This is a genomic window from Nocardia sp. NPDC003693, from assembly GCF_053981095.1.
The window spans coordinates 32,043-476,250 of the sequence record NZ_JBSFNO010000001.1; the positions used below are offsets into that span (position 1 = coordinate 32,043).

Annotated in this window: 458 protein-coding genes and 5 pseudogenes (1 of these 463 running past the window's edge); 211 read left to right on the top strand and 252 right to left on the bottom strand. The window is 68.4% G+C overall.

All coding sequences use genetic code 11. From position 1 onward, the window contains the following. The first annotated feature begins 34 nt into the window (after window positions 1-34). From ACWDOP_RS00200 to ACWDOP_RS00220, 5 genes are all read left to right on the top strand, one after another. A complete protein-coding gene (locus tag ACWDOP_RS00200) occupies window positions 35-496 on the top strand; it encodes an Hsp20/alpha crystallin family protein (protein ID WP_456343162.1) in 462 nt (153 codons plus the stop codon). A 353-nt stretch (window positions 497-849) separates the two neighbouring features. Further along, a complete protein-coding gene (locus ACWDOP_RS00205; protein WP_456343163.1) occupies window positions 850-987 on the top strand; it encodes a hypothetical protein in 138 nt (45 codons plus the stop codon). 31 nt (window positions 988-1,018) lie between these two features. Next, window positions 1,019-1,321, top strand: coding sequence for a cold-shock protein (locus ACWDOP_RS00210; RefSeq protein ID WP_456343164.1), 303 nt, complete (start codon window positions 1,019-1,021; stop codon window positions 1,319-1,321). A 36-nt stretch (window positions 1,322-1,357) separates the two neighbouring features. Then, window positions 1,358-1,591, top strand: a complete 234-nt coding sequence (locus ACWDOP_RS00215) for a hypothetical protein (protein WP_456343165.1) — start codon at window positions 1,358-1,360, stop codon at window positions 1,589-1,591. 431 nt (window positions 1,592-2,022) lie between these two features. Further along, window positions 2,023-2,388 carry a helix-turn-helix domain-containing protein gene (locus tag ACWDOP_RS00220; protein ID WP_456343166.1) on the top strand — a complete coding sequence of 122 codons (366 nt, stop codon included), beginning with the start codon at window positions 2,023-2,025 and terminating at the stop codon, window positions 2,386-2,388. 229 nt (window positions 2,389-2,617) lie between these two features. On the opposite strand, the gene ACWDOP_RS00225 is transcribed toward ACWDOP_RS00220, so the two are convergent. The 13 genes from ACWDOP_RS00225 to ACWDOP_RS00285 form a co-directional block, all read right to left on the bottom strand. After that, window positions 2,618-2,974, bottom strand: coding sequence for an STAS domain-containing protein (locus ACWDOP_RS00225; RefSeq protein ID WP_456343167.1), 357 nt, complete (start codon window positions 2,972-2,974; stop codon window positions 2,618-2,620). Between the two features lie 155 nt (window positions 2,975-3,129). After that, a complete protein-coding gene (locus ACWDOP_RS00230) occupies window positions 3,130-3,597 on the bottom strand; it encodes a hypothetical protein (protein ID WP_456343168.1) in 468 nt (155 codons plus the stop codon). A 231-nt stretch (window positions 3,598-3,828) separates the two neighbouring features. Further along, window positions 3,829-4,134 (bottom strand): hypothetical protein, encoded by a 306-nt coding sequence (locus tag ACWDOP_RS00235; protein WP_456343169.1) that lies wholly within the window; start codon window positions 4,132-4,134, stop codon window positions 3,829-3,831. Continuing rightward, a complete protein-coding gene (locus tag ACWDOP_RS00240) occupies window positions 4,131-6,779 on the bottom strand; it encodes a DNA translocase FtsK (protein WP_456343170.1) in 2,649 nt (882 codons plus the stop codon). Before ACWDOP_RS00240 ends, ACWDOP_RS00235 begins: the two co-directional genes overlap by 4 nt. Window positions 6,780-6,790: 11 nt before the next feature. Next, window positions 6,791-7,084, bottom strand: coding sequence for a hypothetical protein (locus ACWDOP_RS00245; protein ID WP_456343171.1), 294 nt, complete (start codon window positions 7,082-7,084; stop codon window positions 6,791-6,793). Between the two features lie 38 nt (window positions 7,085-7,122). Continuing rightward, window positions 7,123-10,023, bottom strand: a complete 2,901-nt coding sequence (locus ACWDOP_RS00250; protein WP_456343172.1) for a toprim domain-containing protein — start codon at window positions 10,021-10,023, stop codon at window positions 7,123-7,125. After that, a complete protein-coding gene (locus ACWDOP_RS00255) occupies window positions 10,020-10,772 on the bottom strand; it encodes a DUF4913 domain-containing protein (protein WP_456343173.1) in 753 nt (250 codons plus the stop codon). Before ACWDOP_RS00255 ends, ACWDOP_RS00250 begins: the two co-directional genes overlap by 4 nt. Then, window positions 10,769-12,757 carry a type IV secretory system conjugative DNA transfer family protein gene (locus ACWDOP_RS00260; RefSeq protein WP_456343174.1) on the bottom strand — a complete coding sequence of 663 codons (1,989 nt, stop codon included), beginning with the start codon at window positions 12,755-12,757 and terminating at the stop codon, window positions 10,769-10,771. Before ACWDOP_RS00260 ends, ACWDOP_RS00255 begins: the two co-directional genes overlap by 4 nt. 4 nt (window positions 12,758-12,761) lie before the next feature. After that, the gene (locus ACWDOP_RS00265) at window positions 12,762-13,109 is read right to left on the bottom strand and encodes a hypothetical protein (RefSeq protein ID WP_456343175.1); all 348 of its coding nucleotides are present in this window, start codon (window positions 13,107-13,109) and stop codon (window positions 12,762-12,764) included. After that, window positions 13,106-13,579, bottom strand: a complete 474-nt coding sequence (locus ACWDOP_RS00270; protein WP_456343176.1) for a WhiB family transcriptional regulator — start codon at window positions 13,577-13,579, stop codon at window positions 13,106-13,108. The genes ACWDOP_RS00265 and ACWDOP_RS00270 overlap by 4 nt, the downstream gene beginning before the upstream one ends. 63 nt (window positions 13,580-13,642) lie before the next feature. Next, window positions 13,643-13,837 (bottom strand): hypothetical protein, encoded by a 195-nt coding sequence (locus tag ACWDOP_RS00275; RefSeq protein WP_456343177.1) that lies wholly within the window; start codon window positions 13,835-13,837, stop codon window positions 13,643-13,645. A 29-nt stretch (window positions 13,838-13,866) separates the two neighbouring features. Continuing rightward, window positions 13,867-14,157 carry a hypothetical protein gene (locus ACWDOP_RS00280; RefSeq protein ID WP_456343178.1) on the bottom strand — a complete coding sequence of 97 codons (291 nt, stop codon included), beginning with the start codon at window positions 14,155-14,157 and terminating at the stop codon, window positions 13,867-13,869. Then, window positions 14,154-14,405, bottom strand: coding sequence for a hypothetical protein (locus ACWDOP_RS00285; RefSeq protein ID WP_456343179.1), 252 nt, complete (start codon window positions 14,403-14,405; stop codon window positions 14,154-14,156). The genes ACWDOP_RS00280 and ACWDOP_RS00285 overlap by 4 nt, the downstream gene beginning before the upstream one ends. A 125-nt stretch (window positions 14,406-14,530) precedes the next feature. Between ACWDOP_RS00285 and ACWDOP_RS00290 the strand changes: the two genes are divergently transcribed. The 11 genes from ACWDOP_RS00290 to ACWDOP_RS00340 all read left to right on the top strand — a co-directional run bounded on the left by ACWDOP_RS00290 (window position 14,531) and on the right by ACWDOP_RS00340 (window position 26,248). Then, the gene (locus ACWDOP_RS00290; protein ID WP_456343180.1) at window positions 14,531-14,911 is read left to right on the top strand and encodes a GntR family transcriptional regulator; all 381 of its coding nucleotides are present in this window, start codon (window positions 14,531-14,533) and stop codon (window positions 14,909-14,911) included. After that, window positions 14,908-16,062, top strand: coding sequence for a hypothetical protein (locus tag ACWDOP_RS00295; protein ID WP_456343181.1), 1,155 nt, complete (start codon window positions 14,908-14,910; stop codon window positions 16,060-16,062). The genes ACWDOP_RS00290 and ACWDOP_RS00295 overlap by 4 nt, the downstream gene beginning before the upstream one ends. Beyond that, window positions 16,059-16,655 carry a cysteine hydrolase family protein gene (locus ACWDOP_RS00300; RefSeq protein WP_456343182.1) on the top strand — a complete coding sequence of 199 codons (597 nt, stop codon included), beginning with the start codon at window positions 16,059-16,061 and terminating at the stop codon, window positions 16,653-16,655. Before ACWDOP_RS00295 ends, ACWDOP_RS00300 begins: the two co-directional genes overlap by 4 nt. 598 nt (window positions 16,656-17,253) lie before the next feature. Continuing rightward, window positions 17,254-18,369, top strand: coding sequence for a hypothetical protein (locus ACWDOP_RS00305; protein ID WP_456343183.1), 1,116 nt, complete (start codon window positions 17,254-17,256; stop codon window positions 18,367-18,369). Between the two features lie 167 nt (window positions 18,370-18,536). Next, window positions 18,537-19,244 carry a ParA family protein gene (locus ACWDOP_RS00310; RefSeq protein ID WP_456343184.1) on the top strand — a complete coding sequence of 236 codons (708 nt, stop codon included), beginning with the start codon at window positions 18,537-18,539 and terminating at the stop codon, window positions 19,242-19,244. Beyond that, on the top strand, window positions 19,244-20,137 hold the full coding sequence (locus ACWDOP_RS00315) for a ParB/RepB/Spo0J family partition protein (RefSeq protein WP_456343185.1): 894 nt from the start codon (window positions 19,244-19,246) through the stop codon (window positions 20,135-20,137). The genes ACWDOP_RS00310 and ACWDOP_RS00315 overlap by 1 nt, the downstream gene beginning before the upstream one ends. 684 nt (window positions 20,138-20,821) lie before the next feature. Next, window positions 20,822-21,067 (top strand): hypothetical protein, encoded by a 246-nt coding sequence (locus tag ACWDOP_RS00320; protein ID WP_456343186.1) that lies wholly within the window; start codon window positions 20,822-20,824, stop codon window positions 21,065-21,067. 302 nt (window positions 21,068-21,369) lie between these two features. Continuing rightward, window positions 21,370-22,911: a hypothetical protein gene (locus tag ACWDOP_RS00325; protein WP_456343187.1), complete on the top strand. Its 1,542-nt coding sequence runs from the start codon at window positions 21,370-21,372 to the stop codon at window positions 22,909-22,911. After that, entirely contained in the window at window positions 22,908-23,561 is a 654-nt protein-coding gene (locus ACWDOP_RS00330) for a hypothetical protein (protein WP_456343188.1), read from the top strand. The genes ACWDOP_RS00325 and ACWDOP_RS00330 overlap by 4 nt, the downstream gene beginning before the upstream one ends. A gap of 303 nt (window positions 23,562-23,864) precedes the next feature. After that, on the top strand, window positions 23,865-24,281 hold the full coding sequence (locus tag ACWDOP_RS00335) for a hypothetical protein (protein WP_456343189.1): 417 nt from the start codon (window positions 23,865-23,867) through the stop codon (window positions 24,279-24,281). Beyond that, window positions 24,278-26,248, top strand: coding sequence for a relaxase/mobilization nuclease domain-containing protein (locus ACWDOP_RS00340; RefSeq protein WP_456343190.1), 1,971 nt, complete (start codon window positions 24,278-24,280; stop codon window positions 26,246-26,248). Before ACWDOP_RS00335 ends, ACWDOP_RS00340 begins: the two co-directional genes overlap by 4 nt. Before the next feature lie 22 nt (window positions 26,249-26,270). Here ACWDOP_RS00340 and ACWDOP_RS00345 read toward each other — a convergent pair whose 3' ends face one another. Next, window positions 26,271-26,477, bottom strand: a complete 207-nt coding sequence (locus tag ACWDOP_RS00345; RefSeq protein WP_456343191.1) for a hypothetical protein — start codon at window positions 26,475-26,477, stop codon at window positions 26,271-26,273. 272 nt (window positions 26,478-26,749) lie between these two features. Between ACWDOP_RS00345 and ACWDOP_RS00350 the strand changes: the two genes are divergently transcribed. Genes ACWDOP_RS00350 through ACWDOP_RS00360 form a run of 3 tightly spaced genes read left to right on the top strand, consistent with a single transcriptional unit; the run spans window position 26,750 to window position 27,856 of the window. Next, complete coding sequence (locus ACWDOP_RS00350) at window positions 26,750-27,094, top strand: hypothetical protein (protein WP_456343192.1); 345 nt, start codon at window positions 26,750-26,752, stop codon at window positions 27,092-27,094. Then, entirely contained in the window at window positions 27,091-27,558 is a 468-nt protein-coding gene (locus ACWDOP_RS00355) for a MerR family transcriptional regulator (RefSeq protein WP_456343193.1), read from the top strand. Before ACWDOP_RS00350 ends, ACWDOP_RS00355 begins: the two co-directional genes overlap by 4 nt. Beyond that, complete coding sequence (locus ACWDOP_RS00360; protein ID WP_456343194.1) at window positions 27,548-27,856, top strand: hypothetical protein; 309 nt, start codon at window positions 27,548-27,550, stop codon at window positions 27,854-27,856. Before ACWDOP_RS00355 ends, ACWDOP_RS00360 begins: the two co-directional genes overlap by 11 nt. Window positions 27,857-27,873: 17 nt before the next feature. On the opposite strand, the gene ACWDOP_RS00365 is transcribed toward ACWDOP_RS00360, so the two are convergent. From ACWDOP_RS00365 to mobF, 3 genes are all read right to left on the bottom strand, one after another. Then, the gene (locus ACWDOP_RS00365) at window positions 27,874-28,815 is read right to left on the bottom strand and encodes a bile acid:sodium symporter (protein WP_456343195.1); all 942 of its coding nucleotides are present in this window, start codon (window positions 28,813-28,815) and stop codon (window positions 27,874-27,876) included. Window positions 28,816-28,912: 97 nt separating this feature from the next. Continuing rightward, entirely contained in the window at window positions 28,913-29,341 is a 429-nt protein-coding gene (locus ACWDOP_RS00370; RefSeq protein WP_456343196.1) for a MerR family transcriptional regulator, read from the bottom strand. A 305-nt stretch (window positions 29,342-29,646) separates the two neighbouring features. Then, window positions 29,647-34,341 (bottom strand): MobF family relaxase, encoded by a 4,695-nt coding sequence (gene mobF, locus ACWDOP_RS00375; protein ID WP_456343197.1) that lies wholly within the window; start codon window positions 34,339-34,341, stop codon window positions 29,647-29,649. Window positions 34,342-35,586: 1,245 nt separating this feature from the next. Here mobF and ACWDOP_RS00380 point away from each other — a divergent pair. Then, window positions 35,587-35,910, top strand: coding sequence for a hypothetical protein (locus tag ACWDOP_RS00380; protein ID WP_456343198.1), 324 nt, complete (start codon window positions 35,587-35,589; stop codon window positions 35,908-35,910). A 73-nt stretch (window positions 35,911-35,983) separates the two neighbouring features. Here ACWDOP_RS00380 and ACWDOP_RS00385 read toward each other — a convergent pair whose 3' ends face one another. From ACWDOP_RS00385 to ACWDOP_RS00405, 5 genes are all read right to left on the bottom strand, one after another. Continuing rightward, window positions 35,984-37,063 carry a hypothetical protein gene (locus ACWDOP_RS00385; RefSeq protein WP_456343199.1) on the bottom strand — a complete coding sequence of 360 codons (1,080 nt, stop codon included), beginning with the start codon at window positions 37,061-37,063 and terminating at the stop codon, window positions 35,984-35,986. Next, window positions 37,063-37,380, bottom strand: a complete 318-nt coding sequence (locus ACWDOP_RS00390) for a hypothetical protein (protein ID WP_456343200.1) — start codon at window positions 37,378-37,380, stop codon at window positions 37,063-37,065. Before ACWDOP_RS00390 ends, ACWDOP_RS00385 begins: the two co-directional genes overlap by 1 nt. Before the next feature lie 838 nt (window positions 37,381-38,218). Further along, entirely contained in the window at window positions 38,219-38,701 is a 483-nt protein-coding gene (locus tag ACWDOP_RS00395) for a hypothetical protein (protein WP_456343201.1), read from the bottom strand. A gap of 40 nt (window positions 38,702-38,741) precedes the next feature. Beyond that, window positions 38,742-39,674, bottom strand: coding sequence for a recombinase family protein (locus ACWDOP_RS00400; RefSeq protein WP_456343202.1), 933 nt, complete (start codon window positions 39,672-39,674; stop codon window positions 38,742-38,744). Beyond that, entirely contained in the window at window positions 39,671-40,042 is a 372-nt protein-coding gene (locus tag ACWDOP_RS00405) for a hypothetical protein (protein ID WP_456343203.1), read from the bottom strand. The genes ACWDOP_RS00400 and ACWDOP_RS00405 overlap by 4 nt, the downstream gene beginning before the upstream one ends. A gap of 1,088 nt (window positions 40,043-41,130) precedes the next feature. Between ACWDOP_RS00405 and ACWDOP_RS00410 the strand changes: the two genes are divergently transcribed. Beyond that, window positions 41,131-41,310 carry a hypothetical protein gene (locus ACWDOP_RS00410; protein ID WP_456343204.1) on the top strand — a complete coding sequence of 60 codons (180 nt, stop codon included), beginning with the start codon at window positions 41,131-41,133 and terminating at the stop codon, window positions 41,308-41,310. A 44-nt stretch (window positions 41,311-41,354) separates the two neighbouring features. Then, window positions 41,355-41,828, top strand: a complete 474-nt coding sequence (locus tag ACWDOP_RS00415) for a hypothetical protein (protein WP_456343205.1) — start codon at window positions 41,355-41,357, stop codon at window positions 41,826-41,828. Between the two features lie 199 nt (window positions 41,829-42,027). Here ACWDOP_RS00415 and ACWDOP_RS00420 read toward each other — a convergent pair whose 3' ends face one another. Next, entirely contained in the window at window positions 42,028-42,420 is a 393-nt protein-coding gene (locus ACWDOP_RS00420) for a ubiquitin-like domain-containing protein (RefSeq protein ID WP_456343206.1), read from the bottom strand. A 523-nt stretch (window positions 42,421-42,943) separates the two neighbouring features. Here ACWDOP_RS00420 and ACWDOP_RS00425 point away from each other — a divergent pair. Further along, the gene (locus ACWDOP_RS00425; RefSeq protein WP_456343207.1) at window positions 42,944-43,477 is read left to right on the top strand and encodes a hypothetical protein; all 534 of its coding nucleotides are present in this window, start codon (window positions 42,944-42,946) and stop codon (window positions 43,475-43,477) included. A 171-nt stretch (window positions 43,478-43,648) separates the two neighbouring features. On the opposite strand, the gene ACWDOP_RS00430 is transcribed toward ACWDOP_RS00425, so the two are convergent. The 7 genes from ACWDOP_RS00430 to ACWDOP_RS00460 form a co-directional block, all read right to left on the bottom strand. Continuing rightward, window positions 43,649-43,933: a hypothetical protein gene (locus ACWDOP_RS00430; RefSeq protein ID WP_456343208.1), complete on the bottom strand. Its 285-nt coding sequence runs from the start codon at window positions 43,931-43,933 to the stop codon at window positions 43,649-43,651. Window positions 43,934-44,103: 170 nt separating this feature from the next. After that, window positions 44,104-44,226, bottom strand: a complete 123-nt coding sequence (locus tag ACWDOP_RS00435) for a hypothetical protein (RefSeq protein WP_456343209.1) — start codon at window positions 44,224-44,226, stop codon at window positions 44,104-44,106. Window positions 44,227-44,273: 47 nt separating this feature from the next. Continuing rightward, a complete protein-coding gene (locus ACWDOP_RS00440; protein WP_456343210.1) occupies window positions 44,274-44,651 on the bottom strand; it encodes a hypothetical protein in 378 nt (125 codons plus the stop codon). Between the two features lie 52 nt (window positions 44,652-44,703). Then, the gene (locus ACWDOP_RS00445) at window positions 44,704-45,414 is read right to left on the bottom strand and encodes a GIY-YIG nuclease family protein (RefSeq protein WP_456343211.1); all 711 of its coding nucleotides are present in this window, start codon (window positions 45,412-45,414) and stop codon (window positions 44,704-44,706) included. Window positions 45,415-45,648: 234 nt separating this feature from the next. Next, window positions 45,649-46,161 carry a hypothetical protein gene (locus tag ACWDOP_RS00450; RefSeq protein WP_456343212.1) on the bottom strand — a complete coding sequence of 171 codons (513 nt, stop codon included), beginning with the start codon at window positions 46,159-46,161 and terminating at the stop codon, window positions 45,649-45,651. A gap of 182 nt (window positions 46,162-46,343) precedes the next feature. Then, window positions 46,344-46,763 (bottom strand): response regulator, encoded by a 420-nt coding sequence (locus ACWDOP_RS00455; protein ID WP_456343213.1) that lies wholly within the window; start codon window positions 46,761-46,763, stop codon window positions 46,344-46,346. 101 nt (window positions 46,764-46,864) lie between these two features. Continuing rightward, window positions 46,865-47,188 (bottom strand): heat shock protein transcriptional repressor HspR, encoded by a 324-nt coding sequence (locus ACWDOP_RS00460; protein ID WP_456343214.1) that lies wholly within the window; start codon window positions 47,186-47,188, stop codon window positions 46,865-46,867. Between the two features lie 156 nt (window positions 47,189-47,344). Between ACWDOP_RS00460 and ACWDOP_RS00465 the strand changes: the two genes are divergently transcribed. From ACWDOP_RS00465 to ACWDOP_RS00485, 5 genes are all read left to right on the top strand, one after another. Further along, window positions 47,345-47,791: an Hsp20/alpha crystallin family protein gene (locus tag ACWDOP_RS00465; protein WP_456343215.1), complete on the top strand. Its 447-nt coding sequence runs from the start codon at window positions 47,345-47,347 to the stop codon at window positions 47,789-47,791. A 345-nt stretch (window positions 47,792-48,136) separates the two neighbouring features. Further along, a complete protein-coding gene (locus tag ACWDOP_RS00470; protein ID WP_456343216.1) occupies window positions 48,137-48,268 on the top strand; it encodes a hypothetical protein in 132 nt (43 codons plus the stop codon). Then, window positions 48,240-48,599 carry a cold-shock protein gene (locus ACWDOP_RS00475; protein ID WP_456343217.1) on the top strand — a complete coding sequence of 120 codons (360 nt, stop codon included), beginning with the start codon at window positions 48,240-48,242 and terminating at the stop codon, window positions 48,597-48,599. Before ACWDOP_RS00470 ends, ACWDOP_RS00475 begins: the two co-directional genes overlap by 29 nt. A 30-nt stretch (window positions 48,600-48,629) precedes the next feature. Further along, complete coding sequence (locus ACWDOP_RS00480) at window positions 48,630-48,878, top strand: hypothetical protein (RefSeq protein ID WP_456343218.1); 249 nt, start codon at window positions 48,630-48,632, stop codon at window positions 48,876-48,878. 1,028 nt (window positions 48,879-49,906) lie between these two features. Next, entirely contained in the window at window positions 49,907-50,311 is a 405-nt protein-coding gene (locus tag ACWDOP_RS00485) for a hypothetical protein (protein ID WP_456343219.1), read from the top strand. A gap of 62 nt (window positions 50,312-50,373) precedes the next feature. Here ACWDOP_RS00485 and ACWDOP_RS00490 read toward each other — a convergent pair whose 3' ends face one another. Both ACWDOP_RS00490 and ACWDOP_RS00495 read right to left on the bottom strand, forming a co-directional pair. Continuing rightward, the gene (locus ACWDOP_RS00490; protein ID WP_456343220.1) at window positions 50,374-51,012 is read right to left on the bottom strand and encodes a DUF305 domain-containing protein; all 639 of its coding nucleotides are present in this window, start codon (window positions 51,010-51,012) and stop codon (window positions 50,374-50,376) included. Further along, the gene (locus ACWDOP_RS00495; protein WP_456343221.1) at window positions 51,009-52,562 is read right to left on the bottom strand and encodes an LVIVD repeat-containing protein; all 1,554 of its coding nucleotides are present in this window, start codon (window positions 52,560-52,562) and stop codon (window positions 51,009-51,011) included. Before ACWDOP_RS00495 ends, ACWDOP_RS00490 begins: the two co-directional genes overlap by 4 nt. Before the next feature lie 309 nt (window positions 52,563-52,871). On the opposite strand from ACWDOP_RS00495, the gene ACWDOP_RS00500 reads away from it, so the two are divergent. Continuing rightward, window positions 52,872-54,326 carry an aldehyde dehydrogenase family protein gene (locus ACWDOP_RS00500; RefSeq protein ID WP_456343222.1) on the top strand — a complete coding sequence of 485 codons (1,455 nt, stop codon included), beginning with the start codon at window positions 52,872-52,874 and terminating at the stop codon, window positions 54,324-54,326. 54 nt (window positions 54,327-54,380) lie between these two features. On the opposite strand, the gene ACWDOP_RS00505 is transcribed toward ACWDOP_RS00500, so the two are convergent. Continuing rightward, window positions 54,381-54,752, bottom strand: coding sequence for an STAS domain-containing protein (locus tag ACWDOP_RS00505; RefSeq protein WP_456343223.1), 372 nt, complete (start codon window positions 54,750-54,752; stop codon window positions 54,381-54,383). 245 nt (window positions 54,753-54,997) lie between these two features. Here ACWDOP_RS00505 and ACWDOP_RS00510 point away from each other — a divergent pair, with 245 nt between their 5' ends. The 5 genes from ACWDOP_RS00510 to ACWDOP_RS00530 all read left to right on the top strand — a co-directional run bounded on the left by ACWDOP_RS00510 (window position 54,998) and on the right by ACWDOP_RS00530 (window position 57,785). After that, complete coding sequence (locus tag ACWDOP_RS00510; RefSeq protein ID WP_456343224.1) at window positions 54,998-55,219, top strand: hypothetical protein; 222 nt, start codon at window positions 54,998-55,000, stop codon at window positions 55,217-55,219. Beyond that, entirely contained in the window at window positions 55,216-56,316 is a 1,101-nt protein-coding gene (locus ACWDOP_RS00515) for a cation:proton antiporter (RefSeq protein WP_456343225.1), read from the top strand. Before ACWDOP_RS00510 ends, ACWDOP_RS00515 begins: the two co-directional genes overlap by 4 nt. 21 nt (window positions 56,317-56,337) lie before the next feature. Beyond that, the gene (locus tag ACWDOP_RS00520; protein WP_456343226.1) at window positions 56,338-56,820 is read left to right on the top strand and encodes a hypothetical protein; all 483 of its coding nucleotides are present in this window, start codon (window positions 56,338-56,340) and stop codon (window positions 56,818-56,820) included. A 31-nt stretch (window positions 56,821-56,851) separates the two neighbouring features. Further along, the gene (locus ACWDOP_RS00525) at window positions 56,852-57,271 is read left to right on the top strand and encodes a BLUF domain-containing protein (protein WP_456343227.1); all 420 of its coding nucleotides are present in this window, start codon (window positions 56,852-56,854) and stop codon (window positions 57,269-57,271) included. A gap of 85 nt (window positions 57,272-57,356) precedes the next feature. After that, window positions 57,357-57,785 (top strand): Fur family transcriptional regulator, encoded by a 429-nt coding sequence (locus tag ACWDOP_RS00530; protein ID WP_456343228.1) that lies wholly within the window; start codon window positions 57,357-57,359, stop codon window positions 57,783-57,785. A gap of 72 nt (window positions 57,786-57,857) precedes the next feature. On the opposite strand, the gene ACWDOP_RS00535 is transcribed toward ACWDOP_RS00530, so the two are convergent. From ACWDOP_RS00535 to ACWDOP_RS00575, 9 genes are read right to left on the bottom strand one after another with little or no spacing between them, the layout of a single operon-like run. Next, on the bottom strand, window positions 57,858-58,412 hold the full coding sequence (locus ACWDOP_RS00535; protein WP_456343229.1) for a GNAT family N-acetyltransferase: 555 nt from the start codon (window positions 58,410-58,412) through the stop codon (window positions 57,858-57,860). Further along, a complete protein-coding gene (locus ACWDOP_RS00540; RefSeq protein WP_456343230.1) occupies window positions 58,409-59,383 on the bottom strand; it encodes an ABC transporter substrate-binding protein in 975 nt (324 codons plus the stop codon). The genes ACWDOP_RS00535 and ACWDOP_RS00540 overlap by 4 nt, the downstream gene beginning before the upstream one ends. Before the next feature lie 32 nt (window positions 59,384-59,415). Next, a complete protein-coding gene (locus ACWDOP_RS00545; RefSeq protein ID WP_456343231.1) occupies window positions 59,416-60,504 on the bottom strand; it encodes a FecCD family ABC transporter permease in 1,089 nt (362 codons plus the stop codon). After that, window positions 60,501-61,325 (bottom strand): ABC transporter ATP-binding protein, encoded by an 825-nt coding sequence (locus ACWDOP_RS00550; protein ID WP_456343232.1) that lies wholly within the window; start codon window positions 61,323-61,325, stop codon window positions 60,501-60,503. The genes ACWDOP_RS00545 and ACWDOP_RS00550 overlap by 4 nt, the downstream gene beginning before the upstream one ends. Continuing rightward, window positions 61,322-62,311, bottom strand: coding sequence for a GHMP family kinase ATP-binding protein (locus ACWDOP_RS00555; protein WP_456343233.1), 990 nt, complete (start codon window positions 62,309-62,311; stop codon window positions 61,322-61,324). Before ACWDOP_RS00555 ends, ACWDOP_RS00550 begins: the two co-directional genes overlap by 4 nt. Continuing rightward, window positions 62,295-63,623 carry an MFS transporter gene (locus ACWDOP_RS00560; RefSeq protein WP_456343234.1) on the bottom strand — a complete coding sequence of 443 codons (1,329 nt, stop codon included), beginning with the start codon at window positions 63,621-63,623 and terminating at the stop codon, window positions 62,295-62,297. Before ACWDOP_RS00560 ends, ACWDOP_RS00555 begins: the two co-directional genes overlap by 17 nt. Further along, window positions 63,620-64,654 carry a PLP-dependent cysteine synthase family protein gene (locus ACWDOP_RS00565; RefSeq protein ID WP_456343235.1) on the bottom strand — a complete coding sequence of 345 codons (1,035 nt, stop codon included), beginning with the start codon at window positions 64,652-64,654 and terminating at the stop codon, window positions 63,620-63,622. The genes ACWDOP_RS00560 and ACWDOP_RS00565 overlap by 4 nt, the downstream gene beginning before the upstream one ends. Next, window positions 64,651-65,478: a hypothetical protein gene (locus ACWDOP_RS00570; RefSeq protein ID WP_456343236.1), complete on the bottom strand. Its 828-nt coding sequence runs from the start codon at window positions 65,476-65,478 to the stop codon at window positions 64,651-64,653. The genes ACWDOP_RS00565 and ACWDOP_RS00570 overlap by 4 nt, the downstream gene beginning before the upstream one ends. Then, on the bottom strand, window positions 65,475-66,734 hold the full coding sequence (locus ACWDOP_RS00575; protein WP_456343237.1) for an ATP-grasp domain-containing protein: 1,260 nt from the start codon (window positions 66,732-66,734) through the stop codon (window positions 65,475-65,477). The genes ACWDOP_RS00570 and ACWDOP_RS00575 overlap by 4 nt, the downstream gene beginning before the upstream one ends. A 286-nt stretch (window positions 66,735-67,020) precedes the next feature. Between ACWDOP_RS00575 and ACWDOP_RS00580 the strand changes: the two genes are divergently transcribed. After that, window positions 67,021-67,728, top strand: a complete 708-nt coding sequence (locus tag ACWDOP_RS00580; protein ID WP_456343238.1) for a hypothetical protein — start codon at window positions 67,021-67,023, stop codon at window positions 67,726-67,728. A 50-nt stretch (window positions 67,729-67,778) separates the two neighbouring features. Here the strand turns inward: ACWDOP_RS00580 and ACWDOP_RS00585 are convergent, their stop codons facing one another. The 4 genes from ACWDOP_RS00585 to ACWDOP_RS00600 form a co-directional block, all read right to left on the bottom strand. Beyond that, on the bottom strand, window positions 67,779-68,735 hold the full coding sequence (locus tag ACWDOP_RS00585; protein WP_456343239.1) for an oxidoreductase: 957 nt from the start codon (window positions 68,733-68,735) through the stop codon (window positions 67,779-67,781). Window positions 68,736-68,820: 85 nt separating this feature from the next. After that, window positions 68,821-69,564 carry a nuclear transport factor 2 family protein gene (locus ACWDOP_RS00590; protein WP_454207134.1) on the bottom strand — a complete coding sequence of 248 codons (744 nt, stop codon included), beginning with the start codon at window positions 69,562-69,564 and terminating at the stop codon, window positions 68,821-68,823. Window positions 69,565-69,729: 165 nt separating this feature from the next. Continuing rightward, window positions 69,730-71,256, bottom strand: coding sequence for a flavin-containing monooxygenase (locus ACWDOP_RS00595; protein ID WP_456343240.1), 1,527 nt, complete (start codon window positions 71,254-71,256; stop codon window positions 69,730-69,732). Window positions 71,257-71,352: 96 nt separating this feature from the next. Then, window positions 71,353-71,979: a TetR/AcrR family transcriptional regulator gene (locus ACWDOP_RS00600; RefSeq protein ID WP_456343241.1), complete on the bottom strand. Its 627-nt coding sequence runs from the start codon at window positions 71,977-71,979 to the stop codon at window positions 71,353-71,355. A gap of 352 nt (window positions 71,980-72,331) precedes the next feature. Between ACWDOP_RS00600 and ACWDOP_RS00605 the strand changes: the two genes are divergently transcribed. Genes ACWDOP_RS00605 through ACWDOP_RS00615 form a run of 3 tightly spaced genes read left to right on the top strand, consistent with a single transcriptional unit; the run spans window position 72,332 to window position 74,630 of the window. Beyond that, entirely contained in the window at window positions 72,332-73,138 is an 807-nt protein-coding gene (locus tag ACWDOP_RS00605) for an alpha/beta hydrolase fold domain-containing protein (RefSeq protein ID WP_456343242.1), read from the top strand. A gap of 32 nt (window positions 73,139-73,170) precedes the next feature. Further along, the gene (locus tag ACWDOP_RS00610; protein WP_456343243.1) at window positions 73,171-73,827 is read left to right on the top strand and encodes a hypothetical protein; all 657 of its coding nucleotides are present in this window, start codon (window positions 73,171-73,173) and stop codon (window positions 73,825-73,827) included. Then, window positions 73,824-74,630 carry an SDR family oxidoreductase gene (locus ACWDOP_RS00615; protein ID WP_456343244.1) on the top strand — a complete coding sequence of 269 codons (807 nt, stop codon included), beginning with the start codon at window positions 73,824-73,826 and terminating at the stop codon, window positions 74,628-74,630. The genes ACWDOP_RS00610 and ACWDOP_RS00615 overlap by 4 nt, the downstream gene beginning before the upstream one ends. A gap of 178 nt (window positions 74,631-74,808) precedes the next feature. Here the strand turns inward: ACWDOP_RS00615 and ACWDOP_RS00620 are convergent, their stop codons facing one another. The 10 genes from ACWDOP_RS00620 to ACWDOP_RS00665 form a co-directional block, all read right to left on the bottom strand. Continuing rightward, window positions 74,809-75,408, bottom strand: a complete 600-nt coding sequence (locus tag ACWDOP_RS00620; protein WP_456343245.1) for a hypothetical protein — start codon at window positions 75,406-75,408, stop codon at window positions 74,809-74,811. A gap of 12 nt (window positions 75,409-75,420) precedes the next feature. Next, window positions 75,421-76,326 (bottom strand): MlaD family protein, encoded by a 906-nt coding sequence (locus tag ACWDOP_RS00625; protein ID WP_456343246.1) that lies wholly within the window; start codon window positions 76,324-76,326, stop codon window positions 75,421-75,423. Window positions 76,327-76,370: 44 nt separating this feature from the next. Next, window positions 76,371-77,438: an MlaD family protein gene (locus ACWDOP_RS00630; protein ID WP_456343247.1), complete on the bottom strand. Its 1,068-nt coding sequence runs from the start codon at window positions 77,436-77,438 to the stop codon at window positions 76,371-76,373. Then, window positions 77,435-78,535 carry an MlaD family protein gene (locus ACWDOP_RS00635; protein WP_456343248.1) on the bottom strand — a complete coding sequence of 367 codons (1,101 nt, stop codon included), beginning with the start codon at window positions 78,533-78,535 and terminating at the stop codon, window positions 77,435-77,437. Before ACWDOP_RS00635 ends, ACWDOP_RS00630 begins: the two co-directional genes overlap by 4 nt. Further along, complete coding sequence (locus ACWDOP_RS00640; RefSeq protein ID WP_456343249.1) at window positions 78,529-79,527, bottom strand: MlaD family protein; 999 nt, start codon at window positions 79,525-79,527, stop codon at window positions 78,529-78,531. The genes ACWDOP_RS00635 and ACWDOP_RS00640 overlap by 7 nt, the downstream gene beginning before the upstream one ends. Then, window positions 79,524-80,519 carry an MlaD family protein gene (locus ACWDOP_RS00645; protein ID WP_456343250.1) on the bottom strand — a complete coding sequence of 332 codons (996 nt, stop codon included), beginning with the start codon at window positions 80,517-80,519 and terminating at the stop codon, window positions 79,524-79,526. The genes ACWDOP_RS00640 and ACWDOP_RS00645 overlap by 4 nt, the downstream gene beginning before the upstream one ends. A 5-nt stretch (window positions 80,520-80,524) precedes the next feature. After that, complete coding sequence (locus ACWDOP_RS00650; RefSeq protein ID WP_456343251.1) at window positions 80,525-81,580, bottom strand: MlaD family protein; 1,056 nt, start codon at window positions 81,578-81,580, stop codon at window positions 80,525-80,527. Then, window positions 81,577-82,389, bottom strand: coding sequence for an ABC transporter permease (locus ACWDOP_RS00655; protein ID WP_456343815.1), 813 nt, complete (start codon window positions 82,387-82,389; stop codon window positions 81,577-81,579). Before ACWDOP_RS00655 ends, ACWDOP_RS00650 begins: the two co-directional genes overlap by 4 nt. A gap of 47 nt (window positions 82,390-82,436) precedes the next feature. Then, window positions 82,437-83,270, bottom strand: a complete 834-nt coding sequence (locus tag ACWDOP_RS00660) for an MlaE family ABC transporter permease (RefSeq protein WP_456343252.1) — start codon at window positions 83,268-83,270, stop codon at window positions 82,437-82,439. Between the two features lie 100 nt (window positions 83,271-83,370). Next, window positions 83,371-85,023 carry an acyl-CoA synthetase gene (locus ACWDOP_RS00665; RefSeq protein WP_456343816.1) on the bottom strand — a complete coding sequence of 551 codons (1,653 nt, stop codon included), beginning with the start codon at window positions 85,021-85,023 and terminating at the stop codon, window positions 83,371-83,373. 191 nt (window positions 85,024-85,214) lie between these two features. Here ACWDOP_RS00665 and ACWDOP_RS00670 point away from each other — a divergent pair, with 191 nt between their 5' ends. Continuing rightward, window positions 85,215-85,823, top strand: a complete 609-nt coding sequence (locus ACWDOP_RS00670) for a TetR/AcrR family transcriptional regulator (protein ID WP_456343253.1) — start codon at window positions 85,215-85,217, stop codon at window positions 85,821-85,823. Between the two features lie 108 nt (window positions 85,824-85,931). On the opposite strand, the gene ACWDOP_RS00675 is transcribed toward ACWDOP_RS00670, so the two are convergent. From ACWDOP_RS00675 to ACWDOP_RS00700, 6 genes are all read right to left on the bottom strand, one after another. Continuing rightward, complete coding sequence (locus ACWDOP_RS00675; protein ID WP_456343254.1) at window positions 85,932-87,356, bottom strand: aldehyde dehydrogenase family protein; 1,425 nt, start codon at window positions 87,354-87,356, stop codon at window positions 85,932-85,934. Further along, the gene (locus ACWDOP_RS00680; RefSeq protein ID WP_456343255.1) at window positions 87,353-88,897 is read right to left on the bottom strand and encodes a flavin-containing monooxygenase; all 1,545 of its coding nucleotides are present in this window, start codon (window positions 88,895-88,897) and stop codon (window positions 87,353-87,355) included. The genes ACWDOP_RS00675 and ACWDOP_RS00680 overlap by 4 nt, the downstream gene beginning before the upstream one ends. Before the next feature lie 85 nt (window positions 88,898-88,982). Further along, on the bottom strand, window positions 88,983-89,927 hold the full coding sequence (locus ACWDOP_RS00685; RefSeq protein ID WP_456343256.1) for a short-chain dehydrogenase/reductase: 945 nt from the start codon (window positions 89,925-89,927) through the stop codon (window positions 88,983-88,985). Between the two features lie 298 nt (window positions 89,928-90,225). Beyond that, the gene (locus ACWDOP_RS00690) at window positions 90,226-90,843 is read right to left on the bottom strand and encodes a hypothetical protein (protein ID WP_456343257.1); all 618 of its coding nucleotides are present in this window, start codon (window positions 90,841-90,843) and stop codon (window positions 90,226-90,228) included. 163 nt (window positions 90,844-91,006) lie between these two features. Then, a complete protein-coding gene (locus ACWDOP_RS00695) occupies window positions 91,007-91,582 on the bottom strand; it encodes a TetR/AcrR family transcriptional regulator (protein WP_456343258.1) in 576 nt (191 codons plus the stop codon). Between the two features lie 67 nt (window positions 91,583-91,649). Beyond that, window positions 91,650-92,477, bottom strand: a complete 828-nt coding sequence (locus tag ACWDOP_RS00700; RefSeq protein WP_456343259.1) for an SDR family oxidoreductase — start codon at window positions 92,475-92,477, stop codon at window positions 91,650-91,652. 109 nt (window positions 92,478-92,586) lie between these two features. Between ACWDOP_RS00700 and ACWDOP_RS00705 the strand changes: the two genes are divergently transcribed. Next, window positions 92,587-93,132 carry a helix-turn-helix domain-containing protein gene (locus tag ACWDOP_RS00705; RefSeq protein ID WP_456343260.1) on the top strand — a complete coding sequence of 182 codons (546 nt, stop codon included), beginning with the start codon at window positions 92,587-92,589 and terminating at the stop codon, window positions 93,130-93,132. 134 nt (window positions 93,133-93,266) lie between these two features. On the opposite strand, the gene ACWDOP_RS00710 is transcribed toward ACWDOP_RS00705, so the two are convergent. The 7 genes from ACWDOP_RS00710 to ACWDOP_RS00740 form a co-directional block, all read right to left on the bottom strand. Continuing rightward, complete coding sequence (locus ACWDOP_RS00710; RefSeq protein WP_456343261.1) at window positions 93,267-94,889, bottom strand: acyl-CoA synthetase; 1,623 nt, start codon at window positions 94,887-94,889, stop codon at window positions 93,267-93,269. Window positions 94,890-94,913: 24 nt separating this feature from the next. Then, entirely contained in the window at window positions 94,914-96,173 is a 1,260-nt protein-coding gene (locus ACWDOP_RS00715) for a hypothetical protein (RefSeq protein ID WP_456343262.1), read from the bottom strand. Beyond that, window positions 96,170-96,721: a nuclear transport factor 2 family protein gene (locus tag ACWDOP_RS00720; protein ID WP_454207078.1), complete on the bottom strand. Its 552-nt coding sequence runs from the start codon at window positions 96,719-96,721 to the stop codon at window positions 96,170-96,172. The genes ACWDOP_RS00715 and ACWDOP_RS00720 overlap by 4 nt, the downstream gene beginning before the upstream one ends. A gap of 33 nt (window positions 96,722-96,754) precedes the next feature. Further along, window positions 96,755-96,955 (bottom strand): ferredoxin, encoded by a 201-nt coding sequence (locus tag ACWDOP_RS00725; protein WP_454207077.1) that lies wholly within the window; start codon window positions 96,953-96,955, stop codon window positions 96,755-96,757. Continuing rightward, the gene (locus ACWDOP_RS00730; protein WP_456343263.1) at window positions 96,952-97,749 is read right to left on the bottom strand and encodes an SDR family oxidoreductase; all 798 of its coding nucleotides are present in this window, start codon (window positions 97,747-97,749) and stop codon (window positions 96,952-96,954) included. Before ACWDOP_RS00730 ends, ACWDOP_RS00725 begins: the two co-directional genes overlap by 4 nt. Next, on the bottom strand, window positions 97,749-98,954 hold the full coding sequence (locus ACWDOP_RS00735; protein WP_454207075.1) for a cytochrome P450: 1,206 nt from the start codon (window positions 98,952-98,954) through the stop codon (window positions 97,749-97,751). The genes ACWDOP_RS00730 and ACWDOP_RS00735 overlap by 1 nt, the downstream gene beginning before the upstream one ends. A 117-nt stretch (window positions 98,955-99,071) precedes the next feature. After that, window positions 99,072-100,727 carry an FAD-dependent oxidoreductase gene (locus ACWDOP_RS00740; RefSeq protein ID WP_456343264.1) on the bottom strand — a complete coding sequence of 552 codons (1,656 nt, stop codon included), beginning with the start codon at window positions 100,725-100,727 and terminating at the stop codon, window positions 99,072-99,074. A 265-nt stretch (window positions 100,728-100,992) separates the two neighbouring features. Here ACWDOP_RS00740 and ACWDOP_RS00745 point away from each other — a divergent pair, with 265 nt between their 5' ends. Next, a complete protein-coding gene (locus ACWDOP_RS00745) occupies window positions 100,993-101,988 on the top strand; it encodes an alpha/beta hydrolase (RefSeq protein ID WP_456343265.1) in 996 nt (331 codons plus the stop codon). Between the two features lie 20 nt (window positions 101,989-102,008). On the opposite strand, the gene ACWDOP_RS00750 is transcribed toward ACWDOP_RS00745, so the two are convergent. The 4 genes from ACWDOP_RS00750 to ACWDOP_RS00765 form a co-directional block, all read right to left on the bottom strand. Beyond that, window positions 102,009-102,680, bottom strand: a complete 672-nt coding sequence (locus ACWDOP_RS00750) for a hypothetical protein (protein ID WP_456343266.1) — start codon at window positions 102,678-102,680, stop codon at window positions 102,009-102,011. A 127-nt stretch (window positions 102,681-102,807) separates the two neighbouring features. Beyond that, entirely contained in the window at window positions 102,808-103,524 is a 717-nt protein-coding gene (locus tag ACWDOP_RS00755; protein WP_456343267.1) for an alpha/beta fold hydrolase, read from the bottom strand. 30 nt (window positions 103,525-103,554) lie between these two features. Continuing rightward, the gene (locus tag ACWDOP_RS00760; protein WP_456343268.1) at window positions 103,555-104,520 is read right to left on the bottom strand and encodes an alpha/beta hydrolase; all 966 of its coding nucleotides are present in this window, start codon (window positions 104,518-104,520) and stop codon (window positions 103,555-103,557) included. 103 nt (window positions 104,521-104,623) lie between these two features. After that, window positions 104,624-105,646 carry a GlxA family transcriptional regulator gene (locus tag ACWDOP_RS00765; RefSeq protein ID WP_456343269.1) on the bottom strand — a complete coding sequence of 341 codons (1,023 nt, stop codon included), beginning with the start codon at window positions 105,644-105,646 and terminating at the stop codon, window positions 104,624-104,626. A gap of 77 nt (window positions 105,647-105,723) precedes the next feature. Here ACWDOP_RS00765 and ACWDOP_RS00770 point away from each other — a divergent pair, with 77 nt between their 5' ends. Beyond that, window positions 105,724-106,320, top strand: a complete 597-nt coding sequence (locus tag ACWDOP_RS00770) for a TetR/AcrR family transcriptional regulator (protein ID WP_456343270.1) — start codon at window positions 105,724-105,726, stop codon at window positions 106,318-106,320. A gap of 65 nt (window positions 106,321-106,385) precedes the next feature. On the opposite strand, the gene ACWDOP_RS00775 is transcribed toward ACWDOP_RS00770, so the two are convergent. The 14 genes from ACWDOP_RS00775 to ACWDOP_RS00840 all read right to left on the bottom strand — a co-directional run bounded on the left by ACWDOP_RS00775 (window position 106,386) and on the right by ACWDOP_RS00840 (window position 119,682). Continuing rightward, window positions 106,386-107,246, bottom strand: coding sequence for an alpha/beta fold hydrolase (locus tag ACWDOP_RS00775; RefSeq protein WP_456343271.1), 861 nt, complete (start codon window positions 107,244-107,246; stop codon window positions 106,386-106,388). Beyond that, a complete protein-coding gene (locus ACWDOP_RS00780) occupies window positions 107,243-108,028 on the bottom strand; it encodes a hypothetical protein (RefSeq protein ID WP_456343272.1) in 786 nt (261 codons plus the stop codon). Before ACWDOP_RS00780 ends, ACWDOP_RS00775 begins: the two co-directional genes overlap by 4 nt. A gap of 41 nt (window positions 108,029-108,069) precedes the next feature. Beyond that, window positions 108,070-109,026, bottom strand: a complete 957-nt coding sequence (locus tag ACWDOP_RS00785) for an MlaD family protein (protein WP_454207057.1) — start codon at window positions 109,024-109,026, stop codon at window positions 108,070-108,072. Further along, complete coding sequence (locus ACWDOP_RS00790) at window positions 109,023-110,111, bottom strand: MlaD family protein (RefSeq protein ID WP_456343273.1); 1,089 nt, start codon at window positions 110,109-110,111, stop codon at window positions 109,023-109,025. The genes ACWDOP_RS00785 and ACWDOP_RS00790 overlap by 4 nt, the downstream gene beginning before the upstream one ends. Continuing rightward, a complete protein-coding gene (locus tag ACWDOP_RS00795) occupies window positions 110,108-111,211 on the bottom strand; it encodes an MlaD family protein (protein WP_456343274.1) in 1,104 nt (367 codons plus the stop codon). Before ACWDOP_RS00795 ends, ACWDOP_RS00790 begins: the two co-directional genes overlap by 4 nt. Further along, window positions 111,211-112,215 carry an MlaD family protein gene (locus ACWDOP_RS00800; RefSeq protein WP_456343275.1) on the bottom strand — a complete coding sequence of 335 codons (1,005 nt, stop codon included), beginning with the start codon at window positions 112,213-112,215 and terminating at the stop codon, window positions 111,211-111,213. Before ACWDOP_RS00800 ends, ACWDOP_RS00795 begins: the two co-directional genes overlap by 1 nt. Next, the gene (locus ACWDOP_RS00805; protein WP_456343276.1) at window positions 112,203-113,207 is read right to left on the bottom strand and encodes an MlaD family protein; all 1,005 of its coding nucleotides are present in this window, start codon (window positions 113,205-113,207) and stop codon (window positions 112,203-112,205) included. The genes ACWDOP_RS00800 and ACWDOP_RS00805 overlap by 13 nt, the downstream gene beginning before the upstream one ends. After that, the gene (locus tag ACWDOP_RS00810) at window positions 113,204-114,262 is read right to left on the bottom strand and encodes an MlaD family protein (protein WP_456343277.1); all 1,059 of its coding nucleotides are present in this window, start codon (window positions 114,260-114,262) and stop codon (window positions 113,204-113,206) included. Before ACWDOP_RS00810 ends, ACWDOP_RS00805 begins: the two co-directional genes overlap by 4 nt. A gap of 4 nt (window positions 114,263-114,266) precedes the next feature. Beyond that, a complete protein-coding gene (locus ACWDOP_RS00815; protein ID WP_454207045.1) occupies window positions 114,267-115,130 on the bottom strand; it encodes an ABC transporter permease in 864 nt (287 codons plus the stop codon). Beyond that, a complete protein-coding gene (locus ACWDOP_RS00820; RefSeq protein WP_456343278.1) occupies window positions 115,127-116,020 on the bottom strand; it encodes an MlaE family ABC transporter permease in 894 nt (297 codons plus the stop codon). The genes ACWDOP_RS00815 and ACWDOP_RS00820 overlap by 4 nt, the downstream gene beginning before the upstream one ends. Window positions 116,021-116,315: 295 nt before the next feature. After that, a complete protein-coding gene (locus ACWDOP_RS00825) occupies window positions 116,316-116,462 on the bottom strand; it encodes a DUF1059 domain-containing protein (RefSeq protein WP_454207041.1) in 147 nt (48 codons plus the stop codon). A 377-nt stretch (window positions 116,463-116,839) separates the two neighbouring features. Beyond that, complete coding sequence (locus ACWDOP_RS00830) at window positions 116,840-118,129, bottom strand: lipase family protein (RefSeq protein ID WP_456343279.1); 1,290 nt, start codon at window positions 118,127-118,129, stop codon at window positions 116,840-116,842. A gap of 245 nt (window positions 118,130-118,374) precedes the next feature. Then, window positions 118,375-118,932, bottom strand: coding sequence for a TetR/AcrR family transcriptional regulator (locus ACWDOP_RS00835; RefSeq protein WP_454207037.1), 558 nt, complete (start codon window positions 118,930-118,932; stop codon window positions 118,375-118,377). 171 nt (window positions 118,933-119,103) lie between these two features. Further along, window positions 119,104-119,682 (bottom strand): TetR-like C-terminal domain-containing protein, encoded by a 579-nt coding sequence (locus tag ACWDOP_RS00840; RefSeq protein WP_456343280.1) that lies wholly within the window; start codon window positions 119,680-119,682, stop codon window positions 119,104-119,106. Window positions 119,683-119,866: 184 nt separating this feature from the next. Here ACWDOP_RS00840 and ACWDOP_RS00845 point away from each other — a divergent pair, with 184 nt between their 5' ends. Continuing rightward, window positions 119,867-121,447, top strand: coding sequence for an MFS transporter (locus ACWDOP_RS00845; protein WP_456343281.1), 1,581 nt, complete (start codon window positions 119,867-119,869; stop codon window positions 121,445-121,447). Here ACWDOP_RS00845 and ACWDOP_RS00850 read toward each other — a convergent pair. Further along, complete coding sequence (locus ACWDOP_RS00850) at window positions 121,407-122,099, bottom strand: winged helix-turn-helix transcriptional regulator (RefSeq protein ID WP_456343282.1); 693 nt, start codon at window positions 122,097-122,099, stop codon at window positions 121,407-121,409. The two genes, ACWDOP_RS00845 and ACWDOP_RS00850, sit on opposite strands and share 41 nt — an antisense overlap. A 118-nt stretch (window positions 122,100-122,217) precedes the next feature. On the opposite strand from ACWDOP_RS00850, the gene ACWDOP_RS00855 reads away from it, so the two are divergent. Together ACWDOP_RS00855 and ACWDOP_RS00860 are read left to right on the top strand one after the other, a co-directional pair. Beyond that, window positions 122,218-122,697, top strand: coding sequence for a hypothetical protein (locus ACWDOP_RS00855; protein WP_456343283.1), 480 nt, complete (start codon window positions 122,218-122,220; stop codon window positions 122,695-122,697). 282 nt (window positions 122,698-122,979) lie between these two features. Next, complete coding sequence (locus ACWDOP_RS00860; RefSeq protein ID WP_456343284.1) at window positions 122,980-124,572, top strand: GMC oxidoreductase; 1,593 nt, start codon at window positions 122,980-122,982, stop codon at window positions 124,570-124,572. A gap of 3 nt (window positions 124,573-124,575) precedes the next feature. Here ACWDOP_RS00860 and ACWDOP_RS00865 read toward each other — a convergent pair whose 3' ends face one another. Next, window positions 124,576-125,133 (bottom strand): TetR/AcrR family transcriptional regulator, encoded by a 558-nt coding sequence (locus ACWDOP_RS00865; protein WP_454207025.1) that lies wholly within the window; start codon window positions 125,131-125,133, stop codon window positions 124,576-124,578. A gap of 185 nt (window positions 125,134-125,318) precedes the next feature. On the opposite strand from ACWDOP_RS00865, the gene ACWDOP_RS00870 reads away from it, so the two are divergent. Continuing rightward, complete coding sequence (locus ACWDOP_RS00870; RefSeq protein ID WP_456343285.1) at window positions 125,319-126,659, top strand: GDSL-type esterase/lipase family protein; 1,341 nt, start codon at window positions 125,319-125,321, stop codon at window positions 126,657-126,659. 75 nt (window positions 126,660-126,734) lie between these two features. Here the strand turns inward: ACWDOP_RS00870 and ACWDOP_RS00875 are convergent, their stop codons facing one another. Then, window positions 126,735-127,655 (bottom strand): replication protein RepA, encoded by a 921-nt coding sequence (locus ACWDOP_RS00875; protein WP_454207021.1) that lies wholly within the window; start codon window positions 127,653-127,655, stop codon window positions 126,735-126,737. Window positions 127,656-129,169: 1,514 nt separating this feature from the next. Here ACWDOP_RS00875 and ACWDOP_RS00880 point away from each other — a divergent pair. Both ACWDOP_RS00880 and ACWDOP_RS00885 read left to right on the top strand, forming a co-directional pair. Then, window positions 129,170-129,418, top strand: a complete 249-nt coding sequence (locus tag ACWDOP_RS00880) for a hypothetical protein (RefSeq protein ID WP_454207020.1) — start codon at window positions 129,170-129,172, stop codon at window positions 129,416-129,418. A 976-nt stretch (window positions 129,419-130,394) separates the two neighbouring features. Continuing rightward, window positions 130,395-132,092: a hypothetical protein gene (locus ACWDOP_RS00885; protein WP_456343286.1), complete on the top strand. Its 1,698-nt coding sequence runs from the start codon at window positions 130,395-130,397 to the stop codon at window positions 132,090-132,092. Between the two features lie 51 nt (window positions 132,093-132,143). On the opposite strand, the gene ACWDOP_RS00890 is transcribed toward ACWDOP_RS00885, so the two are convergent. Together ACWDOP_RS00890 and ACWDOP_RS00895 are read right to left on the bottom strand one after the other, a co-directional pair. Then, the gene (locus tag ACWDOP_RS00890) at window positions 132,144-132,845 is read right to left on the bottom strand and encodes a ribbon-helix-helix domain-containing protein (RefSeq protein WP_456343287.1); all 702 of its coding nucleotides are present in this window, start codon (window positions 132,843-132,845) and stop codon (window positions 132,144-132,146) included. After that, the gene (locus tag ACWDOP_RS00895) at window positions 132,846-133,763 is read right to left on the bottom strand and encodes a ParA family protein (protein WP_456343288.1); all 918 of its coding nucleotides are present in this window, start codon (window positions 133,761-133,763) and stop codon (window positions 132,846-132,848) included. A 315-nt stretch (window positions 133,764-134,078) separates the two neighbouring features. On the opposite strand from ACWDOP_RS00895, the gene ACWDOP_RS00900 reads away from it, so the two are divergent. Next, window positions 134,079-134,333, top strand: coding sequence for a hypothetical protein (locus ACWDOP_RS00900; RefSeq protein ID WP_456343289.1), 255 nt, complete (start codon window positions 134,079-134,081; stop codon window positions 134,331-134,333). A gap of 2,060 nt (window positions 134,334-136,393) precedes the next feature. Here the strand turns inward: ACWDOP_RS00900 and ACWDOP_RS00905 are convergent. Next, complete coding sequence (locus ACWDOP_RS00905; protein WP_456343290.1) at window positions 136,394-136,915, bottom strand: hypothetical protein; 522 nt, start codon at window positions 136,913-136,915, stop codon at window positions 136,394-136,396. Between the two features lie 176 nt (window positions 136,916-137,091). Between ACWDOP_RS00905 and ACWDOP_RS00910 the strand changes: the two genes are divergently transcribed. The 3 genes from ACWDOP_RS00910 (at window position 137,092) to ACWDOP_RS00920 (ending at window position 141,059) form a co-directional block, all read left to right on the top strand. After that, window positions 137,092-139,212 carry a hypothetical protein gene (locus ACWDOP_RS00910; RefSeq protein WP_456343291.1) on the top strand — a complete coding sequence of 707 codons (2,121 nt, stop codon included), beginning with the start codon at window positions 137,092-137,094 and terminating at the stop codon, window positions 139,210-139,212. 454 nt (window positions 139,213-139,666) lie between these two features. Next, window positions 139,667-140,131, top strand: a complete 465-nt coding sequence (locus ACWDOP_RS00915; protein WP_456343292.1) for a hypothetical protein — start codon at window positions 139,667-139,669, stop codon at window positions 140,129-140,131. A 109-nt stretch (window positions 140,132-140,240) separates the two neighbouring features. After that, window positions 140,241-141,059, top strand: a complete 819-nt coding sequence (locus ACWDOP_RS00920) for an alpha/beta fold hydrolase (protein WP_456343293.1) — start codon at window positions 140,241-140,243, stop codon at window positions 141,057-141,059. 146 nt (window positions 141,060-141,205) lie between these two features. Here ACWDOP_RS00920 and ACWDOP_RS00925 read toward each other — a convergent pair whose 3' ends face one another. From ACWDOP_RS00925 to ACWDOP_RS00965, 9 genes and pseudogenes are all read right to left on the bottom strand, one after another. Then, the gene (locus tag ACWDOP_RS00925; RefSeq protein ID WP_456343294.1) at window positions 141,206-141,850 is read right to left on the bottom strand and encodes a class I SAM-dependent DNA methyltransferase; all 645 of its coding nucleotides are present in this window, start codon (window positions 141,848-141,850) and stop codon (window positions 141,206-141,208) included. A gap of 231 nt (window positions 141,851-142,081) precedes the next feature. Further along, window positions 142,082-142,516 carry a hypothetical protein gene (locus ACWDOP_RS00930; RefSeq protein WP_454207979.1) on the bottom strand — a complete coding sequence of 145 codons (435 nt, stop codon included), beginning with the start codon at window positions 142,514-142,516 and terminating at the stop codon, window positions 142,082-142,084. A 253-nt stretch (window positions 142,517-142,769) separates the two neighbouring features. Beyond that, a complete protein-coding gene (locus tag ACWDOP_RS00935) occupies window positions 142,770-143,639 on the bottom strand; it encodes an alpha/beta fold hydrolase (RefSeq protein WP_456343295.1) in 870 nt (289 codons plus the stop codon). 28 nt (window positions 143,640-143,667) lie between these two features. Beyond that, window positions 143,668-144,633: an enoyl-CoA hydratase/isomerase family protein gene (locus ACWDOP_RS00940; protein WP_456343296.1), complete on the bottom strand. Its 966-nt coding sequence runs from the start codon at window positions 144,631-144,633 to the stop codon at window positions 143,668-143,670. 385 nt (window positions 144,634-145,018) lie between these two features. After that, window positions 145,019-145,252: pseudogene (locus tag ACWDOP_RS00945) on the bottom strand (ferredoxin); the annotation flags it as partial. Beyond that, window positions 145,249-146,553: an NADH-ubiquinone oxidoreductase-F iron-sulfur binding region domain-containing protein gene (locus ACWDOP_RS00950; RefSeq protein WP_456343817.1), complete on the bottom strand. Its 1,305-nt coding sequence runs from the start codon at window positions 146,551-146,553 to the stop codon at window positions 145,249-145,251. The gene ACWDOP_RS00950 and the pseudogene ACWDOP_RS00945, both read right to left, overlap by 4 nt. An 81-nt stretch (window positions 146,554-146,634) precedes the next feature. Continuing rightward, complete coding sequence (locus ACWDOP_RS00955) at window positions 146,635-147,027, bottom strand: Rieske (2Fe-2S) protein (RefSeq protein ID WP_456343297.1); 393 nt, start codon at window positions 147,025-147,027, stop codon at window positions 146,635-146,637. Window position 147,028: 1 nt separating this feature from the next. Beyond that, window positions 147,029-148,177: an amidohydrolase family protein gene (locus ACWDOP_RS00960; RefSeq protein WP_456343298.1), complete on the bottom strand. Its 1,149-nt coding sequence runs from the start codon at window positions 148,175-148,177 to the stop codon at window positions 147,029-147,031. 20 nt (window positions 148,178-148,197) lie between these two features. Then, complete coding sequence (locus ACWDOP_RS00965; RefSeq protein ID WP_456343299.1) at window positions 148,198-149,289, bottom strand: amidohydrolase family protein; 1,092 nt, start codon at window positions 149,287-149,289, stop codon at window positions 148,198-148,200. A gap of 227 nt (window positions 149,290-149,516) precedes the next feature. Between ACWDOP_RS00965 and ACWDOP_RS00970 the strand changes: the two genes are divergently transcribed. From ACWDOP_RS00970 to dmpG, 17 genes and pseudogenes are all read left to right on the top strand, one after another. Further along, window positions 149,517-151,157, top strand: a complete 1,641-nt coding sequence (locus ACWDOP_RS00970) for an FAD-dependent oxidoreductase (RefSeq protein ID WP_456343300.1) — start codon at window positions 149,517-149,519, stop codon at window positions 151,155-151,157. Between the two features lie 23 nt (window positions 151,158-151,180). Continuing rightward, on the top strand, window positions 151,181-152,044 hold the full coding sequence (locus tag ACWDOP_RS00975) for an alpha/beta fold hydrolase (protein ID WP_454207987.1): 864 nt from the start codon (window positions 151,181-151,183) through the stop codon (window positions 152,042-152,044). A 1-nt stretch (window position 152,045) separates the two neighbouring features. Then, window positions 152,046-153,716 (top strand): bifunctional 3-(3-hydroxy-phenyl)propionate/3-hydroxycinnamic acid hydroxylase, encoded by a 1,671-nt coding sequence (locus ACWDOP_RS00980; RefSeq protein WP_456343301.1) that lies wholly within the window; start codon window positions 152,046-152,048, stop codon window positions 153,714-153,716. Continuing rightward, the gene (locus ACWDOP_RS00985; protein ID WP_456343302.1) at window positions 153,673-154,650 is read left to right on the top strand and encodes a 3-carboxyethylcatechol 2,3-dioxygenase; all 978 of its coding nucleotides are present in this window, start codon (window positions 153,673-153,675) and stop codon (window positions 154,648-154,650) included. The genes ACWDOP_RS00980 and ACWDOP_RS00985 overlap by 44 nt, the downstream gene beginning before the upstream one ends. Continuing rightward, window positions 154,647-156,449: an FAD-binding protein gene (locus ACWDOP_RS00990; protein ID WP_456343303.1), complete on the top strand. Its 1,803-nt coding sequence runs from the start codon at window positions 154,647-154,649 to the stop codon at window positions 156,447-156,449. The genes ACWDOP_RS00985 and ACWDOP_RS00990 overlap by 4 nt, the downstream gene beginning before the upstream one ends. Continuing rightward, a complete protein-coding gene (locus ACWDOP_RS00995) occupies window positions 156,446-157,750 on the top strand; it encodes an LLM class flavin-dependent oxidoreductase (protein ID WP_456343304.1) in 1,305 nt (434 codons plus the stop codon). Before ACWDOP_RS00990 ends, ACWDOP_RS00995 begins: the two co-directional genes overlap by 4 nt. A 12-nt stretch (window positions 157,751-157,762) precedes the next feature. Then, window positions 157,763-158,611 carry a coniferyl-alcohol dehydrogenase gene (locus tag ACWDOP_RS01000; RefSeq protein ID WP_456343305.1) on the top strand — a complete coding sequence of 283 codons (849 nt, stop codon included), beginning with the start codon at window positions 157,763-157,765 and terminating at the stop codon, window positions 158,609-158,611. Then, complete coding sequence (locus ACWDOP_RS01005) at window positions 158,611-159,600, top strand: cyclase family protein (protein WP_454207993.1); 990 nt, start codon at window positions 158,611-158,613, stop codon at window positions 159,598-159,600. The genes ACWDOP_RS01000 and ACWDOP_RS01005 overlap by 1 nt, the downstream gene beginning before the upstream one ends. 34 nt (window positions 159,601-159,634) lie before the next feature. Next, entirely contained in the window at window positions 159,635-160,252 is a 618-nt protein-coding gene (locus ACWDOP_RS01010; RefSeq protein WP_456343306.1) for an NADPH-dependent FMN reductase, read from the top strand. 34 nt (window positions 160,253-160,286) lie between these two features. After that, window positions 160,287-161,129, top strand: a complete 843-nt coding sequence (locus ACWDOP_RS01015) for an alpha/beta fold hydrolase (protein WP_456343307.1) — start codon at window positions 160,287-160,289, stop codon at window positions 161,127-161,129. Beyond that, the gene (locus ACWDOP_RS01020) at window positions 161,126-161,983 is read left to right on the top strand and encodes an SDR family NAD(P)-dependent oxidoreductase (RefSeq protein ID WP_456343308.1); all 858 of its coding nucleotides are present in this window, start codon (window positions 161,126-161,128) and stop codon (window positions 161,981-161,983) included. The genes ACWDOP_RS01015 and ACWDOP_RS01020 overlap by 4 nt, the downstream gene beginning before the upstream one ends. Further along, window positions 161,980-163,182: an NAD(P)/FAD-dependent oxidoreductase gene (locus tag ACWDOP_RS01025; protein ID WP_456343309.1), complete on the top strand. Its 1,203-nt coding sequence runs from the start codon at window positions 161,980-161,982 to the stop codon at window positions 163,180-163,182. The genes ACWDOP_RS01020 and ACWDOP_RS01025 overlap by 4 nt, the downstream gene beginning before the upstream one ends. A 13-nt stretch (window positions 163,183-163,195) precedes the next feature. Continuing rightward, window positions 163,196-163,390 (top strand): ferredoxin, encoded by a 195-nt coding sequence (locus ACWDOP_RS01030; protein WP_454207998.1) that lies wholly within the window; start codon window positions 163,196-163,198, stop codon window positions 163,388-163,390. Between the two features lie 51 nt (window positions 163,391-163,441). Next, on the top strand, window positions 163,442-164,674 hold the full coding sequence (locus ACWDOP_RS01035; RefSeq protein ID WP_456343310.1) for a cytochrome P450: 1,233 nt from the start codon (window positions 163,442-163,444) through the stop codon (window positions 164,672-164,674). Further along, window positions 164,668-165,452 (top strand): annotated as a pseudogene (locus tag ACWDOP_RS01040) (2-keto-4-pentenoate hydratase). The gene ACWDOP_RS01035 and the pseudogene ACWDOP_RS01040 overlap by 7 nt, the downstream one beginning before the upstream one ends. A gap of 24 nt (window positions 165,453-165,476) precedes the next feature. Continuing rightward, window positions 165,477-166,409 carry an acetaldehyde dehydrogenase (acetylating) gene (locus tag ACWDOP_RS01045; protein WP_456343311.1) on the top strand — a complete coding sequence of 311 codons (933 nt, stop codon included), beginning with the start codon at window positions 165,477-165,479 and terminating at the stop codon, window positions 166,407-166,409. Further along, window positions 166,406-167,431 (top strand): 4-hydroxy-2-oxovalerate aldolase, encoded by a 1,026-nt coding sequence (gene dmpG / locus ACWDOP_RS01050; protein WP_456343312.1) that lies wholly within the window; start codon window positions 166,406-166,408, stop codon window positions 167,429-167,431. Before ACWDOP_RS01045 ends, dmpG begins: the two co-directional genes overlap by 4 nt. Window positions 167,432-167,433: 2 nt before the next feature. Here dmpG and ACWDOP_RS01055 read toward each other — a convergent pair whose 3' ends face one another. Beyond that, the gene (locus ACWDOP_RS01055) at window positions 167,434-168,624 is read right to left on the bottom strand and encodes an ATP-binding protein (protein WP_454208002.1); all 1,191 of its coding nucleotides are present in this window, start codon (window positions 168,622-168,624) and stop codon (window positions 167,434-167,436) included. A 480-nt stretch (window positions 168,625-169,104) separates the two neighbouring features. Here ACWDOP_RS01055 and ACWDOP_RS01060 point away from each other — a divergent pair, with 480 nt between their 5' ends. The 3 genes from ACWDOP_RS01060 (at window position 169,105) to ACWDOP_RS01070 (ending at window position 170,788) form a co-directional block, all read left to right on the top strand. Further along, the gene (locus ACWDOP_RS01060; protein WP_456343313.1) at window positions 169,105-169,704 is read left to right on the top strand and encodes a hemerythrin domain-containing protein; all 600 of its coding nucleotides are present in this window, start codon (window positions 169,105-169,107) and stop codon (window positions 169,702-169,704) included. 202 nt (window positions 169,705-169,906) lie between these two features. Next, on the top strand, window positions 169,907-170,230 hold the full coding sequence (locus tag ACWDOP_RS01065; RefSeq protein ID WP_456343314.1) for a DUF222 domain-containing protein: 324 nt from the start codon (window positions 169,907-169,909) through the stop codon (window positions 170,228-170,230). Window positions 170,231-170,350: 120 nt separating this feature from the next. Next, entirely contained in the window at window positions 170,351-170,788 is a 438-nt protein-coding gene (locus ACWDOP_RS01070; protein ID WP_456343315.1) for a hypothetical protein, read from the top strand. A 193-nt stretch (window positions 170,789-170,981) separates the two neighbouring features. Here ACWDOP_RS01070 and ACWDOP_RS01075 read toward each other — a convergent pair whose 3' ends face one another. From ACWDOP_RS01075 to ACWDOP_RS01100, 6 genes are all read right to left on the bottom strand, one after another. Beyond that, window positions 170,982-171,728, bottom strand: coding sequence for a ferritin-like domain-containing protein (locus tag ACWDOP_RS01075; protein WP_456343316.1), 747 nt, complete (start codon window positions 171,726-171,728; stop codon window positions 170,982-170,984). Window positions 171,729-171,836: 108 nt separating this feature from the next. Continuing rightward, the gene (locus tag ACWDOP_RS01080) at window positions 171,837-172,478 is read right to left on the bottom strand and encodes a hypothetical protein (protein ID WP_456343317.1); all 642 of its coding nucleotides are present in this window, start codon (window positions 172,476-172,478) and stop codon (window positions 171,837-171,839) included. 185 nt (window positions 172,479-172,663) lie between these two features. Then, window positions 172,664-175,951 (bottom strand): arabinosyltransferase domain-containing protein, encoded by a 3,288-nt coding sequence (locus ACWDOP_RS01085; protein ID WP_456343318.1) that lies wholly within the window; start codon window positions 175,949-175,951, stop codon window positions 172,664-172,666. Between the two features lie 106 nt (window positions 175,952-176,057). Then, window positions 176,058-176,468, bottom strand: coding sequence for a hypothetical protein (locus tag ACWDOP_RS01090; protein ID WP_456343319.1), 411 nt, complete (start codon window positions 176,466-176,468; stop codon window positions 176,058-176,060). A gap of 201 nt (window positions 176,469-176,669) precedes the next feature. Next, complete coding sequence (locus tag ACWDOP_RS01095) at window positions 176,670-177,452, bottom strand: alpha/beta fold hydrolase (RefSeq protein ID WP_456343818.1); 783 nt, start codon at window positions 177,450-177,452, stop codon at window positions 176,670-176,672. A gap of 50 nt (window positions 177,453-177,502) precedes the next feature. Then, window positions 177,503-178,102, bottom strand: a complete 600-nt coding sequence (locus tag ACWDOP_RS01100) for a TetR/AcrR family transcriptional regulator (protein WP_456343320.1) — start codon at window positions 178,100-178,102, stop codon at window positions 177,503-177,505. Window positions 178,103-178,164: 62 nt separating this feature from the next. Between ACWDOP_RS01100 and ACWDOP_RS01105 the strand changes: the two genes are divergently transcribed. After that, a complete protein-coding gene (locus ACWDOP_RS01105) occupies window positions 178,165-179,022 on the top strand; it encodes an alpha/beta fold hydrolase (protein WP_456343321.1) in 858 nt (285 codons plus the stop codon). 17 nt (window positions 179,023-179,039) lie between these two features. Here ACWDOP_RS01105 and ACWDOP_RS01110 read toward each other — a convergent pair whose 3' ends face one another. Next, window positions 179,040-179,621, bottom strand: a complete 582-nt coding sequence (locus ACWDOP_RS01110) for a TetR/AcrR family transcriptional regulator (protein WP_456343322.1) — start codon at window positions 179,619-179,621, stop codon at window positions 179,040-179,042. Between the two features lie 101 nt (window positions 179,622-179,722). Here ACWDOP_RS01110 and ACWDOP_RS01115 point away from each other — a divergent pair, with 101 nt between their 5' ends. The 3 genes and pseudogenes from ACWDOP_RS01115 to ACWDOP_RS01125 form a co-directional block, all read left to right on the top strand. Continuing rightward, entirely contained in the window at window positions 179,723-180,223 is a 501-nt protein-coding gene (locus ACWDOP_RS01115; RefSeq protein WP_456343323.1) for an SRPBCC family protein, read from the top strand. 117 nt (window positions 180,224-180,340) lie between these two features. Continuing rightward, window positions 180,341-180,871: a hypothetical protein gene (locus ACWDOP_RS01120; RefSeq protein WP_456343324.1), complete on the top strand. Its 531-nt coding sequence runs from the start codon at window positions 180,341-180,343 to the stop codon at window positions 180,869-180,871. A 101-nt stretch (window positions 180,872-180,972) separates the two neighbouring features. Next, window positions 180,973-181,290, top strand: a pseudogene (locus ACWDOP_RS01125) (nuclear transport factor 2 family protein); the annotation flags it as partial. Window positions 181,291-181,375: 85 nt separating this feature from the next. Here the strand turns inward: ACWDOP_RS01125 and ACWDOP_RS01130 are convergent. Next, window positions 181,376-181,888 carry an HIT family protein gene (locus ACWDOP_RS01130; RefSeq protein ID WP_456343325.1) on the bottom strand — a complete coding sequence of 171 codons (513 nt, stop codon included), beginning with the start codon at window positions 181,886-181,888 and terminating at the stop codon, window positions 181,376-181,378. 344 nt (window positions 181,889-182,232) lie between these two features. Between ACWDOP_RS01130 and ACWDOP_RS01135 the strand changes: the two genes are divergently transcribed. Next, a complete protein-coding gene (locus ACWDOP_RS01135) occupies window positions 182,233-182,682 on the top strand; it encodes a hypothetical protein (protein WP_456343326.1) in 450 nt (149 codons plus the stop codon). A 172-nt stretch (window positions 182,683-182,854) separates the two neighbouring features. On the opposite strand, the gene ACWDOP_RS01140 is transcribed toward ACWDOP_RS01135, so the two are convergent. Next, complete coding sequence (locus tag ACWDOP_RS01140; protein WP_456343327.1) at window positions 182,855-184,318, bottom strand: carotenoid oxygenase family protein; 1,464 nt, start codon at window positions 184,316-184,318, stop codon at window positions 182,855-182,857. Between the two features lie 86 nt (window positions 184,319-184,404). Here ACWDOP_RS01140 and ACWDOP_RS01145 point away from each other — a divergent pair, with 86 nt between their 5' ends. Then, on the top strand, window positions 184,405-185,076 hold the full coding sequence (locus ACWDOP_RS01145) for a TetR/AcrR family transcriptional regulator (RefSeq protein ID WP_456343328.1): 672 nt from the start codon (window positions 184,405-184,407) through the stop codon (window positions 185,074-185,076). A gap of 132 nt (window positions 185,077-185,208) precedes the next feature. Here ACWDOP_RS01145 and ACWDOP_RS01150 read toward each other — a convergent pair whose 3' ends face one another. Next, on the bottom strand, window positions 185,209-185,802 hold the full coding sequence (locus ACWDOP_RS01150) for a hypothetical protein (protein WP_456343329.1): 594 nt from the start codon (window positions 185,800-185,802) through the stop codon (window positions 185,209-185,211). A gap of 118 nt (window positions 185,803-185,920) precedes the next feature. Here ACWDOP_RS01150 and ACWDOP_RS01155 point away from each other — a divergent pair, with 118 nt between their 5' ends. After that, window positions 185,921-186,856: a hypothetical protein gene (locus ACWDOP_RS01155; protein ID WP_456343330.1), complete on the top strand. Its 936-nt coding sequence runs from the start codon at window positions 185,921-185,923 to the stop codon at window positions 186,854-186,856. 10 nt (window positions 186,857-186,866) lie between these two features. On the opposite strand, the gene ACWDOP_RS01160 is transcribed toward ACWDOP_RS01155, so the two are convergent. After that, entirely contained in the window at window positions 186,867-188,492 is a 1,626-nt protein-coding gene (locus ACWDOP_RS01160; protein ID WP_456343331.1) for an FAD-dependent oxidoreductase, read from the bottom strand. Then, window positions 188,489-190,687 (bottom strand): molybdopterin-dependent oxidoreductase, encoded by a 2,199-nt coding sequence (locus ACWDOP_RS01165; protein ID WP_456343332.1) that lies wholly within the window; start codon window positions 190,685-190,687, stop codon window positions 188,489-188,491. Before ACWDOP_RS01165 ends, ACWDOP_RS01160 begins: the two co-directional genes overlap by 4 nt. 188 nt (window positions 190,688-190,875) lie before the next feature. Here ACWDOP_RS01165 and ACWDOP_RS01170 point away from each other — a divergent pair, with 188 nt between their 5' ends. Then, a complete protein-coding gene (locus tag ACWDOP_RS01170; RefSeq protein WP_456343333.1) occupies window positions 190,876-191,499 on the top strand; it encodes a TetR/AcrR family transcriptional regulator in 624 nt (207 codons plus the stop codon). An 87-nt stretch (window positions 191,500-191,586) separates the two neighbouring features. Here ACWDOP_RS01170 and ACWDOP_RS01175 read toward each other — a convergent pair whose 3' ends face one another. The 5 genes from ACWDOP_RS01175 to ACWDOP_RS01195 form a co-directional block, all read right to left on the bottom strand. Next, window positions 191,587-191,886 carry a DUF1540 domain-containing protein gene (locus tag ACWDOP_RS01175; protein WP_454205016.1) on the bottom strand — a complete coding sequence of 100 codons (300 nt, stop codon included), beginning with the start codon at window positions 191,884-191,886 and terminating at the stop codon, window positions 191,587-191,589. Between the two features lie 138 nt (window positions 191,887-192,024). Beyond that, entirely contained in the window at window positions 192,025-194,490 is a 2,466-nt protein-coding gene (locus ACWDOP_RS01180; protein WP_456343334.1) for a CoA transferase, read from the bottom strand. Window positions 194,491-194,619: 129 nt separating this feature from the next. Further along, window positions 194,620-195,747, bottom strand: a complete 1,128-nt coding sequence (locus ACWDOP_RS01185) for a M24 family metallopeptidase (RefSeq protein WP_456343335.1) — start codon at window positions 195,745-195,747, stop codon at window positions 194,620-194,622. Beyond that, entirely contained in the window at window positions 195,737-196,972 is a 1,236-nt protein-coding gene (locus ACWDOP_RS01190; RefSeq protein WP_456343336.1) for a M24 family metallopeptidase, read from the bottom strand. Before ACWDOP_RS01190 ends, ACWDOP_RS01185 begins: the two co-directional genes overlap by 11 nt. Window positions 196,973-197,004: 32 nt before the next feature. Continuing rightward, a complete protein-coding gene (locus ACWDOP_RS01195) occupies window positions 197,005-198,174 on the bottom strand; it encodes an amidohydrolase family protein (RefSeq protein ID WP_456343337.1) in 1,170 nt (389 codons plus the stop codon). Between the two features lie 134 nt (window positions 198,175-198,308). Here ACWDOP_RS01195 and ACWDOP_RS01200 point away from each other — a divergent pair, with 134 nt between their 5' ends. Beyond that, on the top strand, window positions 198,309-198,926 hold the full coding sequence (locus tag ACWDOP_RS01200) for a hypothetical protein (RefSeq protein WP_456343338.1): 618 nt from the start codon (window positions 198,309-198,311) through the stop codon (window positions 198,924-198,926). Window positions 198,927-199,005: 79 nt separating this feature from the next. Here ACWDOP_RS01200 and ACWDOP_RS01205 read toward each other — a convergent pair whose 3' ends face one another. Then, the gene (locus ACWDOP_RS01205; protein WP_456343339.1) at window positions 199,006-199,668 is read right to left on the bottom strand and encodes a TetR/AcrR family transcriptional regulator; all 663 of its coding nucleotides are present in this window, start codon (window positions 199,666-199,668) and stop codon (window positions 199,006-199,008) included. 197 nt (window positions 199,669-199,865) lie between these two features. Here ACWDOP_RS01205 and ACWDOP_RS01210 point away from each other — a divergent pair, with 197 nt between their 5' ends. The 3 genes from ACWDOP_RS01210 (at window position 199,866) to ACWDOP_RS01220 (ending at window position 203,283) form a co-directional block, all read left to right on the top strand. Then, window positions 199,866-201,137: a diguanylate cyclase domain-containing protein gene (locus ACWDOP_RS01210; protein WP_456343340.1), complete on the top strand. Its 1,272-nt coding sequence runs from the start codon at window positions 199,866-199,868 to the stop codon at window positions 201,135-201,137. A 231-nt stretch (window positions 201,138-201,368) separates the two neighbouring features. Next, on the top strand, window positions 201,369-201,929 hold the full coding sequence (locus ACWDOP_RS01215; RefSeq protein WP_456343341.1) for a hypothetical protein: 561 nt from the start codon (window positions 201,369-201,371) through the stop codon (window positions 201,927-201,929). A 145-nt stretch (window positions 201,930-202,074) separates the two neighbouring features. After that, on the top strand, window positions 202,075-203,283 hold the full coding sequence (locus tag ACWDOP_RS01220) for an alpha/beta hydrolase family protein (protein ID WP_456343342.1): 1,209 nt from the start codon (window positions 202,075-202,077) through the stop codon (window positions 203,281-203,283). Between the two features lie 55 nt (window positions 203,284-203,338). Here ACWDOP_RS01220 and ACWDOP_RS01225 read toward each other — a convergent pair whose 3' ends face one another. Continuing rightward, a complete protein-coding gene (locus ACWDOP_RS01225) occupies window positions 203,339-204,064 on the bottom strand; it encodes an ATP-binding cassette domain-containing protein (protein WP_456343343.1) in 726 nt (241 codons plus the stop codon). A gap of 279 nt (window positions 204,065-204,343) precedes the next feature. On the opposite strand from ACWDOP_RS01225, the gene ACWDOP_RS01230 reads away from it, so the two are divergent. Together ACWDOP_RS01230 and ACWDOP_RS01235 are read left to right on the top strand one after the other, a co-directional pair. Beyond that, window positions 204,344-204,871 (top strand): hypothetical protein, encoded by a 528-nt coding sequence (locus ACWDOP_RS01230; RefSeq protein WP_456343344.1) that lies wholly within the window; start codon window positions 204,344-204,346, stop codon window positions 204,869-204,871. A gap of 36 nt (window positions 204,872-204,907) precedes the next feature. Beyond that, window positions 204,908-205,348 carry a DoxX family protein gene (locus tag ACWDOP_RS01235; RefSeq protein WP_456343345.1) on the top strand — a complete coding sequence of 147 codons (441 nt, stop codon included), beginning with the start codon at window positions 204,908-204,910 and terminating at the stop codon, window positions 205,346-205,348. A gap of 57 nt (window positions 205,349-205,405) precedes the next feature. Here ACWDOP_RS01235 and ACWDOP_RS01240 read toward each other — a convergent pair whose 3' ends face one another. The 8 genes from ACWDOP_RS01240 to ACWDOP_RS01275 all read right to left on the bottom strand — a co-directional run bounded on the left by ACWDOP_RS01240 (window position 205,406) and on the right by ACWDOP_RS01275 (window position 212,932). Then, entirely contained in the window at window positions 205,406-205,753 is a 348-nt protein-coding gene (locus ACWDOP_RS01240) for a hypothetical protein (protein ID WP_456343346.1), read from the bottom strand. 325 nt (window positions 205,754-206,078) lie between these two features. Continuing rightward, window positions 206,079-207,101, bottom strand: coding sequence for a hypothetical protein (locus ACWDOP_RS01245; RefSeq protein WP_456343347.1), 1,023 nt, complete (start codon window positions 207,099-207,101; stop codon window positions 206,079-206,081). Between the two features lie 149 nt (window positions 207,102-207,250). Next, window positions 207,251-207,781, bottom strand: a complete 531-nt coding sequence (locus ACWDOP_RS01250) for a twin-arginine translocation pathway signal (protein WP_456343348.1) — start codon at window positions 207,779-207,781, stop codon at window positions 207,251-207,253. After that, a complete protein-coding gene (locus ACWDOP_RS01255; protein WP_456343349.1) occupies window positions 207,778-208,731 on the bottom strand; it encodes a hypothetical protein in 954 nt (317 codons plus the stop codon). Before ACWDOP_RS01255 ends, ACWDOP_RS01250 begins: the two co-directional genes overlap by 4 nt. Window positions 208,732-208,763: 32 nt before the next feature. Then, entirely contained in the window at window positions 208,764-210,371 is a 1,608-nt protein-coding gene (locus tag ACWDOP_RS01260) for a 4Fe-4S binding protein (protein WP_456343350.1), read from the bottom strand. A gap of 37 nt (window positions 210,372-210,408) precedes the next feature. After that, window positions 210,409-211,773 carry a cytochrome P450 gene (locus ACWDOP_RS01265; RefSeq protein WP_456343351.1) on the bottom strand — a complete coding sequence of 455 codons (1,365 nt, stop codon included), beginning with the start codon at window positions 211,771-211,773 and terminating at the stop codon, window positions 210,409-210,411. Between the two features lie 47 nt (window positions 211,774-211,820). Then, window positions 211,821-212,015, bottom strand: coding sequence for a ferredoxin (locus ACWDOP_RS01270; RefSeq protein ID WP_454204997.1), 195 nt, complete (start codon window positions 212,013-212,015; stop codon window positions 211,821-211,823). 56 nt (window positions 212,016-212,071) lie between these two features. Next, window positions 212,072-212,932 (bottom strand): mycofactocin-coupled SDR family oxidoreductase, encoded by an 861-nt coding sequence (locus tag ACWDOP_RS01275; RefSeq protein WP_456343352.1) that lies wholly within the window; start codon window positions 212,930-212,932, stop codon window positions 212,072-212,074. Between the two features lie 105 nt (window positions 212,933-213,037). Between ACWDOP_RS01275 and ACWDOP_RS01280 the strand changes: the two genes are divergently transcribed. The 9 genes from ACWDOP_RS01280 (at window position 213,038) to ACWDOP_RS01320 (ending at window position 222,449) form a co-directional block, all read left to right on the top strand. Beyond that, window positions 213,038-213,700: a TetR/AcrR family transcriptional regulator gene (locus ACWDOP_RS01280; RefSeq protein ID WP_456343819.1), complete on the top strand. Its 663-nt coding sequence runs from the start codon at window positions 213,038-213,040 to the stop codon at window positions 213,698-213,700. 109 nt (window positions 213,701-213,809) lie between these two features. Continuing rightward, window positions 213,810-214,574, top strand: a complete 765-nt coding sequence (locus ACWDOP_RS01285; RefSeq protein ID WP_454205095.1) for an MlaE family ABC transporter permease — start codon at window positions 213,810-213,812, stop codon at window positions 214,572-214,574. 9 nt (window positions 214,575-214,583) lie between these two features. Then, a complete protein-coding gene (locus ACWDOP_RS01290) occupies window positions 214,584-215,429 on the top strand; it encodes an ABC transporter permease (RefSeq protein ID WP_454204995.1) in 846 nt (281 codons plus the stop codon). A gap of 8 nt (window positions 215,430-215,437) precedes the next feature. Next, window positions 215,438-216,598 carry an MCE family protein gene (locus ACWDOP_RS01295; protein WP_456343353.1) on the top strand — a complete coding sequence of 387 codons (1,161 nt, stop codon included), beginning with the start codon at window positions 215,438-215,440 and terminating at the stop codon, window positions 216,596-216,598. Beyond that, window positions 216,598-217,620, top strand: coding sequence for an MCE family protein (locus tag ACWDOP_RS01300; RefSeq protein WP_456343354.1), 1,023 nt, complete (start codon window positions 216,598-216,600; stop codon window positions 217,618-217,620). The genes ACWDOP_RS01295 and ACWDOP_RS01300 overlap by 1 nt, the downstream gene beginning before the upstream one ends. 2 nt (window positions 217,621-217,622) lie before the next feature. Further along, window positions 217,623-218,642 (top strand): MCE family protein, encoded by a 1,020-nt coding sequence (locus ACWDOP_RS01305; protein WP_456343355.1) that lies wholly within the window; start codon window positions 217,623-217,625, stop codon window positions 218,640-218,642. Next, window positions 218,639-219,883 carry an MCE family protein gene (locus ACWDOP_RS01310; RefSeq protein ID WP_456343356.1) on the top strand — a complete coding sequence of 415 codons (1,245 nt, stop codon included), beginning with the start codon at window positions 218,639-218,641 and terminating at the stop codon, window positions 219,881-219,883. Before ACWDOP_RS01305 ends, ACWDOP_RS01310 begins: the two co-directional genes overlap by 4 nt. Further along, window positions 219,880-221,022, top strand: a complete 1,143-nt coding sequence (locus ACWDOP_RS01315) for an MCE family protein (protein WP_456343357.1) — start codon at window positions 219,880-219,882, stop codon at window positions 221,020-221,022. Before ACWDOP_RS01310 ends, ACWDOP_RS01315 begins: the two co-directional genes overlap by 4 nt. A 2-nt stretch (window positions 221,023-221,024) precedes the next feature. Then, complete coding sequence (locus ACWDOP_RS01320; RefSeq protein WP_456343820.1) at window positions 221,025-222,449, top strand: MCE family protein; 1,425 nt, start codon at window positions 221,025-221,027, stop codon at window positions 222,447-222,449. A 195-nt stretch (window positions 222,450-222,644) separates the two neighbouring features. Here the strand turns inward: ACWDOP_RS01320 and ACWDOP_RS01325 are convergent, their stop codons facing one another. The 5 genes from ACWDOP_RS01325 to ACWDOP_RS01345 form a co-directional block, all read right to left on the bottom strand. After that, on the bottom strand, window positions 222,645-223,475 hold the full coding sequence (locus ACWDOP_RS01325) for an NAD(P)H-binding protein (RefSeq protein WP_456343358.1): 831 nt from the start codon (window positions 223,473-223,475) through the stop codon (window positions 222,645-222,647). Window positions 223,476-223,563: 88 nt separating this feature from the next. After that, the gene (locus ACWDOP_RS01330; RefSeq protein ID WP_456343359.1) at window positions 223,564-224,115 is read right to left on the bottom strand and encodes a TetR/AcrR family transcriptional regulator; all 552 of its coding nucleotides are present in this window, start codon (window positions 224,113-224,115) and stop codon (window positions 223,564-223,566) included. A gap of 190 nt (window positions 224,116-224,305) precedes the next feature. Next, a complete protein-coding gene (locus tag ACWDOP_RS01335) occupies window positions 224,306-224,689 on the bottom strand; it encodes a DUF5313 family protein (RefSeq protein WP_456343360.1) in 384 nt (127 codons plus the stop codon). A gap of 175 nt (window positions 224,690-224,864) precedes the next feature. After that, window positions 224,865-225,197, bottom strand: coding sequence for a hypothetical protein (locus tag ACWDOP_RS01340; protein ID WP_454204983.1), 333 nt, complete (start codon window positions 225,195-225,197; stop codon window positions 224,865-224,867). Between the two features lie 349 nt (window positions 225,198-225,546). Then, window positions 225,547-226,065: a ferredoxin gene (locus tag ACWDOP_RS01345; protein ID WP_456343361.1), complete on the bottom strand. Its 519-nt coding sequence runs from the start codon at window positions 226,063-226,065 to the stop codon at window positions 225,547-225,549. A gap of 52 nt (window positions 226,066-226,117) precedes the next feature. Here ACWDOP_RS01345 and ACWDOP_RS01350 point away from each other — a divergent pair, with 52 nt between their 5' ends. Both ACWDOP_RS01350 and ACWDOP_RS01355 read left to right on the top strand, forming a co-directional pair. After that, window positions 226,118-227,107, top strand: coding sequence for a hypothetical protein (locus ACWDOP_RS01350; RefSeq protein WP_456343362.1), 990 nt, complete (start codon window positions 226,118-226,120; stop codon window positions 227,105-227,107). A gap of 79 nt (window positions 227,108-227,186) precedes the next feature. Continuing rightward, entirely contained in the window at window positions 227,187-228,164 is a 978-nt protein-coding gene (locus ACWDOP_RS01355; RefSeq protein WP_456343363.1) for an NAD(P)-dependent alcohol dehydrogenase, read from the top strand. Window positions 228,165-228,175: 11 nt separating this feature from the next. Here ACWDOP_RS01355 and ACWDOP_RS01360 read toward each other — a convergent pair whose 3' ends face one another. The 4 genes from ACWDOP_RS01360 to ACWDOP_RS01375 are packed head-to-tail and all read right to left on the bottom strand — an operon-like array spanning window position 228,176 to window position 232,574. Further along, window positions 228,176-228,838: an SRPBCC family protein gene (locus ACWDOP_RS01360; RefSeq protein ID WP_456343364.1), complete on the bottom strand. Its 663-nt coding sequence runs from the start codon at window positions 228,836-228,838 to the stop codon at window positions 228,176-228,178. A gap of 25 nt (window positions 228,839-228,863) precedes the next feature. After that, the gene (locus ACWDOP_RS01365; protein ID WP_456343365.1) at window positions 228,864-229,370 is read right to left on the bottom strand and encodes a (2Fe-2S)-binding protein; all 507 of its coding nucleotides are present in this window, start codon (window positions 229,368-229,370) and stop codon (window positions 228,864-228,866) included. Further along, on the bottom strand, window positions 229,363-230,238 hold the full coding sequence (locus tag ACWDOP_RS01370) for an FAD binding domain-containing protein (RefSeq protein WP_456343366.1): 876 nt from the start codon (window positions 230,236-230,238) through the stop codon (window positions 229,363-229,365). The genes ACWDOP_RS01365 and ACWDOP_RS01370 overlap by 8 nt, the downstream gene beginning before the upstream one ends. Then, window positions 230,235-232,574, bottom strand: a complete 2,340-nt coding sequence (locus ACWDOP_RS01375) for a xanthine dehydrogenase family protein molybdopterin-binding subunit (RefSeq protein WP_456343367.1) — start codon at window positions 232,572-232,574, stop codon at window positions 230,235-230,237. The genes ACWDOP_RS01370 and ACWDOP_RS01375 overlap by 4 nt, the downstream gene beginning before the upstream one ends. Window positions 232,575-232,852: 278 nt before the next feature. Between ACWDOP_RS01375 and ACWDOP_RS01380 the strand changes: the two genes are divergently transcribed. Then, window positions 232,853-233,947, top strand: coding sequence for an XdhC family protein (locus ACWDOP_RS01380; protein WP_456343368.1), 1,095 nt, complete (start codon window positions 232,853-232,855; stop codon window positions 233,945-233,947). Window positions 233,948-233,960: 13 nt separating this feature from the next. On the opposite strand, the gene ACWDOP_RS01385 is transcribed toward ACWDOP_RS01380, so the two are convergent. Further along, window positions 233,961-234,242, bottom strand: coding sequence for a hypothetical protein (locus ACWDOP_RS01385; RefSeq protein WP_456343369.1), 282 nt, complete (start codon window positions 234,240-234,242; stop codon window positions 233,961-233,963). 55 nt (window positions 234,243-234,297) lie between these two features. Further along, complete coding sequence (locus ACWDOP_RS01390; RefSeq protein WP_454204978.1) at window positions 234,298-235,131, bottom strand: SDR family oxidoreductase; 834 nt, start codon at window positions 235,129-235,131, stop codon at window positions 234,298-234,300. Between the two features lie 150 nt (window positions 235,132-235,281). Between ACWDOP_RS01390 and ACWDOP_RS01395 the strand changes: the two genes are divergently transcribed. Together ACWDOP_RS01395 and ACWDOP_RS01400 are read left to right on the top strand one after the other, a co-directional pair. Next, on the top strand, window positions 235,282-235,680 hold the full coding sequence (locus tag ACWDOP_RS01395) for a cobalamin-dependent protein (RefSeq protein WP_454205093.1): 399 nt from the start codon (window positions 235,282-235,284) through the stop codon (window positions 235,678-235,680). Between the two features lie 23 nt (window positions 235,681-235,703). After that, complete coding sequence (locus tag ACWDOP_RS01400) at window positions 235,704-236,660, top strand: TIGR03564 family F420-dependent LLM class oxidoreductase (protein WP_456343370.1); 957 nt, start codon at window positions 235,704-235,706, stop codon at window positions 236,658-236,660. Between the two features lie 77 nt (window positions 236,661-236,737). On the opposite strand, the gene ACWDOP_RS01405 is transcribed toward ACWDOP_RS01400, so the two are convergent. Next, the gene (locus tag ACWDOP_RS01405) at window positions 236,738-237,745 is read right to left on the bottom strand and encodes a 2Fe-2S iron-sulfur cluster-binding protein (RefSeq protein WP_456343371.1); all 1,008 of its coding nucleotides are present in this window, start codon (window positions 237,743-237,745) and stop codon (window positions 236,738-236,740) included. Window positions 237,746-237,821: 76 nt separating this feature from the next. On the opposite strand from ACWDOP_RS01405, the gene ACWDOP_RS01410 reads away from it, so the two are divergent. The 4 genes from ACWDOP_RS01410 to ACWDOP_RS01425 are packed head-to-tail and all read left to right on the top strand — an operon-like array spanning window position 237,822 to window position 241,961. Beyond that, window positions 237,822-239,234 carry a class I adenylate-forming enzyme family protein gene (locus ACWDOP_RS01410; RefSeq protein ID WP_456343372.1) on the top strand — a complete coding sequence of 471 codons (1,413 nt, stop codon included), beginning with the start codon at window positions 237,822-237,824 and terminating at the stop codon, window positions 239,232-239,234. After that, entirely contained in the window at window positions 239,212-240,117 is a 906-nt protein-coding gene (locus ACWDOP_RS01415; RefSeq protein WP_456343373.1) for an acyl-CoA dehydrogenase family protein, read from the top strand. Before ACWDOP_RS01410 ends, ACWDOP_RS01415 begins: the two co-directional genes overlap by 23 nt. Continuing rightward, on the top strand, window positions 240,104-241,192 hold the full coding sequence (locus ACWDOP_RS01420; protein ID WP_456343374.1) for an acyl-CoA dehydrogenase family protein: 1,089 nt from the start codon (window positions 240,104-240,106) through the stop codon (window positions 241,190-241,192). The genes ACWDOP_RS01415 and ACWDOP_RS01420 overlap by 14 nt, the downstream gene beginning before the upstream one ends. A gap of 1 nt (window position 241,193) precedes the next feature. Next, entirely contained in the window at window positions 241,194-241,961 is a 768-nt protein-coding gene (locus tag ACWDOP_RS01425; protein WP_454204972.1) for an enoyl-CoA hydratase/isomerase family protein, read from the top strand. 137 nt (window positions 241,962-242,098) lie between these two features. Here the strand turns inward: ACWDOP_RS01425 and ACWDOP_RS01430 are convergent, their stop codons facing one another. After that, window positions 242,099-244,147 carry a CocE/NonD family hydrolase gene (locus ACWDOP_RS01430; protein ID WP_456343375.1) on the bottom strand — a complete coding sequence of 683 codons (2,049 nt, stop codon included), beginning with the start codon at window positions 244,145-244,147 and terminating at the stop codon, window positions 242,099-242,101. Between the two features lie 287 nt (window positions 244,148-244,434). Between ACWDOP_RS01430 and ACWDOP_RS01435 the strand changes: the two genes are divergently transcribed. Then, window positions 244,435-245,538 carry an AraC family transcriptional regulator gene (locus tag ACWDOP_RS01435; RefSeq protein WP_456343376.1) on the top strand — a complete coding sequence of 368 codons (1,104 nt, stop codon included), beginning with the start codon at window positions 244,435-244,437 and terminating at the stop codon, window positions 245,536-245,538. Here the strand turns inward: ACWDOP_RS01435 and ACWDOP_RS01440 are convergent. Then, complete coding sequence (locus ACWDOP_RS01440) at window positions 245,523-245,708, bottom strand: hypothetical protein (protein WP_454204969.1); 186 nt, start codon at window positions 245,706-245,708, stop codon at window positions 245,523-245,525. The two genes, ACWDOP_RS01435 and ACWDOP_RS01440, sit on opposite strands and share 16 nt — an antisense overlap. Before the next feature lie 32 nt (window positions 245,709-245,740). Next, complete coding sequence (locus ACWDOP_RS01445) at window positions 245,741-246,505, bottom strand: SDR family NAD(P)-dependent oxidoreductase (RefSeq protein WP_456343377.1); 765 nt, start codon at window positions 246,503-246,505, stop codon at window positions 245,741-245,743. 53 nt (window positions 246,506-246,558) lie between these two features. Here ACWDOP_RS01445 and ACWDOP_RS01450 point away from each other — a divergent pair, with 53 nt between their 5' ends. The 3 genes from ACWDOP_RS01450 to ACWDOP_RS01460 all read left to right on the top strand — a co-directional run bounded on the left by ACWDOP_RS01450 (window position 246,559) and on the right by ACWDOP_RS01460 (window position 250,405). Beyond that, window positions 246,559-247,986 (top strand): class I adenylate-forming enzyme family protein, encoded by a 1,428-nt coding sequence (locus tag ACWDOP_RS01450; protein ID WP_456343378.1) that lies wholly within the window; start codon window positions 246,559-246,561, stop codon window positions 247,984-247,986. Beyond that, complete coding sequence (locus tag ACWDOP_RS01455; RefSeq protein ID WP_456343379.1) at window positions 247,979-249,127, top strand: thiolase family protein; 1,149 nt, start codon at window positions 247,979-247,981, stop codon at window positions 249,125-249,127. Before ACWDOP_RS01450 ends, ACWDOP_RS01455 begins: the two co-directional genes overlap by 8 nt. A gap of 273 nt (window positions 249,128-249,400) precedes the next feature. Continuing rightward, a complete protein-coding gene (locus tag ACWDOP_RS01460) occupies window positions 249,401-250,405 on the top strand; it encodes an ArgK/MeaB family GTPase (protein WP_456343380.1) in 1,005 nt (334 codons plus the stop codon). Between the two features lie 27 nt (window positions 250,406-250,432). Here the strand turns inward: ACWDOP_RS01460 and ACWDOP_RS01465 are convergent, their stop codons facing one another. Both ACWDOP_RS01465 and ACWDOP_RS01470 read right to left on the bottom strand, forming a co-directional pair. Continuing rightward, a complete protein-coding gene (locus ACWDOP_RS01465) occupies window positions 250,433-251,245 on the bottom strand; it encodes an acyl-CoA thioesterase (protein ID WP_456343381.1) in 813 nt (270 codons plus the stop codon). A gap of 43 nt (window positions 251,246-251,288) precedes the next feature. Further along, the gene (locus tag ACWDOP_RS01470; protein ID WP_454204963.1) at window positions 251,289-251,942 is read right to left on the bottom strand and encodes a TetR/AcrR family transcriptional regulator; all 654 of its coding nucleotides are present in this window, start codon (window positions 251,940-251,942) and stop codon (window positions 251,289-251,291) included. Window positions 251,943-252,117: 175 nt separating this feature from the next. Between ACWDOP_RS01470 and ACWDOP_RS01475 the strand changes: the two genes are divergently transcribed. The 6 genes from ACWDOP_RS01475 (at window position 252,118) to ACWDOP_RS01500 (ending at window position 256,836) form a co-directional block, all read left to right on the top strand. After that, window positions 252,118-253,116 carry an acyl-CoA dehydrogenase family protein gene (locus tag ACWDOP_RS01475; RefSeq protein WP_456343382.1) on the top strand — a complete coding sequence of 333 codons (999 nt, stop codon included), beginning with the start codon at window positions 252,118-252,120 and terminating at the stop codon, window positions 253,114-253,116. Further along, window positions 253,100-254,278, top strand: coding sequence for an acyl-CoA dehydrogenase family protein (locus ACWDOP_RS01480; RefSeq protein WP_456343383.1), 1,179 nt, complete (start codon window positions 253,100-253,102; stop codon window positions 254,276-254,278). The genes ACWDOP_RS01475 and ACWDOP_RS01480 overlap by 17 nt, the downstream gene beginning before the upstream one ends. Window positions 254,279-254,281: 3 nt before the next feature. Then, window positions 254,282-255,073, top strand: a complete 792-nt coding sequence (locus ACWDOP_RS01485; protein WP_454204960.1) for an enoyl-CoA hydratase — start codon at window positions 254,282-254,284, stop codon at window positions 255,071-255,073. A gap of 103 nt (window positions 255,074-255,176) precedes the next feature. Further along, a complete protein-coding gene (locus ACWDOP_RS01490; RefSeq protein ID WP_456343384.1) occupies window positions 255,177-255,671 on the top strand; it encodes a hypothetical protein in 495 nt (164 codons plus the stop codon). A gap of 259 nt (window positions 255,672-255,930) precedes the next feature. Next, on the top strand, window positions 255,931-256,257 hold the full coding sequence (locus ACWDOP_RS01495; RefSeq protein ID WP_456343821.1) for a DUF6247 family protein: 327 nt from the start codon (window positions 255,931-255,933) through the stop codon (window positions 256,255-256,257). Window positions 256,258-256,635: 378 nt separating this feature from the next. After that, the gene (locus tag ACWDOP_RS01500; protein ID WP_456343385.1) at window positions 256,636-256,836 is read left to right on the top strand and encodes a hypothetical protein; all 201 of its coding nucleotides are present in this window, start codon (window positions 256,636-256,638) and stop codon (window positions 256,834-256,836) included. A 222-nt stretch (window positions 256,837-257,058) separates the two neighbouring features. Here ACWDOP_RS01500 and ACWDOP_RS01505 read toward each other — a convergent pair whose 3' ends face one another. From ACWDOP_RS01505 to ACWDOP_RS01515, 3 genes are read right to left on the bottom strand one after another with little or no spacing between them, the layout of a single operon-like run. Next, window positions 257,059-257,991, bottom strand: coding sequence for an HpcH/HpaI aldolase/citrate lyase family protein (locus tag ACWDOP_RS01505; RefSeq protein ID WP_456343386.1), 933 nt, complete (start codon window positions 257,989-257,991; stop codon window positions 257,059-257,061). 38 nt (window positions 257,992-258,029) lie between these two features. Beyond that, the gene (locus tag ACWDOP_RS01510; RefSeq protein ID WP_456343822.1) at window positions 258,030-259,214 is read right to left on the bottom strand and encodes a CaiB/BaiF CoA transferase family protein; all 1,185 of its coding nucleotides are present in this window, start codon (window positions 259,212-259,214) and stop codon (window positions 258,030-258,032) included. 8 nt (window positions 259,215-259,222) lie between these two features. Beyond that, complete coding sequence (locus ACWDOP_RS01515; protein ID WP_454204956.1) at window positions 259,223-260,599, bottom strand: LLM class flavin-dependent oxidoreductase; 1,377 nt, start codon at window positions 260,597-260,599, stop codon at window positions 259,223-259,225. A gap of 68 nt (window positions 260,600-260,667) precedes the next feature. Here ACWDOP_RS01515 and ACWDOP_RS01520 point away from each other — a divergent pair, with 68 nt between their 5' ends. Then, the gene (locus ACWDOP_RS01520) at window positions 260,668-261,339 is read left to right on the top strand and encodes a GntR family transcriptional regulator (RefSeq protein WP_456343387.1); all 672 of its coding nucleotides are present in this window, start codon (window positions 260,668-260,670) and stop codon (window positions 261,337-261,339) included. 117 nt (window positions 261,340-261,456) lie between these two features. After that, on the top strand, window positions 261,457-262,512 hold the full coding sequence (locus ACWDOP_RS01525) for an NAD(P)H-dependent amine dehydrogenase family protein (RefSeq protein WP_456343388.1): 1,056 nt from the start codon (window positions 261,457-261,459) through the stop codon (window positions 262,510-262,512). 24 nt (window positions 262,513-262,536) lie between these two features. Here the strand turns inward: ACWDOP_RS01525 and ACWDOP_RS01530 are convergent, their stop codons facing one another. Genes ACWDOP_RS01530 through ACWDOP_RS01545 form a run of 4 tightly spaced genes read right to left on the bottom strand, consistent with a single transcriptional unit; the run spans window position 262,537 to window position 264,662 of the window. Continuing rightward, window positions 262,537-263,568: a YihY/virulence factor BrkB family protein gene (locus ACWDOP_RS01530; protein ID WP_456343389.1), complete on the bottom strand. Its 1,032-nt coding sequence runs from the start codon at window positions 263,566-263,568 to the stop codon at window positions 262,537-262,539. 7 nt (window positions 263,569-263,575) lie between these two features. Then, window positions 263,576-263,836 carry a DUF4235 domain-containing protein gene (locus ACWDOP_RS01535; RefSeq protein WP_456343390.1) on the bottom strand — a complete coding sequence of 87 codons (261 nt, stop codon included), beginning with the start codon at window positions 263,834-263,836 and terminating at the stop codon, window positions 263,576-263,578. Then, entirely contained in the window at window positions 263,833-264,228 is a 396-nt protein-coding gene (locus tag ACWDOP_RS01540; RefSeq protein ID WP_456343391.1) for a hypothetical protein, read from the bottom strand. Before ACWDOP_RS01540 ends, ACWDOP_RS01535 begins: the two co-directional genes overlap by 4 nt. Next, window positions 264,225-264,662, bottom strand: a complete 438-nt coding sequence (locus ACWDOP_RS01545; RefSeq protein WP_456343392.1) for a phage holin family protein — start codon at window positions 264,660-264,662, stop codon at window positions 264,225-264,227. The genes ACWDOP_RS01540 and ACWDOP_RS01545 overlap by 4 nt, the downstream gene beginning before the upstream one ends. Before the next feature lie 214 nt (window positions 264,663-264,876). Between ACWDOP_RS01545 and ACWDOP_RS01550 the strand changes: the two genes are divergently transcribed. From ACWDOP_RS01550 to mbp1, 5 genes are all read left to right on the top strand, one after another. Beyond that, a complete protein-coding gene (locus tag ACWDOP_RS01550) occupies window positions 264,877-265,017 on the top strand; it encodes a hypothetical protein (RefSeq protein WP_456343393.1) in 141 nt (46 codons plus the stop codon). A 262-nt stretch (window positions 265,018-265,279) separates the two neighbouring features. Further along, on the top strand, window positions 265,280-265,909 hold the full coding sequence (locus ACWDOP_RS01555; protein WP_456343394.1) for a GNAT family N-acetyltransferase: 630 nt from the start codon (window positions 265,280-265,282) through the stop codon (window positions 265,907-265,909). Beyond that, a complete protein-coding gene (locus ACWDOP_RS01560; protein WP_456343395.1) occupies window positions 265,906-266,652 on the top strand; it encodes an SMI1/KNR4 family protein in 747 nt (248 codons plus the stop codon). The genes ACWDOP_RS01555 and ACWDOP_RS01560 overlap by 4 nt, the downstream gene beginning before the upstream one ends. Window positions 266,653-266,791: 139 nt before the next feature. Then, on the top strand, window positions 266,792-267,223 hold the full coding sequence (locus ACWDOP_RS01565) for a hypothetical protein (protein WP_456343396.1): 432 nt from the start codon (window positions 266,792-266,794) through the stop codon (window positions 267,221-267,223). A 205-nt stretch (window positions 267,224-267,428) separates the two neighbouring features. Beyond that, window positions 267,429-267,674: a microaggregate-binding protein 1 gene (gene mbp1, locus ACWDOP_RS01570; protein ID WP_456343397.1), complete on the top strand. Its 246-nt coding sequence runs from the start codon at window positions 267,429-267,431 to the stop codon at window positions 267,672-267,674. A 62-nt stretch (window positions 267,675-267,736) separates the two neighbouring features. Here mbp1 and ACWDOP_RS01575 read toward each other — a convergent pair whose 3' ends face one another. Further along, on the bottom strand, window positions 267,737-267,940 hold the full coding sequence (locus ACWDOP_RS01575; RefSeq protein WP_456343398.1) for a hypothetical protein: 204 nt from the start codon (window positions 267,938-267,940) through the stop codon (window positions 267,737-267,739). Between the two features lie 453 nt (window positions 267,941-268,393). Between ACWDOP_RS01575 and ACWDOP_RS01580 the strand changes: the two genes are divergently transcribed. The 5 genes from ACWDOP_RS01580 to ACWDOP_RS01600 all read left to right on the top strand — a co-directional run bounded on the left by ACWDOP_RS01580 (window position 268,394) and on the right by ACWDOP_RS01600 (window position 270,736). Continuing rightward, window positions 268,394-268,606 (top strand): hypothetical protein, encoded by a 213-nt coding sequence (locus ACWDOP_RS01580; protein ID WP_456343399.1) that lies wholly within the window; start codon window positions 268,394-268,396, stop codon window positions 268,604-268,606. A 392-nt stretch (window positions 268,607-268,998) separates the two neighbouring features. Beyond that, window positions 268,999-269,358 carry an RNHCP domain-containing protein gene (locus ACWDOP_RS01585; protein ID WP_456343400.1) on the top strand — a complete coding sequence of 120 codons (360 nt, stop codon included), beginning with the start codon at window positions 268,999-269,001 and terminating at the stop codon, window positions 269,356-269,358. Window positions 269,359-269,390: 32 nt separating this feature from the next. Beyond that, window positions 269,391-269,807: an RNHCP domain-containing protein gene (locus ACWDOP_RS01590; RefSeq protein WP_456343401.1), complete on the top strand. Its 417-nt coding sequence runs from the start codon at window positions 269,391-269,393 to the stop codon at window positions 269,805-269,807. Between the two features lie 171 nt (window positions 269,808-269,978). After that, window positions 269,979-270,311, top strand: a complete 333-nt coding sequence (locus ACWDOP_RS01595) for a hypothetical protein (protein WP_456343402.1) — start codon at window positions 269,979-269,981, stop codon at window positions 270,309-270,311. A 5-nt stretch (window positions 270,312-270,316) separates the two neighbouring features. Next, window positions 270,317-270,736, top strand: a complete 420-nt coding sequence (locus ACWDOP_RS01600) for a MerR family transcriptional regulator (protein ID WP_456343403.1) — start codon at window positions 270,317-270,319, stop codon at window positions 270,734-270,736. Here ACWDOP_RS01600 and ACWDOP_RS01605 read toward each other — a convergent pair. Further along, window positions 270,705-271,250, bottom strand: coding sequence for a nitroreductase/quinone reductase family protein (locus ACWDOP_RS01605; protein ID WP_456343404.1), 546 nt, complete (start codon window positions 271,248-271,250; stop codon window positions 270,705-270,707). The genes ACWDOP_RS01600 and ACWDOP_RS01605 overlap by 32 nt on opposite strands. 206 nt (window positions 271,251-271,456) lie before the next feature. Between ACWDOP_RS01605 and ACWDOP_RS01610 the strand changes: the two genes are divergently transcribed. Next, window positions 271,457-272,458 (top strand): RNA polymerase subunit sigma-70, encoded by a 1,002-nt coding sequence (locus ACWDOP_RS01610; protein WP_456343405.1) that lies wholly within the window; start codon window positions 271,457-271,459, stop codon window positions 272,456-272,458. Between the two features lie 42 nt (window positions 272,459-272,500). Here ACWDOP_RS01610 and ACWDOP_RS01615 read toward each other — a convergent pair whose 3' ends face one another. The 3 genes from ACWDOP_RS01615 to ACWDOP_RS01625 form a co-directional block, all read right to left on the bottom strand. Next, the gene (locus ACWDOP_RS01615) at window positions 272,501-273,085 is read right to left on the bottom strand and encodes a dihydrofolate reductase family protein (RefSeq protein ID WP_456343406.1); all 585 of its coding nucleotides are present in this window, start codon (window positions 273,083-273,085) and stop codon (window positions 272,501-272,503) included. 603 nt (window positions 273,086-273,688) lie between these two features. Further along, window positions 273,689-274,114 carry a hypothetical protein gene (locus tag ACWDOP_RS01620; RefSeq protein WP_456343407.1) on the bottom strand — a complete coding sequence of 142 codons (426 nt, stop codon included), beginning with the start codon at window positions 274,112-274,114 and terminating at the stop codon, window positions 273,689-273,691. A gap of 342 nt (window positions 274,115-274,456) precedes the next feature. Further along, entirely contained in the window at window positions 274,457-274,870 is a 414-nt protein-coding gene (locus tag ACWDOP_RS01625) for a hypothetical protein (protein WP_456343408.1), read from the bottom strand. Window positions 274,871-275,001: 131 nt separating this feature from the next. On the opposite strand from ACWDOP_RS01625, the gene ACWDOP_RS01630 reads away from it, so the two are divergent. Continuing rightward, the gene (locus tag ACWDOP_RS01630; protein ID WP_456343837.1) at window positions 275,002-275,532 is read left to right on the top strand and encodes a hypothetical protein; all 531 of its coding nucleotides are present in this window, start codon (window positions 275,002-275,004) and stop codon (window positions 275,530-275,532) included. Here the strand turns inward: ACWDOP_RS01630 and ACWDOP_RS01635 are convergent. Then, the gene (locus ACWDOP_RS01635; protein WP_456343409.1) at window positions 275,417-275,962 is read right to left on the bottom strand and encodes a TY-Chap domain-containing protein; all 546 of its coding nucleotides are present in this window, start codon (window positions 275,960-275,962) and stop codon (window positions 275,417-275,419) included. The genes ACWDOP_RS01630 and ACWDOP_RS01635 overlap by 116 nt on opposite strands. 314 nt (window positions 275,963-276,276) lie before the next feature. Between ACWDOP_RS01635 and ACWDOP_RS01640 the strand changes: the two genes are divergently transcribed. Then, window positions 276,277-277,218, top strand: coding sequence for an amidohydrolase family protein (locus ACWDOP_RS01640; protein ID WP_456343410.1), 942 nt, complete (start codon window positions 276,277-276,279; stop codon window positions 277,216-277,218). On the opposite strand, the gene ACWDOP_RS01645 is transcribed toward ACWDOP_RS01640, so the two are convergent. Then, window positions 277,204-277,857 carry a TetR/AcrR family transcriptional regulator gene (locus ACWDOP_RS01645; protein WP_456343411.1) on the bottom strand — a complete coding sequence of 218 codons (654 nt, stop codon included), beginning with the start codon at window positions 277,855-277,857 and terminating at the stop codon, window positions 277,204-277,206. The two genes, ACWDOP_RS01640 and ACWDOP_RS01645, sit on opposite strands and share 15 nt — an antisense overlap. A gap of 99 nt (window positions 277,858-277,956) precedes the next feature. Between ACWDOP_RS01645 and ACWDOP_RS01650 the strand changes: the two genes are divergently transcribed. The 4 genes from ACWDOP_RS01650 (at window position 277,957) to ACWDOP_RS01665 (ending at window position 281,571) form a co-directional block, all read left to right on the top strand. Next, window positions 277,957-278,334 (top strand): hypothetical protein, encoded by a 378-nt coding sequence (locus ACWDOP_RS01650; protein ID WP_456343412.1) that lies wholly within the window; start codon window positions 277,957-277,959, stop codon window positions 278,332-278,334. Next, complete coding sequence (locus ACWDOP_RS01655; RefSeq protein WP_456343413.1) at window positions 278,331-279,158, top strand: SDR family oxidoreductase; 828 nt, start codon at window positions 278,331-278,333, stop codon at window positions 279,156-279,158. Before ACWDOP_RS01650 ends, ACWDOP_RS01655 begins: the two co-directional genes overlap by 4 nt. Window positions 279,159-279,189: 31 nt before the next feature. Continuing rightward, window positions 279,190-280,584 carry a lipase family protein gene (locus tag ACWDOP_RS01660; RefSeq protein WP_456343414.1) on the top strand — a complete coding sequence of 465 codons (1,395 nt, stop codon included), beginning with the start codon at window positions 279,190-279,192 and terminating at the stop codon, window positions 280,582-280,584. A 93-nt stretch (window positions 280,585-280,677) separates the two neighbouring features. Beyond that, window positions 280,678-281,571: an alpha/beta fold hydrolase gene (locus ACWDOP_RS01665; RefSeq protein WP_456343415.1), complete on the top strand. Its 894-nt coding sequence runs from the start codon at window positions 280,678-280,680 to the stop codon at window positions 281,569-281,571. A gap of 381 nt (window positions 281,572-281,952) precedes the next feature. Here the strand turns inward: ACWDOP_RS01665 and ACWDOP_RS01670 are convergent, their stop codons facing one another. Genes ACWDOP_RS01670 through ACWDOP_RS01700 form a run of 7 tightly spaced genes read right to left on the bottom strand, consistent with a single transcriptional unit; the run spans window position 281,953 to window position 287,678 of the window. Then, the gene (locus ACWDOP_RS01670; RefSeq protein WP_456343416.1) at window positions 281,953-282,798 is read right to left on the bottom strand and encodes an acyl-CoA dehydrogenase family protein; all 846 of its coding nucleotides are present in this window, start codon (window positions 282,796-282,798) and stop codon (window positions 281,953-281,955) included. A 2-nt stretch (window positions 282,799-282,800) separates the two neighbouring features. Further along, the gene (locus tag ACWDOP_RS01675) at window positions 282,801-283,919 is read right to left on the bottom strand and encodes an acyl-CoA dehydrogenase family protein (RefSeq protein ID WP_456343417.1); all 1,119 of its coding nucleotides are present in this window, start codon (window positions 283,917-283,919) and stop codon (window positions 282,801-282,803) included. Next, the gene (locus tag ACWDOP_RS01680; protein WP_454204931.1) at window positions 283,916-284,332 is read right to left on the bottom strand and encodes a nuclear transport factor 2 family protein; all 417 of its coding nucleotides are present in this window, start codon (window positions 284,330-284,332) and stop codon (window positions 283,916-283,918) included. The genes ACWDOP_RS01675 and ACWDOP_RS01680 overlap by 4 nt, the downstream gene beginning before the upstream one ends. Further along, on the bottom strand, window positions 284,316-285,536 hold the full coding sequence (locus ACWDOP_RS01685; protein WP_456343418.1) for an amidohydrolase family protein: 1,221 nt from the start codon (window positions 285,534-285,536) through the stop codon (window positions 284,316-284,318). The genes ACWDOP_RS01680 and ACWDOP_RS01685 overlap by 17 nt, the downstream gene beginning before the upstream one ends. A gap of 4 nt (window positions 285,537-285,540) precedes the next feature. Next, entirely contained in the window at window positions 285,541-285,888 is a 348-nt protein-coding gene (locus ACWDOP_RS01690; RefSeq protein ID WP_454204929.1) for a hypothetical protein, read from the bottom strand. Then, window positions 285,872-287,140 (bottom strand): aromatic ring-hydroxylating oxygenase subunit alpha, encoded by a 1,269-nt coding sequence (locus tag ACWDOP_RS01695; protein WP_456343419.1) that lies wholly within the window; start codon window positions 287,138-287,140, stop codon window positions 285,872-285,874. Before ACWDOP_RS01695 ends, ACWDOP_RS01690 begins: the two co-directional genes overlap by 17 nt. A gap of 4 nt (window positions 287,141-287,144) precedes the next feature. Next, window positions 287,145-287,678 carry a carboxymuconolactone decarboxylase family protein gene (locus ACWDOP_RS01700; protein ID WP_454204927.1) on the bottom strand — a complete coding sequence of 178 codons (534 nt, stop codon included), beginning with the start codon at window positions 287,676-287,678 and terminating at the stop codon, window positions 287,145-287,147. A gap of 231 nt (window positions 287,679-287,909) precedes the next feature. Between ACWDOP_RS01700 and ACWDOP_RS01705 the strand changes: the two genes are divergently transcribed. The 13 genes from ACWDOP_RS01705 (at window position 287,910) to ACWDOP_RS01765 (ending at window position 301,586) form a co-directional block, all read left to right on the top strand. After that, the gene (locus ACWDOP_RS01705; protein ID WP_456343420.1) at window positions 287,910-289,292 is read left to right on the top strand and encodes an ABC transporter substrate-binding protein; all 1,383 of its coding nucleotides are present in this window, start codon (window positions 287,910-287,912) and stop codon (window positions 289,290-289,292) included. A gap of 29 nt (window positions 289,293-289,321) precedes the next feature. Beyond that, the gene (locus ACWDOP_RS01710) at window positions 289,322-291,448 is read left to right on the top strand and encodes a branched-chain amino acid ABC transporter permease (RefSeq protein WP_456343421.1); all 2,127 of its coding nucleotides are present in this window, start codon (window positions 289,322-289,324) and stop codon (window positions 291,446-291,448) included. Continuing rightward, window positions 291,426-292,235, top strand: a complete 810-nt coding sequence (locus ACWDOP_RS01715) for an ABC transporter ATP-binding protein (protein WP_456343422.1) — start codon at window positions 291,426-291,428, stop codon at window positions 292,233-292,235. The genes ACWDOP_RS01710 and ACWDOP_RS01715 overlap by 23 nt, the downstream gene beginning before the upstream one ends. A gap of 124 nt (window positions 292,236-292,359) precedes the next feature. Beyond that, a complete protein-coding gene (locus ACWDOP_RS01720) occupies window positions 292,360-293,112 on the top strand; it encodes an ABC transporter ATP-binding protein (protein WP_456343823.1) in 753 nt (250 codons plus the stop codon). Beyond that, window positions 293,109-293,480 (top strand): hypothetical protein, encoded by a 372-nt coding sequence (locus tag ACWDOP_RS01725; RefSeq protein WP_454204924.1) that lies wholly within the window; start codon window positions 293,109-293,111, stop codon window positions 293,478-293,480. The genes ACWDOP_RS01720 and ACWDOP_RS01725 overlap by 4 nt, the downstream gene beginning before the upstream one ends. Continuing rightward, window positions 293,452-293,760, top strand: a complete 309-nt coding sequence (locus ACWDOP_RS01730; RefSeq protein ID WP_454204923.1) for a hypothetical protein — start codon at window positions 293,452-293,454, stop codon at window positions 293,758-293,760. Before ACWDOP_RS01725 ends, ACWDOP_RS01730 begins: the two co-directional genes overlap by 29 nt. 247 nt (window positions 293,761-294,007) lie before the next feature. After that, entirely contained in the window at window positions 294,008-295,174 is a 1,167-nt protein-coding gene (locus ACWDOP_RS01735; protein WP_456343824.1) for an acyl-CoA dehydrogenase family protein, read from the top strand. Continuing rightward, entirely contained in the window at window positions 295,174-295,938 is a 765-nt protein-coding gene (locus tag ACWDOP_RS01740) for an SDR family NAD(P)-dependent oxidoreductase (protein WP_456343423.1), read from the top strand. The genes ACWDOP_RS01735 and ACWDOP_RS01740 overlap by 1 nt, the downstream gene beginning before the upstream one ends. Continuing rightward, window positions 295,938-296,765: an enoyl-CoA hydratase/isomerase family protein gene (locus ACWDOP_RS01745; RefSeq protein WP_454204921.1), complete on the top strand. Its 828-nt coding sequence runs from the start codon at window positions 295,938-295,940 to the stop codon at window positions 296,763-296,765. The genes ACWDOP_RS01740 and ACWDOP_RS01745 overlap by 1 nt, the downstream gene beginning before the upstream one ends. Before the next feature lie 3 nt (window positions 296,766-296,768). Beyond that, window positions 296,769-297,914: a thiolase family protein gene (locus ACWDOP_RS01750; protein ID WP_456343424.1), complete on the top strand. Its 1,146-nt coding sequence runs from the start codon at window positions 296,769-296,771 to the stop codon at window positions 297,912-297,914. Window positions 297,915-297,927: 13 nt separating this feature from the next. Next, window positions 297,928-299,079, top strand: a complete 1,152-nt coding sequence (locus tag ACWDOP_RS01755) for an acyl-CoA dehydrogenase family protein (RefSeq protein ID WP_454204919.1) — start codon at window positions 297,928-297,930, stop codon at window positions 299,077-299,079. Between the two features lie 81 nt (window positions 299,080-299,160). Continuing rightward, window positions 299,161-301,194 carry a sensor histidine kinase gene (locus tag ACWDOP_RS01760; protein WP_456343425.1) on the top strand — a complete coding sequence of 678 codons (2,034 nt, stop codon included), beginning with the start codon at window positions 299,161-299,163 and terminating at the stop codon, window positions 301,192-301,194. A 62-nt stretch (window positions 301,195-301,256) separates the two neighbouring features. Further along, window positions 301,257-301,586: a hypothetical protein gene (locus ACWDOP_RS01765; protein WP_456343426.1), complete on the top strand. Its 330-nt coding sequence runs from the start codon at window positions 301,257-301,259 to the stop codon at window positions 301,584-301,586. Window positions 301,587-301,789: 203 nt separating this feature from the next. Here the strand turns inward: ACWDOP_RS01765 and ACWDOP_RS01770 are convergent, their stop codons facing one another. Further along, window positions 301,790-302,200: a VOC family protein gene (locus tag ACWDOP_RS01770; RefSeq protein WP_456343427.1), complete on the bottom strand. Its 411-nt coding sequence runs from the start codon at window positions 302,198-302,200 to the stop codon at window positions 301,790-301,792. Window positions 302,201-302,675: 475 nt separating this feature from the next. Between ACWDOP_RS01770 and ACWDOP_RS01775 the strand changes: the two genes are divergently transcribed. Then, window positions 302,676-302,924: a hypothetical protein gene (locus tag ACWDOP_RS01775; protein WP_456343428.1), complete on the top strand. Its 249-nt coding sequence runs from the start codon at window positions 302,676-302,678 to the stop codon at window positions 302,922-302,924. 61 nt (window positions 302,925-302,985) lie between these two features. Here the strand turns inward: ACWDOP_RS01775 and ACWDOP_RS01780 are convergent, their stop codons facing one another. The 9 genes from ACWDOP_RS01780 to ACWDOP_RS01820 all read right to left on the bottom strand — a co-directional run bounded on the left by ACWDOP_RS01780 (window position 302,986) and on the right by ACWDOP_RS01820 (window position 314,997). Continuing rightward, window positions 302,986-303,843 (bottom strand): hypothetical protein, encoded by an 858-nt coding sequence (locus tag ACWDOP_RS01780; protein ID WP_456343429.1) that lies wholly within the window; start codon window positions 303,841-303,843, stop codon window positions 302,986-302,988. Window positions 303,844-303,987: 144 nt separating this feature from the next. Continuing rightward, on the bottom strand, window positions 303,988-305,409 hold the full coding sequence (locus ACWDOP_RS01785; protein WP_456343430.1) for an aldehyde dehydrogenase family protein: 1,422 nt from the start codon (window positions 305,407-305,409) through the stop codon (window positions 303,988-303,990). A 2-nt stretch (window positions 305,410-305,411) separates the two neighbouring features. Further along, a complete protein-coding gene (locus tag ACWDOP_RS01790) occupies window positions 305,412-307,118 on the bottom strand; it encodes a thiamine pyrophosphate-binding protein (RefSeq protein ID WP_454204903.1) in 1,707 nt (568 codons plus the stop codon). Then, window positions 307,108-308,034 (bottom strand): SDR family NAD(P)-dependent oxidoreductase, encoded by a 927-nt coding sequence (locus tag ACWDOP_RS01795; protein WP_456343431.1) that lies wholly within the window; start codon window positions 308,032-308,034, stop codon window positions 307,108-307,110. Before ACWDOP_RS01795 ends, ACWDOP_RS01790 begins: the two co-directional genes overlap by 11 nt. Before the next feature lie 30 nt (window positions 308,035-308,064). Continuing rightward, the gene (locus tag ACWDOP_RS01800; RefSeq protein WP_456343432.1) at window positions 308,065-309,888 is read right to left on the bottom strand and encodes a flavin-containing monooxygenase; all 1,824 of its coding nucleotides are present in this window, start codon (window positions 309,886-309,888) and stop codon (window positions 308,065-308,067) included. Window positions 309,889-309,917: 29 nt separating this feature from the next. After that, the gene (locus ACWDOP_RS01805) at window positions 309,918-311,288 is read right to left on the bottom strand and encodes an aromatic ring-hydroxylating oxygenase subunit alpha (protein ID WP_456343433.1); all 1,371 of its coding nucleotides are present in this window, start codon (window positions 311,286-311,288) and stop codon (window positions 309,918-309,920) included. 27 nt (window positions 311,289-311,315) lie between these two features. Next, window positions 311,316-312,161, bottom strand: coding sequence for an SDR family NAD(P)-dependent oxidoreductase (locus ACWDOP_RS01810; RefSeq protein ID WP_454204899.1), 846 nt, complete (start codon window positions 312,159-312,161; stop codon window positions 311,316-311,318). Between the two features lie 7 nt (window positions 312,162-312,168). Then, on the bottom strand, window positions 312,169-313,887 hold the full coding sequence (locus ACWDOP_RS01815) for an SMP-30/gluconolactonase/LRE family protein (RefSeq protein ID WP_456343434.1): 1,719 nt from the start codon (window positions 313,885-313,887) through the stop codon (window positions 312,169-312,171). A gap of 294 nt (window positions 313,888-314,181) precedes the next feature. Beyond that, window positions 314,182-314,997 carry a FadR/GntR family transcriptional regulator gene (locus ACWDOP_RS01820; RefSeq protein WP_456343435.1) on the bottom strand — a complete coding sequence of 272 codons (816 nt, stop codon included), beginning with the start codon at window positions 314,995-314,997 and terminating at the stop codon, window positions 314,182-314,184. 125 nt (window positions 314,998-315,122) lie between these two features. Between ACWDOP_RS01820 and ACWDOP_RS01825 the strand changes: the two genes are divergently transcribed. The 5 genes from ACWDOP_RS01825 to ACWDOP_RS01845 are packed head-to-tail and all read left to right on the top strand — an operon-like array spanning window position 315,123 to window position 320,328. Beyond that, window positions 315,123-316,289, top strand: coding sequence for an acyl-CoA dehydrogenase family protein (locus tag ACWDOP_RS01825; RefSeq protein WP_456343436.1), 1,167 nt, complete (start codon window positions 315,123-315,125; stop codon window positions 316,287-316,289). 25 nt (window positions 316,290-316,314) lie between these two features. Continuing rightward, a complete protein-coding gene (locus ACWDOP_RS01830) occupies window positions 316,315-317,262 on the top strand; it encodes an acyl-CoA dehydrogenase family protein (protein ID WP_456343437.1) in 948 nt (315 codons plus the stop codon). Between the two features lie 2 nt (window positions 317,263-317,264). Beyond that, window positions 317,265-318,041, top strand: coding sequence for an enoyl-CoA hydratase/isomerase family protein (locus ACWDOP_RS01835; protein WP_456343438.1), 777 nt, complete (start codon window positions 317,265-317,267; stop codon window positions 318,039-318,041). Then, window positions 318,038-319,258 (top strand): acyl-CoA dehydrogenase family protein, encoded by a 1,221-nt coding sequence (locus tag ACWDOP_RS01840; protein WP_456343439.1) that lies wholly within the window; start codon window positions 318,038-318,040, stop codon window positions 319,256-319,258. Before ACWDOP_RS01835 ends, ACWDOP_RS01840 begins: the two co-directional genes overlap by 4 nt. After that, the gene (locus ACWDOP_RS01845) at window positions 319,258-320,328 is read left to right on the top strand and encodes an acyl-CoA dehydrogenase family protein (RefSeq protein WP_456343440.1); all 1,071 of its coding nucleotides are present in this window, start codon (window positions 319,258-319,260) and stop codon (window positions 320,326-320,328) included. The genes ACWDOP_RS01840 and ACWDOP_RS01845 overlap by 1 nt, the downstream gene beginning before the upstream one ends. A 7-nt stretch (window positions 320,329-320,335) precedes the next feature. On the opposite strand, the gene ACWDOP_RS01850 is transcribed toward ACWDOP_RS01845, so the two are convergent. Beyond that, entirely contained in the window at window positions 320,336-320,779 is a 444-nt protein-coding gene (locus tag ACWDOP_RS01850) for a hypothetical protein (protein WP_456343441.1), read from the bottom strand. A gap of 171 nt (window positions 320,780-320,950) precedes the next feature. Then, window positions 320,951-321,343, bottom strand: a complete 393-nt coding sequence (locus tag ACWDOP_RS01855) for a PPOX class F420-dependent oxidoreductase (RefSeq protein WP_456343442.1) — start codon at window positions 321,341-321,343, stop codon at window positions 320,951-320,953. A gap of 515 nt (window positions 321,344-321,858) precedes the next feature. Between ACWDOP_RS01855 and ACWDOP_RS01860 the strand changes: the two genes are divergently transcribed. Then, window positions 321,859-322,038 carry a hypothetical protein gene (locus ACWDOP_RS01860; RefSeq protein WP_456343443.1) on the top strand — a complete coding sequence of 60 codons (180 nt, stop codon included), beginning with the start codon at window positions 321,859-321,861 and terminating at the stop codon, window positions 322,036-322,038. A 63-nt stretch (window positions 322,039-322,101) separates the two neighbouring features. After that, window positions 322,102-322,653: a TetR family transcriptional regulator gene (locus tag ACWDOP_RS01865; protein WP_456343444.1), complete on the top strand. Its 552-nt coding sequence runs from the start codon at window positions 322,102-322,104 to the stop codon at window positions 322,651-322,653. Between the two features lie 12 nt (window positions 322,654-322,665). Here ACWDOP_RS01865 and pip read toward each other — a convergent pair whose 3' ends face one another. After that, the gene (pip, locus tag ACWDOP_RS01870; protein ID WP_456343825.1) at window positions 322,666-323,664 is read right to left on the bottom strand and encodes a prolyl aminopeptidase; all 999 of its coding nucleotides are present in this window, start codon (window positions 323,662-323,664) and stop codon (window positions 322,666-322,668) included. Between the two features lie 312 nt (window positions 323,665-323,976). On the opposite strand from pip, the gene ACWDOP_RS01875 reads away from it, so the two are divergent. The 3 genes from ACWDOP_RS01875 (at window position 323,977) to ACWDOP_RS01885 (ending at window position 326,135) form a co-directional block, all read left to right on the top strand. Continuing rightward, window positions 323,977-324,687, top strand: a complete 711-nt coding sequence (locus ACWDOP_RS01875) for a GAP family protein (protein ID WP_456343445.1) — start codon at window positions 323,977-323,979, stop codon at window positions 324,685-324,687. 83 nt (window positions 324,688-324,770) lie between these two features. Then, entirely contained in the window at window positions 324,771-325,517 is a 747-nt protein-coding gene (locus tag ACWDOP_RS01880) for an HAD family hydrolase (protein ID WP_456343446.1), read from the top strand. A gap of 135 nt (window positions 325,518-325,652) precedes the next feature. Next, on the top strand, window positions 325,653-326,135 hold the full coding sequence (locus ACWDOP_RS01885) for a cell division protein CrgA (RefSeq protein WP_456343447.1): 483 nt from the start codon (window positions 325,653-325,655) through the stop codon (window positions 326,133-326,135). Between the two features lie 59 nt (window positions 326,136-326,194). On the opposite strand, the gene ACWDOP_RS01890 is transcribed toward ACWDOP_RS01885, so the two are convergent. Both ACWDOP_RS01890 and ACWDOP_RS01895 read right to left on the bottom strand, forming a co-directional pair. Further along, a complete protein-coding gene (locus ACWDOP_RS01890; protein WP_456343448.1) occupies window positions 326,195-327,169 on the bottom strand; it encodes a TfoX/Sxy family DNA transformation protein in 975 nt (324 codons plus the stop codon). A gap of 299 nt (window positions 327,170-327,468) precedes the next feature. Further along, window positions 327,469-328,023, bottom strand: coding sequence for a CGNR zinc finger domain-containing protein (locus ACWDOP_RS01895; protein ID WP_456343449.1), 555 nt, complete (start codon window positions 328,021-328,023; stop codon window positions 327,469-327,471). A gap of 78 nt (window positions 328,024-328,101) precedes the next feature. Here ACWDOP_RS01895 and ACWDOP_RS01900 point away from each other — a divergent pair, with 78 nt between their 5' ends. Further along, on the top strand, window positions 328,102-328,986 hold the full coding sequence (locus ACWDOP_RS01900) for an alpha/beta fold hydrolase (RefSeq protein WP_456343450.1): 885 nt from the start codon (window positions 328,102-328,104) through the stop codon (window positions 328,984-328,986). A gap of 51 nt (window positions 328,987-329,037) precedes the next feature. Here ACWDOP_RS01900 and ACWDOP_RS01905 read toward each other — a convergent pair whose 3' ends face one another. From ACWDOP_RS01905 to ACWDOP_RS01920, 4 genes are all read right to left on the bottom strand, one after another. Further along, window positions 329,038-329,784: a helix-turn-helix domain-containing protein gene (locus tag ACWDOP_RS01905; RefSeq protein ID WP_456343451.1), complete on the bottom strand. Its 747-nt coding sequence runs from the start codon at window positions 329,782-329,784 to the stop codon at window positions 329,038-329,040. Window positions 329,785-329,877: 93 nt separating this feature from the next. Then, window positions 329,878-332,109, bottom strand: coding sequence for an MMPL family transporter (locus ACWDOP_RS01910; protein ID WP_456343452.1), 2,232 nt, complete (start codon window positions 332,107-332,109; stop codon window positions 329,878-329,880). Between the two features lie 611 nt (window positions 332,110-332,720). Next, window positions 332,721-333,830, bottom strand: coding sequence for a baeRF11 domain-containing protein (locus ACWDOP_RS01915; protein WP_456343453.1), 1,110 nt, complete (start codon window positions 333,828-333,830; stop codon window positions 332,721-332,723). Window positions 333,831-333,916: 86 nt separating this feature from the next. Further along, window positions 333,917-334,876 carry a hypothetical protein gene (locus ACWDOP_RS01920; RefSeq protein ID WP_456343454.1) on the bottom strand — a complete coding sequence of 320 codons (960 nt, stop codon included), beginning with the start codon at window positions 334,874-334,876 and terminating at the stop codon, window positions 333,917-333,919. A gap of 78 nt (window positions 334,877-334,954) precedes the next feature. On the opposite strand from ACWDOP_RS01920, the gene ACWDOP_RS01925 reads away from it, so the two are divergent. Next, entirely contained in the window at window positions 334,955-335,494 is a 540-nt protein-coding gene (locus tag ACWDOP_RS01925) for a PadR family transcriptional regulator (RefSeq protein ID WP_456343455.1), read from the top strand. 167 nt (window positions 335,495-335,661) lie between these two features. Here the strand turns inward: ACWDOP_RS01925 and ACWDOP_RS01930 are convergent, their stop codons facing one another. Next, window positions 335,662-336,768 carry an alkene reductase gene (locus ACWDOP_RS01930; RefSeq protein WP_456343456.1) on the bottom strand — a complete coding sequence of 369 codons (1,107 nt, stop codon included), beginning with the start codon at window positions 336,766-336,768 and terminating at the stop codon, window positions 335,662-335,664. A gap of 65 nt (window positions 336,769-336,833) precedes the next feature. On the opposite strand from ACWDOP_RS01930, the gene ACWDOP_RS01935 reads away from it, so the two are divergent. Next, a complete protein-coding gene (locus ACWDOP_RS01935) occupies window positions 336,834-337,208 on the top strand; it encodes a MerR family transcriptional regulator (RefSeq protein WP_456343457.1) in 375 nt (124 codons plus the stop codon). Between the two features lie 119 nt (window positions 337,209-337,327). Then, entirely contained in the window at window positions 337,328-339,184 is a 1,857-nt protein-coding gene (locus ACWDOP_RS01940) for a glycoside hydrolase family 5 protein (protein ID WP_456343458.1), read from the top strand. An 82-nt stretch (window positions 339,185-339,266) separates the two neighbouring features. Here ACWDOP_RS01940 and ACWDOP_RS01945 read toward each other — a convergent pair whose 3' ends face one another. Next, window positions 339,267-340,217, bottom strand: coding sequence for a LysR family transcriptional regulator (locus ACWDOP_RS01945; protein ID WP_456343459.1), 951 nt, complete (start codon window positions 340,215-340,217; stop codon window positions 339,267-339,269). 167 nt (window positions 340,218-340,384) lie between these two features. Here ACWDOP_RS01945 and ACWDOP_RS01950 point away from each other — a divergent pair, with 167 nt between their 5' ends. Beyond that, a complete protein-coding gene (locus tag ACWDOP_RS01950) occupies window positions 340,385-340,714 on the top strand; it encodes a hypothetical protein (RefSeq protein WP_456343460.1) in 330 nt (109 codons plus the stop codon). A 79-nt stretch (window positions 340,715-340,793) separates the two neighbouring features. Continuing rightward, window positions 340,794-341,210 carry an SgcJ/EcaC family oxidoreductase gene (locus ACWDOP_RS01955; RefSeq protein ID WP_456343461.1) on the top strand — a complete coding sequence of 139 codons (417 nt, stop codon included), beginning with the start codon at window positions 340,794-340,796 and terminating at the stop codon, window positions 341,208-341,210. A 267-nt stretch (window positions 341,211-341,477) separates the two neighbouring features. Here the strand turns inward: ACWDOP_RS01955 and ACWDOP_RS01960 are convergent, their stop codons facing one another. Beyond that, the gene (locus ACWDOP_RS01960) at window positions 341,478-343,001 is read right to left on the bottom strand and encodes a catalase (protein ID WP_456343462.1); all 1,524 of its coding nucleotides are present in this window, start codon (window positions 342,999-343,001) and stop codon (window positions 341,478-341,480) included. Between the two features lie 422 nt (window positions 343,002-343,423). Here ACWDOP_RS01960 and ACWDOP_RS01965 point away from each other — a divergent pair, with 422 nt between their 5' ends. Genes ACWDOP_RS01965 through ACWDOP_RS01980 form a run of 4 tightly spaced genes read left to right on the top strand, consistent with a single transcriptional unit; the run spans window position 343,424 to window position 346,473 of the window. Beyond that, complete coding sequence (locus ACWDOP_RS01965; protein ID WP_456343463.1) at window positions 343,424-344,131, top strand: glycosyltransferase; 708 nt, start codon at window positions 343,424-343,426, stop codon at window positions 344,129-344,131. Continuing rightward, window positions 344,124-345,110: an acyl-CoA dehydrogenase family protein gene (locus ACWDOP_RS01970; RefSeq protein ID WP_456343464.1), complete on the top strand. Its 987-nt coding sequence runs from the start codon at window positions 344,124-344,126 to the stop codon at window positions 345,108-345,110. The genes ACWDOP_RS01965 and ACWDOP_RS01970 overlap by 8 nt, the downstream gene beginning before the upstream one ends. Further along, the gene (locus tag ACWDOP_RS01975) at window positions 345,095-345,844 is read left to right on the top strand and encodes a PIG-L deacetylase family protein (RefSeq protein ID WP_456343465.1); all 750 of its coding nucleotides are present in this window, start codon (window positions 345,095-345,097) and stop codon (window positions 345,842-345,844) included. Before ACWDOP_RS01970 ends, ACWDOP_RS01975 begins: the two co-directional genes overlap by 16 nt. After that, window positions 345,841-346,473, top strand: a complete 633-nt coding sequence (locus tag ACWDOP_RS01980; RefSeq protein ID WP_456343466.1) for a methyltransferase — start codon at window positions 345,841-345,843, stop codon at window positions 346,471-346,473. The genes ACWDOP_RS01975 and ACWDOP_RS01980 overlap by 4 nt, the downstream gene beginning before the upstream one ends. Here the strand turns inward: ACWDOP_RS01980 and ACWDOP_RS01985 are convergent, their stop codons facing one another. Then, entirely contained in the window at window positions 346,474-346,800 is a 327-nt protein-coding gene (locus ACWDOP_RS01985; RefSeq protein WP_456343467.1) for a hypothetical protein, read from the bottom strand. 235 nt (window positions 346,801-347,035) lie between these two features. Next, window positions 347,036-347,791 (bottom strand): ZIP family metal transporter, encoded by a 756-nt coding sequence (locus ACWDOP_RS01990; RefSeq protein WP_456343468.1) that lies wholly within the window; start codon window positions 347,789-347,791, stop codon window positions 347,036-347,038. Window positions 347,792-348,247: 456 nt separating this feature from the next. Between ACWDOP_RS01990 and ACWDOP_RS01995 the strand changes: the two genes are divergently transcribed. Further along, entirely contained in the window at window positions 348,248-348,763 is a 516-nt protein-coding gene (locus ACWDOP_RS01995) for a TspO/MBR family protein (RefSeq protein WP_456343469.1), read from the top strand. Between the two features lie 19 nt (window positions 348,764-348,782). Here the strand turns inward: ACWDOP_RS01995 and ACWDOP_RS02000 are convergent, their stop codons facing one another. Continuing rightward, a complete protein-coding gene (locus ACWDOP_RS02000; protein WP_456343470.1) occupies window positions 348,783-349,001 on the bottom strand; it encodes a DUF6480 family protein in 219 nt (72 codons plus the stop codon). A 160-nt stretch (window positions 349,002-349,161) separates the two neighbouring features. Here ACWDOP_RS02000 and ACWDOP_RS02005 point away from each other — a divergent pair, with 160 nt between their 5' ends. Further along, on the top strand, window positions 349,162-349,977 hold the full coding sequence (locus tag ACWDOP_RS02005; RefSeq protein ID WP_456343471.1) for a DUF72 domain-containing protein: 816 nt from the start codon (window positions 349,162-349,164) through the stop codon (window positions 349,975-349,977). Window positions 349,978-350,014: 37 nt separating this feature from the next. Here ACWDOP_RS02005 and ACWDOP_RS02010 read toward each other — a convergent pair whose 3' ends face one another. The 4 genes from ACWDOP_RS02010 to ACWDOP_RS02025 all read right to left on the bottom strand — a co-directional run bounded on the left by ACWDOP_RS02010 (window position 350,015) and on the right by ACWDOP_RS02025 (window position 353,770). Then, window positions 350,015-350,854: an SDR family oxidoreductase gene (locus ACWDOP_RS02010; RefSeq protein WP_456343472.1), complete on the bottom strand. Its 840-nt coding sequence runs from the start codon at window positions 350,852-350,854 to the stop codon at window positions 350,015-350,017. A 398-nt stretch (window positions 350,855-351,252) separates the two neighbouring features. Beyond that, window positions 351,253-351,540, bottom strand: coding sequence for a hypothetical protein (locus ACWDOP_RS02015; protein ID WP_456343473.1), 288 nt, complete (start codon window positions 351,538-351,540; stop codon window positions 351,253-351,255). A 122-nt stretch (window positions 351,541-351,662) separates the two neighbouring features. Next, window positions 351,663-352,580, bottom strand: coding sequence for a sigma factor-like helix-turn-helix DNA-binding protein (locus tag ACWDOP_RS02020; protein WP_456343474.1), 918 nt, complete (start codon window positions 352,578-352,580; stop codon window positions 351,663-351,665). Beyond that, window positions 352,577-353,770: an NAD(P)/FAD-dependent oxidoreductase gene (locus ACWDOP_RS02025; RefSeq protein WP_456343475.1), complete on the bottom strand. Its 1,194-nt coding sequence runs from the start codon at window positions 353,768-353,770 to the stop codon at window positions 352,577-352,579. The genes ACWDOP_RS02020 and ACWDOP_RS02025 overlap by 4 nt, the downstream gene beginning before the upstream one ends. 195 nt (window positions 353,771-353,965) lie before the next feature. Here ACWDOP_RS02025 and arr point away from each other — a divergent pair, with 195 nt between their 5' ends. Both arr and ACWDOP_RS02035 read left to right on the top strand, forming a co-directional pair. Next, the gene (gene arr / locus ACWDOP_RS02030; protein WP_456343476.1) at window positions 353,966-354,379 is read left to right on the top strand and encodes an NAD(+)--rifampin ADP-ribosyltransferase; all 414 of its coding nucleotides are present in this window, start codon (window positions 353,966-353,968) and stop codon (window positions 354,377-354,379) included. Between the two features lie 296 nt (window positions 354,380-354,675). Continuing rightward, entirely contained in the window at window positions 354,676-355,086 is a 411-nt protein-coding gene (locus tag ACWDOP_RS02035; protein WP_456343477.1) for a DUF4189 domain-containing protein, read from the top strand. 131 nt (window positions 355,087-355,217) lie between these two features. On the opposite strand, the gene ACWDOP_RS02040 is transcribed toward ACWDOP_RS02035, so the two are convergent. Next, on the bottom strand, window positions 355,218-356,117 hold the full coding sequence (locus tag ACWDOP_RS02040; RefSeq protein ID WP_456343478.1) for an alpha/beta hydrolase: 900 nt from the start codon (window positions 356,115-356,117) through the stop codon (window positions 355,218-355,220). 224 nt (window positions 356,118-356,341) lie between these two features. Here ACWDOP_RS02040 and ACWDOP_RS02045 point away from each other — a divergent pair. Both ACWDOP_RS02045 and ACWDOP_RS02050 read left to right on the top strand, forming a co-directional pair. Continuing rightward, a pseudogene (locus ACWDOP_RS02045) lies at window positions 356,342-356,464 on the top strand (helix-turn-helix domain-containing protein); the annotation flags it as partial. A gap of 180 nt (window positions 356,465-356,644) precedes the next feature. Then, on the top strand, window positions 356,645-357,055 hold the full coding sequence (locus tag ACWDOP_RS02050) for a GbsR/MarR family transcriptional regulator (protein WP_456343826.1): 411 nt from the start codon (window positions 356,645-356,647) through the stop codon (window positions 357,053-357,055). A gap of 30 nt (window positions 357,056-357,085) precedes the next feature. On the opposite strand, the gene ACWDOP_RS02055 is transcribed toward ACWDOP_RS02050, so the two are convergent. Continuing rightward, on the bottom strand, window positions 357,086-358,324 hold the full coding sequence (locus ACWDOP_RS02055; RefSeq protein WP_456343479.1) for a saccharopine dehydrogenase NADP-binding domain-containing protein: 1,239 nt from the start codon (window positions 358,322-358,324) through the stop codon (window positions 357,086-357,088). 39 nt (window positions 358,325-358,363) lie between these two features. Continuing rightward, window positions 358,364-359,389 carry an oxygenase MpaB family protein gene (locus tag ACWDOP_RS02060; RefSeq protein WP_456343480.1) on the bottom strand — a complete coding sequence of 342 codons (1,026 nt, stop codon included), beginning with the start codon at window positions 359,387-359,389 and terminating at the stop codon, window positions 358,364-358,366. A 79-nt stretch (window positions 359,390-359,468) separates the two neighbouring features. Between ACWDOP_RS02060 and ACWDOP_RS02065 the strand changes: the two genes are divergently transcribed. Both ACWDOP_RS02065 and ACWDOP_RS02070 read left to right on the top strand, forming a co-directional pair. Further along, on the top strand, window positions 359,469-360,116 hold the full coding sequence (locus ACWDOP_RS02065) for a TetR/AcrR family transcriptional regulator (protein ID WP_456343481.1): 648 nt from the start codon (window positions 359,469-359,471) through the stop codon (window positions 360,114-360,116). A 178-nt stretch (window positions 360,117-360,294) separates the two neighbouring features. Further along, complete coding sequence (locus tag ACWDOP_RS02070) at window positions 360,295-361,269, top strand: hypothetical protein (protein WP_456343482.1); 975 nt, start codon at window positions 360,295-360,297, stop codon at window positions 361,267-361,269. A 34-nt stretch (window positions 361,270-361,303) separates the two neighbouring features. Here the strand turns inward: ACWDOP_RS02070 and ACWDOP_RS02075 are convergent, their stop codons facing one another. Next, entirely contained in the window at window positions 361,304-361,744 is a 441-nt protein-coding gene (locus ACWDOP_RS02075; RefSeq protein ID WP_456343483.1) for a hypothetical protein, read from the bottom strand. A 420-nt stretch (window positions 361,745-362,164) separates the two neighbouring features. Between ACWDOP_RS02075 and ACWDOP_RS02080 the strand changes: the two genes are divergently transcribed. Continuing rightward, window positions 362,165-362,599: a GH-E family nuclease gene (locus tag ACWDOP_RS02080; protein ID WP_456343484.1), complete on the top strand. Its 435-nt coding sequence runs from the start codon at window positions 362,165-362,167 to the stop codon at window positions 362,597-362,599. Window positions 362,600-362,687: 88 nt separating this feature from the next. Here the strand turns inward: ACWDOP_RS02080 and ACWDOP_RS02085 are convergent, their stop codons facing one another. Next, window positions 362,688-363,047, bottom strand: a complete 360-nt coding sequence (locus ACWDOP_RS02085) for an Rv2640c family ArsR-like transcriptional regulator (RefSeq protein ID WP_456343485.1) — start codon at window positions 363,045-363,047, stop codon at window positions 362,688-362,690. 98 nt (window positions 363,048-363,145) lie between these two features. Between ACWDOP_RS02085 and ACWDOP_RS02090 the strand changes: the two genes are divergently transcribed. Next, window positions 363,146-363,670 carry an ArsI/CadI family heavy metal resistance metalloenzyme gene (locus ACWDOP_RS02090; RefSeq protein WP_456343827.1) on the top strand — a complete coding sequence of 175 codons (525 nt, stop codon included), beginning with the start codon at window positions 363,146-363,148 and terminating at the stop codon, window positions 363,668-363,670. Window positions 363,671-363,719: 49 nt separating this feature from the next. On the opposite strand, the gene ACWDOP_RS02095 is transcribed toward ACWDOP_RS02090, so the two are convergent. The 3 genes from ACWDOP_RS02095 to ACWDOP_RS02105 form a co-directional block, all read right to left on the bottom strand. After that, window positions 363,720-364,130, bottom strand: a complete 411-nt coding sequence (locus ACWDOP_RS02095) for an arsenate reductase ArsC (RefSeq protein ID WP_456343486.1) — start codon at window positions 364,128-364,130, stop codon at window positions 363,720-363,722. A gap of 85 nt (window positions 364,131-364,215) precedes the next feature. Then, window positions 364,216-365,301: an ACR3 family arsenite efflux transporter gene (gene arsB / locus ACWDOP_RS02100; protein WP_456343487.1), complete on the bottom strand. Its 1,086-nt coding sequence runs from the start codon at window positions 365,299-365,301 to the stop codon at window positions 364,216-364,218. After that, window positions 365,298-365,666: an ArsR/SmtB family transcription factor gene (locus ACWDOP_RS02105; protein ID WP_456343488.1), complete on the bottom strand. Its 369-nt coding sequence runs from the start codon at window positions 365,664-365,666 to the stop codon at window positions 365,298-365,300. The genes arsB and ACWDOP_RS02105 overlap by 4 nt, the downstream gene beginning before the upstream one ends. Before the next feature lie 223 nt (window positions 365,667-365,889). Between ACWDOP_RS02105 and ACWDOP_RS02110 the strand changes: the two genes are divergently transcribed. The 3 genes from ACWDOP_RS02110 (at window position 365,890) to ACWDOP_RS02120 (ending at window position 368,673) form a co-directional block, all read left to right on the top strand. After that, window positions 365,890-366,837: a helix-turn-helix transcriptional regulator gene (locus ACWDOP_RS02110; protein WP_456343489.1), complete on the top strand. Its 948-nt coding sequence runs from the start codon at window positions 365,890-365,892 to the stop codon at window positions 366,835-366,837. Between the two features lie 173 nt (window positions 366,838-367,010). Then, window positions 367,011-367,691 carry a PAS and ANTAR domain-containing protein gene (locus ACWDOP_RS02115; RefSeq protein ID WP_456343490.1) on the top strand — a complete coding sequence of 227 codons (681 nt, stop codon included), beginning with the start codon at window positions 367,011-367,013 and terminating at the stop codon, window positions 367,689-367,691. Window positions 367,692-367,809: 118 nt separating this feature from the next. Next, the gene (locus tag ACWDOP_RS02120; RefSeq protein ID WP_456343491.1) at window positions 367,810-368,673 is read left to right on the top strand and encodes an HAD family hydrolase; all 864 of its coding nucleotides are present in this window, start codon (window positions 367,810-367,812) and stop codon (window positions 368,671-368,673) included. 56 nt (window positions 368,674-368,729) lie between these two features. Here ACWDOP_RS02120 and ACWDOP_RS02125 read toward each other — a convergent pair whose 3' ends face one another. After that, window positions 368,730-369,503, bottom strand: a complete 774-nt coding sequence (locus ACWDOP_RS02125) for a sulfite exporter TauE/SafE family protein (protein WP_456343492.1) — start codon at window positions 369,501-369,503, stop codon at window positions 368,730-368,732. A gap of 302 nt (window positions 369,504-369,805) precedes the next feature. Next, a complete protein-coding gene (locus tag ACWDOP_RS02130; protein WP_456343493.1) occupies window positions 369,806-370,717 on the bottom strand; it encodes an oxygenase MpaB family protein in 912 nt (303 codons plus the stop codon). Window positions 370,718-370,835: 118 nt separating this feature from the next. On the opposite strand from ACWDOP_RS02130, the gene ACWDOP_RS02135 reads away from it, so the two are divergent. The 3 genes from ACWDOP_RS02135 (at window position 370,836) to ACWDOP_RS02145 (ending at window position 372,477) form a co-directional block, all read left to right on the top strand. Next, complete coding sequence (locus ACWDOP_RS02135) at window positions 370,836-371,480, top strand: TetR family transcriptional regulator (RefSeq protein WP_456343494.1); 645 nt, start codon at window positions 370,836-370,838, stop codon at window positions 371,478-371,480. A 425-nt stretch (window positions 371,481-371,905) separates the two neighbouring features. Further along, on the top strand, window positions 371,906-372,217 hold the full coding sequence (locus tag ACWDOP_RS02140) for a hypothetical protein (protein WP_456343495.1): 312 nt from the start codon (window positions 371,906-371,908) through the stop codon (window positions 372,215-372,217). Beyond that, entirely contained in the window at window positions 372,205-372,477 is a 273-nt protein-coding gene (locus ACWDOP_RS02145; RefSeq protein WP_456343496.1) for a hypothetical protein, read from the top strand. Before ACWDOP_RS02140 ends, ACWDOP_RS02145 begins: the two co-directional genes overlap by 13 nt. A gap of 761 nt (window positions 372,478-373,238) precedes the next feature. Here ACWDOP_RS02145 and ACWDOP_RS02150 read toward each other — a convergent pair. The 7 genes from ACWDOP_RS02150 to ACWDOP_RS02180 form a co-directional block, all read right to left on the bottom strand. Then, the gene (locus tag ACWDOP_RS02150; protein WP_456343497.1) at window positions 373,239-374,480 is read right to left on the bottom strand and encodes an RNA polymerase sigma factor; all 1,242 of its coding nucleotides are present in this window, start codon (window positions 374,478-374,480) and stop codon (window positions 373,239-373,241) included. Next, window positions 374,477-374,869, bottom strand: a complete 393-nt coding sequence (locus ACWDOP_RS02155) for a YciI family protein (RefSeq protein WP_456343498.1) — start codon at window positions 374,867-374,869, stop codon at window positions 374,477-374,479. Before ACWDOP_RS02155 ends, ACWDOP_RS02150 begins: the two co-directional genes overlap by 4 nt. 242 nt (window positions 374,870-375,111) lie before the next feature. Next, a complete protein-coding gene (locus ACWDOP_RS02160; protein WP_456343499.1) occupies window positions 375,112-376,827 on the bottom strand; it encodes a class I adenylate-forming enzyme family protein in 1,716 nt (571 codons plus the stop codon). Window positions 376,828-376,841: 14 nt separating this feature from the next. Further along, window positions 376,842-378,104: a MaoC family dehydratase gene (locus tag ACWDOP_RS02165; RefSeq protein ID WP_456343500.1), complete on the bottom strand. Its 1,263-nt coding sequence runs from the start codon at window positions 378,102-378,104 to the stop codon at window positions 376,842-376,844. A gap of 12 nt (window positions 378,105-378,116) precedes the next feature. Continuing rightward, a complete protein-coding gene (acuI, locus tag ACWDOP_RS02170) occupies window positions 378,117-379,100 on the bottom strand; it encodes an acrylyl-CoA reductase (NADPH) (RefSeq protein ID WP_456343501.1) in 984 nt (327 codons plus the stop codon). A gap of 165 nt (window positions 379,101-379,265) precedes the next feature. After that, window positions 379,266-380,048: an SDR family NAD(P)-dependent oxidoreductase gene (locus ACWDOP_RS02175; RefSeq protein ID WP_456343502.1), complete on the bottom strand. Its 783-nt coding sequence runs from the start codon at window positions 380,046-380,048 to the stop codon at window positions 379,266-379,268. A 3-nt stretch (window positions 380,049-380,051) separates the two neighbouring features. Continuing rightward, window positions 380,052-381,548, bottom strand: coding sequence for a class I adenylate-forming enzyme family protein (locus ACWDOP_RS02180; protein ID WP_456343503.1), 1,497 nt, complete (start codon window positions 381,546-381,548; stop codon window positions 380,052-380,054). A 104-nt stretch (window positions 381,549-381,652) separates the two neighbouring features. Here ACWDOP_RS02180 and ACWDOP_RS02185 point away from each other — a divergent pair, with 104 nt between their 5' ends. From ACWDOP_RS02185 to ACWDOP_RS02205, 5 genes are all read left to right on the top strand, one after another. Next, the gene (locus ACWDOP_RS02185) at window positions 381,653-382,831 is read left to right on the top strand and encodes a CaiB/BaiF CoA transferase family protein (RefSeq protein WP_456343504.1); all 1,179 of its coding nucleotides are present in this window, start codon (window positions 381,653-381,655) and stop codon (window positions 382,829-382,831) included. Beyond that, complete coding sequence (locus tag ACWDOP_RS02190) at window positions 382,831-383,718, top strand: HpcH/HpaI aldolase/citrate lyase family protein (RefSeq protein WP_456343505.1); 888 nt, start codon at window positions 382,831-382,833, stop codon at window positions 383,716-383,718. The genes ACWDOP_RS02185 and ACWDOP_RS02190 overlap by 1 nt, the downstream gene beginning before the upstream one ends. Beyond that, window positions 383,715-384,983, top strand: coding sequence for an acetyl-CoA hydrolase/transferase family protein (locus tag ACWDOP_RS02195; RefSeq protein ID WP_456343506.1), 1,269 nt, complete (start codon window positions 383,715-383,717; stop codon window positions 384,981-384,983). The genes ACWDOP_RS02190 and ACWDOP_RS02195 overlap by 4 nt, the downstream gene beginning before the upstream one ends. Continuing rightward, complete coding sequence (locus ACWDOP_RS02200; protein ID WP_456343507.1) at window positions 384,983-385,762, top strand: enoyl-CoA hydratase/isomerase family protein; 780 nt, start codon at window positions 384,983-384,985, stop codon at window positions 385,760-385,762. The genes ACWDOP_RS02195 and ACWDOP_RS02200 overlap by 1 nt, the downstream gene beginning before the upstream one ends. Window positions 385,763-386,054: 292 nt before the next feature. Then, window positions 386,055-386,651, top strand: a complete 597-nt coding sequence (locus ACWDOP_RS02205; protein ID WP_456343508.1) for a hypothetical protein — start codon at window positions 386,055-386,057, stop codon at window positions 386,649-386,651. A gap of 12 nt (window positions 386,652-386,663) precedes the next feature. On the opposite strand, the gene ACWDOP_RS02210 is transcribed toward ACWDOP_RS02205, so the two are convergent. Beyond that, window positions 386,664-387,896, bottom strand: coding sequence for an acyl-CoA dehydrogenase family protein (locus ACWDOP_RS02210; RefSeq protein ID WP_456343509.1), 1,233 nt, complete (start codon window positions 387,894-387,896; stop codon window positions 386,664-386,666). A gap of 34 nt (window positions 387,897-387,930) precedes the next feature. Next, on the bottom strand, window positions 387,931-389,085 hold the full coding sequence (locus ACWDOP_RS02215; RefSeq protein ID WP_456343510.1) for an acyl-CoA dehydrogenase family protein: 1,155 nt from the start codon (window positions 389,083-389,085) through the stop codon (window positions 387,931-387,933). Between the two features lie 143 nt (window positions 389,086-389,228). Between ACWDOP_RS02215 and ACWDOP_RS02220 the strand changes: the two genes are divergently transcribed. Together ACWDOP_RS02220 and ACWDOP_RS02225 are read left to right on the top strand one after the other, a co-directional pair. Further along, window positions 389,229-390,527 (top strand): cytochrome P450, encoded by a 1,299-nt coding sequence (locus ACWDOP_RS02220; RefSeq protein WP_456343511.1) that lies wholly within the window; start codon window positions 389,229-389,231, stop codon window positions 390,525-390,527. Beyond that, complete coding sequence (locus tag ACWDOP_RS02225) at window positions 390,524-390,712, top strand: ferredoxin (protein ID WP_456343512.1); 189 nt, start codon at window positions 390,524-390,526, stop codon at window positions 390,710-390,712. Before ACWDOP_RS02220 ends, ACWDOP_RS02225 begins: the two co-directional genes overlap by 4 nt. 448 nt (window positions 390,713-391,160) lie before the next feature. On the opposite strand, the gene ACWDOP_RS02230 is transcribed toward ACWDOP_RS02225, so the two are convergent. The 3 genes from ACWDOP_RS02230 to ACWDOP_RS02240 form a co-directional block, all read right to left on the bottom strand. Then, complete coding sequence (locus ACWDOP_RS02230; protein WP_456343513.1) at window positions 391,161-391,979, bottom strand: NAD(P)-dependent oxidoreductase; 819 nt, start codon at window positions 391,977-391,979, stop codon at window positions 391,161-391,163. Beyond that, a complete protein-coding gene (locus ACWDOP_RS02235; RefSeq protein ID WP_456343514.1) occupies window positions 391,979-392,956 on the bottom strand; it encodes an alpha/beta hydrolase in 978 nt (325 codons plus the stop codon). The genes ACWDOP_RS02230 and ACWDOP_RS02235 overlap by 1 nt, the downstream gene beginning before the upstream one ends. 63 nt (window positions 392,957-393,019) lie before the next feature. Then, a complete protein-coding gene (locus tag ACWDOP_RS02240) occupies window positions 393,020-393,727 on the bottom strand; it encodes an SDR family NAD(P)-dependent oxidoreductase (RefSeq protein WP_454207871.1) in 708 nt (235 codons plus the stop codon). A 106-nt stretch (window positions 393,728-393,833) separates the two neighbouring features. Between ACWDOP_RS02240 and ACWDOP_RS02245 the strand changes: the two genes are divergently transcribed. The 4 genes from ACWDOP_RS02245 to ACWDOP_RS02260 all read left to right on the top strand — a co-directional run bounded on the left by ACWDOP_RS02245 (window position 393,834) and on the right by ACWDOP_RS02260 (window position 398,996). Continuing rightward, window positions 393,834-395,300, top strand: a complete 1,467-nt coding sequence (locus tag ACWDOP_RS02245; protein ID WP_456343515.1) for an aldehyde dehydrogenase family protein — start codon at window positions 393,834-393,836, stop codon at window positions 395,298-395,300. Then, a complete protein-coding gene (locus tag ACWDOP_RS02250; protein ID WP_456343516.1) occupies window positions 395,297-396,505 on the top strand; it encodes a CaiB/BaiF CoA transferase family protein in 1,209 nt (402 codons plus the stop codon). The genes ACWDOP_RS02245 and ACWDOP_RS02250 overlap by 4 nt, the downstream gene beginning before the upstream one ends. A 158-nt stretch (window positions 396,506-396,663) precedes the next feature. Next, window positions 396,664-397,842 carry an OB-fold domain-containing protein gene (locus ACWDOP_RS02255; RefSeq protein ID WP_456343517.1) on the top strand — a complete coding sequence of 393 codons (1,179 nt, stop codon included), beginning with the start codon at window positions 396,664-396,666 and terminating at the stop codon, window positions 397,840-397,842. Next, the gene (locus ACWDOP_RS02260) at window positions 397,839-398,996 is read left to right on the top strand and encodes a thiolase family protein (RefSeq protein WP_456343518.1); all 1,158 of its coding nucleotides are present in this window, start codon (window positions 397,839-397,841) and stop codon (window positions 398,994-398,996) included. Before ACWDOP_RS02255 ends, ACWDOP_RS02260 begins: the two co-directional genes overlap by 4 nt. 64 nt (window positions 398,997-399,060) lie before the next feature. Here the strand turns inward: ACWDOP_RS02260 and ACWDOP_RS02265 are convergent, their stop codons facing one another. Continuing rightward, window positions 399,061-399,927, bottom strand: coding sequence for an esterase/lipase family protein (locus ACWDOP_RS02265; RefSeq protein WP_456343519.1), 867 nt, complete (start codon window positions 399,925-399,927; stop codon window positions 399,061-399,063). Between the two features lie 167 nt (window positions 399,928-400,094). Continuing rightward, on the bottom strand, window positions 400,095-400,688 hold the full coding sequence (locus ACWDOP_RS02270; RefSeq protein WP_454207882.1) for a QsdR family transcriptional regulator: 594 nt from the start codon (window positions 400,686-400,688) through the stop codon (window positions 400,095-400,097). A gap of 72 nt (window positions 400,689-400,760) precedes the next feature. On the opposite strand from ACWDOP_RS02270, the gene ACWDOP_RS02275 reads away from it, so the two are divergent. Both ACWDOP_RS02275 and ACWDOP_RS02280 read left to right on the top strand, forming a co-directional pair. Continuing rightward, entirely contained in the window at window positions 400,761-401,060 is a 300-nt protein-coding gene (locus ACWDOP_RS02275) for a hypothetical protein (RefSeq protein WP_456343520.1), read from the top strand. Continuing rightward, complete coding sequence (locus tag ACWDOP_RS02280; RefSeq protein WP_456343521.1) at window positions 401,053-401,364, top strand: hypothetical protein; 312 nt, start codon at window positions 401,053-401,055, stop codon at window positions 401,362-401,364. The genes ACWDOP_RS02275 and ACWDOP_RS02280 overlap by 8 nt, the downstream gene beginning before the upstream one ends. A 71-nt stretch (window positions 401,365-401,435) precedes the next feature. On the opposite strand, the gene ACWDOP_RS02285 is transcribed toward ACWDOP_RS02280, so the two are convergent. The 4 genes from ACWDOP_RS02285 to ACWDOP_RS02300 all read right to left on the bottom strand — a co-directional run bounded on the left by ACWDOP_RS02285 (window position 401,436) and on the right by ACWDOP_RS02300 (window position 405,765). Then, the gene (locus ACWDOP_RS02285) at window positions 401,436-401,735 is read right to left on the bottom strand and encodes a hypothetical protein (protein ID WP_456343522.1); all 300 of its coding nucleotides are present in this window, start codon (window positions 401,733-401,735) and stop codon (window positions 401,436-401,438) included. An 11-nt stretch (window positions 401,736-401,746) separates the two neighbouring features. Continuing rightward, window positions 401,747-403,003 carry an amidohydrolase family protein gene (locus ACWDOP_RS02290; protein ID WP_454207888.1) on the bottom strand — a complete coding sequence of 419 codons (1,257 nt, stop codon included), beginning with the start codon at window positions 403,001-403,003 and terminating at the stop codon, window positions 401,747-401,749. 144 nt (window positions 403,004-403,147) lie between these two features. Next, window positions 403,148-404,587, bottom strand: coding sequence for a FadD3 family acyl-CoA ligase (locus ACWDOP_RS02295; RefSeq protein ID WP_456343523.1), 1,440 nt, complete (start codon window positions 404,585-404,587; stop codon window positions 403,148-403,150). Beyond that, the gene (locus tag ACWDOP_RS02300; RefSeq protein WP_454207892.1) at window positions 404,584-405,765 is read right to left on the bottom strand and encodes an amidohydrolase family protein; all 1,182 of its coding nucleotides are present in this window, start codon (window positions 405,763-405,765) and stop codon (window positions 404,584-404,586) included. Before ACWDOP_RS02300 ends, ACWDOP_RS02295 begins: the two co-directional genes overlap by 4 nt. Window positions 405,766-406,022: 257 nt before the next feature. On the opposite strand from ACWDOP_RS02300, the gene ACWDOP_RS02305 reads away from it, so the two are divergent. The 3 genes from ACWDOP_RS02305 (at window position 406,023) to ACWDOP_RS02315 (ending at window position 408,865) form a co-directional block, all read left to right on the top strand. Continuing rightward, window positions 406,023-406,583: a hypothetical protein gene (locus tag ACWDOP_RS02305; RefSeq protein ID WP_456343524.1), complete on the top strand. Its 561-nt coding sequence runs from the start codon at window positions 406,023-406,025 to the stop codon at window positions 406,581-406,583. 118 nt (window positions 406,584-406,701) lie between these two features. Beyond that, window positions 406,702-407,979, top strand: coding sequence for a cytochrome P450 (locus tag ACWDOP_RS02310; RefSeq protein WP_456343525.1), 1,278 nt, complete (start codon window positions 406,702-406,704; stop codon window positions 407,977-407,979). 49 nt (window positions 407,980-408,028) lie between these two features. Then, window positions 408,029-408,865, top strand: a complete 837-nt coding sequence (locus ACWDOP_RS02315; protein WP_454207897.1) for a mycofactocin-coupled SDR family oxidoreductase — start codon at window positions 408,029-408,031, stop codon at window positions 408,863-408,865. 73 nt (window positions 408,866-408,938) lie between these two features. Here ACWDOP_RS02315 and ACWDOP_RS02320 read toward each other — a convergent pair whose 3' ends face one another. Continuing rightward, window positions 408,939-409,919 carry a hypothetical protein gene (locus ACWDOP_RS02320; RefSeq protein ID WP_456343526.1) on the bottom strand — a complete coding sequence of 327 codons (981 nt, stop codon included), beginning with the start codon at window positions 409,917-409,919 and terminating at the stop codon, window positions 408,939-408,941. A gap of 58 nt (window positions 409,920-409,977) precedes the next feature. Then, window positions 409,978-410,598: a TetR/AcrR family transcriptional regulator gene (locus tag ACWDOP_RS02325; protein ID WP_456343527.1), complete on the bottom strand. Its 621-nt coding sequence runs from the start codon at window positions 410,596-410,598 to the stop codon at window positions 409,978-409,980. Between the two features lie 128 nt (window positions 410,599-410,726). Between ACWDOP_RS02325 and ACWDOP_RS02330 the strand changes: the two genes are divergently transcribed. The 3 genes and pseudogenes from ACWDOP_RS02330 to ACWDOP_RS02340 form a co-directional block, all read left to right on the top strand. Then, window positions 410,727-411,170, top strand: a complete 444-nt coding sequence (locus ACWDOP_RS02330; protein ID WP_456343528.1) for a hypothetical protein — start codon at window positions 410,727-410,729, stop codon at window positions 411,168-411,170. A 32-nt stretch (window positions 411,171-411,202) separates the two neighbouring features. Beyond that, window positions 411,203-411,775 (top strand): hypothetical protein, encoded by a 573-nt coding sequence (locus tag ACWDOP_RS02335; RefSeq protein ID WP_456343529.1) that lies wholly within the window; start codon window positions 411,203-411,205, stop codon window positions 411,773-411,775. A gap of 111 nt (window positions 411,776-411,886) precedes the next feature. After that, a pseudogene (locus ACWDOP_RS02340) lies at window positions 411,887-412,756 on the top strand (LysR family transcriptional regulator); the annotation flags it as partial. Window positions 412,757-412,777: 21 nt separating this feature from the next. On the opposite strand, the gene ACWDOP_RS02345 reads toward ACWDOP_RS02340, so the two are convergent. The 8 genes from ACWDOP_RS02345 to mftA form a co-directional block, all read right to left on the bottom strand. After that, window positions 412,778-413,272 (bottom strand): DoxX family protein, encoded by a 495-nt coding sequence (locus tag ACWDOP_RS02345; protein ID WP_456343530.1) that lies wholly within the window; start codon window positions 413,270-413,272, stop codon window positions 412,778-412,780. A 64-nt stretch (window positions 413,273-413,336) separates the two neighbouring features. Further along, a complete protein-coding gene (gene mftE, locus ACWDOP_RS02350) occupies window positions 413,337-414,083 on the bottom strand; it encodes a mycofactocin biosynthesis peptidyl-dipeptidase MftE (protein ID WP_456343531.1) in 747 nt (248 codons plus the stop codon). Further along, the gene (mftF, locus tag ACWDOP_RS02355; protein ID WP_456343532.1) at window positions 414,080-415,402 is read right to left on the bottom strand and encodes a mycofactocin biosynthesis glycosyltransferase MftF; all 1,323 of its coding nucleotides are present in this window, start codon (window positions 415,400-415,402) and stop codon (window positions 414,080-414,082) included. The genes mftE and mftF overlap by 4 nt, the downstream gene beginning before the upstream one ends. Further along, a complete protein-coding gene (locus tag ACWDOP_RS02360; protein WP_456343533.1) occupies window positions 415,399-416,190 on the bottom strand; it encodes a mycofactocin-coupled SDR family oxidoreductase in 792 nt (263 codons plus the stop codon). Before ACWDOP_RS02360 ends, mftF begins: the two co-directional genes overlap by 4 nt. Then, window positions 416,190-417,362, bottom strand: coding sequence for a pre-mycofactocin synthase MftD (mftD, locus tag ACWDOP_RS02365; RefSeq protein ID WP_456343534.1), 1,173 nt, complete (start codon window positions 417,360-417,362; stop codon window positions 416,190-416,192). The genes ACWDOP_RS02360 and mftD overlap by 1 nt, the downstream gene beginning before the upstream one ends. A 30-nt stretch (window positions 417,363-417,392) precedes the next feature. Beyond that, complete coding sequence (gene mftC, locus ACWDOP_RS02370; RefSeq protein WP_456343535.1) at window positions 417,393-418,568, bottom strand: mycofactocin radical SAM maturase; 1,176 nt, start codon at window positions 418,566-418,568, stop codon at window positions 417,393-417,395. A gap of 20 nt (window positions 418,569-418,588) precedes the next feature. Next, the gene (gene mftB, locus ACWDOP_RS02375; RefSeq protein ID WP_456343536.1) at window positions 418,589-418,879 is read right to left on the bottom strand and encodes a mycofactocin biosynthesis chaperone MftB; all 291 of its coding nucleotides are present in this window, start codon (window positions 418,877-418,879) and stop codon (window positions 418,589-418,591) included. After that, entirely contained in the window at window positions 418,869-418,976 is a 108-nt protein-coding gene (gene mftA, locus ACWDOP_RS02380; protein WP_456343537.1) for a mycofactocin precursor MftA, read from the bottom strand. Before mftA ends, mftB begins: the two co-directional genes overlap by 11 nt. Window positions 418,977-419,050: 74 nt before the next feature. On the opposite strand from mftA, the gene mftR reads away from it, so the two are divergent. Continuing rightward, window positions 419,051-419,674, top strand: a complete 624-nt coding sequence (mftR, locus tag ACWDOP_RS02385; RefSeq protein ID WP_456343538.1) for a mycofactocin system transcriptional regulator — start codon at window positions 419,051-419,053, stop codon at window positions 419,672-419,674. Window positions 419,675-419,711: 37 nt separating this feature from the next. Here the strand turns inward: mftR and ACWDOP_RS02390 are convergent, their stop codons facing one another. The 4 genes from ACWDOP_RS02390 to ACWDOP_RS02405 form a co-directional block, all read right to left on the bottom strand. After that, a complete protein-coding gene (locus ACWDOP_RS02390) occupies window positions 419,712-421,277 on the bottom strand; it encodes an SMI1/KNR4 family protein (RefSeq protein ID WP_456343539.1) in 1,566 nt (521 codons plus the stop codon). A 325-nt stretch (window positions 421,278-421,602) separates the two neighbouring features. Next, on the bottom strand, window positions 421,603-422,433 hold the full coding sequence (locus ACWDOP_RS02395) for an enoyl-CoA hydratase-related protein (protein ID WP_456343540.1): 831 nt from the start codon (window positions 422,431-422,433) through the stop codon (window positions 421,603-421,605). Window positions 422,434-422,495: 62 nt separating this feature from the next. Beyond that, window positions 422,496-423,485, bottom strand: coding sequence for an NAD(P)H-dependent flavin oxidoreductase (locus tag ACWDOP_RS02400; protein WP_456343541.1), 990 nt, complete (start codon window positions 423,483-423,485; stop codon window positions 422,496-422,498). An 83-nt stretch (window positions 423,486-423,568) separates the two neighbouring features. After that, a complete protein-coding gene (locus ACWDOP_RS02405) occupies window positions 423,569-425,374 on the bottom strand; it encodes an N-acyl-D-amino-acid deacylase family protein (RefSeq protein WP_456343542.1) in 1,806 nt (601 codons plus the stop codon). Between the two features lie 221 nt (window positions 425,375-425,595). On the opposite strand from ACWDOP_RS02405, the gene ACWDOP_RS02410 reads away from it, so the two are divergent. From ACWDOP_RS02410 to ACWDOP_RS02425, 4 genes are all read left to right on the top strand, one after another. After that, complete coding sequence (locus ACWDOP_RS02410) at window positions 425,596-426,495, top strand: alpha/beta fold hydrolase (RefSeq protein WP_456343543.1); 900 nt, start codon at window positions 425,596-425,598, stop codon at window positions 426,493-426,495. Beyond that, the gene (locus ACWDOP_RS02415; protein WP_456343544.1) at window positions 426,492-427,388 is read left to right on the top strand and encodes a metal-dependent hydrolase; all 897 of its coding nucleotides are present in this window, start codon (window positions 426,492-426,494) and stop codon (window positions 427,386-427,388) included. The genes ACWDOP_RS02410 and ACWDOP_RS02415 overlap by 4 nt, the downstream gene beginning before the upstream one ends. Window positions 427,389-427,465: 77 nt before the next feature. Then, a complete protein-coding gene (locus ACWDOP_RS02420) occupies window positions 427,466-428,500 on the top strand; it encodes a PDR/VanB family oxidoreductase (RefSeq protein ID WP_456343828.1) in 1,035 nt (344 codons plus the stop codon). A 7-nt stretch (window positions 428,501-428,507) separates the two neighbouring features. Next, entirely contained in the window at window positions 428,508-429,131 is a 624-nt protein-coding gene (locus tag ACWDOP_RS02425; protein ID WP_456343545.1) for a TetR/AcrR family transcriptional regulator, read from the top strand. A gap of 15 nt (window positions 429,132-429,146) precedes the next feature. On the opposite strand, the gene ACWDOP_RS02430 is transcribed toward ACWDOP_RS02425, so the two are convergent. The 9 genes from ACWDOP_RS02430 to ACWDOP_RS02470 form a co-directional block, all read right to left on the bottom strand. Beyond that, entirely contained in the window at window positions 429,147-430,538 is a 1,392-nt protein-coding gene (locus tag ACWDOP_RS02430; RefSeq protein WP_456343546.1) for an amidohydrolase, read from the bottom strand. After that, window positions 430,535-431,734: a CoA transferase gene (locus ACWDOP_RS02435; protein ID WP_456343547.1), complete on the bottom strand. Its 1,200-nt coding sequence runs from the start codon at window positions 431,732-431,734 to the stop codon at window positions 430,535-430,537. The genes ACWDOP_RS02430 and ACWDOP_RS02435 overlap by 4 nt, the downstream gene beginning before the upstream one ends. A gap of 112 nt (window positions 431,735-431,846) precedes the next feature. Beyond that, window positions 431,847-432,170, bottom strand: a complete 324-nt coding sequence (locus ACWDOP_RS02440) for a hypothetical protein (protein ID WP_456343548.1) — start codon at window positions 432,168-432,170, stop codon at window positions 431,847-431,849. After that, window positions 432,167-433,198 (bottom strand): enoyl-CoA hydratase/isomerase family protein, encoded by a 1,032-nt coding sequence (locus tag ACWDOP_RS02445; protein ID WP_456343549.1) that lies wholly within the window; start codon window positions 433,196-433,198, stop codon window positions 432,167-432,169. Before ACWDOP_RS02445 ends, ACWDOP_RS02440 begins: the two co-directional genes overlap by 4 nt. After that, window positions 433,195-433,767, bottom strand: coding sequence for a TetR family transcriptional regulator (locus ACWDOP_RS02450; RefSeq protein WP_456343550.1), 573 nt, complete (start codon window positions 433,765-433,767; stop codon window positions 433,195-433,197). Before ACWDOP_RS02450 ends, ACWDOP_RS02445 begins: the two co-directional genes overlap by 4 nt. A 381-nt stretch (window positions 433,768-434,148) precedes the next feature. Continuing rightward, window positions 434,149-434,271, bottom strand: coding sequence for a hypothetical protein (locus ACWDOP_RS02455; protein WP_456343551.1), 123 nt, complete (start codon window positions 434,269-434,271; stop codon window positions 434,149-434,151). A 179-nt stretch (window positions 434,272-434,450) separates the two neighbouring features. Then, the gene (locus tag ACWDOP_RS02460) at window positions 434,451-435,248 is read right to left on the bottom strand and encodes a TetR/AcrR family transcriptional regulator (RefSeq protein ID WP_456343552.1); all 798 of its coding nucleotides are present in this window, start codon (window positions 435,246-435,248) and stop codon (window positions 434,451-434,453) included. Between the two features lie 180 nt (window positions 435,249-435,428). Beyond that, on the bottom strand, window positions 435,429-436,550 hold the full coding sequence (locus ACWDOP_RS02465; RefSeq protein WP_456343553.1) for a phosphotransferase family protein: 1,122 nt from the start codon (window positions 436,548-436,550) through the stop codon (window positions 435,429-435,431). A 37-nt stretch (window positions 436,551-436,587) separates the two neighbouring features. Next, window positions 436,588-437,034 carry a hypothetical protein gene (locus ACWDOP_RS02470; RefSeq protein WP_456343554.1) on the bottom strand — a complete coding sequence of 149 codons (447 nt, stop codon included), beginning with the start codon at window positions 437,032-437,034 and terminating at the stop codon, window positions 436,588-436,590. Window positions 437,035-437,222: 188 nt separating this feature from the next. On the opposite strand from ACWDOP_RS02470, the gene ACWDOP_RS02475 reads away from it, so the two are divergent. After that, window positions 437,223-438,032 carry an NAD(P)-dependent oxidoreductase gene (locus tag ACWDOP_RS02475; protein ID WP_456343555.1) on the top strand — a complete coding sequence of 270 codons (810 nt, stop codon included), beginning with the start codon at window positions 437,223-437,225 and terminating at the stop codon, window positions 438,030-438,032. 32 nt (window positions 438,033-438,064) lie between these two features. Here the strand turns inward: ACWDOP_RS02475 and ACWDOP_RS02480 are convergent, their stop codons facing one another. Together ACWDOP_RS02480 and ACWDOP_RS02485 are read right to left on the bottom strand one after the other, a co-directional pair. Beyond that, a complete protein-coding gene (locus ACWDOP_RS02480; RefSeq protein ID WP_456343556.1) occupies window positions 438,065-438,451 on the bottom strand; it encodes a DUF427 domain-containing protein in 387 nt (128 codons plus the stop codon). A 44-nt stretch (window positions 438,452-438,495) separates the two neighbouring features. Then, window positions 438,496-439,407 carry an acyl-CoA thioesterase gene (locus ACWDOP_RS02485; protein WP_456343557.1) on the bottom strand — a complete coding sequence of 304 codons (912 nt, stop codon included), beginning with the start codon at window positions 439,405-439,407 and terminating at the stop codon, window positions 438,496-438,498. A 150-nt stretch (window positions 439,408-439,557) separates the two neighbouring features. On the opposite strand from ACWDOP_RS02485, the gene ACWDOP_RS02490 reads away from it, so the two are divergent. After that, on the top strand, window positions 439,558-441,096 hold the full coding sequence (locus ACWDOP_RS02490) for an AMP-binding protein (RefSeq protein WP_456343558.1): 1,539 nt from the start codon (window positions 439,558-439,560) through the stop codon (window positions 441,094-441,096). 34 nt (window positions 441,097-441,130) lie between these two features. Beyond that, a complete protein-coding gene (locus ACWDOP_RS02495; RefSeq protein WP_456343559.1) occupies window positions 441,131-442,324 on the top strand; it encodes an amidohydrolase family protein in 1,194 nt (397 codons plus the stop codon). A gap of 44 nt (window positions 442,325-442,368) precedes the next feature. On the opposite strand, the gene ACWDOP_RS02500 is transcribed toward ACWDOP_RS02495, so the two are convergent. Continuing rightward, a complete protein-coding gene (locus tag ACWDOP_RS02500) occupies window positions 442,369-443,214 on the bottom strand; it encodes an LLM class flavin-dependent oxidoreductase (protein WP_456343560.1) in 846 nt (281 codons plus the stop codon). 106 nt (window positions 443,215-443,320) lie between these two features. On the opposite strand from ACWDOP_RS02500, the gene ACWDOP_RS02505 reads away from it, so the two are divergent. Then, complete coding sequence (locus ACWDOP_RS02505; protein ID WP_456343561.1) at window positions 443,321-443,671, top strand: hypothetical protein; 351 nt, start codon at window positions 443,321-443,323, stop codon at window positions 443,669-443,671. On the opposite strand, the gene ACWDOP_RS02510 is transcribed toward ACWDOP_RS02505, so the two are convergent. Beyond that, on the bottom strand, window positions 443,630-444,208 hold the 3' portion of the coding sequence (locus ACWDOP_RS02510) for a TetR/AcrR family transcriptional regulator (RefSeq protein ID WP_456343562.1). Its footprint extends 39 nt past the window's final position; 579 of the gene's 618 nt are visible here — the last part of the coding sequence; its start codon lies off the right edge, out of view; its stop codon occupies window positions 443,630-443,632. The two genes, ACWDOP_RS02505 and ACWDOP_RS02510, sit on opposite strands and share 42 nt — an antisense overlap.

Below are 444,208 nucleotides of genomic sequence, written 5' to 3' on the forward strand. Positions count from 1 at the left end.
GTATCTGGTACAGCGACTATCGAGAATGGAGTAGTTGGAGGTGGCGACCATGCTGATGCGCACTGATCCTTTCCGTGACCTGGATCGATTGACGCAACAGGTGTTCGGCACCGCGGCACGGCCCGCGGCGATGCCGATGGACGCCTGGCGTGAGAACGACGAGTTCTTCGTCGAGTTCGACCTGCCGGGCATCGATCCCGAATCCCTCGACCTGGACGTGGAGCGCAACGTGGTGACCGTGCGCGCCGCGCGCCCGGACATCGACCCGGGGCGGTCCATGCTCGCGGCCGAACGCCCCCGCGGGGTGTTCTCCCGCCAGCTCGTGCTCGGCGAAGCACTCGATACCGAGCAGATCCGCGCCGACTATCGCGACGGGGTCCTGCGCTTATCGATCCCGGTGGCCGAGAAGGCCAAACCGCGCAAGATCGAGATCGCCAGACCCGAACGCGAACCCGATCACCAGGTCGTCCAGGACCGGCAGGTCATCAACGCCTGAGCGTGACCTGCGGGCGCGGACCGCCTGACACACCGCACACGCGTCGGACAACTCGATCCGCGAAAGTGAGGTGATGCTCGTCCAGAACACCACACTCGCGAGCACGGGCCACCGGCGCCAGTGAACTCCGGTAGCCGCGGCCACGACGGCGCACCGAGACAGTGGATGCGCGGCCACCGTTGTGGCACAGGCTCATTCACACGCCAGGCCGGCATCCTCGCGAAACACGAACAGCACAGCAATCGTTCGATCCATCACCGCATCGGGTGGGCGCGGCCCGCCGGATTCCGGGACGCGCCCACCCGATGCCCGTTGCCCGTTGCACCCCAGCGTGCGAGAGGAGACCTTTCGAGATGACCGCGACCGCCCTCGACACCGAGCGCACCCCGCCCGAGACATCGGACACCGACACCGATGTTCAGCCCGACCGGACCGCTCACTCCTGGACGATCTCCGATGACGATGACCACTACTGCTGCCTCGCCTACTGACCACACCCCCGACCCCCACACCCCTCACCAGATGTCACCGCACTGGCAGCACGCCCGGGTGGCCTGGTTCAACCCCGAGAAAGGGTTCGGCTTCCTGACCCCCGAGCACGGCCCCGCGGTCTTCGTGGACTACTCGGTGATCGAGGTCCCCGGCTACAAGACCCTCACCACCGACCAGCACGTCGTCTACACCTTCGAGCACACCCCGCGTGGACCCGAAGCCACCCGCGTCATCCCCTACCTGCGCGGCACCACCACACCGGCGCCCGAAGCACCGGCCCACGGCACCGCGCTGCGCCGACTCGTCTGCCGGAGCGGTCGCCGCGCGGCCTGACCCACCAACCATCCACCCCCTGATCGGACACATCCCGTGAGCACGACAACGGCAACCGACACCCGGCACCACGACCGCGATCCGGAAGTGGTGCGCTGGCCCGACCCCAGCCCACTGCGCCCCTGGTGGGACACCATCATGGGCCCGGCGCAACGCACCGCCCCCGTCGGCCCGCGCTCGCCCGATCCCCGCCATCGCCGGGCCCGCGACCCCCACCATCCCCGGCCCGCCCGCGCCCGCCGCGACCAACGCCCCCACACGCACGGGTAGCGGCGAGTTCGAGCACCACGACACACCAGAAAATCTGTAGCCGGGACTGTAGACATTCGTATGTGTGGTGTGTAGTTTAGCTGTCGTTCAGGTGAGAGAAACAGTGACTGGGCAGGTGAACTGCCTGGTGAGAGATACCAGCGGAGCCCTCCGGCGCGACGAGATGACGCCCACCCCGAGCGCGGGAATCGCCGCCGGAGGGCCCGCCCACCGACACAGAACAGACCTTGGTCCGACACGCAGTACCCGACCCGCACGGAGGTGGCCACTGACGAACCTGATAACCCTGACGCACCTAGTCGAACAGGCGCGCAGTACACCATCGGCCCGACAGGGCCGATGACACAGTCCCCCTTTTCGAATACGTGAATCCCAGGCCCCGGAGCGACCGCTCCGGGGCCTTCCGCCGTGCTGAAAACCTGAGAGGTGTCGTGCACCCACCCCACACCCCACCCGCCGGTGAACCCGGCGGGACCGACAACCTCGACGACGAGGACTTCCCCGCCTACAGCATGGGCCGCGCCGCCGAAATCCTCGCCGTCACACCGGCCTTCCTACGCACCCTCGACACCGCCAACCTGCTCACACCCCAACGCTCCGCCGGCGGGCACCGCCGCTACTCGCGCTACCAACTCCGCATCGCCGCCCGCGTGCGCGAACTCCTCGACACCGGCAACTCCCTCGACGGGGCCTGCCGCATCGTCATCCTCGAAGACCAACTCGCCGAAGCCCACACCCTCAACACCACCCTGCAAACCGCCCTCGACCAACACCAACACCCCACCCCGCCACCCTGACCCACCGCACTCACCACGCTGCGACCAGGATCCGGCCTGACCATTCCGTGTCGCATTCGGTGTCCGATTCGGTGTAGCGATCGAGTCGCAACACCTCACTCGGGCGAGAGCCCCACGTAGAGACCGCATTTCCCGGCGGTGAACCGTCCAGAGTGATACCCAAAACACGAACAATCGCCCATGCGCCCATCGCTCGGACAGCCGAAACCCGCAGCGAAGCAGCCTCTTTTCACTCCTGTGCGGCGGCGTCGAGCGCTTCGTCGAGGGTGTCGTGCAGCTGCAGCAGAGTGTGCATGCCGGTGACCTGGATCGGGCGCTGCACCGCGAGTCCGGCCACCACGCGCAGCGGTGACGCGCATTCCTGCGCGCAGGCCGCCAGCACCGCGAGCCCGGCCGATCCCATGAACACCACGCGGGACAGATCCGCCACCACTGCCGGCGGATCCGCTTTCAAGACTTGACGTATCACGCGTTCGAGCAGAGGCGCCGACAGCACATCGACCTCACCGGTCGCGAACACGACCGGGACCGGGCCGTGCGTGACGGTGCGGACCTGGAGCAGCTGGGCGGGATCGATGCCGTTCATCGGTCCTCCTTCCCCACAATGACCGTACGCTCGTCCTGTTCGAAATCCGGGCGCATGGGACGAAACCCAGGACGCATGGGCGTGAGACATCATGCGTTCGGACGGGGATGCCCCCCAGGCTCGGTATGCGTCTGCCGGAAGTTCTCGTCCCCGTGTCAGTCTGTGAGAGCTGCGCGGGCGCGTTCGGCGTCGTGGAGGTCGGGCATGTACTTCGCATGCAGGTCGATCTTTCGCTTGTACCAGTCGAGTGCGCCCTGCTTGGTCATATCCAGGGCGGTCCCGATCGCGGACCAGCTGGCATCGGCCTCACGAGCGGCCTGCATGACCGACCAGCGGCGCGCAGTCAGGAATTCGACCAGTCGCCGGTTCGCTTCCAATGCCTGCAGGGCGGTGACGGGGGCGAGCTCGGCGATCTGGGCGCGCAGATAGGCGGGCACGTCGATCGTGGTGTCGGGCTTGATCTTTCCGGCCGCGAGTTCGGCGAGCGCGTCGTGGGTGAACCGGATGCGGTGGTAGGTGTTCCACGCCGCGTGCAGGGCACGCTCGTCACCCTCGCGCAGGACCGCGGCGATATCGGTGCCGGCGGGCAGCAGTCCCTCGGGAGTGGTCTCGAAATAGGTCATGCGTCAAGTTTACTTGTCGTGACCAGTTTTCTTGACGAATCGACAAGATCTCTTGACGATTTTCGGGTGGGTCGCGATGACCGACGAAGCCCTCCCCGTGAGACGAAACCCCGTGACACATGGGCGTGAGACGCCGAGCGTTCCGCGCGAGCCTGCCTTTACCCTCGACATGCGTCAGCCCCTGTCGGATTCGGCCCGACAGGGGCTGACGCTTCTTTCGGTGCTATCGGGTTATCGGTCGAGTTCCTCGATGTAGGCGACCGCGTCGGCGAAGAATCGCACCGCACCCGACTCCGCTACCCTGCGCTGCCAGTCGGTGCTGCGTTCGTAGCCGCTGGCGGTGAGCAGAGCATCGAGGGATTCCAGGCTCACCGGGACGTCCGGGTCGGTGGACACCGATTCCCACCAATCGCCCACGCTGCGCCCGAGCGCGTGGCCGTCCTCGGCGTCGTAGAAGACCTCACAGCAGAAGATGTCCACGACGGCGGCATCGGATTGCAGGCGAGCGATCATGTGCAGATCCACGCTCTCGGTCATCGCCCGACCTCCGGGGTGTGCAGTTGGCGCTGCGCGGCCGCGGGCGCGGGGGCGGGAGCGTGGTCGACGCTCTGGCCGGGCCGTGGACCACGCGCTCGGTCAGCGGCTGCGGCCTGGCGCTGGGCGAGCTGGTTGTCACGCTCGGCGATCGTGCGCTCGGTCTTGGCGTTCCACTGGTCGGTGCGTTCGATCGCGGCCTTACCGACCAGCCCGGCCTGGCGGGCGTGGACATCGACGAGTTCGCGGATCTGCCCGCGCGCCTCGACGCTGAGGTCTTCCTGTTCCAGGTGTTCGGTGAGCCGGGCGCGTTTGTCCATGTAGGACTTGCGTTCGGCGGGCAGGTCACCGGTGCGTGACCCGCAGGCCACCATGTAGACGGTGTCCGCGAGCGAGGACACCGCGTACTCGAGCCGGTCGTTGCGGTAGTCGACCTGCACCCCTTCGCCGCGGATCGTTTCGAGCACAGCACCTTTCATCGCCCGGGAGATCTGCGAGGCGGTGCTGGAAGCGCGCGCGACATCGGCTTCGATCTTGGACCGCTCGTCGGCGAACAACAGCTCGGGCATCTGCTCCTTGCCGACGATCCGGCCGGTGTCGATATCGGTGAGCACCTGCGCGACGTGGACACGCTCGGGGGCGATCAGACCCTTACCCGTGGCGGTCAGGTCGCGGATCTTGTCGTTCAGCGCGGCCATCCGATGGATGCGTTCGTGGATGTCGTCGGTGCGGTGGCCGTTGGCGCTGGTGTAGAGCACCCCGAGCCCGTCGCGGTCCTCCCTGGGTACCTGTCCGTCGGCGAGGTAGTCCGCTTCCGCGCGCAGGTCGCCGGCGTCGCCGAGGTAGTCCCGCACCAGCTCCCCCACCTCGAAACGGTCCACATATCCCGGCCAGACCCGCAGGTCGGGCTTCTCCTTGCGGACGATCGCGCGTCCGACACCGCGCACTCGTTCGCGGTCGGCGGGGGTCATGAGCGCGATCTCCTCGGCGACGAAGCTGCCCGCGTTCGGGTTCTCGGCGAAGGTTCGCAGCAGGCGCGGGATCTGCCCGCGGGCCGCCTCGCCCGGATCCACCAGCACCGGCGACTCCACCAACGAACCGTCGCCGGTGCGTCCGAGCAGGTAGTCCCGCACGAACTCGACCGCGGCCTGCTCCGGTTCGGACAGCCGGGCCGCGGCGATCGTGGCGGTCAGCTCCTCGTAGCGCTGCAGCGGGGACGCCAACCAGTCGGCCTCGGCGATCGGCCGGTCGTTCGAGCGCCACGCCGAGATCGCTTGTGCGACCTGGTTCTTGGCGGCCGGGCGCATCGGCAGGGCGGCCATGTAGTCCAGCACCGCCAGCTCCCGCCGGCGCAACCCGGTCGCTTCCGCGCGTTCGGCGGCGATCGTGGTGTCGAACGCGGGATCGATGGTGACGGCGAAGGTTTCGGGGTTGATCACCACACCCCACTCGGCGGCGTAGCGGCCCGTCAGCTCGGTCAGGGCCTGGTCGGCGACCGGGGAGTTCCCGCGCCACAGCAGGGCCTGGGACAGCACCGGCACGGTGCCGGGCAGGTTGTGCCACGGGACGGTGGCCATGAGGGCGTCGGCGGTGGCTTGGTTCCGCACGTATTTCTCGCGCAGGGCTTCGACAGCGTCCGGTCCTTCGGCGCGGGCGTTGTCGACTTCCTGGGCCAGGCGCGCGTCGTCGACCCGGGCCTGGTTCGCCGCGACCGTGGCCAGCAGATACGCGATGCGCTGGCCGTGCCCGACCGCGGGCACGCGCGCGGCTTCGGCTTCGCGGTAGTCGAGTTCGGCGTAGCGCTCGCTCCACTCGGGGTCGTCGCCGAGCATGTCGCGATGCTGGTGCAGGAACTTGTCCAGGGCGGCCTGGGCGTCGATGACGTCCTGCTGGTTCTCCTGCTCCCGCGCGGGCACCTGCTGGTCGTAGAACGCCTCGAAGCGGGCCGCCATCAGCTCCAGATCCAGGTCCGCGCCCTGCTTGCGGACCTCGATCTCGGTGTCGGTGAGTTCGGGGCCGTCCGTGGGCCAGGCGTCGTACTGCGGCTCCGCCGGCGCGGGCGTAGTGTCCGCCGTGCCGGTGTCGAGCTGCTCGGGGCGCACGAGGACCTCGCGGGCGCGCGAGCCGTCGCTCGGGCCGACGATGCCCGAGTGCTCGAGCTCGTCCATCAACCGTCCGGCCTCGGCGAAGCCGATGCGGAGTTTGCGCTGCAGCATCGAGGTGGATCCGAACTGCGAGTTGATCACCAGGGCGGCGGCCTGGGCGAGCAGGTTGCCGTTGTCGTTGTCGGGCATGGGGTTTCCTTCCTGTGGGTGCTCCCAGCCGGGAGCGGTGTCGAGTGGGGCGCTCATGTCGGTGCGTGAGATCCCGTGCCGCACTGCGGCGTTGAGCTGATGGGTGCGGGTGGCCTTGGCGATAGCGGCCAGCTGGGCGGGGGTCGGGACGCGTTTGGGCGGGGCCAGGGCCGGGTCGTAGAGACGGGCCGCGATCCGGCGGCCGCGACGCTGCCCGACCATGAGCGCGACCAGGCTGTCACCGGGGCTGCGCCCCATCTCGCGCAGTTGGCGGCGGGTTTTCAGATGAGACGGGGCGAGGCCCCAGGCGTACTCCTGGCGGGAGTCGTCGGGGGCCTCGTCACGGGTAGTCACGGTCGCGGTTCTCAGTGCTGGAGTTCGACCAGGGCCAGCAGCGCGGCCGGATCCGCCGGTACCAGCCGCGCGGCCGCGTCCTGCAGCCGGTCGCGGTCCGCGAGCAGGTTGGAGCGTTCGGCGCGCAGTCGGCCGACGTGGTGCTCGGCGACCTGGCAGTCGTGGGTGACGCCGTCGAGCTGGTGGCGCAACTCGATCACCCGCGCGGCCAGGCGCACGATGAGCGCGTTCGGCTCGCGCAGGGCCACGAGTTCGGGGTCGGCCAGGATCTGGCGGGCCAGGGCCTCGATGGTGGGGTCGAGCATGATGGGTTCCTCCTGAAAGGGGTTGGGCGGAAGGGGATCTAGCGGCCGAGGCCGGGTTCGCCGGTGCCTCGGTGGTGGGTGCGGCGCACCCCGGACCCGGACGCGGTCTGCCGCGAGCCGTTCGTGCCGGGGCCGGTGCGGACCGCGGCCGAGGGCGGGGTGCCGCGCCCGGCGTCGGCGGCCATGCGCTGGGCGCGCTCGTCGGCGGTCAGACCGGCCTTGTCCATGTCCTTGGCCAGGGCCTTGGCGCGCTGGGGGCCGTCCCAGTCCGGGATGTGGGCATCGCCGCGCCCGGCCACGATGGCGGCGGTGCGGGCCCGCCAGGTGGCGTCGATCTGGCGGGCGAGTTTGCCCGCCGAGGCGGCCTCGCGGCTGCCTTCGTCGAGCTGCTTGCGGACCTGGTTGCGGACCGGTTCGGGTACGCCGGCCTTGGTCAGGGCGGCCTCGACGCCGCTGTCCAGGCGCCGGTGCTCGTAGTCGGGCAGGTTCCAGGCCCCGGTCCCGAGCTGGGTCTGGCCCGCGAACGCGCTGCCGAGCTCGCGGGTGGCGCGGTCCTCGGCATCGCGCGGGGCGGCGGCGGTGCCCAGGATCTGGCGAACCTTGTTGCGGTGGTAGACCGCCGCGTTGTTGGCGCTCTCGCGGTGCCGGTCCGCGTCGGCCGCGGCCGCGCTGCGGTCATCGGCGAACAGCAGATCCGGCAGCTTGGTGTGCCCGGCATCGATGTCACGCAAGGTCAGCTCCAGCTGATCGCGCTCGAGCGGGTGCAAGCCCTTACCGCTGGTGATCGCGCGCTCGATCACCGTCCGGTAGGCGGCCGCACGCTCGGCGGCCTTCTCGGTCGCGATCGCGTCGGGGACCTTCGCGGCCGCTTTCTGAGCCTCGACCTGGGGTTTCATCGCCGCGTACATGTGCACGGCGTCGGTGATCACCTGGCGGTCGACGTGGTCGGGCCACAGCGGTGTGACGACCGCGGCCGGGTTGGCGCGCACCCGCGCGATCTGCTCGCGGGCGGCGGCGCGGTCCTCGGGGGTGAGCAGGGCGGCGGCCTCGGCGAGGCGGGCGCGCACGGTCGCGGTGTCGTGCCCGTGGGCCAGGCGCGCGCGGTAGTCGTCGATGAGCCGGTCCATGGTCGGCTTGACCGCCTCGCCCGGATCCACCAGCACCGTGCGCATCCGGCGCAGATCCGCCGACGGCGCGACCGACCGCACACCGCCGACCTGGCCGCCGGGGACCTGGGCGTCCGGTGCGCCGATGTAGTTGGCGATGAACCGCACCTTCGCGCGGGCGATCTCGCCCACGCCCTTGTCGGTCATCTCCTTGGTCAGGTCCGCCAGCTGCGCCGGGGTGGGGTTGGTGCGCCACTTCTCGATCGCCCCGTACAAGGCGATCTTGTCTTCCTCGGACAGGTTCTTGTCCGCGGCCACGAGCTCGACCATCCGATCGTGCGCGCGCTGGGTGCGCGCGGAATCGGCTTGGGCCTTCTCCTTTTTCGCGATCTGGGCCACGAACTCCGGGGACGTGGCCCGCTCGGGATCCTCGCTCGCGGTGAACGTGCGGGGGTCGATGATCACCCCGTACCGGTTGTGGATGTGCACCCGCAGCTCGGTCAACGCCTTCTTGGCGATATCGGAATCGGGTGCCCACGCCGCCGCGTCGGCGACCGCGCGCACCAGTTCCTCGCGGTCGCAGTTGTCCAGGCCCCGCGCGCGCAGCTTGTTCAACCGCGACTCGACCAGGCCGCGTTCGGTGCGGATCCGTTCCTCGGCTTGGCGGCGCTCGTCCTCGCTCTTGCGTTTGAGCTCGTCCTGCTCGCGCCGGCGCGCTTCGGCCTTGCGCTGGGCCCAGCTCAGCAGCTGCTGCATCATCAGCTGCATCGCGGCCGCCATCTGGCGCCCGGCGGTGTCGATGTCCGGGGTGTGGTCGGTGTGCTGCTGCATCTCGGGGCTGTGGGCGAACACGGAACCTCCTGGAAGGGAAGGGGACTCGGTGCCCGGTGCGGGCACCTCGGGGTCGAGAAACGGGACCGGATCGAGCTCGTCGAGGTCGTGACCGGCGCTGATGTGGTCGGTGAAGTCCTTGCCGTCGCGGGCCTGCAGCACCCGCACCCGGCCCACCCGCAAGCCGGACAGGGTCGCCAGGACCTTGTCCGCGCGCCGGTAGCCGGGGGCGTCGCGGTCGACCAGGACCACGACCTCGGCCGCGCCGTCGAGCCAGGCCGCGTGCTCGTTGGTCCACGACCCCGCCCCGCCGGCGTTGGTGGTCGCCGTGAGTCCCATGTGCTCGGCGGTGAGTACGTCTTTCTCGCCCTCGCACACGTAGATGGGCTCACCGGCGGCGACCGCGTCCAGCACGCGTGGGAGCTGGAACGGGACCGGGTCGAAACCGGTGTCGGCCCACCCGTTCTCGGTCCAGGCGCGCTGGGAGAACTTCTTGGCGCGGCCGCGCTCGAACCGTGCTTCGCGGCGGGTGACCTCACCGGCGACGGTGCCGTCCGGGCGCGCGTACGGGTACACCGCGCGGGTCTCCCACCTCGACACCTGCCGCCCCAGATCGGTCTTCGCCACCGGCCCACCCAGCCCGGCCGCGGTGATCGCCTGCTCCGCGCGGGTGGGAGTGCGCGGCCGCGCCGGGGCGGGACGTCGGCGGGCGGTGCCCGAGGCGGAGCGGGTGATCGGGGCGTCGTACAGGTCGCGGACCTTGAGCGAGAGCGCGGCCAGGATGTCGCGGTCATCGCATCCGGCGAAGCACTTGACCTTCGTCTTGTGTTCGGCCGGAAGGTATTTGATGCCCAGGCTCGGGTGGTGTCCGCCGCCGGTCTCGTGGACCGGGCAGCAGTACTTGACCCACGCCCCGCTGGGTCGGCCGGGACCGGAGGAGCGTTCCAGGGCGGTGGTGAGCGCGGCCCAGCTGCCGTGCCCGCCCGCGTGCGCGGCGGTCATGTCAGCGGGTATTCGATGAATATCTCGGTGGCGCCGACGGGCACCTCCGAGTCCCGGTCGTCGGCGTCCCCGTCGGCGTCGCCGTCGGCGGTTTCGTAGATCTCGCCGACGTGTTCGTCGCGTTCGTAGTCGCGGAACATGGTTTCGGGTGCGGGCGGGGAGTTCAGGGGCTTGAGCCGGTTCGAGTGCCCGTCCTTGACCGAGCAGAACTTGAACGGGCCGCGTTCGGGATCGAGCAGCACCGCCATGTGCGGGTCCAGGTGCTGCAGCCAGAACGTCGACATTCCGGTCGTGCCGTCCAGGCGCAGGTGCTCGAACGCGGACCAGCACGCGTCCAGGCGGTTGAACGCCTCCCCGTGGATCCACCAGGTCGGGCACCAGGCGATGCCCTTGCTGTGGTGGCTGATGTCGCGCCGGTACACGTGGCAGATGTAGAGGTCGACGAAGTGTTTGAGCGTGGGGAACCGCAGCTGCTGCGGTTCCTCGGTCCCGGCGAGCTCGGCCGCGAGCTGGCGGGCGGCCTCCTCATCGGCCACGTGCTGGAGCTGGGCCAGGACCTCATCGGTCAGCAACGGCTCCAGGGCCTTGACCGCGATGTCGCGGCCCAGTTCCTTGAGCAGATCGTTGACCGCGGTGCGGGCCTTGCGCGCGAGTTTGGGGCGCGCGGCATCGCCCAGCACCACCGCCGCTTCGGCCTGGATCATCTCCGCGGTGCCGGGGGCCATCGTGAACGGGTCGTAGTCGCTCATGCGCTCTTCTCCTGCTCGTCGTCGTCGGGTTCGGTGGGCACCACGCGCAGCGCCACGCGCCCAGCCACCGGCTGCGTGGTGTCAGGGGTGGCGCTGGTGCGGCGCTGATCGGCGTGGGCGGGATCGTGTTTGGCCAGCGAGGACCGCACCGCCTCGGCGTAGGGGCGTTCCCACCACGGCACGGTGGCGATCAGCGCGGGCCGGTAGCCCGAGGCGATCAGCAGGGCGCGCCCGCGCGGCATCGCCGCCAGGTCCGAGACCGTGAGCGTGGGTTCGGTGGTGCGGCTGGTCGAGGTCGAGCGGGTGCGCCCGCCGCCCTTGTCCGCGTAGCTGGTCGAGGTGGAGGTGGTCAGCTCGTAGTGGTTGCCGACCTGCTCGGACACCTCGCGCAGAAACGCGCTGGCGGCCAGGCCGGGGCCCAGGACCTTGATGTTCGCCGCGCCCCACAGCGCTTCCATGCCCTCGGTGCCCCAGCACCGCACCCCCTGGGCCCAGGACTGCAGCACGGTCATCACGACCATGCCGCGCGAGCCGAAATGGCTGTACTGCTTGGGCAGTTCACGCCATTTGACGATGTTGGCGGCCTCATCGAGGACCAGCAGCATCGGTGTCGGCATGCGGCCGCCGTTGCGCTCGCCCTCGCGGGTGCCCTCGTCGGCGACCGCGGCCGCGAACGCGGTTACCAGCGGTCCGGCGTTGGACACCTTGTCCGCCGAGAGCAGATACAAGGTGTCGGTGGACTTCACGAACGCGGCCACATCGAACGCCTCGCGCTCGTCGTCCTCCCCGCCCTTGGTCACCCATTCGGTGATCGAGGCCAGCGTCAAGCAGGCGGCCATCTTCTTCGCCGTGGAGAAAATCCCGGCGCGCTGGCGCTCGGGGGCGTTGTACTGATCCGCGAGCGCCGCCGCGACCAGGTCGTACCCGGCCTCTTCCACCAGGTCGATCGGTTCGTGGTTGCGCTGGTCGGTGATCCACCGGAACACCTGCGTGATCGGCTTGTTGCTCACCGCGGCCGCCAGGATCAGGCCCGCGAGCAGGTCCTCGCCCTCGGGCTCGAAAAACGCGTCCGAACTGCTGGCGTCGCCGCCGGCAGCGAAGTGCCCGGCGAGTTCCTTGGCGCGTTCCTGCACGCCGGAGACGTGACCGCCATACCCGCGCACCCAGTCCAGGGGATCCCAGTACCAGGTGCACGGCTCGGTCGCGACCTGCTGCGGGTCGAAAACCTTGACCACACCCAGAGACGCGCGATGCTCCCGGGTGCCGTCCACGATGTCGCGTTTGTTCGAGGTCGCCAGCGCCGGACCGACCGCCTCCATCAACGCCGGAATCACCCGGGACGAGCTCTTGCCCTGGCGGGGAGCCCAGATGTCGACGTGCAGGTCCTCCCACGAGGCGTACAGCATCCCGTGCCCGCCGACCGGCGCACCGATCGAAATCCCCGGCGCCCCACCACCGGCGGGCATCCGGACCTTCAACTCCTCGGCCTTGACGCTCATCGCCTCCGCCGACAAGCTCGCAAGCTCGTCCGCGCCGGCCATGAACCGGGCCTGCGCGTCGACCGCCGCCGCCGGCGGCTTCGCCCGCCCGGTCCGGCGCCGTGCCGGCAGCGTCGCGGCGGGCTTGCTCCGGCGCTGGCGGCGCTGTTCCCGACGTTCGCCGCAGCGCTCGCACACCCACCGGGCACCGACCGCGGTCCCGGCCACCGTCAGCGCGGTGGTCACCGCCATCGAGCCCAGCGCGGCCCACGCCTGCCCGCTGTAGACGAGCTCGTTCGTCGCGAACAACTCCCACCCGAGGCGGACCGGATTGGCAAGGGGCACATCCTGTTCCGGGCCGCCGAACAGCGGCGCCAGCCACATCGACAGGCCCGCGACCTCGGTCAAGGCGGGAACACCCAACGCGACACTGAGCACCCCGGCTATCTCGCGGTACTCCTGCGACATCTCCGACCTTGAGCTCGGGGCCTTCACACTGCGATCCATGACCTCAGCGCTCCTTCCGGTCGGGCAGGATCAGCTGCATCGGCGGATCGAGCTCGGTGGACGGGCACAGCGCGCACGCGCGGCGCAGGCCCTCGTAGCCGCCGCCGAACTCCGGGCCGATCTCGAACGGGCTCCACTGGCCCCAGGTGTGTCCCAGCAGCTCGCAGCCCTGGCGCGCCAGGCAGCAGCCGCACAGGACCCGGTCCCCGACCTGCGCCCACCCGCACTCGGCGAGCTCGGCGGCCGCGGACTCGGGCGACGGGAAATGCCAGGCCACACCCTCATCTGCGAAACCCAGCGGGGTCTCGCAGCGGTCGCACTCGGCCTCGAACACGTGCTTCTGCCGGATCACGCCGCACCCCCGACGAGGTAGGCGGCGTGAGCCCGCCGCGCGGTGCTGGAACTCAGGTGCAGCCGTGCGGCGATGAGGTCGAAACCCAGCCCCTCAGCGCGCAGCTCGTGCACCTCGGCCTGGACCTGCTCGTTGCGCCAAGCTGCGGGCACGACCTTTCTCGGCTCGTCCTTCTTCGGCTTGCCGCCCGCGGCGATCCGCGCCAGCTCACGGCGCGCGGCCGAGAACCGCGCCGGGGCCGAGCCCGCCGTCGGCATCACCACGGTCGCGAACACCCCGTCGGTGAGCTTCTGGGTCCGCGCCCAGCCCGCGCAGGCCGCCAGCATCGGGCAGTGCGCGCACAACTCCTGCGCCTCGATGAGGTCCTCGATGTCGTCGGAGAAGAACAGATCCGGATCCACCCGCGACCCCGCGCAGACCCCGCGTGGCTGAACGATCGAGACAGGCCGTGCGGCAACGGCTTTCGGCATGTAGAGGTCCTTACGTGCGGGAACGGAACTGGAGTGGATGGAAGAGGTCGGGTTCTCCACGGCTCACCAACCTGCGGTGATCGGAGCGGAGACCGAGACGGGGCAGAACGGGGCGCACGGGCCCGGGGTGGCGGGCACCAGGTGGTCGCCGTCGCTGAAGTCGGCGGTGCTGACCGCGAACGCAATCCCCGCCGCCACCAGCACCACCACCAGCAGCCCCAGCAGCAGCCCGCCAGCGGTCGGGATCGGAATCACCACAGCGACATGGACTTCACGGTCACGGGCCATCACGCGAACACCCCCGTCGTGCCCAGCTGGCTCGCAGCGGTTGCCGTGGAATCGACCGGGATATGACGAGCGCGGGCCTGGCCCAGGCGCGTGATCGACGCGGCGGTGGTCAGGCGCTCCATGCACGCCGCGCCTGTGTGCATCGACTCGCGATCGAGCAGGTCGTCGACGACGCGTCGGGTCTCGAACAATTCGGTCTTCAGCCGCTCGTTCTCCGCGGTGAGTTCGCGAATTCGAGTGGCGCTCAGATCGAGCGCAGGGCCGGCGGGCCGGACGGTGAAGAGGTTCATCGCGCCGCACCTTTGGGTGCAGGTCTGGCGTCGGCCTCGACCTGCATCAGCTTCGCCAGCCCGAGGACCTCATCGCGGCTGACGTGGATGTGGTTGGACGGCATCCGCCAGCCCGTGAGCTTGCCCTGGGCGATCCAGCGCCTCAGGGTCCTGGGGTTCATGCGCATCAGGGACGCGCCCTCGGCGAGACGAATCAGGTTGTCAACCGCAGCACCGGTTTCCATGGGGCGGACCGTTTCCTGTGTCACGACATGTACTCCTTACCACTCATACCTACTGATACCTATGACTAGTGAAACAGGCAGAGTCATTGGCAGTCAATAGGTATGAGTGGAATGAGACTGGGTGACACCCGATCACTTATCCTGGCGACATGACCAAGCAACCCGGGCGCCCGCGGTGGCAGCTACTAGCCGAAGACATCCAGCGGCGGATCAACACCGGCGAGTACTCGCCAGGTGACCAGCTGCCGGCCAAGACCAGCCTCGCGGAGCAATGGGCAGTCTCGGTCAACACCGTCGAGCGAGCCCTCACCTCGCTTCGCGATGAAGGACTCGTAGAAACGTTCCACGGTCTCGGCAGCTTCGTACGAGAGCAGCAGCCGGAGCCCGAGACGGAATCCACAGGCCCCGGGCTGGATGACCTGCGAGAGCGCGTCGCCCAACTCGAAGCACAGATGGAGGAGGTCTACGCGAACCTCGGTCTCGCGCACCCCGTTGCCAGCCCTGACACCGCGCTTCGGGATGCGAGATGAACGTCAGTCGCATCCCTCAAAGTCCGAGCGCCGGCACCGTGACCGGGCTGAACGCGAAGCGCTCCAGCTACCAGCCGAACTACGCCGCAATCGCGAAGAACCGTGTGGCAATGGCGCGATCAGCGGCGGGGATGTCGCCGAAGGCCTTCGCAGAGGCGCTGAGCCGCCTGATAGGACGCGACGTCCAGGCCGGACACGTCACCGCATGGGAAACCCGCACCACTCCACCGGGTGACATCCTCCTCGCCGTGAGTGCCCTCGCACCCGGTACGAGCACCCGGATCGGGGTTCGCAGCCACAAGTTCATCGCGGCGCACATCAGCCTGGCTGCCGCGGAAAGGCTCCGGGCCGCCCTGGGCATGGAGGAGACGCTCGGGCACCTCGGGAAAACTCCTTGCTGGACAACAAGTCTCGAAGGCATCGGAGACGAGTGCACTCTCCATGTTTGGCCTTGGGGAACCGTGATTATCCATCTGGTCGAAGATCTCGACATCAGCGATGTGACCACGCTGGCGATCTGGCGGTACCAGTCGTATGCCGAGAACCTGGAATGGGCAGGCCTGCACCTCAGCGAACTGACCGGAGAGCCCGTCCGCACGGATTACGTACTCAGCCTCTACTGGGTGTACTCGGCACCCTGGGCCGGGACGACTCTGGAGACGGGCCTCCGGCTGCTCTGTGCACCAAGAATTCTCGTCGACCGCGAGCTCACCGACCCCGTCGCTGCCCAGATCGCAGGTGAGCGGGTGGAACAGGAACTCCTGGCCGGGGGCTATGTCGTCCCGGAGATGAAATCGTTTGGTACTCCGGGTGTCTCTCTCGCATGGTCCAGTTGGTCCGGCGTGGTTTACCACCCACACGACCCGCTGCGCGCGCTCCCAGAGGGTGATCTGATCTCCTTTGAGATCGGATTACAGGCCATCTGGGCGTTCACCGCCCACATCAACGAGCAGGTCGAGAACGGTGTCGATCCGCAGGTCGATCCGCAGTACGGGTACGGATTCCTGCGTGCCGCCCGCTCAATCCTGTTGACCCCGCGTCCGCAGGAAACGGGTCAGCATCAGCAGATGCGCGATGCACTCGTGAACACCAGCGGCCTGCCCGGGCAGCTGGCATTGGCAATGGAAGCGCTCAAGGAGGCGACTCGATGACCATCACATTCGAGAAGTCGGCACTGCTGGTTGTGGACGTGCAAAAGGGCTTCGTCAACGCGCACTCTGCCCACGTCATCCCGACGATCCTCAACCTCGCCACCCGCTGGGCCGGGACCGGCCGCCCCACCATCTTCACGCGTTACTGGAACTTCCCTGGCAGTCCCTACGAGACCCTGATCGGGTGGCACGCACTCTACGAGGCGCCCGACACCGACCTGGTCGACGTCCTAGAGCCGCTCGCTGCGCGCGCAGGCGCGCACACGCTGGACAAGACGACGTACACGGCGCTGACCCCGAAGGGCCTGGAATTACTGCACGACCTCGACGTCACCGACCTGATCATCTGCGGAATCGCAACAGACGCGTGTGTTCTCAAGACAGCCCTGGACGCGTTCGAGCAGGGTTTCGTCCCATGGGTTGTGCGGGATGCTGTGGCCTCCAACGCAACTCGGCACCCTGCTCAAGAGATCCACGATTCCGCATTGCTGCACATCTCTCGGCTGGTGGGGGCTAGGCAGCTCATCGAAGCTTGCGAGGTCCTCGACGCCATCGAAAGCTCGTCAGGACTCCCGTCAGCCGACATCGTGTGACTCCCGATATGCGCCCGAGCGGCCAGATGAAGCGGGAGAACGTCGTAGTTAGCCCAGATATTGTCGCGACACGCGGCGCGCCTCCCCCATTCGGACTGTCGATAGCGCTAGTAGTTATCCCGTGCCTAGACCCGCGAAACTCCCACCCGCCAAACCCGTGGGTATAAACCTGTCGAAGGAACTGGTCGAAGCCATAGAACGGGCGGCCAAACAACGCGGCGTTGCCAAGCGCACGTTGTTCGAGATCGCGCTCCGGCGCGAGCTTGGCCTCCCCGACTACCCGGGGCTTCCCGCCGACCCTCAGCAGGAGCTCCCAATCTCCGCTTAAGCCCGCTCCCCACCGCCCTTACCAAGCGTGTGGGACCCAATCAATGAATGAAGGCCCCCGGTTACCAGCCGGAGGCCTTCAAAGTCCCTGTTAAGGACCACGCTTTTGCACAGCGGCCTTCAGGGTAGCAAGACTGCGCGTTCGTACCAAAGCATCTCGACCGGTGTAACTGGTCACGATTCTGCGGACGTCGCGGTCGGGCTACCTTCACGTGTATCTGGACGAGGTTGCACCTCATCCCCCCGACGGCGTCGGCGCACCGCACGCGACGTGCTGTTTGCTTTGCCGTCGCTGCGTCTGGTGTTGCCCGATGATGCCTACAGCAAGGTCTCATCGTGCTGGTGGGGCCCAGACCGGTTCGTCGCGCATGCGATGGCCCTGTACGACATGCACTACCGCGTCCTCTACCTCAACCGCGTGGTGGCCTCGATCAAACGCGAGACCTTCCTCCGGTACCTGCAGGCCGAGGTGGGCGTCGCGGACTTCGCGACCGGCCGCAACGCTCACGCCTCCATGGGCTACCTCATGCGCAAGACCGGCATGAGCGAATCCACTATGCACCGCGGCCGGCAGCTGCTCTACAAGCTCGGCTGCCGCACCGTCGTCTTCCATGGCCGTCAGCTCACCAAGGACGAAGCTCTCGAGCAGTGGCGCCGGGACCGCCCCAAGATGAAGGGCTGGACCGCCGTGGCCGCCCTGCACGAAACCACCGTCCTGCCTGTGGATAACTCGTTGGTCGAAACATTGCTTGAACAGGGTTTTGGCACCCCACCTTCGCGTAGCGAGGTTTCCGCCGCCACATCACGCAGGTGGGTTATCTCTCCAGCACAGAGCACGATGAAACGAAGCGCTCCGCGCCGCCTGGACAAGAGAGGGTGGTCCGAGAAGTGCCCAGCCTACGATCAGAAGGCGGTGCTGCTGGCCGCCAGCGTGCTCAGAGACGAACGATTCCCGCTCTGGGTGCGCCGGATACCTCGAAAACGGCTACAGGCGCTGCTGACGCGTAAAGCGCTCGCGGACTGGACTGTTGACGACGTGTTCGCCGCGCTCGAGGACTGGTGGAAGCTGGGCCGGGTCCTGCTGAACTCCCCCACCAATCCCCCCGGATATCTCTGGACCGTGCTGAATGAGGTTCCCGACGACGCGCCACCCGCGCGGCTGGACCGCGCCCGCAACGACGAATACGAAGCGAACGAGCGCGCCGAGCGCGCACGCGAGCGCGAACAAGCACGCGCCCGCGCCGTTGCCGGCCCGGACTCACCCGGATACCTCGCTGCCCGAGCGGTTGTCGGCAAGGCCGGCCAGCGCGCGGCCGAGAAGAAGGCCGTCGATCGTCGGGCTGCCGACCAGGAACGCTACGAACTCGCCGAACGTCGCCGGAACTGATCCTCGCTGCGGGAATGCGAGCGATGTGCTGGCGGGCGATAAGTGATCTGAACCGAAAACCGTGGGGTACAGCGGTGTTTCACTATGCCGTTTCCGGGGGTGGCTCATATGCTGCGGATCGCCATCCGAGTAGCCCGCATGGGTGAAGCAACGGAAGTGAGAACCGAATGACTGCTGTATATGTGCTGCTGAATCAAAAAGGCGGCGTCGGAAAGTCCACCCTCGCAGTGAATCTGGCCGCGGTCACCGCCGAAGTCGCGGGCGACGGCCTCAACCCGGACGCCCCCTCCCCCGTCGCCGCGGTCTCGATCGACCCGCAGGGCTCGGCCGTGTGGTGGGGAGCCCGGATCGAGAACCTGCCCTTCCACGTCGTACAGGCCCACAGCGACCTCGACGGCCTGCGCCGCCTGCGCGAATTGCCCGGCATCGACCACGTTTTCGTCGACACCCCCGGCTGGCTGGACATGGCCGCGGACTCCGAGTCCGGCGACCCGCTCGGCGCCGGCCCCGCCGGAGACGCCCTGCGCGCCGTGCTCGAATGCGCCGATCTGGTCATCGTGCCGATCACCCCCGAACCGCTCAGCTTCGACCCGACCGCCCGCACGATCCGGAAAGTCATCGAGCCCCGCAAACTGAAATACAAAGTGGTGCTGAACAACTGGGATCCGCGCGACGGCGAACAAGACCGCGACGAAACCCTGGCATTCGTACGCGCCAAGCAATGGCCCGGAGCCAAAACCGTCATCCGCCGCTACAAACTCCACACCCGCGCCTCGCTCAACGGCCAGGTCGTCACCGAATACCCCTCCAACGGAACCGCATTGCGCGCCCGCGAGGACTTCTACAAGCTCGCGCTCGAACTGCGGGTCGCCTGATGGCCGGCGGCCGCGGCCGAGTCCGCACCAACCTCACCGACCTGCTCGACGCCGTCGGCGACAAGTCGCCCGTTGACGGCGCCTACACCCCGACCCACCACGGGCCGCCGACCTCAGCTCCCCTGAGCGAGCTGGTCGCCAACCCGCGCAACCCGCGCGACGACCTCGGTGACCTGTCCGACCTGGAATCGATCGCCCAGCTGCAGCTGCAGCCCGCGCTCGTGGTCACCCGCGCGGCCTACCTGAACCTCTACCCCGAGGACGAAGCCCAGCTCGCGGACGCGCGGTGGGTCGTGGTCAACGGCTGCCGGCGCCTGGCCGCCGCCCGGCACTACGGCCGCGAGGACCTCGAATTCGTCGTCAAAGACCAGGTCGCGGCATCCCGAGTCATTCTGCTGGCCGCCGCGATCACCGAGAACGTCGCCCGCCAGGACTTCGACGTCATCGAAGAAGCCCGCGCGGTCGAAGCCCTGGTCGCCGAGTGCGGCACCGCGGACCTGGCCGCGGCCCAACTGCAACGCTCCCGCGGCTGGGTGTCCCAGCGTCGCGCACTGCTGCAACTCGAACCCGAACTGCAGACCGCGCTGCGCCGAGGCAATCTCGCGATCCGCGACGCGCGCACCCTCGCCCGGGTGCCGCGGGAAGAACAGGTCCAGCGCTGGCTCCAATCCCAGGAACCCAAACCCCAGCCCGAACCCGAGAAGCCGAAACCGAAGAACAACCGCCCGGCCGACCCCTCCCTCATCGCCAAGGCGCTGAAGAAGTTCGACGCCGAGCCCGACACCCTGGCCGCCGCGTTGAGCGAGTACCTCGATATCGCGCAACTGCGCACGCTGATCGACTCCCTCGAAGGAACGCTCGCCAGCGAACACGCACCACGCGCTGTCGGCTAGCCCCGGCCCGCCGGTAAAGCCCAGCGCCTCACCGAAGGACGGGTTTTACCGGCGGTAAAACCGCCACGCGTGGTCCACATCGCTGCGTTCAGCTCGGCAGCCCGCCCCGAAATACCCTCACCCATGCGTCTGGGCGAACATCCCGACCCGCCTCGCAATCCTGGCATCGCCGCAACGCCGCTCGCGCCCGCATTGCCTTCCCGCAGGACTCGCACACCAACCGCTTCATTCGAGTTGACGTCGCATTCTCCACAGCCCAGCACGCAGCGCACCACGTGGCGAATCGAATCTCCTCCCCGCGCAACGTCCAGCCGAAATTCGATAGGGGCTTCACGACCTTGCATCTGGTGCAGGTGCGCGGCGGCCCTGGTGCTCGACGCGCTCCAGCTGACCCCATTGATATCCAGCCACCTTCGCGCAGTCGCAAGAAGACTTCACGGTCGCGAAGTCCCTGCTCAAGATACGGTCAGCAATCCGAACGCGACTAGCACGTGGCCGTCCATCAGTTCGAGCGGGCGCTGGACCGAGCGGCCCGAACATGAAGCCCCGCGACACCGCATCAACGGATGCCGAATCACTCGGCTCGGCCAAGACAAAGTGCCCGAACAGGATTCACAAGCCACACGAACATCAAGAATGTATGTCTACATACATGTAGACATACATTCTTGATAGAATGGGGTTATGACCAGCCCCTCCGACCCGTCGGGCCTGGCTTTGCCTGCCCGCAAGCAGCCAGGCAAGCGGCCCTTCTCCACCCAGTTACGTCCGGACACCCTGGCCCGGATCGAGTGGATCCGCAGGCACGGCTACGTCATCAACGACACCGTCGACGACGCGATCAACGCGTACCTCGACGCCGCCGGCGTTCCGGCTGCAGCGGACTGCGAGACCCCCGAACCCGAGCCCCGCAGGAAGAAGACCCGCTGACACCTTCCGCGCTCCGCCGAGTTTTTACCGCCGGTAAAAACTCGCACCGAGGGCGACACGCCGAGCGTGCTGCGAGCCGATCGCAAAGCGAGCATCCTGCCTGGGATCACGCGAAGACCGGAACGAGCGCGATCGCACCGCCGAGACCACTCTCGGCCGAGAACGCCGGATCACCCAGGAGGGGACCATCCAATGCCCAACTTCACGCCCGCATCGGTGACCGCAGCACCGGACGGTGACCTCGCCCGCCGGTCCGCCGGCCTCCCGGAACCGTCGACGACCAACCAGAAGGGGGACCGGTGATGTTCGGTCGCAAACCCGCCACCGTCCTCGACGGCGACGATCCGCTGCTGACCGCGGACCTACCGGCCCGCGTGCAGGCCGCGTACGGGCGCCTGGCGCACCAATACGATCCGGCGCTGCGCGAGGCGCGGTCGGTTCGTGAACTCGCCGCCGAGCGCGGGGTCGCCGAGGCCGTGCGTGAGCACGAGCGCGACGAACAGGTCGCCGACCTCGCTACCGCCAAGGCCACCGCCCTGGAAGTCCGCAAAGCCGCCGCGGAGTTGGTGCGCGCCGAAGCGCGGGACCTGGTCACCGCGCGCAGGGCGCTGGCGAGCCAGCGGCGCGAGTCCAGCCCGCACGCCCAGCTCGCCGCGCTGTACCGGGTCAAGAAGCGGGTCTTGGCCGCCCTGGCGGGTGTGGTGCTGGCGATGATGCTGGTGTCGGCGACCAATGTGCAGCAGAACCTCGCGCCCGGCGGCCCGAGCGAGCCCCTGTTCTGGATGAGCTATTTCCTCGAGGCGGGCCTGTCGGTCGTGCTGGTCGCGTTCATGGTCAGCGGCTCCGCGGTCGCGCGGTGGGAGATCACCGAGCGGGACACCGCGATCCGGGTCACCGAGATCGGTCTGCTGCTGGGATCGATCTACCTCAACGTCTACCCGTACATGAACACCCCGACCGGCTGGCATTGGCGTGACATCGCCGCCCACGGTGCGGCCCCGGTCGCCATGGGCATCGCGCTCATCGCGCACGCGCTCGTCGCCAAGCGGATGGGCGCCGCGATCGCGAAGGCCTCCGCGCAGTTGCCGGCCGACGCCGAGGACGACACCGTCGCGCGCCTGGCCGCGCTCACCCGATCCGTCTCGCGGCCGGATACCACGCCGACCGATCCGGGCCCGGGCGGCGGAATCGACCTCGACGACGAGCTCGCTCAACTCGTGACCGCGCCCGTGCACACCCCCGATGCGCACCCCACGGCAGCCGAGAGTGCGCATGCGCACCCTCCGGTGCGCACCCCGGGTGCGCATGCGCACTCTGAAGTGCACATCGAGAGTGCGCATGCGGACGAGCAGGCTCCGGCTCGCCCCGCAGACTCGACCACGGAGGAGCCGAGTGCGCACCCGGCGGAGGCGGATGCGCACTCCGGGCAGGGGAGTGCGCACTCGGTCCCGGCCGTCGATGCGCAGGGTGCGCACGAGGACCAGGACGCGGGCGCGGTGACTCAAGTTCTCGATCTGACGCAGCTGTCGCATCCGCCGGTGGAGCAGCCTGTCGGCGCCGAGGACGCGCAGGGTGCGCGGCATGCGCATGCCGGTGCGCGTGAGGTGCGCACCGTGGCGGCCGAGTTGGTGCGCTGCGGGGTGACCACGAAATCGGTGGAAGACGTCACCGCGGTACTGGAGCTCGCCGCGGCCGGCGTCGCGCCGTCGACGGTGGCCAGGGACACCGGCGTGCACTACCGGACGGTGGTCAAACTCCTGAACAACGCCCGTGCACTGCGCCAGCCGCGGCTGGCGACCAACGGCGGACACGTGATCGACCTGGAACGAAGGACGCAGCGATGAACGACGTGCACCGGCGGGTGCTGGACCTGCGCGCCGAACTCTGGAAGCTCGCCGACCGCGGCCAACTGGAAGCACCCGAAGGGGTCGACCTGGACAAGGTGATGCGTGAAGTCGACCAACACCTGCACCACGTCGAGGGACTACTGCGCACCCCTGCCGGCGTGATCCGCGAACGGGTGCGCACCCCCGAGTGCGCATGCGCACCCCTCGTGCGCACTGCGCAGTGCGCATGCGCACCCACGATCGATCCCGGACGCGCACTGGATGCGCACTGCGCAGAAAGTGCTGCGCACCCTGCGCACGCACAGAGCGGTCACGAAGGCTCGGGTGCGCACTTCGAGATCCGGAGTGCGCATGATGCGCACCCCTCATCCACCGCGACCCAGCCCCGGGGCGGCGCGGTGCGTACCCAACAGAACCGCCGGCCCGGACCCTTCACCGGCGAGCTCATCGCCGCCGAAGCGCTGTCCCTGGCACGAGCAGTACGAGCGCGCGGCAGATCGAAACAACCGCTGCGCGTGCTGACCAGGATCTATATCGCCAAGTCCCAAGGCATGTCGAACAACGACATAGCCGAGAACCACGTCGGTCTACCGCACTCGACGGTCGATCGCGCCGTCGCAGCCGCCGTCGCGGCCTCAGCCGACTAACCACACCGCATAAATGCGTCAGCCCCGGCGGGCCGAACCTGCCGGGGCTGACGCATTTCCGGAAGTCCATCCCCACGCAGGCGCGCTTCGCCTCGCGGCTTCCTGGCTCCGGTGACTTTGAGAGCGGAAGCAGACGGAGCAAGTTAGTATTTAGGTGCCCCAATGGGCACCCCACCCGGTTTCGGGTGGTCGCTGCGCTGGGCATGGAAGGGGCAGATCGTGGGTGGGGAATCGCGGAGCGCGCGGGCCGGGATCGAACGATCGCGGGCCAGGAACGTGGCCGGGGGCCGACCCCACCGCCACGTGCTCAAGCTGTCCGACGCCGAGGAGGCCGAGCTGTCCGCGCGCGCCGCGGCGGCCGGCGGGATCTCGATCCAGCGGCTGCTGGTCGAGCGGGAGCTGGAGCGCGCGGCGCCCGCGCGGGGGGATGCGGATACCGCGCGGGAGTTGATGGATCTGCAGACCCAGGTGTTGCGGGCGTGGAACAACCTGAATCAGTTGACGCGGTACGCGCATCAGCAGCGGGAGTTGCCCGAGCGGATCGAGGAGGCGGTGCGGGCGGCGACGCGGGCGGCGGTGATGACCGAGACGGCGGCTCGGTGGGTGATGGGGTTGGGTCCGGTGGTGGCGGAGGCGGCGTTGCCGCCGGCGGTGGAGGTGGATGAGGGTCCGGAGGATTGGTTGGAGGATCTGGACGCGGGCCCGGGGGATTTCGCGTGATTCCCAAGGTGCACAAGGCCGCCTCGATGCGGCGGTTGATGCGCTATCTGGCCGGGAAGGGCAAGGCGGACGAGCACACGAACCAGCGGGTGCTGGCGGGGGATCTGGTGACCCGGTCGGTGTATCTCGGGCGCCTGGATGTGGATCGGGCGGTGGAGATCGCGCGTCTGCTCGATTCCCCGCGCCAGTTGCTGCGCCGTGGGGAGCCGGTGCTGGCGGTGAGCCATCGCAAGGCCAAGGCGTTGATGGCCGAGGGTGTGCCGCGGGCGGAGGCGTTCGCGGCGGCGACTTCGGAGGAGAACACCTGGCACTGCTCGCTGTCCCTGGCTGCCGGGGAGGGGCAGCTCGATGACGAGAAGTGGGCGGCGATCGCGTACGACTTCATGGCCGAGATGGGTTTCACCCAGCGTGAGGACGAGGTGCCCGATGCGCGGTGGGCGGCGGTGCATCACGGGCTCTCGCGCAAGGGCAACGACCACATCCACCTGGCGGTGGGCGCGGTGCGTCCGGACGGGTCGCTGATCGACACCTACCGCGACCAGGTGCGGGCGCAGGCCGCGTGCCGGGCGCTGGAGCACAAGTACGGGCTGCGGGTGCTGGCAGGGCGGGAGGATGGCGGCACCGAACGCGGGACCAGCCAGGCCGAGCGCGCGCGCAAGGAACGCACCGGGGCGCCGGAGACCGAGAGCGAAGCGCTGCGCCGGCGGGTCCGTGCGACCGCGATGACCGCGAGCAGCGAGGCCGACTGGCTGCGCCAGCTGCGCGCGGCCGGGGTCGTGGTGCGCCCGCGCTTTGCCCAGGGTGGCACCGAGGAAGTGACTGGGTACGCGGTGCGCCTGCCCGCGGCGGCGGGATCGGGCGAGAAGTCGATCTGGTACTCCGGTGGGCGCCTGGCCAAGGACCTGACCCTGTCCGCGCTGCGCGACTGGGCACCGTGGGAGTCCGGGCCGCGTGCGGACGCCGACGCCCTCGCGGAGTGGAAGCGCGGCCTGGGCACCGGTGGCGAGCCCCGGCGTGGTGCCGAAGCGCGGGATCCGGCCGCGCAGGCGCAGGTGATCGAGCAGTTGGGGCAGTGGTCGCGGTATATGCGCACGATCCCGGTCGAGGACCGGGCGGCGTGGGCGCAGGCGGCGAGCCAGTCTGCGGGGGCGGTCGCGGCGTTGAGTGTGCGCACCGAGGTCCGGCCCGGGCCGCTGGATCAGCTCTCGCGCCAGCTCGCGCGCGCCGGGCAGCAGCCCGCGCACCAGCGCGGGACCCCGGGCACGCACGGGACCCGGTTGCGGGCGGTGTCACTGATGCTGTGGTCGATGCAATCGGAACAGGCGGGCAGCGTCGCGCTGGCGACCGCGCTGGTGGAATGCCTGCTCGAGTTCCGGCGGATGCTCGATGCGAGCGACCGCGCGCACGCGGCCGCGGCGATGGCCTCGCAGGCGCGGCGCGTGCTGACCGAGGTCCACATGCGTGCCGACGGCATCGACCCGGCGATCGCGTACCGGCGCGAGGCCGGGTCCCCGGCCTGGGCGGCGGCGGTCCGCGCCGCGGTGGTGGTCGACGGCCTGGACCGCGACCACCACGAGCGAGAGATCGCCAAGGCTCGCGATGCGTGGGACAAGCACCGCCGGCATCAGCGTGCGTTCGGGTTCGAGGGCGAGGAGTACGACGAGAAGGGCCGGATCCTGAGCACACCCACCCCGCCGTCGGCGGCCGCGGCGCCACTCACGCCGCCCGCAGGACACCAGCGCACCAGTCGAGTGGATCCGAGCCGGTTCGGGTGGACGCGGCAGATGCGCCCCGGGGCGTGGGCGGCCCAGCGCGACGCCAGCGAGGACATCAACCTGCACCCCGTCGACGAGCCGCCGACGAGCGAAGGGAAGCCCAGATCCGAACCCCGCGATACCGGGCAGGACCGGGCACCGTATCGGGCACCCGACCCCGGACGCGACCGCGATCACGGTCACGGCCGGTGACGCCCGCGGCCATCAGCGGGGGTCAGAAGATGATGACCAGCACCACCAGCGCCAGGAACCCGAGCGCGAGCAGCAACACGAACACGAACGGCGCGACGGCCTCGATCTCGCTGTTCATCGGGTAGACCAGCGGCCGCGTCGGACGGTTGGACGTGCGCGGAAACGGGCACGTCGGCGAGGGATGCCACTCGGACAAACAATCCGGATTCAGACAGAGATACTGCTGCATCCCGCTACCCCCTTCTAGGCACGAACTCAGTATCAGGGAACCGGCCGACAGCATCGAGCCGGTTCCGAGAACCGACGCGTAGCAGGGCCCCGGAGCCCGGTGGCAAGCCAGCGGAGCTGGCGCGGCAGCCCTCCCCGCAGGGTCTACGCGCCGGCGCGGAAGAGGGGGTTCCTGTAGTAGCCGCGCGGAAAACAACGGATATGGCGCTGCTCGCCGCATCGGGTGATCTGGGGGTTGCATCCTGTACCGGGGTACAGGCTTACCGTGGATTCATGATGATTTCACCAGCTCAGGGCGACTGGGTGCCGGATGCATGCACCCTGCCGACCGTGGAGCAGCCGATCCGGGTCGCCGAGTTCGACCAGTTCTTCACCACCTCGGCCCGCGGTATCCGCCGGCCGGATCCGGCCCGTCTGGAGGTGGTCGTGGACCCGGCCGCTCAGGCCCTGGCCAGGGAGTTGGCCGGGCGTGAGAGCAGCTGCTGCTCGTTCTTCTCCTTCGAGTTCACCACCACCGCGGAGGGCGTGGTGATGACGGTCGGTGTGCCACCGGCGTACGTGGATGTCCTGGACGCCTTCGCCACCCGCGCGCAGGCCGCGATCGGCACCGGCCGGTGAGCGGGTTGCGGACCAGCGAGCTCGCGGCCGCGGCCGGGGTGAACACCCAGACCCTGCGCTACTACGAACGCCGGGGCCTGCTCGCCGAACCGGATCGGACCTTGGGCGGGCATCGGGTGTATCCACCCGATTCGGTGACGGTGCTGCGGGTGATCAAGGCCGCCCAACGCCTCGGGTTCACCCTCGAGGAGGTCGCAGACCTGCTCGAAGGCACCCGCGTCGGCGGCCGTCGGCGCGCCGACGCCGGGTTGCGGGCGCGGGTGGGGGTGAAGTTGGCCGAGGTCGATGCCAAGCTCGCCGAACTCCACGCGGTCCGCGACACCCTGGCCGCCGCGTTGGCCGCGGGATGCGAGGACCTGCTGGCGTGTAGCCAATCCCCGTGCTGCCCTGTCCCGTTCGATCCCGACCCGAGCACCAGCACCGGTGACTCGGACGACTGTGAGGGAGGCCGTTGTGGCTGCTGAGACCAAGACTCGGCGCTGGTGGGCCTCGATCGGGGCAGGGGCGCTGCTGTGCCTGGGCTGTTGCGCGGTCCCGCTGCTCATCGCCGCCGGTGTGCTGGGCGGGGGCACGCTGCTGGTGAGCCTGTCGTGGCTCGAACCACTCGGATTCGCCCTGATCGGGCTCGGCGTGGTGGGGTTGATCTGGTCCCGGTGGCGGGCCCGGACCCGTGGCTGCGGGGATGGCTGCGCCTCCACGACGGCATCCGACGAGCAGGGCACCCCGGCCAGGGCCTGCGGGTGCGCGAGCACCGCGGCCTGACCTATCCCGGAAGCCGTTCAGCGGGTAGGGATCAGGCGGGGGACGAGGCGGATGTAGGCGACCATGCCGATCACCTCGACCAGGGTTTGGGTGACCACGACGACCGCGGCGACCGCGAGCGCGTCGGGCAGTGCCAGGGCCAGGGGCAGTACGACCAGGGAGTTGCGGGTCGCGCCGGAGAACACGATCGCGCGCGCATCAGCGGCATCGAGGCCGAACAGTCGCGCGACCGCTTTCCCTGCGAAGGCCATCACCACCAGAAACACCACGTAGAACGGCACCACCGCGGCGACCTGGCCCAGATCCTCACCGATCTTCGGCACCTGCGAGGCCACGACGGTGATCAGGACCGCGGCCATCAACGGCACCATCGCCATGCTCACCGCGCCCGCGACCCGCCGCCCGGACTCGGCGCGCGCGGCCCACGCTTGGGTGAGCCAGGCCAGGGTGAGCGGGATGACGATCAGCACGATGAACGCGTGCAGGAACGGCCCGGCCTCGACGACCTCGGCCAGATCCTCACCCAGGAACAGCAGCAGGAACACCGGCAGCAGCACCATTTGGGCGATCAGCAGCAGCGGGGTGGCCGCCAGCAGCCGGGTGCTCGCGCCGCCGGCGAGCCCGGAGAAGACGATGACGTAGTCCACGCACGGGGTCAGCAGCACCAGCAGCACCCCGACCCGGACCGCGGTCTCCGCCGGCAGGAACACGAACATCGCCACGACCACCAGCGGGACCACCACGAAATTCACCACCAGCGCCGCACCCAGGAACCGCCCCGCCCGCAACGACCGCCCCAACTGGGAGACCGGGACCTGCAGGAACGTCACATACAGCAGCGCGGCCAGGAACGGGTTGATCAGATGCTCGAGCCGCGGCCCCGCCCCTGGGGCCGCCAACCCAGCCCCGGCGCCGACGGCCAGGGCCGCGAGGTAGATCGCGACTTGGTGGTGTTCCATACGGGCGACCACGCCGGGGGAAGACAAACGAGTACTCCGATCGGTGAAAAAGATTGGCCCGCAGCGGATTCGGCGCGAGCGGTGGACGCCCGAAAAGTCAGGCCGACGCAGGGGTCACCGGGCGGGCGCGGTCGGTCAGGAACGCGCAGTGCGGATCACATGCCTGGCTGCGGTCGGGCAACTCGTTCAGGTGCGCGAGGGCCTGGTGCAGGCTCGCGGTGTACGCGGCCAGTTCCGCGGCACGCTGTTCGGCCTCGGCGATCCGCGCGGTGATCATCGGCCGCAGTTCGGCCTTGACCTGCCCGCACGCCCCGGCATCGCGCACACGCAGTAGTTCGGCGATCTCCTCGAGCGAGAGCCCGAGCCGTTTCGCGGTGGCGATGAACGCCAGCCGATCCACCGCATCCTGGTCGTAGAGGCGGTAGCCCGCCGCGGTGCGTTCGGGGATCAGCAGGCCGGTGTCCTCGTAGAACCGCAGCGTGGTCGCCGGCACACCGCTGCGCGCCGCCAGCTGGGAAATCCGCATCATCACCACCCGCCGACCCTAAACCTTCGACCCAACTCGAAGGTCAAACCAGGCCCACCAGCATCAGCGGGCCACCCTGAGGGGAACAGCATCGTGTTCGACCCGCCGCTCGGATACTTCGACACCGAACGTCAGGCCATATCCGTTGTTTTTCGCGCAGCTACTACCGGTACCCCAAAAGCACCCACGGGGGCACCCGCGCCGCGGTCACTACCAACGCGACGCCCACACCACATAGACCTGCGGGAACCCGCCGCAAAAGCACCCAGGCAACCCCACGTCGCCGCGGGAACTGTACCGGGACATCAGATTCCGATGCCCCCGCCACCGATCTCGGGGCCTTGGATCTGCGGGAGGTAGTGGTGGGTTCGGGACATCGCCTGTTCGGCGGCCTGGTGGTCGGTGGCCTGCTCGGGCGGGTGCAGGTGGGCGCGGGCGCGGTCTTCCACGCTGCGGTCCTCGGGGGAGAGGGCGTTGCGGCGCTGGTACTCGTTGTGGGCGGCATCGAGCCTTCGGAGGTCGCGCTCGTGGCGCTGTTCCTGCTGATCGTGCCGGGCTCGGGCGCGAGCATCGGATTCACGGGCCTGCTCGATCGCGGCCAGGCGCGCATCCTGGTCTGCGGCCTGGCCGAGAGTGCGATCCCATTGGGGCTCGGGAACTGTCACCTCGGCGCGGGCGGCCCGGGTGGCGGCGCGGGCGGTGTGCCACTGCTGGTCGAGGGTCTGTTCGTTCTCGCGCAGCCGGGCGATTTCGGTGCCGGCGTCGGCCCGGTCGGCGCGCTGCCACCATCGCGCGGCCTGTTGGTCGCGTTCGTGCGCGGCAATCTCGGCCCGCGTGGTGCGCAGGGCCTGCTCGGCGTCGGCTTCGGCGCGCATGGCGGCGCGGGCGGCGGCGATCGTGGCGGCCTGGGCGTCGAGCTGGGCGTACAGGGCTATGACCGCATCGAGACGGCGGTGTGTGCCGAGGCCGGTGTCCGGGTTGTAGAGGTGGAGCATGCGGTCGGTCCGGGTGGAGGCGGTGAGCTTCGTGATTCGGGTGGCGAGTTCGGCGTCGGTAAGTTGACGCCACCGGTCGGCCTGCACCTGGTGCAGGGCGTGCGTGAACGCTTGCGCGGCAACGTCGTTGCGGTGTTCGTCGAGTTCGGCGGCCAGTCGCCACCGCAGCGCGGCCGCGGGCTGCTCGTCCGGGAGCGGCCGGGCGTCGGCGGCGGCGCGGGTAGCGGTGCCGATATCACGGCCGGCGTCGTAGGCGCGGGCCAGGTCGGCGGCCAGCACCGGCCAATACGGGTCGCCCAGCAGGCGCGGATCCACCTGGCGGGCCAGGGGAGTGAACCGCACGGCGTCGGAGTCGGCGGGCCCGACATGACGTGTCACGCGTCGATCGAGCTGGCGCTGCTCGCGGTGTTCGGCGACCGGATAGCGGTCCGGGCCGGTGGGGCGCCGGTCGTGGTCGCCGATGCCGTGGGCGGCCCGCCAGATCGCCAGCGCGCCGACGAGCTGCTCGTCGGTCTCGACGAACGGTCGCGCCCATCGTGGGGCATCGGTCGCCGTCCAGGTGCGGGTGGTGGTGAAGATGTCCCCGCACAGGTCCCGGATCTGCTGCTCGCGCTCGCGCAGGTGCTGCCCGTACTCGGGGTCGTCGGCGAGCGCGGCGGGGACCGCGGGCAGCCACGGCAGCGGACCGTCGGTGCGCGAATGCGCGCCGGTCGGGTCGATGCGCCAGTCCAGTACGGCGGCCGGGTCGGCGGCGGTGTCGAGCTGGCGGGCGCCGACGGCGCCGGTTAGGACTTCGATCGGATCGCGGCCGTGCATGGCCAGGGTCGAAAGGTGCTGGCGCAGAACCGGATACGCCGGAGCGTCGGTCAGCTCGGGCACCAGCCGTTCGGCGGCCGCGTCCAGGCGCGCGGTGAAGTCCGCGCCCAGGCGTTCGGTGGTGACCGCGCCGAGCGCGTCGACGTAGGCGTCGACCACACCGGCGAGGCGGGTGCGGGGGTCGGCGTCGAGGCGCGCCTGGCCGGTCGCGGACAGTGCCGAGCCGTCGCGGCCCAGGATGTCGGTGAGCACATCGATGGCGGTGGGTGGGTGGATCGCGGCCTCGGTGTACAGGCTCGCCTCGGATCCGTCGCCGGCGGTGCACACGTAGGCGTAGTTCCCGGCGCGCCCGCGGGTGAGCATCACGTACGCCTGGTTGCGGGTTTCGCGGCCGGTCAGCACGCCGTGGCAGGTGTCCACGGTCAGACCTTGGGCGGTGTCGATCGTGCACGCGTACCCGAGCGTGGTCGACTCGGCGACGTAGTTCGCGGGCAGGCGGACCAAGCGTCCGGAGTCCAGGTGCGCGGCGGTGATCGCGCCGTCGTCGTGGACTTCGCGCACGCTCCACCGGTAGCCGTTGCGCACGTGATCGGTCTTCGAGATCCGCAGCCGGTAGTCGTTGCGGCGGGTGCAGATCAGATCACCGACCGAGGCGTGAAGTCCGTCCGCGAGCGCGACTTCCGATCCAGTCGGCCCGTCGGCGGCGGCGAGGCGGGCGGTACGGGCGCGGGCGTTGAGGTCGGCGACCAGGTCGCGGGTGCCCGCGAGCAGGATCGAGTCCAGGCCGGTCGCGGTGTCGGCGGCCCACGCGCGGAATGCGGCCTCGGTGACCGCGCCGAGTGTGCCGACCTGCACGCGGGAGTTGTCGGTGTAGAAGGCGATGGCGGCCGGATCGCCGTCGCGCAGAGCGAGACTGGCCGCGCGTTCGGCCGGATCGGCGAACCGCATCACCTGCGAGAGTGTGACCGCGCCGGAGTGGGCGACGATATCGCGGATGACACCGCCGGCCGCGACCGCGGCCAGCTGGCGGTCGTCACCGATCGCCCGCACACTCGCCCCCTGCTGCAGGAGCCAGTCCACGGCCGCGTCGAGTTTGAGGGTGGAGGCTTTGGCGGCCTCGTCCACGATCACGAGCGTGCCCGCGTCGATGGACCGCACCCACGCCGGGGCATCGGCGGCGGCCAGGCGCCCGGAGTCGATGCGGGCCAGGACGTCGACGAGTTTGTCGATGGTCGCGGTCTCGACCCCGATCTCCTCGCCCAGTACCGCGGCCGCCGCGGCGGTCGGGGCCAGGCCCAGCACGTTGCCGCCCTCGGCGGTCCAGGCCCGGGACAGGACCTGCATCGCGGTGGTCTTGCCAGTGCCGGCCGGGGCGATCGCCACCTGCAGGCGCGCCCCCGAGGTCGCGAACTCGGTGACCAGGGCCGCCTGGCCCGGGTTGAGTTGGCGGCCTTGGTTGTTCGCCGCGTATTCCACCAGTGCCACCTCGACCGCACGCGGATCCAGGACGCGGCCGTCGCGCAGGCCGGCGGCCGCGATGAGCCGGGATTCGGCGGCCACGATCTGCGGCGAGGTGTACAACATCGCGCCCGCGGTGCTGTACACGCTGGCGCCGTCCGAGCGCAGCAGCACCCCGGAGCCGGGGGCGAGCTCGAGCTCGGCGCGCGGAATCGAATACGGCGGGTACAGCGCGGTATCGACGAGCTCTCGGACCAGGTGCTCCCACCGGTCGGGAGCGGCAGTGCCGCGCAGGGCGCGTTCGGCTTCCGCACGCAGGTGATGGGCCTGCCACGTCGCGCGGGCCTCGGCCATCGTGGCCACCATCCGCGCCGCGGTGGCCTCGATCCACGCCCGGTCGATCACCGCGCGGGCCGGGATCCGCTGTCCCAGCGCGGTATCAACCATGGCGTGCACGGCGGGTTCGCCGCCCAGCACCGCGGCGGCCTCGGCGCGCCAGTCGGTGCGCTGCTCGGCGCGCGAACGCGCGGCGTGCTTGCCGGTGCGGGTGGCCAGGGTGGCCTCCTGCGAGAGTTTGAGGCGCTCGACCGGGGTCGGCTCGCGCCCGTGATCGGCCTGGAACTTCGTGGTCAACCGCGCCAGATCCGCGGTGATCCGGCCCGCGCGTTTGGACCATTCGGCACACAGCGCGGCGTTCACGCCGACGATCTCGCGGACCGGCCGGCGGCCCGCGTCGCGGCCGTGCTCGGCGAACACCAGCCCGAGTGCCTGCTCGAGGTGCTGCTCCAGGCGCGTGTTGTACAGCTCGGACGCGGCCACGGTGTGCCGGTAGATCATGCGCCCGTCCAAGCACCCCCACTCGCCATCGAGGCGGCGGACCTTGTTCGAAATCACCACGTGCGTATGCAGATCCGGATCCCCGGCACGCGAATCGCGGTGGTCGAACGCGGTCGCGATCAGCCCCTCGACCTCGACCTGGCGGACACTGTGCCGGCCGACCCGGGTGTAGGCGGCGTGGGTTCCCAGGTAGTCCAAGGCGTCGCGGATCGCGGCATGGTGCGCGGCCTCGACCGCTTCGCTGACCTCACGCGGGGCCACCGCCCAAAGCACGGACACCGACTTCACGGGGGAGAAGGTGAGGTCGTATCCGGCCACGGCCTTGGTCGCCGGCCGCGAGGACTTGGCCACCCACCCGGACAGTTCGCGCTCGTTCAACGGCGCGCGCCCGGTCTCGGTCTCGAACATCCGTAGGGCGACTTCGGTGCGGATCCGGGCACGCTCTTCGTCGGGAACCGACGCCGATTCGGGGCGGCCGTGCTCGGTGTTCCAGGTCGAGAACGCCTTCGCGCACTCGTGCCGGTAGCTGCCCGCGGCGACGGCGTACGCGCCGAACGGACGCCCGAGTGTCGCCTGCGCGAGGGCATACCGGATGGCGTCCTTGGGCTTGGCGCCCACGGCGATCTGCTCGGCGATATGGGCGTCGATGATCGCGTCGGCGTTCGGGTGCAGGCCTTCGCCGAACAGCGCGCGCATCTGCGCTTCGGACACCGGATCCCGGTCGGCCAGGCCCAGGGACGTGAGTCCGGGTCCGAGCCAGATGCCGGGGGATTCGCCGCGCTCGGTGTAGTAGTCCCCGAGCGCCTGGCGGCCGCGCTCGTCCGCGTCGTGCGTGGCGATATTGCGGACGTAGTACTCGTACCCGTCGCCCGCGGAGAGCTTCGCCAGGCTCATCACACCACCCACGCTACGCCCGCTCCGATCATGCGTGATCGAATCGTTACCTAGGGAGCAAGAGGTGTGAGGCTCGAATTACTGGTAGCGGGCGGCGGTAGTTGGATCTGATTGGCAGGTGGGGGAACCGATCGGGTGGGGGCTGCGTCGAATCGGACGTAGAGGCAACGCGACCCCGGTTAGAGTCATCGGCTATGAGTCGTAGGCGGGCGGGGAGGCGCGGTCGCGACGGGTACCGCCTTCACCCGACCCGATTCGGACATTTCGGCGCGGTTCGAGTGTTGCTGGTGGCCGACGGTCAATCCGTTTTCGAGGTCCTGGAGGTCGAGGGCGACCGGGCGACCGTGCAATCCGTGGACGCCGACGCCTCCGGGCGCTACCCGTACCTCGCCCGCGTCGCCGACCTCGTCCCCGCGAATTCGTGGAACCGGAAATGGATCCATCATTTGCGATCGGAACCGCGTTCGCGAATGGAACCATCATTTGCGATCGGAACGCATCCCGGAAATGGAGAATTCATTAATTCATGCGTTCTGCTGTAGACTGATCCCCGTGAGAATTTTTCAGGAAATGCTGTGGCTCCGGATGCAGCCGGAGCCACAGCACGGGACTGGTTAGAGCCAGCCCCACTCCTGCGCTTTTCTTACACACCCGAGAAGAAGGTTCAGCGCGGTGGCCACAGTGTAGAGCGATCTACCTGTGGCCTTCGTTCGTTCCAGCAGCTTTCGCCTGGTCGGAGCGGTAGGGCGGGAGTGCTTGCCCACGGTGATCGGGACCTTCCCGTCGGGTCGTTTCCTCCCTGCGGGAGGATTGATCCGCCCGACGAAAGGAAGCTTACGGGTTCGAATGCGTTCGCGGCGAATTCACCCGAACCCAGAAATCCAACGCTTCATTTGGCATGTTTCCCGAATGGGAATAGCTGGCTCCGAAAGAAGCACGTGGGAGCGCTGACGGTTGTTATCCAGAGCCTGCGCGAGCCGAAAATTGTGATATGAGACACACCATGGAATTTGCGAAATATGCCCGAATTCGGTGATGAACCCGACTCCTCACCCGCGCTGCCATCGTCGCCGCCCACAGGTGAGCGCCGTGGGCCCCCGCGACCGGCTCGACGCCGAAGACCTCACCGATGTCGAGGACGAGGAGCTCGCCGCCCGGTCGGCCCGAATCCGCTGTCCGGCCAACGCAATTCGAGCGTTTCGAGGCAGGTTCAGGTGCGATGCTGGATGTCGGGAGGCAATCAGCATGGACAGCACGACCCCGCTCAAGAAGCTCTTCGACGAGTTCACGGACGATCTCAAGCACGCTACGACACCCACTCGCGACGCCCTGGAGGAGTTCGAACGGCAGCTTGTGCTTCTCGATCAGCGGCGGCTCGCGGCTCCCCCGCACGAGCGCGCTGAGCTGGACCAGGCCAGTGTCGCGGCACGCGACTGGCTGAGCAAGGCTCGCGAGGAATTGGAGCACCCCACGATCCTGAGCCCGCCCGCCCGGGAGCTCAACGCCTTCGCGCGAGCCCACCCGGAGCGGGGCGTCCCGGATATGCAGTGGGGCGGGTTCGAACGGTAACCACCCTGGCGTGCGAGAAATGGCTGCTGCCCCAGACCGAATCGGTCTGGGGCAGCAGCATCTTCGGATCCGGTCAGCCTGCCCGGTAACGGTTCGCTTCCAGCGTCTGGACGACCTTGCCCAGCGCGATCACGGCGGCGACGATGCCGACCATCACGCCCAGGCGCAGGGGTGCCCCGGCCAGGGTGACTGCCAACGTGGCGAAACCACCGACCAGCACGCTTGCCATGGCACCGTAAGGCGCGACCGCCGCGATGCGTGGCATAGGAGGTTCCGGAGTGCCGTTGAACCAGGCCACGAGCGCCGACGGGGCCCTGCGGAATACCGGTGCCAGATGCCGGGCCGACTCCATCCACGCCGGCGCCGCGGCGAAGGTCAGCAGCGCGATCGCCGCGCAGCTGACCAGATCGGTGACCGGCGGGAAGGCCAGCGCGAACGCGACCGTGCTCGCCCAGAGTGACCAGGTTGCCCTCCAGCGCGAGCGCCCCAGGCGCGGCAGGGTCTCGATGCTCTTCAACAGCGCGAACACCGCCATGGCCGCGATGACGGGTGTGAACTCCAAGGTGCCCGTCGTCGTGGTGGTGCTGAACGGTCCGACGTGCACATGCTGCAGCACCAGCAGGCCCAGGGCGGCGACCAGCAAGACCGTGGCTCGATCGACGCCCCAGTACCCGCCGTACTCGTAGGCCCGCCGACGCCGGGTGGACTTGAAAGTCTCGCTCTTCTCGTCACCGGTGGATGCCGCGCCGTCGCCGTCGCCGTCGCCGTCGGCGGCGGCGGCGTTGTTGGAGTGCTCGGCCTTGTATCCGGTGACGATCTGCAGCAGCGTGCCCTCGGCTTGCGGGACCGGTCCTTCGGCCTCCTCTTCGGTGAGCAGGTCCCAGTGCCGAAGAACGGCTTCGACTTGGTCGGGGCCGAGCCGGCAGCCCTCGGCGAACCGCTCTACCTGACCCCGGGATTTGGGCAAGGTGTCATTGTCCGCCTGGATGAATCTGTAGGCCGTGGATCTCGGCATGCGCGCGAAGGCGGCGATCTGCCCGGCGGTCCGGCCGGATCCGGCGTGCATCTCGCGCATCATCTTCATGAAGGCGGCGCTGTCGCGCACCACCGAGGGCACCGTGAAGGGCACGGCGTCCTCGGGCATGCCGGGCATCACTGCTCGTCCCCGGGCCGCGGAGTGCCCAGGCGCCGCCCGATTTCACGGACGAGCGCGCCTGGCATGCTGGCCGGCATGACCAGGATCACGAGCGCGCCGATGGTCAGCACGCCGTGGCGGGTGGCATCCCACGGGGAGAAGCCGTGCAGGATCTGCAGCCAGATGAAGACCAGACCGGCGAGCACGAGAACCGTTCCCTGCCAGGACACCCCGGCCCCGTGCGGGACGGGAGGCGGCGGCGTGGCCGGATTCGGTTCGGTGCCTGCGGGCTGCGGGAGTGGGGGATGTGGATCGATGAGCCGTCGTTTGAACAACGGGAATACCTCCGGAAAGGGGGCCCGGGCGGGGACGGCACGAAGCCGCCCCCGCCAGGGCCGTGACACAGCCGAGCACCCTTGTGACAAGTTTGCTTTTCGAAACCCGTTCTCCTATTTGGTCTTCAGAGATCGGGCTGACCGAGTACGGACTCGGTCCGGCATCCCCTATCTTGCCCTGGAACCAGGCGAACCTCTAGCGACTGCTGTCCAGCAAGATCGCACTGCCACAACGCATCCGGCGCCCCGGGAGGCGGCCGACCATGGCCGAATTGTGCCGTGAAGTGCTGCTTCCAGCGCAGAAGTAGATCTTGGAGAAGACCAAAAGCCGTGCACAGCAAGGCAACACGCCAAAGCGCCCTGAGTACGCCGTGCGGCGTGCCCAGTGTCCAACGTAGGTGTCCAACGGGACGGTGATCCGTGGCCGCTTGGAGTCGGCCATTCCCCGCCGGAGCAGGCTGTTCTGGCATTCGCGCAGTTCAGACCGCGTTGGACAGTCCTGGCGAACTACTACTGGACACTATCGGTGCCCTACAGTGGAGATCAGGCGAAAAGTAGTAGCGGAATGCCAACCGTTCTCGCCGACCCAGACCCCCGGATGCAACTGACACAGCTGAGCACCCGGGTGATGGCTTCCGTTGGTCCGGAACCCATCGACACTGATGCCTCAGATCGACTGCCGATCTGAGGCATCAGTCGTTCAGACCGAACCCTCACCGGTCCCGCAGCCTGCTCACCGGCGACGCCTTGCCCGCAGAGCACGGTCCCCTTGGCCAGCTTCTCCCCACCGTACGAGCAATCAACCCTGTGTACGGGCGTACCGGCCACGATGCCGAGATCAGACTGACGCCCAGACCCGGGCGCCAGCGTGGTCGGCGGCCAGGTGCAGGAACGCGATCACCGCGCCGGTGTTCTCGCCCAGGTCCGGGCAGCCCGCTCGCTCCCATACCCGTACCGCGGCGCGGCATTCGGGCACGGTGATCCACCAGCCGCAGTCCCACATGTCGAGGGAGGGCCGCGTGAGCTTGTGCAGCGCGATGCCGCGCACACCGTGGGTATCGCGGAACGCCACCGCTACCTGCGCGGGCATGATGTCGGTGACCGGGTCGTAGAAGTCCGGGTCGGCCGGCGGGATCGGTTTCGTGGGCATCGTGCCCATGCCGATCCGTTCCATCGCCTTCACCTGGTCCGGGGCGATGGACACGATCAGCTCGTCCATCGCGGGCCCGGGGACGCCGGGGTCGACGCCGATCGGGTCGCCGTGCAGGTCGACCACACGCAGGTCGACGGGCCAGGGCGCGGGCGGGATCTCGGCCGTCATCTGGATCTTCGCTCTCTATCTCTCGGATTGCCGCTCGTGGTCAGAGCGGAAGGTATTCGCGGAGCTTGCCCTTCACATGGGCACGCCGGTCTCCCAGATTCACAGGCAGAGTGGGGAGTTGGCGGGCGACCTCGAGTTCGGTCAGGGGCGCGGTGACCGGGACATCGCAGTAGCCGCGGTCATCGACATGCCAGCTCCCGTCCGGATCGATGGCGCGGATCCGGGTGACCACACCGTCGACGACGTAGACGATCGCCTGCAGGTGCCGGCGGCGCGCCTCGGCGACCGGCCACCACTTGCGATCGGCCTCCAGTTGCACCGCCTCGGACGCGCGGGTCTCGCCGTACCGGCGGTTGCCGTCGGAGTCGACCTTGGCCTTGGAATTGCGGTACACGACCAGCGCGCAGTCGGTGTACGGCGCGGCCAACCGCCGGTACAGGGTGGAGCGCCCGACGCCGAACATGGCGGCGATCTGGTCCACGGTGTGGGTGTCCTCGTCGTACATGCGCTGGGCGGCGTCGAGCTGGTCCTGCGACAGCGCGGCCGGGCGCCCGCCGACGCGGCCGCGGGCCTTGGCCGCCGCGAGTCCGTCGAGGGTGCCCTCGACGATGAGTTCGCGGTCGTACTCGGCGAGCGCGGCCAGGAAGTGGAAGATCAGGCGCCCGCCCGGGGTGGAGGTGTCGATGCCCTGCTCGAGGACGACGAAGTCGACCTCCTGCTCGCCGAAGTGCCGCACCAGTTCGAGGAGGTGCGCGTGTGAGCGGCCGATGCGGCGCAGGCGGGTCACCACCACCTGATCGCCCTTGCCCAGCCGTGCGAGGAGCGCGTCGAGCTGGGGGCGGGAGGCGAGCTTGCCGGAGATCTTCTCCACGAACAGGTGCTCGTCGTCGACGCCGGCCGCGCGCAGCGCGTCGAGCTGGTGGTCGGTGGACTGATCGCGGGTCGAGACGCGGGCGTACCCGTACCGGGTCAAGACAGCTCCTCCTGCTCGATGGTCGGCGCCAGGTAACGCCACTGGATCCGGGTCACCGTGCTGTCCGGGGTGCAGCCGCGGTGAGTGCCGCAGAAGAACTCGACGAACTCGCTCGGGCTCATGTCCGGGAAGCCCTCGGCCGCAACCTCGTCCGGGGTGATCGTGTCCAGGCGCACCTGGCCGACCGCGACGACCTCCACCTCGACGATGCGCACGAGCGGCTCGACGGTGCCGTCGCGGCGCTTGCGGCCCATCACCTTGCGGCACAAGGTGAGCCGCTCCCCCGCGCGCAGGTTCCGCCATCCCATCCGCCGGGTGACCGACTTGGCGCGGGCGCGCACCTGCTCCTCGGTCAGCGATACGGCCATCAATCTCGACACAATGAGTCTCCCAACGAGACGAGCATGGTTTCTGAAACATTGAATTCAGGAACCAGTTACGAGACTCATCCTAGCTGGGATGGCCGGTTTCGGTGGGATGGTTCCCGAAAACGATCGTTTTAGAGACAGCAGGGTGTCGAGATGCCATGTCATTTCAAGAGAACTCATGACCGTGAAACTGTCCCGGCACGATCGAGCAGCATGATGCTCACCGGACGGCCCGGACACGGCCCCGAAGGAGCGGCGTCCGGGCCGCGTGGTTCGGCTCGATGCGCCTCAACCTCGCCCCGGGCAGGCGCGTGCCCGATGATCGGCGGGGAGTCTGGGCCGCCGATCACAGGCAGAAGGGGAGTACACCCACACCGGGAGCGAGGGCGTCGATGCCCTCTCCGAACCCGCGCCGGCGCTGACCCCACGCCGACACCCTCCAGTGTGAAACCCTCTGTCCCACAGCAACAGTCGGATACGAACGAACGGCACGAACTGGCACATCGACATGACCAGGCGTGCCACCCGAACCTGAAACAGCCTGTTCGCGAACACCTTCGTCGTCCAGACGCGCTCGGATTGCTGATCACATCAGCACCCGGCGGCCTACGGGTAGATCGTGCCGGAAGTCCACACGCGGGCCGCGCCCAGAGCCCCCGCCGTGGACCGCGTTGTCGCTGGTAGGTGCCCGGCTATCAGGTAGCCACCGGACACGCGGGCGGTCCAAGCGCCTGACCGAGTGTGCCAAGGAGACCGGTTTCCCTGTGTCGACGGTGAGTTCGATCTACCCTGGCTGCGGGCATTGCCGACCATCGAACCCCTGCCCGGCGAATCCGCCGAGTACCCGGCTATCACCGGGCAGACGATGAGCGGGAATGATCGGGCCCGCACCGCCCAAGTGCGGCACCCGAAGACCGGCCTGCAACCGGCCCCCGGGCTCTACCGGCGATATCCATCGGCGGGCGTGGGGGATTCGCTTCGCCGTGACAGCCGACCCCGTGCCCGTCGATGGCGCGTTCAACATATTCACGCGAACCTCACCGACCGCACGCTCTCGGACGGGGGTTCCCCGGCCTGGGTGGGTGGAGATGACCGCAGTACCGAACACCAGCACCGGCGCGCTGCGCCTGCTGGTACAGATCCTGGATCGCTACGACACCCTCGAGGAGTTCCTTCGTCATCTGCGCGCCGGTATGGAAGCGCCCACCGAAGAACTTCCCCGCCAGCCTCCACAGAACGCCGACGGCCGTCACGCGCTGCGTGGCTGACCGAGGCCGGTCCTTGACCGCATGTCTCTCGAAAGGTTCCTGCAGTGCACCTGCGTGGACGACCCCACCGCCTGGACCACCTCGTCGCACCGGTCATCCTGGGCACACTCGCGGCAGTGATCGGCACGGGCGCGGGATGGCTGGCCCGCGACGCCCGCGCCACCGAACCGGCCGAACCGGCGAACCCTGCCATCGAACACACGGTGCGTGAGTTCATCGCCGCTTTCAACGATGGCGACCCGCACCGCCTCGAAGCCTTGACCTGCGGCATCCTCGAACAGCGACTGCGGGAACAACGCGAAGACGCCCCGGACAGGCCCTCCTGGACCGCATCGACGCACATGACGGTCTCCGATCTGCACGCCACAGCGGTGGACGGCCGGCGCGCGATGATCCTGGGGCGCGTGGAGTTGCCCGGTAGCGGCAGCGACATCCACCGCAACGGATCCACGGTGGTCTTCGGATTGGAGAACACCGACCGCTGGCGGCTGTGCTGGTATACCCAGGTACCGGAGTGACCCGCCGATCGCGACACCAGCGCTCGGCAAGCGGCGCAGGCACCCGAAAGCTCCCGAACGGACAGGGCCGAGGTGAAGTGACCGCGCGAGTCCGGCTCCCGGTCTCAGCGTGGGCACCCACCACCGTGGAACGGTCCCACGCGCCCATCGCCCCAGCCGGCACGCGGCAGTGGTGCGTGCCGGCGGGGGCGAGATCGGGTCAGGTGCGCAGGACCAGATGCACGGTCGCGCCGTCGGTGATGCCCAAGGTGGAGAGTTTGGCGGCAGGGTCGGCGAGTTCTTTGCCGTTGAATACTAGGAGCTGCTGTTCGACCGCGGTTCCGTCCTTGTCCCGCACGGCCTTCTTGAGGTCGGCCACGGTCGCGTCGGCGGCGATGGTGATGGCGGTCGTCTTGCCGGTGAGTGTCTTCACGGTCAGCGAGATCTGCGCGGCGACTTGATGCAGGTGCGAATCCACGGGGTTCGCCGGGGTGAGGTGTGGGGCCGCGGCGGCACTGAGGCCACCGGCGGAGATCAGTGTCAGGGCCGCGGCGCCCGCGGCGGCCGCCAGGCGCAAGCTGTTCATCCGGTGCGCACTCTCGAATATGGGCATCGTGCTCCAATCCTCGTGAGGGAACGGTGTCAGGACACAAGGCGCCACCACACACGGCGTAGCACCTACCAACGATGGCGAGACTACGACTACACGGACCACGGAATCGGACATAGCCGACAGGCGACCAGTGCCACGCTGGCGACAATTCGTGCCAGCGTCGAACGGGAGAACAACATCACCGGGTACGCGAGACGGACACACACCCGGACCCTCACCGGCACCAGCCCCCACGCCGGCGCCCCTAGTCTGAAACACGCTGCACCGCAGCCGATACCGGACGGTAAAAGGCTGTTCACGAACATCTTCGACGACCGGTGAGCGCTGGCCGGAAATCAGCCGGGGTTCGAGCTCTATGGCCCTCCACCCTGAAGCCGAACGAGTTCTCGGAAGCGATCGTTTTAGAGACAGATGTCGGCGAATTCCGACACCACACCTGAAGCCGACTTCGAACATCCGCAGAAATAGCGTCTTCGCATGAGACCTTGGGGCAACGCTCCAACCTGATGAGGAAGGCTTCGCTGTGGCAACACACAAGACCAAGATCAACTCGCAAGCTATTCGTAAGTTGATGCGCGACTTCCAGAAAGAGGTCGATAAGCACCCTGTGCAGGTTCCGCTGCAGATGAGCTCCACCGGCGTCTATCCGACCTCCGCCAGCGTGACCAACTACAACGGTCCCGTGGTCACGGTCAACGGAGATCATGCCCAGCTGGCCTGGAGCAACAATCAGGTGAACCAGGGGCAGGCTCGCGAGGAGCAGCAGATCGCGCCCGGCTTCGAACAACTGGCGGCGACCCTCACCGAGCTGCTCGCCAGTCTGCCCGCTCTCGCTCTCGCGCAGCAGGACAGCGACGAAGTCCGCGAGAACGTAGAAGTGGTGTTGGCCGAGGTGGTGAACGATGAGCCGAACCCGGGAATCATCAAGCGCGCCCTGACGATGATCAAAGGCCTGCTATCACCGGTAGCCACCAGCGTGTCCCAGGCTGTCGGTGAAGAAAGCGCTCAGATCGCGCGAGAGGCCATCCAGGCGCTGGGAGAAGCCGCACCCTTCTAAGTCGACTACAAGCCGCGAATCCGATGCATCACGGTCGGTATTCGGGTGTACCAAGTTGATACGCCTGGTTCCGTTAGGTGTTCAGAGTCTGAACACCTCCACCGGGGTGCGAGGTGTTTCGAGTCGAAACACCTGCACCACTCTCGGATGAGGGATCACCCGGACGCGGGGTCAGCGTTCCCGTCGGCGATCGCGCGATGGGGGATCACCAGGGCGCGGGGCGTCGAGCACAGTGGGGTGGTCGACAGCGTAGATGCGGCGTTCGAGGATCCGGAACGCGATCCTGCTGAAGGTATCGAGGGTGGTACGGCGAGTGCCCGCGGGGACTTTCAGGCGGGCCTGGTCGAGGATGTCGAGTTCGCGGCGTAGCGAGCGGCGCTGGTCGAGCGAGGTCCTGTGGTCGATCAGGTTCGCGCGGTCGGTGAACTCGATGAACTCTTCTTCCAGGCTTGGCATCCGTGCTTCCCTTCGGGATCGAACATCGGACTGTTCAGAGTCTGAACACCCGGTGCGGTTCAGAGCAAGCACAATGTGGCCCGTCGTCCCAGCCCGCCGCTCGGGTGGTCGCCATGGCCAGCGGTGAGCACAGCTCGAACCGACCTTCAACCGATCGGCCTTAACGGCCGTTAATGCTCGCCGTCACGTCTCTGGGCGATCCGGCGCAGCAGCTCCACGGCGTTGGCCTCGCTCATCGCCGGTGGCACCTCCGCCTCGGGTACCTCTTCCCACCTCACCTCAGTGGCGCTCATGAAAGCGTCGACCTCTTCCGGAGTCGGCACACGATATCGGGGCTCGTTCACGCGCCCTCACCGCCGAGCTGTTGACGCAGGCGTTGCTCGCCTTGTTCGAGTAGCGCGCGGACCTGGCCGTACGCGGCGAGATAGTCAGCGAGGACGGGTTCGGTGCCGCCGGCGCGGGCGTGGGCCACGCGTTCGGCGTGTTCGCAGATTTCGCGTTCGGCTTCGTCTTCCAGAACCCGCACGGCCTCCTGAGTGGCCGCGACTGCGGCTTCGTCGGGATGAGCACGTTCCCACTCACGAGTTTCACGGGCAGCTTCGGTCAACAGTTTGGCTCGGCACGCGGCACCGATCCAGGCCGAGAGGTCGGTGTCGGCGGAGACGGTGCGGATCCGGGCCAGTAGCGCGTCATCGATCGCAATCATCGTTGTCGCCATGCCCAACGGTAGGCCGATCGTGGCGCGTACCGGCCCGGAACCGGCGGGTAGTTCACTCGATGATCTGGAACTTGCGCGAGTGCCGGACCTCCTGGAAGGTCTCGTACTCCCCTTCACGCCCCAGCTCGCCCAGCAAGGTCTTGAACTTCTCCGCGCTGAGCGTGGCCACCAGCGACTGCTCGTACAGCACCGGTTCACGCTCACGGATCAACTCGCCACTGATGCGCCGGCTCTTGACCCCGACGCCCCAGGTCGCGACCCCCTCGATGCCGCTGGCGGTGCCGATGGCGAGTTTGAGCTCGGTCTCCACCCGCACCCGCTCCGCGGCGGCCTGCTCGTACTCCTGCCTGGCCCGGGACTCCTCGTCACGCAGCTTGAACCACTGGCCCCGCAGTGCCAGGGTCTGCTCGTCGCTGGTCAGCACCTCGGGTTCGGGTTCGAGGGATTCGAGTTCGGCCGCACGCCGCAGCTTGGGCAGCTCGTCAGTGAGCCATGCGCGAGCCTCGGAGAACAGTTGCGTGGCTTCGGGTTCGGACAGGTGGTAGATCTCGGTGCCGCCCTCGGTGCTGCGCCGCTGCCCCCACCGGTCCTTGATGTGTTTCTCCAGGGCCTTGTATTCGTCGGTCTCGATCGCGTCGAACAGGGTCAACCGCTCCGAGCACGAGGTTTGCAGTGGTGAGCGCCGTTTTTCCGGGGTCGCGGTCGTCTGCCCGATCTTGTACTGCTCGAGCTTGCCCAGACGAAATGCGTATACGTATCCCATGATCGTGAATGCCTTTGTGTCGGTAACGATTTCGGCGATATCGGATTTGATCCGTCCGGCGATGGTCGCATGGGTCACCGACAACCCAGGGTTATGCTTATTTGCTATGTACGCAGGTGGGCGGTCGGTTTGTGCGGATACTCGGCCGCCTGGGCGCTACTCGGGTAGCGCGCGGGATAGGAACCTCGCTGCAGGTGGCCCGCACGACACCGTGCGGGTGTCGAGCCCGTGAAATCACTCCGACAAAGGCTCCGGGACACACGGATCGGTGGTGTACTCAAGGTAAGGAAAGCGCGCGATCCACCCACGCAACGCTGCAGGGGCCAGCAGCTCACGGGCGGTATCGACGCACACGTCGTGCACCTGCGCTTCCACCACGATTTCGTACAGGGGCCCTTCGCCCGGCGGCGAGTACCAATGCGCCACCTCCCGGACCTCCATATCCAAATTGCCCACTCCGGTGTCGAAGTGCAGGAAATCACCGGTACGAGGAATCACCGCGCCCTTCACGCCGAACCGAAAGCTGCTCCCCCGAGGAACACCCGCACCGGCGGGTACCTCGATATAGACGAAGTACCGCAGAGTCTCGGCCCGACCGGCTCGGTCCAGCCGTGCCCGCAGACGACGACCGGCAGCAGCTGCCTGCTCACGCCATCGACGCTGAGTTCCGATCACAGGCTCCCCCTGAACGATCTCCGATCCATCGTGATCGACAGATCGATGACGATGATCCTCCACACGGCTCATCGCGAGCGCCGGTTCCGCCGATCACGATCCAAAGCCCACGGGCAGGGTGATGCATCGTGCATCAACAGCCTGAATAGATGAACGAGTTCCCGAACGGCGGATTCCGTAAGGCAGCGGGCGCAGACCGTCTCTGAACTCGCGTTCGGCAACGATCGTTTTGTGAACGGTGGGACGGGTGCAGGTCAGGACCGAGCGAGAAGGTCGATCTGCGTGAGCGTGGTGGTGAGCTGGTCGAGTTGAATCGGTTTGGTGAGGTAGGCGTCGGCGGCGAGTCGGTGTGCGCGCAGGATGTCGGCCTCGGCGGTGGAGGTGGTGAGCACGATGACCGTGAGTGCGGCCAGGTCCGGGTCGGCGCGGATCCGGGACAGGACTTCGCGGCCGTCGTAGCCGGGCAGTCGTAGGTCCAACAGCACAAGATCCGGTCGCGGCGCATCGGCGTAGGTGCCGGTTCGGGACAGGAAGTCCATCGCTCGGTGTCCGTCGCGCACGACATGCAGGGTGGTGTGGGTCGTGGTGTCCGCCAAGGTCTCCCGGGTGATCAGCTCATCGCCGGAGTCGTCTTCCACGAGCAAGAGCTCGAGTGCGCGTTCGGAAGCGGTCACCTGCGAGTTCCCTTCATCTGGGCCGGTCGCGAACCGCGTCCTCGGGCCCGGCTACGCGCGTGTGCCCCGATTCGAGCCCCTGTAAACAACCCGCTCGCCGGTCACGCCTGGGGCGGGTGTTTATGGAGCTGGTCGAGTTCCTGGGCGAGGGCGGCGTTCTCGTCCTGCAGATCCAGGATCCGGGCGATGCCGGCGAGGTTGACCCCCTGTCCGGCCAGGTCGGTGACGCGTTGGAGCCGGTGCAGGTCGTGCCCGGAGTAGCGGCGGGTGCCGCCGTCGCTGCGGGTGGGAGTGATCAGGCCATGTCTCTCGTACAGGCGCAGGGTCTGGATCCCGATACCGGCCAGTTCCGCGGCGACCGAGATCGCGTACACCGCTCGCTCGGCGGGGGGAAGGCCGTTCGGCTCGGATGGGGATGGAGGCATCGGCGCTCCCTTCACTGTCGTGTTCGCGTTCGGACAGATTACCTGTTTCGAAGTCTTGCACTCATCTGGCGAGAGTGCTAGATAATATCTATGCCAGATACCAGAGATTATCTGGTACAGCGACTATCGAGAATGGAGTAGTTGGAGGTGGCGACCATGCTGATGCGCACTGATCCTTTCCGTGACCTGGATCGATTGACGCAGCAGGTGTTCGGCACCGCGGCACGGCCCGCGGCGATGCCGATGGACGCCTGGCGTGAGAACGACGAATTCTTCGTCGAGTTCGACCTGCCCGGCATCGATCCCGAATCCCTCGACCTGGACGTGGAGCGCAACGTGGTGACCGTGCGCGCCACGCGCGCGGACATCGACCCCGGCCGGTCCATGCTCGCGGCCGAACGCCCCCGCGGGGTGTTCTCCCGGCAACTGGTACTCGGCGAGGCCCTCGATACCGAGCAGATCCGCGCGAACTATCGCGACGGCGTCCTGCGACTGTCGATCCCGGTGGCCGAGAAGGCCAAGCCGCGCAAGATCGAGATCACCAGACCCGAACGCGAGCCCGAACGCGAGGTTGTCGAGAACCGTCAGGCCATCAACGCCTGACCGCCAACTCCGGGCGAGGGCCGCCCGGCACACCACACCTGTTTCGACGCTCCGATTCGCGAAAGTGAGGTGATGCCTGTCCCGAACAACACCGCACGCACACCCGCGAGAGCGGCACACCGGCGGAGCGAGGTCCGGTAGCCGCGGCCACGACGCTGCATTCCGAACAAGGGATGCACGGCCAACGTTGTGGCGCAGCTGTTTTCACGCTCCAGGCCGTCCTCGCGAATAGACAGTACAACACCTGTTCGATCCACTGACCGCATCGGGTGGGCACGGCCCACCGGTTCGGGCCGTGCCCACCCGATGCCCGTTCGACCAGCTTGCGAGAGGAGACCATCCGACATGACCACGACCACGCGCGATATCGAGCACACCCCGCCCGAGATATCGAACGCCGATGTTCAGCCCGACCGGACCGCTCACTCCTGGACGATCTCCGATGACGATGACCACTACTGCTGCCTCGCGTACTGAACACGCCCCCGACCCTCACACCCCTGAAGAAACCCCGCCGCGGTGGCAACACGCCCACGTTGCCTGGTTCAACGCCGAGAAGGGGTTCGGGTTCCTGACCCCCGCCGCCGGCCCCGCGGTCTTCGTGGACTTCTCGGTGATCGAGGTTCCCGGCTACAAGACCCTCGACGCCGGCCAGCCGGTCATCTACACCGCCCGCGACACCGCGCGCGGACCCGAAGCCACTCGCGTGATTCCCTATTTGCGGACCACCACCGCACCGCGGGCGCCCGAACCGGCGGCACGCCGAGTGCGCCGACTGGTATGTCGAACCGGGCACCGCGCGGCCTGACCCAACCATTCACCCCGATCGGACGTAACCGTGAGCACGACAACGGAAACCGACACCCCCACCCACCGCGACCGCGACCCGGAAGTGGTGCGCTGGCCCGATCCCAGCCCCCTGCGTCCCTGGTGGGACACCATCATGGGACCGGCGATGCGCGCCGCCCCCGCCGGCGCGCGGTCACCCGATCCGCGCCATCCGTACGCCCGTAACCCGCACCCGTCCCGGCCAGGCACTCGCCGTGACGAACGCGGGCGAGTGATGTCGACGAACGCGGGCCGGTGATGTCGGAGACTCGTGCGTCCTCGGCCGGCCGGGGGCACACGGGTCAGACAGCGAAAACCCCGGGGCCATCGGCTTTCCGCCCATCAACCCGTCGCGACAGCGCCGAGCGCCTGGGCGAAGCGTCCCGTGCAATCGCAGGACGGTAGGCGGCCCGGTGACCTCGATCGGGCGCAGCGCTTGGGCTGAAACCACCATTGCGGCGACTCGCACTCTTGCGCGCAGGCCGCCCGGCGGCGCCCTGATGCGGCGATTGGGCAACGATCGAACCGCCGGGCTGGCGCGGGAAGAGTGAGTGGTGTGCGATGAGGTGTCGGCGCAGCATGGAGCCTTCCCGGTGTCCGAGCCGATACGAGGGTCGCGCCCCACGTGCCTCTCCGAGACCTGGGGCGAGGCCCTTGTCCACGGCATCAGGAAGCACCGCATGACCATGACGCCTGCGAGACTCTTCACCGCCGCCCGCGCACACCTTCGAGCATTGTTCGCCGCACCGGACGATCAGAGCCGCTGGAAGAACGACCGCGCCGGACGTCCCGTCACTGTGCGACGTACTCGCCACGCTCGACGCTGACAGATCTCGACTCGACCCGACGACATCGGCGTGCCACGGGCGCTCGACGAGGTGGTCGCCTATCCGTTCCTGACTCACCGAGAGGCCCGACGACGACCTCGGCTGAGCCGACACCGGAGACATGGTAGGCACCTGACGGGAGATTCGAGAGGTTGGGTTCTCCCGGCAGGTACCGGTATCCGACGACCTGCCGTCGCGGCCAGTGCTGAACGCCCGCTTGGGCATACGAACGTGTCAGCCGCCGGCAACGGGCCCCTGATCGGGCAGCGTCCCCAGGCATCAGAATGTCCACGCGGCCGGCGCTCAAACACCCACGCGAGAAGTCGTCGCGAATGTCCGCTTCCAAGGTCTTCCGACACGGCGTCGGGATTCGAGGTGGTCCAGGCCCATTGCTCGGTGAGAATCGAGTTGGGCTTGTCGGCGGGCAGGCAAACACGGACGGTCTGGCTAGGGTGTTGCCATGGCTCGCTACGTGATCGACGCCGTCACCCTGCTGCACCTGGTCGACACCGAGGCGCAGGTGGATCCGAGTCACCAGCTGGTGGCGCCGAACTCGATCCGGTCCGAGGTAATGCAGTTGCTGCTCCGGGAAGTCCGGGCGGGCCTGCGCGACGAGGACGCGGCGCTCGTCGCTCATGAGCGCATCACCGAACTGAAGATGCGGCTGCTCGGTGACCGGGTCTCGCGCCGCACCGCGTGGAAACTCGCTCGCCAGCACGATTGGGACACGCTCGGACCCGCCGAGTACCTGGCGATCACGCGGCTGCAGGCCGACGCGCTGGTGACGGTGGACGCCGAGTTCGCCGCTCTGGCCGCACAATCCGTCCCTGTTGCCGGGCTGCAGGAGCTGCTCGCCCGCGGCTAGCGACCGACGGCGAGGCATGCCACCCGCTACATGCGCAGAGCCTCCCGTCCCACACCGCCCGCTCAGCTCTGCACCGAGGACAGCAACAGGCCCATCAAACCGATCTCCTGCCCTTGGCTGCTACCCATGTCGCGGGCGGCCTGTTTCACGATGCCGCCCGTGATCAGTCGATCGGCGGACTGGGCCATCGCGACACCGCCGAGGTGGTGGCGGCGCATCAGTTGCAGGAACAGCACACTCGCGTCGCGACCGCGGGCGGCGGACAGGGCGTCGAGGTCCGCTTGGGTCGCCATACCCGGCATCGTCGCGGACGGCTGCTGTTGCGGTTCGGCGACGGTGTGGTGATCGGAGGCGGGTGCGGCCTCGTGCATCCACGCCATTGGATCCGGGTTGACCAGGGGCGCTCCCGCCAGACGCAGCCAGCCCTGCATCTGGCCGATCTCACCGCGCTGGGTGTCTTCTAGCCGGCGTGCCAGACCCAGCACGGCCGGGTCCGCGCCCGGATCGAGTCTGGACACCATGATCAACGCTTGGGTGTGATGGGCGAGCATGTCCTGGGCGAAGCCGATTTCGGTCGAGGTGAGCACCGGGGCCTGATCCGGTGCATCGGTGACCAGGAGCGGGCGGGTCGCGGCGCCCAGGGTGAACATCAGCGCCGCCACGCCCACGCAGGCCACCGCGGCCCACAGGCGAGTGATCATGAGCCGATGGTGGTGCGTTGATCGGCGGGTGGGGTGTAGACGGCCGCGTCGAGTTCGAGTGTGGAGTAGGTGTTGTCGTTGCAGCTGACCCACAACTGGCGACCGTGCCAGTGGGGCGGTGAGCTGCACCAGTCGGTCGACAGATCACCGTTCACCAATTGGCCCGATCGTGAGCTCAGCGCGTCGCCCGGGTCGAAATCGCCGCTGTTCAACGCCTGCATGATCGATCCGGCGCTGAGGATCGGCGCGCCGACCACGGATATGAGTTTGTGTGGAGAGTTGGTCAGATCGGCGTTGTCGTTCTTGCGGGCGGGCGGGTTGTAGTAGGCGATCTCTTTGACCTCGAAGGGATCTCGGACGTCGAACACGCGGATTCCCGAACCGAACCACGCACACGCCAGCGCGGTCGGATCCTGTGCGCGGTCCGCGCTGCAGTAGTGCGGGTCGTACGCGAAGATCGATCCGCCCATGCTCGACGCCAATGCGGTGTCGAGGTTCTCGGGCAGGTTGATCTCGAGCTTGATCGAATTCGCTATTCGAGGCCGGCGGTCGTCGGAGACGTCGATGATCTTCACTCCGCCCGAACCGGCTTCGTCGGGGACGAACAGGTAGGGCGTATCGCCGAAGCGAACGGGAATGGCGTGCTGGGTCGCCCAGCCGTCCGTCCAGGTCGTTTCCGACACGATCGGCACCACCGGTTCGGGCGCGCGATTCTGCACGGCCGTGGTGTCCAGCACCGTCATCCCGCCCATGTTGTTGGTCAGGTACAGCCGGGTGCCGTCGTCGTTGAACCCCATGCCGTGCATGGACAGTCCGGGCAGGCCCTGCCAGATGACGTGCGGCCGAGCCGGATCGGTGATGTCGACCGCGCTCACCAGCCCGGGCGCGGTCCCCGACGTCCAGAGCGTGTTGCCGTCGGGTGAGAAGCCGGCCTCGTGGGCCGTGATCGGAAGCGGCTGCGACACATCGCTGCCCGCGCCGGTGTTGAGCAGTCGGGGGTTGCGGCAGTCGGTGAGGTCGTAGATCGACAGCAGGCCCGCGCCGGTGAGGAACGGCGCTCCGGCGGCCGCGAGCAGCTTCCGGTCCGGGTGGACCTTCAAGGTTTCCCAGGTTCCGGCGAGCATGGCAGGTTCGGTCAGCGCGCCCGCCAACTCCGGTCGGGTGGGATCGGAGACGTCGAGGACCTGCACGCCGACGGCGGGGCCGGACAGGCTGCCGGGAAAGAAGCTGCCGATGTAGACGCACGAATCGAAGGCGCCCGAGACGACACCGCCACCGTGGCCGTCGAACTGACCGATGCGGCTGATGTTGCAGTGATAGCCCTCGGTGCTGCGCCCGTTGTCCCGATCGGCCGCCGGGACGTCGCCCTGCAATCCGGGCTCCGGGGCGGCGTTCGGTCCGCACGTCGCCTTGGCCGCCGTCGAGCGCGAAATACCTGGCAGGACTTGGCTATCGGCCAGCCCGTGGGGTGCGGTTCCGGCCAGCACGGTCGACAGCACCGCACCCGTGATGGCGACGATGGTGGCGCGCAGCGCGGTGGAGGTCCTCATGCGGCTTCCTCTGACTCGAAGCTGCACCGTCGATGCAACAGTAGACATGTCTGGGACATGATGCCGATCACACCTGCCGCGCGTCAACAGGTTCGCCGGTTCGGACCGTCCGGCCCGAACCTCGAGCAGCGCCTCGGCGCGACGCGGGCCGGCACTGGGCGAGACACCCGGTGCGCGAACAAATCTCGACCGGAGAACAGCATTCTCTATTTCAGCGAACATACCTTGACGTTCCCGGGAACGAAGTGCAGATTGGGTGGCAGCACACCGGCGCGGTCGAGCGCCGCGGCACGACGAGAGGGGTCAGTGATGACGGTGCAGGCGGTTCTGGACGAGATCCGGAAGCGGCCGGGTTCCGGGGATGTCATCCCGATCATCGACCCGGTGACCGAGGAGCAGATCACCGAGTTCACCGACTGCGGGGCCGACGGGGTCGATGAAGCGGTCACGCGGGCCAGGGCATCGTTCGAGGCAGGGGTCTGGGCGGGGCTGCCGGGGCGCGAGCGGGCCAGAATCATGTGGCGCATCGCCGATCTCATCGACGAGCACGCCGCCGAGTTCGCCGCGATCGACTCCGCCAACACCGGCATGATGAAGCTGCAGTCCGAGATGGTCGTTCCGACCTGCGCGGAGTTCTTCCGGTACTACGCCGGGTGGTGCTCCAAGATCAACGGCACCGCGTACGACGTGCGGACCACCGGCATCGCGACGGACAGTTACGTCGACCTGCACGCCTACACCCTGAAGGAGCCCTACGGCGTCGCCGGGCTGATCTTCCCGTGGAACGGGCCCATCTTCAACGCCTGCGCCAAGATAGCGCCCGCGCTCGCGGCGGGCTGCAGCAGCCTGGTGAAACCCGCTGAGGAGACGCCGCTTTCGGCGCTGCTGCTGGACCGCCTGATCCACGAGGCCGGCGTCCCGGAGGGCGTGGTCAACCTCATCACCGGGTACGGGCACACCGCGGGCGCGGCGATCAGCGCACATCCCGACGTCGAGAAGGTGGCCTTCACCGGGTCCACCGAGGTCGGCAAGATGATCGTGCAGGCGTCGGCGGGCAACCTGAAGAAGGTGATGCTGGAGCTCGGCGGCAAGTCGCCGGTGCTGATCTTCGACGACGCCGATCTCGACAAGGCCATCTTCGGCGCGGCGATGGGCATTTTCGTGCACTCCGGGCAGGGATGCGTCTGCGGTTCCCGGATCTTCGTGCAGCGCGGGGTTTATGACCGGGTGGTCGAGGGCATCGCCGGGGTCGCGAACTTCATGAAATACGGCGGCCCGAGCGAAGAAGGCGTCATGAGCGGACCGCTCATCAGCGCCAAGCAGCTCGACCGCGTCCTGGGCTACATCGACGAGGGCAAGCGCGGCGGCGCCGAGGTCGTGACCGGCGGGCATCGACTGGACCGCAAGGGGTACTTCGTCCACCCGACGGTGCTCACCAATGTCGATCCCGGCATGCGGCTCTACCGCGAGGAGATCTTCGGCCCCGTAGTCTCGATCATCCCGTTCGACGACGAGGACGAGGCCATCGCGATGGCGAACGACACCAGCTACGGACTCGCGGGCACGGTGTGGACCAACGACATCAGCCGTGGTCACCGGCTGGTCAAACGGCTGCAGGCCGGCAGCGTGCAGATCAACTGCCAGTTGATCTTCGACCACGATGTGCCGTTCGGCGGCTACAAGCAGTCCGGCTGGGGCCACGAGTTCGGCAAAGAGGGGCTCGACGGATACCTCAAGACCAAGTCGGTCTGGGCCCAGCTCTGAGTTCGCGCGGGTCCGAGGGTCTCTCGGGCCCGCACCCGGCATGGGACGGGTAGCTCACCGCGAGCCCCGGTCGTGTTCGGCGTACACGGCCAGCGCCTGGGCAAGGCTGTCGAACAACCGCAGCATCACGGTCATGCCGGTGATCTCGATCGGGCGGCGCGCCTGCGGCGAGGGCACCACCCACGGCGGGCCGGCACAGGACTGTGCGGCGCGGGCGAGGACGGCGAGCCCGGCCGAGTCCAGGAAGACAACCCTGGTCAGGTCCACCATGATCGTCGGCGGGTCCTCGTCCAGTGCTCGCCGCAACGCGTCGTCGAACAGCGGTACGGACAGCACATCCACCTCGCCGGCGGCCACCACGATCGGAACCGGCCCCTCGGTCAGGACCTGCACACGCAGCAGCTGGGTCGAATTCTCCTGGCTCATAACGTCTCTCCTCGCCGCGCGGACCCCGCCTTCGCGCGGACAGCGCACAAACCCACTCGCCAGTACGCGATTCCCCGGTCACGGCCCGCTACACGTTCGAATCCTCGTGGATCGCAGAGGGTTTACGTGCCTCGACCGTTCGCCGCTCGCCGTGGATCGTTTCCCGCCGCCACTACCGGGTAGATCTTGGTCATCTGCTCCTACTCCGGAAGAACGGGTGACTGCGCGCCGACGCGACCACGACGATGACCGACCTGACGATCGAGCACCTGTACCTGACCGCCGGGATAGCGCTGCTGCTGGCCGCGGTGCTGCCCCGGCTCTTCCGGGACCGGGTGATCACCGCCCCGATGCTCATGTTGGGCGCGGGAGCCGTCGGCGGGCTCGTGATCGGGCCGACGGGCTACGGCCGGTGTCACCACTGTCGCATCCCGGCGTACTCGAGCACCTCGCGGAGGTGTGCGTGATCGTCGCGCTGATGGGCGTCGGGCTCGCGATCGACCGCCCGCTGCATTGGCGCACCTGGGCTTCCACCTGGAAGCTGCTGCTGATCACCATGCCGCTGTGTATCGCCGCGATGGCGGTGTTCGGCTGGTGGGCGGTCGCGCTCACCCCGGCCGCGGCCGCGCTGGTGGCCGCCGCTCTCGCTCCGACGGATCCGGTCCTGGCCTCCGATGTGCAGGTGGCGGGCCCGACCACCGGGGACGAGGGTTCCGCCGAGGAGGACGACGAGGTGCGTTTCGCCCTCACCTCCGAAGCGGGCCTCAACGACGCACTGGCCTTTCCCTTCGTCTATCTGGCGATCTTCCTGGCGTCGGGGGACGCGGTGCGGAGCTGGTTGGGCGGCTGGCTGGCCTGGGAGTTGCTCGGCAAGATCGCGATCGCGGTGGTGATCGGCGCTGCGGTCGGAGATCTGCTCGGCCGCACCCTGTTCCGGTTCCCCATCGCGCACGCACGCCTGGCCGAGCGCGGCGAACCCATCGCCGCCCTGGCTGCGGTGTTCGCCGTCTACGGCCTCACCGAATTGGCCGGGGGCTACGGCTTTCTCGCGGTCTTCGCCTGTGCGATCGCCATGCGCCGAATCGAGCGCGGCAGCGGCTACCACGAGCAGATGCACGGCCTGGTGGAGCAACTCGAACAGGTCCTGACCCTGGTGGTCTTGCTGCTCGTCGGTGCCGCGCTCACCACGGGGCTGTTGACCGCGCTGTCGTGGCCAGGCGCGGCCGCCGGGGTGCTGCTGGTGTTCGTCGTCCGCCCCGCCTTCGGCTGGCTGGCCCTGCGCCGCAGCCCCGATCTCGATCCCCGCGAACGCGCGGTCACCGCGTTCTTCGGGATACGCGGGATCGGATCGGTCTATTACGTCTCGTACGCGCTGACCCAGGCCGATTTCGGTGGCGAAGCCGAAACCATCTGGGCGATAAGCGCGTTCACGATCGTCCTGTCGGTGATCGTGCACGGCGCGGGCGCCGGCTGGGTGATGAAACAGCTGGAGGACACCCGTCGCGAACAGCCGGCGGCGACTCGAGCCCGTCACCCCGGTCGGATGACGGAGAAGCCTCAGTAGTGAACCTGTATAGAGAACTTCATGACTCGCATCGCCGTCACCGGGCACATGAACATCACCGCGGACTCGGTACCGCTCATCTACGCCGAGATCCGCCGCGTGATCGCCGAGTTCGGTGACGGCGCGGACCTGGTCGGTATCAGCTGCATCGCGCGCGGCGCGGACTCGGTGTTCGCACGGGCCGTCCTGGACGCGGGCGGGCGGCTCGAGGTCGTGGTGCCCGCGCGGAACTACCGCGAACGCAAGGTCGGGCCCGACCACGCGCCGGACTTCGACGCGCTGATCGAGGCCGCGAGCACGGTGCGGGTGATGGACTTCGACGATGCCGAGCGCGACGCCTACGAGGCCGCCAACCAGGTGCTAGTGGGAACGAGCGACCTGTTGATCGCGGTGTGGGATTCGCGGCCGAGCGAGAAGGGCGGCACCGGCACGGTCGTCGAGCTGGCCAACGGCAGGGGCCTGCCGGTGTCGATCATCTGGCCCGACGGCGCGGCTCGGGACTGATCGCGCCGACGCCGTGTGCTAGAGAGGTCTCATGCCCTATGCCCTCACCTACTCCAGCACGGCCCGCTTCGCCCTGGACGAACGCGAGGTGAGCGCACTGCTCGAACGGGCACGGGAGATCAACGCCGCCGAGCAGGTCACCGGCCTGCTCGTGTACGCCCGGCCGAGCTGGGAGTGGGCCGGGTTCGTGCAAGTCCTGGAGGGCGACCGGGACGCCGTCGAACGCATCTTCGCCCGGATCGAGCGGGACGAGCTGCACACCGGGGTGGTCGTGCTCGGGCGGGGGCCGATCGCCGAACGTGATTACGACGGATGGTCCATGAAGTTCGCGCGGATGGATCACACCCGGTTGCCCGAGCTCCTCGACGAACCCGCGGTGGGCGAGCTCAATCCGCTCACCGACCCGGAGGTCGCGCGTCGGGTGCTGGCCGCCGCCGACTCCGACGGGTGACGAACTCGGCCCGCCGTAGATAACGGGAATCGTTTTCGATAATCTGAGTAGATGATCGAATCCTGCTGCGCCCGAATGTAATACGATGCGTGACCGATACCCGACAGGCTCCGTCGCCCGGCACCGGCGAAGCAAGCGGACGAACGCCGTTCTCGAGGCGTTGCGCCGAAGCGACCGATTCCGCACTCCCCGACAGCTTTTCGACGAACTGCGGCTCACCGCGACCGTCTCCGTCGGGCGCACGACGCTGTACCGCATCCTGTACAAACTCGAAGCGCAGGGAATTCTCGAATCCACGCGCACCGAGGGCGGTGAACTGCTGTACCGCGCCCGAAACGGGAGCGGCACAGGGCACAACATTCTGTGTCGCCGGTGCGGCCGCACCGAACAGTTCACCTTCGACGGACTCAGGCTGCGGATCGAGCGCGCGGCACAGCGGCACCGATACACCGAGGTCACCTATCGCTGGGATATGCACGGCGTATGCGGTGACTGCACTCGGCCGGCCGGGTAGCTGTACCCGGCCGGCCTGAGACTCAGATTCTCTGCCGGACAGCACTTTCGCGATCCGTACTGCCCGCGCCGCTCATCCGGCCGGCCGGTTCAGCGGTATCTCCAGGTGCACTGTCTGAAACTCCGTGTGCGGACCGCGGGCGTCGGCGACGATGTCGCCGAACGTCAGCCAGAACTCCAGGGCGCCGGGGGTGCGCGCATCGGTGTGAAGGTAGAGGCGCTCGAACTCCGGCGTCGCGCGCACATGGTCGACCGCCGTTCGCACCAGTCGAGTGGCGAGACCGTGGCGGTGGTGTTCGGGGCGCACATAGACCCGGAACAGTTGTGCGGTGGTCTCATCCGGGTAGCGCCGGGCCAGTTCGGCGGAATGTGGCGGATGCGCGGGGCCTTGGGCGCGAATGGCCGTGGTGGCCACGATCTCGCCCTCGTGTTCGGCGACCCACAGACGGTTGCGCGGGTGGCGCAGATACACGGTGTCCGGATCGATCACATCCCCGTGGTACCGGGGTAGATATCCGTGCCCGAACACGCGGTAGAAGGTGTCGAGCATGACGCTGCGAGCGCCGGGCAGGTCCGCTGCTTCGGCCTGCCGGACGCGGTAGCCGGTGTCGGCGGCGGTCGTCGTCACTTCGCACCGAGTTCGCGGTCGAGCACCTCGAGTCCCTCGACCGCCACCGGGCCGGGGCCCGTGTAGCCGAAGGGCAGCACGATGATTCGGTTGTCCCGGATGGCGCGCAGCCCGGCCAGCTCGGGCCGCTGCCGCAGGGCGGTGCGCACCGAGTCCGGCGTCTGGTCGGCCTGGGTCAGCAGGATGATGACCTCGGGATCGCGCGCGATGAGGGTTTCGGTGCTGGCCTCGAAGTTCCGCTTGGCGATATCGCCGTAGATGTTGTCCAGGCCCAGGATTCGCATCTGCTCGTCGACGGTGCTCTTGGAGCCGTACGCCTTGAGCTGGGCGCCGTCGCGGGACAGAATCAGCGCCGCGGCGGGCATGCGCTGGGCGACGGCTTGGTGCCGGGCGGTCACGGCAGCGACCCGCTGCTGGAGCGTGGCGACCTCCGCGTCGGCCGCGGCACTCGTCCCGAAAAGCTTTCCGTACAGGGTGATGTCGGCGAAGATGTCGGCGAACGAGCCGGAGGCGTCCGCGCAGTAGCCGCGGGTGACGATCAGCGGAATGTTGACCTTGGCCAGGTCGTCGGCGGTGACCGTGAGCCCTTCGACGCTCACGACCAGATCCGGCGATCTGCTGATGATCTCCTCGCGGGCGAGTTCGGCCGTGGGCGCGGTGATTTCGATGCCCTTCAGCGCGTCGCCGTACTGGCCGGGGAACGACGCGGTCTCGAAGGTGCGGGTGACGATGCGGTCGGCGGCGCCCGCGGCGGCGACCAGCGGCGCGGCGATGGAGGCGACGGTCACGACCCGCTTCGGCGGGGCGTCGAAGGTGACCTCGCGCCCGCAACTCGAGATCGTCATCGGGAAGCCGTCCGCGACGGGTTCGGACACCGACGCGGACGTTCCGCAGCCGGCGACGAGGGCGCTGGTGACCAGCGCGAGTAGCGGCGCCGCCGCGCGGCGCCGGGTGCTGACGGGGGTGATCACGGTGATCGTTTTCCTTTCCAGGGGTGAAGAATTCAGGCCGTCGCGCCGGCGCGCAGCCGCCGGACCAGCACGAGCAGCAGTGGCGCGCCGACGGCAGCGGTGACGATGCCGATGGGCAGTTCGCGGGGCGCGAAGACGGTGCGCGCGGCCACGTCGGCGACGACGAGGAACAGCGCCCCGATCAGTGCGCTGACCACCAGGAGATGCCGATGTGTACCGCCGACGCAGAGGCGGGCCACGTGCGGCACGATCAGTCCGACGAAGCCGATCGCACCGGCGACGGCGACCACGGCACCAACGGCGAGCGCCACCGTCAGCAAGGCCCACAGCCGCACCCGGTTCGGTGCGATGCCCAGGGCGCGCGCGGTGTCGTCACCGGCTGCCATGGCATCGAGGCGAGATGCCATGAGCAGCACCGCGATCGCCGCGGTGACGACGACGACGGCGGTGGTCCCCACCGACGACCACGCCGCCGATGCCAGCGAACCGAGCAGCCAGAACAGCACGGTCCGTGCGGCTTCGGGCCGGTCGGAGGCGAAGACCAGGAAGCTCGTGGCCGCGGAGAAGATGTAGCCGATGGTCACCCCGCCCAGCAGCAGCCGCAGCGAGGTCAGCTGACCGTTCATCCGGGCGATGGCGAACAGCAGTGCCGTCGCGACCAGCGCACCCACGAACGCGCTGGCCGCGAGCGCGGCGGTCGTGGTCGCGGCGGCCACACCGAACAGCAGGTAGACCGCGGCGCCGGTGGAGGCGCCCGAGGTGACACCGAGAATGTGCGGGTCGGCGAGCACGTTGCGCACGATCGTCTGCAGGACGGCGCCCGTGATCGCCAGTGCCGCACCGACGAGCGCGCCGAGCAGCACCCGGGGCACGCGCACCAGCCAGATGATGGAATCCTGCGCCGTGGTCCAGTCGGCGGTCGCGGGCAGGCCGGCCGTGTGGTGACCGATGATCCGCGCGACGGTGCCCGGCGGCACCGACACGGGCCCGAGACCGGCCGCGAACAGCACCGCGACAACCAGTGCCGTACCGAGGCCGCCGATCCACAGCAGGGTGCGGCCCCGGTGCCGGGCGTGGTCGAGGTCGTCGGTGACCGAGGTGCCGGACAGCGTCGTGGTCATCGGGCGGCCTCCTCTCGCAGGTCGGTATCGGATGGATCTGCGGCGGTGATGTCGCCGGGCTCGGCGGCCGGGCCGAAGAGCAACTGAACGGCACCGAACGCCTCGGTCCGGCGCACGGTGATGCCGTAGACCGGTTCGAGGACAGGCGGTGTCAGCACCTCGTCGACGGTTCCCGCCGCGGCGACCGTGCCCCGGTCGAGCAGCACGAGTCGGTCGCAGTAGCGGGCGGCCAGGTTCAGCTCGTGCAGGACGACGATCGTGGTGGTTTCGGTCAGTCCGCGCACCAGGCTCAGCAATTCGTGCTGATAGCGGATGTCGAGGTGGTTGGTCGGCTCGTCGAGCAGCAGATGGTCGGCCTGCTGCGCCAGTGCTCTGGCGATGAGCACGCGTTGGCGCTCCCCGCCCGACAGCGTCGCGAACGGGCGATCCGCGAGTGCGCGGGCACCGACGTGTTCCAACGCCGCGGCGGCCGCGATCCGATCATCGCGTGAATAGCCCTGGAACGCACCGACCCATGGGGATCTGCCGAGCAGTACGGTCTCGGCGACCGTCACCGGCGTATCGGGCGGAGACTCCTGTGCGACGACGGCGAGCCGCGCTGCCATGGCTCGGCCGCGCAGTCCGTCGACCGGTGTCTCATCCACCAGGATCGACCCGCTCACCAGGCGCAACGCGCGATACATCAGCCGCAGCAGAGTCGATTTGCCCGAGCCGTTGGGGCCGATCAAACCGATGACGCTGCCGGTGTCGGCGCGAAAAGTGATGTTGTCGAGGGTTATTCGGCCGCCGTAGGCGAAGCTGATCTGATCTACGGTGATCAACGAAGGCTGCTCTCTGTTCGAAACGGCTGTGCCGCGTGGTCCGGGCGTGACGCGGGGATCGCCGCCGCACTCTCGGCTGCCTGATTCCGCCGGGGCGGCGCTACGGGATGCCAGGTGTGGTGCACCGTGCTCGAGCACGCGAATGTCGCGCAAATTCGCTGTGCGGCAGCGACTTTCTCGCTGTAGCACGGGTCGTCGTCGGCGAGCAGGACACCGGTGGTGGTACCGCTGTGCGCCACGACCACGCCGAGCGCGCCCGCCGCTCGAGCCGCCTCGATGGTGGCCTCCAGGTGCGGGCGGGCCCGCCACCGTGCGGCCAGGACCGCACTGCGGGTGGACACCGACCCGATCGTTTTCACGTCACCGCGCTCGACTGCGGTGCCGAGTTCGGCCAGCAGCGTGCTGTACTCGCGCTTCACTTCGGGGCTGAAATACCGTTCGCGCCGGTTGAATTCGACGGTGTCGACCGCGCCGCCCTCGTCGCCCGCCACGATCGTCAGCGGAGGGAGGGTGCCCAGCTCGGCGAGCAGTCGTACCTCGCGATGGAAGTACGCGACCGAACCGGGATACATGACGCCGTCGGACGGTTCGATGGCGCGCAGGTCGGCTTCGAGTTCGCCGATCGTGACGACGCGGCGCTCGGCGTCGGCGACCGCCCGGGCGGTGGCTACCAGATCGGCGGTAGAGCTGGCCAGGCCCTTGCCCTCGGGCAACTCACTGTGCAGGATGAGCCGCCCGCCGCGCAGCAGCGGTGAGCGAGCGACCATCGCCGCGGCCAGCCGCCGCGCCTTCGACTTGTGTTCCGGGACAACGACTACGTCGCCGTCGTTCGGTTCGAAGACCGCGGCCGCGCCGCGGCGAATGGGCAGGGTGACGAGGAAGTGCCGGTCGTGTTCGGCGGTGACGCCCTGCAGCAGTTCGCCGAAACTTCCGAACGCCCGGCCGACGCCGGTGCGCGGCAGCCCGCCGCTATGCGCTTTCGTCATGGGCGGCACCGCCTTTCGTGGCGGGAGACGGAGCGGGCGAGGAGGACGCGACGGGCGGCGTCTCGCCGCCGGGCAGGATGTCGCGCTGATGCAGGCGCAGAATCGCCAGCGCCGACAGCACACCGGCTCCGGCGCAGAGCAGCGCGGGCGGCCACGTCAGCGACCCGCCCGCGCGGTCGAGCACCGCGCCGGTGACCGAGGTCGCCACGACGGTGAACACCCCCGATACCAGGTAGAACGCACCGAAGTAGGTGCCGGTCAGCCGATCTCCGGCGAACCGTCCGATGGCTTCGTTGACGAAGGGGTGCACCGCTGTCACCCCGAGGGCCAGCAGCACGGCGGCCACCACCACCGGCGTGATCCGGACCGCGGCCGATGCGATACCGGTCCCGTCGATCCGTACCAGGTCGTGGGTGCTCGGTGGCAGCAGGAACGCGATACCCATGATCGCCATCCCGAGCGCCATCGCCGGTCCGCGCCGCGGCCTGCGGGACAGAGCGGTGGTGACGCGCACCTGCAGAGCCACGACCGCGATCGTCTCCACCACGAACAGCGTGGCGACGGCCGCGGCGCTGTACCCCGCGCCCGCACTGTCCTGAGCCTGCAGGGTGAACAGGAAGTAGATCTGGCTCTGCAGGGCGAACATCGGCATCAGCGCGAAGGTGAAGGCCAGGAATCGGCGATCGGTGAACACGGTCGCGAAGTCGGCTGTGACGCCGGTGGCGTGCCGGGGCACCGGCCGCGCGGGCAGCAATCGCCACTGCACGACCGCGAGCACCGCGAAGATCGCCGCCGCGACCACCGCCGTCATGCGGAAGCCCGCCGAGACCAGCACGGTGCCGATCACCGGGCCGATCGCGGCCCCGGCGTTGCCGAACACGTTGAACAGCGCGAAAGCCTGGGCCGAGCGCTCCCCACTGTCCCGGGCGATGAACGCGCGGACCGCCGGATTGAACAGTGCCCCGGCGAATCCGGTCAGCACCGCCGCGGCCAGCACCACCGGCAGTGAGCCACCGATGGCGAACAGGGCGAACCCGATCGCCCGGATCGTCAGCCCGATCATGATCACGCCGCGGGCGCCGAGTCGATCCGCCGCCGATCCGCCGATCAGGAACAGGCCCTGCTGGCTGAGATTGCGTACGCCCAGCACGATTCCGACGACGGCCGCCGACAGGGCGAGATCATCCAGGAGATAGTCGGCGAGGAAGGGCACGAGCATGTAGAAGCCGATGTGACCGACGAGGTGGTTCACCAGCAGCAGCCGCACCGCCGGGGGCAGCGTTCGAAACGTCGCCACGGTACCGGGGCTCACGCACGCACCTCCGCGGGATCGCGGACGACGGTACAGCGACCCCAGCCGTGGACTTCGGTGTGATCAGGCGCGTCGATGGTCAGCGGCTCGGACGCCGGTGTGCCCAGCAATCCGTTGGCGCCACACCAGGTGTCGTCGTAGATCGTGCGCAGGTAGCGCTGTGGTCCGTCGGGGAACACGGTGAGCACGCGGGCGCGGGGTTCACGCGCGGCCGCCCAGCCCGCCACCAGTGCGGCCGCGCCGGTGCTCCAGCCACCGGCCAGTCCGGTGCTCGCCGCGAGCCGGCGGCAGGAGGCGATGGACTCGACGGCGCCGACCCAGTGCACCTCGTCGAAGTCGGCGTAGGCGACATTGCGCGGCAGGATCGAACTACCCAGTCCGCGCATGACTCTGCGGCGATCGGGTTGCCCGAAGATCCTGGAGCCGACGGCGTCGACGCCGATCACCCGCAGGTGCGGCCAGCGTTCGCGCAGGACGCGGGTGAGTCCGGCGCAGTGCCCGCCGGAGCCGATCGAGGCGACCAGCACGTCGACGCCCTCGACCTGGGCCAGGATCTCCTCGCCCATGTCCCGGTAGCCGGCCGCGTTGTCGGGGTTGTCGTACTGGTCGGGCCAGTACGCGCCCGGTGTCGCGGCGAGCAATTCGGCCAGGCGATCCAGGCGCGCCTGCTGCCAGCCACCGAGCGGGTGCGGTTCGGTGACCACGTCGAGCGTGATGCCGTACGCGGAGAACAGCGCGCGCAGGTCCGGTTCGAGTTCGTCGTCGACCACGAGCAGCACCGGATGCCCCAGCGCCTTACCGGCCAGGGCGAGGCCCAGACCCAATGTGCCGCTGGTGGATTCGACTATCGTCGCGCCGGGGGCGAGCTCACCGCGCGCGGCCGCGGCCCGCAGCATCGACACCGCGGCTCGCGCCTTCATCCCGGCGACGCTCGCCGATTCGAGTTTGGCCGTGTACCGGTTCTCCCCCGCGCGCACCTGCACCACGGGGGTGCGGCCGATCAACTGCAATAGCTCGGGTTGCGGTGTCATGCCGGCCCCCGGTACGTGATGATCGTGCTCGGTCCGCCGTCGAGGGAGAAGAACGGGTAGGGCTCGGCCGAGACCGCGTGCACTCCGGCGCCGAGGAACCAGGGCAGCACGGCGCTGCCGGTCTGCGCGAACAGCGCCATCGGAATACCGCGTGTGCGCGCTGTGGCGCGCAGGTCGTCGAAAGTGCCGTTCCCCAGGGACATTCCGGTGACGAGCAGGGCATCGACATCGGCGTTCGCCGCATCGACCGATTCGTGAACGGGCTCACCCCATTCGGTGGTTCCGCCCGCGAGATCACAGGGCAGATAGCCGATTCCGCGATTGCGCAGCTCGGCGAGCAGGGATCCCACGACGCCGACGACCAGCACTCTCGTGACGTTCGGGGGCAGCAGATCGATGACGACGGCTGCCCGGCGGCGCGACTTCGTGAGCGATGTCGATCCGTCGATCACCACCGGGGTGCCGTGCGATCCACCCGCGCGCGGATGGGCGTGCGTGTGCATCAGGTAGGCGTCCAGTGCGGCGATCCGGACTTCGGGCACAGGATGATTCAGGAGTTCGGCCACCGTGGCCGCGACGCAGTCGTCGACGAGTTGTTCTGGGGCGGTGCCGGGTTCGAGCCCGCACGAGCCGACCGCGGCGCCGACGCGGATGCTGAGCACCTCGTTCCGGTAGCTTCCGTTGCGCCCGGCGTGCCGGGTGCCGTAGGTGGTGCGAAACGCCGTCGACGCGGACAGCTCCGCAGGCGGTGGGCCGAGGCGACCCGAGCGGGCGACGGCGAGGAGTTCCTCGACCGACGCCGGGCGCGGCACGGTGTCGATCACGCCGCACCGCCCGCGAACTCGAATCGCAGGTCGGCCAGTCGCCGCTGTGCCAGATCGCCCGCGGTGCCGGGCGTCTCGTCGACCACCATGACGTGGCCGAGATAGGTGTTGTTGTCGGTCGCGCGCCGCACCTCGATACCCGGGGCCGGAAGCTTGTGCTCGACGACAGCGGCGTCGGCCGACCAGGACTCGGCGCCGTCGATGCCGGTCAGCCGGCCCGCTCGGTCCGCGACGGCGAAGGCGATCGCCGCGCTCGCGACACCGGTTGTGCGCGAACGCACCTCGGGTTTGCCGCCCGCGACGACGTCCGCGTGGACAGCCGTGAGGTCGATATCCGTGACCCGGCGAATCAGTTCGGTGATGCGATTGCCCGCGGGCCGCGGATTCACCTCGATCAGGCGGGGCCCGTGCTCGGTCAGCTTGATCTCGGTGTGCGCCACGGTCGCGTCGAGACCGAGCGCGGTCACGGCGGCCACCGCGAGGTCGGCGATCGCGGTCGCGTCCGTCTCGCTCAGCGCGGCGGGGAACATGTGGCCCGCCTCGATGAACGCGGGCGCGCCGGTGATCCGCTTGTCGGTGATGCCGATGACCGTCGTCTCGCCCGCGATGGTCACCGTCTCCACGCTGAATTCGGGTCCGGTGAGGAACTCTTCGAGCAGGATCTCCGACGGGCGGCGCTGGCCTCGGGCGTTGACCGCGAAGCCGGCGATCCGATCGACGGCCTCGCGCAACGCGGTCTCGTTCTCGACCAGGCTGACGAACATGCCACCGCACAGGTCGATCGGCTTCACCACGAGCGGGTATCCGAGTTCAGCTGCCGCACTTCGTAGTTCGGTCCAGTCGGCGGCGACCGCGAACCCGGGGCCCGCGACACCGGCGGCCGCGCAGATCGCTCTGGTCCGGTGTTTGTCGCAGGCGGCCGCCACGGCGTCGCGCGCCGAGCCGGGCAACCCGAGATCGGCGGCGATCGCCGCGACCGTCGGGAGATAGTAATCACACGAGGTCAGTACTCCGTCGAAGCCGAAGACACCGTGCAGGTTTCGCACGTGGGGCAGCAGCGACGCCTCGTCGTTGGTCTCGGCGGTGAAGACGTTGTCCGCGCCGAGCAACGGGTGCGCGGCCGTGGTCGCGGTGCGCAGGTAATGCCCGAGATCCCTGGTCAGAAAGCTGAATCTGTGCCCTGCGGCGTCGATTCCCGCCGGGAGCAGGGTGCTCATCGAGCCGACCCAGCTCTCCACCATCAGCAGATGTCCCATACGACCTCCATACTCGAGCAAGATGTTAATGATAACCATTATCATCTATGCTTCGGAAGTCGAACGCCGTCGGCGAACCTCACTCTGGTGGGAATCGCGAGGTCGGCGCGGAAAGTCGTTACCCCGTCCGGGTTTTCGCTCACCGCCACCGCCACGAGAGCTCGATCCGCCGTCTTGCGGCGCGATCGGATGCTCCGCTGACGCGCGCCCGACACCGACCGAACACCCGCGAGAACCAGCGCACCGGGCACGCCCGGCACGCTGACACCGAGAACAAGGAATACCGATGAGGACAATCACCCGAGCCCGCGCGCACCTGACCGCGGGATTGATCGTCGCGGCCCTCGCCGCCGCCACCGGGTCTGCGGGCGCCGCCCCTGAGCCCGCCACCGCCGATGTGATCAACTACTCGGCGACCAACACCGAAACGAACACGATCATCCGAACCGATGCCGGTTCCATGGTCGTCGAGGACGGCGTCTTCAAGGTCAAGGCCGCCAACGGCGCGACCGTCGCGGGCACCGAATTGAACTTCCGGGTGGACGATTTCGTCTTCCCGATCGCCGCCGAGATCACCGACCGCACCGCCACCCTGACGCCGAAGTTCGACATCGCGCGCGCTGTCTACAAGCCGGTCGCGCTGCCGTACGAGAACGTGGCGCCGTGGAAGACCGAATACGATCGCGAAGTGGCCGCGTGGTCGCGCATGACCAGCACCATCTCCCTCGGCGCCAGCATCGCCACCGTGGTCGGCGGCATCGGCGGCGCGGCCCTGGGCTGCGTCGCGGGCGGCATCGCCGGCACGGCCCTGACCGGTGCCCTGGCCACGATGTTCGGCGCGGGCCCCGTCGCCGGTTGCCTCATCGGCGCGGCCGCGACCGGCTTCATCGGCACCGTGGCCGGCCAGATCTTCATCACCGCGCCGGTGGCGATTCTGGCTGCGGTGCAGTACTTCACGACCATCAACCAGCCGTTCACCCCGCCCGCGAAGTAGAAGGTAGGGACCGGGTCACGCCCTGATCGCTAGGCGAAACCGGAGGGTGGCTATCGCGGATCTCGCGGTAGCCACCTCCCGCGTGTTGGCAGGTCGATCCCGATCCCGGTTTCGTTTTCGGAGACCCGCCACAAGACACGGATGGCCTCGAGAGTCTTCTGGCTCCTGCTCACATGGCGTGGGACCGCCGGCCCTCTCGCGACGAACAGCGGAGCGCACAACTGTCCTCCCCGCACTGCCGGATCGGTCGCGGCCCGCAGCTGCGGGCCCGCACCGTCGGCCGGCCGCATCCCTACCGCGTGGGTCGCCAGATCCAGAAGCCGCTGGGAAACACCATGTTCCGAGGAGCGAACGCTGGTTGCTGTCAAGTCCGTTCTCGCGGCACCGGGATGGGCGATGACGCTCGCGCTGCCGACTCCCGCATTGTCGAAGACCTGCTGGAGGCCGAGCCCGAAGTGATAGTTCGCGAGCTTGGCCTGACCGTAAGCCCGCCACGGGCCATAGTTTCCGCGCAGATGGACGTTCTGCGGATCGAGCGGACTCCCGATCCAGCGGGCCATGCTGGTCACGGTGACCACGCGAGATCCTCTGGCGCGCAGTAGTGCCGGCATCAGCAACGCGGTGAGAGTCCAGTGCCCGAGGTGGTCGACCCCCAGTTGCTGTTCGTAGCCGTCGACGGTGTGGGCTTCGGCCGTTCCCATCACGCCGGCGTTGTTGATCAGCAGGTCGATCTTTCGGTGCGTGGCGGTCAGGGTTTGCGCTGCATGGTGTACCGATGCCTGGCTGGCGAGATCGAGGGGAAGTATCTCGACCGTCGCGGCCGGGAGCGTCGACAACAGCGCAGCGCGGGCAGCTTCTGCCTTGCGCTGGTTGCGAACCGCCATCACCACGTGCGCGCCGCGAGCGGCGAGCCGGTAGGTGGTCTCGTATCCGAGGCCACCGTTCGCGCCCGTCACCACCGCCACGCGCCCGTTCTGATCGGGGATACACGCGGGAGTCCAGGTCATCGCAGCCTCGGTCGTCGGTCGTCGGTCACTTCGGAAACGGTTGTGTCCGGGCGCATCGGAGGCGCGCGCCCGGAATCAGACCGGGCTACTTGCGGATTCGTTCGCCGATTCGCTTGGTGACCGCCGGAATCTTGGAGGCCGCCATCAGTGTCCGGAAGGGCCAGCTGTCATCGCGCGGGAGAATTCCCGCGCGCTGGACGCCATCGAGGAAGTCGTAGAGGGTCTCGCCCTCTTCCATCAGGCCGTCCTGGTTGAAGTGGTAGCGGTCCACCGCCGGCGCCTGGATGAAACGGCCGGTGCCGTAGATCGTCGGTGAGTTCTGGTCGTACGGGTACAGCCGCAGCGGCCCGCTCCAGTGCCCACTGCCGATGTAGCGGATCACGGTGCGGACGGTGCCGTCGGGCTGAACGTCGATGTAGACCTGGTCCGGGAGCGGGTCGTAGCGCCAGTCCGGGATGGCGTCGAAGAACGCGAAGTTGTATTTGACGAACTCGTCGATGCCGACGATGGTGCGCCCGAACGTGGTGACGTCGGTGTAGCGGATGTCCTGGGCGTAGAGCTCGTCGTTGATGCTCATGTCGCGGACCAGGAAGCTCCACCAATACTTCTTGGCCCACACCATGATCCACGACAGGTCCCTGTCGTGCCGCTCACTCAGGTAGTCGAGCTTGACCGCGAAGTCCGCGAACCACTGCTTGGTGGACGCCTGCAGTTCGGGCTCGGACAGCGCGCGGATCGGGACCGCGCGATTGGAGTCCAGGAACTCCGGCGCGGGTCGCGACAGGCGTGGGCGTGCGAGCGCCTTCTGGAACTCTTCCTCGTCGAACATGTCGATTCCTTCTCTCCGGCGCGGGCGGACAGCCCCTAACTGGAATCACATGATTCCTCTGGAATCAGGTGATGTCAATACGCGGTTCGCGGTCCGTATGCATGCCGTGCCAACTCGTGTCACCACGGACTATTTGGCTGACAGCCCCTGGATCCCGCCGGGAGATCACTCGTACGTGTAGTCGTCGAGCGGGAAGGTTCGGCTCGTCCACCAGGCCTGCAGGCCGGTGGTCGGGCGCAGCGAGCTGAAGTCGCCGTGGTGGTCGAAGTAGTAGCTGTTGGCCGAATCGCAATTGCTCACCGCGAGTAGGGAGCTCTGCGCACGGCTGCGAACGAAACGCAGGAAGCGGGCGTTCGCTTCGGCACGTACCGCCACCCGGTCGGCGCCGCGCGACTTGGCTTCGATCAGGACTCGTGCGATGTGATTGGCCTGGTTCTCGACCATCAGGTGGTAGGAGCTGCCGGACCACGAGTAGGGCCCGAACAGCGTGAAGGCGTTGGGCAGCTGCGGGAGACTGACCCCTTCGTAGGACTGCAGCGGTTCGTTTTCGTAGAAGTCGGCGAGATCGAATCCGTCGCTGGTGGAGATCGGCGCGCGCCGATAGTTGATAGGTTCGTGCGCGAAGTGAAATCCGGTGGCCAGCACCAGGATATCGATGTCGTGTTCGGTCCCGTCCTTCGTGCGAATCCCGCGCGGGGTGATCCGCTCGATGGATTCGGTGACGAGGCTGACGTTGTCCCGGGCGAAGGTTCGGTACCAGGCGTTGGAGACACTGGGCCTCTTGCAGCCGAAATCGTAATCGGGAGTGAGTTTTTCACGAATCTCGGGATCTCTGACCTGAGCGAAGAGCAGGGCGCGGCTGGTAGCGGCCAGCCCACGCGCCAGGGGTGCTACCGATGTCCCGTACGCGGCTACGGCCACCAACAGGACTTCGACCTGGGCGGTGAAGGCCAGCCGCAACGCGCTCTGCGCTCCGGGCACGGCCTCGATCGCGCGTTGCACGGGAGCGGGGATGGGCACATCGAGTTTGGGAAGCACATAAATCGGTCGGCGCTGGAAAACCGTCAGATGTTTCGCATGTTCGGCGACCACGGGCACCAACTGCACAGCGCTGGCGCCGGTGCCGATGACCGCGACTCTCTTGCCCTCCAGATCGCAGTCATGATCCCAGTGCTGCGATTGCATGACGGTACCGGTGAAATCGTCGAGGCCCGCGATGGTGGGGGTACGCGCGTTGACGAACGGACCCAGGGCTCCGATGACGAATCTGGCAGTGATCTCGCCGCGGTTGGTTCGCAGGTGCCATAGGCGATCCTCTTCGGACCAGCGTCTTTCGAGGACCTCGGTGCCGAGTTCGATATGCGGTCCGATGTCGTATTTCTCGACGCAGTGATCGATGTACTGCTTGATCTCCCAGCCTTTCGGGAACAGGCGTGACCATCGTGGGTTCTTCTCGAACGAGAACTGATAGCTGAACGAAGGCACATCGGCGCCGACGCCGGGATAGACGTTGTCGCGCCATACTCCGCCGACGTCGTTCCCCCGTTCGAGCACGACGAAGTCGGTGAATCCCTTGCGGCGCAGCGTGATTGCCATGCCGACACCGGATAGCCCCGCTCCGATGACGACGATGTGCCGGTCCGGCCGGACCGAACGGGAGCGGGTGCCGCGGGGAGCTGTCTCGGCGGTCATGAACACGTCCTTCTATCGACAACAAAGAAGCATCGACTGCTTCAAGTTGAAACGGATGATTCAACTTGATGCCGCCCGTTGTCAAGGACCGATCGGTCAGGAGTGCCGCTGCGCAGCGTCCAGCAGGGCGAAGACGACCTCCACGGCGGTGTCGGCCAGGCGATCGCGATCGACGAGCAGTCGCCCGTCGACCCAATCGAGATAGAGGGAAATCAGAGCGCCGCTCAAGGCCGTGGCCGCGAGCGCCACATCCTCGTCGGTTTGTGGAGTGACCGCGCCCGCCTCGGCGCCGAGCAGGGGTACCAGCATCCGCAGGAATGCCGGCGCGCGATCGGACCCATGACGTCGCAGGGTGTCGTCCGCGAGGGGTTCGCGCAGGAGTATGCGCGCACGACGTGGATCCTCCTCGAAGTACGCGGCGCAGATCTCGAAGATCGATCTGATCGCGACACGCAGGCCGGCGTCGGTGCGTACCGGTTGCATGCGCTCGAACAGGCGCAGCTCGACGCGGTCGTAGACGGCGACGATGAGATCCTCGCGCGAGTCGAAGGTTTCGTAGAAGTAGCGGGGACTCAGGTTGACCTGCCTGATCACCGCGCGCATCGTCACCGCCGCCGCGCCTCCGGTGCCCAGGAGTTCCTCGCCGGCGTCGAGCATCTGCTCGCGCCGATCCAGGGAGCGGTCCACGAGCGTCTGGCCGCGCCACTTTTTCGGAGAGTCCATGAGCAGATCCTCTCATTCGCTATCGAGTGACGGGCGGCCCGACATCGGCCTATTGACATCATATGATTCAACATGAATCATATGATTCATCATCAGGTCGGTGTCGAAACGCGGTGTCCGCACCCGCTCCCCGGCTCCACCCGGAACAGCCAGAAAGGCGATTCGGATGACCACCCTCCCCCTGCCCCATCACCACACCGGCAGCGGTGCGCGTCGAAGCCCCAGCCCGCAATCCCGGCTCGCCACGTCGTTGGTAAGGGCAGCCGTTCGCCCGGTGCTTCGGCAACTTCCGATCGGAGCGTCACTGTTCCGCACCGCTCCCCTGGTCGATCTCGGCGCGCGCCTTCTACCTGTGCGGACGCCCGTCGACATCGAGGCCACCACCGCGGGAAACATCCGGTGCGAGATCATCCGAGCGGCGGGAGTCGCCCCCGACTTCCAGCGTGGCGCGGTCCTCTACTTCCACGGCGGCGGATTCGTCGCCGGAGGATTCCGTACTCACCGCCGGCTCGCCGCGCTGCTGTCGCAGCACACCGGACTTCCCGTGGTCCAGGTCCGGTACCGATATCTGCCGGCAGCCACGGTGCCCGAATCGATGAGCGACTGCCTCGCGTCCTACCGGTGGCTGCTCGGGCGCGGTGCCGCACCGGAATCGGTGGTCTTCGCCGGCGATTCCGCCGGGGGCTTGCTGGCAGTGAACACCGCGCTGCGAGCGCCGGCGGCCGGGCTTCCCGCACCGGCCGCGGTGATCGCCATCAGCGCCTGGCTCGATCTGGATCTGACCACCAAGCTCGCACACCGCAACGCTGCCACCGAGGCCTACCTGCCCGCGTCCGCGTTCACCCGCATCGCGGAGTTGGGCTGCGCCCGACAGGGACGGGTGGATCCGGAGTTGTCCCCGGTCAACGGGAAGCTCGAAACCCTGCCGCCGACGCTCTTGCTGTGTTGCGACGACGAGTTCCTGCGCTTGGACGCCGAAGTCATGGCCGCCCGGCTCGCCGCGGCCAACGTCCCGGTCGAGCTGCACATCTGGCACGGCCAGATCCACGCGTTCCCCGTCATATTTCCGTACCTGCCCGAAAGCAGTGAAGCCGTCGCGGTGATCAGCCGGTTCGCGCGCAAGCACGCGCGGCCGGTATCACCCACCGCCGCCGCCTGAACCAACGCCCCACCCTCGCAAAGGAATAGCTCATGTCCATCTCCGCGGCCGCACCGCCGGCCACCACATCACTGCTCACCGAACTGCGCGAACTCGCCGACACGGCCCCCGCACGCGCGGCCCTAGCATGCTGGGAGTATCTGTCCCTGGCTTCCGATGCCAACGATCGCGACCTGCTCTCGGCACTGTTCTCCCGGGGCACACCGCCCGCGCTGGACGGCGACTACGACGGCATCGTCGCCGGCAAGCTGTTCGGGTTGCCGGCACTGGCGCTGGCCAACCCAATCATCGCGCTGGAGCCGGGCTGGGTGGGCAAGAGGTTCGACGCCCGGACCGGGACCGGAAACAACCGCATGAATCGCAACGCCTACCTGGCACTGCGCGCTCTGCTTCCCCGATATCGTGGCTGGCAGCGAACGGGCACGGTGTACAACGGAATTCGGTTCGAGTACCGCATCGAGCGCGCCGCACTCGCGCCGTTCGTACAGGTCGCCGCGGTCACCTACACCGCACCCGAACTCGGCAACCCGATCGGACCGCTGTTTCCCATGGACCGAGTCCGCGACGAGATCGTCGAATTGGTCCCCGGGGTGTATCTGGGACGCGCACTGCTGACCCTGCGTAGCAACGAATCCCGTGTTGTCAGCTACTTCGCGATGCGCACGCCGCAGCGCGAGGTGCAGCTGTGATCCGCCTCGACGGCGCCGTCGCCTGCGTCACCGGCGGTGGCCGCGGAATCGGACGTGCGACCGCCGCCGCACTGGCCGCACGTGGCGCTCGAGTCTGGATCGGCGACATAGACATCGACGTGGCGCGCGCGACAGCCGACGAAATCGGCTGCGACGCAGCGCTACTGGATGTCACCGACCCCGCCAGCTTCACCGAGTTTCTGAACCTCGCGGGGCGAAGCGGTCCGGTCGACGTTCTGGTCAACAACGCGGGGATCATGCGCCTGAGCCCCTTCCTCGAGCTCGATCTCGCCGGGCACCATCGCGAACTGGCCATCAATGTCGGTGGTGTGGTGAACGGCATGAGCCTGGCTCTGCCGGGCATGGTGGACCGCGGGCGCGGGCACATCGTCAACGTCGCGTCGATGGCAGCCAAGGTCACCACGCCGGGTGTGGCGGTGTATTGCGCGTCCAAATTTGCCGTCGCGGCGCTCTCCCGGGCTGTGCGTGCCGAACTCGTCGGGACCGGCGTGAGTATCACCACGGTGATGCCCGCCGCGGTGCACACCGAACTCACCTCGGGGGTGAACCTGAGCCTGCAACCCACCCTCGAACCCGATCAAGTCGGCCGAGCCATCGTCGACACCGTGCGTCACCGGCGCGCGGAGGTCACCGTCCCACGCTGGCTCGCTCCGATCGGCGCGATCGAGCAGGGAGTTCCCGAAACCGCACTCAACGCGATAAAGCGCCGTTTCGTCGGACCTGATCCAGGGCGCTTCGAAGCCGACTCGCGCCGCGCATACCTGGACCGGCTCACACGCTGACCATCCATTACGCCGGTCCGGTCCCCGGTGCAGATCGAGAGCAAGGCGCTGCGCCGTGGGAGGTCGACACTGCCCTTGCACAACAGTTCCCGGCGGGACACACGACATCGCCGAGAACCTGAACAGCCCGCCCTCGCGTCGATTTCCATTCGACGCGAGGGCATTTCATGTGTGTGCGCTACTTCGCGCCCGTAGGCATCACCCCGTCGAGCCCACCGACATCGATAATCTTCCAGCCGTCGTTCTTGTCCAAGGTCACCGTGTAGGTGACCGTTGTCTGGTTGGCCTCGGCGGCCTGGGCGCTGGTCGAAGTCACCGTGACAAAGGTGTGCACCACATACACGCCGGCGTTCTCCGACGAGGTCGTCGCCGCGATCGGTGACGCGCTCGAATGCCAGCGCAGCGGCACCAGAATTTCTTTCAACGTGGGTGCGGTCGCATCGAACTTGGCCGCCAACTGGCTTGCCGTCCCGGCCTTGAGACTGCCCAGCCACGCATCCAAATTCTGGAAGTCGACCGTGGCCGCGCCGACGGCGTAGTCCCGAGCGAGCTGCTCGGCACGGTCGCGATCCGCGGCGGCGGTGCGCTCGGCCGCGAGATCGTCGCGGGCGCTCACTAGGAACACCGCCAAGACCGCGGCGACCACCACCAGCGCCGCGCAGGCGATCGCCAGCAGCAGGGTGTTTTTCGACACGACCACGACACCTTTGCGAGGCACGGTGGCCGCCGAATCAGGTTCGGAATCGGTGTCTTCGGTGAGTGTGGCGAGATCGGCCATGGGGTCCTCCGGTTACTTCAGGGTGATACGCAAGTGCACGGTGTCGTCGGTGCCGACTGCGGCGAGCGCTTGTGAGATCAGGGCTCCGAGGTCGATCGACGCCGACGACGGTGTGCCGGCCAACGGGGCCAGTACGGGGGCCAGGCGCGCGAGTTCGGGGCCGTGTTCGTCGAGCCAGGCCGTCGTGCGTTCAAGCACGGGGACGAGTCCGTCGCCTTCGAGATACATGGCCGGGGTGTCGCCGACGTTCGATATGCCGGCCAGCGAGTCGACGATCTCGCTGAAGCGTTGCGCGAACAATGTCCACAGCGGTGCCGCCGACACGGCCGACGGTTCGAACCATTCCATGTCCCCGCCCATGTCCTGCAAGTCCTTCATGAGTTGTTCGAGTTGAGGCATCCGCGCGATCAGGGTGGCGCTGAGCAGTTCGGTCGCGCGGCTCAGAGTCGGAGTCACCGAATCGGTTCCATCGAGGGCGCGGTCGAGGGTGCCGGTCAGGGAGGCGATGACGGCCGGGTCGAGTTCGGAGAGCAGGTGCGTGAGTGAGCGTGCCGCCTGTGACAGTGACAGCGGCTCGCTCACCTGACGGGTGTCGAGTTCTTGTCCGTCCCGCAGGAACGGGCCGGTTGCGGACTCGGGGCTGAACTCGATGTACGGCTCGCCCAGCGCCGACAGTGTCTCGATACGCACTGCGCTGGTGACCGGGATCTGCGGGTGACCGCGCAGTCGCAGAGCCACTTTCACGCGCCGGCCCGTGTAGTCGATGCGCTCGACTTCGCCCACGTCGATGCCGCGCAGCAGCACCGGGGAGCCTTCGGCCAGTGACCCCGACCGTTCGAGCAGCATCGTCACCGTGGTGCGTTGCTCGAACGGGTCGATCTGCGCGATCGACACCGTCAGGTACGCGCTGCCGACCACGAACACCGTGGCGATTCCGAGCAGGGAAGCCCATGTTCCGCGGGTCACCGGACGGCTCCGAGCATGCGCAGGGTCTGCAGCACGACATCGACCTGGTCCTGCGTCGAGGGCTGCGGATTCGCGCCATCGTCCACGGTGACCGACCGCAGGTTCACCGCCGGTCCGTACCGCACCCACGGAATGATCTTGTCGCGCAGCAGTGCGGTGATCAGGTTCAGATTCGAGGGCGCGTTCAGGTCGAACGGACGCGAGGTGAACAGCATCGGCATCACCGCCCTGGCCGCGTCATCGGCGCCCTGCAGGGCGGGGGCCAACCAGGTCAGGGCTCGGCTGATCTCGGCGATTCTGCCGAAGAGGCCCAGTGCGTTGATCAGCGAGGACACCGCGTCGACGAGCTGACGTACCTCGGTGTCGGTGAGGATGTCAGCGGCCAGCGGCGCCGAGCGTGCGGCGTCGGTGGTGACGTCGGTGAGCCCGGTGAGGAACACATCGACGTCATCGAGGTTCGCGGCCAGATCGTCGGCGTTGACCGCGATGTTCCGTGCGGCTCGTTCGGTGTCGGTGATCTGTTGTGGCAGTGCGGAATCGAGGTCGCGGACCAGGTCCTGGAATCGATCGATCGAGCCGCCGTTGATGAACGTGGCCAGGATCGCCATGGTGTCTTCGACCTGGTTGGCCGCGCGGGTCCGGGTCAGCGGGATGCTCGCGCCGTCGGCCAGCGCCGGGCTTGTCGCCACGGGCGGTGGTATCAGCGTGACGTTGATATCGCCCAGCACGGTCTGCTGGCGGAGCTCGGCGCGGGTGGTGGCGGGCAACCGGACCGACTCGCGCAGACGCAGCTCGACCACGGCGTAGCCCGGGACGAAGGTGGGGGTGGTGACCGGGTCGATGATGGAAACCGCTGCGACCGTGCCGATCTGCGCGCCGTTGGCGAATACCTTGGCTTGTGCGGGCAGATTGAGAACGTCGGTGAACTGGGCTTGCACCCGATAGGTCGGCCCCTGGATCCGGGTTCCCGGGACCGGGATGGTGGCCGGATCGAATCCGCACGCCGACACCACGAGGGTGGCGGCCAGTACCGCGCCCATTGTCAGATGAGATCGGGTGCTCATCGTGTCACCGCCGATCCGAGTACGAGTTGGGCCAGGTCGATGTGAGGTGTTGCCGCCGAGGGGTCGCACAGGCCCGGACGCAGTGCCTGCAACGCGGCACACACCGGGGCGGCGTCGGTGGCGTTCAACGCGATTCGCGGGGCCGCGTAGTGGACGGTGATCGCTCCGCTGTCGGGATCGACGACGTTGCTGAAGCCGCCGGCCAGTGCGGGGATCATCTGCAGGATCTCCTGCATGCCACCGACGTTGACGCTGGCCCAGTGCAGGAGCGGGACGAGCGCGTCGAGTCCGCGAACCAGTTGCCCGCCGGCCAGCATGCTCAGGTCGTTGAGCATCGGCAGGACCCGGCGCAGGGCGTCGCCGAGTTCGACAACCATGGGGAAGAGTTGATTGTCCAGGACCTGGAAGGTCGCCGAGAATCTGGTGAACATCGCACCGACGTCGGTCCATCCGCGGTTGGCGCTGGCGGCCAGCGACGACAGGGCGTCGATGATGCGCCCGAGCCGGGCGATCCCGACGTCCGGGTTGCTCAGGGCGGCACCGAGTGTGGTGATCACGGTGTTGATCCGGTCGCCGGTTCCCGTGCTCGCCTGATCGAGGGTCCGCAACGCGGCACCGATACCCGGGCCCTGCCCCTCGGAATCGCCCAGCTGCTGTGACAGGTCGGTGAGTGCCTGCAACGCCCGAGACATGCTCTTGGGGGTCAAGGTGCGGGTGATGCAGGTCGCCGGATCCCACGGTGTGTCGGAGTTCTCGCTCAACAGTGCCAGGTCGCGGTCCGCGACGATGCTGTCGGCGACGGTGGTGGCCGAGAGTTCCGCGCCGAGACGGTGATTGTCGGCGACGGTGAAGTCCACACGCACCGAGTCACCTTGGTAGGTGATCTTTTGCACGGCACCGACCGCAATCCCGCGCAGTGTCACTGTGCTGTGCGGGTAGAGCCCGACCGTGTCGGGCATGATCGCGCAATACGTGCGCGTGCTGTGGGCGGGCCCGGTGTAGAGCAGGTATCCGGCGACGGTGAGGACGGCGATGATCACGGTTCCCGCGATGGAGATCAGTGCTCGTGATCCGAGCAGGCGCACCAGCATCAGCATCCCCGTCCGGGTACCGGCACGCACAGTCCCGAGGAGGGCACGCTCTGCGCGGAATGGTCGATGTCGAGTCCTTGGGGGGTGAGCAGATTCGCGGTGCCCGAGACCAGGGCGCGGATCGAGGCGAGCATCGGATCGAGCCGGTCGGCCAGCTGTGCGAGTTCGGGCCCGAGCTGGGACAACGCGGGAATGAGCGGCTCGAGGGCTTCGGCGTAGGTTCCTTCGAGACCGGCGATGCGTTGCACGACGCTGACGGTCATCGTTCCGGCGGCGCGCATCTCGCTCTGTTTGTCCAGCACGATCGATTCGAGTCTGTTGACGCTGACCACGAATCGGCCCAGCTGGGTCTTGGTCTGTTCCAGCGATCCCGCGTATTCGTCGACGATCGCCAAGGTTTGGGAGATCTGAGAGTTCTGCCGGTCCAGCACGTCGACGAAACTGGTTATCCCGTCGAGCATCTGACGCAGGCTCGCCGGGGCCGCGGTCAGCGCCGCGGCGGTGTCGGTGAGATTGCGGCGCAGCGACGTGCCGTCCAGGGCGCTGACCGGGGCGATCGCGTCCTGGAACACCCGTGCCAGGCTGTAGGGCAGGCTGACGCGGTCGGCGGGAATCACGTTCTCGCCCAACGGTTCCTCACCCGCCGGGGTCAGCGCAATGTAGTGTCCGCCCACGAAGGTGAGCATCCGTACCTGCATACTCGACTCGCGGCCCACGAATACCGAGTCCTGAACGGTGAAGCCCACACGCACATGGTCCGGTTCGAGTTCGAGCGAGGTGACTTCCCCGACCGGCAGGCCGGCCACCCTGACCCCGTCACCGACCGACAGCGATTGTGCGTCGGTGACCAGCGCGGTGTAGGTGCGACTGCCGATCGGCAGCACCGAGACCAGCCCGGCCGCGCCGAGCACGACCGCGATCACGACGATGCCCAGCAGGCCGTGACGCAACTGCCGGCGGGCTTGCCGCTCGGCCGATCCGATTCCGGTGGCGTTCATCGGCACACCGCCACACGCTGTCCGGCGACCAGCACCGAGAACGGCAGGGGCAGTTCGGCGTTCCCGCGCGAGCATCCCAGATCCAGCGCCGAGGTGGCACTGGGTTGGTGGGCGGTGAGCGACTGTAGCAATCCGGGTAGCCGTTCCAGCGTCTGGGCGGCGTCCTGGGGGTTGGGGAACAGGGTGCGCACCAGGTTGTCGAGGTCGGTGTTGGCGTTGGGTGTGAGTCCGAGGGTCTGCAGCAGGCTGTCCAGCGGTGCCATGATCGCCGGTGCTGTCATCGCGAAGTCCACGACGCCTTCGACTTTGCGTTGGAGTTCGTCGAAAAGGTTGGCCAGCTGGGTCATCAGGACCACGGTCTGCGGTGACTTGCCCGACAGGTGCTCCGAGACCTGGGCGAGGTTGCCGATCAGGGTCGAGAGCACCGCTTGGCGGTCGGCGGCGTAGCCGCTCAACTCCGCCAGCGAATCCAAGGCCGGTCCGATGCCGGCGCCGTCTCCTTCGATGACCGCGATCAGGCTCTGGCTCAGGTGGTTGAGCGCGTCCGGGGAGAACTCGGCCAGGACCGGCCGCAAACCGTTGAACAAGATCGTGACGTCGAAGGAGGGCACCGTGTGGGTGGGGTCGATCGTCGTTTCGGGTGCGATCGGATTCCCGGCGGTGTCCGGTTGCTGGATGTCGAGATACCGCTGGCCGGTGAGGTTCTTGTAGCGGATCGCGACCCGGGAGTTGTCGAACAGGGTGCGGTCGGTTTGGACGGTGAACCCGACCCGCGCGAGATACCCGTCGAGTGCGACGGATTCGACCTTGCCGATCTCGACACCGAACATGCGTACGTCGTCACCGGTTTTGAGTCCGCTGGCATCGGTGAACAGCGACTCGTATCGCTCGGTACTGTCACGGACCGGCCGCTCGATAGCGGTCACGATCCCCGCGAGCAGGGCCACGATCACGACCGCGAAGGCACCGAATTTCACTGCGAGTTTGAGCACTTCGTTCACCGCCCTTCCGGTGTCGCGGGCAGGGCGGAGAACAACGACTGCGCCAGGACGGGCACCCCTCGGACCGCGACCGACGCCTGCAGGACAGGCCCGGTCGGACCGTCGGCGAACACGCGATGCAATCGGGTCAGGAGCTCGTGCAGTTCCGCCGCGGATTGGGTCGGGTGCGGCACGGTCGCGGACACGGTGGCCAGCGCCGGTACCAGTGCGGCGATGTAGTGGTCGAGGTATCGCTCGCCGGAGGAGCCCAGTGCCACCGCGGCGGGGAGCAGGTCGTTGACGACGGCGTTGACGGTCGCGTCGAAGTGCGGGCGGTCCTGGCGCAGTGGCTGGTTGGAGCGGATGGAATCGAACACCTCGACCGTGGCCGAGGCGAATACACCTGTGCCGGTGAGCATGTGCCCGAATTGGTTGGCCAGCAACGACGCCGGAAGCCGCTGGGTGTCGGACATGGTGCGCGCGAGCGCGATGACGGTGCGCAGCAGCGGCGTGAGCGCGCCGACCCCGTACGAGAGCTGGTGCAGCATGTTGCTCAGCTGGGGGGTGAGCACCTGGCCGGTGGCCTCGGAGAACTCCCGCAGCAGCGCACTCAGCGTCGCGTCGTACACGCGGGTGGCGTGCTCACCGGTCAGGTCGACGACGGCGCCCGATGTCAGCGGCGACCCACCGTGTCCCGGTGCGAGTTCGACTTCGCTGATACCGAACAGGTTCGCCGGCGCGAACTCGACGCTGAGACTGTCGTCCAGTTCGACCAGAGCCGAGCGTTCCAACGCCAAGTCCAGCCGCAACCGACCGGACGAGGACGGTTCGATATCGACGACCTCGCCGATGGCCACCCCGCGGGTCCGCACGGTCGTTCCCGCGGCCAAGCCGTCGGCGAGTTGTTCGGTGTGCACCGCGATGTGCATGCGGCCGTCGGTGGTCGAGGTGTTCACGCTCGTCCATGCCGCGACGAGCACCACGATCACGGTGAGCGCGGCTGCTCCGGTCTTCACCGATTTCTTGCGGGTCATCACGACCCCGGGCATCAGGTACTGGGGCATCTTCCTCATCCGGTGAATTCGATACCTGACTCGAACCCCCAGAACAGCAGGCTCAAAGCCATGTTCAGCGCGATGATCGCGACGAAGCTGGCTCGCACCGCTCGCCCCGAGGCCGCGCCGACTCCTTCGGGCCCGCCACTGGCGAAATACCCCTGGTAGCAATGGATCATGATCACGGCGATGCCGAAGATCAGTGTTTTGACCACGGCCGCGACGATGTCCGCGCCGCTGACGAATTGCAGGAAATAGTGGTCGTACACCCCGGCCGACTGCGAATGAACCGTGGTGATCAGCAGTCGGCACGCGAAGTAGCTCAGGATCAGGGTGATCAGGAACGTGGGCACGATCGCGACCGCGCCCGCCAGCACGCGGGTGGTGACCACGAACGGAACCGACCGGATACCCATCGATTCGAGGGCATCGATCTCTTCGGAAATGCGCTGCGCGCCGATCTCGGCGGTCATCCGGCACCCGGCTTGGGCGGCGAACCCGATCGCCGCCGCGATGGGCGCCAGTTCCCGGGTGCTGGCGAACGAGGACACGATGCCGGTCAGGGGACCCAGCCCCACCATGTTCAAGGTGGTGAACGATTCCACCGCGGTGAGCGCACCCATCGCCAGTCCCAGTACCGCCAGCAGCGGTACGGTGCCGCCGCCTACGAACACCGATCCTCGCCCCCAGGTCAGGTCGGTGATCACGCGCAGGGTCTGGTCGCGGTAGTGAATCACGGTGAACGGGACCGAGCTCAGCACCTGCCAGCAGAACCCGAGAACGAACCCGAACGATTCGATCGGACGCACCAGCAGCGCCTGGTTCATCGACAGTGCCGGGCCCGCCAGGCGGTGGCGGTACGGGGCGGCGGCCATCACGCGATCCTCTGTGGCAGAAACTGATTCAGGATCTGGGTGACCGCGAGGTTCGTCAGCACGATCGAGGCCACCGACAGTACGACCGCGGCATTGACCGCGTCGGCTACCCCGCGGGGCCCGCCCTTGGCTTCGAGTCCGCGCTGGCTGGCCACCAGCACGACCAGGAACCCGAAGACCATGGCCTTACCCATCGATATCCAGACGTCGGTGGTGGTGACGAAAGCACCGAAGGTGCCCCAGTAGCTGCCCGGAGTGACACCGCGACCCGCCACCGCCGCAAGGTATCCGGCGGCGATACCCACTGCCATGATCAGAATGTTCAGCAGGGGCGCGACCAGCAGCATCGCGACCACACGGGGAATGACCAGCCGGTGTACCGGGTCCACGCCGAGAATGATCATCGCGTCGATCTCTTCACGGATGGTCCTGGCGCCCAGGTCGGCGGCGATCGCGGCCGCCCCGGCGCCACCGAGCAGGAACCCGGTGGCCATCGGAGCGCCCTGTTTGATCACGCCCAGCCCGCCCGCGGCGCCCAGGAGCGCATCGGCGCCGAGTTGTTCGATCAGGTTGCCGACCTGTACCGAGACGATGACACCGAACGGGATCGCCATCAGGATCGCGGGAACCGCGGTGACCGTCACCAGATACCAACTCTGACGCAAGGTTTCACGCCACGGCAGCCGACCGCGGACGGTGTCGAGCACCGCTCCGGCCAGCACACCGCAGGCGAGTTCGACCGAACGGCCGAGCGTGCGGATCGCCGCGAACAGCACATTCTCGATGTTGTCCCGCAGCACACGCGTGGGCCGGTGAGTGGTCGGCGTGCTCATCGATCGATCACCTGTATTCGGGTTCGAGGGTTGTGGAACGCAGCGCTGACAGAGCGCGAATGTCACCCCCTCGTCTGTGTGGTGGGGCGATGGCATGTGGTCAGGGCCGGGGGCTGTGGTCGGCGGCCAGCCGTGTCAGCGCCGACCGGACGACCTTGCCGGTGGCGTTGCGCGGGATCTCCGGCACGAGACTCACCTCGCGCGGCACCTTGTAGCGGGCGAGGTTCTCCTTGACGTACGCCTTGATCTCCGCCGGCTCGATCCGCGCACCCGGTACGGGTACGACCAGCGCGTGCAGGCGGGTGCCGAACTCCTCGTCGTCCACGCCGATGACCACGACATCGTCGACGTCCTCGCGGGTGGCGATCAGATTCTCGATCTCGGCGGGGTAGATGTTCTCCCCACCCGAGACGATCATGTCGTCGTCGCGGCCGTCGATGTGCAGGAGGCCGTGGTCGTCGAAGTGCCCCATGTCACCGGTGGACATGTAGCCGTCGATGAACTGTTTGTGCCTGCCGTCGGTGTAGCCCTCGAACGGGGCACCGCTGCGCACGAACACTCGCCCCGACACCCGGTGGCCGGTGACCGGCCGGTCCTGGTCGTCGAACAGCGCGATCTTCGAGGTCACCGGCGCCCGGCCGACCGTGCCCGGTGCGATCCGCAGCTCGTGTGGCTGTGCGACCGCCGCGATCGCCACTTCGGTGGATCCGTAGAGGTTGTACAGCACGTCCCCGAAGGTGTCCTGGACTCTGGTGGCCAGTTCCGGGGACAGGGCCGAGCCGGCGACCACGATCGCACGCAGCGCCGAAAGGTCGTAGCGGGCACGAACTTCCGGCGCCAGGCTCACCATCCGGTGCAGCATCGTCGGCACGGCCACCAGCAGCTGCGCGCGATGTTCGGCAAGCGCGCGCAGCGTTGCTTCGGCGTCGAAACGTCGCGTCAGCACGACCTGGTTGGCCAGCGCGGTCGCGACGGTCCAGGCCGCGAAGCCGGTCGAGTGGAAGATCGGCGAGACGATGACCGCGGTGCCCTTGCGTGGGAACGGGATACGGTCGACGACCAAGGCGCTGACCAGCGGGGTGACCTTGGTTCGCGGGGCGCCTTTGGGCAGGCCGGTCGTTCCGCTGGTCAGGATGATGAACCCGCCGACCTTCGCCGGCGGTGGCGGGCACCGGCGGTCGCCGGTTGCGATCAGCTGGTCGATGGTCTGCGCGGGTGCACTGGACGGGAAGCGCGGGTCGGACCAGGTGATGAATCGTGGCAGGTCGGCCGGCAGCGCGTCGAGCAGGTCACCGAACTCCGCGTCGTGCAGCATCGCCCGCACGTTCTCTCGCACAGCCACTTCGGCGAACTGCGGCTTGGCGAAGCCGGTGTTCATCATCGCCAGCCGCAGCCCGGCCCGGCCCGCGGCGCTGATCGCCAGCACGAGACCCCGGTGATCGCGTGCCAGGACCCCGATCACCGATCCCGGTTCCAGGCCCGCGCTCAGAAACGCGTTGGCCAACGCGTTGGATTGCTCGTCGAGTTCGCGGTAGGTCAGTGTGCCGCGCTCATCGCACAGCGCCGGCGACTCGGGATGCTCTTCGGCCGCCTTCATGATCATTGTCGCGGCCGGGCCGTAGCTGTTGTTGCGCCGGGCTGTGGTCAGCACCCGGTCGGGCCGGGTCAGATCGATGACACCGGTCCGATGAAGTCTGCCGACCGCGCGCAGCGTCTCGATGGTGGTGTCGATCCGCTCATGGATCGCGGGCAGGCTCAGCACGGGGTGATTCCTTTTGTCCGTTGAATGCGGGCTCGATCGAGGTGATAGGCAGCAGCTCCGCCGAAAGCCGCCGCTAACAAGAATCAACTGATTCACATAAAGCAGATGATTCCCATGACACTGCGCGATGTCAACCCCCTTCGAGGCGATGCACCGAGTCGGCGAAGTGCCATGATGGCCACGTGAGTTCCCCACCAGTCGTCTGGCGCGGCAGCACCATGGCCAGCCGTAGCGCCGAACGCCGCGAACAGCTGATCGACGCCGCCTACGACCTCCTCGCCACCGAGGGCGCGGCGGCGACGACGATGCGCGCCGTATGCAGAAAAGCATCGCTGAGCCTGCGCTATTTCTATGAAAGCTTCTCCGACAGAGACGAATTGGTGATCGAGGTCCACGACCGAATCACCAACGATCTCCTCGACGCGGTCACCACCGCCCTGTCCGGACCGGACACCGATCACCCACGCGCCTGGATCGCGTTCGACGCCGCGACCCGCTTCCTCGAACAGGACCCTCGCCGAGGGCACATTCTGTTCCGGGAAACACTCGCCGACGAGGCGCTACGCGATCACGGCGCGACCGCTGTGCCGGCGTTCGTCGCACTCGTCGCCGCTCAGCTGGACGAGCCCGGTGCGGCGATGACCGGCCCCAACATGCACCTGGCCGTCAGCTCGCTCTCGGGCGCACTGGTCGCGTTGTTCATGGACTGGCTCGACGGCACCACCGAACACACCCGCGAGGACATCGTGGACTACACGACCGTGCTGGCCACGACGATCCTGCAGCTGTGAACAACGCGCACCGACCTGTTCTTGCGCAACAGCTTTCATCCGCCATCTCCGCGCCGCAGGACAGTCGGGTGACCCGTACCGGAGCTCGCGACGCGGCGAGTGCGCGGCCTACCAGCGAAAGCGTCTGGTGCCGGTCGCGGCGAGTGCGCGCATGGTGCGCCCGAGAATCTCCGTAGCCGGTCCCTGGTACGGGAACCACAGCAGGTGCTGCTGGTATCGGAGCGGGAATCGGGATTCGGTGACCGTTTGCGCGCGGCAGTAGCGCAGCACGGCTTCGCGGGTTCCGAATCGACCGCCGATGCCTGACTGCTTCCAGCCGTCCATGGGCGCGGACAGGAAGAACACGTTGGCATGAGCGTCGTTGATGTTGACCGCACCGGCGTGCAGTTGGGCGGCCACCTCCCGGGCGCGGGCGTGGTTTCTGCTCCACACCGTGGCAGAGAGCCCGTACACGCTGTCGTTGGCCAGTGTGACCGCGTGGGCGGTGTCACGGACCTTGATGATCGGAATGAGCGGTCCGAAGGTTTCCTCGCGAACACAGGCCATGTCCTGGGAAACATCAACCAGCACTGTCGGTTCCACCCACCGGGTGGCCGGGTCCGTGCCGCCGCCGCTGACCACGCGCGCCCCGGCTTCGATCGCCTGCTCGAGGTGGGCATTGACGATGTCGAACTGCGCGGTCGTGACCAGCGCGGCGACATCGATGTCGCGGCGCAGGGTGTTCACGTGCTCGACCAGGCGCGCGACGAAGGCATCGTGTACATCGGCATCGACGTAGACGCGTTCGATCGAGGTGCACATCTGTCCGGCGTTCGTCAGCGCGCCCCAGGCGATACCTCGTGCGGCCCAATCGAGGTCGGCGTCGGACAGCACCAGGGCCGGGTCCTTGCCACCCAGTTCGAGCCCGCAGGGTATGAGCCGTTCCGCGCAGCGCGCGGCGATCGCCTTACCGGTGGCGGTCGAGCCGGTGAACTGCACGAAGTCCACCAACTCCACCAGTTCGGCGCCGGCTGCGTTGTCGCCGGTGATGGCGGTGAACACCGCGGGCGCGCCGATCTCGTTCCAGCCGGCCACCGCGGCAGCGACCGCACACGGCGTGGCCGGGGCGGGTTTGATCGTTACCGCCGCACCCGCCAGCAGCGCCGGGATCGCATCGCACAGAGACAGCCCCAGGGGAAAGTTCCACGGCGTGATGACCGCGATCACCGGATACGGCCGGTGGGTCACCGACACGGTCTTGAACGCGTTGAGCAGATTCGGCGGTGTGCGCTGCTCGGTCGAGAGGATGTTCTCGGCGTGCCGGGTGAGATGCTTGATCAGGTCGATCACCACGGTGAACTCGATCCGGCCTTCCACGAGGGGTTTGCCGACCTCGGCGCACAGCAATCGCACCAGGTGTTCCTGGTTGTCCAGGAGCCAATCCGCGTATCGGCGTAGCCATTTCGCGCGCTCGGCCACCCCGGATTGCTCCCAGGCCGGTTGTCTGCGCCGCAGGTCCTGGACAATCCACGGAACCGTGACGGTGGAGGTCATCGTGTCACTTCCTCGGTGAGAACGAGTGAGGGTTCACCGGCATGGACCGCGACATGTCCTCGTCTGGTCAGACGAAAATCACGCAAATCCACGCGGGCGGTGCGGCGTTGGAATTGCCAGGCGAATCCTGGCCAGAAAGTGAAGTTCCGGCCCGTGGGTGAGAGGTAGTAGGACGAGCAGCCCCCGCTGTTCCAGACACTGCCCGCGAGTTTGCGGTCGACCTCGCCGATGAAACGTTCCTGCACCTGCGGGTCGACATCGATCGTGTGCGCGTGGGCGGCGAGTGTGGAGACGATCGCGTCGACCAGGTAGCGGACCTGAGCTTCGATGGTGACCACCTGGGAGGTGTAGAGCGCGGAGTTCGGGCCCAGCAGCACGAACATGTTCGGAAAGCCCGAAACCATCGTTCCCAGATAGGCATTGGCGTCCGAACCCCAATGGCCGGCCAGACTGGTGCCGTCGCGTCCGTGGATCCGGGCCAGGCCGGGATGGCCGGTCATGGTGAACCCCGTGCCGAACACGATCGCGTCGACCTCGTGTTCGCTTCCGTCAGCGGTACGGATCCAGTGGGGGCCGACCTCGGCGATCGAATCGGTGATCACCGAGGTGTTGGGTGCGGCCAGTGCCGGGTAGTAGGCGTTGGAGAACGTGGGCCGTTTGCAGCCGAATCGGTAGTCCGGGGTCAGTTTCGCGCGTAGCTCGGGGTCGCGGATCTGGCGGCGAAGATGTGCACGCGCAACAGCTTCCATCGCCTTGAGCAGCGCGGGCTTGTACACGAATCCGGGAACCAGGGCCTCTTGGACGAGGTTGAATCCCGCTCGGGCCGCCCGCTGTGTCGCCGGCGCGACGGCGAACATCTTGCGCTGCGTGCCGCCGATCGGCCGGTCGGGATGCGGCATGATCCAGGTCGGAGTGCGCTGAAACACCTTCAGCTGCTCAGCATTCGGTTGCAGCCGCGGAATGAACTGCACCGCCGAGGCTCCGGTGCCGATGACCGCGATATTCTTTCCCTTGGGATCGAAGGTGTGATCCCATCGCGCGGAATGGAACTGGGGGCCCTCGAAGGTTGCGAGCCCGGGAATCGCGGGCACCGACGGTTCGGAGAACGGTCCCAGCGCGGCAACCAGGAACCGGGCCCGTACGCGTCGGCCACCGGCCTCGATCACCCATACCCCGGCGTCGTCGTCCCAGCTCGCGTCGGTGACTTCGGTGGAGAATCGGATGTGCGGGGTGATGTCGAAGCGGTCGGCGACCGTGCGCAGGTAGGACTGGATCTCGGGCTGTAGCGGGTACAGGCGTGACCATTCGGGGTTGGACGCGAAAGAGAACGAGTACAGGATCGAGGGGATGTCGCACTGGGCGCCGGGGTAGGTGTTGGCCTGCCATGTCCCTCCGACATCGGCGGCGCGTTCGAACACGACGAAATCGTCGATCCCGTTCTTCTTCAGCGCGGCGGCGGCGCCCAATCCGCCGAACCCGGCACCGATGACAGCGACGGTGAAGAATTCGTCCGGACTCGTTGCGGGGGTTGGGTTTTGCATGTACGGAGTCGTCCTCATTCGTCAAAAGTTGGGGCGTGGTGGATGCCCGAGTCGCGCGGCCGTCGTGACAGGGCCGCACCGTCGTCTACGGCTGCTTGCCGGTGATCGCAGCGCGGTTCTCGATGCGCGCGAGGAGATCGGCCACGCGCGGATCGTGGGCGAGGATGCGATCCAGCGCCACATTGGCGGTGCCGCGCAGCCACGAGTACGGCGCCCAGATCGCCGGGGCGATCGTCCTGGGTGCTCTGCGAGTAATGCCCTCGGCGATCGATTCAGCCGCTTCGGTGGCGGAGATCCTGCGCCGCAACGGCCACGGCAGCATGTTCTCGATCTCCCTGCCCAGAGGATCCGCCTCGAACATGTTCGTGGTCATCTCTGTATCAACGACGCCGAAGTAGGCGACCCCCGCGCTGGCTCCGACCGAGCTCAGTTCAACGCGCAGTGCGCGCCCCAATTGTTCGACCGCCGCCTTGCTCACCATGTATGCCGCACCGCCCATTCCGGGTGCGAAGGCGGCGGCAGAGGACACGACCACGACGTGCCCGCCCGCGTCGATGATGTGGTCCAGGCTCGGCCGGACGGTATTGAACACGCCGAGCAGGTTGATGTCGATGACCCGGCCGAATTCCTCCGGCACCGTCGTCCGGACGGTAGCCGGCACCGGTGTCACCCCCGCGTTGGCGATGACGACATCGAGACGGGAAGACCAACCCACCGCGGCTTTCACCGCCGCTGACATCTCCTCGCGGTCGCGCACGTCGGCCTCGATCGCCAGGGCCCGATCGCCGATCTCCTCCGCCAAGGTCTGCACCGTGGAGAAATCCTTGTCCGTGAGGACAACCCGAGCTCGACGCGCGGCCAGCACACGCGCGAGCTCTCGTCCGATTCCCGCTCCGGCCCCGGTGATCAACACCGTCTTGTCTTCGAGGTCATAGCGGTCGGTGCGGCCGAGGAACCTCGACAGCGCCGCCATCAAACCATCGCCCGATCGAACGCGCCGCCCTGATGCCAACCCTCCGATTGTCGCCACACCCCTGAACATGTTCGCGACCAGGATCGTGTGCGCCGTTGCCCGTCCATCAGCTACTCCTCGCCGATCTTCGTCGTGGTCGGTGAGTCGACACGCGAAGTCAATTACTGGAATCAGTCGATTCCAATGGAATCAAATGATTCCTATGGGAACGAGGCATGTCAACTCCGCGCACTGAATGGCGTGAATCCGCTATCCGTCGAGGTCGTCAGGAAGGCGGCCGAGGAGTCGTTGGGGCCGCACCTCCCGCACAGCGGCCAACTTTGTGCCACAGAGGTTTCCGATCAGGCCGGATCGATTACGCGTCCAACTCGGCGCGCAAATCCTCCAGCCAGGCCCGGGTCCGGGGGTAGTCGGCCGCGCGGTCCGTGTCCGCGCCGGCACTTCCCCACAGGGTGGCGGCCAGGTCGGCGAGAACGGTCGTGGGCGACGTTCCTTGCTCGGCGAGGGTGTCGAGATCGGAGAGGAGGTAGGCCACGGCGGCGACGTCCTCGCCGGACCAGGTGTACAGGTAGTGACCCCAGCCTTCGACTCGGACCAGGGCGGCGCGGCGTAGCAGATCCGTTCGGCGGGTATCTAGTTCGGCCTGTTTGGGCTCGACCTGTTCGGCCTGCTCGGCGAGGGTTGCCGCGAGCAGATCACGTACCTGCCGTAGGTCGTTCAGCGCAGTGTCGAGTTCGGCTAGGGCGTGGTGACCGTTCTGGACGCGGGCGGACTCGGTGAGAGATGTCGCGTAGGCGCCGGCGCCAGACCATACGCTGAGTGGCATCCCTACGCCGTAATTCACGGCGGTGACGGCGAGGCCGTGCAGGCGGGCCACTTCTTTTCGTGCGCGGTAGGCCGGGGTTGCGCGCAACGCCTCCGCGGCGGCGTCCGGCTCGCCCCGGTCGGGATGATCGCTCGTCGTGTTGGTCAAGGGTTCCCGCGAGCACTGGCCCCGGGTCGATGACGTCCGTCATGAGAAGGGATCCGCCCGGCTACGGCGAACAGTATCGAAGGCCGACGGTGGTCCGTCGCACCCGATCCCGCCGCACGGTGTGCGGCACCCGACGCGGCACGGACGCAGGGTTTTGCGCGGCTCAACCCAGCAGGCGGCGGGTCGCCTTCGCCATCCGTTCGGCCACCTCCGAGTAGGACAGGTGCCCCATGCCCGCCTGCAGCATCGCGCCGTAGTACAGCATCTCGAGGTACTCCAGATCGTCACTGCTGTCCGAACCCAGCGCCTCGACCAGGCGGGAGTGGAGCTCGCCGCCGATCCGCAGGCGCAGGTGGGCCACGTCGGCGTCGTTGCCGAGCAGGGCCTGGCTGATCGCGGCGGCCAGGGCGGGCTCGTCGGCCACCAGCATCGCGGCCTGGCCCAGGACCGCTACCGCGCGGCCCGCCGGGTCGGTGTCGGACAGCTCGACCGCGGGGGCGGCTATCAGGCGACGCCAGTACACCTCGGCGATCAGGTGTTCCTTGGAGGAGAAGTAGGTGTAGGCGGTCGCGGTGCCGATCCCGGCCTCGGCGGCGATCAGGCGAATCGTGGTGGCCGCGTAGCCTTCTCGGGCCAGGACGGTCACGGCGGCCTTGGTCAGACGGTCCACGGTCGCGGCCTGCTTCCCGCTCAGGCGACGCCGGGTGGCCTCCAGATTGTTCGGTACAGGAGCAGACATATGTCCAAAACTACTACCGACACGTGTCCAGAACAATTCGCCCCTCCGGCTGACCGGCCGATTCGCGCTAGTGACGCGGGCGCACCCGCTCGTCGTAGGACGCCCGCGCGGTCCGATCGACCTCGTCCAGGAAGATCCGATCGACGCCCAGACGGCGGGTGATGGCATCGCCGACCGGGCGCGGGGTCAGCTTGTCCAGGGCCGCGAGCCAGCCGGCGCGGCGGGTCACCGTGACGCGGCGGCGTGGACGGGAGAGCAGGCGCGCGACCGCGCGGGCGACATCGGCCGGCTCGGCCAGCAGACCGAGCGGCGCGCGGGTGCCCGCGATCATCTCGGTGCGGGTGAAGGTCGGCAGCACCGCCGAGAACCGCACGCCGCTACCGTGCTGCTCCCGGCGCATGGTCTCGGTGAAACTCAGCACCGCCTGCTTGCTCGCACAGTAGGTCGCCATGCCCGGGGTCGGGTTCTCCCCGGCCAGGGAGGAGATGTTCACGACGTGCCCGCGTCCGCGCGAAAGCATGCCCGGCAGGACGAGTTTGGTGCCGAGCATGACGCCGTAGACGTTGATGTCGAGGATCCGGCGGGTCAGCGCGTCCGGCTCTTCGGTGAAGCGGCCGACCGGCATCACGCCGGCGTTGTTGATCAGCACGTCGATCGCGCCGACTTCGCGTTCGGCCCGGCGCAGGAACTCGGCGAAGGAGTCGGCATCGGTGACATCGAGGGCGAACGCGCCCGCGAGCCCGAGGGCGGCGGCGGTGTCCGCGGCCGCGCTCGCGTCGAGGTCTCCGATGACGACGAGGGCGCCGCGGGCGGTCAGTTCCGCCGCGATCGCGCGGCCGATCCCGCGGGCTCCCCCGGTGACCGCGACGATGCGGCCGGTGATCGATGCGCTCATCGGCGTGCGCTACCTCCTGCGTGTGAACGGACTCGAACCAGGCGATATGGCGGTCGTCTCAGCCTCGATCCATTGCCTTGTAATGATGTCCAGAATAGCATCTAGACTTGTGTCCGAAAAACTGTCCAGTGTGGCCGGGGGTGCCCGGCGGTCCCAGCACGACAAGTCCGAAATGTTCGAGCGCATAGTCGATGCCACGGTCCGGGTGCTGGCCCGCGGTGGTTTCGACGGATTGACCCTGCGGATCGTCGCCCGAGAGGCCGACATCGGCACCGCGACGGTCTACAGCTACTTCGATTCCCGCGAACAACTGCTCGCGGAGGTGGTGTGGCGCGCGCTGTCGCTACCGACCCTGCGACGCACGATCGCACCCGGCGGCGAGGCCGAGCAGACTCCGCTGACCATGGCTACCGCCGCCACGATGCTCACCCCGGCGGTCGCCGAACCCGATCTGATCGACATGCAGCAGCGGCTGACCGATCGAATCCGCGGCCGCATCGACGCGGCGATCGGCACCGGCAGCGATCCCTTCACGTCCCGGCGGCTGGAGAAGATCTACGTCGAGTCCCTGATCGACGCGGCGATGGGTTACTCGACCCGCATGCGCGGCGAAAACGCCACGCCCACCATCGAACCGGTGCCCGAGGACCGCTGAGGCCGGGAGCTTCCGGCGATGCTGAACGACCTCGCCCGGCATCGCCGGCACTCGCGGCCCGGCACGGAAACGACACTGCCGCGCAACCGGGCACCGAATCCGGTGCGGTTGCGCGGCAGCGACTTTCACTCTTCTCAGGAGCGGGCGGCGGCCCTGACCTCGTGATCGGGCGCGCGGCTCCCGATGAACTCCTTGGCCCATCGATAGTCCGGCTTTCCGCTGGGCGAGCGCGTCACCGTGGTCGCGATCCACAGCGTGCGTGGCGTCTTGTACCCCGCCAGATGGGCGCGCACGTGCCCGGTGAGCGCCTCGAAGTCGAGCACGGCGCCCTCGGTCGTGGCGATCACCGCCGCGACCTGCTGACCCCAGCGCTCGTGCGGCACACCGACCACCACCGCGTCGAAGACACTCGGGTGCGCCTTGAGCACGCTCTCGACCTCTTCGACGAACACCTTCTCCCCGCCGGTGTTGATCACCATGTTGCCGCGCCCGATGAGGGTGATCGAGCCGTCGCTCTCGACCCGGGCGCGATCGTCGGTGACGACCATCCGGGCGCCGTCCACGGTCTTGAACAGCCGGCGCGACTTCTCCTCGTCCTTGTAGTAGCCGAGCGGGACCGCCCCGGTCTTGGCCAGCCAGCCCTGCTCGCCCGGCGGCACCGGAATACCGGAATCGTCGACCACCACCGCGCCGCGCCCGACCTGCACGCGCGGGCCGCGTCCGGGATCGTCGTCCTTGGTGGCGAATCCGATACCGCCGAAACCGGTTTCGGACGAGCCGATGGAGTCGGAGACCAACGCGCCCGGGAACTGCTCGAGCAGCCGGTTCTTCACCGGCTGGGACAGCAGCGCCGCCCCGGAGGCGATGACCACCAGCGAGCTCGCGTCCACCGGAGACGCGGCGAGCTCGTCCAGCAGCGGGCGTGCCATGGCGTCGCCGGTGATGACCATGACCGCGGGCCGTTCCCGCTCGATCGTCGCCCAGATCGTGGCCGGGTCGAAGCGGGATTCGTAGATCAGGGTGTTGCCGCTCCACAGGGCGTTGAAGGTCGGCATCATCGCCGCGGCGTGAATGAGCGGCGGCAGGATCAGCCACGTCATCGGTTCGTTCTTCGCGCCGACCTGCGACTGCTGGAACTCGTCGGCCACCGGTTCGCCGGTGTAGAAGTCGATCCCGCCGCCGAGCACCCGCCACATGTCCTCCTGACGCCACATGACGCCCTTGGGCATGCCGGTGGTGCCACCGGTGTACATCATGAACAGGTCGTCGGAGGTGCGCTCGGCCGCCGGCCGGGTGGTCACCGGCGACAGCACCGATTCATAGTGTGCCGCTGTGGTTTCGATGTTCCCGCTGTCGAGGTCGTCCTCGACCACGATGGCGCGCCGGACCCGCGGCGAGCGGCTCAGCGCGGCGCCGACGGCGCTCGCGTAGCTGCGGTGGAACACCAGGGTGTGCAGGTCGGCGTTGTCGTAGATGTAGGTCAGCTCTTCGGCGCCGTACCGATAGTTGATATTGATCGGCACCGCGCGCACCTTGAAGCACGCGATGAGCGTTTCCATGGTCTCGATGCTGTTGTGCATCTGGAACCCGACGTGGGTGCCGGGCGCCACGCCGATCGAGGTCAGGTGGTGCGCGAGCCGGTTGGCTCGAATGTCGAGCTCGCGGTAGGTGATTCGCCGGTCACGGTGGATCAGCGCGATGCGTTCGGGCATCGCGTCGACCGCGTGCTCGAACAGGTCAGCGAAGTTGCACGCCATGGCAATTCATCTTTCATCGGGGTGTCAGACCACGGTCAGCGGCAGCGGGATGCCGCGATCGGCGAAGCGGAAGTCGGCGCCGGTGCTGAACCGGGTGATGGCCACCTCGCCGGATTCACGGAAGGGCTGTTCCGCGAGCAGGAATCCGAGGGCGAGCTCGTCGTCGGTGTCGGCGGTGACGTGGACGGTGTAGCGCGGGTTGACCCCGCGGGCCATGGCCTCGATCGCCGCCAGGTGCTCGGCGTCCAGCAGTGACGGCCAGACGCGGTCGCTGACGGCCCCGCTGCGCTTGGGCAGCCGCAACCGCACCCCGATGTCGGCGTGATCGACCTGAACACCGGTGTAGCACAGTGGATTCCACGCCGGGTGCAGCCGCAGGACCTGCGCCAGCGCGGCATCGTCGTCGCCGAGTTCGAGTGCGTCGCGCAGGCGTTCGGAGGTCAGGCCCGCGATGCCGGCGAACTGTTTGCGCCCGATGTCCGCGGCGGCGTCGACGTCGGTGCGCGAGCCGATCGCGATGAGGAAACCCATTGCCAGCAGGTGATGCTGCAGGCACACCTCGTCGGCCATGCGGATCAGCGCCGACCGGGAGAAGTCGCTGAACCGCAGGTCACTCAGCAGCGGGCCGGTGTAGTCGCCCTGGCCGGGATCGTCCGGGTCGATCGGATCCAGAACCACGTGCGCGGCATGCGATTCCGAGACGATGTCGAAGTTCGCCGGAATCGGCGGCGGAACGTGGGACTCGTCGATGATCACGGTCCACGCGCACACCGGGGTCCGGTCGGCCGGCACCCGGGGCGGGCGGTGGATCGGGCGGACCTGGGCGCGCGGATTGGTGGCCAGAGCGGTGGCGTCGAAGGTCGGGTCCTCGATGTCGTGGCACATCGATCGGACGTAGTCCGGTCCCATGGGTTCCACGTCCGCCAGCGCGCCACAGTGATCGAGCCAGAACTCCCCGTGGTCGCGGTCCTGGATCCGGTAGCGGAAGTCCATGAACTGCGGGGGCGCGCCGATGTCGAGTTGCAGTCCCTTGAAGATGGTTTCGACGCTGTCGCCGGTGTATCCGAGCGCGCGCTGCATGCGCCGGGTGTAGACCGGGCTGGCGACCTGCCATTCCTCGATCGCCACCTGGGCCATGCCCTCGCGCCCGAACGCGCCGATGGTGTGCGCCATGCCCGAACGGTCGATGAGGTGACCGCTGAGCAGCAACTCCGGAACCAGCACGGCCAATTGTTCCCGGGTCAAATCCGCGAACGCGCTGCGCCGATCGGGCGCGTCACTCACCACAGCGGCACCGGACCTTTGCCGATCTTGTACCAGCCGGGCAGCGGGTCGCCGGAGGTGGCGCGGGTGATGCGCTTGTTCATGCCGTCGGACAGCGCGTTGGCGGTCATCATCTCCAGGAACAGCGCGCTCACGTTGCCGAAGTCGAAGAAGTCACGCTGCCAGGACCATTGGAAGTTGCCGCCGTAGCGGAACCAGCTGCCGCCGATGCCCTCGGGCGAATAGTGAGTGCCGTCGGCACGTTTCGCGTCGGCGACCTGCTTCCACAGCCCGATCACGTTGCCGCTGCGGTCGTCGATCACCACGTCCTGGTACGGGTAGGTCCAGCCCTCGAGGCCGTCCATCTCCAAACCGATGGCGATGTCGCGGATCTCGTCGCGGCCCACGGCCATGAACTCGTCCTTGGGCCCGTAGTTCCAGCCGTAGGTGGCGTCCTCGGTGTAGTACTCCGCGAGCGGTCGCCAGTCGCCGGCGGCCTCGCACTCCTTGTTGGCCTGCAACCAGCGGCGCACCATCTCGTCGAGTTCGGCGCGATCGAAATCAGGCATTTCCGTTGACCTTTCGTTCTACGTGACCGGCGGTCACGCGTCGTTGTCGATGATCGACAGTGCTTGGGTGGGGCAGTAGCGGACCGCGTCCAGGACCTGGGCGCGAACCTCGGGGCCGGGCTCGGCGTCGAGGAGCTCGACGGGGCCGCGGCGGGGGACGGAGAACACCTCGGGGGCCTCGGCCGCACACACCGCGTGGCCCTGGCACAGATCCCGGTCGACCACGATCCTCATGACGCACCGCCGTTCTCACGGGGTGTGACCCGCGCTTCGGGCTGAACCTCGGTGAGTTGGATGTGCGCACCGCGCGGGGCCGAGACCACCGCGACGACGGCCGAGGCCAGGTTCGCCGGCTTGAGCATCTCCGAGTGCCGGGCGAATCCCCACTTGTCCCAGTCCGCGAGCAGCGGCCCGATGACTTCGGCGGTGGAGTCGGTGCCCATGGCGGTCAGGGTCGGACCGGGGCGAACGAGCGAGGCCCGCACGCCGGTGCCCTCGAGTTCCATCCAGAGCTGGCGGACCATCGACTCGAGACCGGACTTGGCCGCGGGGTAGGCGCCCGAACGCGGGCGCGGTGCGGTGGCGGTGTCGGAACTGATGAGCACGAAGTCGCCGCGCTCGCGTTCGAGCATGCCGGGCAGGACCCGGTGGGCCAGGCGCTGCGGGCCGACCAGGTGCAGATTCACCTGCTGCAGGTACTGCTCGGGGGTGAGTTCGTGGACCAGGCCGAACACCAGGTGCCCGGCGGCGGACACCACGATCTCGGTCGGGCCGAACTCGGCCTCGGCGCCGGTGACGAACTCGTCGACCGACGCGGTGTCGGTGACATCGACCCGAAGTGCCTGCGCCGCACCGCCGTCGGCGCGGATCTTCTCCGCCAGCAGCCGGCATTCGTCGAGGCGGCGGGCGCCGAGCACGACCGGGTGGCCGAGTTCGGCCAGGGCGATGGCGGTGGCGGCGCCGATTCCCGAGGAGGCGCCGGTGACGATGGCGGGGCGGCGTTCGGGCTGGGGTGCGAAGCGGGGCATCAGGCGTTCTCCGTGGTGATGGGCAGGGTGGCGAAGCCGCGCACATTGGTCGAATGCACGCGCACGATTCCGGATTCGTCGAGGGTGTAGTCGCGCACGCGGGACACGAACGCGCGCAGCGCGACGATCGCCTCCAGCCGAGCCAGGTGCGCGCCGAGGCAGAAGTGCACGCCCGCACCGAAACTGGAGATCGCGCCCTTCTCGGGGCGGTCGATCCGGAAGACGTCGCCGTCGGGGAAGACCTCGGAGTCCCGGTTGGCGGATCCCATGAGCAGCAGCACTTTCGAGCCGGCGGGGATGGTGCGGCCGTACATCTCGAGGTCGACCGCCGCGCTGCGGGCCACGATCTGGCTCGAGGTGTCGAAGCGCAGGGTCTCCTCCACCCAGTCCGGGACCAGGTCGGGATCGGCGACGACCTTGGCGTACTCGCCGGGGGTGCGCCCGGCCCAGTACAGGGCGTTGCCGAGCAGTTTGGTGGTGGTCTCGTTCCCGGCGACGACCATCAGGAACATGAACCCGATGATCTCCTCGTCGGTCAGGCGATCACCCTCGATCTCCGCGTCCAGCAGGGCCGAGGTGAGGTCGTCGGTGCGTTCGGCGCGGCGGGCGGTGACCATCTCGCTGTAGTAGACGATCAGCTGCAGCGAGGCGTCGATCGCGCTGTGCGGCACGTCCATGACGCCGTCGTCGCGATGCACGACCAGGTCCGCGAGCCGGCGGATCTCCGCGCGGTCCGAGACGGGCACGCCCATGAGTTCGGAGATGACGTCCATGGGGAGCTTGCCCGCGAAATCCTCGATCCAGTCGAAGGTTCCGCGTTCCAGGGCGGGTTCGAGGTGTTCGCGGGTCAGCTCCTCGATCCGCGCCTCCATCTCGGTGACCCGGCGCGGGGTGAAGCCCTTGAAGACCAGTCGCCGCATGCGCATGTGCCGGGGGTCGTCCATGGCCAGGAAGGACATCGTCCGGTGTGCGTGCGGGCCCCAGGCGGCGGGATCGAGGGAGACGCCCATGGCGCTCGAGAGCCGCACGTTGTCGCGGAATCCGGCGATGACGTCCGCGTGCCGCGACAGTGCCCAGAAGTCGAGGTCCGGGTTGTAGTACAGCGGCGCCTCGGTGCGCAGGCGCTCGTAGGTCGGGTACGGATCGTCGTGGAACCCGTAGTCGTAGGGGTCGAAAGTGAACGGCTCCAGTGAGGCCGAAGTCATCACGGGCACCTCGAATTCGCTAGTTCGTGCTTCCGGTTCCGGGGCTGCCCCGTCCGGACGGACTGAAGACTGGACATGTGTCTGGACAGTATCACCGACATAGGTCCATAACAATGGTCATCGGGCGGCCACCGCGCCCCGGGCCAGATCCACCATGTCGCGGGCGCGCACGAACTTCACGCGCGGGCGCCCCGCGGCGGCGCCCGCGGCCTTCTCCGCGGCGTCCACGGTCATCCAGCCCGCGCGATCGACATGATCCGGGCAACGGCCGGTGAGCAGCTCCTCGAACGAATCCCGTTCGCGCACCGGGCGATCCAGCTCCCCGGCCAGGAAGTCCGCGATCAGCTGGGTCACCGTCTCCTCGGCGTCGCCGCGGTTGGTGCCGATCACCCCGCGCGGCCCGCGTTTGATCCAGCCCGCGGTGTAGACCCCGGGCACGGTCGCACCCAGGGCGTCCACGACCCGGCCCAGCCGGTTGGGGATCACGGCGGCTCCCGGGTCGAAGGGCACGTCGGGCACCGGGACCCCGCGATAGCCGACCGCGCGCACGATCAAGCGCGCGTCCAGGATCTCGGTGGGCGGCAAATCGGCCGCGGCGCCGGTGCGCTCGACGCGAATCCCGGTGGCGCGCTGATCGCCCGAGACCTCGCGCGGGGTGGCCAGGAACCGGAAGACGATGCGTTTGTTCCCGCTCGTGCGGGGGCGAGCCGCGTACTCGGCGGCCAGGCTCAGTTTCAGGCGCAGTGCCGGGTCGGTGTCGGGATCGGCGAGGGCGGCGGTGACCTCGGCGTCGATGTCGGCCGGATCGATGATCACGTCCACGCCCTCGAGGTGGCCCAGGGCCAGGAACTCGGGGCCGGTGAACGCCGCGTGGACGAGCCCCCGCCTGCCCAGCAGCACAACCTCTTGAACGGCGCTGTGCCGCAACGCTTCCAGTGCGTGGTCGGCGATGTCGGTGCGCCCCAACCGGTCCGGGTCGACCGTCAGCACGCGGGCGACGTCCAGCGCGACGTTGCCGTTGCCGACGACGACCGCGCGCTCACCCGAGAGATCGAATACGCGGTCCGCGCGGTCCGGATGCCCGTTGTACCAGGCGACGAACTCGGTGGCGGAATGACTTCCGGGCAGATCCTCACCGGCGATGCCGAGCCGGCGATCACCGGGGGCCCCGACCGCGTAGATCACCGCGTGGAAGTGCTCGAGCAGTTCGGCGTGGGTGATGTCGCGCCCGATGTCGACGTTGAGGTGCATGCGGACCGCGTCGCGTTTGAACGCGGCGTTGAATTGATCGATCACGCCCCGGGTTTCGGGATGGTCGGGCGCTACGCCGTAGCGCGCCAGCCCCCAGGGCGCGGGGGATTTGTCGAACAGGTCGACCTCGACCCGCCCGCGCCCGAGCAGCTGTTCGGCGGCGTAGCAGGCCGCGGGTCCGGTGCCGACGATCGCGACCCGCAGGGGTGCGGCCTCGCGCGGCAGGCGCAGCGGAGTCGCGGCCGCGGTGATGTCGGATTCGAGTGGGTTGTGCGCGAAGTAGTCGGCATTGATCTCGGCGTACCGAGACAGCGCGTCGGGGAGTTCGTCCGCGGCGAAGATCGCGTCCACCGGGCACGCTTCCACGCACGCGCCGCAGTCGATGCACGTGTCGGGGTCGATGTGCAGCAGCTCGGCGGTGGCGAACGAGGCCTCGTCCGGGCGCGGTCGGATGCAGTCGACCGGGCATTCGACCACGCAACTGGCGTCGTTGCAGCATCGTTGGGTGATCACGTAGGCCATGGATGTCCTCACAGGTACGGAACCGAGGAAGCGATTCGGGGACGGGGCGCCGACGGCGGCCGAGTGCCGCGCGGGACATCTCGACTAACTCGGACAGCTATACGGACATATGTCCGGATACTATTTCCGACAACGTTCCAGCGCAAGGGTGGCCGGTCCATTGCCGGTGCCGAGCCGGGCGAGGCGCCCCCCTCCCCAGCCTGTACAGCTGTCCATAGAACCGTCCATAATCGCTGTAGCGTCGACGCCGACCGGAGAGGAAGACATGAGAATCACCGCTGACATGATCGATCCGCAGCTACGCCGGACAGGGCTCGTGCTGCGCCGCTTCGGTTCCCGGATCGGCGATGCCCGGCTGCGCCGGGGCAGCCTCGCGCTGGGGCGGGTCACGGCGGTCGCGTATCGGCGCAGGCCGCGCACCATGCGCGTACGGGAGTTCCACATTCCGCGCGCCGACGGCTCACGGTTGCGCGTGATGGTCTACTCCCCACTGACGCCTGCGCGCGACGCGACCGGGCTGCTGTGGTTCCACGGGGGCGGATACGCCCTGGGCTCCCCCGAGCAAGACGCCGCGTTCTACCGCCGGATGATCACCGCCACCGGCTGCGTGATCGTGGCCCCCGCCTATCGCCTGAGCACCGCACTCCCCTACCCCGCGGCATTGGACGACGCCTACGACGCCCTGATCTGGTTGCGCGACAACGCGGCTCGCCTCGGCGTGCGCGACGATCAGATCGCGGTGGGCGGGGAGAGCGCGGGCGGCGGCCTGACCGCCGCGCTGACCCTGCTCGCCCGCGACCGCGGCGAGGTGAACGTCGCGTTCCAGCTGCCGATCTACCCGATGCTCGACGACCGGGTCACGACCCCGTCGGCGGTGAACAACGACGCTCCCCTACTGGACAGCACGACACTGCGCTCGGCCTGGCGGCTGTACCTGGGCCGCGGGCACCTGCGCGACGACGTGCCGATCTACGCCGCGCCGGCCCGGGCGACCGACTTGCGCGGTCTGCCACCGACTTTCACCTACGTCGGGGATCTGGAGCCGTTCCTGGACGAGACCGCCGCCTATGTCCACAAGCTCCGGGACGCGGGCGTCCCCGTCGATTTCGAGATCTATCCGGGATGCTGGCACGGGTTCGATCGGATCGTTCCCACCGCGGAGGTCAGCCGGCGCGCGTTGCGCTCGCGCGAGCGCTGGTTCCGGCACGCGGTGGCGTCGTACTTCGCACCCCAGCCCACACGGTCGACCGGGCTGGCCTGAGTGCCGGCGGGGTCCGGAAACTAGTTCTCGGAGTCGGTAATCCGACGGTGGTGAAGCACGTAACTTCCGTCGTAGTCGAACGGCAGGTCGTAGAGGTCGTCGCCCGCGCGGTGGCGCTCGACGGCGTCTATGTTCGCGAAGAACTCGTCGAGGGTTTCCACCGGCCACTCCCCCGCCTCCCACGTATGCCCCGCAACCATGATCGAGAACTCGCAGTCGTCGAAGGTCTCCGCGTCGGACGTGTCCGCCTGGAAGGTCGTCATCGGCTCGATTTCCCCGTCGGCCTCGGAATATGTCGAGGGTGGATACGCCCAGTACAGGCCGTACTGACTCGAGTCGCTGCTGCTGAAACGCCACCCACGAGGAAACAACCGCTCGGACAACGCTTCCGCAGCGAGGACGAACGCCTGTTCACGAGCGTCGAAGCCCTCCAACGAGGTGAGACCTCCGAGCAGGAACTCGCGCACGCTGTCGGTCGGTTCCGCGGAAACCGGGACGCCACACGGACCGTCCCAGGATATCCATCGGGCCACGTCCCGCTCGTAGGCTTCGGTGTCCTGCACCCAGTCGGGTGGCGCGAACGGCAGGACCTCCTGGGGAATCTCCCACTGCGGCAGATACCCGCCTCCGTGGAGGCTCTTGGCTTGACGGGTCTTTCGTCGAGCCTTTTTCTTGGCTGTCAGCTTACCCATCACGCGGTTCTATCAGCCACGATGCGCACCTGCTGCTGAATGGCCGAGGTCGTCCGTTTCCGCACGATCGATCTCGGGGACGCGCCCGTGCCACCGGCGGCGGAGCGCGTCCGCGATCCGCCGGGGCCTACGCGCCCGCGGCCGAGATGATCAGTTCGCTTACCGCATCCGGTTCCGACACGCTCACCGCGTGCGAGGCCACGATCTCGGTGGTCTTCGCGGACGCCCGGTCGGCCATGAACCGCTGAGCCTGTACGGGGATGTTCTTGTCGTTGGTGGTGAGCAGCGCGTAGGCGGGGATGGTCCGCCACGCGGCCGCGGCGGCGGGTTCCTGCAGGGCGGCCAGGGCGACGGGGCGCTGGGTCGCGGCCATCAGGGCGGCGGTCTCGGGTGCCACGTCGGCGGCGAACTGGGCGGGGAACTCGGCCTGGCGGATGTAGAGCTCGGTGCCGGACTCGCCGTCGGGGAGCGGGTATTGGGCCGGGCTCGTGGCCGGGCCGAGCGTCGAGCCGGGGAACCTGTCGGTCAGCTCGAGCGCGCTCTCACCCTCGGCGGGGATGAACGCCGCGATGTAGACCAGCGCGGTGACGTTCGTCTTCCCGGCCGCGGCGACGGTGATGACACTGCCGCCGTAGGAGTGCCCGGCCAGCACCACCGGACCCCCGATCGAGTCCAGGACCGAGCCGACGTACGCGGCGTCGGAACTCAGCCCGCGCAGCGGATTGGCCGCGGCGACAACGGAATATCCCCGCTCACGCAGGTTCGCCACCACACCGTTCCAGCTGGAGGAATCGGCGAACGCCCCGTGCACGAGCACGATGGTCGGATTGTTTTCGGAGCTCACGGCTACCTTCCCTGTGGGTTGTCGTGCGGATCAGGACTCGTGCAGGGCGGCCCGCAGCACCGAGACCGCCTGTGCCACAGCGGCCTTCGCGGCGTGGGTGTCGTGCATCGAATTCACCATGACGAAGTCGTGGATGATGCCGCCGTAGCGCACCTGCGTCACCGGCACACCGGCGGCGCGCAGCTTGGCGGCGTACGCCTCGCCCTCGTCGCGCAGCACGTCGGCCTCACCGGTGATCACCAGGGCGGGCGGCAGACCCGCCAGCTGCTCGGTGGTGGCCCGCAGCGGCGAAGCGGTGATCTCGGCGCGCTCGTCCGCGCTGGTGGTGTACTGGTCCCAGAACCACTGCATGCCTTCGCGAGTCAGGAAGTAGCCCTCGGCGAACTGCCGGTAGGACTCGGTGTCGAAGTTCGCGTCGGTGACCGGATAGAACAGCACCTGCTGCACGAACGACAGGTCGCCGCGCTCCTTGGCCATGAGGGTCAGCGCGATGGCCATGTTGCCGCCGACCGAATCGCCCGCGATCGCGATCCGCGCGGGATCCAGGCCCTTGGTCGCGCCCTCGGCCGAAACCCACTGCGCGACACGGTAGGACTGTTCGTTGGCGACCGGGTAGCGCACCTCCGGGGAGCGGTCGTACTCCGGGAACACCACGGCCGCGTGGGCGCCGACGGCCAGGTCCCGCACGAGGCGGTCGTGGGTGTGCGCGTCGCCGAACACCCAACCGGCGCCGTGCGTGTAGACGATGACGGGCAGCGTCTCGTCCGTGCCGCGTGGTTTGACGATCCGAGCCCGCACCGCACCGGTCGGACCGCCCTCGACGGTGATCCACTCCTCGTCGATGTCCGGCTTGTCGATCGGCGAATCCTGCACCGAGTCGACGGCCTTGCGGCCCTCCTCGGGCGGCAGCTGATAGAGGAAGGGCGGCTGCGAGGTCGCGTCCACGAATTCCTGCGCCGCCTGCTCGAGCGCGATTCCGAGCGGATTGCCTGCCATCTGAATTCCTTCCGAAGCTGTTGTGCGGATGAAGAACGCCCCATCCAGCTTCCTCCGGGCAAACGGTTTCGCACCCCTCTCCAGCGGCCGTGAAAACCTCCGATCAGGACACGGCGGCCGGGAACTCCGCGGCCGGATGCGGCGCGGCGACGGCCCCGGTGGACCGGAATCGCTGCTGGTACTTGCGCGGTGAGATCCCCAATCGCGCGACGAACGCGCGCCGCAGCGCCTCGGCGCTGCCGTATCCCGCCTCCATCGCGGCTTCGGTGACGCTGTGCCCGGCGTGCAGCATGTCCCGGGCGACGCCGAAGCGGATGAACGCGAGATACTCGGCGGGTGTGCGTTCGAGTTCGGAGCGGAAGAGCCGGGCCAGATGCCGCACGCTGACGCAGGCGTGGTCGGCCAGGGTCTGCACGGTGTGCGGAAACGCGGGGTCCGCGCAGATCAGATCGACGACCTTGCGCACGAGCGGACTACGGGGCGCGGGCCCGGTCAGCGAGGCGGAGAACTGCGACTGCCCACCCGAGCGCTGCATGTAGACCACCAGCAGTTGCGCCACCCGGCGCGCGGTGTCGGCTCCGAAGTCCTCCTCCACCAACGCCAGCGCGAGATCGACGCCCGCCGCGACACCCGCCGAGCTGTACAGGTTTCCGTCGCGCACGAAGATCGCGTCCGGTTCGACCGTCACCGCCGGATACCGTCGCGCGAGCCCGGCGGCGAACTTCCAGTGCGTGGTCGCACGCCGCCCGTCCAGCAGGCCGAGTTCGGCCAGGATCGCCGCGCCGCTGCAGATCGAGGCGAGCCGGCGAGTGTTCCACGACAGCTGCCGCGCCGCGGCGAGCACCTCCGGCGTGGCGAAGGTGGAGGGCGGCAGTTCGCTGCCCGGGATGATGACCGTATCGAACCGTCCGGCGTCCGCCGCCTTGCAGGTCACCTCCATCCGCGCGCCGATGGAGGTCTGCACGCTGTTCCCGTCCGCCGAGACGAGCACCACGTCGTAGCCGGACACGGCCTGATTCGCTTCCACGAAAACCTCGGCGGGCCCGGCGAAGTCCAGCATCTTGACGCCGTCGAACAGCAGGATGCCGACGCGGCGGCGAGTCTGGTCGGTGCTGTTGGTGGCCATGTCATCCATTGTTCTGGAGGCGCGGCTCCAGAACAAGCGGTGTGGTTCAGCGCACGCCGGTTGGTACGGTGACCGCTATGGGACGGCCACGACAGTTCGACGAATCGGAGCTGCTGGACGCCGCCACGGAGTTGTTCTGGACACGGGGTTTCGACGGCACGTCGGTGCAGGACGTCTCCCGCGCGACCGGCGTCGGCAACGGCAGCATCTACTCGGCCTACGGCACCAAGCGCGGCCTGTTCCTGGCCGCCTTCGACCGCTACTGCGATCAGCGGGCAGCGTTCGTCCGCGATGTCGTGTCCCGCGCACCCGGCTCGGCGCGCGACGCGGTGCGAGCGCTGTTCGAGGCGGTCATCGCCGACTGCGCCGCACACCCTGACCAGCGCGGGTGCCTGATGATCAACAGCGTGGCCGAATTGGCCACCCGCGTCCCCGAGATTCGCCCGATCGGGGCGCGCACCATCGCGGCCATGGAGCAGTGCGTCGCCGAACGTCTGCGCCGCACAGACCATTTCGGCGATGACGCGGCCGGTGCTTCCGCACACGGGGCCACCATCGTCGTGGTCGCCCAGGGGCTCATCCAGCTGAGCCGCCTGGGCACACCGGGGCCACGGCTGCACGAGGTAGCCCAGGCTTCATGGCAGTCGCTGCCCGCTTCCTGGGCCGACGCGTGACCCGCCGCGATCGCGTCGCGACGGTGCCGCACAGGTGATTTCGGGCCCCACCTCGCCGGTCCGGGTCAGTGGCCGTGGGTGCCCACGATGCGGTGGATGATCGCGGTGCTCGAGCGGGCGGGTTCCGCTTCGGGGACCCAGTGGCCGACACCGGGAAGTTCCACGAACTCGTAGGGCCCGGTGACGTGGGCGGCGCAGGCGTGGGCGGCGGCCGGGGACACCGCCATGTCATGGGCGCCCCACACGTAGGTGGTGGGCACGTGCACCGGGGGCACGTCGCGCCAATCGTTGTCGCGGGCGCGGTACCAGTTCAGGGCGGCCGGCATCGCGCCCGGTTCGGAAAGCAGTCGAATGTGGGCGTCGGCGATGTCGGGGGCGACGGCCTCGCCGTAGCCCAGGCGCAGGGCGGCGCCGTCGTCCATCAGGAGCGCGTCGGCGGTGCCGTCACGTTCCAGGAGGCCGAAATACGCTGACATCTCCCGTTGTTCGGGATCGGTGCGGATCGCGTGGTCGAACGCCGCGGGGTGCGGGACCGACACCGCTGTCAGGGACCTCACGCGTTCGGGGTGCCGGGCGGCGGTTGCCCAGGCAACGATCGCGCCCCAGTCGTGGCCGACCAGATGGACGGTGTCGAGTTCGAGTGCGTCGCACAGGGACACGACGTCGGCGACCAGCTCGCTCAGGCGGTACGCCTCGACCGAATCGTGTCTGGCGCCGGCGGAATAACCGCGCTGATTCGGCGCGTAACTGGTGATCCCGAACGCGCTCAGGTGCTCGGCCACCGCGCGCCAGGAGGCCGCGCTCTGTGGAAACCCGTGCAGCAGCACGGCCGAGTTGCGCTGGGCCGTGGAGACGGGGCCTGCGCGGTGGACCTCGAAGTTCGAGCCGCCCACCGGGACGAGCAGTGTCGGTGTCGCGGTGGTCATTTCGCCGGGAAGGCGTTCTGCAGGCCGCCGACCTCGGTGATCTTCCAGTCCGCGTTGCGGTCGATCGTCAGCGAGTAGGTGACGGTGGTGGTCGCGCCGTCGGGGGTCTGGGCGCTGGTCGAGCTCACCTCGAGGTAGGCGTTGACCTTGTAGATGCCGCCCGCCTCGGAGATGACCGCGGCCGAGAGCGGGGTGGCCTTGGAGGTCCACTGCAGCGGCAGCAGAATCTGTTCCAGTTGCGGGGCTGTGGCGTCGAACTTCGCGGCCAGCTGCGGGGTCGTGTCCGCCTGCAGGCGTGTGAGCCAGGCCTTGGTGTCACGGAAGTCGATGGTCGAGGCTCCCACCGCGTAGTCCGTCGCGATCTGCTGGGCGCGGCGGTCGTCGGCGGCCTTGGCGTCGCGGTCGGCCAGTTCGGATCGCGCGGAGTTGTAGAGCGCTCCGAGCACGATGATCACCACCAGCGGCAGTAGGAGGACCAGCGCTTTCCGTAATGTGGCCAGCGAGATGGAGATCGAGCGCGGGCCATCGTCCGGTGCGGGTGCGGACGCCGATCGGGCCGGTGCGGTACGCGTCGGCGTGGTCTTCGCCAGTACCGGCGGGGTCGCGGCGCTGTCCGCCGCCGGCACCGTTCCAGCAGCGGGGGCCGGATCCGTCTTGCCCGCAGCGGCTTCCGAAGCGGTTCCCACCCCCGCCTCCGCCGGGCCGGACTCCGGCGTCGAAGGTCCCGGGCCGGCCTCGGTATCCGTGGTCGTCGCGGCGTCCGAATCGGTGGGTGTTGTCATCGCTGTGGTCCTCTCACCGGAATGTGCTGTGTCCGAGTGGGTTACTTGACGCCGAGCCGGAAGTGCAGGGTGCCGTCGGCGTCGACGCCCTGCAGCGCCTGCCCGAGCAGCGCGCCGATATCCAGGGGCGGCGCCCGGTTCACCGCGTCGGCGACCACCGGCTGCAGCATCGGGCCCAGGCGCGCGGCGTCGGGCCCGATGCGGGCGAGCACCTCGGTCAGCTCCCGCAGGAACGGCACCAGGCCGCCGTCGGTGAAATACGCCGTGACCGGACGGCTCTCGGCCAGGGCCGAACCCGACTCCACGATCTTGTTCAGGGTGGTGCCGAACGCGCCGAACTCCGGTCCCGCAGTGGCGAGCGAGGGCCCCAGCCAGTCGATGTCGCCACCGAGGGTCTGGATGTCCTCGAACAGTTGGCGCACCGGCGCCGTCCGGCTCAGCAGCGCCGCGGCCAGCAGGGATGTCGACCGCTGCAGGGTCTGCACGGACGACTCGGTGCCGGTGAACGCGGTGTCGAACGTACCGACCAGATTCGAGATGACCGCCGGATCGAACTGCGCGAGCAGGCGCACCAGCTTCGCCGAGAGCGCGGTGATGGTCATCGGCATGCGGACGCGATCGGCCGGAATCCGTTGCCCGTCCTGTAGATACGGCGCGTCGGTGGTGGCCGGCGCGAACTGCACGTACGGTTCGCCGAGCGCGGAGAGCTGCTCGATCCGCACCGTGCTCGACAGCGGGATCCGGTAGCGGTCCTCGATACGCAGGCGCACGAGCACACCGGCGGCGTCCTTGCTGACCGACTCCGTTCGCCCGACCTGCACCCCGGCCAGCAGGATCGGCGCGTTCGGCCCGAGTCCGCCCGAATCGTCGAGCAGCAGTTCGGCGTCGAAGTAGCCGCGCCGCGGATCGATGTGCAGCACGCCGAATGCCATGTAGGCCACCCCGGCGATCAGCACGGCGACGATCGCCGACAACGACACTGCCGCACGAACATTCATCGCACCGCTCCGATCATCCGCAGGGTGTCCAGGATTCGACCGGTCTGTTCCTCGGGCGAGACCGCTCCGATCGCGGGGGTGGTGTTCACGCCCACGATGTTCACCTTCGGGCCGCGCTCGGTGAACGGAATGATCTTGTTCTGGATGAGGTCGACGAGCTTCTTCACCGTGGAGGGCGAATCGGTGTCCAGCGGATGGGCGCCGAAGAGCATGGGCACGATCGCGCGCGCGGTGCCGTCGAGCGATTGCACCATCGGCGCGAGCCAGGTCAGGCTCGGCGCGACCGGCCCCAGCGCGGTGAGCACGAAGATGATCCCGATCTCGGCGTTGATGGTGTCCACGGTGTGCTGCACCCCGTAGGGGGTCAGCAGCACGTCGAACATCGGCAGGTTCTGCACGAGCCCCTGATCACCGGTGGCGGCGAGCCCGTCCAGGAGCACGTCGACCGAGTTCAGGTTCTCCCCCAGACCGGTCAGGTCCGCGCCGAGCAGTCCCGCCAATCGCGCGGTGTCCGAAGGGTTCTCGGGCATGACGCCGTTCATGGTGGTGACGATGGTCTGAATGTCGGTCACCGCGCCGCTGCCGACGAACGCGGACAACCCGGCGAAGATGTCCTCGATGGGCAGCGCCGCGACGGTCTGCGCGAGGGGAATCGTGGCCCCGGGCTCGAGCACCGCGCCCGCCGCGTCGGCGGGCACGCTCAGCGCGATGTGCACATCGCCCAGCGGAGTCTCCTGCCGCAGTGCGGCTTTCGTATCGGCGGGCAGGCGCACCGAGGTGCGCAGCTCGATCTCGGCGACCACGTATCCCCGCCGGCCGGTCACGGTGGACGCGGCCGGATTCGGATCGACGAGCGTGAGCCCGGTCAGCTCGCCGACCCGCACCCCATCGGCGAACACCTTTGCCCCCGGCGGCAGGTTGAGCACGTCGGCGAACTCGATCCGCAGGGCGTAGGTCGGGCCATCGACGCCCGCGCCGGGCACGGTGATTTCCGAAGGCCGCCAGCCACATCCGGTGAGCACCACGGCCAGGATCGAGATCAGCGCCGCGCCGATGCGGCGGCGGGTCACGGTACCCCGGGTCATCGCGCGCTCACCGCGCTCAGCAGGGCGGGCAGCATCGGCACCGTGATGTCTCCGTTCGAGCTCGCCCGGCATTGCTGCCCGGTGATCGCCTGCACCGCGGCGCACACCGCGGCCGAATCCGACTGACCGAGAGCGATATTCGGTGGCGCGTAACCAATACGGGTTTGCCCGGTCGCCGGGTCGGCGGCCGTGGCGAACCCACCCGCGATGGCCGGAACCATCGCTATCAGATCGCGCAGCGAACCCACCCCCGCGGAGATCAGGCCCGCCAGATTCTGCACCGAATCCAGGGCGCGCAGCGTGGGCGAGCCGAACATCACGATGACGTCGTTGATCTGGGGCAGCGTCTTGCTCAGCGCCTCGACCAGATCGATGATCGGCGGGAACGCGATGACGTTGATGTCGTTGAAGGACTGCGGCAGACCGGTGATCGTCTCGCGCACCTGCGACCAGCCCCCGCGTGCCCGATGGGTGAGTTCGGCCAGCGCGTCCAGCAGCGCGCCGACGTGCCCGATGGCGGCGTCGGGAGCGGCCAGCGCGACGCCCAGTTGCCGGATGATCGCGTTGATCTGATCGCCGGTTCCGTCGGTGGCCCGGTCGAGCGCGTTCAACCCCGCCCCCAGCGCGTCCCGTTCGGCGGGATCGCCCGCGCCCTCGAGTTCATCGGCCAGGTTGGCCAGCGCGTCGAAGGTCTCGGACATGCTTTTCGGCGTCAGTGTTCTGGTGATGCAGTGCCCCGGGTTCCAGCCCTCGCCCGTCGGCTCGTCACCGACCAGGGTGAGGGTGCGGTCCGCGAGCAGGGTGTCGCTCACGGTGACCGCGCCGACGTCCACCGGCAGGGTGCGGTCGGCGCGGACGGTGAATCGCACCCGCGCCACGGCGCCCTCGAGGTCGATGCCCGTCACCTCGCCGACGCGCACGCCGAGCACGGTGACCGCGCTGCCCTCGTACAGTCCGATGCTGTCGGGCATATCGGCGCAGTAGGAACGGGTCGGCGGGGACTGCCGCCCGGCGGTCAGGGCGATCGTGCCCGCGGCGATCACGACGAGCACGACCGCGGCGGACATCACCGCGCGGGAGCCGAGAATCTTGTGCAGCATCAACACGCCCCTCCCGGGATCGGGACGCAGACGCCCCGCAGAGTCGTCGCGGAGTGATCGACGGTGATCCCGTCACCGGCGGGCATGAGCGGTAACAGCTTGTCGCCCATCGCTTTCAACGATTCGACCAGCTCCCCCAGCCGGGTGACGAGCTGTTCCAGCGGCGGGATCGCGTCGGCGAGCGGTTGGGCGCGCTCCTTCAATCCCCGGTCCCAGGCGGTGCCGAGCGGCGCGAGATCCAGCAGCACCGCCGCCAGATCGTTGAGCGCGTTGGCGACCTGGGTTTTGTTGTTCTGGATGATGTTCACCATCGTGCCCAGGGTGACGATCAGCCGCGCCAGCACATCGGAGTTCTGGCGCATGGCCGTGAGGTATTCGTCGGCGAAGGTCAGGGTGCGCGAGATGTCGCTGTTCTGGCGGTCGAGGAGGCCGACCAGATCCTGTGCGGCCTGCACCACCGAGCGCACCGATTCCGGGCTCTTGTCCAGCGAGGCCGAGAGCTGTGCCAGATTCTGGCGCAGCACCGTGCCGTCGACCTCGCGCACCGGGCGGACCGCGTCCTGGAACGCCGCGGTGAGGTTGTAGGGGATGCCGACCCGCTCGCGCGGGATGATCCCGGAACCGAGGGATTCGGTTCCGGCGGGCTCGACGGCGAGGTAGTAGCCACCCACGACGGTGAGCATGCGGATGTCGAGCACGCTCTGATCGCCGATGAAAGCCTCACTGCGCGCGGTGAATTCCATGGCGACGCGATCGGTGAGCAGGGTCAGCGACGTCACCTTCCCCACCGGGATGCCTGCGATCCGCACGTCATCGCCGACGCGGATCGTTCCGGCCTGGGTCAGTTCGGCGCGGTAGGTGCGCTCGGGGGTCGTGCCGGTGAGGTAGACGACGCCGATGGCGGCAACCAGCACGACCACCGCGCACAGTCCGCCGATTCCCCAGCGCAGGTCGGTGTTTCGCGGTTCGCCGCCGGTGCGGGCGCGACGTTTCAGGAATTGCACAGCACGATCCTCTGGCCGGCGATCAGGACTCGGAGCGGCTCGGGCGCCACGGCGTCACCGTGCGAGCACGCCGGTTGCGCGCCCGGCCCGGTCGCGGGCAGCGCGGCGGTGACGGACTGGATCAGCCCGGGCATCCGCTCGAACACCGCGACCGCGTCGTACGGGTCGGGGAACGCCTGTTTGAGCAGGGCGTCCAGATCCCGGTCTCGGGCTCCGGTGAGCCCGAGGACGGTCAGCATGCTCCGCAGCGGTTGCAGTACGGGGGGAATCTGATTCGAGAAGTCCACCAGCCCGGGCAGTTTCTCGGCGATGACGACGAACAGGTCGGTGAGACTGCTCAGCAGCTTGACCGCGTTGCCGGAGTCCCCGCCGATGTGCTCGGAGACGCGGGACAGGTTGGCCACCAGCGTGCTCAGGATCGTCTGCCGATCCGAGGCGTACCGGCTGAGCTTGTCGATCGCGCCCAGCGCGGGCCCCAACCCGGTGCCGTTGCCCTCGACCACCGCCAGCAGGCTGGTGGTGAACTGGTTCAGATCCGCCGGTGAGAGTTCGCGCAGCACCGGCTGCAGGCCGTTGAACAGGGTGGTGATGTCGAAGGCCGAGATCGTCTCGTCGACACCGAAAGTGGTTGCCGCGCCGCGGCGTTCGCCGGGTTGCTCGGGCTGGTCGATCTCGAGGTACCGGAAGCCGGTGAGGTTCTGATAGCGGACCGCGACCTTGGTGTTGGTGAACAGCGGACGATCCGCGACGACGGTGAACCGCACCCGGGCCAGCGCGCCGGCCAGATCCACGCCGACCACCTTGCCGACCTGCACCCCGTACAGGCGCACGTCGTCGCCGGGCCGCAATCCGTTCGCATCGGTGAACATGGCGGTGTGCGTGTCGGTTTCCCCGTCGACCGGCCGGGTGATCAGACTGAACACCCCCGCCAGGACGAGGACCATCGCCGCGACCGCGAGCAGGACGCGCACGAACAGCGCTCGGGTGCTCACGGCTGTCCCCCGTTCAGACCCGGAAGGCCCGCGGCCGCCAGCGGCGCGGCCAGCCCGGGGACCAGGTCGAGGTCGACCCGCACGTCCAGTACCGGTCCGTCCGCGCCGGGCCGTAAGGCGCGCGCGAGGCGCTCCACCAGCTCGTCGGACTGCGCCGCGGCGCCCTGGGGATCGGGTACCGAGCCGGCGACGCGGTCCAGGATCATCGTCAGTACAGGCAGCAATCCGCTGAAATACGGTCGGGCCGTGCCGAACAGCGCGGTCACCGCGGGCAGCAGTTCGTTCTGCACGCTCGGCCACATGTAGGCGAACTTGGCGATGTGCTCCTCCTCGCGCAGGTAGCCGTTGTCGTAGCTGGCGTGCAGCACGGTCAGGCCGCCGGTGATCATGGGCGGCACCCCGGCCAGGGCGGCGCCGTAGCGTTCGAACAGTTCCGCGGACGGACGCTGGGCGGTCTCGACATAGGACCGCGCGGTGGTGCCGATCGCCTGTAGCAGTGGGGTGAACGCGCCCAGATCGCGCGCGAACTTGTGCAGCAGTTCGGTGAGCTGCGGGGTCAGCACCTGCTGGGTCAGATCGCCCGTGGAGTTCAGCAGCGCCGCCAGGGTCGCGTCGCGCAGGCGGTTCGCCCCGGCGCCGGTGAGATCGACGATCGATCCGTCCTCGAGCAATTCTCCCGCGGCGTCGGGGTGCAATTCCAGCGTGCTGATGCCGAACAGATTGCCCGGCACGTAGTCGACCGACAGCGCGTCGGTGAGCCCGAACAGCTGAGATCGCTTCAGGTTCAAATCGATTCGGCGCTGACCCTGGCGGGCGAACTCGATCGTGGTGACCGAGCCGACCCGCACGCCGTCGAGCCGGACGTCGGTGCCGGGGCCGATGCCCTCACCGACGTAGCCGACCATCAGCGCGATGTCGATGCCGTCGGCCGGCGCGGTTTCCGGTGTCGCCCACCAGCTCGCGCCCGCGACCAGTGCGATCGCGACCGCGCACACGCCCAGGATGCGGGCACGCCGAGGTCCGACTTCGGTTCCGGGAAGGGTGTATTCGGGCATGGGCTCACCCCGTGAATGTGATGGGGGACTGGAAGCCCCACAGCAGGATCGTGGCGACCATGTCCAGGGCGATGATCGAGACCAGGCTCGCGCGGATGGCGCGCCCGGATCCGATGCCGACGCCCTCGGGACCACCGGTCGCGAAAAAGCCTTGGTAGCAGTGGATCAGTACGACGGCGACCGCGAAGATCATGACCTTCACCGTCGCGGCGAACACGTCCCAGGTCAGTACGAACTGGTCGAAGTAGTGGTCGTAGGTGCCCGACGGCGTGCCGTGCACGACGGTGACGATCACCTCGCAGGAGAAATAGCTCAGGATCAGCGCGACGACGAAAGCCGGTGCCACCGCGATGATTCCGGCGATCACGCGGGTGGTGACCACGAACGGCACCGACCGGATGCCGAGCGATTCGAGGGCGTCGATCTCCTCGGAGATGCGCATCGAGCCGATCTCGGCGGTCATCCGGCAGCCCGCCTGGGCGGCGAAGCCGACTCCCGCGGCGATGGGCGCCAGTTCGCGGGTGACGCCGAAGGCGGAGATGAGACCGCTGAGCTGCCCCAGCGACAGCAGGTTGAGCGCGCTGTAGGCCTCGATACCGATCGAAGCGCCCATCGCCGCGCCCATGAGCAGCATGAGCGGCACGACGCCGCCGCCGATGATGATCGAACCCCGGCCCCAGGTCATGTCGGTGATGACCGAGATCGTCTGGCGTCGATAGTGCATCAGCGTGTACGGCACCGAGGACAGCACCTGCCAGCAGAATCCGAGGACGAAGCCCAGCGCGTCGATCGGCCGCATGGGTTGCAGGCGGCGTTCGAAGCGAATGGCCCAGCGCAGTCCGGCGGGCCGGTACGGCGCGGCCATCACGCCATCCTCACGGGCAGGAACATCGTAACCACCTGGGTGATAGCGGTATTGAGCACCACGACCGCGGCCACCGACATCACGACCGCGGCGTTGACGCCGTCGGCGACCCCGCGCGGTCCACCCTTGGCCTCGAGCCCGCGCTGGCACGCGACGATCACCACCAGAAATCCGAACAGCGTGGCCTTGACGAGCGAGACCCACACGTCGATCGGGGTGGTGAAGGACCCGAACGACTGCCAGTAGCTGCCGGGAGTCACCTCGAGCGCGGTGACCGCGACGGCGAAACCCGAAGCGATGCCGACGAATACGATGAGAATGTTGAGCAGCGGCGCCACCAGCATCATGGCCGCGATGCGCGGCACGACGAGCCGCTGCACCGGATCCACGCCCATCACGCGCATGGCGTCGATCTCCTCGCGGACGGTCCGCGCGCCAAGATCGGCGGCGATGGCCGCGGCGCCGGCGCCACCGAGCAACATCGCCGTCGCCATGGGCGCACCCTGTTTGATCACCCCGAGTCCGCCGGCCGCGCCGATCATCGAGTCGGCGCCGAGCTGGGTGACGATATTGCCGACCTGAGCCGACACGATGACCCCGAACGGGATGGCCATCAGGATGCTCGGGATCGCGGTGACCCGGATGAGAAACCAAGCCTGCACCAGGGTTTCGCGGACCTGGAATCGGCCGTGTGCGAGGTCGGAAGCTCCGATCGCAACCGCGTGCGCGCCCATGCGGAGTGCGCGCCCGAGGGTGGCGATGCTCGAGAGCACGGTGTCGGCGAAATTCCGCCGCAGTACCTCCGCCGGTTTCGGCGGGCCGGCGGGCATATCGCCGGATTCGGTTTCGAACACGGTCCGGAGCCGGGAATTGGCGTCATTGTTCTGTGTCATGGATTCCGGCGTCGCTGTTCTACTTCGAGGTTCACACGGGGCGAATTCGGATTCTCACCGGCCGCCTCGCCGAACCACGTGGACGAGGAAACGAACTTCGCGCGGGCGGCGTTCGCGGGCTACGCCGTGACGCTACCATATGAGTTGGACCACATTCCAGACATCATTCCAGATTAGTGAGCAGTTTTCTGCCGGGGAACCGAACCCGCGATCGACCCGCACGAACCGAACCGCGGAGCGTGCGTAATGTGTTGCACAACAACCGATATGAGTGCCATCGGCACTCGAGCGGAACTCAGTACGCGATGAACAGGATCTCGTCGCGCGAGTAGTCGTGGGTGGGATGCGCCTCGGCCAGGTGCTTACGCGTCTTGGTCACGAGATCTTCCTCGTCGACGCCCCGGATGTACTCGCCGCAGGGGCAGTTGAGCCGTGTCTTCATCGAATTCCCTTCCATCGCACAATGAGAGAGGCCACGACGGCGGTTCGCCGACTTACCCTCCGACTCCAAAGCATAGCGGTGTCCAGACATATGTCCATAAGAATGGTTCGAGATGTCCCACGGGGATTCGCGACTACCGCGACCGGCCATTCATTCGGCACGATAAATAGTGAACGGCGTTTATTTCGATGATCGCCTGGATACGAGCCCCGGGCCGTGTCGCCGGCCGAAGCCGATCATCCACACCCCCACGCAGCGATCGTCACAGTGACGGTTCATCCTGCGACACTCACCCGTGCCGAACACCGTGCCCCGGATACACCGAGTGCCGCAACAGCCCGAATACTGTTGCGGCACTCGCGGTGTGAACGAACGGACTACAGGTCCGCCGTCATCGGGTTGCCCGGGGCGACTCCGGCGCAATTCGATCCGGCGGGCAGACCGGCGAATCGCGCGTCGATCCAGGCCATGGCCCCCGTCGTCCACACGGCCAGGGTGGGGATATGGCTGAGATCGGCGTACTCGTGGTACTCCACGGCGGTGTTCCCGGTGGCGCAGTACTGGCGCACCAGGCCGCGGACATCGCCGGCGACCATGACGCCGTCACCCCGTCCGACCGTCGGATTGTTGCCGGGCGTGCCCTCGATGTCGCCGCCGGCGCCCTGGGCGATGTACAGCGGAATGGTCGGCGTCGCCGCGGATCCGAGGTTGACCTTGTCGACGGTGTCGACCAGCACCTGCACGCTGTTCGGGTCCGCGTACTCGGGCTTGACCATCTGCGCCCAGGTCAGGCCCGGGTACTGGAACAGCACGTTGGCGATGGACGCGTCGTGCATGGCCGCGACGACCTGGCGGCCGCGATCGTTCAGGTACGGCGCGAGATCGATGTCGTAGGAACGCCCGATGCCGATGATCGCCATACCGGCCACGCCGGCCCAGCCCAGACTGCCGCTGACGTACCGCAGGTTGTGCGCCGGATTGACCAGCAGCCCGCCCTGAGTGGCGCCGACGAGCTTGTCGTTGACGTCGGGCGCGTATTCGGGGGCGAGCGCGGCGGCCCAGTTGGTGGCGATCGCACCGCCGGAGTAGCCGACGAGCCCGACGCGGGTCTCGGCGTTGAGCCCGGTCTCGAGCGAACGGGTCGCGGCGCGAATCGAATCCAGGGTGGTCATGCCGTATTCGGGCCCGGCCGCGAAGTCGGCCGAGGGGCCCTCGGTGTCGGCGACGATCGCGACGTAACCGCGCGCGAGGATGTCCGCGAGCAGGATGCTCTCCGACCCCAGCACCATGTTGCCCAGGCTCAGATCACCGGCGATCGACCGCGACGGACCGTGCTCGGGGCTGAGCGAATCGTAGAATGACTGGTAGGCAACGGCTTTGGCGGGATCGACGCCGCCGGGCGGCAACAGCACCGAGGTGACGTTGGCGATCGGCCGCTGCAGGGCGTCGGTGGTGCGGTACAGCAGCTGGATCGCGGTGATCGGGGTGGGGATGGCCGCGATGTGATAGCTCAGGGTCCGGGTCGCCAGCACGGTGCCCGGGGCGAGATCGCCCAGGGGCGTGGCGCCGCGGTAGGTGTAGAACGAATCGACGGCCGCGTGCGCCGGGGGCGCGGGCACCGTCGTGGACGCGAAGGCGACCGACAGCGCCGCGATCGCCGACAGCATCGGGGCGATCGTACGTGCTCTTCTCAACTTTTTCCCCTCGAAATGCACTGCGCCGGGCCATGATCCGACAGGATCGAGCGACCGGTGACGAGCCGGTCGGCGGCGGCGAGTGTTCCTGCCCACAACCGGACGGACATGTCCGGTTACCGGACAGTAGTGTGTCCGCCCTCACCGCCTCGCGTCAAGAGCGAAATCGCGAGGAAAGGGAAAATCTGCCGTTTCGCCTACGCGTGCGCCGCAGCAGGTCAGTGCCGCAGCGAGCGCAACAGCAGCTGCCAGGATTTGCCGGCGATCGACTCCCGCTGATCCTCGGGCGTCCGGTTCAGCAGCGCCCCGAGCATGCCGACCGCGAGAAAGATCTCCTCCGCGGTCGCGTCGGCGCGGATGCTGCCGCGCCGGGTCTCGTCGGCGAGCTTGTCACCCAGCAGGCCGTAGAGCCGCGCGATCGACTCGGCCAGTCGGGAATCGTTGAGATCGGCCCCGGCGAGCGAGTCGAAAAGCGGTGTGACCGCGGTCATTTGCTCGAAGATCTGGTCCAGGAGCTCGTCGAGCGTGGCATCCACGTCGGCGGCGATCGCCTCGAGTTGCTCGATGTTCTCCCGGAAGACCGCCAGGATGATCGCCTCGCGATTGGGGAAGTGCCGGTACAGACTGCCCTGCCCCACGCCCGCGGCCCGCGCGATCAGACTGAGCGGCACGTTCAGCCCGTGCGCGGCGAAAGCGCCGCGTGCGGCCTCCAACAGCGCGGCGCGGTTCTCCGCGGCGGCGGCCGGACCCTTGTTGACACGTCTAGGCGAACTCACGCCCTTGACGTTATCGGGTGGCGATCCGGCCCGAACATCGGTCCCACTCACCGGGACCGGCCCGGGTGCGCACTCGTTCGCTGAACGGTTGCGACCGGTCACGAACGCACCGGCCCGCACCGGATCTCTCACGGCGGTTACGCCTGAAACGGTCGAGATCACCGGTGGCCGTCAGGTTTTCGGCTGCCCGTCGCGCGCGGTGCGAGCGGCCAGGAAATCGTCGACCAGGCGGACGCACTCGGCCTCGGCGACGGCCTCGCCGCCGACCAGCCGCTGGAAGACGATCGGCCCCACCAGCTGGGCCAGGGCCAGTGCCCGATCCTCGTCGCGGACCAGCTCGCGGGCCTCGGGACTGTCGAACACCTCGTCGAAGGGCCGGCGGTACTGCTCGATGATCCGCTCGCGCAACGAGGTGAATGCCGGGGCCGCACCGTAATCGGCGTGATCGGCGGTGGCGAGCCACGCCAGGGTCGTGACATGGATCGGCGCGTCGTTGATGACCGCGGCCTGACGGGTGATCAGGTCGATCAGGCGGGTGCGCAGGGTTCCGCTGTCGCGGGTGCGGACGACCGGCGGCAGCAATTCCCGCAGGGCGGTGGCGCGCAGATGGGCGGCGCTGTCGAAGTGCCGATACAGCGTGGTGCGAGCGACCTTCGAGATCCGGGTGACCGCTTCGATCGTCACCGCTTCGATGCCACCGGTACTCAACAGCGTGGTGGCCGCCCGCAGCAGGAGGGCACGCGATCGCACCTTCCGTGGATCGTCCTCGGCGTCGCCCGCGACCGCGAAAACGGTTTCCGACGAGAGCCTTTCGGCCTCGCGCTCGATACCGTCGCCATTACCGGTTGTATTACTGGTAATTCTACCGTCACCCCTCCCAAGTGTGCTACTGGTAGTAGCGTAACGCTACCTTCGGTACCACTGGGAGACGCCGATGAATTCCGGCCAGGCCCGACTCTCGCCCCTGCAGCGCTGGACGCTCGTACTGTCCTGTCTGGCAATCGTTCTCATCATCGCGTCGATGGCGGCGCTGTACACCGCGCTGCCCCAGATCGCGTCCTCGACCGGCGCGACCCAGCAGCACCTGACCTGGATCGTGGACAGCTACACCCTGGCGCTGGCCTGCCTGGTGCTGCCGGGCGGAGCGCTCGGCGATCGGTACGGCCGCCGCGCCGCGCTGGTCGTCGGTCTGGCGATCTTCGCCGCCGCCTCACTGGTGCCGGTGTTCGTGGACGGGGTGGGCTGGCTCATCGCCGCCCGCGCGGTGGCCGGTGTCGGCGCGGCGCTGGTGATGCCCTCGACCCTGTCGCTGCTGACCGCGAGTTTCCCGGAATCGCGGCGCGGGGTGGCGGTCGGCATCTGGGCCGGAATGGCCGGCGCGGGCGCGGTGGTGGGCATCATCGGATCCGGGCTGCTGGTGGAACACTGGTCGTGGCAGTCGATCCCGCTGGCGATGGGTATCGCCGGCGCGGTGCTGGCGATCGCGTCGTGCACGCTGCCCGAATCCGCGGACCCCGCGCGGCCGCCGTTCGACCTGCTCGGATCGGCGCTGTCGAGCCTCGCGGTCGGGCTGCTCGTGCTGGCCATGGTCGAGGTTCCCGCGCGCGGGTGGACGCATCCCGTGCCGTGGATCGCGCTCGCGGGGTCGCTGCTGGCGGGCGCCGCGTTCGTGGTGGTCGAGCTTCGAACCCGGCATCCGCTACTGGATGTGCGCCTGTTCCTGCGGCGCGGATTCGGCAGCGGCGCACTGTCGGTCGCGATCCAGTTCCTGGTCTCCTTCGGATTGTTCCTGCTCATCGTGCAGTACATGCAGCTGATCCTGGGATACCGCCCGCTGTGGTCGGCGGTGGCGATGGCGCCGATGATCGGGCCGATGATGCTGCTCTCCCCCATCGCGCCCCGGCTGGCCGAGCGGTTCGGCCTGCGCGTGCCCACCGTGCTCGGCCTGCTCACGCTCGGCATCGGATTGCTGTCGGTCGCGCACCTGTCCCCCGACAGCACCTACGCGGATCTGGTGTGGCCGTTGCTGATCACCAGCACCGGCATCGGTCTGGCCACCGCACCCGCGACCGCCGCGATCGTCTCCGGGGTGCCGACCGGCAACCACGGTGTGGCGGCCGCGGTCAACGACGCCGCCCGCGAAGTCGGCGCCGCGGTCGGCATCGCGCTGGCGGGCAGCATCCTGGCGGCCGGCTACAGCGACCGCATCGCCTCGACCGTCGCGGCCCTGCCCGAACAACTGCGCGATCCGGTGTCGGATTCGCTGGCGGCCACGCTCGAAGTGACCGCGCGCCTGGGCCCGCAGGCCGATCCCCTGGCCGAGGCCGCCTCGGCCGCCTTCGTGCACGGCGTCGGCCAGGCATCGATCGCCCTCGGAGCGCTGACCCTGGTGAGCGCGGTCGCGATCGGGTTCTGGGCCCCGGGCCGGATACGCACGGCGGAACCGGATTCCGCGGTGCACGAGGTGGAGAAGGTCAGCGACGAGGTGGAAGAGATGCAGCCGGTCCGCGAATAGCGCCTCCGGCGCCGAAGAGCACGGCCAGCGTAGGCAGTACCTCGAGATCACCGGTGGCGGTGAGGGTGCCTTCGGCCACCGCTTCGACCAGCGTGCGTGATCCGGCATTCAGGGCGGCGAGGGTGCGCGCGTCGGTCGACAACCGCGTGCGCGGCGACGCGGCGGCGGTGGCTCGAATGTCGATGGTGGCGCCGGAGATCGTGAAAACGAAGGTGTGGCCGTCGACGGCGAGTTCGTAACTGCCGTCGGCGGTTCCGTCGGCACGGCTCGAATCGAAGTGCGCTTCGAGTGCGAGCGCGACGAGCTCCGGGTCCAGGTACTGCTCGTCGGTGAGTTCGCCCAGACGGCGCAGGCCCCAGCGGGACAGCTCGTACAGGACCGGGCGCAGGGACTCACCGTCGGCGGTGAGGCGGTAGACGGCCGAGGCGGCGGGCGGGGGCAGCGTGTCGCGGGTGATCAGACCCGCGGCGTCGAGTTCCTTGAGCCGCTGACTCAGCAGGCCGGTGCCGATGCCGGGGAGGCCGTCGAGCAGATCCTTGAATCGCTTGGGCCCCACCAGCAGATTGCGCACGATCAGCAGCGACCACCGCTCCCCGAGCAGATCCAGGGCGGTGGCGATACCGCAGTACTGGTTGTACGAACGCTTGGCCATGGTTCGGAAGTTTAGTCTCCTACAGCTGGTGCTTCAGTATTGTGAAGTAGTAAGTTCACTTTCAGGAAGCACGGCCAATGTGACGGCGTGCGCCAATCTCAAGCCGGGAGGCTCCGACATGACCACATCCGTCATCGACTCGAACTTCGCACCCCACTCCCCCGCATCGACCGGTCGCCCGGCCACCGCCCCGGCCCCGGGCCCCGCACTCCGGGTGCTGGCCGGAGGCCGCCTGCTCCTGGCGGCCGCGGCCCTGAGCGCCCCACGACGATTCGCCGCGGTCGTCGGTGTCGCGAGTTCCCCCGAACTCACCTATATGACAAGGATTTACGGAGCCCGGGCTTTGGCGATGGGCCTGGGCTACCTCACCGCCCCCACGCCCGAGCGCGTGCGCTGGCAGCGTCTCGGTCTGATGGTGGACATCGCCGACACCGGGACCGGGCTCGTTCACCTGGCCCGCCGGGACGTCCCGCTTCGAGCCGCGATCGCCATGGTCGCGCTCACCGGGTCGTACGCCGCAGCGGCCGCGTCCGACGCGATGAAGCGGCGGAACAAGTCTGTCCAGCACTCTCAAGGAGAAGCCGATACAGTCGCGTAAACCCAGTTCAGGCGCGGCATTGGATTTAGTGTCGTATATACGACAGTAGATACGACCTTATCTACGACACTATCTTTGACATAACTACCCACGGCGGCACACGAGGGCGATTCGGGACCCCGTTTGCCGCACCGGCGAGAGCACCGACACTCACTCCCGGGGACGCACGCGGAAAACCGGCCCTTTATCCGGACAACACTGTCCGGTATCGTCCTCGCTCGACAGGCCCCCTTGTGGCGGCCGTCACGCCCTCGTCTTCCCCCCTCCGAAGGGTCTCTCCCGATGACAGCACTCTCGCGCCGGTCGATGATGACCGGTGTCGCCGCCGGCGCCGCACTCCTGGCCACCGGTGCCCTCACCCGGCCCGCCCCGGCGGCGGCCCGGGTCAACCGGGTCGAACTCACCCGCGAGGACCACCGCGTCGTGGTGATCGGTTCGGGCTTCGGCGGCGGCGTCACCGCGCTGCGACTGGCACAGGCCGGGGTGCAGGTCACGGTGCTCGAACGCGGATTGCGCTGGCGCACCGGCCCGAACGCCGAGACCTTCCCGCGCGCGTCCGCGCCCGACAAGCGCATCCTGTGGTACCGATCGAGCCCCAACCTCTTCGGTACCCCGATGGTGTTCGAGCCCTACACCGGTCTGGTCGAGGCCGTGGCCGGAACGAACATGACCGCGCTGTGCGCCTCCGGCGTCGGCGGCGGTTCGCTGGTGTACCAGGGCATGTCGCTGCAACCCACCGAAGAGCTGTTCAACACCTGGTTCCCGCAGGAGCTGGACTGGGCGACCCTGAACCGGGTGCACTATCCGCGCGTGGCCCGCATGCTCGGACTCGCCGAAGCGCCCGACGAACTGATCGCCACCGAGAACTACCGTGTCGCCAGGATTTTCGCCGACCGCGTCCGGCAGGCCGGCATGCCGCTGTCGAAGATCCCCATGCCCATCGACTGGAACTACGCGCTCGCCGAACTGCGCGGGGAGATGAAGCCGTCCTACACCAACGGCGACGGCGCGATGGGCGTGAACAACGGCGGCAAGCATTCGGTCGACGTCACCTACATCGAACAGGCCGAGGCCACCGGCCGGGTCCGCGTCGAAACCCTGCACGAGGTCACCGACATCGAGCGCGCGAGCGACGGACGCTGGGTGGTGCACGTACAACGCCTGGACACCACCGGCGCGGTCGTGGAGAACAAGATCCTCACCACCGGGGCCCTGGTCCTGGCGGCGGGCAGCCTCAACACCACCCGGCTGCTGGTGCGCGCGAGCGCCAAGGGCCAGATCACGGACCTGCCCGACGGCCTCGGCCAGGGCTGGGGCACCAACGCCGACCGCATCTACCTCTGGAACGACCCGGCGGCGAATTTCGGCGCCGCACAGGGTGGTCCGGTCGTGTACGGCAGCAAGAACTGGTCCGACCCGAAGTCGGCACACACCCTGATCCAGGCGTCGATCCCGCCGATGGGCGTGGACGCGGGCAGCACGATGATGGTCGGTTTCGGCGTCAGCGCCGACCGCGGCCATTTCAGCTACGACGCCGCTCGCGACGACGCCGCGCTGTACTGGCCGGCGAACGGCGACGCCGACATCCAGAACAACCACATCGGCCCAGCGGCGCATCGCATCGCGGCTCCCACCGGCACCCTGGTGGACACCAACCTCGCGTTCAACTCGACCTGGCACGCGCTGGGCGGGGCGAACATGGGGGTGGTCTGCGACCTCGACGGGCGGGTACAGGGCCAGCCCGGCCTGTACGTGGTCGACGGCGCGCTGATCCCCGGCACCACCGCGGCCTGCAATCCCTCGATGACCATCGCGGCGCTCGCCGAGCGGGCCCTGGACAACATCGTGGCCCGCGACATCGGCTCCCTCATCTGAGGGTCAGCGAAAAAGGCCGTGCGACAAGATGTTCCACGCCTGCCGGGAGACCTGCTCCCGGCAGGACGGGTCCGTCTTGGTCAGCAGGGCCGCCAGCATGGACAACGCCATGATCACATCGGCGCCCGTCGCCTCGGCGCGCACCGCGCCGCGCTGATCGGGATCGTCGAGCTTTCCCGAGATCAGGACGAACAACCGGGTCGCCGGGTCGGTGAGCCGCGCGTCGAACGTGTTCTCGGGATCGATGAGCGCGATGAGCGCCGCCGAGGCGGTGAGCTGCTCGACGATCATGTTCAGCAGTTCGTCCAGGGTGCGCCCGGGGTCGGCGGCGCGCGCCTCGATCTCGGCGATGTTGTCGTCGAATACCGCCAGGGCGATGGCTTCCCGGTTCGGGAAGTGCCGGTACAGCACGCCCTGCCCCACCCCGGCGGTCCGGGCGATCGCCGACATCGGCGCGTCGAAACCGTTCTGGGCGAAGATCGTTCGCGCCGCGGCGAGAATCGCCGCCCGATTTCCGGCCGCCGCGCTCGGGCCCCGGTTGGTTCGGCGTGCGGTGGTCATCGCCCCGAGATTACCGGAGCCGGGTGCCGCCGACCCAGACCTTCCCGCCGGTCGCCGCACGAGAGCGACCGTTCGACATCCCATTCCGACCTCCGGGCGCAACCGCCACGGGCATCCGTTCCCCGGGTGCCAGGGTCGAACCCGCACACCCGCCGCGACGACGCGGCTACAGAAGGATTCTCATCATGCGAACAGGCCGAAGACGTCCTCGCTCCCGAGCTCCGCGCCGGGCCTCGATGCTCACCTGCGCGATACTCGGCGCGGTCTCGATACTGGTCCCGGCCGCCTCGGCGACCGCCGACCCCGCCGAAACCAGCTGCGGCACCGAGCATTTCGTCGCCAGTTGGACCGCGAGCGCGACCGACGCGATCACACCCCTCGACCCGACCGGCACCGTTGTCCCGTCGGTGGTCGCGGACCAGACCTTCCGGATGATGATCACCCCGCACCTGGGCGGTTCGAGCCTGCGTATCCGGTTGAGCAACCGGTTCGGGTTGACGCCGGTGACCTTCGGAGCGGTCACCGTCGGGCCGCAGGGCACCGGCGCCGCCGTGCGCGATCCGCGTCCGGTGGCCTTCGGCTCGGATCGCTCGGTGACGGTGCCGGCGGGCGCGGAGATCCTGAGTGATCCGGTCGAGCTGAGCTTCACGGCCTTCACGCGCCTGGCGGTCAGCATCCATGTCGCCGGGAACGCCGGACCGCCGACCAAGCACTGGAACGCCAACGCCACCTCGTACTACTCCCCCACGGGCAGTGGCGATCTGACCGGCGACGACAGCGGGGCGGGATTCTCCGAGACCACCTACTCGTGGCTGTACGTCGACGCGCTCGAGGTCGCCGCCCCGGCCACGACCCGATCCATCGTGGCGTTCGGCGACTCGATCACCGACGGCATGATCACCAACTCGCCGGTGGGCGTACCGGCCGAGATCGCTCTGGCCGACACCGACGGCCGCTACCCGGACGCGCTGCAGCGCCGGCTCGACGCGGCCGGAATCCCTTTGTCCGTGGTCAACGCCGGTATCGGCAGCAATCGACTGGTCACCGACGGGCAGCCATTGATGCTCGGCCCCAGCGGAGTTCAGCGCTTCCGGCGGGACGCGCTCGAGCAGGCCGGGGTCGCGGGCGTGCTCGTCCTCGAGGGCATCAACGACCTGGGACTCCCGCCGCAGGCGAACGCCGATCAGCTGATCTCGGGCCTGCGGCAACTCGTGGCCGAAGCCCGCGGCGCGGGGGTGAAGATCTGGCTGGGCACGATCATGCCCGCCGCATACGCCCTGGTCGACGGCCTGGCCACCGCGCCCGCGAGCGAGGACGCGCGGCAGCGCATCAACGAGTGGATCCGCACCCAGAGCATCGCCGACGGCGTGGTCGATTTCGATGCCGCCCTGCGCGATCCTGGCAATCCCTCCGTGCTGACCCCCGGCTACAGCGGCCCGGACCGGTTGCATCCCAATCTCGCCGGCTATCGGGCGATGGCCGACGCGGTGAATCTGACCATGCTCGCCGGCGCACTCCGGTGCTGAGCGCTCACCGCGCGTAAACCACTTCCCCGCCCTGAGCGGGGGATGTCCGCAAGTTATGCGCGGAACGGAACGCGGTCAGGCGCGAGCCAGGGCCCGGAACCCGGGTGAGGCCGGAATGTGCGGCAGACCCGGTCGCAGCACCACGCCGGCGTCGGTGGTGTCGACGTTGGCCTGCGGGTACACGACCAGCACCTGTTTGAGCGAGGTCGTGAAGTCCCGCCGGAACTGATGCCGGCGGCGACGATCCCCCGAGTCCGCGCCCGACCCGAACTGGGCCATCAGCGATTCCCACGGCACGGTCGTCTCGCGTTTCACCGAGAACATGCGGTAGGTCAGCCACGCGTAGATGTCCAGGCGCAGAGCCGAACCGCCGAGGGCCTTGATGGCGTTCATGTCCAGTGGAACCGGATGGGCGGTGACTTCGCGGAAGAACTCGTCACTGAGCCGGACCGTCGAGGTGAACAACGACGGCTGTTCCTCGTCGGCGTCGGTGCCGCACCAGATGTTGTACGCACTGGCGACATACAGCTTCGCGCCGATCCTGCGATTGGCGTCGCCCTTGTACTCGATGGTCAGGGTGGCGTTGAACAGGCGATGCGACTGGTTGCGCATCCGGGTGAGGGAGCCGTTCTTCCCGCCGGTCGCGGTCAGGCCCATCGCGCCCATGAAGTCGGTGAGGCTGTCCCCCAACACGATTTCGGGCGATCCGGTCCGCACCGCCTCGGTGGAGAGGAAGGTCAATATCAACCGCGGCATGGTCCCGTAGGGATAGCCTATGGACTCGGGTTTGTTGTTCTCGTCGGTGGTCATGCCCGGCTGCACGGTCAGGGATAGGTCACCGTTGCGGCGGCCCCAAGCCGGAACGTCACCGGGATCCCGGTACGGTAGCGACGTCTGGGTGAACACGCGAGCCAGGTATCCGACCTCCTGCTCGCCATCCCATACCTCGGCGGCAGCGCGCACGATGTCCAACGGAGTTCGCTTGGGTCGTGGCATGGCCTCTAGTTTTGCATGATCACGGCAAAATGCCAGTTCCCACCGACCCCGTGTCCGGTTTCTAACGGCTTTTCCCTATCGCCCGCCCCGTCATCGCACGCATAACTCGCGGACACCCGCAGGTCACACGCTGGGCAGAGGGTCGAAAACCGCGCAATCGAGGCACGCATATCTTGCGGACCGGGCGGTGGACATCTCCCGGTCAAGGCCCCCTGTCGAAGCGGGCGTCGCGCATAACTCGCGGACATCGCCTCCCCCGACGGTCGGAGGTACACGCGGACCCGGCGTATCGCCTCGCTCCGACCTGCGGTTTCCTGTTCTCATTCGCGCATAACTCGCGGACATCGAGCAGGTGTCGACACCGTTCCCGACCAGGCAGTTTGCTGCGACGCCGGCGCATACCTTGCGGACATCGCCCCGGTGACAGGCGGTTCCCGGTGCCACGCATGCCTTGCGGACACCGAAACCCCTTGTCGCCCACGCATAAACAGCGGACAACCACGCATAAACGGCGGACATCCGCGCATATCTCGCGGACATCGCCCCCGCGCGCATAACCGGCGGACACCGTGCGCATAACTCGCGGACGCCCGGCGGCCGGTCACGCATACCTTGCGGACGCTGACCGGGCAATCGCGCATACCTTGCGGACGGTGGATAACCGGCGTCCGCAAGGTATGCGCGGGGTGAACGAAAATTCTCGCGAGGCGATGTCGTCGTCACCGCTGGCCGCCGGATATTTTCTCGTATGCCGTGTCCGCGTGTTATGCGCGGCGAAACGCGGGATGTCGCGCATAATAGGCGGACACAAACAGGGGTGAGTTATCCACGCATATCTCGCGGACGTAATACACAGTCCTGTGGACAACTCGGCCGTCGCACCCGGGTTTCCGCGCATATCTTGCGGACATCCGATTCGTCGTTTTCCCAGGACGGCGCGCATAAGTTGCGGACGCCGCACGCATACCTTGCGGACGCGGGCCTCGTATTTCCGCAGGTGACACGCGGAAAACGGTGTCCCCATGTAGTTCTTCCCTGTTAGAAAAATCCTGTAGTAGGCTGGCGTCGGCTGTGAACAGAGACCTCGCACGGCCACTTCCAATGACTCCCAGCAGCTCTCGCTGCCTTTTCGCTGCTCGCACCGGCTCCGGGCGTGATGTCCGCCCTGCTCAGGTAGCGAATCCGGCCCTCGACGGCCCCTTCTCGGCTGTTGAACGGATTGCGTCGCAACGTCATTGACGAATCTCCGGGTGTGTTCCCCGCGCGCATGCGTACACTTCTCGCGAATCCCGCTCCGGCGGTGAAGACTTCGGACTATCCTGGCTCGCTCGTCCAGTGCGGTTTGCGCATAACAGCCTCACCTGCACGAACATTTGGCCTTCGCGAACAGGGGATTCCGGCGGGGTAGCGGGGAACGGCGTGTCGTTGCGTGTCAACTCGACGGGGGATACATTTCAGTGAAAGATACTTGTTGTACCCATAATTCGGTATCCACCCTTGGCAAGGAGGAGCTAATGGCAGCGGGTGACGCACTTCCGGGCAAGAAGCCCATGGGTCGTAAGAGTCTCGGGCCGCGGCACGAGACGAAAGTCCGCTACCCCCAAGAGCTCGACCTCCAGGACCTGGCCCGGACCAACGGCTACACCAGTGTCAATCAGTTCATGTCGGACATGCTGTGCGTCTTGGCCGGCCGACCGGATCTGGCCACCCCGCAGGCGGTTCAGACCGTCCGAAGCTTCGAGGAGTTCGCCCAGGCATCCTGACCGCACCGCACACACAACTGCACAGGTGGGCAGAAAGACCGAAAGCCCCGGCCCTCAGGGCCAGAGCTTCACGGTTTGGTCGTAAGTCAGGGTTGCCGCCCCTTCTCGACCAGCGCCTATCTGTTGGATACCACCCGTACGTCTTGCAAACATCGGGGTGCGTATCCATCGCTAAAGCAACAGAAATGACTACGCGCAGTTCTGAGGATACCGCATGTCCGTGTACCCACGCACGGCAACAGTGGAGTGTTACCCGTCCTCGGACGGCGTGTCGCTCGAGTGTTCTCGATTTCCGAGCGCGTCGTCGTTGAATTCGCTGGTCTCTGGTAGCAAAGCTGCATCACACAGCTCGCATCTGGAGAACCGGCGAGAGCTGCTGTGCCACACCTAGCTTGCCGTCATCGCACCCGTCGGGACTACAGCCCCGCGCGTCGATGAGCCGCCCCACGTACCGGTAGCACGAGTCACGTCTCGTACGCCGGCGCGAGCGGATCATCCCGCACGTCCCCACCGGGTTCGCTGACCGCACCTGTACCGGTTAGCCGTCATGACTTGCGGTGCCCCGCACCGCTTCGAGGAGGAAACCCCCACAGCCCGTCGACGAACCCACACCCAGACAACATCAGCAACGGGCATCGAATCGAGGCTCGAGACAGACCACTCCCCCGAAGGGGAGGGCCTGAATCGGTATCGAGATAACGGCCGGGAATCCACCCCTGGCCGAAGATTGCGGAACGAGCTGGAACTCGTGTCCGCCGGTGCCACCGTCTAGCAACGGAGGCTTGCTTTGCCAAGCACCTCTGAGGGTAAAGCATGCCCTCATGAGAGTTCCACCCCGACATCGTGCGACACACCGATGGCGTGTGTCACGAATCGGAAACGCGCGCCCCGGGTGTGCGAAGAATGTGACGCACGCCCGTATTCATCCGACATTCGGGACAACTCGGTCGCACGGCTCACCGATCTCGAGGCCGAGTTGTTCGTCGCACCTTGGGTTCTCATCGCCGAGGACAACTCTTCTCCCGCCCGCGCCCGAAGCCTGTCCGCGGCCCGTTCCGATCTGGCGACAGGTGCGGCCCGATCGATCGCGGGCCGGGTGCGACCGGGTGTCCTGGCCGCCGACATAGATCCACAGCGTGGCTACGCCATCGCGGGTGACGCCTGTGCGGAATCACTGGTGAAATGGTGTGAGCGCGAGCGACTGCCGTATCTGGTGCGCGAATCGGGCCGTCCCGGGGGCAGGCACGTGGTCACGGTGGCAGGCTCGCGGCGCCATCGCCGCCAGTGGCAGCGTCTGTGCGCTCGGCTGTCCCGTCAGTTCGACGTCGAAGTCGACGATCGAACCGGAAAGACGCTGCGGCTGCTCACCTCCCCGCACCGGCAGGGATTGCCGTGCCCGGTCTTGGCATGCACGTTGACGCCTTCCGATGTCACCGATCGCTGGGTCGGCAACGACGACTCCGCACGCGCGGCGCCCGCCGCCGGGTCGCGCCGGCCGCGGGGCACCGGATCCCGAGCGGGTGCGCGTGACAACACCCGTTCGGGCAAGGAGTTCGGCCGGGCGTGCGCGATGGTCCGGTCCGAGTACGACGCCGCCGATGCCTGGCGTGCCATTGCCGTTCCGGGATCGAAAGCCTGTGCGCTCGGCCGTCGCTGGTGGCAGCGCTACGAGTGGCTGCCCGCGGTGACCGCGGTGGCGGCCGAGCGGAGCCTTCCCGAATCCGATGCGTGGGCACTGGCACGCGCGGCCTGTCCCCCGAAATACGGCTATCCCGTCCGGCACAGGTGGTGGCTGGTGCTGTGGCGCAAGGCCCTCGCCGAAGCCGCGACCGACCGTCCCCGGCGAATCCACTGCGGTGACAACACCGTCGAGCCGTCCTCCGATCCCGGCCCTGAAATCGAGGCGCTGCGCGCGGAACTGGAGTCCGTGAGCGAGGAGGTGCTGCCGGGCGTTCCGATGCGTCCGCAACGTCGTGCCAGTATCGCCCGGATGCTGTTTCATCTGGCCGGGGTGCTCGTCACCCGCGACGGGTCCATCAGCCAACGCGATCTGGCCGAGCGAACCCTGATGGACCGCCGCACACTTCAGGCCGCGATGGCGGTGTGTCTCCAAGTGGGCTTGCTCGTGGTCACTCGCCGGTACCGCAAGGGTACGAATGACTGCGCGGCCTACGGGGTGGGGCCGGAGGTGGTGTCTCGGCGGGCCGACCGTGAAACTTCACCCACTAGCTGTAGCACCCCCTCCCCCGGGCGGGCTTCGCTCCTTCGCCTGCGCGCCGAGCACGCCGCCGATCGCCTCCGCTGGGCCCTCCGGTGTGACGCGCTGGCTCGCCTGCTGCCAGGTGAGCGTCTGGCCACCAGTAAGGGGCGCTCGGCGAAACTGCTGCGCTCCCTGCACCACCAACGGCAGTGGCTCCGCACGCTGGACGCCGCCCAGCTGGCTGCTCGTCAGGCGCTGCGCCGTCGCCTACTGCGCGGCCTCGACCCCGCCATCCGAAATGCCTGGCTGAACTGGCTGGAATTCCGCAGACAGCTGGTCGAATCCGTTGACCGCCTACACACGAACACCTACGGCGATGACGACCTACGTGTCATCGAATCGGCCGATGACCTGGTCCATCGCGGGCTACGGGATGCCCGGTGGCAGCAGATGGGAGGTTCACGCGCGGCGTGAGACGTCCTCGGCGTGCCAGGACCGAGGACGGCGTGTCAGGGCCCGGCCCGATCAGGCGGTGGATTCGGTCGCGAAATCGCCGTCGTCGGCCTTCTCCTCGGCTTCGCTTGCCAGAGCTGCGATCTCGTCGGCGAGGTAGAGGCGCAGCGCCTGATCGACCAGGGCGCTGCGGCTGCCCGCATGCCACTCCTCGGCCAGCAGGTCGAGCGATTCCACATCGCCGGAGATGATGCCGGCCAGCGGGATCTTCACCGGCGGTTCGGCATGGCGCCTGCGGCGCGGCCGGGAATGGTCGACGCGCTGGAACAGGCGGCCCTTCGGCTTGGCCTCGACCTGACCGGCGAAGTGCTCGCGCAGTTCGGTTTCGAACTGCTCGATCGCGTCCAGGACCACCTCGCCGTAGCTGCGCCCGCGGCCCCGCTGCTGCTTCTCGGCATGGGTGAGCCGGCGAAGCGCGTCGGCCACAACGGAACCGACGTGTGCCTCGGGGGTGGACTGCGCGGCTCGCGCCCGGGGGGCTTGGCGGGCGCGCTTGGTCGCTGCGGGCTCGGCCGCGGGGGCCGGGCGGGCCGCTGCCTTGCGAGCGGGCTTGGGTGCCGGTGCGGGCTCCGGGATGTCGGCGACCCGGAGCGGCTCCACGAGCGCGGGCGGCGTCGGCAGTGTGGGAGGCACCGCTGCCGGAGGCGGCGGCGGGGGAAGCAGATCGTCGATGTCGTCGAGATCGTCGGCCTTGAAGGCGCCCTTCCTGCTCATTTACACAACCTCCTTCGCGCGTTCGCCGGCAGCGAGGCGAACGAGAATTTCCTTGGTCAGCGCCTGGTAATCCGAAGCCAAGGGTTCCGCGTCACGTGACCAGCGTTTGGCGGGCGCCTCGGTCGAATCCTCGCCGCCCTTGGGCGGAGTGAAGTCGATGAGCTCCTGGGGCGTGAGGTGGAAGGCGCGCGCGTCCAATGCCGTCGCCTTGTCCTGCCGCACGAAGTTCCGGAACGGTTCGATGCCGGTGCCGTCGAGCAGATCCATGATCTTGCCGAGGGTGTCCTCGTTGCGACGGACCGCGCGCGGATTGCAGTCGAACAGAATCATTCCCATGAGTTCGACGAGCGCGCCGTTCTTGCGGGCCCACAGGTAGCGGCGGGCGAGCAGCTCGGCGCCGTCGATGCTGCCGTCATCTTCCTTGGTGGGAACGACCAGCCAGCTCACCACCTGCAGCAGCAGATCCAGGACGCCGCGGTCGCCCGGGCCGGAGTCGATGAGCACCAGATCGTACCGACCGGTGTCGATGAGGGCGTCGAGCGCGTTGAGCAGATTCTCGCGCGGATCGATTCCGTGCTGTTCGGCGTTGGACACCACCGTGCCCGCCATCGCGAGCAGCTTTCCGCCGCAGACGAGGTCGAGACCCGGGCGGACGTCGAGCACCGGTTCGAGGGCGGAACCGTACTGCAGGGTCATCGCCAGCGAGCGTCCCTCGTCGGAGTTCTTCACCCCGAGATCGCGCATCGTGCAGTTGCCCTGCTGGTCGGCGTCGACGACGAGCACGCGCTTGTTGCGCTTGGCCACCGCCACGGCGATCGCGGCGACGATGGATGACTTGCCCACTCCCCCCTTCTGATTGGCCACGAGGATCGTTCGTCTGGCGGCTCGGGAAACGGGTAGCAAACGCGTACTGGTCACGGCGGCGACAGTACCCGAGCGAAGATCGTCGAAACAACAACCGCGAGGGGGTGTGTCGCGGTATGTGCCCGGGTCTGAGCGGGTGTCGGGGCTACCGCCAAATGCACTCCACTACAACTGATCTGCTGGTCAGCCTATTTAAGGGTCGTAGCTCGCGGCGTCGGAACGGCGGGTGCGGCGGTCCGGAAACAGATCGGTGTGTCGACACGCCGAAGGGGCGTGTACGCGGTCATCGATTCGGCCGTCGGCACGGTCCTGAGCTTGGGCTGTACGAGGGTCGGCGAAAACACCTGTGGGACAGCCCTGAGAGGTGTCGTGCTCGAGATCGGCGGCTCGGTCGGATACGTGGTCGAAGGCACGGCGATCAGGAAGGTGGATGATCCGACCCTGAATTCGGCCGAGAGTGCGGTCTTTTCGACGGCCGACATACGGACACCGTTTCGTGTCATCGTGAAGACCTTCGGTGAGGCGGAATGCGCGGCCGTATCCACGCGCGTACCGGGTGCTTTGCATCGGGTACGAGGAAAGCCCTTGGAGTATCCCTGTTCCCGGACCGTTGTGGTCGCCTGACGTATTGCCTTCCGCGCTGCCGAATCAGCGGTCGTGAGTACGACCGAGATACCGGACCGAGGATCGGTCTTCATGGTGGTCTCGAATGCTGTCTGTGACAAGGGACCGGTGACGACCTGTTCCATGGTCGAAGTCATGGGGGTCTGATCGACCGGATCGACTGTGCGTGAACGGGTATCAGCACAGGCGTTGTGACCTGCCGTAGAAGTCGCCCGTGCTGAACCCGTAGGGAATGTCACTGAACAAGTCGATTCGAAGGTCTGGTACACGCCTCTGCGGCAGGGCGTACTCACTGCCGTGGAGTGGGCGTCAATGAGGACGGTCGTAGAGACCGCATCGCACGTCGCCGCAACTGCCTTGTCAAACCCCGTCTTTGCGGTCGAATCGATGACCTGCGTCAGGGGGTACCGAAGGGTTGTGTCTAAGGCAGCAGGTGAAGCACTGCCCAGGGTATGGAACAAGCCGCTTGATACGGCAACGCCTCCGGTCGATCTGGAGGTGGTTCCCCTGACTCTCGATGCGACCTCGAAGAGTGCTTTGCATCGGGGGATGAGTACGGCGTTCTCAAAGTCCTTGCGCGCGACCGAATCAGCGACGATTTCTACGTCCGTAGAATCCGCCCACCGTACCGCCTTACCTAACGTCGTATCTAACGTCGTACCGATAGTCGTAAACAGTGTCTTACGTACGACGTTACATACGACCTTAGGTATGGAGGCTGGTGCGGTAGTCGATACGGCATATCTGAAAACAATCAGGTCAGGGCAAACATTTGAACCACATCTCGAGTCTCTGAGTGCGGTGTATCTGCCTCTGAAACCGCTGGGGGACACGACTCTGGAAGGGGCTGCAGTGAGGATCTCGCGAGTGCCGAAGCGTCTCATCTGGTTGCCTCCTTCCCTCGGTTCAAGGTTCGTTTCCCGTCGGTGGAAGTCTAACCATCTCGCAGGTGAAAAGCCTGTTGCGACAACCTGTGAATCGTGACGGGCGGCCCGGTGGGAGAGGGGGATCGCAACCCCTCCCCCATTCGGTACTGCGGTAGCTGTCGGTGTCTGCACCTGTCTTCCCTGTCGGGCCGTCCTCAGTCGTGTCGAAGGTGTTCGCAGCGGCCGGGCGGTGCTACCGGTGTCGCTCGCCGCGGCGCATCGCGCGGAGAGCTTCAGCGCATCGAATGCCAAGTTGTAGACGGGAGTCGGTGCTTCCCCGGGCGGCCTGGACGATCGTTCCGAACCATGCCTCCCGCGGACAGATACGCGGTTTCCGGGGCGAATACGAAGGGTTCCTATCGACACCGACAAACCCTGGGCTGTGTGCACCGGACTCGGCCGCGATGCGCTGTGTGCAGACCTGCGCGATCGCGATCACGACGGGCGCATCCATGCGTGGTGCACACGCTGCTCGCGCAGTCGGAGCTTCGCTACCGGAGGTGACTTTCCACGCCGACGGGTGTGAGTGCGCGGAACCTCCTACGAGAAGTGCTGCGTCCGAATCGATGAGATGGTCTGGCTGATGTGCGCGGGCGAAAGGACGCAACGCTCGAACCTGACGGCCGAGTGCGGGTTGATGCCTCCCCCGAGGTGCCGATTGACTGTCGTCCGTACTGACGAATCCGTCGGCCCGGGGAGAGCACTGCGATTGTCCGAATCGATCCGTGCGCCAAGCCGTGGATCGTCGCCGCGGGTCGAGATGCGAAGCAGGCCGCTCGTCGTTGCGCAAGACATGCGGGGTGGGGGAGTAGGAGTCATACCGATGGTGTCCGACTGAAGGGGCTCACGGGCCGAAGCCTGCCCGCCCATGAACTCCCACGCCTATTCGTGCTCTCGCCCCGGAGCTCGTGGCGAGCCGCGACACCGCACGATGGCGCGGTGATTCCGGCATCCGCGCGACTGGCCGCAGCGAGTGCACGCGGGCATCGCTCGAAGGCCCAACCGGGTCAGGAACTCTCGACCAGGAATGTCGCGCCGAGCGGGTAGGTAGGAGTCACGGCATCGGCGCTCGGCCGGTCGTATCGATGGCGTGCGGGCGCGACTTGGGCGGCGGGATGGTCCCGGAATCGTGCTTCACTGCGCGAACAGCTGCTGAGCGCGGCGTTTGCTGGCGAGATGCTCAAATTCGCTCGAAAACAGCCGTTTTCGTCGCTGTTCACCCCGTCCGCACGCCTCAAAACCCGGAAATACTCCCTGAATGATCTTCTGCGCGAACAACACCACGATCCGGGACCTGTGTGCGATTTTGCGGAGAAAGTCGCTCAGCGTTGAATCTGGCGGCATCAGGCCCCTGGCCTGCGGATTCGATGACCGCCGCGCGCGGATGCGGCGTTCGGACCCTTGGGCCGGGCCGGGTGGGGGAGGGGAGTGGCCGTCGGAACGCGAGCGAGCTTGGGCGCGCAAGCTCCCCGGCTCCGCGCCACTGCCCCGGTCGAGCGGACCGTTGATGAACGTGCCACCGATCGCCGCCCGCGGCCGGATTCCGTGCTCGTGCGGCGGGATTCGACACGGTAAGATTTTCCGTGTCGAAACCAGCGAAACCAGCAGGTCAGCGGCATGATGAAGTCGGTGGCGAACGACGGAGGGGTTGTTCACGCGGCTACCGGACGTCGGGGTTGTCCGCCACGAATCACGGCCGGTCCCAGCCACATTGACGTTTTTTGTTCTGACGCATGATAATTTGCGTGCGGATGGCTCGACATTGAATCGCCGCAGCTCAGTTCGTGTATTCGTGTCGGATTACGGCTGTTTCCCGGGCAGGAAGGCGCATCGTGACGACCGACCTCGCGGTGTTCGAGGGCGAAAACGGCGGCAAAACAGCCGTTCCGGCGGTATCGCCGAGTACCCGGCGGATGTACGACTCGTCCTGGCGGCGCTTCGAAACGTGGTGTGTGGCCAACGGGCGCCGGGCCCTGCCCGCCGACGCCGAGAGCGTCATCCGGTACCTGGCCGAGGCGGCGGCCCCGCGCGCACGCGGCGCACGCCGGTACCGGTCGGCGACCTTCGGGGCCTGGCTCGCCGCCATCGGTGATCGGCACCAGGCCGCCGGATACCCGCATCCGGGCAAGGATCCCCGGGTCACGATGGCGCTGCGCGACATTCGTGACCGTGCGAACCGGGCGGGGGCCCCGGTGGGGGAGTCCACCCGACCCGCCGTCGCGGACCTTTCCGCGCTGGTGCACGCCACCGAAGCCGCCGCCCACGGCTGGGCTGCCCGGGTGCTCGCCCGCCGCGATATCGCGCTCCTGGTCCTGGGGGAGCGGCTGAGTCACAGCGCCCTGACCCGGCTGCGGGTCGAGGATGTGCGCCCGGCGGACGGTGGGGGAGGGGAGGGGCTGACGATCCGAGTGCGCCGAACACGCGGTGACAGTGCCGAATACGTGTTCCTGGCCGGGAACCCGGCCGACAGCCGTCGCTGCCCGCCCTGCGTGGTGCACCGGTGGCTCAGCGTCCTGGCCGCCTACGACCGGGCCGAAGGCCGGTCCTGGGCGGCCGACGGGCCTGTCGGCCCGGATGCCCCGCAGGATGAAGGTCCGATCCCCGAGGATGGAGCGCTCGCGGTCACCCGGTTGATGACGCGGGATACCGGCGATTCCGGGACCCACGTCTGTACCGGCCCCTGGCCCGGTGCGGTGGACTCGGCCGCACCGCTCTTCCGGCCCCTCCAAGGCGGTGTCCCGCGCGAAAAACAGCCCCTGACGGCTAGTTCCGTCGGTCGTGTCTGGCAGCGCAGGGTCACGGCGACGGTATCGGAAGCGGATTCGATGGCCGCCACGGTTCACGGCGGAACCCTTCGATCGGCACGGGAGGGAGAGCCTGCCAACCGACCCGGTGCCCGCCACGGCGACGACATGCCGGAAAAAGCGCCCGCGCAGCCCGATTCGGCCGACTGCGACCGCCCGGCGGGTCTCGCGCGGCGATACCACCGCCCCTGGGAGGTGTTCACGCGCTGGTGCGCGGCAACCGGGCGAACCGCTCTACCGGCGACGCCGACCACCGTGGCGGCGTTCCTGCACGACCATCCCGGCACGCGGGCCACCCAGCGCGGGCGGCTGACCGCGGTGAATCGGGCGCATATCGCGGCAGGCAGGCCCGCGCCGGGTCGCGCGTCGGCCCTGCGCGACGCGCTCAACGACCATCGCGCGCACCGCCGTTCGGAGCTGCGCCGGCGCGTCGAGCGACTACTGCCGCAGGTGCCGATCTGGGGGTGGACCGCGGGCCTGTTCGGCCGCCGGAACGCCGCGCTCCTGGTGCTGGCCGGGGCCGGGCTCAGCTATCCCCAAATAGCCGCTCTCACACAACGTGACCTGCGCTCGAGCGGCGAACAGGTGATCATCGGCGACCATCTCGCGGTCCTCGAGGCGACCGGCGATCCGGTGACCTGCCCGATCGAGGTGCTGTGTCGCTGGACCGATGTGCTGCGCCTGGCTCCCCATCCCGCCGGCCGCGGCCGCCTGGCCCACCACCTGGCCCACCGCGACCTGCCCGCCACCGGCCTCGATGTCACCCACGCGCATCTACCGCTGTTCACCAGCTTCGACTCGCGCGGCTACACACCCATGCACGACCACGAGACCCTCTGGCTACACCCGTTGTCCGCCACCGCCATTGCCGCGATCGCCGCCGCCCACCTGCGCGGCCCGGTCCCGGCCTACCGCCTGATGTCCGCCGCCGCCCGCGCCGAAAACCTGCCCGAGCCCCCCGAACCCGTCTACGCCGAGCCGGTCCTGGCCGACACCTACGACGCCGGGATCGCCGCCCGCCACCGCGATCACGAGCGCCTCGGCGAACTCGAGGAGCTGTGGGACGACTTCGACGATCAAGCCGACGAGGTGGCCCGAATGCTCGAACGCGCACTCGAACTCGCCCAGGGCGGTTCCGTCGCCACGTGACGAATCATCATCGATGTCGGGGCTTGGCGGCCTTCAAACGTGGGAACATGTATATATGCGCAATTAACAACTTAAGTCGCGTATGTCCGTATCTCGGACACTGCTGAACCTCACGACCCAAAAGACCTCCTGGACGAAACCCGGCCGTGGCCACGCCGTCATCGTCGTGGCGATGCCCTGGTGCCGGCCGATCGCGTCGCGGTGCTGGGCGGTGGGCGGATCGCCGAACTCGGCACGCTGCTCGACCGTGTCGCTGCAGCCCCGGTCGTGGGGGCGCAGGCGCCGTTGTGTCCGCGCGGCTGATCGAGGGGTGAGATGAGCAGGTGCGCGCCAGGCGACCTCGTAGCGGCCTTGTCCACTCGCACGGTCGGCGTCTCGTCGAGGAGTCGGAAATCCGCCTAATATGTTGGGGCAGAACGGGTCCGGGTGACCTTGTGGGGGATAGGGTGTGCACATGCGAACCGCGGTGCTGCGAGTGAACGTCGATCCCACGAAGGAACTCGACGACGTCCGGCTCGCGGCGGGCCTGGCACGGTTGCGGGAGCAGGCGGGGGAGCGCGGGGTCGTGATCGAGGCCGCGGCGGGTGCGCTGGACTCGCGGGAGATTCAGGTCCTGGTCGACACCGCCGATGCCGGGCCGGCGCGGCGGGAGGTCGTGCGGTGGTGCGCAGGGGTTTTCGGGACCGTGCCGACGGTGGGTCCGGTGACCTTCCTGAGCCGGGGCACCGACGCCGACGCCCGGGGCGTGCTCGCGGGGTTCGGGCTCACGGGTGCGGTCGAACGCTCGGTCGACGCCGACGGATTCGACGTCGTGTCGGTGACGCTGCGCGCGGACGATCTGGAGCGGGTGCCGGAGAGCCGGGTGCAGACCGCGCTGGAGGCGGCGCTGAACTGCGAGGTGCGAATCCTCCTCGCATGACCCGTAGCCGCGGACACGATCCGCGTGCATGACCTCGGAGGTCATCGCCCCAGGGCACCGCTGCGGATTAGCGTCGGGATCGACAGCGACTCGACGATCGGAGCGATGAATGGGCAAGGGCGGCGACGAGTTCGAGGTGACCGAGGGCGTGCTGCGGCACGGAATGCCGTACCTGGCGTTCGGCAGCGGACTGCCAATGGTCTTTCTGCGCTGGTTCACTCCCGATCACGCGAATCCGACCGGCTGGATGCGGGCCTCGGAGTTGAAGAAATTGTCCGGGCTCGCACGGTATTTCCGGGTGTACGCGGTGGGCCGGGCGCCGGGAACGGCGGCGGGCGCAACCATGGCCGACCTCGCCGCCGAGCACGCCGAGGCGTTGCGTGCCGAGTTCGGCGAGCCCGTGGACGTCATCGGCGTGTCCTCCGGCGGTTCGATCGCGCTGCAACTGGCCGCCGATCATCCCGACGTGGTGCGCCGGCTGGTGGTGGTGTCGGCGGCGGCCCGCTTGGATCCGGCGCTACGCCTCGGTCAGCGCCGCTACGCCGAGGCGGTGCTGGCGGGCAGCCGCGCCCTGCACCACATGGCGCCCGCGACCGTCGCCAACCCGGTGGCCGCCCGCCTGGCCGCCGCGGCGATGTGGCTGGCCGATCCGCTGGTTCGCCCGAAGTCCCCCGCCGACACCCACCATTTCCTGCTGGCCGAAGACGGTTTCGACCTCACCGACCGCCTCGCCGAGATGAAGGTCCCGGTGCTGGTCATCGGCGGCGAGCGCGACACCGCCTATAGCGCAGAGACTTTCCGGCGGACCGCCGACGGGGTTCCGGACGGTCGCCTGATCCTGTATCCGCGTACCAGGCACATGGGTGCGGTCACGCATCCGGCTTTCGTCGACGATGTCGTGCTATTCCTGAGCGGCACAACGGAGTAGACGGTGCCGGGCGATCGGCGAACAGGTCGGCGAGTGCGGGTGAGGGCGGCCTGGTTGGCCTGGCTCCCAACGTGGTTGGTTGCTGGGAGGTCGGTTTCGTGGCGACGCGGGTGTTCGGCGATGAGGAGTCGGCGCGGCTGCGGAAGTCAGGACTTACTGCGTGCGAAGAGAATCGCTTGCTGAGCTTTCGCGTCCGGGTCGAGCAGCATCTGGGCCTCGACCACGAATCCGGCATCGTGCAGCCAGGATGCCATCTGGTTCGGCTGACGGTGGTGGACATGGACCTTCATCGGGTGACCGCCGTAGCCCTCTGTCTTCAACAGCGACTCGTCGCCGACGTGAAACAGGAGTTGCAACGGTCCGCCGGGACGCAATGCTCGGTGGAAGAGCCCGAACACAGTCGGCACCTCGTCGTCGGGGATGTGGATCAACGACTGCCAGGCGAGCAGGCCGGCCACCGAAGCGACGGGCAGGTTCAGTTCCGTCATCGAGCCCACCTCGAACCGCAGGCCGGGGTGGTCGCGCCGGGCCACGTCGATCATCGCCGGGGAGAGGTCGATACCGAAGGCGTCGACACCGAGCTCATGCAGGTGGGCGGTGACTTCACCGGGGCCGCAGCCGACGTCCGCGACCGGTCCGCCGCCGGCGGTCCGCACGCTGTCGGCGAACAATGCCAGAGCCGCGCGAAGGTACTGGTGTCCGGCGAGGGCGCCGCGCACTTGGTCGGCATAGCTGACCGCGACCGTGTCATAAGAGGTCCGGGTGTCGGCCAACCAGTCATCCGTGGTCATGCCCGGCACGATATTCCATGATCGCGGCGGACTCGGCGCGACCCGGGAACGGCGCCGTACTTCAAACCGTCCCCACAGGCGATGCGCGAGCTGACCTCGATCTTGGGCCCGGGAGCCGAACGCCGAGTGGCGGACCACCTCCAAGGCGCGGAATTGGGCGAGATTGCGTAGATGGTGGTCGCCCGGGCAGGGGGCGGGGGACGCGGCAGTGCGCCCCCGCTGCCGACCGCCCTATTCGGTTATGTTGTTGGTCAAGCTGAAGCCGACCCTGGCGAAGTCCTCGGGTCCGATCAGCACCTCGTTGCGCAGCTCGTACCACTGCTCGTACGGCAGCAGGTAGGTCGATGAATTGCGCGGAACGACGAAATCGATCTCCTGACGGTCTTCCTCTTCGCCGGTGTCCTCGGACGCGCCTTCGTAGAAGTAGGACCAGCCGTGGATCCACACCGTCTTGTCGGAATTGACGTGAGCGTTCACGTCGATTTCGAGACGGCATTCGCCTCCCCACCTGACGGTCGGGACATTGAGAGAGTGCCATTGCCCATCCTGGGGGACAGGGCGATTGATTGAATGCGCGGTGTGGATCCAGTCGTCGGGATCGGGCCAGTCGTCGGCATCTTTGCCGTCGACTCGGACTGTTCCACCGAGCAAGCGCAAGTCGAACATCTTCTTCTCCTTCGAGCGTCGGATACGGCTGTGAACGTTTCACCTCCATTCGAGAAATGATCCGCCGTGCACGATCTCCCGACACGAGTAGCCAACTACTCGTCTCGAGTGGAATTCGGGACACGCACCAGCCGCATTTCGCCGACGACAGGGCTCTCAGGGGTTTCTGGTATTTCGTCAATCCACGACGTCTGCAACGAAGCAATTGCATCGCCCGTCTCGCAGCGGGGATATTCGGGCATTCAGCCCGTATTCACCGCTCCGCGAGGAACTTCAGGATCTCGGGCGCGGCCAGTACCCACGTATCGAACATGTTGTAGTGGTCGGCGCGGCCGGTCATGAACTCCTCCATCGCTCGTTCCCAGGCGTCCTCGGGCCAGGGTGGGTCGATCAGGACCGAGTTCTCGATCAGGCAGTGCACCTCGAGGGAGGTGCGTTTGGGGTGGTCGAGGTCTTTCGCGCCGCCGCGCACGATGAGGGTCGGTACCTGGATCCGGTCGAACAGCTCGTCGTCCACGCCGGGGATCGTCTGGCCGGGCTTGGGGACGTAGGCCTGTAGCCAGCGCAGCGAAAGACGCAGGAACTCCTCGCGATCCAGGCTCTCCAGGCGTTCGCGATTGCGCGGATTGGCCTCGATCCGGTCACGCCACTCCCGCAGGCGCAGCAGTCCTTCGATGCCCCGGCCGCGGACCGCCTGCAGGCTCGGCAGGATGTAGTGCGCACCGAGGTTGAGGGTTCCGTAGACGCCGCCGACGATGTTCCACAGCACCAGGCGCGACACCAGTTCCGGATACAGGATCGCGGTGAGCATGGAGTCGCGGGCGCCGCCCGAACCGCCCGCGAGCACGCAGGGGCCGAGCTCGAGTGCGGTCAGCAACCCGCGCAGGGTGTCCGCGCGCATATGGGATTCGGTGCGGCCGAAGAACTGGACATCGGACGCGCCGCAGTTGGGCCGGTCCCACAGCAGCACCCGGTGGCCGCCGGCCACCAGCGCCTCGGCCAGCGGCCGCAGGCCCGGGATGTCCATCCCGAAGCGGCCGCCGGGGGTCAGCACGATGAGTTCGCCGGTGTCGCCGAGGATGTCGTAGACGACGTGGCCGTCGTTGATCACTACCGAGGGCATGACGGTCCTGTCTGGGTTCGGCGCCGGGCTAGGACGCGCGCTTCTTGGTCTTCTTCTTGCGGCCGGATTTGCTGAGCCGGAAATCGGGTGGGAACGCGGCGTCGTTGTCCTTGACCGAGTTGTTCAGGCCCGCGGCGTGGGCGTCGGCGAGCATGAGTTCGTCGGCGTCGGGACGGGCGTGGCCGCCGAAGGATTCGAAGATGCCGCTGAGCAGACTGCCCATGTACTCGCCCTGATGCTGCTTCATGATCTCGAAGAAGATCTTCTGCATGAAGACCGTGTCGGTCGGCCGGTTGCGGGAGCATGCGAGGGCGTACTTTTCGGTTTCGGCCTCGAGATCGGCCGGGGCGACGACCCGGTTGAGGAAGTTGCAGTCCAGCATCTCCTGGGCGGTGAACGGCCGTCCGGTGAACACCATCTCCTGGAACTTGCGCAGCCCCATGGTCTGCGCCCAGGTCCACATGCGCGGGCCCCAGCCGTAGTAGCGGAAGGCCGGATGCCCGAAGAGCGCGTCGTCGGAGGAGATGACGAGGTCGGCGTCGGTGGCCTGGTAGAAGTGCCAGCCGTAGCAGTAGCCCTTGACCTCGACGATGCTGATCTTCTTGAATTCCTGCAGGCTGCGGCAGCCCGCGCCGGCGTTGGCGTACCACTGCCCGATGCTCGCGCCGTGGCGGAACGATCCGGGCGGGGGATAGCGCACCTCGTCGGGCCCGATCCGGTATTCGCTCAGGCGCGGCCCCTGATCCGGGTCGTTCTGCACCTCCAGGAATTCGGGCAGATCCGCGCCGGTGCCGAAGTCCGCGCCCGCCCCGCGCACCACCAGCACCTTGACTTCGTCGTCGATGTTGGCCCGGTGCAGCAGGTCCGCGTAGCGCAGGCGGGCGGCCATGGTCGGGGCGTTGAGGTGTTCGGGGCGGTCGAAGGTGATGGTCGCTATGCGGGTCTGGGGATCCTTGTCGTAGCGGATGATCTCGGTGGGATCGGGTGCGGGCATGGCGCGGCTCCTACGGTGATGCGGGGGAACGGTTTCAGCGGGGACGCCACACCGTCATGGCCACCGAGGTCAGGTCCAGGGTCTCGCTCAGGGGGATCTTGCCCGCGCGTGCGTGCTGGAAGAACTCCGCCAGTACCGCCTCGGGTTCGCCGTCCAGGTCGTAGACCGCCAGGTAGCGGTGTGCGGGGGCGGGCTGTCCGGGGATGTCGGTGGCGGCGATCTCGTAGCGGGCGCCGCCGGCGACGCCGGGGACGGCGGTGACGTCGGCCAGGTGGGTAGTGTCGTACCAGTCGTTGAACTCGGCGTCCCGGTCGGCGACGGCGTTGGAGAAGACCAGCAGTTTGGCACCGGACATGAGTTGATCCTCCGAATTGTGTTGTAGTGCGGTGCTTTCGGGCAGCGCAGGGTGGCGGGGAGTGGCGGGTTCGGGCATGGCGATGATGGCGTGCACCGGGCAGTCGAGCAGGGCGCGGGTCACCGCGTCGTGGTCCGGGTCCGCGATGACGCCGTCGCCAGCCAGGCTCGCGTAGCCCCAGTCGTCGAGCGGGAAATGCGCGGGCGCGTGCTTGGCGCAGATGCCGAATCCGTCGCACAGGGTGCGGTCGAGGCGAATTCTCACGGGTTCCCCTCCCCCACCGCGAACGGGATGTCCGCGAGATATGCGTGCGTCGCGCAGTCCGGGCACCGGTTGTCCAGGTGCGCTTGCACTTCGGCGCCGAAGCGGTCCAGCAGCGCGGCCGCGGTATTGGTGGCCGCGTCGAGGGTGCCGCACGCGCCGCGCCCGCGCAGCACCGTCGACCAGCGCCGCAATCGGGCCAGATCGTCTGTGCCGGCGTGCCCTTCGCGCAGGGCGACCGCGACCGCTGCCATGGCGGCGGTGCCGTTGAAGCACGACCCGCACTGTCCGGCGTTCTCGCGCCGGAAGTACTCCAGCAGCGAGGCCGCCACCGCGACAGGGCATTCGGTGGTCAGAACGGACAGCGACCCACAGCCCAGCGCAACACCGTGGGCTGCCGGGGATTCGTGGTCCAGGCGGGCGTCGACAATTCCGCGATCCGCGATGCCGGTGAAGTAGCCGCCCAGCAGCGCCCCGCGCACGGAATCGGGCGAAATGCCATGCAGGGTGAGCAGATCCGCGACCCGGTACCCGTAGGGCAGTTCGTACAGTGCCGGTGGTCTATCACCGCCGGTCACGGTGGCCAGAAACGTGCCGGGGGAGTGCTCGGTGCCCGCGGATCGGTACGCGGCCACTCCGTGCCGGTGTATCCAGGCCAGCTGGGCGAGGGTCTCGACATTGCTGACCGCCGTGGGCCGTTGGCGCACACCCTGCTCGAACGGGCGCGGCGGCTTGTCCGAGGGCAGCGCGGGCCCACCGTCGATGGCTCGCACCGCGGCGGTTTCCTCCCCGGCCACGTAGGCGGGCGGCACGGTCACCACTTCGATGACGGGCCAGGGCAATTCGCGCGGGGACGCGTCGAGCTCGGTCAGCGCGCCGTCGACGGCGCGCGCGGCGTCGGCATCCGAGAGATACACGAAGGCGTGGTCGGCGCCCACCACGGCGGCCGCGATCCGCAACCCGTCCAGCACCAGGTGCGGGCGCGTACGCAGCAGCCACTTGTCCTTGACCGAAACCGGCTCGCCTTCTTCACCGTTGGCAACCACGACGGTCCGCTGCCCAGCCACGCATGCCTTGCGGACAGTGGCGAGTTTGGTCGCCAGCGGGAAGGCCGCGCCTCCACGTCCGCGCAGGCCGGCGGCGCGTACCTGCTCGAGCACCGCCGCGGCCGAGGAGATCGGCCCGTAGCCGCCTTCGGCCAGGTAGGCGCCGAGATCCTCGGTCTCCCAAGTGGTTCGCAGCAGGCGGGGCGGGCAGCCGGGCGCCGTGGCGACGGTGATTCCGGCGGTCCGGAAGGAATTCAGCATGGCGTCCTGTTCGAGCCGGGGCGGTGTCGTCGTGACCGGTGGGCCGAGCCGCGGGATCGGTGCGGGCCGGCGCCCGGCTCACGCGGAGACGATGACGTCATCACCGGACACCCGCACCGGGTAGGTGCGGATGCTCCATTCGGGTTTGACCGCCGTGGTCCCGGTGGCGAGTTCGAATCCCCACTGGTGCCACGGGCAATAGATGAACTCGCCGTCGCGCACCATCACCGCGTCACCCGGCACCGAGTCGTCCGCGACCGTGCGCCCGCGGGTGCGGCCCGCGCACAACGGACCGCCTTCGTGCGGGCAGTAGTTGGCGATGGCGTAGAAGACGCCGCCGACGTTGTACACCCCGACCCCGTGCCGCCCGATGGGCACGACTTTCGAAGTGCCGGGCGGGATTTCGGCGACGGTGGCCACCACGTGCTCACGCCCCTGGGCCAGCCGGGGCGGTGTGGGTTCGGTGCTCATCTCAGAACACCACGCGCCGCTGACCCGTCAGCGCGGGCACGGTTTCGGGCAGGTGGTAGGTCTCGATCCCGTTGCGGCACATGACTTTCTCGCGCGCGGCCGGGGGCAGGTGCTTGACCAGCCAGCGTGGATCGTCGAAGGTCCAGTGCGGGTAGTCCGAGGAGTAGAGCAGGATCTTGTCCGCCTCCATCCATTCGAAGGCCCGGGTGAGTTCGGTCTTGTCCTCGGGGTAGTCCAGCGGCTGGGTGGTGAATCTGATGTGCTCTTTGACGTACTCGCTGGGTTTGCGCTTGATGCCGGTGAACGATCCGCGCCGGGCGTAGATCGCGTCCATGCGCCACATGAGCGGCAGGATCCAGGTGAAGGCGTGTTCGACGAACACGATCCGCAGCGCCGGGTGCCGGTCGAAGACGCCGTCGAAGATCAGGCTCATGATCTGGTTGGCCGCCAGCAGCGAGTAGGTGACCATGAAATCGTGGTTGTAGCTGGGGAATCCGACCGGCGGCATGGGCATGGTCTCGAACGCGCCGCGGCTGAGATGACAGCTGACGACCAGGTCGTGTTTGGTCGCCGCGGCCCAGATCGGATCGTATTTCGGGTCGCCCCACGAGGGCCGGGGCTCAGCTTTGATCAGGATCTGCGCCATGTACTCGTGCCCGGCCCAGAACTCGATCTCGCGCAGCGCGGCTACCGGGTCGTCGATGGCCACGCAGATCGAACCGCGCCAGCGTCGATGCCAGTTGTTGCGGGGGTCCAGCCAGTGGTTGGCCAGCCAGTGGTTGATGCCGGTGGCCAGCGCGGAGGTGGCCTCGGGGATACGCGCGGCCTTGACGGTGGGTTCGAGGATGGCGATGTCGGAGCCGGCTTCCAGGATCAGTTGCCGGAAGGCCAGTTCGGGGTCGCTGCCGGGGAATTCGCCGTCGGCGGGGAAGGTGTCCACACGCATGGCGAGCGAGTGCGCGTAGTCGGGGGCGTCGTAGAGGATGGTGTCCCCGACGCGGTGGCTCAGGAAGTAGGAGCTGCGCAGCGGTTCGGGGATGTACTGCACCAGTTCGCCGCGCCGGGGGACCGGGTGCACATCGGAATCGACCACGCGCAGCGGAACCATGTCCGGGGTGGTCTCGGGAACGCGTTCGTGTGCCAAGGTCATGATCGTCCTGTCTGCGGCGCTCAGCGGGCCGCGGCCGGGGCGGGGATGTCGATGCCGTACAGCCGGGATGCGTTGCGCCAGTAGAGCTTGTCGCGCTGGTCCGGGCGCAGGGTCGCGGGCAGCGCGTCGAGGTCGGTGCCGTGCCAGTGCGGATAGCTGGACCCGAACATGACCATGTCGGCCTTGCCGGTGAAGTCGAGCCAGTCGGCGGCGAAGTCGGTATCCCCGGGCCCGTCGAGCGCGCCGTGCACGAAATGCACGTGTCCGGGCAGGTAGTCGCTCGGCATGCGCGGGGCCCACGGGGTCTGTTCCAGGTGCGGGCGCCCGAAAGTGTCCATGCGCCAGCTGAACGGGGTGAGCATGTCGCCCGCGCCGTCGGCGAAGACCACCCGCAGTCCGGGAAAGCGCTCGAAGACGCCCTCGGCGATCATGTTCATCAGGTGGTAGACGTAGTTGAGCGCCATGAAGCCCAGGTACTGCTCGTAGGTGCGGGTGTGCCCGGAGGGTGTGGGCGGCAGGCCGATCGACTCCCCGGTCTCGATGTGCATCGCCACCGGCAGGCCGGCGGCCGCGGCGGCTTCCCACAGCTGCCAGAACTGCGGCTTGCCGTACAGTTCGCGCGATTGCAGCGGGATGCCGATCTGCACGACGCGCGGATGCGCACCCCAGCGGGCGATGTCGCGCAGCGCGCCGGTGATGTCCTCGGGGTTCACGCGCAGGGTGCCGCGAAAGCGCGGCCCGTGGATCTCGTGCTCGAGCCAGCGGGTGACCATCATGTCGTTGTGCGCGGACAGCATTGCCGTGGTCAGGTGCCGGTCGGGCAGGATGCCGCGGGTCATCGGGTGCAGCACAGCGACATCCACGCCGCGGTCGGTGAACAGGTGCTCGGCCACCAGCTCCGGGTCCGAGCCCGGGTAGCGCTTGTCCGGGCCGCGGGTGCCGGGCGCGTATTCGCCGCCGGGTGCGCCGTACCAGTCCATTTCGGCGTCGGGGATGCCGCGACTGGTGAAGGGTTCACGCAGGTGCGCGCGCATGTCGGCGTTGGAGGCGAAGAAGATGTGCACGCTGGCGTCGATCACCGGGGTGCGGGTGCCGTCCGGCAGCAGTCTCATCGCGCGCCTCTCGTCTGATCGAAACGTCATTCTCGTCTTGTGAGAACAGTACTCTCGCGATTTTCGCTCGGCAAGACTGGCGTGTTCGCGCAGGTCCGGTGCGGTGCGCGGAGGCGTCGAGGCTGCCGCCCGCGTCTCGTCGGTGGCTGCGAACGGTCAGGAAGAGATTGCGATATCGAGACTGTGAGAATACGATTCTGACTATTCGAGAATCGAGGTCTAGAGCTGTGTCTTCGCAACAGGATTCGCTCACCCTTGCCTGGGACACCGAGGTCGACGTCGTCGTATTGGGCAGTGGCGCCGCGGGATTGACCGCCGCGCTGACCGCCGCCACCGCCGGCGCCTCGACCCTGGTGTGCGAGAAGGCCGCCACCGTCGGCGGCACCAGCGCGGTCTCGGGCGGCATCGCCTGGATCCCGGCCCACGATCGCGCCGCCGACGGCCCGCTGACCGTCGCCGACGCGCTGAGCTATCTGCACGCCCAGGCCCTGGATTCGATGGACGACGACCTGGTGGAGGTATTCGTCCGCACCGGCGCGCGCATGATCGAGTTCGTCGAGGCGCACAGCCCGCTGCGTTTCGAGGTCGCCGGCGCCTTCCCCGACTACAAACCCGAACTGCCCGGCGGACGGCCCGGCGGCGGCCGGTCCCTGAGCGCGGCCGCCTTCGACCTCGCCCGCCTCGGTCCCTGGCGGGACCGCCTGACGGCCTTTCCCGCCGACTGGAGCAACGTCGGTTTCGACGCTGAAACCCGTGCGCGACTGCATGCTTCGGCCGCCGCCGACGCGGACCTGTGCGTGGCGGGCACCGCGCTGGTGGCGAGCCTGCTGGCCGGGGTCCTGGCGGCCGGGGTCGAGATCCGTACCGGATCGCGCGCGGTCGAGCTCCTCACCGACGCGGCGGGCGTCATCACCGGTGTCCGCCTGGACACCGCCGACGGGCCGATCCGCGTGCGCGCCCGCGGCGGCGTCGTGCTGGCCACCGGCGGCTTCGAATGGGACGAGCGCCTGGTGCGCGCGTACCTGCGCGGCCCGATGCACGGTCCGGTGTCCCCGCCCAACAACACCGGCGACGGACTGCGCATGGCCATGGCGCACGGCGCGGAACTGGGCACCATGAGCGAAGCCTGGTGGGTGCCGATCGTGCGGATCCCCGGCGACACCATCGAGGGCCGGCCCCGCAGTCGCAGTGTGCGATTGGAGCGCACCCGCCCGCGCAGCATCATGGTCAACCGGGCCGGGCGGCGCTTCGTCAACGAGGCCGGTGAGTACAACGCCATGTCCGGCGCCTTCCACTACCTCGACCCGCGCGGCGGCTACGTCAACGACCCCGGCTGGATCGTCTTCGACGCCGAACACCTGCGCCGCTACGGCTTCCTGGGCGTCGCCCCCGGCGACCCGGTGCCCGAATGGTTCTGCGAGTCGGCCGATCTCGCCGAGCTCGCGGCCAGAACCGGCATCGACCCGGCCGGACTGAGCGCGACCGTCACCGCCTGGAATCACGCGGTGGCCCACGACCACGACCCCGACTTCGGGCGCGGGGCGAGCGCCTACGACGGCTACTGGGGCGACGAACACGCCGCGACCGCGGCCGGGCGGACCCTCGGCCCCCTGGACACCGCCCCCTACTACGCGGTCCCGGTCACCGTCGGCGCGATGGGCACCAAGGGCGGCCCGCGCACCGACCGCGACGGCCGGGTGCTGCACGTGAACGGCTCGGTCATCCCCGGGCTGTTCGCCGCGGGCAACGCGATGGCCGGGGTCACCGGCCGCGCCTACGGCGGGGCGGGCGGAACCCTGGGCCCCGGCATGGTTTTCGGTTTCCGCGCCGGGCACGCCGCCGCGACCGGCAAATCGGCGGAGCTGTGAACACGGTGGACGGAGAGACGACAGTGGCCGAGTACGAAAGCATCTGGAGCGACCTGCAAGGGGTCGCGTTCACCCAGGGCTATCTCGACGTGGGCGGGGTACGCACCCGCTACCTGCACGCCGGTGACCGCGACAAACCCACACTCGTGCTGTTGCACGGTTCGGGCGGGCACGCCGAAGCCTACGTCCGCAACCTGGCCGCGCACGCCGAGCACTTCTCGACCTGGTCGATCGACATGCTCGGGCACGGGTACACCGACAAGCCCGGGCACCCGCTCGAAATCGCGCACTACGTCGAGCATCTGGTGCGCTTCCTCGATGAGATCGGGGTCGACCGCGCCCATATCAGCGGCGAATCACTCGGCGGCTGGGTCGCCGCGCGCCTGGCGATCGACCATCCCGGCCGCGTCCGGCGACTGGTGCTCAACACCGCCGGCGGCTCCCAGGCCGACCCGCAGGTCATGGCCCGCATCGTGAGCCTGTCGATGGCGGCGGTCTCGGACCCGGACTGGGACACCGTGCAAGCCCGCATCAAATGGCTGATGGCCGACAAGTCCAAGGGCTACGACGACGTCGTCGCCAGCCGCCAGCGCATCTACCGGCAACCCGGCTTCGTGGCCGCCATGAGCGACATCATGGCCCTGCAGGACCCCGTCATCCGAGCGCGGAACCTGTTGGGCCCCGGCGACTACGGCCGCATCACCGCTCCCACGCTGGTGGTGTGGACCAGCGACGATCCCACCGCGGACGTCGCCGAGGGCCGCCGGATCGCCTCGATGATCCCAGGCGCGCGCTTCGAGCTGATGCCCGGCTGCGGGCACTGGCCCCAGTACGAGGACGCCAAAACCTTCGACGCCCTGCACGTGGGCTTCCTGCTGGCGGAGTGAGATGACCGGATCGGCGAATCCCCTTGTCACCGAGGTCGACGTACTCATCGTCGGCGCCGGGCCGGTGGGCCTGACCCTGGCCAACGCCCTCGGCGGCTACGGTGTGCGCACCCTCGTCGCCGAGGAACGCGACACCCTGATCGACTACCCGCGCGGGGTCGGCCTGGACGACGAATCCCTGCGCACCTTCCAGTCGATCGGTCTCATCGACCGGGTGCTCCCGCACACCACCCCCGACCAGATCATGCGATTCGTCGACCACGACCGCCGCCTGCTGGCCGAAATCGCCCCCGCCGACACCTCTTTCGGCTGGCCCAAGCGCAACGGCTTCGTACAGCCCCTGGTCGACGCCGAACTGCTGGCCGGCCTCGAGCGCTACCCGATCGTCGAGGTGGCCTGGTCCGCGGCCATGGCCACCTGCGTGGACACCGGCTCGCGCGTCACCGTCGAACTCGACACCCCCGCCGGGCCGCGCCTGATCAGCGCCGCCTACGTGGTGGGCTGCGACGGCGGGCGCAGCGCCACCCGCAAACAGATGGGCGTGTCCTTCGAAGGCACCACCTCACCGACCCGCTGGCTCGTGGTCGACATCGCCACCGATCCGCTCGGGCACCCCAACATCGAGGTCGCCGCCGATCCCGCGCGCCCGAACGTGTCGGTGTCCATCGCGCACGGCATCCGGCGCTTCGAATTCATGATCCACGATCACGAAAGTGACGCCCGCGCCGAGGATCCCGCGTTCGTGGCCGAACTGCTCGCCGACTTCGTGCCCTACCCCGAACGCCTGGACATCATCCGCCGGCGCCTCTACACCCACCACTCGCGCATCGCGGGGGAGTTCCGGCGCGGGCGCATGCTCCTGGCCGGAGACGCCGCGCACCTGATGCCGGTGTGGCAGGGCCAGGGCTACAACAGCGGAATCCGCGACGCGGCGAACCTGGGCTGGAAGCTCGCCGCGGTCGTCACCGGACGCGCCCGCGACAGCCTGCTCGACAGTTACGATCTCGAACGCCGCAAGCACGCGCGCGCCATGATCGACCTGTCCACCCTGGTCGGCCGGGTCATTTCACCCACCGACCGCCGGGTGGCGGCGGTGCGCGACGCCCTGGTGCGGGCCGCGGCCGCGATACCACCGGTCAAGAGCTACGTGCTGGGCATGCGGTTCAAACCGATGCCCCGCTACGACCGCGGCGCGGTGGCGCACACCCATTCGCGCTCACCGCGTTCGGCGGTCGGCACCCTGTTCATCCAGCCGCGCGTGGACACCCGCGAGCACACCGACGTCCTGCTCGACGACGTGCTCGGTACCTGGTTCACGATCCTGTGCTGGAACAACCGCCCGCGAGAAGTCCTGGGCGAGCACGCGTTCGAGCAGTGGAAAGCCCTGGGCGCGCGCTTCGTCGCCGCGCGCCCGCGCACCCAGCTGCACTGGGCCGACCACGACGACCCCGACGTCACGGTCGTCGGCGACCGCACCGGTGCCCTCAAGCGCTGGTTCGACGGCCACCGCGACTCGGTGCTGTTCCTGCGCCCGGACCGCTGCGTCGCCGGGGCCACGATCGCGCAACTGGCACCGGAGTTGAGCGCGGAGCTGCTGCGCGCCCTCGCCCTGACCCCAGGAGGACACGATGTCGCTGGCTCTGTGCTGCGTCTCGCACAGCCCACTGCTTGAACTCCCCGGTCCCGACCGCGAACTGCTGGACGAGATCGGCTCGGTCGTGGCCGAGGCCGCGGACTTCGTGCGCGCGTTCGACCCCGAACTCGTGGTGACCTTCGCACCCGATCACTACAACGGCTTCTTCTACCGCACGATGCCGCAGTTCTGCATCGGCAGCGCCGCCAACGCGGTCGGGGACTACGGCACCTATGGCGGCCCGCTCGCCGTGGCCGGGGACACCGCCCTGGACATGGCCGAAGCGGTTCTCGCCGCCGGCGTGGACGTCGCGGTGTCGGTGGCCATGGACGTCGACCACGGCACCGTGCAACCGCTGCAGCAGCTGTTCCCCGACGTGGCGTCGGTGCCGATCGTCCCGGTCTTCCTGAACTCGGTCGCTGCGCCCCTGGCCCCGGTGCACCGCGCGCGAGCACTGGGCGCCGCGGTCGGAAACTACCTGTCCGGTCTGGGCACACGCGTCCTGCTGATCGGCTCGGGCGGGCTGTCTCACGATCCGCCCGTGCCGACCCTGGCCACGGCGACCGGTCCGGTGCGCGAGCGCCTGGTCGCGGGCGGGCCGATGCCGCCCGAACGCCGCGCCGAACGCGAACGCCAGGTCATCGCCGCCGCACACGAATTCGCCACCGGCGACAGCGCGCTGCGCCCGCTCAACCCCGACTGGGATCACCGGTTCCTGGCCCTGCTCGACGGGAACCGCCTGCCCGAGATCGACACCTGGACCAACCCGTGGATCACCGGCGAGGCCGGTAACTCCGCCCACGAGATCCGCACCTGGATAGCGGCTTTCGCGGCGCTGGCGACCCAGGGCGCCTACACCACCCACACCCGCTACTACCGGCCCGCCCCCGAGCTGATCGCCGGATACGCGTTGCGAACAGCGTTGCCGCACAGCGTCACCGGGACGCGACCGGCCGAGGGGAGCCGAGCATGACATCCGAGCAGTCTCCGGTGCACGGGCCGGATCCGGCTGACGGCGCAATAGCCGCGCCCACAGCGGATGACGATGCCGCGACGCGCTCGGACGCCGAATTCGATCACACGGTCGATGTGCTGGTCGTCGGCTCGGGCGGCGGCGGGCTCACCGCCGCGCTCGCGGCCGAAGCGGCGGGACTAAGCACGCTGGTGGTCGAGAAATCCGCGCACTACGGCGGCTCGACCGCGCTGTCCGGCGGCGGCATCTGGGTTCCCGGCGCGCCCGCCCAGCGCCGCGACGGCTACGACATCGACCCCGAGCAGGTCGTGGAATACCTGGCCTCGATCACCGAGGGCCTCGTCGCCCCCGAACGCCTGCGCGCCTACGTCGACAAAGCGCCGGAGATGATGGAGTTCCTCGAAAAGCACAGCCGCTGGCTCGAATTCGTGTGGAAGCCCGGCTACGCCGACTACTACCCCGAACGCCCGGGCGGATCCGTACAGGGCAGCACCATCAATGTGCCGCCGCTGGATCTGCGAGTGCTCGGCGACGACGAGGCGACGCTGCTGGCCCCACTGGCACTGGCACCCAAGGGCATCTGGCTCGGCCCCAAGGACCTGCTCCAGTTCTACCGGGTCCGCCAATCCTGGCGCGGCAAAGCGGTACTGCTCAAACTCATCTGGCGCATGTTCCGCGCCCGGGTGTTCGGCGACCGGATCGCCGCCATCGGCCAATCCCTGGTCGCCCGGCTGCGACTGGCTCTGCGGGAGAACGACATCCCGCTGTGGCTGGGCGCCCCGATGACCGAGCTGATCACCGGCCCCGGCGGCATGGTCCTGGGCGCGATCCTCGAACGTGACGGGCGGCCGGTGCGCGTGCGCGCCACCGCCGGGGTGGTGCTGGCCACCGGCGGCTTCGAACAGGACATGGCCTGGCGCAAGGAGCACGAGCCGGTCATCGACCGGAACTGGAGTTTCGGCAATCCCGCCGCCACCGGCGACGGCATCCGCGCCGGCCTGGCGATCGGCGCGGACACCGACCTGATGGACGAATCCTGGTGGTTCCCGGCCATCCAATGGCCGGACGGGCGTATGCAATTCATGCTCAACGAGCGCATGATGCCCGCGCAGTTCATCGTGAACGGCGCGGGGGAGCGATACATCAACGAGGCCGCGCCCTACATGGACTTCGGGCACGCCATGCTCGCGGGTGAACGCGCCGGGGTGACCCACCTGCCCAGCTGGCTCATCACCGACGCGCGCTCGTGGCGGCGCTACGTGATCGCCGGGCACCTGCCCCTGCCCAAGATCCCGTTCGCGCCCGTCCCCACCGGGTCGAAGATCCCCCCGGCATGGCTGGACTCGGGCGTGGTCAAAACCGCCGACTCCTGGGAACAGCTCGCCGAACAGATCGGCGTGCCCCCGGATCGCCTGCGCGCCACCGCCGAACGCTTCGACACCCTCGCCCGCTCCGGGCACGACGACGACTTCCGGCGCGGGGACAGCGTCTACGACAACTACTACGGCGACCACACCCTGCCCAACCCCAACCTGGCGCCGCTGGGCGAACCGCCGTACCACGCCTTCCGCATGGTGCTCGGGGACCTGGGCACCTCCGGCGGGCTGCGCACCGACGAACACGCTCGCGTCCTGCGCGCGGACGGCACCGTGATCGATCGCCTCTACGCCACCGGCAACACCACGGCCGCGGTCATGGGCCGCAGCTACGCCGGCGCGGGCGCCACCATCGGCCCGGCAATGACTTTCGGATACATAGCGGCCCAGCACATTTCGGCAACCCACGGAGGAAACCAATGAAGATATCCCTGTTCTACGAATTCGCACTGCCCAAGCCGTGGGTGCCCGAGGACGAACGACTGCTGTTCCAGGAGGGCCTGGACGAGGTCGAGGCCGCCGACAAGGCCGGCTTCTCCACCGTCTGGCTCACCGAACACCACTTCCTCGAGGAGTACTGTCACTCCACCGCGCCCGAGATCTTCCTGGCCGCGGCGAGCCAGCGCACCAAGGACATTCGGCTCGGCTTCGGCATCATGCACATGCCCCCGGCCATCAACCACCCCGCGCGCGTGGCCGAACGCGTCGCCACCCTGGACCTGATCTCGGGCGGGCGCGTGGAATTCGGCACCGGCGAATCCTCCTCGGTCGGCGAACTCGGCGGTTTCATGATCGACCCCGCCGACAAGCGCGGTCAGTGGGAAGAGTCCCTCGACGTGGCGATCCGCTGCATGATCGAGGAGCCCTTCACCGGGTTCAAGGGCGAACACGTCGAAATGCCCGCCCGCAACGTCATTCCCAAGCCGTACCAGCGTCCGCACCCGCCGGTGTGGGTCGCCTGCACCCGCCCCTCCTCGGTGCAGATGGCCGCCCAGAAGGGCATCGGCGCGCTGAGCTTCGCCTACACCGGACCCGAGGCACTCGGTACCCGCGTGCGCGGCTACTACAGGGAATTCGAAGAGAACGCCGCCCCGACCATCCCGGTGCTCAACCCGAACATCCTGGCCATCGGCGGCGACCTGTCGATGATGGTGGCCCCCACCGACAAACAGGCCATCGACCGCCTCGGGGTCGGTGGCGGATTCTTCTCCTTCGGCATCATGCACTACTACATGACCGGCCAGCACACCCCCGGCCGCACCGGGGTGTGGGAGAAGTACCTCGACGCGGTCGAGGGCGACGAGACCCTCGCCTACGGACCCGGCCGCGGCGCCATCGGCTCCCCGGAGACCGTGCGCGAATTCCTGCGCGGCTACGAGGAATCCGGCGTCGACGAGATCATCCTGCTGCTCAACCCGCGCAGCCACGAAGCCACCATGGAATCGATCGAGCTGATGGGCAAGCAGGTGCTGCCCGAGTTCATCGAACGCGACGAGAAGGCCGTGGCGGCCAAGGCCAAACGGCTGGAGCCGATCATCGAGAAGGTCGAGAAGCGACGCCGGCCCCTGGCCTCGCCCGCGTTCGACGAGAACTACGCCTTCGGCGGACTGCCCACCGGCCGCGGCGGCGACTACATCGCCAACGAGGTGCCCGAGGCCATGGCCGAAATGGACCAGGGCCGTGAGGAAGCCGCCCAGCGGCTCGACGAGCAGCCGCAGAACTAGGCGGTGACGGCGATGGAATCGATCGAACAGAGCTGGCGCTACGACGGGCGCCGGACCGTGGTGACCGGCTGCGCGTCGGGCATCGGCGCGGCCGTGGCCCGCCAGGTCCGCGCGCTCGGCGGCACCGTCCTCGGCCTGGACGTGACCGAGAACGCCACCGGCGTCGACGAATTCCATCGCCTGGACCTGGCCGACCCGGACTCGATCGACCGCGCCGCAGCGGCGGTCGGCGACCGGGCGGACGCCCTGTTCAACATCGCGGGCGTGTCCTCGGGCATCGGCGACCCGCTGCGCGTGGTGACCATCAACCTGCTCGGCACCCGCCGCTTCACCGACGCCGTGACCGCGCACATGCGCGCGGGCGCGAGCGTGGTCAGCGTGTCCTCCCTCGCCGCGGCCGCCTACCTCGAGCATCGCGAGCAATCGCACGCGCTGCTGGACACCGTCGACATGGCCGCCGGAATCGACTGGTGCCGTGCGCATCCCGAGGCCCTGGCCGACGGCGGCTACCGGCTGGCCAAGGAAGCGCTCATCCACTACACCCTGCGCCGCACCGTGCCCCTGGGCGCGCGCGGCATCCGAATCAACTGCACCGCACCGGGAGTCACCGACACCCCGATCCTGGACCAGCTGCGCACCGCCTACGGGTCCGGGTTCCTCGACGGCATCGACAAACCGCTGGGCCGGGTCTCCACCCCCGACGAGCAGGCCGCGGCCCTGGTGTTCCTCAACAGCGCCGCCGCCGGCTACATCACCGGCCAGGTGCTGTGGGTGGACGGCGGCAACCTCGCCGCCCGCCTGGCGGGCGAACCCGCCGTCCCGGCCGCCGCGGCGGCGACCAGCGTTGAAAGAGAGCCATAGTGGCCAACCTGACCGAATTCCACCGCGTCGCCGAACAGGTGCGCAACTGGGGCCGCTGGGGCGCCGCCGACGAACTCGGCACCCTGAACTTCATCACCCCCGACAAGGTCGCCGCCGCCGCCGGACTCGTCCGCCACGGGCGCGTGTTCTCCCTGGGCATCGACTTCGGCTCGGCCGGACCGCAGGGCGCCTTCCAGTTCCGTAGCAACCCCGTGCACGTGATGACCGTCGACGGCGGCGACGCCCGCACCCTGGCCGAATACGGCCCGAAGTGGTTGCGTAACAGCGTCGCCCAGGAACTGAGCGCGTTCTTCGCCGACAATCCGTTCCGGTTCAACGACGACCTGATCATCATGCCGCTGCAGGCCGCGACCCAGTGGGACGCGCTCTCGCACGTCTACTACGACGAACAGCTCTACAACGGCTTCCCCGCGAGCTCGGTCACCAGCCTGGGCGCGGTGCACTGCGGCATCGACAAGGTCGACGGCAAGGGCATCACCACCCGCGGGGTCCTGCTGGATCTGGTGCGCCATCGCAAGGCCGACACCTACCTGGCCGCCGGGCAGCCCATCACCCCCGAAGAACTCGACGAAGTCGTTGCCGCCCAAGGGGTCACGATCGGATCCGGAGACATCCTGCTCATCCACACCGGCTGGATGGCCCGCTTCCAGGAGACCGGCGACGGCGCCGAAGCCTACTCGGGCCTGGACTGGCGCTGCGCGCAATGGCTGCACGAACGCGACATCGCCGCCGTGGCCGCGGACAACCTCATGGTCGAGGACACCGTGTCCGGGGTCGAGGGCACCTTCCTGCCGATGCACATGCTGTGCCTGCGCGACATGGGCCTGATGCTCGGCGAGTACTGGGACCTGACCGCCCTGGCCGCGGACTGCGCCGCCGACGGCGTCTACGAATTCCAGCTGATCGCACCGCCTTTGCGGGTCGTGGGCGCGGTCGGCTCACCCATCAATCCCATCGCCATCAAATAGCGACGCCGCACTACGGGAAACACGAGGTTTGGGCATGAGCGTGAGCACTGCATCGGCGGCCACCGCCACCGGCACCGACGGGGACCCGCGTCCGTTCGTCGTAGGCATCGGCGGCACCCTGCGCGCGGGATCCTCGACCGAACGAGCACTGCGACAGTGCCTGTCGGCGGTCGAACGCCAGGGCGGGCGCACCGCGCTGTTCAGCGGCGAGGACATCAACCTGCCCATGTACAACCCGCACGATCTCGACCGCACCCCCGCGGCCGCGGCCATGGTGGCGGCGCTGCGCGCGGCGGACGCCGTCGTCATCGGCTCGCCCGGCTACCACGGCGGGGTGTCGGGCCTGGTGAAGAACGCCCTGGACTACATCGAGGATCTGCGCGGCGACGCCACGGTCTACCTGGACAACAAGCCGTGGGGCGTGATCACCTGCGCCTACGGCTGGCAGGCCGCGGTGGCGACCCTGGGCCAGCTGCGGGTGATCGGCCACGCCCTGCGCGCCTGGCCGACTCCGCTCGGCGTCGCCATCAACTCCGCGGACCCGATCTGGAACGCCGAGGGCGAACTGATCGACGAAGCGGTCAGCGGCCAGCTCGACATGCTCGCCACCCAGATCCTGACCTTCGCCGCGGCGGGACGGGCGTCCTCGTGACAGCGGGCGAGGCGGTCGACTCGGTGAGGCCCGCGTGAGCGCCGTGCGCCGCACGCTCGTCGTGGACGGTGCGGTTACCAGCTATCTCGAGGCCGGAACCGGCGAGCCCGTCGTGCTGCTGCACGGCGGGGAGTTCGGCGGGTGCGCCGAGATCGCCTGGGAGCACACCATCGGCGCGCTCGCCGCGCACCACCGGGTGCTGGCCCCCGACATGCTCGGCTACGGGCACTCGGCCAAGCTCGTCGACTTCACCGACGGGCGGGGCCTGCGCATCCGGCACATCGCGCGCTGGCTGGGCCTGCTCGGGATCGACTCGGCGCACTTCGTGGGCAATTCGATGGGCGCGATCAACCTGCTCGTCGACGCCACCTCCGTCGCGCCCCGGCTCGCGATGCGCAGCCTCGTCGCCATCTGCGGCGGCGGGGAGATCCAGCAGAACGAGCACATGCGAGCCCTGCAGGACTACGACGCCACCGTGCCGGGCATGCGCGCCATCGTCACCGCGCTGTTCCACGCCGGCTCCTTCCCCGCGGACGAGACCCTCGTGGCCCGGCGGTACGAGTCCAGCGTGGCCCCCGGTGCGTGGGAAGCGCTGGCGGCGGCCCGTTTCCGGCGACCCGGCCTGGACGCGCCGCCACCACCGTCGAGCGAGCGCGCCTACGACCGCATCACCGTCCCCGCACTGCTCATCGAGGGCGAGCGCGACAAACTGCTGCCCGCCGGCTGGGCGGCGGACCTGGCGGACCGAATCCCCAAGGGCCGCGCGGCGGTCGTGCCCGAGGCCGGGCACTGCCCGCAACTGGAGCGGCCCGAGCTCGTCAACGCGTTGCTGCTGGAGTTCCTCGGCGCGCAGACCGGAAAGGAGAAGCTGCCATGACCGACGAACTGGCGGGCAAGGTCGCCGTCGTCACCGGCGGCGCGAGCGGCATCGGACGGGCCACGGTCGCCCGCTTCGTCGCCGCGGGCGCCCGCGTGGTGGTCGCGGATCTCGACGCCGAGGCCGGCGCCCGATCGATCGCCGCGCACGGCGACAACGCGGTCTACGTGACCGCGAACGTGGCCGATCCCGAACAGGTTCGGGCGCTGGTGGCGCACGCGGTGACCACGTTCGGCGGCCTGCACGTCATGTGCAACAACGCCGGTATCTCCGGGACCATGCACAAGACCTTCCTGCACGACGACCTCGCGGACTTCACGAAAGTGCTCGGGGTCAACCTGCTCGGGGTCATGGCGGGCACCCGGTACGCGGGCGAGCACATGGCCGCGCACGGCGGCGGCTCGATCATCAACCTGTCCTCGGTCGGCGGGGTGATGGCCGGCGGGGGAGTGCAGACCTACCGCGCCTCCAAGGCCGCGGTCATCCACTTCACCAAATCCGCGGCGATCGAGCTGGCGCAGTACGACATTCGCGTCAACTGCCTCGCGCCCGGCAACATCCCCACCGGACTGCTCGCCGCCTCGGCCACCGCGATGCGCTCGGAGGTGAGCGAGAAGTTCACCGCCGCCGCCCGCGCCGCCATGCGCGCGGACCGGCCCCTGCAACGCGAAGGTACGCCCGAGGACGTGGCCGAGCTGGCGCTGTACTTCGCCGGTGACGTATCCCGGTATGTCACCGGGACGGTGGTACCGATCGACGGCGGCACGGTCGCCGGAAAACCCTTGCGCTCGTTGAAGACACCGGCTGCTGCCGGCAACGGCTCGACGCCCCGACCGGCCGCGGAGCGGTCATGAGCCCCGCACGCGGCCCGCGCCGCACCGGCGTCCTGGTGGTCGGAGCCTCGGCCGCCGGCCTCGCCACCGTGGAAGCCCTGCGCCGCGAGGGCTACACCGACCCGATCACCCTGCTGGGCGGCGAATACCACCTGCCCTACGACCGCCCGCCGCTGTCCAAACAGGTGCTCTCGGGCACGTGGCGACCCGAACAGACCCTGCTGCGCCCACCCCGCCAGCTCACCGCCTACGACTGCGACTTCGTCCTCGGAAAGCCCGCGCTCGCACTGGATCTCGCGAGCCGCACGGTCAGCACCGCGACCGGAGACTTCACCGCCGACCATGTGGTCCTGGCCACCGGAGCCACACCCCGGCTGTTCCCCGGCACCGAGGGCATCACCGGCGTGCACGTGCTGCGCACCCTGGACGACGCCCTGGCCCTGCGCGATGCCCTGCGGACCGCCCGCCGGGTCGTCGTGGTCGGCGAAGGGGTGCTCGGCGCCGAAATCGCCGCCACCGCACGCCGATCCGGTCTGGACGTCACCCTCACCGGACCCCAGAGCGCACCCATGGCAGCCCAGCTCGGCCCCCTGGCCGCCGAGCGGCTGGCCGCCCTGCACACCGGTGAAGGCGTGCGGTTGCGCCTGGGCGTGGGAGTGCGCGGCTGCACCACCCACGATGGCGCGGTAACCGTTGTCGTACTGGAGGATTCGCACGAGCTGCCCGCCGATCTCGTCGTCGTCGCCATCGGAGCGATACCGATGACCGACTGGCTCACCGACAGCGGACTGACCCTGGACAACGGCATCGTCTGCGACGCCCAGGGCCGCACCGCCCCCGGCGTGTACGCCGCGGGCGACGTCGCCCGCTGGCACCACCCCGCCCTCGGGACCGCGATCCGCCTGGAGAACCGCACCAGCGCCACCCTGCAGGCCGGGGTCGTCGCGGCGACCATCACCGGCTCGACCCGGGCGCACCAGCCGATCCCGTACTTCTGGACCGATCAGTTCGACGCCAAGATCCAGGTGCACGGCCTCATCACCGCCGACGCGAACGCCCAAGTCGTGGAGGGGGATCCGGCCGACGGCCGATTCGTGCTCGCCTTCGATCGCGCGGGCGTACCCGCCGCGATCCTGGGCTGGAACATGCCCAAACAGGTCGCCGCGTACCGGCGTGCGCTCGTCGAGGTCTACTCCCCGGCCCCCGTGCCGGCGCCCTAGAAAGCGAAACCCCATGAAAGTCACAGTCGATCAGGTCAAATGCGTCGCGGCCGGGCACTGCGTCATGCACGCCGAACAGGTCTTCGACCAGCGCGACGAGGACGGCATCGTGGTGCTGCTCGACGCCGATCCACCCGCCGAACTCGCCGACGACGTGCGGCAGGCGGCCGCGGTGTGCCCGGCCACCGCCATCCACGTCGAGGACTGAACCCATCGCCGGGGGCCGATGCCCGGTCCCCGGCCGTACCCAGGAGGAACCGTGTCCGACACCGTCACCGACGCGACCACGGCCGAGATCGCCGAGTACCCGATGCACCGTTCCGCGGGGTGTCCCTTCGCCCCGCCCGCGGAAGCGTTGCGGCTCAACCGGATCGCGCCGCTGAACAAGGTGCGGATCTGGGACGGCAGCACCCCGTGGCTGGTCACCGGGTATCAGGAATACAAGACCCTGATGTCGGATCCGCGGGTGAGCGTCGACCATCACCGGCCCGGGTTCCCGCACTGGAACGAGGGCATGGCAGCCATCGCGGCCAGCCGCCCGAACTCGGTCTTCACCACCGACGGCGAACAGCACAGCCGCTATCGGCGCATGCTCACCAAACCGTTCACGGTCAAACGCGTGAACCTGCTGCGCGAGGTCATCCAGCGCGTCACCGACGAGCACATCGACCGGATGCTCGCCGGACCCAAGCCCGTCGACCTGGTCGCCGCGCTCGCGCTGCCGGTGCCGACGGTGATGATCAGCGAAATGCTCGGCGTGCCCTACGGGGACCACGAGTACTTCCAGGAGCAGGCCGTGGCGAGCGTGGACCGCTACGCCACGGCCGAACGCGCCGCCGAGAGCCGGGCCAGGCTCTCGCGCTACCTGGTCGACCTCATCAAGACCAAGCTCGAGACGCCCGCCGAGGACGTGGTCTCCGACATCGCCGAACGGCTGCGCTCGGGTGAGATCGACATCAGCGAGGCCGCCCAGCTCGGTACCGGGCTGCTCATCGCCGGGCACGAGACCAGCGCCAACATGATCTCCCTCGGCGTCCTGGCGCTGCTGCAGAACCCGGACCAGTTCGCGCTGCTGCGCGACTCCGACGATCCCAAGCTCGTGGCGAGCGCCGTCGAAGAGCTCATGCGGTACCTGGGCATCATCCAGAACGGTCAGCGCCGAATCGCGCTGGAGGACATCGAGATCGGCGGGCAAACTGTGCGCGCCGGCGACGGGCTGATCTTCGATCTGGCCCCGGCCAACTGGGACGAGCGGGCGTGGGAGCAGCCCGAACGCCTCGACCTGACCCGCCCGGCCGCACAGCACGTCGGCTTCGGGTTCGGCCCGCACCAGTGCGTCGGCCAGCAGCTCGCCCGCGCGGAACTGCAGATCGTGTTCCGCACCCTGGTGCGGCGAATCCCCAACCTGCGCTTGGCGATTCCGTTCGAGGAGGTCACCTTCAAGGACGACCGGCTGGCGTACGGGGTCTACGAACTGCCGGTCACCTGGTGAGTGCCGGGCTGCGCGACGCGCTGGCCGCCCGCCTGGCCGCCGCCGAACGCTCGGGTGTCCCGATCGGCCCGCTCACCACCGAGCACCCCGACCTGGACGTGGTGGACGCGTACGAGATCCAGCTGATCAACATCCGGCGGCGCGTGCGGCTTGGTGCGCGCGTGGCCGGGCACAAGGTCGGCCTGTCCTCGCACGCGATGCAGGCCATGATGGGCGTGGACGAACCCGACTACGGGCATCTGCTCGACGACATGGAGCTCTCCCAGGATCGGCCGGTGCGCACCGCCGCCTACCTGTGCCCGCGGGTGGAGGTCGAGGTGGCGTTCGTGCTGGGCGCGGATCTGCCCGGCGCTGGCTGCACCGAAGCCGACGTGCTCGCCGGGACCGCGGCGTTCGCGCCCGCCCTCGAACTCATCGACTCCCGCATCGAGAACTGGTCGATCCGGTTGTGCGACACCATCGCCGACAACGCCTCCTCCGCCGGCTACGTCCTGGGTCGCGAGCGGGTGGCGCCCGGCGATATCGACATCACCGCCATCGACGCCGTACTCGCCCGCGACGGTGTCGAGGTCGCGCGCGGGCGCAGCGACGCGGTGCTGGGCATCCGGCGACCGCGGTCGCGTGGCTCGCGCGAACGGTGGACCGGTGCGGGGTCCGCCTGCGCGCGGGGGACGTGGTGCTGCCCGGCTCCTGCACGCGCGCGATCGACGCGCTGCCCGGCACCGAATTCACCGCCGATTTCCCGGGTCTGGGCTCGGTCGCCCTGCGCTTCGAATAGTCCGTCTCCGCACGAGGGAGTGTCATGTCCCCGAACAACACCGCCGCGCCGGCCAAGGCGTCGGTCGCCATCGTCGGGTCCGGCAATATCGGCACCGACCTGCTCTACAAACTGCTGCGCTCGCCCCGGCTCGAACCGCGCTGGATGGTCGGGATCGACTCCGCCAGTGAGGGATTGCGGCGCGCGGCCCGGCTCGGACTGGAAACCACCGACAAGGGCGTGGACTGGCTGCTGGATCGGGCCGAGCTGCCCGACCTGGTCTTCGAAGCCACCTCGGCGGGCGTGCACCGCGCCGCCGCGCCCCGGTACGCCGCCGCCGGGATCCGGGTGGTGGACCTGACCCCGGCCGCCGTCGGGCCCGCGGTGATCCCACCGGCCAATCTGCGCGCGCACCTGGGCGCGCCCAACGTCAACATGATCACCTGTGGTGGACAGGCCACGATTCCGATCGTGCACGCGGTCGCGCGGGTGTGCGAGGTGCCGATCGCCGAGATCGTGGCATCGGTGTCCTCGGTGTCGGCCGGCCCCGGAACCCGCGCCAACATCGACGAATTCACCACCGTGACCGCCCGCGGCGTCCAGGACATCGGCGGGGCCGCGCGCGGCAAAGCGATCATCATCCTGAACCCCGCCGAGCCGCCGATGATCATGCGCGACACCATCTTCTGCGCGATCCCCGAGGACGCGGACCACGCCGCCATCACCGACTCGATCCATCGCATGGTCGCCGAGGTGCAGACCTACGTGCCCGGGTACCGGCTGCTCAACGAGCCCCAGTTCGACGCGCCCTCGGTGAACTCCGGCGGCCGGGCTCTGGTCACCACGTTCGTGGAAGTCGAAGGCGCGGGCGACTTCCTGCCCCCGTACGCGGGCAATCTCGACATCATGACAGCCGCCGCCACCAAGGTCGGCGAGGAGATCGCCGCCGCCCTCCCCGGGAAGGACCCGCAGCGATGAGCGATCACTGGGACATCCGCGTCACCGACACCTCCCTGCGCGACGGCTCGCACCACAAACGCCACCAGTTCACCGGCGACGAGGTCCGCGCGATCGTCGCCGCGCTGGACGCGGCCGGGGTGCCGGTCGTCGAGGTCACCCACGGCGACGGCCTCGGCGGTTCCTCGTTCAACTACGGTTTCTCGAAAACCCCCGAGCAGGAACTGATCCGGATCGCGGCCGAGACCGTGACCACCGCGCGTGTCGCGTTCCTCATGCTGCCCGGTGTGGGCACCAAGGACGACATCGCCCGCGCGCGCGACAACGGCGGGACCATCTGCCGCATCGCCACCCACTGCACCGAGGCCGACGTCGCGGTCCAGCATTTCGGGTTCGCCCGCGAATCGGGTTTGGAGACGGTCGGATTCCTGATGATGGCGCACACCGTCACCCCCGAGCGCCTGGCCGCGCAGGGGCGGATCATGGCCGACGCGGGCTGCCAGTGCGTGTACGTCGTCGACTCCGCCGGCGCCCTGGTGATGGAGGGCGTCGGTGACCGCGTCGCGGCCCTGGTCGCCGAACTCGGCGACGACGCCCAGGTCGGCTTCCACGGGCACGAGAACCTCGGCCTCGGCGTCGCCAACTCGATCGCTGCGGTTCGGGCGGGGGCGAAGCAGATCGACGGCAGCACAAGGAGATTCGGCGCGGGTGCGGGCAACGCTCCGGTCGAGGCCCTGATCGGGGTCTTCGACAAGATCGGTGTCAAGACCGGCATCGACTTCTTCGCCATCACCGACGCCGCCGAGGATGTCGTGCGCCCGGCCATGCCCGCCGAATGCCTCCTGGACCGCAACGCCCTGATCATGGGGTATTCCGGCGTCTACTCCAGCTTCCTCAAACACGCTGTCCGCCAAGCCGATCGCTACGGGGTGCCCGCGCACCAGCTGCTGCACCGGGCGGGCGCGCGCAAACTCATCGGGGGACAGGAGGACCAGCTCATCGACATCGCCCTGGAGATCCTGCGCGAGAACGGCGCCGCCTGAGTTCAGGGCCGCAGATTCCACAGCGCGTCGATCGGCACCGCGCGGAACTTCGGCCCGAAGGGCAGGATCTCGGTGCCGGTGTACAGCACGTACCCGGCCAGCAGGTCGTCACCGAGCCGATCCGACAGGTGCCGCAGGCCGCGGAAGTCCTCGCCCTTGACCGTGGTCGCGGCCTTGACCTCGATGGCGATCACCTGGTGCCGGTTGTTCTCGAGGATGATGTCGACCTCGACGTTGTCCCGGGTGCGGTAGTGGTACATGCGGATCTCCTGCTCGGCCCAGGTGAGCTGGCGGGCGACCTCGGCGGTGACGAAGCTTTCCAGCAGCGGCCCCAGCGGCCCGTTGGGTGCGCGCAGAGCTCGCGCGTCCGCGCCGCACAGATGCGTCGCGATCCCGGAGTCGACCATGATCACCTTCGGCGTGCCGACCGCGCGGGTGGTCAGATTCCGCGACCACGCGGGAATCCGCTTGATCAGGAACACCTCCTCGAGCAGGCGCAGGTACCTGGCCACGGTGTCGCGCGGCAGGCCCAGCTCGTTGCCGAGGGTCCCGGGAACCAGCAGCTGCCCCGAGCGGGCGGCGACCAGATTGGTGAGCGCGAACATCTCGGTCGTGCGCTCGATCTCCGACAGCTCCATCACGTCACGGTTGATCAGATCCGAGACATACGAGGAGAAGAACCGCGACCGTCGTTTGCCCACGCGCGCAACGGCTTCGGGGAAACCGCCGCGCACGATCCGCTCGAGGTACCCGTCACGGTTCTCGCTGCCGCTGTACCGCAGCTCGGGACCGTGCGCGAACGCCGCGTCGACGAATCCGTCCGGGGCACCGTCGATCTCGCCCTGCGACAGCGGCCACAGTTCGATGGTCTCGATGCGGCCCGGTAGCGCGTCGGGGACGGTGCGCAGCGCCATCACGTGCGCGGACCCGGTCAGCAGGAACCGCCCCGGCCGCGAGTCCGCGTCGACGGTCTCCTTGATCGCCAGCAGCAACTCCGGCACCCGCTGCACCTCGTCGATCACCAGCGGCCCCGGGCTGATCACGAACTCGCTCGGGTCGTAGATCGCCGCCTGCCGGGTCTCGGGCCGGTCCAGGCTGCGCCAGGTCGCGTCGATCTCCCGCCCGATCCGGGCGATGAGCGTGCTCTTGCCGCACTGACGTGCGCCGTTGACCAGCACGACTCGGGTATCCATCAGCGCCTCGTGTACGGCGGAATGCGCATGTCGAGGGAGGATTCTGCCGATCGGAGACGAAGAGAATGCCGATGTCATAGTGACCATTGTGCCATCATTGTGCGTGTTCTGCCGTACCTGGTATGCGTGATTAGCCGCTACTTGTGTGCGTGTACTGCCGCATCGTGTGTGCGTGTTCTGCCGCTCGATTCGTGCGTGTTCTGCCGCATGGTTCTCGCCCGGGTTGACCACGGGCAATCCCGCCTTCGCGGCCGTGGCCGACACAATCCCCGCCATCTTCGACGCGCCGGAGCCGTGCGCATCGATTCGGCGGGTCGATCACGGGTATGCGCTCGATATCGGCCGACACCCGCGCGGCACGGCGCTGTTCGCACCGAACGGCGCTACAACCGAGGTGCTCGCGCGATCACCGATGTCGTCAGAACGGCGGCGGTGCGCGGCTGTGAACGATCTCGTCCGGATGCCTAGCGGGGAGAAACCGTGGATATCACCGATTTGATTCTCGACGATCATCACGAGCAACGGCGGCTGTTCTCGATGCTGGAACAGATCGACCGATCCGATACGCGGGCGCTCGCGGCGGTCTGGGGCAGACTCGCGAACTTCCTGGAGTTGCATGCTCTCGCCGAGGAGGAGATCTTCTATCCCGCTCTGCTGCAGGTGGGTATCGCGGCCCACCGCACGTCGGGCGTGGAGGACGAGACCCTCGATGCCATCGACGACCACAACGAGATCCGGGACGCGGTCGCGGCGGTCGCACGCCATCGGGTCGGCAGCGCGGACTGGTTCGCGGCGGTGGCCGCCGCGAACCTCGCCAACAGCGACCACATGGCCGAGGAGGAACGCGAGGGCCTCACCGATTTCCGGCGGTTGGCGGCCCTGTCGCGCCGGCATCGGCTGGCTGTCGACTTCGCGGCCTTCGAAGCCCGGCACCTGTCCGGGGTCGAGCCCGTCGATCGCGATCCGGCCGAGTACGTGCGGACGGTCGAGAACGCCGTCGACGACGCCGCCTCCGGGGAGCCTGTGCGGCGCGGCCACGCGGGCGCGCTGAACATCGGCGCCATGAAGAAAACGACCTAGACCTGGTGCGGGTCCGCGCGCGCGTGGATCGCGGACGTCGACGGTTGATCGACCAATTGGTGAGTCGCCAATCGGTCGGTCGACGGCGGAGTTCCGCGTGAACGAGCTCGTCGGCGTTCCGCTGCGTACGGCCCAGCGCGGCACCCGCGTCGATTCCGCGACTGATCGAACATATGTTCTATTTCGCGCTATGCTGTGCCGCGTGACGAAATCTTCGACCGCATTGGCCCCGGCGACGACCGCGCCGGGCTGGCCGGATCTGACCGACGTCGACCTCCTGCGCACCCTCGTCGAAACCGAACGCCGCCGCCGACACCTGGACGCCGCCATGCGCGCGGCGGTCTCCGAGGCCGAGCGCCGCGGCCTGGCCGCGGGCACCGGCTACCGGGACACCGTGGATCTCCTGATCGACCTGCTGCGGATCAGCGCCCAGGAGGCGCAGCGCCGCATCGCGATGGCGGCTCCCGTGGCTCGCCCTCGTCCACGGTCCAGAAAGGTGTGGCGGGTGCTCGCGGCGGCGAGCTGAGCGGACGCGACCCGCGACCCTTCGGCGGCTATCGATCGCCGAAAAGATCTTGGCCCCAAGCGTTCACGTTCTTCCCGGTGCGGTCGATTCATCTATGACCCACTGAATCCGGGAGTCGACATGAACAAGACCCGCCCCCGCACCACCCGTCACCGGATCTGGACACGCATCGCCGCACTATTGGCCGCGCCGACGCTGGTCGGCGCCGCCCTGATGGCCGGCACCGGCCCCGCCGCCGCCCAATCGAACTGCCTGCTGTGGGGCTTCCCCCGCTTCGGCGACGTCGGCCTGACCCAGAGCAACGGCTGGACCGTAGGCTTCCGCGGCACCGGCCTGAATCCCTGGGGCGACGCCGTAGCGACGGCAGGCAACTCCAGAATGACCGGGACCGTCACCTGGCATTCGAACTACGAGTCCCAGGTCCGCTTCACGATCGCCTGGCGCAACGGCCCCACCGGCTACTACGTGGGAAACGTGAACAGCCGCGGCTTCGCGACCGGCAAGACCGGCACGGCCACCTGGGAGTCCTACACGAATTTCCAGTGCCTCTCGGGATAGCACCGTAGCCCGACGCGGTGTCCGCTCACGCCGGGTTCGGCCCAGCATGCCGCCGCGCAGGCTGAATTCGTTCGGGCAGTCGACAACGGTCAGAGCCAACCGTGCGACTGTGCAAGCAGGTCGTCCCCATCCACCGCGATGATTGGTGCGAGAATGATCCCGACCCCGTGGTCGTCGGCCGACAGCGCATCTGTCACTTTTCGAGAAGGCTCCTTGCCGAACCGCTGTCCGTCGTAGCGGTGAGCGTCGCAGCCGTCACGCCCCGGAACAGAGCAACGACGTCACGGATGAAAGCCGTTCGCGTGACGCCCAATTGCCGTAATGCGGGACCATGGTCGAGGGCGACGACCAGGGTCGCACCGATCAGGACGAGCCACCACGCGAACAGCAGGACGAACCGAACAGGCCGCCGCGTCGGAGCGAAGGCAACCTGCAAGCGCTGACAGTGAAAGGGGACGTGGCGAGTTTCGTCGTCGAGAATCCGCCCGGCCACATCGGTGGTGACAGGATCCGTCGTGCCGTCCCGCAACGCGCGGTAGTAGCGCAGCGCGACAACCTCGGCTACAGATAACACCATCAGTTCGAGCCGCAGTCCCAAGGCCCGGCGCAACCATACGAAGATCGCGTCGGTCCAATGGGACGAGACCGTTTGGTAGCCAGCGGAATTCAGTAGATTGCCCAGCAGCCGTGCGTGGTTGATTTCCTCGGCGACGAACAATCGAACAGCCGTCGCATACGCCGGATCGCCGGCTGCGTCGGCTTTACGAATGAGGTTTGCACCGTCACCGCTCTCACCGACCTGAAACCGCTGCACACTGCGAGCCACGACCGGGTCGAGTCGAGCACCCCCGTCCCACCTCGGATCATCGGCCGCGGAACGAGCCACCCTATTGGCTTCGAATTCCGCTGCCCAAGAAGTGAAGTCGCGCAGGCTCCCCATGACATCCTCCCATTCGGACCCATGATCAGGATCGATCTTCGAGCCTAGGAACCAGATGTGCGGATCGGTCGGTCGATTGGTGGAGATCCTGTGTGCTCCGCGGTACCTTCAGCGGAGGAGGGAAACACCGGTCACCCGCATACGATCCGGGTCGAACGTGGTGGTCAGCGGCGGCGTGTCATCGCCGAACGAGAGGCTGATGGTGGTGCTGTCGGGGAACGACACACGCGGACAGCCGGACTCGACCTTCTCCCAGATCAGGACCTGGCGGCCGAACAGAATGCCGGGCTCGCGCAGCCAGACGCGGCAGGACGGGTCGATCATGTTGGTGAAGGTTTCGGTGACAGCGTGCACACGGCGGTCGGGGCCGGGGTAGACGGTCGCGACTCGGCTGTCACCGCCGAACACCGCGAAGAGGAACAGCACCAGAAGCCACGCGGCCAACATGAAGAGGCCGAGGATCGTGGCGAGGGTCATCCACAGCAGCTTGCGATTGAATGCCAGCCGGGGAGCGTAACTTACGAGAACAGCCCACGCGGCCGTCCAGCACACCAGCGAGAACCATGGGTGCAGGAGCTCGAGCCGGTAGTACCGATCCGAATCCGTGAGCGGAGCGGCACCGATTCCTGCCCCGAGTAACACGAGCATGGCGAGAACCCAGATGACGCGCTGTCGGCCAAGTGGCCAAGCCGCAGGCTCGGAAACCGGCTTGGTAGGCCAAGGTTTTTCTCCAGCAGCCTCTTTCGACATCGAACCCTCCCTGTGCGGTAGACCCTCCCCGGCCCGCTCGCGGCCAGCCTATCGGCTGTGACCGAATCAAGTCCGGGCTGACCGCAATCATGAATCGCGCTATCCCGATAGGCGGAGCGGCCGCGCGGCGAGTCGGCCGCCGCACGGTCCTCCTGCCGTGCAAGCCTGTTGACGGCACGAAGCCGTCAATACGAGGTGATGATGTGGCCGGGTGTCCACATGCCCGAGCGCTGAACACCTTCGACCGAGACCTGCGCGGGCCGGGCATTGGGGTCGAGGGGGAGGTACCGCTCGATCGAGCCCCAGTCCCGATCCCAGTCGTCGTTCAGATACGACGGCAGCGCGCGGGAGGTGAACAGCAGTTGGGTCCAGCCGAGCGGACCGCCGCCATCATGGCCCTGCCAGAGGTTGGTGATGGTCGCGCCGTTGCGGTCGGGCAGGATTCGGTACTCGGGGAGACCGGCGACGCCCGCACGTGTGGGAACCAGGTTCTGGCAGGGGAAGTGGAGCCCGACCGCCCAGTCGAGCAGCACGGGAGCGTCCGGGCCGACGAGGTTGTTCAGCGTGGTGGTCTGCGGAACCCGGGGCGGTGTGATCGCGAGCCACTGGTCCTTGCCCAGATCCTTGTCGTCGGCGACGACCCGGACCACGTCGGCCTCGGAAGGCAGCTGGTCGAGCGGCACGCGCAGGTTCCGCCACAGCGGTGAGGGACCGATATCGATCGGCAGGACCTGTCCCAGGGACGTGACGGCGCCGTCTGGCCCGGTGCTGCCGTATTCGAGGTGGAGGTTCTGACCGGGGTGCTCGATGCCGTCGGCGTCGACGGAACGGATGCGGCCGGCGACGGCGATCGCGATGATCTGGCCACGACTTCCGTTGATCGCGGCGGGCAGGCTGTACCAGTCCGTCGTCAGCGTGGCAGGAGCTTGCTCGCTGTCCCGGTAGCTACCGAGCACGGGCGTGGTTGCCGGATCCAGTCCGAACGGCAGCGGAACGCTGCTTCCGTTGACCCCGCTGCCCCGTGACGTGTCCGAACCCGAGCCCGCGGATTTCGCCGCGTCGCGCAGTTTGTCCTGGTCGTCGGAGACCGAGTTCGCTTGGCCGGTAGTAGATTCGACCTCGTCGGAGGTCAATACCGGGGCTACGCCATCCGGGCTGAAGCCCGACGATCCGACACCGGCGAGCCCCGCGCCGATGTCACCGGAGATCGGGCGCAGCATCGCGGCGTTGGGGTCGGTCTCCACCAGCACGTCGTCGGCCATCCCACACCCCCGGGAGAACGCCGCGGAAAGGTTCGAACTCGCCACGGAGTACGAGGGATACTGTGCCACCGCCGCTTTGACGAACGACCCGACCAGGAAGATGACCATTGCCGCGGCGGCCACCGCGAGCACCGGGATCCGGGCCAGCCGGTCCAGAATCGAGCCCGGCTCGAGCCGGGACTGCGGCCGGATGTGGAACCAGGCGGCAGCGATCAACGCCAGCACCGCCAAACCCGCCGCACCGGAAGACAATCCGGTTCCGGCGATCGTCGGCGGCTTGTCCCACCACGGAATTCCCCACGCCGAGACATACCAATAGCCGTTGATGCCAACGAAAGTCAGAGCCAGTGCGAAGAACAGGGCGGCCGCGAACAGTGCGCGATTACGCAGCGGCCGCATGACCCGGGAGCTGACGGCGACGGCGGTGAGCGCGGCCACGCAGGTGGCCAGACCCGCGAATACGCCGAACTGGTGTGTCCATTTGGTGGGGGAGAACATCATCAGTGCCATGGCGGCGAAGGTGATTCCGATGATCCGCCGCGAGGGGCCGACCGCGGTCCCGGGAATGTGGCCGCCACGGCGCAGCATGGTCACCACACAGACGACCAGACCCAGCAGCATCATGAACATGCCGAAGCGCCTGGTCAGCCACCCATCGGCGTTGAGCTGCAACAGATATTGGTACCGCAGGAACTCGAAGAACCACGACTCGCCGGGCTTGATCTGCCCGTGCACGCGGGACATTTCGAGGACGCCGGCCAGGGTTCGATCAGCGAAGATCACGGTCAGCACAACCAGCCCCGAGGCCAGCAGCGGTAGCAGCTGCGGCAGATAGCCGACGAACTTCGCACGCCGCGTGATCAGCGCCGTCACGGTCCGCGCCCCCGCGACCAACGCCCCGAGGCATATCAACCCGGACGGGGCGGCGGTCAGCGTCAGCGCGGCGATGATGATGGCCGTCGCCGCCGGGAGCAACCGCCGGGTGGCGATGGCTCGTTCGACCGACACCCAGGTGAGCATGACGCCCAGCGCGACGAAAGGCTCTGCGCGCAAACCGTTGTTGTAGGGCAGCCAGAAGGCCAGGAACACCAACGCGCTCGTCCAGGCGACGATCCTGCCGCTGCGGACGGCGACGCCCAGGCGGGGAAGGACCTCGCGGCTGATGACCCACCAGGTGATCACCGCGGCGGCCAGGGTGGGCAACCGCACCCAGGGACTCACCGCCGAAATATCGGACATCCACGCGATCACGTCGGTGTAGGGGGTGTAGAACGGGCCCTCGTCCACCCCGAACCACCGGTAGTAGTTGGACATGTAGCCCGAGCTCTGCGAGTCCCGGGCCATGCCGAGGATGTACCCGTCATCGGAGGTGTTCGCGCCGATGAAGTGCCACACCACCAGCACCGCGAACACGACCCAATCGGTAGGGCGAAGCCGCCACCACCGTGTGGGCAGGGAACGTCGCGCGGACCGTTCGTCGCGGCGATCCAGACGATGCAGCGCCACCAGCGAGGTCACTGTCGCGAGCACGCACAGGACGATCACCGTCAACTTCAGCGGCGTCGGCGAAGTGGAATAGCGGGCGTCGACATCGACGTTCACCAGCATCCCGCCGGGCACCGCACCGGTCAGATCGGTGAAAACACCGACGACCTGCGGCCGTATGTCGGAGCCGATCTCGGCCCCCGGACCGTCGATGCCGGCTACCGACACCGCGGCTCGGGTAGTCGAAAGCTCCACCGCCAGTTCACAGTCGCGGTCGCGGACTGATTCCAAGCTTCCCGACCAGAGCAGTGTGCCGCGGGAGACAACGTCGACTCTGCCGCCCCGATCGGCAGCGTCGGGCACGACTTTGACGACGAATCCGTACCTCTCCATGTCCGCTGACTGTCGCGGAATAGTCGACACGGCCACGCCGCCGTCATCGGCGAGTGTCGTCAATGCCGTGCAGGGAATCTGCGCGGACATCGCGGTGGGCGCGTAGGAAACCAGCGGCGCCGCAACACTGTTCAGCGCGCCGTCCTGCGGCCATGAGATGGATGTGGCATCCATGCGAACCGGCAGAAAAGGCACGACGATCGCCAGCAACACCGCGAACAGACCGGCGACCACGGCAACGAGACGGGCCCAGTCCCGTTGTCTTCCTGGCTGTTCGGGGTCGCGCTCGGACTCGTCGATGGACCGCTCCGCCCGCACCCCAATGTCAGCCACGGAGCCCGATGGTAGCCGAATAGTTAGCTCACAAAACGTTCGCGCTTGTCATCACTACTCGCACCTCGAGTTTCTGCTTGCGCAGCGCACTCGACGATGCCTCGAATTACGAACTCGCCCGCCGCATTTTCGTGAAATGCACCGCCGGCTCCCGCGTGATCAACCCGTACCCACCGTCCGGAGTCACCGTGAACGGAGCCGGCAGATACAGCACCGGCAGCACCCCACCGATCAGCGGCCGCTTCTCCCGCACGATCCGATAGCCGATCTCGACCGCTTCGGGCACAACGTCATCCACGATCCCATCGCCGTCACGCTGCACCCGTCGATACGGCTCGAGCCGCACGGTCCGAATAGCCACCCGCGCCCACCGGAAAAGCACACAGTCGCTCGTCCCGGGCCGCGAGTACTCCACCAATCCCACGCCGTCGTCCCAGAAGACGAACTGCTCATCCTCGGTCGAGCTGTGATACCCGGCGTCCACACTCCACTGACCGACGATCTCGTCACCACGCATCGAGCGATTGAATCATCATGTCTGTTGCTTGCGGTCGCGATTGGTCGTGTGCCGCTCGATGCGGGCGCAGGTGCGGGATGTAAGTCCGCTGGTCGCAATAGGTTCGAGCGATGAGCGGATCCAGCGGTGATACCGACTGTCCCAAACCATCCGCGCGTGCCGAGAGGCGTGCACGTCGAGTGCATTTCTACGAACCACGGATCAAGAGTGGGCCTGACAGAAAGCGCGCATCGCGCGGTTGAACTCTTCGGGCCGTTCCAGGTTGCTGAGGTGTCCCGCGCCGGGAATCACAACCAACTCGGCATGCGGGATCGCGTCCTGGAACTGCCGTGCAACCGACAGTGGCGAGCGCACATCCATTTCTCCCCACAGCAACAGGGTGGGCACCGACAGGGTGGGCAGCAGACTTCGCTGGTCGGTCTCGGCCATCAGGGCTAGCTGCTTGCGCATGGTCTCCGGGCGCAGGTCGGCCGCCATCGCGCGCAGCAGAGGTCGGTACGCGGCGGGCGGCTCGCCCGCGAACAGTCCGGACAGGGTCGGATCGAGCTCACCGCGCGGCGTGGCCAGCATCTGACGCGTTGCCTCGACGCGGGCTCGTACCTCCTCAGCGGGCAAGGAGCCCTTCCAGCCCGCGTAGGTGTCGGCGAGGACCAACGTCCGCACCAGGTCGGGATGGCGACGGTAGAACTCCAAGGCGACGGTGCCACCCCAGGAGATTCCGGCGAGGTGCGCCGGGCCGAGCTGCAGCGAGTCCAGGACCCCGGCGAGGCAACGCGCGTAATCCGCGAGGCCGAACCACTCGGGGACATCGGATGAACGCCCCGCCCCGGGCTCGTCCCAGGTCACCACGGTGAACTCGGTTGACAGCCCGTCGATTTGCGGCAACCAGATGCGGGCGTCGTCCCCGGCGCTGTGCAGGAGCACCACGGGCGGCCCCTCGCCAACCCGGTCGCAGGCGATCTCCAGACCGCTGACCCGTGCCATGGCCACGGCTCCACGCTAGACCCTGCTCGGGCATGGTGATATTGCGAGGCTCAGGCGCGGTCGAAGAGTCGGTCGAGGTAGTAATCGATGGCCGCCAGAGCGGCTCGGGGATCGATGACGTCGAACTCGAGCAGCGGGGTGAAGCCGGTCAGTGCGAGCAGGAGGTTCGTCTCGATCGCCGGGTCACGATCCGGGGCAAGGTGGCCGTCCGTGATCGCCTGCGCGATAAGGCGTTCGGTGAGTGCTCTGCCGTCATGCAGTCCCAGGCGTGCCTGCTCGTGCAGCTCCGGGTCGTGCAGCGCTTCGAGGGTGTAGGCAGCGCTCATTCGGCTGGTGGCGCGGGCGTCGGGGTGCAGGGGGAGCATCTCCGTGAGCGTCACGCGCAGCACGTCTCGCGGATGCGGAGGTGAGTCGAGGCGGTCGAGTCCCCGCGCAACTCGCTGTGCGGTCTGCTCGGCAGCGAATTGCATCGCGAATACGAGCATCGCTGTCCGAGAACGGAAATAGTGCTGGACCTGTCCCAGGGAGGCATCGGCCTCGTGGGCGACCTCGCGCATCGTCGCGCGGGCCCAACCCTGTTGTTCGACTACTCGCCACAGTGCGCGCGCGATGGTTTCGCGCCGTTCGCGATGGTCGACCTGTTTCGGCACTCGAACCCTTCCTACGTTTCCATACGTTTGACATAATACAGCTGACTTGCAAAGGAGGCGCGATGCGCACATTCGCCACGCCCGAGCTGGAAGCAACGTATTTCGAGGCCTATGACGCGGTGCTGGCCCAGTGGCCGGTACCGGTCGAGACCGTAGATCTCCCAGGCCGATATGGAACGACGCGGGTCACCTCCGCCGGTCCGTCCGAGGCGCGGTCGCTGGTCCTGCTGCACGGCTACGGCGGCACGTCCGCGATGTGGTACCCGGTCGTCGGCGCTCTGGCCGAGGAACATCGCGTGCGGGCCGTGGACATCATCGGCGAGCCGGGCCACAGTCGGCATACCGGCGCGGCCTTGACGAGCATGGACGATCTCGTGGACTGGCTGGCCGAGACGTTCGATCGCCTCGGGCTACCCGCAGCCGATCTGTGCGGTCAGTCCCTGGGCGGACACCTCGCGTTCCGTTTCACGCTCGCGCATCCCGAACGGGTCCGGCGGCTGGTCCTGCTCGATCCGCCTATGGTATTCGCCGGGCTCAGTGCCGAATTCGAGGAACTGGGCCGAAACCGCAACCCGCACCCCACATTCGAGGCCGCCCGCGCGCTGCTGGCACCGGACGGGCCCGGCAGTGGACCGGCGCACGTGGAGGCTTACTTCGATCTGCTCGCGCACGGAGCCGCGCACTTCCCGGCCTCGCCGATCGTCTATCCGGATCCGCCGGAGGCGCAGATCCAGCTGCCGGTCCCGACCTTGGTCGCACTGGCCGGGGCGAGCCAAGTGCATGATTCGGTGGTGGCCGAGGAAGCCGCGCGGCGTGCCGGGGCTCAGACGGTAGTTCTCCCCGGTGCCGGGCACGGTCTGCTGGCCGACGTCGAACCTGTGCGCGGCCGTGTCCTGGAACATCTTCGGCCGCACGGCTAGTGGCCAGACTCGGTGAGCTACTCGAGAATCTCCAGGGCAAGCGTGCGCGCGGTATCGAGTTCCCGATCGTCGCCGAACAACTCGCGGCGGACATTGCCCGCGGTGAGCAGTGCGTCGAACTTGAAGGCGTCCGCGGACGGATTCGCCGAACCCGCCGCGGCGAACTCCGATTCGAGCAGTTCGAGCCATTCCCGTTTGAGTCGCCGCACCGCGTCCGCCACGGGCCCCCGGCGGTGGCCGTACTCGACCGAGGTCGCGGCGACGAAACAGCCGCCGGGGAACACACCGTCGAGCAGGTACGCGATCCAGGAGTCGACCAGAGCGCGAAGTCTGCGAGCGCCCGGCTCCTCGCTCCAGGCCGGGGCGATGACGGTGTCCTGGTAGATGCGGCGCGCCTCGGCGACGGCCGCCACCTGGATCGCCTCGCGGGTGGCGAACACGGTCAGGATGCCGCTCTTGCTCAGTCCCGTCGCGGTGGCGAGCGCGCCCACGGTGATCGCGTCGAGGCCGTGCGTGGTGGCGATCTCGGCGGCCTTGCGCGCGGCGGTGCGGCGCGTCGCGTCGCCGCGGGCGCGCCGACCGTCAACGGGAGAGACCATTCGACGATTTTATACGACCGACTGGACGTAAATACTCGACCTCCGCTACGTTCGAGACGAGACGTTTACGACCGTTCGATCGCATAGTTCAGGAGTCCGATATGTCAGATCAGTCGCCGTCCGCCGCCCCGGAGTCGTCCGCCGCACCGCTGCTGCAGGACGCCATCGAGATCGGCGCCCCGCTCGAACAGGTCTGGGAACTGGTCAAAGACGTACGCCGGATGGCGGATTGGAGTCCCCAGGTGAGCTCGACGCGCCTGCGGAAGGGCTTCGATCAGGTGGAACTCGGCGCGCAGTTCACCAGCCTCAATTCCGAAGGCGGCTTCGACTGGGTGACCCACGGTGAAGTCGTCCGCTACGAGGATCAGCAAGAACTCGCCTTCCGAATCGAAGAGAACTGGGTCATCTGGTCATACGCGCTCGAGCGGGCAGGGGCCAATGCCACCCGCCTCACCCAGCGACGCGACACCCCGGAAGGCGTTTCACCCCTGTCCAAGCAGTTCACCGAGAACTACCCGGGCGGGACGGAGGCCTTCACCGCGAGCATGCGGGCGGGAATGCGCCAGACCCTGGAGAACATCAAATCCCAGGCCGAGCGCTGACCGATGCGTCACCGATCTCGGCCCCGGATCGAGAGTAGGGGCCTGCGCCCGGAACTGGCCATCGCCGCTCAATGATTCTGTGGTTCACACGATTTCGGTCCGATATCGTAGGCGTTGATGATTTATGAAGAGCGCCACGGGTTCACGGCGAAAACGGTGCTGCTGTTGGTGGGGTTGGCGGTGTTGACCCTGAGTTCGGTCCTGCTGTCGGACGGGGTTGGATTCCTCACGATTGCCGGCATCGCGCTTTTCGGCAGCGGCTTCGTCATGATTCTGCTGAACTCGCTGTCCCGCAAAGTGGCGATTCGAGTCGACCAGGACGGAATCACTCTCGGCGGGCCACCGCTGGATTATCAGAAGCAGACGCAGCGGGTTGCATGGAATGACGTTGCGGTCGTGGCACTCTGGCGGGACCGAACGGGGATAGCGGGCGGCCTCAAGATCGGTGTTCTCCGGATCAGCGCACCGCACCCTGAGACCCGGGCACAAAAGGGCATGGTGTCGTTTGCTTCCGCCATCACCGGTGCGCCGGACGAGCGCCTGCTGCATTGCACTCAGTCGGTGGACGGCTGGCACCTGGACACCGGGGCTCTGAAGTCGGCGTTGCGAGCGTTCGCCCCGCATGTTCGGTTTTATGACCACCGCTGATTTCGTGTCCTAACGCGCCCCCCGCCGGCCGCGAATTCGACACGGCAGCGAGTTCGAGAACTGCCGCATTACGCAGTGACGCCCGGCGGTAGCGTGCTTCCATGTCGAGCTATCGCACGCTGGAGAATCTGATTTACCGCTACGCCGACCTAGTGGACCGCGGCGACTTCACGGGGTTGGGGGAGTTGCTCGCAGACGCCTCCTTCTTCGGAGGTGGCGGAGAGCTCAAGGGCCGCAGGGCGATCGAGGACATGTTCCGGGCTTCGGTGATCGTCTACGACGATGGCACACCGAAGACCAAACACCTCACGACCAATGTGATCCTCGAAGTGGATGAAGAAGCAGGGACCGCATTCTCGCAGTCGTATGTGACGGTATTGCAAGCGGCGGAAGAGGTTTCGCTGCAACCCATCGTCGCCGGACGGTATGAGGACAGGTTCGAACGCCGGGATTCGCAGTGGCGGTTCACCGAGCGGCGCTTCACCTTCGATCTCGTCGGAGACGTCAGTCGGCATCTGCGGCGGCCGGTGGCACGGTAGATCGCCGATCACGCGCTGCCCGAGCGAAATAGCCGCGCAGCCTGTCGCTGTAGACCCAACGCTCCTCACCCGCCACGTAACCCGGCAACGGGCGAGACCCGTACAGGTCGTCGCCGTCGTACCGCGGGAAGACATGGACGTGGTAATGCCAGACATCCTGGTTGCCGGCCGGTTCGTTGTGCTGGCGCGTGGACACCCCGCCGCAGTCGTAGGTCGCCCGCATCGCGATGGCGACTTCGCGCACCACGTCGTGCACCGCGTGCCCGTACTGCGGCGGCAAGTCGTAGAGGTTCTCGTGATGAGCGTTCGGAATGACCAGCACGTGACCACGGTTGTTCGGCCACCACCTGGCGGCGGTGAACGCGGTCGCGTGTTCGGTGCGCAGCGCGATGTCGCGGGGGCTGTCGAGCGGGGTCTCCCCGCCGGCGAGGAGAAAGCAGAAAGGGCAGTCGTAACCGGCGGGTTCGTGGTTGTGCACGATCGTTCAGGGTAACGGCATCGACGGTTCGAGACCTCCAGATGTACTCGTGCGAAACAACTTTGGTCTATCTACTCGCGAATGCTGCTACCGGAGCGAACCGCGGCACCGATCACCTCGGTATCAGCGCGGGCCGGTACCCAGTCCTACCGCCGCCGCGCCGAATACTGTTCCGATCACGTTCTGCGGATCCGACCGATATGGCGGTCGCGCGCACGGCATTCGTCGCAGTCCCATTGCCGGTCGCATCGGACACACCGTCGATCGCGGCGCATGCCCGCCCGATCAGTCGATAGCATCCGTGCATGGACCAGGTGGAATCATGGTCGGCGTTCAACTCCGCGATGGTCGGGGCGACCGCCGCGCTCGCGGGGCTGGTGATCGTCGCCGCGAGCGTGAACATCCGCGAGGTCATCAAGTCCAGCACGCTCGTCGCCCGGGTCGGGGCGGCGATGGCGTCGCTCGTCCTCGCGCTCGTTGTCTCCTGCGTCGGGCTGATCCCGACGGTGGAGCCGCGGTGGTACGGCATCGTGATTGTGGCAATCACGGTGCTGACCACCTGGTTTCAGGTTCATTCGACCGCGGCGATCCTGCGCGATCGCGCCCCCGAGAACCGGGCCAGGTTCGTCAAGAGCGGGCTCGGATTCGTCCCGATCGTCTTCTACGCCGGCGCGGGCGTGGCACTGATGGCCGAGCATTCGGCCGGCCTGGCGCTGACCGCGGTCGGCACCATCGTCACAGTGATCTCGGCTCTCGCCATCTCGTGGATCGCACTCGTCGAAGTCATACGCTGACAATGGCGTTCACCGGGTGCGACGGCGACCGCGTCCGGCATCTGGCGGGTGAAGGCGAGCCCCACGCACGGTCGCGGCGGTCGGCGGCATGCTGGGGCGCGCAAGCGAGGGATGCCCGGGAAGCCGTCGGTGACCCGGACTCTCAGAGCCCGGGCTCACGTCGTTTATTCGCTCACGGCACCTGTTCCGGGACCGGCTCCTCCGGCGCGGCGATCCGGCGGTTGAACGTGCCGTGGAACCCCCAGGGCACATGGTGTTCGAGCCAGGCGGTGGCCAGTGGCCCCCGCTCGAGATCCTGTGTGTCGAGGACCACCAGCTGGGATCGATCCTCGTCCAGTTGGTGATTGAGAGCCAGCAGCCACCCGTCGTCTTCGGCGGCGTCGCGGCTACGGGGAACGAACAGCGGCTCACCAACCGAACTGGGTCCGAGATCGCAGCCGGTTGTCTTGCCGGTCTCGGTGTCGACCTTGACCACGGAGTTGAAAAGCCTTGCGGGCCCGCCTTTTCCGGCGAAGTAGGTGTATCGGTGCTTGCGGGTGCCACGCCGCCAGTCGAACTGCGGGAACTCGCCCGAGCGATCCGAGATCTGGTTCTCGATGATGCGGCCCGCCTTGGTGATTCGGTACTGCACCAGCGTGGAGTCCGGGTACTCCGGGATGCCGCGATCGGTTCGATTGACCGTGCCGGTCATGTTCCGCAGTTTGTCCCAGTCGGTTTCGAGCCGGGGCAACTCGACCACGACGTCGTCACCGTCGTCGTAGGCGTTGGTGAAGTGGACGTGCAGCAGCGCCTCGTGCTCCACGATCCGCACGGGACCACCGTTCTTGGGGACCAGGACGAAGCGGGTTCCCTTGCCGCGCTTGAACTCCAGCGAATCAACGAACGAGGTCATGGACAGCGCGATCTTGCCGATATTGGGCATGATCGGATCCAGCACGAACACCATGTACTTCTGGGTCAGCGCGAAGTCGTGGTTCCACGGCAGATCGAGCATCGGCACGGTCGCGAGGGCCCGCAACCGTCCGGCGCGATCGATCCGATAGGTGCGTATGCGCGGCGTCGGCAGCAGTTCGAGGCCGAAGTTGTACATATCGCCGGTGACCGGATCCCACTTCGGGTGCGCGGAGAACGCGCCGAGATATCCGAGCCGGCCACCGAAGTCGGTGCTGCCGAGCGTGTCCAGGGATTCGGGATCGATCCGGTACGGGTTGCCGATCTCCCACAGCGCGAGCAGCTCGTTGCCGAAGTTGACGATGTTCGTGTTCGCCACGTTCTCCGGCAGTCGGCCGACATTCGCGAAGAAGCCGCCCGGAATCTGACCGCCGACGCCGCGGAACCGGATCGTGTCGGACCGCTGGCCGTGCCGGAAGTGCCGCGTGCGCACGTATCGGTTGCGGAACCGCACCGAGCTCCCGTCGAGGATGAACTGGGAGATCATGCCGTCGCCGTCGAAAATGTTGTGCAGCAGCGTGCGGCCGACCTGGTACTTCCCGGGTCCGATGCGGTACAGCGTCCCGGTCAACTCGCGCGGCAGCGCGCCGTCGATCTGCGTGACCCGGTAGTCGTGCTCCTCGAGCAGGGGAGCGGTGACCTGCTGATACGGGCTCGGGGCCCGGCCGGACTGTGTCGTGGGCATCGTGATTCTCCCTTGAATCATCTGACAACGACCGTAATCTGATTACGATCGTCATCAGAAGATAAGAGCCGGTTACACTGCTGTCAATGACCGAAGAGCCCCGCACCTACGGCGGCATCAGCGCCGCCGAACGCAGCGCGAGCCGCCGAGTACGCCTGCTCGCAGCCGGGACCGAGCTCTGGGGAGACTCGGGCATCGCCGCGGTCACCGTGCGGGGAGTGTGCAAGGCCGCTGGACTCACGACGCGGTACTTCTACGAACACTTCGCCAACAGCGACGAAATCCTCGTCGCGATAGCGGACGAGGTTCGCGACCAACTCCTGGCCGCGATGGTTCAGGCCGGACTCGCCAGCGTCGGGTCGGCGGAGGCGCGGCTCGGCGCCGCACTCCAGGCGTTCCTGGAGACCATCGCCGACAACCCGCGGCTGCACCGGATCATCGCGAGCGATCCGCACGCGGTGAGTGAGCTCGCGCAACGCCGCCACGACGCGATCGACACCGTCGCCGAGTTGGTCGTCAACTACGCACCCACCGCTCTCGACCCCCTCCCGGATCCCGAACAGCTCCGGCGCGCAAGCGTTTTCGTGGCGGGGGGCGTCAATCAGGTCATCGAGGGATGGCTGGCCGGGACGATCACCGCGACGGCCGCGGAACTCGCCGCCGACTGTGCTCGCATGTGCGTCAACGTGTTGCAGCCGTCGACCGCACAGCTCAGTGCTGTCGGCAGCATGGGCGATGCGCACGATGCCGAGCGGTAGGCGCGATCCTTCGAGCGCGAATGAGCACACCGGCGGGTCGAGATGCCTGGCGCGCATCCGCCCGCCGGCTCGGGATCGGTGATCACCGGCCGGAGAGCTCGGTGGTGGGGCGTGAGAATTCGGCGAAAGCGCTCACAGCCCGATACTCAGCCGCACCGTAGTCGTCGTGGAGGAGCCTGCGATCAACACGTGGCCCGCACCCCGAAGGTCCCCCGCCGACGTGAGTTGGCTCAGGACGAGCCGCTGTTGCGCGGAGCAGTCGAGACCGGCCATCAGCGTTGGAAAGAGATGTTTCGCAGCGAGCCCATCGCAGGTGACCGGCTCCGCCCCTTGGGGATCTGAAGAGCCGACCCGCCGGGCTTGAAAGATCGAAGGGTACATCCCGAATTCGTCCGCCGGCCCGGCGAATGAACCGTGATAGCGGCACGTATTCAACGCACTCCCCACGTAGCAGCTGGATTTGAACTCTTCCATCTGCCAGTTGTCCGGGATGTGGATATCGAACAACCGCGCCAACTCTCCCCTGGCATCGCTCTCGGAATAGCTCACATGGACCCAGTCGGGGCCGTCCGTCGCCATGTCCGTGAGCTTGTCGAATGCGAAGGCCAGGGCCGAGAGCGTCGCTACGGCCACCGCCGCGAAGGTGAGAACTATGATCGTCGCCGCGCGAGCGCGAACACGGATTGTGGATGCCGTCGAACGACTTTGCCGCGCAGTAATTCCCATGTCGTTCCTCCTTCTCGGATCCTACAGACGTGATTCGCCGCGAAGGATTTCGGCGCATCCGACCGCGGCGCCGCCGCTTGCGGGGCAGATGGGAGGTGGCCCCGTAGGCTTGCGAGGTATGACGCTCGACCGGATCGTCACCGAGCTTTACGGTCTCCCACCAGCCGAGTTCGTGGCCGCTCGCACCGAACGGGTGCGGCAGGCCCGCGACGCCGGGAACAAGGCCCTGGCCGCCGCCATCGGCAAGCTCCGGCGGCCCACGGTCGCGGCGTGGGCGTTGAACCTGCTGTCCCGTGAGGCGAGCGATGACATCCAGGCACTGCTGCAGGTGGGGGACGCCCTGCGGGATGCCCAGCGGCGCCTCTCGGCCGAGCAGCTGCGCGCGCTCACGACCCAGCGGCAGAAAATGGTCAGCGCGGTCACTCGCAGGACAGCCGGGCTGGCGGCGGAGCGGGGACAGCGTCTGACCGACAGCGTGCTGCGCGACATCGGTGCGACCCTGCAGGCCGCGCTGGCCGATCAGTCGGTCGCCGACGAGCTCCGCGTCGGCACACTCACTGCCGCGGCTACATACGAAGGCTTCGGCCCCGCTGCGCTGGCATCTGTTCCCGATGACGGCGGGCAGGACTCTGAGGACAGCTCCCGGAATGCCGAGAAGCCTGAGACAGCAACCGATTCCACTGAGCCTCCCACCGAAGAATCGCGCGCACGAACCCGTCGGCTCACCGATTCCGCACCTGCGGACAAGCCGGCCTCAGATCCACAGGCGGCGGTGCGACGCGAACTTGAGAAGCTGCTCACCGAAGTCGAATCCGCCCACGCCGCAGTAACTTCGGCCCGGTCCGACCACGCCACCGCAGCCGCCGAACTAGCCGACCTGGACGACCGAATCGAAACCCTGCGGGCCGAACTGACCGAAGCCGAACAGCGCCACCGATTCACCGCCGCGACCGAACGTTCGGCCCGCGAGACCCTGCAGCGCGCGCAGAAGCACCTGGACGGTGTCGAGCGCCGTGTGGAACGCATACGACAGCAATTGGCTCCAGGGACCTGAACCGTGGAACTCAGCCTCGGCTGTCCGCGACCCTCAGCATCGCCGCGCTGGACGTGAGTTTGACTCGGGGCCTGCGACTTTCGACGCCACCCCGGATCTCGTGTTCGTCGATGCGCTGCCAGCGCGCTCGGTCGACGAGGTCTGGTTGGCGCTGTCGGAGCAGTGACACCAGGTCGGTTTCGGTCTCCGTCGGCGGGGGAAGACGATGAGCGGCGAAGTCCTCCAGTAGGGCGGCCACGGTTTCTGCGGCGTCCGCCCGGTTGGTGCCGATCACTCCGGATGGCCCGCGTTTGATCCAGCCGGCCGTGTAAGTGGCGGGGACGGGGGTGCGAGTCTGTGGGTCGATGACTCTTCCGTGGTCGTTGGGCAGGGTTCCGGGGTGTTCGTCGAACGGCAATTCCGGCAGCGGTTTTCCGCGGTAGCCGATCGAGCGAATGACCAACCCCGTGTCCATGACGGTGGCCGAGCCTGCCTCGGGATCCCGAGTGTCGACCAGGCGAACACCTTCGACGAGTCGCTCGCCGATGATCTCTGCCGGAGAGGTGAAGAACCGCAGTACAAGGCGCTTTCCGGAGGATCTCGTGGCTGCCAGATCGGCCAGCGCCCGGCGCTTGAGCTCGGCGGCGAAACCTTCGGCGTTCGAGCCGCGCAGATCGGCGGGATCCACGACCACCTCCACGCCCTCGAGGTGTGCGAACGCCATGATCTCCGGCGTCGTGAACGCCGCGTCGTCCGGACCCCGCCGCCCGCACAGCACGACCTCCTCGATCTCGCTGCCCGCGAGACCGGTCAACGCGTGGTCGGCGATATCGGTTCGGGCCAGGCTTGGCAAGGGACACAGCAGGATTCGCGCCACATCCAGGGCGACATTGCCGTTGCCTATCACAACCGCGCGCGTGCCCGACAGGTCAGGGCGCAGGTATGCGAAGTCGGGATGGCCGTTGTACCACCCGACGAACTCGGTGGCCGAATGGCTTCCGGGCAGGTCCTCGCCCGGGATCCCGAGTCGCCGCGAGTGCGGGGCGCCGGTCGTGTAGATGACGGCGTGGTGGTGGGCCAGCAGGTCGGCATGGCTCAGGTGTTCGCCGATCTCCACGTTGTAGTAGGCGGTGAGATCCTGGTCGGCCGCTGTCCAGCGGAACAGGTCGGTGACCGACTTGGTGTGGGGGTGATCGGGAGCCACCCCGGCCCGCACGAGTCCGAAAGGCGTTGGCAGTCGGTCGAACAGCGAGATCCGAACCGGTACCGGCGACGTGCGCAACAGGTGCTCCGCGGCGTAGAAGCCGCTGGGTCCGGCGCCGACGATCGCGACCCGCAGTGGGCGGGATTCCGGCTTGCGAATTGGAGTGAGCGGAATCGGCATCGGCGTATGCGCGGTGGGGTTGGCACGGAAGTACCCGGCATTGATATCGGCGAAATCGACCAGGTGCGAGGGCAATTCGTCCCGCGCGTACACCGCGTCGACCGGACAGGCGTCGACGCAGGCGGCGCAGTCGATGCACGCATCCGGGTCGATGTAGAGCATCTCCGCGCGCGCGTAGCCGGGCTCACCGGGCGTGGGGTGGATGCAGCCGACGGGACAGACCTGGGCGCAGGTTGCGTCGTTGCAGCAGTTTTGGGTGATCACATAGGTCATGGATTGTCCGTTGCGTCTATCGAGACCGGGATGCCGTTGAGGAAGGCGTTGCCGGACGGCTGATCGATGAAGTCGATGTCGCTGGGGGTGAGCAGGTTGTAGTTGGCGCCGCCGGCCGCCACGGCACGCCGCCAGCCGCCGGAGTGGCCGAACCCGTGGGTGAGTCCGATCGAACCGGCGATGACCTCGTCGCTGACCTTGACCGGTACCGCGACCCGGCCCCAGGGTGAGGTGATGGTGATCGTGTCGCGATCGTGCACCCCGTGGGCAGCGGCATCCGCGGGGTTGAGCACCGCGTGGCAGCGTCGCTGCCCGGTCATCAGCCGATCGTGGTTGTGCATCCAGGTGTTGTGTGAGCGCAGCTGCCGAATACTGAACAGCCGCAGTGGATATCGAGGATCGTCGGTGGCCGCCGCGACCAGCCTGTCGACCTCTTCGACGAGCTCGTCGTGCCCGAGATGAACGCGTTTGTCGGTGGTGAACACCCGCTGTGGCAGCACGTCGACCGGGCACGCGTCCGCGAGCTTGACCGCGCCCTGCGTGTCGAGCAGCTTCTTGCGACTGAGCCCGGACCTGCGCAACCCGAACCGGTCGCCGTGCCTGCCGGTGCGCAGCACCAGATCCACCATCAGGTACGGGGGAATTCGAATCCCCAGTGCGGCAAGAAACTTGGCTCCGGGAACCGCCGAGGCCACCAGGCCGATCCGACGCGCGATCTGGTCGATGATCCAGGCGTCCTCGCGCGCTTCACCGCGCGGCGGCACCACCGGCGCCACCCACTGCCCGTGCGGAACGAGCGACTGCGCCTGGGTGAAGATCGGCATCTGCTCGCGCTCGAGCCACAGCGCCGGAGGCAGGATCCAATGCGCACGGCGGCTGGTTTCGCTGAGGTAGGGGTCGAGCGCGACCATGAGTTCGAGTTCACCTAGTGCCGCAGCGGTTTTCGCGCTGTCCGGTGCCGTCGCGGCCAGGTTCGTCGACATCGCGATCAACGCGCGCAGCTGCCCTTTCCCCGGCGTGGTGATCTCCTCCGCGAGGCAGGCCAGCGGTGTGGTGTCGTTGAGTTCGCCGATACCGTGCACCCGCGATTTCCACCGATTGCGCCCGAAAGTTCCCTGGCGCGAGCCGACCGCGTTGAGATCGGCCAGTGCCTCGCCGAACACCAGCCCGCCGCGCCGGTCCAGGTTGCCGGTGACGATCGCGAGGGCGTCGAGCAGGAACTTGGTCAGGGTCGAGTACTGCCCGAGCGATGCCCCGCACCGCCCGTGCACGCACGCGGTCGGCGCGTCGGCCAGGGCGTGCGCCAGGCTCCGGATGGTTCCGGCCTCGATTCCGGTCTCGCGGGCGGCGCGATCCACGTCGAACCGCGCGGCCATCACCCGCAGTTGTTCGATGCCGGTGGTCTGCCGGGCGATAGCGTTCCGGTCGATCCTGTTGTCGTCGAACAGTATTCGCAGCATCGCGCCCAGCAGCCAGGGATCGGCGTTCGGCCGGATCGGGACGTGCTCGAACATCCGGGCCGTCTCGGTGCGCCGCGGGTCGACCATGACGACCCGGCCGCCGCGGGCCGGGATGTCGACGAGCAGGTCGCGGACGCGCCCCGCGGTGACGAGACTGCCCTTGGACACGACCGGGTTCGTGCCGACCAGGAGCGCGAAATGCGTATCGCCGAGGTCGGGGAGCGGGCTGACCATCGTGCTGCCGTACAGCATGTCGTCGGCGGCGTAGTAGTTGTTGATATCGACCGAGGACGCCGCGTAGTGGTGTTTGGTGCCCAGCGCGGCGGCGAGTCCCGCGATCGCGAAGCCCGCCGCGAAGTTCCAGGCGACCGGATTGCCGAACGCGACGCCGATGGACTCGTTGCCGTGCCGGCGCTGGATCGCGCGCAGCCGCTCGCCGATGTCGTCGAGCGCCTCGTCCCAGCTCGCCCGCTCGAAGGTGCCGTCGGGCATGCGCCGCATCGGATGGATCACCCGATCGGGATCGGCCACGATCTCGTGGAACTGAACGCCTTTCGAGCACGCGAACCCGCGCGACGACGGATGCTCGGGGTCGGGGCGGATGGACCGCACCCGCCCGTTGTCCACGGTCGCGATCAGCCCGCAGGACGCTTCGCAGATCGCGCAGAAGGTCTTTCGTTCCGTCGGCGCGAGTTCGCCTGGGCCGCTGAATGTTTCCCCGGCATGACCGCCCACCACGTCCATCCTTCCGGTAGCGGTGCTCGGCGGCGCGAAGGCGCCGGGATGCCCCGTCGCCGGGGCGATTCCGCCGGTCGGACCGGCGGGCCGCTGCCGCGTCCCGCTGAGATCGAATGCCCACGACTATGGCTCTCGTGAAACCATAAAGTCAATAGTGACATTTTGATGTCTTGTACGATCCGAGCATGCGTGGCCAACCGGTGATCGACTCCAAGCGCGAACGCACCCGCCGCGCGGTGGTCCAGGCGGCGATGAAGCGGTTCGCCGACCAGGGCGTCGCAGCCACGACCATCGACGAGATCGTGGCCGATGTCGGAATCACCAAGCGCTCGTTCTACCGCTACTTCGCGACCAAGGAAGAGGTGCTGTTCGCCGACTACCAGGACCGCGTGGGCTGGTTCCGCACCGCGCTGGCGGTCCGCCCGCGCAGCGAACCCCTGAGCCTGTCGGTCCGGTACGCGATGGAGTCCTTTCCCCCCGACGATCACCGCCTGGTCGGCGAACTCGCCCGCCTGCGCTCGACGGAACTGACCGACGAGCAGGCCGCCGTGTACCTGCAGCGCGTACAGGGGATGTTCGCCCGCGAGATCGAAGACCACTTGCGGGCAACCACTTTCACTGCCCCCGACACCGCGCTACAGGCGGCGACGATCGCCGCGATCCTGTCAGCGGCCGTGTTCGCGGCGATGACCCACTGGAGCCGCGACCCCCACGCCGACCCGGACTCGTTCGGACCCTTGGTCGAAACCGCCCTGGGCATAGCCGACGCCGGCATCGACCGGTCGCTGCGCGCGACCGGAAACGCGTAACAGCTGTAGGCCGACTACCCGCCGAACACGCGGGGATCATGCGCCACCCGCGCCGACCGATCCGGCCGGCGCGGGAGACCCTCCTGGTCAGCGGGCGCTGTAGGTCAGGCAGCGGGCCGTATCGGCGCCGGAACCGGGGCCGACGTGGATGTCGGTCGCGGTGCACTCGAGGTCGCGATTGTGGGTGCAGTCGGCGCGCTGGCAGGCGCCGACCATGCTGGTGACCCGGTCCAGGCCGCCTTTGATCGTCAGGGGGATGAAGGTGCCGCAGTCAGCCGTGCCGTTGTGGCCGGAGACGTTGATCGCGTACGCGTGGCAACCGTCGTGGTTGTAGGAACAGTTGCTGACTGTGCACTCGGCAACGTGCGGCATTTCCATGGTGGTCATGACACTCCTTCAGGTGGTTGAAGGGTTTTCGGTGCTGTGCCCCAGGCTAGACCCAATCGAAAGGCATCAAAAGCCAGGTCAGGCTACCCTAATGAACGCCTGCGCGTGCATCTATGGCAATGGCCGGGCAACCCCGTCTCAGGCGGTGGCCGCCCTGACCACCTCGGGGGTGCCGCCCACGACCCCGTGCGCGATAAGCGCGTCTATGTCCGCGGCGCCGAAGCCCAATGCCGTGAGGATCTCGGTGTTGTGCTGGCCCAGCAGCGGTGCGGGGGAGCGATGGAACGTGCCGGGACCGTGGGAGAAGTGCACGGGCAGGGTGCTGTGGCGAGCGATCGGCAGGACGGGGTGGGGGACGGACTCGAAGAAGCGGCGGGCCTCGAGCTGCGGGATCTCGGTCTGCCGATGCGGCTGCATCACTTTCGCCACGGGAACCCCTGCGTCCCAGAGGATTCGGACGATGGCATCGCTGTCGTAGCGGGCGCACCACGCGGCCAGCCGGGTGTCGATGAGGTCGTGTTCGCGGCGGCGGCCCGCTGCCGTGGCCAGGCCGGGCGCGCGGGCCCAGGTGGGATTGCCCAGGGCGGTGACGAGTTTGTCCCAGTGGTCGTCGGTTTCCACGGCGAGCGCGATCCAGCAGTCCTTGCGCCCGAACTCGTCCGCGCCCGCCGCACGGTAGAGGTTCTGCGGGGCCGCGGCCGGACCGCGATTGCCCGCGCGCTCCAGAAGCACCCCGTAGGCGGAGTATTCGATGACCTGTTCGGCGGCGACGTTCAACGCGGCCTCGACCATCGCCGCCTCGATCAGGACGCCGGAACCGGTCGTCCGGCGATGCTCGAGCGCCAGCAGCAGCGCGTTGAGGGCGTGCACGCCCGCGTTCGGATCACCGATCGAGTAGGGCTCCACCGGATTTCGATCGCGGTGTCCCGTCAGCCAGGTCAGGCCCGAGGTGTCCTCGATGACGTAGGCGAAGGCCGGGTTGTCTCGCCACGGACCGGTCAGCCCGAAGCCGGGCATGCGGACCATGATCGCGTCCGCGCGCAGCGCCCGCACCTCCGCGTAGTCGAGCCCGAATTGTTCCAGGACCCTGGGTGTGTAGTTCTCGACGATCACATCGGAACGAGCGACCAAGCGGCGCAGGATCTCTCGGCCCTGATCGGAGCGGAAGTCGAGCGTCAGTCCGCGCTTGTTGGTGTTCAGGCCGGTGAAGATCGGCGACCGCTCCCACCACTGATCCTCGGACAGTGGAACACCCGCGACCAACCGGGTGCCGTCGGGCCGCTGCGCGGATTCCACGTGCACGACCTCCGCGCCCAGCATCGCCAGGTAGTGGGTGCACGAGGGCCCGGCCCAGAACGTGGTCAGATCCAGCACCCGCAGCCCCCGGAACGGGAGCGGATCGGGTTCGCGTCCGCCCGCGGCCCGGCCGTTGGGCTCGCCGGGCGCGCTCGCCGACCGATAGTGCGCGGTGTGCTCCCCGAGCCGGGGCGCGGGTTCGGGCGCGCGCAGCAGCTCCGGCGTGGTGCGATACGGCTGTCCGGGCTGGCGGAAGCCGTCGCGCGGATTGGTGGTGAACGATCCGCGATCCGCGTGCTGATCCAGCTCGGGCGCGTTGGCGCCGTGCGCGATCGGCCCGCTCGGTATGCGGAACGCCGTCGCCAGATCGCTGATCACCGACACCGGATGCGCCGCCATCCACGCCATGATCTCCGGCGCCTTGCGGCCGGCGGTTTCGGTGATGCCGGCATCCAAGCCTTCGTCGATCCACTCCGGATGACCGACCATCGCGCACAGGTCGAACCACTGCTGCGCGGTCCCGCACCCCACGGCCACCATGCCGTCCTCGGCCCCGGCCACGCCCGGCACGCTGAGTCGCCGTTGCGTCCGGAACGGCCGCCCCAGCCCCTCGTGGAACGACACCGGGTAATAGGTCAGCCCCAGAATCTGCGTCTCGAGCATCGATACGTCGCACAGTTCCCCGGCCCGCGTGCCCAGCGTGCGCCAGCGCGCGGTCAGGGTCGCGGCCGAGGCGTACGCGCCCGCGAACCATTCCCCGATCCGCCCGCCCACGTGCACGGGCGGCTCGTCCGGTGCTCCGCGACCGAGCCCGATAATTCCCCCGGACCAGGCCTGCAGGGTGAACTCGGTGGCCGCCCGCCCCGCCCACGGACCCTCCAGTCCGAACGGGGTGATGGCGGTGACCACCAGGTGCGGATGCCTGCGTCGAATCTCGTTGGGCGACAACGACGGATGCTCGGCCAGTGCCGAACCCGGCGTCCAGACCACGGCCTGCGAGGCGGCGAGGATCCCCTCCACCAGCGTCAGATCGGTGTCGAGTGCCGGATCGGCGACCACGCTGTGCTTGGCGCCCGCCAGGAACGCGAACAGCGCGCCGTCCCGGCCCGGTGCGAGCGCGGTGTGCGACGCGGTCCAGGAGCGCAGTGAGTCACCCTGCGGTGCTTCGAGTTTCACGACCTCCGCACCGCCATCGGCGAGCAGCTTCGTGCAGTACCCGCCCGCGATGCCACTGGACAGATCGGCCACCCGCCACCCGTGCAGCGGCGTCAGCGGGGCGGAACCGCGTCCGGATCGATTGGATGCCATTGTCTCTCACCGTGATCGGGGTCGAAACCGTCCGGGCGGTCGCCGGCCCGGAACGGTGCGACAGGCAGCGTCAGCCGCCGCGTGATCCCGGCCGCCGGAGTACGACGGCCGGGTTCGAACTTCCTCGTGCTAGGAGTGCGGCCAGTGCGGCGCGTCGGTCAGCACCCGCGCTCCGTCGTCGGTGATCAGGACCGCGTCCCGCCCGAAGACCGCACCCACGCCCGCATCCCACACGTAGCCGGTCACCGCCAGCACCATGCCGGGCTCGAGGACCTCGGCCGCCGCGGTCTCGGGCAGATGCGGCGAGACCACCGGCGGATCGAAACCCATCCCGAGCCCGCGCGCGACCGGCATGGGCGGCAGCGGCTCGCCGGCCTTCTCGTAGGCGGTGAGCAGACCGGTGGTGCTCGCACCCGGGCGGCACGCCTCGAACAGCCTGCCCCACAGTGCGTCCCAGCGACGGTACAGCGCCCGCGCGCCCTCGTGCCCGGCATCCCCGACCGGGTACGTGCGGCCCACCTCGCCGATGTAGCCGTCACCGAGCACACTGGCCGAGACGGCGACCAGGTCCCCGGTGTGGGCCCGGCGGTCGGCGTCGCGCCGCCGCCACGGATGCGTCCGCGAGGTCACCCACACCGAATCCTGGGCCGCCGGGGTGCTGATGCCGCCCGCGGTCATGGCCTCGAGCAGCACACCGGTCACCTCCTGCTCGGTGACGCCGGGAACCAGGCGCGCACGGGCGCTCTCCAGCCCGAGTTGCGCGACCCGCAGCGCCGCATCGAGTGTCGCGATCTCCTCCGGTGTCTTGATGCGTCGCGCGGCCCGCATCGCGATCTCGCCGTCGACGAGTTCGGCGTTCGGGAAGGCCATCGGCAGCAGCTTCGCGAAGGTGGGCGAGAGCGCGTCGGTGCCGACCCGGCGCGCGCTGTCCGCGCCGCCGATGCCGCGCAGCACCTCGATCAAGTTCATCGGATTCCAGGCGAGCCCGTACAGGTTCTCGTGCGGAATGTCCTCGGGCACACCCTCGTCCCAGGTGCTCAGCAGATGCACCGCGCCGCTGTCGCGCACCAGCGTGGCGACCGGGCCGAACGGCCGGGTGCCGGCGACCCACAGCTGCGGCGCTCCCGCGACGTAGCGGGCGTTGCCCTGGCGTCCGAGCACCAGTACGTCGAGGTCGTGCGCGCGCATCTGCTCGAGTGCGCGGGCGCGTCGTCCGTGTCGCAATGCCCGTTCGTCGGGCAGGATCTCAGTTCTCATAGGGCGCGTAGGGGTAGTCGGTGAGTGCGGTCCAGCCGTCCTCGGTGATCACGATGATTTCCTCACTGCGGTAGCCGCCGGTCCCGTCCTCCCAGACGACCGGTTCGAGCACCAGCACCATGCCGGGTTCGAAGACGAAGTTCTCGTCGTAGTCCGCGCCCAGATCGGTGCCGATCATGGGCATTTCCGCGGCGCTGACGCCGATGCCGTGGCCCAGGTAGAAGTGCGGCAGCCACGGCTTGTTCCCGTCGTTGGCCGCGATGGCCGCCCGGGCCAGATCGGCCGCCGTGGCGCCGGCCTTGGTGACGTCCAGCACTGCGGTCAAGATGTCGCGCCAGCGCCGGAACTGGCTGCGCTGGCGCGCGTTCGGGGTGTCACCGACGAGCCAGGTGCGCCCGAAGTCCGAGCAGTAGCCGCCGTAGGTGATGCTGACGTCGGTCCACAGCACGTCACCGGCGGCGAGTTCGCGCTCGGTGGTCAGCAGCGGCAGCGCCAGGTCGCCGTGCGTGGTCCACACCCCGGCGGCCTTGGTCTCGGGCATCACCTGCCAGATCGCGTCCAGCATGGTGGCGCCCGCGCCGAGTTCGAAAGCGCGCCGGATGAATTGCGCCGAGAGATCGATCTGCCTGCGCCCGGGCACCGCCGCCGCCTGCACGTCCACGATCGCCTGTTCGGTGATGCGGCAGGCGGTGCGAATGCAGGAGATCTCGTCGGGGGTCTTGATCAGCTTGGCCGGGCCGACCACCGTGGCCGCATCCACCGGCGGGCCGGCGGGGAACAGCTCGGCCTGTGCGCGCAGCATGGCGCCGGTGCACTCGTCGACCGCGACGGTCGCCCCCGCGGGCCGGATCTCGGCCAGCTGCCGAGCGAAAAGCTTTACGCCCTCGTCGAATTCGAGATACACCGGACCGTGCAGGTGATCCGCGGGCAGCTCGGACTCACCGGCGGCGCCCTCGCGGAACGGCAGGAACAGGTGCGGCCAGGGATCACCGGCCACCACCACGGCCACGGGCCGCTCCACGTGCGCGAGCCCGGCGTCGCCGAGGGGCCAGTTCGCCCCGGTCGCGTAGGCGACGCTGCTGTTGTTGAGCAGCACCAGCACGTCGACGCCCTGCGCGGCCATGGACGCCCGCAGCCGGGCCCCGGTCTCGCGGCGCATCCGCGCGCGGTCGGGCAGCTCGGGTATCTCGAAGGTCGAGAGCCCGGGGGACAGGAATGATGTCATCGAAGTTCAGTCGCTTTCACCGGGATTCGGATTCACAGGCCCAGGAACTCGGCGATGTTGGTGCTGACGATCCGCGCGGCGTCGGCCGGGCCCACCGCCTCCACCACCGCGGCCAGGGACTTCTCCGAGTAGCCGAACGTGCTCTCGTTGTGGGGGTAGTCCGAGGACCACATCACCCGGTCCACGCCGATCTGATCGATCAGCGACAGCCCCAGCGGATCGACCATGAACGAGGCGCGCATGTGGTTGCGCCAGTAGTACCGCACGTCGTGTTCGACCGGTCGGTCGAGCATGTGCTGGAAGGAGGCGAGCATGTGCTCGGCGTCCTGGAGCGCGGCGGGTACCCAGTTCACCCCGCCCTCGAACCAGCCCACGCTCAGGCCGGGGTGACGGTCGAGGATGCCGCTGAAGATGTACTTGGAGAACAGTTCCCGGAACGGTGCGACGTTGTGCATCATGCCGACCGCGACGCTGTTGACCTCGCAGGGCGCCGACAGCGGGGATTCGCCGATGTGGTGCGAGACCGGGACACCGGATTCCTCGATGGCCTCCCACACCGGGATCATCGCGGACCCGCCGTAGTCGATGACCTTGCCGTCATCGTCCTTGCCGGCGGACAGCGGCAGCAGGAATGTCTTGAGCCCCAGGGATTTCAGTTCGGCCAGGGTACGACGGGCGCCCTCGCCGTCCCACCAGTTGATCAGCCCGACGCCGTAGAAGCAACCGCCGGACTGTTCCTGCAGCTCGGCGATGTACGCGTTGTAGATCCGGAAGCACAGTTCGCGAATCTCTTTGTCCGGGTAAAAGAGCAGGGCCAGCAGCGCGTTCGGGAAGGCGAGTTCCTTGGCGATGCCGTCCGCCCGCAGATCGGCGATGCGCGCGCTCAGATCGGCGCTGCCCGAGCCGGCCAGGGGGTCGTACTGCATCAGGACGTGGCTGAAATCGCCGGGCAGGAAGGACTTTCCCTTGCGGCCCAGCTGGTAGGCGCCGTCCTCGTACCAGACGCGAGGCGCCTTGTCCTTGAGCTCGGTGGGGAACCGCTCGAAGAAGATGTCGTGCGCCAGCGAGATGTGATTGTCGGCGGAGAACACCTCGGTGCCCGCGGGCAGGCCGAGGGTGCCCGCGGCGTGACCGCGCCGATCCTTGGGCGGGCCGAAGCCGCCCGGCGGATACAGGGAAGCGCTGCTGGTCGGAGCCGACATCTGGATCCTCCAAGGAGTCGTTCATGGATGCGAGAATGACGTTATCATTTTTGGAGAGGCATGTACATCATGATCATCTACCAAGGTTGGATTTCATGGTTCCCAACAGCAAGAATGGTGTTATCGTCGGAATCATGGACGCTCGCTCATTCGACCCATCACAGCGTGCCGGTGTACGTGATTCCCGGATCATCGGCGCCCGCTCGCGATTCGAATGGGGAAACATCCGCTATCGCCTGGACGTGGTGGCGGCCAACATCGCCGACGTGGTCGAACACGCCGGCGGCTGGCTCTTCGACCGCGCCTCGGCCGGATGGGAGGTGAGCGTGCTGGTGGACGAGCCGGCCGACGACGACCGCCCGATGCGAATCCTGGGCGCGGAGGTGCTCGACCTGAAGGCGGTGCTGGACTCGGGTGGGTCCGGACGGCAGCCGCACGCCATCGCCATCGCCGCCGATGTCATCGCCCGCGATGCCCGAACCGGCGAAGGTCTGCGACTCGCGCTGGCGGACGGCGGTATTCAGGTGGTCGGCTGGGGCGCGGGCTGGCCGGTCAGCGCGGAGTATCCGGTGGATCCGGTCCTGCACCGGCTCAGCGCCGCCGCGCGCGTGTTCAAGGCGCAGGCGCTGACCGCCGCCGGCCTGGGTATGGATTCCGAGGGCTGCCGGGTCGACGCGACCGAAGTGCTGTGCAGCGGAATGTCGTCCTGGCCGCCGATCGTCGCGGATCTGAGTCCGCTCGGCTGCGACTGATCCGGGCGGGCACGTCGATGCCGCGTGCCGAATCGGAACGCACGGCGTGCGGGCTGCGGTCGGACTGGGCGAATTCGCCTCAGGGCGTTGGCCGTTCGCGATCGCCGATCAACCCCGCGGAGCAGAAGCGCCAGACGTCCTCGGACGAGATCGGGTCGGTGTCGTCGGCCGCGGTCGGCCGCGCGACGTACATGATCGCCTGCATGGTGATCGCGGCCAGCCGGCGGGGATTCGCGCCGGGTGCGAGCAGGCCCGAATCCTCAGCGTCGGTGAGCAGTTCGGTGAACAGCGCGAAATGCGAGGCGTGCGCCTTGCGCACGGCGGCCGGGTCCGCGCGCAGCAGCTGCGGGGCGAACTCGGTGAACAACGGCCGGTAGGTGCCGGGATCGGGGCGGCACAGCTGGAAGAGCAACTCGACGGCGATGCGCAGTCTGGCGATCGGATCGTCGTAGTTGGCGGTGGCCGCGCGGATCTGCTCGACCGTCCGATCCAGGGTTTCCTCGTACAGGGCAAGCAGCAGTTCATGTTTGCCGTTGAAGCGGGTGTAGAAGCTGGTGAGTGACTGCCCCGCGCGCTCGACCACGTCCAGCACGGTGATGTCGGTGCTGCCCTTCTCGGTGATGGCGGCCTGCGCGGCGTCGAGAAACCGGTTCGCGCGCTGTCCGGCGCGTTGGCGGGCGGTGTGCAGCGAGCGGTCGACCGACCTCCGCATCCAGGCGGGTTGGGGTTCCCGAGTCCGCATCGTTCGATCATATGGCCAGTACGGCCTCGAAGCGATATCTAATTCTCCAAAATTGAGAACATGATTCTTTGCCGCGTCGCTCCGTGCGGGCCGGAACCACCGCGCGCGGCTAGTAGATTTGCCCCGGGATTACCGCGTGCCGGACGCGGGCCGCCGACTCGGCGGGACCCGCACCGGCGACTATCCGAAGGGCGTACATGCGCGATGCCGAGCACCTGGCGGGGATGTGGGGGCGGGCGCTGCGCGAGGCCGGATGGCAGGCCGGTGACCGGTCACTGACCGCCTGGACAGGTGAGCTGTTCACCGCGATGCGGGCGCCGGACTTCGACAGCGAGGCCGGCGCGCGGGTGGGTGCTGGCCTGGCGGATTCCGGATTGCTGGACGCGAGCGTGCCCGCGGTGTCGGCCGGGGTGCTCTTCCGGCTCGGCGAGCACACCGACCACGCCGATGCCGCTGCGCGCACGGCCGTCACGATGGCCGCGCTCGGGACCGGGCACCAGCGGCGATGCCGGGAATTGGCGGCGAACGAGGCGGACGCCGAGTCGCGGGCGGCCGATCGTCCTTCGAGTGCCGAGCGCCGGGTCGAGCTGTTCCAGGCCATGTTCGATCGGGTGTCGGTCGCGGTCGGGCTCGGGGAGATCGACGGCACGCCGCTGATGGTGAACCGCGCCTTCGTCGATCTGCTCGGCCTGACGCCCGCCGTTCCGGGCGACATCGCACCGTTCGACCACAGTCATCCCGATGATCTGCAGGAGATTCGCACCCTCATCTTCGACAAACTGGTGCCCGCCCGGGAAGGCACGGTGCGTCTCGAGCGGCGCACGCTGCGCGCCGACGGCGGTGGCGGATGGTCCCGCTTCGCCGTCACCTATGTCGCGGACGTCGGCGGCAAGGACTACCTGATGGCGGTCGGCGAGGACGTCACCGAAAGGCACCGGCTGCAGGAGGAATTGCATCGCCAGGCCCGCGTCGACGCGCTGACCGGGCTGGCCAACCGTCGTGACCTGTTGGAGCACATGGGCGTCATGCTCACCGCCGCGACCCCGGGCCAGCAGGCCGGGCTGTGTTTCGTGGATCTGGACAGGTTCAAGCGCATCAACGACCGGTTCGGGCATCGCATCGGCGATCAGGTGCTGGTCGCCGTCGCGAAACGGCTCGAGAACGCGGTGGGGGACCGGGACTGCGTGGTCGCCCGGCTCGGGGGCGACGAGTTCGTGGTGCTCATCCGGCCGCCTGTCAGCAGTGACGAGGTCGCCGACATCGCGGCCGCGCTGCTGGACGCACTGGCCGATCCCGTTGCGGTGCAGGCGCATCGGCTGCCGGTCTCGGCCAGCATCGGAGCAGTCGTCACGCCGGTCACCACCACCGATGCCGAAACGCTGCTCGAGGCCGCGGACGTGAGCCTGTATCAGGCCAAGGCGCACGCGCAGGGCAAGGTGGTACTGCACACCCTGGTGCCGCCCGCCTGAATCTCGGCAGGTTCGGCGCAGCCTGTGGACTTCCGGGCCAAGATCGCGAATGATACGAATCACGTTCCCGCTGTGAACGTTCGGAGTAGCCGGGGCACGCGCCCGGGGCGGCTCCAGTGGCAGCGCCGGCCATATCCGGCGGTATTTCGCGGCACGCACTCGCGATCGTGACACCGGTGCCGGCACCGGCACCGCATCCAGATGACGCCGCGAATCTGGAAAGGACTCACCATGTCTCGTTTGCTCTCCGATACCGGCGTCGCGCTGTGTGTGGCCGTCGAGCCATCCGGTGCGGGTCACCATCCGGCCGCGGCACTCGACCGGCCGCTCGTGCTCGCCGACACCTGGATCGAGCTCACCACGTCGAACCCGCTCGACCCCGCGACGGTGCGCCGGGTTCGGACCACGGATCTGCTGCGCACCAAACGGCGTACGGCGCAGTGGAAAGCCGACGCGGCGGCCGCGGGGCGCGGCCCCGCCGACACGATCGTGCTGGTCGACCTCGAAGTGATCATCGCGGAGGACGTGTCGAGCGCGCATCGCGCCCTCGAGCGCCTGGACGCGCTCGTCGACTCCCCGCCGTCCCCGGCGACCCTGCGCTACATCGGAACCCCGGCGGGCCTGGCCGGTCTCATCTCGGACATCTACGCCGCCAAGGTGGCCGACGGCGTCGTGCTGTTGCCGTTGGCGAACGCGAAGATCCTGGCTCACATCGTGTCCGGGACCTTGCCGGCGCTGGCGGCGGCCGGGGCGCGGATACAGGATCGGGGGCTGGCGGCGCTACTGGAGTGAAGGGGTCGAAGCGATGACGAAGGACACGCCCCGCGCGTGCGCCGGGCGGCGTCCGAATCGCATACATTTCACGATCGGATCCACTACGGATCGCGGTGCGTGGCTGGCTCGCGCGGACCGGTCCCCGGCGAGACAAGGAGTCGCGATGCGCACGGCGAAATCGGTACTACCGGCGGCGGTATCGGTCATGGCGGCAGCCGTGCTGCTGTGCCAGGGCGGGGCGGCGAGCGCCGACCCGGCCGACGGACTCGGGTTCTACACCCCGGCAGCGGATCTGGTACCCGGCGAGCACGGGACGGTGATCCGGTCGCAGCCGATCAGCGGCGAACCCGCGATCGCGGGCGCCCGGAACCACCTCGTCCTCTATCGCTCGGTCGACATGCAGGGCCGGCCGGTGGCGGTGTCGGGGACTGTCGCGGTGCCCGACGGCGTCCCGCCCGCGGGCGGCTGGCCGCTGATCTCCTGGGCGCACGGCACGACCGGCGTCGCGGACCGCTGCGCGCCCTCGCGCGATACGGGTCCCGATTTCCCCGCGCACGCCTACACCTCGCTGGTCCGGGAGACCCAGGCGCGGTTGATCGCCGCCGGCTACGCGGTCGCGCAGACCGACTACCAGGGCCTGGGCACCGAAGGCCCGCACGGCTACCTGATCGGCGAGGCGGAGCAGCGCGCCGTCACCGACATGGCCCGCGCCGCCCGCGCGGTCGACCCCGAGATCGGCACCCGCTGGGCGACCGTCGGCCACTCCCAGGGTGGGCAGGCGGCCGTCTTCACCGCCGCCCAGGCCCCGAGCTGGGCGCCCGAACTGCAGCTGCTCGGCGCGGTGGCCGAGGCCCCGGCATCCCATCAGGCGCTGGTCGCCGCCGCGGGCCCGCTCGCCGCCGCCGTCGGCACAACGGTTCTCCCACAGGTCTCCAATGCGTTCCTGCCGTTGATGATTCGCGGCGCCCAGACGGTGGCCGACGTCGACCCCGCCCGCTTCCTGACCCCCACGGGCTCGACCCTGCTGCCCCAGGCGGACGAACGCTGCATAGACGGCCTCCGCGAATCCGATTCGTGGGCAGGCGAACCCCTCTCGTCCCTGTTCCGCCCCGCTGCGGACACGACGACCTTCGGCGCGGTCCTGAACGCGAACGACGCCAGCACCCTGACCCACACCGTCCCGGTCCTGGTGATCCAGGGCTCCGCCGACACGGTCGTTCCCCCGTCCGGCACCGACCTGATGGTCGCCCAGCAACGCCTGGCCGCCCAACCACTGGAGTACCGCACCTACCCCGGCGTCGATCATCGCGGCATAGTCGCCGCCGCGAACGACGACGTACTCGCCTGGCTCGACGTCCGCTTCGGCCGCTGACCGACCCGTCGGCGGGAAATCGCGGTCGCGAAGAAAGGCGTGCGCCCTCCGGTAATCAGCCAGCTCGAAACAGGGCCTGCACGACAGGGTCGTAGTCCATCATCGCCGTGGTCGTCCCCGCCGATCGAACACGCCCCCCGTCCATCAGGACCATGCGATCGGCGAACCCACGACTGATCATCATCCACACCTCGTTGCTGATCACGAGCACCGCTGCGCCGGAGTCGGCGTAGTCACGCAACGATCTCCAAACCTGGTAAGCCGTACCGGCATCGAGTGAGTTGGTCGGGCCGTCAGCGACCAGAACCCGCGGCTCCGCCAGCAACGCCGCGGCGAGAGCGGCACGCTGGATCTGCCCTCCGGAGTTGTGTTCGGGGAGCAGCTCCAGCGCGTCGAGGGGATAGTGCGCCACGGCACATGCCCGTTCGACGCTCCAGACCCCGTTCCGCCCTTGAATCGCCCGCAACTGCCCTCCGACGGTCTGCTCGGCCTCGAATGCGTCCACCCCGTCCTGCGGGACGTACCCCACACGCTGAACAGGTTGCGGCACATGGTGGTCCACCACGGTCTCCGAGCAGATCACGACCTCGCCGCTGCACCGCGCGGTAGTCGGCAGCCGCCCGGCGAGAACACGGGCAAGCATGGACTTCCCGGATCCAGGACCGCCGAGCACCGCAGTGATCCGGCCCGCCGGCACGTCCAGGTTCACGTCCTCGAGCACGGTTTCGCGCCATCGCCCGGTGTCGACGCGGACGGTGACGCCACGCAGTTCAGCGGTCACGGCACAAGCCTTTCTCGATTCGACTGCCCCGCGTACCGACTGTAATCCCGTGGATGCTGTTCTCGATTCGCCGCTTCGATCAGGCCATGCCAGAGTCGTTCCTCCACGGTCTGAGCGGTCGCTGAGTGCCGCCGAATGGCGTGAGTATCTCGCGAATACAGTCGGCCGCCTCGCCGCAATCGGCGAGACCCGGTATCCACGCGGGATAGATTGGGTCGAGCGATGTTGCCTGACTGACGTTTTCGGTCGGCGAGCGAGGTGTGGAAAGGCTGGGCGAAGATGAACGACCAGACGGTCTATCCGGGTTCGCGTGGCGCGCAAATCATGCTTGTCATATTCGCGCCGGTGATCGGTGTTCTCGGCGTCCTGACCGTCATGGTCGAGGAACTCGGGCCGTTCGCTCGAACCGTTTGGGGTGGAGGAACTCTCATCTTCGCGCTGGTGGCGATACCCGCGTCCGTGCTGGCACTGATTCGGAACCGGCCCGAGCTCGTTCTCGACGGGGAGGGAGTGCTGGTTCCCCCGCACCGGAAGGTTCTCTGGCACGAAGTAGCCGCGGTCCGATTGCGTCCGAGCGGCCGCTCCAACGCGGTCGAAATCCTTCTGAACGAGGCTGTGGAATGGGATTCCCCGCTGTTACGTAGGGTCCCCACCCTGCGTCCGTCCAGCGTCTTCCGCAACGAGTCGATAATGCTGTCGCCGGTGAAGCTGCATCCCTACTCGACCGAGGCCATCCTCATCGAGATGTTGCACTACTGCCCTGGATTACGGATCGCGCCGCCCGGACCAGCCACGCGAATGTGGTGACGCGCGCAGGGATACATCGTGTGCGATGCTTTTTGTATGGTGATCAACAACGAACGCCCGTCCAGGCTTCGGCTGGCAGCTCAGGCCTTCCTGGGCGTGATGCTCGCGACGGCGGGTACGAGCCATCTGACCTTCGCCCGCGAGGAGTTTCGCGCCCAGGTGCCGTCGTGGTTCCCGCTCGACACCGACTTCGTCGTCTTGGCGTCCGGGGTCGTCGAGATCTCGCTGGGGGCGGCGCTGCTCCTGGTGTGGAAGCAGCCGCGGCGTGCGCTGGTCGGCGCGATCGCCGCGGCGTTCTTCGTCGTCATCTTCCCCGGGAACATTGCGCAGCTGGTCGAGCATCGGGACGCGTTCGGGCTCGACTCCGACGCCAAGCGCGCGGTGCGGCTCGTGTTCCAGCCGGTCCTCGTCGCGTGGGCGCTGCTGGCGACCGACGCGATCGGTGTGTGGCGTCGCCGCGCGGCGGTCAACGCCTGACCTCCGGCCGGGCGCGGGTGGAGCGCTGACGCGATCCCTCCGCGCCGGCCGCGACGCTCAGCCCAGGATCGACGGGTAGCAGTCGGAGGTCAGTTTGTCCTCGGTCGCCAGGGACAGGGTCGTCGGGCCGGTGATGGTGCCGCTCAACGGCTGCTGGGGCTTGCCGGAGCCGCTGCCGACCAGGTCGTACATCCGCCCGTTGCTCCCGCGATCGATCCGGAAGTAGCACGACTGCGAGCCGGGGTAGGGCTCGATCACGTTGTCGCCGAAGTGGAAGGTGAGGCCCTCGTCCACCTCCCAGGTGAGCATCGGATCACCCTGGTCGGCGGACGCGGTACCGAGGCCGAGGCCGACGGAGCCGATGACCGTGCCGACGGCGATGGAGGCTAGGACAATCTTGCGCATGGATGGACCATTTTCTGTTCGGTAGCACCGGCGATCAGCCGACCGAACAGAAGTTACTTCTCGGCTCCGACAACAACCAATTCCCTTTCCCGCCAAGCCGACCGAGAGGCCGGGCAGGCACGATCGACCGCCGACTTACCCGTCGGCTGTACCGCGCCGCGCAGTCCTAGGCCCGAATAGATCAGCGCGATCCCCTTGGAGCCGCTGACCGTGGACCGCAGGGGCGCGGGCAGCTTCGGCCGTGCCGCCAGCGTCTCGCGAAAGTACGAAACAGCGCTTCTACCAACAGATTCGAGCGCGCACGCCGTACCCGTCGAGATCGGGTTCAGCAATCGAACGGGTAGCAGACGCGCGACGGTGACGTGGGGGCCGGTTGTGATGGACGGTCCTGGTCGGTGGTCGGCTCGGTTGGCACGCTGACCGGGGTATCGACGCGGGTGTTGCGGGGTTCGGTGTGCGTCCGGGCGTCGGTCACCAGCCACCAGGCACCGCCGACCAACACGCCCAGGGCGAGTGCGCCCGCGATCACGCTCTGGACGCGCTCGCGGGGCACACGCCGCAGAGCGGCGGGGAGCGAGCGGGTTGCACGCGCGACAAGGGACGGAGTTTCGGCCGAGGACTGCGCACGGCCGGCCGATGAGCCGGGTGGCGACCACGTGATGCGTACTCGCGGGATGTTCTTCAAGGATGCCGGAAGAGATCGGGTCACCCGCAGGACGGACGACCCGACTGTGCGAGAGGGACGGGTGGTCGCCGCGGGGCCCGGCGGCAACGACTTCGAACGTGCGCGCTGCCGGGGCTGCCCGAGGACGGCCGCCCACGTCACCGCATACGAATCAGGCTGTACGGGTGCGCTTTCCGGCGGGCTCTGGGCCTCGAAATTCGTATCGGGCTCGACGCCCTCGGGATCTGTGCGCACGACATCGGACCCGAGCGGCGGGGTCGAGTCGTCCCTGGGCAAGGGCTCGGTGGTCGGAGCGGGGGCGTCGGCGTCCGAATCATCGCGACCCGGCTGTCGAGTCGATACCACCGGTTCGGGTGACGCCGGGTCGGTCTCGGTCCCGTCGACGGAATCAGTGGCCTCGGAGGGATGCTCCGGCTCATCGGCCTCGGAATCCTCGCCCTGGGACGAACGATCCTCGCTCGGCTCGCCGTCCTCCGGAGTGTCGTCGAAGTACCCGCGTGAATCGAAAGTGTCGAGCTCCCAGTCGTCCTCGATCTCATCGAGCCACGAGTACGGATCCCCTTGCCAGGCGGTCACTTCCGGCGGCGGCAGCAGGACGGGTTCGGGGGCGGAAACGGGCCAGGGTTCGGATTCCCCCGGTTGCTCACCGTTGTTGACCAGCACTGGCCCTTCACCTTTGTTCGTGCGGTGACACCGATCTCGGTGCAGTCACCACACGATAGCCAGCACGCGAGCCGCCCCGTCCACCGCCTCGAAACCGACTGGTCCGCGAATGAACCTGTGGCGCAGTCGAAACCACGGGCGGAGGGACCCTACACCGGGTCGAAGGCCGAGATGCGCCAGACGTCGTCGGTCTTGGTGAGCGTGACCCGGACGCTGCTGGCGGTCATGGCCGGCTCGGGCTTCTCGGCGCTGGTCGTGGTCTGGTTGATGAAGACCAGGACGGTGGCGTCCTCGGGGTGCAGCTCCGACACGGCGGCGCGCACGATGGTGGCGCTGGTCTTGACCGCCTTCTCCTTGGCGGCCGGGGTGACGATCTGCTGGGTGAACTGGGTGTAGTAGGTCAGGAAATCGCCGGTGAGATGGGATTTCGCGGTGTCGAAATCGTGGTCGAGGGTTTCCGGGGCGTAGGACAGCAGCGCGACGGTGCCGTCCTTGGCGGCGGCCAGGGCCGCGGCGGAGTCGCCGTCGTCGATGCGGCTGTCGGGCAGGTATTGCCACCAGATCAGGCTCGCGGCGGCCAGCACGGCGGCGACGGTACACACGGTCAGGACGAGGGCGCCGGGGGCGCGGCGCGCGAGGGCGGCCTTGCGCGCGAGCCGGGTGCGCAATGTGGTGATCACGGTACGAACTCCACTTTCGACATCTTCAATTGGCCGTCCACCCGGGTCACGGTGACGCTGAGCCGCCAGATGCGCGGTTCCTGTTTGGCCCCGGCGGAATTGGTGATCTGCGAGGTGGCCGCGACCAGGACGACCGCTGAATCATCGGTCATGGATTCCACCGCGGTCGCGGTGACCCGGCCTTCGGTGGTGACCTGCGACTGCTCCACGACCTTGGTGAAATCCTCGGCGCGGCTCTGGAAGTCCTCCCGGAAGGCTCCGGTCGAATTGTCCAGGACCCGCTGGACGTCGTCCTTGGCGCGGTTGAAGTCCAGGGAGGTCAACGCGACCACACCCTGCCGGGCGGCGGCACTGAACTCCGCCGTACGGCGTTCGTCGCCGGTGAGCCGGTGGTGATTCCACACCGAGAACGCCCCGGTGGCGGCCGAGGCCACCAGCAGTGCGGTGGCCAGCACGACCAGTGCCGTGCGGCGCCCGCCCGTCCGGGCGCGAGCCGTCCACCGGGCCACCCGCGATCCCGCGGGTTCGGCGACAGCGATGTCGACGGTCTTCTCGTCGTCGTCGGTAACACTGTCCTTGGCATCAGGCTCCGCACTCGACCCCGAAGGCGCAGTGGCACTCGACGCCTCGTCCACGTCGGTCTCGCTCGACGACCTATCCGCGTCTGCGGTCGAGGTCTCATCAGCCACGGGAGCAACCGATTCCGGCACGATGATGCTCGCGCCCCCGGAGCCATCGCCCTCGCTGTCAGCCGCTTTCGCGACCGCCTCGGCCCGCCGCCGCAACGCCGTCGCCCGCGCCCGCGCCTTGGCGGCCGCCGCCATAGCCTCCGCCGCGGCGGCATCCGCCTCGGCCTCCTCGGCCGCCGCGAGCAGCACACTCGACTCGGCGCGCGCGAGCGCCTCCAGGTCCGGCTCGATGTCGATACCGGGGTCCACGAGATCCTTCATCACGCCTCCAAGCGATGGTGTGTGCGTCGGTCTCAGCCGCGTGCGCCGGCCAGCAGTTCCGGGATGGTGACGAACTTGACCCGGGGCCGGGCCGCGCTCGCGCCCCGCTCCCGCTCGACGGCGTCGATCGCGCGCCACCCGGGCCAATCGACCGGTGCGACACCGCGTTCGGCCAGCAGCGCACGCACCGCCGCACGGTCCCCGACGTCGCGGGTGAGTGCGCCCGCGGCGTAATCGGCCCACAGCTGCGCCACCGTCTCCGCCGCACACGTTCGATTGGTGCCGATGACCCCGCGCGGCCCCCGCTTGATCCAGCCGGTGACATAGGTGCCGTCGAGCGCCTGCCCGTCGGCATCCACCACCCGCCCGCGGTCGTTCGGGATGATCCCGGCGGCCGCGTCGAACGGCAGCCCGTCCAGCGCCCGGCCGCGGAATCCGATGGACCGCAGCACCAGCCCGGTCTCGAGCAGTTCGGTGGAGTCCGCGCCGGGAACGGTGGACAGCAGACGCAATCCGGTCACCCGGTCGTCGCCGGCGAACTCGACCGGGGAAGTGTTGAAGCGGAACACGATCCGCCTGTTGCCGGGTGTCGGCTCGCGTTCGGCGTATTCCCGGGCCAGTTCCAGCTTGACCGTGGTCTCCACGTCGTCATCGGGATGCGCGGTCAGGTCCCCGCCCTCGACGATCACGTCGATACCCGGCAGGTGCCCCAGCGCGTGGAACTCACCCGCCGAGAACGCGCCCTCGCGCGGTCCGCGCCGGCCCAGGATCACCACTTCGTCGATACCGCTGCGCCCCAGCGCATCCGCGGCGTGCTCGGCGATATCGGTGCGCCCCAGCGCCTCCGCGTCCAGCAGCAGCATGCGCGCCGCGTCCAGGGCCACGTTCCCGTTGCCGATGATCACCGCCCGCGTCCCGGACAGGTCGAACTCCCGCTCGGCGTAGTCCGGATGCCCGTTGTACCAGCCCACGAAATCCGCGGCCGCGTGATTGCCGGGCAGATCCTCGCCCGCGATCCCGAGATCCCGGCTGTCCGAGGCGCCCACGGCGTAGATCACCGCGTGATGGTGGGCGAGCAGCTCGGCGTGGCTGATATCGCGCCCGGCCTCCACGTGCAGATGACAGCCGAACCGGCTGTCGGAGAACGCGCGATCGAAGACCTTGACGATCGACTTGGTCCGCTGGTGATCGGGCGCCACCCCCGCCCGGATCAATCCGAACGGGGTGGGCAGGCGTTCGAAGAGATCGACCTCGACCCCGGGGATGCCGAGCAGTTCCGCCGCGGCGTAGCAGGCGGCCGGCCCGGCGCCGACCACCGCCACCCGCAACTCCGCGCGCGCCGGTATCGCCTGGGCCGGAGCCGCTTCCGGCGTCACCGGCTCCAGCGGGTGCCGCTCGAAGTACGCGGCGTTGATGTCCCGGAACCGCTCGAGCTCGGGCGGCAGGTCGTACTCGGAATACACCGCCCCGACCGGGCACTCGTCCGCGCAGGCTCCACAGTCGATACACGTCTCCGGATCGATGTAGAGCATCTGCGCCCCGGGATCGCCGCCGCCGGACAGCGGGCGGATGCAATCCACCGGGCAGGCCGGTATGCAGCTGGCGTCCTTGCAGCAGTTCTGGGTGATCACGTACGCCAAAGCCGGAACTCCTGGGAGAGAGGGGGATCGGACGAGCTCAGTCGATGACCGCGGCCTGCGACCGGATGGTGACCGGCGCCGCCAGTTGCTGTTCGACGCAGATCCGCTGCAGCTTGACCAGGGTCTCGTCGAGTCCGGGGCCCAGCCGCTTGCCGGGGGTGAACGTGGCCGGCAGCTTGCGCATGCCCTGGATGACGCCGATGGTGTCGTAGTGCACCGCGCCCGCCGGATCGCAGACGAAATCGGGCATCCGGTCGAGCACCGCGGTGAGCATGGACTTGAACACCGTGCGCGCGACGTTGGAGCCGATGCAGCGGTGAATGCCCAGTCCGAAGCTGAAGTGCCGGTTGCCCTTGCGGTCCAGATCGATTCGGTTCGGCTCGGGGAACACCGAGGGATCGCGGTTGGCCATCGCCCACGACAGCCACAGCCGCTCGCCCTCGACGAAACTGGTGTCGGCGGCGTCGAAGTCGGCGGCGATGGTGCGGCCGTCACCCGGGGCCGGGGTGAAGAAGCGCAGGAACTCCTCGGTCGCCGGGTTGAGCAGCGTCTCGCGTTCGCGGCTGAGCAACTCGCGCTGATCGGGGTTGTCCGACAACCACTCCAGGGCGTGCGCGGTGAGCGCGGTGGTGGTGTCGAAGCCGCCGCCGATGATCAGGCCCAGCATGCCCAGGATCTCGAGATCGGGGGCGGGCTCGCCGTCGATCCGCATCTGGACCAGTCCGTCAACCAGGCCGGGGCGCGGATTCTCGCGGATCTCGTGCAGATTGACCACCAGGTCGAGGCCCATCTGCCGGTGCATCTCGGCGACGCGCACCGCGTCGGGCGAGTTCTCGGGGGTGTATACCGCCGCGTGCACCGGTTCGCTGTAGGTCGACCACTTGTCCAGCGCGATGCCGAGCATGGCCAGGGTCAGGACCGCGGGCACCACGTTGGCCAGGTCGTCGACGAAATCGATACTGCCGCTCTCGATCTTCTCGTCCAGGCTGGCCCGGACGATCTCGTCGATGAACGGCTCCCACCGCTTGACCGCGGCGGGGGACAGGTAGGGGTTCAGGACCGCCCGGTAGATCCGGTGCTCGGGGTCATCCATTTCCAGGATGCCGCCGCGCACCACCGCCGCCCGTCGCGCGGTCGGGATGGAGATTCCCTTGTAGCCCTTGCGTTCTCCGCGCAGATCGTGATCGTTGGACACGTGCGGGCAGCGCGCGAGTTCGAAGACCGCGTCGGCGCTGCTGGCCACCCAGTGGCCGTCGTAGGTGTCCGTCCAGGCCACCGGGCAGCGTTCGTGCAGCTCCTGCGTGATGGTCTCGAACTTGCCGCGGTAGTCGGCGGTGTGGCGGTCGAAGTGGTATCTGTTGCGTTTGCGATCCTCGCCGACGGCGACATCGTCGATGCTCACTGTGTGTTCCTCCGGTGGTCCGATGTGACGCCTGTCGGCGGGTCGCCTCAGATGAGGGTGATGGCGCGTTCGGGGCAGGATCGGGCAGCCTCGCGCACCGGCTCTTCCTGATCGGCGGGTACGTCACCGTCGAACGCCGGTGACGAGTGACCGTCGATCTCGCTGAGCTCGAATGCCGCGGGTGCGCTCAGGGCGCACAGCGTATGACCTTGGCAGCGTTCCGAATCGACCTGGACCTTCATCGTCCATTCCTCGCTATAGTTCCGTAATCGGCTGTGCGCCTTGAGACTTCGATTGGTCAGATGTGGTAGTCGTACCACTTGAGGTAGCCGCCGCCGTCCACGCGCGCGGCGGTGCCGGTCACATAGCGGGCTTCGTCGGAGGCCAGGTACAGCACGGCGTTGCTGATGTCCTCGGGGTCGACGTAGCGGATCGGCATGGCCTGCTGCACGGCGAACACGGGCTCGGCGTCCTCGCGGGTCGGGTGCTCGAGATCGGGGCGGAACGAGCGGTACATCGGCTCGCTCTGCAGCATGGGGGTGTTGACGTTGGTCGGGTGAATCACGTTGGCGCGGATGCCCAACGGCGCGATGTTGGTTGCCAGGTCGTGCACGTACGCGGACAGTGCCCGCTTCGAGTGCACGTAGGCGTAGCCGCCGGGATCCTTGCCGGGCTGGTCCTTCTTGGAGGCGTCCATGAGCGCGGCGACCGAGCCGGTGGCGATGATGGAGGCGCCGGCGCTCAGGTGCGGCAGCGCGACCTGGATGGCGTTGATGGTGCCGATCAGGTTGACGTCGATGACGTCGGACCACGCCTGCACGGGCGGCTTGCCTTTCATGCCCGCGATACCCGCCTGTGCCACAACGATATCGAGCTTGCCGAGTTCGGCGATGCCGGTCTCGAGCGCGGCGCGTAGCTCGTCGGCCTTGCGCACATCGGCCTTGGCGGTCACCACACGGCGGCCGGTCTTGGTGACCAGGCGCGCGGTCTCCTCGAGGTCTTCCGGGCGCGCCAGCGCGTAGCCCAGGCTCTCGATGTCCTCGCACAGGTCGACCGCGATGATGTCGGCGCCCTCCTCGGCCAAACGCACGGCGTGGCTGCGGCCCTGACCGCGTGCGGCACCCGTGATGAATGCGACCTTGCCCTCAACACGTCCCACGGTGGTTCCTTCCGAATTTGTTGATCTCAGTTCGGAAGAATGTCCCTTCCGTGAATGAGAACGGTACTCTACCGAGGGGTGACCAGCAAGGGAAGTGAGACGGCCATGAGCACCACGGGGGAAACCCGGCCGGCCGCGTGGAAGCAGCGCGCGGTCGATCGCGCACTGCGAGCCGCGGCGGTCCGCGCCGAATTACGCGTCGAACAGTTCCTGGACGCGGCCCAGGCGCTCATCACCGAGAAGGCCGGCATCGACTTCACCGTGCAGGAGATCGTCGACCGTTCGGGACAGTCGCTGCGCAGCTTCTACCTCCAGTTCGACGGCAAGCATCAGCTGCTGCTCGCGCTGTACGAGGAGGCGATGGCCAAGACCGCGGCCCAGATCCGCGCGGCCGCGGACACCTTCGACGATCCACTGGAACGGCTGCGCGTCGCCGTGGAATTGCTGTTCCAGCTGTGCCGTCCGGATCCCGACGCGCAGCGGCCGCTGTTCACCGACTTCTCCCCGCAGCTGCGCACCTCGAACCCGACCGAGGTGCGGGTCGCGCACGCGGCGTTGTTCGCGGTGTTCGCCGACCTGCTCGAAGGGGTCGGCGCGGCAGGTCGGCTGCGCGCCGGTGGCAACCCGCGGCGCCTGGCCGCGATCACGATGCAGACGGTCATGTACATCGCGCACCCGGGCACGGTGGACGGCGACGTGCGGCCGATCACCGCCGACGAGGCCTGGGCGTTCTGTGCGCACGGCATCACCGGACCCGGCGAGTATTGAATTCTCAAATCGGGCATGTAGGCTAGGTCACATTCGAGAATGCCATTTCCCAACGGTGTGGAGGGGCGGTGAGCTCATGGCCTCGAAACTGATTCCCCGATCCACCTGGATGGCCCGGCGGAGCACCGGCGTTTTTCAAACCATCGGCGGATTGTTCGCCATGTCGGCGGACGCGGTCCGCTTCGCTTTCGTCCGTCCGTTCCAGACCCGCGAGTTCCTCGAGCAGTCCTGGTTCATCGTGCGGGTGTCGATGATTCCGACTGTGCTGGTGGCGATTCCGTTCACCGTGCTGGTCAGCTTCACCCTCAACATCCTGCTGCGCGAACTCGGCGCCGCGGATCTGAGCGGGGCGGGCGCGGCGTTCGGCGCGGTCACCCAGGTCGGCCCGATGGTCACGGTCCTGATCGTGGCCGGCGCGGGCGCGACCGCCATGTGCGCGGACCTGGGCTCGCGGACCATCCGCGAGGAGATCGACGCCATGCGGGTGCTCGGCATCGATCCGGTTCAGCGCCTGGTCACCCCGCGCATGCTCGCCTCCGGGCTGGTGGCGTTCCTGCTCAACAACCTGGTCTGCATCATCGGCATCCTGGGCGGCTACGTCTTCTCCGTCTTCGTCCAGGACGTCAATCCGGGTGCGTTCGCCGCCGGCCTGACCCTGCTCACCGGACTCGACGAGGTCCTCATCTCGTCGGTGAAGGCCCTGCTGTTCGGCATCGTCGCGGGCCTGGTCGCCTGCTACCGGGGGCTCATCGTGACCGGCGGCGCGAAGTCGGTCGGCAACGCGGTCAACGAGACCGTCGTCTACGCGTTCATGTCGCTGTTCGTCATCAATGTCGTGGTCACCGCCATCGGCATCCAGATGACGGCACGATGAGGGGGATTCATGACCATCGCCGCCAGATATCCGGCGACCCTGCGCCGGGTGCGCCGTCCGATCGTGAGCCTGGGCCGCGTCGGTGACCACACCATCTTCTACCTGAAGGCGCTCACCCGAACGCCCTACGCGGCCATGCACTATCGCCGCGAGACCATCCGGCTCATCGCCGAGATCAGCATGGGCGCGGGCGCGCTGGCGGTCTTCGGCGGCACCGTGGTGATCGTCGGGTTCCTCACCCTGGCCACCGGCGGCACGCTGGCGGTGCAGGGCTACAGTTCCCTGGGCAACATCGGCATCGAGGCGCTGACCGGATTCCTGTCCGCGTTCATCAACGTGCGCATCTCGGCGCCCGTGGTCGCGGGCATCGGCCTCGCGGCGACCTTCGGCGCGGGCGCGACCGCGCAACTGGGCGCCATGCGGATCAACGAGGAGATCGACGCCCTCGAATCCCTCGCCATCGAACCGATCGCCTACCTGGTCAGCACCCGGCTGGTGGCGGGCATGGTCGCCATCACCCCGCTCTACGCGCTGGCGGTCATCGCCTCGTTCGTGGCCAGCCGATTCACCACGGTCGTGCTGCTCGGGCAGTCCGCCGGCCTCTACGACCACTACTTCTCGACCTTCCTCAACCCCATCGATCTGGTGTGGTCGTTCGTGCAGGCCCTGGCCATGGCGCTGACGATCCTGCTCATTCACACCTACTTCGGCTTCTTCGCCAGCGGCGGTCCCGCGGGAGTGGGGATCGCGGTCGGCAACGCCGTGCGCACCTCGCTCATCGCGGTGGTCTCGGTGACGCTGCTGGTCTCGCTGGCGGTCTACGGCGCCAACGGGAATTTCAATCTCTCCGGATAGGCATTGCGGTGTTCTCGAATCTGTTGCGCCCCTTGGTGGGTCTGCTGTCCATAGGGATGATCGCCGGCGCCGTCGGCGGCGCGGTCACCCTGTTCGAAGGCGGTCTCGAGGAGACCGTGCCGGTGACCGTGCTCGCGGGCCGGGCCGGGCTGGTCATGTATCCCGATGCCAAGGTGCAGATGCGCGGCGTCACCGTCGGCAAGGTCGCCGGGATCGAGGAGCGCGCGGACGGCGTCGCGGTGATCCGGCTGGCCATCGACTCCGCGCAGCTGTCCCGTATCCCGGCAAACGTGTCGGTCGACATCGCCTCGACCACCGTGTTCGGCGCCAAATACGTGCAGTTCATAGCGCCCGACAACCCTTCGCCCGCAGCGCTGTCCGCGGGCCAGACCTTCGACGCCGACCATGTGACCGTCGAGATCAACACCATCTTCCAGCAGCTCACGCAGGTACTCGGCAGGATCGAACCGGAGAAGCTGAACGCGACCCTGGGCGCGATCGCCACCGCCACCAAGGGGCGGGGCCAGCGCATCGGCCAGCTGCTGACCGATCTGGAATCCTTTCTGGCACAGCTGGAACCGGCGCTCCCCGCGCTGGACGCCGACCTCACGCACCTGCCCGCGGTCGCGGCCGCCTACGCCGACGGCGCGCCCGCGCTGGTCAGCACCGCCGCCGACGCCACGACCATCGCCACCACCCTCGTCGAGGAGCAGCAGAACCTGGACGCGCTCTTGACCGGGGTGATCGGGTTGTCCGACACCGGAAACCAGGTCCTGTCCGACAACGCCGACTCGCTCGCGAGCACGCTGCACCTGCTCGGCCCGACGCTGTCTCTGACCAACGAGTACCGCGAGGCGCTGCGCTGCGGGGTGACGGGCCTGGCCAAACTCGATCGCCTGCCACCGGCCGAGGCCGAGGGCGTCATGATCTCGGCCAACTTCCTGTTCGGCACCTTCCCCTACAGCTATCCCGAGAACCTGCCCAAGGTCGCGGCCTCGGGCGGACCGCAGTGTTCGGTGGTGCCGGTGCCCTACGACTCGCATCCGCCGTTCGTGGTCGCCGATGTCGGCGCCAATCCGTACGCGCGCGGTCAGCAGGGCATCACCTTCAACTCGGAGTGGTTGCAGCACCTGCTGTTCGGGACCGGCGCGGCGAACGGGGGCCGGTAATGGAGCGCCGCAACGGACCGCTGCTGAAGTTCGCCGCGTTCGCGGTGGTCATGGTCGTGCTCTCGGGGCTGCTGATTCTGGTGTTCGGCGACTTCCGGGGCGGGGCGTCGACGAAGTATTCCGCGGTGTTCACCGATTCCTCGGGCCTGCGCCCGGGGGACACCGTCCGCATCGCGGGGGTGCGCGTCGGCACGGTCGGCACCGTGAAGCTGCTCGACGACCACACCGTCACAGTAGATTTCGACACCGACCGCACGGTCGCCCTGACCACGGGCACCAAGGCCGCTGTGCGCTACCTGAACCTGGTCGGGGATCGGTATCTCGAACTCACCGAGGGACCGGCCAGCACCGAGATACTGTCCGCCGGCGCGCGGATACCCGCCGACAAGACCACGCCCGCACTGGATCTCGACGTGCTGCTCGGCGGCCTGAAGCCGGTGATCTCGGGGCTGAACGCCCGCGACGTCAACGGTTTCACCTGGTCGCTGCTGGAAATCTTGCAGGGCAAAGAGGATACGGTCGGCTCGCTGCTCGCGCGCACCACCTCCTTCACAACCACCCTGGCCGACAACGGCGCCGTGGTGCAGCAGCTCATCGACAACCTCAACACCGTCATGGCCACCCTGTCCACGGACGGAGAACAATTCGGGCTGACCATCGACCGGCTCGAACAGCTCGTCAGCGAGCTGTCCGCCGAGCGCGACCCGATCGGCGCGGCTGTTACCGCGCTCGACAACGGAACGGCATCGCTCGCGGACCTGCTCACCCGGGCGCGCCCCGGCCTCGCCGGCACGGTCGACGAACTCGCGCGTCTCGCACCACAGCTCGATGACACCCGCGATCGCCTCGAAAGCGGAATCGCGCTGGCGCCGGAGAACTTCCGCAAGATGGCGCGCACCGGCACCTACGGCAACTTCATCCACTACTACCTGTGCTCGATCTCGGTGCGGGTCAACGATCCGTCCGGACAGGTCGTCGTGCTGCCCGCGGTCAAACAGGACACGGGAAGGTGTAGCGCGTAGCCATGCTCGAGTATCGCGGTAGGAACCTGGCGCGCCACGGTGTGGTCGGCGTCGTCGTCATCATCTGCGTGATCTTCATCGGCCTGCAGTCCCAGCGCATCACCAGCTGGGGCACCACGGTCCGCTACACGGCGGTTTTCACCGAGGCGGGCGGTCTCACCGCCGGCGACGAGGTGATCGTGTCGGGGGTCCAGGTCGGGTCTGTCGCGCGGGTGAGCCTGCGCGACGGGGACGCCCGGGTGGTGTTCACGGTCGAGTCCGGCATCCGGCTCGGCGACCGCAGCGCCGCGCACATCAAAACCGGTTCGCTGCTGGGCAAACGGATGCTGACGGTGATCTCCGACGGCTCGGGGACCCTGCGCCCGTCGCAGATCATCCCGGTCGAACGCACGTCCTCGCCCTATTCGCTGACCGACGCGGTCGGCGACCTCACCACCAACGTGTCCGAGGTCGACACCCGGGCGCTGAATCAGTCACTGGCACTGCTGTCCTCGACCCTGGACCGCGTCGCACCGCAGCTCGGCCCGGCCTTCGACGGGCTGAGCCGGATCTCGCAATCGCTCAACGAGCGCAACGGCTCCCTGCGCGAATTGCTCGGCGCGACAGCCGATGTCACCGGCATCCTGGCGCAGCGCAGCGATCAGCTCAACGCCCTGCTGCTCAACGGCAATGCCCTGCTGGGGGTGCTCACCGAACGCCGGCAGGCGGTGGTGGATCTGCTGGCCAACACTGCGGCCGTGGCCCGCCAGCTCTCGGGCCTCGTCGCGGACAACGAGGCCGAACTCGCCCCGACCCTGGACCGGCTGAACTCGGTGGTCGCCATGCTCGAACGCAATCGGGACAACCTCTCGCAGGCGCTGCCCGGCTTCGTGAAGATCATGCGCACCCAGGGCGAGATCGTGTCGAGCGGGCCCTTCTACAACGCCTACGTGGTGAATCTGCTGCCGGGCTCGCTGATTCAGCCGTTCATCGAGCAGCAGTTCGGCAACGTACCGCTGCCTTCCGGGGAGGGGCCTCGATGAGCAGGCTGCCCGTACGCCGTCTGGCCGCGCTCGCCGCGGTCTTGCTCGCCCTTGCCGCCGCCGGCCTCATCGTGCAGCGAACCTGGTTCGAGCCCAAGCAGATTCGCGCGGTCTTCAGCGCTACGACCGCCATCTACGTCGGTGACGACGTGCGCGTAGCGGGGGTCCGGGTGGGCCGGATCGCGGCCATCGAGCCGCGCGGTACGACCGCGGAGATGGTCCTCGAGGTCGACCGCGACATCGAGATTCCCGCTGACGCCAAAGCCGTGATCGTGGCGCAGAGCCTCATCGCGGCCCGCTACGTGCAGCTCACGCCCTCCCATCGGGGATCGGGTCCGGTGCTCGAGGACGGCGCGGTGATTCCCCTCGACCGCACCGCGGTCCCGGTGGAGTGGGACGAGGTCAAAACCCAATTGGCGCGACTGTCCACCGATCTCGGCCCGGACGGCGCGCTCGCGGAGACCTCCACGACCGGCCGATTCATCGAGAGCACCGCCGACGCGCTGGCGGGCAACGGCGGGAAGCTGCGGGAGACGCTCACCCAATTGTCCGGCGTGGGAAGGATTCTCGCCGAGGGCAGCGGCAGCATCGCCGACACGATCAAGAATCTGCAGACCTTCGTCAGCGTGCTGCGCGACAGCAACGTGCAGATCGTCGAATTCCAGGATCGCCTGGCCACCCTCACCAGCCTGCTGAACGATTCTCGCTCGGATCTCGATGCGGCACTGGTGAATCTGTCGGTCGCCATCGGGGATGTGCAGCGGTTCGTGAACGCGAATCGCGACCGGATGGGGGAGCAGGTGCAGCGGTTGGCCAACGTCACGCAGATCCTGGTCGATCAGCGCTCGGACGTGGAGGAGTTGCTGCATCTCGCGCCGAACAGCGTCGCGAACTTCTACAACATCTACAACGCGGACACCGGAACCACCCCGGGTGTGTTCTCGCTCAACAACTTCACCAATCCGATCCAGTTCATCTGCGGCGGCATCGCCAGCCTGGAGAACACGACATCCGCCGACGCCGCGGCGCGCTGTCACGAATACCTCGGCCCGTTCCTGAAACTGCTCGAGTTCAACTATCTGCCGTTCGCGGTGAATCCGGCGATCGGCCCGTCGGCCGATCCGAAGAACCTGCTCTACACCGACCCGGCGCTCATTCCCCAGGTCGTCGACACCCAGGCGGCCGGGCCCACCCTGCCGAACCTGATCGACATACTGTTCCCGGGCGGAGGACTCCCATGACAGCACAGCGGCTTCCGCGCCGCGGCAGGCTTCTGCTGCTGGGCGCGTGCGCGATGTTCAGTGCCACCGGCTGCGGCTGGCAGGGCGTGAACTCGGTGTCCCTGCCGGGTGCGGCCGGGCACGAGCCGGGCTCCACGGTCCTGAACGTCGAGATGGCCGATGTCGGCACGCTGGTGTCGAATTCGCCGGTCATGATCGACGATGTGGTGGTCGGCAGCGTCGGTGACATCGGGCTGAGCGGCTGGCACGCGCGGGTGCAGGTGTGGATTCGCCCGGGAACCGTGATCCCGGCCAATGCCGTCGCGGTGATCGGGCAGACCAGCCTGCTGGGCTCGAGCCACCTCGCGCTGAGCACCCCGCCCGGCGTGGCGCCGGCGGGCCAACTGGAATCCGGTGCGACCATCGCGCTGAACTCGTCCTCTACGTATCCCTCCACCGAGCAGACCCTGGCGTCGCTGTCGCTGGTCGTCAACGGCGGCGGCCTGGGCCAGATCGGCGATATCGTCCACGGTTTGAACGAGGCGTTCACCGGCCGTCAGGACCGGATCGCGTCCCTGCTGACCCGGCTCGACACCGTGCTGGGCACCCTGGATACCCAGCGCGCCAACATCATCGAGGCGATCGGCGGGGTGGAACGACTGGCGGGAACCTTCGCTGCCCAGCGGGACGTGGTGAGCGAGGCGCTGCGCAAACTACCGCCCGCGCTGGACACCCTCATCGCCGCGCGCCCGGATCTGGTGACCGCCCTGGACAGGCTCCGTACGTTCAGCGACACCGCGTCCGGGGTCGTGGATCGGGTGCGTGACGACCTGCTCGCCGATCTGGCGGATCTGGAACCGACGGTGCGCACCCTCGCCGACGTCGGTTCCGACATCAGTTCCGCGATCGCCTTCGCGACGGTGTACCCCTACGGGCAGTACGGCGTCGATCACGCGATCAAGGGCGACTACATCAATCTCGTTGCCACCGTCGACCTCACGGTGCCGCGCCTGCGCAAGGAACTGTTGCTGGGCACGCCATGGGGTGATCCGACGGCGGTCATCCAGGCGGCGGTCGGCGAACCCGGCTATGCCCGCCAGGTCAACAATCCACTGACCGTCGGCATCGAGCCGGCGCCGGAGAATCCGGGAGAGCGCTGATGCTGCTGTCGCGTTTCGTGCGAACCCAATTGGTGATCTTCTCGATCCTGTCGGTCATCGGCCTGGTCGTCATGGCGACCGTGTACATGCGCCTACCCACCCTGGCCGGCATCGGCGGCTACCGGGTGACGGTCGAGCTCCCGGCCGCGGGCGGGCTCTACCGGTTCGGCAACGTCACCTACCGCGGGGTGGAGATCGGCAAGGTCACCGGGGTGGAGCTGACGCGGGACGGAGTGCACGCCACCCTGGCCATCGACGAATCCTGGCGTATACCGGCGGATCTGGACGCCGAGGTGCGCAGCGTGTCGGCGGTCGGCGAACAGTACGTCGAGCTGCGCCCGCGCACCGATTCCGGGCCGTACCTGCACGACGGCTCGGTGATCGCGTTGCGCGACACCAAGATTCCGCAGGCCGTCGGCCCGATGCTGGATCGGCTCAGCGCCCTGGTCGGGACGATTCCGCAGGACAAGCTCAGCGATCTGCTCGACGAGATGTTCGAGGGCGTCAACGGTGTCGGCTACGACCTGGATTCGCTCATGGCCTCCGCGGGCACGCTGTCCGCGGACCTGAACGGGGTGGCGAGCCAGACCCGCACGCTGATCGAAGATACCGCGCCGCTGCTGGAGTCGCAGGCGCGCACCGCCGACGCCATCCGGGTGTGGACCCGGAGCCTGTCCGGGGTCACCGCGCAGCTCGTCGCGAACGATCCCCAGGTGCGTGCCCTGCTGCAGACCGGGCCGTCCGCCACGGGCGACGTGACCGCGCTGCTGGACACCTTGAAACCGACCCTTCCGATCCTGCTGGCGAACCTGACGACCGTCAGCCAGCTCGCGGTCACCTACAACGCGGGTCTCGAACAGCTCCTGGTTCTGCTGCCCCCGGCGGTTTCGATGATCCAGGCCGTGCACCCCACCAACAACGCCTCGGGCTGGGGCCTGGGCACCTTCCGCCTGTCGGGCACCTCCGATCCGCCCGCCTGCACGGTCGGGTTCCTCCCGCAGTCGGCCTGGCGTTCGCCCGCCGACATCACCACGATCGACACCCCCGAAGACCTGTACTGCAAACTGCCCCAGGATTCGCAGATCGCGGTGCGCGGCGCTCGAAACTTTCCCTGTGTGAACCACCCCGGCAAGCGTGCGCCGACCGCCGCCCTGTGCAACAGCGATCAGGAGTACGTGCCGCTCGCGTCCGACCAGCCGGTTCTGGGCCCCAACCCCCGAGATCCGAATCTGGAGAACCAGGGCATTGACCCCGACCCCCGCCACGACACCGGCGGTGGCGCCGACAACCTGCTGTCGCCGGGGATCGGCTTCGCGGGCTACGACCCCAATACCGGGAAATACGTTGCGCCCGACGGAAAGATTTATCGGCAGTCCGATCTGGCGACGCCCGCCGACGGGCAGTGGACGAACCTGATGCCCCGCTGATCCGGGCCGCGGGTCTGCCGGGACTGCTGCTGAGCGCCGGTCACGCCCTCGATTCGTTTGGGCGGCAACGGTATTCGGTGCGAATGCTAAGGCCACGTGCGGATGCGGAGAGAGCAGCCGCCACGCCGTCCAAGGATCCGGTGCGGCGTTCAACTGAAGCGTTTCCGGTAGCCAAGGCCGGTCTCGCCTCGGTGGTTACGGGGTCCAGACCCCGGTGGCGGCGGTGCGACGGGCATAGTCGGCGAAGTCGGTGGCGGCTCGCCCGAGTACGCGTTGTACGCCGTCGGCGAGTATGTCGTCGGTGAGTGCCATGGCTGCCATCCAGTCGGCGTCCTCAGCCGGAATGCCTTGTGCGATTAGGTATTCGCGATACTCGACGGGTTCGAGGTGGGTGTAGGTGATGTCGCGGCCGGTGGCCTGCGCGATGTGGGCGACGGCGTCGGCGAAGGTGAGCAGCCGGGGCCCGGTGAGATCGTAGGACTGCCCGACGTGTTCGTCGCCGGTGAGTGCCGCGACGGCGACAGCGGCGATGTCGTCGGCATCGACGAAGCCGAGCCGGGCCTGACCGTGGTTGCCGACGAGGTTGCCGGACAGGATCGCCTCGCGGAATCCGATCACATAGTCGGCGCCGGCGTCGAAGTTCTGGTTGAACCAGCTCGGGCGAACGAAAGTCCATTCGGCGCCCGAGGATTTGACGGCGTTCTCGGCAGGACCGGTGATGTCCTCGGCACCGTAGCCGCTGAGTAGGACCAGGCGGCGAGCTCCGGCCTCGACGGCGTGCCTAGCGAAAGCGCCGATCTCGTCGATCGCTTCCTGGCCCATGGTGGCGGGATGGGCGACATAGACCCGGTCCACCCCATCCAAGGCGGGGGTCCAGGTGCGCGCGTCATGCCAGTCGAAGGGCGGGGTGCCGCGCCGGGAGCCAACTCGGGTGGGGACACCGAGTCGTTCCAGACCGGCGACGACGCGGCTGCCGGTCGTGCCGTTGCCGCCGATGACCAGGGTGGTGGGTGTGCTGGTGCTCATGACAGGTCTCCGATGAAGGTTCGGTGCGCGCGACGAATCCGCCGGACTCGCCGAAGCGCGCCGGGAAAGAGCGAAACATGGTTGGAGGTCAGGTGATGAGGTTCTGAATCGCCTTGCGAGCGAGCATGATCAGCTGATCGGGGGACTCGGGCTCGTCCGTGCCGGGCGGCTGGGCGTCGAGCATGCCCGTGTGCAGGATCGATCCGACGATCATGACCGACATACGGGCGAGGGCGGGCAGGTCCGGTTCGGTGGCCGGTGAGCGGCCTTCGCCCTCCCACCGGGCCAGGACGAGAGCGACGACGTCTTCGACGCATTCGGTGAACCCGGCCATGGCCTGCTGCGCCCACCCGGGTTCGAGCTCGAACAGCCGCTGGCGCAACTGGAACAGCTCGCGCTCGGCTGCGGTCTGCGGTCCGGAGTCGACGAACAGTGTGACGAGCGGTTCCAGCATGTCGGTCGATTCGGCCGCGCTGAACCGTTCGGCCGCCTCGGGCGGGATCGACTCCCACTTCTGCCCCGCGAGCACGGCGTCACGGGTGGGGAAGTAGTTGTAGAACGTGCGCGCCGACACGAGGGCCTCGGCGCAGATCGAGTCGACGGTGACCGCGGCGCTGCCGTTTTCGACCGCCTGACGCAACGCCGCCCTCTCGATCGACGCGGCTGTTGCCCGGCGCCGCGCTGCTCGAGTGTCCCGACCGGCCATTCCTCATCCCTTCGCGCCGTAATCGTGTGAGGGCCCGGCAAATTCGAGCCGATCAACAATTGCAGAGTATGCAAATAGTGCAGAGTCTGCAAGGTTCGAATGAAGGATGCGGTCCCGAGCCGGGTCAGTGCGGGTGATTGATCGCGTAACGGGCGCGTTCGCGCGCGGTGGCGTGCAGCACCCCTGGCGCGTCCAGATCGGCGGGCAGACCGTGCTGGGCCAGTCGATGCGCCCGGTTCGGCGCCATATAGGCCGCGCAGTAGAACAGCGCGAGAATGAGCGCGAGCAAGGTCATGGCGAGACGCAGCCACAACGCTCCGGGAAAAGCGAAGAGCAACACCGCGAAGACCGGCAGGAACGGAGTCATGCCCCGCACGAGATGCCGTGTGTACGCGTGCTTTCCGGTCAGGTCCCGCAGCACCCAGTCCCGCAGGTCGTCGGGCATCGGCCGTCCGACCGTGTAGCCGAGCCACTCCGCGAATGTGGGTCGCCGGCGCTGCCGTGTCATGTCTCGCTCCTCTCGCCCGCGGTGACGGGATCAACTACCTCGAGGATGCGCCCGGCGGGTCCCGCTCCGGTAGCCGTCGCGGCGCTATGCAGCCATAGATCAGCCCTATGGGTGCCGTGGCGCGCTGACTACGCCATCGGCCGCTCAGGCATCACGTGGACGCCTCCACGTGCGGTCAACGCACCATGACGGGCGTCGTCAAGTGCACCCCGCGCGCCTCGTGACGACAGCTGGACCCGTACCCCAGCTCCAGCGACATCCCGTAGGTAGGGCTCATGCACTGCCACCCGTCGAACGTGCGGTTGTTGGTGTTGCCCGCCGCCGGATCGGGCGGCAGCGCCCGGTACTTCGCGAGCACCGCCTCGGCCTCGTCACAGGAGACGTTCCCGGCCTCCACCTTGACGATCGGCTGGCCGGTCGACGCGCCACACGCCGTTCCGGGCGCGACCGGCGTCGATCCGTCGGCGGGCAGCTCCAGGACGGTGATGCTGGTCGGGGGAGATGGCACGACCCTGGTCGTGGTGGATGGGGTTGGGGGACTGATCGATTCGCTGGTCCCGGCGGGGAGACTCGACGTGGCGGACGGCGACGTCCCGGGAAACAGCTCGTTGTTGGACGACCCACAAGCCGCCGTAAGGAGAAGCACCGCCCCACTCCCGAGTGCGACCGCACCTGCCAAGACCCGACGCGCTGTCCCCATGCAGCCGACGATATCGCTGTTCGAGCCCAACAACCCGACGACGCGACGACGCGGGTTTGCCCCTGCTCACCGAGGCTGGATGCAAGCCCTCACCGCGTCGCCGGGGACTAGTCCAGTTCGGTCAGGCCGCTACGTGGCAGCGGATCCCGAGGCGCCGCTACAGGTTCGGCAGCGGGTCGTCGTCGTCCGGGTAGCGCCCGTTCTCCAATCTGAACACATAGGCCCGTAGATCGGTCTCGAGATCGGTCGCGAGATAGGTGAGAAAGTCCCGGACACCTGCCGCCGGCTCCGCATCCTGGGCACGAGCTTTCGGGCCCGTGAACTCGGCGAGCAGCTCCATGAGATGGGCGGCGACCTCGGCGCGGCCGCTCCACCATGCGCGGACGGCCGCGGGGGTCCACCGCGAGTCCCCGTCCCATGCATAACCATCGAACGGGTCGTCGGCCGCGGCCCCCAGCACGCAGGCGACCTCGGCCGGTGACCGAGGCTGGCGATAGATGAACTCGTTGTAATACTCACCGCCGTAGAGCACGTTGTGGGGCGCTTGCTGCCTTCCGGTCCAACAGGTATCGGTCTGGCCCGTATAGAACGGCCCCGGTACGTTCATCCAGTGCCGGTCCTCCCACTTGTCACCGTGGTAGACCGATTCATACGGGGTGTTCGGAACCGCGGTCATCGGATCCCAGCCTCGCGGTAGGTTGCTCACCGCTCCAGCATTCCCTATCGCCGTGGCCCGTGAGCGTCGAGTCATCGGTCGCCGTGTGGTGTCGTGGTGGCTTGTTGGCGACCCGCTGAAGGGCGCGACGACCGTCGATTCCGCACAGCGCCTTGACGTTCCGGCATTTCGTAGTGGAAGGTGTGCGCTCGGCGACCACCGCCGCACCTGGAACGCACGTAATGGAGAACCTGTGATGTCCGAGCACCTCTCTCCGGTCTCGACGGGTCCGATCGATGTTCGTGGTGCATTCGGTGTCGCGGATCGGGGAGCCGGGCGCTTTCCGGCGGAGATGTCGCTGTCGAGCCTGCCCTTCGACTTCGAATGGGACGAGCCGACCCGGAACACTTTGCTCGACGACGACGATGAGCGTGATCCCGCGTTGGCGGACAGGCTCGGGGCGCTCAGGGACGAAGCAATTTTCGGGCTCGGCGTCGCGGCTGCGCGGTGGGTTGTGGCGCGTGTGGACGGTGTCGCGCCCGCGGCGGATGTGCGAGATGCTTTGCTGCGCATCGACGCGGCGTTGGCCCTGTGCGCCGACCTGCACTACGCGCGGCTGACCGATCCGCCGGTGTTCGGCGATCAGGCGCCGCCGAAAGCCGAAGAGCCGCTGTGGGTCTGCCGAACGCTGCTCTTCTGGGTGTACGGTTCGGCCGTCCTCGGTGAGGACCTGCAGGGTGAGTGCATGTCGCTGATTCTGCTGGCCCGTCAGGTGATGGGGTCGCACGCTGGATTCTCGACATGGCTGAGCGACGCCCTCGACAAGGCCGAGGCAACCTATGCCCTCGCGGACGACGATCCGGATGACGAAGACTCCCAGCTGATGTGGAAGCCGGTGCCGCCGGAGTTCTTCTGGCCGAGCTTCACCTGGACGACGAATGACGCGGCGCAGGCGCTCGTGGACGCCTTCCTCGCCGGGCTCGACCCGGCGACCAATCCGTACCTGCGTGACGCACAGGACATGTGCACGCACGGATTCGAAGGCAATCCCTACGGCCGGTGACCGAGGACGTCCCGAATCCGGGACACCCCGGGGACTTCCCTGATGTGTGCGGGCGGTCGGGACGCCTAGCGTTATCGGGGTGAAGGCAATCGTGCAGCGGGTTTACGGGTCGTCGGCGGCGTTGACGGTGGGCGACGTCGAACGACCGGACGCGGGAGCGGGCGAAGTGCTCGTCCGGGTCCGGGCGGCGTCGGTCAACGCGCGGGACTGGCATGTGATGCGGGGGGATCCGAAGATCGCGCGGTGGATGGATCGGTCGGTGTTCCGGCGGAAGGGACCGACGAACCTGGTGCAGGGCGGGGACTTCGCGGGGACGGTCGAGGCGGTGGGTGAGGGGGTCACCGACATCGCGGTGGGGGACGAGGTGTTCGGGGAGGCGGTGAGCGGCGCGTTCGCGGAGTACCTCGCGGTCCCGCGCGCACTCCTCGAACGAAAGCCGAAGAATCTGAGCTTCGAGGAGGCGGCGGCCGTACCATTGGCCGCCAACACGGCCCTGACCTGCCTGCGCCACATCAAGTCCGGGGATCGAGTGTTGATCATCGGCGCCTCCGGCGGGGTCGGCACGTTCGCGGTCCAGATCGCCCGTGCCAAGGGCGCCGAGGTCACCGCGGTCTGCAGTACCCGCAATGTCGAGGCGGCCAAGTCGCTCGGCGCCGGGCGCGTGTTCGACTACACCCGCGAGACCGTGACCGGCCGCTACGACACCGTCCTGGACCTCGCGGGTGCACGCGGCCTGCGCGAGCTCCTGCGCCTGGTCGAACCCACCGGCACCCTGGTCCTGTCCGGCGGCGGAAACTTCGACGGCGGCAGCGTGTTCGGCCCCGTCGGCCTGCTCGCGCTGGGCCAGCTCGCCCGCCCGTTCGTGAAACCCTCGATCAGCGTCCCCCAGGCCGAGCAGACCCCGTCGTCCCTGACAGAGCTCCGCGAGCTGATCGAGGCGGGCCACGTCCGCCCGGCCATCGACCGGACCTACCCCCTGGACGAGACTCCCGCCGCCATCGCCTACATGGAGTCCGAACACGCCAGGGCGAAGATCGTGATCACCGTCGCCGGGTAGGCGGATCGCCGCTAACCCCGTCGCCGCCGCAGGAGAACGAACAGAGAAGCCAGGAGCAGCAGGGCAGCCGCCGCCGCGAGGCCGAGGTTGCGGTTGGGGGTCACGCCGGCGGCGCGGAGCAGGTCGATCGGCTCGGCCGCCTCGCGGTCGGGAACCGCGGCCACGGCGGGAGGCGGCGAATCCGCCACGACCGGAGCGGGTTTCGACGGCTCCGTGCTCGCGGCCGGAGCGCTCGCGGTGATCTCCGTCGCGAGATTGTCGGCGAAGCGGCCGATCAAGGTGCCCGCCACGTCGGCCAGCACGCCGCGGCCGAACTGGGCGGGCTTGCCGGTGATCGCGAGATCGGTGTCCACGAAAACATCGGTGCGGCCGCCGGACTCGATCATCCGCAGAGTCACCAGGGCCTTGGCGGTCCCGTTGCCGCGGGTCTCGCGGCCGCCGCCCTCGAGCACGGCGGTCAGGTTGGGTTCGTCCTGGGACAGCACCTTGATGACGCCCGTGTACGTCAGGCCGACCGGGCCGAGCTTGACCTTGATCTTGCCGTGGAAGTCGTCGCCCTCGCGGGAGGTCAGGACCGCGCCGGGAACGCAGGGGGCGATGCGTTCGAGGTCGAGCAGGACCGGCCAGGCGTCGGCGGCGGGGACGGGGATCGTGAAGTTGTTCTCGAGTTTCATGGGAATCCTTGCGGTCGGAAAGCGCTCACGCCTGGGCGGCGGGGCAGGTGGACGCATCGGCCGCCATGGCGTCGGCGGCGCAGCGGACCGCGCGCACGATGCCCTGGTATCCGGTGCAGCGGCACAGATTTCCCGAGAGCGCCTCGCGGATCTCGCCGTCGCTGGGGTCGGGGTTCTCGGCCAGGAACGCGGTCGCCGACACCACGAAACCCGGTGTGCAGAAGCCGCATTGCAGCCCGTGATGGTCGCGCAGCGCCTGCTGCACCGGCGACAGCGTGCCGTCGGGCGCCGCGATCCCCTCCACCGTCGTCAGTTCCGAGCCATCGGCCTGCACCGCGAACATCAGGCACGACCGCACTGCCGCGCCGTCGACCAGCACCGTGCACGCCCCGCAGACCCCGTGCTCGCACCCCAGATGGGTGCCGGTCAGACCGCAGCGATCCCGCAGATAGTCCGAGAGCGTCAGTCGCGGCGGCACACTCGCCCGATGGGTCGCGCCGTTGACGCGCATCTCGATCTCGACGTCAGTCATTGCCGGCCTCCTCAACCGAGCGCTGCCACGCACGCGCAACCATCGCCGCGCCGACCTGCCGTCGGAACTCGGCGCTGCCGTGAATATCCGCGGACACGGAATCCAATGCGGCGGTGACGGTCTCACCGAGCCGGACGCCATCGACGTCGGCGGCCACCCGACCGAGCAGCGCCTGCTCGCCCGCTGTAGCGCGCACGGGCGTGGGCCCCAGTCCGAACAGGCCGATGGCACACCGATCCACGCGCGAGTCGGCGTCCAGCCGCAGCGCGACGGTCGCTCCGGCTATAGCGAAATCGCCACTGCGCCGCGCGAACTCCTCGATGGCGAAACCGCATCGGCCCGCCCACACCGGAAACCGGATGCCGGTCACCATCTCGTCGGGCTCGAGATCGGTGCTCCACATACCGGTGAAGAACTCCGACGCCGGAATCACCCGGGTTCCCCGCGGGGACAGCGTCTCCATCTCCGCGTCGAGAGTCAAAGCGACCGTGGGATATTCGCCGGTCGCGTCGGCGTGCGCGATCGCGCCGCCGATCGTGCCGCGATTGCGGATCTGGAAGTGCCCGATCAGCGGCGTAGCCCGGCTCAGCAGCGGCACCAGGCGGTGCACCTCGGCGGACCGGCCGACATCGGCGTGCGTGGTCCCCGCCCCGATCCAGACCTGATCACCGCGCACCTCGATCCCGCGCAGGGTGTCCAGCCGGCGCAGGTCGACCAGGTGCTCGAACACCGCCAGCCGCAACACCAGCATGGGCATCAGGCTCTGCCCACCCGCGATGATCTTGGCTTCGTCCCCCAGTTCGGCCAGCAGCGCCACGGCCTCCTCCGGGGTCGCGGGCGCGTGATACTCGAACGCGGCCGGTTTCATTCGGTCACCTCCCCGTCGCGTGCCTGCCGCACCAGATCCACGATGGTGGCCGGGGACAACGGCAGCCGTGACAATTCCACTCCGAACGGCGCGAGCGCGTCAATCACCGCGTTGAGCACCGCCGGGGCGGCCCCGATGGCCCCGCCCTCGCCGACCCCCTTGAAGCCGCCGGGCCCGCTGCTGGGCGTCTCCACATGCCCGAGTTCGATGGTCGGCACCTCGGTCGCGGTCGGCATCAGATAGTCCATGAACGTCGTGGCGACCGGATTGCCGAGCTCGTCGTAGGCCAGGTGCTCGTACAGCGCGCCGCCGATACCCTGCACGGTGCCGCCGTAGATCTGGCCCTCCACCACGTTGGGATTGATCATCGGCCCGCAGTCCTCGCTGACGATGTAGCGCAGCAACTTCACGGCCCCGGTGACGATGTCGACCTCGCAGGTGCACACGTGGGTGGCGTTCGCCCAGATCATCATGGCGTTCGTGCGATGCCGCCCGCTGGCCTCCAGCCCGGGAGTTACGCCGGGCGGCAGCAGATCCGGTTGGAAGTAGGCGATCTCGGCGATCTCGGCGAAGGTGACCGACTTGTCGCCGCCCGCGCGGGCGCGGCTGTCCGCGAGCTCGATGTCCTCGATCGGCACCCCGAGCTTGTGCGCGGCGATCGCGATGATCCGCTCGCGCAGGCCCGCCGCGGTGACCGCGATGGCGCCGGCGGTCATCGAGCCCGAACGACTGCCCCCGGTCCCGCCGCCGAACGGCGTCACCGCGGTATCGCCCTGGATGGTCCGCACATCGGCGAGCGCGGCCCCGAGCGCGTCGGCCGCCAGCTGCACCACGGTGGTCTCGAGGCTGTTGCCCGCCGAACCGCCCGCGACATAGACGTTGATCTTGCCGGTGGGCTCGATCCGGATGGTCGCGCCCTCGGTGGCGTGAAACGGCGTTGTGCCCGTTGTCGGTTCGACGTAGGAGCAGGTTCCGACACCGAGGTAGCGGCCCTGCGCGCGGGCGCGTTCCTGCTCGGCGCGGAAGGCGTCGTAGTCCAGGATCGACAGCGCGAGTTCGAAGGTCTCGCGCGGCGACATGTCGCTGTACGGCATGCCGTGCGGATTGGCCACCGGCAGGTCCGCGGCGGCCAGCATGTTCCGCCGTCGCAGTTCCACCGGATCCAGTCCGATCCGACGGGCGGCCTTGTCCAGCAGCACTTCCCGCGTCACCGATTCGAACTGCCACGGCCCGCGATAGGGCACGCGGCCCACGGTGTTGGTGTAGACGAACCGGGCGTTGAACCCGGCCTCGGGCACCCGGTACGGCCCGGGCATCAGCATGCCGACCACGACGCCGCCGGTGATGGGGGAGGGACTCGGGTACGCGCCCACGTTCTGCACGTGATCGAGGGTGGCGGCCAGGATGCGCCCGTCGGCGTCGAAAGCCATTCGGACGTCGCCGTATTCGTGCCGGGACATACCCGCCGCGATCAGGTGCTCCTGCCGGTCCTCGATCCACTTGATCGCGACCCCGAGCTTGCGGGCGGCCAGGATCACGCAGGCGTCCTCGCGCAGCGGCGCGACCTTCAGTCCGAAACCGCCCCCGGTGTCGCGAAGGACGACACGCACCTGATGCTCGTCGATCCCGAGCAGGCGCGAGCAGAACCCGCGCACCTCGTGCGCGGACTGACTCGAGGTCCACACCGTCAATTCCGAGGTGGGAGCGGACCATTCGGTCACGATTCCCCGGGTCTCCAGCGGCACCGGCGCGTACGCCTGCTGGTGGATCCGCTGGCCGACCACGTGGGCGGCGGCCTCGAAGACCGGGTCGAGATCGGCGATCGGCCGCCCGCCCATCGCGCCGGCGGAGTTTCCGGCGAACCCGGCGTGGACCAGGTCGGGGGACTGTTCCGCGGTGAGGAAGTCGATGACCGGGGTCAGCGGTTCGTAGTCCACGAACACCAACTCGGCCGCGTCCTCGGCGACGTAGCGATCCACCGCGATGACCAGCGCCACCGGGTCACCCACGAAGCGGGCTTCCTCGTCGGCGAGCGGCGGTCGCGGCACCGGCGGCAATCCCGGCATGTCGAGGGCGAAGGAGATCTCATGGACGCCCGGGGCGAGGTCGGCGGCGGTGTAGACGGCGACGACGCCGTCGAGTTCGAGTGCCGCGCTCACGTCGACACCGAGAATCCGGGCGCGCGCGTGCGGGCTGCGCACGAAGCAGGCGTGCCGCATCCCGGGCCGGGTGATGTCGTCGACGAAGGTACCCGCGCCGGTCAGCAGCCGCAGGTCCTCGAGCCGGGGGATTCGGGCGCCGACCGCGCCCGCCGTCGCGGTGCTGGTCTCGCTCACGACAGCACACCCCGGCGACCGCGGCACCGGTGGGTGCCGAATGCACTGTCAGACAGCCTGATTCGCGTCATCGGGCTGATCCTCCGTTCACCTCTGGGCGGGCCGTCGCCGTCGGTCCGCGAGCGGCCGGCGTCGGCGGGGGATACGGCTGCGCCAGTACCGAAGCCGATTCAACACCAGATATGTCAAAAATGGAAATGTAGTATCAGTATTCACGAGAATAACATTCTCGCACGGCATCGAGCCGCGAGGCAGCCGTCGTTCGAAAGGGTCCGACCATGCGCGATCTGGCCGCTCACCTGCGGCGGTGGCATGCCCGCGGCGACACCGCGTACGCCCTGGCGACCGTCATCGGCGTCGACGGCAGCACACCCCGCGAACCCGGCGCGACCATGGCCGTCGACGCGACGGGATCCGTGCGCGGCAGCCTGTCCGGCGGATGCGTCGAAGGCGCGGTGTACGAGCTCTGCCTGCGGGTTCTCGAGACCGGCATCCCCGTGCGAAAGACGTTCGGCTACAGCGACTCCGACGCCTTCGCGGTCGGCCTGACCTGCGGCGGCGAACTGGAGGTCTGGGTGCACCGCGTCACCGCGGAGCAGTTCCCGATCGTCGAGGCGGTCCTGGACGCCACCGGACCCGTCGCGCTGATCCGTGAGCTGGACTCGGGCCGGCTTCGCGTGCTCACCGCGGTGGGCGGGGCAGGGGTCGCCATGGATCCCCTGATCGAACGGCAGGCGCGCGCCATGCTCGAGACCGGAACGACCGGGGTGCGCACCACCGGCTGTGCCGATCGTGAACGCACCGTGTTCGTCGAATCCTTCTCCACGGCACCGCGAATGATCATCTTCGGCGCGACGGACTTCACCGTCGCCCTGTGCCGGGTCGGGCGGCTACTGGGCTACCACGTCACCGTGTGCGAGGCGCGCCCGGTCTTCTCCGAGCACGCTCGGGTCCGCGAGGCCGACGAGTTCGTCACCGACTGGCCGCACCGCTATCTGCGCACCACCCCGGTCGATGCCCGCACGGTGATCTGCGTGCTCACCCACGATCCGAAGTTCGATCTACCGGTGCTGACCGCCGCGTTGCGGTTGCCGGTCGCCTACGTGGGCGCCATGGGTTCGCGTCGCACGGACCGTGAACGCCGAGAGCGGTTGCGCGCCAACGGAGTCACCGACGCGCAGTTGCGTCTGCTGCACTCGCCCATCGGGCTCGAGCTCGGCGGCCGGACCCCGGAGGAGACGGCGGTGGCGATCGGCGCGGAACTGGTCGCGGTCCGGCGGGGTGGTTCGGCGCGGCCGCTGTCGGGCACCGACCGCCCCATTCATCCGCCGGACCCTCTCGAGCAGCGCGCCGATCGCGCACCCGCCTGTTGAGCGGGACCCGCGTTCAGGCGACCTGGTTCTGCCGCAACGCGGTTCGCAGTTCGGGCAGCTGGTCGACCGAGGACTCGGTCAGTCGCGGGCGCCCGTGCCACCCGCAGGGCAGACCGCAGGTCGGTGTCATGGCGACGCGGACGCGGCCGTCGCGGAAGGTGCTCACGACCTCCGACGCTTGGGCGGGATAGCCGCAGTGCGCACAGGCGCCGAAGTAGTCCAGGACGTCCCGGACCATCACATGGACGGGGGCATCGGAGTCGGCGGGCTCGGGGACGGGGTGGAGTTGACGCATGATCGGTTCTCTCTGGCAGGGAAATTCGTGTGCTCGGGCAGCCCGTCCCGGTGACTCAGTCGAGAAACAGGTCGAGCTTGGGGTGATCGCCGCCGCCGTAACCGGACAGGTCGTCGGTGGTCGTGTAGCGGGTGACGGCGTCGGAGTCGATGAAGCAATGGCCGGTGATTTGCGGAGCGGGCCGGGTCATGATGGCGACGGCCGCATCGCCCATAATGCGCGGACTGCGCGATCTCGGCAGCAAATTCTCCGAATCCGCCATATGTGCCACCGCGGCGGTGGCGATGAACGTCTCGGGCCACAGACAGTTGAAAGCCATTCCGGTACCGGCGAATTCGGCGGCCCACCCCAGCGTCAGCAGAGTCATCCCGTACTTGGACACGGTGTAGGCCGGATGCGCGCCCAGCCACCGCGGGTTCATGTTGATCGGCGGGGACAGGGTCAGCACGTGCGCGTTCGGTGACTCGCGCAGGTGCGGCAGACAGGCCCGGGTGAGCAGGAACGTGCCGCGGACGTTCACATCCTGCATGAGGTCGAACCGCTTGGCGGACAACTCCTCCGTGGCCTCGGTAGCGATCGCGCTGGCGTTGTTCACGCACAGATCCACGCCGCCGAAGCGTTCGATCGCGGTGTCGACCGCACGCTGAACGTCTTCTTCCGAGCGCACGTCGCCGATCACCGCGGCGGCCTTGCCGCCGGCGGCCTCGATCTCGGCGGCGGCGGTGTGCACGGTGCCGCTCAGCTTCGGATGGGGTTCCGCGGTCTTGGCCAGCAACACCACGTTCGCGCCCTGGGCCGCCGCCGCGACGGCGATCGCGAGCCCGATGCCACGGCTGGCTCCGGAGATCACCATGGTGCGGTCGGTCAGCGGGCGATCCGGTTCGGTCATGGCGCTCCTCGCGGTGAGTGAATATGCGTTTCCATCTGATGGTATTGGCATTCTCATTTTTCGCAAGTAACGTATCCGCTGATGAGCGACCACAAGCAGCCGCTGTCCCCGGGGACGCCGGGGCAGGGCGCGCCGGACGACGCGGCGCCGGTGCCCGTGCGCGTACTGATCGCCAAGCCCGGGCTGGACGGTCACGACCACGGCGCGAAGATCCTCGCCCGCGCGCTGCGTGATGCCGGATTCGAGGTGGTCTACACCGGAATTCGCCAGCGCGTGGAGGACATCGTGGCCATCGCGCTGCAGGAGGACGTCGCCGTGATCGGCCTGAGCGTGCTGTCCGGGGCGCATCTGCCGCTGACCAGTCGCGTGATCACCGGCCTGCGGGCGGCCGACGCCGCCGACATCGCGGTCGTGATCGGTGGGACGATCCCGCGCTCGGACGTCCCCGCGCTGCTGCGCGCCGGCGCCGCCGCGGTGTTCACCACCGGCACCGCACCCGAGGCGATGGTCACCGAGATTCGCGGGCTGACCGCGTCCGAAACCGGATGAACACCACTAACTTTGGAGGAACCGTGCGCATCGGAGTGATGATCGGGCCGGAGAAGGGCGACACCGCCCGCAAGCTCGAACGCATGCTGCGTGACATCGAATGGGCCGAATCCGCGGGCCTGGACACGGCGTGGATTCCGCAGATACCCACCGACTTCGACGCGCTGACCGCCATCGCCGCCATGGCCGCGCGCTCGTCCCGCATCGAGTTGGGCACGGCGGTCGTGCCCCTGCAGGCGCAGCATCCGGTAGCCCTGGCCCGCCAAGCGCTGTCGGTCCAGGCGATGACCGGCGGCCGCCTCACGCTCGGGGTGGGGCCGTCCCATCACTGGATCGTCGGCGACATGCTCGGCCTGCCGTACGACAAGCCCGCCGCGTACACCCGCGACTATCTCGAGGTCCTCAACGCCGCGGTGACCGGGCCGGGACCCGTTCGGGTGCGCAACGATTCGTTCGAGGTGGACAACCCGACCGATCTGACGCCGGTCGCGCCGATGCCCGTGCTGGTCGCGGCGCTCGGGCCGGTCATGCTGCGGGTCACGGGGGAGCGCGCCGACGGCACCATCCTGTGGATGGCCGACGAGCGCGCGATCGCCGGGCACATCGTTCCCAAGATCACCAAGGCGGCCGCCGACGCGGGCCGCCCGGCCCCGCGCGTCGTCGCCGGTCTGCCGGTATGCCTGTGCGCGCGTGCGGATATCGACGCGGCCAAGGAGCGCGCGAATCGCATACTCGGTGAGGCCGAGATCTCGCCGAACTATCAGCGCCTGCTCGAGCGCGGCGAAGCGCGCGATATCGGCGACCTGTGTATCGCCGGTGACGAGGAGACCATCGCCGCGGGCCTGCGCCGCTACGCCGAGGCCGGCGCCACCGATCTGTCGGTGCGCCTGCTCCCGATCGGCGACACCGTCGCGGAGTTGATCGCCTCCAAGCAGCTCACCCGCACGGTCATCGCGGAGCTCGCCCGAGAGCTCCGCTGACTCGGCCCGTAACCCCGGGTCACCGCCCGATGCCCGATCGTCCGGGCATCAGGCGGTGACGAGTTCGCGCCTGCGCCTCACTCGTAGTCGACCGTGATCGAGTCGGTGTCCGGAACCGCCTGGCAGGTCAGGACATACCCCTCGGCCAGTTCGCCGTCGGTGAGGGCTTCGTTCCGCCGCAGCGTGGCGTGCCCGGAGGTCACCTTGGCCATGCAGGTCGCGCAGTTGCCGGCCTCGCAGGAGAACGGCGGCGCCAGGCCCGCGCGCCGCGCGCTCTCGAGCAGCGTCTCGCCTTCCTGGCGGGGCACCGACTTCTTCTTGCGATTGAGAATGATGGTGACCGTGCCGGTGGGCGGGGCGGGCCGGTCCGGTGCCGCCGCGACGGCTACCCGCGGCGCGGGCGCGCCGAAGCGTTCGCTGAAGACCGTTCCCCCCTCGGGCACCGCGAGCTCGACCATCTCCATGAAAGGTTCGGGGCCGCAGATGTAATGGTCCGCGGCCGCGTCCTCGCCGACGAAGGCGCGCACGGCCTCGGCGTTCAGGAAGCCGCCGGCCGAATCCAGGTGCCGGACCACCTCCAGCCTGCCCGGGTGGCGAGCGACCAGGTCCGCGAGAACGTGCTCGAAGATCATCGAGTCGGCGTCGCGGTCCGCGCAGAGCAGGCGAATCCGGCGGCCGGTGGTGGCCAGTGCCGATTTGGTCAGCGACAGCAGCGGGGTGATGCCGCTGCCGCCGCTGAACCCGAGCAGTGGAACATCGGTGTCGCGCAGGCAGAAACGGCCCGCCGCCTGGGCAATCTCGATCTCGTCGCCCTCGGTGAGGTGATCGTGCATCCAGTTCGAGACCGCCCCGCCCGCAACGCGTTTGACCGTCGTGGTGAATTCGGCGTCGGTCTCGGGCGCACTCGACATCGAATAGGAGCGGTACAGCGCCCGCCCGTCGATGGTGACCTTGAAGGTGCAGAACTGCCCGGCCCGGTACGGAATCGGCGCGGTGTGCGGGGCCAGCACGAAGGTCCGGGCGTCGATGCTCTCCTTGACGATCCGGGTCACTGTCGCGCGTTGGAACGCGGGTGTTCTCGCCATGAACCCTCACCTCCTGGTATTAAGATTCTATCAATGTGAGAATATGATTCTCCTACACGAGACGGGATCTTCTCAAATGTCATCCGGGGTTGCGGCGGCGGCGCTCGCCTTCGAAGGGCGCGATTACACCCGCGCCGAAATCGACGCGCTCGCCGCGGGTCTGGCGCGCGAGCTGTCCGGCGACGGCATTCGCGCCGGAGACCGGGTGGCCGTGATGTCCTCGAACCGGCCCGAGTTCGTCGTCGCCGTCCTGGCGCTGTGGCGGATCGGCGCGGCGGCCGTGCTCATCAGCCCGGCCTACAAGCACGACGAGGTCGCGCACGCGCTGAAGGTCACCGGCACCGTGCACGGTATCGGTGATCAGCCGGTCCTCGCCGACCTGCTGCTCACGCGCCACCTGGACGAACCGATCCGCCCGTCGGACAAGCTTTTTCCGGACCCCGACCCGGCCGCCGACGCGGTGCTGGTGTTCAGCTCCGGCACGACCGGTATGCCCAAGGCGGTCCGCCACACCCACGGCTCCCTCGCGACCGCGGTGCGCCAGTGGCGGGAAGTGCTCGCGCTCACCGCCACCGACCGGATGCAGATCGCCACCCCGCCCTCGCACATCCTGGGCCTGCTTAATATCGTCACCGCCCTGGAGGCGGGCGCGTGGCTGCGCCTGCACCGGCGCTTCGATCTCGGCACCGTGCTGGCCTGCATCCAGGACGATCGGATCACCGTGGAGATGGCGGTCGCGCCGATAGCGCTCGCGCTGGCCGGACATCCGAATCTCGAGCAGTACGACCTGAGTTCACTGCGCTTCATCATGTGGGGCGCGACGCCGGTGACCGCCGCGGTCGCCGAGACCGTCACCCGCCGCTCCGGCGTGGGCTGGCTGCCCGCCTACGGCGCGAGCGAGCTGCCGGTCATCGCCTGCAACCCGATCGGCGCGGCCCGCCTGGACAGCGTCGGCAAACCCGCGCCCGGCGTGACCATTCGCGTGGTCTCCCGCGAGACCGGTGAAGCGCTGCCGGACAACGAGATCGGCGAGATCCAGTGCCGATCGGACTCGGTGATGGCCGGGTACCTGCCCGCCGAGGCCACCGCCGACGCCTTCGACGACGGCTGGTACCGCACCGGCGACATCGGCCGAATCGACGGCGACGGCTGGCTGCGCATCACCGACCGGGCCAAGGAAATGATCAAGGTTCGCGGCTTCCAGGTCGCGCCCGCCGAGATCGAGGCCGTGCTGCTGGAACACCCTGCGGTCACCGACTGCGCCGTCTTCGGCGAACCGGACGCACGCGACGGCGAGGCGATCGTCGCGGCGGTGGTCACCACCGCCGAGGTGCCCGCAGCCGAGCTGGTCGATTTGGTCGGCGCCCGCCTGGCCACCTACAAGCGACCCCATCGGGTCGTGTACGTGCCCGAAATCCCGCGCCTGCCCTCGGGCAAAGCGCTGCGGCGAGTCCTCAAGGAGAACCATGGACGTCCGGCTGACCGATGAACAACGCCAATTGCGCACCGCCGCCGCGCGATTGGCCGACGAACTGGGTCCGGGCAGCGTCGCCGGCCTCGACGACGCGCAGCGCCGCGAGCGCCTGGACAAAGCGGTGGAGACCAGCGGCTGGCGGTCCCTGCGCTCCGACGGCGCCTCGGGCGTCGAAGTCGCGCTGGTGGCCGAGGAATTCGGGCGCGGCCTGGTAGACGTCGCGTTCCTGGGACCGGTGCTCGCCGATGACCTGCACGGGCGGCCCGAGGGCGACGATTCGCGCTGGACCGTCGCGGTGCGGGACCGGGCCATCGACGCGCGCGGCAGCGACCGGGTCCTGCTCCTCGAGGACGGGGAGCTGCTGTGGGCCCGGACCGGCGACCTCGCCGCCGGCGCGGACCTGACCCGCGACGCTGCCCTGGTGGCGGGCCACCGCGAACCGCTCGGGGTGCTCTCGCGCGACCAGCAGGCCCAGTGGCACGCGCTGGCGATCACCGCCACCACGGCGGACCTGCTCGGCGCGGCCCGGGGCGCCCAGCGACTGGCGGTCGACTACGCGAAAGTCCGGGAACAGTACGGACATTCGATCGGGTCGTACCAGGCCGTAGCCCACCTGCTGGCGGCCAACCAGGCGCTGATCGAAGGGTCGATCAGCGTGCTGCGCTATGCCGCCTGGGCGGTGGACGAGTTGCCCGCGCCCGACGCGTTGCGCGCCGCGCGCGTGGCCAAGCTCTATACCGCGCGCGCCGCGCGCACGGTCTGCGAGACCGCGATCCAGGTGCACGGCGGAATCGGCAACACCTGGGAGTGCCTGGCGCACGTCTACCTGCGCCGCGTTCTCACCTCCACCGAACTGTTCCCCGTCGGCCTGAAGGAGATCGACCATGGACTTTCGTGACTCCCCTCGGGAAGCGGACTTTCGTGCCCGCCTGCGCACCTGGCTCGCCGCGACCGCCGGCGAGTTCCCCACCGCGGGCGACGACTACTGGGCGCGCCAGGGCGAATGGCATCGCGCGCTGTACGGCGCCGGATTCTTCGGCCTGTCCTGGCCCCGCGAGTTCGGCGGGCAGGACCTGCCGCCGGTCTACGACGTCATCGTGGACGAGGAACTCGCCATCGCGGGCGCCCCGCCCCGCCCGAGCCTGGGATACCTGGTGCAGGGGCTCGGCCGGCACGGCGACAAGGACATTCAGCGGCGCTTCCTGCCCGGCATGATCGACGGCACCCAGCGCTGGTGCCAGGGTTTCAGCGAGCCGGACGCCGGGTCGGACCTGGCGTCGTTGCGCACCACCGCCGTTCGCGACGGCGACCACTACGTCGTCACCGGCCACAAGGTTTGGACCAGCTACTCCGATGTCGCGGACTGGTGCCTGCTGCTGGCCCGCACCGACTCCGATGTGCCACGGCACAAGGGCATTTCGGCGTTCGTGATCTCCATGCACCAGCCCGGTGTGGTGCAGCGGCCGTTGGGCATGATCAACGGGGTCACCCGCGAGTTCGGGCAGGTGAGTTTCGACGCTGCACGCGTTCCGGTCGAGAACCTGATCGGCGCGCCCGGCGACGGCTGGCGGCTGGCCATGACCGTGGTCGGTCACGAGCGCGAGCCCTCCACCCTCGGCTACTCCGCGCGCTACGGAAAACTGGTGCGCCAGTTGCTCGCTCGCGCACAGGACGAGGTGCCCGAGGATCTGGCCTGGGCGGCGGTGGAGACCGAGATGCTGCGCCTGCACGTGCGCCGCCGGCTGTCCGAACAACTCGACGGCGTCACCCACGGCCCCGACGGATCCCTGGACAAGTTGCTCATGACCTGGGTCGATCAGGCGGTCGGGCACGCCGCGCTCGCGGTCGGCGGCACCTCGGATCCCGATCTGCTGTCCGCGTACTTCTACAGCCGCGCGCAGAGCGTGATGGGCGGGACCTCGCAGATTCAGCAGAACATCATCGCCTCACGCATTCTCGGACTAGGAGTTTGACATGTACGACCTGCCGGCAGAGATCGACGTCCGGGCCGACGGCCCGCTGCGCATCATCACCCTCAATCGGCCCGACGCGCTCAACGCCGTCAACGACGACCTGCACACGGGCCTGGCCCAGCTCTGGTCCCGGCTCAACGACGACCTGGACGCGCGCGTCGCGGTCATCACCGGCGCGGGCAAAGCCTTCTCCGCCGGCGGCGATTTCGCGTACCTGGCCGAACTGGGTCGGGATGCGCGCCTGCGCGCCAAGACGATCGCCCACGGCCGCGACATCGTGCTGGGGATGGCACGCTGCCGGGTGCCGCTGGTCGCGGCCGTCAACGGCCCCGCCGTAGGCCTGGGCTGTTCCCTGGTCGCGCTGAGCGACATCGTCTACATGGCCGAGACCGCCTACCTCAAGGACCCGCACGTGCAGGTGGGCCTGGTCGCCGCCGACGGCGGACCGCTGACCTGGCCCCTGCACACCAGCCTGCTGCTGGCCAAGGAATACGCCCTCACCGGCGCGAAGATCCCCGCCGAGCGCGCACAGGCCATGGGTCTGGCCAATCACGTTGTCGCTGATCCCCTCTCGGAGGCCCTGGCCTGCGCGAAGCGGATGCTCGAACTTCCGCGCCAGGCCGTGGAGTCCACCAAACGCCTGCTGAACCTGCACCTGGAACGCGCGGTGCTGGCGACCCTCGACTACGCCAACGCCGCCGAGGATCTGTCCTTCCAGACCGAGGACTTCCGCGCGACGATCGCGCGCCTCACCGCCCCGCGTTCCTGACCCGCATCGCTCGCGGGGTCTCGGCCGGTGGCGGATGGAACCGCATCGTTCGGCCCGTCATCGAGCGGGTCGGCGTCCGCAGCGCGGGCGCTCACCGCGCCGTGTGAACGCTCGCACGACGCGGTGAGCGGGCCGAGTCAGTCCGGGATCGCCGCGGTCAGGGCGATATTGACCCAGCTGGGCGCGCTCGGATCCAGCCGCAGGTGCTCGGGCTTCAGGCCGGAGTCGGCCAGGAACATCAGGGGCGGCAGACCTTTGGGGAAGTTGCTCGCGAAGATGTTGACCCGCAGCCGGTGGCCGGGCTGCAGCACCGCGTCGATCGGGGTGAGGCCGATGTCGAGGGTGACCGGCTCACCGGGAACGGTGGGCTGCCGCCGCTCGAGATCGAGGAAGTACTGCGGCTCGGTGTAGTCGCCGTTGGCGGAGGTCTTGCTGGCCGCGTCGTCGATCTGACGTAGCGAGGAGACCAGCTGCCCGGTCGCGATCTGGTTGGAGGTGCCGTCGGGCGCGACGTCGTTGACCGTCGCGACCCAGTAGCCGTCGGCCGCGTCGTGAACCACGTTGAGGTGCACGTTGATCGGGCCGGACACGGTGGTCGCCGCGCTGACCGGGGCGCTGGTGAAGCTCAGTCCGTCGTGTTCCCAGATGCGGGAGTCCTTGCCGCAGGCGTCCAGCAGCGCCGTCACGCCCGCGCTGATCCGGGCGACGTCGCGCCCGCACAGGCTCAGCAGGCCCGGTGCGACGGTCAGATCGCGGGGCTGTGCCTGCAGGGGATTCTCCGACAGCCCGCCGTCGTAGATCGAACCCCCGGCGGTGCCCGACGGTGAGTCGTTGAGGTACACCCGCCGGTAGGTGACCTCGGCGCGCGGGAACTCCGCGGCGTCGGTCCAGCCGCCGCCCTGCTGCTTGACCACGATCGGCGCGTAATCCTCGATGCCGTTGTCGATTCCGCGGAGCCAGTGATCGAACCAGGCGCGCTGCAGCACATCCAGGCGGGGCGGCATCCCCGGCTCGCCGAAACCCGCTACGCCGGAACCGATGTGGTAGCCGTCGCCCATGATGAGCTTCTTCTGCTCGGCGGGCAGCGGAATCGAGTTGAAGGTGTCGGTCGGGCTGGTGCCGAAGATGTCGAACCACGCGCCCACCATGAAGGTCGGCACCCGGATGTTGCCGACCTTGGCCTTCAACCCCTGCCGGAAGGGCGAATTCGGGTCCATCAGGCCGCGCGTCTGCGGGGTCAGCTGATCCGGGGTCAGCGCGGTGTAGCCGTTGACGACCATCTCGACCAGGGTCAGCGGGTCGGCGATGCGGTCCCGGAGCCACTTCGCCTGCTGTGCGGGATCGAACTTCCCGACCGCCAGCGCGGTGAGATCGGGAATCATCTTGAGCGCGTTGACGCCCAGCAGCCACGGCACCAGGAAGCCGACACCCACCGCGCCGCCGGGCCCGGCGATGTCGTCGAAGATATCGGCGCTGCCCTCGTAGGCGAAGACGGCTTTGAGCCCCGGCGGCATCCGATCGGTGGCCTCGATCGCGCTGATCGCGGTGAACGAGATCCCCATGGTGCCGACGTTGCCGTCGCTCCAGTCCTGCCGGGTGATCCAGTCGATCACCTCCGCGACATCCTGCTTCTCGCGATCACCGAAGACCTGCCAGCTGCCCTCGGAAGTGCCGGTACCGCGCAGATCGACCTGCACCAGGGTGTACCCGGCCTCGGCGAGCGCCCAATCCTGTAGCGCTGCTTCGACCGCGCCCGAGTCGAGCTGGCGGGTCATGTCGAACAGTCCGTCGATCCCGACCCCGGGCAGGTTGATCGAGGCGATCCAATCCTCGAGCGGCTTCTTGATGCCGAGGTCGTCGGCGGAGGCCAGCAGCGCCTGTCCGACCAGCATCGGGAGCTTGCCGTAGCCCTGCATCTGCAGGATCACCGGCCGGCGGCCGTCGGGCCGCCGGCCGTCGCGCGCCGGATGGATGATGTCGGCCTTGAGCACCGTGCCGTCGCTCATCGTGATCGGCACCGCGAGATCGGGTGCGACGCCGTTGTAGGGCTGCGGACCGTTGAGCGCCGAATTCCACTGTGCCGCTCGGTCTCCGCCGTCGATCGCGGTGAACCCCCCGTTCGGTTCACCGAAGGCCGTCGGCGTCAAGAACGGCACGGTCCCCAGCGCCACCGCCGCCACCACCATGCCGCGAACCGCGAACGACTTCGTTCGCCTCCCAGCCCTCATCCTGTGGTCCACCTCTCATTCGATTCCTGAGCCAGATTGTTGCTACCGGCGGGTAAAGACGACTCGTTCCTGGGCGACATCCTTTTACCCCTACGCGACATGGGTTGTGCCATATGTCGAAGTCTCGGCGTGTTCGGGCCGGTGAAACCGCAGGTCGTGGCTGAGACAATCGCGACGGGTCTTGTCGCGCGGTGCGCCGGTGGATACGCTGCGAAACCACTTCGACATGGTTGGTGGGGTTGCTGATGGCGACGATGGGGCGGGCCGCGACACTGCGCGGGTTTCGCGAACTGGTGGAAGAGCTCGGCGGTGACGGCGTCGCGCTACTGCGGCGTTTCGGCATCTCCCCGGACGCCGTGAACTCCGATGACGCGGTGGTCTCCTCGGAGTCCATGGGCTGGGCGCTGGAGATCGCCGCGACCGAACTGCGCTGCCCCGACCTGGGTTTGCGCCTGGCCGAACGCCAGGATTTCAGCGTGCTCGGCCCGCTCGGGGTCGCCCTGCTCAACGCGCCCACCGTCGGCGCGGCGCTGGCCTGCGCCCAGCGCTACCTGTACACCCACCACGCCGGCATCTCGGTCGAGTTGTGCGCCGATCCCGAGCAGCAGCCGGGCGTCATCGCGCTGAACTATCGCGACATGGCCGAGGTGTCGGCCTTCAGTCAGGGCATCGACCACGGCGCGGGATTTCTGCATCGGTTCGTGTGCCACGGCGTCGGTGGCGCCTACGGGCTGCGGATGGTGCACCTGCCGCACCCGCCGCGGGCACCCGTCGCGCGCTACGCCGAATTCTTCGGTGCCGAGGTGCGATTCGACATGCCCACCACCCTGCTGCGGTTCCCCGCGGATCTGCTCGCCCGGCCCATGCTCGGCAGCGACCCGATGCTGCACACCCTGGCCATGGACTATTTGGCGCGCAACTACTCCGAGCTCGGCCGGACCATGACCGCCAGGGTGCGCCTCGCCGTCGACCGCGCCTTCCTCGAATCCACCGCCGACATCGCCACGGTCTCGCAGATGCTGCACACCGGGCCCCGGACCCTGCAGCGTGCGTTGTCCAGCGAGGGAACGACTTTCACGGCGGTCCTGGACGCCGCTCGTCGCGATGCCGCCTACCGGCTGCTCTGCGAAACCGATCTTCCGCTGAGTCGCGTCACGGTCCTGATCGGGCTGCGGGAGCAGTCCGCGCTCACCCGCGTGGTCAGGCGCTGGTACGGGCGCACACCGCAGGAGATACGGGCCGAGGGCCGGGCCCGGGCGATGGCTGACAAAGCCGGCGCCGGCCGACCCTCCGGCTCATCGCCGGATCCGGTTCGGGCCCTTCGGGAAACGCGTCAGCCGCCGAAATGAGGCTGATCGGCGGGGACGAGGTGGGCCGCTTCGGTCAGCCGGCGCTTGGCCTGATGCTTGCGCGCGCAGACGGTCGCGGGACAGGTCAGGTGCTGCTGCATCACCCGGTGGGCGGTGTCCACGGTCATCACCGGAATGGGCGAGTGGTCGGTGGGGGGAAGGTCGTACATCGTCGGTGTCCTTCCGGCGGAGGAGGATTCGGCTATTTGGGCGGGAACCGCAGCGCTGCGTCGAGTCGGATGACCTCGCCGTTGAGGTAGTCGTTGTCGATGATCGAGGTGGCGAGCCGGGCGTACTCCGCCGAGCGGCCCAGGCGCTTGGGAAACGGGATCTGCGGGCCCCAGTATGCGGCCAATTTGTCGCCGTTCTTGCCATAGGCGGGCGTGTCGATCATTCCGGGCGCGATGGTGACCACGCGGATGCCCAGCGGCGCCAGATCACGGGCGGCGACCAGGGTCATGCCGACCACGCCGCCCTTGGCCGCTGCGTAGGGAACCTGGCCGACCTGACCCTCGTAGGCGGCGATCGAGGCGGTGTTGATGATGATGCCGCGCTGATCCTCGTCCAGGGGTTCGGATTTCGCGATTCCGGCGGCCGACAGGCGCAGCACGTTGAAGACGGCGGTCAGATAGAACTCGATCGTGGTGCGGAAACCCTCGAGACCCAGGGCCGAGCCGTCACGGCCTACCAGACGGCCGCCGCTGGCCGGCCCGCCGTGGGTGTCGACCGAGATGCGCAGCGGCGCCAGTGATCGCGCCTCGTCGATCGCGTCCTGCACCGACTGTTCGTCCGTGGCGTCGGTGCGCACGTAGCGCACGCCCAGTTCGCGTTCGAGCTCCTTACCCTTCTCGTCCGCGACGTCGGCGACGACCACTTTCGCGCCGCCGGCGTGCAGCCGGCGCACGGTCGCTTCGCCGAGTCCGCCGGTGCCGCCGACGACCAGGGCCGAGCAGTCCTGTATCTGCATGTGGTATTCCTCTCTTGCAACTACCACTCTCCAATTGTGAGAATAATGTTCTCATGAACATCGGCATGATCCTAGACATGGCCGCCGCGGGCGGCGATCACCCCGTCGTGACCGCGGGCGAGCGCTCGCTGTCCGCCCCCGAACTGCTGGACCTCGCCCAGCGCGCCGCGACCCGGCTGCGCGGGTTCCCGGCGGTGCTCTACCTCGGCACCAGCCACCCGGCCTATCCCGTGGCCCTGTTCGGAGCCGCCGCCGCGGGAATTCCCTTCGTACCGCTGAACTATCGGCTCGGCGAAGAACAACTGGCGGCGCTGCGCGACCGGCATCCCGGCGCGCTGGTCCTGGAACAGAACGACCTGGACGCGTTCCTGGCCGATGTGGCGACCGCGGACCCCGTCGATCCGGACCCCGCCGACGAGGACGCAGTAGCCGCGATCATCTACACCAGCGGCACGACCTCCGCGCCCAAGGCCGCCCTGCTCCGGCACCGCCACCTGACCGCGTATCTGATCAACACCGTCGAATTCGGTGCGGGCATCGGCCAGTCCACGCTCGTCTCGGTGCCCCCGTACCACATCGCGGGTCTGACGAACCTGCTGTCGAACCTCTACTCCGGCCGCCGCGTGGTGTACCTGCCCGCCTTCGATCCGGAGAACTGGCTGGAAACCGTTCGCCGCGAGGGCGTTACGCACGCCATGCTGGTGCCGACCATGCTCGCGCGCATCGTCGCGACCGTCGAGGGCGACGACGCGCGCACCCCGACGCTCGTCTCGCTCGCCTACGGCGGATCCCGGACCCCGCGACCGGTGCTCGAACGAGCCCTGCGCGTGTTCGGGTCCACGGGATTCGTGAACGCCTACGGGCTCACCGAGACCGCGTCCTCGGTCGCGCTGCTCGGTCCCGAGGACCACAGGACGGCCGAGGCGTCGAGCGATCCGGCCGTCCGCGACCGGCTCGGTTCGGTCGGCCGCCCGCTGCCCGGTATCGAGATCGAGATCCGCAGTGAGGCAGGCGAACCCGTAGATGCCGGGACGACCGGACTGGTCTTCGTGCGCGGCGAGCAGATCTCCGGCGAATACGGCGACCGCAGCGTGCTCGACGCGGGCGGTTGGTTCCCCACCCGGGATCTGGGCCGACTCGACGCCGAGGGCTACCTGTTCATCGAGGGCCGCGCCGACGACACCATCATCCGCGGCGGCGAGAACATCGCGCCCGCCGAGATCGAGGACGTGCTGCTGGAATTCCCCGGCATCTCCGAAGCCGCGGTGATCGGCGTCCCCGATCCCGAATGGGGACAGCGCCTGGTCGCCGTGGTGGTGGGCGCCGGCGATCCAGAGCAGATCCGCGACTGGGTCAAACAGCGGCTGCGCTCGTCCAAGACCCCCGACGCGATCGTCTTCCGACCCGAACTGCCCAAGACCGACACCGGAAAACTGCTGCGGCGCACGCTCGTCGCCGAAATGGAGTCCTCCCATGCCTGACGCCGTCATCGTCTCCGCGCTCCGCACCGCGATCGGAACCGCCCGCAAGGGCACCCTGCGCGACACCAACGCCTTCGACCTGGCCCGGCACGTGGTGGGTGCCGCCGCGGACGGACTCGGCGGTGAATACCGCGTCGACGACGTCGTTCTCGGCGAGGGCCGCTACGGCGGCGGCGTGCTGGCCCGGCACGCGGCGGTCACCGCGGGCCTCACCGGCGCGCCCGGCCTGGCCCAGAACCGGCACTGCGCGGCGGGTATGTCCGCGGTGCAGACCGCCGCGGCGAACATCCGCGCGGGCATGTCCGAGCTGATCATCGCCGGCGGCGTGAACTCCGACTCCACCGCACCGCGCGCCCGCTTCAAGGTCGGCGAGGACGAGTGGATCGACCCCTGGGTCTCGCCGAGCCACCCGGACCGTCCCGAGGCGCCGTGCATGGACATGTCCATCACCGTCGGCTGGAATACCGCTGTGCGCGTGGGCATTTCCCGCACCGAGCAGGACGAGTGGGCGCTGCGTTCGCACCGCAACGCCATCGCCGCGATCGACGAGGGCCGCTTCAAGGAGGAGATCCTGCCGATCACGACTCCGCACGGGGTCTTCGATACCGACGAGCACCCTCGCCGCGACACGACGCTCGAACGTTTGGCGGCGCTCAAGCCCCTGCATCCGGAGATCGACGGTTTCTCGGTCACCGCGGGCAACGCCAGCGGCGCGAACGACGGCGCGGCGGCCCTGGTGGTGGCCAGCTCCGACCTGGGACTGCCCGCGCTCGGGGTGATCCGCAGCTGGGTCTCCATCGGTGTCGATCCCGCCGAGACGGGCCTGGCCCCGATCGAGGCCATCACCCGCGCCGCCGACAAGGCCCGCATCTCGCTGTCGGAGGTGTCGTTGTTCGAGATCAACGAGGCCTTCGCCTCGGTTCCGGTCGCGGCGGTGCGCGCGCTGAACCTCGATCCCGATCGGGTCAACTACAGCGGCAGCGGCTGCTCGCTCGGCCACCCGGTGGCGGCGAGCGGCGCCCGCATGATCGTGACGATGGTGCACGAGTTGCGCAGGCGCGGTGGCGGTTACGGCATCGTCGCGATGTGCGCGGGCGGCGGCATGGGCTCGGCCACCGTCATCGAGGTGCCCGCGCCGTGAGTGTGACGGCGGGGTCCGGTCCACGATCGAGAAAAGAGCCGAGATGCACAGTGCCAAAAGTGAATCGGAGGCGGCGCGCGCACTAGCCCGGCCGCCAGCGGGCAGGGATGTCCCCGCCCTGCGGCAGGCGGAGGTCGCCCTCCGGTCGACACCGCTGAGCTACCGGGGAACGAGGTGACCGCCCCGCTACCGGGGGACCGGGAAATCGCCGGGCCGCCGGTGAGTGACACACGCGCCGGGGTGCCTTCGGCTGCAGGTGGTTCCGGGCTGCGTATGGGAGCGAGGATCGCCGAACTGTCAGGGGGTGGAGAGTCCGTCGAGCTGTCGGTGGCCGGAGAGTTCGCCGAGCCATCGGCGGATGACGGGGTCGCTGGATCGCCGGTGGCCGAGGAGATCGCGGAACTGCTGGCGCGGGCGAGCGCCGGGTCTGTGCGGGCGGTGGGCCGCCTCCTGTCGCTGGTCGAGGGTCCGCAGCGGGCGGACGTGTGCGCCACGCTCGCGCCGGCATCGGTCCGGGTGATCGGGGTGACCGGGCCGCCCGGGGCCGGGAAGTCAACGGCCGTAGCCGGTTTGATCGGGGCCTACCGGCTGCGCGGGCACCGGGTGGCCGTGCTGGCGGTCGATCCTTCCTCGCCCTACAGCGGCGGTGCGCTGCTCGGTGATCGGATTCGGATGGCCGAGCACGTCGACGATCCGCGGGTGCTGATCCGCTCGTTCGCCACCCGCGGGCACCCCGGTGGCCTGGCGGCGGCGGTCCCGGCGGCGGTGCGACTGCTGGCCGCGCTGTCTTATGACGTCGTGCTGCTGGAATCAGCCGGTGCCGGATCGTCGGACACCGAGATCGCCGCGGTCGCGGATCCGGCGGTGGTCGTGCTGACCCCCGGGGCGGGCGACGGGGTGCAGGCCGCCCAGGCGGGACTGCTCGAGATCGCGGACATCCTCGTGGTGAACAAGGCGGACCGGGAGGGCGTCGAGCAGACGGTGCGCGATTTGCAGGCCGAATCCGATGTTCCGGTGCTGACGTTGATCGCCGCCCGCGGCGAGGGCATGCCCGAACTCGTCGACGCGATCGACCGCCACCGCCGCCCCCGCAGCGCCTCCCGCCGCGTCGCGTGCGCCCGGGCGCAGATCCTCGCCCTGACCCGCACCGGCCTCGGCGCGCACCCGGACCTGGACGGGCTGGCCGCGTCCGTGGCGGCCGGCCGGTGCGACGCCTACTCGGCCGCACGGACATTGGCGTCCCCGCCGCCCACGGTTCGGCGCGGGGATCGGCGGTGACCTCGGCCGATCGCCCTCGCCGGCCGATCAGGCGGGGAGCCGCACCATCGCTTCCTGCGCGTAGGAGGCGACCAGCGTGCCCGACTCGGTGAGGATGTCGCCGCGGCCGAAGCAGCGGCCGTGCGCGAGCAGCGGGCTGTGCTGGCGCAGCAGCAGCCAGTCGTCGGTGCGGAAGGGGCGATGAAACCACAGGGTGTGCGAGGTGACCGCCGAGAGGAAGGCGGTGCCGTTGCCGCGTTGATCGAAGCCGTCCACCGGCAGCAGCGCCGTGCCGATCAGGGTGAGGTCGGTGGCATAGGCCGCGATCGCCTGTGCCAGTTCGGGTTCCACGGTCGGAGTGCGCATCCACAGCTCGTACTCCGGGGCCCGGGCGGCGGGGTCGTTCAGGTCGGTGAGCGAGCGCACCTCCCAGGGCAGCAACTCCATGCCGTCGACCTTGTGCTCGGCCGAGGGCAGGGCGGGAATCGGTGCCACACTGTCGAACTCGGGGCCGGCCTCGGGCGCGTGCAGCGAGATCGAGGCCGTGGCGATGATCTTGCCGGACTGCTCGGCCACGGCGGTGGCGGTGGCGAAGGTGCGTCCGGCGTGCGCGCGTTCGAGCCGGTAGCGGATGGGCTCGTCGGCGCGTCCCTCACGGGGAAACACCACGTGCAGCGACTTGACCGTCTTGTCGGGGAAGCTCAGCGCGGCAGCACGCGTGAACTGGCCCAGCAGTTGGCCGCCGAACACGCGGTGATAGGTCAGCTTCTGATTGCGCCCCTCGAAGACGGTGGTGTCTGCGAGGGGCGGCTGCTCGTCCAGGTCGAGACAGGCGACGAGATCGGTCCACAGCTCGGTCATACCCCGAGTGTAAGTAAAGTTCTCCTGAATGAGAACATCGTTCTCAGGCGCGGGTGAAACCGTGCGCGCAGAAGTTCCAGACCTCGGTGGCGGTGATCGGGTTCGGGGTCTGCTCGTCGATCGCCCCCGAGGACTGCGCGGTGAACATGACCGTCTGCATCACCATCGCCGAGAGCCGGCGCGGGTTCGCGTCGGCGGGCAACTGCCCGGCCGCGGCGGCCTGTTCCATCAGTTCGGTGAACAGGGTCAGCAGCGGCGCGTGCGCCACCTTCACCTGGCTGGGGTGCGAAAGCAGCAGCTGCGGCGCGAAATCGGTGAACAGCGGGCGCTGTGCCGAAGGGTCGGGCCGACACAGTTCGAAGAGCAGCTCGACCGAGATCTGCAACTTGTCCAGGGGGTCGGTCTGCCCGTCGGCCGCGGCGCGCAACTGTTCGGCGGTGCGGCTCAGCGCATCCTCGAACAGGGCGAGCAGCAACTCGTGCTTACCGTCGAACTGCAGGTAGAAGCTGCGCAGCGACTGCCGGGAGCGGTCGACGACCTCCTGAACCGTGAAGTCGGTCGAGCCCTTCTCGGTGATGATGGCCTGCGCGGCGTCCAGGAATCGCTGGACGCGTTCCTCGGCTCGCACCTTGGCGGCGCGCAGCGAGCGCTCGACAGCACGCTGCTTCCAGGCTGGCTCTTCGCTCGGGCTGGTCACGGCCGCATCGGTCCTCGGTTGTAGGGGGAGAACATGAATGCACTGTACCGGAGAACGGCGTATTCCTGGACGTTAGGGTCGGCGCGCCTTCCCGGATGGCGAAGGATGACTTTCATTCTAGGAGAATGATATTCTCGCTTGCATTGCGAACGCAGCAGCGAGGAGGCGTGCCGGGATGCTTTTGGAGTTCGACTCCGACCAACGGCTGTGGCAGAAGACTGTCCGCGAGGTCATCGCCAGACACGGTCCGCCCGAGCTGGTCCGCGCGGTCGTCGACCGCGGCGCGACCACCGATGAACTGTGGCGGGTCTACGTCGATCAGGGCTGGACCGAACTGACCGATCCGGCCGACATGGTCGAGCTGGCCATCGTGCTCGAGGCTCTCGGTTACGCGACCGATCCGACGCCGTTCCTGGCGACGATGACCCAGTTCGCCCCGCTGGCAGCCCGATTCGGTGCCAGCTCGGCGCCCGGCGCGGCTGTCTACGACGGTGTCACCGCCTTCCACGACGGCACGGGCTGGCTGCTCAGCGGTACCGCGCGCCACGTCCTGGACGGCGACCGCGCCGACTGGCTCGCCGTCGCCACCCGCGCCGGGGTGTTCGCCGTGCACTCCGCCGACGCGATCGTCCGGCGCGAGATCGCGTTCGACCCGGTCCTGCACGTGGCGGAGGTGAGCTTCGCCGGCGTCCGCGTCGGGGAGAGCGATCGGATCGACGCCGACGTCGACCGCGGGCGCCACATCGCCCTGACCGGCCTGGCGCTGACCATGGTCGGTGCGTGCGCGCGCGTGCTGGACCTGGTGCTCGAGCATGTGCGCGGCCGGGAGCAGTTCGGGGTGCCGATCGGCTCGTTCCAGGCGGTCAAGCACAAGGCGGCCGACATGCACGTGGCAGTCGAAAGAGCCCGGGCCCTGGCCTATTTCGCGGCCCTGACCATCTCCGCCGACGACCCGCGCCGCCGCGTCGCCGCGTCCATGGCCAAGGCCGCGGCGGGGGAGTGCCAATCGCTGGTCTTCCGGCACGGCATGCAGCTGTTCGGCGCCATGAGCTACACGTGGGAGAACGACCTGCAGTTCGCGCTCAAACGCGCCAAGGCCGGCGAGCTGCTGCTCGGCGGAGCCGTGGAGCACCGCGCGCTGATCGCGAAGGAGTACCGTGCGACTGACTTTTGACGCCGAGGTCGAGGACTTCCGCTCGGCCTTCGTCGAATTCCTGGCCGAGCACATGCCCGATGAGGCCCGGGCCCGCGCCGACCGCCCGGTCTCGAGCGCCGAGGTGCCCGACTGGGCGCGGGAGTGGCAGCGCACGCAGTTCGAGCACGGCTGGCTGTTGCCCGGCAACACACCGGAATTCGGCGGCCGCAACGCCTCGATCCTGCAGCAGTACGTGCACCTCGAGGAGCTCTCGCGGCGTCGGATCTATCACAGCTTCAATCCGCAGGGCCTGGGCATCGTCGCCGCATCGCTGCTCTCCTTCGGCACCGCGGAACAGAAGAAGAACTGGGCGGTGCGGATCCTGCGCGCGGAATTGACCGCCGCGCTGGGCATGAGCGAACCGGGCGCCGGATCGGACCTGGCCGGCCTGCGCACCCGCGCGGTGCGCGACGGCGACGACTTCATCGTCAACGGCCAGAAGGTGTGGACCTCGGGCGCGCATCACGCCGACGTCCTGCTCACCTTCGTGCGCACCGATCCCGACGCGCCGAAACACAAGGGCCTGAGCGTATTACTCATACCCACCGACACCCCCGGGGTGACCCGGCGCCCGTTCCCGTCCATCTGCGGGCCGCGTGACGTGGACTTCAACGAGGTGTTCTTCGAGAACGCCCGGGTACCGGCGGAGAATCTCGTCGGCCCGCTGCACGGCGGCTGGGGCGTGGCCAACGGCTCGCTCGGGCACGAGCGCACCATGCTGTGGCTGAGCTTCGCCGACCGATTGCAGTGCCTGATAGACGATTTCGAGCCGCACAGCGTGTTCGATCGCGACCACTACGCCACCCTGGTCATGGACAATCTGGCGCTGCGCCTGCTCGGTTCGGCCGCCCTGGCGCGCGAGGCGCGCGGGCAGCAGGACGTGGCCGGGCTGTCGGTGCTCAAACTGCTCGGCTCCGAAGCCGTGCAGACCGCCTCCGAGCACGCCCTCACCGCGGCGGGCCCGGAGGGGCTGCTGAACGAAATGTTCACCGGCCCCATGCATCCGCTGAACCACGACAACACGGTGGGCAGTTGGTTCGAGCGGTACGCCCGCAGTTTCGCGGGCACCATCGCGGGCGGAACGTCCGAGATTCAGCGCAACATCATCGCCGAGCGGGTGCTCGGTCTTCCCCGGAGTTGAACTATGAGCGAGTACATCCGCTACGAGGTCGCCGACAAGATCGCGACCATCAGCCTGAACCGTCCCGAGGCCGCCAACGCCCAGAACGGTGAGCTGCTCGACGCGCTGGACGCGGCGTGGACCAGCGCCGCCGCGGACCCGGAGGTGGCGGTCATCGTGCTGCGCGCCGAGGGCAAGCACTTCTCGGCGGGTCACGACCTCAAGGACAGTTCGTGGCCCGATCCCTCCCGGATCACCCTCGACACCATCTACGAGATCGAATCCCGCCGCTACCTGGAGTATTCGCTGCGCTGGCGCAACGTGCCCAAGCCGTCGATCGCGGCGGTGCAGGGCCGGTGCATCGCCGGGGCGCTGCTGCTGTGCTGGCCGTGCGACCTGATCGTGGCCGCCGACGACGCGCTGTTCTCCGACCCGGTGGTGCTGATGGGCATCGGCGGCGTCGAATACCACGGGCACACCTGGGAATTGGGCCCGCGCAAGGCCAAGGAGATCCTGTTCACCGGCCGCCCGATCACCGCGACCGAGGCCGAGAGCACCGGCATGGTCAACACCGTCGTGCCGCGCGCCGAACTCGACGCCAAGACCCGCGAACTCGCCGCCCACATCGCCACCATGCCGGCGTTCGGCCTGCGTCAGGCCAAGCGCGCGGTCAACCAGACCCTGGATGTGCAGGGCTTCTACGCGGCGATCCAGTCGGTGTTCGACATTCATCAGACCGGCCACGGAAACGCGCTGAGCGTCAACGATTTCCCGGTGCTGATGCGGCTGGAACAGATGAAAGCCAATGTGAAGTAAACCCGCCATCCGGCACTACCGTCCGTATTACAGTACGGCCGATATCTCCACCCTCGCGGGGCCCGTCGCGGCCCCGCTTCTCTCCTTCAGATGAGGATCCACCATGCGAATCTCCTTCCGTCGCACCTCCGCCGCCGCCCTCGGCGTTCTCCTCGCCGCCGCCGCGCTCACCGGCTGTAGCTCGGACGACGATTCCACCGCGACCACGACCACGGCCGCTGTTACCACCACGGCCGCGGCCGCCAAGGCCGACGAGGCCACCACGAAGGCCATCACCGACGCCTTCACCACCTTCTTCAACGCCAAGACGCCCACCGAGCAGCGCATCGCCACGGTCGAGAAGGGCCAGGAGTTCGCGGCGGTGCTGCAGGCCGCCGCGGCCAACCCGCAGGCCTCGGGCACCTCGGCGACCGTCTCCGCGGTCAAGGTCGTGGACGCCACGCACGCCGACGTCACCTACACCCTGCTGCTGAACGGCACCCCCGCCCTGCCGGACCAGGCCGGCAACGCGGTGAAGGAAGGCGACAAGTGGAAGGTCGCGACGATCACCTTCTGCGCCCTGCTCGCGATCCAGGGCGGGACGTCCACCGCCTGCTGACCCGAGCGGCAGATTCGAGAGTCGGTCGACCGTGGGCCCTGTTGGGGCTTTACCGCGGGTGATCGGGGTTGGGGCTCACCGGTAGACGCCCGTGCACACTGTCCGGGGCGAGGGGTTCCGGGCGGTGCGCACCGTGTGAGCCGACACGGCGCCTGCTCAGGATCAAGGAACGTTCCGGCCCGCTCGATGCCTCCGCGAACAGGACCGAAGGCCCGCCGGGGCGGGCGACAGTGCTGGAGCGAGCGGATATCGTAGTGCCATCGCCTCATTCGCACCGAGCCACGACCTCAACCCGGCCGCCGAGCCCGGGGCGATCCGGGCGGCGCTGACCCCGACCCTGCGGGCGGAGTTCGACCGCGAATGGGAGTTCGTGCTCGAGAAGGCCAAGGTCAGCAAGGAACTCACGGGCGTAAACGAACTGCTGATCAAGTGGCGTCACGTTGCCGCAGCCGAATTGCGCGAGCCCGGAGCGTACTTCATGCTGCTGGCCAAGGCGGAGCAGATTCAGCGAGCGGGCGCCAACCCCGCGGCGGGCAGCGTCGAGGACATGCGCGCGCTGATAGAACAGCGGCTGCGGACGCGCTGAGCGCGTATCGGATCGTTCCCGGCCGGGGAGACGTTCGAGGTCGGGCCTTGCCGCCGCCGGACGCCCTCGGCGGCTACACGGAGGTGCTCTCGTTCCTCGAACTCACTCCGTGGGCCGGGCACCCGCAGCACGTGGACAATCCCGAGGGCGCGGTCTGCTACCTCTTGTTCGGGCCGAGGTCGGCCAGGTCGTGTACCTCGTCCTCGATAGCGTTCGCGAGGTGCACGTGCTGCGGGTGATGTGGATCGGCTGACCGTGGTCGGCCGGGGGAGACGCGGCGAAGTTCGAGTAGTGCACCACTCGCGCGAGTAGCGCCTGCCGAGGACATCGTTGATGGTGGCGGCTCTCCGGCCGCGACCACCACGAGAGGACGAGGCAATGACGATCGAACAGAATCAGCTGAGCTTCGCTGAGGAATTCGAGGCATTGAAGGCGAAGCACGGCGAGGCATACGGGGACCTGAGACTGGTCCGTTTCACGGACAAGGAGGGGCAGGTCGGCTTTCGAGCCTTCGTCCCGTACTCGTGCCGCGAGAACTCGGACGGAGACATCATCTGTGAGGAAGAGCGTCCGGTCTGAGTGCCGGGCGGCGCGAACAGCCGGCCCAGGCGAGCGCCTTACCGATCCGACGTCCTTCCCGGTCTCCCACAGCGTGTCGAAACGGGCGGCCCCGGTAGGTGTTGGGAGCCTTCCGGGTGCGGGCGCGGTCGGCGCCCGGTGTTCGATGACGCGGTTGGCCCGCCGTGCCCGCCTGGCGATTCCAGCGCGGGCATGTCCCAGCGGACCGTCGTCCCCGTCGTGTCAGCCGACGGCGGCTCCGTTCAGGAGTTCCGGGTCTATCGCCGCCGCGCGGGCCAGGGTGGCCTTCGCCATCTTGATGTGCGCGGCATCGACCAGGACACCGTCGACGCCGACCGCGCCGCGGCCGTTCGCCTCGGCCTCGCGGTAGGCGGCGATATTGCGTTCCGCCAGTGCGATTTCCGCGGCGGTGGGGGAGTAGACGGTGTTCGCGATGGGGACCTGGGCGGGATGGATGGCCCACTTGCCTGTGTAGCCGAGCAGGGAGGCCCGGCGCGCGTCGCGTTCGTAACCCTCGACATTGCCGTAGTCGGGGAAGGGCGCGTCGATGGCGAGCACGCCGGCGATCCGAGCAGCCACCAGGGTCTTGTTGCGGGCGTAGTGCCAGAAATCGCCCGGATAGTCGCCGAGCGGTTCGAAGTTGGTGTCCACACGCGCGCCCTGGGACAGCGAGAAGTCGCCGACGCCGAAGATGAGGGCGTCGATCCGGTCGCTGGCCACCGCGATCTCCTCGGCGTTGGCCAGGCCCTCGACCTCCTCGATCAGCACCTCCAGCCGGATCCGGCGGGTGAGGCCCAGTTTCTCCTCGAGCTGGGTGAGCAGCAGGTCGACCCACCACACATCGCGGGCGGTGCACGCCTTGGGTACGACGATGGTGTGCAGATTCTCGCGGGCCCGGGTGACGACCTCGATGATGTCGTCGTGGCACCACTTGGTGTCCAGGCCGTTGATGCGGATCGCGGGAACCGTTCGCCCCCAGTCCATCTCGGTGAGCGCGGTGATGGCCTTCTCCCGCGCGGACTCCTTGAGCGATTCGGGGGTGGCGTCCTCGAGATCCAGGAACACCAGATCCGCGCCGCAGGACAGGGCCTTGGCGAACATGTGGTCGTTGCAGGCGGGCAGCGCGAGTTCGGAGCGTCGCACGAGCAGGGTCATCGTCGAATTCCTTCGTGGTTCGTGATCATCGGAACGGGTCAGAGCACGCCGCGGTGCGCTAGGTCGGCGACCTCGCCGGCGCTCAGCCCCAGCAGCTCGCCGTAGACCTCGGCGTTGTGCTCCCCCAGGCGCGGACCGAGATGGTCCACGCGGCCGGAACTTTCGGAGAATCGGGGTACCGGCGCCTGCACGGTCATGGTGCCGAGTTCGGGGTCGGCCACCGGGACGAAGACCTCCCGGTGGCGTACCTGCTCGTCGTGCAGCAGGTCCTCGATATCGTAGACCGGCGCGGCGGCGACCTCGTGCGCTTCGAACGCCGACATCGCCTGGGCGAGAGTCTGTTTCGACACCCAGTCCGCAACGACATCATCCACCTCACGCGCGCGGGCCAGCCGTCGCTGCGGGTCGGAGAACTCCGCGTCGGTGACCAGGTCCGCCCGCCCGATCGCCCGGAACACGCGCAGCGCCAGCGCGGGTGAGCTGCCGGACATCGCCAGCCACTTCCCGTCGGCAGTGCGATAGGTGTTGCGGGGCGCGGAGATGTCCCAGCGGTTCCCGGCGCGCTGCGCGACGATGCCGAGCTGGTCGTAGCCCAGCAGGGTCTGCTCGAGCAGCCGGGCCAGCGGATCGACGAGATTGATGTCGATCAACTGCCCGGGCCCGCCGTGCACGTCGCGGTGATAGAGCGCCATGAGCACGGCGTACGCGGCGTTGAGCGAGGCCACCCCGTCGGCGAGCATGAACGGCGGCAGGGTCGGCGGGCCGTCCGCCGCGCCGGTGATGTGGGCGAACCCGCTCATGGCCTCGCCCAGGGTGCCGAAGCCGGGCCGTTCACTCTTGGGTCCGGTCAGCCCGAAACCGGTGATGTGCAACATGATCACGCGGTCGTTGACCGCGCGCAGGCTCTCGTAGTCCAGACCCCACTTGCGCAGGGTCTGCGGCCGCGTATTGCTCACCACCACATCGGCTTTGGTCACCAGCCTGCGCAGCAGCTCCTGACCTTCGGCGCCGCGCATGTCCAGGGTGATGGAACGCTTGTTGCGGGACACCGACTTCCACATCAGCCCGACGCCGTCGCGCTGCGCGCCCCAGGTGCGGATGGGATCCCCGGCGCCCGGCTGCTCGATCTTGATCACTTCGGCACCGAATTCGCCGAGATAGGTCGCCGCGAGCGGGGCGGCAGCCAGGGTGGCGAGGTCCAGCACTCGCACACCAGAGAGCATGGCGTTCATCACGAAACCGGTCCGGCGTGCGCGGCCGGCCGGCGCACCGCGGGGCGATCGAGTCCGAGATGGTCGCGCAGGGTGGTGCCCTCGTACTCGGTGCGGAACAGCCCGCGCTGCTGCAGGCGCGGAACAACCATGCGCACAACATCTTCGAACGAGCCGGGCATGTGGGTCGCGGCCAGGACGAACCCGTCGCAGGCTCCGCCGTGGAACCATTCGGCCATCTGATCGGCGACCTGTTCGCCGGTGCCGACGAAGCGGGGGCCCTGCAGCAGGGTCGCGCGGTGCCCGGCCAGATCGCGGACCGTGACGGTGCCGCCGATGTGCGTGCGCAGATTCTGTACCAGCCCGCGGATGCCCGACACCGAGGCGATCAGCTCGTCGGTGACCGGGTCGTCAAGGTCATGTTGCGCGAAGTCGTAGTTCATCAGCTCCGACAGCAGCGTCAGCGACGCCATCGGATGCACCAGGTCCTCGAGCAACATCGCTTCGCGCTCGCGGGCGTGCTGCTCGGACTCGCCGACCACGGCGTACGCCATGGGACAGATCTTCACCGAGTCCGGATCGCGTCCGGCGTCGGCGATGCGCGCCTTCTGGTCGGCGTAGTGGTTGCGGGCGACCTCGAGCCCCGGATCGCCGGTGAAAATCAATTCCGCCCAGCGCGAAGCGAATTCGCGCCCGCGACCGGACGAGCCGGCCTGAATGATGACCGGGCGGCCCTGCGGGGTACGCGGGACGGTCAGCGGCCCGCGCGCGGAGAAGAACCGGCCCACGTGCCCGAGCTCGTGCACCTTGCCGGGATCGGCGTACACACCCGCCGCCCGGTCGTGGATGATCGCGTCCTCGTCCCAGGTGTCCCAGAGTCCGCTGACGACCTCGAGGAATTCGTCCGCGCGGTCGTAGCGCTCGTCGTGCCCGAGATGGGCGTTGACGCCGAAGTTCTGGGCCTCGCTGTCGTTCACCGAGGTCACCACGTTCCACGCTGCCCGGCCGCCGGACAGGTGGTCCAGCGTGGCGAAGGTCCGCGCGACGTGGAACGGGGCGTAGTACGTGGTCGAGTACGTCGCGCCCAAACCGATCCGCGAGGTGCTCTGCGCCAGCACGCCCAACACCACGCCCAGGTCCAGTTTCACCGGCCGGGCGCCGTAGCGCACCGCCTCGGCCACCGAACCGTCGTAGATGCCCGGCATCGCCAGCCGATCATCGAAGAACATCAGGTCGAAGCAGCCCTCTTCGAGTTGCCGTCCGACCTTCGCGTAGTAGGACGCGTCGAGGTACCCGTGCTCGGTGGCCGGATGCCGCCACGAACCCGCGTAGACCGAGGTGCTGCCCGCCTGCATGAAAGCGACCAAGGTCATCCGGTCGCGACGCTGTGCTGTCATATCGTGAACGTAACATCTGATATATCAGATATCAAACCTTGTATTCGAGACCTGCTAGGCTCCCCGGAATGGCATCGCGATCAGTCGATATCGGCGGCACCGTGCGCGAACGCGCGGCCCGCGAACTCCGTGACCGCATCCTGACCGGCACCCTCCCCGCCGGCGCGCGCATAGATCTGGACGCGATCACCGAGGAGTTCGCGACCAGCCGCACCCCCGTGCGCGAGGCCCTGCTCGAACTCTCCTTCGAGGGCCTGGTGCGGGTGGCCCCCCGCAGCGGCATCACCGTGCTGGGCATCAGCCCCGCCGACGTCATGGACAGCTTCACGATCCTCGGCGTCCTGACCGGTCAGGCCGCGGCCTGGTCCGCCGAACGCGCCACCGACGCCGAGCTCGCGCACCTGCGCGAGTTGGCCGCGGCCGTGGCGTCCCATTCCGGCGAGGATGCGATCGCCGACGCCAATTGGCGTTTCCACCAACAGATTCACCGGACCGCCCACTCGCGCCGCCTGCTGACCCAGATCAAACAGGCGGCCCGCGTGGTCCCCACCAACTTCCTGCGCGTGTTCCCCGAACACGAACAGAACGCCCTCCACGAACACGATCAGCTCATCGATGCGCTGACCGCCCGCGACGCGATTCGCGCCCGCGACATCGCCGAACGGCATGTTCTCGACGCGGGTCGCTCGCTCGCGGAGTGGTTGCGGCGCAATGAATCCGGCGAGGCGGCGGGAGACTGACGACCGGGTTGCTTGGGCGCACCACGCCCCGGTGGGGTGGACGACCTCGACAAGGGGGCTCGAACGCAGTGGCTACGCGATCTTGACCCCGAGAATGCAACGTGTTCTATTTCTTGCATGACTCTGCGAGTGATCCAGTGGGCCACGGGTGGGCTCGGCCAGGCCGCGATCGGCCAGATCCAGCTGCACCCGGAGCTCGAGCTCGTCGGGTGCTGGGTGCATACGGAGGCCAAGGCCGGGCAGGATGCCGGTGAGCTCGCGGGGATCGGACCGATCGGCGTCATCGCCACCAACAGTGTCGAGGAGATCCTCGCGCTCGAGGCCGACTGCGTCCTGTACGCGCCGCTGATGCCGAATCCCAAAGAGGTCGCCGCGATCCTGCGCTCGGGCAAGAACGTCGTCACCCCGCTGGGCTGGTTCTGGCCGACCCAGCAGGAGAAGGAGCGGATGGCCGCGCCGGCCATCGAAGGCGGTGTGACGCTGCACGGGACCGGGATCGACCCCGGCGGCGCCACCGAGCAACAGCCGCTCTTCTTCGCCGGCCTGTCCAGTGCGATCACGTTCGTCCGCGGTGAGGAATGGTCCGATATCCGCACCTACAACTCTCCCGATGTGGTCCGCCACATCATGGGCTTCGGTCAGTCGCCCGAGGCGGCGATGAACGGCCCGATGCTGTCCCTGCTGGACAAGGGCTTCGACCAGTCCGTCCGAATGTGCCTGGACACACTGGGTTTCGCCGAAGCCGAGATCCGCAGCAGTCGTGAGGTGGCGGTGGCGACCGCCCCGATCGACTCGCCGATCGGCCAGATCCAGCCCGGCCAGGTGGCGGCCCAGCGCTTCGCCTGGGAGGCGTTCGTCGGCGAGACCAAGGTCGTCCGGGTGGCGGTCAACTGGCTGATGGGCGACGAAAACCTCGACCCGCCATGGAAATACGGCGACGGCGGCGTCCGCTTCGAGGTAGAGGTGAAGGGTGATCCCGACTGCCATGTGACGATCCACGGCTGGCACCCCAGCGGTGTCGCGGCGGGCCTCGAGCGCAACCCCGGAATCGTCGTCACCGCAGCTCACTGCGTGAATTCGATCCCGTACGTCTGCGCCGCCGAACCGGGCCTGCTGACTTTCGTCGACATGCCGCTGGTGACCGGCCGGGCCCATCCGGACCTGGCACGCTGAGTCATCGCCCAGGGCGCGCGAAATTCACTCTCGCCGAGCGGTTTCAGCCTCTTCCACAGCCCGCTGATCGAGCGGATCGAGCTTGCTGGTGTCACGAGGCTTCGCGAAGGGCGTGACCTCTTCGGGCAGCCCTTCGGCCATGGCCCTGCCGTGGTCCAGTTCGGCGTTGATCTCCGCGCCCAGCAGCAGGGCGATATTGGTGAGCCACAGCCACACCAGGAAGATCACCACGCCCGCGAGCGAGCCGTAGGTCTTGTCGTAGGACGAGAAGTTGGCGACGTAAACCGCGAATCCCGCGGAGACGATCACCCAGATCAGGACCGCGATCACGCCGCCGGGACTGATCCATTTCACGCCGCCCTGTTTCGCATTCGGACTGGCCCAGAACAGGATTGCCAGCAGCACCGACACCAGGACGAACAGCACCGGCCACTTGGCGATGTTCCAGATCAGCACCGTCGTCTCGCCCAGGCCGAGGAAATCACCGACCTGCCGCGCGATCGGCCCGCTCACCACCACGATCACCGCGCTGAGCAACAGCAGTACGACCGCGAGCACGGTAACGCCGAGCCGGATGGGCGTGGTCTTCCAGATCGGCCTGCCCTCCCCGATGTCGTAGATGACATTGGATGCCCGCATGAACGCTGCGACGTAGGCCGACGCCGACCACAACGCGATCGCCAGACCCAGGATCGCGCCGAGTCCCGCGCCGCTCTTGTTGGCCTGGGCCTGGTCGATGAGCGTCTGCACGAAGTCCGCGCTCGAGCCGGGGGCGAGCTCGCGTACCTGGCCCATCAGCTCGCCCGTCGCGTCCGGACCGAGCAGGCCGAGCAGCGAGACCAGCACGATCAGCCCGGGCACGATGGACAGCATCGCGTAGTACGTCAGGGACGCGGCCAGGTCGGTCAGGTTGTCGCGCTGGAACTCCCGGCCCGCGCGCTTGACCACCGCGACCAAGGACGGTTTCGACAGGTCGGCCGGGCTGTCGGGATGGTCGGCGTCCAGATCCGGTCGAGCGCCGGTATCGGTAGCGGCCGGATGGTCGTCGGCGGCCATGCTCGACTCACTTCCCGGGCCAGGTGCCCGTCAATCGCTGGTAGCCCGACGCGCCCGCACGGTCGATCGACGCCTTCACCACGCCGAAGATCGCGCCCTGCAAGGCCGCGGCGGCGAGCACTTCCTGCCAGCCGTACTCGCGGGCGGTGGCGCTCGGCGCCTGATCCTCGCCGCTGACGCGCCGCCACACCTGCGTGAACACCAGGTTGGCAGCGATCCCGCCGAGCACGCTCACGAGCAGTCCAACGGGTTTGTACAGTGCGTTCACCTGTTCCTCCGCCGCCGGGTCCACCAGATCAGGGCCGCGCCGGACGCCACGGCCACGGCGATCGGCACCGGATTGCGCCGGGCCGCGCCCGCCGCCTGCTTGCTCTTCTCGCGCACCGGCTCGGGCGTCTTGGCCACGGCCTGGTCCGCGACCTGTGCGGCGCTCGTGCGTACGTTCTCGGCGACCTCGCGCGCGTACTGGGTGGCTTCGGCCGCGCGTTCGCGGGCGGCCTCGGCGGTTTCGTGCGCCTTGTCCTGCGCTCGCCCCCGCACGTCGGCCTTCTCCGCGAGTTCGGCCACGGCGTCGCCGAGTTCCCGGCGCGCCAGGTCGCGGTCGGCCCGCAACAGCTCGGCCTCGTCGGGGATATGCGGACGTGGTGTCTTGTCGGTCATCGCCGACTCCTGTTCTCGAGTACCTCGACGTCCTCGCGGACGTCCTTGATCGCTTCGGCGGGCACCGGTGGCGTCGCCTCGTCGACCGCCTTCTTGCCCGCCAGCCCCGCTATCGCGCCGAGCGCGAAGAGCACGACCGCCACGATGAGCGCGGCGGCCCACGCGGGCACCACGAGCGCCAGCGCCAGGATCGCCGCGGCGATCAGCGCGCCGCCGCCGTAGAAAGCCAGCAGCCCACCGGCGCCGGCGATGCCGACGCCCTTGGCCATCCCTTTGCCCTTGTCCCGCATCTCGATTCGGGCCAACTGCATCTCGTCCCGGACGAGCCTGGTCAGCTGTGCGCCCACGGTGTCGACGAGTTCGGTCAGTGAGCGCCTGTCGTTGTCCCCGTTCGCCGTCGCGACGACGGTCCGTGGTTCAGAAGTAGGGTTCATGCCTCGCACCTCCTGTTCGTCGGCGACTACCCGGCGGCATGGACCCGAAACAGGTCGCCGGCATAACGGCCGGTCCGCAGACATGGCCGCCCCGCGCGAAATCGCCGATCCGCCCGCACTCGGTTTCGCGATGATCAAGACGGGTAGCCGCCCTACTGGCCATGCGATTGTCCACGCTGCGTGGCCGACGTGAAGACCGCATCGGAGGTTGCAAATGGAGATCGGAAACGTCATCGCCCAGCTGAAGCAGGACATCACGACCGCCGAGGACGCCGGCGATACGGAGACCGCCACTCGGCTCCGCAGGGATCTCGAGGAGGCGAAGCGCGCCGCGGAAGAGCCCGGTCGCGAGTAACACCGATCCATCCGAACAGTGGAGGGCGATCGGCGACTTCCCTGTAGCAACCCGATCGTCGTCTACGAGAACGGCACACAAGTGGGGCAGTCCTACAAGGACTTACCGCGGCCGGAGGATCTGATCCACTACGCCCGCACGCTACTCGCGGAATAGCCTGCGGTGCTGCACGGAGAATGCGCCGCCATGACGAGCGTCGTTCTCGGACGGTCAACCGCCGCGCTCGGAACGGTATCGTCGCGGGGGTCGTTCACCACCCGTGATGTCATCAACGGCCGAGGTGCGTCCGATCGAGGACGCCGACGTTCCCGTCGCTGTAGACACTCTGGCCCGCGCTTTCGCCGAGTATCCCTACACCCGGCATGTCATAGCCGCAGACAACCACCTCGATCGGATTCGGCGCTATCAGGAGCTGTGCCTGACACGCGTCGCAATGGTGCGCGGCCGGGTCTGGGTCGCCGAGGCGGGGCGCGCGATTGCGATCTGGTTCAGCCCCGACCGCGATCCCGGAGCTGAATTCGCAGCAATCGCAAGAGAGTTGGGTGAACTCATCGGAGACAGGTCCGACGCGGCGGCCGTCTCCGAGGCGGCTATCGAGCCGCACCGGCCCGAGTATCCGGTGTGGCTGCTCAACACCGTCGCGGTCGCTCCCGAACTCCAGGGACGCGGCCTGGGCAGCGCCGTGCTGAGACCCGGGATCGAGGCGGCCTCCCGGGCGGGCTACCCGGCGTTCCTGGAAACCTCCAGTGCGGCGAACGTCCGCTTCTATCGGCGCCTGGGCTTCGAAGTGACGGCTGAGGTCGTGGTGGCCGGCGATGGCCTGCGCACCTGGTGCATGCAGCGGGAGTCACGTCGGGAGCTCCCCGAAATCTGTTCCCGCTCAGCCGAATGACGATGCCGCGCATCGAACCGATCAACCACCCCGTGTCGATGACAGGGTGGAGCCGGGTGATTCCTCGCTCGTTTCCGGTCGGTGAGTTCGGCTATGTTGCGGCCATGGAATCCGGAGTCGGCCCTTTCACCGACGAAGTCACGGCGAAGGTGCGGCATCTTCGAAATCGACTCTTGGAGAAGAAGGCCGAGCTTATTTGTGAACCGCCGTCGATTGCCAAGCTCCCCGGGTGGCTTCCGCACGGTACAGCGATCAGCGCTGACGACGTTCTCACCGGGTACGTTCGCGAGATCGCGGCCATCGACGCTTGGGACTCGGCGAAGCCAGACCTTCACAGATTTGGCCTGCTCGCGGTTCCCGATGCCCTGGTCGAGCTCTACCGAATCACCAACGCCCCGTATTTCGGTGGTGTGGTCGAACTCTTCTCACCGCCCTTCCGGAAGGGCGAGATCATGGACGCCGACGGCGACGTTCACCGTGAGGACGAGCACTGGCTCTCCTTCGGAATGACGGGGACCAACGACTACCTCCTCATCAGTCTCACCAACGGTGAAGTGATGCTCGCCAACCACTACTTCTGGCGCTACGGCGAGCAGGACAATTCACGGATCCTGGCACCCGACGCACTCACGTTCTTCAACGAGTTCTTGGTGGGTGCGCGATTCCGCGAGCTTCTCGAGCAGGAGCAAGCAGATGACCCGGAAGGTTGGTTACGCTTTCTCCAGGACAACGGCTTTGCGTGAGTTCAGAGTCGGCAAGTGCTCTGGTGCGAACCGGTCCGACCCTGACCCCGCTCCTGCGAGCCACTGCCAGGCCGGGTACGAGAAGCACCTGACGTCTGGCACCACCTCCGGAAACAGCAGGCTCGCTTAGGATCTCGGCATGTCGTACGCGTTGTTCGCCTGGGGAAATTTCATCTACGAGGTCGGTCTCGACCGTGATCCGGGGTGGCTCGATCCCGCGTTGTTGCGCGGGGAGCTGGATGTGGTGAGCGACGACCTGATGATCGGGGACACCGACACGTTGCGGGTGGACGGGGCGGGGACCAGGTTCGAAGTTGGTGGGGAGGCGGCCGAGGGGCGTGAGCTGGTGGGGCGTGACCTGGGCGGAATCGACTGGCGGGTGCAGCGGATCCTGGTGCGGACGGACGGGTCGCGGGAGGACGCGCTGCGGATCGTGGCGGAGATCGAGGAGGACGGGGATTACGACGTCGATGATGCGCCGGAGCGGAACCCGATCGGTGTCGGAGAGGTCGTGACGACCTGGGAGGATCAGCATGGTCAGTGGGACCTGGCGTTGGTCCGGCTCGGGTGAAGGTGCTCTGGTGACGAGGGCGGTGGCCGACGCGATCCGCGCGACCTTCGCCCTCTGACGAACTCGTCGACGATCCCGAACCGCCCAACCCGGCCGGTCACGGTGTGATCGGGATCTCGTGGGCGTACCGCGGCCCCGCCGGTTTGAGCCCGATTGCCCGGGTATGCGGTCTTTGTCCAGTGACGCAACAATTTCGGAGGTAGAGATGTCCGAGCGCAAGAGCGGTCCCCTCGAAGGTGTTGAAGGGGTCGTCGAGGGAATCAAGGGCAAGGCCAAGGAAGTTGCCGGCGCGGTCGTGGGGAACGACGAGCTGCGCCGGGAGGGGAGTGCACAGCAGGACAAGGCCGAGTCCCAGCGTGAGGTAGCCGCCAAGGAAGCCGAGGCCGAGAAGGCCCGCGCGGAGGCCGGGGTCGACGAACAGCGTCAGCGCGCGTATCAGCAGAACCAGTAGCCCGCGGGGCTCGAGACGTCAGGACCGGGTGCCCCGAATCGCGGGCACCCGGTCCTGACGCGTCAGGCGTTGCGCTGAAAGGACATTCGCGCGAAATGACGGGGCCGCCCTCGTGCGGGTGCGTCCTCGCTGCGGATGTAGCCGAGCGCGGGCCTGCGCGTACCGTGCTGGACCCACCAGTAGGTGGCCGCGATGGTCGCGTACCCGGCGGCAGCTGCCAGCACCGGTACAAGTATTGCCACGATCACGAACATCGTCACCGACATGAGCGTTCCCTCCGGGAGGATTCCCGCCACACTGCGGCCGATTACCGTTCTACGCGAAAAGCCTATGTTTCAATACCTCTCACTGCGTGCTGTGTGCCCAATCCCACAGCAAGTTCTCAGCAGTCCGGCGCAGGCTCGGGTCGAGGCCGCCGCCATCGAGGTTGTCCCGAACCAAAATTCGGGCATTAGGGACTGATTCGCGCGCGGGCTGTTTGAACCGCGATCGAGCAGGTACACCGGCTGCGGTAGCGCCGTCGGGAAGTCCGATACTTCCCGACGGCGCGCACCATCGGCCGTTCCGACGGCCCGGGTTCTGGCCTGTAACAGGACCTATCGCTCCACCGCAGTACTCGTCCTCGGTGCGACGGCAGCCGGCCGTCGCACCGAGGACGATCCGCACCCATGTCCGATCGAACCGTCCCCGAAGGCGGTTCGCCCGCCGGTGGAGGATCATTGACGAACGCATACCCCGAGTCCGGCGCGCTGCGCCTGCTGACAAAGGTCCTGCAGCAGTACTCCAGCCTGGATGCCTTCCTCATGCAGGTGCGCCGGGAACTGGACGACCCGACCGTGGTGCTGCCGCGCATCGTCGAGAACCCGTCCGGGGAATTGTCCACGCCGGACACTGATCTGCCCGGCGGGCGGCACGCCCGCGCCGACGACTGAGGTCTGCCGGCCCAGTTCACCGTGTCGGTGGCTCGTCGCGAACGGCGCCCACACGGGGTGTGAGGACGACGAAAATACGGTTGACGACGGGTGTCATCGAGCTGCTACCCTCAGCCGCGACCACGACGGTCGTTCCCTTTCCTATCGAACCCAGAGGTTGGTGTACTGATGACCCGGCCAGCGCCGAGCGCGCCTTTCCGCATCGCATAACCGCGTATCCGTCGCCGCTAACCGCGGCACGCCGGACGCGTCGAGTTCCGGTGCCCATTCCGTGACCCGTTGATCGACCCATTCCCGGAACCCGGGAACGGCGATCACTCGGGCTCTGTCGTCGAGGCTCGCTCGGCCTGCTCCTGCTGTCTTGTCGGACTTCAGCAAGAGGAGTAACCCGGGTGTCTACCATCAGTACCTCTCAACAGCTCAACACCTTCACCTGCATCTCGTGCGGGCTCGTCGTGTTCGCCTTCGCCGGCGACGGTGTGCCGCGCAACCACTGCCCGTCGTGTCTGCATTCACGCCACGTCGTCGACCACGTCGCCGACGGCCACAGCGAGTGCGGTGCACGCATGTCGCCGCTGGCCATCGCGGTACCGCGTGGCGGCGACTGGATGCTGATCCACCGCTGTGTGCGGTGCGACGAGCTCGCCGCGGCTCCGATCTGCGCCGACGACAATCAATTGGTACTCATGCGTATCGCGGTGCGCCCACTCGCGCAGCCACCCTTCCCGCTCGAGGCATTCGGTTCCCTGTAATCGCGTGGCAGATACCGAAAGGAGGACTCTGCGTGCCACGCCATACTCGTCGAACCCCCACGCGTCGCCCGCAGCGGCACAAGACGGTACTGCATCGTCGAGACGGGCATCGCGATGCCGATTTCCGTTGCGTCGGTTGCCGTCTCGACGTGCCGATCCATGCCCCGGGCACCGCGCATCGCAATCACTGCCCGAACTGCTTGGCGTCCCTGCATGTCGACCGGCGGATCCCCGGTGACCGGGCAGCGAGTTGCCGCGGCCGGATGGAAGCGGTGAGCATGACCGCCCGCACCGACGGGGAGTGGCTGCTCATTCATCAATGCCTGACGTGCGGCGAACTCAGTGTCAACCGCGCTGCGGGCGACGACAACGCGCTGGCGCTCGTACGTCTGGCGCTGCGGCCCCTGGCCACCACCGCGCTGGCCCGCCGCGCCCTGCTCGCCCTGTAACCCGAGCGTTCGGCGGTGGCCGGGCACACCGTGCTCCGCCACCACCGAACGCCGGCAACTACTCCTACCTGGTCGTCGAGATCGACGGCCGGGCGATGGGTGCGCTGCCCGACTCTCGGGATCAACGGACATCTTGTATCCGGTACCCGGGTACAGGCTTACCGTGAAGACATGACGATCGATCTGAACCCCGAAGGCTGGGTGCCGGACGCGTGCACCCTGCCGACCGCCGAACAACCGGTGCGGGTGGCAGAGTTCGACGGCTTCTTCACCGCGTCGGTTCGCGGGTTCGACCGCCCGCGGCCGACGCGGTTGGACCTGGCGCTCGCCGCGGACGCCGAGCCGCTCGCGCGGGATCTGGCCGCCCGCGAATCCGGATGCTGCTCGTTCTTCACCTTCACCATCGAGACCGGCCCGGTGCTGCGCATCGAAGTTCCGCCCGCACACCTGGACATTCTGGATGCGCTCGAACAGCGCGTCCGCACACTGACGCATCCGCGATGAACGGGATGCGCACCGGTCAGGTCGCGGCTGCCGCCGGTGTCAACGTGCAGACACTGCGGTACTACGAACGGCGCGGGCTGCTCAGAGCGCCGGAGCGGTCGCTCGGCGGCCATCGCCTCTACCCCGAGGACACCGTGGCGCTGCTGCGAGCGATCAAGGCGGCGCAGCGTCTGGGCTTCACCCTGGACGAGGTCGGTGACCTGATCGAAGTCACTCGGCCGCGCGCCCGCCGTGCGGACACCGGCCTGCATGCCCGGGCCACCGCGAAGCTCGCGGAGGTCGACGCGAAGCTCGCCGAGTTGACCGCCGTCCGCCGGACCTTGCTCGCGGCCCTGACCGCCGGCTGCGACGACCTGCTCGAGTGTGGCGAAAGCCCCGGCTGCCCAATCCCGTTCAGCGGCGAACCCGCGGAGTCAGCCGGATGATTGGGACGGTTCGCCCCGCTCGGGCCGCCTCCCGGCGGTAGGTGTTGTAGGCGGGGAAGACCCGGTCGGCGATCACCCAGAGGCGTTGGCGCTCGGCCTCCTCGGCTATCACGGTCGCCCGCATCGGTGTGTTGTCGAAGCGGACATCGGGATTCGCCAGCAGGTTGTGGTACCAGCTCGGGTTGGTCGCGCTGCCTGCGTGGGACGCCACGATCACAACGTGATCGCCGTCCGTGAAATAGATGATCGCGTTGCGCCGTCGGGCTCCGGTCTTGGCCCCGGTGGTCTCCAGCACCGCGGTGGGGAAGATCAACGTTGTCGCCAGGCGGCCGCGTGTGAGGCGCAGGAGTAGAGGATCGAGCTTCCACGCGATCTGGCGGGAAACGAATCGTGGCAGGCGGCCGGTCGCGAAGGCGGCGTAGGCCCGTACGAACCAGCCTGGCTGCTTGGTCCCATCGACGGCCCGCGAGCTGGAGGGTCGTGCGCTGGTGAATGTGCCGCGAATGCTCTTCATTGCGTCCCCCGCTCCGAAATGTCTACTACATAACATAGTAGTCATTTCGTTTGGTGCCCAGAGGTTTTCCGACGAATCGGCCAGCGCTTCTGCCGCGCCGACGCGCGCACTCGGGGATTCGGTTCGTGCCGCCCTCGCCGATTAGAAACCCGCCGCCCCATCGTCGGTTCTGGTTGTGCCCTCGCACCGATGGAAGGATTGGGACCATGACCGACGCCCGAGCGCTGGGGGAGGACGAGGCCGCGTTCATCGCGGTCGCCCGTTCGAGGGACGCGGCCGCGTTCGCGGCCATCACCGAGCGGCACCGGCGGGAGCTGCAGGTGCACTGTTACCGGATGCTCGCGAACTTCGAAGACGCGCAGGACATGACGCAGGAGACGTTCCTGCGGGCGTGGAACGGGCGGGAGTCGTTCGGGGGACGGGCCGCGTTGCGGACGTGGCTGTATCGGATCGCCACCAACGTCTGCCTCGACTTCGTGGAGAAGCGCAACGACCGGACACCGGTGCAGGTGGAGCTGCCCGAGACCGAATTGCTGTACCTGCAGCCCTATCCCGACCGGATGCTGCCCGCGGACCCGCAGGACGCGGCGGTGGCGCGGGAGACGATCGAGCTGGCGTTCATCGTCGCCGTCCAATACCTGCCGCCGCGGCAGCGGGCGGTGTTCATCCTGCGGGATGTTCTCGGGTTCCCGGCGGCGCAGACGGCCGACACGCTCGAGCTGACCGTCGCATCGGTGACCAGCGCATTGCAGCGGGCGCGGGTGACGATGCGCGAGCAGCTGCCCGGCCGCCGCCTCGACTGGCGTAGCCCGGGCACCGGGGACCTGACGAATGACGAACGCGGCGTGGTGAAGTCGTACATCGAGGCCCATGAACGCAGCGACATCGACGGGCTGGCGTCGCTGCTGCGTGACGACCTGCGCTTCGCGATGGTGCCCGACTCGGGCGTCGTGAGCAGGACCGCCCGGGACGCGGTCGACGGCTGGGTCGCCCACGGGCTGTTCCAGCACGGTTTCGACGACTGGCGTTGCGTCACAACGTCGGTCAACCGCATGCCCGCGGCCGCGCTGTACCTCCGCGCCCCCGGCGACCCGGACTATCGGTTGTTCACGATCGCGGTGCTGCACGTCGTCGACGGGAAGATTGCCGAGCTCACCGGGTTCGACGCGCGGGACAAGCCGTGGCTGGGCCTGCCCTCGACCTTGTGATCACCTGCGCCCCAACAAGTCTGGACAACCGAATGCCCGGACTCATCGCCTCGTCTCGTACCGGGTCATCAGCACGCCGCCCGGGAACGTCCGGGTCTCCACCAGACTCAGATTCACCCAACTGTCCAGCGCGGTGAAGAACGGCGTCCCGCCACCCACCAGAACCGGCACGGTGACCAGGATGTACTCGTCGATCAGCCCGGCTCGCATGGCGGCGCCGGCAAGCGTCGCGCCACTGATGTCCATCTGCCCGCCATCCTCGCCCCTGAGCCGGGTGATCTCGGCGACCGCGTCACCCGTGACCAGCCGGGCGTTCCCCTCGACCGCACCGAGCGTCGAGGAGAACACGACCTTGGGCATGTCTCGCCACCGCCGCGCGTACTCGGCCGTGGCCGGTGTGGCGTCCGGGTCCCGGTCGGCGGTCGGCCAGTGCGCGTTCATCCCCTCCCACAACCTGCGCCCGTAGAGTGCCAGCTCGGTGCCCGCCACGCGGTCGGACCACCACTGGAACAGCTCGTCGCTCGGCGACGAGTCCGGCCCGTCACCCCCACTCCACCCGAGGTCGTCGCCCGGCGCGGAGATGTATCCGTCCAGGGTCACGTTCATGCCAAAAGTCAGTTTCCGCATTTGTCAGCCTCCCGTTGGTTGATCTCCCCTATACAGACGGCCACGTCGCGAAAAGCTAATCGGTTCGGAAACGAGCCCGTCGCGGCCACACGGTTCGCCGCCGACGACTCGACAAGCAGCGTTGAGATGGCGCGTGGCACGCCGAAGGGAGTGGCCTGGCGCAGGCCGCGCGAAGATCAACGAGCCGAGCCCATGGACCTCCGCTGCTGCCGATTTTCAGGATCTTGGTCCGTTGTTTGCCGTTCATGTACAGGGCCTGGTTGACCGTCGTTACGCTTTCCTCGTAGACCAGCAAGAGAGACGTGCGATGGCTGAGAAGGAACCCTTGTCAGAGAAGGACGTGGCGACGTCCGTGTCGCGCAGGATTGAGGCTCTCGACCTTTCGCACTCCGAGGTCACACTCGAAGTTGAGGTCCTTGAGGTAAGCCGCGACTCACTCAACCTCGACCCGCCGCGACCGTAGGCCACCCGGCTATCCGCATATCGGTCGAACAGGCTCGAGATCGACTGTGCCGCAGAATGTCCGGAAATGCCGAGGTTAGGGCGTGCGTCGTCGATGGGGCGCCCTGTCGAGACTGGACCAGAGGCAATGAGCCTTGATGTCTACAACGCATTCATGATGTATTGCCGAAACGCTTTGTCTCGCTTGGTCAAGAAATCGACAGCACGCTCGGAAAGGATCAACTGCCCTTCGCCTGCCAAACCGAAGTCATCAGCACAGGCACGGCCGGTGACGATCAGACCGCGCAGTGGCGGAATCTCGAACTCAGGGATCTCGTAGAAGCCCTTGCGACCGACTTCCCCGGTGGCCGGCCCGAACTCGAATCCGGTCAGTTCGGTCCCCGCGAGGTCGACCGCCAGCGGTTCGGTGACCGCGAATGCTGCCCCGTACGAGGTCATCAGATCCGATTGCAGGGGCACTTCAAAAACCAGGTGCGCTGAGATCTGGCGTGGCGGGTCGAAGCTCTTATCCCACTGGACCCCTCCAAAGCCGGCGGGACATTCAGGTTCGACCGGATAAAATAACATGACTGACCTCGGACATTGTGGGGCTTCGATACCGGTGCGGCGAGTCTACTTGTCTCCCTTCGGAAATGATTGCGCAGTTCTCTCCGATGCAGCTCACCGGGTCCTTGTGGGGGTGACTGGGAGCCAATGCCCGTCCGAGACAGGTGAAAGGCACTGAACTGCCGCATGGCGCGCTGAACGAACCGGCCAGCGCGGCACGCGGAAGATCAAGTGATGGTGTCGGTCTGAGGTCGGCCGAACGTCCTGCATCGCCGATGATCGGGTAGAGCCGGGCATGGCCGGGGCAATGGCGGGCATCGTTCTCGGGCACAGTCGAGTGCACTGCTCATCGCAGGGAGTGACTCAGCCCGAGCTCCTTCTGCAACCTTGTGACCCGGCATCTGTCGTAGCCGTCAGGTAGCTTTCGAAAGCCTCTTTCGTGATCGGGTCATCGGGGAAGTTGTAACGTGGTAGTTCGGCATCGACCCGCTCCCACACCATCAGAAATTTGGTTCTGAAGGCTCGACAGTGGCCCAGGTAGTCCCGAACGCTACCCGCTGCCAGAGAGGCGAACCGGATCTTCACCATGCTGGTCCACGCCGTATCGATGTCTTGGTCGGAGGTCGCCAACGCCTCGCGACAATCTTCGATCAACGGGGATATGTCAATGTTGGTGACACATGTCGACATATCGAACGATCCCTGATCGAGGCGGCCAACGGCATCGAACAGTTGCCGATAGTCATCTCCGAGTTTGTCGCGCCGAAGCTGTTGCATTGACAGCTGGTCGGAGACGTGTGCCTGAGTTCACCGACGCGCCTCGCGGCGGCTGTGTCGGTGTGGGTTGCTACAACTGAGAACGAGTCCGTGTGTGGTTCACGCCTGACGGAAAAGTGGCAGGATTTGCGATGAGTGGTGTGCCAGAAGCACCCGAAGATGCCGGTGCACAACGACTCAGCCGTTCAGGGGTGATGAGGGAACGTTCTGCCGGCCTCTTGGCAGCACTGGCCGATGTCGGTTTCTCGGTGGATTCCGTTCAGCAACTTGCCCGATCTCGCGAGGACTACACCGCTGCGGTTCCGGTGCTGTTCGAGTGGTTCCCGCGTGTGGACTACCTGCCCTTGGCGTTATCGATCATGGAGGCGTTGGAGGTCAGTTTCGCGCAGGAGCAGGCACAGTATGCGTTCCTGGAGTTCTTTCGGCGGCCGCCGGTGGTCGGTAACCCATTCTCACCCGCGACTGCCGAGTCCATGACTGGCAGCCTGCGGTTTTCGATCGCCGACGGACTGGGGAAGTTCGCGGGTCCTCATCTGTCGGACGAGCTCATCGAATTGGCGCTAGACCCAAGCCTCGGCCCGCATCGTGGGCCGATCGTTGTGGGACTGGCCAAGACAATGGATCCACGGGTGCCGAATGCCTGTTACTTCCGTGCATCCTGAGCATGGGGAAGGTCAGCGGGCGGTTGCTATTGAGTGGATCCCACGCCGTGTACTTCAGTAGCTCGGGACTGGGGAGGTGGAATCCGTCTCTCAGGCCCGCGACCACCATGGCTGCGACCTGTCGGCTGCTAGGTGCCGGTAGTGGGTATGGCACCTGGCACCACCAGTTCGGCCAGTCGCCGGGCGGGTGCCAGCCGACGGCGAGTGCGAGCCGAGGCCCTGGGCTGTGTCGTCCGGCGTCGACAGCGAGGTCGGCGAAGGCACCGAGTTCGGCGTGCAGGATCTGGGTGCCGGACATGTCGAACTGAGCGAATTGTGCGAAACCGGGCTGCGATTCGGGTGCGCCGGTGTCGAGTATGAGGCACGCCGTGCGTGGCAGCGCAGACAATTGTGCAGCGAGTCCACCCTCGAACTCCTCCCAGCTGATCACCGCTCCCCCCGCTGGATCGATTCTCGTATTGTGTAGTGCTGCATCATGTTACGTGGTTCGAATACCGCCACGACGGGTGAGGGTACATCGGCGGCCGGCGAGGACTTGCACAGGCCGACCGGGCTGCGGCGATCTCGAGTCCGGCCGAAAGTCCGTCGGCTCATTCGGTCGTCGCCTGAACGTACGCTCATACCGATGGTCGAGCATTCGGGCGTGGTGTGGACACGCCTTGTCGAGGTGCTGGTGCGGAGTGTTGTGCCGGTTCGTCGTTAGGGTTTCGACGGTGGTTGTGGTGGTCCTAGTCAGGAGGCGTCATGGCACGGATCGATGTTCACGCTCATCTTTTTCCGGTCTCGTATCTCGACGTTCTCGACCGGTTTCGGGGGTCGGGTGATGGCACGGCCGCCGTGCGCGGTGAGGGGCCGGGAGCCACGCCCGCGGAGCTCGCGGCCCGGATCGAGTTGATGGATCAGGCGGATATCGAGGTCCAGTTGTTGTCGGTCGCCCCGCAATTCCCCCACTTCGAGGATCGGGACCAGGCGGTCGAGGCAGCGCGGGCCGCCAATGACGAACTGGCCGCGGCGGTGCGGGCGTATCCGGACCGTTTGCGGGCGCTGGCGGGCATTCCCGCTCCCCATACGACCGAAGCGGTCGGCGAGGCGCGCCGCGCCGTCGAGGAGCTGGGTTTCTCAGGCGTAGCCGTCAGCGCTTTCGTTCTGGGCAGGTCGCTGGCCGAGGAGTGGTTCGAGCCGGTGTTGTCCTATCTGGACGAGTGTGAGGCGGTGTTGTTCGTGCACCCGGCGGGGGACGGCGTCGATTCCGCGCAGCTCGCGCCGTTGGGCTGGGTGATCGGGCATGCGGTCGAATTGTCCTTGGCCGCACTGCAGCTCATCCAGAAAGATCTGGTGGGGAAGTATCCGCGGGTGAAGTTTCTGTTCCCGCACATGTGTGGATTCCTGCCGTTTCACGCTCAGCGCCTGGATCTGCATGCCGACTGGTATCTGCCGGCCGGGCACGCGCCGGTCGCCGAGCAGTTGGCGCGACTGCACTACGACACGGCCAATCCGACCCCGGGCGCGCTCGAGCAGGCCGTAGGGATCGTGGGCGCGTCGCAGTTCATGATCGGCACCGATTTCCCTTTCGAGACCGGTGACTCGTTCTTTCATCACGCGACCTATGTCGGCAAGACGGGTTTGCCCGCGGCGCAGATTGCGGCGATCGAATCGGTGAACGCGCGGCGGCTACTCGATCTGTGAACCCGGCGCGGCGGCAGGGGTTTCGGGTGCCAGGCAGCGGTAGGTGAAGTCGCGGATGGTTGCGGTGAGCCGGTCGAAGGTCGCCTCGGGTGGGTCGGTGAGCCGGTAGGTGGCGGCGGCGAAGAGCATGCCGTTGATCGCGCGTGCGGCACAGTCGACGTCGATGTCGCTGCGGAAGTATCCCGCGTCGACGCCGTGTTGCAGGTAGGCGGCGTTCAGGGCGGCAGCCAGGTCGTAGAAGGACAGCACGCGGGCGGCCATCTCGTCGTCGACGGCGGCAGCCTGCAGCATCAGCAGCCGGACCGCGCGCACGTCTGCGGTGAAGGCCGCGGTGAGCGCGTCGGTGATGAGTTCGGTCTGGCGCCGGTAGTCGCTCATGGTCGTCGATGCGTCGGGCGGCACTGCGGCCAGCGCGGCGGCTAATCGGCCCATCATCTCGTCGATGACCTGGTCGATGATGTCGCGTTTGCTTTCGAAGTACTGGTAGAAGGTGCCCTGCGCGACGCCCACTTTCTTGACGATGTGCGAGATCGAGGTCGCGTGATAGCCGCGTTCGGCGAAGCATTCGAAGGCCGCGTCGAGGATGTCACGGCGCGTCTCCAGCTTGCGGCGCTCCATGCGGGTCAAGGGCTGAGCCATGCGGTGATCCTAGTCGAGTCAGATTGTGACCCATGAGTCTGATCTCGACTTGTTGATCGAATATTGACTCATGAGTCATTTTGGCGTTTCATTCTCGGCATGGCACGAAACCTCACAACCACCGCGCGCACGACGACCGCAGCGCGCGTCGACGCACTGTGGGCGCTGGCCGAGCGTGATCTGCAGGCCACGCGGGATGCCACCCACGGGTGGTTCGCCCGGTTGACCCGCGATTTCGGCCCGCCGGAAACCGCGGCCGAGATCGAGGAACTCTTCGCCCTGGGCATCCCGCCGCATCCTGCGGGCCCTTCGCGCGGGCACCGTGAACACCACTTGCCCGACGGCATCGATGCCGCCCCAGTCCCCCCAGCCGATGATGTTGACCTGGCTCGCAAGACCTGGCTCAACGGCAAGGGCGGCTACCCGCTGATCGCGCACTGGTACGAGACCGCCGAACCTTCCGGGATGGAGCGATGACGCGCGCACGGTTGCGCTGGACGAACGTCGCGATCACCGGCGGCGCGCGGGGTATCGGGCTGGCCACCGCGAAAGCCTTTGCCGCCCACGGCGCCCGCGTGCACATCGGGGACCTGGACGAGGCTGCGGCGAAGACCGCGGCGGCCGAGATCGGCGGCGAGGGTTACCGGTTGGACGTCCGGTCACGCACGTCATTCGCCGCGTTCCTCGACGCGATCGACGGCCCACTCGAAGTCCTGGTCAACAATGCCGGGATCATGCCGATGGGCCGATTCGCCGACGAGGACGACGCGGTCACCGACGCGATCCTCGACATCAACGTCAAAGGCGTTCTCACCGGAACCAAGCTCGCCCTGCCCGGCATGCTCGCCCGCCGCCACGGCCACATCGTGAACGTCGCGTCCTACCTGGGTGAAGTGCCCGCCGCGGGATTGGCAACCTATTGCGCCTCCAAGCACGCGGTGATCGGTTTCACCGAATCGCTGCGCGACGAGGTGCACGGCACCGGTGTCACCGTGACCGCCGTGCTGCCCTCGGCGGTGCGTACCGACCTGGTCGCGGGTGTGCAGCTCGGAGGGGTGCTGCCCACCGTCGACCCCGAACGCATCGCCGCCGCCGTTCTCGCCTCCTGCGCACATCGCCGCACGCTGGTCGCGGTCCCGGGCTGGATGCGCGCCTACGAAGTCGCCGCCGCGCTCACACCCGATCGCCTGTTGGCCGCCGTGCGCGGCCATCTCATCCGGGACCGGGTGCTGCATCGTCTCGACCTCACCGCCCGTGCGGGCTACGACGCACGCGTCCGCCGCGACGCCGCCCACCACTGAACCGACCGATCCGCTACACGAGGAGGCAGCAATGACGCTGCACCGCACCAAATTCAACCGCCGCGCCGCCGTGGCGGCGACGTTCGCGACGATCTGTGTCTCGGTCGCGGGGTTGTGCGCGATGGCACCCGGGGCCGCCGCGGATCCGGTCGCGACGGCCCCCTCGCCGCCGCTGCCGCCGCAGAGCGATCCGTTCTACAGTCCGCCCGCCGATCTCGTCGCGGCCACCGCGCCCGGCGACATCATCGCCGCGCGCTCGATACAACCGGCGGCGTTCACGGTGCTGCCGCTCGCGATCGACGCCTGGCAGCTGTCGTTCCGCTCCAACGACTCTCACGGCAACCCGATCGCCGCGGTGACCACCGTGCTCAAACCCCGCGGTGCCGCGAGCGAACCGCGAAAGCTGTTCTCCTACCAGCTGGCCGAGGATTCGACCGGGCGGAACTGCGCCCCCTCGTACGCCATCCAGGCCGGTGCGGATCTCACCGCGGTCACCTCCGCCGCGGTGCACGGCGAGACGGCGTTCGTCTACGCGGCGCTCGCTCGAGGCTGGGCGGTCTCCCTTCCCGACCACCAGGGCCCCAACGAGGCGATGGCCGTCGGCCCGCTCGGCGGGCACATCACCCTCGACGCCATTCGTGCCGCCGAGCATTTCGAACCGCTCGAAACCGCGGGTACCGCAACGAAAGTCGCCTTGATGGGCTACTCCGGTGGCAGTTTCCCCACGGTGTTCGCGGCGGAATTACACGACCGGTACGCGCCCGAGCTGGATATCGTCGGAACCGCCGCGGGCGGCACCGGGCCGGACCTGCAGGCCGGGCTCATCGCCGGCAACGGGCAGCTCGGTGCCGGGTTCGGACCCGCCATCCTGATCGGCGTCGCCCGCGAATATCCCGAATACGCACAACTTCTCGACGAACATCTCAACCCGGCCGGCAAAGCCGTCTTCGACTTCAAGCGCGATCTGTGTGTCGGATTGCAGATCCCCACGGTGCCGTTTCTGAACACCGCGTGGTTCACCGACTCCACCGGCATCCTCACCGGCCCGGTCGCCGATGCGGTGTTCGCCCAACTGCGCGCGGGCAGTTCGGTCCCACACACACCGATGTTCATCTACCACGCCAACCCCGACTGGCTGGCCCCCGTCGGCCCGGTGAACGACCTCGTCGACACCTACTGCCAGGACCCAGCAGCGCAAGTGCAGTACACCCGAGACCATTTCAGCGAACACGCCACGCTCTACCTCACCGGCGCGCCCACCGCCCTGATGTGGCTGGCCGATCGCCTCGACGGCATCCCGGCACCCGCCGGATGCCACACCACCGACGTGGGATCGATGGCGTTGTCCCCGCAAGCCTGGGAAGGGTTCACCGCGATCGTCGGTGACAGCGTCGCAGCACTGTTCGGTGCGCCTCTGGGGCGCTGACCCGATCGGAACCGGCACAGCCGCAGCATCTTTCGACACATTTATCCACCTGAAGCAATCGGCGTGTACCGACGCCGGGGAAAGAGTTCACCCGTGAGCACTATTCGAGAATCCCTGCAGTGGCAGGCCCGTGTCGGTGAGCAGACCATCACCGTCACCGAATGGAAAGGCACGGGAACACCCCTGGTGTGTGTCCCCGGCCTGACCTCCAACGCGATGGCCTTCGCCGGCCTTGCCACCGAACTGCCCGACCGGCACATCGTGGCCATCGACTGCCGAGGGCGTGGATCCTCCACCCACGACGGACCGTTCGGGCTCGCGCAGCACGTGCGCGACCTTGCTGCGGTTCTCGATCAGGCCGGACTCGACCACGCGCACCTGGTCGGACATTCCTTCGGCACCTGGGTCATCACCGCCTTCGCCGCCGTCCACCCGACACGGGTCGACTCGCTGGTCCTACTCGACGGCGGGCACCTGCAGTTCCCCGAAACCGACGTATCACCCACCGAGGTGCTCAACGCCGCACTCGGACTGTATCTCGCACGCCTGGACCGCGAATGGGACAGCCTCGAGGACTACATCGCGTACTACGAGGCCACCCCGATCTACCCGCACGGCGTCGACGACTACGGCCGCACCCACTTCGCCTACGACCTCACCGACGGCGACTCGCCCCTACACTCCCGAGTCTCACGCCAGGCCGTCGAAGCCGACTGGATCGAAATCATCGACCACACCGCCAACGCCGAACGCCTCGCCACCGTCCAGGCACCCTTGCTGCTACTCACCGCACCAGGAGGACTCATCGGCACCGGCGACCCCGTCATCACCGACGACACCCGCCACACCATCCTCGCCGACCGACCCGAACGCCTCGAGGTCGCCATCCACGACACCAACCACCACACCATCCTGCTCAGCCGCCCCGGTGCAGCCGCTACCGCACGCACCATCGCCGGCTTCCTGGCCGTACACGCCGACCACTGATCCTCGCCGACCGAACCCGCCGCCACAGGCAGCCAAACATCAACAGACTGAGATCACCTCGACCTGCGGAACGCATCAATCCTGTCAGAACCCAATCCAGACGCCAGTTTCTCACCAGCCACTTCCCGCCCGTCCACAGTGGCGGGCGCGATCTAGCTGACGATCAACAACCCGGGCATCTCGGAGCCTCAGAACATCCGCACATGCCGCATACCGCGCTGACAGAACCGGCCAGCGCGGAGCGGTTCAAGATCGGTCGGCCTGGCGGCAACGAGCGCTCGGACGACGCGCGCTCGGTTGTGATGTGGTGATCTTCGGCGGTGTGGTCGAAGGAATCGGCGCAGGGGTCGGCCTGATCGCCGAGCAGGATCTCATCCCATCTCAGCTCAATTGAGCCAGGCGGGGAGCGTGGCCGCGGGCGCGGACCAGGGCGCCGGCCTCGCGAGTGAGTTCCCTTGTGCTGCCGAGGAGTCCGTCCAGGACCAGGGTCCGGCGGACGTGGCGGTGGAAGTCGTGTTCGGCGGTGAAGCCTATGCCCGCCAGGACCTGTTGGCAGTGGCGGGCGGCGGTCAGGGCGGCTTGGCCGGTCGCGGCCTTGGACAGGAGGGCGCCCAGGTCGTTGTCGGCCGTGTGGAGGGTCGCTTCGGCGGCTTCCAGGCCAACGAGGGTTTCGGCCAGGCGGTGGCGGACCGCTTGGAACGAGGCCAGGGGGCGGCCGAACTGGGTGCGGGTCAGGGCGTGGGTGCGGGCCAGGGTCAGCATCGCGTGGCCGGTGCCGAGGAGCCACCAGGACAGGGCTCGGCGGCCTGCCGCCAAGGGGAATACCTCCTCGGGCCGGAAACCGTTGGGAGCGAACGACTCCTGCCGCTGATCAGACATAGGCGTATCGGGCGTCACCGGATAGAGGGGGAGCTCGGGATCGAGGGCATCGGCGCGGTGGCCGGTCCTCTCCCAGAGCAGCCGGCGTCCGCCCGCGCTGGGTAGCGCGATCGTGCCGGACAGCGGCTTTCCCAGGGCGCGTAACAGTACGTCGTTGAGTATCGGTGCGTGCGTGCCGGTTTCGCCGAGGAGCCGGAAGACCAGGGCGGCGGCCTCATCGGGGTGTTCGGTGAGCAGATCGGGCCAGCCCGCGGCGGTCAGGGCGGCGTCGATGTCGGATGCCGGTGTGGCGGTGAGGGTTTTACGGAAGGTCTCGGTGAGCAGGTGGGTCTCGTCGGCGTCGAGCACAGCTACTCCTTCCCCAGGTCGAGCAGGCGGCGGGCGATGATGTTGCGCTGGATCTCGGCGGTCCCGCCGTAGATGGTGGCCGCGCGCGAGTACAGGTACTCGGTGCGCCACACCGGGTCGTCGTACTCGATCGCGCCGGGCAGCAGCTCGCGGGCGGTGTCGAACAGGCGCTGTTCGGCGGTGGCGAGCAGGATCTTGTCGACCGAGGTCTCCGGGCCGAGGCGGGCGCCGGAAGCCAAGCGGTCCTGGGTGATTCGGGAGCGGCAGCGGGCGGCGTGCAGTGCGAGATAGGCCGCGCCGAGTTCGGCGTCGTCGGCGATCGTGGTCTGCTCGAGCAGGCGATCGAGGCGCGTGAACAGGTAGGCGATCCGATGCCAGAAGCACGTGGACCGCTCGTGCGGTAGCAGATCCATGGCCACCCGCCAGCCGTCACCGGGCGTGCCGAGCATGCGGTCGGCGGGGACCACGACGCCGTCGAAGTAGACCTCGGCGAACTCGTCGACGCCGTGCATGGTGCGCAGCGGCCGCACGGTGATGCCGGGGGTGTCCATGTCGACCAGGAACGCGGTGATCCCGTCGTGGCCGGGGGCGGTGCGGGTGAGCAGAACACAGCGCGCGGCGTACTGCGCCAGGCTGGTCCACACCTTCTGCCCGTCGATCACCCAGGTGTCGCCGTCCGGGACCGCGCGGGTGGCGAGGGAGGCCAGGTCGCTGCCCGAGCCGGGCTCGGAAAACCCCTGGCACCATTGCTCTTCCCCCGACAGCAGCCGGGGAACCAGATCGGCCGCCAGCTCCGGCCGGGCATAGGAGATGACGGTCGGGGCCAGGACCTCGATCATCGAATAGATGCCGGGTTCGGCCAGATCCCGGCTCGCCACCTCCTCGCCCAGCACCGCGCGCAGGACGGCGGGCCCGCCGAGCCCGCCGACCGCCGCGGGCCAGCCGTACCGCATCCAGCCCGCTGCGTACAGTTCCGCCCGCACGCGTGCGAGCTGCGCGACCTGCGCGTCCAGCGAATGATCCGGCGGGGGAGTGAGATCGTGGCTGTCGAGCCAGGCCCGCACTTGCTCCCGGAACTCGGCGACGCTCGGCGCGGCGTTCGATTCGGTTGTCGCGCTCATGCTTTCGAGCGTTCGAAGGCGTGCGGAATGCCGGAGTCGTGGTCGCCGTTGCGCCGGATGAAGGTCATCCGGCGGGTCCGCAGCCGCCAGCCGTCCGCCCCGCGCACATAGCTGTCGGTGTAGTACCCGATCCGCATGTCGTGGGTGCTGTGCTCGACGAAGCACAGCGTCTGGACACCCGTGGCGGTATCGCCGTCGATATCGAGAACCGGTGTGCCGGTGAGGAACAGCCCCTTGGGCGCGGCCGCGACCAGCTCGGGAAACTGGTCCAGGGGATAGGTGTCCCCGAACGCGCTGTACGAGCCGTCGGGAGTGAACACCGCGAGCACCTCGTCGATGTCGCCCCTGGTCATGGCGGTCGCGTACCGGGCCGTCAGCTGCTGGAGTTCGAGCAGGTCATCGTTTCTGGACATGAACCTTGCCCCCTTTCATCACGAAGCGCACGTCACGGGTGACGCCGATATCGGCCAGCGGGTCATCGGGCACCGCGATGACGTCGGCCAGCTGCCCGGCCGCGAGCCGGCCGCGATCGGTGACCCCGATCAGCTCGGCCCCGCGCACGGTGGCCGCGCGCAGCACATCCAGTGCCGGAATGCCGCGCTCGACCAGGGCCACGAGTTCATCGGCGTTGCGGCCGTGCGGAATAGCGGGCGCGTCGGTGCCCACGGCGATCTTGACGCCCGCCTTGTACGCCGCCAGCACCGACGTGCGCGCCCGGGGGAACATCTCGGCCGCTTTGGCCTGCAGGGCGGGCGCGGCCTTGGACACGTCCATGGCGTCGGCCAGCCGGGTGGTGGGCACCAGCCACGTCCCGTGCTCGACCATCCGGTCGATGGCGTCGTCGTCGAGCAGGAATCCGTGTTCGATGCAATCGATTCCGGCGTCCACCGCGTGCCGCACCGCGTCCGCGCCGTGCGTATGCGCGGCCACCTTGAGCCCGCGCCGATGCGCCTCGTCGACGATCGCGCGCAACTCCTCGTCCGAATAGTGCTGTGCGCCGGGGGCGCCGGTCAGCGACATCACCCCGCCCGAGACGCACACCTTGATCAGGTCCGCGCCGTGCTTGATCTGGTAGCGCACGGCCTTGCGGACCTCGTCCACCCCGTTGGCGATGCCCTCCTCCACCGAGAGCGAGAGCACGTCGGGCGCGAAGGCGGAGAACATGGTCGGATCCAGGTGCCCGCCGGTCGGGGTGATGGCGTGCCCGGCGGCGACGATGCGGGGTCCCTCGATCCACCCCGCGTCGATCGCCTTGCGCAGCGCCACATCCAGCAGGTAGCCGCCGGTTTTGACGAACAGCCCCAGATTGCGCACGGTGGTGAATCCGGCGTGCAGGGTCCGCCGGGCGTTGCCCACCGCGCGCAGCATGCGCAGCGCCGGATCGTCGGTGACGCTGGAGGCCAGACCGGTTTCCCCGCGTCCGCCCATCAGGAGGTTGACCTCCATGTCCATGAACCCGGGCAGCAGCACGACGTCCCCGAGGTCGAGCACCTCGCCGGTCTCGGGCCCGCCGACACCGGCGATCCTGTCCCCGTCGATCCGGAGCAGGCCGGGCCGGATGATCTCGCCGGTGTCGATGTCGAGCAGGCCCGCGGCCTTCAGCGTCAGCGTCGTCATCGCCCTAGACCACCGGTTCGGAGACGATATCCACCCAGGCCGCACCGGAATCCGGCACGCGGGGCTGCTTCCACACCTCGACGGGGAAGGACACCATCACCAGCGACTGCAGCAGATGGAACAGCGCCCGTGCGGGTTCGGGCAGATCGTTCCACTCGAACTTGTCGATGTAGTCCATCGCCGGCTCGAGCCGCGGGAACGCCGCGTCGTAGAACGCCTGCATCTGATCCATGGTCGAGGCCAGGCGCTTGGCGTAGCGCTCGGGCTCGGTGGCCAGGATCCAGTCGGCGAACGGGGTCAGGTCGGCGAACTCCTCCGGCAGCTGGGCGGGGGATTCAGTTGGCGCTGTCATTGCGGTACTCCTCGACGATGCGCTGGGCGGTCTTGTGCAGGTGGCGGAGCAGGATCTCCTGGTCGTTGAGCGGGAACTCGGTGACCTCGCGGGTGGCGATCATGGTCTGGGTGGCCTCGAGGGTGTTCGCGTCCTGCAGCGCGTACTCCTTGAACGTCACCGCCGCCAGCTCCTGCGCCAGGCGCTCGCGGGCATTGCGCGCGGGCACGAAGTACAGGCTGGCCTCGAAGATGTGCTTGTTCACCGCGGTCGGCCAGTAGTGATAGGTCAGGTACCAGCCGGGCGCCCAGCACAGCAGCGACATGTTGGGGAAGAACTCGAATTCGTCGATGCCCCAGGCCTTGTGGCGCGCCGGGTTCAGGCCGGTCGGCAGCGGGTCGAGCCCCTCGATGTCCGGCACGTCCCACGGGCCGAAGAGCCCGCTGCGCAGGACCCGTTCGATGGGCTTGACCATGCTCGGATCCTTCGGCGGCGCCATGCCGCCCCAGGAGGAGATCATCGAATGCGGCGCCGCGATCTCGTAGTGCAGTGCCTCGTAACCGGTTTCGGTGAGCTTGTCGGCCTCGTCCTTGACCGCCTGCTTCTGATGCAGGATCGGCGCGTGGTAGAACTCGGCGAAGGCGTCGATGAACAGCTTCCAGTTGCTGCCGATCTCGGACCGGTAGCTGTAGACCTCGGTCATCTCCGCGAACGGATAGCCCTCGAGCCCCTTGGCCAGCGGGCCGAGGTATTCGTCGAGCGGCTTGGCGTCGGGGTCGAGGTTGACGAAGATGAACCCCTCCCACACCTCGCAGCGCACGCCCTTGAGCCCGAAATCGGCCTTGTCCAGCTCGAAGAACTCCTTCTCCTGCTGGACGAAGGTGAGCTTGCCGGTCAGGTCGTAGCGCCAGGCGTGGTACTTGCAGGTGAACTGCCGGCAGGTGCCGGAGGTCTCCTCGTTGGGGAAGTCGTCCCACACCAGCTTGTTGCCGCGATGGCGGCAGATGTTGTGGAAGGCGCGGACCTCGCCGTCGGTGCCCTTCACGATGATGAGCGAGGTGCCCACGCAGGCAAGCTCTTTGGTGAAGTAGCTGCCCCCGCGCGGGAGCCGGTTGGTCCGGCCCACGTTGAGCCAGCTCTTGCGGAAGATGGCCTGCCGTTCGGCCTCGTAGAACTCCGGGTCGATGGAGTCGGTGTAATCGACCGGCGCGGTACCCAGTTCGGGATAGTTCTGGGTCCAGCTTCCCGCCGCCGGTTTGGTGAAGTGTGCCAACGCATTACCTTTCGTGGTGTTCGGGCTGTACACCGAAGCTGTTGAACGCCATGGCCAGCACGCTGTACCCGCCGACGGTGAACACGAAGTCCATGAGCTGGCGCTCGTCCAGGTACGAGCAGAGCTCGCCCCAGGTGCGGTCGCCGAGGGCGTTGTGCTCGGCGAGTTCGTCCACCGCGGTCAGGACCGCCTGGTCGTAGGGGTCTGGGCTGATGCCGCTCCGGACGGCGGCGATGTCCTCGGGGGTGATGCCGGCCTCGGCGGCGATGGAGACGTGACTGTCCCACTCGTAGGCGCACGAGCTGCGATGGGCTACGCGCAGCACGACGAGTTCGCGAACCCGGGCGGGCAGGCTGGACCGGAACAGGACGTAGACCCCGAAACCGAGGAAGGCCTCGGTGAGGTCGGGATGACGCACCAGTGTCGACATGGCCGGGCCCGCGCCGTCGGGATGACGTCGATCGCGGGGGAGCAGGGCGCGTAGCGCACTGCGGGTCCGGTCGTCCCATTCGTCTGCCGGTAAGGGTGGCAGCCGCATCCGCACCTCCTGAGGAGAATCTGATTCTCATAAAGTGACTACTAGATTTCCATGGGTGTGTCATGCTGTCAACGCCAGGTGGGTTCGGTACCCCGGACACCGCAGGGTCACCGCCACCCGGGCGGTGCGGCACGGTCGCCGAATGCGGGACAGGATATTGATTCTCACTATTGGAGAATGTAATTTTCTCGAACGAGGTCCGATGCCGGGGCTCGCAGAGGAGGACACACGGTGAAACCGCGCCGAACACGCCGCATACTCATTGCCCTGACGACGCTGGCACTGCTGGCTTCCGGTTGCGGGCGCGGTGACGATCCCGTCGCCGAGGAACCCACGACCGCGGCCGCCACCTCCGGCGACTTCGGTGACCTGACCGGCGTGTGCGGCCCCGGCAGTGCGAAAGGCTCCACCGCACAGGGTGTGTCGGACAGCGAGGTCGAGATCGGTGTCTTCACCGACATGGGATTCACCAAGAACCCCGAATTCTCCGAGACCGCCAAGGTCTTCACCCAGTGGTGCAACGCCGCCGGCGGCATCAACGGCCGCAAGCTCGTGGCCAACATGCGCGACGCCAAGCTCATGGAGTACCGCCAGCGCATGATCGAGTCCTGTCGCGAGGACTTCTTCCTGGTCGGCGGCGGCGCGGCCCTGGACGGGCTGGGCGTGAAGGATCGGCTGTCCTGCCTGCTGCCCGAATTCCCCGGCCAGGTCGTGCAGGCCGCCAACGCGGGCTCGGACCTGCAGCTGGCCGCCGGCTCCTCGGCCGCCGGACCGGTCAATCAGTACACCGGGTCCGAGCACTGGCTGATCAAGGAGGCCTACCCGGCCTCGGCCGGCGCCGTCGGCTTCATCGTGGGCGATTCCCCGGCGGTCAAGCCGACCGCAGAGAAGATGGTGGCCTCACTCACCGCGGCCGGCGCGACGATCGTCTACAACGACCTCTATCCCGCCGCGGGCGTTTCGGACTGGACACCGTACGCGCAGGCCATCAAGGCCAAAGCCGTTCGCGGGCTGATCTTCCTGGGTGACTTCCGCCAGCTCGCCAAGCTCGAGGACGTGCTCACCGGCATGGACTACAAGCCGGACTGGATCGACGCCAACAGCAACGCCTACAACCCGTCGTTCATCGAGGCCGCGAAGAACTCGCTGTCCGCGCAGAACAACATCGCGGACCTGAGCGAGATCGCGCCGCTGGACTCGGCCGACAAGGTGCCCGCGGTCAAGCAGCTGCGTGAGCTGTTCGCCAAGTACGCCCCCGACGCGGCCATCACGTACCCGGCCCTGCGCGGGTTCCAGAGCTGGCTGCTGTTCGCGAAATCGGCGACCAGTTGCGGCGACCAACTCACCCGCGCCTGCGTCTACAACGCCGCCCGCAAGGAAACCGCCTGGACCGGAGGCGGATTGACCGCGCCGGTCAACCTGTCCACGCCCGCGAGCGAACAGGTGCGCTGCTTCAACGTCCAGCGCGCGACCCCCGAGGGCTGGAAGAGCATCGACTTCAAGCCCGACACCGGGGTCTTCCGCTGCAATGTCCCGACCTTCCGTTTCCAGGGCGAGTACACCAAGGCCGTCACCCTGGCCGATGTCGGCAAGTCCTTCAGCGATCTGAAGTGACGGAAACGATCTGACGTGACGGGACACTGATGGAGCAGTTCATCGCCTTCGGCGTCGTCGGCCTCAGCACCGCCGCGATCTACGCCGTCATCGGCAGCGGGCTCGTGCTGACCTACACCACCACCGGGGTGTTCAACTTCGCGCACGGCGCGGCCGGCATGGTGTCCGCGTTCGTATACTGGCAGTTGACCATCGGCTGGAACGTGCCGGTGCCGGTGGCGCTGATCCTCGTGCTCGGGGTGTTCGCGCCCCTGTTCGGCGTGCTGTTCGGCAAGGCCCTGGCCCCCACCCAGGGCCTGGGCGACGCCGAGAAACTCGTCATGACGATCGCGCTGCTGAGCGGGTTGATCGTGATCGCGCGCTGGGTGTGGGATCCGAACGTCGCGCGGTCGCTGCCGACGTTCTTCGCCGACGTCACTCCCGTGCGGGTGGGTGCGGTGACGGTCACCTGGCATCAGATCCTGACGATGGCGGTCGCGGTCGGTGTCGCGGTGGGACTGCGAATACTGCTGTACCGCAGCCGTATCGGCGTGGAGATGCGCGCCACCGTGGACGACCGCGCGCTGGTGGGGCTCACCGGGGCCGATCCCGGGCGGGCCAACCGGTTCGCGTGGATACTCGGCATCGAACTGGCCGCGGTGGGCGGCATTCTCATCGCCCCCATGGTTGCGCTGGACGCCGCGCAGCTGTCCCTGCTGATCGTGAGCGCCTACACCGCCGCGATTTTCGGCCGCCTCCGCAATCTGCCCATGACGTTCGTGGGCGCGGTGGTGGTCGGCTGCCTGGAGAGCTACCTCGCCGGCTACCTGCCGCAGAACGACTATCTGCCCGGATTGCGTTTGGCCGCACCGGCATTGCTGTTGCTGCTGGCGCTGCTCCTGTTCCCGCACGGCCGATTGCGCGGTCGTGACCGCACCCTCGCCGCCGTACCGCTGCCCACCTGGTCCAGCTCGGCCGCGTTCGCCGGGGTCGTGGCCGCACTGGGCGTGATCCTGGCGACCGTGCTCGCCGAAGCCGATCTCATCACCTACGGTTCGATCTTCGCCTTCGGCGTCATCGCCCTCTCGTTCGTGCCGCTCACCGGATTCGCGGGCCAGATCTCACTGTGCCAGTTGAGTTTCGCCGGCATCGGCGCGGCCACCTGCGCGCAGGTCGGTGCGGCGGGACAGTGGTGGGCGGTGCCCGCGGCCATGCTCGCGGCCGGTGCGGCGGGCGCGGTGATCGCCATTCCAGCGCTGCGCTTGTCCGGCGTCTATCTGGCGCTGGCGACCGCCGCGTTCGCGGTAGTGCTGGATCGCTGGCTGTTCAACCTGCCGCCGTTCGAACTCTTCGGGATACGGATCGCGCTGTTCGAGCAGGGCTCGGTCTCGCTGGTCGGCCCGAACCTGTTCGGCGTCAGCCTCGACACCACCGCCGAGATCACCGTCTTCGCGGCGATCTGCCTGGGCCTGGCCGGGCTGGCCGTGGTCGGCCTGCGCCGCAGCCGATTCGGCCGTCGACTCATCGCCCTGCGCGACAGCGAGGCCGCGTACGCGACCCTCGGCGGCAACCCGCTCGCCGCCCGCGTCCTGGTGTTCGCCATCTCGGCGGCGCTGGCCGGACTGGGCGGCGCGCTGTACGGCATGCAGCAGCAGGCGGTGACCTCCGAGCAGTTCGGTCTCGTCCCGGGCATGCCGATCTTCCTGATCGTGGTCATGGGCGGGCTCGGCATGGTCGGCGCCGGTCTGTTCACCGGTGCGGTGCTGGCCGGTCCGCTGGCCGCGATCCCCGCGCTCTGGCCCGCGCTGTCGAATCTGGCCCAGGTGCTGCCCGCGGCGGGCGGAATCGCCTTCGGCGGCGGTGTCCTGCGGACCGGCGCGCTGGCGAGCATGCGGTCCGAATGGCTGGGGACGCTACGGGATCGTGTTGTCGCACCGGTGCTCGCACTGGCCGTGACGCTGTGCTGGATCGCGAACATCACCGGGATGATCGACGGCTGGTCCTTCACCGGCGGTCTGGTGATCGCCGTCGTCGGCGCACGGATCTGGCACGCCCGACGCGCCCGCCCGCCGGAGCCGGAAAACGTTGCGGTGCCGGTGGAATGGTGGGGCGTGCGCAAGCCCTGGACCCCCGAGGACAGGGAGGTGCTCGACCATGCCGTCGCTACCGCACGCTGAACCGGTACCCGGCGATTCGCCGCCCACAACGCCTACGGACACGAAAGCCGCAGTCCTGGAGTCGAGTACGCGTGAATCCGCCCATCTGCACGTGGAGAACGTCACCGTCGCCTTCGGCGGCCACCTGGCGCTGAACGGCGCCGGGTTGCACGCCGAGCGCGGTGCGGTGACCGGGCTGATCGGACCGAACGGGGCCGGGAAGTCCACCCTCTTCGACGTCATCTGCGGGCTGCGCGCCCCCACCGGCGGCCGGGTGGCCATCGGCGGCCGCGACGTCACCCGCCACGGCCCCGCCCGGCGCGCACGCCACGGGCTCGCCCGCACGTTCCAGCGCCTGGAGTTGTTCGGCCGCTTGACCGTCCGGGACAACCTGCTGGTCGCCGCCGAGCTCGGACCCGAGCGCCGGCGCGCGGCCCGCGCGGTGGACGACCTGCTCGAGCGACTGGGCCTGACCGCGCTGGCGGACACCTCGGCCGACGAATTGCCCACGGGCACCGGCCGTCTGGTGGAGGTGGGCCGCGCCATGGCCGCGCGCCCGAGCCTGGTCCTGCTCGACGAGCCCGCGGCCGGACAGGACCCCGGAGAGACGGAACGGTTCGGCGAGCTGCTGCGATCGCTGGCGGCCGAAGGCGCCGCGGTCCTGCTCGTCGAACACGACATGGGCCTGGTCATGAAGGTGTGCGACGAGCTGTTCGTCCTGGATCTCGGAAAGGTCATCGCCTCCGGCCCGCCCGCGGCGGTGCAGGCGAACGAGGCCGTGGTCACCGCGTACCTGGGGGAGATATGACCGCCGGGGCCCGCCACGGGCAGGCGCCCGCGGTCCGATCCGGGGCGACCGAGGAGACGACATGAGTTCCCCTGCGACGAGCACCGCCGGATCCCCCGGCACGGTGGCGGTCAGCGACGGTGCGATGCCGGAGCCCGTTCGGATCGATGCTCCCGCACCGGCATCGGAGGAGACCGCGCTGCTCGAACTGCGCGGTGTGCGCGCCGCCTACGGCGCGATCACCGTCCTGCACGGTGTCGATCTGACTGTCGCGGCGGGCCGCGTGTCGGCCCTGCTGGGTCCCAACGGCGCGGGTAAGACCACCGCGCTGCGCGTCGCGGCGGGCATCCACCCGGTCACCGGCGGCGATGTCGTCCTGGGCGGGCGCACGGTCACCGGGGCGAATCCGCGCGACCTGGCGCGTGCCGGCGTCTGCCTGATTCCCGAGGGCCGCGGTGTCTTTCCCAATCTGAGCGTCCTGGACAACCTGCGGATGATGACCTTCACCGGTCGCTCCCGCGCGGAGATCGAGCAGATCGCGTTCGCCCGGTTCCCCATCCTGGAGCGGCGCGCCCATCAGATCGCGGGCACCATGTCCGGCGGCGAACAGCAGATGCTCGCGCTGGCGCGCGGTCTGGCCACCGACCCGGCGGTCCTGCTGCTGGACGAACTGTCCATGGGCCTGGCGCCGCTGGTGGTCGGCGAGCTCTACGAGCAGGTCGCCGAGATCGCCCGGCAGGGCGTGGCGGTACTGGTCGTGGAGCAGTTCGCGGCCGCCGTGCTCGACATCGCCGATCACGCGGCCGTGCTGGTGCGCGGGCGGGTCGCCGCGCACGGGCGGCCCGACTCCGAATTCCGCAACGACCTGGCAGCCCACTATCTAGGAAGTACGACATGACCGAGTCCCGCGCGGACCGCTTCGTCCGCGAACTCACCGATCTGAAGATCCCCGACCCGGCCGCCGGACGCGCGCGGCTGTGGCTGCGCATCGGAATCGCCCTGATGGCAACCGGTCTGGTGCTCGCGCTGTCCGCGTACTTCCTCTCGCACGGCACCAAGAACCCGCTCACCCAGCGCGACGCCATCACCCTCGCGCTGGGCGGGGTGGCCACCAGCGTGGTGGGTTCGGCGATCTTCCTGCGCTACTCGCTGACCGAGTTCCTGCGCTTCTGGCTGGCACGACAATCGCACGATCTCGCTCTACTCGGAGATCGACTGGCGGAGAAGGAGATTCACGATGACGACATTGTCTCTGCGGCCCGGTGAGCAGCTGGCCAGCGCCGTCTGCGCGACCCGCGTGGTCGTGGTGCGCACGGCGGGGGCCGAACCGGTCGCCCTGACCTGCGGCGGCGAGCCGATGGCGGTCTCGGCCAAGGCCGAACCGAAAGATGATGCGGGCCAAGCGGTCACGCTGATCGGCAAGCGCTACGTCGACGCGGCCGAATCGATCGAACTGCTGTGCACACGCTCGGGCAGCGGCGAACTCGCGCTGGACGGCGTCGCCCTGACCCTCAAGGCCGCCAAGGCCCTGCCCGCCTCGGACTGAGCGCGGGCTCGCACACGCCGCGCCCCGGGTGGGCGCGGAGCACGTCCCGGCGCCGCGAGCGCGCCGGGATCGACGACGGCCGTCGTCGGCGCGCCGCCGCCCCCGGGGTACAGGCCGGGGCGTTCGAGCGCGTTCGGCCGTCGAGATGAGCCGCCGATGCGGGCGGAACGGCAGACTCCGCCCGCATCGGCGCGCCCACGGGTCGATGACCCGTACGAGGAGAAAGGCGCCAACCATGTCCGAGGGCATGAATTTCGAACTGTCCGAAGATCAGCACCTGATCCGCAAGGCCGTCGCCGAACTGTGCCGCCGCTTCGACGATCAGTACTGGATGGAGAAGGACCAGGCGCACGAATTCCCGGCCGAGTTCTACGCCGCGATCGCGGCCGGCGGCTGGCTGGGCATCACGATTCCCGAGCAGTACGGCGGGCACGGGATGGGCATCACCGAGGCCACCCTGCTGGCCGAGGAGGTGGCGCGCTCGGGCGGCGGGATGAACGCCGCCAGCTCGATCCACATGTCGATCTTCGGCATGAATCCCGTTGTCGTGCACGGCTCCGAGGAGCTCAAGGCCCGGACCCTGCCGCTCGTGGCCACCGGCGAGCTGCACGTGTGCTTCGGCGTCACCGAACCGACCGCGGGCCTGGACACCACCCGCATCACCACCTTCGCCAAGCGCGCGGGCGACGACTATGTGATCAACGGGCGCAAGGTGTGGATCTCCAAGGCCCTGGAGTCCGAGAAGATCCTGCTGCTCACCCGCACCACGCCGTACGACGAGGTCACCAAGAAGACCGACGGCATGACGCTGTTCCTGACCGACCTGGACCGCGCGCACGTCGACATCCGGCCGATCAAGAAGATGGGCCGCAACGCGGTCAGCTCCAACGAGCTGTTCATCGACGATCTGCGCGTACCCGTGCGGGACCGGGTCGGCGAGGAGGGTAAGGGTTTTCAGTACCTGCTCGACGGCTTGAACCCCGAACGCATGCTCATCGCGGCCGAGGCGCTCGGCCTGGGCCGGGTGGCCCTGGACCGCGCCGTGCGCTACGCGAACGAGCGGGTGGTGTTCGACCGGCCCATCGGCATGAACCAGGGCGTGCAGTTCCCGCTCGCGGACTCGCTGGCCCACCTGGACGCCGCCGAACTCATGCTGCGCAAGGCGACGTGGCTGTACGACCACGGCAAACCCTGTGGGCGCGAAGCGAATACCGCCAAGTACCTGTGCGCGGAGGCCGGATTCACCGCCACCGACCGGGCGCTGCAGACCCACGGCGGGATGGGCTACTCCGAGGAGTACCACGTCTCGCGGTACTTCCGGGAAGCCCGCGTCATGCGCATCGCGCCCATCAGCCAAGAAATGATCTTGAACTACCTGGGTTCGCACACCCTGGGACTGCCGAGGAGCTACTGATGACCCACCGCGCACCATTCGACCTCACCGGGCGCTCGGCGCTGGTGACCGGCGCCGCGGGCGGCATCGGCGCGGCCGTGGCGCACGCCCTGGCCGCCGCCGGGGCGAACGTGCTGGTCACCGACGTCGACGGGGACGCCGCGGCCGCCGTCGCCGAGAAGATCCGTGGAAACGGCGGCGCCGCCACCGGTTTCGCGCTGGACGTGGCCGACCGGACCGCCGCCGACACCGCGGTCGCCGCGGCGGCCGAGCCGACCGGCGGCGTCCTGCACATCCTGGTCAACAACGCCGGGGTGACCGACCCGGCCATGTTCGCCGACACCACCGCGGAGTCGGTGCGCAGGCTGTTCGACATCCACGCGCTGGGCACGATCAACTGCGCCCAGGCCGCCCTGGCCGTGCTCCCCACCGACGGCACCGGCCGCATCATCAACGTCACCTCCGCTGCCGCGCTCGTCGGCACCCTGGGCCAGGTGAACTATTCGGCCGCCAAGGCCGCGATCATCGGCATCACCAAATCCCTGGCGAAGGAACTCGCGCGCAAGCGCATCCTGGTCAACGCGCTCGCGCCCCTGGCCGCGACGCCCATGACCGCGACAATCCGCACCGACGAGCGCTTCGCCGAACAGATGCTGAATCGAATTCCGCTGCGGCGCTGGGCCGAACCTGAGGAGATCGCCGGCGCCTTCGTCTTCCTGGCCTCGGACGCCGCCTCCTTCGTCACCGGTCAGGTGCTGCCGGTGGACGGCGGCATGGTGATGTGATGGGCGAGCCGCCGGTGCTGCTGAGCGCCGACCACGACGGCGTCCGCACCCTCACCCTCAATCGCCCGCACCGCAAGAACGCCATCGACCCACCGCTGTGGATCGCGCTGGCGGAAGCGTTGCGGCACACCGCCGATGACCGGTCGGTGCGCGCGCTGGTGCTGACCGGCGCCGGTGACGCGTTCTGCTCGGGCGCCGACATCGGCGCACCCGACCCCCGGCACCCGGTCTACCGGATGCGTGCGCTCACCGACGTGGCATTGCTGCTGCGCGAGTTGCCGATACCCACCGTGGCGAAGGTCGCCGGGGTCGCGATGGGCGCGGGCTGGAACCTGGCGCTGGGCTGCGATCTGGTCGTTGCGACCCCGGAATCGACCTTCTGCCAGATCTTCACCAGACGCGGATTGACCCTGGATCTCGGCGGCTCGTGGCTGCTGCCCCGCCTGATCGGATTGCAGCAGGCCAAGCGCCTGACCCTGCTCGCGGAGACCATCGACGCGGCGCAAGCCCTCGAGCTGGGACTGGTCACCTGGGTGGTGGACGGCGCCGAGATCGACGCGTTCACGGGCGATCTGGCCGCGCGCCTGGCCGCCGGTCCGCCGGTGGCGCTCGCCCAGACCAAGGCTCTGTTGGACGCGGGCGCGGAAGCCGGCTTCCGGGACGCGCTCGCCGCCGAGGCCCGCGCCCAAGGCATCAACTTCGCGACGGCCGACGCCCCCGAGGCGTACGAGGCCTTCGCCCAGCGCCGTGAACCCCGGTTCACCGGGCACTGGACCGCGCCGCGCCGGGAACCCGGCCGGGCGGCATCGACCGAGAACGGAGCATGAGCGATGCGGGAAGTCATTGTGGCGGGCGCGGTGCGCACGCCCGTGGGTAGACGGAACGGCGGCCTGGCGGGTGTCCATCCCGCGGATCTGTCGGCGCTGGTGCTCAACGAACTCGTCGCGCGAACGGGCATCGACCCGGCGCTCGTCGACGACGTGATCTGGGGGTGTGTCTCGCAGGTCGGTGACCAGTCCAGCAATATCGCCCGCTACGCGGTGCTGGCCGCGGGCTGGCCGGAGTCGGTGCCCGGCACCACCGTTAATCGCGCGTGCGGTTCCAGCCAGCAGGCGCTGGATTTTGCCGCCCAGGCCGTGGCCTCGGGACAGCAGGACCTCGTGGTCGCCGGCGGGGTCGAGGTGATGAGCCGGGTTCCGCTGGGCGCTGCCCGGGGGACCGGAATGCCGTACGGGCCATTGGCTTTGGCACGGTACGACGGATTCTCCTTCAACCAGGGCCTGTCGGCCGAGCTGATCGCCGTCAAATGGGCGCTGGACCGCACGCGGGTCGACGACTACGCCGCGCGCTCGCACGAACTCGCCGCCCGTGCCCAGGACGCGGGCGCGTTCGACGCCCAGATCGTCCCGGTGACAACGGATTCCGGCACGGTATCCGCCGACGAAGGCATTCGGCGCGATACCACCGTGAAGAGCCTGGCCGGCCTGTCGCCGTCTTTCCAGGAGGATGGCGTGCTGCACGCGGGCAACTCCTCGCAGATCTCCGACGGCGCCGCGGCCCTGCTGCTCACGACGCCGGAACGGGCCCGCGAGCTGGGGCTCACCCCGCTCGCCCGCTACCGCGCGGGCGCGGTCGCCGGTGCGGACCCGGTGCTCATGCTCACCGGCCCGATCCCGGCCACCGCGAGGGTGCTGGCCAAAGCCGGTCTGACCCTCGCCGATGTCGGCGTCTTCGAGGTGAACGAGGCCTTCGCGCCGGTGCCGCTGGCCTGGCTGGCCGAGACCGGCGCCGACCCGGACCTGGTGAACCCGCTGGGCGGGGCCATCGCGCTCGGGCATCCGCTCGGCGGCTCGGGCGCGGTGCTCATGACCCGGATGATCCACCACATGCGGGACAACGGGATTCGCTACGGACTGCAGACGATGTGCGAGGGCGGCGGAACCGCCAACGCCACCGTCGTCGAACTCGTCCCCTGATCGAGAGGCCATCGTGCGCCGCGACCTTTTCACCGCCGAGCATGACGAATTCCGTTTGCTGGTGCGGGACTTCGTGAAACAGAAGATCGTCCCCGACTACGCCGACTGGGAGAAGGCCGGGCTCATGCCCCGCGACGTCTTCACCGCCATGGGCGAACTCGGCATGCTGGGCATCGCGCTGCCGCAGGAGCACGGCGGCGCGGGGCTGCGGGACTACCGATTCAACATGGTGCTGCAGGAGGAGGCCGCGCGGGCGCTGGTCACCCTCGGCACCGTGCGCACCCAGCTCGACGTCATCCTGCCGTACTTCCTCGAATACGCCGACGCCGCACAGCGCGAGCGCTGGTTTCCGGGCATGGCCGCGGGCACGCTGCTGACCGCCATCGCCATGACCGAGCCCGGGACCGGCTCGGATCTGGCGGGCATGCGCACGCGGGCGGTCCGCGACGGCGACGATTACATCCTCAACGGCGCCAAGACCTTCATCACCGGCGGATTGCACGCGGATCTGGTCATCGTGGTGGCCCGCACCGCCACCGACCCGGACAACCGGCGCGCGGGGCTGACTCTGCTGGTGGTCGAGGACGGCATGCCTGGCTTCACGCGCGGCCGGATGCTGGACAAGATGGGCTGCAAGGTGCAGGACACCATGGAGCTGTCCTTCGACAACGTGCGTGTGCCGCAGGCGAATCGGCTCGGCGAGGACGGCGCGGCCTTCGGGTATCTCGGCCGGAATCTGCCGCAGGAGCGAATCACCGTCGCGGTCGGATCGGTGGCCCAGGCCCGGGCCGCGATCACCGCGACGGTGGACTACGTCAAGCAGCGCAAGGCCTTCGGTACCCCGGTCTCGTCGTTTCAGAACACCAAGTTCGAACTGGCCGCCATGTCGGCCGAGGTGGAGGCCGCGCAGTGCATGGTCGATCGGGCGGTGAGTGAACTGATCGTGGACAAGCTCTCGGGGGCGGACGCGGCGCGGGTGAAGCTCTTCTGCACCGAGGTTCAGGGCCGGGTGGTCGATCGCTGCCTGCAGCTGTTCGGCGGCTACGGCTACATGCTCGAGTATCCGATCGCGCGGCTGTACACCGATGCCCGGGTCGCGCGGATCTACGCCGGGACCAGCGAGGTCATGAAGGTGATCGTGGCGCGCGACCTCGGCCTGTCCTGACCGGACAGGGCCTCGGAAATTCGACTAAGCAAATATGAGAATGACATTGTTCATGTGATCTAGGTCTCCTATACTGTGGCGATGTTCAAGGCGAAACCCGGTGTGCGGGTACGCATTCTGGCGATTGCCCTGGTTCCCAGCCTCACCCTGCTCGGCGTCGGTGTGGGCGGGGCCGGATACCTGGTCGCGGCCAGCGGGCACGACGAAGAATGGGCCTCGAAGATGCTCGACGGGATCTCCCCGGTGTCGGAGCTGGTGGCCGCGATTCAGCAGGAGCGCCAGGTCACGTTGTGGATCTACGGCGGCACCCAGGCCGACGCCGGCACGCTGTCGGGCGCGCGGAATCGGGTGGATACCGCGCTGCGCCATATGAATCCGACCGAGGACGCGCTGCGCGCGCTGGGGCGCGAGGACCTCAAGGACTCGGTCGGCGACCTGAACCTGCTGGAGAAGCTGTTGTTCGGGCAGCGTGCGGCTTTCGACGCGGGAGCGCTGAGCCTGACCGAGTCGTACGCGTTCTACGGACGGCTGCCCGAGATGGTCATCCTCGGCACCCGCATGATCCAGGACCAGGCGCCGAGCGCCGAGAGCGCGGGCAAGCTCACGCTGGCCGCCGAAGCCCTGACCGCGCAGGAGGCGATCAACCGCGCCAACGCGCTGGCCGCGTCACTGGCGGGAGACGCCGGGCTGCCCGACATCCTGGCGGCAGAGTATCAGCGGCTCGTCGGCTTCTCGCACTCGCTGGTGGAGAACTTCGCCAAGGACCAGTCCTCCGAACAGGCCGGGGCCGCACAGCGATTGCTGCAGTCCATGGCGTGGAAGCGCCTGACCGCGGTGGAGAGCGCGCTCGTGCAACGCTCGGACGCGCGCCGCATCTCCGCCGCCTCCGGGGTGTCCACGAGCGCGATGCAGGCGCTGTTCACGACCCCGCTGCCGGTCTCCCATCAGGAGTGGCAGGACGCCGTCGCCGAGGTCTCGGCGGTGCTGACCGGATTCTGGGACGCGCACAATCGGCGCGCGCAGACCCTGGCCATCGAGGCGTCCAAGGACACCCGCGGCGACGCGCTGCTGGCCGGGGCCGCGGTGCTGCTGCTCTCGGCCGGCGCCATCGCCATCGCGCTGCTGTTGGCGGACCGCATCATTCGCCGCCTGCGGCGGCTGCGCAATCGCACCCTGAGCCTGGCCAACGAGGGCCTGCCCGAGGTCATGCGGCGGCTGCGCGCGGGGGAACCGGTGGATCCGGCCGCCGACGGCGCGGTGCTGAACTTCGGTGACGACGAGATCGGCCAGGTCGCCGCCGCGTTCGGGCACGCCCACGCCACCGCGATCTCCGCGGCGGTGACCGAGGCCCGCACCCGCGAGGGCGTGGAGAAGGTGGTGCTCAATATCGCGCACCGCAGCCAGGTGATGGTGCATCGCCAGCTGGAGATTCTCGACGATGTCGAAGCGAACCAGGAAGATCCGGCCATGCTCGAGGTCTTCTTCCGCCTCGATCACCTGGTGACTCGCGAGCGCCGCAACGCCGAGAACCTGATCATCCTGGCCGGCGGTCAGCCGGGACGCCAATGGCGGCAACCGGTTTCGCTCATGGAGGTGGTGCGCTCGAGCGTCGGCGAGACCATCGACTACACCCGCACCCGCGTCTCCCGCATGCCGGACGTGGCCGTCGTCGGCCTGGTGGTCGCCGACCTGCTGCACCTGCTGGCCGAGTTGATCGATAACGCGGTGGCCTTCTCGCCGCCGACCGCCCCGGTGGAGGTGATCGGCACGGTCGTCGGCAAGGGCATCGCCCTGGAAATCATCGACCAGGGCGTCGGCCTACCGCAGTCCGAGAAGCAGCGCCTGGACCAGATGCTGTCCAGTCCACCCGATTTCGGCGTCCACACCCTGTTCGAGGATTCCCGCCTCGGCCTGTTCGTGGTCGCCCGCCTGGCGGCCCGCCACGGCATCACCGTGCGCCTGGGCGAATCCGACTACAGCGGCGTCCGCGCGGTGGTGCTGATCCCGTCCCGCCTGGTGGTCGCGCAGCATCGCGATCCCGAAGCACGGTCCGCCGTCGAGCCGGTACCCGCCTCCGCCACCTCGGCGGTCCCGGGTCCGCCGGCCGTGCACTAGGTCTCGTCAGCTCAGGGGATCGGACTACAGGAAACAAACTCAACGGTCTACTATTCGAAAGTATGTTCGAGAACTGGCCGGAGCCGTCCGTAGGCCCCTCACCGCGCCGCGTTGTCCAGCCGCCCGTGCCTGTCACCGTCGATCTGGGATTGGCCATCTTCACAGACGGCACACACTTCGGCGCCAACGAACTCCCGCTGTGGGTCCGCTCGGGCGGACTCTTGGTCACGGGCCGCTCCCCAGGTCTCCTACTGGCCTGGGCGCGCACTTCCTCCGGGGATTGGCTGGCCCTGGTCGAGCTGACCCTGCTGACCGCCAACGGATTCGGTCACGTCCCCACCCGGCAGTGGTGCACCCGCCGGGCCGTGGAGAAGGCCGACGCCGACCACTGACGCCGCCGGGTGCGTCGTCGTCGTACTCGGTGTTCAGGTCGGCAGACCGCACGATCGCCAGATCGCCCTCGGCCTCGAGGCCCTCTCACCAAGACCGCGCCAGCCTGTACGCGTGGGCGCAGGCGACTTCTCTGCACTTGGCAAGCAGGAGCGCCGAATTGGGCGCAAGTTGCGGCCGGTGCCCGAGCGACCTCGATCGCAGGTCAGCCGGCCCCGGCGATGTTGACCAGCCACGAGATCCCGAACCGGTCGACGCACATCCCGAACTCGTCGCCCCACGGCTGGGTGGCCAGCTCGACCGTCACGGTCCCTCCGTCCGACAGCGCCTGCCAGTAGCCGCGCAGCTCCTCGGCGTCGTCCCCACCGAGGCTGACCGCGAGGTTGTTCCCGGGCCGCAACGTCTCGCCCGGCAGCATGTCGGCGGCCATCAGCGTGAGGCCGGACGCTGTTTCCAGCCGGCCGTGCATGACCTGGTCGCTCATGCCGTGGTCGTCGGTACCGAAGTCGCCGAAGTGGTTGATCGTGAGATCGCCGCCGAACACGTCCTGGTAGAACGCCAGGGCGGCCGAGGCATCACCCGCGAAGCTGAGGTAGGGGTTCAGTCGAGTGGTCATGGACCGACGATAGAGATCTCATCCCACTCGAGGATGTAGTTGCGGCCTGAACCAGCCGGACTCGAGGAGTGATCTGGCGATGTAGTTCGTCAGGTTGCCGAACCCGAGGGCCGAGCCGCGGAGGTGCTCGAGCCGGCCGTTGATCGCCTACTGCCCACCGGAGATATGCCAGTCGACTGCCGCGCAACCGACCGTGACGACGGGGCCGGATGGGCGGGTTACGATGCGGCTTCATCGGTTTCGTGTTGTCGATGATCTGAGATTTCCTACATCTCAGTAACGCACGGAAATGCCGCATACTGCGCTGTCCGAACCGCCAGCGCGGCGCATTCGAAGGCTGAGTGGGATCAACCTTCGAATGGGTCAGTCTCGCGGCCGATGGTGTGTCGGAGCGATCGGCGTGGTTGGCACCAATGGTGAGGTGACGGCGGGCAGTGGGCCGGCCGGCACATCCTGCTCCGCAGGGGGATTCGACGTGAGCAAGAAGATCATCGTCACTGCCAGAACCAGCACCGCCGCACCGACCGAACGGGCGATCGGCCATCGCAGGCTCCTGACATGTCGCATCACCGTCGTTGGCTCGGTGTCCATTTCCCTCCCCTATGACATTCTCGCCAGGCAGATCGTCGTGTTGACCCGGGCCATTACCCGTACTCGGCTCTCGACTTTCGAACGTCCGCTACTACCGGTGGGCTCACACGCCGCAGTGGCCTCCAAGCCCTGATAGGCCCACCCGCGGGCGGTGCCGAGATGTTCGTCGGCGGCCCTGCGCGGCGGTCACGGGATCACCCGAGTACGGCGCGGCCTTCGGGGGTGTCCGCGAGGAGTGTTTCGAGTTCTCCCTTCGTGCGGGCTATGTCGGCGATCCGGGCCAGGGCGGGAGCGGTGTCGGCCCATAGCCACCAGTGCTCGCCGACAATCCAGATCGCGGCGTCGGTGTCGGTGAACTGCTCGAGGTTCGCGTCGTCGAACGGGCGGGCCTCGTGGTCGGGGAACGCGGCGGACACGGCGACGCGGGCGGCGGCGGACAGCGGACCGCGTGCACGTAGCCACAGGCCGGATTTGAACAGTTGCAGGGGTGCGCTTTCCGCGGAGCGCTCGAGGTCGGCTTCGGGGCCCCAGAACGAGAGCGGAGCCCAGGCGTGCGCGCGGTAGGCGTCGGCGAACAGCGTGAACAGCCATGCGGAAAACGGTCGCGACGAGGCGGCCCAGCCGGATGACGAGAAGAACTCGTGGACCGGGGGATCGTCGGTGCCGTCGAGTTCGACGTAGGCGCGGCCATCGCGAGTTTCGTTGGTGAACAGCAGGTGCAACGACTCGGCGGGCGGATTCGGTGGCAACTCGGCCGTCGGGTCCATGAAAGCGGCGAGCGGGCTGATCTCCGCGGCCCAGTAGTCCGCGAGCAATGCGGGGAGGCCGACCGTCCACGAATGGTCGTTCACCTCGCCGATCATCGGCCGGTCGCTGCTTCCCTCGTTCCACACGGTGCGGGGGAAACCGTCCTGGCCGAGCGGGATCTCGCCCACGATCGAGAAGAATTCGGCTAGTGCGAGGGGGAGTGCGGCCGTGGCATGACGAAGTGGTTCGGGGCGCTCGGGTTCCATCATGAGCAGGAAGAGCGTGTCCTGGAGAGGTGACGGCACGACCACGAGAGTACGACCCGGGGAGCCCTCCGTGGTGGGCTCACCCGGGCAGAGGTACCCGAACGATGTTGCAGCAGAGCATGAAACGAGATTCCTCGGTCTTCTGCTTCCTCGTCCGCGAGGCCTGGGTGTACTCCCCGCCCCTCAGGCGCCATAGCCGACGATGCTCTTGATCTCCAGGTAGTCGTGGAAGCCGAACTCGCCCCACTCCCTGCCGTTTCCGCTCTTGCCGTAGCCGCCGAAGGCGCAGTGGAAGTCGAAGGCGTCGTTGATCGTGACGTAGCCGGCGCGCAGGCGGCGGGCCACGGCCCGGGTCTGCTCGGGGTCCGCGCCGGCGACATTCGCGGCGAGGCCGTAGTCGGTGTCGTTGGCGATCGTGACCGCGTGGTCGATGTCGTCGTAGGCGAGTATCGACAGCACCGGGCCGAAGATCTCCTCCCGGGCGATCGTCATGTCGTTGGTGACATCAGCGAAGACCGTCGGTTTGACGTAGTAGCCGGTGCTCAGGCCATCCGGGCGGCCGGGGCCGCCGACGACCAGGGTCGCGCCCTCGTCGATGCCGCGCTGGATCAGCGCCTGCACCTTCTCGAACTGCGGGCCCGAAACCACCGGACCCAGCGCGACATCACCGGCCGGATCGCCGACCGTGAGCTGGGCCGCCGCCGTACGGGCGGCCTCGACGGCCTCACCCATGCGGGCCCGCGGCACGAGCATGCGGGTCAGCGCGCTGCACGTCTGGCCGGCGTTCATCATGACCGGGCCGATGGCCGCGGCGACATTGGCGGGCAGGTCGGCGTCATCGAGCACGATGTTCGGGCTCTTGCCGCCGAGTTCCTGCACCACGCGCTTCACACTCGGCGCCGCGTTGCGGGCCACCTCGATGCCGGCCCGGGTGGAGCCGGTGAACGAGATCAGATCCACGTCCGGATGCGCGGACAGCGGGACCCCGACGCCGGGGCCGTCGCCCTGCACGAGATTGAACACGCCCGCGGGAACACCCGCGGCATCGAGGATCTCGGCGAAGATCTGCCCGCTGAACGGCGCGCGCTCGGCCGGTTTGAGCACCATGGTGCAGCCGGTGGCCAGGGCCGGGAACACCTTCACCGCGATCAGGCTCAGCGGCCAGTTCCACGGGGTGATGAGCCCGCACACCCCGATCGGCTCGCGCACGATCCGGGTGTCGCCGCGCTGCTCCTCGAACGCGAACCGCTCGAGCACCTCGATGGCGGTCTCGAGATGTCCGGTGCCCAGATTCAGCTGGAAGCCGCCCGCCAGCGCGGCGGGCGCGCCTATCTCCTCGGTGAGGGCCGCGGCCAGGTCGGAGGACCGTTTGGCGTACTGCTCGCCGATCGCGCGCAGCACCGAAACCCGTTCGGCCACCGGGGTAGTCGACCAGGTGGGGAACGCCGCGCGCGCGGCGGCCACCGCCCGGTCCACATCCGCGGCCGACCCGCTCGCGACCCGTCCACACACCTGCTCGGTCGCCGGATTCACCACGTCGAAGGTCTCCGGCCCGGCCGGATCGACCCAGGCGCCGCCGATGTAGAACTTCCCGTATTCGCGCATGACTACTGTGTCCCTTCCGCGTACCAGGTACGGAATTCGTCGTAACTGGGCATCTCCTCGGAATTGGCCTTGGGGTCGACCGCCACGTGGATCACCCCGACCTTGCCGCTGGCGTAGGCGCGGGCGATGGCGGGCGCGATCTCCTCTTCCTTCTCCACATATTCGCCGTAGCAGCCGAAACCCTCTGCGACCCTGTCCAATCGGACGTCGGTGCTCCAGTGTGTACCGGTCTCGAGCGACCCCTGCCCGAACAGGCCCTTGTAGACCCCGACCTCGAGCCCCCACGCGTAGTCCACCGCCACGACGCACACCAGCGGCAGGTTCAGTCGCGCCGCGGTCTCCAGTTCGGCGATATGGAACTGGAACGAGGAGTCACCGGAGATCAGCATCACCGGCCGCTTGCCGCCGTCGGCCACCGAAGCCCCCACCGCGTAGGGGATTCCGGTGCCCAGGTGCCCGAAGTTCTGATTCCAGATGACATCGCGCGGTTTGGCCTGGGAGTACGTCCACCCGAATATCGTGGTCGCCCCGCCGTCCCGCACCATGATGCCGTCGGCGGGAAACGCCTTGGTGGCCTCCACGATCAGGCGCGCCGGATGCACCGGGGACCGGCCCGAGGGCGCGGTCTCGGCCAGCTCGGCCAGCCGCGCGGCATCCTGCTCGATCCAGCCCGCCAGCTCCGCGGTCGGGGTGCGCGGGGTGTCCCGCAGCGCCTCGGTCAGCTGCGGCACGATGGCCCGCAGATCGCCGACCAGCGGCACGTCGATGGCGCGGTTGACCCCGATCGCCTCCGGATTCTGTTCCACCAGAATCCACGACCGCTTCGCCTCGCCCGCCACCCAGTGCCGCCCGACCCCGTAGTGCACGGGTTCGCCGAGTTCGGTGCCGATGGCCAGGCACAGATCGGACTTGACCACCGCCTCGATGGCCGACGGGGAGAAGCCGTAGGCGAACGTGCGGTCCTCGAGGCCCTCGATGTACGAGGTGCCGCCGGAAGTCTGGATCACCGGGCACGCCATGACCTCGGCCAGCGCCCGCACCGCCGCGCCCGCGCGGGTGGTGTGCACCCCGTGCCCGACCAGCAGGATCGGCTGTTCGGCGGCGCGGATCAGCGCGGCGGCCTCGTCGATCAGGTTCTGCCCGGCCGTCTGCCCGACGAGCCGATACCGGTGCGGGGGAAGGGGTTCGGGCACATCGAGTTCCTCCTGGATGATGCCCTTGGGCCACTCGATGTACACCGGGCCCGGGGTGCCGGTCAGCGCCCGGCGCAGGCCCTCGCGGATGATCTCGTCGGTCTGATCGGCGTATTCGATACTGGCGCTGTACTTCACCGAGGGCGTGAACAGCTCGGCCTGCTTCACGAACTGGATGCGCCCGCGCCGGACCCGCTGCTCGGTGATCCGCGCGCGCTGCCCGCCCAGGAAGATGACGGGGGAGTTCTCCACCTTGGCGCACATCATGGCGGCGGCCAGGTTCGCCACACCCGGGCCCAGGGTGCCGATACACACCGCTGCCTTACCCGTCATCCGCGACACCGCTTCGGCCATGAAGCCCGCCGATTCCTCGTGGTGCGGCGCGATCACGTTCCAGCCGCGCTCCTCGGCGAGATGGAACATGTGCACGAAGTTCGGATCCGGGATACCGAAGATGGTGTTGATGCCCTCGGCCTCGAAGAGCTGAAGGATGCGTTCGAAAACCTTAACGGCCATGGTTGGCTGCCTCCGTGGCTAGCTCGAAACTCTTTGTGAGATGGACGGTGTGGCCGTCGGGCACCGGCGGCAGCGTCCACGAGTCCGCGGTGTCGCGGATGTGCTCGATCTGCGCGCCGATCTCCTCGACACTCCACTCGGGCCGGTAGACGCCCGGGGTCTCGGCGATGTACGCGCGGGCGACTCGGCCCGCCACCGCCACCAGCATTTCGCCGGTGACGGTGCAGGATTCGTGCGCCAGCCAGCCGACGGCGGGGGCGATCAGCTCGGGCCCCATCGGGGGATAGGCCGAGGTATCCAGGCCGTCGGCGAGGCGGGTGACCGCGGCGGGCACGATGACATTGCTCTTCACATCGTGCTCGGCGCCCTCCAGGGCGATCACGTTCGACAGGCCGATCATCGCGGACTTGGCGACGGCGTAGTTGGCCACGCCTTTGTTGCCGTACAGCCCGCCGATCGAGGAGGTGAGCACCACCCGGCCGTAGCCCGCGTCGGCCATGACCGGAAATGCCGGTCGCACGACGTGATACGCCCCGCGCAGGTGCACGTCCAGGACGGATTCGAAATCCGCGTAGGACAGTTCGCGCAGCGATCCGTAGCGCACGTTGCCCGCGTTGTGGATGAGGATGTCGAGCCGGCCGTAGCAGCCCAGGGCGGTATCGACGATGCCCTGACCGCCCTCGGGGGTCGCGACCGATTTGGTGCAGGCGATGGCGGTCCCGCCCGCGGCCTCGATCTCCTGGACAACCGACACCGCCGGATTCACATCCACACCCTCGCCGCGCACACTGCTGCCCGGGTCGTTGACCACCACCTTCGCACCGCGCTCGGCCAGCAGCAGCGCGTATGCGCGCCCCAGGCCGCGACCGCCGCCGGTGACCACCGCGACCCGGCCGTCGTATCTCAGTTCATCCACGAAATATCCTCTCCAGCAGTGCCTTACGGGCTATTTGCTGACGTTCAACCCCGGCATGTCCCCGGCGTCCCGCCACTCCCGCAGCACCTCGTCGAAGGCGTAGAAGCCCGGCCAGTAGGGCTCGCCCAGGTGCGAGCGAATGTTCTTCTCGCCCTCGTTGTTGTAGTAGCCGGGCGTGCACTCGCGCTGGAACGCGGAATTGTCGATCGCGGTCTCGCGCACGGTGTTCACCCAGGCGGCGACCGCCTCGGCCGTCGGCTCGACGGTCGTGATCCCGGATTCGAAGGCGTGCCCCAGAATGTGGGCGATGTGCTTGGCCTGCTGGTCGAAGACCGCCGTGATGCTGGCGGTCACCCCGCCCTGCAGGAATCCGGTGAAGAACACGTTCGGGAACCCGTGGGTGGTGAGCCCGTGCAGGGTGGAATAGCCCTCGGCCCAATGGGTGTAGAGCGAGAGCCCGTCGCGGCCGGTGAACGGCGCGATGCCCAGGCGGCGGTCCAGATCGGTGGTGATCTCGAAGCCGCTGGCGAAGATGATGCAGTCCACCTCGTGCTCGACGCCGTCTGCGACGATGCCCGTGGCGGTGATGCGCTCCACGCCCTTGGTCGCCGAGACGTCGATCAGTGTGACGTTGTCGCGGTTGTAGGTCGGCAGGTACTCGTCGCTGAAACACGGCCGCTTGCACAGGAACCGGTAGTACGGCTTGAGCGCCTCGGCGGTCGCGGGGTCGTCCACGAGCTCGTCCACGCGCCGGCGTACGCGCTCCATCGCCCGGTAGTCCTCGATCTCGCGGAGTTCGACGAACTTCTCCGGGGTCAGTGTCGCCCAGCCGTTGTCGGCGCTGATCCGCGCTTCCAGGTTGCGGGAGACCTCGGTCCAGCCGTCGCAGATCAGGTCCTTCTCACCGGGCGCGAACGCCTCGAACGCCGCGGTGTGGAAGTTGCGCTTGCGCACCTCGGTCCAGCCCGGCTCGAGCGTGGCCGCCCAGTCGGGATCGGTCGGGATGTCGCCGCGCTCGTTGATGAACGAGGGCGTGCGCTGGAAGACGTAGAGGTGCTCGGCGGATTCGGCGATGTGCGGAATGACCTGGACCCCACTGGCTCCGGTGCCGATGACCGCGACCTTCTTGCCCGCGAGCTTGTCCAGTCCGCCGCGCGAGGTACCCCCGGTGTAGTCGTAGTCCCAGCGCGCGCTGTGGAAGGTGTGGCCCTGGAAATCCCCGATGCCGGGGATGCCGGGGAGCTTCGGCTTGTTGAACGGCCCCTGGGCCATGATCACGAAGCGGGCCCGGATGTCGTCGTCGCGGTTGGTGCCGATGCGCCAGCGCCCGATCGCCTCGTCCCATTCCAGGGACGTGACCATGGTGCCGAAGATGGCGCGCTCGTACAGGTCGTAGTGCTTGCCGATGCGCTGGGCGTGCTCGAAGTTCTCGTCCCCGCGCGTGTACTTCTCGCTGGGGATGTAGCCGGTCTCCTCGAGCAGCGGCAGGTACAGGTAGCTGTCGGTGTCGACCTGGATTCCCGGGTAGCGGTTCCAGTACCACACCCCGCCGAAATCGCCCGCGTGCTCGATGATTCGGAAGTCGGTGACCCCGGCCTCGCGCAGGCGGGCGCCGGCGAGCAGGCCCGCCCAGCCGCCGCCGAGGACCGCGACGCCGATCTCCTCGGTGATCGGCTCGCGCGGCACCACGGGGGAGTAGGGGTCGCCCGCGTGGAAGTTCTCGAATCCGTCCTCGGTGGACAGGTACTGGCCCTGGCCCTCGGTGCGCAGTCGCTTGTCGCGTTCGGCGAGGTACTTCGCGCGCAGCGCGTCCAGGTCGATCTCGGGCGTCTGCGTGGGTGTGCAGTCTTGCATTCTCGTGTGTCCTTGTCGGAGAAGATGATTCAAGCCAGATCGCGGGGTTCGCCGGTCCCCATGTAGCTGGCCAGGTTGTGGTGCAGGTTCACCACGCTGCGTTCGCGGTACGGATTGGGTTTGGGCCCGGAGAACCCGCGGCTCTTCATGCCCTGCTGCACGGCGGCCATATTGTCGAAATCCTGGGGCAGCACGGTGCGCCAGCCGGGATCCCCGACCGGGGTGTACTCCCATTCGGTGTGCGGCTCCTGCCCGAGCGGGAACAGCTCGAACACCGCGGCCTCGAAGATGCACCGGTCCGGATCCTGGCCGTAGGGCCGGAATCGGTAGCACAGCATGTTGTTCAGCGCGTGGCCGATCTGGAAGTTGGGGAAGATCTGCCAGGCCGTGCCGGCCCGCGCGACCACGGCGGGATCGATCTTCGGCCAGACCACCCCGCGCGCTTCGTCTTCCGTGCGCGCGGTGTCGAGCCAGTACCGCAGGACCTCGGGCGCCGGTGTGCCCTCGGGCAATTCGTCGACCAGCCGGTTGGCCACATCGACGAGAGTGCGGGTGGTGTTGGTGTTGGCGTTCTCCCAGGTGAAGTTCTGCAGCTCGGCCGTGGACACCCGGGCGTCGGGGCCGCTGCCCAGGCGCACCTTGGCCTGGTTCTCCTCCATGCCCTTGGGCGCGTCGTAGCCGATGTTGCTGTGCTTGCCCTGTGCCCGCGCCCAGCCCAGGAACTGCCCGAAGTTCATGAACTCCGGGTGCGTGTAGGGGACGTGGTAGGTCTCCATGAACGCCTCGAAGGCGACCTTCCAGTTGCAGTCGAAGGTCAGCCAGCGCCGCCACCGGTACCGCATGTTCTCGAGTTCGAAGTGCTCGAGAAGGCTCGCGGCGGGCTCGAGGTAGTCGCGCAGCGGCTCGCACTCGGGGTCCATGTTGATGAAGACCCAGCCGCCCCAGGTGTCCACCCGCACGTGCTGGAGGCCGTCGTTGCGCTCGGTGAGCCCGCAGGTCCAGTCCTCGCGCTCGGCGGCGAAGGTGTTGCGGCCCTCGAGGTCGTAGCGCCAGCCGTGGAAGCCGCAGATGAACTGCCGTGCGGCGCCGCGGGCGTCGTGCGCTCCGGGCGGGGTGTCCACGAGCCGCCGGCCCCGGTGCGCGCAGACGTTGTGATAGGCGCGGATGGTGTCGGGCGCGGTGCGCACCACGATGATGGAGTCGGCCATGATGTCGTAGGTGAGGAAGTCACCGACCTTGGCGATCTCCTCGACCCGGCACACCTGCTGCCAGACCTTGGCCCACAGTTTGTCGCCTTCGGCGCGGGCGTACTCGGGCGAGATGTACGCCTCGACCCCGATCTGTTTGGGAGTCGCCAGGGGTTCGGCGGGCGCGGAAGCGTTTTCGACGGTTTCGGTCACGACATCCTCCTGTGGTCGACCGTGGTGTCAGCGGGTGAGTGCGGCGCGGAAGTCTTCGTCCTCGAGGAACAGCGAGGTGTTGTCGGCCCCGAGGTGGGTCCACTTGAGGTTCAGGCCGCCGTCCACGAGCAGGGTCTGACCGGTGATGTAGGTCGACAGGTCCGAGAGCAGGAACAGGATCGGCCCCGCCTGTTCCTCGGGCGAGCCGCGCCGGCCCATGGCGATCGCGCGGCGGTCGCGGTCGGGATCCTCGCCGACGTAGGCGCGTGAGGCCGGGGTCGCGGTGACGCCGGGCGCGACCGCGTTCACCCGGATCCCGGCTCCGGCCAGTTCCAGGGCGAGCGTGCGGGTCACCGCGACGAGCGCGGATTTCGCTGTGCCGTAACCGATGTGGAAGGGCGCGGTGTTCATACCGCTGATCGAGGAGATCGACACGATCGAACCCGGGTGCCCGGCGGCCTGCAGCTCGGCCGCGACCGCCTGGCTCATGAAGAACATCGATTCCAGGTTCTGGGTGAACAGCTCGCGCCAGTTCGACCGCGTCACCCGGATCGCGGGCATCCAGTCCGAGACCGCCGCCCCACCGGCGACATTCACCAGGCCGTGCAACCGGCCGGGTGTGTGCCGGACGTACTCGAGCACCGCGGCCACGCCTTCGTCGGTGGCGGCGTCGGCCGGGACCGAGATGATCGGAAGCCCCTGTGCGGCAAGGGGTGCGATGTGCTTTTCCAGGTTCTCCGGCGATCTGCTCACCGCGATCACCGTCGCCCCGGCGGCGGCGACCATGCGGGTCACCGCCGTGCCGATACCGCCGCCGCCCGCACCGGAGACGATGACGATGCGGCCTTCGAGCCCGAATCCGGGTTCACCCATGGGGAACTCACGCTCCGATCGTCAGCGCCAGGACGCTGCCCTCGGCATCGGCCGAGAGGTAGATGGTGCCGTCGGGGCCTGCGGCGATGCCCGCGAACGGGCCCATGGGACCGGAGAACGGCGGGCTCGCGTTGAGGGGTTTGGCGACGACGCCGGGAGGCGCGCCGACCGGGAGGTTCGCGGCCAGCGTCGTGCGGGTCTTGGTCTCGAGGTCGACGCTGATCAGGGCCTTGAGCCCGACGTCGACGATCAGCAAGTGATTGCCGCGCACCAGGATTCCCTGCGGGGTGTCGAGTCCGTCGACCACGATGTCCACGCCCGCGCCGCCGACCGAGACGATCCGCCCGGCGCCGGACTCGGAGACCAGGATCGTGCCGTCCGGGCCGAACGCCACGCCCATCGGGGCGGCCAGGCCCGAGGCGAGTACCTCGACCTCGCCGCCGGTGCGGATGGACAGCACCCGCCCGGTGCCGAGCTCGGCGGTGACCACGGTGCGGTTCGCGGTGGCCACCAGGCCGTAGAGCTGGTCGAAGCCCTCGGCGACCACCTGCGGTTCGGCATCGGTGCCGGGTGCGAAGAAGGTGACCTGCCCGCTCGAGGTGGTGCCCACGAACTCGCCGGAACCGACCAGGGTGAACCCCCGGATATAGCCGGGCGTGTTGGGGCTGAAAAGCGAAGCGACGGTGTGTAGTTCGCCGTCGCGCAGGACGTAGAAGAAGGTGCCGTCCGCGACGTACAGCACGCCCTCGGGGGTGACCGCCAGGTCGAGTGGCCACAACAGACCCCCCGCGAGCAGCTGTTTGGTCTCGCCGCCCGCCAGCACCTCGGTGATCTCACCGCAGAAGTTGGAGACGAACAGCCGGTCGCCGACGAAGGTGCAGTTGTCCAGGCCCGAATTCAGCTGCGCCAGCAGCTCGCGTTCGCCCGTGCGCGGGTTGATCCGCAGCACCTCGCCGGTGTGCACCTGGGTCGAGACGATGAACCCCTGCGGGTCGAACTTGACCGAGTCGGGGACGCCCAGGTCGCCGACCACCCGCTCGGGCTCGCCGCCGTCGGGGTCGATGCGCCAGATGTCGTTGGTGCCCATGACCGGGTAGTACAGGAGCCCGTCGGGCCCGACTTCCATGGCGTTGGGCATGATCAGGTTGTCCTGCAACACCTTCGGCGCACCGCCGTCGAGCGGCAGTTCCATCAGGCGTCCGCCGGGCCGGCATTCGTTGACGAACAACCGCCCCTGGTGGACGGTGATGCCGTTGGCGCCGGGCAGGTCGTCGCGCAGCACCCGGGACCGGCCGTCCTTGCCGCGCACGCTGACTCGCGCGTCCAGGTATTCGGTCGCGATGATGTTGCCGTCCGGATCGAAGGCGATGTCGTCGGGCGCGACGATGTCGCCGCCCTTGGCGCTGATGGTCTCGATGTCCCCGGTGCCGATGTCGATGGCGCTGATGGTGCTGCCTGCGACCTGGGCGACATAGATCCGGTTGTCGGCGCCGGTGCGTAGCCCGTTCGCGCCGAAGAGCCTGCTGGGCGGGGTGAGCCGTTCGATACGCACGCCCTCGGCGAGCGTGATGGATGTGGTGCTGCTGTAGCGCGCCCCTTGAGACAAGGCGGGGCCTCCCGTGTGAGTGCGAAGTGCGGTCGCGGATTCGGGCTGCGCTGCCGGGGGCGATTCCGTGGGCGTGATGCAGGCCACTGATCCGTGGAAGTACGCTACTTCAATCCTCATAAGGATAGCAATACTTCGGTGCCGTAAGCCCTGGATCGACGGGAAGTTGGGGAGGTTCGGGGAGTTTCGGAGATGGTGGGGTCGGCGCGCTCGCTGCGCTGAGATGTCGACCAATAGTGCTGTTGTACAGCATGTTTAAGCTCGACTCGGAGCGAAAGATGCCCAGGCCGAGTGGGCTGCGCGCCTGTTCGAGGAGACCGTAGTGCTCGCATTCGAGAAGTAAATACTACTTCGTGAGAACAGTATTATTGCACGTCAACGCCAAATAGAGCCCGGTTATCTGGGGTGGAACGCTCAGATGCGCGTGCGCGGGGTTGACCCGAAGGCCGACCGCGCCGACGCGGCCGCATTGACCACGCCGTCGCCGAAGCGGTCGATCACCAGGTTCTGGGTCGCGGCCAGGTGTGTGCGGTACAGCCGCTCGGCCTCGGACGCCCGGCCGGCCGCGATCTCGCGCACGATGCGCCGGTGCGTGCGCACCACCTCGGACGCCTCATCTGCGGACGGGTACTCACCGCGTTTGGTCAGCGCCTCCGCCCAGGCTTCTTCCTGCGTCGACCACAGCGCGACCAGCGTGCTCACGACGTAGCGAACGGTGAGGTTGGGGGTGAAAGAGACGATGAGATCGTGGAATTCCCGCGCGGTATGGGTGAAGGCGACACCGTCCTGGACCAGCGCCGCGCACGCGTCGACGTTCTCGGTGAGCGCCGGAATCACGGTCTCGGCCCGATCGGGTCGTTCGGCGCAGGCGCGCGCGCACTGCGGCTCCAGCAGGCGCAGGCCGTCGGCCAGATCGCCGAGGGTGACGCGGGCGCCCTGCAGGGCCAGGCCCAGGTGATACGCCGCGGACGACTCGTCCGGCCGGTGCACCTCCGCGCCGCCGACATTGCCGCGCCGGACCGTCACCAGGCCCTCGGTCTCGAGGATGCGCAGCGCCTCGCGAATGGAGGGGTAGCTGACGCCGAAGTCCTGCACCAGCTGTTCCTGAGTGGGCAGGCGATAGTCCTCGTCGCCGGCCAGGATGCGCGAACGCAGTTCCGCGGCAACGGTTTCGGCGATGCGGAGCTGGGGGATGCGGCCGGCGGGCCGTCCACGCCGAGCAGCGGTCACTGGGACCGCCCCGGATTCGTGCTCACGCGCACCCACACCGTTCGCTGCATGGGCGAAGTCTAATCACCGGCGTATTGACCTTCAAACATTGCTATCCTTATGAGGATTGAAGTAACCTCCGCCCCATGGACTTCACAATGGGAGAGTCCGTCGCAACGCTCAGGGGGGACCTGCGGCGTTTGATAGCGGACGAGGTCCCGGCCGATTTTCTCGGCGCTTTCACCGACGATCCCGCCGATCTGGCCGTCGCCCAGCGCTTCTGCCGGTTGCTGTCGGATCGGGGCCTGCTGTGCGCGGCCTGGCCGCCCGAGTTCGGCGGGCGCGGCACCTCGATCTGGGAGCAGACCGCGGTGCGCGAGGAGATGTGGGCGCGGCACGAACCGCGCGGCGCGCAGTACATGGGCGTGAACTGGGTCGGGCCGACGATCATGCGGCACGGCAGTGCCGAACAGCAGCGCAAACACCTGCCGCCGATCGCGCGCGGCGAGGTGATCTGGTGCCAGGGTTTCAGCGAACCCGACGCGGGCTCGGACCTGGCCTCCCTGCGCACCGCCGCCCGGCCGGACGGCGACGGGTGGAGCATCTCCGGGCAGAAGATCTGGACCTCCTACGCCACCATGGCGCAGTGGTGCTTCCTGCTCGCGCGCACCTCCGTCGAGGAGCGAAAACAGCAGGGCCTCACCGTTTTCCTGCTGCCCATGTCCGATCCGGGCATCGACGTGCGGCCCATCGGCGCCATGCTCGGGCCGCACCACCTCAACGAGGTGTTCCTCGACGGGGTGCGGGCCACCGAGGCCGATGTACTGGGCGAGGTGGGCGGCGGCTGGTCCGTGGTGCAGGAGGTACTGGCCTTCGAACGGGTCGGCATCGCCCGGTACGCCCGCTGCGAACGGCTGCTGCACGCCGCGCCGGAGGTGCTGGGCTCGCGCTGGGAGCAGTTGCCCGCAGATCTGCGTGGACGCTGGGCACGCGGACTCACTCACTGCCGACGTGCTCGGCTGCTCGCCTATCAGGTTGTCGCGCTGCAGGATTCCGGACAGGTGTCACCCGCCGACGCCGCCGCGTACCGCATCGCGGTGACCCGGCTCGACCAGGACAGCGCCGCGGTACTCAGCGAGATCGCGCACGCCGCCGACCCGGATGATCCGGTGCATCGCAGGTTCGCCCGCGCGGTCGAGGATCACTGGCGCTACGCCAACGCGGCGACCGTCGCCTCCGGCAGCATCGAGATGCAGCGCATCCTGCTGGCCCGAAATCTGCTGGCGCCCCGCAAGAACCGCGACGCGGCCTGAACCGGCGCGGTGGGAGAACAGACATATGAACATCGAGCTGTGCGATGAGGCACGGGAATTCGGCCGGGAGTCGCTGCGCGCCTTCCGCGCCGCCGGCGGGGACGACCTGCTGTACCGGGCCGAGGCCGATCCGGCGCGGCGCGCGGACCTGGTCGAACCGATACTGACCGCGCTCGGGGCGTGGGACCTCACGCCCCGGGACGAGCCGGTGGAACTCGAGGCCGCGGCCGCCCTGTGCCGCAGCGCCGGGTACTTCGCGGTGCCCTATCCGGTCGCCGAACGGCTGGCGCGCACACCCGGGTCCGACGGGCTGATCGTGGTGGACGGGCCCGAACCCCGGGGCGCGATCGCGGCCCTCGACGGGCGCTGGTCCGGGGTGACGATGGCGGGGGAGCGCGCCGACATCACACCGCGCGAACCGGATTCGCCCGCCCGCTCGTCGATGTTCGTGACCCGCCTGAACGTGCGGGTGCTCGGCCCCGCGACCCCCGACGGCGAGCGCGAGGCGGCGCTGGGGCTGGTGCTGCCCTGCTGGACCCTGCTCGGCATGCTGGACCGGGCCATGGATCTCGCCCGCGAGCACGTGCTCGTGCGCGAGCAGTTCGGGCGGCCGCTCGCCGAGTTCCAGTCCGTGCAGTTCCAGCTCACCGATGCCGAGGTCGAGCGGCGGGGCGTGGAAATGCTTGTCCGCTACGCACTCTGGAGCATTCAGGACCGCCGCCCGGACGCCCTGAACGACGCGCTCGCCGCCCGGCTCGCCGCGATCGAAGCCGCCGACATCGTCTTGCGGGTCGCGCACCAGGTGCACGGCGCCCTCGGCTTCTGCGACGAGTCACCGCTGTCCTGGCTCTCGCGCTTCAGCCTGCCGCTGCGCCGATTCCCCCGTGGCCGTTCGGGTACCGAGGAACTGCTGACGCGCCGCGTCGAGCAACGCGGCCTGGCCGGACTGTTCTCCGAACCGACAGGAGCGTGAGCGTGGACTACGACTTGCCGCCCGAACTCACCGTCGAGAGCGACGGCCCGATCCGCACCGTGATCATCGACCGCGCCGCGGACCTGAACGCGGTGAACCGGGACCTGCACTGGGCGCTGGCCAACGTGTGGCGTCAGCTCGCGGCCGATACCGAGGCGCGGGTCGTCATCCTCACCGGCGCGGGCCGGACCTTCAGCGCCGGTGGAGATCTGGGCTGGATCACCTCGTTCCTGGACGATCCGGTGGCCCGGGACGAGAGCATTCGTGAAGGCGCGCAGATCATCGAGGAGATGCTGCGGTTCCCGTTGCCGGTCATCGCCGCGGTGAACGGCGCGGCAGTCGGGCTCGGCGCGAGCCTGGCCGTGCTGTCGGACGTCGTGCTGATCTCCGACCGCGCGCACCTGGCCGACCCGCACGTGGCGGTGGGCCTGGTGGCGGGCGACGGCGGGGCGGCGTTCTGGCCGCTGCTCACCCCGATCCTGCGCTCCCGCGAGTACCTGTACACCGGGGACCGCATCGACGCGGCGACCGCGGTGGAGCTGGGACTGGCCAGCCGCGTCGTCCCCGCCGACGACCTGCTGGGCGAAGCACGCGCGCTGGCCCATCGTCTCGCCGGGCAGCCCGCCGAAGCGCTGCGGGCCACGAAACGGGTTGTGAACATGTATCTTTCGCAGGCGCTGGCCGGGCCGATGCAGGCCGGTTTCGCCGCCGAAGTGGTGACGATGCAGTCCGCCGAGCATCGCGACAAGCTGATGGCGCTGCGGGAGCGGGCGCGATGACCGAGCTGGCCGCGCCCGGGCGCACCGACGCCGACCTCGCGGAATTCCGGGCCGCCGTGCGTGAGTGGTGCCGGGACAACGTCCCCGCCGACTGGCGGCGGACGCAGACCGGCGCCTCCGACACGGAATTCGCCGACTTCCAACGGGAATGGTTCGCGCGCCTGCATCGAGCGGGGTTCGCGGTCCCGCACTGGCCCGCCGAACACGGCGGCGGCATGTCCGTCGAGCACCAGGTCGTGCTCTACCAGGAGCTCGCCGCGCACGACGCGCCCCGCCTCGTCCTGTCCTTCGTCGCCATCCACCACGCCGCGGCCACCCTGCTGGCGGCGGGCACACCCGAGCAGATCGCCCGACACCTGCCGGCCATCACCGACGGCGAGATCTGGGTGCAGGGGTTTTCCGAGCCCGAAGCCGGATCCGACCTGGCCTCCCTGCGGACCACCGCCCGCCGCGAAGGGACGGACTTCATCGTCTCGGGCCAGAAGGTGTGGGCCAGCGGCGCGCACTACGCCGACTGGTGCCTGCTGCTGGCCCGCACCGACCCCGATGCGCCCAAACGGCAGGGGATTTCGTACTTCCTGCTCGATATGCGCACCCCGGGCGTCGAGGTCCGGCCCATCCGCCAGGCGACCGGGGAGGCGCATTTCTGCGAGATCTTCCTGGACGAGGTGCGGGTCCCCGCCGCCAACCTGATCGGCCCCGAACACGGCGGCTGGCAGGTGGCGCAGCAGACCTTGGGCGCGGAGCGCGGCCTGACCATGCTGGAACTGGCCGAGCGGCTCGGCCACGCCGGATTCGATCGACTGGTGCGCGACTGCCTCGTCCCCGGGCCGCTGGGCAGTCGTCCCATCGACGATCCGCTGGTAGCCGATCGCCTGGCCGCCCTCGACACCGAGATCGCCGGCCTGCGAGCGCTGTGCCGCGACCTCGTCGCACGCCACGCCACCGGTACGGTCGGGCCGGCCGACGCCTCCGTCGCGAAGCTGTACTACAGCGAATTACTGCAGCGCACCATGGATTTCGCCACGGAGATCGGCGGCGTCGCGGCCCACACCGTGCTGCGCAAACCCATGTCCGGCGGCTGGGAATCCGGGGCCTGGGTGCTGGACTTCGTCGGATCCTGGGAGTGGACGATCCCCGGCGGCGCGAGCGAGATCCAGCGCACGATCATCGCCGAACGCGGGCTCGGCCTCCCACGCCCCCAGAAGGAGAGTTGATGGGTACCGCCATCGAGTTCGGCGAGCTGCACGACGAATTGCGCGACGTGGCCCGCGAGCTGCTCGGCCGCTCGGACCCGGCCCGGGCCGTGGACTGGGCGACCATCGCGCGCGCGGGCTGGCTCGGCCTCGAGGTCGACGCCGACCATGACGGCGCGGCAGCGACATTCGCGGAGGTCGCCGTGCTGCTCACCGAGATCGGCCGGGCCGCAGCGTGTTCGGCGTATCCCGGAGCGGCCGCGCTGGGAATCGGGGCGCTGGCGGCGGCGGAACCGTGCGCGGAACGCGACCGGCTGCTGGTCGAATCGGTTTCCGGCAGTGCGATTCCCATCGTCGTGCTCGACACGCAGCACGCTGCCGACACCAGGCCGGTGTTCCACCTCGATCCCGGCGACCGCCTGCGAGGCCAGTTGGACCTGGTGATGGATGCGCCGGTCGCCTCTCATCTGCTGGTCCCCGCGACCACTCACGACGGGTCCCTCGCTTTGGCCCTGGTTACGCCGGGCGCCCCCGGCCTTACCGTCGCCGCGCGCCCCACCGTCGACCAGACCCGCCGCCTGGGCCGCGTTTCCGCCGAGAACGTGTCCACGACAGCGCTTTTCCGACTTACCGCTCCACGTGCGGACCTCGGCCGACTCCGAGACCGCGCCGCCCTGGCGATCGCGTGCGACAGCCTCGGTATCAGCGAGGCCATGCTGGAGGCCACCGTCTCCTACGCCAAGGTCCGCACCCAGTTCGCTCGCCCGATCGGCTCGTTCCAGGCCGTCCAGCACGCCTGTGCCGACATGCTCGTGGAGATCTCGGTGGCGCGCCAACTGGTCACCGCGGCCTCGCACGCGGTGTCCGTCGGCGATCCGGACGCCCCCACCGCGGTCTCGATGGCCAAGTCCCACACCTGCGCCGCCGCGGTGCGCATCGCGGGCAAGGCCATGCAGCTGCACGGCGGCATCGGCTACACCTGGGAGCACAGGATCCACACCCACCTGAAGCGAGCGACCCTGAACCGCTCCCTCTACGGCTCACCCGCCGACCACCGTCGCCGGCTGTCCGCGCGATACCTGGATCGGTAGCCGCCGCTTACGTGTCGTAGTCGCCGCTGTCCCACGGCTCGGAGAACGCCATGCAGTTCCCCGGGTGCAGTTCGACCCACCACGGCTCGTCCTCCTCGTCGCCGGGACGGGCGATGAGACCGAAGGTCGTGCCGAACGCCTCGTGTTCGAAGGGCGCGACCTCGATGCGCGTGAAGGTCACCTCGCCCAGCTCCCGGAGCCGCTGCTCGTAGATCGCGGTGCGACGGTCCATGTCCATGCTTGCCCGCGGGCCGAATTCGTCGATCCGTGCCTCCACGAAGGTTCCGTCCGCGTCGAACAGGTAGAGGGCGACGAACTCGTTGCCCTCGTCCTGCCCGATCGCCGGCTCGAACGCCAGCGTGAGGAAGAACTGCCTGCCGTCCGAGGTTCTGCCGATGTGCTCGGCGTGATAGTCGTCGTGGTTGATCGCGATCAGCGAAGGCTTGCCCATGGCGCGGACGGTATCTCGAGGGACCGTCACTCGTTCGCCGGGATCTTCCCGTCGACCTCGCCTCGGCCGGGCCGACCGGCCGCGTTCGTGCCGAATCAGGTTGCGGTGGTGAACAAGTGACGGATCCTTGTTCCGTGCCGGTCGAATTCCGCTCGACCAGGCGGATCCTGCTTACCCGTCCAGCCGGATGGTGATGCCCACCATGCGCTTGGAACTCCCGCGTAGCGCGCTGCCCAGCAACGTGATCCGGGCAACCAAGCCGTATTTGCGCTTCATCAGATCGGCCACGTGCGTGGTCGCGTCCAATGGCAGCAGTTCGGCGAACGCGGGCACCTCCGCGCCCTGCGGCTTGCCGCGCCAGTCGCAGGGCGCGAGCGTCACCCGGCCCCCGTTCCGGATCCGCTTCACCTTGCCGGCGTCGGCATCGCTCATCACGGTCAGCGCGTTCCCGTCACGCATCGCCCAGACCGGAGTGGGCACCGCCCGGCCGTCGCGCCGGAACGTGGTGAGGAGCAGATACTTTCGGTCGGCCAGGTCACTGAACACGGTATCGATGTCTTCCATGGACTCATACTAACCAGTTAGTTAGATTTGTGGACGGCGCCGACCTGACGGGCGCACACGATGCGGCTGAGAGGAATTCGGATGGGGCGATTCGCCTGGACCCTGCTCGCGGGCTTCGCGCTCGGCACCCCGGCGGTTCCCATCGGGCTCTCGCTCGCGCTGCCGGGTCCGGTCGCGCTGGTCGCGGTGCTGCTGGGGGCTGCGGGGTGCGTCGTCTTCGCGGTGTTCGCGATGGAACGGCTTCGGCTGTACTGGCAGGAATGGCGTGCTCGCTGGAATTCGGCTGCGGTACCGGCTGGTTCGGGACGGAGGGCGGTCTTCGGGATGCGCGCGGGGTCCCGCACGTTCTCGGGTCTGCGGGACGTCGCGGCCTTCAGCCCGCGGCGCGAAGACAGGGGAGCGGCGGCCGGGCCGATATCCGTCGGCGCGGCCGTCGTGGGTCGTCGGCCACCGATGCCCGTCTCTCCGGCGGTACGGGTCGACGGGCCTGCCGAGTTCTCGACCGGTACGGCGTGGTGGGGTTCGGTCTTGTCGGACCCGCCCTCTTCGGGACCTGGGGCTCGGCCCTGCTCGGTGCGGCGCTGGGCATTCCGCGCTGGCCGCTGATTCGTGCCCTGATGGCCGGGATCGCGCTGTGGTGCACGGTGCTGCTGTTCGCGTCCGACGCGGCCTTCGACTTCTTCGGGATCGGCTGACACCGCCGGTGCGCGCCCGGGAGCCCCGAAACTAACCGGTTAGTCCCAATTACGATGGCCCGTATGTCCCGAGCCGATGCCACCAAGGCCCGCATCCTGAGCGCCGCCGCCCACGAGTTCGCCGTGTTCGGCATCGCCGGGGCACGGGTGGATCGCATCGCCAAGGCGGCGTCGGCCAACAAGAACCTGATCTACATCTATTTCTGCAGCAAGGAACAGCTTTTCGATGCGGTCCTGAACGCCCACGTGACCGACGGCCTGGACTCGGTGCCCTTCACTCCCGACGACCTCCCTGACTACGCGGGCCGGATTTTCGACTACTGCGAGCAGCATCCCGAGGTGATCCGGCTGGCCACCTGGCACCGGCTGGAGCGCACGGGTGAGGACCCGGCAGCCGCGTCGCCGGCACGCGAGGACAAGCTGCGGGCGCTCGCCGCGGTCCAGCAGAAGACCGGTCTGGGCCGCGACTTCTCGCCCGAGGCGCTGCTGACGATCGTTCTGAGCATCGCTCTGGCGTGGGGCCCGAGCAATGTCGCCGGTGTACCCGCCACGACCGCCGACGGCGTCGACGGTCGCCGTCGCGCGGTTGTGGACGCCGTGCGACGCCTGCTGTGAGCGAAGCCGGCGTCAGGCTTCGTCGCGGATAGCGGTTCCTTGGTTTCGTGAGCCGGGCGGATCAGTTATCGAGAATCGCGCGATGGCGGCGGCGAGGGCCTCGCCCATGGCCGGGCTGCCCGTGTGACCGGAGTCCTCGATGATGTGCAGCTGGGCATCCGGCCAGAGTTCGGCCAGATCCCAGGCGGTTTCGAGTGGGGCGCTCAGGTCGAGACGGCCGTGGATCAGCTCGCCGGGGATCCCGGCCAGCCGCCCGGCTTCGCGCAACAGCAGACCTTCGTCGAGCCAGGCCGCACGCGCGAAATAGTGCGTGCAGATTCGGACGAAGGCGAGCATGTCGGCGTCCGGCACGGCGCTGTATTGCCCCGGGCTGCCCAGTGATTCGTGCGCGATGACCGCGTCCTCCCAGCGACACCACTCGACCGCCGCGCGCCGTCGAACCTCGGCGTCCGAATGCTCGAGGAGCTGCCGGTATGCCTCGACCGGGTTGTCGTCTCCCGGGGCCGCGGCGCGGAACCGAGCCCATTCCGCAGGCAGCAGTCGCGCCAGACCCCGGTACAGCCAGTCGATCTCGCGCCGGCGCGTGGTGGTGACGCCGATCAGGATGATCCCGGTGACCCGCCCCGGGTACCGCTGGGCGTAGGCGAGGATGAGCGTCGACCCCCAAGATCCGCCGTACAGCAACCAGCTCTCGATGCCGAGGTGGCTGCGCAGCCGCTCCATGTCTGCGATCAGATGCTCGGTGGTGTTCATCGACATGTCGGTGGTCGCCTCGGCGGCGCTCGGCGTACTTCGCCCACATCCCCGCTGGTCGAACTGCACGATCCGGAATTGGTTCGGGTCGAACGCTTTTCGTGCCCGCGCGCTGCTCCCGCTACCCGGCCCGCCGTGCACCACCAGCACAGGCCGGCCCCCGGGGTTGCCACTGGCGCACCAGTAGACCTGGTTGCCGTCACCCACCTCGAGCAGGCCGTCCGCGTACGGGTCGATCGGAGGAAAGAACGCCGCCACGGTCACCGAGGCTATCGGAGGCGATACGGATAACGGACACAGAGGTTTCCGAGCTCAAAAGCTGGTCAACCACAACGGCGAGATCCTCGATGCCGGCAACAACCCGACCGTCGGCAGTGTGGGGGACAGCTCGCCTCGACCCGCGCTGCGGTCGGCGAACCCGGAGCGCGAAGCCGTTTACGTGCCGGCCGATATACGACTGAAGTAGTACAGATCCCGCCAAATCTACGACCCCCGGTCCTCCTTCGGGCCGACGTGATCCCGTGATTGGTTGAGCGACCATGGGACAGCTATCGGACCGGAAGGAGATCGATGACTGTCGCCCTCGTTGGTGCGCTGATCGGACTGGCGCTCGTGGACAGCACCAGTTTCGGCACGCTCCTGATCCCGATCTGGCTGTTACTCGCTCCGGGGCGGCTGCGCGCCGGTCGAATCGCGGTCTACCTCGCGACCATCGCGGTGTTCTACTTCGGTGTCGGAATCCTGCTGGTCCTCGGTGCGGACGCCGCGTTGAAAGCGATTGACGGCATAGACATTCCGCCTACACCGCTACGCGTCGGGCAGCTGATACTCGGCGTCCTCGTCATCGCGCTCAGCTACCGCCTGGAGGCTCGGGCCGCCCAGCGAGCGGGCACACCCGGCAAGATCCAGCTCTGGCGGTCCCGAACCATGTCGGGCACCGGCAGCACAGCCGGTCTGGTGAAACTAGCCGTCGTCGCGGCCGCCCTCGAGGTCGCGACGATGCTGCCCTACCTCGCCGCGGTCGCCCTGCTCGCGAACGCCAACCTTCCATGGGCTCTGACCACGGTCTCATTGGCTACCTACTGCGTCGTGATGACACTGCCCGCAGCCGCGCTGGCGGTCGCCCGCCTGACCGCGCACCAGCGGGTCGATCCGATCCTGCAGCGTGTCAACGACTGGCTGACCCGCAACAGCGCCAAGGCTCTCGGCTGGACCGTTGGCGGCATCGGCATCGGACTGACCCTCAACGCCGTGGCCGCCCTGTCCTTCGGCTCGGACTGAGCCGACGGCACGGTGCCTTCTGCCTCACGGGGCTGCGGCCGAACGATCACCTCAGTAGACCGACCACACCGAAGGCAAAGGCGATGATGCCCATCACGATCGCGCCGATTTGCCGATCGGACCGGCGACGGAGAGTCGGCCCTCCGGCTGCATTCGATGCGATCAAAGTTGTGGGGCGATCGGCTGATCTGATCGTCGTGCGTGGCATCGCTAGACTCGCGGCCATGGGGGTACGGGCGGTCGTGTTCGACATCGGTGGAGTGCTCGCGGTGAACTCGGAGATGACGTTCATCGGGGACTGGCTGGGGCGGTTGGGGTTGGCGCTCGGCGACGTCGGGCCAGAGTTGTTCGAGATCTGGGCGGCGGGAGAAGTTGGGGACGTCGCCGAATCGCAAGTGCGGGAAGCGATCTGTAGTGGACTGTCGGTTGATGGGCACGTTGCGGACGCGGTGATCGCCGACATGTGGGCGCAGTACCTCGGGGTCGCGAACTCCGAACTCATCGACTACCTGGCGGGCCTGCGGCCCCGGTACCGGACCGGGCTGCTGAGCAACAGCTTCGTCGGCGCGCGCGAGCGGGAAAGAGCGGCTTACGGTTTCGAGGAGCTGGTGGACGACATCGTCTACTCCCACGAGGTCCGGATGGCCAAGCCGGACCCGCGGATCTACCTGCTCGCGTGTCAACGGCTCGGTGTCGAGCCCGGCGAGGCGGTGTTCGTCGACGACGCAGCGATCGCGGTGGTCGGCGCGGAGTCCGTGGGCATGACGGCCGTCCTGCACGAGAGCAACGCGCTGACGATCGCGAGGCTCGAGGCACTGCTGTCGAATTAGCCGGTCCAGGCGAAAGCGGGCGGGCATCGGGTCTAGGCGACGTCGATGTCCGATCGATGTCCGGATCGAAAAAGGCTAGTACGCAGTCGAAATGGCGTAGACAGTGGGAGACTCGGTCACGTCGAAGGGTTGTCCATGACGAATCCCAACCCCCAGCTTCCACCGCCCGCGAGCCCAGCCCGTGCACCATCCAGCGCGGCTTGGATGGTTTTCCTGATCCCGCTGCTACTCGGTCTCGCGTGGCTGGGCACCTATTACGTTGCGGCGGAACAGGTACCGGCGATGAACGAACTCGGTGTCTGGAACTTCGCGATCGGGCTGTTCCTTGTCGCGGTGGGCGTGGCCGGAGCCGTCATCATCAGGGCAGCCGGTCGCCACGTCCCCGCCGCGCCCGCAGGTCCGTTCAATCCCCGCACGAACTCGCTCTCGATTGTGGCCTTGGTACTGGGTTTGGTGCTGCCCCTCGCGGCGATCCCAGTGGGTCACCTCGCCCGGTCCCAGATCCGCGTGACTGGCGAGCAGGGCGACGGACTCGCATTGGCAGGGTTGGTGCTCGGCTACCTGTCGCTGGCGTTTGCGGTCCTTGCGGTGGCCGTCATCGTGGTTGCTGCACTGTAGGAAGGCTTGTTTCGGCCGCATCGGATGCCCACACTGGTGCGGTCAGCTACCTGCGTGGTTCAAGCTGTCCGGGATGTGCTGGGAAGCATGTATTTTGCCCGCGTGGTCGGATAGCGTGCGGCTCTCGGTGTTGCGCTGGTCGATACCGCCGTCGGCGGGCGTGCAGGCTCCTCGCCCAACTTGGCCAGCAGTTCCCGGCGGCGCTCGGTCGAGACATTGCGCCGGTCGCGGTAAGTCAGCGCACCCTCCATCGCCCAGAGCATCTCGCGGTCCAGGCCCGGCGTACCGGCCGTGCGCATCCGGCGGTACGCCTCGACCGAACCGACCTCGGCGAGCTCGTCGAGGGTCGAAACATCCGCCTGCGCAAGGAGGGCGGCGGCCGCCTCGCCCAATTGGTAGCTGTGATCACGCCGTTCGCGGACTCGGAGGTGTGCGTCGCCGCGTACACGTTCCGACTGTCGCCACACGGCCGGTCGGAGGGCGTCGGGATCGGTCGGGGGATTGGAGGCGGCGAGGACCTGGGCTCGGGCTCGGGAGGCCACGCTCACCATCGAGTGGAATCGCCGGAAGATCTGTACCTCGCCCTGGTATCCGTAGTCCCAGGGGCCGAGGTAGGTGTAATCGGATTCCCATCGGTTGCTCGGATCCAGGCGCGCCGCCTGCAGCGCCCAACTGCGGGCGTCCTCGGGGGTGCTGGGGCTCAGAACGAGCAATCCGTTACGGCGCGTGACACTTCCGATGTCCTCGCGGGGACGCCCGCGCACTCGCTCGCGGTCGGGGGGCTCGTGTTCGAGTGCCCGATCCAAGCCGAAGGTGTGCCAGCGGACTGTGCCGTCCGGGTGCCGTTGCGGGGATCGGCCGCGCACCTGACGGGCGGCGTGATCGTCGAAGCGTGTGCACCAGCCGGGAACCAGCACGATCGGGTCGGCGGGGTCGGCGTCGAACGGGTTCGGGGTGAGGAACCGGCGGTCGATGAGCACGACAGTGCCGGGGCGAGCCTGATACGACAACCCCCACAGCAGGCGCGACAGCATCCGAGCGCCGTGGTCATCCGACAGCACATGCCAGGTGTCGTGAAAACGGTTCGTGCTGAACCGGGCTCGTGTCCCGGGGCGAAGGGTGATGACCGTGCGGACGCGATCGGATCCCCGCACCGTGTGCCGGTGCAGTTTCATCCCGTCCCTGATGGCCCGTGCGGTTGCGGGTCGCTGCTGTTTCATATGTGGTCAAAAGACCATGGCACTTGTCGGCCCCGCAACCGAATTTGGCCTTGGCGGGCCTGGGGGAACCGCCGCGTCGAAGGCGACCCGAGGCGTCGTTTCACTGCCTCGACTCAGTTCGATGAGTGGCGGTCGTAGTAGCGGGCGACGCGAACTCGGTTGCCGCAGCGCTGGGGTGAGCACCAACGGCGTCGCGGATGCGCCGGCACGAACAGCAGGACGCAGTCGTCCGCCTCGCATCGTTTCAAGCGGCTGATCCCCGGGTCGGTGAGCAGTTCGACGGCGGATTCGGCCAGGGCCGCGGCCAACCGGGGGCCGCTGTCCCCGGTGCGGTGCGCGGTCGCGGTGACCGCGGTGCCGTTCCATTCCAGACGGCGGATCGCGGGCGCCGCGGATTGGGCGTCGGTCAATCCGCGCAGCGCGGCCGACGGTGGCGGACGGTGGTCGAGCAGCGCCTCGAGGACCGTCGCGACCTGATCGCGGACCCGTCGCACATGGCGCAGATCCTCGGCGGTCGGGTGTTCTGGCCGTTCGGGTAGCCGATCGGCCTGCTTGCCCAGCCAGTCGGCCAACTGGTCCGGCGTGCTGAGCAGGTCGATGCCCGCCGGACGGGTGTTGACCAGGTCCAGCGCCAAGGGCTCGCCGATCAGGAATGACGCCTCACGCATGACCTAATGCTAACTCACCGACTTGACGCATTAGAAGGCGGACGGTACATGTAATGCATAATCTTCGAAAGAAAGCATGTGAACGCCGTGAGCCTGCCGCTGATCCACCACCGCCACATCGATGTCGACGGCGTGAACGTCTTCTACCGCGAGTCCGTGCCCGCCGACGCCGACGCGCCGACCCTGTTGCTGCTGCACGGTTTCCCCTCCGCGTCCCACCAATTCCGCCGGCTCATCGACCTGCTCGGCCACCGCTACCGGCTGATCGCGCCCGACTACCCGGGCTTCGGAAACACCATTGCCCCAGCCGATTTCGAGTACACCTTCGACCGTCTGGCCGACATCACCGAGGGCTTCATGCAGCGTCTGGGCCTGATGAGCTTCGCGATGTACGTCTTCGACTTCGGCGCGCCGATCGGCTTCCGTCTCGCCGAACGCCATCCGGAGTGGATCACCGGTCTGATCGTGCAGAACGGAAACGCTTACGAGGCAGGGCTTTCCGACGCCGCGCGTGGCTTCACCGCGCTGCGCCCCGAGCAGGACGGAGCCGAAGACACGATCCGCGGACTCCTCACCCTCGACGGCACGCGTGGCCAGTACGAGACCGGCGTCGCCGACACGACCGCGCTGTCCCCCGAATCCTGGCTGCTGGACCAGCATTTCCTGGACCTGCCCGGCCGCAAGGAAGCACAGGTGGCCCTGGCCTTCGACTACAAGTCCAACGTCGCGCGCTACCCCGCCTGGCAGGCCTGGCTGCGCAAGCACACCCCGCCCACCCTCATCACCTGGGGCGCGAACGACCCCTTCTTCCCCGCGCCCGGCGCCCACGCGTACCTCACCGACCTCCCGGACGCCAAGCTGCACCTGTTCGACACCGGCCACTTCGCCCTGGAAACCCACCTCGGCGAGATCGCCCCGCTCATCGCCGCGTTCCTGGACCGGCTGCCGAAACCGGAGCTGTGAGATTCGGTCGGTCGTGCGCGCGGATGCCCCCGGGACGAAACGCCCGAGTGCTCAGCCCTGCGTATCGGGCATGGGGCCCAGTGAGCCGGCTTCCTCGACAATCTCCAGCGCCCGCACGCAGGCCGCGAGCTGGGCCGGATTGAGCAGCTCCGGCATCGCCGTGCCCAACGCCATGTCGGCGAACCGCTGCCCCCGGGGCACCGCGGAGTAGATGTCCTCGAGCCAGGTGAACCGTTCGCGGTGCTCGGCCATCTGTTTCGCGAGCAGCCGGGCCACGGACTCGATCCGGGCATCGTCCGCATCCTCGTCCAGGCGATCGAAGGGCTCGTCCGCGGCGCTCGGTTCGGACATCATCTGCCGGAAATCCTCGAGCGCGTCATCGTTGAACACGCGGGAGAGCACCGTCGCTATTCCCTTGTCGCGCTCGGACATCGTGTGCTGAATCGAGTGGAACGGGGCCGGGGTGTCGATCGGCGCGCGGAGCTCGAGGATCACCGCCAGCTCGGCCCGAATCCGTTGCAGCCGTTCGATGGTGGCGGCGAGGTCGGCGTCCAGCAGGCGGATCGCGGCCTCCGGATCCTGGTCCGCGCGGGCCATCGTGCGGATCTGCGCCAGCGGGATGCCGAGATCCTTCATGCGCAGGATCTGCAGCAGTCGCACCAGATGAGCGGACCCGTACTGCTTGTATCCGTTCGACGCGCGCTCGGGCTCGTCCAGCAGACCCACCTGGTGATAGTGCCGGATCGTCTTGACGGTCGTACCGGCCAACTCGGCCAGTTGGCTTGTGCTCCAGCCCATCTCGCTACCTCGACTCTACCTGCCAGGTGGTTGCTCATCGGATCTGTTCGCTACCGGGGGGTCGTGCGATGCGCACGACCCCCCGGGGCTTGCTCAGGAGCCGTCGGACCGGGCGCCGGCGGGCACCGCCTCCTTCTGCTCGGCCGGTTCCACGCGCAGGTTCTCACCCTCGACGTCGATGCGCGGCAGGATCCGATCCAGCCAGGCCGGCATCCACCAGGCGCGATCGCCGAGCAGCGCCATCGTGGTCGGCATGATCACCATGCGAACGAGGAAGGCGTCGAAGATGATCGCCGCCGCCATCGCGAAGCCCATCAGCTTCAGGAACGTCTCGTTCGAGAGGGTGAAGCCCGCGAACACCGAGATCATGATCAGCGCGGCGGCCGTGATCACGCGGGCCCCGGCGCCGTACCCGGTGCGGATCGCGTCCAGCGCCGACGCACCGTGGTGGTACTCCTCGCGCATACGGCTCACCAGGAAGACCTGGTAGTCCATCGCGAGGCCGAACACGATGCCTATCAAGAAGATCGGCATGAACACCAGGATCGGCCCCTGATCCTCGGGTTTGATCCAGCCCAGCCAGCCGTTCTGGAAGAACCCGACGGTGACGCCGAACGTGGCCGCGATCGAGAGCAGAAAGCCCGCCGACGCGATCAGCGGCACGACCACCGAGCGGAACACGACCATCAGCAGCAGGAACGCCAGTCCGACGACCACCACGAGGTACAGCGGCAGCTTGTCGGTCAGCGCGCTGGAGAAGTCCGCGTTGATGGCGGCTGCGCCGCCGATTCCGACGAAGATCCCGGTCGAGGCTTCGACATCCTTTGCGGCCGAACGCATATCGGCCAGCAGATCACCCGTCTCCCGGCTCGCCGGGCCGTGATCGGGGATCACGACGAACTGCGCCGAATCCTGCGCCGCGTTCGGCACCGGGCCGATAACGCCCTGCGGGGTGATGTGCGCCATCCCGCTCAGTCGCTCTTTCATCTGTTCCGACGCCTGCGCCATACCCGCGGGATCGTTGGCGGCGACCACCACCAGCAGCGGCGAGGACTTGCCCGCGCCGAACGCGTCCCGCTCGATCTTGACCGCGGTCTTGTCCGACTGCGGCGTGATGTCCAGGCCCAGCTGCAGCTGCGAAATGGGTAGCGCGGCAAGGATGAGCGCCACGGCCGCGACGATCAGGTACGGCAGGGGACGCTTGGTCAGCTCGACGCCCACGCGGTGTCCGACGGTGGGGCCGGTCGAGTGCTCCGGCGTCCACAGCAGGGGCAGGCGCGGCTTGAACACGGCCGACTTGAACAGGCCCAGCAGCGCGGGCAGCACGGTCAGCGCGACCAGTACGGCCATCACGACGGTCACCGCGGCGCCGAGACCCATCTGCGCCAGGAACGACATGCCGGTCAGGCTGAGCGCGACGAGCGCGATAACCACTGTGGCACCGGCGAATACGACCGCCGAACCCGCCGTGCCGACGGCGACGCCGGCTGCATGCGCGCGATCATTGGTCCTGGTCGTCTCGTATCGGTACCGCGATATGACGAACAGCGAGTAGTCGATGCCGACCGCGAGACCGATCATCGTCGCCAGGCCGGTGGTCGAGGTGCCCAGCGTCATGAACGCCGTGCCGATGGAGATCACCGAGGTGGACAGCGTGATTCCGACGATCGCGGCGGTCAGCGGCATAGCCATGGCCAGCAGCGACGCGAAGGTGATGATCATGACCACCACGGCGACGATGATGCCGATCAGCTCGGCGGGCGGCTCGGCGATCTTCTCGTTCGCGCCGCCGGCGCTCTCGACGACCAGCCCCGCCGCGCGCCCGATCTCCTTGGCCTCGGTCACCTTCTCGATCGAGGCTTCGGTCACGCCGTTGTCGGCGCCGCTGGGCTTCGCGTCGAGCGTGAGCTTGATCAACGCGACCGTGCCGTCCGCGTTCAGATTCTCGACGGCGGCCGGTCCCACGGTGGGGTCGACGATCGCGGCGCGCGCCTCGGGCGTCAGCTGCGGAACCTCACGCAGCTTGGCCACCACCTGCTCGACGGCCGCGTGATCGGCGCCCTGGTCCAGTCGTGCGCCGTTGGTGGACTGCACGACGATCGTGGCGGGGACGCCTTCCTGATCGGCGCGCTCGGGGAAGCGCTCGATGAGCTTCTCCTGCGCCTCGACCGCGGCACTGCCCGGCAGCTCGAAGCTGTCCTCGAACGGCTTGGAGATGGCACCGCCGACCGCGCTCAACACCACCGCCGCGAGGATCCAGGCTCCCAGGACCGCCCACCATCGGCGGTAGGAGAACCGTCCCACGCGGTATAGAAACGACGCCATGAGTCCCTCCGTGTTCGCGAGCAGGTTGCCTCCGGGTGAGGCATGCACTGTTACCGATCAGTAGAAACCGTGCCCTCGGGGCAGGGTCAAGCCCAGCGACCCGGCCCCGGGGGCACGGTTCCGGTCCGGCGCGTGCATCCGTGGTCGCTCCCCACGGCTCGTTCACGCCCGCTTCCGGTCCCGGCGGCGATGAGCGCGGCACGCCCCCTGACCTCGCGCGGGGTACGCATGCCGATCGCTGCCATCACTGTCTCCTACCCCATGCTCGGCGGTCGTATGGGTCCGCCGCGCATGCCACGGGAGGATCGTTAGGCGACCGAATTGTCGAGTGGGTGATGGACATCGCATCGAAAACGCCCCGATCGTCGTGCTGAACCACGATCGGCCCGGGCCGGCGTACCTGAGCCGTCAACGGCTGCGGAGCCTGTCCTCGGAATCCCGGCAACTGTGCGCCGCGTCAGAACCGGACACTGCCGACGTGATCGCCGCGCCGGCGATGGTCTTGTCCTTCGCAACCGCCCGCCGTGTGTCCGGCGTGGCTGCCGTCGCGCGACACCGTTCCAACGCACCGGTGATGCCGGGCGGCCGCACGCACCGGTGTGCGCCTCCGCTCACACGGAGTAGCGCAGGATCGCCGCAGCCGGTGCGGAGTCCGGGATATCGGCGGTGCGCACGGCCAGTACCCGGCCGTTCGAGAGCAGCACGCGCCGGGCGATCTCGTCCACGACGCCCGGGGTGCCGGCCTCCGATTCCGCTGCGAGCGTGAGGGTTCCGTCGGTTTCGGCGATCGTTCCGTGAATCGTCGTGTCGATATCGACCAGGAGGGTGTCGACGGCGCCGAAGGTCGCGGCGCGGGCGATGTCGGACAGGTCGGTCGTGGCCCGGCCCTCGGCCCGCCGCAGGTCGAACAGCTCGCGCAGGCCGGACAGTTCGTGGGCGTAGTGATCGTCCAGGATCGTGCGGGCACGTGTCGCGAGTTCCTCATCCGTGAGGTGTTCGGGATTGCCCGCGATGGTGTCCTCCAGGAGCCCGTCGTAGCTGTTCACCGAGCGGAACAGCCCGGCGATCGGCTCGGTCGCGGCCAGAATCAGAGGCAGATCGCGGCCGGTCAGCAGATCGCGCAACTCCTGATCGACCGCCCGCGCGTACTGGCGAACCCGGAGTTTGCGACCTTCGGTGCCTTGGATCCGGCCCTTGGGGGCGCGGCCGCTCAACGACGATTTGCGCGCGTAGTCGGCGGCGCTGGTCGGCAGCCCGGGAACCCGCACTTCCGCGGCGGGACTGTCCGGGGTGATCTCCACCAGCCGCACCGAACCTTCGGCGAGGGCCAGCACGAAGGCCGATTGCGGGAAGGTCACCGCCCGCAACAGCGGTTTGACGAAGAAGCGATCACCGACGGTGACACCCGGCTCGAGCCGATTGGGAACCCGGAAGGTGCGCATGCGTTCCGGCGTCGCGTGCACGACCAGGGTGCGCGACTGGAATCGCCAGAAGTCCTCGTCGTCGATCAGGTCCTCGAGTTCCTCCGCCAGGGACGAGCGTGCTCGCCGATCCGACACCAGCTCGAGCGCCTCACGCGTCTGATTGGAGAACGCGATGCGGTTCTCCTCCGGTGTCGGGGTATCGGCTTCCGTCGGGGTGTAGATCGATACGGACCACGGCGCCGAAGCGTTGACCAGCGCTTCGAGTTCGGAGCGGGTGGGGATGTCGGTATGCAGCATGTCGGCCCTTCCGAGGTGGATTCACTGACATCCCGAAGCTAGAAGGTCAACGTCACGGGGTCATATCTTCCTGCTCTTGACGGGGGCTATCGCATTCCGGCGCGAGGTGCGGATCGGCAGGCGACGAGTTCGCGCACGGTGTGAAAGGCGGGCTTGGGGGAGTAGTCGTCGTGCAGGAGGCCGAAACGGCCGGACCAGTCGGCGTCGCTGCGGCCATCGCGTAGTCCGAAGAATTCGTACGCCGTGATGCCGAGGTCGGTGCCGAGTGCGGCGGCGGCCACCGCCTCGAGGACGGCGCACTGTGTACGCTCGTCTCGGCCGGGGCCGGTCGGCCATCCGGTCTCGGTGACGTGCACGGGTGTATTGCCCGGTACCCCAGCGGCTTTCGTGACGGCACGGAAGTCCTCGAGGACGTAGGTGACCGATCCTTCCAGCTGCTCATGGGGGATCCGGCGGAACACGTCGGGAAAGAAGTCCACACCAACATAATCCAGTGCAGGCAGATACTTCGGGCCGACCGCGGCGGCCATGCGCTGCCAGAACTCGGGGCCGGCCATACCGGTCGAGTTCACACCGATCTCCACGTCGGCGCCCAGTCGCTCACGCTCGGAGAACGCCGCGGCGACTCCGGCGGCGATGGCCTCGAAACATCCTGGGCTGCCGCCGTCCTGGGGCGCCGGCATGTTCAGCTCCTCACCGACCTGCACCTTGCCGCCGCCCCACATCGCCACGTCTCGCACCGCGGCCCGAACGAACTCGGCGAACCCGGCCGGATCGGGTTCGGGGCTCTGGTAGCACACGACCAGATCGATGAGCCGTCCCTCGCCCGCGTACGCCCCGGGGTCCGCGGGGGTTCGGGAGATCTCCGGCCGCTCTCGCGGGTCGGCTCCGAAGTGGCGGTAGCAGCGCACGTAGAACGCGGACGCCGGACCCTGCAATTGCCGCAGCGCCGACAGGGTCGCGGCGGGGTCTTCCGGCGGGCACTCGAGCGGACGGAAGTCGATGAGGTCGGCGGCGACGACGCCCGGCCAGATCCCGAAAATCATGCGATACCTCCAAATAGCCGTATACGGCTACAAGCTAGCAGTGGTAGCCGTATACGGCTATTCGCGTAGGCTGCGCCGGTGCCCAAGAACGCGCTCGACAACCCGCTGGTGCTGCCCATACTCGGCCTGCTGGTCGAGCAGCCGCGCCACCCGTACGCGCTGTTCAGCGAGCTGAAACGCCGCTACGACTACCTTCGGGTGCGCAACGCGACCGTCTATACGCTCCTGGACCGTCTCACCGCCGAGGGCTGGGTCGCCCCGGCGAACGACGATGAGCGCGGTGCTCTCACGGTCACCGGGCCGGGCGTGGCCGTGCTGGCCGAGCAGGTGCGACGGCAAGTGGGCGACGCCGATCTCACCGGCGGTCCCGCGTTCATCACCGCCCTGGCCTACCTCGGGGTGCTGCCGCGTCCCGATGCGGTCGAGGTGGTCCGGGAACGAGTCGCGCGCATCCGGGCCGAGGTACGCCGACTCGACCGAGCCGTCTCCGAGGTGACGGGCCCGGAGATCCACATGATCGAGGCCCACTACCTGCTGTCGCGGCTGCGGCACGACATCGACTGGTTCGAGCGGACCGCCCGCCGCATCGAGGCCGGAGAGCTCGGTTGGATGCTGTGAGTCGGCGGCCCCCGGCATCGCGGGGGCCGTGGGGTCGACGTGACAACACGATCCCCGCCGCCGGTGCGAGTGCACGCCGCAGCCCTGCCTCGAATTTGAGGTGGTGCCCCGATCGCTTCGGCTCGTGGTCCGCGCGCATTGACGTCGGGTGCCTCGCATCTGCGCGATCAGGCGCGCACGCCCGCGAGAACGGGATAGTCGGTGTAGCCGGTCGCGTCGCCGCCGTAGAAGTAGGCCTCACGGAACGGAGTGATCGCCGCGTCGTGGCGGAGGCGTTCGACCAGATCAGGATTGGCCAGGAACGGGCGGCCGAGGGACACGAGGTCGGCCCCCGCGGCGAGCAGCCGTTCGGCGGCGTGCTTTCCACCATCGGCGGGCAGCGGCTCACCCCAGCCCAGATAGGGATTGGCGATCAGCGTGCCGGGCCAGTCGCGGCGGATGGCCTCGAAGACGGCGGACCGCGGATCGGCGAACACGACGTGCAGGTAAGCCGGGCGGGTGCTCGCGAGTGCCTCGACGAGGGCCGGATAGAGCTCGGCGGTATCGGTTTCGGCTATCGCGTTGGCCGTGACGCCGGGGGCGATCCGCACACCCACGCGTTCGGGACCGATTGCGGCGCTGACGGCCTCGACCACCTCGACGGTGAAGCGGATCCGGCCGGCGATCGTGCCGCCGTAGCCGTCGGTGCGCTGATTCGTGTTGCCGGACAGGAACTGGTGCAGCAGAAAGCCGTTCGCGCTGTGCACTTCGACGCCGTCGAAGCCCGCGGCCATCGCGTTCCGTGCCGCCTGAACGAAATCGTTGGTCGTGGAACGGATCTGGTCTTCCGTCATGGCCAGCGGCTCAACCGCGGGCCGCGCCCCGGCGGCGGTGTGGACGGTCCCGGGCAGGGTGATCGCCGACGGAGCCAGGGGAGTGTGGCCGGTATTGTCGGGGTGCCCGATCCGCCCGCCGTGCTGCAACTGCAGGAAGATACGCCCGCCCTCGGCGTGCACCGCGTCGGTGACCCGCCGCCATCCGGCGATGTGAGCGTCGGTGTAGATGCCGGGAATGCCGGCGAAGGTCTTGCCGACGAGGCTGGGGGTGGCGGCCTCGGCGACGATCAGCCCGGCGCTCGCGCGCTGGGCGTAGTACGTGGCCATCAGGTCGGTGGGGGTGCCGTCGGCGGTGGCGCGCTGACGTGACATCGGCGCCATGACAAGGCGATTCGGTAGTTCGAGGGCGCCGAGGCGGGCGGTGTCGAAGAGGCCTGCGAGTGCTGCTGTGTGCGTCATGCGGGTACGGTAAAACTTCACATTGATGTGAGAATCAAGTCCGACTGAGAAAGACCAGGTGGCGGATGCGCATCGGAGAGCTGGCCGCGCGCACCGGCGTCAGTGAACGCTCGCTGCGCTACTACGAGGAGCAGGGCCTGCTGGTGTCCGGGCGCACGCCGGGCGGGCACCGGGACTATCCCGAGATGGCGGTGGACCGGGTCATTCACATCCAGGAGCTGTACGCGGCGGGGCTGTCCAGCCGCAAGATCTTCCAGATCCTGCCGTGCATGCGCGATACCGACGGCGGGGCCAACGAATTCGCCACCCCGGAACTGGTGGACGAGCTGAAGGTGGAACGCGCCCGCATCGATCGCAAGATCCGCGATCTGCTGCGCTCTCGCGACGTACTCGACGACGTCATAGGGCGGGCCGGGGTGGAGCGGTCCGTCAGCGGCTAGGCGTTGTCTCGTATTGACAAGCAATCCAAGTGAATTGCCGAAATCTGGCTGTTTCAGATTGCTTGCGCCCGGACCTACTGTTCCCGATATCCAGGCACCGTGATGATGAGGAATCGGGAATGAAGAAGCTGTTCACCGTCCTGCTGTTGCTCGGAACCATGGTGGTTCCGCTGGTGCACGGCAGCCCACCCGCGGCTGCGGATCCCGGTGGTATGAAGGGTCCGCTCAGCACGCGCGGGCGCTACATCGTCGACGCCGACGGCAATCGGGTGAAGCTGAAATCCGGCAACTGGCACGGGTCGAGCGGTACCTGGAAAGGGAGCGGGAACGAGGCCGATGACACGACCCATCACGCCGAAGAGAACGGGCACCGGGCCCCGCTCGGGCTGGACCGGGTGCCGATGGCGAAACTGCTCGCGGACTTCAAGGCATTGGGGCTCAACAGCATTCGATTGCCCTTCTCCAACGAGATGCTCACCGATCAGTCCCGGGTGCAGGGCCTGACCGCCAATCCGGAACTCAACGGGCTGACGCCGCTCGAGGTGTTCGACCGTGCGGTCGCCGCGCTCACCGATGCCGGGTTCGGCGTCATTCTCAACAACCACACCACGACCACGCGGTGGTGTTGCGGTGTCGATGGCAACGAGTTCTGGAACTCCGGTCAATCGTGGGAGAAGTTCATCTCCGACTGGGTGTTCATCACCGCCCGGTACAAGGACAATCCCGGCGTCGTCGGCGCGGACCTGCGCAACGAAGTGCGACGCACCACCTGGACCAATCCGAACTGGGGTCAGGGGGACGGCAACGACTGGGCCGACGCCGCCCAGGAGGCGGGCGACGCCATCCTCACCAGGGGAAATCCCGATCTGCTCATCGTGGTCGAGGGCATCAACTGGATGGGTATCCCCACCGATCTCACCTGGCACGAGCGGCCGATGCTGGAGCCGATGAAGCGGCTGTCCACCACTCTGGTGCGGTCCAACAAGGTCGTGTACGGCGTGCATTTCTACGGCTACATCGGACCGAGGCACACCGGCGCCACCGGCATGGGCGAGACCCACGACCCGCGTTTTCGAGATATGTCGCGCGCGGATCTGATCGCGTCCATGGACGAGCGGGCCGGATACGTTGCCACCACGCCCGATAGGCACTTCACGGCCCCGGTGTGGGTCAGCGAATTCGGTGTCGGCAAGGGCGACGGCGAACTCGACAGAGCCTGGTACGCGACCCTGGTCGACTATCTCATCGACCGCGATCTCGACTTCGCCTACTGGCCCCTGGTCGGTTTCCATCAGAACGACGAGGGCAATCAGTGGGGGCTTCTGCGCTACGACACCTCGGGTGCACTGCGCAGCGTGCTGGACGCCGATGACTGGCGGGGGACCCACACGCGCCGCCTGCTCGAGCACGACGGTTTCACCGGCCAGGTCCCCGTTCCGGCTCGAAACTGGTCCATGCTGCAGGGCATTCACGAGGACGACAATCGGTCGCTGCGAGCCGCCGCCGATTGGGACGTCGGCGCGACCAAGATGGTGTGTCCCGACGGTCAGCGCTTGCTCGGCGTCAGCGATCGCGGGCAGGGTGGGCTGTGCACCGACGCCACCGTGCGCGAGCTGTGGCGCGCCGGTACCGGCGCGTCGAAGGTCAGCACTGAGAAGGTCAGCACCGACTGGGCCGGCGGATTCACCAAATACCAATGCGCGGAAGGCTCGTTCATGATCGGGTACAGCCTGCGCGGTGACGCCATGTCCGGCATTCTCTGTGCGCCCGGCCGCGTTCCCCTGGCTGGTACCGGGCGCACGCTGTGGTTCGATCGCGGCGACAACCGCCCGGGCACCGGTGAGGGCGGCGACTGGGCCGAGGGGTACTACAAGGGCCAATGCAACGCCGACGAGTACGTCGCCGGAATCGCGTTCTCCGGCAACAACCGTCGTGGCAACCGGCCCCAAGCGCTGTACTGCCGCACGCTCTCTTGAGCCGTCAACGGTCTGTCCGCACCGGAATCTGGTGCGGACAGACCGTTTCCACGCGCGACTTCTGTCCGGTTCCTGTTGCTGATCACAGATGTACCGGCACCGAACAGTCCTGGAAGTCCGGATTCTCCAGCTGGTACACGAGTTCCGGATTGGCGTCGCGCACCATCCGCGCGACCTCGACGAACGATCGAACCAGCGGCGGGCGGTGATCGGGACGCCACCCCACGGACACCTCGTTCGGGTCGGCGTCGACGACCGGGACGAGCTTCACCCGGGGGAAAGAGATCCAGCGAGCGGCCGCGGTGGTGATCACGACGCCGACCCCGGTCGAAACCTTGTGCAGTTCCTCGATCACGGTGCTCGACCGCGAGACGATCTCGGCGGGCTGCCCACCGCGATGAACATCCAACTCCCAGAAGGTGTTCCATACCGGATCCGTGCAGGCCGCGCCGAGGAGCCGGTCGTGCGCGACTTCCGCGGCCAGCACCTGCGCGCGGTGTGCCAGCGGGTGATCGATCGGCATCATCGCCGCCAGCGGTTCGGCGAAGAGTCGTTCGAACTCCAGGCCCTGGTGGACGAACGGGTGCCGCACGATCGCCACGTCCACCGATCCGGCCCGCAACCCCGAGGACGGGTCGTCGTAGCCGAATTGGCGAAGTTCCAGGCTGACCTCGGGGTGACGTTCGCGGAACGCGGTCAGGATCGGTTCGGTCAAGGTGAGCGCCGCCCCCTCCATGCACCCCAGTACCAGCCGGTCCCGCTCACCGCGGTGGACCACCCGCGTCCGTTCGACGGCAGCGTCGAGCCGCGTCAGTCCGTATCGCACCTCATCGAAGAACACCGCGCCCGCCGCCGTTAGTTCGACATTGCGTGTGTTCCTGGAGAACAGCACGACGCCGAGGGTTTGCTCGAGCTGCTTGATCTGTGCGCTCAACCCCTGCTGCGACGTATGCAGCCGCTGCGCTGCGCGAGTGAAGCTCAGCTCCTCCGCCACCGCTACGAAGTAGCGCAGTTGTCGCGTGTGCACGTCCATGGAGGCCCAGTGTAGGGCGGCCGGCCACTAACTGAAATGCTTCTCTTTCATTTCTGTGCGGGTGTCGTCAGCCTCGGACGTGGTTCGGTGATCAGGGATTCGACGGCCGGGTGCCTTCGGCGCTTCCGGGCTCGACCGGCACGTCCGCCGGCACGTAGGGTCGGGCGATGACGCTGGCATGCCGGGAGTGGGCGGGGCCGCTGGGGGTGGCGACCAAGCACGCCGCCTACGACCGGCTGGTCGAACTGAAGAACGCCCTCACGCCCGAGCTCGCACGATATCCCTCCGCGAGATTCCAAGCGCGCGGCTATTTTTCGACCGGTGATATGGAGAACGACCTGCTCGACCCCGAGCGGATGACGACCGTCGCAGGGGCGCCGCCGCTGCTCTGGCTGAACATCACCTACGACCATCCTGAGATCCCCGCCGATGCGTTCGACGAGGTGCTGCGGCGGTTCGACCTGCGGCTGCTCGGGGAGTTCGTGGATCGGCGGTGACCGGGGCGATGCGGTCGGCCGGTCGCCATGACCTCCGAGGTCATTGAGACCGTGACCGGCCGCTGGCAGCGTCGGTCCCATGACAACCGCTCGAGAGACCGACGAAACCGCTATCCACTCGCTGTTGCGGGCGCAGATGGACGCCTGGGCCGCGGGCGACGGTGCCGCGTTCGCCGACACGTTCACCCCCGACGCCGATTTCGTGTCTGTGATCGGGGAATTCGTCAGGGGCAGGACCGAACTCGCCACCGTTATGCAGGAGGGCTTCGACGGATTCATGAAGGGCACCCGGATGGCCGAGCCCGACACCACTACCCTGCGTTTCCCGGCATCGAATGTCGCGGTGCTGGTTACCGTGGGTGATCGGCCGATGCCGCCAGGTGAGGCGGCGCCGCCCGAGGCCCGCTCCGTGCAAACCCGGGTCGCGGTGCGCGAGAACGGAATCTGGCTGTTCACGACGTTCCAGAACACCAGGATCAGTCAGTTCCCGCAGTGAGTCGGGTGTTCGCCTATGGGGATGCCCGAGCGCAACAAGAGCGGCGCTCGGCGCGCCCGCACGATGAACAGCGAACAAGTCGCCGTCGCGATGGAACCACCGCGACTGCGACTTGTTGCAGCACAGCGTTATTCGTAGAAGGGCTGACCACCGCGTAGTCGGCGGACCCGGACCGTCAGCGTGTCGGCGGGTAGTGAAGCCGCCGCTGACGGTCTCGGGCCCTCGCTGTGTGGGTAATCTTTCGACGCGGCGTGACGCGTTAGACCGTCAGGCCTTGTCCTGCGCCGAGGACCGGGCCGGGTTGGCCTGCTTCTCGGCCTTCGGATCGAGCTCATCCTGTTTGGCCCGGACGCCCGCCTCCACCCGGTCCCCGAGCTCCTTGTCGACATTGCGCCAGTACTCGAAGGCCCGGGCCAGGACGTCGGAGCCGACGCCGTTGAGTAGATGGCCGACGATGTTGTCGACCAGCCGCCCGCGCGCCGCGTCGTCCAGGACGTCGCGGACCATCGTGCGCGCCTGGCCCCAATCGTCGTCGTCGGAGCGCAAAATGTATGCGGTGCGGACCATTTCACCGTCGGTGTGCCAGCCGACCACCGGCCCCGACGCCTCCGGGTCCGCGTGCGGGCCGCCCTTGGAGTTGGGCACGTACACCGGGTCCGAGACGTTGGTGTAGCGCATCTGGCCGTCTTTGGAATAGGAATGCGCCGGTGCGGCGTGTGGCGAATTGACAGGCAGCAGTTTGTAATTCGCGCCGATGCGGTGACGGTGCGCGTCCGGGTACGAGAACCAGCGGCCGAGCAGCATCTTGTCCGGGCTGGGCCCGGTGCCCGGCACGGAATTGCTGGGCTCGAACGCGGCCTGCTCGATCTCGGTGTGGTAGTCGGCCGGATTGCGATTCAGAGTCAGGCGGCCGACCTCGGTGAGGGGGTAGTCGGCGTGCGGCCAGACCTTGGTCAGGTCGAACGGATTGAACCGGTAGGTCTTGGCGTCGTCGAACGGCATGATCTGCATGTGCAGCGTCCAGCTGGGGAATTCACCGTCGGCGATGTGCTCGAAAAGGTCACGCGTGTGGTAGTCGGTGTCCATGGACGCCATCTGGTCGCCTTCGTCCTGGGTGAAGAACTCGACGCCCTGATCGGTCTTGAAATGGTATTTCACCCAGAATCGCTCGCCCGCGGCGTTGTACCAGAGGTAGGTGTGGCTGGAGTAGCCGTTCATGTGCCGCCAGGTGCGGGGGATGCCCCGATCGCCCATCAGCCAGGTGACCTGGTGCGCGGATTCCGGCGACAGGGTCCAGAAATCCCACTGCATGTCGTGGTCGCGCAGGTTGTTGTCGGCGCGACGCTTCTGTGAGCGGATGAAGTCCTGGAATTTCATCGGGTCGCGGACGAAGAACACCGGGGTGTTGTTCCCGACCATGTCGAAGTTGCCCTGCTCGGTATAGAACTTGAGTGCGAATCCACGCGGATCGCGCCAGGTGTCGGGGCTGCCGCGCTCACCGGCCACGGTGGAGAATCGGGCCAGCACCTCGGTCTTCTTACCCGGCTGCAGGAAGTCCGCGCGGGTGAACGCACTCACGTCCCGCGTGACCTCGAAGACGCCGAACGCGCCGCCGCCTTTGGCGTGCGGCTGCCGCTCGGGGACCCGCTCCCGGTTGAACTGCGCCATCTTCTCGATGAGATAGGCGTCGTGCAGCAAAATCGGGCCGTCGGGGCCGACGGTCAGCGAATGTTCGTCACTCGGGACCGGAATTCCGGCGTCATCGGTGGTGTGGTTGCGCGGGGTGGACATGTCCCTCCTCTGCAGAGCGGCTATTTCTCGGGGATATAGCGGGCACTGCTGTCGATCTTTGCCGAGCGGTTGCCGTCGACAGCGTTCTGGATGCTTTCCGTGACCAAAGTGTTGACCGTCGCCTCGGCTCCCGGGCTGAGTGGGAACGTGGAAACGCCACGCGACCCGGTGATGACGGGCCGAGTGAACACACCGTGGTTCCTCGACGCTCTACCCGCTCGGCGATCGCCTAATCCGCCGGCGCGTCGGCGGCGAGTGCCGGAGGTTTCCTCGGGCTTTACGCGGGATGAGCTATTCGATCAGTAGATCACTGACCGATCGCGGTCCGGCCTGTTCGTCGACGTCGTCGGTCGGCAGCGCGAGGGGTGTTTGCACGCATTTCACCGGGGTATACGCCCGCTGTGATCAACTCGGGCGGGACGATGTCCGGTCGACGCGCTGTCGACGGTGTTCTGGTTGTCGTTCCGGTGCACGACGAGGTGCGGTTGCTGCCCGGGTGCTTGCACGCACTGCGGCAAGCCGCCCGGCACGTACCGGTGCCGGTACGGATACAGGTGGTCCTCGACGACTGCACCGACGGGTCCGAGCGTGTCATCGGGCCGGATATCGAGGTGCTGACCTCGGCAGCTCACAATGTCGGTATGGCGCGAGCCCGCGGATTCGCCCGGGCGGGAACGGATTGCGGATCCGAGACCTGGTTCGCGACCACGGACGCCGACTCCGAAGTGGACCCCGGATGGTTGCGGAACCAGTTGCGGCACGCCCGAAACGGTGTGGACCTGGTCGCCGGCACCGTCCGCGTCGAGGATTGGCACGGGTACAGCCCCACTGTTCGGCGGCGATACGAGCAGCGATACCGCCGTCGCTCGAACGGTGGTCACGGCCACGTCCATGGCGCGAACCTGGGCTTCCGAGCCGACCTGTATTGGCGTGCGGGCGGTTTCCGTCCACTGCCCACCGGTGAGGACGTCGATCTCGTGCGGCGCGCGCTCGCCTGCGGTGCTCACCTGGTCTGGGCCGACGACGTCACCGTGCGCACGTCGGCCCGCACACACGGGCGTGCCCCGGACGGCTTCGCCGCGCATCTGCGCTCGCTGGACCCACGGGTGGCGGAGGTGGACGGTGCTTGATGCTCCCGGAGCGGTCGAGAGCCCGGTCGCCGCGCGACTTCGTGAGCTCGCCGCCGCGAACCAACTCGACCTGCCCTTTCCCGGTGAAGGACGCACCGCGGAGCGGTTTCGCGCGCTCGCGGACTTGGCCGCGGAAGACACTGTGCTGGGTCGCCTGACCGAGGCGCACACCGATGCCGCCGCCATCCTGCACGAGCTCGGAGCGCCGCCGCCGTCGCCCGGAGAGGTGTGGGGTGTGTGGGCGGCCGAACCGCCCGAACCTGTACTGCAAGCCAGCTTTTCGGGGGGCGGCTGGATTCTCGAAGGCCGCAAACCGTGGTGCTCAGGCGCGACGATCTGTTCCCACGCGCTGGTGACCGCCCGCGTCGGCGCGGAGCGCGGATTGTTCGCGGTGGCGCTGACCCAACCGGGTGTGCGGCCGGTGCCGGACAGCTGGCACGCGGTCGGAATGCGCGAATCTGATTCCGGTGCCGTCGATTTCGACGGCGTGAGCGCCGCGGCGGTGGGGGAGCCCGGGGACTATCTGACCCGCCCCGGATTCTGGTACGGCGCGATTGGCGTCGCCGCATGCTGGTATGGGAGCGCGTGTGAGGTCGCACGGCCCCTGCACGCCCGGGTGGCGGATGGCAGGGCGAACGCGCATGCGCTCGCCCACTGGGGTGCGGTCGCGGCGGGCCTGCACGCTGCGGGTTCGGTACTGCGTGCTGCGGCGGATCGGATCGATCAGGGCCGGCCCGTCGACCCGGTGGCGCGCCGGGCACGAGCGCGGGCGGTCCGAGCGGTGGTGGAGTCCGCGGCCACCGACACCATCGACCGGGTGGGCAGGGCGCTCGGCGCGGCCCCCCTGTGCCTGGATGCCGCGCATGCGCGACGTGTGGCCGACCTGACCGTGTACCTGCGCCAGAGTCACGCGGAATCCGATCTCGCCGACCTCGGCAGTGATACAGCGGGGGAGGATCTTTCGTGGCTGTCCCTGTGATCGACGTGCGTGCCGCCGGCACCGACGACGCGGTGTGGGAGCTGTGGCGGGGACGATGCGTACCCCTGGACATCGCAGACATGGACCGGCTGACGGTGGTGGCCGCGCATCCCGACGATGAGGTACTCGGGGCGGGCGGACTCATCGCGTCGGCTCGCAAGGCGGGAATCGCCGTCACCCTGGTCACCCTCACCGATGGCGAAGGGTCGCACCCGGATTCACCCACCTGCTCCCCGCATAGGCTCGCCGAGATCCGGTCTCGTGAATCGCGCCGCGCGGCCGCGGTACTGGGCGCGGATCCACCGATCCGCCTGGGTGTTCCCGACGGTCACGTCGCCGCTGCCGAAGAGGCGGTGACCGACGCCCTGGCCGAGCTGCTCGCCGCGAACGACTCGCCCGCGCATCGGTGCGCGGTGACCTGGCGGCACGACGGCCACCCTGATCACGAAGCCGCCGGCCGTGCCGCCGCGAAGGCGTGTGCGTCGACGACCGTGCGACTGCTCGAGTACCCGATCTGGATGTGGCACTGGGCAACTCCCGTGCACCCCGCGCTGGCCGGGGTCGACGCCGCGGTCCATCGTCTCGGGCCCGAGGCGCACGCGGCCAAACTTCGGGCGATCGCCGAGTTTCCCAGCCAGACCCGGCCCCTGTCGGACGCGCCCGAAGACGCACCCGTTCTGCCCGAGCACGTGCTGCGCCGCTTCACCGGACCGCTGGAAACCTACTTCCCATGAGCCGTAAGCGTTTACCCGACGCCTATTTCGAGGAGATGTACACCCGGAGCGAGGACCCCTGGGACTTCTCGAACCGCTGGTACGAACGCCGAAAACGGGCGCTGACCATGGCCGCGCTCCCGAAACCGCGCTACCGCAACGCGTTCGAGCCGGGCTGCTCGACTGGCATGCTCACCGCGGAGCTCGCCGCGCGTTGCGACCGGGTCGTCGCCACCGACATCATCGACGCGCCCCTGCGCACCGCCGCGGAACGGCTGGCTGCGCTCCCGGAGATCGACCCGGCCGCAGTCGAATTCCGCATCTGGGCACTCGGCGACGATTGGCCCGCCGAACAGTTCGACCTCATCGTGCTCAGCGAAGTCGGTTACTACCTCGACCGCGATACCCTACGTCCGGCCATCGACGCGGCGGTGGGGCATCTCGCGGCAGGGGGCGCACTGCTGTGTGTGCATTGGCGTCACCCTGTCGCCGACTACCCGCTCGGCGGCGGCGAAGTGCACGACATCATCGCGAGCCGGTCCGGGCTCACGTCGATCGCGTCCTACCGGGACGAGGACTTCCTCCTCGACGTATACGAGACATCCCACGCCGACCCGTCTTCGGTGGCCCGGCGCGAGGGGCTCGTCTGACTACCTTTCGCTGTCCGGCGTAGTCGTCGGGCCGGTCGGTGTTCCACTCAATCGGAACTGCTCGGCACGCTGGACGAGACGGTGGCTGAACGTCTCCTCCCATCCGGTCGAATCCGGCTCAGGCATTTCCACACCGGCGCGAGAACTCTTGTCGCGCGGCGTGTGATTCGGTGTGCCGGCGCCGGAAGCGGCTTGCGCGAGGATCCGGACGAGCCAGCGTAAATACCCTTCCACGCTCATGCCCGCGCACTCGGCGGCGTCGTGCACGGCCTGCCAGTCGCTGTCCCCGGATGTCAGGGTCAAGGTGAATTCGCGATCCCCGCTCATGTCGTGCGCACCGCCGTTCCTCCGCGTCACCGCGTGTGGAGTCCGTGCCGCTGCGCCGCGGGCGACATCGGCGCGAATGGCCGAGCGTCAAAAGTGCGAAGTCCCAACCCTGCCCGTCATCGAGTCGGCACACTTTGCCCGGGTACTACCCGCGAAGGCGCGTCTCAATCACCACGAAGGCCGTCATTTGCGCGGCGACCGGCCGCGCGCGGCGATGCCGGAATCCGTGCACGGGTCACTGCTCGAGCTGAGAGAGTGCGAAAGCGGTGAGAAAGCCTGCGACAGTGATCAATCCGATCCACAGATGTGCGTTCTCGAACGCCTCGGGGATCATCGTGTCCGCGATCATCGACAGTATCGCCCCGCCCGCCAGCGCGGTGATACCGGCCAGCACCGAGGCGGACACCCCGCCCAGCAGCGCGTAGCCCGCCATCGCCGCGAGCGCGCTGGCCACCGCGATCGCCGACCAGACCCCGAACACGTATCGCGTGCTCCGCCCGGCCCTGCGCATACCCGACGCACTCGAAAGGCCCTCGGGCACATTGCTGATGAACACCGCCGCCACGGTGACCACGCTGACCGGTCCGCCACCCAGCAGGCTGGCGCCGATGACGATCGACTCCGGCACCCCGTCCAGCAGCGCACCCACGGCGATCGCGGTACCGGAACCCGCCTGCTCGTCCTCGGAGGGCTGCTGGTCGCCCGAGCGCTTGCGATGCCGCGCTCCACGCTTGGCGAGCAAGATGTTCGCGCCCGTGTACAGCGCGGCTCCCGCCACCGCGCCGATGACGGTCGGCCCGAGCCCGCCCGTGGAGTGGGCCTCGGCGATCAACTCGAACGAGACCGCCGACAGGAGCACGCCACTGCCGAACGCCATGATCGAGGCGACAACCCGCACCGGGATCCGCGTGAGGTACACCGCGACAACACCCAATACCAGCGCGGATCCCGCCAGTAGACCCCAGCCGCCCGCTTCCCACACACCCGACACCGACCAGCTCCTCACCACCGACACAACCCTGCGTCTCCGCGGTAGCGGAGGCGTGGCCCGGAATACCCTCGATGATCGCAGTGAACCACGTGCGCGCGATCCGGCGACACGTACGCGTGGCGGTGTGCCACTGGGGCGTTGTCTGTGTCCGTCACGGGTCGGCAATGCATGAATTCCACCGGCGGGATATCAGTGCCGTGCGACGTGAGAAGAATCCTGCTGGAACTCGATTCGACAGAGTCTGTGAGCCCGGGTCCAGCGCGATCTTGACCGCTATCTCTAGAACAACACCCGCATCGGTAGCGGATCGAGCGTGCCGCCGTACTCACCGACCAGTAGCCCGGCCGTCACCTCGACTCTCGACACCGGCCGCCGGGATGCTCTCCGCAGACGTGGACGGTGGTGTTTCCGGATGTATGGGACGGGTAGGCCGACGTGAGAAGACGAGGAGATGGCATGAACCGACCAGCTTTGCGCATCGCGGACGACGCTCGAGCGGCTCCGGCCCACCGATCGCCCCTGCTCGACACCACCGCGCGAGTTGCCGCAACCGCCGTGGCGGGCACCATCGCGACCGATCCGGACTCGAGCTGGTACGAGTCGCTGCGGATGCCACGCTTTCAGCCGCCGCGCCAGGTCTTCCCGCTCGCCTGGACGATGATCTACGCGGATATCGCGTTGTCGACGGCGGCCGCGCTTGATCGTGAGTCCGCCGGCGCCGGACGGTCGGCGCTGATGCGTGCGCTGGAGCTCAACCTCGTCGCCAACGCGGCGTGGAGTTGGCTGTTCTTCCGCGCGCATCGCCCCGGCGTCGCGGCCGTGACGTCGGCGGTGCTGACGGCGAGCAGTGCGGATTTGGTACGCCGGGTGGGGCGGGTGCGCCCCGCCGCCGGAACCGCTTTGGCGGTGTACCCCGCGTGGTGCGCGTTCGCCACGGTGCTGTCCACGGCCATTTGGCGGCGCAACCGCTGATCGGGCGTGCCGGCGATCGTCACAGCAGAATGCCGACGGCCACCACGACGAAGACGGCAACGAGTGCGAGCACCGCGACGATCAGCGCGATTCCGGTCGGAGGGAAGCGATTTCGGGTGCGCGGTTCCGGCGCCGACAGGCCGGATGTTTGCGGTGTGTCCGGGGGCGTCGAGCCGGGTGCCACACCGCCGCCGGGTTCGAGATCGGGTGTCCGGGCGGGATCGGGATCCATGGTCATGCTTGCTCCTCGATGTGAAGGTGCTGGTCCGGCAGCCCTACCCGATGCCGGTCACTTGACACGTGGGGGACGCAACGACCTGTGCGCGGGCTTGCGTCGGCAGGGAACGGTGCTCCGCAAACGACCGGTTGCGCCCCGCGAGGGCGGGCATAGCCAACACATGACCATGCTGATCGGCACGTCGGGCTGGCAGTACTCGGATTGGCGTCCGATCTTCTACCCCAGGGGCCTCGGACAGCGCCGCTGGCTGGAGTTCTACGCGCGGCACTTCTCGACCGTGGAGTTGAACGCCGCGTTCTACCGGCCGGTGCGGCGCTCGACGTTCGAAGGCTGGCGCGCACGCACGCCCGGCGACTTCGTCATGGCGGTGAAAGCCAGTCGGGTCATCACGCACTACCGGAGGCTGCTGGACACGGAGATTCCGCTGGAGCGATCGGTCGAGGCCGCGCGGGGTCTCGACGACAAGCTGGGGCCGCTACTGCTGCAGCTTCCCCCGAATCTGCCCGCCGACCCGGAGCGTCTGCACGCCGTGCTGGGCCTCGTTCCCGCAGGCCTACGGGTGGTCGTCGAGCCGCGGCACGAGAGCTGGTGGACGCCCGGCGTCCGCCGGGTCCTCGAGGCGCACAACGCCGCGCTGTGCTGGGCGGACCGATCGAATCGGCCGGTGACGCCGCTCTGGCGCACCGCGGACTGGGGCTACCTGCGATTCCACGAAGGCACGGCCGAGCCACCACCCGGCTATCAGGACGAGGTACTGGCCGAGTGGGTCGACCGCATCGACAAGACCTGGCAGCGGGACCGAGATGTGTTCGTGTACTTCAACAATGACCCGGGCGGCGCTGCGGTGTTCGACGCGATTCGGTTCGCGGATATGGTGCGGGCGACCGGTCGTACCGTCGGCCGCGTTCCGCGGTTACCGGACGTGCCGCACCTGAAACCCACCGGTGTGGTGGGGGAGTGGGATGCGCCCTGGTGACGCCCTCCCACGGTCTGTCGTGCCGGTCGATGCCGGGTCAGAGAATCGGTCGGCCTCCGGTGACCGCCAGGCGCGCGCCGGAGATGTAACTGCCGTCGTCGGCGGCCAGCAGCACATAGGCCGACGCGAGTTCAGCGGGCTGACCCGCCCTGCCCAGCGGGGTGTCGTCACCGAAGTTCGCCACCTTCTCCGGCGGCATCGTCGAGGGGATCAGTGGTGTCCAGATGGGGCCGGGCGCCACGCTGTTGACGCGAATTCCTCTGGGGCCCAACAGCTGCGCGAGGCTCGCGGAGAAGTTGGCGATCGCCGCCTTCGTCGCGGCGTACGGCGCGAGCGTGGGGGAGGGCATATCGGAATTGACCGACGAGCTGCCGATGATCGACGATCCCGGCGCCATGTGCGGAAGCGCCGCCTTCACCAGGGTGAAGTACGCGCCGATGTTCACCCGAAACGTGTAGTCGAACTCGTCGTCGGTGATCTCCTCGAGCGTCTCGTGGGTCATCTGATACGCGGCATTGCTCACCAGGACGTCGATCTTCCCGAATTCCGCTGCCGCGCGGTCGATTACGTCTCGGCAATGCGCGGGGTCGGACAGATCGCCCGGCACCAGAACCGCGGCGCGGCCCGCGTCGCGCACCAGCTCCGCCACCTCTTCGGCATCCTCGTGCTCGTCCAGATACGAAATGAGGACGTCAGCGCCCTCACGGGCGAAAGCGATGGCCACCGCACGGCCGATTCCGCTGTCCGCGCCGGTGATCACCGCCGCCTTGCCGGTGAGTTTGCCACTGCCCCGGTAGCTTTCCTCGCCACAGTCCGGCACGGGTGTCATCTGCCGTTGAGTTCCCGGTACCTTCTGCTGTTGCTCCTGAAATCCCACGCGCGACTCCCTTCCGTTCCGCCCCGTCAACCGAGCACGGGCATCCGGCCGGTTACCGAACACTGTCGCGCTACCCCCGCGGCGGACACGCAAACCACGCGGTCGTCCGGTGGCTGTGGCGGCGCTTCGCTCGCTCGCACGGTCCCGCACCGCTCTCTTGCCTCAGAGTCCGACTAATCCGGCGTTAGGGACGGCTTTGCCGGTGCGGCGTTTGGACCGGAATCCAGCGGATAGTTCTCCGGCGATGGTTCGCCGCAGGGGTTGTGCGACGACTCATCTGCCGCGAACTGCGGCCGGGTTCCGGCTTCGACAGGGACCCGTTCGGATAGTCGCCGCGGTGGTGCGGGGTCACATCCCCACCCTCGTGCCGCCGCGGTGACATCCGGCGAGCATTACCACTAGCGGTAGCTGTTGCAGAGGAACGAGCCGCCCTGCATCAGGTCGCACAGCACCAATTCGACGACGTTCCAGTACATGTCGCTCGAGCCCTGGCTCACCGAGAATCCCACGTCGCCGCCCAGCGCACGTTCGAACGATCCCGTCTCTGCCGCAGCGACGGGCGCGGCGGGTCCCTCGGCGGTCGGCTGCAAGGGCAGCGGCGCAGCGCCCGCCGTTCCCGCCGCGGCGACGGTGATCAGGCATCCGGCCGCGACCGCGAGAATGCGTTGGGTGACAGGGGTTTTCATGGGGCTCCTCTGCATCGTGATACCGGTGCCACCCTACGCACGTCTGAAGTATCAGTGTTTCAAGTTCGCTGCCCCTACTTCTGTGGTCGGCGTGACCGACGGGTGGGCTTACGCCGGGCCGGTCAGGGGGCGGGTGCCGTGCGGCTGATCGTGCGAGGGATGCCGAGGGCGGCAAGTTTGTCCGGGTTGCGGATTCCGTAGCCATTGACGATCGTGTCGCCGGCGACGTCGAACACGAGCAGCGCTTCCAGGTTGTCGGCGACGTAGCAGGCCAGTGCCGGTTGGCCGTTGCAGTTCACCGTCTCGATCCGCACCTGGGGACGGCGCTGCGCGTAGCGGAAGACGCCCATGAGCAGTGCGCCGACCCGCTCGGCGCCGGTCATCACCAGCTCCGGGAGTGCGGTGACCTTGCCGCCGCTGTCGGTGATCCAGGTGATGTCGGGCGCGAGCATCGCCAGCAGACCCTCCATGTTCCCGGTGGTCGCGGCGGCGATGAAGCGTTCGGTGACCGCGGCGGTGCGCGTGGCGTCGACGGGCGCGTAGCGTTTGCGCCGGGCCTGCACGTGATTGCGGGCGCGGCGGGCGGTCTGGTGGAGGGCGTCGACCGATTTGCCTGTGGCGTAGGATATTTCGTCGTAGTCGAAGCCGAACACCTCGCGCAGGACGAAGACGGCGCGCTCGAGGGGTGTGAGCGACTCGAGCACCACCAGCATCCCCATCGAGACCGATTCGGCCAGCACCACGTCGCTCGAGGCGTCGCCGTCGGCGAGCAGCAGGGGCTCTGGCAACCACGGGCCGACGTAGTCCTCACGGCGACTGGCGCCGGCCCGCAACGCGTTGAGCGCCTGCCGGGTAACCAGTTGGGCCAGATAGGATTTGGTGTCGCGGACGGTCGTCAGGTCCACTTTCCGCCATCGAAGATAGCTGTCCTGCAGCACATCGTCGGCTTCGGTGGCCGAACCGAGGATTTCGTAGACGATCGTGAACAGCAGCGGTCGCAGGTTCACGAAGCGCTCGGCGTGCTCGTCGCTGAAAGTCACGGGTGCACAGCTCCTTCCGGCCCGGATTCGCGCAACTCCTTACGCCTGCCCAAACCCAGGAAGGCGGGAATCGCACCGGGCTTGCGGGCTTCCTTACGAATGGTCCCGATCGGCCCGGCCAGTCCGACCCGTTCCTTGATCGTCGCGGCTACGCGCCCGCCGAGGTACATCGATACGGGTGTGTCGTCGCGTCTGCTGAACTGCATCACACCCGCCCGAGAACCCAGGCCCAGGGTGCACGCCACGAAAGCGACATCCAGCACGCCGGGGTCGGCCCCCGCGATCCGGGCCAGCACATTGTCCGCGGCCTGCGCCCCCAGGGGTTGGGCGGCGTAGCAACTCATCCGCAACGGTCGGCCGGACGGTGCCACCGCGTCCCCGGCGGCGACGATGCGCTCGTCGTCGATACTGGTCAGGGTCTCGTCGGTCAGCAACCGCCCCAGTTCGTCGGTCCGCAGCCCGCTGCGTGCCGCCAGCTCGGGCACCCCGAATCCGGCAGTCCAGATCGTGAGCGCGCTGGGCAGCACGTCGCCGTCGGCCAGGACGACCTCGCCCGGTCGCACCTCGCACACTCGCGCCCGCTCGCGCACCTCGACCCCGTTCATCGCCAGCCACTTCGCCACCGACCGCCGGGCCGGCTTCGAGAAGTTCGCCGCCAACATACCGCTGCTCGCCATCGTGACCGGGTGGCCGTGCTCGACGAGTTCGGCGGCGGCCTCGATCGCGGTGAGCCCGCCGCCGACAACGACGATCGGGGCCTGCTCGGGTAGTGCGGCGAGTGCGGCCCGCAACCGCTGAGCGTGCTCGTATTCGGCTATCGGATAGGCGAATTCGGTAGCGCCGGGGACAGACTGGGGCACCGCCGCCTTGCTGCCGACGGCATAGACCACGTAGTCGTATCCGAGCGTGCCACCCGAACCCAGTTCCACTGTGCGAGAAGCGGTATCGATGCGGACGGCCTGGTCGACGACCAGCCGCACACCCGCGCCGAGCAACGTGTCGTAGTCGACGGTGACGTCGCGCGCGTCGGCCGCGAACTGGTGCAGCCGCATGCGCTCGACGAACGCAGGTCGCGGATTGACCAGCGTGATCTCGACATCGGGTCGCAGGCGGAGCCGGTTGGCCGCGACGGTGCCCGCATAGCCGCCGCCGATCACGACGACCTTGGTGCTGGGAGTGAAATCAGTCATGCCCAGGAGACACGTCTCAACGGCCGGATCTGATAGGAAGTGATGCAGGTCACTCTCGAGTGCCGCGATGTGGGAGAGACTTAAGCTGCTCGCCAGCTCTTCCCCTTTCAGGATAAGCCACTGCCCGGGGCTTGCCGCAAGGCCCGGGTGATGCGGCAGAATCGCTCGTCCCACCGGGTAGACGAAAGGATTCACGTGTCCGACAAGCTCGATGAAGGCCCGTTCTTCCACGGCACGATCGCGGATTTGCGCGCGGGCGAGTTACTGACCGCGGGCCGTCCGTCGAACTACCGCCCCGAGATCGTGATGAACCACATCTACTTCACCGCCCTCGTCGACGGGGCGGGCCTGGCCGCGGAGGTCGCCGCGGAACTGGCCGGGGGAGAAGCGATTCCGCGGGTATATGCGGTCGAGCCGACCGGGGATTTCGAGAACGACCCGAACGTCACCGACCGGAAGTTCCCCGGCAATCCGACCCGGTCATATCGCAGCAGCGACCCGCTGCGGATCGTCGGCGAGGTGACCGAGTGGACTCGGCTCACGCCCGAGCAGTTGCAGATGTGGCGGGATCGGCTGTCGACTCTCAGGCGAGGCGAGATCCTGAATTGACGCGAGACCTTCGGCTACGGGGCCGACGTACTCGGAATGCCTCGAGGTAGGTAGGCGCCGCATCAGCTTTGCCCGTCGGCGTCCGCCCGTCCGCGTGGTGCGGTGCGTCCTCTGCGGTATTCGGTTGTTCGGCAGGCAAGAGCGAGTAGATGGGTGTCGGCGGAGCCGTCACGAGCACCGCGATTCGTGACGGTTCTGCCGAGCCGCCAGAACCGGGGGCGAGAACGAGTACATGCCCTGCGGTATCTTCCATGCGATCGCCGCACCCAGGTCGGCGCGCAGAGGAAGCACTCCACTTGATCAACAAATCCTTTGCGGCCGCCGCGCTCTCGGTGAGCGCCGCCGCCCTGCTCGCGGCACCGCCCGCCTCCGCCGACCCGGTCAACTGGGGCGCCGTGTCCCTCAGTGCCTGGGGCAACGTGTTCGCGATCTCGGTCAACCACCCGACCGAAGCCGACGCCATTCGAGCCGCCGACCGAGCCTGCAAGGGTCAGGGCATCATCGACTGCCGGATGGTGGTGACGTTCGCGAACGGCTGCGGTGCGGTCGTGACGAGTCCGCTCGCGATCGTCGCGGGGTTCCCGATTCTGGGCTTCGGTAAGGGCGCGACCCCGGCGGAGGCCCGCGCGGACGCCGTCCGCAACCTGCCCGCCGGCACCGGAAGCGCCGGCTCGTTCGATCGCGAACACGCCTGCACTCAGCCTTGATCTGGTTCCGGCGCGGTCTTCGGCTCCAGCGGGTACTCGTGCGCTGAGGCGCTGTCGGGGTAATGCGTTCTGGGCGTGGTCTTTTGGTTCTCGCGATCAATTGCCACGTCGGCGCGCCGGGAATCGTTGGTTCACGCGAGGCTGTCCAGAATGGCTGCCACCTCACGGGCCCGCAGGACGACACCCACGTGCCCGGCGGCCAGATCATGGACGTCGAAGGGGTTGTCGGGTGTGAGGTGGTCGGCGTCGTGGATCATCTTCGTCGCCAGCGCCGGCGGGATGACGTTGTCTCGGGTGAGACGGATGTAGGTGCGGGGTATTCGTCCCCACGTGTCGGCGTCCACACGGGCATCGGCGAAGCTGGTGTGGGCCCCGTCCTCGGGCTGCATGCCGAAGTTGATCACTGTCAGGGTCTGCTCCAGGGTGGCTTCGGGCATGTTGGTCCGTCGAAAGTCCTCCAGCGCTAAGGGATCCGGGGAGCGGAGATTGAACCGGATCAGCCCGCGGGACACCTGCTCCATTCCGAGAAACAGCGAGTGCTCGGTGTCCGAGAGAGGCGCGTCTTTGGTGGCCTCGGAGGTCTGGCTCAGCGCCATCGCAGAGGATGCGGCCGGTGTCGATGGGCAGAACGCGGAGAGGTACACCAGGCGGTGGATGGCTTCGGGTACGGCATTGCCGACCAGGCCGATCGTGATTCCTCCGAGGCTGTGGCCCACGAGGATGACAGGACCGTGCCGCCGTACACGCCGCACAACCTCGACCACGTGAGCAACGTTGTCCTGCACAGTGATCGCGGACATCGGTGATGGTGACGCGGCGAACGCGGCAAGGTCCTGCACCTGGTAGGTCAGCGGAATCGAGGCATCGAGCCCGTGTCCGGGTAGATCGACCGCCAGGCTGCGGTGGCCGAGCAGCGCGAGTTCACGGACCACGGGAGTCCAATAGAAGCTGTTGCTGCTCAAGCCGTGTACGAACACGAATGTCGGAGCGGCGGCAGCTGTTTCGCCTCCGCGCCTAGCTGGTTCGATCATCGGAGTCCTTCCGCCGTGCACTGTTCAGTCCAGGCCGAACGGTAGGTCCCTTGCATCGACGATCAACGCGAATATCTGGAGAAACGGCAATTTCCGGAGCTAGTGTGCTTATCAGGAATGCAATGACCGTGCCGTGAAATGCACGGGCGGTCAGTCGATTTGCAATGAGATGTCGCTGAACGCATGCCGACGCGGCACCGTGACGCCAAAGGGGAACCGTACCGATGCCGGGCGCCAGACTTACCTTGCAGGAACGGGAGTGCATCGCGGCGGGACTGGCCGAGGGACTGGGGTACACCGAGATAGCGGGTCAGCTCGCGCGGCCGGCTTCGACGATCAGTCGCGAGGTGAACCGCAACGGAGGCCCGAGCCGATATCGTGCCGAGCGCGCGCACCGGGCAACGGCAACGCGATCGCGACGCGGCAAGATCATTCCGCCTTGGCCGGCGTCGACCGCGTTATCCGATGACGACGATGCCGTGCATGCCTTCGCGGCTCGGTTCACCGATTTGTTCGTGTACGACGGCATGCCCCGAATGCAGGCGCGGGTGCTGACCTGCCTGCACCTCACCGACTCCGGAAGCCTGACCGCCGCCGAATTGGTGCGCCGCCTCGGCGTGAGCCCGGCATCGATCTCGACGGCTGTGCGCGCCCTCGAGCAGCGGGATCTCATTCGCCGGGAACGTGATTCACCCCGCCGCGACCGCTATTACATCGACGATCGAACCTGGTACCGCACCACCCTCAACCTGGCCCGTGCCTCGGAAGAGAAGGTCGAGGCGGCTCGCCATGGCGCCGAGGTCCTCGGCGCGACCACCCCCGCGGGCATTCGCCTGAACGAGATCGGTCGGTACCTCGACTACCTCGGCCGCGAGATGGTCCAGGCCGTTGAGCGATGGCACGGATCGGGACACCCGACGATCACTGATCCGCGATAGCGGCGGAACGACACCCGTCTCGAACAGCTCTCAATGCGGCAGTGGCGGTCGGCCTGCCGACGCCCGCTCACCTGCCCTTTCGTGATCTGGACGCTGGCCGGCCCGGTTACCCGTTGCTGCGTCAGTGCGAACCAGGCCTGCGGCCCGGGTGAGGGTGTGGAAGTGGTGTGTTCCCAGTGCGGTTATCGGCCCGTGCACGCCCACCGCGGAGTGCGGTGCGGCAGCGAAGTGCGTTGCGGCCGAGGCGAGCAACTCCGCAGTGAGGGCGTACGGTTCGGGCCCTTCCACGACAACCGTGGTCGGCTCCGAATCATCCTGTGCGCGTGCGGTTGCCGCGACGACGGTGCGTCCGTCGAGATCGGGAAGGCGGTGTTGCCACGGTAGGTTGCCCGCGATCCACTCGGCGGCGTGGTTGATTGCGGTGGTGCGCAGGACCGGGCGCGCATGGTGCGCGACGAGGCGCAGTGCGGGGGTGAGCTGCCCGAACCAGCCGAGCCCGACATCGACACGCCGCAGTTGCGGGTAGGCGTCGGGCAGCCCGTAGTGTTCGCCGCCGCCCATGCTCACCGCGGTGCGCGGGGTGCCCGCGATCGAGAACCGAAGCAGCCGTTCGCCGTTGTGCGTGCGGGCCATTCCGAAAGGGTCGGACGCTACGGCGCGATACCCGAAGGATGATTCGGTGATCACCCCGACCAGGGAGGCCCGGGTGCCCGGAGTGGTCATCGAGATCGTCTGCCGCAGTGTCGGGACGCGGTCGATACCGGGCGTGCCGGGCGCCCCGGGGGCCAGGAAATATCCGATCTCCACCGCGTGCGCGCTCTGCCCGGCCTGGTTCAGGGCCAGGGCTGCGGCGAGGTGTCCGGGGACGAAGTCGTAGCCGAACGCCGGGATCAGGAGGGCTCCACTGTCGGCGGCCGGCCTGTTCAGCGTGCGGAACATCCACTCGATGAACGGCGGCTCGCCGGTCGAATCGAGATAGACCGCTCCGGCTCGTGCGGCCGAGCGGGCCACTTCGGTTCCCAGTCGCAGGAACGGCCCGACGGTGGAGATGAGCACATCCTCTGCGTCGAGAAGGCTGTCCAGTGCTCCGGGCGCGGTGATGTCGGCCCCGGCGATTCCGCAGGCCAATCCGGATCGCTGTGCGCGGGCCCGCAGGCGGCTCGGATCCCGCCCGGCGAGTATCACCTCGTGTTCGGGCTGGGCCGCCAGCCGGTCGAGTACCAGCGATCCGGTGTATCCGGTCGCGCCCAGCAGGATGATTCGAGACACCGGCGGCGTCCTTTCGGTCGAGTCGAGTTCGCGCGGTTGTCAGTGTCGTTTCGACGGGCGGGCTGGCTGTGGAAGTCCCTGTGCGCGTGCGTCTTCGACTTCGCGGTGGTATCGATCGAGGGCCTCGGGCGAGTAGTGGTGGTCCCAGCTGCTGTTGCCGTAGCGCAGGCGCAGCTTCATGAACACTCCGAACCAATGCCGGGTCAGCACGTCGGGTGTGACGCGCCACCACATCCGGTGCGCGGCGACGCTGAATCGCTGCGCGGGAGTGGGTTCTATCTCGAGCATGTCCAGCAGCCGGGGTTCGAGTACGACGAAGGCGCTGGTGCGCAACAGATTCGCGACCGGCCACATCGCCGCGGTCCACACCGGGTCCGGAATCCACGGTGCGACGGCCGGGCGCGGGATCGAGAAGGCCAGGGACAGCAGGAATTTGCCGGTTCCGGTGCCGCGGGCCGTCGGGATCCAGGTCTGTTCCCAGTACTCGAGGAACTCGGGGTAGGTATCGGGCAGCCCGCGCACACCGAACAGGTCTCCCAGCTGCAGGCCGCCGATGTAGGCGTCGTGGACGAACTCCTGCTCCTGCGGGCCGTGTAACTGCTCGTAGGCGTCGAGGACGGGTTTGAGGATCCCAGCCCACGTCCAGGCCCACACGTCCTTGTTCCAGGCGTGGTAGCGACGCCCGTCCTCGTGGGTGCCCTCGACATGACGGTGCACCTCCTTGATCGTGCGTGCGATCAGATCTCGTTGCGCACCTCGGGCGAACGCGATGCCGGCGACCAGGTCCGCGGTGTCGAGGAACCGGCCGACGAAGTCTTCGAACGGGACATTGTGCCGGTTGGCGAGGTTGGTGACACGGTCGTGGTCGTCGACGCCTTTGCCGGTGTCCTCGCTCATGACCACGGTGATCAGGATCGGCAGCGCGGCGTAGAAGGTGGCACCGTCGCTGATGATCGTGTGCAGCGGTGTTCCAGGCCCGGTGCGGTTTCCGTATCGGGCCAGGCGTTCCTTCGCGCTGGTAGCGACCTTTTTCGCGGAATTTCGCGTAGCTGTCTGACTAGTCATTCAGCTAGAGTAGGTGTAACCGATGGTGATATACAAGAGTGAATGACTGGTCAGTCCGAGGAGGGGCTAGGATCGTGCCATGACCGCCGCGCCCGCACGCTCGAATCACAACGGCACCGGCAGCCTGGACGACGACCTCACCCGCCGTCGGCGCAAGGAGATCTCCCTCGGCGCCTGCGCGGTCTTCGACGAGCGCGGCTACGCCAACACCCGTATCGCCGACATCTCCGCACACCTGGGTATCGGCCAGGGCACCATCTACAAGTACTTCACCGGCAAAGACGATCTGATGGACTACATCATCGGATATGCCGTGCGCCGCATGCTCGCGGCCATGCGCGAGGACCCCGTGGTCGGCGCCGACGGCACCGGACTCGCGCACTTCCGCGACCAGATCACAGCGGTAGCGCACCGCCTACTGGACATGGCCGCCACCGAACCAGTGTTGATCAGGGTTCTGCTCATTCAGGCGCCCGCCGCGCGCCCGACCGCCATCGACGAACTAATCGATCAGCTGTCGGCGACGACAGCCGCCTACCTGCGTACCGGAGCCGACCAGGGATACCTGCGGGAGGGGTTGGACGTGACCGCGGTCGCCGACGCGATGACCGGGATCGCTGTGCCGGCGATGCGCCGGGTCCTGCGCGGGGACCTCGACGCCGCTGCCCGCGCGGCCACCGCCGTCACTATCGGCGGACTCATCGCCACCGGCATCACCGCCGGGTAAGGCACCGCGGATCAGCCTGGGCCACGGTTGGTTTCGATGCGCACAGAGTGCGCCACCTCTACCCGAACGTCTGTGTGCTCCAACGAGTTGGCGTCCACCGACACGAAAAGCTCGGAACCACACGATTTCTCCACGGTTCGCAGCCAATTCGAACATAACCGGTCGATACCGTTACCGCGTGGTTGCTCGCAACAAGTCGCGGAATCGCTTGAACCCCTTCGCATACGCGCTGCAGGTCCTTGCGGTCGGCGCATTGGCCGTGGCATGGCTGGCGATCGGGCGCGCAATTTACTCGGAGTCGGGTGCCAATTCGGGGGTCGAGCTCGATGCGGGTGGAATGTTGGCGACCAACTTCGCCGTCTATTGGCCATTTCTGTTGGTCGTCAGCCCGCTGGTGTTCCTCACCGCCCTTTTCGGGCTGCTGCCGTACCGATTCGCGCCCGGCGGCGCCATCGCGGGCGGGCTGACCACCAGTGTGTTCGCCCAGTGGGTGGGAGCCGAGCTGTACCTGTTCCGCTTCAAGCCGGGAATATCGATACACCTCGACATGAGCCTCGCCGCGGCGTGTTTCGCACTTGCCGCCGCCTTCGCGGCGGCCTGCCTGCACTTCTATGACAGCCGATCCGGTCGGACAGGTGCCGCCTGGGTGCTGGGCGGAGCGGCACTGTCGGTGGCATTCGTGTCCGGCGCGGTACTCACGGTTCCGCCGCTGATCGACGGCAGCGGAGCCCCATCCGGCGTCCTGGCCGATCGCGTCACCGAACACAATTGCGGGAGGTATTGGTCGGACTGGATCGACGAGACGCGAACGACCGCCTACACGGGTAACCCCACACAGGCGGATCTGTCGAAAGAAGTACCCGACAACGTGTTCAGGGTCGTGATCGCGCTGCGAACCGGCGCAGGCAGGGTCGAAACAAACCCGCCGACCGCGATCTCCTTTCGAGACGACATTCCGCTACGAGCGGATCCGCCGCACGGCGTGGTGCTTCTTCACCAACCCGGTACGGGCGGCAGGTTCGCGTTCACCGAGTTACGCGATCCGACGTGCGAGGCCGGCGGTACCCGGGTGGTTTCGGCGAGCTACAAATACGCGGACTACGGCACCGTGGGCACGGGTCGAGTAGAGGGCAGGGTAACTCGCGTCGACTAGGTTCTGTCTCCTGGGAGACAGAACCCGGCGCCGACTACTGCCCCTTCAGCGCTCGATCGGCGCGGCTCACGAAGGTCGCGGTCGTGAAGGCACCGATGGTGAGAGCGACCATCAGAATCTTTGCGGGCCAAGGCCCTTCGATGACAGCGCCCACGGTCGCCAGCAGGATGATGCTGATCGAGGCGACCAGCATCGTTGTCGCCTTGGTCGTTCCGTGGATCTCACCGCGCAGGATCCGGCGCGACGCCATGAGCAGGCTGAAGCCGGGAATCCCGGGCAGCAGCGCGACCACGCAGACGACGATCAGGTACTGGGGGTTGACCAGGCCGGAGACCACGAGCCCGATCGAGCATGCCAGTAGCGCGATTCCGAGTGCGATGCCGGAGGTTCCGGCGATGCGGGTCAGTCGTCGGACCTCGGGCTGGTTCGCGTAGGGCGATTGCACGCCGGCGCGCATCGCATCGATCTGAGTCATTCGTGTACCCCCTGTGGCAGTTGCGATGTATGAGGATGGGCCTCCGCACTTCGTGCCGACTGCCTGGATCCCCCCGGGGCCGAAGGCTACCGCCAACCGTCGCCGACTACCAACGCGACGCCGAATGCGATCGGGCGAGAACTCAGCGAACCGGAGGCAACTCCGTGCAGTCGTACCGTGCTCCCAGTGGAATCAGGCGATCGCGAAGCGAGGGGATAGTGCTGCCGAGCTCATGCGGCGGAGGATGCGGAGAGATCGAAAAAGACTCGGCAACTGTATCTTTCAAGATCTTGCCGCATCTCGCGCCGCGTTCGGTCCGGCTGAAACCGCTCCGAAGGACGGTGGGGCGCAAGTATCATGGGCACTCGGTGGGAACGCGCGCACCCACCCTTCTCGATACTCTTCAGAAGGGGCGGGCCGATGAAGGCTAGCTACCAGCATCAGATCGCGCTGCCCGACGACATCTCGTTCGATGTCGTCTGGGTTCCGGACGGCTCGGTCGTACAGACCACCGTCGACGCCTACGTGAACGGCATTCCGAAGCCGACCTGGTACACCGATCCCACCCAGTTGCGCGCGAGCCGCGATACCCGGATCTTCATGCTCAGCCACCGCAAGTTCCAGGCGGTGGCGGATCCGTGGAACCAGCAGCGACAGTTGCGGATCTACCAGTGCGAGACCTGCTTCAACGGGTGCACCGAGAGCGGAATCGAACTGGGTCACGTACAGAAGTGGCGCGACCACCTCAAGGCCGCCGCCGTAGCGACCACCGCCGAAGCCAGGGCGGCGTACAACAACCTGAACAACCTGCGGCTGGAATGCCGATCCTGCAACGCCAGTCACGACTGGGAGTAGATCGAGGCGAGGTCGGGTGTTCCCTGTAGCCGACGCGGTCTTCGCGGTTCGAGGTGCGGGGACGCGCCCGGTGTCCACGCGCGTGAATTCAGGTGCAGCAGTTGGGGTCCAGGACCAGGCACAGCGCCGCGAGCGCGTCGCGGCGTGCGCGGTGGAAGACGTTCATGCCGCGCCGTTCGGACTCGATCAGTCCGGCCTTCTTCAGCTGGCCCAGGTGATGGCTCAGGGTGGACTCGGAGAGCCCGACCGCGCTTGCGAGTTCACCGGTGTTCGCCTCGCCCGCGGCGTTGGTCAGCAGCAGGGACATGAGCTTCACGCGGACCGGATCGGCCAGGGCCTTGAGGCGCAGTGCGACGTGCAGGGCGGCATCGTCGCTGATCGGACCGGCCGCCACGGGTGAGCAGCAGACCGGTGCGGACATGTCGATCACGGGCAGCGTCTTGGGCATGAGACCGACTCTACCTACCTTCTTGACATATGTCGAAGAGCTGTCGCATGCTGATGGCGCTCAGCTTTTCGATATATGTCACACAAGTGGAGGTTCTCATGTCTCGCGTCCAGCTCGCCCTCAACGTCGACAACCTCGACCAGGCGGTCGCGTTCTACTCGACCCTGTTCAAGACCGAACCGGCCAAGCGCAAGCCCGGCTACGCCAACTTCGCCGTCGCCGAGCCTCCGCTCAAGCTCGTGCTGCTGGAGAACCCCGGTCAGGGCGGCAGCATCAACCACCTCGGCGTCGAGGTCGAATCCTCCGAGCAGGTACACGGGGAGATCGCCAGGCTGTCCGAGGCCGGGTTGTTCACCGAGGAACAGATCGCGACCACCTGTTGCTTCGCGACGCAGGACAAGGTGTGGGTCACCGGCCCCGACGCCGAGCGCTGGGAGGTGTACACGGTGCTGGCAGACAGCGAAACCTTCGGCGCGGCACCGGAAATCGCGCTCGCCGGACCGGATGGGGAACAGGGTGGCCCGTGCTGTGGTACGGCGCAGGAAGCCGCCGCCGAGGGCGCGTGCTGCGGCAGTGACGCGAAAGCCGATGCCGTCACGGCGGGCAAGGGCTGCTGCGGCTGAATCGCGAGCGGGCGGGCACCGAACACCAAGGCGGTGCCCGCCCGTTCGCTCACTCCCGCCCGGGCGCCAGCTCTGCGATCAATTCCTCTACCCGGGAACGGATTTCGTCGCGGATCGGCCGCACCGCCTCGATGCCCTGTCCGGCCGGATCGTCTAGCTTCCAGTCCCGGTAGTCCACGCCCGGGAAGTACGGGCACGCGTCCCCGCAGCCCATGGTGATCACCACGGTGGAGGATTCGACGGTGTCCGGGCGCAGGATCTTCGGAGTCTGGCCGGTGATGTCGATGCCGACCTCGGCCATCGCCGCGACCGCGGCCGGGTTCAAAGAATCGCCCGGTGCGCTGCCCGCGGAGCGGACCTCGATCGAGTCCCCGGCCAGCGCGGTCAGGAACCCCTGCGCCATCTGCGAACGGCCGGCGTTGTGCACGCACACGAACAACACACTCGGCTTGGAAATCATCAGCCTGCAAGGCCTTTCGGATTGGATACGGTTGCATTGGTTCGTCGGGCAGATCCCGGATGCGGGTGGCTCGTCGGTATGCCGCTCATGACCGCACCAACCCCGCCGAAGCCTGCTTGTCCGGGAATCGGTCACGCAGGGCGAGGGAGACGTACACGAGCGCGACCAGAACCGGGACCTCGATCAGCGGGCCGACCACGCCCGCGAGGGCCTGACCGGAGGTGGCGCCGTAGGTCGCGATTGCCACCGCGATGGCGAGCTCGAAGTTGTTGCCCGCGGCGGTGAACGCGAGGGTGGTGGTGCGCGCGTACCCGAGCCCCAGGACCGCGCCGAGCAGGTAGCCGCCGCCCCACATCACCGCGAAGTAGATGAGCAGTGGGATCGCGATCCGCACCACATCCAGGGGCTGGGAGGTGATCTGCTTGCCCTGCAGGGCGAACAGAATCACGATCGTGAACAGCAATCCGTACAGCGCCCACGGGCCGATCCTCGGAAGCAGCGTCGACTCGTACCAGTCGCGGCCCTTGGCGCGTTCGCCGAGACGGCGGGTCGCGAACCCGGCCAGCAGTGGGATGCCGAGGAAGATGACCACGGACTGTGCGATCTGCCAGGGCGAGGTGTCGATGGTGGTCTGTTCCAAGCCGAGCCAGCCCGGCAGCACAGAGAGGTAGAACCAGCCGAGCACGGCGAACATGACGACCTGGAACACCGAGTTCAAGGCCACGAGCACCGCGGCGGCTTCGCGGTCGCCGCAGGCGAGGTCGTTCCAGATGATGACCATGGCGATGCAGCGCGCCAGCCCGACGATGATCAGACCGGTGCGGTATTCGGGCAGGTCCGCGAGCAACAGCCAGGCCAGGGCGAACATCAGGGCCGGGCCCAGGACCCAGTTCAGGACCAGGGAGCTCAGCAGGAGTTTGCGGTCGCCGGTGACGGTGTCGAGACGGTCGTAGCGCACCTTGGCCAGCACCGGGTACATCATGATCAGCAGCCCGATCGCGATCGGCAGCGAGATGCCGTCGATCTCGACCGCGCTCAGCGCGTCACCCAGGCCGGGGATCAGTCGCCCCAGCAGCAGGCCCGCGGCCATGGCCACACCGATCCACACCGGCAGGAATCGATCCAGGGTGGAGAGCTTGCCGACCACGCCGGGCTCCTCGGCCGCGCTCATGCGGAAACCCCGGCGGTGTCCTGCGTCAGCGCCTGCGAAAGGCGTTGGAACGCTTCGGGAACCACGCGGTAGTACACCCAGGACGCACGGCGTTCGCTGGTCAGTAGGCCGGCCTCGCGCAACACCTTGAGATGGTGGGAAATGGTGGGCTGGGTGAGGTCGATGCCCGCGGACAGGTCGCATACACACGCTTCCTGGCCGGCGCGACTCGCGATCGAGGACAGCAGGCGCAACCGCACGGGGTCCGACAGCGCCTTGAAGACTCCCGCCAACTCGGCGGCGTCGTCGGCGGACAGCGGTTCACGAACGATCGGCGCGGGATCGCACGCGGCGGCAAGCGGCAACTCACCCGGTGACTTAGACATGTATCGATATTGACAGACATCAAATATGCGAGGCAAACGAACCCTCGGTGAAGTCTGCGACTTCGGCAGATGGATGCGGGGTGGCCGAGGTGCGGACGTCAGCGGGATTCGGATGTTCCGCCCGTGGCACGGGGCAGTAGGTTTGTCAGCCTGATGATGGCTGGTCGGAGCGGGTCGCGGTGACGCGCGGCGCGCACAGTGGAGGTGCGTTGTGCATGCGCCGGTGCGTTCGGGGTTCGATACGCGCAACCGGGAGGAAGGTGAGGCGCTGGTCGCCGCCGCCTATGCCGAGAACCGGTTGCGAGTCAGCGGCAGCAGCGACGGATTCCGGATGACCCAGGAACGCATCGACATCGGTGAGGTCCAGTTCGACCGGTACTCCAACACCCTCACGCACGACTTCGACGTGGATCCGCTCGACACACTGACCGTCATCCGGGTAACCGGGCGAACGGTGTCGATCGACACCGCCGCGCATTCGGAGCGGGCCTGCCCCGGTGACGTCATGCTCCTGACCCTGCCGGGGGAGGCTTACCGCACGGTGGTCGACGGCGCCAGCACACAGGCCACGCTGCTGAGTTTCGCCCTCGTCGATCAGGCCGGCGACGAACCCGGCGCGGCACTGGCGCGTCCCTACCGAACCGATCCGGTTGCGCCCGCTGCGGCCAGGCAGTGGGTGCGGACCGTCGACCACATCACCGAGACCGTGCTCGCCGTGGACGCGATGACGACACCGCTGGTACTCGACGCCGCGAGCCGCATGCTGGCGGCGACGTTCGTCGCGGTCTTCGATCCCGAGGCCGGGATGACGCACTCCGAGGATCGAGTCGATGCCATTCCCGCGGCCGTGCGGCGCGCGATCGCGTACATCGAGTCCAATCCGGACCTCGAGATCGGCGTCGCCGACATCGCCCGTGCCGCACATGTTTCGGTGCGCTCGCTGCAGCTGGCGTTCCGCCGCCACTTGCAGACCACGCCGATGCGCTATCTGCGCAGAGTCCGCCTCGAGCTGGCCCGCGCCGATCTGCTGCGCGCGGTTGCCGGTGACGCGACGACGGTGACCGGGGTCGCGCTGCGGTGGGGTTTCACGGATATGAGTCGTTTTGCCGCGGACTATCGCGCGGCCTACGGCGAACCTCCCCACCACACCTTGCGCCGGCTGGGCCACTAGACCCCGGCGGCGGTTCGTTTTTCGCGTACCCGTCTGTGCGCGAAAGCCGGTAGACCGCACCCGCTCCCGACCGAGAAGCTGGCAGTGACTGTCAACGACAGGGGCGCTCCGTCGAATCGACGGGACACGGCGGCAGCCGTGAGCGGACGAGTGCTGGCCGAAGAAGGGGTGCAATGACCGAGTTCGCTGTCGGACCCGCCACATCGCAGGGGCAGGACGCACCGGCGATAGTGACCGGGCCGGGCTTCGGCAGCTTCCGGTTCTGGTTCGCCACCAAGCGCTGGGAGTGGTCCCCGGAGGTGTACCTGATGCACGGGTACGTCCCCGGTGAGGTCGAGCCCACGACCGAACTGCTGCTCTCGCACAAGCATCCGGACGACAGGCCGGTGGTCGCGGAGGCGATCACCCGGTCGTTGAACGGCGGCAACCCGTTCTCGAGCAGGCACAGGTTCGTCGACACCCAGGGCCGGATCCATCCGGTGCTGCTGATCTCGGACGGCATCACGGACTCCGACGGCAAGGTGGTCGGCACCACCGGCTACTACATCGACCTCACCGACACCCTGGCCGCGGCCGAGAAGGACACCCTGGACAGCGTGCTGCCCGAACTCCTCGAGGCGCGGGTGGTGATCGAACAGGCGAAGGGCGCGCTGATGGGGATCTACCGGATCACCGACACCCAGGCGTTCGAGGTGCTGCGCTGGCGCTCACGGGAGACGAGCACGAAGCTGCGGGATCTGGCTCAGCAGTTGCTGTTCGAGCTCACCCAGACGCCGGGGGCTCCGGCGGAGTGGGTGACGAGGGTGGATCATTTGTTGCTCACGGTGCATGAGCGCGTGGATCGCACGGGGTAGTCGTCGCCGGATTCGGAGGCGAGCCGAGGTCGATGAGCCCACCTGTGCCGCAACTGATCCCGACCGCCATTCCAGCTCGACGTCCGTGCCGCGGGTTGTGACCGCGGATCGCGTCGTCATGTTCGACAGTGGTGGGAGACGGGCAAGCGAGTTTGGGTGGACGACGGCGGCCAAGCGCGGGCTGGAGATCGACGAGGCGTCCGAGTCGGCCGCGTGGGCCGAAACCTTCGCGGAACGGTTATCGCATCACGCTGATCGCAATCCCGAAATCCGATCCGCGGCGGGTGTTACCCACTTCGTGGACCAACCCGGCAGAACCCCGCGATTTGCGCTGTTCGATCTCGACGACACCCTGATCGACCTGAGCGGCGCCTACGCCCGGTGGGCTGCGGAATTCGCCGAGCGGCACAGACTGAATGCTGATTCGATCAGCTGGCTGAACGCCGCTCCACGGGTCTTCCCCGGGCCGAAGAATCGGCTGCTGGCCCGAGCCAAGGACCGGTTCGGGCTCGCGGACAGTGTTGATGAACTCTGGACGCAGTATCGGCGCAGGATCCCGGAATTGGCGCGTACCCGCTCCGGTGTTCTCGATGGCCTCGCGCTGTTGCGGCGCGAGGGCTGGGCGGTCGGAATCGTGACCAACGGCGCCCTGGACAACCAGCTCGGCAAGATTCGCCGCACAGGCCTGGCCGAACATGTCGACGGCTATGTCATCTCGGGTGAGGTCGGTGTGCGCAAGCCAGATCCGCGGATCTTCGGTCTCGCTGCACAGCATGCCGGTGCCGAGACCGCCGAGGGCGGGTGGATTGTCGGCGACGATCCGATCCTGGATATCCGGGGCGGACTTGCCGCGGGAATGTCGACCTGCTGGGTCACCCACGGCCGTGAATGGCCCGGTGGCGACCCTGAACCTGACGTCAGCGCGCAGGACACATGTGATGCCATCGACGCACTGCTCGCGCTGACACGCGTGCAGGAATGACACCTGGCCGGTTCGGTCAGCTCGGTATGCGGCAGATGAGTGCGTTCCGACCTGCCTCAGAGTGCTTGGGCGGCATAAATTCCCGCCGTTGCGATCGCTACTCCGCCCAGCGCGAAGCGCAATCCACGTTCTGGTAGTCGAGGTTGCAGATGAGCACCGAGATACCCGCCGATCAGGCCGCCGGTCCCGCAGCTCAGTCCGATCGCCCAGGCCGGCGCGATGTCCGTGCCACCGGTCACCATGGCGATACCGAGATACGTCGCCGCGCCCGCGATCGAAGTCAGCAGTGTCGAGGTCAGCGCCGCTGGGGCGACGTCGGCCACGGGGACACCGCGACCGACCAGGATCGGGCTGAGCAACGATCCACCACCGATTCCATAGATTCCACCGACCACCCCGACCACCAGCGCGGTGGTGGTGATGAATCGAGTGGAGGGGCGCGGCCGGTCGTCCCGGATCTGTGCGGCAGTGCGCAGACACAGCCACACGCCGAGAGGCATCAGCAGACCCGCGGCGATGAGCTTGAACGCGCCGGTGCTCGGGACCAGGAAAACTCGAATGATCGCACCGACCACGACGCCGGGCAGAGTGCCTGACAACAGGATTCGAGTCAGCGGGCTTCGAAGCGGGCCACGGCGGCTGTAGCGACGCAACGCCCCTGGAATGGACACGACGTTGAACAGCAGATTCGTCGGGGTCACCGCCGGGCTGGGCACACCCAACACGCTGATCTGCACCGGCAGCAGGAACACCGCCCCCGATACCCCGACCGGCGCGGTGAGCATCGCGACGATCAACCCCGCCACGAACCCCATCACCAGCACACTCACTCGCGGAACTATCCCAGCCCCCGACCGCACTCGAACCCCTTAGCCTCCCGATGCGTCGAAATCGACTCGCACCGCCCAACCGAGCAGCAGGCACGGTACTCGGAACGATGGTGTGTTCGGCCGAACCGGGCCGGCGCTGCAAGATCCCGAGGTCCTCGCGTTGGGCCGATCAGATCAACGTGATACGCGGCATGCTCGGGGTGTCTTGGATCGTCGATATCCGGACCGGCCTTCCGGGACACGATCACTCGGTACCAGGTGGCTATGTCGGCGCGGCTGGTAGGACAACCGGTGCCGCTCGTCTAGGCGAACGACTCGAGGCCGCGGGCTCGGTACCGGGCGACGAGGCGGTTGTACTGGCGGCGGTTCCGGGCCAGTGGAGTATCGGTGACCCGGGTCGGCAACCCGTGGAAGGCGGTGCGGAGAAGTGTTGTCAGCGCTTGGAATTCGCGATCGCGGTGCGGCGTCCAGGGCATGGGCATCCGGGCGCGCACGCCGGGATGCATGATTCCGCAGCCGAGCAGTAGCACGACGTGGCCGATCGCGGGGGAGATCAGGTGCCACAGCGGTGCCGCCGCCGCGGGCAGGAAGTCCGGACGCGGCGCGCGCCGGATCGCGGTGGTGGCGGATTCGAGCAGGGGTGTCACGCGCAGTTCGTCGGCGACCATCCGGTCGTAGTGGGCGACGAGTTGGTCGTAGTCCTCGATCAGTCGGGAGCGGCCGGGCAGCTCCAGTAGCTGTGACCTGTTGCGAAAGTGGTCCCAGATCGCCTGGTTCTCGGCGGGTGACGGGTCGTCGCCGGTGAGGGCGAGATAGGCCCCGCGCTGCATGAAGAACGTCGAGTACAGAACCCAGTTCCACGACTGCGGATGCAGCGCGGAGTACCGCTCACCGTGCGGGCCGGCGCCTTTGACATCGCGGTGCAGCCACAGCAGTCGCCGCGCCTCGGCGAGGCGGTCGACGTCGTCGCCGAGCATGAACAGCTGGTCCGCCGCGGCCGTGCGAATCGCCCGGCCCCACGGCTGATCCCGGACACGGCCGGTGGTCTCCAGTGCCGCCGACACGCTCGGCAGCATCGTCTGATCGAACAGTCCCACGGCGAACAATCCGAGGAACACGGACCCGGTGACCCGCTCGAAGCGTGCCACGGCGGCGGCGGATTCGTCGGCTCGACGCGGCGGAGTGGCCCGGTCGTGGGGGACTGGACAGGTCACCTGAGAACTCCTTTGTTCCAGCGTTCGGAACCGCGCCGACACGGCGGGCGCGAACTCAACTATTCTGGTGCCGCGTGGCACCAAACTATCTGGTGTCAGAGTGCACCAGAATGGGAGAATGGTCAAGACCATGGACGACAAGTCCGGCGTCAGCACGCCGACCCGCAGCTACGGGGGTGTGGCCGCCGACGAACGACGGGCCCAGCGGCGCACCGCCCTCCTCGATGCCGCCCTGGATCTGCTCGCCGAGGAAGGCGCGGCCGGTGTCACCAAACGGGCGGTGTGTGCGCGCGCCCATCTCAACGACCGCTACTTCTACGAACTCTTCGCCGATCGCGACGCGTTGCTCGCGGCCCTGGCGGAAGATCTGACCGCGCAGGGCATCGACAGCGTGGTGGCCGCGACCCGCTCGGCCGCACCCGATCTCCATCAGCAGGTGCGTGCGGCGGCCGACGCCGCCCTGAGCTTTCTCGCCGCGGATCCGCGACGGAATGCGTTGCTGCTCAACGCGAATACCGCGGAGGTGCTCCAGTCCGCGCGCCTGACCACCCAGCACGCGATCGCCGGCGCGATGGCCGCGGTGACCCGCGAGATCCACCCGACGTCGCAGCGCGCGGCCCGCGACGTCGACATGATCGCCTACACCCTGGTCAGCGGAAATCTCGAACTCGTCGCCGCGTGGATGCGCGGGGAGTTCGAGGCCGATCGCGACCACCTCACCGAGCTGATCACCGGACTGCTTCTCGCGGGAACCACGCACTGAGGGACACGCTGATTCGCACCGCACCGAGTGTGAATGCGACAGGTTCGCCCAACTCGCGCCAGCGATTTCGAGCGTCGAGAACGTCAGTATCAGCCCGCCAGGGTGAAGTCGGAAGTCTTCCGTCACACCCTCACCGATTTCCTCTGGACCTCGCGCGTTCCCCCGGCGGCCGGGCGGTCGCCGCGCCGCAACGGCCGATCCCCCGTCCGGCGCCGAACGCTGTGAATGGTCCACCGGCGCACGATCACCGCCACTCTGCCTCGTGGCCGTAATGGTATGTGTCCGAAGCGTATTCCTTCTGTACACCCGTCATGGCTGGGATAGGAGACTCGGTTTCGGGACCCTTGATTCAGGGTCGCTGCCGGACGGATACGACCGTTTCGTCCGAGTAACTCCGGTGGCGCGATTGCGGAAGGTCGTGAGACATGAGACGGGAGCCGACAGCCCTGGGGTATGTGAACGACGATGTGACGGCCGCCGTCGGCTGGGATGAGGCACAGTGTCGCAGACTCGCGCGCCGGCTCGGGTATCAGTTGATCTGGGTGCCGGGGTACTGCGTCCTCGGCTTGGTCGAGACGGTGCGTGGGGCCGACGTGGACGCGGTGATCGTGCCGTCGAGTGCGCATCTGGACGAGTTGACCCTCGACCGGTTGATGCACTGCTGCGACGTGGAAACGGTCGCGCCTCGCCGGACCTATGCCCGGTATTTCGGTGGGAGGCACGGATGCCCAGCGTGACGCCCTTGGCGCTGCTCGACTACGCGGTGTTGGGCGCGGTGAACGCGGCAGGCACCGCCGCGTCCGTCGACAGCCTGGCCGCCATGGTTGCCGCACCCGAACGGGGACCCGGTCTCTATCTGAGCCCGGAATCGGTGTGCCGCATCGTGACTCGGTTGCGGGCGCGCGGGTTGGTCGAGGACTGCACAGACGGCGGCTGGCGGCTGACTCACCGGGGGCGCGTGTTGTGGGCGACGAAGGGCGAGCGTTTCACGCTGTGAACCAAGAGCTTTCGCCTGGCTACGGAGCGCTTCGGTGCCGATGATTTCCAGGGCCGCGTCGATCCGGTCGTGGAGTTCGGCCGCGCGCGCCGCCAATCTGCCCGGCGCGCACGGCGGTCGAACTCATGCAAGGTCTCGCACGGCTGTGCGGGATGGCCGGCCACTATCGGATAGCTCCCCCGAGATTGCCGCTGAACCCGCACTTCGGGCCGGTGCACCCGAGGGCACCACCGATTCCGGCACCGGCACCGCCACCGCCGCCCACGACAGCACCACCACTCAACCCGCAGTTCGGGCCAGAGCAGCCCAGGCTGCCACCGACACCGGCACCGCCCCCTGCGGAGCCCCCAGGCTGCCACCGACACCGGCACCGCCCCCTGCGGAGCCCCCGAGACTGCCGCTCAACCCGCAGTTCGGGCCCGAGCACCCCAGGCCGCCGGAGAGTCCAAGGGACTGGGCGGAGGCCACGGACCCGCCGCCGATACATACCGCAGCCGCAACCACCACCGCGCCGATCCATCGTGTACACGTACTCATGTCGAACTCCTTACGTTGAAAACCATGTATGAGGCCAATCGAGTCGGCAAACGTGCTCGTTACCCGGAATTTCTCCGAGAAAACTGCTCTGAACTGTGAGTATTCCGAGACCTCACGCTGATCTTCAGCTGTCCGGAACCATTGAGCAAACACCCGCTTTGGTGGGATGTACTCCAGGGTCCGGCGACTTCCCGCTGGTCGGGGACACGTCAGACCGGGGTCGTTCAGGGCTCGGCGGTGAGGCGGCGTACGCGACCGTTCAGGTAGCGCTGTTCGGGAACGCTCGTCGCCAGTTGTGCTGCCCTGCAATAGCTGTCGATCGCGGCGGGACCGTTGCCCAGCATCTCGAGGAGGTGGGCGCGGACCGCGTGGGTGCGGTGGTGGCGGCGCATCGACGGGTTGTCGAGCAGGGGTGCGAGGAGGTCCAGGCCTTGTTGGGGCCCGAACGCCATGCCTACGGCGACAGCGCGGTTCAGGGTCACCATGGGGCCGGGGGCCACGCGGTCGAGCATCGCGTAGAGGATGCTGATCTGGGGCCAGTCCGTGTCTTCCCAGGTGGGGGACTCGGCGTGCACCGCGGCGATCGCCGCTTGCAACTGGAACCGGCCGACGTGGCCGCGCGGCAGTACCCGTTCCAGGATGCCGACACCTTCCGCGATCAGGGCGCGGTCCCACCGCGACCGGTCCTGTTCGGCGAGCGGCACGAGGTCGCCGTCGACGGTCCGGGTCGCCGCGCGAGCGTGGGTGAGCAGCATCAGGGCCAGCGCCCCGGACACCTCGTCGTGATCGGGTATCGCGCAATGCAATTGGCGGGTGAGCCGGATCGCCTCCTCGGTCAGCGACCAATCCGTCAGGGCGCCACCGGTGGAGCGGGTGTGGCCCTCGGTGAACAGCAGATGGCACACATCGAGGACCGCGGCGACGCGATCGGGCAGTTCGGTTCGGTTCGGCAGCTCGAACACCGCGCCGGTCGAGCGCAGGGTGGAGCGTGCACGGGTCAGGCGCTGGGTCATGGTGCGCGGCGGAACGAGGTAGGCCGCGGCGATCTCGGCGGTGCCCAGGCCGCACACGGCGTGCAGGGTCAGGGCCACCTGCGAGGGGCGGCTCAGGCTCGGGTGGCAGCACAGCACGAGCATGCGCAGCATGTCGTCATCGTCGGTGGCCGGCTGGTCCGCCGCGGGCGAGGTGTGCGCGTCACTCGGCTGTGCGACGGCGACCGCTTCCTCCCGTCCCGCCCGGGCGCGGTCGGCCCGCATCCGGTCGATCAGGCGGCGCGACGCGACGGTGATGAGCCAGCCGCGCGGATCCGCGGGAACCCCGTCTCGATCCCACTGGATCGTTGCCGCCTCCGCCGCTTCCTGGGCCGCGTCCTCGCAGTCGCCGAAGTCGCCGTGCCTGCGCAGCAGAGCGGCCAGGACGTGCGGCGACTCACGCCGCCACACGTCCTGCACCACCCGGTCACTCACTGGTCGTCGCCACCCGGCCACATCGCGGGCCGCAACTCGACCGTCTCGCCGGGGCCGGCGAACTGCGCGGCGATCTCCTCCGCGCGCGCATGGTTCTCGACGTCGATCAGGAACAGTCCCGCCAGATGCTCCTTGGACTCCGAATACGGTCCGTCGGTCACCAGCGGCTTGCCGTCGCTCCACCGGTACAGCCGCGACGATTCGGGCGCCCCGAGCGCCTCGCCCGTCACCAGCTCGCCCTTCTCCTGCATCTCGCCGAGCAGCTTCTCGAAATCGGAGTTCACTCGGTCCCGGTCCGCCTGCGACATCTCCCGGTACTCGGGCAGGAAGTCGCTCGTCGGATGACCCCACGGCTGCGGGTTGGAGTGAATCAGGATCACGTACTTCATCACGGCTCCTTCGCCATCGCGGATGCGCCCGACCGACCCATCCTCACCTGAAACGTCGGAGCCGACACCCGGATGTCGACATCGGGGTGTCGGGAATCGCGAACCTGCTCTGAGCCGGCCACGGAGGCGCGGCCGGATTGATGACCGTGACATGCCTGTCGGAAGGGTGCCCAGGCAGACCTTGCTCTGCTGTACGAGCACCATCCGTCAGCGGTGCCGGTGCGCCCACCGATCTGCTCGGGCTAGACCGCCGGATCGGGGCGCAGGCGGGCGGCCGCCAGCTCCCGGAGGTCGGCGGTCTTGATCTTGGCGCTGCCAGTTAATTCGAAGTCGGTGTCGGCGAAGAACAGGACCTCGCGGGGGACCTTGTAGCTGGCCAGGTGTTCACGGAGGAACGTGCGGAGGGTTTCGGGGTCGGGGGTGTGGCCGGCGTGGGGGACCACGCAGGCGACGACGATCTCGCCGAGGGTTTCGTGTGGAATGCCCACCGTGCGGGCTACTTTCACCTCGGGGTGGGTGGTCAGGGCCTCGTCTATCTCCAGGGGAGAGACGTTCGCGCCGCCGGTCTTGATGATGTCGGTCAGGCGGCCCTCCCAGTGCAGGCGGCCGGACTCGTCCAGGTAGCCGCCGTCACCGGTGCGGAAGAAACCTTCGGCGTCGAGGGTCTCGTCCAGGGGAGTGCCGAGGTAGCCGAGCATCAGGGTCGGGCCCTTGATGCCTATCTCGCCGCTCTCGCCGCGGGGGAGGAGCTCGCCGGTCAGCGGGTTCACGATCTTCACGGTCACGCCGGGGAGGGGCTCGCCGCTGCTGCCAGCGATCACGTCCTCGGGGGTGTTCGCGGGGAAACACGTTGTGATCGTGAAGGTTTCGGTGCTGCCGTAGGCGTGGCCGGGTTCGGTGTAGGTCGTGGTGACCGTGGGATGGGTGGCCGCGGGCAGCGAGCGGTCCACGAAGCGCAGGGCGCTCAGGTCCGTGGTGGACCAGGTGGGGGCCGATTCGAGCTGAGCCCACTGGTGGGGCCAGGCCACGGGGAAGTTCACGCGCTCGGACTGCATCAGCTCGAGCGCCTCCTCCGCGTCGAAAGTCGGTTGCAGGACCAGGGACCCGCCCGCGGCCAGGGTCGCGCCCAGCGCCATGCCGAAGTTGCCGGACCAGAAGAACCCGTTGGCCGTCCAGCAGCGCACCGCGTCGTCCGGGCCGAAGCCGTACATGCGGCGGAAGCGCCACATCTGCACGGCCACACCGCGATGCGCGCTGCGGATGCCTTTCGGCTTGCTGGTGGTGCCCGAGGAGAAGAAGACCACCGCGGTGTCGCTCGGCGTCACCGCGGCGGCCGTCGCCTCGACCAGTTCGGCAGGTTCGGACCAGCCGCGCGCCAGGAACCCGGCCCAGCCCTCGATGACACCGCCCCGGACCGGCTCACCGATCATCGAAAGATGGCGCAGAAAGGGATATTTCGCCGAGCGCAGCCCGCCCGGCGTCGAGAAGCCGATCGCGGGTTCGAGGTCGGTCAGCACCGTGGCGAAATCCCGTTTGGCCACCGACCGCTCGAACAGCAGCACCGACACCCCGGACACCCGGAGCAGATGATCCAGCTCGGCCGGCGTGGAGAAGGTGCTCAGCGTGACCGCCACCCCGCCCGCCATCCCGATCCCGAAGACCGCGGCCAGCCACTCGGGCCGGTTGGTCATGAGCACCCCGACCCGGCTGTCCTTGCCGACCCCGCACGAGCGCAACGCTCGGGCGACCATGAGGGCGCGCTCGCGCAGGTCGGTGTAGGTCCAGCGCGTCACCTCTCCGGCGGACCGGAAGACCAAAGCCTCACGGTCGCCGTACTTCTCGGCCACCTCGTCGAGAAATCCGGGCAGCGTCAGCGCGCCCAGACCCGGTTCCTCGGACAGGGGCGGTCCCGTCGCGATGGCCGGCCGGGTGGTCACATCATGGGTCTGGGTGCTCATGGCGATCCGTTCGATCAGTACGGCAGTTCGACCTCGGCGGTGCAGTCCACCAGCACCCCGTTGTCCTGATTGGTGAGCCGGACCCGGACCTGCACCAGCGGCACGCCCCAGACCGAAGCCGGTTCCTTGCCGATGACCTCGGCGTCGAAGTAGGTCACATCGCCTTCGAAAGCGGGCAGCCGGAAATCGGCCTTGGTGTGCCGCACCATGCCGTCGTGCCCGGCCCAGTAGGAGAGGTAGTCGGTGCACCACGCGCCCATGGTCGCGCCGTAGCCGTAGGCGCGCGCCATGCCGACCTCGTCGGCCTTGTCACCGTCGATGTGCCCGCGCGAGGGCCCGACGTACAGGCCGTCGCGTTTACGCGGGTCGATCCGCGCGCCCTCCTCGTCGAACCCGAAGCCCTCGGTCCAGCCCGGATCCTGGTTGATCCACGGATCGGCCACCCCGGCGGGCGCGGTCCAGTGGAAGGTGCCCCAGATGTTGAACAGGAAGGCGCGGTACTCGGTGGTGAACGAGGCGATGCTGTGCGGCCCGATCACCCGGCGCGGCAGCGTATCGCCGACCTTCACCTCGTCGAAATGCGGTGAGACACCGGCGCGATTGGACATCAGCCAGTCGTGCCGCAGCTGCTCGACCTCGAGCAGTTCGGCGGTGGTCCACTTCTTCAGCTCGCCGTACTGGTTGTTGTAGAAGCCGCGCTTGCGCGCCTCCTCGGCCAGATACCGCACGGCCGTGGATCGTTCGCGCGCCACCAGCACCCCGTGCTGATTGGTGTGCACGGTGTCACCGCGCGAGAGCATGGTGGGACCGGCGAACTTCGACTCCACGATCTTGTAGTCGTGAAAACGCCGTTCCTGCAACAGCTTGTCGCCGGGCCGGATCGGGCAGCCGTAGAACCACCACTCCTCGCCGCCGAAGATCAGGTGACTGCCGGGGATCCGCCCGACGCAGGCGGGCTGGGCGCCGTGCCCGTAATCGAGTGCGACGGCGATCGATTGGGGCGCCACGATCCCGCCGAACCGCGTCTCGCGGGCGTACTCCTCGTCCCAGTGCAGGGGATTGGCGTAATCCATCGCCATCACCCAGCGCCGGATGTCGGAGGAGCTGCACGGATCCCACAGCTGCCCGCCGCCGACCGGCTTACCGACCCGATGGTCGACATCGGAAAGGTCCAGGGTCACCGCGGATTCCACGGTCTTCGCGCTCGCGGCCTTCTTCGCCGCACCGTTCTTCTTGGCCGCCGCGGCCTTCTTCGTCGCGGTCGCTTTCTCGCTCATCGCCGCTCCTGTTCAGCCGTTGACGTCGACGACCAGGCGACCGCGCACGGTCCCGTCGATCAGGGTGCCCGCGGCCTCGATGGCCGCGCCGAGGGTGATGTCCCGGGCGATGGCGTCGATCGCGCCGGCGTCCAGGTCGCGGGCCAGTCGCGCCCAGGCGTCGAGGCGGCGCTGCTTGGGCGCCATGACGCTGTCCACGCCGAGCAGCGCGACCCCGCGCAGAATGAGCGGCGCGACCGAGCCCGGCAGGTCCATGCCCTGGGCCAGACCGCACGCGGCGACCGCGCCGCCGTAGCGGGTCTGGGCCGCGGCGTTGACCAGCGCGTGGCTGCCGAGCGTGTCCACCACGCCCGCCCAGCGCTCCTTCTGCAGCGGCTTGCCGGGCGCGGTCAGCTCGGCCCGGTCGATGATCGTGCTCGCGCCCAGGCCCTTCAGATACGCGGCCTCGCCGGGCTTTCCGGTCGCGGCGGCCACGCCGTATCCCGCCTTGGTCAGCAGGGCGATGGCGACGCTGCCGACGCCGCCGGTCGCACCGGTCACCAGCACCTCGCCCTGATCGGGAGTGATGCCGTGCGCGAGGAGCGCGTCCACGCACAGGCTCGCGGTGTATCCGGCGGTGCCGATAGCCATCGCCTGGCGGGAGGTGAATTCGGCCGGGCGCGGCACCAGCCAGTCGCCGTTCAGCCTGGCCTGCTGGGCGAGTCCGCCCCAGTGGGTTTCGCCGACACCCCAGCCGTTGAGTACGACGGCGTCGCCGACGGACCAGTCCGCGTGCTCGCTCGCAGTGACCACACCCGCCAGGTCGATGCCCGGGACCATGGGGAACTTGCGCACGACCGGCGACTTTCCGGTAATGGCCAGGGCGTCTTTGTAATTGAGCGTGGAGTAGTCCACGGTCACGGTGACGTCACCCGCGGGGAGCGCGGTGTCGTCCAGTTCGGTCAGCGCGACCTTCGGGCCCGCGTCGCCCTTCTCGATGAGGATTGCCGAGAACATTCGGAGCGATTCCTTTCCGGCCCGGAGCGCGAGCCGACGCGTGCACAATCGGAGAATAGCATTCTCCAATATTGGAACGGATGTTTCCACGCACCTGTGACGCTGTCAACAGATTGTGGTCGGAATGGGTAGAAAGAGTTGAAAAAGCTTGGGGGACAGTCGTACTCAGTGCGCTGTCCAGCCGCCGTCCACGACGATCGTCTGCCCGGTCACATAGCGCGCGGCATCACCGGCGAGCCAGGCGATCGCGCCGACGAGATCCTGGGCGGTGCCTTCGGCGGGCAGCGGGATATTGCGCCGCAGGTACGCCGCCCCGCGCTCGCTGTCGTAGAGGCTGTCGGTGATCTCGCTGCGGAAGAACCCGGGCGCCACGGTGTTCACCCGGATCGAATGCCGCGCCCACTGCACCGCCAATTCGGCGGTCAGGCCCGACAGTCCGGCCTTGCTCGCGGCGTAGGACGCCTGCGGGATGCCGGGCACGCCGACCCGGCCGCTGATCGAGGACACGTGCACGATCGCCCCGCGCCCCACGGTTCGCATGTGCGGGAACACCGCCTGCGAGAGGCGCAGCGGCGCGACGAGATTCAAGTCCAGGGTGCGATGGATGTCCGCGAGGGACTCGTCCTCCGCGCGCTCGGTGGTGAAGAGGTTCCCCGCAGCGTTGATCAGGATCTCCGGCGGGCCGAGGGCGCCGAGCACGGCCGGGACCACCGCGTCCACCTCGGTCGAGACGGCGAGATCCGCCGCGACGGCCACCCCGTCCAGTTCGGCCGCCAGGTCGGCGAGCCGGTCCTTGCGCCGCGCGACCAGCGCCACGCGCGCACCCAGACCCGTGAGCGTGCGGGCCACTTCGGCGCCGAGCCCCGAGGACGCGCCGGTCACGATGGCGACCCGCCCGGCCAGGTCGAACAGGCGCAGGGCGGGCGGTATCGGAGTCGGATCGGTCATGGCTCAGCCCTCCGTGACAGCCGGGGTCTCGGTCACCAACTCGGTGAGTCGGGTGCGTTCGATCTTGCCCATGGCGTTGACCGGGAGCGCTGGTACCACTCGCCAGATCTCGGGCACCTTGTAGCCCGCCAGCTCGCGTCGGCACAGGGCGGCAAGTGACTCCATATCCACTGTCTCCGAAGCGCTTTCGATGACCGCAGCGACCCGGTGCCCGAGTCGTTCGTCCGGCACCGCGCAGACCGCCGCCTTGGTGACGTCCGGGTGGGTGGCCAGGACCCGCTCCACCTCCAGGGGATAGACGTTCGCGCCGCCGCGGATGATGACCATCTTCTTGCGGTCCAGCACCCGCAGCCAGCCCGCCTCGTCCACGGTCCCGATATCGCCGGTGGGGAACGAGCCGGGTTCGATCGGACGCACCCGCCCCGCCTCCCAATACCCCAGCAGTGGCCGCCAGTCCCGGGCCCACGCGCCGGATTCGGCCGCGTTCAAGCGCAATTCGCCCAGCTCGCCGGGTGGGAGCTGGCGGCCGGAGTCGTCGTAGGCGGCGACCTCGTACTGCGGCAGCACCCGCCCGCTCGTCCCCGGCCGCCACTCCGTTCCCGGCGGGTCGATGGCCACCACCGTCGGCGCCTCGGACAGCCCGTAGGTAGCCCGCACCGAAATGCCGTGCGCGGCGGCGAAATCCCTGCGCACCTGGTCGGGGGTATCGCTGCCGCCGCTCCACACCTCGTGCAGCGAGCTCAGATCCGCGCCGGGGCGGCGGGCCAGGTCGTAGAGCTGCGCGGGCGCGCCGTTCCACACCGTCACCCGATGCTCGCGAATCCAGTCCGCGACACCGTCGACATCGCGGCGGTTCATGATGATCGAACAGCCGTGGGCCTGCGCGGTCAGCAGCGTGGACAGCACCATCATGTTGAGGATGGTCAGCGGGAAGCTGTCGCCCTTGCGCAGTTCGGGCCCCCAGCTCCGGTTGGCGACCAGCACCGCACCGGGCAGCAGCAGATTGCGCTGACTGTGCACGACCGCCTTGGGCCGCCCGGAAGTGCCGCTGGTGAAACCGATTCCGGCCGGTGCGTCGATATCGTGCTCGATCTCCGGCGGCGCGTCCGCCGCGTCGAGCAGCCGAGCCCAGCGGTCGGGATCGACACGACCGGCGGTGCTCAGCAGGCAGCGGGGGCTCGCCAGCACCACCGACGGCTCGCACTGGTCGTGCAGCCCACGCTGCTCGGACTCGCTCAGCGCCTCGCCGATGCCCAGCCAGATCGCGCCGATCCGTTGCGCGCCATGGAAAGCCGCGACGATGTCGAGGTCGTTGGGCAGGCACGCGGCGACCCGATCGCCGGGCCGAACGCCCAGCGACCACAGGGCCCCGGCGGCCCGGCGGGCGTGTTCGTCGAGTTCGGCGTACGTCCACGCACCGGACGCGGCCACGATCGCTGGGGCCTCGGGGCGCGAGGCGAGGGCCGAATCCAGCACTCCGGCAATGGTGAAACTGTCCACGACCTCTTTGATAGCACTATCCTTGCAAAGATTCATCAGATAGGCTCGCGAACGCTGATCAGCGGGGTGATTTCATGAGCCGGAACCGGCCGAAAGGCATGCCGATGCGACACAGGGGTCCTTTGACCGGCGTGCGAATCGTGGATCTGACCGCCATGGTCATGGGCCCGTACTGCACCCAGATCCTCGCCGACATGGGCGCGGACGTCATCAAGATCGAGCCGCCGGGCGGCGACGACACCCGCCGGATTTCGATCGGGCCCGAACCGGGCCTCGGCGGGGTGTTCGTGAACGTCAACCGGGGCAAACGCAGTGCGGTACTGGACCTGCGGACCGAGGACGGGTGCGCCACCCTGCGCGGCCTGATCGCCGAGGCCGACGTGTTCATCCACTCCATGCGCGCCGGGGCGATCGCCCGGCTCGGATTCGACTACACCGCGGTCGCAGCGCTCAATCCCGCCATCGTCTACACGAACTGCTACGGCTACGGCCGGCGCGGTCCCGACGCCGATCGCACCGCCTACGACGACACCATCCAGGCCGAGTGCGGCCTGCCGTTCGTGCAGGAAAAGCTCACCGGCACAACGGGTTACGTCGGCAGCATCATCGCCGACAAGATCGCCGGGCTGACCGCGGTGTACGCCACGATGATGGCGCTGTTCCATCGCGAGCGCACCGGCGAGGGCCAGGAGGTCGAGGTGCCCATGTTCGAGACCATGGCCGCGTTCATGCTCGTCGAACACGCCAACGGCGCCATGTTCGACCCGCCGCTCGCCGCAGCCGGCTACCCCCGCGCCGTGACCCCCGAGCGAAAGCCGTACCGCACCAAGGACGGCCACCTCTCGGCGCTGGTCTACAACGACAAGCAGTGGAACGCGTTCGTGACGGCCGTGCGACCGGCGTGGGCGGGGCCGCAGTACGCCACCCTCGCGCAGCGAGCGGCTCGGATCGATACCGTCTACGCCCTGCTCAGCGACACTTTCCTGGAGCGGACCACGGCCGAGTGGCTGGAACTGCTGCGCGCCCTGGACATTCCCGCCGCGCCCGTGCGCACCCTCGACGAACTGTTCGACAACGAGCACCTGACCGCCTCGGGCTTCTTCGAAACCGTGGACACCCCTTACGGGAAGGTGCGTTTCCCCGGACCACCAACGTGGTTCTCCCGCACACCCGGCGGGGTCGCCGGGCCGGCGCCCCGACTCGGCGCCGACACCGACGAGATCGTGCACGAGTTCGGCCCCGCCACGCCCGGCGGCGAACTCATCGACCATCTGGAGACGTAATGACCCACAGCGGCCGCCACGCGCGATCGTGGCTGTTCGCCCCCGGCGACAGCGAACGCAAGATGACCAAAGCCGCGGCGGGCCCGGCCGACATCGTGCTCATCGACCTCGAGGACGCCGTCGCCGAGAGCGCCAAACCCGCTGCCCGCCAAGGCACCGCGGAGTTCATCGCCGGACATCCCGATGCCGACCGCGGTCGGCTGTGGGTGCGGGTCAACCCCCTGGACGGACCGCACACCCTCGCCGACCTCGCCGCGGTCATGCCCGCGCGACCCGGCGGCATCATGGTGCCCAAGACCCGCGGCGGCGCCGACGCCGTGATCGTTGACCACTACCTGTCCGCGTTCGAGGCGGCCCACGGCATCGCACCGGGCAGCACCGAGATCATCGTGCTGTGCACCGAGACCGCCGAGGGCATGTTCACCACCGGAACCTACGGCGGGCTCCCGCGGCTGAGCGCGATGACCTGGGGCGCGGAGGATCTCGCGGACGCGGTCGGGGCGGCCTCGAACACCCGGCCCAGCGGTGGCTACGACTTCACCTACGAGCTCGCGCGCAGCCTGTGCCTGCTCGGCGCGGCCGCCGCCGGGGTGAGCGCGGTCGACACCATCCACGGGGACTTCCGCGACCTGGACGGCCTGCGGGATCGGGTGGCGAAGGTGCGCCGCGACGGCTATCGCGGCATGCTCGCCATCCACCCGGACCAGGTCGAGATCATCAACGCCGGATTCACGCCCACCGCGGCGGAATTGGCGCAGGCCCGGGAGATCGTGGACCTGTTCGCCGCCAACCCGGGAGTCGGCGCGATCGGCCACAACGGGGCGATGCTGGACCGGCCGTACCTGGCCCGGGCGCAGGCGCTGCTGGCCGCGGGCGGACGCGCGTGACCGTCATCTGCCCGCCCGGCGACCTGGATCTGACGCGGATACTGCGCCGCGGCGACCGCATCGTGGCCGGGCAGGCCTGCGGCGAGCCGAGCACCCTGCTGGAGGCTCTGCTCGAACAGGGCGAAAAGGTCGGTGAGCTCTCGCTTTTCATCGCGACCAGCTTCTCGGGGCTGCTGACGGGGGAGTCCGGCGCCTTCACCCTGTCGAGCATGGGGGCGATAGGCGCGCTGCGCACCGCGGCGCGCGCTCACCGGCTGCGGGTGATCCCGTGCCACGTGAGCCGTATCGGGCCGATGATCGAGGACCGAACCCTCGGATGCGACGTGGCGTTCGTCCAGGTGAGCCCGGCCGACGGCGAGGGCAGGCACAGCCTCGGGCTCATCGCCGATCACGTGCGCGCGGCCGTCGGTGCGGCGCGCACCGTGGTGGCCGAGGTCAACGATCAGGTGCCGTACACCTTCGGCGAGACGCTGCACGTCTCCGAAATCGACTACCTGGTACCGGTTTCGCGGCCGCCCGTCCAGGTTCCGGCCGGCGTCCCCGGCCCGGTGGACACCGCGATCGCCGCGCACGCCGCGCCCTACATCGGTGACGGCGCGGTACTGCAGGTCGGCATCGGCGCGGTGCCGGACGCGCTACTGGGACTGCTCGGCGACCGCACCGACCTCGGGGTGCATTCCGGCATGATCGGCGACGGGCTGGTGGACCTGGTCGAGGCCGGGGTTATCACCAACGCGCGCAAGAACATCGACACCGGCGTCTCGATCACCGGGGCCCTCATCGGCACCGAACGCCTGTATCGATTCGCCGATCGCAACCGGGCCCTGCGCCTGCGCCCGGCCGCCTACACGCACGACCCCGCGGTGCTGGGCCGGCTCGACAACCTGGTGACGCTCAACTCCGCGCTCGAGGTCGATCTCACCGGCCAGGTGAACGCCGAACAGAGCGGCGAGTCGTACCTGGGCGGCACCGGGGGACAGGTCGACTTCGTGCGCGCGGGAGCACGTTCCCCCGGCGGGCACGCGCTCATCGCCCTGCCCGCGACCGCCAAGGGCGGCACGCTGAGCCGGATCACCGCCGCCCTGTCGGGCCCGGTCACCACCGCGCGCACCGACGTCGATGTCATCGTCACCGAATTCGGCGCGGCCGAACTGCGCGGGCGCACGCTGGCCGAACGCGCCCGCCGCCTGATCGAGATCGCGCATCCGGATTTTCGCGAGCAGCTGGCGCGCACCGCACACGATATCGAGCGAAGAGGGTACTGATGGACGAAACAACGAGTGACGCGGTGCTTTTCGAGGCCCGCGCGGACGGCATCGCCATCATCACCCTGAATCGGCCCGAGACCCGTAATTGCCTGTCGAAAGACGTGCGGGCGGGCCTGTTCGCGGCCTGGGATCGGTTCGAGCACGACCCGGCGCTGCGGATCGCCATTCTGACCGGTGCGGGGACGCAGGCGTTCTGCGCGGGCGGGGATCTCAAGGAAATGGTGGATACCGCCATGACCGTGCCGCCGCGTGAGATGTTTCCCGTGCCCTACGACACCGTCGAATTGTCGAAACCAACGATCGCCGCGGTCAACGGCGTCGCGTACGCGGGCGGCTGGATGCTCGCGCAATCCTGCGATCTGTGCGTGGCCGCCAGCACCGCGCGATTCGCGGTGACCGAGGTCAAGGTGGGCCGCAGTTCGCCGTGGGCGGCGCCGCTGATCCACATGATTCCGCAGCGGGTGATGATGGAGATCCTGTTGACGGGCAAACCCATCGACGCCGCGCGCGCGTACGAGATCGGCCTGATCAATCGGATCGCCGACCCCGAGGCGCTCCTGCCCGCGGCGATCGAACTGGCCACCGAGATTCTTGCCGGATCTCCCCACTCGGTACGGGCCGCCAGGGATACAGTGATGCTCGCGACCGAAATGGGACGGTCCGCCGCGCTGCAGGCCGCCCGGTTCGCGGCGGTGAGCTGCTATGAGAGCGCCGACGCGCAAGAAGGTCCGAAAGCTTTCGCGCAGAAGCGAATTCCGCGATGGCAGGGTCGATGAACCCGCTCCGGATCTTTCCGCCGGAACAACAGTTAGCTCCACTGTTGACCTATCGGGAAAGCGCGTGTTAACTATCTCACAGCACGTGGAACCGAGCGGTTGTTCGGTTTCCGACCATGTGTGGAACACGGTGCTAACAGCCCTGGCCCGAATTCCGCGAGGAGATCTTCCGTGTCCGAGTTCGATGTGACGTCCGGCGCCGATCTGCGATGGCGACGCGCGGCACCACGGAATTTCGCCGCGGTAGACCATCCGTCGGGTCAGGTTCTACTCGTCAACGGGATGGACATTCATGACTGCTCGATACCTCGACACCCTGGACACGCCTGAAGACCTCGACGCCGTCGCTGCGTCGTTCGCGCATGCCCGCCAGCACGAACTGAGGTACAAGGTGGCCGTGGGTGCGCGAAATCCCGCCGAGGTCGTGCGTTTCGCCGGCGGCTGGCTCTTCGATCGCGTGCACGCCGGATGGGATGTGACCGTGGTGGTCTCCGAACACGGCGACCCCCGCCCCCTGCAGATCCTGGGCGCGAACGTCCTGCACCTGGACGAATGCCTGGCCTGGGGCGCGTACGACCAGTGGCCGCACCTGCTGGTCCTGGACACCGCGCTGTTCGCCGCCGACCCGCGGGTGGCCTCGATCGTCATGGGTACCGTGGATTCCGGTCGCTCGGACGTCATGCTCTGGGGAGAGGTCGTGCCCGACGAGCTGAGCCGCCGTATGGGCTCGGTGAATCACCGATTGAGTTCGGCGGCAAAGGCTTTCAAGGCCCGCGCCTGTGCGGCCGCCGCCGTGCCGGCGGGCTCGGCCGAGCAGGAGGAGGTCTTCCGGATCGCCGCCTGGCCGGTGCTGGAGTTCCCGCGCGCCGACATCGGGCGCACGGGATAGCCCCGGCGGTCCTCAGCGGCCGCGCCGCACCTCGTTGAACGGCACGTCCCGGTCGGCGGCGAACTCGCGCGGCATGCCCAGGACCCGTTCGCCGATCACGTTGCGCGCCATCTCGGTACTGCCGCCGGCCAGACTCCACGCGGCGCGGAAGAGATAGTCGGTGGCGACGCGTTCGGTGTCGGCCGCGTCGCCGGGGCCGTGGGTGGCCACCGCCGCGCCCGCGATCCGCACCGCCAGATCGTTCTGCAGCCAGGCGTTCTCGGCGGTGAACAGCCGGGCCAGCGCTCCCGCCGCGGGCGGGAGCGCCCCGGTGCCGATCGCGTGCCCGACGTGGTCGATGAGCTGATCGCGCACCACGTTCATCGCCCGCGCCTCACCGATGTCCTCCCGGACCCGGAAGTCGTCGAGTTGCCCGGTGGCCCGCGCCAATTCGAGCAGCACGGAGGCTTCGCCGCCCAGATGCGGACGCGCGCCGCTGGTGTAGGGCGAGGTGCCGCCGAGCGCGGCCCGCTCGTGGAACAGCAACCGGGAGGCGGCATCCCAGCCGCCGTCCACCTGTCCCAGCACCGCGTCCGCGCCGAGCTCGACGTCGTCGAAGAACTCCTGGCAGAACTCGGTCGAGCCGGTCACCTGCTTGATGCGCTGCACGGTCACCCCGGCCGCGCGCACCGGCACCAGGAACATCGTCAGCCCGCGGTGTTTGGGCACGTCCCAATTGGTGCGGGCCAGGCACAGGCCGTAGTCGGCGGCGTACGCGCCCGAGCTCCAGATCTTGGAGCCGTTGAGCAGCCACCGTTCGCCGTCGAGATCGGCGCGCGTGGTCAGGCCCGCCAGATCCGAGCCGCCGTTCGGTTCGGACAGGAACTGCGCGAGAACGGTATCCCCGCGCAGCACCGCGGGCAGGTGCGTGCGCTTCTGTTCCTCGGTGCCCAGATCCAGCAGGGCCGCGGCGCAGATGGCCAGGCTCGGGACATTGAGCAGCAGCGGCATCGCGTAGGGCAGTGACTCCTCGGTGAAGGCGCGCTGGTGGGCGGCGGTCAGCCCCAGTCCGCCGTACGCGGCCGGGAATCCGATCCCCGCGAAACCGGCGTCGTGCAGCGCGCGCTGGAGCTGGCGGGCCTGCTCCCAGGCCGCCTCGCTGTAGTCCTCCTTGGCCTCGGGCGGGGGAGCCGGCGGCAGGTTCTCGCGCAGCCAGGCGCGGGCCCGTTCGCGGAAGGAATCGACGGATTCGGAGTCGGTGCTCATGACGGTGTTTCTCCCAACGATCTCGGTACGCCCCTCAGGCGGCGTCGCGCTCGAGCAGGTCGGTGATGTGGCGGCGGTGTTCCTCGGGGGTGCCGTACAGCGCGCGGCCCAGCACGACCCGGCGCAGGTACAGGTGCAGATCGTGTTCCCAGGTGACCCCGATGCCGCCGTGCAGCTGGACGCAGTCCTGGACGATCACCGGGGACTTCGCGCCCACATAGGATTTCGCGACGCTGACGAACTCGGCCGCGGTCTCGGGGTTCGCGTCGCGCGCGGCCGCAGCGGCCGTGGCCGTGGCGCGGCAGGCCTCGAGCCAGGTCTTGTTGTCCGCCATGCGATGTTTGAGCGCCTGGTAGGACGCGAGCGGGCGGCCGAAGGTGTACCGGTCGGCCAGCCAGGTCTGGGTCGCGGTCAGGGCGCGGTCGGTGGCGCCGACCGATTCGGCGGCGGTCAGGGTCGCCGCGGTCTGCCATTGCGCGCGCACCGCCGCGCTCGCCGCGGACCCGAGATGCGTCACGGCTTCCTCGTTCACCGTGACGTCGGCGAACGAGACCTGCGCGGTGCGCCGGGTGAGGTCGAGGGTCCACGCGGAAGTGACTGTCACGCCGGGCATTTCGGCGGGAACGAGAATCTGGATGAGCCCGTCCGGGCTGTCGGCGGTGACCAGGAACAGATCGGCCTGATCGCCGGCCTCCACCCGGTCCTTGACCCCGTTGAGCCGGTAGCCGCCGTCCACGTGTTCGGCGCACACCTCCGGGCGGGGGCTGCCGACGGTGTCCGCGGACAGGGTGTCGAAGCCGTGGCTCGGTTCGTAGACCGCCCAGGTCGCGATCGTGTCCCCGGCCAGGATCGAGGCGACGACCTCGCCGAATCGCGCCGGAGCGGTGGACAATCCGGCGAGTACGGCGTTCGTCGTGACGAAAGGTCCCGGCGCGCAAGCGCGTCCGAGTTCGGTGGCCACGAGAGCGAGCTCGGTGAGCGGGCGCCCGGATATCGAGCCGCCGCCCAGCTCCGGCGCCACCAGCATCGCGGTCCAGCCCAGTTCGGCCGCGCGCCGCCACCACTCGCGGTCGAAGCCGCTGCCGCTATCGCCGTGCGCGCGAACCTGCTCCACGGTCATGGTCTCGGCCAGGAATTCTCGCGCCGTGGAGTGGAAAAGCCGCTGGTCGGCGGTGAGGTCGGGAGTCATGGGCGGTCCCTTCTGTTGACGCGCGGCACCCATTATGGAAATCTCATACTCACAGATGAGAGTCATATTCTCAATCATGGAAGTGAACCGGCCGAATTCGGCTGTCGCGCAGCGTGCGGGCCGGATATCGAAGGGACCGTCGAGTGGTGGACAACCTCCAGGATCTGGACTTCTTCCTCGGGCAGGAATTGATCGCCGATCCGTACCCGTACTTCGACGCACTGCGCGCGCAGTGTCCGGTACTGCGGGAGAAGCATCAGAAGGTGATGATGGTGACCGGCTACGAGGAAGCGCTCGAGGTCTACAACGATGTCGGGCGGTTCTCCTCCTGCATCGCGGTGACCGGGCCCTTCCCCGGCTTCCCGGTGCCGCTGGCGGACGCCGAGGACGTCGACGCGCTGATCGCCGAGCATCGGGACTCACTGCCGATGAGCGATCAGCTGCCGACGCTCGACCCGCCGGTGCACACCGACCATCGGGCGCTGCTCATGCGGCTGATCACCCCGAAACGCTTGAAGGAGAACGAGGAAGCCATGTGGTCGATCGCCGACCGCATGCTCGACACCTACCTGGCCAACGGGCGCGGTGACTCCATCCGCGACTTCGCCGGCCCCTTCACGCTGTACGTGATCGCCGACCTGCTCGGGGTGCCGCCCGCCGACCAGGAGGAGTTCCTGCAGGCGCTGCAGCGCGGCCCGCACCGGGAGGGCTCGAGCGTCGGCAGCACCGACGGCGAGAACATGTCGCACAACCCGATCGAGTTTCTCTACGAACGGTTCTCGACCTATATCGAGGACCGCCGCCGGGAGCCGCGCGACGACGTGCTCACCAGCATGGCCGCGGCCACCTTCCCGGACGGGCGGGTGCCGGAGGTACTCGACGTCGTGCGGGTGGCGGCCAATCTGTTCTCGGCCGGCCAGGAAACCACCGTGCGCCTGCTGAGTTCGGCGTTCCGGACCATCGCCGAGAACCCGGAGATCCAGGCGTACCTGCGCGCGGATCGCAGCCGGATCCAGAACTTCATCGAGGAGTCGCTGCGGATGGAGAGCCCGGTCAAGGGCGACTTCCGCCTGGCCAAGACGACCTCCGAGGTCGGCGGCGTGCAGGTGGCGCAGGGCGATGTGCTGATGGTGGTCAACGGCGCGGCCAATCGCGACCCGCGCCGCTTCGACGACCCGACCACGTTCGATCCCGCGCGCTCGAACGCGCGCTCGCATCTGGCGTTCGGCCGGGGCGTGCACACCTGCCCGGGCGCCCCGCTCGCCCGGACCGAGGCGCGTGTCGCGATCGAGCGACTGCTGGACCGCACCACCGACATTCGGATCGACGAGTCCGTGCACGGCCCGGCCGACGCCCGCGACTTCCGGTACCTGCCGACCTTCATCCTGCGCGGGCTCACCCACCTGCACCTGGAATTCGACAGCAAGGAGAACGCCCGATGAAGGTCACCGTCGACGCCGACCGCTGCCGAGGCTTCGGCGTCTGCGTCTCGATCTGCCCCGAGGTCTTCACCCTCACCGAGTGGGGCTACGCCGAGGTCTCGAATCCCGATGTCCCCCCGGACCTCGAGGGCGAGGTGAGCGAGGCCATCGCCGCCTGCCCGGAACACGCGATCGAGACCCAGTAGCCCGGGATCGCCCGCGCGGCGGCACGGTCTCCACGTCGACCCCCTCTGCGACATGGAGAACACCGTCGGCCGCCGTGCGGGCGAGTTCCCGGGTTGACCCCGCAGACGCGGCTCGATGGACCCGAATTCGCTCTTGCCGGCACGCGGACCGGCTCCACGTGTGGCGCTTTCGGACGCGGCTGCTCGCCCCATGATCCGGCGTTGCCGAACCGATGCGCGCACCCGGCTGAAACGGTGTGCGCACGATGCGAAATCGAGCCCGTTGCAGCCGAATCCGAGCTGCTCGGATTCGTCTGCCACCGCCGAACCCGCACCTCCTGATCTCAGCTCGGCCGGCACGACCGGCTGCTGAAACCTGTGGCCCGGAGACCCCCACACGGGGTCTCCGGGCCACAGTGACGTTCAGACCATCGTTGCGCCCGAAGCATAAGGGGCGCAACGGCATCGATCAGCGCGAGCGGTCCATCATGCTCAGGGTGGCGTCGGCGGTGCCGAGCACGACGCCGGGGACGATGCCCGCCTGGGTGGCCAGATCGGCGACGAGGCCGACGTCCTTGCGCAGCAGGTCGCCCGCGTGCGCGGCCAGGCGGGTGAGGGTGCCGTCGCCGGCGACCAGGCGGCCCAGGGCGAAGCTGTTGGCCGTGCCGTGGGAGATGACCTCGCCGAGGCGTTCCGGGCTGATCCCGAGTTCCCGGCCCAGGGTCAGGGTGCTGACGGAGGTGGCCAGATTGGCGGTGAACAGCAGATTGTTCAGGAGCTTGGTCGTCTGGCCCGCGCCCACCCCGCCGAGGTGCACGATCGGGTCGGCGAAGGTGCCGAAGACCGGGCGGCAGCGGTCCACCGCGTCGGCGGGTCCGCCCGCCATGACCAGCAGGGTGCCCACCGCGGCGGCCGGGCCACCGCCGCTGACCGGCGCATCGATGAGCGTGACCCGCTGGGCGGCAGCGGTTTCGGCGAGCTCTCGGCACGTGTCCGGGTGCACGGTGGCGTGCACGGCGAGGATTCCGCCCGGGGCCAGGCCCGCCAGAATGCCCTGCTCGCCGAGCACCACCTGCCGCACGTCCGCGTCGCCCACCACGCACAGGCAGACCAGATCGCTCGCGGCGGCCAGGGCGGCGGGGGAGTCGGCCGTGGCGGCGGCGCTGTCCGCGAACGGTTCCAGGCTCGCGGATCTACGCGCCCACAGGGTGGTTCGGTAACCCGCCTCGATGATCCGGCGGGCCATGGGCCCGCCCTGGCTGCCGAGTCCGATGAATCCGACGCGCATCAGCGGTGTCCCTCCGTCTGCGGCGCCGCCTCGGCGAAGCCGTCGAATTGTGTTGCCGGAGCGGAGAACGCGGCGTCGGCGCGGGCCGCGACGCACTCCTCGGCGAAGGCCAGCAGGCTCAGGTGATAGGCGGCGGCGGTGTAGCCGACGCTCAGGTTGTGCCCGGTGTTGGGGCGGTGGCTCAGCACCACCCGCGGCGCGGAGCGGAACATCGCGCCCACGGCGGTCAATTCCTCGGCGTCACTGCGCCATACACGCTCGTGGTCGCCGAGGGTGAACCGCACCGGAATCGGCACGCGCGCGGCCAGCAGCGGGAACTCGTGCTCGGCCCAGTGGGCCACGGTGCTCGATTCCAGCCGGGCACCCGAGGCCGCGATGCTCGCGCCGTACCGCACGTCGGGCGGATACAGCCGTTCCGGGCGCCACAGCAGATCGCCCAGACCCGGTGGCCGCGTCCCGCCGTCGGAGTCCGGGCCCCACAGGGTTTCCTGCGCGAACGGCGGATGCAGGCGTCCGGTGCCGGCCAGTTCGACGCCGAGCAACCCGGCGCCGCGCTTGTCGGCGGCCATTCGCATGATCATTTCGCAGCCCGCCGAATGCCCGACGAGCAGGATTCCGGCGCCGCGGGCGCGCGTGCCCAGGTGCGCGTCGATGGCCCCGAACATCAGGTCCAGGCGCTGTTCCGGGGTCGCGAGGTCGGCGGCGAACGGGGTTGAGGCCCCGTAGCCGGGCCGATCCAGGGCGAGCACGGTGTAGCCGAGCCTGCGGCCCAGTCGCAGCAGCGAGAGTTCCGGGTGCCCGGGGCAGTCGTAGTAGATCGAGCTCGTGGAACCCCCGTGCAGGGCCACCAGCGTCGCGCGTGGCTCGGGCGTCGCGGCGAGCAGGCCCGAGACGGGAATCCCGCCGACCTCGGCCAGGACCGGGATCGGCGCGGAATCGTCGTCCAGGGCGGACAGTTCGGATTCGATGAGCGTCATGACGATCGGCCGATCGGGATCCGGCCGCGGGGTGCGAGGGTTGTCACGGGTGGCCCTTTCGGCTCAGGTGTTGCGGCCGCCGTTGACCCCGAGGATCTGGCCGGTGATGTACCCGGCCTCCTCCGAGATCAGGAACGAGCAGGCCGCGGCGATATCGGCGGGAGTTCCGATGCGCCGCACCGGCGTCCGCTCGATGTGGTCCTCGACGGTCCCGCCGAGCAGCCCCTTGTCCTCGGATTTGCGCAGCATCGGGGTGTCGATGAAGCCGGGCGGCACCGCGTTCACGGTGATGCCGGCCGGACCCAGTTCCAGCGCAAGGGATTTGGTCAGCCCGTTGATCGCGGATTTGGCCGCGACGTAGTGCGCCATGAACGGCTGCCCCGAATGCGCGCTCGAGGACGAGATATTGACGATGCGGCCCCAGCCCGCGCCGATCATGTCCGGCAGCACCGCCTGCACGCAGTGGAACGTGCCGTGCAGGTTGACGTCGATGACCCGCTGCCACTTCTCGAAGGTCAGCGCGGTGAAGCGCTGGAAGCCTTCGAGTCCGGCCGCGTTCACCAGGACGGTGACCGGCCCGAAGCGGGCGCGGATCGCGGTGAGCGCGGCGGCGATCTGATCGGGCGCGGTGATGTCCGCCCGGTATTCGAGATCGTCGTTCTCGGGATTGTTCAGGTCCAGGGTGGCGACGGTGAACCCGTCACTGCGCAGGCGCTGGGCGATGGCCAGCCCGATGCCGGAGGCGCCTCCGGTGACCACTGCGGTCTTCACGACCGGATCTCCTCTCCAGCAAGGATTCTTGCTACCGTTCGCGGAATTGAATGTATCATTCTCGCCTAGTGAGAATGATGTTTCCACAATAGGGTGAGGAGCCGGGATGTCAACGCGGGAACAAGCGGTGAAGGTCGCGCGGCGACTGCTCATCGACGGGCAACTGGTCGAGACGGGGCGCACGGTCGACTCGCTCAACCCCGCCACCGGCGAGGTGTACGGGCACGCGCCCGAAGCCGGAATCGCTGAAACCGACGCGGCCATCGCCGCCGCGCGGCGCGCCTTCGACACCACCGACTGGTCGACCAACGTCGAGTTGCGCATCCGGTGTCTCGACCAGCTGTATCAGGCCCTGCGCGACAACGTCGAGGACCTGCGCGAGGTGACCATCGCCGAGGTCGGGGCCACCCGATTGCTCACCCAGGGCAACCAGCTCGAACAGCCCATCGAGATCGTGCGCTACTACGCGAACCTGCTGCGCGAGTACTCCTTCACCGAGGAGTACGGCGCGGTGGAGATCCGGGGCGCGCAACACCATCGCTGGACCGAAAAGGAAGCGACGGGCGTGGTTTCGGCCATCGCGGCCTACAACTACCCGCACCAGCTCGCCCTCGCCAAGCTCGCGCCGGCGCTGGCGGCCGGGTGCACCGTGGTGCTCAAGGGCGCGCCCGACACCCCGCTCGCCACCCTCGCGCTGGGCGAGGTCATCGCGAAGCACACCGACATACCGGCGGGCGTGGTGAACGTGCTGACCTCCTCGGATATCGCGGTGGGCGAACGCATGACCACCCATCCCGATGTCGACGTGGTCAGCTTCACCGGCTCAACAGTTGTTGGCCGCAAGATCATGGCCGCGGCCGCGGGCTCGCTCAAGCGGGTGTTCCTCGAGCTCGGCGGCAAGTCGGCGATGATCCTGCTCGACGACGCCGATTTCACCCTGTCCGCGCTGTTCGCGGCGTTCAGCATCGTCACCCACGCGGGTCAGGGCTGCGCGCTCACCACGCGAATCCTGGTGCCGCAGAGCGAACACGACAGGCTCGCCGAACTCATCGCCGCCAACTTCGCCAACGTGTCCTACGGTGACCCCAACGACCCGAAGAACTACATGGGCCCGCTGATCAGCGAGCGCCAGCGCGAGAAGGTCGACGGTCTGGTCCAGCGCGCGGTCGCGGCCGGGGCGAAGCTGATCACCGGTGGCACCAAGGTCGATCCGGGCTTCTTCTACGCGCCGACCCTGCTCGCGAACGTCGATCCCGACAGCGAGATCGCGCAGGAGGAAGTGTTCGGCCCCGTGCTCGCGCTCATCCCGTACGGCGACATCGACGAGGCCGTCGCCATCGCCAACAACTCCATCTACGGTCTGTCCGGCGCGGTGTTCGGCGCGGACGCCGAGCGCGCCAAAGCGGTCGCCAAGCGCATCCGCACCGGCACCATGAGCATCAACGGCGGCAACTACTTCCAGCCCGACGTGCCCTTCGGCGGCTACAAGCAGTCCGGCATCGGCCGGGAGATGGGCCGGGCCGGGCTCGAAGAGTTCCTCGAGACCAAGACCGTCGCGGAGGTGCGCGCATGAGCGGGCCCCTGGCCGGCATCACCGTCCTCGAGGTCGCCATGTACGGGTTCGTGCCCTCGGCGGGCGCGGTACTCGCCGACTGGGGCGCGAACGTCATCAAGGTCGAGCACGCGATCACCGGCGACCCGCAGCGCGGATTGCGCCAGGTCGGCCGGTTCAAGGTCGAGGGCGACGCCAATCCCAATGTCGAGCACGCCAATCGGGGCAAGCGCAGCATCGGGGTGGACATGTCCACCCCGGAGGGGCGCGCGGTGATCCACGATCTGGCTCGCACCGCCGATGTGTTCCTGACCAGCTTCCTGCCGGGCGCGCGCGCCAAGTTCGGCATCGACGTCGACGACATCCGGGCCGTGAATCCGGCGATCGTGTACGCACGCGGCAGTGCGCTCGGACCGCGCGGGGTCGAGTCCGATCGCGGCGGCTACGACATGACCGCGTTCTGGTGCCGCGCGGGCATCGCGGCCAGCCTCACCCCCGAGGGCATCGAGGGCATGATCAATCCGCCGGGACCGGCGTTCGGGGACACCATCTCCGGCACCAACCTCGCCGGCGGCATCGCGGCCGCCCTGCTCAAACGCGAACGCACCGGCGAACCTTCGGTGGTGGACGTGTCGCTGCTGGGCAGCGGGCTGTGGTCCATGGGCCACGGCATCGCGCTCTCCGCGCACGTAGGTGAACCGCTGTCCGCGCCCGCGCCGGGCGTGCACGGCGCGCCGACCAATCCGCTGTCCGGGCTCTATGCCACCTCCGACGGGCGCTACCTGTCCTTCGTCATGCTGCAGCCGGGCAAGTTCTGGGCCGACGTGTGCCGGCACATCGAGCGGCCCGACCTCATCGAGGATCCGCGGTTCGCCGACGCCGCGCAGCTCAGCGCGAATACCGCGGCGGCCGTGGCGATTCTGCGCGAGGTGATCGGCGCCCGGCCGCTGGCCGAGTGGACCGAGCGCTTCGCCACTCTCTCCGGGCCGTGGGCCCCGGTGCAGGACACCCGCCAGCTCGGGCAGGACGCCCAGGTGCGGGCGAACGAGTACCTGCTCACCGCGGGTGAGTTGGAGCTGGTGTCCAGTCCCGTCCAATTCGATGTCGGTGCGCCGGAACTGCGCCCCGGGCCGGCGTTCGCCGCGCACACCGAGGAAGTGCTGCTCGAACTCGGACTGGACTGGGATCGCATCATCGAGTTGAAGACCGCGGGCGCGATCTCCTGACGGTGGCGGGCGGCATCGCGTGCAAGGCCGCCCGCACTGCCGAAACCGGGTCCGGGGACGCGTGATCGCGTCGCTCGTACCGAAATCGTTGTCCTGCTCGCATCAAGATCAGCGCACCAGCCGCAAACCCTTGCACCGCTCGCACAGAAAGGCGGCCCATGCCGTACATCGCGTCGATGGGGACGTACCTACCGTGCTGGGGTGCGCCGCGTGCCCGGGTGGCGGGGGACGACGAGGACGCCATCACCCTGGCAGTCGCCGCGGGACGGGCCGCGCTCGATCCCGGCGAGCCGGTGGAGCGGGTGGTGGTGGTCAGCCGGGATCTGCCGCTGACCGACACCAGCAACGCCGCGGTGCTGCTGGCCGGGCTCGGGCTGGATCCGGAGCTCGAGGTGATCGAGCGACTCGGCGGCGCACCGGCTGCCCTGGACGCGCTGACCTCGGCGCGACCGCGCACCCTCGTCATCGGTGTGGACATCGAACCCTCGGCGGGCGCGGCCGCGGCCCGGGTCTCCGATCACGGCCTGCACGTGCGGATCGCGGCCCGGGTGGCGCGCAGTCTGCCCGCGCGCACCCGCAATACCACCGGGGCCGTGCACGATTACGGCGATCCGCGGCTGCTGCACGAACGCGGTCCCGTCGCCTCGCTCTCGGCGGCCTGGCTCGACACCCCGACCGCGGTGGCGGGAATCGACCACGCCCAGGCCGAACGATTGTGCCTGGGCCGCCCGCCCGAACTGCCGACGCTCGGCGCCGCCGCCGGACTCTTCGCGCTCGCCGCGATGGCCGAATGGGATACCGCGGGACTGCTCGTCGGGGTGGAGCAGGCGAATCTGTCCGGGCTGATCGTCGCGCCCGGACCGGTGCGCGTGCGGCGCTGCGAGCCACCCGCGCGCGAACCACTCGAACGCGCCGAGACCCCCGCCGCCGATCTGCCGCTGTCGCTGGCCGCCTACGAGCGGGCCTTCGAGGCCAAGGTGCGCTGGGAAGCCGGACAGCACAGCGGCAGTACCGAATTGGACTTCCCGCCGCGCTATCGGCTCGGACCCGACGGCACCCTGCACACCGACTACACGCCGGTTCCGCTGCCGCGCACCGGCACCGTGTACACCGAGACCACCGTGCGGTTGCCGGTGCCCGGACAGCGCACACCGTACTCGCTGGTCGTGGTCGAGCTCGACGACGTCGGGGTGCGGGCGCTCGCGCCGGTCACCGGCGTCGACCCGGGCACCGTGGCCATCGGGGCGCGCGGGCGAATGGTGTTGCGGCGGGTGGCTTTACGCTCCGGGGTCCCGGACTACGGATACGCGTTCGAACCGGATCTGGAGGCATCGTGAGAAACGTCGCCGTCGTCGGCGCGGGCATGACGCCCTTCGCCGAGCACTTCGCCCTCGGGGTGAAAGACCTGCTGCCCATGGCGTTCGCGGCCTGCGCGGCCAGCGTCGACAAAGGTGTGCGCACCGCCGAGCTGCGCGCCGCCTGGTTCGGATCCACCGGTGCGACCGACGGGTTCCCGGCCGGCGTGCTCTCGGACGCCCTCGGCCTGCCGGAGCTGGCCGTCACCCATATCGACAACTCGTGCGCCACCGGCAACGACGCGGTCCGCAACGCGGTCTTCGCGATCGGTTCCGGCGCGGTGGATCTCGCGCTGGTCATCGGGGCGGACAAACTCCGCGAGACCGCGCAGAAGGATCTGCTGCGCGAATGGGAGGCGATGGCCGGGGACAAGGTCTGGGACTACCCGCTGGGGCTGTTCGCGCCCGCCGGCTTCGCCCTGCACGTCAACCGCTACCTGCACGAAAGCCCGGCCACGCGTGAGCATCTGGCCATGGTGGCGGTCAAGAACCACCGGCACGGCGCGCGGAACCCGAAGGCGCGCCTGCGGTTCGAGATCACCATGGACCAGGCCCTGAACGCGCCGATCGTGGCCGACCCCTTCGGCGTCTACGACTGCGTCCCCCAGAGCGACGGCGCGGCGGCCCTGCTGCTGGCCGCCGAGGACGTGGTCGACCGCTACACCAACCGCCCCGTCTGGATTCGCGGCGTCGGCCTCGGCCTGGATTCGGTGATGCACCAGCACAAACGCGATATGACGACCTTCCCCGCGACCGTGCGCGCCGCCCAGCACGCCTACACGATGGCCGGCCTGACCCCCGCCGACATCGACGTGGCCGAGGTGCACGACTTCTTCACCGGCATCGAGCTGATCAGCTACGAGGACCTCGGCTTCGCTCCGAAGCTGGAGGGCTACCGCCTGGTCGAGTCCGGCGCCACGACCCTGGGCGGGAGCCTGCCGGTCAACCCCAGCGGGGGCCTCAAATCCAAGGGCCACCCACCCGGCGCGACCGGCATAGCCCAGTGCGTGGAACTGTTCGAGCAGCTCCGCGGCACCGCGGTGAACCAGGTCCCGAACCCCCGCTACGCCCTGGCCCACAACATAGGCGGACCGACCGCGGTCGCCGCGGTCACGATTCTCGAAGGGCCCCGGTAGTGTTCGCCGCGGCCGTCGCGACAGGCCGGATGGCCCGCTCGGCAAGCCGAGCGGGCGGCGGCACTCAGATGCCCGGACCGTACCCGGTGCAGGTCGGGCGGAAGCTGGGGTCGTTGGGGCCCAGCAGGTTCACGATGTTCTGCATGGTGGGGCCGTCGTCGTACATGCCGATGTGGCCTACCGGGTCGGTGGGGCACTGGTCCTGCAGCAGGATGTTGGTGACGTTGTCGCCTTGGAGGAAGGCGTTGGTGTACGGGGTGATGACCGCGTCGTTCCTGGTTTGCACGACCGCGTAGCGCACGCCCGGCACGGTGTCGCCGTCGCCGTACACCTCCGCCACGAGCGGTGCGGCGGTGGACTGCTGGGCGAAGGCGGGGGTCTGCAGGACCCCGAACAGGTTGGCCACGGGGTCCACCAGGCCGAGTGCGGAGGCGAGGGTCGCGAGCCCGAAGGTGGTGGTGCCGTGGTTACTCGGCGCGATCGCGATGAGGGAGGCGACCTTGGCGGCGCCGCCGAGGCGTTCGAGGTAGTAGTGCGGCAGGATTCCGCCACCCTGGGAATGGCCGACCACGTCGACCTTGTCGGCGCCGGTGGCGGCCAGCACCCGGTCCACGAACGCGGCCATCGTGCGTGCCGACGCGGGAATGTCGCCCAGGCCCTTGAAGATTCCGAGGGACATCGCGGTTTCGCCGTAGTCGAAGGCGAACACGCAGTAGCCCTGCCGAGCCAGCAGTGGCGAGAGCGTGACCCAATTGCCGGCGGCCGAACTTCCGGTGCCGTGCACCAGGACGACCGGTCGGGGATGTTCTCGGGACGGCGTGCAGGACCAGTCGTTCGCGTTCGGGGGAGCGAGATCCGCGCGGGCGGGAGAGCAGAAGGTGAGGCAGGCGAGGGCGATGGACGCGGCCAGCGCGCCGGTTCGGCGTTTCATGTTTTCTCACGGGTGATCGCGGCCGATTCCGGGCGAACGGAACCGGTCTGAGTGACGACCGCACCGCGGGCCCTCGGTATGGTCTGGGTCACTCTATGAAACACATCCGGAATGTGTTTCACAAGAGGTGCCGATCGGATCCGGTTGCGCCCGAACGTCGCTCGGCGCTAGCGCGGAATCTGCACGGTCCCCTCGACGAGCTGCTGCAACAGCAGGGTTACCTTCGGGAAGTGCTCGGTGTGGCCCGCCATGATGTCCGAGTAGAACAGCGCGTCCGCCAGCCGGACGACCGCGAATGCCAGGGTCTCGAGATCGACCAGGGGACTGAGTCCCGCATCGGTGACATCCCGGGTGAGCAGGTCCAGATGTGCGGCGATCAATCCCGGCTGTACGGCGCCTTCCGGATCCGTAAGCACGCGCATGGCGGTGAGGTGATCGTTCTCGAGCAACCACGCGAAACCCTTGTCGCGCATGATCGCCAGGCCGTACTGCTCGAGGATCCACAGATACCGCAACCGCCCGGCGTCGTTGCGCACGACGCTCCCGAATTCCCGCTCCCATCGGCTGCGCGCCCGGCCCAGCGCCCCCTGCGCCAGCCACCACAGCGCCGCCCCCATCAACGCCTCGCGATTACCCACCCGCCGGAACAGGGTCGAACGCGAGATCCCGAACCTGGCCGCGATCTCACGCGTGTCGAGCCGCTCACGATCCTGGATGAGACCGGCGGCGTACTGAACGATCTCTTCGGCTGAAGCCTGCACCACCGCACCCTACGGCGTGGGTGTGCTCCGGAGGTCGGGCGAACCGTCCGGTAGTCTGTGGTAGTCTCGGGTGTGGCGATCACCTGGTACTGGGGTTTGGCGCATCTGCTCACCCAGGCGGGGATCGACATCGACGACGTGTACGACCTGCTCAGTGCGTGGCTTGCGGGCGAGCGGCCGATCTGGTTCGTACCGGCCGTCGACGAAGCCACCGGGTTGCGGCCGTCCGTACTGATGGGGCGCACGGACAACGGCGATCCGCTGGTGATCCTGGCCCGTGTGGACGGCAAAGACATCTACATCATCAACGCGTTCGACCCGACTCCCGAGCTGATCGCACAATTCGAGGAATGGGAGGGCCGCCATGGCTGACTTCGAGAACATGACGCCCGCTGACATCGCGGCGCTGACCCAGCGGCTCGTCCTCGACACGAGCCGGGCCGAGCAGTTGCCCGTGGTCCACGGGGTCGAGGCCCGTGAAACGTTGATCCCCCGGTCGGTGAAGCTGCCCGCCGGCGTCGACCGAGCCTGCAAAGCGCGGGCCACCGAACTGGGGCTCAGCCAGTCCGCCTACATCCGCTCGTTGATCGAGAAGGACCTGTCCGGCGGCCAGGCGCGGCCGCTGACGACCGCGGATCTGCCGCTGATCCTCGAGTTCATCCGGAACGCGGCCTAGATCGGACAGAGTGATCGGTGGGCGCGGCCACTCGGCCACGCCCACCGATCACGCTGTCTCACTACGGGTTTCTACAGCGGCTGCCAGACAGTCATGCGCAGGCGCTGGGGGTCGACCGAGGGATTGAGGCGGAGGCGGCCGTCGGCGGAGCGGGCGCCTATCTCCTTCAGCACGGCCAGGGGGTCGCCGTCGACGTCGTAGACCGCGAGGTACTCCAGATCCTCGGGGTCGGTGGGGTTCAGGCGGCGGTGGCGGGTGCAGGAACGGACGCCGGGGATCTCGAGCATGTCGGCGATGTGGATGTTCTCGTACCACTCGTTGTATTCGGCATCCATCCCGTCGCGCGGGGTGGAGAAGACCAGGATCGGCATGTGGGGGACCTTCAGTGTGCGCGCCGGGCGAACGCCTCGGCGTATTCCTTACGGGACTTGGTGGAGGTGTCGACGTCGGCGGCCTTGGCGCGCAGCGCGCCGACGGTCGCCTGCTCCTTCGGGATGTGGGCGAAGGGGTCGAACCCGGTGAAGCGCAACGCGTTCTGCCAGGTGATCTTGTCGATGTCGGTGTCGTCCGCGCCGGCCGCCTGCAGTTCCTCGAGCACGAACTCCGGTGCGTTGGGCCAGATCGAATCCGAATGCGGGTAGTCGCACTCCCAGGCGATGTTCTCGATGCCGATCTCGTGCCGGAACTTCAGCGAGGTCCGGTCGGTGACGTAGCAGGCCAGCACGTGCTCGCGGAACACCTCGCTGGGCAGCTTGCCGCCGAAGTCACGGCGCAGCCAGCGCTGGTTGGTGTAGTGCCGATCCGAGCGATCCAGGAAGAAGGGAATCCACCCGACCCCGCCCTCGGACAGCGCCACCTTCAGCTTCGGGAACGTGCGAAAAGCCGGTCCCCACAGCAGATCCTGGGCCGCGACCAGCGAAATGCTCGGCGCCAGCACCATGAGATTGTCGATGGGCGCGTCCGGGGCCAGGCGCAGCACGCCGAAACCCTGTCCGATGTGCAGGTTCATGACCATGTCGTGATCGGACAGGGCCGCGAAAACCGGTGCCCAGTAGTCGATGTCGTGATAGCTCGGCAGCCCGTCGATGTGCGGCAGCTCGGGCATCGTCACCGAGAAACAGCCCTTGGCCGCGACCCGCTCGATCTCGGCCACCGCGAGCGCGGGATCCCAGGTCGGCAGGATCGCGATCGGAATGAACCGGCCGGGGTAGGCTCCCGCCCAGTCCTCGATGTGCCAGTCGTTGTACGCCGAGATCATCGCCACGGTGATCTCGTCCTGCCCGCCGCGACTCAGGTGACCCGCGCTGAAGCCGGCGAAGGTGGGGAAGCACATCGAGGCGAGGACGCCGTTGACGTCCATGTCGCGCACCCGGTCGTGCACGTCCCACACCGCGGGCCGCATCTCGGCATACCCCGCCGGATCGCGGCCCCACTCCTCGGGCGGCCAGGAGACCACGGCGTTGAGCCCCGCCACCCCGGTCGGGCGATCCCGGTAGATCCACCGGTCGACACCGTGCTCGTCGACGACGACCTTGGGTGCGAGATCGGCCCACTTCTTGGGTACGTGGCCGTCGAACATGTCGAGCGGTTCGACCACGTGGTCGTCGATGCTCACCAGGATCATGTCGTCGATGTTCACGGGTTTCCTCGCTGTTCCTGAGGGGCCGGACCCGGTCCGGCGCACTGGAGAGTATTGATCTCCAATCAAGAGAATCACACTCTCGTCTGGGTTGAAGATACACCGGGCGCGAAGCCGGGTCGACCGAACCCGCGCCCGGAGCAGTCAGTCGCCGGCGGGCAGCCGGTCCTTCATCACCTTCCCGGTGGCGTTCAGGGGCAACTCGGCCAGGAACCGCACCGAACGCGGAACCTTGTAGCCCGCCATGCGATCTCGGCTCCAGGCGATCAATTCCGCTTCCGACACAGGTTCTTTCGCGACCACGAATGCCATGCCGATCTGCCCCATCCGGTCGTCGGGCACCCCGACGACCGCCGCCTGGGCCACGGCGGGATGTTCGAGCAGGAAGCCCTCGATCTCGGCCGGATAGGCGTTGAAGCCGCCGACGATGAACATGTCCTTCTTGCGGCCGATGATGCGCAACCGGCCGCCGTCGTCCAGCTCGCCGAGATCGCCGGTGTGCAGCCAGCCGTCGGGGTCGACGGCCTCGGCGGTCGCGCGCGGATCATCGAGGTATCCGCGCATGACGCTGTACCCGCGCACCAGCACCTCGCCGTCCGCGGCGATCCGCACCTCGACCCCGTCGCATGGCCGCCCCACGGTGGTGGCGATCTGTTCGAAGGTGTCCCCGGGCCGGGACGCGGTCGCGGTGCCGGCCTCGGTCAGCCCGTATCCGGTCATGATGGTCTCGAACGGCAGTTCCTCGCGGATCCGCCGGATCAACTCCACCGGAATGTCCGCCGCACCGGTCACCGCGGCCCGCAACGAGGACAGATCGTGCGCGCCCCGGGCCTGCAGCAGCGAGTGATACAGGGTCGGCGGCCCGGGCAGCATGGTCACCCGCTCGCGCGCGACCAGCTCCAGCACCCGATCGACCTCGAACACCGGCACCGGCAGCATGGTCGCGCCGCGAATCAGCGAGGCGACGACACCGGCTTTGTAGCCGAAGGTGTGGAAGAAGGGATTCACCATCAGGTAGCGGTCGCCGGTCCGCAGATCCGCGAGCGCGCACCACTCCTCGTACAGCCGCAGCGTCTGACGATGATTCATCATGACGCCCTTGGGTTTTCCGGTGGTGCCGGAGGTGAACACGATGTCGGCGATCGCGTCGCCGTCCACCTCGCGCTCGAACGGCGTTCCGCCGGAGAGAAATCCGGACTTCAGGTCGATCACCGGCACCCCGGCGGGCGCGGAGTACTCCGCGCCCAGGAAACCCTGCTGCGCCAGCACCATCCGCGCGCCGCTGCGCGCGATCACATCGTGGGCCTCGGCGGCCTTGAACCGGGTGTTGACCGGAACCAGCACCCCGCCCGCGGTCACCAGCCCGCACGCGGCGATGATCCATTCGGCCGAGTTGGGAGCCCAGAGCGCGACCCGGTCGCCCGCCTCGACCCCGGCGCTCGCGAACGCCCCCGCGGCGCGGCGGACCCGGTCCGCGAGTTCGGTGAAGCTCAGCCGCAGCTCGCCGTCGACGATGGCCTCCGCGTCACCGAAACGTGTTGCCGCGGAGGCGACCAGCTGCGGCAGGGTCTCCCACTCGCTCATACCGACAGCAGCCGTGCGAGGTTGCCGCCCATGATCAGCTTCTGGTGCTCGAGCGGCATGTCCTTGATCTCGTTGACGTAGCGGGCGGGCTCGGCCAGGCCCTCCGGATGCGGGTAGTCCGAACCGAACAGCACCCGCTCCACGCCGATGAGGTCGGCCAGCGCGGCCAGATCCTCCTCCCAGAAGGGGCTCACGTGCACGCTGTTCTTGATCGCCGCCACCGGATCCTTGAATCCGAAGCCCTCCGGGGCCTTCTTGTAGACGTCGGCCAAGCCTTCGAGCAGCGGCGGGAGCCAGCTCGCGCCGTTCTCGATGACGGCGATCTTGAGCTCCGGGAACCGCAGCAGCGCACCGTGACACACCCAGGAGGCGACCGCGTCCTGAATGGGCCGCCACTCGTTGAGCATGCGGTAGGTGTTGGTCTGGAACGGCAGCATCTCGTCGCTGTTGCCCTCCCAGTCCGAGGAGTACTTGGCGTATCCGCTGTCCGAGGAGTGCATGGTGACCAGCACGTCCAGCTCCACGACCCGCTTCCAGAACGGATCGAACTCCGGCAGCGCGAACGAGCGCGAACCGCCCAAACCCGGAACCGGCGCGGGCCGCACCAGGATGGCCTTGGCGCCGCGCTCGACGCACCACTCGAGTTCCTCGATGGCCCGGTCCACGATCGGCAGGCTGACCACCGGCACGGTGTAGATCCGGTCCTTGTAGTTGAACGACCAGGTCTCGTGCAGCCACTGGTTGAGCGCGTGGATCACCGCGTGGATGAGCTCGGGGTTGTCGCTCATGCGCTCTTCGATGAGGCTCGCGAGCGTCGGGAACATCAGGGTGCGATGGATGTTCAGCTCGTCCATGAGCTCGAGCCGGGGCGCGGGCTCGCGGAACGCCGGGGTGGATTTGATCGCCGCGCCGAAGATCTCGCGCCGGCTCTTGCCCTCGGGATTGCCGTTCTTGAAGTACTCCTCCATCGCGCCGGGCCGCGCCACGACCTCGAAGGTGGGATTCGGGATGTACTCGCTGATCTGACCGCGCACCGCGATCTTGGTGCGGCCGTTGACCTCGACGTACTGAATGGCGTTGGCGTACTTCTCCGGGAGGTACTTGGTCAGTGCCTCCTTGGTCTCGTACAGGTGGTTGTCGGCGTCGAAGAGTTGGTACGGCAGCTCCTGCTTACCCATGAGATCCTCCTTGTCGAATTGTGAGAATGATATTCTCGCAACCGTGCGCGGACAACCCTGCCGAGCTGGGAGTCGGAATCGGGTGGGGCGGCGCGGGAGTCGCGCCGATCTGCCGGACAGGGGGATCGGCAACCCGCTGCTGCGAATGTCGTTTTTGTGTATGGTGAGATCGATCTCACAGAAAAAGAGAATCTCGTTTCCGTAGCGCGGGTGGGTACCTCGGCGCGTGGCGCGATTCCGTCAGGGAGGGAGCCCCGATGGCCGGGCAGTCCGCCGTTTCCAGCGATTTCGACTCCGAGGTGCCGGGCGCGCTTCCGCTCTCCGGCTGGCGGGCCAAGGCTCGTCGCCGTCCCATGCGATATCGGGTGGTCGTGGTCGCCCCCCGAGCGGCCGACGTGGTGCGCTACGCCGGTGGCTGGCTCTTCGATCACGCCTCGGCGGGCTGGGAGGTGAGCGTGCTGCTGTCGGACCTGGAAGATGTTCGCGCCCTGGAGATTCTGGGCGCGACCAGCATGGATCTGCTGCCCGCGCGGCCACCGGCCGAGCCGGAGATCTGGCCGGACGTCATCGCCGTGACGGTCGAGGCGTATCTGGCGGACGAGCGGGTGCGCGCCGGCGTGCTGTCCTGTCTCGAGCGCGGCAGGTCTCGCGTGTTGCTCTGGGGTGCGGAGGTGCCCGAGGAGCTGGCGGGCCGGATGCGCCCGAGCGAGCACCGGGTGAGCACGGCCGCCCGGGCGTTCAAATCCTGTGCGCTGCGGGCCGCCGGATGTCCGGGGGAGTCCCCGGCGGCGGCCGAAGCAATGCTGGTCGGTCACTGACCTCGCGTCTCCGGATCCGGGTGATGGCCCATGCCTATCGGAGAACGCTATTCTCGTGAGAGAAGATCACAATTATCATTAAGAGTGAATTCTCTAACCACGGCAGGAGCTGTCCAGGATGACTGACTTCGACACGGTCGACTACTTCACGGACCAGGCGCTGGTGCCGAATCCGCACCCGTACTACGACCACCTGCGCTCGAAGTGCCCGGTGACCGGGCTGCCGCACCACGGGGTCGTGGCGGTGACCGGATACGAGGAGACGGCCGAGGCCATGCGCAACGGGGACGCGCTGTCCTCGGTGATCGCGGTCGGCGGCCCGTTCCCGCCGCTGCCGTTCGACGTCGAAGGCGACGACCTGGGCGCGCTGATCGCCGAGCACCGGCACAAGATGCCCATGTACGAGCACATGGTCACCATGGATCCGCCGGACCACACCGCGGCTCGCTCCCTGCTCAACCGCCTGCTCACCCCGGCGCGGTTGAAGGAGAACGAGGAGTTCATGTGGCGGCTGGCCGACGCCCAGCTCGACGAGTTCGTCGCCGACGGCGCGTGCGACTTCCTGGCCGCGTACGCGAAACCCTTCTCGCTCCTGGTCGTTGCCGACGTGCTCGGCGTTCCCGAGGAGGACCACCAGCAGTTCCGGGTGGTGCTGGGCGCGGAGCGGCCCGGCGCGCGCGTCGGCGCGCTCGACGACGACATCGTCTCGAGCAACCCGCTCGAGTTCCTGGACGAGAAGTTCAGCGCGTACATCTCCGACCGCCGCGCGAACCCGCGTGACGACGTGCTGACCCAGCTCGCGCTGGCCAAGTACCCGGACGGGTCGACCCCCGAGGTCATCGACGTGGTGCGCTCGGCGACCTTCCTCTTCGCCGCCGGGCAGGAGACCACCGCCAAGCTGCTGACCTCCGCGCTCAAATTCCTCTGCGACACACCGGGTCTGCAGGAGGAGCTACGGGCCGACCGCAGCAAGATCCCGGTGTTCATCGAGGAGACCCTGCGCATGGAGGCTCCCGTGAAAAGCCTGTTCCGACTGGCCAAGCAGGCCACCCAGCTCGGTGAGACCGAGGTGCCGATCGGGACCACCATCATGCTGTGCCCGGGTGCGGCCAACCGCGATCCGCGCCGCTTCGAGGACCCGCACGATTTCCGCCTCGATCGCCCGAACTCCCGCGAGCACATGGCTTTCGGGCGCGGCGTACACACCTGCCCGGGCGGGCCGCTCGCGCGCGTCGAGGGCCGGGTGTCGATGGAGCGCATTCTCGATCGGATGCTCGACATCCGTATCGACGAGAACGAGCACGGCCCGATCGACGCGCGGCGCTACGACTACGAGCCCACCTACATCTTGCGCGGCCTGCAGAAGCTGCAGCTCGAATTCACCCCCAAGTCCTGAGTTCTTACTCGGGCATGCCGATTCGGCGAACCAACGAAGTGAGGTAGTGATGACCGGACGGGTCGAAGGAAAGGTCGCATTCATCACGGGTGCGGCCCGCGGTCAGGGCCGCGCGCACGCGGTGCGCCTGGCGCAGGAGGGCGCCGACATCATCGCGATCGACGTCTGCAAGCAGCTGGACAACGTGCCGTTCGCGATGTCCACCCCCGAGGATCTGGCCACGACCGCGGAACTGGTCAAGGGCCTGGGCCGCCGCGTGGTCACCGCCGAGGTGGACGTGCGCGACTACGACGCGATGAAGGCCGCGGTGGACGGCGGCGTCGAACAGCTCGGCCGCCTGGACATCGTCGTGGCCAACGCCGGCATCGGCAACGAGGGCGGTCTGCTGACCGACCTGAAGGAAGAGCTGTGGGACGACATGATCGGGGTCAACCTCGGCGGCGTCTGGAAGACGGTGAAAGCCGCTGTCCCGCACATCGTCTCGGGTGAGCGCGGCGGTTCGATCATTCTCACCAGCTCGGTCGGCGGCCTGAAGGCGTACCCGAACGTGGGCCACTATGTCGCCGCCAAGCACGGCGTGGTCGGCCTCATGCGCACGTTCGCCGTCGAGCTCGGCCACCACTCGATCCGCGTGAACTCGGTGCACCCCACCCACGTGAACACCCCCATGGTGATGAACGAGGGCACCTACAAACTGTTCCGCCCCGACCTCGAGTCCCCCGGCCCCGCCGACCTGGAGCCGATCTGCCGCATGTTCCACACCCTCCCCGTGCCGTGGATGGAGCCCGAGGACATCAGCAACGCCGTCCTGTTCCTGGCCTCCGACGAGGCCCGCTACATCACCGGCGTCCCCCTCCCGATCGACGCGGGCAGCATGCTGAAGTAGCTAGGCGCGCAACCCCTCTCGGCGTCAGCGGATGATCCGCTGACGCCGCGGTCGTTTGCTGGGAAGGCCCCGTTCACTGGATCGAGATGCGCACCCCCACCGGGCTTCCGGCCTCGTCGAGCTCGAGGTGGGCGGGGAAGAAGCCGTCGCCGATCGAGGTCATCGCGAACATGATCCGGGCGCCGGCCACCTCGATCGTCGCCGCCTCGTGGGCGTCACCGCGCACGCCGGCCATCACCTGCCAGTGGTGAGAGTGGGGGCGGAAGTCGAAGGCGAAGCGGCGCTGGGGTTCCCGGGCGCGGCGCTCCTCCAGGGCGACAGCTTTCTCGTAGGCCTCGCGGACCGGCAGATCGAGCCAGCCGTGGACCTCGTCGCCGGGGATGGCGACCCGGGTGGCGCCGAACTCCGTGGCGATCTCGTCCTCGTGCAAACCCCAGAAGACCACGTCCGCCAGGCCGTCGAGTGGGCGCCCGTGCTCCCAGGCGTTCAGCGCCTGCGCATCGGCGAAGGCGAAGCGCGCGTAGTCGACTGCCACGCTGTCGAGATAGCGCGTCGAGGCGATCGGGCGGTCGGCGAGAACGATGCGGATGTACTCCCAGCCCGTTTCGGCGGCGTACCGGGCGACCACCGGCAGCGGCCGGTCGGTGGGTACGCCGCCCACCGTGATGACCGGGACGCCGCTGATGATGAAGCCGGGGGCGCCCGCCTCGACCGCCCGGCGGACCCGCTCGCGATGCGGTACCCGGTTCTCGAACTCGGTGAGCGTGGCGTCCAAACCCGCACCGCGGATCGCTTCCTCGAAGCTCGCGCGGAACTCGCCGGTCGCGTGGGTCGGGATGTCGTACAGCGTGGTCCCCGCCTGGCGGTCGAAAGCGCGTGCGGCGGCGGCAGCGTCGGGACCGGTGATCCGGAAGTCCACCGCCTCGGGAAACCTGTCCGGTTGAACCTCGTCGGGCGACCGTTCGCCCGACCACAGCTCCAGATACCCGCCGTCGACCACGATCAACTCACCCGACGGACAGGTGATTTCCCCGAGTGCAACAAGATCAGTCACGATCGCGCAGCCTAGGTCCGCGGACCGACATTGTCTTCCCGTGAGCGCGAGCGGCGGACTACCGAGTCAGCTCGAGCGCGCCCGGCACGGCGGCGAAGGCGTCGCGCAGACCGTCGAGTAGTCCGGTGCGCCCGCCGGCCCCATCGGCGGCGACCCAGGCGCGGCCCGCGGTGCTCCAGGCGGTGGTGGTCATCTCCGCGAGAATGCGCGGGCGCAGGTCGCCGTCGGGGAGGGCGAGCTCATCCGACAGGTGCTGGGCCACTTGGGTTTCCACGCGTGACCGCGAGTACTCGATGTGGCCGAGCAGACTCGGTGCGGTGAGCACCAGGCGGCGGGTGGCGATGTAGCGCTCGTCCCAGTCGTCGGGGAGCGCGGCGGCCGCGCCGGCGAGGGTGTCGCGCAGCGCGTCGAGGATCGGCCCGGTCAGCGTGTGCTCGGCCAGGGCGTCGAGATAGCCCGTCCACAACTCGGTTTCGGCCTCGATCGCCACGGCCTCCTTGGTGGGGAAGGCCCGGAAGAACGTGCTGCGTGAGACCTCCGCCGCGTCGACCAGTTCCTCCACGGTGGTGGCGGCGAAGCCCTTTTCCGTGAACAGCCGCAGGGCCACGTCCGCGAGTGCGCGGCGGGTGCGTATCCGTTTGCGTTCACGCAGCGGCAGTGCGCGGTCGTCTCGAGGCATGCCGAGATCCTACCCCCAACCGAGCCTCAGGCACGAAAGAAACTCAGTTGCAATTGACACTTGCGCATTTCTGGAACTGAGTGTCAGAATCTAACTCGTCACCGAGCAACACGAACGAGGAGATCGCAATGACCGCCACCACCCAGCTCACCCTGAACCCCGCGATCGTCGGCCAGGCCGAGAAGCACCACGCCACGATCCTGAACCGCGCGCTGGCCGGCACCACCCTCGACGAGCATCAGTGGATCGTCCTCAACCAGGCCCTGGCCGCCGGCGAACCGGTCGAGCCGACCGCGTACATCGCCCGGATCGCCCGGATGACCCAGTGGAATCCCACCGACGTCGAGACCGCCCTCGACGCGCTGATCGGCAGCGGCCTGCTCGCGACCACCCCGGGAGGCTCGGTCGAACCCACCGCCGCCGGCACCGCCCTCGCGGGCAGGATCCGCGCCGAATCCGGCGCGATCGTGTCGGCCGCGTACGGCTCCGTCTCTCCCGAAGACCTGGCGATCGCGGCCCGCGTGCTGGCCACCGTCACCGCCCGCATGGCCGAGGAACTGGCCCGCGCCTGACCGCCGGACCACCACAGAAGGAGGACTCCAGCATGTCCAGCAGAACTGTCACGGCGGGCATCGCGGCCACGGCCATCGGTGCGGCGTTGCTACTCACCGGGTGCACCGGAACGACCGTCGCCGCAGACCCTTCCGGCAGCACCGTCGTGGCCGCGAGTACGCCCGCGGCGGATCCCGCCGCCGTCACCCTCAGCCCCTCGATCGTCGGCCAGGCCGAGAAGCATCACGGAGCCGTCCTGGCCCGCGCGCTGGCCGGAACCACCCTCGACGAGCATCAGTGGATCGTCCTCAACCAGGCCCTGGCGGCCGGTGGGCCGGTCGAGCGCACCGCCCACATCGCCCGAATCGCCGGTATGACGCAGTGGAATACGGCCGACATCGACACCGCCGTGAACGCGCTGCTCGACGGGGGATTGCTGAGTGCCGACCCCGGCGGGCAGTTGGAAACCACGGCGGCGGGCCGGGCCGTCGCGGACCGGGTGCGCGCCGACTCCGGCGCGATCGTGCAGGCCGCCTACGGCACGGTCACCCCGGAGGAACTGGCCACGACCGCCCGCGTCCTGACGGCCATCACCGCCCGCATGGCCGAGGAACTGGCCCGCTGAGCCGGGTGCGCCCGGTCGCCGATCAGCCTGCGGCGCCGGGCATGTCACGCCGGGCTACCATGCCCGAGCCGCGGGAACGACCGGGACGGCCGCACGAGACGAGGATGAGCAATGCTGGAACGGTTGGAGCTGGAGGCATTCCTCACCCTTGCCGAAGAACTGCACTTCGGCCGGACCGCGCAACGCCTGCGGGTGACGACCAGCCGGATCAGCCAGCTCATCCGCAAGGTCGAACGGCAGGTCGGCGCGCCGCTCTTCGAACGCAACAGCCGAACGGTGGCCCTGACGGTCGTCGGCGAACAACTGCGCGACGAGTTGCGCCCCGCCTACGACCGGATCACCGCCGGACTCGCCGCGGTGAGCCTGGGCAACGCGGTGAAACCCGCTATCACCGCTGGATTCTCGGCACCCTGGTGCGGAAACGTGATGGTGCGGGCGGCGGATCGGCTCCGCGCCCGCTATCCGGGGAGCGTCGTGCGCGTGGAGGAGATCCATATCGGCGATCCGCTGGGCCGGATGCGTTCGGGCGCAGTCGATCTGCAGCTCACCGAGTTGCCGATCGCCGAAGCCGACATCACGACCGGGCCGGTCCTGTTCTCCGAGCCACGAGCGTTGATGGTGCCCGAGCGGCATCCGTTCGCCCGCCGGGACTCGGTGTCCCTGGAGGATCTGGCCGACGCCACCCTGATCACCGTCGCCGGCGACCTCATACCGCGCTACTGGATGGACCACTACTTCCCGCGCCGGACGCCGTCGGGACGCGCCGTGCCGCACGGATCGGCGACGGCCTGCTGGTCCGAGATGCTCGTGCATGTGAGCCAGGGGATGGGCGTCGGTCCCGTGGCGGCGCGCGCGGACCAGTTCTTTTCCTATCCGGGCCTGGTCTTCGTGCCGTTCCGCGACGCACCGCCGATCGACTACGGCCTGATGTGGCCGACCGGCGGCACGAATCCGCTACTGGCCCCGTTCGTCTCGATGATCGAGGAGGCGGCCCGTCAGCCGCTACCGGGCTCCCGGCCGCCAGAACACCGCGAGCAGACCGCCCGTCGCGACGACAGCGGCCCCGAGCGCGAGCCCGCCGCCCGCCCAGCCGGTGATCTCGCTGCCCACTGCGTGGTCGAGTGAGATTCGGCCCGGGCCGAGCAGGGCCAGCGCCAGCGCCGTAACCCCCAGGGCCAGAACGTATTCGTAGCCCTCCTTGAAGACGAAGAAGCCGTTGGCGCGATGCGCCAGCAGCCCGGCGACGAGCATGATCGAGATGGTGGCGGCGCAGGCCAGGGGCGTCAGCAGCCCCGCGATCAGCAGCACGCCCGCGCCGATCTCGGTGAGAACGCTGAGCCAGGCCTGCAGCACGCCCTTGCGCAGGCCGAGGCCGGTGAACCAGCGCGCGGTGCCGGCGATCTTGCCGCCGCCGATCCAGTGGTTGACGCCATGGGCGATCATGATCGCGCCCAGGACCAGGCGGATCAGCAGGGTGGCGGCGTCGATGGGGTGCATGGATCTTTCCTCCCGGGCCGAAAGGCCGCGAATCACTGTGGGGGACAGGGGTGGCCGGAGCGGCTCAACCGGATATGGCGGTCGCCCCGTCCGGAACCGGGTCGTGCGGCGCCGGGCCGGGGCGGGGGAAATGGCGGGCGGTCTGCTCGGCGAGGGCGGTGGCCCAGCGTTCGAGCAGGCGTTCACCGTCCTCGGCGGTGGCTCGGGTGGGATCGCCGAGGACGCCGTTGGCGCTGACCGCCGCGACGCCGTGCCGGCGCAGTTGATCGATGATCTCACCCAGCGGGCGGGTGTCGCCCGGTTCGAGTCGTTCCAGGGCAACCGATTCCGGGCGCAGGCGCAGCATCACCGAGGTCTCCGCGTGTCCGGCGTGACTGTCCCCGGGGTCGCCCGCCGGGGACCAGGTCAGCACGTCGCGACCCTCATAGCGGGCGATGCGGGCCGCCGCGTGCAGCGAATCGAGGTTGCCGCCGTGGCCGTTGACCAGGATGACGCCCGCGAATTCGTCCGCCGAGCGCACCAATTCGACCAGCAGCACCCGCAGCGCGTGCCTGCCGATGGACAGCGTGCCAGGGAAACCGGAATGCTCGCCACTGGACCCGAACGGGATGGCCGGTGCGACAACGACATCCGGAACGCGCGCGGCCAGCCGATGGCACAGCTCGACCGCGATGGCGGTGTCGGTGTCCAGCGGCAGGTGCGGGCCGTGCTGTTCGGTCGCGCCCACCGGGACGGCCAGCAGCAGGCGCGGGCGCGCGCCGACCTCGGGGGAGCGGTGCGCGACGAGTTCGGCGGGCCACGGGCCGGTCATCGGCGGACTCGATCGCTCGAGCGAACCAGGCGCGGGAGCAGCGGCCGCGTGGTCGGCGTGCGCGCGCATCCGGCCCAGACGCCGAGCCCGTACGCGAAGTCGTCGGCCAATCGCAGTGCGGGATCGGTGTTCTCGGCGACCGCTTCGAGGGCGGCGACCGCGCAGGCCAGCCGCAGCACGGTGCGCCCGCGCGGGCTCCACAGCAGCAGCGGCCACCAGATGCGGCGTATCGCGGCGGCCCACTGCCGCACGAGCGTGAGCTGCCCGGTCGCCACCAGTTCCGCCGCGACCGGAACAGGAACACCGCCCCGGAGCAGCACCCGCAGGGTCGTGGCGGCGGTGAACAGACTCGGCGCCAGGACCACGGCCGGGAAGCCGCACACCGCGATGGCCACCTGCGCCAGCGTGATCGGGGTCAGCACGGCGGGTGCGAGCAACTCCGGATGCCGGGTCGACAGCGGCCCGGCGGAAGTGCCGTAGTCGAAACGCTGGCGCAAGAACTCGCTCAGGCTCGCGCGCGGTTCGTGGTGCACCGTCGACTGCGGTTGGTAGCGCACCGTATGGCCCGCGGCCAGCAGCCGCCACACCAGATCGACGTCCTCGCCGAAGCGCAGGCGCTCATCGAACCCGCCGACCGCACGCAACGCGTCCACGCGCACGACCAGCGCCGCCGAAGGCACATAGCGCACATGCCCGTCGGGGCGGACGGTCGCCGGCCGCCCACCCATGTCCAGGGCGGATCGGCGCTCTTCGTAGCGCCCGATCGGGCCGGTGGGCAGGCTGCGCACGCGCGGTGCGACCGCCGCCACCGCGGGATCCTCGAACAGCGGAACGATGGTGTCGAGCCAATCGGGAGCCGGGATCGTATCGGAATCCAGGAACGCCACCAGTGCGGTGTCCACACCGCGCAGGCCGGTATTGCGCGCCGCCGCCGGGCCGCGGGGGATGCGATGGCGCACGGTGGCATCCGGCAGCGGCGGGAGCGACCCGTCGTCGACGATCACGCATCGTGAGTCGCCGACGGTGGTCGAGGTCAAACGCGCCAGCCCGGCGGCGTTGTCCCGCACCGGGATGACGATCGTCACCGCGTGCCGCGCGCGCCGATCCGGTTCCGGCGCCGGGTGCACGATTCCGGCGTCCAGCAGCCGCCGGGCCAGGGCACGGTGCGCCGGATCCCCGCCGACGCCGGACCCCGCGAGCCAATCATCCAGCACGCGTGCGCCGTTCGCGCCGAGGCGCAGCAGTCGCGTCGGCGAACCGCCGAGCAGTCCGCGCCCGTCGGCGAACCGCCGCCCGCGTGGATCCAGGAGCACTCTCACGGCAGGAACCCTCCGTCGGCGTGTACGACAGTGCCGGTGACACAGGCGGATTCGGGCGCGCACAGCCACGCCACCACCCCGGCGACCTCCTCGGGCTCGAGGATCCGGTCCAGCATCTGGTGCGCGGCGAACGCCTCGACCGAGTCCAGGTCGTAGAGCCGAGCCGATTCGGTGAGCAACGCGGTGCGCGTGCACCCGGGCGACACCGCGACCGCGGAGACGCCGGTGCCGCGCAGGTCGTGCGCGAGTCCGGCGATGAGCCCGACCACCGCGTGCTTGGCGGCGTTGTAGCCCGCCAGCCGCCACATTCCGTGGTGCCCGGCCGCCGAGGCCAGGGCGATGAAACGGCCTGCGCCCGTGGCAGTTCGGCGCAGCATGGCCGGAACGGCGGCCCGCGCCAGGTTAGCCACCCCGTGGACGCAGATGTCGAACATCGCGGTGTGGTCGCCGGCGTCCGTTTCCCACAGGGCCCGCCCGCCCCCGGTGATCACGCCCGCGGCGGCGACGGCGGCATCGACCCGCCCGAAGCGTTCCTCGGCCAGGCCGACCGCCGCCGCGAGCGCGTCGCGGTCGCGCACGTCGGCTACGACCGGCAACACCGATTCGTCGTATTCCGCGGCGAGCGAGTGCAATTGATCGATCGTGGCCAGCGGGTACGGCACGGCCGGGTCGTCGGCGCAGCGATCGATCGCGACGACGCCCCAGCCCCGCCCGGCCAGGGCGCGCACGGTCGCCGCCCCGATGCCGCGTGCGGCGCCGGTCACCACGGCGACGGGGGCGGTGTCCATCACAGGCCCCGGGTGAACCCGTCCGGCATGATCACATCGTCCCGGCCGAGGTCCGCGATGCTTGCGTGCCCGAGCCCGTAGAGCGTGGAATCGATGCCCTGGCGCAGGACTTCGAGTACGTTGTGGACCCCGCGTTCGCCCCCGGCGGCCATGCCCCACAGGTAGGGCCGCCCGATCATGACCGCCCGCGCGCCCAGCGCGAGCGCCTTGACCACGTCGCTGCCGCGCCGCACCCCGCCGTCGAGCAGGATTTCCACCTGGCCGCCCACGGTATCGACGATGCTCGGCAGCAGCCGGATGGACGCCGGGGTCGAATCGAGGTTGTTGCCACCGTGATTGGACACCGAGATGGCGGTGGCGCCGACATCCACGGCGCGCTTGGCGTCGTCGGGTCGTGAAATGCCCTTGATGAGGAAGGGCCCGTCCCACTGCTCGCGCAGCCAGGCCAGGTCGTCCCAGGTGGGCGGCGGGGTGCCCATCCATTCGCCGTACGCGCCGAAGAAGGTCGGGCCGGCTTCCCCGCGGGCCACCAGGTTCGGGGTGCTCAGGTCCGGGAGCGAGCCCGAGCGCGCGAAGCGCCATAGCCAGCCGGGCCGGGCCAGAACCTGGGGCGCGAACTTCACTGCTGTCTTGAAGTCCACCCGTTCGGGCAGGGCGGGGCTGCCCCAGTCGCGGGCGGTGGCGAAAATCCAGTCCAGGGTGACGATCACGCCCTTGGCCCCGGCCTCGCGGGCCCGGTCGAGCCGGGCGACCATGGCTTCGCGGCTCCCCAGCCAGTACACCTGGAAGAAGGTCTTGTCGTTGGCGGCCACGACCTCCTCGATCGGTTTGGACCCGAACGAGGACAGCCCGAGAGCGGTGCCCGACTGTGCCGCGCCGCGGGCGACGCCGATCTCACCGGCCGGATCGACCGCCTGCACCCCGGTGGGCGAGCAGATCACCGGCAGCGAAATCTCCTGTCCCAGTACGGTGGTGGACAGATCGCGGGTCGCGGGCAGGTCGGCGATGTGCGGGCGCATGCCGAGTTCGGCGAACGCGGCGGCGTTGTCGTCGAGGGTGACCCCCGCCTCGGACCCGGCCAGCAGGGCCAGATACACGGCCTTCGGAACGCGCTTCTTGGCGCGGCGCTGGGCCTCGGCGACGGATTCGAACCAGTCGCTGGTGCTTGCCATCGTGTGGATATCCTTGTCTGGTAACGCGATTCAGCGCAGTCCGGCGAGCGGGCTGGTGTCGCAGGCGCGATCGGGCACGGTGGCCCGGGCGAGGGTGGGGATGCCGAGCGTCACGGCCGGGCGCCGCTTCCGCGAGTGGTCCTTGTCCGGGGTCGGCCGCTGCCCGGGCGTCGCGAGCCCGGATTCGGCGTTCCCGCGCACGCATTCGGGATCGGGACCGTCCAGCGGCAGGCCGGTGAAGAACTTGGCCGCCATGCAGCCGCCGCGGCAGGCGTCGAAGGCCGAGCATTGCGTGCACCCGCCGGCGGCCTGGGGTTCCCGCAGGCGGGTGAACAGGTCCGAACCCCGCCAGACGGTGTCGAAGCCGCCGGGATCGCGCACGTTCCCGGCCAGGAATTCATCGTGGATGGCGAACGGGCAGGCGTAGACATCGCCGACCGGATCGATCAGGCACACCACGCGGCCCGCGCCGCACAGGTTCAATCCCGGCAGCGCGGTATCGCCGAGGGCGTTGAGGTGGAAGAAGGAATCGCCGGTGAGTACCTGCTCGCCGTTGGCGACGAGCCAGTCGTAGATGGTCAGCTGCTGCTCGGCGGTCGGGTGCAGTTCCGGCCACACGTCCGCGCCGCGGCCGGACGGGCGCAGGCGAGTGATGCGCAGCTGCGCGCCGAAATGGTCGGCGATGGCTTTGAATTCGTCCAGCTGGCCGACATTGTGCCGGGTCATGACCACCGAGAGCTTGAAGCCGGTCTTGCCCGCGTCGGCCAGGTTCTGCATGGCGTTCCAGGCCGTGGCGAAGGACCCCGCGCCGCGCACCGCGTCGTTGACCTCGGCGGTCGCGCCGTCCAGGGATATCTGGACGTCGACGTAGTCGCTGGCGGCCAGCACGCGGGCGCGGTCGGCGGTCAGGCGAATGCCGTTGGTGGAGAACTTCACCCCGACGCCGTGGTCGACGGCGTAGTCGATCAGTTCCCAGAAGTCCGGGCGCACGGTGGGCTCGCCGCCGCCGATGTTGACGTAGAACACCTGCATGCGCTGCAGCTCGTCGATGACGGCCTTGCACTCGGCGGTGCTCAGTTCGCGCGGGTCCCGGCGGCCCGAGGACGAGAGGCAGTGGGTGCACGCCAGATTGCAGGCGTAGGTCAGCTCCCAGGTCAGGCAGATGGGGGAGTTGAGTCCGTGTTCGAAGTGGTCGACCAGTTTCATGGTTGCTCCCGGTTCGGGGCTCAGCCGCCGTGGCGCGGTGCGATGGTGCCGGAGGCGGCCAGTCCGGCCAGCGCGTCCAGATAGCGCGGGTGATCAGCCGCCGGAACCCCGGCGGCGACCAGGGTGGCGTGCACGTCGGGCTGGTGCTCGAGCAGGCCGACGACCTGCACCAGCAGTGGGGTTTTCAGGAAGGACAGCCTGCGGGTGGCGTAGTCGTAGACCAGCGCGCCGAAGGGCTCGGGTCGCAGCGAGACCGACTCGGCCAGGCGATGCGGCCGGGCCGGGTCGAAGCCCGCGAGGTCAGTAGACACCGCACATGCCGTCGATCGAGACCTCTTCCACGAGCAGGTCTTCTTCGACGAGCACGTCGTCGTCGGCAACGGGGGAACCGGCAGTGGTGGCAATCATGACTCTCCTAAGAAGAGAATGGCATTTCCAGTCACGGACAGCATAATGGCACCGGGTGCCGAAAAGGAAGACCGATGACCGTGAAATCAGCCGCCACGCAGCCGAGTTCGACCGGCCCCGGCCGGCGGCGCTCCACCACCGCCCTCGCGCTCGAGCGCGCGGCCTTCGAACTTTTCGACCAGCACGGCTTCGACGCCACCACGGTCGAGGACATCGCGCACGCCGCCGGCATCGGCCGGCGAACCTTCTTCCGCTACTTCGACTCCAAGAACGACGTGGTCTGGGGCGATTTCGACGCCCACCTGCGCACGATGCGCGAACGCTTCGCCGCCGTCGCCCCCGACGAGCCCCCGATGGACGCGCTGCGCACAGTCGTCGTGGAGTTCAACCGCTTCGATCCCGCCGAAATCCCCTGGCATCGAGATCGGATGCGCCTGATCCTGGGCGTGCCCGCCCTGCAGGCCCACGCGGCGCTGCGCTATCGCGCGTGGCGGGCGGTGGTCGCCGACTTCGCCGCCGAACGCCTCGGCGGTCCGGCGTCGGATCTGGTACCCCGAGCACTTGCCCATGCCGCCCTCGGCGTCGCGATCGCCGCCTACGAGCACTGGCTCGCCGACGAGAATCGGGAGCTGACAGCCATTCTCGATGAGGCGTTCCGCAATCTTGCCGCGGGCTTCCGTGTCGAGGTGCGCGGGTGACGGACCCGGGCCCCGCGCTGTTTCGGGAGTCGGAAGGCTATCGACCGCTGTCGAGTCGGCGCTGACCCTCCCGGTGGGCTTCCCAACGATCGCGCCACCGTTGTCCGGCAACGGCATTCAGCTGGTCGAAGACCTCACCGAGCCGGTCGGCGGCCACGGCGAGCGCGCACAGGCGCTCGGCGAGGCCGGGCGCCGGGTTGTCGTCGGCGTGGAGCGCCCGGGTCAGCAAGACGGTGAGCGCGGTCCGATCCGATGCGGACGGGTCGGCGGCGAGCAAGGTGTCGAGGGCGTCCGGGGTGATATCGAGCGTGGCGATCTCGAGCAGCGGGGCGAGTTCGACGGCGTCGGTCTCGGGGAGCAGGGCCACGAAGCGCCGCCGCAGGTCGGGCTCGGCGCGGGCGAGGGTGTCGAGCACCGCCCACCGGTCGAAGCCGGTTCGCTGCGGGCTCGTCGCGCCGGGGGCCGCCTGAAAACTCGGCTCGGTGTCGAGCATGATCGCCGCGAGCGCCAAATTGACGGCGCTGCGGTCGGATTCGGGGAAGGCACTCAGCTCGAAGTCGATCAGTTCCCACCACCGCCGGGCGAGAATCAGCGCTACCGGCACACCGGTCGGCGGCAACAGCGCGGACGCCCGCTCGAGGATCCGGTCGCCCGCGGCGGGTGCGGCGCCGAGCAGTTCGTCGCGCATCAACCGGCCGATGTAGCGCGTGAACTTCCCGTATCGGTGTCCCCTGGGATATCCGAAGTCGTGCGGTGCGTCCAGTCGTCCGCGCGCCTCGATCAACGTGGCGAGATCCAGCCCGTCGCAGATCTTTTCGGCCTCGGCCTGGCGTACCCGGTGTCGTAGCCATTCGATGGTCAGGTCCAGGAAGTCGCCGGGCGCGGGATCCGGCGGGCCCGCGGGCGCCGACGGGAACCAGGCGGTCTCGGTGAGCGGCAGCCATTCTCCCGCGTCGAAGAACTCCCCGCGGATGTCCCGGTAGCAGTACTCGCCCTCGGCCGGTTCCATCAGACCACCGTCGTAGCCGGAGCTGTCGAACCACACCGACCCCGCCCACGGCCCGTTGATCACCAGCCGGGCGATGATGTGGCTGCGCGTGGCGCCCAGATCGACGGTGCCGTCAGTCGCTTCGGCGCCCGCGGGCAGATCGAAGAACGCGTCCCGCGGGTCCTCGAACTGCCCGTAGAACTCCCCGGGCCCGCAGTCGAAGAAGTCCTCGCCCTCCTCGTCCTCCCACTCGCTGATCTGCTCGGGCCACCCCGCCCACGGCCGGTCCAGCACGAACGGCTCCCCGGACCGCTCCCCGGCCTGCTCTGCGAAAGGCGTAGGCCCGTAACCCATCAGCCCCTGCGCGGGTTCCCCGAACTCGAGCAGATACCGGCGATAGCCCTCGGGCAGTCGCCCGCCCAGCCGCTGTTCGAACTCGGCGACGACGTCCTCCTCGACCGGCGGCCAGCAGCTCCGCCACGCTCGGGAGTCGCTGGGCCGCAACGCGGCCCACCGATCCAGGAGTTCCCGGATCAGCCCGATCCGCTCGTCGATCCGCCCGCTCTCCAGCGGCCGCCGCCCAATGTCGGGCTCGACAGTCCTTCCTTCACCCACGGCGCGAATCTACTACCGCCGCAGGCGCACTCGCCCACCCGGCCATACTGGCGCTACTCGACGCGAGGTCGGGCAATCCGGGTGAGGCCTTCGACTGTGGACACTGAACCGAGCCGTGGCACGTCGTCGCCCAGCTGAATACGGGGTGGGCGACCGGACGCGGCGGTGACCGGTCGGTCGGCGCGAATTCGAGGCGACGCCGGTACCGGCGGCCGGCGGCCCGTGCCTCCGGATGTGCGCCGGATGGCCGCGGCCGATCGTGTCGTCGGGACGGGCCGGCCGGGTGGGGAACGGAGACGGCGATAGCTGCAGCCCGAACGTTCGATCAGTCGGTGTCGAGCCGCCACGGGACGCAGGCCGGGATGTCGGCGGGCACCCTGCCGGGGAAGGACGGCGGGCGCCGCTGCAGGAACGACAACACGCCTTCGACGGCATCGGCATGGGTGGCGAGGCCGGCGATGAGCGGCGAGTCCACCGCATGCGCCGGGTAGGGGGAGTCGAGACCGCCCAGGCGCAACAACATCTGGCGGGTCACCGCGACCGACACCGGCGCGGTGACCTCGATCAGCTCGCGCGCATACTCGCGGGCGGCAGTCAGCACCTCGTCGGCTGGAACGAGCCGATTCACCAAGCCCGCCGTCAAGGCTTCCTTCGCGGGGAAGACCCGACCGGTCAGCATCCAGTCCATGGCCTGGGGCAGGCCGACGACGCGGGGCAGATGCCACGCCGACGCCCCCTCCGGGAAAAAGCCGCGCTGGGTGAAGACGAAGCCGAATCGGCTGTCCGTGGCCGCGATTCGATAGTCGGCAGGCAGGATGATGGTGGACCCGCCGCCGATGGCTGCGCCGCGAACGGCGGCGATGATCGGTTTGCCGCTCTCGAACATGGGCTTGGTGCACTGGCCCGCCGGCTCCAGCCAGTCCGCACCGGATTCCTGTGGAATCGTCCCGCCTTTCAGGTCCATGCCGACGCAGAAATCAGAGCCCTCCCCGGTCAGGATGATCGCCCGCACCTCCGGATCGCGGTCGGCTTCGGCGAACGCGGCGCCGGCCTCGGCCGTCATGGTGAGGGTGAGGCCGTTGCGGGCATGTGGGCGATTGAAGCTGATCGTCGCGATGTGCTCGTCGACCGTGTACAGAATCTCTTGGTAAGTCATAAATTTCACCTCGGGTGACCGGCAGGAGGGCGTCGGCCCTTCGAACGACTGGGAGCGGATGGTCAGCGTGCGGGGGCCGGAACGGCGGTGAGACGCGCCAGTCGTTCACGTGCCACGTCGTATTCGCGAGCCAGACGTTCGACGAGCCCGGCCACCGGCACCACCTCCGAGACCGGGGCGAGGCCCTGGCCCGCGCCCCAGATATCGCGCCACACCTTGGCGGCGCTGTCCCCGCCGGACCCGAAATCCATCGCGGAGGGGTCCGAGGCTGGCAGTCGATCGGGATCGAGCCCGGCCGCGACGATGCTGCCGCGCAGGTAGTTTCCGTGCACGCCGGTGAACAGATTGGTGTAGACGATATCGGCGGCCGAGGCCCGCACGATCTCGGATTTGTAGTCGGCGCCTGCGTCGGCTTCGGTGGTCGCGATGAAAGCCGAACCGATGTAGGCCAGATCCGCGCCCGCCGCCTGCGCGGCCAGGATGGACCGCCCGTGCGCGATCGCGCCGGACAGCAGCAGCGGGCCGTCGTACCACGCGCGGATCTCGGTGAGCAGCGCGAACGGCGACTGCGTGCCGGCGTGTCCGCCCGCTCCCGCGGCGACCGCGATCAGGCCATCACAACCGGAGTCGATCGCCTTGCGCGCGTACCGATTGTTGATGACGTCGTGCAGCACGATGCCGCCGTAGGAATGTACGGCGTCGATCACCTCGGGTCGCAGTCCGAGGGAGGTGATGACGATCGGCACGCGGAATTCGATCAGCGCGGCGAGATCGGCGTCGAGCCGGTCGTTGGAGCGATGCACGATGAGGTTCGCGGCGACCGCGGCCTTGCGCGCGTGCGGGTTCTCGGCATCGTGGGCTGTGAGTTCCTCGTCGATCTCGGCCAGCCACTCGCGCAGGATGCCCACCGAACGGGCGTTCAGAGTGGGGAACGACCCGATCACTCCCGCTTTGGCTTGAGCGATGACCAGTTTCGGTTTCGAGACCAGGAACATCGGGGACGCCACCACCGGCAGCGTCGTATTGCGCGTGAGCGCGTCCGGCAAAGACATCTGATTCCTCTGGTTGAGCTGTGTGAAGTACTGCGGCCTTGATCGCTTCGATTCTCGTCCGGGCTCGGCTTCGCGATCGGGTCCTACGTCGAGGGCCGGCCGCCATCGACCCCGGGCCGCACCGTGGCCCCGCGCACCTTCTCCCCCGAGCGCAGGAAACGTCCGGGCCCCCACCGGGTTCCCAGATCGGCCGCGAATTTCCCCTCGCGGTAGACGACGCAGCCGTTGACGATGGTCGCCGACACCGCCCTGTCGCTCTGGTTGACCATGCGGCGCAACCCGCCGTATTCGGGCACCTCGCGCTCGGTGAGGACGTGTACGTCCTCGTCGAGACCGTCGGGGTCGATGATGGCGATGTCGGCACGGTCACCCACGCGCAGATATCCCGCGTCGAGCCCGTACCAGTCGGCGAGTTCGCCGGTGAGCCGGTGCACGGCGGCTTCGACGGTGAGGAACGGCTTGCGCTGGCCCTGTGCGGCTTTCACGCGCTCGAGCAGTCGGACGTGGTAGTTGTAGAAGGCCATGTTGCGCAGGTGCGCACCCGCGTCGCCGAAGCCCATGTGCACGGACCTGTTGGCCGCCAGCTTGTCCAGGTATTTCGGCCGATGGTTGGCGATGGTGGTGCGCCAGCGGATCGTTCGCCCGTAGTCGACCACCAGATCCAGGAATGCGTCCACCGGGTGAACGCCGCGTTCCTCGCCGATGCGGCCGAAACTCTTGCCGATCAGGTTCTCGTCCGGGCAGTCGACGACGACGGCGTCGAAGAGGTTGCGGTGCCACACCTTCGGCGAGAACTTGTTCTCGTAGTCGCGCCGGAACCAGCGTCGGTACTCCTGCGAGCGCAGCAGTTCGTTGCGCTCGAGCTGGTCGCTGATCTCCAGAGCCGCGGCGCCGGAACCGAACTCCTCGAAAACCACCAGGTCGATGCCGTCGGCGTAGACGGTGAACGGCACCGGCAGATGCTGCCAGTGGAAGTCTCCGCGCAACAGCCGGTTGATGATCGGAGCCCCGTAGAGCATGAAATAGATCAGCGGCGGGTAGGCCTTGGAATCAGCGGCGGCCAGCAGGGACACCTTCAGCCGTTTGCGCCGGAAGCGACCACTGGCGGCCAGGAAGAACCGGTGAATGTTCGGTTTGAGTGAGATGAGCGGCGTGCTCATCAGAATCCGGCCCCGGTCCCGCAGCACCTTGTTCAGGGCGCGGAACTCCCGGCCTTTGACGAAAGTGGTGGGCAGCGAACGGGATCGATAGAGGTCACCGTCCATCTTGTCGATCAGGTTGGTGGTCGCCGACATGCCGAGGAACCCCGCGTCGAGCGCCTCGGTGAGAATCTCGCGCATGCGCTCGAGTTCGGCATCGCTCGGTCTCGCCTTCTCGTCCACCGCGCGATCCATACCCATGACGGCGATCCGCAGGTCCGACTGGCCGAGGAACGCGCCGATGTTCGGACCGAGGTTGAGTTCGTCGACTATCTTCGCGTACTCGCCGGGCGTGGACCAGGTTCGGTGCTGGTCGAGCGTGCCGATCACGAGGTCTCGGGGCACCGCCTCGACGCGGCTGAAGATGTCGGCGCACTCGGTGTTCGAGGCCATGATCGTGGTCAGCGAACAGTTTCCGATGACGGCGGTGGTGACACCGTGGCGCACGGATTCGGTAAGCGCGGGGGCGGCGAGGATCTCGATGTCGTAGTGGGTGTGGATGTCCACGAAGCCGGGCACAACCCACTTGCCGGACGCGTCGATCACCTCGGCCGCTGAGGCGGGGTCGAGCGGGACGGAGCTGATCGCCACCACCTCACCCGCGGCGATCGCGATGTCCGCGGTGCGCGGCGCGCTTCCCGCTCCGTCGAACCAGATTCCGTTCCGCACGATCAGGTCGTAGTCGGCCACCAGAAAATCCTCTCTTGCCGTGCATGGGTGAATGCTCTTTGTTCGTCCACGGTGGGCGGTCCGATCCCGTCGGAGCAGCACCTTGAAGAGAGCATTGATCACTACTGTGGGGTTGACGTAACGGCCCGTAACGCATAAAACAATGCACTAGTGAATGAGATTAGGCAAGGCTGGATCGCGACCCGCGATCCGGTCAGCGGCCATCAGGGAGGAGACTTCGCGTGACTGCACCACAGGTGCTGCGGTTCGCGTTCGGGGACGTGAGCATCGCGGCGCTGGCCTGGGGCGACCCCGGCGATCCCGCCGCTTTGCTGATCCACGGGTTCCCCGACAGCGCGTGGACCTGGGAGACCGTCGGACCCGCCCTGGCCGCCCACGGCCGCTATGTCGTCGCCCCGTTCACGCGCGGCTACGCACCTACATCACCGGCGGGCGACGACGACTACTCGATCGGCGCGCTGGTGGCCGACGTGGTGCGCGTGCACGACGCGATCGGGGCGGACTCGCGCGCGGTGCTCATCGGCCACGATTGGGGCGGAGCCATAGTGAGCGCGGCCTCGAGCAATCACCCCGAGCTCTTCCACCGCGCCGTGCTGATCGCCATCCCGCCGTTGCACACCATCAAAACCCTGTTCTCCCCGCGGAATCTGCGTACCCTGCTGCGTCAGGCTCCGCGCAGCTGGTACATGCCGGTCGTGTCCACACCCGGCTCGGAACACCTCGGCCGCCCGCTCATCGCACTGCTCTGGCGGCTCTGGGCCCCGGGCGCGAACGTGCGCGAATACCGCCGTCGCGGCCTGGCGGCCCTGGACACGACGGTCCGCCGGCGCGCGGCCTTCGCCTACTACCGAGCGGTCTGGAATCCGTGGTACCGCAGGGGCTCGGCCCATACGCGGGCCCAGGCGCGGGCTTTCGGCCCGCCGCGCAACCCCACCCTGCTCCTGCAGGGCGCGACCGACACCTGCGGTTTGCCCGCCACCGGCGCGGGCGCGCTCGAGCAGTTGCCGCCCGGCAGTCGCCGGGTCGTCGTTCCCGGCGCGGGCCATTTCGCGCACCTCGAACAGCCCGCCGTCATTATCCGGCACATACTCGACTACCTGGCCGATGGAGGCCGATCATGAAGTCCCGCACGAAGAACCGCTTCCCGATGGACGCCGTCGATATCGGGCCGTTGCAGCTCCGGGCTCGCGATGTCGCCTTCGACCTGTCCGCGACCCCGCTGCACTGGATCCCCGGCCATCCGGTGGCCGGGCACACGATCAACGCCTATCACCTGCTGTTCCCGGAGGTGGAGCGATTCTTCATCGCCGCGTTCAAACAAGCGCTGCCCGAGATCGTGGACCCGCGACTGCGCGAGGACATACTCGGTTTCATCGGGCAGGAAACCATGCACGCCAACGCCCACGAGGACTCGCTCGGCGACTACTTCCAGCGCAACGGCATAGACCCCGAACCCCTGCTGGAACAGGCCAGATACGTGCTGGGCCGGGTGCTCGGACCGCGCGAGTTCCGGACCCGGGAGCAGGTCCGCCGGCATCTGATCCACCGCCTCGCGATCACCGCGGCCCTGGAGAACTTCACCGCGTTCCTCGGACATTTCGTCCTGAACTGCCGCTGGGACGAGGCCGGCTCGGATCCGGGTATGACCGCCCTGTTCCGCTGGCACGGCGCCGAGGAGATGGAGCACCGCAACGTCGCCCACGACGTCGCGATGTACTTCGACCCCGGTTACTGGCGCCGGGTGCGCACCATGGTCGTGCTTCTCCCACTGGTGATCTGGATTTCCAGCCGGTTCGTCTGGTACCTGGTCGAGCACGATCCCGCCGTGCCGAGATCACGCCTGCGGGTGCTGTTCCAGGTACTGCGCGATGGCCGGGCCGGCATGCTGCCCACCATCGGTATGGTGCTCGGCTCGGTCGTGGACTACCTGAAACCGTCCTTCCGGCCCGACGACACCGGTTCGATGGCGCAGGCGCTGTCCTATCTCGCGACCATCGAATCCCGTGCGGCATGAGGAGATCCGTGTACACCCGGCTCCGGAATCTCGAGGTCCCCGCGCATGCCTACGGGAGGTACCGGCGCGATCCGCTCATGGTGCTGATCACCGCCGGCTACGGCCTGTTCCATTGGTCCGAGCGGTTCGCCGCGCTGCCCGAGCCGGGCACCGGGGTGGACACCGACTTCTTCGATGCCGTCGTCACGGACCGCGGCGTGGTCGCTCAGGACGAGAACGTCGTCGCCCTCACCTTCCGCGCGCCCGATGGCGGGAGGTTGCCTGCCTGGTCGGCGGGCGCGCATATCGACCTGCGGCTCGATTCCGGTGTCGTACGCCAGTATTCGCTGTGTGGCGACCCCGGCGATCGGCGCGCCTATCGGATCGCGGTCCGGCTGATCCCCGGCGGGCGCGGCGGCTCGTCAGCGGTGCATCGCACCCTGCACGCTGGAGTGCAGCTGCGAATCAGCAAGCCCCGGAATGCCTTTCCGCTCGCGGTCGGCGGCTACAACCAGCGGCGGACGGCGGTGCGCTTCATCGCGGGCGGTATCGGCATCACCCCGATCCTGCCCATGCTCGGGGTGCTCGACCGCTTGGGTATCGACTGGTCCATGGTCTACTGCGGCCGCAATCGCGAATCGCTGGCATTTCTCGACGAACTCGAACGCTTCGGGGACAGGGTGCGCATCCACCTCGACGACCGCGACGGCGTCGCCACCCCCGAGGCCCTGCTGGGCGACCTCACCTGCTCGCCCGCTGTCTACACCTGCGGTCCGCCACCCATGATCGAGGCGCTGCGCGCGGCGCTGGCCGATCGTCCCGACGTCGAGTTCCACTACGAACGCTTCTCCGCCGCGCCGGTGGTGAACGGACGCGAGTTCCGAATGCGGCTGGCCACCACCGGAGAGGAAGTGGTCGTCGCGGCCGACCGGAGCGCGCTCTCGGCACTGCTCGACGTGCGTCCGGACGCGACGTTCTCCTGTCAGCAGGGATTCTGCCGATCCTGCGCGGTGCGCGTGCTGGACGGAAGTCCCGAGCACCGATCCACCGCATTGAGTCCCGCCGAAGTGGAGCAGGGATACTTCCTCCCATGCGTGTCACGATCGGACGAATGCCTGACCATCGATCTCTAGGTCGTCGATGACCCCCGCGCGCGGTCCGGCGGCCGGTCGAAAGCCGCAGAACGAGAACGGCATCGCGACGTACCGGCGCATTGTCGAGGCCGCGTTCGAGGTGCTGGCCACCCGCGGCTGGCCGCACGCCAGCGTGGCCGAGGTCGCGCAGGCCGCGGGGGTCACCCGCGGCGCGGTGCAGCACCATTTCAAGGATCGGGACGGACTGTTCACCGCGGCCGTCGAGCATGTCATGGATGAGCGGATCCGCCAGGTCGAGGCATTGCAGGACGCCGAGTATCCCGACGGCGAGCGCACCCGCGACATCGTGCGGACCATCGTCGACATGCATCAGGGACCGACCTTCGCCGCCGGGCTGCAACTGTGCATGGCCGCGTCGGGGGACCCCGCCCTGAGCCCCCGCGTAGCCGCGATGGAGCTCGAGGTGGGTGTGCGCGGCTTCTGGACGATCATCCACCTGCTCCGCCTCGACGGCAGCGACCCCAAGGTCCGCACGACCGTGCAGGCGTTCCTGGACTCGGCCCGCGGCCTCGGCCTGGCCGCGATGCTCAACGACGATTCCCGGCGCCGCGCCGCGGTCGCCGACCGCTGGGCCGAGATGCTCGACGAGCTGCGTCCCGTGCCGGAGTGAGCGCGGTCGCCGACGTCACGGGCGCCAACGGCCGTCGATCATCACCCCGCGTACCGTCGTGCTGTCGAGTTGTTCCAGGGCGGCGGACAGCGGGACATCCACTAGGCACAGGTCGGCGCGGGCGCCGGGGGTGACCGTGCGCGGGGGCCCGCCCGGATGGGAAGGGGCGCCGAGGTAGGCGGCCAGGGCGGTCTTCGGCGACACCCGTTCGGATGTCGACAGCACCTTCCCGGTGCGGGTTGTGCGGTCTACCGCGGCGCGCATGTTCGCCCAGGGGTCCAGGGGGCCGTGGGGTGCGTCGCTCGACAGGGCCACCGGGACGCCTGCGCGGAGGAGGCGGGCGTGCGGGTAGAGGTGCTCCAGATCGTCGGGGGCCACCTCGCGCCGGTAGTGGTCGCCGCGATCGTGGAGGAAGCCGGGCTGGGTCACCACCGCAACCCCGAGGGACGCCATCCGGGCGGCTACGCCCTCGGGCACCACCGCCGCGTGCTCGATGCGATCTCCCGGCACGGTGCCGACATCGTCGAATACGGCCAGGGTCAACAGGAGTGAGATTCGGGTGACGCAGTGCACGGCGACGGGACGACCGGTCCGGTGTGTGGCGGCGACCGTGGCGGCGAGCGAGTCGTAGTCGGGCAGGTCGTGGTCGCGCAGCAGCAGTTTGCGCGGTCCGACCGTGAATCCCGGTCCGGGTGCCCGGTCCGTGCCGAGCAGCGTAACCCGTTGCGGCAGTGCGCCGTCGGCGCGGGCGGCGGTGAGAATCGCGAGGGCGTCCGAGTCCAGGTCGGGCGTCGCGTCGGTGACCCCGGTGATCCCCGCGCGGGTGAGCGCCCGCCCGACCGCGTGCAGCGCGGGTGGATCATCGGGGAGCGCGGCGCGCAGGCGTCCGTCGTAGCGCCAGAGCCTGCCGGTGGGCTCCCCGTTTCCGTCGCGCTCGACGTCCGGAGAGTCGTCGAGCGCACCCGCTACCCGCTGCAGCGCAAGCGAGTTCAGCATCCACAGTGCCCCGCTGCGATGCTGGATCCGGACCGGCCGATCATCACACAGCCGGTCGACGACATGACGGTCAAGGGTTCCGGCGACCGACTCGTGGTACCCGACGCCGCGCACCCACCCCGCTCCGCCGTCCTCGCGCAGGGCCGCGCGCAGGCCCCGCAGCCCGCGCACCGCGCGGGGCCCGCAGTCCACCGACCGCAGCGCGGCGGCCATCGCCAGCAGATGCACATGGTGGTCGTGCAACCCCGGCAGCAGCGCACCGCCCGACCCGTCGATCACCTCGTCGCACTGTTGCCGCGGCACTCGCCCAACCGTCACGACGCGATCCCCGCGCACGAGGACGTCCGTGTGTGCGCCCGCGACCTCGACATCACGAAACAGGATGGACCCCAGCGTGTTCGCCGCCTTCATCGTCCAGCCACCTCGAGCCCGAACGCGGCGTTGTCCGCGCCGAGCGATCCGGCCGGGCCCGGGGCACTCCGGGCGCGGGGTGGTTCGACCGGATAACGGCCCACGGCCGATTCCACCCACCATCGCTCACCACGCAGGTACACGGAGTGCTCTTCGACGGTGCCCGTTGCTGTTTCGGCCGCGACATGGAGCATCGATACGTCGATCAGGCGGGCGTTTTCTGCCAACAGTGCCGAGGCCGCCGCTTCGGCCGCACACACACCGGTCAGCGGGTCCGCCAGCGCGTCCCCGCACGGCAGCACCGCATCGTTGTCGGTGATGACCAGCCCGGCGGCGGCGGCCACGTCGTCGCCGAAACCGATGGCATCGCTGTCGCGCCCGTGGGCGGTGATCGAGAGCCAGGACGTGCCCTGTGCGGCGCAGGCGGCGGCGTCGATGCCGAGCTGGCGCAGCGCCCGGGGGCGGGAACCCTCGAGGACCAGGTCCGCCTCGGCGATGAGATGGCGTAGCCGGTCGATATCGTGGGGATCGCGAAAGTTCAAGGCGACCATGGCATGTCCGTGATGCAGGAGGTCGAAGAACCCGGGTGCGCCTCGGCGTGCGCCATCCGGGCGGGCGTGGCTCTCGACCTTGATCACCTGTGCGCCGCCTAGCCCGAGCAGATGGGCGCACAGCGGCCCGGCCCACAATGCCGTCAGGTCCACCACGACCGGGCGGGTCCGGCGGTGGGTGCGGGGGCCGAACTCGGTGACGAGTACACCGGCGCGGGAACGGCGTTCGGGCGCGGGCACCGCCGCCCCGGCCAGCCCCAGCATGCGTACCCGTGCCGCGGCGGTTTCGGTGGAGTGCTCGACCGCCCATCGGGTGACCGCCTGCCACGGATCGCCTTTGGGCACAGCAGCTTCGGTCAAGGCGGGAAGAAGTTCGAGATCCTCGGCGCGCGGCAGCGACAAACCAAGGTGTCCGTCCGCCGTCCGCAGTACACGGAAGGCTCCACCGCACGATTCGGGCCCGCGCCGAGTCAGACCCGCGAGCGCCGCCCGTTCGCCGAGCATGCCGACACCGGGCAGCTCCGGACGCGATCCGGTTCGCTCCCACACCAATTCGGCGGTCCGCGCCAGCCCCCGCGCCACCCGTGCCGCTGGTTCACCGGGAGCGGCGAGCGGCGGGCCCTCGGCGCGTCCGGAGAGAGCCATGGCCCCGGACACCGCCCACGCCCGCAGCGGCGACAGTTCCACCGTGCCCGGCGCTTCACCGCTGTTTTCCGGCCCGGAGTACTCGTGACGCCTCGGAGCCCGCACAACGCGGTCAATCATCGACGTCCGCCGATCGCCGAGGCCAGTCGTGGCCGCCGCCACGAGCACTGCCGGGCACCACGAGGCTCGGCCTGCGTACACGGCCGGCGCTCGACATCGACACGAACTTGCAGCCGAACCGGTAGTGCGGGGTGAGCTCGGCCCGGACCTGGAGATCCGGAACCCAGATCGGCAGTGCCAGTTCGAGGATCGATTCCAGCAAGGTCACCGACGCCGGGATCCCAACCTCGATGCCGGGGCGCCCGTCCGCAAACACGCCCGTGCCCGGTTGGTTCACCCGCCACTCGCCATCCGCCCCGATGCCCTCAACTGTCACGGCCGACTCACCACCGCATCTATCAACCCCCAGTCCAGTGCGGTCGGCGCATCGACCGCGCGGCCGGTGAGGGCCAGGAACGCGGTGCGCCACCGGCCGATTCGCCGGGTGATCCCGACCGTCCCGCCCGCCCCCGGCACCAGGCCCATCGACAGTTCGGGCAGGCGGAAGTAGGCGTCGTCCGTCGCTTCGAGGCGTGCGGCGAACGACGGCACCTCGATTCCGGCGCCGATACACGCGCCGTGGACGAGGGCGTGCATGCGGGGCCCGAGCCGGTGCACGGCGTGCGCCGCGCTGCGTCCCAGCCGGATCAGGTGCGCGGCGCTCACATCGGCTGCCGAGCCGAACTCGTCGAGATCGCCGCCGCTGCAGAAGGATCGGCCGTTCCCGCGCAACAACACCCGTTCGATCGAGGGGTCGTACTCGGCCACCGCCAGGGCTTCGATCAGCCCGTCGCGGACCGTGTGCCCGAACGCGTTGTGACGCCCGGGCATGTTCAGGCTCACCGTCAGCGTGCCCGCGACGCGGTCGAGCAGCACCGGGTCCGATGCGCCCGGAATCGGGCGGCGCGGCCGGGAAGCACGCCAGGCCGCGAACTCCGGTCCGGCGAGCAGCATCGAGTAGGCCAGCGACTCGGCGGTCAGCCCGTCGGCCACATCGGCCCGGGCGGTCAGTTCCAGGAGCCCGGCCAGGGTGAGGGCGGCGCGGGGCGCGGTGTCGACCGTGGCTGCGATGGCCGCGAGGTCGGCCGCGGATCCGGCGGCCCAGCACCGCCCGGGACCACCCGGTGCGAGGGTGCAGGTGAACTCCGACAGCAGGGTTCGCGCGGATTCGGGCAGCACCGAGTGCGACAGTCCGACCACGACCACGCTCGGCCGCCCGCGCAGGGCGTCGATCGCGGCCTCGGCATGCTGCCATTCGTCCCGGTCGAGGTCGGCCACCACCACGGGAGTGCGCGCCGCGCCGTCCGGGCTGAGGTCGAGTGCGGCCGCGCCCCCGGCGATTTCGGCCAGCCCGACGACGTTCACGGGAGTTCTCCCGGGCGCGAGAAGGCCGCGCCGAACAACGCCCGCGCCTCGTCCGCGACCCGGGCGCTCTGGGCTCGATGACCGCACTTGCCGAGGGCGAGCGCGAGCATGGCGACGGCGAGCATGACGTGCTCGGCGGTCAGATGCGGGCCGAGTTGACCGGTGGCGCGGGCACGTTCGTAGATGCGGGTGATGATCCGGCGGACCCGATCGTCGAGCCACGCCACGCGGGGATCGGTGCGGTGGGTCATCAGCAGTTCGGTGAGCGCGGCCGCGGATGTGGCGGCGGCGGTCACCACGTCGAGCAGATCGTCGAGGGTGCTGTCCCGGCGGGTGTCGAGCAGTTCGAAGGCGGTGATGTCGGATTCGAAGACCGCGACGGCCAGTTCGATGCGATCGGGGAAGTGGCGGTACATGGTGCCGTGCCCCACGCCCGCGCGTTTGGCGATCTCGTTGAGCGAGGCGCCGAACCCGATCTCGGCGAACGCCTCTCGTGCGGCCCTGAGCAGTGCCTGCCGATTGGCAGGCGCGACGGCCGGTCCGCGATTGCTCCGGTATCGACTCGGCACGGGGCTCAGCGTAGTACCGTGACGGCCAATCCGGACGATACTGTCCGGATTGGTTCGACGGCCACCGGCGACGCTGCCGATGCTCGGGGGGTGGTCGGTGACGAAGGTGCACAACCACCCCCCGAGGGTCCCGGTGGGGCGGCAAACCGGGACGCCGCCGCCGCGCCGGCGTCCGGGGCGCTCTGCAGGAAGAGCGAGTCCGGAACTGGTTGCGGGGCCGGCACGGGCGGCGAGTTCCGAAGAACTCGGCGCAACCGGACAATGTTGTCCGGTTGCATGCGAGTCTGCTGCACGAAGTGCCGTGGCGTCAAGACCGAATCCGTCATCGGCGCGCGCGTATTCCGAATCCCGCACGTGAAAGCGGTTTTCGGGGCGAGCGGCTCACCGTTCACGACGGGCCGCCCGTGCGGCCGCGACGGCCGTCTTGACCTTGAAGACGGCGGTCAGCACGCGCAGGGTGACGGGCATGAGTACTCGTTGCAGACGCGTGGGCTGAGTGGTCACGGCCAACTCCGATCTCGGCCGGCGGGGTGACGCGCGGGCCGGGTGAAAACAGGTCAACTGTCAGTCTTACAGTTTCCTGCACAATACCCGCGCAGGCCGACCTTGCACAGCACGAGAATCGCCGAGTGATCCCACATGGGACCACCCGGCGAAATCGAGCTATTCGATTCGGCGGCAACCTATTTCGCGCTGGCGGCCTCCTTCGTGGCGCGTGCGCGCGGAGCGGCCGGCTTGGTACGCCGCGCCGCCGGAGCAGCCTTCTCGGATGCGCCCGCGGTGAGCCGGCGCTCGGCGTGCTCGAGTATGCAGTCGAGTCCGAAGTCGAAGTTGTGATCGTCGGGCACGCCGCTGTGATGCCCGCGCGCCGCCGCCTCCGCCAGCAGGGGAGTGGTGCCGGGTGTGATGGTCAGCTGCTCGTAGTACGCGCGCGGCGCCGCGTCCGATTCGCGGCTGCGATCCCGAAGCCGCTGCAGCACAACCGATCCGTGCACGTGCAGTTGGATCGCCGAGTAGGTGTCCACGGCGCCGTCCGGGGTGAATCCGGCCGCCACCAGTTCCGCGATCACCCCTTCGGTGGCCTGTGCGCCCAGCAACGCGGCCTCCGGGCTGAGCGAGGACCGGATCAGCACCAGGTCGCACAGAATCGGATTGGCGCGGAACACATCCCGCATGGTGCGCGCGTGCTCGCCGAGCGCTTCCCGCCAGCCCCCGGTTCGAATCCGGGACGCGGCGAACAATTCCTCCGCGTGCCTGCGCAGCGCGCTGTCGGTCATGGCGTTGAGCAGGTCGTCCTTCTTGCGGAAGTACCAGTAGATGCTCGTGACCCCGACGTCGAGATGCTTGCCGAGCATCGGCATGCTGAGATTGTCGATCCCGATCTGTCCCGCGAGATCGAAGGCGCCGTCGAGAATATCGTCGGGGTTGAGCGAACCTCGCTCGCGCCGAGGCCGTTTCTCCACGGTTGCACGCTTCGCCATTGTTGCGACCACCTCCATGAGGTCCTTCGTCACATCGGCACGGCGAGCCCCGCAACAGGCCGTCCGATGCCGATCGTATGTACCACGGTAAATAGTACCGCTGTACCTTCGGTTGATCGGCGCGCAGCGTCCCGACAGCCGCCGGATCGCCGAATTGCCTTCTCGGACCGTCGATCGCGGCTACAGCAGGCTCGCCAGCGTCCCGAAACCGTCGTGCGCCTCGACCGCGGCCACGGCCCGTTCCACGCCGACCCTGGAGACAGCCGCCGGCTGCATGCGTTCCCCGGCCTCGGCGGTGCACACGGCGGCGAGGAACAGTTCGGTGGTGGCGGCGCGATAGCAGGTCCACAGCCGTTTTTCGTCCACTCGGATGCCGCCCCGTGCCAACCCCCGCGCATACCGCTCGATCAGCTCGCGCTCGATCTCGCGCAGCAGCCCGGGTTCCACCGAGGCGCAGGCGAAATAGGTGAGATCGCGAATCCCGGGCCCCGCCCCGGCGATCTGCCAATCCAGGAAGCCCGGCTCGGCACCGACGAAGTACAGATTGCCCAGGTGCGGATCGCCGTGGGTCAGGGTGCGCGGCTGGGCCGCCCAGAACGCGTCGATCTCCCCGGCGCGTTCGAAGAACATCCGGGCCTGCCGCTTCATCGGCCCGGGGATCAGATCGGCGGAGTGGCCCTTGATATCACGCAGAAAGAGCCGTCGGATGACGGTGCCCAGGCGGATCTCGGCGGAGGTGCGCCGGGTCAGCGGCGCGAGATCAGTGCTGAATCGCGCGGATTCCCAATAGCTCGCGTGCAACTCGGCCATCGCGTCGGCAACAGCGAACGCCTCCGCCGCGTCGACCGATTCACGCACCGTGCGAAAACGAGCGGATCCGGCGAGGTCCTCCAGGACCAGCACACCGCGGCGCCCGTCGACCCCGGCGAAGTGGCAGCGCGGCACCCGCACCGGCGGCGTCGCGCCCAGCGCGCGATAGGCGAGGACCTCCCGCACGCCGAGCCCGAACAGATTCAGCAGGACGTGCTGGGCGTAGTCCCGGGGTGGCAGTTTGACGAACAGGCTCGACGGCACCTCGTCACCGTCGAGCTCGATGCGGACCCGGGCGGCCGTGCCCGAATCCGCGTCCACCACCTGGAAACCGCGCAACCCGCCCGCCCGCACCCCGAGGATCGCGCTCAACCATCGCGTGGTCAGCTCCTCGGCCCGCCGCGGCAGATCACCCGCACCGCCGGTCCGCTCGAATCCCGTGCGGACCGCTTCGCGTCCGATGCCCGCGAGCCCCAGGGCGGTGTTCAGCATCGAACGCCCGCCCCGGGAAACCGTGTCCGGCCGGAACTCACGCGACCAGGCTATCGGGTTCGAGCGGAGCGAAGAACGCGCTCATCCCGCTGCCGCTCAACGCGTCCCCGAGCGCGACGAAATCGTAGGTCTCGGGCTGCTTCACGGTTCCGCGTCCCAGCGATGCCAGCACCTCGTGGTGGCCCTCGGGCAGCAGCGCCGCCCGCAGGCGTGCCATGTCGTAGTCGACGGCGTCGCGGTACCGCTCCACGTACGCGCACATCAGGTGCAGGCACAGCTGCTGCGCGGGGGTGGCCGGGTACGGTTCGAGCCCCCGCGCCAGCGTGTTTCGCGTCGCGTCGAAGGTCTGGGCGACGTAGTACATGAACACCGGCCGCGGGCTGTGCAGGATTTTCGCGCGGACCCCGCCGGCGAGGGCGTCCGCCGCGCTGATCAGCGCCTCGCGGATGCGCGGGCGGATGACGGTGAAGGTGTCGTCGCTCATGATCTCTCCCGGTTACGACCATGTGATGCGCACCGTGTATCCGGGAACCGGACACACCCGCGATCATCTATGGTATTAGAAACTGTAAGACAGACAGTTGGCCCGTTCAAGGGTCTGTCGTCCGCATCGAATTCCGGAACCCCCTGTGCCGAGCGGGGTTCGGTCGCCGAACAACAGGAGTTGCGCCCATGTCCGAGGTCATCGGTTTCGTCGGAGCGGGCCAGATGGGCGAACCGATGGTTGCCCGGCTGCTGCGTTCCGGACACGAGGTGGTGGCGTTCGCGCGCCGCACGTCCGTGCGAGAACGCCTGCGCGCCATGGGCGCCGACGTGGTCGACTCGGTGGCCGAGGTCGCGGTGCGCGGGAACATCATCGTCGTCTGCGTGTACTCCGACGAACAGGTCCGCGAAGTGCTCGGCGGTCCGGACGGAGTGCTCGCGCACGCCGCGCCCGAGGCCATGGTCGTCTCGCATACCACCGGATCCCCGTCCACCGTGCGCGAATTCGCCGCCGCACACCCCGACGGGCCGACCCTGCTGGACGGACCGGTCAGCGGTTCGCCCCTGGACATCGCCGAGGGCACGCTGACCGTGCTGCTCGGCGGACCCGCCCCGGCGGTCGCCGCGGCCACCCCCGTGCTGGGCGCCTACGCCAGCACTATCGTGCCCACCGGCGGTCTGGGCAGCGCGCTGACGGTGAAACTGCTGAACAACGCCCTGTTCGCCGCCAACGCGCAGTTGGCCACCACCACCCTGCGGGTGGGCCGCGAACTCGGTATCGAGGAGGACGATCTGCTGCGCGCGCTGCTCGTGTGCAGCGGGCGCAGTCACGCGGCGGGCACCATCCATACCGCCGGGGGCACCACGGGTTTCGAGCACGTGGTGGTGCGGTACCTGCGCAAGGATGTCGCGGCCTGCTTCACCGCGGCCGCCGAACTCGGTATCGACCTCGGGCCGCTCGCCACCGCCATCGACGGCGGGCCGTTCCAGATGCGCTGAGCGCCCGCCCCGTACGCGCTCGCGGACGGCGGTCATGACGGTCGCTTGACCGCCGGAACCGCGACGCCGACCTCCACCCGCACCTGGTTCTGATAGAAGGCCAGGTGCCCGCGCAGAATCGCGACCTCGGTGTGCGGCTGCGGATACTCCCACGCGATGGGCTCGGTCCCGCCGATCTCGCGCCAGTACCGTGCCTCACCCTTGAACGGGCACCGCGAGGTGCCCACCGCGGTCTCGAGCAGATCGAAGCGCACATCGGCGGCGGGCAGATAGAACACGATGCCGTGATCCTGTTCGGCCACCAGGAGCGCGCTGCTCGACTCGGCCAGCACGATGCCGTCCCGGGTGGCCCGCACGAGATTGCGCACGCGGCTCACATCGACCCGGTAGTCCGGCCATTCGAGGTACCCCGACTCCATCTTCTCTCCCCTTCCGCCGGGCCGGCCGTCCGGCCCGATGCCGTTCACAAACGAGTTCCCGAATCCGGTACGCCCGACGTCGGAAACGCCCGCACCATGGCGTGCACGCCGTAGGAGGCGACCAGCTCGCCCTGCTCGGTGTAGATCCGCCCGTCACCCTGGGCATGCCCGCGCCCGGCGTACACCACGCGGGTCGCGTACAGCAGCCATCGGCTCACATCGACGTCGTCGTGAAAGGTGATCGTGGCCATGGTGATTCCGGTGGATATCGAATGGTGCGCCGTGGCTTCGCTGAACCCGGCGTGCGGGCGCAGCGCCGCGGCCACGGTCCAGTGCGTGGTCGACTGCGCGAGCAGGGCGGCGTGCAGCTCCGGCCGGTCCGGGGCGTCCCGGAAGCGCGTCCACACGAACAACTCCGGCGGACCGGTCTGCTCGCGGTACGGGTCGTAGGCGTCGTCCACCACCCGCATGTCCCGCCCGCGCACGACGCCGCCGGGAATGTCGAGCGGGCGCAACAGCTCCGGCGCGGTGACCCGCGGCATCGGTTCGGCCGAGCGGATCAGATCGGGCGCGCCCGCGTCCAGCAGCACCACGCCGGTGGCGCACTGTTTGTGGCCCTGGATCACTCGCGCCTGCGCGGTCGACAGCACGCGCCCGGCGTGCGGCACCTCGAGGGCCACGCTCAGCGGTTCATCATGTCTGGCGATCCGGGAGAACACCATCGACACCGAGGTGACCCGTTGCGCCGGAACGGCCTTCGCCGCGGCGACCACGGTCGCGCCCAGCAGCTGTCCGGCCTCGACGACATTGCGTTCGGTCGGCCCGTGTGCCGGGGCGAGATACCGGCCGCCGGGTTCGGGACGCACGTCCATCAGCCGCAGCAGTTCGCCCTGGTCCCACTCCCGAACGGGGGAGTTCGCACCGGCCCGGGGTGCGGAGTCTGTCCGGCCGGCCATGGTGCTCCTAGCTCCGAAGTTCGGCGAATGAATATCGGATTCTCATTCTTGAGAATAACATATCCATTCGGGTGTGCCCGCGGGTCGAGCCGCCCCTGACATCGATGCGCCCGGCGCATCGTTCGGTGCCGGATATGGGAGATCATCGAAATGCGCAAGGTGCCAACGGATCTGGTGGAGCGGTATCTGGCCGAGGGGTGGTGGACCGACGAATCGCTGGGTGACCTGCTGGCGCGGGGCCTGGCCGCGGCCCCCGGGGAACGCTTCGAAGTACATTCGGAGACGCGGCCGTGGTCCGGCCGGATCAGCGACGTCGAGACCGTCGCCCGGCGCCTGGCCGCCGGGCTCTCCGCGCGCGGTGTGAAGGCGGGGGACCGGGTCGCCTTCCAACTCCCCAACTGGATGGAGGCCGCGGCGACCTTCTGGGCCTCGGCGCTGCTGGGCGCGGTGGTGGTGCCGATCGTGCACTTCTACGGCCGCAAGGAGGTCGGGTACATCCTCGACACCACCCGCCCCAAGGCGTTCATCACCCTCGAACGGTTCGGCGCCCTCGAGTTCGACCCCGCCGTCTACGCGGACGTGCCCGTGGTGGGCGTGGTCGGCCGCGACTTCGACGATCTGCTCGCCGACGAGCCCATGATCGGCGTGGCGGCGGTCGATCCCGACGCGCCCGCGCTCATCGCCTTCACCTCCGGCACCACCCGGGATCCCAAGGGTGTCATCCACTCCCATCGCACCCTCGGTTTCGAGACCCGTCAGCTCGGCGGTCACTATCCCGACGACTTCGGCCCGCAGTTGACCGCCGCGCCCGTCGGGCACTTCATCGGCATGGTCAACGCGCTGCTCATCTCGGTGCTCAACGCCGCCCCGATTCATTTGCTCGACGTGTGGAATCCCGAACGCGCCCTGGCGTTGATGACCGAATTCGGCGTGAACGTCGCCGGCGGCGTGCCGTACTACATGACGAGCCTGATCGATCATCCCGACTTCACCCCCGGCCACCTGCGCTACATGCGCTACGCGGGAATGGGCGGCGCCCCGGTGCCGGCCGCGGTGACCACCCGCCTGACCGACCTCGGCATCATCGTGTACCGCTCCTACGGCAGCACCGAGCACCCCTCGGTGACCGCGTCCAAACACACCGCGGCACTCGGCAAACGCCTGTACACCGACGGAGATCCCATGCCGGGGGTGGAGATTCGCCTCACCGAGGACGGGGAGATCGTGAGCCGGGGCCCGGACCTGTGCCTGGGCTACACCGACCCCGAGCTCACCGACCGCGCCTTCGACGCCGGCGGCTGGTACCACACCGGCGACATCGGGGTCCTGGACGCGGACGGCTACCTGAGCATCACCGACCGCACCACCGACCTGATCATCCGGGGTGGAGAGAACATCAGCGCGGTGGAGGTCGAAGAGGTGCTCCTGAGCATGCCCGCAGTGGCCGAGGCCGCCGTGGTCGCCGCGCCCGACGCCCGGCTCGGCGAGCACGCCGCCGCGGTGCTGCGCCTGCGCCCGGGCCGGGACGCCCCGACCCTCGACGAGGTCCGCGCGCACTTCGCCGCGCAGGGCCTGGCGAAACAGAAATGGCCCGAGGAACTTCGGGTGGTCGACGACTTCCCGCGCACGCCCAGCGGCAAGGTGCAGAAGTTCCGCCTCCGGCAAGACATTGCCTCCGACCAAGCGTGAGAATACGATTCTCTGTGAAGCGAAGGAGATTCTCATGACCAAGGTCGATCTGCCGTATCAGTTGTTCGACGCCGACAACCACCTGTACGAGACCGAAGAGTCCCTGACCCGGTACCTCACCAAGGAGTACGAGGGGGCCATCAAGTACGTGGAGATCAACGGCCGCAAGAAGATCGCCGTCCTGGGCCAGATCAGCGAATACATCCCCAACCCCACGTTCGACTACGTCGCCGCACCCGGGGCCATGGAGGACTACTTCAAGAACGGCAATCCCGAGGGCAAGAGCAAGCGCGAGATCTTCGGCAGGGCCATCCCGGCGCAGGACGCGTTCCGCAATCCCGAAGCGCGCCTGAAGGTCATGGACGACCTCCAACTGCATCGCGCGCTGATGTTCCCCACCCTGGCCAGCCTCATCGAAGAGCGCATGCGCGACTACCCGGATCTCATTCACGCCGTGGTGCATTCGCTCAACCGCTGGATGCTCGACGACTGGGGCCAGAACGGCAACTTCGTGCACTCGGACCGCATCTTCAACGTGCCGGTCATCAGCCTGCCGATCGTGGAGAAGGCGATCGAGGAGCTGGAATGGTGTGTCGAGCGCGGCGCCAAGGCGATTCTGGTGCGTCCCGCGCCGGTGCCGGGCCTGCGCGGCATGCGCTCGTTCGCGCTGCCGGAATTCGATCCCTTCTGGAAGAAGGTCGTCGAGCACGACGTGCTGGTCACCATGCACTCCTCGGATTCGGGGTACTCGCGCTACGGCGCGGAGTGGGACGGGACCAGCCTCGAGATGCTGCCCTTCCAGACCAACACGTTCCAGATGACCATGGCCTGGCGGCCGGTCACCGACGCGGTCGCGTCCTGGGTGTGTCACGGCGCGCTGTTCCGTTTCCCCGAACTCAAGATCGCCGTCATCGAGAACGGCTGCTCGTGGCTGGCGCCGCTGCTCGAGACGCTGCACGACACGCACAAGAAGGCGCCCGAGGGCTTCGGATTCAACGATCCGGTCGAGGCGCTCAAGCGCAGCCTGTACGTCAGCCCGTTCTGGGAAGAGGATCTGCAGGCGACCGCGGACATGATCGGCGCGGATCACGTGCTGTTCGGTTCGGACTGGCCGCATCCGGAGGGCCTGGCCGAACCGGCACGCTACATCCACGAGATCAAGGACATGACGCTCGCCGATCAGCAGCTGATCATGGGCGGCAACCTGGCGCGACTGCTCAACGTGTGAGCCCGCGGGCCGGGCGGTCCGCACCGCCCGGCCCGGATCCGGCGTCAGCGCGGAAAGCCGGCGATGACCGAATCACCGAACGCGGCCAGGGTTTTCGGGTCCGCGAAGTCGGCGAACCAGACGTAGAAGCGTCGCACGCCACGATCGGCGAGGGCGGTGAAATGCGCGCGCAGGACTTCGGCGTCACCGCACACCAGACCGCCGCCGAGATAGCCGAACCGGCGTTCGGCGGTCTCACGCACCGAACTCTCCTGGGCGCCCGGGGCGACGAAGGCCACCATCTGCTGAATCGACACCCGGGCCGGACCCACCCGGCCCGCCAGCTCGGTCAGCCGATCCAGGTGTGTCGCGGGCAGATTCCACCAGGTCGCGTGTTCGCGCGCCAGCTCGAGCAGGCGCGGCCCGGTTCCCCCGAGTACGAGGGGTATCGGCGTCGCCGGGCGCGGCGGCAACTCCGGCTCCCGTGCCGGGTCCCAGTACCCGGCCAGCAGGTCGATCGTCTGCGTCAGTCGCGTATGACGCTGCGCGGCAATCGCTTCGGTGATGCCGAACCGGACCAGCTCGGCGGGCACCGATCCGGAGCCGAGGCCGAGTTCGAATCGCCCGCCGGTCGCCTCCTGCAGGGTGACGGCCTGTTTGGCCAGCACCGCGGGATGCCGGAACGCGTCGCACAGCACCAGGTGGCCGATGCGCAGCCGGGTGGTGCGCGCGGCCACCCAGGTCGCGACCGTCATCGCCTCCCACATCGGCTGGGCGGGCGCGCCCGGGGCGACGAGGTGGTCGATGAAGGCCATCCCGTCGAATCCGGCGTCCTCGGCGGCCCGGGCCCGATCGACGATATCCGTTATGCCTATGCGGATCTGGGGCAGGAACAGGAACCACTCGGTCATCGGCACATCCTCGGTGATCGGGAGTCTGGCCGGCGCGGGCCGCCGTCCAGAAACGATATTTCCCATTCGAGAGAATGGCATATTCAGCGAACGAAAGGCCGGACCGATGTTCATGCACGTGACCTCCACCCCCTATCCGGACCGGGTGGACGAGTTCGACCACTGGTACTCGAGCGTGCACGTACCCGACATGCTCGCGGTCCCGGTGGTGAAGTCCTGCAGGCGCTTTCGCCTCGTGAGCGCCGAGGGTCCGGTTCGGTTCCTGGCCGTCTACGAGTTCGACAGACACGACCCGGCCGCACTGCTGGCCGAGCTGGTGGCCAGATCCGCCGACGGCAGGATGCGCCCCGGCAGCGCCTCGGACCCGACCGCCGCCCTCGTCGAATTCTGGGAATCCTGCGCCGAGGTCGCCTTCTCAGCGCCCGTGCTCGAGCCAGTCCCCGACCCGGTCGAGTAGACAGCTCAGCCCGACCTCGAAGGCACGGTCCTGCCAGGCCGATGAATCATGGTGAAAGCGTTGCAGCACAACCGATCCCCGGACGTGAAGATCGATCGCCGCGTAGGCGCGCAGAGCGTCGCCCGCGGGCAGGGCCGCGTCCAGCCGGCCGCGCGCACCGCGCCGCATGGCGTCCACGCTCAGAAACGCGACCCTGGGTGCGAAGGTCGAGCGCACCAGCAGCAGATCGCACATGATCGGATTCGCCAGCAACGTCCGCCGCATGGCGCGCGCGAACTCGCCGAGGGCGAGCCGCCAATCATCGGTGCGGGGCGCGGATCGGTCGAGCGCGGCGGCGAACTGGCCCAGCGCCCGTTCGGTCATGGCGTCGAGCAGATCGTCCTTGCGATGGAAGTGCCAGTAGATGGTTGTCACCCCGACATCGAGATGCCGCCCCAGCAACGGCATGCTCAGCCCCGCCAGCGAAACCTGTTCGGCGAGTTCGAAAGCCCCGTCCACGAGCCGTTCGGGATCGATCGAGCCGCGTTCGCGCCGCTG

Excerpts from the sequence above, each read along its gene's own strand:
- ACWDOP_RS00205 (WP_456343163.1), top strand. The coding sequence starts at position 850 with ATGACCGCGACCGCCCTCGACACCGAGCGCACCCCGCCCGAGACATCG.
- ACWDOP_RS00210 (WP_456343164.1), top strand. The coding sequence starts at position 1,019 with ATGTCACCGCACTGGCAGCACGCCCGGGTGGCCTGGTTCAACCCCGAG.
- ACWDOP_RS00225 (WP_456343167.1), bottom strand. The coding sequence starts at position 2,974 with ATGAACGGCATCGATCCCGCCCAGCTGCTCCAGGTCCGCACCGTCACG.
- ACWDOP_RS00230 (WP_456343168.1), bottom strand. The coding sequence starts at position 3,597 with ATGACCTATTTCGAGACCACTCCCGAGGGACTGCTGCCCGCCGGCACC.
- ACWDOP_RS00235 (WP_456343169.1), bottom strand. The coding sequence starts at position 4,134 with ATGACCGAGAGCGTGGATCTGCACATGATCGCTCGCCTGCAATCCGAT.
- ACWDOP_RS00245 (WP_456343171.1), bottom strand. The coding sequence starts at position 7,084 with ATGCTCGACCCCACCATCGAGGCCCTGGCCCGCCAGATCCTGGCCGAC.
- ACWDOP_RS00250 (WP_456343172.1), bottom strand. The coding sequence starts at position 10,023 with ATGACCGCCGCGCACGCGGGCGGGCACGGCAGCTGGGCCGCGCTCACC.
- ACWDOP_RS00255 (WP_456343173.1), bottom strand. The coding sequence starts at position 10,772 with ATGAGCGACTACGACCCGTTCACGATGGCCCCCGGCACCGCGGAGATG.
- ACWDOP_RS00260 (WP_456343174.1), bottom strand. The coding sequence starts at position 12,757 with ATGGATCGCAGTGTGAAGGCCCCGAGCTCAAGGTCGGAGATGTCGCAG.
- ACWDOP_RS00270 (WP_456343176.1), bottom strand. The coding sequence starts at position 13,579 with ATGCCGAAAGCCGTTGCCGCACGGCCTGTCTCGATCGTTCAGCCACGC.
- ACWDOP_RS00280 (WP_456343178.1), bottom strand. The coding sequence starts at position 14,157 with ATGAACCTCTTCACCGTCCGGCCCGCCGGCCCTGCGCTCGATCTGAGC.
- ACWDOP_RS00290 (WP_456343180.1), top strand. The coding sequence starts at position 14,531 with ATGACCAAGCAACCCGGGCGCCCGCGGTGGCAGCTACTAGCCGAAGAC.
- ACWDOP_RS00295 (WP_456343181.1), top strand. The coding sequence starts at position 14,908 with ATGAACGTCAGTCGCATCCCTCAAAGTCCGAGCGCCGGCACCGTGACC.
- ACWDOP_RS00300 (WP_456343182.1), top strand. The coding sequence starts at position 16,059 with ATGACCATCACATTCGAGAAGTCGGCACTGCTGGTTGTGGACGTGCAA.
- ACWDOP_RS00310 (WP_456343184.1), top strand. The coding sequence starts at position 18,537 with ATGACTGCTGTATATGTGCTGCTGAATCAAAAAGGCGGCGTCGGAAAG.
- ACWDOP_RS00315 (WP_456343185.1), top strand. The coding sequence starts at position 19,244 with ATGGCCGGCGGCCGCGGCCGAGTCCGCACCAACCTCACCGACCTGCTC.
- ACWDOP_RS00320 (WP_456343186.1), top strand. The coding sequence starts at position 20,822 with ATGACCAGCCCCTCCGACCCGTCGGGCCTGGCTTTGCCTGCCCGCAAG.
- ACWDOP_RS00325 (WP_456343187.1), top strand. The coding sequence starts at position 21,370 with ATGTTCGGTCGCAAACCCGCCACCGTCCTCGACGGCGACGATCCGCTG.
- ACWDOP_RS00330 (WP_456343188.1), top strand. The coding sequence starts at position 22,908 with ATGAACGACGTGCACCGGCGGGTGCTGGACCTGCGCGCCGAACTCTGG.
- ACWDOP_RS00345 (WP_456343191.1), bottom strand. The coding sequence starts at position 26,477 with ATGCAGCAGTATCTCTGTCTGAATCCGGATTGTTTGTCCGAGTGGCAT.
- ACWDOP_RS00350 (WP_456343192.1), top strand. The coding sequence starts at position 26,750 with ATGATGATTTCACCAGCTCAGGGCGACTGGGTGCCGGATGCATGCACC.
- ACWDOP_RS00365 (WP_456343195.1), bottom strand. The coding sequence starts at position 28,815 with ATGGAACACCACCAAGTCGCGATCTACCTCGCGGCCCTGGCCGTCGGC.
- ACWDOP_RS00370 (WP_456343196.1), bottom strand. The coding sequence starts at position 29,341 with ATGCGGATTTCCCAGCTGGCGGCGCGCAGCGGTGTGCCGGCGACCACG.
- mobF (WP_456343197.1), bottom strand. The coding sequence starts at position 34,341 with ATGAGCCTGGCGAAGCTCTCCGCGGGCGACGGGTACGAGTACTACGTC.
- ACWDOP_RS00380 (WP_456343198.1), top strand. The coding sequence starts at position 35,587 with ATGGACAGCACGACCCCGCTCAAGAAGCTCTTCGACGAGTTCACGGAC.
- ACWDOP_RS00385 (WP_456343199.1), bottom strand. The coding sequence starts at position 37,063 with ATGCCCGGCATGCCCGAGGACGCCGTGCCCTTCACGGTGCCCTCGGTG.
- ACWDOP_RS00395 (WP_456343201.1), bottom strand. The coding sequence starts at position 38,701 with ATGACGGCCGAGATCCCGCCCGCGCCCTGGCCCGTCGACCTGCGTGTG.
- ACWDOP_RS00405 (WP_456343203.1), bottom strand. The coding sequence starts at position 40,042 with ATGGCCGTATCGCTGACCGAGGAGCAGGTGCGCGCCCGCGCCAAGTCG.
- ACWDOP_RS00410 (WP_456343204.1), top strand. The coding sequence starts at position 41,131 with ATGACCGCAGTACCGAACACCAGCACCGGCGCGCTGCGCCTGCTGGTA.
- ACWDOP_RS00420 (WP_456343206.1), bottom strand. The coding sequence starts at position 42,420 with ATGCCCATATTCGAGAGTGCGCACCGGATGAACAGCTTGCGCCTGGCG.
- ACWDOP_RS00430 (WP_456343208.1), bottom strand. The coding sequence starts at position 43,933 with ATGCCAAGCCTGGAAGAAGAGTTCATCGAGTTCACCGACCGCGCGAAC.
- ACWDOP_RS00435 (WP_456343209.1), bottom strand. The coding sequence starts at position 44,226 with ATGAGCGCCACTGAGGTGAGGTGGGAAGAGGTACCCGAGGCGGAGGTG.
- ACWDOP_RS00440 (WP_456343210.1), bottom strand. The coding sequence starts at position 44,651 with ATGGCGACAACGATGATTGCGATCGATGACGCGCTACTGGCCCGGATC.
- ACWDOP_RS00445 (WP_456343211.1), bottom strand. The coding sequence starts at position 45,414 with ATGGGATACGTATACGCATTTCGTCTGGGCAAGCTCGAGCAGTACAAG.
- ACWDOP_RS00450 (WP_456343212.1), bottom strand. The coding sequence starts at position 46,161 with ATGAGCCGTGTGGAGGATCATCGTCATCGATCTGTCGATCACGATGGA.
- ACWDOP_RS00460 (WP_456343214.1), bottom strand. The coding sequence starts at position 47,188 with ATGCCTCCATCCCCATCCGAGCCGAACGGCCTTCCCCCCGCCGAGCGA.
- ACWDOP_RS00465 (WP_456343215.1), top strand. The coding sequence starts at position 47,345 with ATGCTGATGCGCACTGATCCTTTCCGTGACCTGGATCGATTGACGCAG.
- ACWDOP_RS00470 (WP_456343216.1), top strand. The coding sequence starts at position 48,137 with ATGACCACGACCACGCGCGATATCGAGCACACCCCGCCCGAGATATCG.
- ACWDOP_RS00475 (WP_456343217.1), top strand. The coding sequence starts at position 48,240 with ATGACCACTACTGCTGCCTCGCGTACTGAACACGCCCCCGACCCTCAC.
- ACWDOP_RS00485 (WP_456343219.1), top strand. The coding sequence starts at position 49,907 with ATGGCTCGCTACGTGATCGACGCCGTCACCCTGCTGCACCTGGTCGAC.
- ACWDOP_RS00490 (WP_456343220.1), bottom strand. The coding sequence starts at position 51,012 with ATGATCACTCGCCTGTGGGCCGCGGTGGCCTGCGTGGGCGTGGCGGCG.
- ACWDOP_RS00495 (WP_456343221.1), bottom strand. The coding sequence starts at position 52,562 with ATGAGGACCTCCACCGCGCTGCGCGCCACCATCGTCGCCATCACGGGT.
- ACWDOP_RS00500 (WP_456343222.1), top strand. The coding sequence starts at position 52,872 with ATGACGGTGCAGGCGGTTCTGGACGAGATCCGGAAGCGGCCGGGTTCC.
- ACWDOP_RS00505 (WP_456343223.1), bottom strand. The coding sequence starts at position 54,752 with ATGAGCCAGGAGAATTCGACCCAGCTGCTGCGTGTGCAGGTCCTGACC.
- ACWDOP_RS00510 (WP_456343224.1), top strand. The coding sequence starts at position 54,998 with ATGACCGACCTGACGATCGAGCACCTGTACCTGACCGCCGGGATAGCG.
- ACWDOP_RS00520 (WP_456343226.1), top strand. The coding sequence starts at position 56,338 with ATGACTCGCATCGCCGTCACCGGGCACATGAACATCACCGCGGACTCG.
- ACWDOP_RS00525 (WP_456343227.1), top strand. The coding sequence starts at position 56,852 with ATGCCCTATGCCCTCACCTACTCCAGCACGGCCCGCTTCGCCCTGGAC.
- ACWDOP_RS00530 (WP_456343228.1), top strand. The coding sequence starts at position 57,357 with ATGCGTGACCGATACCCGACAGGCTCCGTCGCCCGGCACCGGCGAAGC.
- ACWDOP_RS00545 (WP_456343231.1), bottom strand. The coding sequence starts at position 60,504 with ATGACCACGACGCTGTCCGGCACCTCGGTCACCGACGACCTCGACCAC.
- ACWDOP_RS00555 (WP_456343233.1), bottom strand. The coding sequence starts at position 62,311 with ATGACGAAAGCGCATAGCGGCGGGCTGCCGCGCACCGGCGTCGGCCGG.
- ACWDOP_RS00565 (WP_456343235.1), bottom strand. The coding sequence starts at position 64,654 with ATGACACCGCAACCCGAGCTATTGCAGTTGATCGGCCGCACCCCCGTG.
- ACWDOP_RS00575 (WP_456343237.1), bottom strand. The coding sequence starts at position 66,734 with ATGGGACATCTGCTGATGGTGGAGAGCTGGGTCGGCTCGATGAGCACC.
- ACWDOP_RS00580 (WP_456343238.1), top strand. The coding sequence starts at position 67,021 with ATGAGGACAATCACCCGAGCCCGCGCGCACCTGACCGCGGGATTGATC.
- ACWDOP_RS00585 (WP_456343239.1), bottom strand. The coding sequence starts at position 68,735 with ATGACCTGGACTCCCGCGTGTATCCCCGATCAGAACGGGCGCGTGGCG.
- ACWDOP_RS00590 (WP_454207134.1), bottom strand. The coding sequence starts at position 69,564 with ATGTTCGACGAGGAAGAGTTCCAGAAGGCGCTCGCACGCCCACGCCTG.
- ACWDOP_RS00595 (WP_456343240.1), bottom strand. The coding sequence starts at position 71,256 with ATGACCGCCGAGACAGCTCCCCGCGGCACCCGCTCCCGTTCGGTCCGG.
- ACWDOP_RS00600 (WP_456343241.1), bottom strand. The coding sequence starts at position 71,979 with ATGGACTCTCCGAAAAAGTGGCGCGGCCAGACGCTCGTGGACCGCTCC.
- ACWDOP_RS00610 (WP_456343243.1), top strand. The coding sequence starts at position 73,171 with ATGTCCATCTCCGCGGCCGCACCGCCGGCCACCACATCACTGCTCACC.
- ACWDOP_RS00620 (WP_456343245.1), bottom strand. The coding sequence starts at position 75,408 with ATGGCCGATCTCGCCACACTCACCGAAGACACCGATTCCGAACCTGAT.
- ACWDOP_RS00630 (WP_456343247.1), bottom strand. The coding sequence starts at position 77,438 with ATGAGCACCCGATCTCATCTGACAATGGGCGCGGTACTGGCCGCCACC.
- ACWDOP_RS00635 (WP_456343248.1), bottom strand. The coding sequence starts at position 78,535 with ATGCTGATGCTGGTGCGCCTGCTCGGATCACGAGCACTGATCTCCATC.
- ACWDOP_RS00640 (WP_456343249.1), bottom strand. The coding sequence starts at position 79,527 with ATGAACGCCACCGGAATCGGATCGGCCGAGCGGCAAGCCCGCCGGCAG.
- ACWDOP_RS00650 (WP_456343251.1), bottom strand. The coding sequence starts at position 81,580 with ATGAGGAAGATGCCCCAGTACCTGATGCCCGGGGTCGTGATGACCCGC.
- ACWDOP_RS00655 (WP_456343815.1), bottom strand. The coding sequence starts at position 82,389 with ATGAACCAGGCGCTGCTGGTGCGTCCGATCGAATCGTTCGGGTTCGTT.
- ACWDOP_RS00660 (WP_456343252.1), bottom strand. The coding sequence starts at position 83,270 with ATGAGCACGCCGACCACTCACCGGCCCACGCGTGTGCTGCGGGACAAC.
- ACWDOP_RS00675 (WP_456343254.1), bottom strand. The coding sequence starts at position 87,356 with ATGACCTCCACCGTCACGGTTCCGTGGATTGTCCAGGACCTGCGGCGC.
- ACWDOP_RS00680 (WP_456343255.1), bottom strand. The coding sequence starts at position 88,897 with ATGCAAAACCCAACCCCCGCAACGAGTCCGGACGAATTCTTCACCGTC.
- ACWDOP_RS00695 (WP_456343258.1), bottom strand. The coding sequence starts at position 91,582 with ATGTCTGCTCCTGTACCGAACAATCTGGAGGCCACCCGGCGTCGCCTG.
- ACWDOP_RS00700 (WP_456343259.1), bottom strand. The coding sequence starts at position 92,477 with ATGAGCGCATCGATCACCGGCCGCATCGTCGCGGTCACCGGGGGAGCC.
- ACWDOP_RS00710 (WP_456343261.1), bottom strand. The coding sequence starts at position 94,889 with ATGGCGTGCAACTTCGCTGACCTGTTCGAGCACGCGGTCGACGCGATG.
- ACWDOP_RS00720 (WP_454207078.1), bottom strand. The coding sequence starts at position 96,721 with ATGCCTGATTTCGATCGCGCCGAACTCGACGAGATGGTGCGCCGCTGG.
- ACWDOP_RS00725 (WP_454207077.1), bottom strand. The coding sequence starts at position 96,955 with ATGAGGATCGTGGTCGACCGGGATCTGTGCCAGGGCCACGCGGTGTGT.
- ACWDOP_RS00730 (WP_456343263.1), bottom strand. The coding sequence starts at position 97,749 with ATGCCCCGCTTCGCACCCCAGCCCGAACGCCGCCCCGCCATCGTCACC.
- ACWDOP_RS00735 (WP_454207075.1), bottom strand. The coding sequence starts at position 98,954 with ATGACTTCGGCCTCACTGGAGCCGTTCACTTTCGACCCCTACGACTAC.
- ACWDOP_RS00740 (WP_456343264.1), bottom strand. The coding sequence starts at position 100,727 with ATGGCCTACGTGATCACCCAACGATGCTGCAACGACGCCAGTTGCGTG.
- ACWDOP_RS00745 (WP_456343265.1), top strand. The coding sequence starts at position 100,993 with ATGAGAATCACCGCTGACATGATCGATCCGCAGCTACGCCGGACAGGG.
- ACWDOP_RS00750 (WP_456343266.1), bottom strand. The coding sequence starts at position 102,680 with ATGGGTAAGCTGACAGCCAAGAAAAAGGCTCGACGAAAGACCCGTCAA.
- ACWDOP_RS00760 (WP_456343268.1), bottom strand. The coding sequence starts at position 104,520 with ATGGCAGGCAATCCGCTCGGAATCGCGCTCGAGCAGGCGGCGCAGGAA.
- ACWDOP_RS00765 (WP_456343269.1), bottom strand. The coding sequence starts at position 105,646 with ATGGCCACCAACAGCACCGACCAGACTCGCCGCCGCGTCGGCATCCTG.
- ACWDOP_RS00770 (WP_456343270.1), top strand. The coding sequence starts at position 105,724 with ATGGGACGGCCACGACAGTTCGACGAATCGGAGCTGCTGGACGCCGCC.
- ACWDOP_RS00775 (WP_456343271.1), bottom strand. The coding sequence starts at position 107,246 with ATGACCACCGCGACACCGACACTGCTCGTCCCGGTGGGCGGCTCGAAC.
- ACWDOP_RS00780 (WP_456343272.1), bottom strand. The coding sequence starts at position 108,028 with ATGACAACACCCACCGATTCGGACGCCGCGACGACCACGGATACCGAG.
- ACWDOP_RS00785 (WP_454207057.1), bottom strand. The coding sequence starts at position 109,026 with ATGAATGTTCGTGCGGCAGTGTCGTTGTCGGCGATCGTCGCCGTGCTG.
- ACWDOP_RS00790 (WP_456343273.1), bottom strand. The coding sequence starts at position 110,111 with ATGACCCGGGGTACCGTGACCCGCCGCCGCATCGGCGCGGCGCTGATC.
- ACWDOP_RS00795 (WP_456343274.1), bottom strand. The coding sequence starts at position 111,211 with ATGCTGCACAAGATTCTCGGCTCCCGCGCGGTGATGTCCGCCGCGGTC.
- ACWDOP_RS00810 (WP_456343277.1), bottom strand. The coding sequence starts at position 114,262 with ATGCCCGAATACACCCTTCCCGGAACCGAAGTCGGACCTCGGCGTGCC.
- ACWDOP_RS00820 (WP_456343278.1), bottom strand. The coding sequence starts at position 116,020 with ATGACACAGAACAATGACGCCAATTCCCGGCTCCGGACCGTGTTCGAA.
- ACWDOP_RS00825 (WP_454207041.1), bottom strand. The coding sequence starts at position 116,462 with ATGAAGACACGGCTCAACTGCCCCTGCGGCGAGTACATCCGGGGCGTC.
- ACWDOP_RS00830 (WP_456343279.1), bottom strand. The coding sequence starts at position 118,129 with ATGCTGTCGGCGATCGCGGCGCTGTCGGTCGCCTTCGCGTCCACGACG.
- ACWDOP_RS00845 (WP_456343281.1), top strand. The coding sequence starts at position 119,867 with ATGAATTCCGGCCAGGCCCGACTCTCGCCCCTGCAGCGCTGGACGCTC.
- ACWDOP_RS00850 (WP_456343282.1), bottom strand. The coding sequence starts at position 122,099 with ATGGCCAAGCGTTCGTACAACCAGTACTGCGGTATCGCCACCGCCCTG.
- ACWDOP_RS00855 (WP_456343283.1), top strand. The coding sequence starts at position 122,218 with ATGACCACATCCGTCATCGACTCGAACTTCGCACCCCACTCCCCCGCA.
- ACWDOP_RS00860 (WP_456343284.1), top strand. The coding sequence starts at position 122,980 with ATGACAGCACTCTCGCGCCGGTCGATGATGACCGGTGTCGCCGCCGGC.
- ACWDOP_RS00865 (WP_454207025.1), bottom strand. The coding sequence starts at position 125,133 with ATGACCACCGCACGCCGAACCAACCGGGGCCCGAGCGCGGCGGCCGGA.
- ACWDOP_RS00870 (WP_456343285.1), top strand. The coding sequence starts at position 125,319 with ATGCGAACAGGCCGAAGACGTCCTCGCTCCCGAGCTCCGCGCCGGGCC.
- ACWDOP_RS00875 (WP_454207021.1), bottom strand. The coding sequence starts at position 127,655 with ATGCCACGACCCAAGCGAACTCCGTTGGACATCGTGCGCGCTGCCGCC.
- ACWDOP_RS00880 (WP_454207020.1), top strand. The coding sequence starts at position 129,170 with ATGGCAGCGGGTGACGCACTTCCGGGCAAGAAGCCCATGGGTCGTAAG.
- ACWDOP_RS00890 (WP_456343287.1), bottom strand. The coding sequence starts at position 132,845 with ATGAGCAGGAAGGGCGCCTTCAAGGCCGACGATCTCGACGACATCGAC.
- ACWDOP_RS00915 (WP_456343292.1), top strand. The coding sequence starts at position 139,667 with ATGCGAACCGCGGTGCTGCGAGTGAACGTCGATCCCACGAAGGAACTC.
- ACWDOP_RS00920 (WP_456343293.1), top strand. The coding sequence starts at position 140,241 with ATGGGCAAGGGCGGCGACGAGTTCGAGGTGACCGAGGGCGTGCTGCGG.
- ACWDOP_RS00925 (WP_456343294.1), bottom strand. The coding sequence starts at position 141,850 with ATGACCACGGATGACTGGTTGGCCGACACCCGGACCTCTTATGACACG.
- ACWDOP_RS00930 (WP_454207979.1), bottom strand. The coding sequence starts at position 142,516 with ATGTTCGACTTGCGCTTGCTCGGTGGAACAGTCCGAGTCGACGGCAAA.
- ACWDOP_RS00935 (WP_456343295.1), bottom strand. The coding sequence starts at position 143,639 with ATGCCCTCGGTAGTGATCAACGACGGCCACGTCGTCTACGACATCCTC.
- ACWDOP_RS00940 (WP_456343296.1), bottom strand. The coding sequence starts at position 144,633 with ATGCCCGCACCCGATCCCACCGAGATCATCCGCTACGACAAGGATCCC.
- ACWDOP_RS00955 (WP_456343297.1), bottom strand. The coding sequence starts at position 147,027 with ATGAGCACCGAACCCACACCGCCCCGGCTGGCCCAGGGGCGTGAGCAC.
- ACWDOP_RS00960 (WP_456343298.1), bottom strand. The coding sequence starts at position 148,177 with ATGACCTTGGCACACGAACGCGTTCCCGAGACCACCCCGGACATGGTT.
- ACWDOP_RS00965 (WP_456343299.1), bottom strand. The coding sequence starts at position 149,289 with ATGAGACTGCTGCCGGACGGCACCCGCACCCCGGTGATCGACGCCAGC.
- ACWDOP_RS00980 (WP_456343301.1), top strand. The coding sequence starts at position 152,046 with ATGACCGGATCGGCGAATCCCCTTGTCACCGAGGTCGACGTACTCATC.
- ACWDOP_RS00985 (WP_456343302.1), top strand. The coding sequence starts at position 153,673 with ATGTCGCTGGCTCTGTGCTGCGTCTCGCACAGCCCACTGCTTGAACTC.
- ACWDOP_RS00990 (WP_456343303.1), top strand. The coding sequence starts at position 154,647 with ATGACATCCGAGCAGTCTCCGGTGCACGGGCCGGATCCGGCTGACGGC.
- ACWDOP_RS00995 (WP_456343304.1), top strand. The coding sequence starts at position 156,446 with ATGAAGATATCCCTGTTCTACGAATTCGCACTGCCCAAGCCGTGGGTG.
- ACWDOP_RS01000 (WP_456343305.1), top strand. The coding sequence starts at position 157,763 with ATGGAATCGATCGAACAGAGCTGGCGCTACGACGGGCGCCGGACCGTG.
- ACWDOP_RS01010 (WP_456343306.1), top strand. The coding sequence starts at position 159,635 with ATGAGCGTGAGCACTGCATCGGCGGCCACCGCCACCGGCACCGACGGG.
- ACWDOP_RS01020 (WP_456343308.1), top strand. The coding sequence starts at position 161,126 with ATGACCGACGAACTGGCGGGCAAGGTCGCCGTCGTCACCGGCGGCGCG.
- ACWDOP_RS01025 (WP_456343309.1), top strand. The coding sequence starts at position 161,980 with ATGAGCCCCGCACGCGGCCCGCGCCGCACCGGCGTCCTGGTGGTCGGA.
- ACWDOP_RS01030 (WP_454207998.1), top strand. The coding sequence starts at position 163,196 with ATGAAAGTCACAGTCGATCAGGTCAAATGCGTCGCGGCCGGGCACTGC.
- ACWDOP_RS01045 (WP_456343311.1), top strand. The coding sequence starts at position 165,477 with ATGTCCCCGAACAACACCGCCGCGCCGGCCAAGGCGTCGGTCGCCATC.
- dmpG (WP_456343312.1), top strand. The coding sequence starts at position 166,406 with ATGAGCGATCACTGGGACATCCGCGTCACCGACACCTCCCTGCGCGAC.
- ACWDOP_RS01055 (WP_454208002.1), bottom strand. The coding sequence starts at position 168,624 with ATGGATACCCGAGTCGTGCTGGTCAACGGCGCACGTCAGTGCGGCAAG.
- ACWDOP_RS01070 (WP_456343315.1), top strand. The coding sequence starts at position 170,351 with ATGAACAAGACCCGCCCCCGCACCACCCGTCACCGGATCTGGACACGC.
- ACWDOP_RS01075 (WP_456343316.1), bottom strand. The coding sequence starts at position 171,728 with ATGGGGAGCCTGCGCGACTTCACTTCTTGGGCAGCGGAATTCGAAGCC.
- ACWDOP_RS01080 (WP_456343317.1), bottom strand. The coding sequence starts at position 172,478 with ATGTCGAAAGAGGCTGCTGGAGAAAAACCTTGGCCTACCAAGCCGGTT.
- ACWDOP_RS01090 (WP_456343319.1), bottom strand. The coding sequence starts at position 176,468 with ATGCGTGGTGACGAGATCGTCGGTCAGTGGAGTGTGGACGCCGGGTAT.
- ACWDOP_RS01095 (WP_456343818.1), bottom strand. The coding sequence starts at position 177,452 with ATGGCACGGGTCAGCGGTCTGGAGATCGCCTGCGACCGGGTTGGCGAG.
- ACWDOP_RS01105 (WP_456343321.1), top strand. The coding sequence starts at position 178,165 with ATGCGCACATTCGCCACGCCCGAGCTGGAAGCAACGTATTTCGAGGCC.
- ACWDOP_RS01110 (WP_456343322.1), bottom strand. The coding sequence starts at position 179,621 with ATGGTCTCTCCCGTTGACGGTCGGCGCGCCCGCGGCGACGCGACGCGC.
- ACWDOP_RS01115 (WP_456343323.1), top strand. The coding sequence starts at position 179,723 with ATGTCAGATCAGTCGCCGTCCGCCGCCCCGGAGTCGTCCGCCGCACCG.
- ACWDOP_RS01120 (WP_456343324.1), top strand. The coding sequence starts at position 180,341 with ATGATTTATGAAGAGCGCCACGGGTTCACGGCGAAAACGGTGCTGCTG.
- ACWDOP_RS01135 (WP_456343326.1), top strand. The coding sequence starts at position 182,233 with ATGGTCGGGGCGACCGCCGCGCTCGCGGGGCTGGTGATCGTCGCCGCG.
- ACWDOP_RS01140 (WP_456343327.1), bottom strand. The coding sequence starts at position 184,318 with ATGCCCACGACACAGTCCGGCCGGGCCCCGAGCCCGTATCAGCAGGTC.
- ACWDOP_RS01145 (WP_456343328.1), top strand. The coding sequence starts at position 184,405 with ATGACCGAAGAGCCCCGCACCTACGGCGGCATCAGCGCCGCCGAACGC.
- ACWDOP_RS01150 (WP_456343329.1), bottom strand. The coding sequence starts at position 185,802 with ATGGGAATTACTGCGCGGCAAAGTCGTTCGACGGCATCCACAATCCGT.
- ACWDOP_RS01155 (WP_456343330.1), top strand. The coding sequence starts at position 185,921 with ATGACGCTCGACCGGATCGTCACCGAGCTTTACGGTCTCCCACCAGCC.
- ACWDOP_RS01160 (WP_456343331.1), bottom strand. The coding sequence starts at position 188,492 with ATGACCTATGTGATCACCCAAAACTGCTGCAACGACGCAACCTGCGCC.
- ACWDOP_RS01170 (WP_456343333.1), top strand. The coding sequence starts at position 190,876 with ATGCGTGGCCAACCGGTGATCGACTCCAAGCGCGAACGCACCCGCCGC.
- ACWDOP_RS01175 (WP_454205016.1), bottom strand. The coding sequence starts at position 191,886 with ATGACCACCATGGAAATGCCGCACGTTGCCGAGTGCACAGTCAGCAAC.
- ACWDOP_RS01180 (WP_456343334.1), bottom strand. The coding sequence starts at position 194,490 with ATGGCATCCAATCGATCCGGACGCGGTTCCGCCCCGCTGACGCCGCTG.
- ACWDOP_RS01185 (WP_456343335.1), bottom strand. The coding sequence starts at position 195,747 with ATGAGAACTGAGATCCTGCCCGACGAACGGGCATTGCGACACGGACGA.
- ACWDOP_RS01190 (WP_456343336.1), bottom strand. The coding sequence starts at position 196,972 with ATGACATCATTCCTGTCCCCCGGGCTCTCGACCTTCGAGATACCCGAG.
- ACWDOP_RS01195 (WP_456343337.1), bottom strand. The coding sequence starts at position 198,174 with ATGTCGGCTCCGACCAGCAGCGCTTCCCTGTATCCGCCGGGCGGCTTC.
- ACWDOP_RS01200 (WP_456343338.1), top strand. The coding sequence starts at position 198,309 with ATGGACGCTCGCTCATTCGACCCATCACAGCGTGCCGGTGTACGTGAT.
- ACWDOP_RS01205 (WP_456343339.1), bottom strand. The coding sequence starts at position 199,668 with ATGCGGACTCGGGAACCCCAACCCGCCTGGATGCGGAGGTCGGTCGAC.
- ACWDOP_RS01210 (WP_456343340.1), top strand. The coding sequence starts at position 199,866 with ATGCGCGATGCCGAGCACCTGGCGGGGATGTGGGGGCGGGCGCTGCGC.
- ACWDOP_RS01215 (WP_456343341.1), top strand. The coding sequence starts at position 201,369 with ATGTCTCGTTTGCTCTCCGATACCGGCGTCGCGCTGTGTGTGGCCGTC.
- ACWDOP_RS01220 (WP_456343342.1), top strand. The coding sequence starts at position 202,075 with ATGCGCACGGCGAAATCGGTACTACCGGCGGCGGTATCGGTCATGGCG.
- ACWDOP_RS01230 (WP_456343344.1), top strand. The coding sequence starts at position 204,344 with ATGAACGACCAGACGGTCTATCCGGGTTCGCGTGGCGCGCAAATCATG.
- ACWDOP_RS01235 (WP_456343345.1), top strand. The coding sequence starts at position 204,908 with ATGGTGATCAACAACGAACGCCCGTCCAGGCTTCGGCTGGCAGCTCAG.
- ACWDOP_RS01240 (WP_456343346.1), bottom strand. The coding sequence starts at position 205,753 with ATGCGCAAGATTGTCCTAGCCTCCATCGCCGTCGGCACGGTCATCGGC.
- ACWDOP_RS01255 (WP_456343349.1), bottom strand. The coding sequence starts at position 208,731 with ATGAAGGATCTCGTGGACCCCGGTATCGACATCGAGCCGGACCTGGAG.
- ACWDOP_RS01270 (WP_454204997.1), bottom strand. The coding sequence starts at position 212,015 with ATGAAGGTCCAGGTCGATTCGGAACGCTGCCAAGGTCATACGCTGTGC.
- ACWDOP_RS01280 (WP_456343819.1), top strand. The coding sequence starts at position 213,038 with ATGAGCACCACGGGGGAAACCCGGCCGGCCGCGTGGAAGCAGCGCGCG.
- ACWDOP_RS01285 (WP_454205095.1), top strand. The coding sequence starts at position 213,810 with ATGGCCCGGCGGAGCACCGGCGTTTTTCAAACCATCGGCGGATTGTTC.
- ACWDOP_RS01290 (WP_454204995.1), top strand. The coding sequence starts at position 214,584 with ATGACCATCGCCGCCAGATATCCGGCGACCCTGCGCCGGGTGCGCCGT.
- ACWDOP_RS01300 (WP_456343354.1), top strand. The coding sequence starts at position 216,598 with ATGGAGCGCCGCAACGGACCGCTGCTGAAGTTCGCCGCGTTCGCGGTG.
- ACWDOP_RS01305 (WP_456343355.1), top strand. The coding sequence starts at position 217,623 with ATGCTCGAGTATCGCGGTAGGAACCTGGCGCGCCACGGTGTGGTCGGC.
- ACWDOP_RS01310 (WP_456343356.1), top strand. The coding sequence starts at position 218,639 with ATGAGCAGGCTGCCCGTACGCCGTCTGGCCGCGCTCGCCGCGGTCTTG.
- ACWDOP_RS01315 (WP_456343357.1), top strand. The coding sequence starts at position 219,880 with ATGACAGCACAGCGGCTTCCGCGCCGCGGCAGGCTTCTGCTGCTGGGC.
- ACWDOP_RS01325 (WP_456343358.1), bottom strand. The coding sequence starts at position 223,475 with ATGAGCACCAGCACACCCACCACCCTGGTCATCGGCGGCAACGGCACG.
- ACWDOP_RS01335 (WP_456343360.1), bottom strand. The coding sequence starts at position 224,689 with ATGACACGGCAGCGCCGGCGACCCACATTCGCGGAGTGGCTCGGCTAC.
- ACWDOP_RS01345 (WP_456343361.1), bottom strand. The coding sequence starts at position 226,065 with ATGACCGCGGTTCCGAACACCCCGTATGAATCGGTCTACCACGGTGAC.
- ACWDOP_RS01360 (WP_456343364.1), bottom strand. The coding sequence starts at position 228,838 with ATGAAACTCGAGAACAACTTCACGATCCCCGTCCCCGCCGCCGACGCC.
- ACWDOP_RS01365 (WP_456343365.1), bottom strand. The coding sequence starts at position 229,370 with ATGACTGACGTCGAGATCGAGATGCGCGTCAACGGCGCGACCCATCGG.
- ACWDOP_RS01370 (WP_456343366.1), bottom strand. The coding sequence starts at position 230,238 with ATGAAACCGGCCGCGTTCGAGTATCACGCGCCCGCGACCCCGGAGGAG.
- ACWDOP_RS01380 (WP_456343368.1), top strand. The coding sequence starts at position 232,853 with ATGCGCGATCTGGCCGCTCACCTGCGGCGGTGGCATGCCCGCGGCGAC.
- ACWDOP_RS01385 (WP_456343369.1), bottom strand. The coding sequence starts at position 234,242 with ATGCGTCAACTCCACCCCGTCCCCGAGCCCGCCGACTCCGATGCCCCC.
- ACWDOP_RS01390 (WP_454204978.1), bottom strand. The coding sequence starts at position 235,131 with ATGACCGAACCGGATCGCCCGCTGACCGACCGCACCATGGTGATCTCC.
- ACWDOP_RS01405 (WP_456343371.1), bottom strand. The coding sequence starts at position 237,745 with ATGGCGAGAACACCCGCGTTCCAACGCGCGACAGTGACCCGGATCGTC.
- ACWDOP_RS01410 (WP_456343372.1), top strand. The coding sequence starts at position 237,822 with ATGTCATCCGGGGTTGCGGCGGCGGCGCTCGCCTTCGAAGGGCGCGAT.
- ACWDOP_RS01415 (WP_456343373.1), top strand. The coding sequence starts at position 239,212 with ATGGACGTCCGGCTGACCGATGAACAACGCCAATTGCGCACCGCCGCC.
- ACWDOP_RS01420 (WP_456343374.1), top strand. The coding sequence starts at position 240,104 with ATGGACTTTCGTGACTCCCCTCGGGAAGCGGACTTTCGTGCCCGCCTG.
- ACWDOP_RS01425 (WP_454204972.1), top strand. The coding sequence starts at position 241,194 with ATGTACGACCTGCCGGCAGAGATCGACGTCCGGGCCGACGGCCCGCTG.
- ACWDOP_RS01430 (WP_456343375.1), bottom strand. The coding sequence starts at position 244,147 with ATGGTGGTGGCGGCGGTGGCGCTGGGGACCGTGCCGTTCTTGACGCCG.
- ACWDOP_RS01435 (WP_456343376.1), top strand. The coding sequence starts at position 244,435 with ATGGCGACGATGGGGCGGGCCGCGACACTGCGCGGGTTTCGCGAACTG.
- ACWDOP_RS01440 (WP_454204969.1), bottom strand. The coding sequence starts at position 245,708 with ATGTACGACCTTCCCCCCACCGACCACTCGCCCATTCCGGTGATGACC.
- ACWDOP_RS01445 (WP_456343377.1), bottom strand. The coding sequence starts at position 246,505 with ATGCAGATACAGGACTGCTCGGCCCTGGTCGTCGGCGGCACCGGCGGA.
- ACWDOP_RS01450 (WP_456343378.1), top strand. The coding sequence starts at position 246,559 with ATGAACATCGGCATGATCCTAGACATGGCCGCCGCGGGCGGCGATCAC.
- ACWDOP_RS01455 (WP_456343379.1), top strand. The coding sequence starts at position 247,979 with ATGCCTGACGCCGTCATCGTCTCCGCGCTCCGCACCGCGATCGGAACC.
- ACWDOP_RS01460 (WP_456343380.1), top strand. The coding sequence starts at position 249,401 with ATGGGAGCGAGGATCGCCGAACTGTCAGGGGGTGGAGAGTCCGTCGAG.
- ACWDOP_RS01465 (WP_456343381.1), bottom strand. The coding sequence starts at position 251,245 with ATGACCGAGCTGTGGACCGATCTCGTCGCCTGTCTCGACCTGGACGAG.
- ACWDOP_RS01475 (WP_456343382.1), top strand. The coding sequence starts at position 252,118 with ATGCTTTTGGAGTTCGACTCCGACCAACGGCTGTGGCAGAAGACTGTC.
- ACWDOP_RS01485 (WP_454204960.1), top strand. The coding sequence starts at position 254,282 with ATGAGCGAGTACATCCGCTACGAGGTCGCCGACAAGATCGCGACCATC.
- ACWDOP_RS01490 (WP_456343384.1), top strand. The coding sequence starts at position 255,177 with ATGCGAATCTCCTTCCGTCGCACCTCCGCCGCCGCCCTCGGCGTTCTC.
- ACWDOP_RS01500 (WP_456343385.1), top strand. The coding sequence starts at position 256,636 with ATGACGATCGAACAGAATCAGCTGAGCTTCGCTGAGGAATTCGAGGCA.
- ACWDOP_RS01505 (WP_456343386.1), bottom strand. The coding sequence starts at position 257,991 with ATGACCCTGCTCGTGCGACGCTCCGAACTCGCGCTGCCCGCCTGCAAC.
- ACWDOP_RS01510 (WP_456343822.1), bottom strand. The coding sequence starts at position 259,214 with ATGCTCTCTGGTGTGCGAGTGCTGGACCTCGCCACCCTGGCTGCCGCC.
- ACWDOP_RS01515 (WP_454204956.1), bottom strand. The coding sequence starts at position 260,599 with ATGACAGCACAGCGTCGCGACCGGATGACCTTGGTCGCTTTCATGCAG.
- ACWDOP_RS01520 (WP_456343387.1), top strand. The coding sequence starts at position 260,668 with ATGGCATCGCGATCAGTCGATATCGGCGGCACCGTGCGCGAACGCGCG.
- ACWDOP_RS01525 (WP_456343388.1), top strand. The coding sequence starts at position 261,457 with ATGACTCTGCGAGTGATCCAGTGGGCCACGGGTGGGCTCGGCCAGGCC.
- ACWDOP_RS01530 (WP_456343389.1), bottom strand. The coding sequence starts at position 263,568 with ATGGCCGCCGACGACCATCCGGCCGCTACCGATACCGGCGCTCGACCG.
- ACWDOP_RS01540 (WP_456343391.1), bottom strand. The coding sequence starts at position 264,228 with ATGACCGACAAGACACCACGTCCGCATATCCCCGACGAGGCCGAGCTG.
- ACWDOP_RS01545 (WP_456343392.1), bottom strand. The coding sequence starts at position 264,662 with ATGAACCCTACTTCTGAACCACGGACCGTCGTCGCGACGGCGAACGGG.
- ACWDOP_RS01550 (WP_456343393.1), top strand. The coding sequence starts at position 264,877 with ATGGAGATCGGAAACGTCATCGCCCAGCTGAAGCAGGACATCACGACC.
- ACWDOP_RS01555 (WP_456343394.1), top strand. The coding sequence starts at position 265,280 with ATGTCATCAACGGCCGAGGTGCGTCCGATCGAGGACGCCGACGTTCCC.
- ACWDOP_RS01560 (WP_456343395.1), top strand. The coding sequence starts at position 265,906 with ATGACGATGCCGCGCATCGAACCGATCAACCACCCCGTGTCGATGACA.
- ACWDOP_RS01565 (WP_456343396.1), top strand. The coding sequence starts at position 266,792 with ATGTCGTACGCGTTGTTCGCCTGGGGAAATTTCATCTACGAGGTCGGT.
- mbp1 (WP_456343397.1), top strand. The coding sequence starts at position 267,429 with ATGTCCGAGCGCAAGAGCGGTCCCCTCGAAGGTGTTGAAGGGGTCGTC.
- ACWDOP_RS01575 (WP_456343398.1), bottom strand. The coding sequence starts at position 267,940 with ATGTCGGTGACGATGTTCGTGATCGTGGCAATACTTGTACCGGTGCTG.
- ACWDOP_RS01595 (WP_456343402.1), top strand. The coding sequence starts at position 269,979 with ATGACGATCGATCTGAACCCCGAAGGCTGGGTGCCGGACGCGTGCACC.
- ACWDOP_RS01600 (WP_456343403.1), top strand. The coding sequence starts at position 270,317 with ATGCGCACCGGTCAGGTCGCGGCTGCCGCCGGTGTCAACGTGCAGACA.
- ACWDOP_RS01605 (WP_456343404.1), bottom strand. The coding sequence starts at position 271,250 with ATGAAGAGCATTCGCGGCACATTCACCAGCGCACGACCCTCCAGCTCG.
- ACWDOP_RS01610 (WP_456343405.1), top strand. The coding sequence starts at position 271,457 with ATGACCGACGCCCGAGCGCTGGGGGAGGACGAGGCCGCGTTCATCGCG.
- ACWDOP_RS01615 (WP_456343406.1), bottom strand. The coding sequence starts at position 273,085 with ATGCGGAAACTGACTTTTGGCATGAACGTGACCCTGGACGGATACATC.
- ACWDOP_RS01620 (WP_456343407.1), bottom strand. The coding sequence starts at position 274,114 with ATGTTATTTTATCCGGTCGAACCTGAATGTCCCGCCGGCTTTGGAGGG.
- ACWDOP_RS01625 (WP_456343408.1), bottom strand. The coding sequence starts at position 274,870 with ATGCAACAGCTTCGGCGCGACAAACTCGGAGATGACTATCGGCAACTG.
- ACWDOP_RS01630 (WP_456343837.1), top strand. The coding sequence starts at position 275,002 with ATGAGTGGTGTGCCAGAAGCACCCGAAGATGCCGGTGCACAACGACTC.
- ACWDOP_RS01640 (WP_456343410.1), top strand. The coding sequence starts at position 276,277 with ATGGCACGGATCGATGTTCACGCTCATCTTTTTCCGGTCTCGTATCTC.
- ACWDOP_RS01645 (WP_456343411.1), bottom strand. The coding sequence starts at position 277,857 with ATGGCTCAGCCCTTGACCCGCATGGAGCGCCGCAAGCTGGAGACGCGC.
- ACWDOP_RS01650 (WP_456343412.1), top strand. The coding sequence starts at position 277,957 with ATGGCACGAAACCTCACAACCACCGCGCGCACGACGACCGCAGCGCGC.
- ACWDOP_RS01655 (WP_456343413.1), top strand. The coding sequence starts at position 278,331 with ATGACGCGCGCACGGTTGCGCTGGACGAACGTCGCGATCACCGGCGGC.
- ACWDOP_RS01660 (WP_456343414.1), top strand. The coding sequence starts at position 279,190 with ATGACGCTGCACCGCACCAAATTCAACCGCCGCGCCGCCGTGGCGGCG.
- ACWDOP_RS01675 (WP_456343417.1), bottom strand. The coding sequence starts at position 283,919 with ATGAGCGCGACAACCGAATCGAACGCCGCGCCGAGCGTCGCCGAGTTC.
- ACWDOP_RS01680 (WP_454204931.1), bottom strand. The coding sequence starts at position 284,332 with ATGTCCAGAAACGATGACCTGCTCGAACTCCAGCAGCTGACGGCCCGG.
- ACWDOP_RS01685 (WP_456343418.1), bottom strand. The coding sequence starts at position 285,536 with ATGACGACGCTGACGCTGAAGGCCGCGGGCCTGCTCGACATCGACACC.
- ACWDOP_RS01690 (WP_454204929.1), bottom strand. The coding sequence starts at position 285,888 with ATGACAGCGCCAACTGAATCCCCCGCCCAGCTGCCGGAGGAGTTCGCC.
- ACWDOP_RS01700 (WP_454204927.1), bottom strand. The coding sequence starts at position 287,678 with ATGCGGCTGCCACCCTTACCGGCAGACGAATGGGACGACCGGACCCGC.
- ACWDOP_RS01710 (WP_456343421.1), top strand. The coding sequence starts at position 289,322 with ATGGAGCAGTTCATCGCCTTCGGCGTCGTCGGCCTCAGCACCGCCGCG.
- ACWDOP_RS01715 (WP_456343422.1), top strand. The coding sequence starts at position 291,426 with ATGCCGTCGCTACCGCACGCTGAACCGGTACCCGGCGATTCGCCGCCC.
- ACWDOP_RS01720 (WP_456343823.1), top strand. The coding sequence starts at position 292,360 with ATGCCGGAGCCCGTTCGGATCGATGCTCCCGCACCGGCATCGGAGGAG.
- ACWDOP_RS01725 (WP_454204924.1), top strand. The coding sequence starts at position 293,109 with ATGACCGAGTCCCGCGCGGACCGCTTCGTCCGCGAACTCACCGATCTG.
- ACWDOP_RS01730 (WP_454204923.1), top strand. The coding sequence starts at position 293,452 with ATGACGACATTGTCTCTGCGGCCCGGTGAGCAGCTGGCCAGCGCCGTC.
- ACWDOP_RS01735 (WP_456343824.1), top strand. The coding sequence starts at position 294,008 with ATGAATTTCGAACTGTCCGAAGATCAGCACCTGATCCGCAAGGCCGTC.
- ACWDOP_RS01740 (WP_456343423.1), top strand. The coding sequence starts at position 295,174 with ATGACCCACCGCGCACCATTCGACCTCACCGGGCGCTCGGCGCTGGTG.
- ACWDOP_RS01745 (WP_454204921.1), top strand. The coding sequence starts at position 295,938 with ATGGGCGAGCCGCCGGTGCTGCTGAGCGCCGACCACGACGGCGTCCGC.
- ACWDOP_RS01750 (WP_456343424.1), top strand. The coding sequence starts at position 296,769 with ATGCGGGAAGTCATTGTGGCGGGCGCGGTGCGCACGCCCGTGGGTAGA.
- ACWDOP_RS01760 (WP_456343425.1), top strand. The coding sequence starts at position 299,161 with ATGTTCAAGGCGAAACCCGGTGTGCGGGTACGCATTCTGGCGATTGCC.
- ACWDOP_RS01765 (WP_456343426.1), top strand. The coding sequence starts at position 301,257 with ATGTTCGAGAACTGGCCGGAGCCGTCCGTAGGCCCCTCACCGCGCCGC.
- ACWDOP_RS01770 (WP_456343427.1), bottom strand. The coding sequence starts at position 302,200 with ATGACCACTCGACTGAACCCCTACCTCAGCTTCGCGGGTGATGCCTCG.
- ACWDOP_RS01785 (WP_456343430.1), bottom strand. The coding sequence starts at position 305,409 with ATGCGCGAATACGGGAAGTTCTACATCGGCGGCGCCTGGGTCGATCCG.
- ACWDOP_RS01790 (WP_454204903.1), bottom strand. The coding sequence starts at position 307,118 with ATGGCCGTTAAGGTTTTCGAACGCATCCTTCAGCTCTTCGAGGCCGAG.
- ACWDOP_RS01800 (WP_456343432.1), bottom strand. The coding sequence starts at position 309,888 with ATGCAAGACTGCACACCCACGCAGACGCCCGAGATCGACCTGGACGCG.
- ACWDOP_RS01810 (WP_454204899.1), bottom strand. The coding sequence starts at position 312,161 with ATGGGTGAACCCGGATTCGGGCTCGAAGGCCGCATCGTCATCGTCTCC.
- ACWDOP_RS01815 (WP_456343434.1), bottom strand. The coding sequence starts at position 313,887 with ATGAGGATTGAAGTAGCGTACTTCCACGGATCAGTGGCCTGCATCACG.
- ACWDOP_RS01825 (WP_456343436.1), top strand. The coding sequence starts at position 315,123 with ATGGACTTCACAATGGGAGAGTCCGTCGCAACGCTCAGGGGGGACCTG.
- ACWDOP_RS01830 (WP_456343437.1), top strand. The coding sequence starts at position 316,315 with ATGAACATCGAGCTGTGCGATGAGGCACGGGAATTCGGCCGGGAGTCG.
- ACWDOP_RS01840 (WP_456343439.1), top strand. The coding sequence starts at position 318,038 with ATGACCGAGCTGGCCGCGCCCGGGCGCACCGACGCCGACCTCGCGGAA.
- ACWDOP_RS01845 (WP_456343440.1), top strand. The coding sequence starts at position 319,258 with ATGGGTACCGCCATCGAGTTCGGCGAGCTGCACGACGAATTGCGCGAC.
- ACWDOP_RS01850 (WP_456343441.1), bottom strand. The coding sequence starts at position 320,779 with ATGGGCAAGCCTTCGCTGATCGCGATCAACCACGACGACTATCACGCC.
- ACWDOP_RS01855 (WP_456343442.1), bottom strand. The coding sequence starts at position 321,343 with ATGGAAGACATCGATACCGTGTTCAGTGACCTGGCCGACCGAAAGTAT.
- ACWDOP_RS01865 (WP_456343444.1), top strand. The coding sequence starts at position 322,102 with ATGTCCCGAGCCGATGCCACCAAGGCCCGCATCCTGAGCGCCGCCGCC.
- ACWDOP_RS01875 (WP_456343445.1), top strand. The coding sequence starts at position 323,977 with ATGACTGTCGCCCTCGTTGGTGCGCTGATCGGACTGGCGCTCGTGGAC.
- ACWDOP_RS01880 (WP_456343446.1), top strand. The coding sequence starts at position 324,771 with ATGATGCCCATCACGATCGCGCCGATTTGCCGATCGGACCGGCGACGG.
- ACWDOP_RS01885 (WP_456343447.1), top strand. The coding sequence starts at position 325,653 with ATGACGAATCCCAACCCCCAGCTTCCACCGCCCGCGAGCCCAGCCCGT.
- ACWDOP_RS01890 (WP_456343448.1), bottom strand. The coding sequence starts at position 327,169 with ATGCTGTCGCGCCTGCTGTGGGGGTTGTCGTATCAGGCTCGCCCCGGC.
- ACWDOP_RS01895 (WP_456343449.1), bottom strand. The coding sequence starts at position 328,023 with ATGCGTGAGGCGTCATTCCTGATCGGCGAGCCCTTGGCGCTGGACCTG.
- ACWDOP_RS01905 (WP_456343451.1), bottom strand. The coding sequence starts at position 329,784 with ATGGGCTGGAGCACAAGCCAACTGGCCGAGTTGGCCGGTACGACCGTC.
- ACWDOP_RS01910 (WP_456343452.1), bottom strand. The coding sequence starts at position 332,109 with ATGGCGTCGTTTCTATACCGCGTGGGACGGTTCTCCTACCGCCGATGG.
- ACWDOP_RS01915 (WP_456343453.1), bottom strand. The coding sequence starts at position 333,830 with ATGCTGCATACCGACATCCCCACCCGCTCCGAACTCGAAGCGCTGGTC.
- ACWDOP_RS01920 (WP_456343454.1), bottom strand. The coding sequence starts at position 334,876 with ATGATTTTCGGGATCTGGCCGGGCGTCGTCGCCGCCGACCTCATCGAC.
- ACWDOP_RS01930 (WP_456343456.1), bottom strand. The coding sequence starts at position 336,768 with ATGACGCACACAGCAGCACTCGCAGGCCTCTTCGACACCGCCCGCCTC.
- ACWDOP_RS01935 (WP_456343457.1), top strand. The coding sequence starts at position 336,834 with ATGCGCATCGGAGAGCTGGCCGCGCGCACCGGCGTCAGTGAACGCTCG.
- ACWDOP_RS01940 (WP_456343458.1), top strand. The coding sequence starts at position 337,328 with ATGAAGAAGCTGTTCACCGTCCTGCTGTTGCTCGGAACCATGGTGGTT.
- ACWDOP_RS01945 (WP_456343459.1), bottom strand. The coding sequence starts at position 340,217 with ATGGACGTGCACACGCGACAACTGCGCTACTTCGTAGCGGTGGCGGAG.
- ACWDOP_RS01950 (WP_456343460.1), top strand. The coding sequence starts at position 340,385 with ATGACGCTGGCATGCCGGGAGTGGGCGGGGCCGCTGGGGGTGGCGACC.
- ACWDOP_RS01955 (WP_456343461.1), top strand. The coding sequence starts at position 340,794 with ATGACAACCGCTCGAGAGACCGACGAAACCGCTATCCACTCGCTGTTG.
- ACWDOP_RS01960 (WP_456343462.1), bottom strand. The coding sequence starts at position 343,001 with ATGTCCACCCCGCGCAACCACACCACCGATGACGCCGGAATTCCGGTC.
- ACWDOP_RS01965 (WP_456343463.1), top strand. The coding sequence starts at position 343,424 with ATGTCCGGTCGACGCGCTGTCGACGGTGTTCTGGTTGTCGTTCCGGTG.
- ACWDOP_RS01980 (WP_456343466.1), top strand. The coding sequence starts at position 345,841 with ATGAGCCGTAAGCGTTTACCCGACGCCTATTTCGAGGAGATGTACACC.
- ACWDOP_RS01985 (WP_456343467.1), bottom strand. The coding sequence starts at position 346,800 with ATGAGCGGGGATCGCGAATTCACCTTGACCCTGACATCCGGGGACAGC.
- ACWDOP_RS01995 (WP_456343469.1), top strand. The coding sequence starts at position 348,248 with ATGAACCGACCAGCTTTGCGCATCGCGGACGACGCTCGAGCGGCTCCG.
- ACWDOP_RS02000 (WP_456343470.1), bottom strand. The coding sequence starts at position 349,001 with ATGACCATGGATCCCGATCCCGCCCGGACACCCGATCTCGAACCCGGC.
- ACWDOP_RS02005 (WP_456343471.1), top strand. The coding sequence starts at position 349,162 with ATGACCATGCTGATCGGCACGTCGGGCTGGCAGTACTCGGATTGGCGT.
- ACWDOP_RS02015 (WP_456343473.1), bottom strand. The coding sequence starts at position 351,540 with ATGAAAACCCCTGTCACCCAACGCATTCTCGCGGTCGCGGCCGGATGC.
- ACWDOP_RS02025 (WP_456343475.1), bottom strand. The coding sequence starts at position 353,770 with ATGACTGATTTCACTCCCAGCACCAAGGTCGTCGTGATCGGCGGCGGC.
- ACWDOP_RS02040 (WP_456343478.1), bottom strand. The coding sequence starts at position 356,117 with ATGATCGAACCAGCTAGGCGCGGAGGCGAAACAGCTGCCGCCGCTCCG.
- ACWDOP_RS02050 (WP_456343826.1), top strand. The coding sequence starts at position 356,645 with ATGCCCCGAATGCAGGCGCGGGTGCTGACCTGCCTGCACCTCACCGAC.
- ACWDOP_RS02060 (WP_456343480.1), bottom strand. The coding sequence starts at position 359,389 with ATGACTAGTCAGACAGCTACGCGAAATTCCGCGAAAAAGGTCGCTACC.
- ACWDOP_RS02065 (WP_456343481.1), top strand. The coding sequence starts at position 359,469 with ATGACCGCCGCGCCCGCACGCTCGAATCACAACGGCACCGGCAGCCTG.
- ACWDOP_RS02075 (WP_456343483.1), bottom strand. The coding sequence starts at position 361,744 with ATGACTCAGATCGATGCGATGCGCGCCGGCGTGCAATCGCCCTACGCG.
- ACWDOP_RS02080 (WP_456343484.1), top strand. The coding sequence starts at position 362,165 with ATGAAGGCTAGCTACCAGCATCAGATCGCGCTGCCCGACGACATCTCG.
- ACWDOP_RS02085 (WP_456343485.1), bottom strand. The coding sequence starts at position 363,047 with ATGCCCAAGACGCTGCCCGTGATCGACATGTCCGCACCGGTCTGCTGC.
- ACWDOP_RS02090 (WP_456343827.1), top strand. The coding sequence starts at position 363,146 with ATGTCTCGCGTCCAGCTCGCCCTCAACGTCGACAACCTCGACCAGGCG.
- ACWDOP_RS02095 (WP_456343486.1), bottom strand. The coding sequence starts at position 364,130 with ATGATTTCCAAGCCGAGTGTGTTGTTCGTGTGCGTGCACAACGCCGGC.
- arsB (WP_456343487.1), bottom strand. The coding sequence starts at position 365,301 with ATGAGCGCGGCCGAGGAGCCCGGCGTGGTCGGCAAGCTCTCCACCCTG.
- ACWDOP_RS02105 (WP_456343488.1), bottom strand. The coding sequence starts at position 365,666 with ATGTCTAAGTCACCGGGTGAGTTGCCGCTTGCCGCCGCGTGCGATCCC.
- ACWDOP_RS02115 (WP_456343490.1), top strand. The coding sequence starts at position 367,011 with ATGACCGAGTTCGCTGTCGGACCCGCCACATCGCAGGGGCAGGACGCA.
- ACWDOP_RS02120 (WP_456343491.1), top strand. The coding sequence starts at position 367,810 with ATGTTCGACAGTGGTGGGAGACGGGCAAGCGAGTTTGGGTGGACGACG.
- ACWDOP_RS02135 (WP_456343494.1), top strand. The coding sequence starts at position 370,836 with ATGGTCAAGACCATGGACGACAAGTCCGGCGTCAGCACGCCGACCCGC.
- ACWDOP_RS02140 (WP_456343495.1), top strand. The coding sequence starts at position 371,906 with ATGAGACGGGAGCCGACAGCCCTGGGGTATGTGAACGACGATGTGACG.
- ACWDOP_RS02145 (WP_456343496.1), top strand. The coding sequence starts at position 372,205 with ATGCCCAGCGTGACGCCCTTGGCGCTGCTCGACTACGCGGTGTTGGGC.
- ACWDOP_RS02155 (WP_456343498.1), bottom strand. The coding sequence starts at position 374,869 with ATGAAGTACGTGATCCTGATTCACTCCAACCCGCAGCCGTGGGGTCAT.
- ACWDOP_RS02160 (WP_456343499.1), bottom strand. The coding sequence starts at position 376,827 with ATGAGCACCCAGACCCATGATGTGACCACCCGGCCGGCCATCGCGACG.
- ACWDOP_RS02165 (WP_456343500.1), bottom strand. The coding sequence starts at position 378,104 with ATGAGCGAGAAAGCGACCGCGACGAAGAAGGCCGCGGCGGCCAAGAAG.
- acuI (WP_456343501.1), bottom strand. The coding sequence starts at position 379,100 with ATGTTCTCGGCAATCCTCATCGAGAAGGGCGACGCGGGCCCGAAGGTC.
- ACWDOP_RS02175 (WP_456343502.1), bottom strand. The coding sequence starts at position 380,048 with ATGACCGATCCGACTCCGATACCGCCCGCCCTGCGCCTGTTCGACCTG.
- ACWDOP_RS02185 (WP_456343504.1), top strand. The coding sequence starts at position 381,653 with ATGCGACACAGGGGTCCTTTGACCGGCGTGCGAATCGTGGATCTGACC.
- ACWDOP_RS02190 (WP_456343505.1), top strand. The coding sequence starts at position 382,831 with ATGACCCACAGCGGCCGCCACGCGCGATCGTGGCTGTTCGCCCCCGGC.
- ACWDOP_RS02200 (WP_456343507.1), top strand. The coding sequence starts at position 384,983 with ATGGACGAAACAACGAGTGACGCGGTGCTTTTCGAGGCCCGCGCGGAC.
- ACWDOP_RS02205 (WP_456343508.1), top strand. The coding sequence starts at position 386,055 with ATGACTGCTCGATACCTCGACACCCTGGACACGCCTGAAGACCTCGAC.
- ACWDOP_RS02210 (WP_456343509.1), bottom strand. The coding sequence starts at position 387,896 with ATGAGCACCGACTCCGAATCCGTCGATTCCTTCCGCGAACGGGCCCGC.
- ACWDOP_RS02215 (WP_456343510.1), bottom strand. The coding sequence starts at position 389,085 with ATGACTCCCGACCTCACCGCCGACCAGCGGCTTTTCCACTCCACGGCG.
- ACWDOP_RS02225 (WP_456343512.1), top strand. The coding sequence starts at position 390,524 with ATGAAGGTCACCGTCGACGCCGACCGCTGCCGAGGCTTCGGCGTCTGC.
- ACWDOP_RS02230 (WP_456343513.1), bottom strand. The coding sequence starts at position 391,979 with ATGCGCGTCGGATTCATCGGACTCGGCAGCCAGGGCGGGCCCATGGCC.
- ACWDOP_RS02235 (WP_456343514.1), bottom strand. The coding sequence starts at position 392,956 with ATGACGCTCATCGAATCCGAACTGTCCGCCCTGGACGACGATTCCGCG.
- ACWDOP_RS02245 (WP_456343515.1), top strand. The coding sequence starts at position 393,834 with ATGTCAACGCGGGAACAAGCGGTGAAGGTCGCGCGGCGACTGCTCATC.
- ACWDOP_RS02250 (WP_456343516.1), top strand. The coding sequence starts at position 395,297 with ATGAGCGGGCCCCTGGCCGGCATCACCGTCCTCGAGGTCGCCATGTAC.
- ACWDOP_RS02255 (WP_456343517.1), top strand. The coding sequence starts at position 396,664 with ATGCCGTACATCGCGTCGATGGGGACGTACCTACCGTGCTGGGGTGCG.
- ACWDOP_RS02265 (WP_456343519.1), bottom strand. The coding sequence starts at position 399,927 with ATGAAACGCCGAACCGGCGCGCTGGCCGCGTCCATCGCCCTCGCCTGC.
- ACWDOP_RS02280 (WP_456343521.1), top strand. The coding sequence starts at position 401,053 with ATGGCTGACTTCGAGAACATGACGCCCGCTGACATCGCGGCGCTGACC.
- ACWDOP_RS02285 (WP_456343522.1), bottom strand. The coding sequence starts at position 401,735 with ATGCCGATCCTGGTCTTCTCCACCCCGCGCGACGGGATGGATGCCGAA.
- ACWDOP_RS02295 (WP_456343523.1), bottom strand. The coding sequence starts at position 404,587 with ATGAGCGAGTGGGAGACCCTGCCGCAGCTGGTCGCCTCCGCGGCAACA.
- ACWDOP_RS02300 (WP_454207892.1), bottom strand. The coding sequence starts at position 405,765 with ATGGGTAAGCAGGAGCTGCCGTACCAACTCTTCGACGCCGACAACCAC.
- ACWDOP_RS02305 (WP_456343524.1), top strand. The coding sequence starts at position 406,023 with ATGGCCGGGCAGTCCGCCGTTTCCAGCGATTTCGACTCCGAGGTGCCG.
- ACWDOP_RS02310 (WP_456343525.1), top strand. The coding sequence starts at position 406,702 with ATGACTGACTTCGACACGGTCGACTACTTCACGGACCAGGCGCTGGTG.
- ACWDOP_RS02315 (WP_454207897.1), top strand. The coding sequence starts at position 408,029 with ATGACCGGACGGGTCGAAGGAAAGGTCGCATTCATCACGGGTGCGGCC.
- ACWDOP_RS02325 (WP_456343527.1), bottom strand. The coding sequence starts at position 410,598 with ATGCCTCGAGACGACCGCGCACTGCCGCTGCGTGAACGCAAACGGATA.
- ACWDOP_RS02330 (WP_456343528.1), top strand. The coding sequence starts at position 410,727 with ATGACCGCCACCACCCAGCTCACCCTGAACCCCGCGATCGTCGGCCAG.
- ACWDOP_RS02335 (WP_456343529.1), top strand. The coding sequence starts at position 411,203 with ATGTCCAGCAGAACTGTCACGGCGGGCATCGCGGCCACGGCCATCGGT.
- ACWDOP_RS02345 (WP_456343530.1), bottom strand. The coding sequence starts at position 413,272 with ATGCACCCCATCGACGCCGCCACCCTGCTGATCCGCCTGGTCCTGGGC.
- mftE (WP_456343531.1), bottom strand. The coding sequence starts at position 414,083 with ATGACCGGCCCGTGGCCCGCCGAACTCGTCGCGCACCGCTCCCCCGAG.
- ACWDOP_RS02360 (WP_456343533.1), bottom strand. The coding sequence starts at position 416,190 with ATGGACACCGCCCCCGTCGCCGTGGTGACCGGCGCCGCACGCGGCATC.
- mftD (WP_456343534.1), bottom strand. The coding sequence starts at position 417,362 with ATGGCAAGCACCAGCGACTGGTTCGAATCCGTCGCCGAGGCCCAGCGC.
- mftC (WP_456343535.1), bottom strand. The coding sequence starts at position 418,568 with ATGAAACTGGTCGACCACTTCGAACACGGACTCAACTCCCCCATCTGC.
- mftA (WP_456343537.1), bottom strand. The coding sequence starts at position 418,976 with ATGATTGCCACCACTGCCGGTTCCCCCGTTGCCGACGACGACGTGCTC.
- mftR (WP_456343538.1), top strand. The coding sequence starts at position 419,051 with ATGACCGTGAAATCAGCCGCCACGCAGCCGAGTTCGACCGGCCCCGGC.
- ACWDOP_RS02395 (WP_456343540.1), bottom strand. The coding sequence starts at position 422,433 with ATGACTTACCAAGAGATTCTGTACACGGTCGACGAGCACATCGCGACG.
- ACWDOP_RS02400 (WP_456343541.1), bottom strand. The coding sequence starts at position 423,485 with ATGTCTTTGCCGGACGCGCTCACGCGCAATACGACGCTGCCGGTGGTG.
- ACWDOP_RS02415 (WP_456343544.1), top strand. The coding sequence starts at position 426,492 with ATGAAGTCCCGCACGAAGAACCGCTTCCCGATGGACGCCGTCGATATC.
- ACWDOP_RS02420 (WP_456343828.1), top strand. The coding sequence starts at position 427,466 with ATGGTGCTGATCACCGCCGGCTACGGCCTGTTCCATTGGTCCGAGCGG.
- ACWDOP_RS02425 (WP_456343545.1), top strand. The coding sequence starts at position 428,508 with ATGACCCCCGCGCGCGGTCCGGCGGCCGGTCGAAAGCCGCAGAACGAG.
- ACWDOP_RS02430 (WP_456343546.1), bottom strand. The coding sequence starts at position 430,538 with ATGAAGGCGGCGAACACGCTGGGGTCCATCCTGTTTCGTGATGTCGAG.
- ACWDOP_RS02435 (WP_456343547.1), bottom strand. The coding sequence starts at position 431,734 with ATGGCTCTCTCCGGACGCGCCGAGGGCCCGCCGCTCGCCGCTCCCGGT.
- ACWDOP_RS02460 (WP_456343552.1), bottom strand. The coding sequence starts at position 435,248 with ATGGCGAAGCGTGCAACCGTGGAGAAACGGCCTCGGCGCGAGCGAGGT.
- ACWDOP_RS02465 (WP_456343553.1), bottom strand. The coding sequence starts at position 436,550 with ATGCTGAACACCGCCCTGGGGCTCGCGGGCATCGGACGCGAAGCGGTC.
- ACWDOP_RS02470 (WP_456343554.1), bottom strand. The coding sequence starts at position 437,034 with ATGAGCGACGACACCTTCACCGTCATCCGCCCGCGCATCCGCGAGGCG.
- ACWDOP_RS02475 (WP_456343555.1), top strand. The coding sequence starts at position 437,223 with ATGTCCGAGGTCATCGGTTTCGTCGGAGCGGGCCAGATGGGCGAACCG.
- ACWDOP_RS02480 (WP_456343556.1), bottom strand. The coding sequence starts at position 438,451 with ATGGAGTCGGGGTACCTCGAATGGCCGGACTACCGGGTCGATGTGAGC.
- ACWDOP_RS02485 (WP_456343557.1), bottom strand. The coding sequence starts at position 439,407 with ATGGCCGGCCGGACAGACTCCGCACCCCGGGCCGGTGCGAACTCCCCC.
- ACWDOP_RS02490 (WP_456343558.1), top strand. The coding sequence starts at position 439,558 with ATGCGCAAGGTGCCAACGGATCTGGTGGAGCGGTATCTGGCCGAGGGG.
- ACWDOP_RS02495 (WP_456343559.1), top strand. The coding sequence starts at position 441,131 with ATGACCAAGGTCGATCTGCCGTATCAGTTGTTCGACGCCGACAACCAC.
- ACWDOP_RS02500 (WP_456343560.1), bottom strand. The coding sequence starts at position 443,214 with ATGACCGAGTGGTTCCTGTTCCTGCCCCAGATCCGCATAGGCATAACG.
- ACWDOP_RS02505 (WP_456343561.1), top strand. The coding sequence starts at position 443,321 with ATGTTCATGCACGTGACCTCCACCCCCTATCCGGACCGGGTGGACGAG.